A 455,308-nucleotide genomic window follows, 5' to 3' on the forward strand; every position below is an offset into this window, starting at 1 on the left:
GCCGCCATCAGGCCGATCATCACCATATCGTAAAGCGTAATTTTTTTGTTTTTCGTATTCACGAAAACCCCTCCTTCTGCGTTTTCTTTTTGTTTCGCGTTTATCATACCGCAGAAGTGGCCCGTTAAAAAGTATCAGTTTAGAAAATTGTTATAATGCCAGATGGATAAGATGCAGTTCTCTGCGCAAAATACCCCAAAAGCAAAAGGGGAGAAATGCGCATGGAACTGGATAAACAGCAGTATCAAAAGCTGCTCGAAAAGAAAAGCCCGAATTCGCCGCTTTGGCTGGATTGTCTGAAAGCCTTTTTGATCGGCGGCATTATTTGCACGATCGGGCAGGCGGTAAGCGGATTTTTTAAGCAGCGCGGACTTTCGGTGGAGGATACGGCGGCGGCAACCGCTATGACCATGGTGTTCCTCGGCGGCCTGCTGACCTGCCTGCACCTGTATGAAAAGATCGCCAAGCACGCGGGCGCGGGCACGATCGTGCCGATCACGGGCTTTGCCAACGCGATCGTTTCCTCGGCCATGGAATTTAAAAGCGAAGGCCTTGTGTTGGGCCTTGGCGCCAAGCTGTTCGCCATCGCGGGGCCGGTACTGGTTTACGGTATTTCGGCTTCGGCGGTGTACGGCGTTATTTTGTTCTTGATGGGAGGGAACCCGCTGTGAAACGCATAGGCAAACGCACGCTCGCGTTCGATAGCAAGCCCGCCCTGCTAGGCTACGCTTCCGCCGTGGGCGAAAAGGAAGGGCAGGGCCCGCTGCATGAATTTTTCGACATGGTGTCGGATGACGACCTGATGGGCGAAAAGAGGCGCAGGAGCTGGCCGAAAGCAAGCTGCAAAAGACCGCGATCGATTTGGCAGTACAAAAAAGCGGACTGCAAAAGAGCGATCTGGATCTGATTCTCGCGGGCGACCTGCTCAACCAGTGCATCAGCTCGGCCCTTGCTTCGTCTGAAAGCGGCGTGCCGTTTTTGGGCCTTTACGGCGCGTGCTCAACCATGGCCGAGGGCCTCGCGCTTGGCGCATGTCTTGTGGAGGGCGGCGCGGCCGACCGTCTGCTCGCGGCGGCTTCGTCCCATTTTTGCTCGGCGGAGCGGCAATACCGTTTTCCGCTGGCCTACGGCGGGCAGCGTACGCCGACCGCCCAGTGGACGGCCACAGCCGCGGGCGCGGCCGTGCTCGGCGGCGGGAAAGGCGATCTGCGCATCACGCACGCCCTATTCGGCCGGCAGGTTGATCTGGGCGTAAAGGACGCAAATAACATGGGCGCGGCCATGGCCCCTTCGGCTTACGACACGATTTCCACGCTGCTGACCGAGCTTGGCGCGGAGCCGCGCGACTTTGACCAGATCGTGACCGGCGATTTGGGCCACGTGGGCGCGGATATTCTCGTAACGCTGTTCCGGGAAAACGACGGCATCGATCTAACGCCCGTCTACTCGGACTGCGGCAGCCTGTTGTATGGCAGCGATCAGGACCCGCACGCGGGCGCTTCGGGCTGCGGTTGTTCAGCCTGCGTTCTGTGCGGCCCGCTGCTGCGTGATATGCAGGCGGGCAAGTATAAACGGCTGGTCTTTGCGGGTACGGGCGCGCTGATGAGCCCCGTTTCCGTGCAGCAGGGCCAAACCATCGCGGGCGTATGCCACGCGGTCGTGCTGGAAAGGGGATAGGCGCTATGGAATATTTGAACGCATTTTGGGTCGGCGGGCTGATCTGCGCGATCTGTCAAGTTTTTATTGATAAAACCAAGCTTACGCCCGCGCGCATTTTGGTATCGCTCGTTGTACTGGGCGTGCTGCTGCAAGCCCTTGGCCTGTATCAGCCGGTCGTGGATTACGCGGGCGCGGGCGCGACCGTGCCGCTTTTGGGCTTTGGCTATTCGCTGGCCAAGGGCGTTGCCAAGGCGGTCGCCGAACAGGGCGCGCTCGGCATTTTGACGGGCGGCGTGACCGGCGCCGCGGGCGGCATTGCCGCCGCGATCGTATTCGGCTGTCTGTTCGCCCTGCTCAGCCGCCCCAAGAGCAAAAGCTGAAAGGTGAAAAGAGCTTACGCCGCCGCGCGCCGTGCGCGGCGGCGCGGCCGGGAGACATACCGCTTGCCGATTGTGCCGATCATGAGCAGAAGCGCGGCCGACGCGAGCCCCAAGGCGATTTGCGCCACGCTCGCCGTGCCCATATCGGACGCGGCCGCCGTGAAAAACAGCAGCCCCGCCCCGCAGCCCTGCGCCAGTGTACATAACCGTTTCCGCATACCGAAAACCTCCGCTTCCTTTAGGATGCTTTCAGTATAGCAAATAGCTTGTCCCATAAACCGGACTTATACCGCTGAAAACAAAATTGCAAGGCGCCGGTGCGTGCACCGGCGCCTTGCGATATGAAGAAGGATGAGAATGGCAAAGGGTCAAACCACTACGGTCTGAACGGCCTCGAACCGGCCTGTTTTAGCCGAACGGTTTGCGGCTTCGGCGATCAGTACGGCTTGCAGGCCGTCGAATCCATCCACCGGCGGGGCGGCGCGGTTGCGGACCGCCTGCGCGAAGTCGGCCAGTTCGACGAAATACGCTTCCTTGTAGCGCTCCGGGAAATGCCACGGCACCTTGGCGCCCGTATATCCTTCGGGGCCAAATAGACGCACGTTGTTTTCGTACTCGTTATCATCCATCACACAGCCCTTGGAGCCGAGCGCCTCGATGCGCTGGTCATGCCCGAAGGTGCAGCGCCGGCTGGTCTCCAGCACGCCGAGCGCGCCGTTTGCAAACCGCAGAATGGCGTGCCCGCTGCCGAAATCACCGTTTTCCGCGATTTCCGGGTCGCATACCGAGGTGCCGGTCGCGAAAACCTCGGTCACCTCACAGCCCATCAAAAAGCGCGCCATGTCAAAATCGTGGATCATGAAGTCCACGAAAATGCCGCCGGATTCGCGGATGTATTTCATGCTCGGCGGCGCGGGGTCGCGCGAAATGATTTTTAGCACCTCGGGCTTGCCGATCCGGCCTTCCGCGATGGCGCGCCGCAGCGCGCCGTGGTGCCGGTCAAAGCGGTGCATGAAGCCCACCTGTAAAACGACGTTTGCGTCGCGCACCGCGCGCAGCGCCTGCACGATCCGGCCGACATCGTGGTCGATCGGTTTTTCGCAGAAAATATCCATACCCGCCTCGGCCGCGCGCATGATAAAATCCGAATGCGTTTCGGTGACCGAGCAGATCACCACCGCGTCGATCGTCGGGTCGCCGAACACGGCCTGCGGGTCCTTGCCGCACTGGGGAAGGCCCAGCCCGCGCAGCTCGCGTTCGGTCTGCTCGGTCAAAAACGGGTCGACGCCGATGACGACCTCGTACTCCTTCATGGTCAAAATATTTTGCAAGTGCATTCTGCCGATGCGCCCAAGGCCGAGAATGCCGACCCGAATCGGTTTGTTCATGGCGTTTCCTCCCTTTTGCTAACTACTTGCTTCTGAGCTTGTCGCCCGCGACCGCCAGAATAATGACCAGACCGATCACAATCTGCTGAATATACGAGGACACGTTCAAAAGGTTCAGGCCGTTGTTGAGCACGCTGATGATTAGCGCGCCGATGATGGTGCCGGACAGGCGGCCTTCGCCGCCGTCTAAACTGGTGCCGCCGATAACGGTCGCGGCGATCGCGTTGAGCTCGTACCCCTGACCGGCCACCGGCTGGGCCGAGTCCAGCCTTGCGGTGAGCAGCACGGAGGCAATACCAGCCGTTATGCCGCACACGATATAGACGAGCGCGGTGTACCGCCCGGTGTTGATGCCGGAAAGGCGGGTCGCCTCCACATTGCCGCCGATCGCATAGATATAACGGCCCGCGCGGGTGAAGCGCAGCAGGAACATGCCGATGCCAAAGGTGACCACCATGATAACGATCATCCATGGCACGCCGAGCAGCGTGCCGCTGCCGATACCGCTCAGGCCCGTCCCGAAGCCTGAAATGGAGCGGCCGTCCGTCAGATACAGGGCCAGTCCGCGCGCGATGCTCATCGATCCGAGCGTTGCGATAAAGGGCGGCAGGCCCACACGTGTGACCAGCAGGCCGTTGAACGCGCCGCACAGCGCGCCGACCGCCACACAGCCGAGGAGCGCGGCGGGCGCGGGCACGCCCGCCTTGAGGAGCATGCCGAGGATCACACCCGCAAACGCCACGATCGAGCCGACCGAAAGGTCGATCCCTCCGGTCAAGATGACAAAGGTCATGCCGCAGGCCAGCGTTGCGTTAATGGCGGCCTGCAAAACGGCGTTGATGAGATTATCCGGCGTCAAGAAAAATGGGGAGGCAAGGCTCATGACCGCGCATAGAACCGCCAGACCGAGCAGGATCATGACATTGTTTGGGATACTGCTCAGCCGGAACCCTGCTTTTCCCGCTGCTTTATTCATCTTTTCCGCCCCCTGTCGCATAGTACATGATTTTTTCCTGCGTCGCCTCGGCCCGGGTCATTTCGCATACGATCGCGCCGCCGCACATCACGAGGATGCGGTCGCTCATGCCGAGCACCTCGGGCAGCTCGCTTGAGATCATGACGACCGCCATGCCGCGTCCCGCCAGCTCGCACATGATCTTATAAATCTCCGCCTTTGCGCCCACGTCGATGCCGCGCGTCGGCTCGTCAAAAAACAGCACCTGTCCCTCGGTTGTCAGCCACTTGGCGATGACCACCTTTTGCTGGTTGCCGCCTGAAAGAAATTTCACCTTTTGCTGTAAATGCGGCGTTTTCACGCGCAGTTGGTCGACATACTGCGCGCCGAGCGCCCTTTCCGCCTTTCGGCTGATCAGCCCGTTGCGCAGGATCGTTGAAACGTTTGCCAGTGTGATGTTTTCACCGACGCTCATGCCCAGCACCAGACCGTGGTTTTTGCGGTCCTCGGGCAGCAGGCCGATGCCGTGGCGCACCGCGTCCTCCGGGCTGCGGATGGTCAGCTTTTGGCCGTTCAGCCACACCTCGCCCGCGCTCGCCGGGTCCGCGCCGATCACCGCGCGGGCCAGCTCGGTGCGGCCCGCGCCCATCAGCCCGGCAATGCCGAGTATTTCGCCGCGACGCGCGACAAACGAGCAGTCGCGTAGCTTGTCCCTTGTCGAAAGACCGCGCACCGCCAGCAGCGTTTCGCCGATCGCCACCGGAGTTTTGGGAAACAGTTCGGTCAACTCGCGGCCCACCATCATGCCGATCATTTCATCCACGGTTTTTTTCGCGACCTCCACGGTGGCGATATAGCGGCCGTCCCGCATGATTGTCGCCCGGTCGCCGATGCGTTTGATCTCCTCGAACCGGTGCGAGATATAGACGACGCCCACGCCCCGCGCCTTCAGATCGAGGACGATGCGGAACAGGCTTTCGATCTCCCGGTCGGTGAGGGACGAGGTCGGTTCGTCCAATATAATGACCTTGGAGTTTTGGCTGACCGCCTTGGCGATCTCGACCATTTGCTGCTGCGCCACGCTGAGCGACCGCAGCATATCCTTTGCGTGCAGCGCCACGCCGAGCTGCCGCAGGATCTCGTCCGTTTCCCGATACAGGCGTTTCCAATCAATCACGCCCGCTTTTTTAGGCTCACGGCCCAAAAAGATGTTTTCCGCCACCGTTAAATAGGGGATCAGGTTCAGTTCCTGATGCACGATGTTGATACCGGCGTTCATCGCGTCCCGCGTACCGGCAAACCGTACCTCTTGCCCGTCCACCCTTACGGTGCCCGCGTTCCGTTTGTATACGCCGGAAAGCACCTTCATGAGCGTGGACTTGCCCGCGCCGTTTTCGCCCAGCAGGATATGTACCTCGCCTCGCCGCAGCGAAAAGGATACGTCGTCCAGCGCCTTCACGCCCGGAAATTCCACTGTGATATGCTGCATGGATACGATTTCGTTCGGGTCCATCTTTTCACCCCTTCCACCAGCCATGCCGAAGGCCTATTGGATATCGTCCCCCGACAGCATGGTTACGTCGACCGGCACCTCGGCTTCGCATGAACCGGTCTCCAGATAGGTTTTCGCGGTTTCCAGCGCGATCGCGCCCATTTTATCCGGCGATTGCGCGATCGAGCCCAGCATCTTGCCGTCCTTGATGGCGCTCTTGGCGTCGTCCGTCGCGTCGAAGCCGATCACCGTAATCTGTGACGATTTGCCCATATCCTCGATCGCCTTGACCGCGCCCAGCGCCATCATGTCGTTTGCGGCAAACAGGCCGGTGATATCCGGGTTGGCCTGCAAGATGTTCTGGAATACGGTATAGCCCTTTTCCTGATCCCAATCAGCCGGCTGCGAGGCGACGATCTCAAGCCCGCCAAGCTCCTTTACTTTATCGGTAAAGCCGCCGACGCGGGAAACGCTGGATTCGTGTCCGCTGATGCCTTCTAGTACCGCGACCTTGCCCGCGCCGCCCAGCGCCTTCGACAGCTCTTCGGCTGCCGTTTCGCCGCCAAAGTAGTTGTCCGAACCGATGAAGCATTCAATGTGCGCGTCTGCCGCGGCAAGCGCCTCTTCGTCGATGCGGGTGTCCACAACGATGACGGGGATGTTCTTGTCATTCGCTTTTTTGATCGCGGGCACCAACTCTGTGGAGCCGTTCGGCGTTAGAATAAGGGCGGAAACGTTTTGCGTGATCAGGTTTTCGATGATCTGCATTTGTTTTTCCGCGTCGGTCTCTTTTTCGGGAGCCTGTGTGATTACCTGAACGCCAATCTCCTGCGCTTTTGCGTCGATCGCTTCCTCCATGGTCACATAAAACGGGTTGGAAAGCGACTTGAGCACCACGCCCACCTTGGGCGCAGCCGCGGCGGTGTCGCCCGTGCCGGCTCCGCCGCACCCGGCCAGCGCGGCGAGCAACATGGCTGCCGCCAGAATGCCTGCGAAAAATCCTTTCTTCTGCTTTAACATGTTCCTTTCCTCCTCCTAGTTTTTTTGATCGTGCGCATTGAAAATTAATCAAAATAATTCGATATATTTCGACTAATTTTGATATATACATTAAATCACACAGGGCACGCTTTGTCAATAATGGCAAAATAGCTAATAATTTTGAACATAAACTGTTCAAAAGCTTGTTATATAAGCGTGTTCGCAAGAATGACAAATTGAAATAAATAAAAAATTTCGATTTATGTTCAAACAATATGGACATTTTGGATATAATGGATTATAGTAATAGCAGGACACATGATAAAGGAGGGCTTAACGCCTTGACGATCCGAAATATTGCCGAGCAGGCCGGTGTGGCGATCTCCACCGTGTCGCTGGTGCTGAATAATAAGGCCGGTGTGCGTAAGCAAACGCGTGAACGCGTCGCGGCGCTGCTCGTTCAAAACGGTTATACCATCCGCAACCTGCCCGATCCCGCGGGCAAGGGCGATATCAAATTCATCCGCTACCAGTCCGCCCAGCATATGAAGGAGCGCAACGAGGATTTTTTCGCCGGTATCCTAAACGGCGCGGAACAAAAGGCGCGCCTTTCCGGCTATAGCCTGAGCGTGACCAACGCGGACGACGAACACTTTTTCCCGCTGCTGCGCCAGCTCGAGGAAACGCAGGGCGCGGCGGGCGTCATCCTGCTGGGCAGCGAACTGCGCGCGGGCGACGCCGAACCGCTGACAAAGCTTTCCCTGCCGCTCGTTTCGGTGGACAACCGGTTCCCCAACATGCCGATCAACGCGGTCAGCATCAACAATACCGACGGGGTGTTTCACGCGGTCGAATACCTGTACCGCTTGGGCCACCGCAAGATCGGCTGCCTGCAAGGCTCCTTTGACATCGGCGGCGTTCCGGCGCGCAACGAAGGCTTTTTGCGCGCCATGGAAGCGCTGGGGCTGCCGGTCGATCCCAGACACCTGATTCAGATCGATCTGCTGTTCGACAAGGCGACCGAGCAAATGCACCGCCACTTGCGCGAAATGGACGACCTGCCGACCGCCTTTTTCGCGGCCAACGACATTGTCGCCGCCGGGTGCGAGCGCGCCTTGCAGCAGGCGGGCTACCGCGTGCCCGAGGATATCTCCATCATCGGCTTTGACGACGGCACGATGAGCACCTTTGTCGATCCGCCGCTCACGACGATGCGCGTCGACCGCGCCCGCTTGGGCGAGCTGGCCGTCCAGCGTCTGCTCGATATGATCGCGCACGGCGGCAGCGAAGTGCTCAAGACCGAGCTGACCGTCACGCTGGTCGAGCGCGCGTCCACCGCGCAGGCCAAAGCTTAAAAACGCGCCCACAATCTCAGAACATACAAAAAAGCCAGCGCTTCGGCGCTGGCTTCCAGCGTGTCGACTTTGTCGACACGCTGTCTAGGGGGCATCCAATGCCCCCTAGATACTCGACCAGTTCCGGAGAAACCGGTCTCGATACCCCCGGATTACGCGCCCGGTGGCGCGGGTCGAGGTGTTTTTTCGAGGTACACGCCCCCGAAAAAACGGATTTTACGTCGCTTCGCTCCATTTTCCTTTCTATGCGCGCTGCGGCGCGAGGACCTTTTCGACAGACTGAAAGCCAGCGCCGAAGCGCTGGCTTTTTTGTATGGTGTTAAAAATACGGCGAACCCACAGGTTTAGTAGCCTTTTTCCACCGCGGCGGTGAGCACTTGCGAGGCGATGGTGCCCGCGACGGACGAGCCGCCGCCGCCCTGCTCGACCAGAACGATAAACGCGTAGGGCGTGCTTGCGTCGCGCAAGAAGCCGGTGAACCAGGCGTTTGGCGTTTTGTCCGCGCCGATTTCCGCCGTGCCCGACTTGGCGCACACGTCCATGCCGGGGAAACGGTCCTGCCCATAGGTCGCAAGCACGTTGTTGTGCATCATATCGGCGATCGTGTTCGCGGTGTCCGCTTCGATCAGCTTGCCGGACTTTTTGGGGAAATATACGCCGGTCGGCAGGCCGTAATCGGTCGAGGATTTCTCGATCAGGCGCGGCATGGCGGCCTTGCCGCCGTTTGCGATCGCCCCCATGTACAGCATCATATTGATCGGGCACATCGCGTCCCGGTCCTGACCGACGCCCGCCCAAGCAAGCTGATGGTCGGTGCCGTCGAACGAGAAGCTGCCTTTGCTGGTCTGAACGCCGTCCACCTTGATCGCGGTGGTCAGGCCGGCGGCGTCCGTATACTTATCCATGGTCTTACCGCCCAGCTCGACCGCGAGCTGGCCGAATACGCCGTTGCAGGAGTTGGCGAGCGCGGATTCGATATCGAGCTCGCCGTGGGCGAAGGGGCAGGTCACCGCGTCGCCGCCGATATCGACCGAGCCGGTGCACGTCCAGTGCCGCTGGAACAGGTCGGGGATGTTCTCAATCGCGGCGTTCAGCGTGACCACCTTAAAAATGGAGCCCGGGATTGAGTTGGCGGAAAGCAGGCGGTTGACGTACACGCCCTCCCACGCGGGATCGTCCGCCGCGATATCCGGAGGATCGGCGGGGTCGAACGTCGGCGTGGATACCATGCAGAGAATTTCGCCGGTCTTGTAATTGTATACGCCGACCGTGCCGCGGTTGCCGCCCAGCGCCTGATAGGCGATGTTGTTGAGGTACGCGTCGATCGTCAGATACAGGTAGTTGCCGCTGCCGAGCGGCGAATAAGCGCCGGTAAACAGGTTGTAGCCGGAAAGCTTATCGGCAAAGGCGGTCTGCGCGCCCGAACCGATGAACCCCGCTTGATCGCCCACCGCGTGCAGCGTGGCCTTGCGCACCGAAGAATCGGGATAATAGGTGCGGCCCGAACCGTCCGCCGCGGGCTGGGAAAGCACGTCGCCGTCGCGGTCTAGGATCACGCCGCCTTTGAGCCGCCCTTGATTGTCGTACAGGTGGCGGTTATACGGGTAGGATGCCCAGTCGCCGCCGTCCATCACAAAGCGGAAGCAGAACAAAGCAAGGCCAAGACCGAGCAGGGCGGTCAGGATCAGGCAAAAAACAGTTCTTTTTTCTATTTTACGCATGTTGTCATCCCTCCCCGCGCAGCTCGCGGCGCGAAACGAGCTTTACCGCGAACGAGGCGTTCTGCCGCGTGTCCGTCGCCTTCAAAAAGGCCAGCATGCCCCAAGCCGACAGCATCGACGAGCCGCCGTTCGACACAAAGGGCAGCGTCACGCCGGTCAGCGGCAGGATATCGACCGCGCCGAACACGTTCAGGCAGGTCTGGAAAACAAGCAGGCTGGTCGCGGCACAGGCCGCGATCGTGTAAAAGCTGGACCGCCCGGCGCGGCAGGCGCGCACGGCGAACACGGCCAGCGTCAGGATGCAAAGCACCGATAGCACGGCGATCACAAGGCCCCATTCCTCGCACAAAAGGGCGAAAACCAGATCGGTATCCGCGGCGGGCACGCCGGTCAGCCAGCCCTTGCCCGCGCCCACGCCGATCATGCCGCCCGAAGCGGCGGCCGTCATCGCGTGGGTCTGCTGAAAGCCCTTGTCGTACACATCCTCCCACACGTGGCCCCAAGAGGCAAAACGGGCCGCCACGTGTGTTTTCATCTTCAGCAGGATCAGGCCGCCAAGGCCGCAGCCCGTGCAGATCAGCGCCAGCGTGGCGAAATCGCCCGAGCGCAAATAAGCGATCACAAGGAAGGTGACAAAAAAGATGAGCGCCGTGCCGAAATCGTTCATCAGCGCAAGGCAGCCGCCGCACACGGCGGTCAGCACGATGAACATGGTCAGGTTTCGCTTTTGGAACAGGCGGTCCAGCGTGGCCGCGCCCGCGAAAATATAGCAGATCTTGGCCAGCTCGGAGGGCTGGAACGAAAAGCTGCCGATGACGATCCACGCCTTGGCGCCGTAGACCTCCTTGCCGATCAGCAAGGTGATGGCAAGCAGGCCGATCGCGCCCGCGGCCATTACCCAGCGCACCTTTTGGGTGCGCGTCAGGTCGCGCAGGAAAAAGCCTAGGATCAGAAAGATCACAAGGCCCATCAGGATAGCGGCGAGCTGCTTGGGCAGCTCCTTCGGCGCGCCCGAGCCCGTCACCGCGAGCGAAAGCGTACACAGGAAAAAGGCGATGGTCTCCATCTCGAAGCCGATCCGCCGGAACGAGCGCAGCACGATAAAATAGCCCCAGCACACCGCGGTAAAGGCCAGAAAGGTGAGGGGGATGGCGGTGGTCGCCTTATCGCCCGCGGCGATGATGAGCTGCAGCGCGGTCATCACCTGAAAAAGGGTGAGCAGCACCAGCGCGCCCCACATGCCCGCGGGCCGTCCCTCGGCGCGCCGCTCGGCGATCTGGGCGCGTTTTTCCTCCGCGCCGACCGGGATAAGCACGGCCGGAACGCCGCCGAAGGTGAGGGTATCGCCGTCGTTCACCACGGCGTACCCGTCCACGTCCAGATCGTTCACCTGCACGCCGCCCTTGGAATCCAGATCGTACACCGTCCATGATCCGTCGTTCTCGCGGATCAGCGCCGCGTGCTGGCGGGAAACGGAGGGGTATTCCATTTGCAGGTCGCACGCGGGCGCGCGGCCGATAATATTTTCCCAATGGGTGACCGGCAGGCGTACGCCGTTCGTCAGCCCCAGATAGGCCCAGACCTCGTCCGGATGCTTGACCTTCCAAAGCGAGCGGATCGCGCCCACCAGAATCATCAATGCGAGCAGCGGAAACACGAACCGCGCCGCGGTCGTATACCACGCGCCCACCAAGGGATTTTCGCTGAGAAATGCCGTGAGCGTATCCAAAAGACGCTGAAGCGCGTCGTTCATATCATTTTTTCCTCCCATCTGCGTGCCGGGATAGCCGCGCGGCGCGCCGCGCGGACCAGTGCAACCAATAAACATTATTATAGCACAGTTTGTCAAGCGGTAGGGTGAACGCAAAGCAAACTTTGGCAGGCGGCTTTCGTGTGAAAAACTTTAACAAACTACCGTTTTATCCCACTGTGGTTGACAGGCCGCGCCTTTGGATGCTATATTGAATATGTTTGCGGCAACAAATGAAAAAAGGGGGAAAATACAGAACATGAAAGTAATCGAAACCATCGTTACGACAGTGAATTCCTTTTTGTGGGATTACGCGCTGCTGTTTCTGCTGATCGCAACGGGCATCTACTTTACCATCCGGCTGAATTTTATCCAGATCCGAAAGTTTGGCGAGGGCATGCGCCGCTTGTTCGGCGGCTTTTCGCTGAAGGGCGACAAGGCCGGCAAGGAGGGCATGAGCTCCTTCCAGTCGCTCACGACCGCTATCGCGGCGCAGGTCGGCACGGGCAACATCGCGGGCGCGGCCACCGCGATCGCTTCCGGCGGCCCGGGCGCGATCTTCTGGATGTGGGTATCGGCGTTTTTCGGCATGAGTACGATCTATTCGGAGGCCGTGCTCGCGCAGAAGTTTAAAACGACCGACGCGGACGGGCAGGTAACCGGCGGCCCGATCTATTACATCAAAGCGGCCTTCAAGGGCAAATTCGGCAAATTTCTCGCGGGCTTTTTCTCGGTCGCCATCATTCTGGCGCTCGGATTTATGGGCAACATGGTGCAGTCCAACTCGATCGGCGGCGCGTTTGAAAACGCGTTCGGCGTGCCCGCCCTTGCGGTGGGCGTTGTGTGCGCGGTGATCGCAGCGTTTATCTTTCTCGGCGGCGTGGGCCGTATCGCGGCGTTTACCGAAAAGGTCGTGCCGCTGATGGCGGCGCTGTACATCATCGGCTGTGTGGTCATTCTGGTGATGAATTATTCCGCGGTCGGCTTCGCGTTCAAGCAGATCTTTGTCATGGCGTTCGATCCGCAGGCCATCGCGGGCGGCGTAATCGGTCTTTCCGTGCAGAAGGCGATGCGCTACGGCGTGGCGCGCGGCCTGTTCTCGAACGAGGCCGGCATGGGCTCGACCCCGCACGCGCACGCGCTGGCCAAGGTGGAAAAGCCGCAGGATCAGGGCGTGGTCGCCATGATGGGCGTGTTTATCGATACCTTTATTATTCTGACGCTCACCGCGCTGGTCATCATCTCCTCCGGTCTGTGGAGCAATGGTGAGACCGCCGCCGTGCTGGCGCAGTCGGCGTTCAACGCGACGTTTGGCTCGTTCGGCAATGCCTTCATCGCCATCTGCATGCTGTTCTTCGCGTTTTCCACCATTATCGGCTGGTATTTCTTTGGCGAGACCAACGTCAAGGCCCTGTTCGGCAAAAAGGCCGTCAAGGTTTACGCCGTGATCGTGGTGTTCTTCATCATCCTCGGTTCCGGGCTCAAGGTCGATCTGGTGTGGAGCCTGTCGGATATGTTCAACGGCCTGATGGTCATTCCCAACCTGATCGGTCTGCTCGCCCTATCCGGGCTGGTCGTCCGCATCACCAAGGGCAAGGATAACGAACTTTAAAATAGAAAGCGCGCGTTGCAGAATAAAATCTGCGACGCGCGCTTTTTCTGTTTTAAAGCCCTTTTGCCTTGAGATCCTTGACAATGCCCGTATAAAACTCGCGCACGTCAAAGCCCGGAATGTCCTCGCGCATCAAATCCACGATGTCGCCGTGGGAAATGCCGCGTTTTTGGGGCGCCGGAAGCTCGCCGAGAAAGTCGCCCCATGGGGCCGAGGAGCTGGCGACCAGCCCGTCGTTTGGCTCGCGGTCGTATTTGTTGACCAAGTGCCACGTCAGGTTCAGGGGAAAGCCCGCGCTGCGCGGGGCCTTCATCACGCTCATCACGCTTTGGTACAAAACGCCCGGCATATCGGGCGTTTGCTCGTTAAAGGCCTTGCAGTTTTCGCTGGTCAGGTCGCGCACGCCGCCCATAAAATCAGGCGAATCGTCGCCCAGCTTGCGAAACAGGCCGTTGTATTTGCGCTCCATCTGGCGTAGCACGCCTTTGGGCAAGTTATCCAGCAGATGCTGGGCGAAAATACAGCCGCGGTGCGGGGTGTTGATGGTCGTGAGCGAGGCGACCTTGTCGGCAAGGCCCAGCCGCGTGATCGCGTAGCGGCTGTCCAGCCCGCCCTTGGAATGGGCGATCAGGTTGACCTTTTCGCAGCCCGTGTTCTCCACAATCGCGCTGATATGGGCGGCTAATTCCTCCGCGCTGCGCGCGACCGGCGCGGCGGACTGCTGGCGGCCGTAAAAGATGGTCGCCCCGCAGCGGGACAGCGCGCGGGGAATGCGGCCCCAATAGTTGACCCACTGCCAATCGCGGAAGAAAATGCCGTGAATCAGCACCAGCGGGTAGCGCGTCCGGCAGTCCTCGTTTTCGGCGTGGGTATGCTCTAATTCTTGTCTGCCAAGGGCAAAATAGTATTCCGCCCGCACGCTTTTCAGCACATGGTAGAACAAAAACAGATGGAGGATGGGCACCCACCAGAAAAGCAGCAGCATCACGCGCCATACGATGCGCAGCCGCGCCGAGGTGAGCACGACCCGGAAAAAGCCGTTTACCAGCAGCAGGCCGATGACCGGGACAAAGACGATCAGGTTGACCAGCAGCGGCACCCAAGCGGGCGCGCTGTCCGTCGGCCGCACCAGCGCGCCGCTCGTATAAAGCGCGGTGTATAAAATGCTTTCGAGAAAAATGGCCCAAAAGGAGCACAGCAAAATCTCGTATCCGCCGATCATGGTCCGCAGCCGCCGCGACGGCGCGCGCGCCGCCCGCGGGCGAATGGAAAACCACAGGTAAAAAGCAAGCAACGCGAGCAGCAGCGCGGTCTGCCCCAAGGCGGGCAGGCGCAGCGCATAGGTGCACAGCAAAAAATAGTTGCCCAAAAGCAAAAGCCCCAAAACGCGCAGACTACGCTTCAGTATCTCCATATGTATCCCCCTCTTTATGGCTGTCGAAAAACTAGTTTTTCGACAGCCTTCGATCGAAACAAAGCCCCATTTCGATCGAGTATTCCGGCTTCTGCGCGCGCCTTACAGGCGCACTTGAAGTCGGTTTGTATAGCCCGTAGGCCTCTATCCACTGACCGCCGCCGTGCGGCGATTAAATGAGAGCAAAGCCGCGCACATGTCGCGGCTTTTTATGGATTTCGCCGTTTGCGTCAAAATCCTATTTTATGCACGCTGCGGCGTGAGGACTTTTCCGACAGCTCTTCTTTCCAGTTGTGCTTACATTAAATCAAGCAGCTTATAGCAGCGCGTTTTGGTGTAGCTCTGCTTGAAGCTGGCGCTGGCGAGCTTGCCGGCGGTTTCGTCCGCCGCGTCCTTCGCGGCGTTTTCCGCGCCCGCGTCGCGTTCCTTTACCCATGCGTTATAGGATTCCTCCTCGGAAGCATAGGCGTCCGCGCTGAGCACGGTCTCCAGATAGGTGTACATATCCGCAAGCAGCGTGTCCCATGCCTCAAACGAGGTGGCGGTCGCGTCGAGCTGGGCCTCAATCGTTTCGGCGGAGGTGATCTTGCCGTCCGATTCCTCCAGCTTATCCATCTGATCGACAAAGGTCTGCTTCTGCTGTTGCTGGGCCTGCTGGTTTTCCTCTTGGCGCTTGGCGGCGGCCTGCTCTTCCGTCAGGCGCTCCCGCAGCTTATCGACTTGGCTCTTCTGGTCCGAGGTGAGCGAATCGTCCGCCGACAGCGAATCGAGCACACCGGCGGCCGCGTCATATTTCTTGTCGTCGATATAGCTGGTGGCCTGCTGAAGATCGGAAGCAAACTTGCTGTCGCTCTGGCCGGATTTGGCCTTGGCGATCATATCCTCGACCGCGTCCGCGAGCGGCGAGGTCTTATCCGTGATGCGCTCCTGCAAGCGGGAGAGCAGCGCGAGCGCGGATTCGTATTCGCCAGCGTCCAGATAATCCTGCGCGTCCTGATAGTCGCCCAGCTGGTCGATGATCAGCTGCATCGCGGTCGGGTCCTTGGCTTCGGTCTGCGCGGCCTTGTACGCGTCCAACGCGTCCGAAAACTTGCCGCGATTCATATACTTTTCGGCGAGCGTCAGGTTTTCGTCAGGCTTGCGCGACAGGACGAACCACACGCCGCCGCCGATCACCGCGGCGATCAGCACGATCACCAGCACGACGATCGCGGCCTTTTTGCCCGCGCCCGGCTTCTTATAGGGCTGGTTATCCCGATCCGGCTGTTCAAAATAGGTAGTGCGCGGTCCGTTCGGCGCGGCGGACGCGTTTCGGCGGGCGGGCGGCGTTTCGCCCCGGGAAGGCTGCGCCTTAGGCGCGGCGGTTTCCTTTTCCGGCATGCCGGCGGAAGCGTGGGCCGAGCGCTGCTCCTCGGTAAAAGCGGCGTCAAACGCGGCGGTGTCGATCGGCGAATCATCCTCCGAAAGCGGGGTGAAAAAGGTGGTCTCGTCGTCTACGCCGGTCTGTTCGGTCGGCGCACCGCAAAATGGGCAGAATTTGCCCGAGATCGGCAGCTCCCTGCCGCAGTTTTTGCAAAGCATGAAACGGTCTCCTCCTCAAAGAGATACTTTATAAATGCTTCCTTAGTATAGCATGTGTGGCCGCAAATGTAAATAACGGCGTTTCATGCGCGGAAAAAGGTGGGAAATCGAGACGAAAATGCTCTGCAAACCGCTTGACAAGCTATCAGCCCCCCCCGTACAATAGAGATATCATATGAGTAAAAGGAGCACCCCACCTTGAACAGACGACTGATGAGCGCGCTGCTCGCCGCAATGCTGCTGTTTTCCACCGCGGCCGCCGCCTTAGAAACGGACGGCGCCACACTGGATACCGACCCGGCCGCAGGGCTGTCCGCCCCGCTGGCGGACACGCCGCAAACCACGGAACCGGACGCGGATAAGACCGATACGCCTGAAGAGCAACAGACCGCGCCGGAAGGCACGCCGAATGGCGAGACCCCGGCGGAAGAGAACGAAACAGGAGAAGAGGACGCGCCCCCTGCGGACGAGCCTCCGGCCGAGCCCGAACCCGAACCGCTGTTCCCGGATATCGCCGGGCACTGGGCCGAGGCGCAGCTCACCCGCGCGACCGAGCTTGGCCTGCTAAAGGGCTCGGACGGCAAAATGATGCCCGACCAGATCGTCAAACGCGTGGAAGCGCTCGTGATTATGAACCGCGCGCTGGGCACGTCGCTGACCGCGGATATCTCCGGGCTGACCAACGTGCCCGCGAACGCTTGGTACCGGAACGATCTGGCCAAGGCGCTCTACATAGGCCTGATCGACGGCAAGGACAGCCGCAGCTTTGAGATCGGCGCGACCCGCGCCGAAGCGTTCGTTATGCTGGCCCGCGCTTTTGTATACGAGCGCGCGGAGCCCGATCTTGACGTACTTTCCACCTTTACCGACGCCGCCGGCATGACGGCGGAGCAAAAAAACGCCGCGTCCGCGCTGATCGCGGCCGGCATCGTCAAGGGCGACACGGCGACCACGCTTGCGCCGAACGATAAGCTGACGCGCGCGCAGTTCGTGACCATGCTGCTGCGCATCGTTCCCAATTTCCCCGCGGAAAACGATGATCTATCGATGCTTTCCGGCGGTGCGCTTATCTCCGCGCCCGCCGCCGATCTGACCTCGCTCGACCCGGACGGCGACCGTGTGTTCGTCTGCCCGACCACCTCGGTCAATCTAAGCGGCGTCAATGCGGGCGGCCGCATCGTGCTGCGCGGCGCGGAGGGGATGCAGTTCACCGCGTCCGGCTCCTCCATGCCCATGATCGCCGCCGATGAAAAGGGCTATGCCTCGCTCGCCCTGTCCGAGGATTCCGAGACCGACGCCCTGCTGCTCGCGGGCGAGGGCGGCGCGGTCGATTTTTCCGGCAGCGCTAAGAACGTAGAGATCACGGCCACCGGCCGCACCATCCATCTGTATTCGATCGACGCGGACACGCTGATCGTGTCCGGCGCGGGCAACACGATCGTGATGGACGGCGACGTGGATTCCGTGCGCCTGACCCATACCGCGCTGAACACCAAGCTGACTTTGAACGGCAAGGTGGGCGACATGGTTGTCGCGGGCCGCGGCAGCAAGGTGGATGGCAAGGGCAAGGCGGAATCGGTCGATACACAGGCTGTGGACTGCGAGATAAAGCTGGAAGCCGCCTCCAAGACCGAGACCATCGACCAAGGCCTCGCGGGCGTGGCGGTCGAAATGGGCGTGCCGACCTCCGTCAAGCCGGGCGGCTCGCTCACCACGCAGGTGAAGTTCACCGGAGTGTCCGCGAACAAGGTCTGTTCGGCCCAGTGGTATCAGGATGGCAAGCCGATCGAGGGCTTTGGCAACGATTCGTTCAATCTATCCTCGGATACGGTCTCGCGCCACACCTCGTACTTCACCTTCACCAAGAACATGCAGAAAAGCGTGACCATGGGCTTTAAGCTGACCTATTACAATCCTTCCACCGGCGAAACCGAGCAGGTATCCGCTGAAAAGACCGTACCGATCGAAAACTATTCGGACGAATGGTATTACCAGCGCGACGTGGACCGCGTGCTCAAATTGGTATCCTCGACCTATAAGGGCAACTACACCGCGAAATACGCGATCGACGGCGATTACCAGCCTTATGAAAAGGAAGTGTTCGTCAACGCCAAGGGCTATTCGTCGAATTCCAATTACCTGATCTGGATCAACCGGGCGTACCAGCACGTCAACGTGTTCACCGGCTCCAAGGGCAACTGGAAGCTGCATAAGTCGTTCTTGGTCGGCACCGGCGCTTCGGCCACGGCCACGCCCACGGGCCTTACCACGGTGTCGTATAAATCGGCGGGTGGCTGGACCACCTCCACCTATACGGTAAAGCCGGTCGTCGGCTTCTATCCCGGCACGGGCTACGCCTTCCACTCCCGCCTGTACTATCCGGGCACCACCACCATCAGCGACGCCAGCATCGGCTACCCGATCTCGCACGGCTGTATCCGCATGTATGATCAAGACGTACAGTGGATCTACAACAACATCCCCGTCGGCACGACGGTGGCGATCTTCTAAGTCTTTGATAACCAATAACTCATATAAAGATCCCGCCGGGTGTCCGGCGGGATCTTTATGTCTAATGGCATAGCGTCAGCCGTTGTTTAACCAATGAACCTCGGCCTGTGTCAGCTCTAGATTGACCGCGTCGACGTTAGCCTTTACTTCGGCGGCATTCGCGGAACCGACCAGCGCAAAAATATCAAAGCCATAGTAATCGGAGCAATGAATCACATATGCCAGCGCAACCGCTGCCGTGCTGACGCCCTTCTGTACTGCGAGAGCTGCCGCTCGGTCAAGCCGTGCAAAGTTTTGCTCGCAGCAGTAGGCGCGCACACAGGGTTCAGGCAATGCGCCCTCTTCAAACAGCCGCTTATAATTCTCTCGGTTAAAACGGCCGGAAAATAGCCCCATACATAGGCTGGAATACGCCAGCAACGGCATATGCTGCGTGGCGAACCACTCACGCGCAGCCTGCATAGCGTCGCCTGTCATAGAAATACAGCCGCCGCCGTGGGGATCGTCCATTTGCTCGCCGAGCGAAAAGTGCTGGCTGGCAACCAGAAACGGACGCAGTCCGTGTGCTTTGGCGTATTCGTTAGCCTGCTGAATACGTTGTAGTGACCAGTTGGAGGCGCCATAAGTACAAATGCGGCCCGCTTCCCAATGACGGTGCAGCATTTCTACGATCGGGCCGACCGGCATGGTCTCATCATCGCGATGCAGCATATAAATATCGATGTAGTCTGTGCCGAGCAGCGCAAGTGAATCCATGATGTCGGCTGTCACGTCGTATGGCGTAACGCGCTTGCGGATCGCGTTGTGATGCCCGCCCTTGGAGATTAAAACGACCTGATCGCGGTTGCCGCGTGCGCGCAACCAACTACCGATCGCCTTTTCACAAGCGCCGTCCGCGTATTCGCGCCCGGAGTCGATGGCGTTGACGCCCAATTCGACTGCCGCATCCAAAACTTCGAACAACGGCTCTTCGCGCATCCAGTTTTCGTACTGTGCTGTTCCCGATATCATGCGGGAAACCGGAAGCTGAACGCCCTCTATGTTTGCATACTTCATATAAATTCTCCCTTGTCAATAGTACCGGTGCAGTACCGCTGCGGTTTTGTCATAACCGGTCTGGATCGCCTGCTCAATATCCATTTCCCAATATTCGGGGCGGAACAATTCGAGGGAATAGACACCGTCATATCCCTTTTCGCATAAGATCCGCAAAATCGCGTCGGTATCGATCGCCCCTTCGCCCGGCCAAAGCCGATCGCTGTCGGTGCAGGCTCCGCGCGGCAGATCTTCTACATCGTTGATATGTACCATGAATATTTTGTCCAGATCGGCACGGCGTAGATCGTCAAGCGACGAGCCCATGGCGTGAAAGTGGAACAAATCGAGGATAAGGCCGACATTGGGCCGATTAATTGCCTGTACAATATTGTAACCTTGCCCAAAGGTGTTGATGCAGCACTGCGGATGACCAATAAATTCAAAGGCCAGCTTTACGCCAAAAGGCTCGGCCGCGGCGGCTAGGTCGCAAATGACGTTTACGGTTTCGGTTTGGATTTCGCCGATTGTCAGGTGCCCAACGTCGAAAGAAGGGTCCATTGTGACCATATGACAGTGAAGCTTGTCCGCCAGCCCGCAGACGAACGCTAAATCGGCCTTGATCGCGGCATAGTCGGCGGCATTGCGGTAGTTGATACACTCGAGTCCGTTAAAGGCATAGGGTTTCAAGTGACTGCCGGAAAAAAACGCTGCCAGTTCGGCCGCGGTGTGCCGTGTTAAGTAATCCTTCAGCATGTCGATTCGGATCTCGATAAGATCATAGCCATGTTGTTCGCAAAACGCTAGATCCAGTTCTAAAGTAGAGTGTTTCATCATGGTCGCTTGGTTGTAACAAATTTTCATATTAGGTTCCTTCCATTATCTACGATTGGCCTTACGCATATCGAACACGACTGCGCCGACGATGATACAGCCTTTGATAATCTGTTGAATATATGGGGATACGCCAAGGATCAACAGGCCGTTGTTGATGACGCCGAGAATCAAAATACCGGTGACAATGCCGCTTATTTTGCCCACGCCACCGCTGTGACTGACGCCGCCCACAGTCGCGGCTGCGATGCCATCCAGTTCATAGCTCATGCCGAGCGAAGCAATGGCCGAGCCTGATCGCGCCGCGATCAAAATACCGGCCACAGCGGCGGTCAGCGCCGACCATACGTAAATGCCTACCAACGACCGTTCTACCGGTACGCCCGCGACACGCGCCGCGGTTTCGTTGCCGCCAATCGCATAAATATTGCGCCCAAAGCTGGTGCGGTTCAGCAACAGCCAGGCTAGCAACGCGAATACCAGAAGAACAATCGCCAGACAGGGGATCGCACCAATCTTTCCCTGCCCAAGAAGCTTAAAATCTTCACGTAAATAGGAAATGGGGTAGGCATTGGTATACAGCAGCGCGACACCGCGCGCGGCGGTCATGGTGCCTAGCGTTGCAATAAACGCAGGGATGTGGGTGTAGGCAACCAGCAAACCGTTGATCAGGCCGAACAGTACGCCGGCAAGCAGACCGGCTACAACGGGCAGGAACAGCGGTAGATGGGGTAAGTTTGGAAAAAATAGACTGCCGGCGGCCGCATCCTGTGCCAGACTGGCGGAAACGACGGCGGCAACCGCAATAACCGAGCCGAGCGATAGGTCAATGCCCTTTGATATGATGCAGAAGGACACGCCGAGCGCAAGCAGGCCGCGCGCCGATTCTGCAGACAGTAAATTCATAATATTGGTTACGGTAAGAAAATTCGGCGTTGCTAGACTGAGCCCCAACACGAACACCACCAGCACCAGCAGAATGGAATACTCGTCTAGAAGCTTGCCGATCCGCTGCTTTTTGTTCATGTAATTTCCTCCCTTAATTCAGACCGGCAGCATACTTCATGATCTTTTCCTGCGAAAAATCTTTCCGATCTACAATGCCGGACATCTTTCCCTCGTGCATGACCAGAATACGATCACTTACGGCCAAAACCTCCTGCATTTCGGATGACACCATGATGATAGCTTTGCCTTCGCCCGCCATTTTGGACAGCAATGAATGAATCTCTGCTTTTGCGCCCACATCGATGCCACGTGTTGGTTCATCTACCATGAGAATATCGGGGTTGGTAAGCAGCCAACGCGCGACGAGCGCCTTTTGCTGGTTGCCGCCGCTGAGGTTTTCGATTTTTGTGTCCAGCGAGGGCGTGCGTACATTGAGCTTTTCCACATATGCCTGAGAGTGCTCCCGCATGCTCCGGACATTAAGCAGGCCGTATTTTCTATAGTTTTTCGTGCTGGATATGGTAATATTGCGTTCGACCGAAAGCACAGGGATAATGCCTGTTCCGCGCCGGTCTTCAGTTACGAGTGCCAACTTGTGCTTGATCGCGTCCCGCGGTGTGTTAATCTCGGTCTGTTGTCCAAATAGAGTGATTGTACCGGCGGCTTTGCGTCGCACGCCGAAGATCGTCTCGATCACTTCGGTGCGTCCTGCGCCGACTAGACCGGCAAAACCAAGAATTTCGCCCCGGCGCAGCTCGAACGACACGCCGGAAAAGCATTTTTCACAAGCGAGGTTTTCTACTTTCATTACCACGTCGCCGATGGGATACTCCGCCTTAGGAAACATGTCGTCCATGGTCCGTCCCACCATTAATGCGATCAGCCGGTCGGTATCCAGTTCATTCGCGTGATGTGAGGCGATATATTGCCCATCGCGCAATACGGTGATTTCGTCGGATATGCGGAAAATCTCCTCCATCTTATGTGAAATATAAATGATGGCAACGCCTTGTTCTTTGAGCTGCGAGATAATGTCAAACAGTTGCTCAGTCTCGGCTACCGTTAGGGCCGAGGTCGGCTCGTCCATAATGACAACGCTGGCGTTGTAAGATACCGCCTTGGCAATTTCCACAAGCTGCATTTTTGCAATGGTCAGATCGCCCATTTTTGCTTTGGGGTCAATTTGGATGTGCAGCCGTTCGAACAGTGCCGTGGTTTCAGCGATCATCCGTTTGTCATCGGTCAGCAGACCGTATTTTTTCAGCTGGCGCCCGATCCAGAAGTTTTCCCACACGGCTCTATCCCGAATGGGGGACAACTCCTGATGGATCATGGAAATACCGGCTTGCAGTGCGCCAAGCGTGTTGGTAAACTGCACTTCTTTGCCGAGAAAGCGCACGGTTCCTTCATCCGGTCTATAAATACCAAACAGGCATTTCATCAGGGTGGATTTGCCCGCGCCGTTTTCCCCCATCAGAGAATGCACTGTTCCGGGACGGATCCGAAGCTGTACGTCGCGCAGTGCCTGTACGCCGGGGAAATGTTTGGAGATGCCCTGCATCTCTAGAATATACTCATCCATTCGTCATCAGCCTCCCGTCATCGTTTGCATGTGTTCCCGGCGGCTTCCCCGCATTGGCGGGGCAGCCGCCGGGGCGCCTTTCAGCCTCGAACCGTGTCGATAGTATCAATAGTGACCGGCTGGAAAGGAACGTCTTTAAAAACGCTCATTTTGCCGGTCGTCACCACGTCGAACGCTTGCGCGAAACATGCCGCGCCGACTTCGGCAGGGTTTTGATAGATCGAGCAAGCCATTTCGCCCGCTTTGATCGCTGCAGCAGCTACGTCGGTGCAATCAATGCCGACGACCGGGATCGCCTTGAGATCCTTGCCGACCAGTTTCATGGCTTCCAGCGCGCCGAGCGCCATTTCGTCATTGTTGGCGATCACACAGTCGAATTCTTTGCCGGTTCCCAGCAGGGTGTTCATCTTGTCCAACGCCATCGAGCGATCAAAGTTTGCAGTGTCTTCAAAAACCTGTTCCAATGTAAAGCCGCTCTTTTCCAGCGTTTCCAGTGCGCCGCGTGTGCGGTTTTCGGTGTTCTCTAGTCCTAGCGTACCCTTGAACATGACGTAGCGGATGGTTTTATCAGACTTGTCTTTAAAAAATTCGCTTAGGAATTCGCCTTGGAATTGGCCCGCTTTATATTCTTCCGCGCCGACATAGCAGGTCTTGTTTTCCACGAGCAGTTCTTCGGCGGGGCGCCGGTCGACAAAGATGACCGGAATATCGCCTACCATTTTAAGTACCTCGGCGCCGGTATTCGTGTCGACCAAATTGACAACGATCGCGTCAAACTGCTTGCTGGTAAAAGTGTTGATGTGTTCGTACTGCTTTTGCACATCGTTATTGGCATCAAAAGTTTCGATCTCAAAATCGCCGGCAGCGGCCGCCGCATCCAAAATGCCCTTTTCCAGAGTGGATAGGAATTGATCGCGGCTTGACATGGTAACGCCGATTTTATAGGTTTGTCCGCCGGCGGACGAGTCGGCATCGGCACTGTCGGCGGTTGAGGCGGAGTTGCCCCCGGCTTGGCCGCAGCCGCTCAGTAGCGCGGTGAGCGAAAGTGTGAGGGATAATAAAATGGCGATATGCTTTTTCATGAATGGTTCCTCCTTACGTTAAATGGGGCGCTGCCGACACGGATTGTGCAGCATTACGCCTGATCGTCCTGCGGATACCGTACATGCCATTGCTTGCGGAGCTCGTCCATGATTGCGATTGCCTGTAGTGAATTTTTGTGGGAGGACAGCGGGCATTCGGTCAGCCCTCGCTGTGCACATTGCTCGAACGCCTGTACCTCGTAATGCAGGCCGTCGGCTTCGCGGGGAAAACGAATCGTTCTTTTTTCGCCGCTTATGAGAGAAAGCGAAATGTCGGTGGGATACCACCACGGCGAGCCGATCTCCACCTCGCCCTTGTCAGTATAAATTTTGGCGGTAAGATCCGTATCGTTGACGATAGAGGAGGAGGCCGAAATGAGTTTGCCGCCAAAATTCAGCAGATAGCTATTATAGTAGTCTAGTCCGTTTGCGATATGAGCCGCCCCTTGTATCGTGGTAGGCGCGGCGCCACCACACAGGTCGAGCGCAAAGTGTACGCCGTATACTCCCATGTCCATCAGCGCGCCAAAGCCAGATTTTAGGTCGAACCGCCAGGTTGCTGTTTCGCCCGCCGCGATCGCATTATAGCCAAGCGAAATATTGGCTGCGCGCAGGTTCCCCAGCGTGCCGTCCGCAAACCAACCGCGCAGTGTATGCATTACGGGGAAAAAACGCGTCCACATGCCTTCCATCAGCAGCACATGGTTCTGTTTGGCGGCTTGCAGCATTGTTTGGACTTGCGTCTGATTAATGCCCATTGGCTTTTCACATAAAACATTTTTACCGGCAGCCACACATTGCAGCACATAATCAAGGTGCAGGTTGTTGGGCACCCCGATATAGATATTTTCGATCGTGGAATCGGCGAGCATCTCTTGCAATGAAGCATAGGCTTTACCTATACCGTGTTGTGCGGCAAAGCGCGCCGCCTTTTCCGCAGATCGGGAATAGAGCGCGGCAAGCTCGGTATCATTAAGCTGCCTTGTGTCGTTAACAAATTGTGTTACAATGGTTCCGGAACCGATAATGCCCCAACGCATATTGTTGTTCACTCCTTTCACGGAAAGCGAATCATTACCTTTAGATTATCTTCCTTGTTGTTTGCTGCGTAATCGAACGCTTGGACCGTGTCCTTAAATTCGAAATATTTCGTGCACATGGACTGTAGGTCGTACCGGTCCTTGATACGAGACAAGAATTTGATCGTGCGCGTCATAAAATGCTCGGTACCGCTGTAGCCTGCGATCGTCAGGTTTTTGCTGACGATATCAAAAGGGATAACGGGCAGCTGCTTCATATTAATGCCGATGAAGCGGATCTTGGAGCACTGCCCGGCGGCTTTGATAGCGGCCGCGGCGGCGGCTGAGTTACCAGCGGCTTCGATCGTGATCGTCGGGCCGTGCCCGCCTGTGTGATATAACACCTGCTCGAAAAAGTCGTCAGATAAGGGGTCAAGAGCGATATCCGCGCCGAATTGCAGCGCCTTTTGCCGGCGGGACGCTACGGGATCGGCAATGATCACTTTGCAGCTCGACGCTTTGGCGGTTATCGCAGCACATACACCGATCGTACCCGCGCCAAATATCAAAACATCGTCCGTTGCATCCACGCTGCCACCCCTGCCCCATACGCCGAAATAACCAATGGCGAACGCCTCTACCAGCGCGGCCTCTTCAAAGCTCCAATCGTCGGGGATCTTATGAATGTTGGCCTCGTTCATGATCATGTATTCGCCCATGGCGCCCGGGCTGTCCGGACGAAAGCCTGCATCGATCGTGTTCAGACAGGCGGAGGGCATCAGCCCGTTTTTGCAGTTAACACAGGCATTGCAGCCCATGGTGCAGTCGCCGGTCACCTTGTCACCCACCGAGAAGTTTTTGACTTCCTCGCCGATTTTGATGATCGTCGCGCCAAACTCATGGCCGGGGATGTAGGGGGCGATATCATATCGACCCTCTACCGACCGGCCTTCGTAGCAGGCGATGTCCGAACCGCAGATGCCGCAGGCCCTGATCTGCATTAGTACCTGATTGGATTTGAGCTCCGGCAGCGTGACCTCGTCCATGCGTAGATCCATCGCACCGTGCATGCGCACCGCTTTTATTTTCATATATTTCCTCCTGTGTTAAACTCCTGTCAGCTTGCGAATGTATCCACGCGCCATTTCGGCGAACTCATAGGCGTTCGGCGTTTTGATATACTGTTCGGCCTCTACCATCATCCATCCCTGATAGTGATTTTTCTCTAAAATATCAAAGACAGCAGGGTAATCGATGCAGCCGTCGCCGGGAACGGTGAACAACCCAACCTGCACTGCGCTGTTGAAATCCATGTTAAACTGCCGTACAATTTTGAGCACGAGCGGGCGGACATCCTTGAGATGCACGTAGCGGATACGATTGGCAAAGGTCTCAAAAAACTGAGGGATATTCACGCCGCATACTTTTAGATGGCCGGTATCGGCGAGAATAAAAACGAGATTGGAATCGGTCATATCGCACATTTTCAGCGTTTCTTCCAGCGTTTCAATCACTGTGCCGGTGTGTACGTGATACACCAGCTCCATGCCGAGCGTTTGGCAAAAAACGCCCGCCTCGTTCAGGCCATCCGTAAACAGCTTCCATTCCGTATCGTTCATTTTCCGCACGCCCTGCTTTGCGCGGTATTCGCGGGGATCCCAGCAGGACGAATTTGTGCCCTCGGCTGCGATGATATAGCGGCACCCCATCTCTTGAAAGAATCGTGCCTTTTCCTGAAATGCGTGGAAATATTCGTCCCTTAGCTCTGCACAAGCAAACATGGTGTCGCACCAGCCGGATGTAAGCACCAAATCCCGCTTACCCAGTTCGCGTCTTAAAATCTTTGGATCGCGCGGAAATTTTCTTCCGAGTTCAATCCCGGCATAGCCGGCCGCCGCCGCCTCATCAATGATTTGTTCAAAGGTATACTCATCTCCCAGAAAATCCATGTCATCATTGCACCAGTTGATGGGATGCGCACCGATCTTCACGTTATAAAAGCGTCTTTCCATACGAACCTCCTTGGCGTTTTATTGTTAATCAGCTGATTTTATAAGTTGATTATGGACATGAATATAAAAATGTCAATAGATTTTCAGATAGAAAAGGTATTTCTGCGTTATTGCTAACAAAACAAGAAAATATATGTGAAATAAGCATATAAAAAGACGGATATAGTGTGGATATATATACATATCAGACAATAATGTGGATATAAAAATGTGATAAATTATTATAAACTTAGTTACATTTTTCACATAAAACCATTTAAAATAAAGCTGGTCTATTTGTAGACTTCATGCTAAAATGATTTGTGTTATAATTTTATATAAAAACATTACATCATTTTGTTGCAATAAAACAACGGATGAAATCTAAACATCTATGAGGTGCCGACATCATGAGAGTTACCATTCGAGATATTGCACAGGCCTCCGGCTATACGGTAGCCACCATATCCCGCGCGCTCAATAACAATGCCTTGGTCAGTGAAAAAACGCGCAGGCATATTCGTGATATCGCTGATCAAATGGGTTATGTGCGCACACCGACCGCAGAAAGTACTGTAGCACCTGTCATAGGCATTGTCGTTCCGGATATTACGAACCCCTATTTTCCACCACTCATACAGGGGGCACAGGATACGTTGCGCGCCGCGGGCTACAGTCTGGTACTGTGCAACAGCGCAGGTAAGCTGCAAAATGAAGTAGAGGCGATGCAAACGCTGACCAATCTGGAAATCTGCGGTATGATCATGGATCCGCTGTCCGATGATTCCTATCGTAATATAAGGCAGATAAACGAATCTGTGCCCGTAGTGTTTATTTCTAACCGGCCCAAAGGGCCAAACCTGCACTATATTTCGATCGATAACTATGCTGCGGCAGCTATGGCGACCAATTATCTGGTTTCGCTGGGCCATCACCGTATTGCTTATATCGGTAGTGATGATGCAACGTATACATATCATGAACGGAGGCGGGGCTTTATTGAAGCAATGGAACGGCATTTTGGCTCGGATCAGGAAAGTCCGCTGCTTACGGTTTATCCAGATCGTCGAGGCGGTTTTGAGGCCACCAATCATATCCTGACATGCGGCAGTGAGCTGCCTACCGCTTTTTTTGCCAGTAACGATTGCATCGCGCTTGGAATACTGGAATATCTTTGGATGCACGGCTTTCGCGTTCCGGAAGATATTTCAGTGATCGGCATTGATAATATTGAATATTCCTCTATGCCGCGTATCAATCTGACCACGATTGAAGAGCCGCGCTATCATTTGGGAGAGCTGGCGGCGCAGGCGATCCTGCAAGTGCTTCATCGTTCGGCGGAGGACAAAACGCCGATCCAGAAGGTGATAGAGCCTCGGCTGATTATTCGAAATACCTGTGGAAAATTGTAAAAGTCTCACGTGCTTATTCTTGCTCCGCGCGTTTCCGCGCGGAGCTTTCCTAATTTATTTTAAAAAAGTGTTTGCAGTTTCTCGCTTGCGGGCTTGCGTACAATCATTGTGAACAAGCGGACAAACTGGTTCAAGTTTGCTTTTGTGACAAATTCCAAGCGAGTGGATTTGACTTTTTTGCAGGATTGCGGTACAATATATTCATTCTGAACGATTAGACTGAAAGGAGAAAGCCCGATGACACATGAACCCAGCTTTGTAGGGGAGGAACTGCTGGGCGAACTCTGCGAGAGTTTCCGCCTGAACACCCGTATTCCACCCGAGCTTTTCTCCCGCTACGGCATCAAGCGCGGCCTGCGTAATTCCGACGGCACCGGCGTGCTCGTGGGTATGAGCCGTCTCGGCAACGTGCACGGCTACATCATGAACGAGGGCGAGCGCGAGCCGATCGAAGGCCGCCTGACCTATCGCGGCTATAATGTATACGACCTGATCCGCGGGCTGGAGCTGGAAAACCGCTTTGGCTTTGAGGAAGTCGGCTATCTGCTGATGTGCGGCTCGCTGCCGACCCGCCGCCAGCTGGCTGATTTTCAGCACACGATCGGTCTGGAACGCGCACTGCCGGAAAACTTTACCGAGGATATGATCATGCGCGCGCCCAGCCGCGATATCATGAACAAGCTGGCCGCCGCCACGCTGGCCCTTTATTCGTATGATGCAAATCCGGACGAGACCACGGTGGAAAACATCATGCGGCAGGGCATCAGCCTGACGGCCAAGTTCCCGGTCATCATTTCGCACGCCTATCAGGCCAAGCGCCGCTATTTCGACGGCGACTCCATGTTCCTGCACGTGCCCGACCCGGATCGCTCCACCGCGGAAAACATCCTGCACCTGATCCGGCCGGACGGCCAATACACGGACGAGGAAGCAAAGCTGCTTGATCGCTGCCTGATCCTGCACGCCGAGCACGGCGGCGGTAATAACTCCACCTTTACGGTGCGCGTTACCTCGTCCTCGGGCACGGATACCTATTCGGCAATCTCGGCGGCGGTATCCTCGCTCAAGGGGCCGCGCCACGGCGGCGCGAACCTGCGCGTCGTCAGCCAGTTCGACGAGATCAAGCAGAACGTTTCCAACTGGAAGGACGAAGAGGAGGTCCGCGCCTACCTCGCCAAGATACTGGACGGCGAAGCCGGCGACGGCTCCGGCCTGATCTACGGCATGGGCCACGCGATCTATACCAAGAGCGATCCGCGCGCGGTCGCCCTGAAGGATGCGGCGCGTCCGCTGGCCGAACAAAAGGGCTTTACCGACGAAATGGACCTGCTTGAGCTGATTGAGCGCATCACACCCGGCGTGTTTGCTGAAAAGAAGGGCGATGTGAAGCCCATGTGCGCCAATGTGGATATGTACTCCGGCTTCGTATACAAAATGCTCGGCCTGCCGCGCTCGCTGTATACGCCGTTGTTCGCCACCGCCCGTATCGTCGGCTGGATGGCGCACCGTCTCGAAGAGGTATCGACCGGCGGCAAGATCATGCGCCCCGCGTTCAAGCCGCTTTCCAAGTCGGCGGAGTACCGCTACCTTGCGGAACGGGGATAAACGAATACATAAAAAGCGAGCTGCAAATTGCGGCTCGCTTTTTTTCTTTAAATATCCAAAATCAGGAGCTTCAAGTCCTTTTGGCTGACTAATTCCTCTAGGGCGCAGAGCTTTAGAAAATCACGCCGCAGATCGGCTAGGTACAGAAAGTCCAGCCGATAAGCGTCGGAAAATTTGATGAAGTGCGCCACGGCGTGCTCATAGCCCACAACGACGCAAATGTAACAGCAGGCCAGCCGTTCCCGTGCCCGTTGGAGCTGGTAGCTTCGATCACGGTGCGGGCAGCCGATCAGTTCTCCTGCCTTGAGTATGCCGAGCCATGCAAGCCGGCGCTGTTCTGTCATATGTGCGGCACTTAAAAAGCGTGAAAACTCGGTTTTTAACGCAAGCGGGGCGAGCGATTCGCCCGGTATGGCGCGGTACTCCCGCAGGGAGGCTTCCATACCTTGATACAAGAAGAATTTGCACATACAGTTCAGGTATTCGTCGAATTGGTGATAGCGGTCCTCTACTTCAATTAGAAAGTCGGTGGACAAACCGCCGATCATATCGGAATACATGTTGCGTGCGCGCTTTTTGAGGCTTTGATATGCTGAAAAGTGGTTTTCCGTGTAACGCCGGGCGGCCATGAGCAGATCGCCGTCGCTTTCTTGTGCGCCATCCAGAAGTTTGGGGAAAGTATAGGCGTAGCGTGTGAATGCGTCAACCATGGTAGCCATCCTCTTCCTCGCTGATAGAGTCATCATCCAAATGCTTTAAAGCGTATTCAATACATTGCGCACAGATTTTGTTGAACGAAACCCCTGTAGCCTGATGCAGCTGCTGTATTTCATCAAATACTTCGGGTTTAAAACGGATGGTCCTATTGATGGAAGACATTTTTTCTGTATCTTTCGCAATCGTGAACTTCTCCAAACGAATCACCAGCCTGTGGGTTTTTTGCAATTATAATATATAATTTTGCATCTGGTAATGTACAATAATGCAGTTCTTAATATATTACAAATTCCTATTCGCTTTTTTAATACGTTATTCCTTATGGATTGGATAGTGCGCGTTAAAAAGGACACATTGCCACGATATGAGCAATGTGTCCTTTTTTAGACTGTAGGCAAAGTCCCGAGAGGGAAACGCATAGGAAAAAACAAGGGAATCACCGAGCTAGTAGGGCGCGACGCCCCCGGCGCGCCGGCTCGAAGGGATGTAACACTTCCTGAGAAACTATGTTCCTTCGCTCGGCCGTACCAGCCTGTTTGATGCACTCACTTATCCCGGTGCTTCGCTCTCGGCGCGCCGAGGGCGTCGCGCCCTACATTTGCGATACCTTTTTTCCTTGCCTGACCTTATCTTAAATGACATTGGATTTTCCGCTCCTCTTAATCCCTGCGGCGAAAGCCGCATCGTTTTTATCCGATCCGTTCCTTGCGTTCCCGTCCGTCGCGCAGCAGGGCGGTGAGGGTGTCGCGGTCGCCCGCGCGGATGACGCGGCGGTATTCGTCCAGATGCCCGATGATCTCGTCGATCTCGGCGGCGAGCGCTTCCGCGTTGCACAGGAACAGCTCGCTCCACATATTCTCGTTGAGCTTGGCCACGCGCGTGAGATCGCGGTAAGAACCTGCCGAGTAGCCGTTGTGCTGGTCGGCTTCCGGGCTTTTGATGTAAGCGGAGGAGACCACATGCGCGAGTTGCGAGGTGAAGGCGATCATTCTGTCATGTTGCTCGGCGGTGCAGCGCACGGTCTGCCCGAAGCCAAGGGACATGAAATACGATTCGAGCGATTGAAGCACCTGCTCGTCGCTGCTTTTGGTGGGCACGAAGATCATGCTCGCTCCGTCGAACAGGGTCGAGATTGCGTAATCGAAACCGGAAAACTCGCGCCCCGCCATTGGGTGTCCGCCGACAAAGTGCACGCCGTTGTCCAGCGCGGCCTGCTCCAGCCGGTCCACCATGAACCGCTTGACGCCTACCATATCGACCACGACGCAGCCCTTTTTCAGCTTGGGCATGGCGTCAAGCAGCCAATCCACCGTGGCCTGCGGATACAGGCCGATGATGATCAGATCGGCTTCGCCAAAGAGCGCTTCGCCGGCGACCGCGTCGATATCGCCATCCGATTTGGCGCGCTCGGCGGTTTCGCGGGTGCGGTTCCAGCCAAGCACGCGGCAATTCGTGCGCGCTTTGATGGTTTTGGCCATCGAGCCGCCCATCAGGCCGAGGCCCGCGATCAGTACGGTGTTGAACGTCATCATTTTTCAGTCTCCTTTTTTAGGGGTCACGCTGCACACATGCCGCCAGATGGGCGGAATGCGGCAGATCAGGTAGACAACCAGCGCGCCTGCCAGATTTAAAATCAGATCATCCACATCGCACGAGCCCGCGCCCGAATAGATCTGCGCGATCTCAACCGCGGAGATCGCCAGCGCGAGCGACGCCGTATAGAAAAACACGCTGCGCTGCCAGCGGAACAGCGCGGGCAGAAAAAAGCCCATCGGCGCAAAGGCCACCACATTGCCCGCGAGGTTCAATACCGTAAGCCGCAGGGAAATGTTACCGTAGCCATAGGCCAGCAAATAATTGCGGATCGTGCGCAGCGGCTCCAAATTAACCGCTGAAAACGTGGGATCGGGCGCAAAACCGCGCCCAAACGCATTGTCGAAAAACAGCACGTTCAAAAGTACCCATAAGTAGTACCAGAATAGGATAAGCCAAAAATCGTGCCTGCGCTTTTGCCGCGCCGCGCGCGGCACGCCGCAGAAAAAGGCGAGCGCGAGCGGCAGGGCGAAAGCGACTGCAAAGGCGAGCTTCCACTCCGGGCCGACCACGTACCGGGGGGAAAGCTCCACGTAAAGATTCAGGCAGAACACCGCGGCGGCAATCACCGCCGCGAGCCTGCGGATCAGTGTTCTCAATCAGGCGCACCTCTCAAAGCTGCTCGGCGGCGTCCAGCCACAGCTTCGCGCTGGCGTCCGACGGCATGCGCCAATCGCCGCGCGGGGACAGGGCGACCGTGCCGACCTTAGGGCCGTCCGGCAGACAGGAGCGCTTGAATTGCTGGGTGAAAAAGCGGCGCAGAAAGGTAGTGAGCCACTTTTTGATCGTTTCGCGGTCGTATTCGCCGTCAAAGGCCTTCAGCGCCGCGCGGAAAATTTTAGCCGGCGGGTAGCCGAAGCGCAGCATATAATACAGGAAGAAATCGTGCAGTTCGTACGGGCCGACAAGGTCCTCGGTCTTTTGGCTGATCTCGCCGTCCTTGGGCGGCAGCAATTCGGGGGATACGGGGGTATCCAGCACGTCGCGCAGCACCTCGCCCAGCGTGCCCTCGGCGCGGTCGGCCTCGTAAGCGACCAGATAGCGCACCAGCGTTTTGGGGATGGAGGCGTTGACGCCGTACATGCTCATGTGGTCGCCATTATAGGTGGCCCAGCCAAGCGCGAGCTCGGACAGGTCGCCCGTGCCAACCACCATGCCGCCGTTCTTGTTGGCAAGGTTCATCAAGACCAGCGTGCGCATACGCGCCTGCGCGTTTTCAAAGGTTACGGTCAGGTCGTCCTTGGACTGGCCGATATCGGCAAAGTGCTGATCGACCGCCGCTTTGATATCGACGGTCTGTAGGGTCACGCCGTAAGCTTCCGCCAGCTTTTCCGCGTTGCCGCGGGTGCGCTGGGTCGTGCCGAAGCAGGGCATGGTGACCGCGAGAATGCCCGACCGGTCGAGTCCGAGCCGGTCGAACGCATGCGCCGCAACGATCAGGGCGAGCGTCGAATCCAGCCCGCCGGACAGGCCGACAACGGCGGTTTTGCTGCCGGTATGGTGCAGCCGCGTGGCAAGGCCGACCGCCTGTATGGTCAAGATTTCCTCACAGCGCTCGGCGCGCACGGCGTCATCCTGCGGCACGAACGGGGTGCGCGGGAACCAGCGGTTTCGCAGGTCGCAGGTGGTCCGCGGCAGAGCGAACCGCTGGCGGCGGCAGGCCTGCCCCTCGCTCCGGGGGCTAAAGCTGCCCATGCGGCGGCGTTCGTGCTGCAAGCGGTCCAAATCCAGATCGGCATATACCACGCCGCCCTCAAAGCGGCGGCTTTCCGCGAGCAGCGCGCCGTTTTCCGCGATCAGGTCGTGCCCGGCAAAGACGAGATCCTGCGTCGATTCGCCAAAGCCCGCGTCCGCGTATACATAGGCGCACAGCAGGCGCGCGGACTGGCTCTTTACCAGCTCGCGGCGGTAAGCGGCCTTGCCGATCAGCTCATCCGAAGCGGACAGGTTGACGATGACCGTTGCGCCCAGCTGCGCCAGCGTGGTGGAGGGCGGCTGGGGCACCCAAAGGTCCTCGCAGATCTCAACGCCGAGGGTAAACGCGGGCAAGCCTTCGCAGCAGAACAGCTGGTCGCCGGTCAGGGCGACGTTTTTCTGCACGCGGCCGCTGGGAAAGCGCAGCTCGATATCGCCCGCGGGTAAAAACGCGGCGTGGCCCGCCGTAAAGTGGCGGCCTTCGTAGAACTCGGCGTAATTGGGCAAATTGCGCTTGGGCACAAGGCCGAGCACCTCGTTGTGGTAGCAAACGGCGGCGACGTTGAAGAGCCTGCCCTCCGCCATGAACGGCAGGCCGACGGCCACCAGCATATCGAGCGCCGCCAACTGCTCCAAAACGGTTTGCAGCGCGTCCAGCGCGCCGTCCAGCAGGGTCTGGTGCCACAGCAGGTCGCCGCAGGTATAGCCGGTCAGGCACAGCTCGGGGAACACGCAGAGCTTCGCGCCTTTACCGGCGGCCTCGCGTGCCAGCTTTACAATTTCCAAGGCGTTATAGGGGCAGTCCGCCACGCGCAGCGCGGGCGTTGCCGCCGCCACCTTGATAAAACCATCTTCCATTCTGTGCCACTCCTCTTAAATTCCAGATAAAATTAGTATATCCCATTTTGGGGGGATTAGCAAGACCCGCGCTATGTGCGCGACCGCCTTTGGCGCACCCGTTTTTTCGGCAAAATCAGCCCGCCGGTCGGGCGCGTGATATGGTAAAATAGCGGTGAGGGAACGGGTGAACCACGGGTAAACTAACCGTTTCCCACACTAAACCGGCGGTCGGTTGAGAATCCGTCCCGGCGGGGATACAATAAAAACACGAATGACGAGGGCCAATGTCATTAAGTTAAGCTTTCCCGGTTGTCATTCTGAGGAACGTAGTGACGAAGAATCTCGCGCGAACGCGCGATTTTCGGTAAGGAACGCGCGTTCGCGCGAGATCCTTCGCTCCGCTCAGGATGACGGATACAGGGGGGAACGCCTGCATGGAATGGCATGGATAACCAAGGAGGAACGCTGCATGCAAAAACAAACGCTGGGCAACATGATCGCATCCTTGCGCAAGGAACGCGGGATGACGCAGGCCGAACTGGCCGCCATCATGAATATCACCGATAAGGCCGTTTCCAAATGGGAGCGCGATCTGTCCTGTCCGGATATCGCTTCGTTGCCTAAGCTCGCGGAAACGCTTCAGGTATCGGTGGATGAGCTGATGCAGGTTCGCGAGCGGGGCGGCAGCGGCGCGGACAAGCAAAGCGCGCGGGATGTCATCGGTCTGGTTTTCAAAGCGGTGACGCTCGCCATGGGCGTCGCGGTCGTGGTATTGTCACGGATGAAAGCGCTCGATACGGACGCCGGCTTTACGCTGCTGGGCATTGGCGTAGCTTGCGCGGGGATTTGTCTGTTGCAGAATAAGAGTGGCGCCGACAAATAAGACATAAGGATAAAAATAGGCCGCTGCGATCAGGCAGCGGCCTATTTTATGGATTACAATCAGATTGCGCGGACCGAGATCATGCCGTCGATCGCGCGGATCGCGGCGAGGGTCTCCTCGGTCGGCTGGACGGCTGCGTCCATGATGGTGTAGGCGTATTCGCCCTTGGAGCGGTTGCCCATGTTTTCGATGTTGACGCCCTTGGAGGACATGGCGGACGAAATGGCGGTGATCATGTTGGGCACGTTCTTGTGGATCATGCAAATGCGGTAGCCGCCCTCGTACGGGACCTTGAGGTTCGGGAAGTTGACCGAATTGCGGATGGTGCCCTTTTCCAGATACTCCGCGATTTCCTTTGCGGCCATGATCGCGCAGTTGTCCTCGCTCTCGGGCGTGGAAGCGCCGAGGTGGGGCAGCACGATCGCGTTTTCCTGCTCCAAAATGCAGTCGGAAGCGAAGTCGGACACGTAGCACGCGACCTTGCCGGACTGGAGCGCATCGGCCATGGCCTGCTCGTCGACCAGCTCGCCACGGGCAAGGTTAATCACGCGCACGCCGTCCTTGGCTTTCGCAAGGGTCTCCGCGCAGACGATATTCTTGGTATCCGGCAGCAGCGGCACGTGTACGGTGATATAATCGCAGTTCGCAAAGATCTGGTCCAGATCGGTGATGTGCTTGACCGCGCGGGACAGCTTTAACGCGCCGTCCACGGACAAGGAAGGGATCGTAGCCCCAAACGTCCATATCGAGGCCGATGGCGGCGTTCGCCACCTTGACGCCGATCGCGCCGAGGCCGATCACGCCAAGGCGCTTGCCCGCGATTTCGGGCCCGGCATAGGTCGCCTTGCCCTTCTCGGCGGCGGGACCGATATCCGGCGTGCCCTTCAGCGAGCGCACCCAGTTCGCGCCCTGCACGATTTTACGGGAGGCGAGCAGCATCGCGCAGATGACCAGCTCCTTGACGGCGTTGGCGTTCGCGCCCGGCGTATTGAATACGACGATGCCCTCTTCCGAGCAGCGGTCGATCGGGATGTTGTTGACGCCCGCGCCCGCGCGCGCAATGCACTTGAGGTTTTTCGGGAATTCAACGTCGTGCAGCTTGGCCGAACGGACCAGCACAGCGTCGTAATCGCTAAAATCCTCGGAGCAGGCGTACTTGGCGGCGTCGAGGTCGTCCAGACCGACCTTGGAAATCTTATTATACAGCTTTACATTATACATGTTGGCGTATGTCCTCCCTTACTTATTGGCGGCTTCAAATTTTTTCATGAAGTCGATCAGCGTCTGTACGCCCTCGAGCGGCATGGCGTTGTAGATCGAGGCGCGCATACCGCCTACCGAGCGGTGGCCCTTGAGGTTCGACATGCCCGCGGCGGCGGATTCCTTGGCGAACTTGGCGTCGAGCTCGTCGTTTCCGGTGCGGAAGGTGACGTTCATGCGGCTGCGGCTGTCCTTCGCGGCAACGGCCTGATAAAAATCGGTCGAATCGAGGTAATCGTACAGCAGGCTGCTCTTTTCTTCGGCGCGGCGGGCCATTTCGGTCAGGCCGCCGAGGGATTCCACCCACTCAAGCACCAGACCGAGCACATAGATGGCATAGGTCGGGGGCGTGTTGTACATGCTTTCCTTGTCGGCCATCAGCTTCCAGTCCAGCATGGCCGGGTACTTTTCCTTGGGGTAGGAGCCGAGCAGGTCGTCGCGCACGATCACGACGGTCAGGCCGGCGGGGCCCATGTTCTTCTGCGCGCCGGCGTAAATAACGCCATATTTGGAAACGTCGACCGGCTTGGACAGGATGTTGGACGACATATCCGCCACGAGCGGAACATTTTCGGGCGTTTCGGGGTCATAAGAGTATTCGGTGCCATAGATGGTATTGTTGGCGCAGATATAGAAATAGTCCGCGTCCGCGTTCAGGTCAAGCTCGTTCTGCGCGGGCACGTGGTCGAAATTGGTTTCCTTGGAAGAATACGCAACATGGATATCGCCGAACTTCACGGCTTCCTTGTACGCGTTGTTTGCAAAGTTACCGGTCACGGCGTAATCGGCCTTGCCGGTCTTCATCAGATTCATCGGGATGGCCGCGAACTGCGTGGTCGCGCCGCCTTGCAGGAACAGCACCGTGTAATTTTCCGGGATGTTCATGACACGGCGCAGCGCGGCCTCGGCGTCCTTGATGACGGCGTCATATACCTTGGAGCGGTGACTCATCTCCATGACAGACATGCCGGAGCCCTTGTAATTGAGCATTTCGGATGCCGCGCGTTCGAGCACGGGAACCGGCAGCATGGAGGGGCCTGCGGAAAAGTTGAAAATACGATTGTCAGCCATAGGTTAGTTACCTGCCTTTCAAAATTCAAAACATGGCGATCGAATACCGAGCGCAATAATTATTATAATATACACCCCCATGATTTACTACGTGAAATTAAACCAAAATTCCGTCTGAAAAAGACGAATGTGTGCACATTATGGACAGTTTGCAAGCCTATGCCACGACGTGGTATAATAATTGCGCGGCAAGTGTGAAGCGTGGAGGAAGTCGCTCGGCCTTGCACAATAATTACTAATTACTAACTACTAATTACTAATTCCCATAAAGGGGGTTTCGCAATGCAGACGCATAAGCGCGCCCTGCGCCGGCCGCGCGGGCAGATGAGCAAGATCAACCGGCTTTTGCCGTTTACCACCGCGCCGCTCTACCACGCCCTACAGCTGATGGCCACGGGCGACGCGGCGCGCTTTCACATGCCCGGGCACAAGGGCGAGCCTGTGTTCACCACCTATGCCGACCTGTTTGCGATAGACTTTACCGAGACCTACGGCACCGGCAACCTGTATTTGGGCGAAGGCCCCATACGGGACGCGGAGGTGGCCGCCGCGTGCTATTTTGAGGCAGGTGACTGCTTTTTCCTGACCGGCGGCTCGACGCAGGGCGTGCTGGCCATGCTGGCCACCGCCGCCGGGGCGGGCGGCAGCGTGCTGCTTGACCGGGGCTGTCATAAATCGGTTTGCGCGGCCTGCGCGCTGCTCGATCTAACGCCCTATTTTTTCTCTTCCGAGCTGATCGAGCCGTTTGCCGTGCCCGGCGCGCTCGATATCGCCGAGGCGGAACGGCAGTTGATCGCCCACCCGGAGATTCGCGCGGTGATGCTCACCTCACCAACCTATTACGGCGTTCGCCGCGATATCCCTGCTTTTGCCGACCTATGCGCGGCTTACGGCAAAAAACTGCTGGTCGACGCGGCGCACGGCGCGCATTTTCCGGCGGTCGGCCTGCCCACGCCGATCGCGGAGGGCGCCGATCTGGCGGTGCTGTCCATTCATAAAACGCTGCCCTGTCTGGGGCAGGGCGCGGTGCTGCTCATGGGCGACCGGATCGACCGGCGCGGCCTGCGCGAAAACACCGCGCTGTTCGGCACGTCGAGCCCGTCCTATCCGATTTTATCGTCGATCGATCTGGCGCGCGCTTATGTCGAGGGGCCGGGCCATATCGCCTACCTGCGCGCGGCCACGGCCTGCGAGGACCTGCGCCGCTTTGTCGATGCGCGCACGCGCTTTTCGGCCTTGGGCACGGGCGATTTCCCCGATCTGGATCCCTGCCGGCTGACCGTGAGCACCGCGGGCACCGATATGACCGGACAGGCGCTTTCGGACGCCCTTTGGAGCGAGTTTGGCGTCGCCTGCGAGATGGCGGACGAGCGAAACGCCGTGTTTATCCTGACCTGCTCGGATAGCGGCTCTTCGCTGCGGCGGCTGCGGCGCGCGCTGCGAAAGCTCAGCCGCCGGGCGCAAAAAGGGGAAGTGCCGCATCCGGCCGCCCCGTTTCCGCCCGCCGAGCGGGTCCTGTCGGTGCGGCAGGCGCATTTTTCCCACCACGGCCGCGTGCCGGTCGAGACTGCCGCGGGCATGGTATGCGCCCGCCCGGTAACGCCCTATCCGCCGGGAATCCCGCTGCTTTGGCCGGGTGAGAAAATCACCGACTCGCACATTGAATTGTTGCAAGAAAGATGGTACAATAAAATAGACGACATTTATGTAGTAATAACAGACTGAATGAAACCTGTTTGGGAGGCAACCGTTATGAAAATGGTACTTGCGATCATCAATTACGACGACGCGCAGGACGTGATAAACAATTTGATGAAGGCTGGGTTTTCCATCACCAAGCTGGCGACGACCGGCGGCTTTCTCAAGGCCGGCAACGTCACCATCCTGATTGGTCTGGACGAGGATAAGCTCGACGCGGCGTTCGACATCATCCGCGAGCATTCCTCTTCCCGCAAGCAGGTCATCCCGACCACGGCGGAGCTGGGCATGGGCTTTTTCCCGTCCACCCCGGTGCAGGTCGAGGTAGGCGGCGCGACCGTGTTCGTGCTGAACGTGGAGCGCTTTGAAAAGCTGTGATCTCGCTTGACGCGCTGCCCGGCAACGAAGCGCTGAAGGCGAGCCTGCGGCACGCGCTTTCCGGCCGTTTTCCGCAGACCGTGCTGCTCACCGGCGAAAATGGCGAAGCGCTTTTGTCGCTTGCCCGCGCGCTGGCCGCCGCCCTGTTTTGCGAGGGCGACGGACAGCGTCCCTGCGGCGCTTGCGTGCCCTGCCGCAAGGTGGCAAGCGACGTGCACCCCGACTTGACCGTTGTCGACGAGGGGGACGACGAGCTCAAGGTTGAGCTCGCCCGCCGCTTAAAGGCGGAAAACGCCATCGTACCGAATGATGGAGAGCGCCGCGTGACGGTCATCTGCCACGCGCACCGCTTGAATCCCGCCGCGCAGAACGCGCTGCTCAAGCTGCTGGAGGAGCCGCCCGCCTACGCTTTTTTTTCTGCTGCTCTCCGAGCAGCCGGACGCGCTTTTGGAAACCGTGCGCAGCCGCTGCGTGACCTTTTCGCTCGAGCCGGATGGCGGCGCGCTGCCCGAAGCGGAAGCGGCCGACCTGATCGGCCCGTATTTCGCGGCCCTTGCCGCGGGGCGCGAGGAGCGGCTGATGGCGGCGGCGCTCGCCATGGAAAAAACGCCGCGCCGGGCGCTGGTCGCCCTGCTCGGTCTGATGCAGACCGCGCTGCGCGACGCGATTTTACGCGCCCATGGGCTGCAAACCGTGCCGCTCGCGCCCGGCCTTGCCGCCGAAACGGATCAGCTTTCGCGTGCGATCGCTCCGGCAAGGCTGACGCGCTTTGCGGATTTCCTCTATGTATTGCAGGACCGCGTGTCCCGCAACGCGGCCGCGGCGGCCGTGACCCTGTCGCTCACGAGCGACGCTTTTCGCATTTGTTATCTTGAATGATCCCCGCTATCTAGGAGGAGCAAGTATTGACCAATATTATCGGAGTCCGTTTTAAACCAAACGGAAAAATGTATTATTTTGACCCGCAAGGCATTCCCGTCGCCGCGGGGGAGGACGTGATCGTGGAGACCGCGCGCGGGCTGGAATTTGCAAAGGCCGTGCAGGGCAACACCGAGGTGCCCGATCAGAATATCGTCCAGCCGCTCAAGCGTATGGTGCGCATCGCGACAGACGCCGACCGGCAAACGCTCCAGCGCAACCTGCGCCGCGCGGACGAGGCTTTTGTCATCTGCAAGCGCAAGATCGAGGAGCACGGGCTTGAAATGAACCTTGTCACGGTCGAGTGCACGTTTGACATGAGCAAAATGCTGTTTTATTTCACGGCCGATGGCCGCGTCGATTTCCGCGAGCTGGTCAAAGACCTCGCGGGCGTGTTCCGCACCCGGATCGAGCTGCGGCAGATCGGCGTGCGCGACGAAGCCAAGATGATCGGCGGCCTTGGCGCCTGCGGGCGCGAGCTGTGCTGTTCCTCCTATTTGGAGGAGTTCCACCCGGTCTCGATCAATATGGCGAAGGAACAGAACCTTTCGCTCAACCCGGCCAAGATTTCCGGCACGTGCGGCAGGCTGATGTGCTGCCTGAAATATGAGCACGAGGCCTATGCCGAGCTGCAAAAGGTGACCCCGAAAAACGGCAGCGTGGTCGATACGCCCGAGGGCCGCGGCCGCGTCGTTTCCACCCAAATGCTGCGCGGCACCTGCCGCGTGCAGCTCGACGACGGCCCCGAGCATTCGCCGGAGCAGTTCCAGTGCACGGAATGCTGCATGGTACGCGGCGGCTGTAAAAACCGTCCCTGCGCGGCGGCTCACGAAGGGGTAGAGACGAAAAAGCCCGCGGAGCCCCGTCCCGCGCCCGCGCCGGTCCGCGCCCCGGAACCGGAGGACGCTGCGCCGGAAGAGATTATGCTGGAAGGCGAACAGCCGCAGGCCGCCGATGGCGCGCCCCGCCGCAGAAGAAGACGCGGCGGCCGCCGCCGCAGCGGTAAAAAGCCCGGAGAGGGCGCAGGCTCCGCGCCGGCGGAGCAACCGGAATAAAGGGAAGCTGATGAGTTTTACCCCCACAAAACCAAAGAGGTGAAAGCTGTGAAAAGATTTTTGTCCGCCGTCCTTGCGGCAGCCATGCTGCTCGTATCGATCCCCGCCGCCTTTGCGGCAAGCGATATCGATAAGCACTGGTCCAGAACCTATATTACCGCGCTCAATAAGCAGGGCGTCATCAACCCTGCCTCTGATGGGACGTACAAGCCCGATCAGGCGATCATGCGCTGGGAATTCATGCGCTATATCAACCGGGCGTTCGGCTTTACGGAAAAAGCACAGATCAGCTTTACCGATGTGAAAAGTTCGGACACCTACTATTCCACCGTGCAGACCGCGGTGGAATACGGTTACATCAACGGTGTGGGCGATGATAAAATGGACCCGACCGGCACGCTGACGCGCGAGCAGGCCGCGACCATTTTGGGCCGTCTGCATAAGTACACGCCCACGGGCACGGCCGCCTCCATGTCGTTCACCGATAAGGACAAGATCAGCAAGTACGCGGTCAGCTATGTGGCCGAAGCGGTCGATAAGGGCTATATCAACGGCTATACGGACGGCTCGTTTATGCCGCAGCGCGCGGTAACGCGCGGCGAGATCGCCAAGATCCTTTATTTCTTCATGGGCTCCTCGCTGCACACGGCAAACGGCACGCTGACCGAGTCCGATTTTGAGGACGACACCAAAAATGCCTCGATCTCGGCCGCGGGCACCCTGTCGGACGCGACCGTGGAAGGCAACCTTTACATCACCGAAGGCGTGACGACCGGCACGGTCAACCTGCGCAACGTCAAGGTGGAAGGGGATATCATCGTTTCCGGCGGCGACGTCACGATGGACGGCGTATCCGCTGCCCGCATGGTCGTGAAAAATCTGCGCGGCATCACGCCGCAGATCACCTGCACGGGCAACACCAATATCGGCAAGACCGAGGTGCTTTCCTCCGGTACGCTGCGGGAGAGCGGGCTCGATGTGAGCGCGGGCGGCCTGTCCGACCTGACGCTCGACGGCGAAAACCTTTCGCTGACGCTGGACGCGCAGGTGTGGGACATCAATGTGGAAAAGCCGGCTTCTCTGCTCACGACCGGCAGCACCGAGATCAATACCTTGACCTGCAACGCCAAGGTCGCGGTCACCGGCGGCGGCTCGATCCAGAAGGCGGTTCTGAACGCGTCCGGCTGCGAACTGCTGATGAAGCCCGGCAGCTATGAGCTGATGAGCGGCGTGACCGCGACAATCGCGGGAGAATCGGTTTCTTCCTCGAACGGCGTTACGGTATCGCCGGGCACCTTCTCGTTCGATATCAACAACACCGATACGCTGGCGCATTCCTATGACTTTTCCTTTGGCGCGGACAAAAACGATTTGCAGCGCGTCGAGTGCGACGGCAAGACCCTCAGCCAAGGCACCGACTACAACCTGCTTACCGATAAGAACGGCATTCGCGTGTACAAGAAATACCTGACCACGCTCAAGGCCGGCACCTTTTCGATGGATCTGATCTTCCGCGACGGCAGCAAGGGCGCGATCCTGATCTCCACCGTGGACTCCGCGCTCACCGCGGTCAGCCCGTCCAAGATCACCTACGATAAGTATGATGGTTCGGCCAACCATACCGAGCTGTCCGTCACCGTTACGCTGCCCACGGGCACTACGCTGTCGAGTGTCAAAATCGGCAGCACCGTGCTGGAACGCGGCACCGATTATGTGTACGACGGCTCTAGCGGCCTTGTGACATTCAAGCACGAGCTGCTGGATAAAAAGAATACCGGTTCGTATACGATCAGCTTTGTGCCCAGCCGCGGTGCGACGCACTCCTGCACGTTGGAGGTAACCGACACCTCGCCGGTCAACACGGTTTCGCCCGCCGAGGCGGATTTTGACGCGAACACCCAGTCGGGCGGCTATGCCGATCTGACCGTATCGCTCGTACCGGCGGACGACGCTGAACTCAAGTACATCCGCTGCAACGGCAAAACGCTGGAAGAGGATTGGCAATACGTGGTGAACGGCTCCACGGTCAAGATCAACCGGTCGGCCGTTTCGGATTTCGCGGAGAACAACGCCAATTACGCCGATTTTACCTTTGTTATGACAAAGGGCAAAAACCCGACGCTGCGCGTCAACTTTGTCACCACCTTTGCGCTGACCGCGCAGGTCGTCGACGATCTGGGCCTGCCGATCGAAGGCGTGGTCGTTTCCTTTACGCCGACCGAGACCGAGAAGGGCACGCCCGCCCAGAACGCCACCACCGATAAGGACGGCAAGGCGACCGTTTATGTCAAGCGCGGTTCCTATACGCTGGCCGCCTCGGACAGCCGCTTTACCAACCCGATCAGCCAGACACTGAGTGTTTCTTCGGGCCGTACCGTCAAGCTGACCGGTGAAATACTGGAAACGGTCGAAATTACGGTAACGGATACCACCGGCGCCAAGCTTTCGGGCGCGGTCGTCACCATCGGCGGTAAAAGCGTTACCACCGGCGCGGACGGTTTGGCCGCGTTTACCGTAAAGCGGGCCAACTATACCGCGCAGGTCACATGCAGCGGTTACACCATGCAGACCCTGCCGCTGATCGTCAACGGCACGGTACGCGAGCGCGTAATTTTGAAGTAAACCATCAAATAAGAACCACCCTTGGAAAAAAGTTCTTTCCAAGGGTGGTTTTTTTCGCATAATGAGAAAGAAATACATGCAAACTGGTTGCATTTATAGCCTATCCGGTGCTATGTTGATTGAGCGGCGTATTGTGCTGGCCGACAATAGAGATGCATCGGAGGAATAAAATCATGTTAACGGAACAGATCGAAGCATACCTTGAGAAATTGGCGGCGGCGGAACGAAGCGCCGCGACGCTCTCCAAATACCGGCGCGACCTGCGCAGCTTTGCGGCGTTCATGGGAGAACGGCAGCTGGACAAAACGGCGGTCGTCGCCTATAAGGAAACACTGACCGCGAGATACGCGGCCTCCAGCGTCAATTCCATGCTGGCGGCGGTAAACGGCCTGCTGGCGTTTATGGAGCGGCACGACTGCCGCGTGCGGCCGCTCAAGACGCAGCGCAAAGCGTTTTTACCGCCCGACCGCGAGTTGACGCGAAAGGATTATCTGCGCCTGCTGTATGTTGCATCGGGCCGCCGGAACAGTAGGGTATACCTGCTGCTGCAAACGCTCGGAGCGACCGGCATCCGCATATCCGAACTGTGCTACATCACCGTGGAAGCGGCGCGCGCTGGGCGCGCCTCCGTTAGGCTCAAGGGCAAAACGCGCGTGGTATTCCTGCCCCGCAGCTTGTGCAGCGCGCTGCTGCGCTATGCGGAGAGCAAGCACTTAACGGGCGGCCCGGTGTTTATCACCCGGTACGGCCTGCCGATGGATCGCTCGAATATTTGGAACACGATGAAGCGCCTGTGCCGTTCGGCGGGCGTCGACCCGCATAAGGTGTTTCCGCACAACCTGCGTCACCTGTTTGCCCGCACCTATTACGATACGGATCGCGATTTGGCGCATTTGGCCGACTTGCTCGGCCATAGCTCGGTCGATACCACCCGTATCTACACCGCGACTAGCGGCGAGGAACAGGAAAAACGCGTCAACGCGCTCGGTCTGGTGATAGAAAGGCGGGAACTGGAAAACCGAGAAAGGGAAATAGAACATTAAAACAAACGGCGCGCCGAAGCGCGCCGTTCCAGCTTGTCAAAGAACCTCCACGCGCCGCAGCGCGCATATAATAGGATTTTGCCGAAAAAGCAAAATCCATAAAATCCGGGAGCATGTATCTCGGATTTTATACAAACCGACTTCAAGTGTGCCTAAAAGGCGCGCGCAGAAGCCGGAATACTCGATCGAAATGGGGCTTTGTTTCGATCGACAGACTGTCAAAATAGTTTTTTGACAGTCTGAAACGGCGCGCCGAAGCGCGCCGTTCAGGGCTGGTGTTGCGTTATTCGCTTAAAAGCATGCGGTCGTTCTCGATATTGAACTTTTCCAGCAGATCGCGTACGGAAAGATTTTTCTTTTCCTCGCCCGCGATGTCCACGACGACCCGGCCGGCGTCCATCATGATCAGGCGGTTGCCGTACTGGATGGCGTTTTTCATGTTATGCGTGACCATTAAGGTGGTGAGCTGGTCGCGCGCGACGATCTCGTCGGTTAGCTGCAAAACCTTGTCGGCGGTCTTAGGGTCGAGCGCGGCGGTATGTTCGTCCAGCAGCAGCAGGTCGGGCTTTTGCAGCGTCGCCATCAGCAGGGTCAGCGCTTGCCGCTGGCCGCCAGAGAGCAGACCGACCTTGCTGGTCAAGCGGTCCTCCAGACCGAGACCCAGCGTGGCTAGTTTTTCACGGTATATTTCGCGCTCGGCGTTTGAAATGCCGCTGCCCAGACCGCGGCGTTTGCCGCGCCGGTAGGCGAGCGCCAGATTTTCTTCGATGCCCATGGTGGCCGCCGTGCCCATCATGGGGTCCTGAAACACACGGCCCAAATGGCGCGCGCGCTTGTGCTCGGGCAGGCCGGTGAGATTAAACCCGTTTAGGCGGATCAGTCCTTGATCGACCGGGAACACGCCCGCGATCAGGTTCAGTATGGTGGACTTGCCCGCGCCGTTGCCGCCGATCACCGTGACAAAATCACCGGGCTGGAGCGTCAGGTTCAGGCCGTCGATCGCCTTCTTTTCATTGATTGTACCTGCGTTAAAGGTTTTATGAATATTTTGCAGCTCAAGCATCGGTCTTGTCCCCCTTCTTTGCGGCCTTGCTGAAATATTTGCCCTTCCAGTAAGGGATAGCAAGGAATATCGCGACGACCAGCGCGGACAACAACTTCAAATCATCCGCGTTTAGGCCCAGCCACAGAACGATTTGAATGACCAGATAGTATATGATGGCGCCGAAAACGACACTGAGCAGTTTGAGCGCAAAGTTGCGAAATATTCTGCCGAATATGACATCGCCGATGATAACGGCGGCTAGTCCGATCACGATCGCGCCCGTGCCCATTTTAACATCGGCAAAGCCCGAGTACTGCGCAAGCAAAGAACCTGCAAGCGCAACCAGACCGTTGGAGACCATCAGGCCAAATACCTTGTTGTGGTTAACGTTAATGCCCTGTGCGCGGCTCATGTTGGGATTGGCGCCTGTGGCGCGGATCGAACAGCCAAGCGCCGTGCCGAAGAACCAATAAAGCAGCGCGATGATCACAACGACGAACACGGTTACCACTAAAATAGACTGGGTGATGTAGCGGAGCGACACGATCAGCGGATATTTATCAACGCTGATTGCCTTGTTTGCAGCCCCTAGGATCCGCAAATTAATCGAGTAAAGCGAAAGCTGGGTCAATATGCCGGCAAGAAGCGCGGGAATACCCATAAACGTGTGCAAAAGACCGGTGATACAGCCGGCGATCAGGCCGGCCAAAAATGCACCGAGCATAGCCGCCCACACGGGAAAGCCCGCGAACATAAGCATAATGCAGGTTGCGCCGCCTGTGGTGATCGAGCCGTCCACGGTCAGGTCGGCCACATCGAGCACCTTGTACGTAATGAATACGCCGATAGCCATGATGCCCCAGATCAGGCCCTGAGCAACCGCGCCCGGCAGTGCATTGAGCAGGTTGAGAACATTCACTTTCATTCCCCCAAACGGTATTGTTAAATGCGTACAGATATTTTAATTATAACGAAAAAGAGTGGAAAAGGGAAGCCCTTTTCCACTCTTTTTTCATTCGTCGGTAATTGAAGGTACCGCGGGGATCAGGCTTCCTCCGTGGGCTCGTAGCCGTCCGGAATGGTGATGCCCAGCTCGTCGCAGATCGCCTTGTTATACTTTTTCGTAAAGGTAGGGCTGAATTTCACTTCCATGGTAGAGATATCAGCGCCATTTACGAGGATATCGTAGGCCATCTCACCGGTTACACGGCCCAGCTCGTCATAGCTGATCGACAGCGTAGCAACGCCGCAACCCTTGCAAATGCCTTCTTCGCCGGCGACGACCGGAACCTTGGCCGGAAGCGTGATGTTTTTGATGATCTCCGTATTGCCGGCAACCGTATTATCGGTCGGCACGTAGATCACATCGCTGGCGCTTACCATATTCGTTGCGACCGAAGCGAGATCGTTCGAATCAGAGAACGTGTAAACGGTGCACGTGTAGCCCATTTCCTCCAGAATCGGCTGGATGACGCTGATCTGGTAGGCGGAGTTGGCTTCGCTCGAACAGTACAGCAAGCCGACATTCTTAGCGTCCGGGAACAGCTCGTGCAGCATGGCGGCCTGCTCGTCCAACGGAGCTAGGTCGGCGGTACCGGAGATGTTGCGGCCGCTGGTGCCCGTCCAGTCCATATCAAGGGCAGTACCGTAATCCGTGATTGAGGTGCCGAGGATCGGGATCGTATCTGTTGCCGAGGCCGCCGCCGACAGAGCCGGAGACGCGTTGGCAAGGATCAGGTCCACGTTGGAGGATACAAACCCGTTGATGATGGTCGAGCAGGTCGGCACGTCGTTTGAAGCGTTTTTGTAATCGAACTTTACTTCATTGCCATCGGCCTGAGCCAGCTCGGTCAGCTTATCCTGAAAACCTTTGGTGGCGGCATCGAGCGCATCATGCTGCAAAAGCTGGCAAATACCTATGTTAAAGGATTTGCCGCCGGTCGTCTGCCCTTCGGCAGGGGGATTCGTGTCGTCAGCCCCCGGCTGATCGCCGCCGGAACCGCAGGCGGTGAGGCTGAGCGCCATGGCGCCGCACATCAGGGCAGCCAGAAATCTTTTCTTCATGTCAAAAACCCTTTCCTTGCAAAAATGCTTTGTGATCGAACCTTCCGGTTCTGACTTTTACATTTTAGCAGTTAAAAGGGAAAAGGTCAAGCGTACAGGAAATTTTTTTGGCGGCACCTTGCCCAAGAAACTGCCGGTGAATTGTAAATAAACTATCAATCTTGCCGGGAAACGATTGACCCTTTTGCTTCGCTGTCGTACAATGATAAAAGGTTATAAATAGAATAGAATACCTGTATTCAGGAAAGTGGTGGTTTCGTCAATGAACATTTCCTTTTTCCTCAAGCCCAAGGGCGAGGTCTCGTACTTATTTGAGGACTGCACCGTGCGGCAGGCCATGACGGATATGCTGGAAAGCGGTTTTACCGCAATCCCCGTGATTGATCACAAGGGGCTATACGTGGGCACGATCAACGAAGGGGATTTCCTTCGCGCGGTGCTGCACTTTACCCCGGAGGAGCTCGACCAGATCACCGTCGGGCAGATCGAACGGCGCGTATGCCACCGCACCGTCAGCATCGACGCGCGCATGGAGGATTTGGTCGATCTGGTGACCGAGCAGAACTTTGTGCCCGTCGCGGATGGGCGCGGTATGTTCAGCGGTATCGTCACCCGGCACGATGTGCTGCAATATCTGCGCGGGCAGAAAAAGTAAACATCCAAATACTTAGGGGGATAAAACAATGGGCAGATCAGGCGGCGGAGGCGGCCATTCCGGCGGCGGCTTCTCGGGCGGCGGCCGCTCCGGGGGCTTTTCCGGCGGGGGCCGTTCCGGCGGTTTTTCCGGCGGCGGACGGTCCGGCGGCGGCTTTGGCGGGGGCTTTTCCGGCGGCGGGCGCTCGGGCGGCGGCAGGCCCACGGGCGGCCGTTCCACCGGCGGATACGGCGGCTTTGGCGGCATCCGTACAGGACCGATCTTTGTCAACAACTCCCGCCGCTATGAAGGCGGCGGTGGCGGCGGAGGGAACCAGAACAATAATGGCGGCGGTGGCGGCTGTGGGCCCGGCTGCGGCACGGCAGTCGGTATTTTTATCGCGGTCGTTGTGCTGTTTATGGTCATTGGATTTTTTATGCGCGGCACGGCTGGCGGCGGCAGCGATATCGCCAAAAGTACAGTCGCCCGCGAACCGCTTCCCGCGGGCGCGGTGCAGGAGACCGGCTATTATACCGATGAAGCCGGGTGGATCAGAAACGGGCGCGAGCTGGAAAGCGGCATGAAGGCCTTTTATGAGAAGACCGGCATACAGCCTTATTTGTACATTCTGCCGGCGGATCCCGGCGCAACGGTCGCCAGTCTGACGGAGCGCTCTGAAAAACTATACGACGAGCTGTTCACCGATACGGCGCATTTCCTGCTCGTCTTCGCTGACGACGATAGGGGCTCGTACAACTGCGGCTACACCATCGGCGCGCAGGCCAAATCTGTTTTGGACGATGAAGCCATCGGCATTCTGGCCGACTACATGGACCGCTACTATTATTCGGATATTCCGCAGGGCGATGAAGATCGCATGTTCAGCCTTGTTTTTGAAAAAACGGGCGAGCGCATCATGACCGTGCAGAAATCCCCGCTGCCGGTTGTGGCCGTGTGTCTGGCGGTGGTGATCGTGGCGGCGCTGCTGTACCTTTGGGGCAAAAAAATGCGCGAAGCGCGCGAGCGCGAGCAAAAGCGGGCCGAGGAGATCCTGAAAACGCCGCTTGAAAAATTCGGCGATAAGGATATCGAGGATTTGGCTAAAAAATACGAGGATAAAAAGGACCCGTAAGGCATTCCAAGCGCCGTGTTATGTATGCGGCATTCATGATATAAACCGAATGGAGGAAACAAAAAATGGGCATTTTAGAGCGTTTCACCGACATTATCAAGGCAAATATCAACGACCTTTTGGATAAGGCGGAGGACCCCGCCAAGATGATCGATCAGTACCTGCGCGACCTGACGGAAAATCTGGCCGAGGTCAAGCGGGAAACCGCGGGCGTGATGGCGGAGGAAGCGCGCACCCGCCGCATGGTGGAGGATAACGAGGTAGAGGTAAAGAAGTACGACGACCTTGCCCGCAAGGCGCTCGCCGCCGGCAACGAGGGCGATGCACGCACCTTCCTCGGCAAAAAGCAGCAGTTGGAGGGCAAATCGGCCAGCCTGAAGGCGACCTATGACGCCGCGCATGAAAACGCGCAGAAAATGCGCCAGATGCACGATAAGCTGGTGGGCGATATCGAAAACCTGAACAGCCGCCGCGAGATGATTAAGGCCAAGGTCGCGGTCGCCAAGACGCAGGAAAAGGTAAACGGGTATGCCTCTTCGGCTGATAAGGCCGCGGGCGCGATGAACGCGTTTGACCGTATGGAGCGCAAGGCCGATCAAATGCTCGACCGGGCCAACGCGATGAGCGAGCTGAACCAGAAGCCGGTGGACGAAGCCGCCGCGCTAGAGGCCAAATACGCGGCCTCCGGCGCTTCCGCCTCGGTCGACGCGGAGCTGGAAAAGCTCAAAAAGGACATGGGACTGTAAATCATAGTTGTAAAAAGCCGCTTCCGAGTGTTTCGGAAGCGGCTTTTTCCTTTTATTCCTTGCAGCCGGCGCAGCATTCGCAGCTGTCGCAGGCGGAGGCGGCTTCGGCGGCCTTGCGGTCCTCGTAGGCGCGGAGCGAGCCCTCGGTCATATGGCTCAGCGCGGCGATTCGCTCGTTCACCATATCCCACATGCAAAGCGGCAGGTGGTCGCGGTGCCCGCGGTGGACGGTCACGCACTCGAAACAGTTGCCGTGGTGCGGACACGCTTCCTTACAGGGACAGTGGTCGCCCGCCTCGCGCACCTGCTTTAAAAATTCGCGTTTGATCTTGAGGGCTTCTTCTTTAAAGCCTTGGCGGTCAAGTTCGTTTTGCTGAATCGCCAGCTCGTTGCCGTCAATTTGCATGGGAAATTCCTTCTTTCCGTCGGTTTTTGTCTTTTTAGCATAGCAAATAGGGTCGCTCTCGTCAAGCGCGGCGCGCCAAGGTTCGGGGCCGATGCGTTCATTTGTGTAAAATGACGAAAAACTGGTCATAATTTCTAACGGTTTGACGGTGAAAACCGTCTTGCATAAATGTGAACGGTTTGTTACAATAAAAACAACAAGTGAACAAGAATCCGAAAAGTCAGTTGGATTGTTACCGCTTCGGCGGGCAAAACCAAATTTCGCGAAACGATGGGCCTATTATAGGTGAATCGTATCCGCAGAAATTTGGTTCTTTTTATTTTTGGGCATATTCCTACGGTGCGTAGGACATACTCGTCAGAAAAAGGGTGATGAAATGTTTGGTAAATTAAAGGAAAAATTGATGGGCGGCGCCGGTGGCGGCATGGTGATTGCTTCTCCGGTAAAGGGAAAGATCGTTCCGCTTTCCGACGTGGCCGACCCGACGTTCGCGCAGGGCATTCTGGGTCAGGGCGCGGCCGTTGTACCGGCTGAGGGCCGCATCACAGCGCCGGCGGACGGCACGATCGACGTGATGTTCGATACCGGCCACGCGGTCAGCATGACCACGGACGACGGGGCCGAGGTGCTCATCCACGTGGGCCTCGACACCGTGCAGCTCAAGGGCGAACACTACAAGGCCTGCTGCAAGGCGGGCGATAAGGTCAAAACGGGCGATACGCTGATCGAATTTGACCCCGAGGCGATCAAAGCGGCAGGCTACGATATCGTAACGCCGGTCATTATCTGCAATTCGGATGCGTACAGTGCTGTGAAGGCGGCCGACCCGGGTCCCGTGGAAGCGGGCGCGCCGCTGCTGACGCTGAAAAAGTAAAATAACCGCGAGAAAGGAAATGAAACAATATGAAAACATTTGAGTACACGATCACCGACGAGCTGGGCATCCACGCGCGTCCGGCGGGGCTGCTGGTCAAGGAAGCCGCGAAGTTTGAATCCAAGATCATGATCGCATCCCCCAAGAAAGAAGTCGACGCGAAGCGCATCATGGGCGTGATGAGCATGGGCGCCAAGCAGGGCGACCTGATCCGCGTCACGGTCGAAGGGCCGGATGAGGAAGCCGCCGCCGATGCGATGGAGCTGTTCCTCAGAAAGAACCTGTAAAAAAGGTTTCAATCCGTTTGCGGGGCATCCGGAAACGGTGGAACGTCGGCGCGGGCGCCTATCGGCTAAGGCCGCCCCTGCCGCATACACATTGACCGAGCCGCCGGAGGGCGGTAAAAAAGAGGAGGGGAAATCCTTATGATGAAAAAATTGCAGAAGCTCGGCAAATCGCTGATGCTGCCTGTCGCGTGTCTGCCCGTTGCAGGCATTTTGATGGGCATTGGCTACGCTCTATCGCCGGGTACCATGCAGGGCGGCGATATCACGGGCGCTCTGGCCATGATTGGTCTGTTCCTGGTGAAAGCTGGCGGTGCGCTGATTGACAACATGCCGATCCTGTTCGCGATCGGTGTCGCGGTCGGCATGTCGGACGACCACGAAGGCACGTCGGCTCTGGCCGGTCTGGTTTCCTGATTGATGATCCAGCAGCTGCTCAATCCGGCCTTTGTATCCATTATCAAGGGCGTGGAGGCGGACGCTGCGTTCTCCAAGGTCAACAACCAGTTTATCGGTATCGTTGCCGGTATCATCGGCGCGATGTGCTACAACAAGTTCAAATCCACCAAGCTGCCCGACGCGCTGTCGTTCTTCTCGGGCAAGCGCTGCGTCGCTATCGTCACGGCGGTCGTTTCGATCGTTGCGGCACTCGTTTTGTTCTTCGTCTGGCCGGTCGTTTACAACGCACTCGTTTGGGTCGGCGAAAGCATCATGGGTCTTGGCGCTGTCGGCGTTGGCATTTACACGTTCCTCAACCGTCTGCTCATTCCGGTCGGCCTGCACCACGCGCTCAACTCGGTCTTCTGGTTTGACGTTGCCGGTATCAACGATCTGGGCAACTTCTGGGCCGGCACCGGCGTAGCCGGACAGACCGGTATGTATATGACCGGCTTCTTCCCGTTCATGATGTTCGGCCTGCCCGCAGCCTGCTTGGCAATGTACCACACCGCCAAGCCGAACAAGAAAAAGATCGCTTACGGCCTGCTGTTCGCAGCCGCGATCTGCTCCTTCGTCTCCGGCGTTACCGAGCCGATCGAGTTCTCGTTCATGTTCCTCGCTCCCGGCCTGTATGTTGTGCATGCGCTGCTGGCCGGCATCTCCGGCGCGATCACCGTTATGTTCCCGGTTCGAGCGGGCTTCTCGTTCTCGGGCGGCGTTGTTGACTTGGTGCTCTCCTCGTTCACGCCTCTGGCGCAGAACACTTGGATGATCATCCCGATCGGCATCGTGGTCGCTATCGTCTACTACTTTGTGTTCCGCGTCGTTATCACCAAGTTCAACCTCAAGACCCCCGGCCGTGAGGATGACGATGATGAAGACGAGACCAAGGCTGTTCTGGCGAACAACGATTTCACCGCTGTTGCGGCGCAGATTCTCGAAGGCCTTGGCGGCAAGGACAATGTCGTAAGCCTCGACAACTGCATCACCCGCCTGCGCCTCGAAGTAAAGGATTACACCGCGGTCGATGAAAAGAAGATCAAGGCTGCCGGCGTAGCGGGCGTTATGCGTCCGTCCAAGACTTCGGTTCAGGTTATTGTAGGCACCAAGGTACAGTTCGTAGCCGACGAAATGGCCAAGATGCTTAAGTAAAAGTAGGAATGCTCCCTCACACGGGGGAGTGTGCGGAAGGCGGGCGGCGACGCTCGCCTTCCGCGTCATTATTTTTTAGAAATGGATGAGGTGTGGAATAATGAAGATCATTTGTGCAAAAGACTATAACGAACTCAGCCGCAAAGCGGCAAATGTCATCGCGGCGCAGGTCATTTTAAAGCCGAACTGCGTGCTCGGTCTGGCGACCGGCTCTTCGCCGATCGGCCTGTATGAAGAGCTGGTAAAAGGCTATCAGGCGGGCGATTTGGACTTTTCGGGCGTTACCACCTTTAATCTGGACGAGTACCGCGGCCTGACCGCCGACCACGACCAGAGCTATCACTACTTCATGCACAAGCACCTGTTCGATTCGATCAACGTACCGAAGGATCGCGTCCATGTGCCGGACGGCTCCGACCCGGACGCGGATAACGCCTGCGCTTCCTACGAAGCCGCGGTGCGCGCCGCCGGCGGCGTGGATTTACAGCTGCTGGGCATGGGTCTGAACGGCCACATCGGCTTTAACGAACCGGCCGACGAATTCCCGAAGGACACCCACTGTGTCGATCTGACGGAATCCACCATTGAAGCCAACAAGCGGTTCTTTGCCTCCGCGGACGATGTGCCGCGTCAGGCTTACACGATGGGCATCGGCACCATCATGGCGGCGCGTAAGGTCCTGATCATCGTTTCGGGCGAAAACAAGGCGGATATCGTGCGCGAAGCGTTCTTCGGCCCGGTCACGCCCCGCGTGCCCGCATCCATTCTCCAGCTGCACCCGGACGTCGTCGCGGTCGTGGACGAAGCGGCGCTGGCCAAATGCCGCGATCTGCTCTAAGAGGAATGAAGGAGTCATCCGCATGGAATTTAAAAATCTGAAAGTTTTTCAGCCGGACGGAACGTTCGTACACGGCGGCCTGAGTATTTCCGGCGATCGGATCGCGTCCGGCGAGCCTTCGGCCGAAGCCGCCGATATGGACGGCCTGACCGCGATCCCCGGCTTAGTGGACGTTCATTTCCACGGCTGTGTCGGCTATGACTTCTGCGACGGCACGTACGAGGCGATCTCCGCCATCGCGCGCTATCAGGCGCAGAACGGCGTGGCGGCGATCTGCCCGGCAACCATGACCTATCCGGAGGAAAAGCTGGCCGGCATTGCCGAAGCCGCCGCGACCTATCGGGTCGAGGCGCAGGACGCGGCGCTGGTCGGCATCAATATGGAGGGTCCGTTTATTTCGGAGGCAAAAAAAGGCGCGCAAAACGCGGCCTACCTGCACGAACCGGACGCGGAAATGTTCCGCCGCCTGCAAAAGAAGGCGAACGGTCTGTTCAAGCTGTGCGATCTTGCGCCGGAGATTCCGCACGCGATGGAAACGATCGAGGCGCTCGCGTCTGAGGTTCGCTTGTCCATCGCGCACACCGAAGCGGATTATGAAACGACCTCCGAAGCGTTTCGCCTTGGCGCGCGGCAGGTAACGCACTTGTGGAACGCCATGCCGCCCTTTTCACACCGCGCGCCCGGCGTAATCGGCGCGGCGGCGGACAACGACGCGGTCGCGGTTGAACTGATCGCGGACGGCGTGCATGTGCACCCGTCGGTCGTTCGGCAAACGTTCAAGATGTTCGCGGGCCGGGTCATTCTGATTTCAGACAGCATGATGGCCACCGGTCTGGAGGACGGCGAATATTCGCTTGGCGGGCAGGCGGTCACGGTGCGGGGCAACCTTGCCACCCTGCACGACGGTACCATCGCCGGTTCGGCCACCAATTTGCTAAACTGTGTACGCAGTGCGGTAAAGATGGGCATTCCGCTCGGCGAAGCCGTGCGTTCGGCGGCCCTCAACCCGGCCAGAGCCATCGGCGTAGAGCACGATTATGGCTCGCTGGAACCCGGGCGGCTTGCCAACGTCGTCTTTTTAGACGATGAATTGAACGTGCATTCGATCATGCTGCGCGGACAACTGCTATAGAACAATTTTGAGGGCGCCGCTCTGAACTGCCCCCCTGTCTACTTGACAGGGGCAGTTCACCTGCGGCGCCCTCTTGCCTTTCGTTTTCCTCTCTTGACCGGCGGCACGCGGTTGTGATACGATAAATTCATTAAGAAGGATGGGAGGGCGCCCTGTGATCCAATGCTTTGTCAAAAAGGAATACGAGCCGGTATTCGGGCTCCCGGGCATGCCGCGTTTGTTTAGTGTCAGCCGGACGGAAGCCGAGGCCAGCGTCCACCCGCGCGTCATGCACGCGCATAAGGATTTGGTCGAGGTCGTGCTGATCTGCGGCGGCGAAAGCGTTTACTCGGTCGGCGGCGTCGCGTACGAAGCGCGGCGGGGCGACCTATTCATTTATAACAGCGGCGTGGTGCACGACGAACGCTCCGGGCCGGATGCAAAGATCGCAAGCTACAGCCTAGCGTTCGGCGGCCTCGCGGTGCCCGGCCTGCGCGAAAACGCGCTGACAAGGGATGACGCTTCGCCCGTCTACCGCTTGACCGAGGCGCAAACCGTGCGGCTGGAACGGCTGTACGCTTTGCTGTTTGACGAACTCAAGGCCGGGAACGAGGACGGCAGCCATCACCTGCTCATGGCGCTTTTATCCGTTGTGCGGCAGTATCTCGGCGGCGAGAACGCGGGGCGCACGGCGGATGAAAACGCGCTGTCCCGCCGCATCAAGGATTATATCGACGCGCACTTCGCGGAGGATTTTTCTCTGCAAGCGCTGGCGGACAGCCTGCGCGTCAGCCCATATTACTTATCGCATGTGTTCAAGCAGGTCACCGGCTACTCGCCGCTGCAATATGTATTGCGCCGCCGCGTGGGCGAAGCGCAGACCCTGCTCATTACCACCGATCTGCCCGTCACGCGCATTGCCGCGGTCGTCGGGTATGACAACCCCAGCCACTTCAACGCTCAGTTTTCCAAGGCGGTCGGCATGTCGCCGCGCACCTTCCGCCGGGAGTATGTGGTGCATGAATCGCAAGATTAAGGAAGTTTATGAAATAGCGCCGCCGGAGACGGGTGTTCCAGCGGCGCTATTTTTCTATCAAAAAGCAAGAATGCTCTATTTTTTTCGCCTGTGCGGCAGTACAATAAAGACAAGTTAAGGGGCTGGGAGAGAGGCCCCGGAGAGAGAACGAGAGTTTAAAGGAGAATGCATGATGAAAACAGTAAAGATTGGTTCGGTCGGTCTGGGTCGCCTGGGTTATGAGCACGCCTGCAACCTTGCCACACAGGTGCCGGGCTGCGAGCTCGCCGCAATTTGCGATGCCGATGAAAAGCGCGTAAAGGAAGTGGCCGAGGAGCTGGGCGTTGCGAATACTTATACCGATTTTGAAGAGATGTGCAAGAACCCGGAGCTGGACGCCGTCGCGATCGTCACCCCCTCCTTCCTGCACACCCAGCAGATCGAGACCGCAATGAAGTACGGCAAGCATGTATTCTGCGAAAAGCCGCTCGGCACCGACGTAGCGCAGTGCAAGGATGCGGAGAAGGTTGTCGCCGCCCATCCCGACCTGATCTTCCAGCTCGGCTTCATGCGCCGCTTTGATAAGTCCTACGCGGACGCCAAGCGCCGTATCGATAACGGCGACATCGGCAAGGTCGTGCTGGTTCGTTCCTACACGCAGGACCCCCGCTCCACGATCGAATCCACGCTTAAGTTCGCGCCGCACTCCGGCGGCCAGTATCTGGATATGTGCGTGCATGATATCGATCTGATCCGTTGGTTCACCGGCTCGGACATCAAGAACGTATGGGCGATCGGCAGCGTGTTCGAATTCGACCTTTACAAGGAACTGAACGACGCGGACAACGCCTGCGCCACCGTACAGTGCGATAACGGCGCAATGGGCTTTATGTTCACCAACCGCACCCACGCCGCCGGCTCCAACGTGGAGACCGAGATCATCGGCACCAAGGGCACGCTGCGCATTGCGAACGTCGGCGCGCAGAATCTGCTGAACATCGTCGACGAGCACGGCTCGCGCGAGGAGTACTACCCGGACTTCATGAGCCGCTGGCACGAGGCTTTCGTTGCCGAAATGACCGCGTTTGTCGGCCATGTCAAGAACGGCACCAAGCCCGCCGACCTGACCGTATACGACGGCACCGCCGTATCCGAAGCCGCCTACCGCTGCAAGGAATCCTTCGAGACCGGCAAGATGCTGCCGATCCGCTAAAAACTGTCGATCACATGGGAAAGCGCCCGGAACTTCGGTTCCGGGCGCTTTTTCTTTTGGCGGCTCGCTTCGCTCGCCATAAAACGCGGCGGGCCGAGGCGTCCCGCCCTACATCCCAGCGGTTCGCACCGCCGCGAACAAGTGATTCCCACGTTCTCGGCGCGCCGAGAACGAAGCGTCAACCACTGTGGGCGCACCAAACAGGCCGGTTCGGCCGAGCGGAGCAACCCATCCACTGAATCCCTAGGCACCCGGTATGGCACGCAGCAACTCGCATGCAAAACAAAAAGGCGGCTTGCGCCGCCCCATACAAGAGTAAGGGAAAAGAATGGAGGTCAAGGGGGAAGGAAAAACCGGATGGTTGTTCCTTCCCCTTTGCCCCCGCGCCGGGCGGCGCGACGTTCCTTCGCGGCTGCTGCCGCGCATGATATTGCGAGCGTAGCGAGCCTCCAAAGAAACGTGCGTTCGCGCAATGTCAGCCGCTTCTGGTAAGGGGAAAACACGCACCTCTCGTAGGGCCGAGTGACCCCACTCGGCCGTCCGCGGCGTGAGGGAACGCAACCGTAGGCGGCTCGCTTCGCCCGCGATGAAATGCGCGGCGGATGCCGCATTTGTCACGGACAGTTAAAAATAAATTTTCCTTTGGAATGTATGCATTCCACGATTTACAGGTCGCTTGGTGTAGAATAGTAGTGCATTACATAGTGATACAATATAAGGAGGAAAAATCGATGGATTCCAAAGAAAAAGCGATTGAAAAGATCCTTGAAAAAATGAGAACTTTGCCTGAATGGATGCAGAAAGGAGTTTATTGGCTGATCGATAACATTGATCTGGCGGATGAAATGTGTAAGGGGGAAAAGCTATCGCAGGCGCAGATCGAGGAATACATCCAAACGGCGAAGGAACGGCGGGACTGTGTTCTATGGATCTTGACTCTGTATAAACAGCAAACAGACAAGGAAAAATAAAGCAAAACAGCCCGCTGCAAACGCAGCGGGCTGTTTTGCGGGCGAAGAGGGGGAAACTTTAGCCGATCATCTGGTTCACGTTCTTAGCCGCGTGCTGCATGGCGTGCTCGGCCTTGTGGGCCGTGTGCTGAACGCTGCGTCGGATCGAGGGGTTGAGCATCGCGCCTGCCGCTACCATCGAAACGACCGCGCCTGCCACCGCGCCGGTGGCAATGCCGGAAATAAAGGGAGAAACTCGCATATTCGTCTGCCGCCTTTCAAAAAATAGATTCACTTGGTGCTGCATATTCAGTTTGCCCGAATCGGCTGAGAATTTACGCGCCGCGGCGGAAGAACAAAAATTGCATAAACGGAGTGGAAAAATTAACAAAAAATGATCGCTTCACGGCATGGGGAAAGCCCGGCTGTGCAGCAGCCGGGCTCCCTTATGATGAAAATATGGATGGGATCGAATTTAATAATCGCCAAGGGAAAAACAGACGACGCTCAAATAATCGCTGACGCCCGGCACATCCAGACAAAGGCGCAAATACCGCTTATTTTCAAAAAACTGCCGCTGTAAGCTTTGCTGTAAATCAAATTGCTTGTTGATATCCTTTTTGCTGCCGTCCGGACACACAAGATAGACGGCGCCGGTGCAGCGGTCCACTGTTTGGAAAAAGCCCTTCAAATTGAAAATACTCAGATGAAACATAGCGCACCTCCGTTCCATAAAAAAGCGGCCACCCTAAGGTGACCGCGTCTGGCAGCGTATCGTCGATTGCCCTATCACCTTTGTTGATATCAGTATAGTGCAATCTTTTCTTTAAAAATATATTATTCCTGCCCAGTAATATCGTAATCCTGCCATTTGCGCCGATATTCCAGCGGCGTACAGCCAATGCTTTCGCGGAAGGTCTTGCCAAAATAGCTGCTGCTGCCAAGGCCGCAGGCGTGGCAGATCGCGGTGATCGATTCCCGGCTCCTTGCCAGCATGTGACACGCCTTTTGCAGGCGGTAGCTTTTCAGGTATTCCGCGGGCGTCATATGCAGGTACTGCTGAAAGGCGCGGAAACACTCGCGTTCGCTGACAAAGGCCGAGGCGGCGATTTGCGCAATGGGTAGTTTTTCTGAAAAATGCTCATGGATATAGATCATCATCACGCGCAGCTTTTCGTTGGTTTTATCATATTTCCCTTTTTCTTGGAGCAAAGGCTGCGCGAGCTCCAGCAACCGGCACCAGATTTCTGATAACGCCGCGCGCAGCTTGATCTCATAAGTGGGCTCCTCCGGTGCGATATCGAATGAATCTAGGATCATCTGGATCGTGCGCGCCTGTGCGGGGTCGTCCGCGGACAGGCGGATCAGTTCGACTTGCTGGGCGGTGATCAGCGGCGTGACAAATTTCTGCTCGATCCGGCAGCCCTGCTGACCGCCGATCAGCGAGGGATCAAAAATATGCAAGAGCTGAATGGTTTCATCCGGTCCGTCCTGCGGTCTGGTGGTATGGAGCACGTTGGAATTGAGAATGCCGCCCGAACCGGTGGGGAACACGGTCTTCCCTTTGGGCGTGAAGTATTCCACTGTGCCGCTTTTTACGTAGAACAGTTCGACCTCCTTGTGCCAATGCCAAGGCACGACTCGGCCAATGTACTTGTCCAGTTCGCAGTAGGAGGCGATATAGGGGAATTCCGCCGTGCGGCCCGGCAGATACTCTTCCTTATTTGCGTTTTTATATTGCAGGCTGTGTACGCTTTTCAAAGTGCGCCCTCCTAACCGTGTGTTAACTTATATTCAGTATAGTCTATTTCTCCTTGCGGGACAATAGGATTGCATATACAGTGTTTAGAAACCCGTCCTGCGGACTTGTCGGTGTATTTCACTATTTCTGGCACAAAAAACAAGATTGTTTTGTCGTTTCGGCTGTTTACAAAATCGCCCGCATAGGATATAATAACGATAACAATCCGCCTTTAAGGTGCAACCCGCGAGTTCGCCAAGGCAGAAAATCAGTGCGCGCCCGGTCTCTCTACAAAGGGATAGCTGGCGTTTTTGTGCGGCTTTCTGCTATTGGCAGAAAGCTTTTTTGCATTTTTAGGAAAGGGGGCGCAGCATGCCCGAACAAAAAGCTGTCATTATGGATGCCGACGGTGTGCGCCGGGCGCTCACACGCATTGCCTACGAGATCGTGGAGAAAAATCGCGGCACGGAAGGCGTGCTGCTCGCCGGCGTGCGCACGCGGGGCGTTTATCTGGCCCGCCGTATCGCCGACAAGCTGCGCGAGGTAGAGGGCGCCGCACCGCCCGTGATCGAGCTGGACGTGACCCCGTGGCGGGACGACAAGCCCCGCCGCGACCTGCCCCTGCCCGAGCCGGACCGCCGGGTCGAGAACGCGACCGTCATCATCGTGGACGATGTGCTCTATACGGGCCGCACGGTGCGCGCCGCGATCGAGGCCGTGTCCTATCTGGGCCGCGCGGGCCGCATCCAGCTCGCCGTATTGATCGATAGGGGACACCGCGAAATCCCCATCCGGCCCGACTATATCGGCAAAAACCTGCCCACGGCCAAGGAAGAACGCGTCCGCGTGCGCGTCACCGAGGTCGATGGGGAGGATATCGTCACCATTCTGTAAGCCTATCAACCGCTGGAAAAGGAGTGCAGCACATGTCTATTGAAACTTTGGTAGAGAAGATCAAAGAAAAAGGCAACCCCACCGTCGCCGGGCTGGACGCCCGTCTCGAGTACATCCCGCCGCATATCTCGAGCCGCAATATGATGCTGCACGGCGAGACCCTGCGCGCCGCCGCCGAAAGCGTCGTCGCTTTTAACTGCGGCCTGATCGACGCGCTGTGCGACATCGTTCCCGCCGTCAAGCCGCAGGCCGCTTATTATGAGCTGCTCGGCTCCTACGGCGCGATGGCGCTGAAGGAGACCATCGACTACGCGCACGCCAAGGGCATGTACGTGATCGGCGATATCAAGCGAAACGATATCGGCGCGACGGCCACGGCCTACGCCGAAGCTTATTTGGGCAAGACCCGCGTGGGCGATACCGAGATCGCGCCGTACGGCTGCGATTCGGCCACGGTAAACGGCTACCTCGGCACGGACGGCATCGAGCCGTTCCTCAAGGAGTGCCGCGAGCGGGAAAAGAGCCTGTTCATTCTGGTCAAGACCTCGAACCCTTCCTCCGGCGAGCTGCAAAACCGCGATATGGAGGGCAGGCCGCTTTACGCGCGCATGGCTGAAATGGTGGCCAAGTGGGGCGAAGGTTTGGTTGCCCCCTGCGGTTACAGCCAGATCGGCGCGGTGGTCGGCGCGACCTACCCGGAGGAGCAGAAGATCGTTCGCGAAACGCTGCCCAAGAGCTATTTCCTCGTGCCGGGCTACGGCGCGCAGGGCGCGACCGCGAAGGACATTGCAAACGCCTTTAACGACGACGGCCTAGGCGCGATCGTCAATTCGTCGCGCGGCATCATGTGCGCGTGGAAAAAGACCGGAAACGGCGGCGACGATTACAAGGAAGCCGCCCGCGCCGAAGCGATCCGCATGCGCGATGAGATCGTCGCGGCAATCAAGTAAATTCCCATTTGCCTCTTTTTGTGGGGATGGCAGGAATCAGATAAAAAATAGGAGTGATTAGCACTTGAAAAAAGCGTTTTTACTGCTTGCCGACGGCACTTTGCTGGAAGGCACGAGCGTCGGTTACGAAGGCCAAAGCATTGGCGAGGTCGTATTCAACACCGGCATGGCGGGCTATCAGGAGGTTCTGACCGATCCTTCCTATTACGGCCAGATCGTCACCATGACCTATCCGATGATCGGCAACTACGGCATCAATTTTGAAGACTATGAATCCCGCAAAAGCTGGGTCTCCGGTTTTATCATGCGCGAGATCGCGGAGTATCCGTCCAACTGGCGCTGCAAGATGACGCTGGACGAATACCTAAAGGAGCAGAAGGTCGTCGGCCTGCAGGGCATCGATACCCGGCGGCTGACCCGCCTGCTGCGTTCGAGCGGCGTGATGAACGGCATCATCTACACGGAGGGCTTTGAGCCCTCCGAGCAGACGATCGCCGAAATGAAAGCCTATGTGGTAAAGGACGCGGTAAAAGCCGTCACCTGCGAGGATTCGACCGTTTACCCGGCCGAGGGCGAAACCAAGTACCGCATCGCCCTGTATGACTACGGCGTAAAGTATAACATCGAGCGCGAGCTGCAAAAGCGCGGCTGCGAAGTGACCACCATCCCGGCGCTCACCCCGGCGGAAGAGCTGGTCAAACAGGGCTTTGACGCGGTCATGCTCTCGAACGGCCCCGGCGACCCGGCGGAGAACGTTGATGTTGTCGAAAACCTTCGCCATCTGCTCGAAACCGGCCTGCCTGTTTTCGGCATCTGTCTGGGCCACCAGCTGTTGGCGCTCGCCATCGGCGCGAAGACGGAAAAGCTCAAGTACGGCCACCGCGGCGTCAACCATCCGGTAAAGGATATCGACCGCGACCGCACCTATATCACCTCGCAGAACCACGGCTACGCGGTCGTGGGTGAATCGGTCGACCCGGCGGTCGCCCGCGTGCGCTACGTCAACCTGAACGACGGCACGGTGGAAGGCATCGAGCATGTCGGCCGTCCGGTCTTCACCGTACAGTACCACCCCGAGGTATGCCCCGGGCCGATGGACACGAGCTATCTGTTCGATCTGTTCATCGAAAACATCGATCAAGCGAAAGGGGGCTGCCGCTAATGCCGCTGCGCAAGGATATTCATAAGGTAATGGTGCTGGGCTCCGGCCCGATCGTCATCGGTCAGGCGGCCGAGTTCGACTACGCGGGCACGCAGGCCTGCCGCGCGCTGCGCGAGGAAGGGCTGGAGGTCGTGCTCGTCAACTCCAACCCCGCAACCATCATGACCGACAAAGCCATGGCGGACAAGGTCTATATCGAACCCATGACCGTGGAAGCCGTGCAGGAGATCATCAAGAAGGAACGGCCGGACAGCCTGCTGCCCAATCTGGGCGGACAGACCGGTCTGAACCTTGCGATGGAGCTGTGCGAAAGCGGCTTCCTCGATAAAATGAACGTCAAGCTTTTGGGCGCCAAGCCGGATACCATCGCCAAGGCCGAGGACCGCCAGCTGTTCAAGGATACGATGGAGAAGATCGGCGAGCCGTGCATCGCCTCCAAGGTTGTGCACACGGTCGAGGACGCGGTGGATTTCACGCGCGAGATCGGCCTGCCCGTTATCATCCGCCCGGCGTATACGCTCGGCGGCACGGGCGGCGGCATCGCTTATAGCTGGGAGCAGCTGCGCGAGATCGCCGCGTCCGGCATCATGTATTCGCGTGTGGACGAAATTCTGGTCGAAAAGTGCATCTCCGGCTGGAAGGAAATCGAGTACGAGGTCATGCGCGACGCCAAGGGCAACGCCATTACCATTTGTAATATGGAAAACGTCGACCCGGTCGGCGTGCACACCGGCGACTCGGTCGTCGTCGCGCCCAGCCAGACGCTGTGTGACAAGGAATACCAGATGTTGCGCACCTCCGCGCTCAACATCATTACGGAGTTGGGCATCGAGGGCGGCTGCAACGTGCAGTACGCGCTGAACCCGGAATCGTTCGAGTACGCTGTGATCGAGGTCAATCCCCGCGTATCCCGTTCGTCCGCGCTCGCGTCCAAGGCCACCGGGTACCCGATCGCCAAGGTGACCGCCAAGATCGCGATCGGCTACGGTCTGGACGAGATCATGAACGCCGTTACCGGCAAGACCAAGGCCTGCTTCGAGCCGACGATCGACTATTGCGTGGTCAAGTTCCCGCGCTGGCCGTTTGATAAATTCGTTTACGCGGACAATACGCTCGGCACGCAGATGAAGGCCACCGGCGAGGTCATGGCGATCGACAATTCGTTCGAGGGCGCGATGATGAAGGCCGTGCGCGGCTGCGAGATCAAGATGAACAGCATGATCATGCCCCATCTGCGCGCGAAGAGCGACGCGGAGATTGAAAAGGGCGTCGCCACCACGGACGACCAGCGCCTGTTCCACATCTGCGAGGCGTTCCGCCGCGGCATTCTGTCCATCGAGGACGTGCACCGCATCACCACGATCGACACATGGTTCCTGCACAAGTTCTGGAACATCGTCGAAATGGAAAAGGCGATCGCCGCTGCCGATACGATCGATTCCGCGCTTTATCTGCGCGCCAAGAAGATGGGCTTCCTCGATAAGACGATCGAAGAGCTTTCCGGTAAGGATATTTCGGCTGTCAAGCGCCTGCCCGTTTACAAAACGGTAGACACCTGCGCCGCCGAGTTCGAGGCCGAGACCCCCTACTATTACTCCACCTATGATGAGGAGACCGAGGTAAAGCCCGCCACGGGCAAGAAAAAGGTGCTGGTTCTCGGCTCCGGCCCGATCCGTATCGGTCAGGGCATCGAATTTGACTACTGCTCGGTGCACGCGGTGTGGGCGCTGAAGGCGCTTGGCTGCGAGACCGTCATCATCAATAATAACCCGGAAACCGTATCCACCGACTTTGACACGGCCGACCGCCTGTATTTCGAGCCCCTGACGCCGGAGGACGTTACCGGCGTGGTGAACGCGGAAAAGCCGGATTACGCGATCGTGCAGTTCGGCGGACAGACGGCCATCAACCTTGCGGCGCATATCGAATCGCTCGGCGTACCGATCCTCGGCACGCCCGCGTGGTCGATCGATGCGGCGGAGGACCGTGAGAAGTTCGACGTGATCCTCGAAAACTGCGGCATCCCGCGCCCGGCGGGTCATACCGTCATGACCGAGGAAGAAGCGGTAAAGGCCGCGGATGAGCTGGGCTATCCGGTACTCGTCCGTCCCTCCTACGTGCTCGGCGGACAGGGCATGGAAATCGCGTACAAGGAAGAGGACGTGCGCGAATTCATGCAGGTCATCACCCGCAACAAGGTGGAAAATCCGGTGCTGGTCGATAAGTACATGATGGGCCGCGAGATCGAGGTCGACGCCATCTGCGACGGCGATGAGATCCTCATCCCCGGCATCATGGAGCATATGGAGCGCGCGGGCGTTCACTCGGGCGACTCGATCTCCGTTTATCCGTCCATCACCATAGAGCCCAAGCATAAGGAGACCATTATCCGCTATACCGAGGCGCTGGCCAAGTCGCTCGCGGTACTCGGTCTGGTCAATATCCAGTTCGTTCTGTATAACGACGAGGTCTACGTGATCGAGGTCAACCCGCGTTCCTCTCGTACCGTGCCGTATATCTCGAAGGTGACGGGCGTGCCCATGGTAGACCTTGCGACGCGCTGCATGTTCGGCGAAAAGCTGAAGGACATGGGCTGCGGCACCGGCCTGCACCCGGAAAGCGACCACTACGCCGTTAAGGTGCCGGTGTTCTCCTTCCAGAAGCTGCGCGATCTCGATACCCAGCTTGGGCCGGAAATGAAATCCACCGGCGAGGTGCTGGGCGTATCCACCTCGTTCCGCGAGGCGTTGCTCAAGGGCCTGATCGGCGCGAGCTTCCAGATGAAGAAGAAGGGCGCCGTGCTGATCTCGGTGCGCGATTCGGACAAGCAGGAAGCCATCCGCATCGGCGAACGTTTTGAAGCCCTTGGCTTTGAGATCTACGCGACGAGCGGCACCGCCAACGTGCTCAACCGCCACATGGTCGCGACCAACGCGGTGCGCAACGTGGACGAGCCCGGCCCGAACATTATCGATTTGATCGAATCGGGCAAGATCGACTATGTCATCGCATCCTCCGTCAAGGGCCGCCACCCGGAGCTTGGCTCGGTGCATATCCGCCGCACGGCGGTAGAGCGCGCCATTCCGTGCCTGACCAGCATTGACACGGCCTCCGCGCTGCTGCGCTGTCTGGAAGGCGACGTGAAGATCGAAAATTGCGAAATGGTGGACATCAACACGATTTAAATCGGAGAAAACAGGAAGCAGCGTTGCCTGCTTCCTGTTTTTGCATTATCACATGGATCCCGAACCGATCATCGATGAAGTGATGATTCTGATCGAAAAAAACGGCGTGTCCGCTTGAATAAAAAGAACCTCCCTTGATGCGTCTCAAGGGAGGTTTTTTTTCGCTCCGCCCAAATGGGCGGCAGCAATATGGCTAGAAGCGTGATGAAAAGCGACATTAAAAAAGCAAAGCTTAAATTGGAAAAAGACAAGAAAAAATCTAGTTTTGGCTCAATAAAGGTGGTCACGCCTTTGGCCCATTGTGCGGTCAGGTAGGTTTGCGCGGCCCACAACCAAAGAATGTTTTGCAAAGCGCACACGGCGGCGGGGACCAAAAAACGAAAACGTTTGCGGCGTATCGCATAAACGGCCAGTGCGAGCACGGTTAGCGCCGCAAGCCCTGTATACAGAGGAAGCAGCCATGGATGCAAGCCGGGAAAGCGCTGGATCAACTGTCCGTGTACCGCCTGAAAAGCGGCTTCATGCTGGGCGGCAAAGGCCTTGCCCTGTACGGATACGCTGGCGCGGTCATAGGCAATCAACACGCCGCCCGCCATGGTCAAAAGAAAGCTCGCTGCGTGTATGCGCCAGATAAGCGCGGGTGTTTTGGAAGAAAGGCGGCGGTAGAGCAGCGCCAGCGGGATAAGGACAAAAAGCATGATGGAGCAGCAAGAAAGAAACAAGTACTCATACGCGGCGTTGATCGTTAAATGGGTGTAGCTGCCGGTCGGTATGGAATAAAACAGCTGTTCAAGCAGACCTGAACGGTAAAACAGGATTTGATACAAGAAGGTCGAAGCGACAGCCGCGATACATACCCCGCACAGCAGCTTTTCGCGGCGGCATGAAACAGCCGTATTGACCGTATGCAAGCGGGCGATTTGCTGCAACCGGCGGCTATGCCAAAGAATAACGCCGAAAAAAAGAAACGGCGTAAACAGCAAAAACGCCAAATGTATCGGGCCTCTGGTGGCAAGCGCGATCACTTCCAGCAGAAGGGCGGCAATGCCCGCCAGCAGCAAACGGTCGTCCGCGCTATTGATCTGATCTTGTACCAATGCCGCGAGTTGGCTGGCGGACGGCGCGGGCGCGCTGCCGGAATCCACCGGCTCCCCGGCGAGCAGCGCGTCGACCGACAGTCCCAGCGTTTCGGCAAGCGAGGGGAGCAGCGTCACTTCTGGAAAGCTGCCGCCGGTCTCCCATTTGCTCACGGCCTTGTCGGATACGAGCAGCCGCTCCGCAAGCTCCTTTTGCGTAAGACCAAGCGCCTTGCGGCGCGCGGCAATCAGTCGTCCGGTTTCTAGTGCGGTCATATGGCTCACCTCTCTTTTCGTGCTTTTATAATACCCTATCCGCCGCTTTTTGGCAACCGAACGCAAATGGAGCGCACTCCACTGTTGGTAGAGTGCGCCCAAAATGTTTCTTAATCAACCGCGATGCGTTTGAACATGCGGTAGTGGTTGCCGTTTTCGTTCCGGTATTCGCCGCGCTGCTCAAAATCATATTTGTGGTAAAAGCCCTTGGCGCGTTCGTTGTGCACGGCCACATGGGCGACTAGGTATTCCTTGCCCAGCGCGCGGTACACGCTGATCGCCTGTCCAAGGATCTGCTGGGACAGGCCGCAGCCGCGGTACTGATCCTCGATGCAGAAGCCGCCGACAAGGCCGACGTTCGGCTCATCCTCATACGAGGTGTTCATATAAACGAGCGCCGCGATCTCGCCGTCTGGCAGCACGCCGAAGGTGACCGAACGCGGGGAGATGCGCTGCAATTCCTCGATATGCGACAGGATCTCGTCTGGATGCACGCCCAGATCGGTGCCGTAGGCGTTTTTGTGGATCTCGCGCATGAAGTGCACAATCTTTTCCGCGTCCGCTTTGTCCAGCGGATCGGCGCGGCGGAACCAGAGCTGAAGGGTGGTCGGTTGGCCCTTGTTGTTTGTCCAGCCGATGGAGGCGAAGGTGGAAAGCTCCGCCGGTAAATGGGAGGCGTCGTTCTGGTAAACGACAGAGACCGAATCCGGCCCGTCAAATTCCAGCTTGGCCACACAGGTATTGTCGCCCCAGCCGATCTCGACCATTTGTTCGGGCGCCAGACCGTTTGCGATGGTAAGCGCGCCGCGAATAGCCGAGCCGTGCGTGACCACGGCGAAGGCTTGCCCTTCGTGCTCGCGTACCAGTTCGCGCACGCCGCCGAGCATGCGCGCGCCCGCGTTTATGACACTTTCGCCGTGCGGCGGCGCGGCGTCCCACGGGCGGGTCTGCCACTCATGGTATTGTTCGGGCCAGAATACAGGCAGCTCGGCCCAAGTCAGGTCCTCCCAATCGCCCATATCGATCTCGCGCAGAATGGGCCGTATCTCCACCTGCATGCCCTTGGCGGCGGCGATCGCCTTTGCGGTCGTGCGGGCGCGGAACAGGTCGGACGCGTAGATCGCGTCCAGCGGTACTTCTTTGAAGCGCTCGGCAAGGTAGGGGAGCTGCTGATAGGCGCGCGGGGTGAGCAGGCTGTCATATTGGCCGTGGCAGCGGCGGTATACGTTGCCTTCGGCCTCGGCATGGCGCACAAGGTAAACGGTGGTCTTCATGCGTTCACCTCTACCGTGCTGGTCAATTCGCGTACAGAGCGCACGCCGTGGGCTTCCATCCATTCCTGCATCTCTTCCAGCACATGCACGGGGGCGAGGGGATCGGCGAACAGGGCGGTGCCCACGGCGATTGCGTCCGCGCCCGCCATGAGCATTTCCACCGCGTCACGCCCGGTGCGGATGCCGCCCATGCCGATGATCGGTACGGAGACCGCGCGGCGCACTTGATAGACCATACGCACCGCGATCGGGAACACCGCCGGGCCGGATAGGCCGCCCATCACGTTGGAGAGGATGGGCTTTTTCGTTTCGATGTCGATGCGCATGCCCAGAAGGGTATTGATTAGCGAAAGCGCGTCCGCGCCCGCGTCCACGGCGGCGCGCGCGATTTCGGCAATATCGGTCACGTTGGGACTGAGTTTGACGATCAGCGGCCTCTTTGCATGTTTTTTCGCCGCGGAAACGACCTCGGTCACCATATCGGTGCGCGTGCCAAAGGCCAGACCGCCGCATTTCACGTTCGGGCAGGAGATGTTCAGCTCGATCAGATCAATATCCGCTTCGGAAATGCGTTCCACGATCCCAGCGTACTCCTCCACCGTATTGCCTGATACGTTGGCGATGATCTTGGTATCATTCTGGCGCAAAAAGGGGATTTGCTCTTCGATAAAGCGGTCTACGCCGGGGTTTTGCAGGCCGACGCAGTTTAAAATGCCCATGGGCGTTTCCGCGATGCGGGGCGCGGGGTTGCCAAGCCGCTCGTGCGGGGTCAGGCCCTTTACGCCGATGCCGCCAAGCGCGGACAGGTCAAAGAATTCGCCGTACTCATGGCCGAAGCCAAAAGTGCCGGAGGCGGTGGTCACCGGGTTTTTCAGGGTAACGCCGCACAGGTCTACCGTCATATCCACCATTACCACTGCACCTCCTCTGCGTCAAATACCGGGCCGTCCTTGCAAACGTGGCCGTACCGGGTCTCGCCGTTTTCCGCGTTCAGCGCGCAGGCGCATACCAGACATGCGCCGATACCGCAGCCCATGCGCTCTTCCATGGATACCTGACAGGGCAGACCCGCTTGCTGCGCGATCGCGGCGATCGCTTTCAGCATCGGCTTGGGGCCGCAGGCGGCAATGCCCGTAAAACCCGCAGCCTGTTGCTTTAAAACGTCGGATACAAAGCCGTGTACGCCGTAGGAGCCATCGTCCGTGCAGACGGTGGCGGGGCAGGCAAAGTCCTCTTCAAGAATAACGGCGCTTTGCGAGCGGAAGCCTAAGATAGCGCTCGGTTTCGCGCCCGCGTTCTGGGCGCACTTCGTCGCGTACAGCATGGGCGGTACGCCGATGCCGCCGCCGATGAATACCGGCTTTGCGCCCAGCTTGGCAAGGTCGAACCCACGGCCGCGCGGGCCAAGCAGGTCGAGTTTGTCCTCCGCCTTGCGCTCGGACAGCCATTTGGTGCCTTCGCCCTTGACCTGAAACACAATGCGCAGGCGCGGTGCGTCGACATCGCAAATAGAGATCGGGCGGCGGAGGAAGTTGCCCTCGCCGCATAAAATATGAACGAATTGCCCGCATTTCGCGCGCGAGGCGATCTCAGGCGCGTGAATGACAAGCTGATACAAGCCATCGGCCAGACGCGAACACTGGGCGACGGTACCGATTTCCGGATTGGTCATAAAAAAGATTCCCCTTTCGGTGTAGCGCCATGTCATTTCCGGTTTGCGTGCCAATAACGGGCGGGCAAAATCCGCCTTGTGGTTTCACGGAATGACAATACGGTATAGATATTTCTATTGTACAGGAAAATGGGCAAAAAGAAAAGACGCGCCGCAAAATCATTTGCAGCACGTCTTTTAAAAGCGGAAAAATTACTTGAGTTCGACCTTCGCGCCGGCAGCCTCGAGCTTCTCCTTGATCTCGTTGGCCTCTGCCTCAGCAGCGCCTTCCTTGATCGTCTGCGGAGCGGTGTCAACCTTCTCCTTCGCTTCCTTCAGGCCCAGACCGGTGATCTCGCGAACAACCTTGATAACGTTGATCTTCGAGGAACCAGCTTCAACCAGAACGACGTCGAAATCGGTCTTGGCTTCGGCAGCGGCAGCGCCGTCACCAGCACCTGCGCCGGCACCGGCAACAGCTACGGGCGTAGCGGAAACGCCAAATTCTTCTTCCAGAGCCTTAACCAGCTCGGAGAGCTCCATTACCTTGAGCTCTTTTACAGCTTCCATAATCTCAGCAACAGACATGGGATATACCTCCGTTTTGTTTTAAATTTATTTTTGTTTTCTGCTTATTCAGCAGCGGGTGCTTCCTCAGCGGAAGCTTCCAGCAGCTACGGGAGCGGCTGCGGGGGCAAGCAGGTCGGAAACCTTCATATCCATGTTGCCATCGGCCTTCTTGACGATCGCGTCGCACGCGATAGCAAGCTGCATGATGGGATAGTTGAAGGAGTACAGCACCTGCGCGATCAGGACTTCCTTGCTCGGCATGCTTGCGAGCTTCTGTACCTCGGCTGCGTCAACAACGGCGCCATCGAGGAAACCGGCCTTGATCGTGAAGTTTTCGTGCTTCTTGGCGAAGTCGCCCAGAATCTTGGCGGGGGCGATCACGTCGTCCGTCGTCGAGATAGCCAAAGCGGACGTACCGTTCAGGTGCTCATCGAGCGCATCGAAACCGAGCTCCTTGGCGGCGAAGCGAATCAGGGTGTTCTTGATTACAGCATAATCAACGCCAGCGGCGCGCAGCTCACGGCGGAGCTTGGTGTCGTCCTCAACATTGATGCCCTTGTAGTCGACCAGAACGCCAGCGGGGGAATTCTTGATCTTTTCGACCAGGTTCGCAACCATTGCTTTCTTTTCTTCCAGAACCTTTGCATTCGGCATCTATATTCACCTCCTAAAAAATAAAAATACCCTCCCGGTGCAAAGACACAGGGAGGGTACACAGATAACATGATGATGCAGTTCCGTGTTGACCTCGGCGGGCGGCGTAATCGCCTTTTAAGCCTTGCGGCTGCCAGCTGTCTCTGACCAAGCTCTTATATTATATAGAGTGGGGACGCGTTTGTCAAGCCAAAAACGAAAACTTTATGGAATAATTGCGAAACATAACAAAAAGCCTCTCTGATGGAAGAGAAGCTTTTTATAAATGCAAGAAAAAGTTCTGTGCAGGTGAAAAAAACGTGGTTTTAGATCACTTGCGGAGCTGCTCCGGAACCTCGGGTTGGTAAAACTGACCATCGCAAGGCATTTTACTCACGAAAATAGCGAACATGCTAATCGCGGTGGCGGCGGACATCAGAAGCTGCTTTAGCCATAATTTTTTATTTTTCATAATAATACCCTCCATAGTTTGAAAATTCCGCGCTCTTGGGCTATAATTAAGTATAAAAGATTGGGATATAAATAACAAGATAACTGGCATGAATTGAAGGGGAATAGGCACGAATTGCAAAGAGGGAAGTGAAAATATGGTTTTACATATTGCGCTGGTCGAGGACGAGCCGATTACCATGGAACAAACGCAGAAAACAATCAAAAGGACAGCGGAAGAATTGCAAATGCTTACAGTCTTTCGCACCTTTGCCGATGGGTCGGAAATAGAGGAGGACGATATCCTTTGGGCCGATCTATTCTTTCTGGATATTGAAACAAAAGAGGAAAACGGAATCGACACGGCGCGGCGCATTCGTAAGGTGACCGAGCGCACGCCGATCGTCTTTACCACAAACCATGAATCCTATTCTGTTGAGGGCTACACCGTTCAAGCGTACCGGTTTTTACTCAAGCCGATTGGGAAAGAGGATTGCATGCCTTGCTTGGAACACGCCGCCGGCTTGGCGGAGACCAAATCACAGGAAATCGTTATTCTTGCCCAGAAGGGAAAGAAAATATTAATTCACTACCGCGATGTGATATTTATTGAAGCGGCCGAGCATTACTGCCACATTTATACGAAGAACGGCATGATCAAATACCGCAAGAAATTTGCGGAGTTTGTAGACGAGGTGCCGCAAGATCAGTTTATACAGTGTCATCGTTCTTATCTGGTAAATCGCAACAGTATTTGTTCGTGCGGCGTTCAGGGACTTTGCATGAATAATGGTAAAAAGGTACCAGTAAGTCGTAGCTTTGCGGATAATGTAAAAGCGGCGCTGTTCGACATATGAGGTGCCGAAACAATGAAAGTATTAGAATATGTTTTGTCCATAGTATCCTCCGTAGGAGATAACGTATTGTCGCTTCTGCTGTATTTCATGGTACTTCGACCTGCTCGGCAAAACGTTTCAAGAAAGCTTATACTTATTTTAATTATTGTAAATGTGTTGCCAACGATGATATTAAGCTTTACTCCAGTTCCATTTTTAATCAAATCACTTGTGGCCTTTATCATAGATATTGTAAGCTGCTATATATTGTCGGGGCATCAATTTGGCATATCTTTTTGCTTGCCAGCTATTTATTTTGGCTTACTGTACATATGTGAAAGCACAGCAACGTTCGTCTTGACATTGTTTTATCCAAATGTTATTGTCGAAAGCGTTTTAGGTACGACGTTTTTTCAAATCTATGGCACGTTAGAATCTCGGGGACTATTATACTTAATATTGGGTAGCGTCATTTATTTAATTTATCGCAAACAAGGCCTTGTAGAAACACAATACTTACGCGGTCCTCAATGGGTAGGTTTTGGTGCCGGTGTGGCACTTTTGGGTGGATTTGTCACTGTATTTTCTTATTCACAGAATAAAAACCCACAATTAATGCACAATATTGCTCCCATATTACCGATTATATGTGCGGTGCAGTTAATAATTATGCTTGCCTTGTTTATCAATATGTCACGTGGTAGTGAGCGTGAATATAAACTGCAAAGTGAATTACTACGAGCAGACCAGCGTGAGGAACAGAGCAAAACCATACGCTCGCTTTATGAAAAATCACGTGCGATACGGCACGACTTTAAAAATCATATGCAAGTGTTGGGCACGCTGGCCGAAGAGGGCAGACTGGAGGAAATTAAAAAGTATTTGAAAGAAATGGCTGATTCCGAACCGTTATCCACAAGGCAGTGGATAGAAGTGCGCGACCCCACGGTTGCCGCATTGGTGAACGCAAAGTTTTCCCGTGCGCTGGAAAGCGGTATCCGCATCAGCGCCGAGATATGGTATCCCAATCCGATGCATGTGCCCACGGCCGATTTATGCACCGTCTTGTTTAACGTACTGGATAACGCGATTGAGGCTTGCGAAAAGAATAAAGACCCGGAAAACCGGCGCATCCGTCTGGTGCTCAAGCAAAAGGGATACTTTTTCGGTGTCCTCTGCGACAATCCCAGCGAGATCGCGCCAATACCGGCGAAGAAATATCGTTTTCGCAGTACGAAGAAAGGCCCGTTTCATGGCGTCGGCCTGCGGCAGTTGTCGCAAATGGCGCATAAGCATAACGGCGCGTTTGACGCCAAGTATGAGAAGGGCATCTTTTCTGTGCGCGTGGTAATGGCAAACAGCCCGTGCAGCGAAAGCTTTATCAGCACCGTGGAACTGCCCTATAAGAAGCCGGAAAAAGTGGAAACAACGTGTCAAACCGAATAAAACGATACAAAAAAGACCACGCTGCAAATGCATTTGCAGCGTGGTCTAAGCGTGTCAAAGAACTTCCGCGCCGTAGCGCGCAATAAAATTGAAAATTGAAGCAAAGCTTCAATTTGACCAAAAACCGGGAGCATGTATCTCGGTTTTTGAACAAACCGGCGGCGAAGTGTGCCCAAAGGGCGCGCGCCAGAGCCGGAATTCTCGATCGAAATGGGGCTTTGTTTCGATCGATAGACTGTCAAAAATTATTTTTTGACAGTCTAAAAGACCACGCTGCAAATGCATTTGCAGCGTGGCCTTTGTTATTCCTTTGGCGGAAAACGATCAATCCATCAGCTTGGCAGCGTTCACCTTTACGCCGGGGCCCATCGTGGAGGCGACCACGCAGGACTTGACGTACTGGCCCTTTGCCGCGGACGGCTTGGCCTTGATGATAGCACCCATCAGAGCGCTAAAGTTGTCCATCAGCTTTTCGGGGCCGAAAGAGGCCTTGCCGATCGGGCAGTGGATGATGTTGGTCTTGTCCAGACGGTACTCGATCTTACCAGCCTTGGATTCCTGAACAGCCTTGGCAACGTCCATGGAAACCGTACCGGCCTTCGGGTTCGGCATCAAGCCCTTAGGACCAAGAATCTTACCGAGGCGGCCAACGATACCCATCATGTCGGGCGTCGCGATGACCACGTCGTAATCGAAGAAGTTTTCCTTCTGGATACGCTCGAGCATATCCTCAGCGCCAACGTAATCCGCGCCGGCGGCGGCGGCTTCGTCAGCCTTGGGGCCCTTGGCGAACACGAGAACGCGAACGTTCTTGCCGGTGCCGTGGGGCAGCACGATAGCGCCGCGAACCTGCTGGTCGGCGTGACGGGAGTCAACGCCCAGCTTTACGTGAAGTTCGATGGTCTCATCGAACTTGGCCTTGGCGGTGGAAACAACGGTGGTGAGCGCCTCGTTCACGTCGTACAGCTTTGCGCGGTCGACGGTCTTGGCGCTGTCTACATATTTTTTACCTTTATGCACAATAAATCCTCCTTAGTGGTATAGCGGGGACAGGATGAAACCATACCCTCCCACTTTGACGCACCCGCGGCGGTATACAGCCTGCGGCGGTCAAACAAACATTCAAGCTTCGGGGGCGGAAAAAATTACTCTTCCACCGTTACGCCCATGGCGCGGGCAGTGCCGGCAACCATGCTCATCGCGGCTTCCAGAGAAGCGGCGTTCAGATCGGGCATCTTGGTTTCGGCGATCTTCTGCAGGTCGGCCTTCTTCAGAACGGCAACCTTGGTCTTGTTCGGAACGGCGGAGCCGCTCTCGATACCGCAGGCCTTCTTGATGAGGACTGCCGCGGGAGGCGTCTTGGTGATGAAGCTGAACGAACGGTCAGCATAGACCGTGATAACGACCGGGATCAGCAGGCCTGCGTCGTTCTTGGTGCGCTCGTTGAATTCCTTGGTAAAGGCCATGATGTTTACACCATGCTGGCCGAGGGCCGGACCTACCGGAGGCGCCGGAGAAGCCTTGCCTGCGGGAATCTGGAGCTTGATATAACCTACTACTTTTTGAGCCATTGTAAAGGGTTCCTCCTTAACGAAATGTGGTGGCTGGCGAGCCTATTGGCGGCTCTCCCACTTGCCTGATACGGGCGCGCCCGCGCCCGGAGTAATGCGGAATGCGTTCCGCAGGAAAATCAATCGGTAACAGTTTCGACCTGATCGAGCTCCAGCTCGACCGGGGTCTCGCGTCCGAACATGGATACGACCACGCGAACCTTGTTCTTGTCCGGTTCGAGCACGTCCACCACGCCGATAAAGCCGGCCAGCGGCCCATCGATGAGGCGCACGCTGTCTCCAAGCGCGTAGCTTACTTCGATCTCGCGCTTTTCAACGCCCATCGCGGCGATCTCGTCCTCTGTCAGCGGAATAGGCTTGCTGCCGCCCGCCTTATCCTGCCCGACAAAGCCGGTGCAGCCGCGCGTGTTGCGCACGAGGTACCAGGTTTCGTCCGTCAAGATCATTTTGACAAGCACATAGCCGGGGAAGAGCTTGCGCTCCACCTCGCGGGTCTTGCCGTCCTTCACCTCGGTCACGGTCTCCGTCGGGATGTTGACCGCGGGGATCAGGTCGTGCAGTTTGCGGTTTTCAACCGCTTTTTCGATCGAAGAGGCTACTTTGTTTTCATAGCCCGAGTATGTGTGTACCACATACCACTTTGCAGCGTCTGACATATAAGCCTCCTTCAGTTAGGCGGCGGAAGCAAAATGCAGCAGCGCAAACTGGACCACACCGCCGAAAATCAGGTCGAGGATCCAGATGAAAATACCCACGATCACAACCGCTGCGATAACGACCATTGTGTTGTTGACGGTTTGCTGCCGCGTCGGCCAGACGATCTTACGGCATTCGCTTTTCAGTTCGCGGAACCATTTGCCTATGCGTGCAAAGAGACCGGGCTTCTTCGCTTTGGTTTCTTCAGCCATGAAGCGTCTTCCTTTCTCTTACTTGGTCTCGCGATGCTGCGTATGCTTTTTGCAGAAACGGCAATACTTGTTCATCTCAAGACGGTCCGGATCGTTTTTCTTGTTCTTCATCGTGTCATAGTTTCTTTGCTTGCACTCTGTGCAGGCGAGCGTAACCTTTACGCGCATTAACGGCACCTCCTTCTTTGTTTCAGCCGCGCCGGGTTAGGGCGGCGGCCACCTGTGCTCCTTTTCAGCCTATATACCTTTTATATAAGCAGGGGGAGCAACTTGCCTCCCTTTACAGTGTTCCGGCAGCTTTTTCTGAGACACACAAAAAAAGCGCACAAAAAAAAAGAACCTGCATAGGTTCAATTATTATAGCATGGCGGTGGCGGCCGGTCAAGTTTTTCTATATAAAAAAGTGCTGAATTTTTGGAATAGTTGTGCTATACTTGTGTATACCACAACATATAGGAGGCACTTATGCGCATTTTAGGTATCGACTACGGGGACGCGCGCACCGGCCTTTCCGTGTCGGACGCGACCGGCTTGATCGCCGGTTCTCCCCGCGTAATCAGCGAATGGAACAGGGACAAGCTGATCGACAAGCTTGTCCAGTTCATCAGGGAAGAAAAAATAGAGGAGATCGTCCTCGGACATCCGAAAAATATGGACGGCACCGTGGGCGAACGCGCGCAAAAGTGCGAACAGCTTGCCGAGGAGCTACGCGAGAAGACCGGCGTGCCCGTCGTCCTTTGGGATGAACGGCGCACCACGGTGGAAGCTCATGCTATTTTACACGAAAGCGGCAAAAAAAGCAAGCAGCACAAGAAAACCGTGGACGCGGTGGCCGCTTCTCTGATCTTACAGGGGTATCTGGATTTTAAACGGCGGCAGGTCTAAAAGAATTCCGGGATGAATTGTAGTGCCATTTCGTTTAGCGCTATTTGCGCTGTCATTCTGAGGCCTTTAGGCCGAAGAATCCCGCGCGAACGCGCGATGCATACGTAATGCCCGCGCGTTCGCGCGAGATCCTTCGCTACGCTCAGGATGACACACGTTTAAAACCGCCTCAGCTAAATGACGCGTGGATGAATTGTGTCAATCTTGTTAGTTTTCAGAAAGGCTCTCGCAAGGATCATGGGGTATAGTCTGTATTGTACCAAGCAGGTACCATACAGACTTTTCATTTGGGAGGAACGGGATATGACCGTATTACAGACTGAGGCGCTGCGCAAGCAATATGGCAGCGGGGAAACACAAGTAAACGCGCTGGATGGATTGGACCTTTCGGTTGAAAGCGGCGAGTTTGTCGCGGTGGTTGGCACTTCGGGCAGCGGCAAAAGCACGCTTTTGCATATGCTCGGCGGGCTGGACCGGCCGACAAGCGGCAAGGTGTTCGTCGATCAAAAGGATATATTCTCTTTAAAGGATGATGAACTGACCATTTTCCGCCGCCGCAAGATCGGCTTTGTGTTTCAGGCCTACAACCTTGTGCCGGTGCTGAACGTTTACGAAAATATCGTGCTTCCCATCGAGCTGGACGGCGGCACGGTGGACAAGACCTATGTGGATGAAATCATCCGCACGCTGGGCCTTGAAAGCAAGCTTGCCAACCTGCCGAGCCAGCTTTCCGGCGGCCAGCAGCAGCGCGTCGCCATCGCCCGCGCGCTGGCGACCAAGCCCGCTATTTTACTGGCCGACGAGCCGACCGGCAATCTGGATTCCAAAACCAGTCAAGACGTGCTTTCCCTACTCAAGGTGACGGGCGAAAAGTTCAAACAGACCATTGTCATGATCACCCATAACGAGGAGCTTGCCCAGCTCGCCCAGCGCATCGTCCGCATCGAGGACGGCCAGATCGTGAGGCGATAATTATGCTGAAAGTAGCCAATAAAAAGTGCATTCAGAACCTGTCGCGCAAAAGCCTGAAAGCCAGTAAGGCGCGCAACTGGGTCGCCATTATCGCCATTGCGCTGACGACCATTCTGTTTACCGCGCTGTTTACCATCGGCATGACGATCGTTTCCTCGTACGAGCAGCAGAATTTCCGTCAGGTCGGCGGCGATATGCACGGCACGTTCAAGGATTTAACCGAAGAGCAAATGCTGGAGCTCGCGGACGACCCCCTGATCGTCAAGACCGCCACGCGCCTGATGCTCGGCATGCCGACCGACCCGCCGTTTAACAAGGCCCACATTGAAGTAAGCTACATGGACGAAAACTGCGCCAAGGGCGGCATGAATATGCCGACGACCGGCGCGCTCCCCCGCGAGGGCACCAAGGAGATCGCCTGCGATACTCGCATTTTGAAGCTGCTCGGCGTGGAACCCAAGCTTGGGGCGACCGTTGAAATGCCGTTTGATCTGAGCGAGACCGACAAGCGAAAGGATACGTTCACCCTTTCCGGTTGGTGGGAGTACGATTCGGCGGGCATGGCCAGCATGGCGATTCTGCCGCGCTCCTACGTGGAGGAACAGCTAAAAACCGCTCCGGCAGACTCGGGTTATGGGATCGGTAAATGGAGCCTGAACGTTTACTTCAAAAATACGAACCATATTAAGGAAGACCTGCTGGCCGTGCTCGAAAACCATGGCTATCAGAATGAGACCGCGGGCGAGGATAATTATATTAAGATCGGCGTCAACTGGGCGTATACCGGCGCGCAGTTCGCGGCGAATGCCGACCCCACCACCATGATCGCCATCATCGTCTTGCTGCTCATCTTTATTTTTACCGGGTATCTGATTATTTACAACATTTTTCAGATTTCCGTCACGAACGATATCCGGTTTTACGGCCTTTTGAAAACCATTGGCACCACCGGCAGGCAAATTCGCCGCATTATCCGGCGGCAGGCGCTCTATCTATCAATCACTGGCATTCCAATCGGCCTGTTGATCGGCTGGGTGTGCGGTACGGTGATCACGCCGATGATCATGAAGAATCTTTCCTATACGGTCACGCATGTGACCGCCAATCCAATTATTTTTATCGGCGCCACGCTGTTTTCGCTTATTACGGTGCTGATCTCGTGCCGCAAGCCCGGCCGTATCGCGGGGCGGGTTTCTCCGGTCGAGGCGGTTCGCTATACCGAGGGCGCGAACGCCAAACAAAAAAAGAAGATCAAGCAGGGCCAAAAGGGCGCGAAGATCCCGCATATGGCGTTTGCCAATCTGGGCCGTAACCGTTTGAAAACGGTGCTGGTCATCGTTTCGCTGTCGCTCGCGGTCGTTTTGATGCAGGTGACCTATACCTTCGCCAACGGCTTCGATATGGATAAATATCTCCGCAACTGGGTCGTTACCGACTTTATTCTTGGCAATGCGGACTATTTCCAGACAGGAGGCGGCTTTGCCTCCGAGGATCAAGCCCTGCCCGAGGACGCGATTGATACGGTGACCGCTAAGGGCGATGTGACGGAGGGCGGTCGTATCTACGGCCAAACCACGTCCGTACAGGAATTTGTTTCCGAGGAATGGTTCCGCCAAATGCAAGGCAGATGGAACAGTCCGGAAGTGGTGGATAGGCTGTTGGAAGACACGGAAAGAGGTCCGGAGAACACGGTGGCTGATAGGGCGCAGCTCTATGGTATGGAAAAGCTGCCGCTTGACCGGCTGGACATCGTCGCGGGCGATCTCGCCCCGCTGTACGATCCCAGCCAGAACGCGATCGCGGCTGTTTACGAAACAAATGATTATAATGAGGTGTACGATACCTCGCACTGGGCCAAGATAGGCGACGAGGTCACCTTGCGCTATGTGGACGAATATGAATATTACGACGTCCGAACCGGCGAGGTCATGCCCGCCGAGGAGATCGAGGCCGGTTTTGTAGGCAGCCGCGCGGTAAAATACCACGATGTGACCTATACGGTCGCCGCCTGCGTAACCATGCAACATGCGATGAGCTACCGCTATTCCGGTGCGGATGCGTTCGTTTTAAATAGCGATGTGTTTCAGCGCGATACGGGTACGTCGAACCTTATGACCTATCTGTTCAACACCACGCCCGAATCAAACGCGGAAATGGAAGCCTTTTTAAAGGATTACACGGAGAATATCGATCCGCTGCTCGATTATGAATCCAAGCAGAGCTATGTCGATGAATTCCATTCCTTCCGCAGCATGTTCCTAATGCTGGGCAGCATTTTAAGTCTGGTGATCGGTCTGGTCGGCGTGCTCAACTTCTTCAATGCGATTCTTACCGGTATCCTGACCCGCCGCCGCGAGTTCGCGGTCTTGCAGGCCGTCGGCATGACCGGGCAGCAGCTTCGCCGCATGCTGATTTATGAGGGCTTGTGCTACGCGGGCATGGCTGTCGCCGTGTCGCTGGTGCTGAGCCTTGTTTTAGGGCCGCTGCTGCAAACGGCGCTCGGCTCAACATTCTGGTTCTTCACGTACCGGTTCTCTATTTTGCCGGTGGCGTGCATCGCGCCTGTGTTCTTGCTCCTTGGCGCGCTGCTGCCCCTGATTACCCATCGCTTCGCGCTGCGTCAGTCGATCGTCGACCGCATCCGCGCCGAAGGGGAATAACCATTCCCAAAACCGGTCTGCCGCTTTTCGCGGCGGACCGGTTTTTTTGAATGAATGGAGGGCACGCTAGAGAAAAGTAACAGTTGACAAGCACGAACATTTGTTCTAAAATTAAAACACCTCATGAGTAGGGGGAGGAAAGGCTATGTGCGGCAGGTATCTTTTTTCCATGGAGCAGCCCACGCTGCGGCAGTTATGGGAGCAAGCGCGGCAGCGTTTTCCGAATGTCAAAATGGAAACCGGTGAGATATTCCCAACGCATACGGTACCCGTGCTGATCGGGGAGGAGAACACACTCAGCCCCCGGCCTATTAAATGGGGGTTCCCGCGTGTGGGTGGCGGCGGTACGGTCATCAACGCCCGGTCTGAAACAGCCGGGGAGAAAAAGATGTTTCGGAACAGCCTCATGTGCCGCCGGTGCGCCGTACCGGCCAGCGGCTTTTATGAGTGGGCCCATTATGGCGAGCGGCAAAAATACCGCTTTACCCTGCCCGAAGAGCCGGTGCTGTATTTGGCCGGGCTGTATCATACGTTCGGCGGCGAGCAGCGCTTCGTCATCCTCACCGAACCGGCAAACGCTTCGATGCAGGCGGTGCACGACCGCATGCCGGTCGTTTTGAAGCGGAACGAACTCAAGACATGGGTGTTCGACAGCACAAAGACCTTTGCGCTTTTGCGGCGCGAAGGCCCGCCCCTGATACGCGATGAGGCGGAGGATTTTGGTCAGGAGGAATAAAGATGGAACAGCAATTTTGTAAAAAGTGTGGCGCTTTGCTCGGCATGGACGAGCAGGAGGTATGCCACTGTTGCTATACCGAACCCGGCGCGGAAGAACAAACCGAAATGCCGGCGCACGAATCCTAGAAAAACAGGCCGCCTCCGGCGCACGCGTGCGCCGGAGGCGGCCTGTTTTTCTGGCTATTGGTCACCTACCGGGACCCAGACGTTGCCCTTGGCGTTGGATTCGAGGCAAGCGTCGACAAATTCGATGCCGCGCACGCCGTCGTCGATGGTGGGATAGCGGAACGCGCCCGGGTCGCCGCCGGTCTTTCTGGCGAGCAGGTGAACGCAAAAGCCGCGGTACAGGTTGCCGAAGGCTTCATAGAAGCCCTCGATATGGCCGGAGGGCAGGCGGCACAGCTCCTTCGCCGCCGGGTACAGATAATCGCGGTTCGCGGTGTAGGTCTGCGGCGGCTGGTTGATGCGGGTGACGCGCAGCTCCCACGGGCGCAGATGACTCCACTCGATCGAGCCCTTTTCCCCGAAAATGCGCACGTTCAGCTCGGTTTCGTGCCCCATGGCGACCTGCGAAGTCCATAGCAGGCCGGGCACGCCGCCGTCAAAGTCCACCATCATCTGCGCGTTGGATTCAAGCGGCATCTCGGGCGGGATGCGGTCGAACCGCGCGATGACGCGCTTCGGGTGCAGGCCGGTCATCTGCGCGATCAGGCACTCAACGTGCGTGCCGATATCCGCGCAGCAGCCCGACGCGCCCGAGCGCGCGGGGTCCTGCCGCCAAGTGGCCTGCTCGGAGTGCTCGGCCACCAGCGATACGGCCAGCCATTCCTGCGGGTATTCGCCCTGAATGCAGGTGATCTTGCCGATCTCGCCCGCGTCGATCATCTCGCGCGCCTGCCGGACCATGGCGTAGCCGGTGTAGGTATAGGTCACGCCGAACAGCAGGCCGCGTTCCTTGGCAAGCCGTTGCAGCTCGCGCCCCTCTTTCGCGTTTAGGGCAAGGGGCTTGTCGCACATGACGTGGATGCCGTGCTCTAAAAAGCACTTTGCAATGGGGAAATGCGTGTCGTTCGGGGTGGTGATGGAGACAAAATCGATGCCGTCCTCCCGCGCCGCCTCGGCCTTTGCCATTTCCGTATAGCTGCCGTACACGCGGGCCGGATCGCTAACGTTCCACTTTTCCGCGACCGCGCGGTTTTTCTCCGCGTTGCGGGTAAAGCAGCCCGCCGTCAGCACCGCCAGATCGTCCATCAGCGCCCCGTGGCGGTGCACATCCCCGATGAAGCCCCCGCCTCCGCCTACCATGCCCAGCTTTAATTTCATACTGTTGCACCTCGTTTCATTTCATCAACTTATTTGTGTATAAAGCGACAGCCCGATGCCCCATGTTTTTGAAGCACCGGACTGTCCATCAGAAGGAAGAAGAATAGAAGAACGCGATCTAGTGATGAAAAGAGATTTAAAAGGTTTTGCCGTATACCATCTGACTATACTCGTCCACATTGTCGGCGGTGACGAGTTCAAACGGCGAGATGATGCGCTTTTCCTTGATTTCATCTCCATTAAAGATTTTTTCAAGCGTAAGGATGGCGTTTTCCGCTTGCACAATGCCGTTATACAGCATCGAGCCGGTCATTTCACCGTCCTTGATGGCCTGCATACCGTCCTCGGTGGCGTCGACGCCGCATATGACGACGCCTTCCAAACGGTTTGCGGCCTTCATGGCCTGAATCGCGCCCAGCGCCATCTGATCGTTCGCGGATACCACGCCGTCGATTTGCGGATATGCCTGCAGCCAGTCCTGCATAATTTTCATGCCTTCCTCACGCTCAAAATTGCCGCTTAGTTCAGCCAGTACCTCCACGTCGTCCCGGTCAAAGTTCTCGAAAAAACCTTGATGACGCAGCGTGGAGTGATTCAGGCCGGGCGTACCGGCGAGATAAACGATTTTTGCGTTTTCAGGCAGCGCTTTATTGAAAAATTCCGCTTCCGCTTGACCGCATTGGTAGTTGTCCGAGCCGATATAAATAAAATCGCCGCCCGCCGCATCGCAAATCAGGCAGATAACAGGAATGCCCGCCTCGTTTGCGGCTTCGATACCGGGGACAATGGCTTCATAGTCCACTGCTTCGATCACGATCGCGTCTACTTCGGAGGCGATAAAGGTATCGACCTGCTGGATCTGCTTAAAGGTATCCAAATTGGCGTCGGCCGTTGTGACGGACCAGCCCTTTTCGCCCGCTTGCTGGACAAATTGATCCATCGTATACTTGCAAAAAACATCGGTATCCGCCATATTGGTAAAGCCGATGGTGTAGCCGCCGGTCTTTTCTTCGCCGCCTGCCGCGCCGTCGCTCTCGGCGGCGCTGTCGCCGCCGCAGCCGCTGACCATTGCCATCATGATGGCGCCTGCTAACAGTACTGCAATTCGCTTCCGCATGGTCTTTTTCATTTTTTCTCCTCCTCATGGATGAATCCGGTGCTTCTTTTTACTTCTTTTTACGCATGACCAGAGATTTGCTTTTGATATCCATAATAACCGCCAAAGCGATAATCAGGCCACGAACAATCTGCTGCCAGTAGGAAGAAACGGATTTGAGGTTCATAATGTTATCCAGCACGCCGACGATCAGGCAGCCGACGAGCGTGCCTTGCACGCTGCCAAGCCCGCCCGTAAAGCTGGTCCCGCCCACGATGGCCGCCGTGATAGCGTCCATCTCGTAATTTAAAGCGCCTGCGGGCTGGCCGGAATTGATGTACGACATCAATACGATGCCGGCTGTCGCGGTCAGGATGCCCATGATAAAATAGGTAAGGGTGACCGTTTTGCGCACACTGATGCCGGAGGCGATCGCCGCTTGTTCATTGCCGCCGCAGGCATAAATGTGGCGGCCGAAACGCAGCCGGTTCAGCAGCAGCCAACAGCATGCAAACGCAAGAATCATGATAACGACCGGCATGGGGAGCGTGCCGAAGAGCGAGCCTTGTCCAATGAACCGAAAAGCGTCGCCCATACCGGATACCGGCACGGCGTTGGTCAGAAGCAGCACCGCGCCGCGCGCGACCTGCATGGTGGCAAGCGTGATAATGAACGCTGGGATTTGGAAATACGAAATGACAAAGCCGTTGATAATGCCGCAAATACCGCCGATTAAGACGCCGGCGGCAATGCCGAAGAACAGGTTTCCGGTCTGGCTGACGACCATGCAGGCGATACAACCGCAAAGCGCCATCACAGAACCGACCGACAGATCGATTTTGCCGAGAATCAGCACCATGGTCTGGCCAAAGGCCACAAGCGCCACGATGGACATGCTTTTAATGACGTTCGTGAGGTTGCGCGGCGTTAAAAACGCGGGGCTGGCAACAGCGGAAATTACAACAAGCGCCAGTAAAATAAAAAACATACCGTATTTTAAGTATAGGGCTGCAAAAGAAAAACTGCTTTTTTCAGGTTTGTTTTTGCCCATAGTTGCTCACTCCCTGTATCCTTCATTCATGACCGCGTATTTCATGATTTTTTCCTGCGTCGCTTCGCTGCGGCTGAGCTCGCCCGTGATCTTGCCCTCGTGCATGATCAGCACGCGGTCGCTCATGCCCAGAATTTCGGGCAGTTCGGAGGAAATCATCAAAATAGCAAGGCCCTTGCCGGCGAGCTCACACATCATCCGATGGATCTCCGCCTTGGCGCCGACATCGATGCCGCGCGTCGGCTCGTCCAAAATAAGCAGTTGCAAATCGCGCATCAGCCACTTGGCGAGCACCACCTTTTGCTGATTGCCGCCCGATAGGCTGGAAACGACGTTTTCGGCGGAAGAGATTTTGATCAGCAGACGCTCGACCATTTGGCGCACCCTGCTCTTTTCCTTTTCCAAATTCAAAAAGCCGCCGGACTCTATCTGCTCTAAGGCGGCCAAGGAGACATTTTCCCGGATCGGGCGGCAAAGCACCAAGCCTATCTCCTTGCGGTCTTCGGGCACATAAGCGATACCCGCCGCGATCGCGTTTCGTGTATTGCGTATGACCAACGGTTTGCCGTTCATAAATATTTCACCCGTATCAAATTTGTCCAGTCCAAAGATGGCGCGTGAGACCTCTGTGCGGCCCGCGCCGACCAGACCGGATAAACCAAGGATCTCGCCTTTTCGCAGGGAAAAGCTGATATTTTCAAATACACCCTTGCTGGTAAGTCCTCGCACCTCGAAAACGGTTTCGCCGATCGGCACCTCGAATTTTGGGAATACATCTTTAATCTCGCGGCCCACCATCTGATTGATCAGCGATTCCATGGTAAAGCTTTCCCGCGGCGCGCTTTCGATCATCACACCGTCTCGCAGCACGGTGATATCGTCCGCCAGCGCAAAAATCTCGTCCATTTTATGTGTGATATAGATCACCGCGACATTTTTTGCTTTTAAATCTTCGATTTGGCGGAAAAGGATGGCTACCTCGTCGTCGGTCAATGCGGAAGTGGGTTCGTCCATGATAACGACCGAAGCGTTTCTAGAGATCGCTTTCGCGATCTCGATCAGTTGTTTGCCGGCTAGGCTGAGCTCGCCCATCGTCGTATGCGGGTCGTAAGCGATATCCATTTTAGTTAAGATGTTTTGCGTATCCTGATACATCTTTTTAAAATGAACAAATTTTCCGCCCGGTCCGATGCATGGCTCGCGGCCAAGAAAAATATTTTCGGCAATGGTCATGTATGGCTCCGGGTTTAGCTCTTGATGGATCATGGAGATGCCGAGTTCCAGACTCTTTTGCGGCGTCAGATCGGATATTTCCGCGCCTTTGTACCAAATTCGGCCTGCATCCGGCGCGTACAGACCTGAAATGATCTTCATGAGCGTCGACTTGCCGGCGCCATTTTCGCCCACCAAAGCATGAACGGTACCGGTGTGCAGTTCAATATTGACTCCTTCGAGGACAGGCACGCCGGAAAAGCTTTTTTTAATATTTTCTAATTTGAGTATGCAGCTGTGGTCTCCCATTTTACCACCTCCGGTTTCATACAACTTTTTGCGTCGCTTTGCTGGAAGGAGCGCGGGTTGTCGCAAAAACAAATACAAATTTTTAAAAACAAGTGGGCGCTTATTTAACCTAGCTTTGAGTTGTTCAAATTATATATCCAAACTACACATATGTCAACGAATATTTACGTATAATTTGTTTATTTTATCTTAATTACAATGATGCATATAGAGTTTTGTCTAAATTATATATATTTTTGTACCATACAACTTTGAAGAACGAAGAAAAAGGGAGACGAAAAACAGTTCTTGTTGAAAATGCGAAAAACTATTGCTGAATCCTTAAGATTGGTGTATGATACCCATATAAAATGTGCGAGGTGATGGATGTGTCCGCTGGTTTTAAGTACATACAACTTGCTGGGCAGCTGCGCGAAGAAATCTATTCCGGGGCATTAAAACCCGGCATGCGTCTTTATTCTGAGCCAAAGCTCGCACAAATGTATTCGCTTAGCCGCCAAACCGTGCGTCAAGCCATTACGATGCTGCAGGAGGAGGGCTTGGTGACGCGGTCCCGTGGCAGTGGAACCTATGTAACCGATCATTTTAGACCATCGCAGGCCCCCTCCAACAAGAATATCGGGATCATTATGACCTATGTGGATGATTATATTTTCCCCTCGATCTTAAATGGCATCAACAGCTACTTGTCCACACAAAACTATACAATTAATCTGCATATCACCGCCAATAAGCGGATTGATGAAGAACGCATTTTGCGGTCGGTACTGGAATCGCCGCCGGATGGCTTGATCATAGAGCCGACCAAAAGCGGGCTGGTCAACACCAACCAGCGCCTATACGACAAGCTAATCCGGCAAATCCCCAGCGTGATGGTAAATTGCTATTACCCCACGGTGAGCTGCCCTGCCGTTATGCCGGATAATATAGAGGGAATGAAGCTTGCGGTCGAGAATCTGATCGCTCATGGTCATACACGCATTGCCGGTGTATTCAAGCAGGACGATCTGCAGGGGCATCTTCGCTTTGCCGGATATGCCAACGCGCTGCAGGCGCACGAGCTTTCCGTGAACGATGATTGGCTCATGTGGTATGCCACGGAAGAGTTTGATTCTGTTTTTTCAGGGCCCGGGGAGCAAACGATTTTGCGCATTTTGCGGGAATGCACGGCGGTAGTGTGCTATAACGATCAATTAGCCCTGCTGTTTATCCGCTTTCTGCGCGCGCACGGTTTGTCGGTACCGAAAGACGTTTCCATTGTCAGTTTTGATGATTCTATGCTGTCCACTGTGGATGTACCTCTTACCTCTGTCGTGCATCCCAAGCAGTTGGTGGGGCAAAAAGCGGCGCAAAATCTTTTACAGCTCATTCGGGATCCGACTTTTAAGCCCGGCTATCAATTTCCGCCGATCCTTGTGGAACGCGAATCGGTGCGGGACCTGACTTGACCGGTCGGGCGTACAAAGCGCCAAACATAAAAAGATCCCGCATCAACTTGTGTTGATACGGGATCTTTTTGTTTTGCTTACGGTCAGTCGATGATCATTACGCTTTCGATGATGGGCTGGTTTTCCGGCAGAACGGTGCCGTTGTTGTCCTCCACGGGCGCGTCCTTGCAGATCTGGTCGACGATTTCCATGCCTTCGGTCACATGGCCGAAGCCGGCGTAGTCGCCGTCCAGAAAGTCGCTGTCCGACTGCACGATGAAAAACTGCGAGCTGGCGCTGTCCGGGTCGCCCGCACGCGCCATCGAGATCGTGCCGCGCACGTGCGAAATATCGTTTTGCACGCCGTTGTTTGCAAATTCGCCCTTGATGTTTTTATCCGAACCGCCCGTGCCGTCGCCCTTGGGGTCGCCGCCTTGGATCATGAAGCCGTCCATGATGCGGTGGAAGGTCAAGCCGTCGTAAAAGCCGGACTCGGCCAGATCGATAAAATTCTGCACCGTGATGGGCGCGGTGTCGCCATCCAGTTCGACCTTGATGGTGCCGTAGTCCTTTACCGCGATTTCCGCGTGGTGCGTACCAATGGGATCGGCAGACGGGTCTTCGGTTTCCGTTTTGTCTTCGGGCGCGGAACCGAATTCACAGCCGCCGAGCGCCAGAAGCGCCACAAGGCCAAGGGCGAGCAAATGTTTCTTTTTCATGGGGTAATTCTCCTCTGTTTTTTACACGTAAAAATTTCTGTAACTGAATATAGCATAAATATCCGGACAATACAACCCGCGCTTTTGCCCGAACCCGCGATTATCTATGCAACGCAAATGCGGAGCGGGCAGATCAAGCGCCATGCGCAACCGCAGCGGCGAAACTCTGCCGGAAACCATTGCGTAAGAGATAGGAAGCGGGACGAGGCAAAGCTTTCCTGCCCCTTACGAGTAACGCCCCGGTCGAAGAGACCGGAGCGTTGCTAGTAGATGCCGAATCGATCAAGTGAAAACGCCAAGGTGCTCCAGCAGGATTTTAATGCCCATCAGGATCAGCACGATACCGCCGAAAAGCTCGGCCCGCGCCTGATATTTCGCGCCGAACACATGACCGGCCTTAACGCCGATTGCGGAAAGGACAAATGTGGTAAGTCCGATGAACAGAACCGCCGGTACGATATCGACCTTTAAAAACGCGAACGTGACGCCGACGGCGAGCGCGTCTATGCTGGTGGCGACGGCGAGAGGCAGCATAACGCCCGGTGAAAACGAATCGTTCGCGCACGTTTCTTCGGGCGAGCGGGCTTCGCGTACCATATTGCCGCCGATCATCGCGAGCAGCACAAAGGCGATCCAGTGATCGACGCCCGCGATCAGCCCCTGAAAGCGCACGCCCACAAGAAAGCCGATCAGCGGCATCAGCGCCTGAAAGCCGCCGAAATACGCGCCCGCGCAAAACGCATGCCGCAGCGATAGCTTTTGCACCGAAAGTCCCTTACAGATCGACACGGCAAACGCATCCATCGACAGGCCGACGGCGATCACAAACAGTTCCCACAGTCCCATGTTAGCCCCCATGACAACGCCTCGCGGGCGTTATTTCAATGCGGTCTACTATATCACCTCGCGCGTGCAAAGTCAAGATGCGGGGCGGTCGTTTTCGTCGGAGCCGTCGTTCTTCGATTTTTTGCGGCGGCGCAGATGCACCGTCACGGCCAGCGCGATCGCGGCGATCAGAAGCAGCGGCCATATCGTGACCGCAAACAGCACCGTGCCGCGCAGGAAAGAGCCAAAGCCGCCAAGGCCGCTCGCGGCGGCGCGCTTCAACTGCGCGCCAAAGCCCGCGCCCTCGCTCACGGCGGTAAGCGACTGCACCTCACGCAGACGCAGCGTGATCGTGGAATAATCCACAAGGCTGTCATAGGCGCGCTTTTGGCCGGTCAGGCTGTCGATCTCGTATTCGGTTTCGGCCAAGGCGTTTTCAAGCGCGATGATGTCCTCCATCTTACCGGCTTGATCGAGCAGGGCAAGCAGGCGCTCGTGCTTGGTGTTCTGGGTGGCGAGGCGCGTTTCCAGATCGGCGTATTGCTCGGCGATGTCGTCGGCATATTGCTGCGAATCGACCACGTGGCACTGTTCACCGACAGAGGCGAGGAAGCTTTCAAATTTTTCCTGCGGCACGCGCACCACATAGTCGGCATAGCGCGAACCGGTCTCGCCGCCGGTGCCGCTGGATTCGTAGTAACCGCCGGCTTCGTTCGTCAATTTGTCGATCGCCGCGGCGGAAGCGGAAAAGTCCTCGGTTTCGAGCGAAAGCTCGGCGCGCAGGATCAGCTTGGCATTTTCGCGGCGCGCGGCAAAGGAGCCGGCGGAGCTGCTGTCCGTCTGCGCGCCCGCTTCGGGGGATTGTTCACTCCAGCCGTCGTCCATGGCCGTGCTGTCCATGGTCACGCCTTCGCCCGGACTCGAAGAGGCGGCGCCGCCGCAACCGGCCGCCGTCAGCAGCAAAGCGGCGGTCAGGCCGATCAATGCCAATCTCTTTTTCATCTCAAACACCCTTTCTATCCTAATGGATGTTTGTTAGACGAGGATCATTCTGGCGGCGTTCCCGACTTTTTCCGTTTTGTAAACAATTCTTTGCAGCCGACATACAGCAGAAAAACGCCGAATAAGCGCCGCAGCCATCGCACATCGATCATGGCGGCGCCGAACGCCGCGAAAATGGAGGCCGGCACGCCCGCGATCACGCCCCATTTGACCGCCTGCCACTCGACCAGCTTGTTTTTGATATGCGAAACAAGGGCGGCGGGCGCGCACGCGACAAAGTACAAAAGGTTCACCCCGCCCGCACGGTACTGGGATACCCCGGCAAATAGGGTCAGGTAAAGCAGCAGCAGCGATCCGCCGCCGATGCCGAAGCCCGACAGCACGCCGGTTGCCAGACCGATTAGGATAGCAAGAAAAATCGTCACAGCAGCAGCACCGCCCGTACGCCGCCGTACAGAATAAGCAGGCCGAACACCCGGCGCAGCCACACCATATCGACTTTTTGAAAAATCCTGCCTGCGATGACGCCGCCGATCGCGCCGCCGATCAGATAGGGTCAGGCGGTGGCAAAATCAAGGCCGCCGCGTATCCAATAAATCACGGCTGAAACGATCGAAAGCGGCAGGATGACCGCGACCGAGGTCGCAAACGCGCGCCGCTGCTCCAGCTTCGTCCACCCGGCCAGCAGCGGGACAAGGAACAGGCCGCCGCCCGCGCCGAAAAAGCCGTTGGCCGCGCCGGCAAGCGCGCCGGTAACAGCGTATTTTGCGGTATTTTTCATAAAAAACCCCTCCGGCGGTAGCATGCGCCGGAAGGGTTTTGATTATGCGGTTTTTACCAAATGTGCAAGAACTGCTGCATGCCGAGGCTGACGCACGCAATGCCAATCCAGCAGACCAGCCCCATAAAGATGGGCTTGCCGCCGGTACGGATCAGTTTTTTCAAATCGGTGTTCAGGCCGATCGCCGCCATGGCCATGACGATAAAGAATTTGGACAGCGTTTTAAAAGGAGCAAATACCGCCGCGCTGACGCCTGCCGTCACGCTAACGGTCGTAATGACCGAGGCAAGCACGAAAAACAGGATAAAGAACGGGAAAATCTTCTTCAGGTCGAAGCTGCCGCTCGTCGTCCCGTCTATCTTTTTCGCCTTTGCCGTGCGCCAAAAAGCGAGAAACAGCGTGATCGGAATGATGGCGAGCGTACGCGTCAGCTTGACGATGGTCGCGCCATCCAGCGCGTTCGCGCCGGGATGCAAGCCGTCCCACGCGGCCGCCGCCGCCGTGACGGAGGACGTATCATTCACCGCGGTGCCCGCGAACAGCGCAAAGCCGTGGTTCGTCAGGCCAAGCGCACCGCCCAGCGTCGGGAAGATCAGCGCCGCGATCACGTTAAACAGGAAAATGACCGAAATAGCCTGCGCGATCTCTTCGTCATCCGCGCCGATAACGGGCGCGGTGGCCGCGATAGCCGAGCCGCCGCAGATCGACGAGCCCACGCCGACCAGCGTAGAGATATTACCGGGCATTTTTAACGCCTTGCATAGAATAAAGGATAGGATAAGCGAGGTCGAGATGGTCGATACAATAATGGGGAGCGACTGCGCGCCGACCTTGGCGATTTCCGATAGATTGAGGCCAAAGCCGAGCAGTACGACCGCGTATTGCAGGATCTTTTTCGAGGTGTATGTAACGCCCGGCCGCACCTGCTCGCTCTGCTGCCAAACAAGCGACAGCCCCATGCCGATCAGGATGGCGAACACCGGCCCGCCGATCACGGGCGCCAGCTTGCCCAAAAACCATGCAGGCAACGCGATGATGAGGCAAAGCAGCAGCCCCATGCCGTTTTTTTGGAGAAAGCCGACGCGCTCCGGCTGCAACACAAGCTCTTCTTCCTGCGCCGCTTCCCCCTGCTGAACTGTTTCCATTGGTGGGTACCCCCTTCAATACTTTTTGTTTCCATCCTCAGTATAGTACGATCAATCGATAATGTAAAATTATCAATCTTTATAAATGGATAAATTTATGTTATGATTAAACGAGGAGGATGGAGCTATGCTGGATTTTCGTGTCGATACATTTTTGGCGGTATGCCGCTGCCAGAGCTTTACCAAAGCGGCGGAGGAGCTGCACATCACGCAGCCCGCGGTCTCGCAGCATATCCATTGGCTGGAGAGCGCGTACGGCGCGCGTTTTTTTGCGTGGCAGGGCAAACGGATGGAGCTGACCGAGGCCGGCCGCCTATTCCTGCGCGCCGCGACCACCATGCGGGACGACGCGCTGCACCTGAAGATGGAGCTTGGATCGCTCGCGGACCGGGGGCGGCGGCTAACGTTCGGCGCGACGCTGACGGTGGGCGAATATGTGATGCCCCGCGCGCTGGCCCGCCTGTTTGAGCGGGAACCCGGCGCGGAAGTGCGTATGCAAGTCGCCAACACAGCGGAGCTGCTGCAAAAGCTGGACAATGGCGAGATCGACTTTGCCATTGTCGAAGGCTTTTTTGAAAAAAACGAGTACGATCATCTGCCCTACCGCACCGAGCGCTTTGTACCGGTCGCGTCGCCGGGGTTTGTCTTTCAAAAGCCGGTGCGCGAGCTGGGCGATCTGCTCGGCGAGCGCCTGCTCACGCGCGAGCTGGGCTCGGGCACGCGTGAAACGCTGGAGCGCCGCCTGCGTGAAAGCAACTTGACCGTGGCGGATTTTCGCCGTGTGGCGGAGATCGGCAGTTTAAACGCGATCAAAACATTGGTTCGCGCGGGCTGCGGCGTTTCCTTCCTGTATGAGCCGACCGTACACGGTGAACTACAAACGGGCGAGATATGCGAAATACCGCTTGCGGATTTTTCGGTCACACACGATTTTACCTTTCTGTGGCGCAAAAACAGCGCGTTCGCGGACGAGCACCGCGCGGCGTACGCGCTGCTTCAGGAATAAAAAAGCAGCGGCCGGTAAAAACCGGCCGCCGCAGAGTTTGTAAAAATGCTTTTTGCTGTATTCTATCGAAACAAGGCCTCATCTCAATCGAGTGCGCCGGGGCGGGCGCGCGGCTTTTTTATCAGGCGGTCGGCTCGCCGGTCTCCGCGCGGTAGACGGCAATAGCGATGGCTAGATCCAGCACGCAGGAGCCCACGCTTTCGTACATGGTGATCTCAGCATGGTCAGAGCGGCCGGGGAGTTTGCCTGCCAGCAGATCCCCCACGCTGCCGCGCACCTTGTCGCGGGTGATCAGGCCCTTTTCAAAGGGGATCAGGATATCGCCCGCGGCGGCCCACAGGCCGTCCACATGCTCGGTGACGACGAAGCTCGCCTTTTGGACCGCTTCCTCCGCAATCTCCTGCATGAAGGGCGTAAAGGAGCCGATGGCGTTGAGATGCGTTCCGGGTTTAAGCGCGTCCGCGTCAAAGACCGGCTTGCGGGAAGGGGTCACGGTGCTGACGATGTCGGAGCCGGCCACGCACTCGTTGCCGCTGCCGCATGGGATGATTTGGTAGGGGCGGTTCTGCACCGCGGCGATTCGCGAAGCGAAGGCGTCCATCCGGTCCGCGGCCATGTCGAATACGCGGAGCTCCTCCAGCTCCCGAACTTCTTGAATGGCCAGCACTTGGGTAAACGCCTGCGTCCCTGTGCCGACGATCCCCAAATGGCGGGCATCCTTTCTGGCCAGCAGATCGGTGGCCACGCCAGCGCCAGCGCCCGTCTTCAGAGCGGTGAGGTGGTTTGCGCCGATGAGCGCCAGCTGCTCGCCGTTGATTGCGGAGAACAGGCTGATGGTGGACTGGTCGGTGGGCATCCCGCGCTTGGGATTGTCCGGAAAGACAGCGGAGAACTTGAAGCCGAAGAAGGGCTGCTCCGTGCAGACGGCCGTCAGCCACTGGCCGGAGCTCTCCCCCCGGCCAAGGGGCATGGCGATGCGGCCGCCGGGGTACATCTCGCCCTTGCCGCAGGCAAGGTGGGCATCCCGCACGGTGGCGAGCGCCGTCTTCATATCAATGGCAGCCGCCGCTTTTTCTTCCGGGATGACAATCATATGCTTCATGGTATTTCGGTCCTTTCTGACGCTTGCTCGCGCCAGCCGGAGAGCGCGTCGGCCGACGGAGAAAACGTTTGACGGGTGATTAAGGTTCATTGGCCCGGTCGGCAGCAATGCGATCCTTGTTGAGGTCCATCCAGATGTCGCAGTTGTTGCTCCCCAGCTTCTGGGGGTTAAAATAGGGATCCTCAACGCCGGCCTTGCGCTGGTTCATATAGTCGACGTAAACCTTCTTGACGGTGGGTAGAAGAACGCGGCGCCAAGCATGCCGCCGAAGGCTGCACGGGGGCCAAAGGAACTGCTGAAAATCAGGGCGATGGTGGAGGGAATGTTACTGGCGTTGCCGATCAGGACGATAATGGTGACGATTTAGATAGCCGATGGTACAAAAGAGCGCGAAGACCACGGCCATTACTTTGCCAAGCCCCTTGGGCATGCCGTGCCCCATGGGTCTCCGTTTTGGGACTACCGGTAAAGGATCATCTCCTCTCTGTCCTGAAAGATCTCGATCTCCTTTGCTCCGGCGAGCTTTGCGAAGTCCGTTTCCGATACGTTGAGCACAGGGATAACCTGATTGTAAAAGTGTCGGCAGATCATGGGGCCGGTCAGGATCACGGGATCGGTATAGACGTTGATGATCGCGCCGGGAGCGGTGCCGATGCGAAGCATCTCCATCAGCACCAGTCCCGCGCCGCTGCTGCCCCGCCCGAAGGGAAACGCAAACGCCTTGCCGGTGATATTCTCCCGGTAATTGGGATGGCGGTAATCGGAGATCGTACCGCTTTGGATATCGACACCGCCGACAAAGCTGAAGGATTCCCCGGAGGAGACCAGCGGCAGCCGGGCGGACGCGGCAATGACGTTCCTGCATTTCAAAGTGATTTGTTCCATAGCTGCCCTCCCCGAACGACGTTTCCCGAAACCGCTGTTTCGACGCAATCCCTCAGGTTGCCGAACACCGGGTGGATTCCAACTTTATTGAAGCAATAGGTTCCGAACTTGCCGGAGTTCGTCATGATGGATTTTGTACCCCAGACCGCGGTGGGATATTCCATTGTGCAGCCGTCCACAAACACCTGCACGCCAAGCGCTTTGATGCGGTCCAGCAGGCCGCTGGCCTCGGTCGTACCATAGTTCGAGCGGCTGGTGAATACCCACATCGCCGTCTTGGGATGGATGTGCCGTCCGGCCAGCAGCCGTTCCAGATCCTGAAATTCCGCGCAGGAGAAGTGGGGGCAGCCCAGAGACACCAGATCGATAGGGCCCTGCTGGTCGGCGTTGCACAGCGCGGCCTCGGCCTCCTGAAGCTCCTTGAGCCCGATGGTGACCACCTGCCGGGGCGCTTTGCCGTTGAAAGCCTGTTCCATAGTCTGCGCCTCGGGCGTAATGCCGATCAGATGAACTAGCGCGATGCCGCCGGAGGACGCCGCCGTGGCGCAGAACTGCTTTAGGTTGTCCAGCGTCAGATTGCGCCTCGGTATGCCCTGCAGGGCCCATACGCGGCTTCCCACAATCTTTCCGTAGGCGAAGGCCACATAACTAAACATGCTGGGATCGTCGAACATCTCCTCGGTAATCTCGTCGCTCAGGACCACCAGTCCCTCCGCGTACCGGTTCTCTGTTTTGTGGAGCCCAAAATTCGGAGCCCGTCCGGCAATGCCGCACAAAAGCTCCAGCGGGCCGGCATAGCGGTTGGTGCGGGCGCCGACGATGGAGTTCATAAAACAGATGACGTTGGATTCTGCGCACGCCACCTGCGCGCCGAACGCCGGGGAAAAACCCGTTTGATAGGGGGCACAGGTCCAGGTGGGGATGGCGCCCATGCGGAGGTGGGACGCCTCGATGCGGCGGGTCGCCGCCATGCAGGCCGCGTCCTGTTTTTGGAGATCCCAGCGCTGCATGTCCAGCGCGCAGGCATTTGTGGTCGTGGGAACGGCGAATTTTGCGCCGAGACCAGCCAGATGTTCTGCGAAGGCAACCTGCGCCTCGCCGAAATATACCGTGCTGTCGTCGTGACAAGCGGTGATCTCCACAAAATCCTCTGCGCCGTAATAGTCTCCCAGATCGCAGAGGACCCGCATTGCCATCCGGACGGCTTCCCCATGCTTGCCGTCCAGCAATTCCCGCTCATATTCGGTTAGCTTCATGTCGTGCCCCTTCCTGTGTCAAATGGCTGCTTTTGCTTCTATATGACGCATTATAAAGGAGGAAAATGCAAAAAAACACTCATGTTCTGCACAAGATATCGGGAATGAAATTGTGCAAATCAAGACAGGTATTTTAAAAGGGAGACCACTTGCGAAAGTGGTATGCGGATGTATGGTGCCACTTTGGCTGCGGCGTTCAAAAAATAACATGCAATGTTTGGCCAGCCGTATTATAATAGTTACGGTAGAACAAACGGGGGAGGGGAAAAGAAAATGGGCCTCAAGTATCAGGAGCTTGAGAACGCTCTGGAGGATATGATTTTCTCCGGGGAAGGCGTTTCGCCCAACGGGCGTTTTTTGAGCGAACGGCGGCTTTCGGAGCTGTTTCAGGTCAGCCGCGCCACCGTCCGCAAGGCTATCGACGTTCTCTGCAAGCAGGGGGAGCTCGTTCAGATTCACGGGAGCGGCACCTTTGTCAAGGACATCCGCAAGACACAGCCGCTGGATTCCATCACCCGGTGTTCGCAAAACTACGCGGAGATGGGATTTTGCCCTCACAACCGGGAGCTGGAGCGCTCCACGATCCCGGCCAGCAAACATATCGCAAAGTGTTTGCAGGTTGCCGCGGGCTCCCCGGTGCTCTGCGTCAGAAAGCTGTTTATGGCGGACCGGATGATTTTTAACGAGTCGATCTCCTACATCTCGGCGGTCAACTTCCCGGGGATCGCGCAAATGGATTTTTCCGCGACGCCTATGTTGGAGATTTTCCGGGCGAACTACTGCGCCCATGCGAAAAGAACGGATCACGCCATGGAGGCGGTCCTTCCGCCACGCGAGGTCTCCGCGCATCTGCAGATTCCGCCGGAGACGCCGGTTCTGCTCTTCGAGTCCGTGTCCAGTGGAATCATGGACGGGCGCTTCATCCCGTTTGAATATTTTAAGACCTATTACCGGACGGATTTTATCCGCTTTGGCTACTCGCAGGAGCATGAGGCCATCGACTTTTCCGCGGAAGCGCCCTAGGCGCGAAGGTTCATTGACAAGCTAAGGGCCCGTTGCAGAATAAAGCGATTCTGCAACGGGCCCCGTCTTAGTGACGCAATGTGAAATTACTTGGTCGCCCAGTTGCCGGTGGCGAGGGCGGAGAGGTACGCGTTGATGAACCCGTCGATATCGCCGTCCATGACTGCGGAGATATTGCCGTTTTCAAAACCGGTGCGCGTGTCCTTGGCAAGGGTATAGGGCATGAACACATAGGAACGGATCTGGCTGCCCCATTCGATCTTTTTCTGATCGCCCTTGATGTCGGAGATTTTATCGAGGTGCTCGCGCTCCTTGATCTCGACCAGCTTGGAACGAAGCATACGCAGACAGTTGTCCTTGTTCTGGAATTGGCTGCGTTCGGTCTGGCAGGATACGACGATGCCGGTGGCGTGATGGATCAGCCGCACGGCGGAAGAGGTTTTGTTGATGTGCTGGCCGCCCGCGCCGGAGGAGCGGAACACCTGCATTTCATAATCCTCGGGCTTAAGCTCGAAATCAGCCGAATCGTCCTCGATATCGGGCACGACCTCGATCGCGGAGAACGAGGTGTGGCGGCGGCCCGAGGAATCGAACGGCGAAATGCGCACCAGACGGTGCACGCCGTTTTCTCCCTTGAGGTAGCCGTAGGCGTTTTCGCCTTCGATCAGGATATCGGCGGATTTCAGGCCGGCCTCGTCGCCGTCCTGATAGTCCATGATCTTGTAGGTGAAGCCGTGGCGCTCGGCCCAGCGGGTGTACATGCGGTAAAGCATTTCGCACCAGTCCTGCGCTTCGGTGCCGCCCGCGCCCGCATGGAAGGAAACGAGGGCGTTGTTGTGATCGTATTCGCCGGTCAGCAGGGTGGAAAGCTTTTGCTCGGCCATGCCCTTTTCCAGCTCGTCATAGCCGCTTTGCAGTTCTTCGAGCATGGATTCGTCGTTTTCTTCGATCGCCATCTCGCAGATGGTGAGCAGATCGTCGCGAAGCGTTCGCAGGTGGTCGTACGCTTCGATCTTGCCCTTCAAAGCGCCCAGACGGGAAACGACCTTCTGGCTCTTTTCCGGGTCGTCCCAAAAGCCGGGCTGAGAGCTTTTCAGTTCAAGCTCTTCGACCTCGCGCGCGGCCTGTTCCAGACCGAGGTTGCCGCGCAGCTCTTCCAACTGGGGGGCAAGGTTTACCAGCTTTACTTTGTATTCCTCAAATTGCAGCATGCGGATGCTCCTTACATTTAGAACTTTCGATTCCTTTTATTATATCCGAAACACAGCGTATTGTCAAAGGAAAGGAAAAAATTGAATTCATCGGCACGATATAGTATAATCATTGCATATTGACGCGGCGATTATACGACAGGGGGTGAGACGATGGGGAAAACAGCGGAACGCCGCTTAGGGGCGTATGCGCTGCTGCACTTTTTTGTCGACTTTGCGTGTATCCTGCTGCTTTGCGGCCCTGTGCGGCAGGAACTGCAAACGCACGCGGAGTGGGCGCTTTGCATGCTGCTCTATAACGGCTGTGCGTTCGCGCTGCAAATGCCCTTCGGCGTGTTGGCGGACCATGTGCGAAACGACCGGCTCACCGCCGCTCTGGGCATGCTGCTGGTCGCGATCGCATGGCTTATGCCGGTCATACCGGGGGTGGAACGGTGCGCGATAGCGGGGATCGGCAACGCGCTGTTTCATGTCGGCGGCGGGCGGTATGCGCTTGCGTACGGTTCGGGCCGCGCCGCCGCGCCGGGTATTTTTGTTTCAACCGGCGCTGTCGGCGTGTGGCTGGGCGTGTGGGCCGCGCGCGGCGGGCTTTGGCCGTATGACTGGACGCGGCTCGCCGTCGGCTTGACAATGCTTGGGGCTGCGTTTCTGGTATACTGGAAAGCCGATGCGGCGGAACCGTCCGTTGCCGTGCCGTCCGCGCCCGCGCGCTGGCCGCGCACCGGCGCGGCGGGGCTTTGCCTGCTATTGACCGTGCTGCTTCGTTCCTTTTTGGGCGGGCTGACCGCTTTCCCTTGGAAGACCGGCGCGCTGAGCTTTGCTTGCGTGCTGTGTGTGGCGGCCGGCAAGGCGGCTGGCGGTCTGCTGGGCGACCGGTGCGGCTTTGCGCGCACCTCGGCTCTGGCGCTGTGCGCGGCGGCGGCGCTGTTTTTGCCCGCGTTTTCTGTTCCGGCGGCCGGGCTGTTCGCGGTCCTGCTCTTTCAAACGTCCATGCCGCTCACGCTTTCGGCGCTCACTCGGTTGGTTGGTCTGCAAAACCGGGGCTTTGCGTTCGGCATGGCGACGTTCGCTATCTTCCTCGGCACGCTGCCCGATCTGCTGGGCGTGGCGGATGCGTTTTGCACGCCGGCCGCGCTGGCCGCTGGCACGCTGCTTTCGCTCGCCCTGCTGCTGCCGGGTTTGGGCTTGGGGTTTGCGCGCCGCCGCGAGGAAACCGCATGACGGGAATCCTGCTGCGTTCGCTCGCCGTTACGCTGCTCATTGAAACGCTCGCGGCGCTGCTGCTTGGCCTGCGCCGCCGGCACGCGTTGACCGTGGTTTGGCTGATGAATCTGGTCACCAATCCGCCGGTGGTTTTTGCGGTCACGCTGTGCCGCAAGCTGTGGCCGGTCTACGCGCCGCCGGTCACGGCGCTATGCGAAGTGCTGGCCGTGGCTGCGGAATATGTTTTGCTGCGGCGCTGTGTGCCACTTTCGCGCCGCCGCGCGGCGGTGGCAGCGGTGGTTTTGAATTTAGCGTCTTATTTGGCCGGGTGCTTGCTGTCAGTCTAATCATCAGGGGGGAATATGAAAAATGCAACAAACCCAATGTCATTAAGATAAGGGAAGCGCACAGGAAAAAACAAGGGAATCACCGAGCTAGTAGGGCGCGACGCTCCCGGCGCGCCGTCTCGAAGGGACGTAACACTTGCTGAGAAACCATGTCCCTTCGCTCGGCTGTACCAGCCTGTTTGATGCTCTCACTTATCCAGGTGCTTCGCTCTCGGCGCGCCGAGGGCGTCGCGCCCTACATGTTCTGTGCTTGCGATACCTTTTTGTCTTGTCTGACCTTAACTTAATGACATTGGCAACAAACCCGCCGCTTTTGTGCTGGCGTTCTACCTACGCACCGATCAAACGCTTTCCTTTGTTGCGGTACTATGGTTATATAGGCACAGGCAAAGGCGGCTATTTGCAAAGTAATCGATGATAAAATAGGGGGATTTGGAAATGAGACATCTGGGGAAAAGACTGCTGTTCGCGGCGCTGCTGCTGGTTATGGCCATCGTGCCCGCGCTGGCGGACGCGGCGGTAGACGAATTTTGGGAATATGCTTATCAAGTGGATTACGACTGCTATGTCGCTTCGCCGGACGGCATCGGCTTAAATTTCCGCTATGGCGCGGGTTCGGAGTACGGCAAGGTGTTCGACAGCCCGATCCCGATGGACACCAAACTGCATATTTCGCAGGAGACCGTTTCGAGTAAGGGCTCCAAATGGGGCTATACGACGTATAACGGCGAGTACGGCTGGGTATATCTGGCTGAAACGACCACCACAAAGCCCGCGTCCGCCGCGGATGACTTTTGGTCGCGCGCGTACGAGGTGGACTATACCGCCTATGTCAACTCGCCGGACGGTATCGGCGTGAACTTTCGCTCCGGGCCGGACTCGTCCTACGGTAAGGTGCTGGACGACCCGATCCCAATGAAGACCGCCCTGCATATCGAGCAGGAAACGACCTCGGTCAAAAACTCGAAATGGGGCTATACGGCGTATAACGGCCAGCATGGCTGGGTGTACTTAGCCGAATTAACGATCGAGAAGCCCGCCGGCGCGCCCGCGCAGACCCCGGCGGCGGAACCGGCTTCCACCGAACCTGCTGAACCCGCCGATCCCGCGCCCATGGCGGAGCCAGATGACGTCGAGCCGGTCCATCCCATACCCGTCGCGGACGAGCAGCCTGCCCACCAGCCCGACACGCCGCTCACTCTGGCAATCATCGCCATCGTGATCCTTGTGATCGCCGTCACGGCGCTGTTGCTTCTATTGCTGAGAAAAAATAAAACAAAGTCTTGACAAACCGGTATCTTTTGCATATAGTAGGACAGGTAATCAAAATGATTTCCACGATATAAAAGGGAGTAGCTCACGCGGCGGCGCCGCGTGGGGCGGTGTCGTCAATCTCGGCCGGAACTTTTTCGGCCCGTACCGTTCCGTAAGTAGCGAGACTTTTATTGCAGCCTGAAACTGCAATGAAAGTCTCGTTTTTTTTGTTCTGGAAATACTTTTAAAGGGGTCGTATCATTATGCTGTCTTTTGTTTTACTGATCGTAGGCTTCACGCTGCTCGTCTGGGGGGCGGACAAGTTCGTCGCGGGCGCGTCCGCGCTCGCGCGCCGGCTGGGGGTGCCCGCGCTGATCGTCGGCCTGACTGTCGTCGCCTTCGGCACGTCCGCGCCCGAACTGGCCGTCAGCGTGACCGCCGCCTTAAAGGGCGCGAACGAGATCGCGGTCGGCAACGTGCTGGGTTCCAACATCTTTAACCTTTTGGTGGTGGCCGGTCTGTCTGCGGTGCTGTGCCCGCTGGTGGTCGACCGTGACATCCTGCGGCGCGACTGGCCGCTCTCCATCGCGGCGGCGGGGCTGCTTACCGTGATGCTGCTGTTCGGCGGCGGCATCACGCGCTGGGAAGGTCTGCTGCTGCTCGTGCTGTTCGTGTGGCTGATGATCGTGCAGGTGCGCCCGGCGCTCCGCAACCGCGCGGTATCGGCGCCAAACGGGGCGGAAGAGCTGGCCGAGGCCATGCCGCCCGTGATGATCGGCGTCAACATCGTGCTGGGCCTGATCTGCATCGTTATGGGCGGCCAGCTTTCGGTAAACGGCGCGACCGGCATCGCCCGCATGTTCGGCCTTTCCGAAACGCTGATCGGCCTGACCATTGTTGCCATCGGCACCAGCCTGCCCGAGCTCGTCACCTCGCTCGTCGCCGCGAAGAAGGGCGAGAACGATATCGCGATGGGCAACGTCATCGGCTCCAACCTGTTCAATATTTTGCTCATTCTAGGCGCGTCCGCGTTGATCAGCCCGATTACCGTACTGCCCACCGCCGTGATCGACAGCGCGATCTTGACGATTTTGTCCATCGCGTTCCTGCTGCCCGCAATGAAGGGCAAAATGTCGCGCCCGGTAGGCGCCGTGATGGCGCTTTGCTATGTCGGCTTCACCGCGTACCTGATCATGCGCTCCGCCATGTAACGCCGTTTACAAAAAATTTGTTTGTTCCGCTCGCGTTCTGTGATATAATAAGATGATTATATATGGAGTTATGCTCTTTTGAAAGGCTGATATTTGAACAATGGCTAATATTTTCACAAAGCTATTTGGCACCCATTCGAGCCACGAGCTGAAAAAGATCTATCCGATCGCGGACAAGGTGGACGCGCTGGAGGATCAATACCGTACCCTGACGGACGAACAGCTTCGCGGCAAGACCGCGGAATTTAAGACCCGCTTCCAGAACGGCGAAACGCTGGACGATCTGCTGCCCGAGGCGTTTGCCACCGTGCGCGAGGCCGCGGACCGCGTGCTCGGTCTGCGCCATTACCGCGTGCAGGTCATCGGCGGCATTGTGCTGCATCAGGGCCGAATCGCCGAGATGAAAACCGGCGAAGGCAAGACCCTCGTCGCGACCCTGCCCGCCTACTTGAACGCGCTGACCGGCAAGGGCGTGCACATCGTCACCGTGAACGATTACCTTGCCAAGCGCGACTCGGAATGGATGGGCAAGGTGTACCGCTATCTAGGGCTGACCGTCGGCCTTGTCATTCACGACATCCAGCCGAACGAGCGCAAAGCGATGTATGCCGCCGATATCACCTACGGCACCAACAACGAGTTTGGTTTTGATTACCTGCGCGATAATATGGCGATCTACATGCAGTCCATGGTGCAGCGCGGCCACGCCTTCGCCATTGTGGACGAGGTCGACTCTATTTTGATCGACGAAGCGAGAACGCCGCTGATCATTTCCGGTCAGGGCGAGCAATCCTCCGCCCTGTACCAAATGGCCGACCGCTTTGCCGCGGGCCTGAAGTGCCTGCGCGTCAAGGAAGTGGACGCCAAGGAAGAGCAGGAGGATATCGAAGCCGATTATATCGTAGATGAAAAAGCCCGCACCGCCACGCTTACCCCCAAGGGCCAGAGCCGCGCCGAGGCTTACTTCAAGGTTGAAAACCTGTCCGATCCTGAAAATACCACGTTGCAGCACCATATTAACCAAGCGGTCAAGGCGCGCGGCGTCATGCAGCGCGATGTCGATTATGTCGTACGCGACGGTCAGGTCATCATCGTCGATGAATTCACCGGCCGTTTAATGTTCGGCCGCCGCTATAACGAGGGCCTGCATCAGGCGATCGAAGCCAAGGAAGGCGTAAAGGTAGAGCACGAAAGCAAAACGCTCGCCACCATCACCTTCCAGAATTACTTCCGCCTTTATGGCAAGCTGTCCGGCATGACCGGTACCGCGCTGACCGAGGAAGAGGAATTCCGCCACATCTATAAGCTGGACGTTATTGAAATTCCGACCAATAAGCAAATCGCCCGTCTGGACAACCCGGACGCGGTGTATAAGAACGAGCGCGGCAAGATTAATGCGACCATCGCGCGTATCGAGGAATGCCATGCGAAGGGCCAGCCGATCCTAGTCGGTACCGTGTCCATCGAAAAATCCGAAGAGTTTTCGGCTATTTTAAAGAAAAAGGGCATCAAGCACACGGTGCTGAACGCGAAGTACCACGAAAAGGAAGCGGATATCGTCGCGCAGGCCGGTAAATCCGGCGCGGTCACCATAGCGACCAACATGGCGGGCCGTGGTACCGATATCATGCTTGGCGGCAACGCCGAGACCATGGCGCTGGACGAGCTGCGCAAGGGCGATTACACGCCGGAGTTGCTGGCGGAAGCCAACGGCCATGCGGAAACGGATGATCCGGCCATTCTGGATATCCGTAATCGTTTTAAAGAATTATACGAAAAGTATAAACAGGAAACCGACGCTGACGCGGAAAAGGTGCGGGCGGCGGGCGGCCTGTATATTCTGGGCACCGAGCGGCACGAATCCCGCCGTATCGATAACCAGCTGCGCGGCCGCGCGGGCCGTCAGGGCGACCCGGGCGAATCCTCCTTCTATATCTCGCTGGAAGACGATCTGATGCGTCTGTTCGGTTCGGAAAAGATACAGAACATGATGGATACGCTCGGCATCGAGGAAGACGAGCCGATCGACCAAAAAATCTTGTCCGGCGCGATCGAGAACGCGCAGAAGAAGATTGAAAGCCGCAACTTCGCTACCCGTAAGCACGTGCTGGAGTATGACGATGTGCTCAATACCCAGCGCCAGACCATTTACAGCCAGCGACTCAAGGTGCTGTCCGGCGAGGATATGAAGTCCAACATTCTTTCGATGGTGGATGATACGATCGCCCGCGCGGTGCACGCCGCGATTGGCGAAAACCATCTGCTTTCCGTAGAGATGGTGGAGCAGGCGCGCCGTCCGTTTATCGGCCTGTTCCTGCGCCCGGACGACTGCGTCTTTACGCCCGAGGAATGCGACGATCTGACCGCCGACCAGCTTAAAAACGAGCTGTGCGAAAAAGCGCACGCTGTTTATGAAGCCAAGGAGAGCCAGCTGACGCCCGCGATCATGCGCGAACTTGAGCGCGTGGTGCTGCTCAAGAACGTCGATACCAAGTGGATGGACCATATCGATGCCATGACCGAGCTGCGAAACGGCATCGGCCTGCGCGCGTACGGCCAGCACGATCCCGTGGTTGAGTACAAGCGCGAAGGCTTTGATATGTTCGACGCAATGATCGATTCGATCCGCGAGGACACCGTCCGTATGATCTTCCTTGCGCAGGTGCGCACGCAGGAGGAGCCCAAGCGCGAGCAGGTCGCCAAGGAGACCTCGGCCGCGGGCGCGGCGGACGGCACGGCCAAGAAGGAGCCTGTCCGCGTCGGCAAGAAGGTCGGCATGAACGATCCCTGCCCGTGTGGCAGCGGCAAAAAGTACAAAAAGTGCTGCTATTTAAAGCAGGATAAGCCGCAGTAAAAAAGTGAAGCAAGCGGGCGATCCTTACCGGATCGCCCGCTTGCTTTTTTCGGTGGTGCGCTGGCGCGCACAATTTTATGCGCGGCAGTAGCCGCGCGGCGTGGTGAGGGCACCACGCCCTACAACATATGGGTCTGCGCCGTTTAAACCGGCTCACAACACCCCCAACGCACCCGACATGTTGGGCGGTGACCCCAGCCCGCCGCAAGCGAAGCGCCAGCATACGTGGGCGCGCCAAATCAGGCCGGTCCGGCCGAGCGGAGGCACCTATCCACTGAATCCCTAGGAAACCGGTACGGCACTAAGGTGCCCCACACGCAATTCAACAGGACGGCAAGCGCCGCCCCCCAGTCAGGAGTAAGGGAAAGAGTGGAAGTCAGGAGGGAGAGGAAACCGCAGGTGTCCGCTCCCTCTTGCCCCCGCGCCGGGCGGCGCGACCGTCTCCCGCGGCTACCGCCGCGTATTTTATTGCGAACGTGAGCGAGGCTCCAAGAGGAAGCCGCCGCACAGCTTTTATTGGAATGATACGGATATACATCCATAATCTTAATTAACCTTATGCAAATTCAATTCCCTTGTTTTGTCTTTCCAGTATCCGTACAATAGTAATACAAAAGGGGGTGGGTGTCATATCGGAATATCCATTGGTCAATCGCAAGCAATTTACATCAACGTTACGAAATGACCTGATTTGCGCGTTTGAGCAGCTGCATTATGAAACCCGAATCCCAAAATCCAAGTTACATGATGAGGCAGTTGAGGATTTGCTGAAAAAATATAAAGGCAAAAAGGGCATTGATATGAACATGAAAAAGATCTACAAACACTTAGCCAAACAATACCATACCACGCCGCGAGAGATCGAGGAGGAAATACAAAAATCGATTTTGATGGCGTTTACTTCGCCGTCCGACGAAGAAACGGCCGCTTACCAGCAAAGCGTGCCGCGAAAAGGGGATATACCGACCCCGGAAGAGCTCATTCGCTTTATGACAGAGCAAATAAAGGCGGAACAGGAATAAAGCGCGGCTCCGCTACAAAGCGAAAAGGAGAAGAAAACCATGCGGTTTTCTTCTCCTTTTGATGTTATATCGGTACGAATAAGGAAAACGTGCTGCCGGAGCCGGGCTTGCTTGCCAGCTTGATGTAGCCGCCCTGCGCGGCGGCGATCTCGCGGGCAAGGTACAGGCCTAGGCCCACGCCCTGCTCATCCCGCACGGAGGGCGAGCGGTAAAACCGCTCGAATACCTGCGCCTGCTCCACTTCGGGGATGCCGGGCCCGTCGTCGGTTACGTCGATCCGGCAAAACAATTCGTACGGCGTGGCGGAAAGTGATACCCGGCCGCCCGCGGGCGTATATTTTACCGCGTTATCCAGCAGGTTAAACAGCGCTTCCTGCGTCCATTTGGGGTCGAAACGCGCGGTTTGCTCAAGCGGAAGGTACGAAAGCGCAATCCCCTTGTTCTCCGCCGCCGCCTGAATCTGAATCGCCGCCGCTTGCATCATAGGCGCGAGTGCTGCGCGGCGCGGCTGCACCGCGATCACGCCGGTTTCCAAGCGCCCGGATTTGACCAGCGCGTCGATCAGAAAACGCAGCTTTTCCGCCTGCGCACCGAGCGCGGCCACCAGATCGGGGCAGCCTTCCGGCAGCGGCTGTTCGCCGAGCAGGCCCGCGTAAAGTAAAATGTTGGCGATCGGCGTTTTGGTCTGGTGGGAAATGTCCGCGATCATGGTTTGTATGCGGGCTTTTTCCTCCGAAAGGTTCGCTTCCGAGGAGGAGCACGCGCTCAAATAGCGGTATAGCTTGCTTTCCACCGCCGAAAAGCGGCTTTCGTCGAAGTTTGCTTCGGTGAACCGCCCGGCGATCGCGTCGTTCAGCATGCGATCGAGCCGGTTCATGGTGCGGCGAAGCAGCAGCCGGTCGCCCACGATGATTACCGCCGCCGCAAGCACGGTAAGCAGCGCAAAATAGTTCATGCCTCCACCGCCCAAGTGTAGCCGACTCCGTATATGGTCTTGATCGGCGCGTCGTCGCCCAGCTTGGAGCGCAGGCGGCGCACGGTAACGGAAAGCGCGTTTTCATCCACATAGGCCGCGCCGTCCGTCCATATGCGGTCGATCAGCGTGTCGCGCGGCAAGGTGCGCCCACGGTTTTCGACCAGCAGCTTTAATAGCTTTTGCTCGGTCTGCGATAGAGCGATCGGTTTGCCGCCGTGCGCAAAGGTCAGGCGGTCAAAGTCAAACTCGTATTCGCCCACGCGGCACACCGGCGCGCCGCTTTTGGCGCGGCGCAGCTGGGCCGCTACCCGCACGCGTAGCACGGCCAGCGAAAAGGGCTTTGTGATATAATCGTCCGCGCCGAGCGTGAACCCAGTCACGATATCGGTCTCCAAGTCGTTCGCGGTCAGCAGCAGCACGGGGGTAACGCTTACCTGCCGCAGCTCGGTCAGCAGGTCTAGGCCCGAGCCGTCCGGCAGGCCCACGTCAAAAATACAAAGGTCAAACGCTTGCTCCGCGAGCAGGCGGCGCGCATCGGCGCAGCTCGCCGCAAGGGTGGGCGCGGTCTCGGCGTCGGTCAGGGCAATGACAAGCCCGCGGCCAAGCGAAGGGTCGTCCTCTACGATCAAGATTCGGTTCATGGCAATCACCTCTCTGCGCTATTGTATCACATGACTTAGCGCTTGACAAACTGCAACTACAAGTGTAGTATAATCATATAGACTACACTTGTAGTGAGGTAAACGGCATGAAACAGAAAATATCGGAAGCCGAATGGCAGGTCATGGACGCGCTGTGGACGCTGGGCGGGGCAACGGCGGCGGAGCTGACCGCCGCGCTCGCCGACACAGGCTGGAACCGCAACACGGTGCACACCTTTTTAACGCGGCTGGCCGCCAAGGGCTTCGTATGCGAGCAAGGCGGCAGCCCCAAGAAGTATGCCGCCGCCGTTCCGCGCGAGGATTCGGTGCGCGAACAGACGGAAAGCTTTGTATCCCGCGTGTTCCACGGCTCCGCCAGCCGGTTGGTGCGTACCTTTTTGCAGCAAAACGATCTTTCCGAGGATGAAATAGATGAGCTTCGGCGTCTGCTGGACGACGCCGAGGCGCGCGGCAAATAAGGGGGCGGAGAGAATGGCTATGCGGTTTTCCGCTATTCTGATCTGGTCGCTGACCGCGACCGTCACGGCGGGCCTGTTGTTTGCAGTAAAATGGCTATTTCGCGAGCACTTAACAGCGAAGTGGCATTATCTGGTGTGGATGATTCTGCTTGCGCGGCTGGTGATCCCGCCCACCGGCGGCTTTTTGCCGAAAAATGATTTCAGCCTTGGGGCCGCGGTCGATGTACCATCCATTGCCGGAGCCGTGACCCGGCAAGCCGCCGCGCTTTCTTCCGGTGAAACGCCGCCCACGCCGGTCGTCCGGCAGAGCGAGGGGCGGTTTATACGCCTTCATTTGCCCCAGCCGGGGCTGCCCGACTGGGCGGATACCCTGAACCGGGGGCTGTTCTGGCTTTGGGCGGCGGGCGCGGCGGGATTGCTGGCGTATTATTTTACGGCCAGCCTGCTTCTTGGTGTCCGTACACGGCGTTTCCCCAAGGCAAATGAAGCTTTGCAGGCGCGCGCGGAACAAATGTACCGTCTGGCCGCACAGATGGAGCCGGAAGAGGAGGCGTACCGGGTACGGGTGCGCCTATCGCCCGCCGGAGCAACGCCGTATGTTTGCGGCGTGTTTTGGCCCACGCTGGTCGTGCCAGCGCCGATGGCGGAGACTGTGGCCGACGAGGTGCTGCTGCATGAAATGGTGCATATGGTGCGGCATGATATTGTTAAAAACTATCTTTATATGGTGTTTCGGTGCCTGCACTGGTTCAATCCACTGCTTTGGCGTACCTTTAACCGCATTTCGGACGACTGCGAGACCGCCTGCGACGAGTGCGTGCTGGACCGGCTGGAACCGGAGGAGCACATCGGCTACGGGCGCCGCCTGCTTGAGATGGTGCAGCCCGGCTTTCGGTACCGGATGGGCACCTCGTGCATTGCCAGCGGAGAGCGGAACATCCGCCGCCGCATCGTGCGCGTCACAAGGCACAAGGAGGTGTCCCGCCGTGCGCGCGGCATGAGTTTTCTGTTGTTCTGCTTGCTCGCGTGGATGTGCCTGACCCCGCCGCTTGCGCGGGCCGCAAGCTGGCGCGATCCCGGCGTGCCGGGCGCGGATACGGCCAAATGGCTGCAAAAGGCCGAGCGCTACCGTGTGAGCGATATCAATGAAGCGTTTTATCTATACGGCAAGGGATACGCGCTGGATAACGGGTATTACCGCTATATCGTCGCGGATGACGAAACGAGAGAAGCGCTTGCACGAACCTTTTCGGAGAATGAAAAACAGGGAAAGCTGCCATGGGCGTTTGACGATCAAATAGTAGATTGGCTGTATGATGCCAACTATGGACAGGTGCAAGCCGATCCGGTTCAAAGCCTTGATTATCCGAATTGGAGCATCAACCCCGCTTTTGCGCTATACAATGTCACGGAAACCAGCGAAGGCGGCGCCGCGACGATTCTATACCCTATGTGCAAGCTAAGGGAAGATGAGCTAAACCAGTATCGATATGACCGTGTGCGCGCATATCGGCAAGGCGGGCAATACATCGTGCAAAGCGTGGAAGCTGGTAAGGTCGCCGCCCGAAAGCCATGGTGGGAATATCCGCTGGAGGACAGAATCTTTACATATCGCGCGGAGGACGCCTATTTCGACTATGAGGCACGCATAGCGTCCAGCCAAAGCTATATGTTTTATAGTTATAAAAAAGCAACAGGGGAATGGCTGGAGCAGGCTGATCCCATGATGGCTATGATGGGCTGGGGCGGAGAGACCAATTTGCCGATATACGATGATACCGGAATATCAGGGCAGCTTTTTATTCGCCCCAAGGCCGGTGTTTCCATGGCCGGCGTATTGGGAATCGTGGGTGCTCCCGCGCCGATGGAGCAGGATATGGTACCGGAAACCAACCCGGAGAGAAGCAGCGCTACCGGAAGCGAGTTTGGTAAATTCATCGGCTGGGCACAGGCTGCGGCCCTATCCGACCTAACACCGGATACGAGCGGCTGGTACGCGACCAGCCTGTTGGATAACAATGTGTTTCGTAATGCAAATGTGCCGGATAAGATATATCTGCGCACACAACTGAACGGCGGTGAGATCATGGACGTGATTTTACGGGCACAAGCCGCGGATATGGAGGAAACAGACGATGGAACAAACGGATAAACGCGATATCCGCCCTCTGTTCTGGGCGCTGATCCGCATCGGTTTTTCAGTGAACATCGGCTTCACGGGCGTACTCATGATCGATATCCTGCCCGCGTTCTATGGATATTGGCAGGTATCGTGCGTACTGGACAGCTTCCCGGACTATGACCGTCCGCGCGCGTTAAAGCCCGTGCTGTTTCTCGCGGCGCTGCTCAGCCTGATCGGCTGGTTTCCGGGGATTGCAGCCGCGATTCCGGCCGCGGTAGATACCATGCTTTCGCTTGCCGCCATGGCTTGTAACACGCTGATCTATTATCATGTGCTCGGCCTGTTGATCTTCCTGTCCGAGCGGGCGGGGCGGCACGATCTTGCGGAAAACGGCCGCCGGTTCCGCTATGTGTATCTCATTCCCTACGCGGTGCTCACGCTGGTGGGCATTTATCAGGGCGGCGTACAGAATTTCTGGTATATGCTGCTGTTGATCGCGGAAATGGGCCTGCCCATCTATGCCGCGAACTGCGATAAGGCGCTGTTTGCCAATCAGTCGCAGGTTTCATAAAGCTGAGAGACGCCGCCCATGCGGGCGGCGTCTCTCAGCTTAGATATGCAATCGGCTTATGGGTTATCGTTTTCGGATGAAACGTCCGTTTTGCGGATGTGCCGGGCTGTTTCGTCGTCCAGAATTTTGCGCAGCTGAAGCAGAAGGGGCGCGCCGGAAAAATACTGTTTTCCGTAGTCCAGATTGAAGTCATAATCAAAATCAGGCGGGTTTGCCCCTTGGTTGTGCTGTAGGATCGTTTCCGCTTTATCCAGCGCCTTGACCAGCTTTGCTTCCGCTGTGGCGTTGTCGTTGTATTCGCGCCACAGGGCGAAGAGTTCTTGCTCCTGCTCCTTTGGCAGCAGCGAAAGCACTTGCCGCATATCTCTTTCCTCAGCCGCATGCTTTTCCGCTTCGTCCGGCTTGGATACCGCCGAAATATCGCCCGTGTATAGCTCGCCCAGATCATGAATCAAACACATCATCAGCGCCTTGCCGGTATCCACTTCAAAAGAGGGAGCCAGCAGGCCCGTCAGCAGGGCCAGCCGCCAAGAGTGTTCCGCCGTGCTTTCTCTCCGTCCCGTGGAGGTCCACGCTTCCCGTAAAACGGATTTTAGGCCTTCCGCCCGCTTGATAAAGGTCACCTGTTGTTCCAATGCGTCCATTTTGCTTGAACCTCCCAGTCCAAACGCTTCGGTTTTGTCGTTTTCGCGTTTCTGCATCCATTTTATTATGCGCCTATGAAAATGTCAAATAGATTTGATGCGGCAACGCGGGGGAAAACGGGGCTGCGTTACAGGTCTTTCGCCAGCCGGTGCGCTTGCCGCGCGATCAGCAGGGCGGCGCAGGCTGCGCCGATCAAGATCCAGCCCTCGTTTCCGGTCAAGGCTTCAAAAAGCGTGCCGTACATGGCTTGCCCGACTGGCTGCGCGCACATGGAAAGCGCCATGAGGCAGGCGAGCACCTTGCCGGTCAGTGCTTGCGGCGTAACGCCCTGCGCAAAGGCAAGCACCTGCACCTGAAAAAGGGTGGCACACGCCATCAAAACGGCGCTAACAAGCGTGACGACCGCATAGCTCACGTGCTCGGGCAGACCGAACAGCAGCGCAAGGCCGATCGGCACCAGCCCCACCGCGCAAAGGTGCAGCAAAAGGCCGGTGTGCCGTATGTTGAGCCGCCGCGCAAGCACGCCCGCGAGCACGCCGCCGATCAGACCGCCCGCCGCCATGGCGGCTTGCTGGAAGCCGTACCACAGATCGTTCAGGCCGAGCGTCGTTTTGACGATCACAGGCAGGCCGATGATCAGCAGAGCGGAAAGAAATACGTTGAACGCGCAGATCAGTACGATATAGCGGCCTAAGACCGGCTTTTCGCGCCGGATAAAGCGCAGGCTTTGCTTAAGATCGTCCCGCACGACGGCGAGCGCGCTTGCGCCCCCCGGCTGGGGCGTATGCGGAATGCGGATGAACAGCTCCATCACCGCGGAAGCGAAAAAGCAAATGGCGGCAACGATCAAAACCGGCGTTAGCCCAAAGGCGCTGTACAGCACGCTGCCGATGATCGGCCCGAGCAGACCGGAAAGCGCGCTGACCTGATTGATAACCGCGTTGCCCGCAAGCAGATGATCCCCGGCGCACAGAAGGGGCAGGCTGGCCTGCACCGCGGGCTGGTATGCGCCCGAAATACCGTAAAGCAGCATCAGCGTGCACACCAAAAGCGGTATTAGCGGGGCAAAGCCCATGAAAACCGTGAATCCGGTCACGAGCGCGCAGGTGAAAAAGTCCAAAACGACCATGATGCGCTGTTTGTTCACCCGGTCGGCCACCACGCCGCCCATGGGGGTAAGCACGATCATCGGCAAAAAGGACAGCGCCGAGCACAGACCGAACAGCTTGGGCGAACCGGAAATATCCAGCAGATAAAGCGGCAGCGCAAAGCGAAGGATCGCATTGCCGAAAAGAGAAATGATTTGTCCGATCACCACAAGAGTAAAATCGCGGGAAAAGAGCTTTTGTTTCATTTACAGAACCTCCATGTTGGTTACCGCGCGGGCAAGGGAAAAATAGCAGACCGCCGCCACGGCGGTTGCTAGCACGCTGAGCAAAAGCATAGCGGCCGGAGACGCGGCCAGCGCAAAAATGTTGGAACCAACGCTGGAAAGGATAACGGCGGCAACAACAGCGGCCACTAAAGAGCGCTTTGCAAAGCCGATGCAGGTGCTAATCAGTCCGATGGCGGCGGAGAGAATACTCATGCATAGCGTCATAAAAACGGCGGTTTGCAGGATCGCGCCGGTAGGCGCGCCCAGCCAACCAAACAGCAAAGCGACGGGCACAAACAACGCTAGGGAGACCACGCAGGCGATCAGACAGCACAGCACGGTCAAGCCGGCGGTCAGCGTGCACTTAGCGCGCAGTACACGACGGCGCGGCACCGGGTAGGAAAGCAGCAGCACGGCCCGCCCGCCGGTATAGTCAGCAATGACGAAGCGCGCGCCCAGCACGGCGGAAAAAACCGAAAAGCAGGCCATGGCAATAATGGATATCATATGGATCAGACCGGGCCATGCACCGAACATCGCCAAATCGGCATCCGGCATGATTTCGCCCTGCGATGCCGACAGGCTCGGCATTGCGCCCATAAGCAGGTAAAAACCTAAAATGGCGGCGGTCAGAATGGCGGCGCCCATAAGATAGGGCCGCAGGCGCGTGCGGCGCAGTTCTAATTCAATTAATTTTGGCATGACGAACCTCCGTTCATAAGTCCGATCAGATGATCTTCCAGATCGTGCGGGTGGGCGGCGCGCAGCGCGTCCATTTGGGCGGCCGCCGCCAGCTTGCCCTGCGAAAGCACGATCACGCGGTCGGCGGTCTGTTCCACCTCGCCTAAAATATGGCTGGAAAGCATAACGGACATGCCGTCCGCGGCAAAGGAACGGAACAGCGTGCGCATATCGCGCACGGCAATGGGGTCAAGCCCGTTTAATGGCTCATCCAGCAGCAATACAGCGGGACGGTGTACTGTCGCGCGCGCCAGCGCCAGCCGCTGCCGCATACCGAGAGAAAACTGGCCGACCGGTTGCTCGCCCACGTCGCTCAGACCGACGCGGGCCAGCGCATCGTCCACAACCCCGGCCATGCCCATATAGGCTAAATGCAGCGCGAGGTTTTTCCCGCGCGCAAAGGTGGTCATAGAACACCGGCGTTTCGATCAGCAGTCCCAGATGACGCAGCACATCATCCCGTTGCCGCACGCTGTCAAAGCCGCACACGCTGGCCCGGCCCGCGGTGGGGCGAAGCAGTCCGGCGATCAGCTTGAGCAGCGTTGTTTTGCCCGCGCCGTTTGGGCCGAGCACGCCGCAAACCTCACCCGCCGATAGGGAAATCGTCAAATCGGAAAGCGCCTCCTTGCCGCCAAAGGCGCGGGTCAGCCCGGCGGTTTGTATGGTTTCTTGTGGTATCATGATATAACAGCCTCCTTTTAGATACATTCGGTTGGTATGTATAATGTTAAAAATAAGCTGCCCATAGGGGCAGTTTATTTTTTTCGGGATTGTGTGACCATCTCGCAATAGCGCTCCAAACGGGCGATCTCTTTTTCGCTAATCCAATCAGCCAACCCAAAGTGCGACAGTAAGACTTGAAATAATCGGCATTTTGAAGCGACCTGCGCGGCTTCCATCTCAAAAACCAGCGGATTGAGCCAAAAGTTTGTAATCAGCAGAAGCAGCTCCGCCAGCTCGGCGGGTTGATCGGTCTGGATTGACCCGTCCGCCATGCCCTCGCGGATGATCGGCTCGATATATTGGCGGGAGGCTTGCTGCACCTGCATGATCTGCGCGCCCAGAAACCGGGCATTGGCTTGCATATTGGGCGCGATAATAAAAAGCTGCTCCTGCGCGGGATCGCCAAAGCTTTCGCTGACCACTGCGCACAGCTTTTCACGGCCGTTTAGCTGATTATCCCGCATAATAGCATGCAATCTCGAGTCTTTGGATGCGAACATCGAGTTTAGGACGGCTTCAAATATTTCTTCCTTGCTTTTGAAATGGTGGTACACGGCGCCCTTGGTCAGTCCGCCGAGATGATCGACGATGTCCTGCACGGTCGTGTGGTCGTAACCCTTCTCAAGAAACAGGCGCAGTGAAACGTCGATGATCTTTTGGGTTGTTTGCTCGGGATATTTGTTGCGCGCCATGTGCTCACCTCGATACATACCAATAGTATGTTTGAAGTATAACAGCTGTGAATCTCTCTGTCAAGGCTTTTTAATGTCCAGCGCGCGGCACACGCTGCGTTTGGTGATGCGGTATACGCCGTAGAACCCGGCGGAAATCACGGCGATCAGCGCAAGGCAGCTGATCAGGCCCGCTGCCTCACGGGAAGTGATGCCGAGCGGGTCGCCGTTAAAATACATGATCATCATGTAAAACGCATAGATCAGCGCGGTGCCGACGATAGCGGGTACCAGAAAAACCCGGTTGATCTGCCCGCGCACAGACTGGTACAGGTAGGCGTTCGACGCACCCAAATGGCGCAGATCGTCGTATACGCGGGCGTTGACGACCGCAATGGTCATGCAGCGGGTAAACGCGATGACGATGACCGCCGCGAAGCATACGATCGCGATAAAAATGAACAGCATCAGGAACACCGCCGTGGTTTTGACAAAATCGGCCTTGTCGAGCGCGCGGAATTCAGGCATGTACTTCCAATACATACGGAAGCTCGAGGAATCGCGCTTCGCGTACTCGATGCGATCCAGACCGTTTTCCTTCAGGTTTTCCGAGCCGAAGATATACGCTTCTCCCTTTTGTTCGGACAGCATTTGCCGCACCGGATCAAACGCGTCGTATTGCTCCACCGCGGGGCCTGAGCGGTCGACGATCGTATTGAACAGCGCCTTGGCAAAATCATAGCTGTTTTCCGCGTCAGCCACGTTGAAGAACACCTGCTTTTCAAGCCACTCCGCGGTCAAGCCCTTGGTGATCGCGGCGTAGTCGCCGTCGTCCATCACATAGCGGCCGAACAGCATATCGTAAGCGAATTTGTCCTCGGTCGGTGCGACCTGCATCGTTTCACCGGTCACCATATTGGTCAGCTTGGTCGCGTTGCCGCCGAATATGCCGTTGCCGCCGGTCTCCGCCATGAAAATGCCGGTGATCGTGCCGGGCAGTACATCCACGCGCTTTCCGGTCAGTGCGTTGTAGGCGCTTTCGGAAAGGAACAGATCGCTTCCCGTCAGTTCGCGGTATTCATGGTGGTAGCTGATGCCTACCGCGTTTTTGGTTTCAATGGTTTCCTGACCATCCACGCCCAGCACGGCGGCGGGCTGCATTTCCCAGCCGGTCAGCTGCACGCCATATTCGTTTGCCAGCGCTTGCACTTCGTCCTGTTCGGGAATGTCCTGATCGGCGCGGAAGTGATAGGAAAAATCGATGGGGCGCTGGTCAAAGCCCAGCATTGCGCCCGTACCCAGCATGGGCGTGTAGAACGAGCCGAAGTACGCGCCCGCGATCAAAAGCGTCATAACAAGCATGTTGCGCACGGTTTGCCGGCCCTGAAATTTCATCATGCTGGTGGTGATCAGGTGCTTGTAGCGGTTTTTGCCATGCCGCCAGCCGTTTACCACGGTGTGCAGCAAGATCATATACAGGCCGAGGAAGGCGGGCAGGTAGAAGATCACGTCCAGCCCGTCGGGCGGATACCAGTGCAGGCCCAGAATGAACCAGCCCGGCACGCTGTAGCCCAGATAGCCGCCGAGCAGCATGAGCAGAATGCCGACCGGGCCGTACCAGCGGGGCACGTCGCGGATGGGTTCGGATTTGTGCGATTCCTGCACGATATCGATAATATTGGTGCGGCGGATAAAGCGCGCGCCCATGAAAAACAGCATTACGATCACGAAAGCCGAAAAAGCCAGCGCGATGAAATAAGCCTGCGGATCAAAGGTGAGCGGCATTTCGTCCGTATCGACCACGAACGCGCGGAAGACCTGCCAAAGGGCGAACGCGAGCGGCGTGCCCAGTACGGCGCCCGCGGCGCACGAGCCGAAGGAGATGAACGCCAGTTCCTTGCCCAGTTCCCGCCGCAGCTGGGCGCGCGACGCGCCCAGCGCGAGCAGCACGCCGGTCTCCCGCGATTTTTGCCGGAAGAACAGGCCGGAAGCATAGGTGGTAAACACGCCGCAGCCGAGCACGGCTAGCACGAAGATCATCATTACCTGCTTGCGGCTGTCGCCGCCCTCCGGCAGCACGGCAAGAATGGTCGGCGAGCGCATCATGCTCACATAGGCGGTGATGAGCAGAACGGAAAAGAAGCAGCAGCCGATCAGCAACGCATACTGCTTACGGTTTGCGCGGCGCAAGGCCGCGTATACTTCGGAAAAGGAACGCATGGCTTACACCTCCGCCGACATTTCGCGTATGGAATCCAAAAGCTGGTCCTGAAATTCGCCGCGGGTTTCACTGCCGCGCGACAGCGTGCGCCATACCACGCCGTCCCGCAAAATGACGACGCGGTCGCAGTGCGAGGCGGCGAACGAATCGTGTGTGACCATAAATATGGTCGCGCCCAGATTTTCGCGCGCCTGTGTGAAGCTGCCGATGACCGCGCGGGCGGATTTGGAATCCAGATTGCCGGTCGGCTCGTCGGCCAAGATCAGCAGCGGGTGGTTGATCAGCGCGCGGGCGACCGCGGTGCGCTGCTTCTCGCCGCCCGATATTTCCGCCGGGTACTTATTCCCGATCGGCGAAATGCCGAATACCTCGCACAGGCGGTCTGCGTCGGCCTCCATATCGCCGCCGGATTGTCCGGCGATCACGCGCGGCAGCAAGATATTGTCGCGCACCGAAAGGCCGTCCAGCAGCAGGAAGTCCTGAAAGACAAAGCCGAGCTTTTGATTGCGCACTTCGGCCAGCGCGTCCTCCGGAAGGCGCGCGATCTCCTCGCCGCCAAGGGTGATGGAGCCGCTGTCCGCCGGGATGTAGCAGGAAATGCAGTTTAGAAGCGTCGTTTTGCCCGAGCCGGAGGGGCCCATAACGGCGACAAACTCGCCTTCCTCCACCGTGAGGGACACGCCCTTCAACACTTCGTAGGTCGTTTTGCCTACCTGATAGGATTTGTGCAGGTTTTGTACGTTAAGCATAAAGTAATCTTCCTTTCCTGAAACTATCGGATGAACTGAATCAGCGCGATCAGCGCCAAATGAGCGGGGTAGAACGCGTAAAAGAACCACTTAGGGATCTTTAGGTCAAAGTGCGTCGGAATGTAGATGAACAGAACGGCGAAGATGGTGAAGAACGTCCAATCGATCGCGACGCTGCCGCAAACGAAATTCAGCGGGTCCTCGATATGCACGTGGCCGAGCGCGGTCAGGTAGCTGAGCGAGTAGAGCGCGGCGCCGATCCCCGGATGGTTGCGGCAAAGGTAGAAGATCAGCATCAACTGAATGCCCATGCCCGAGTAATCAAAGTTCCACCACGAAACAACGAACAGCGCCGCGAAAAACAGCCACCATTTGCGCTCCTTCAGGCCGTACATGGCAAGTAGGCTTAAAAATAACGTGCAGAAGATGTTCCAGTTGGTAAACTGGGCCAGAAAATCGTGCGGGTGAAACGCCAGCACGTAAAACGGCTGCGAAATGACCGCGAACAGGCCCAAACGGAACAAGTACTTTTTAATATCCCTTGTGTACAGCAGGCCTACCGTCATGCAGTAGCAGAAGATCGGGAAGGCCAGCCGCCCCACCCAGCGGAACCAGCCGACTTCGGGAAAGAACGCGCCGCCTACATGGTCGATCAGCATGGATAGGATGGCGACCAGCTTTAAAAAGTTCGTGTCCATATTGGTTTTCAGCCGCGGCTGCCCCTCGGGGAAGGTGGGCGGCGTGAGCAGCACATCGCGGATACGCCGCAGCGTTAAAGTTTTCGTCATGGTGTTAGCCTCCTCTTTATCTCTGGTTTCAGCATAGCGCACGGCGAAGGGCGGCGCAAACAAGCCTGTCATTTTCAGGCCGCGAAATGGAAAGTTTGGCGCGGGAAGCGTACGAGATGTAAAAATCAGCGCCCCTGCCGTCAAGTTTGGTTTGGCGGCAGGGGCGCAATATGGTAAAATGAAAAGGGAAAAATAAAGGGGAGGGATACACATGCTTCGCATTGGTATTTGCGACGATCAGGCGGAGTCGCGGCAGGCGCTGAAAAGCCTTGTCGAGCGTATTTTGGAAAAGCGGGCGGTTGAAAACACGATGTTTGAGTTTTCCTCCGGCGAGGGCCTGCTCGGCTGGATGGAAAAGCACGCGGGCGAACTCGATCTGGTCTTTCTCGATATAGAAATGGGCGGCCTGAACGGTATGGAAACGGCGAAAGCGCTGCGCGCGGCGGACGACAGCCTGCTTCTGGCGTTTGTCACGGGCTTTACCGATTATGTGTTCGACGGGTACTCGGTCGGCGCGCTCGGCTATTTGATCAAGCCGCCGCAGACAGAGCAGGTAAGCGAACTGCTTGACCGGGCGCTGGGCGCGCTTTTCAACGAAGCGGACAAGGTTTTTCTCTGCCGCAACGCGGAGGGGCTTTACCGCATCCCGAAAAAATCCATCCGTTACTTCTATTCGGACCGCCGCTTGGTCACCTGCGTCACGGACAACCGCAACTATACGTTTTATGCGCGGCTGGACGATGTGGCGGAATCCGTCGGCCCGTCCTTTGTTCGTTTGCACCAGCGCTATTTGGTGCGCGCCGCCGCGGTAGACCGGGTAGAGGGCAGCAACGTGATCTTGGGGGACGAGGTGCTGCCCATCAGCCGCGCGTATCAAAGCGCCGCGCTTGCCTCCATCGCGCGGGCGATGCTGGAATAGGGGGCGGCGATGCAAATGAATGAAAATGTGCATTCCTTACTCTTTTTTGCGATCATGCTGTCCGACGGTATTTTGATGACCTGTACCGTGCGGCGGGTGCTGCCGGTGGGGCGGGGGCCTATACGGCGGTTCGCGCCGCTCGCGCTGTTCACCATTGTGCCCACCATGCCCAGCTGGCTGGGCGATGAAAATCCGCTGCTGATGCTTCCGTTCTTTATGCTGGTGTTTTTTCTATGCTATGGCGGGCCGTGGTTTGCACGGGGCACGGTGGGCATCGTGTTTTATGAGCTGCTGATATCGCTCAACATGTTTTTTGATACCACATCCCGCTGGTACGAATTTCTTTGGTTTGAACGGCTTCCAAGCATGCTTTTAAAGCTCGTCCTGTGGCTGGTCATTTTTCTGTGCGTGCGCCGTCTGCTGCCGGGCGGCCAGCCGGTCACGCTGTCGCCACGGCTTTGGGTGCTGATCGGCGTGCTTTCGCTGTCGTCCTTATTCTCCATGCTGTCTTTTTCAATCTGGGGCATTTTGGACTTTACGACAAATTCGTTTGATTTCGTCTTGGGCCGTGTGGCCAATACCTTTTTACCGTTCGTCTTTTTATCCTCCTTGGCGCTGCTGTTTGCGATTGCGCTGCTTTCCCGCCACGAAGCGCTGGAAATAGAGCACAAGCTGGCCGATATGCGCGAGGTGTACTATCAAAGCCTCAAGCGCGAACAGCAGCAGGTGCGCACGCTGCGGCATGATATGCGCAATCACCTGACCGCGCTGTCCGGCCTGCTTGCGCGGAACGATGCCCAAAAGGCGCGGGAATATGTGCAAAGCCTGTCCCAGTCGCCCGCGCTCGTCGGTGTAAAGCGCTTTTGCGAAAATGAAACGGTAAACGCGGTGCTGGCGTCCAAGGCGGGCGCCATTGAACACGAGGGGCTGACCGCCGATATCGGCGTGTCGCTGCCGGAAAACCTGCCTGTTTCCGATCCCGATCTGTGCGCGCTGTTCGGCAACGCGCTGGATAACGCGATCGAAGCCGCGAAGACCGCCCATGATAAACGGATTACCGTGCGCGCCCGCACGGATAAAGGCCTGCTGATGCTGCGCGTGGCCAACGCCTACGCGGGCGAGCGGGAGCAACTGAATAAAGGGCTGTTTGGCACCACCAAAGCGGATAAAGCGTCCCACGGCTTTGGCCTTGCGGGTATGCGCGAGATCGCCGTGCGCCACGGCGGCACGCTGGAAGCGAACGCGGATAAAAACCGGTTCGAGCTGGTCGTGTGCATTCCTTTGGATGACGCGGAATAGTGCGGTTTGGTTTTGATAAAAGAATAAGCGGGGCGCGAAAGCCCCGCTTATTCTTTTACCAAATACGCAGATATTAAATTGTCAAGACACACCGCCTTGGCGAGCGTCGGCGGTATAGGCCGCGCTTCAAACGAGATATACCGCTGATCCATTGCCCACCAAGTGAGCATTTCAACGATCAGGCTGGTGGAAAGCGCAAGGTGCTGCAAGGGACGGATCTCGCCTTTTTCAATAAAAAGGGCGAGATAGCGCGTCATTGTATCAAAAAAACGTTCGCGGTATGCGCGATAGCTTTGGGCAAGCTTGGGGAAATCAAACTGGTTCTTCTCAATGAATAGACAGCCCACCGCATAGCGGGAAAGCAGGTCGAACGTATCGCTGATCAGTTCCGGAAAGGTATAGTTCGCTGCGCCGTGCGCCAGATGCGCCGCAAAGGACGCGGCGCTCTCATCAAAAGCGGCCATGATCTCGCTGTCGAGCCCGTCAAACAGCTCGCCGCGGATCGGCCGGTCGAATTCCCGCTCCATAAACGCGGGGTCAATGGTACACTTTAAAACAAAGTTTAGAATTTCCCGCTTGCCGATAAAATCGTGATAAATGGTGCCGACGGAAACGTCCACCGCCTTTGCAATATGGCTGATCTGTGTTTTGGAATACCCCTGCCGCAGAAACAGCAGGGCGGCGGCGTCATGTATGGCCTTCATACGCTGATTTACCATAGACCCTCCTTGAAGAAAATGTGAATAATTCATTCATTCTTATCATTGTACATCACCCCATTGGGAGGTGTCAACAAAAAAGCAGGCGCCGTTTGGCGCCTGCTTTTCGTGGTTACTTTGCAAATTCGATCGCGCGGGTCTCGCGCACCATGTTTACCTTGATCTGGCCGGGGTAGTCGAGCTCGTCCTCTATTTTGTGGGCAAGCTCGCGGGCCAAAAGCAGCATCGCGTCGTCCGAAATCTTATCCGGGTTGACGATGATGCGGATCTCGCGTCCGGCCTGAATGGCGTAAGAACTGGTAACGCCGGGCGTTTCGTTGGCGATGCCCTCCAGCTTTTCAAGACGCTTGATATAGTTTTCGAGATTTTCGCGGCGCGCGCCGGGGCGTGCGGCCGAAATAGCGTCCGCCGCCTGAACGAGGCAGGCGATCACGGTCTTGGCTTCCACGTCGCCGTGGTGCGCTTCGATCGCGTGGATGATGCCGGGCGCTTCCTTGTACTTCTTGGCGAGGTCTACACCGATCTGGACATGGCTGCCCTCGACCTCGTGGTCGATCGCCTTGCCGATATCATGCAGCAGGCCGGCGCGGCGGGCGGGGATCGGATCGAGCCCAAGTTCGCTCGCCATCATGCCGGCGATATGCGCGACCTCGATCGAGTGCATCAGCACGTTCTGACCATAGCTGGTACGGTAACGCAGACGGCCGAGAATCTTGATGAGTTCGGGGTGGATGCCATGTATGCCGGTTTCAAACGTGGCGCGTTCGCCTTCGGATTTGATGATTTGATCGACCTCGCGGCGGGCCTTTTCAACCATTTCCTCAATGCGGGCGGGATGGATACGTCCATCCACAATCAGCTTTTCGAGCGCCAGACGCGCGACCTCGCGCCGTACCGGGTCGAAGGAGGAAAGGGTGATCGCTTCGGGGGTGTCGTCTATGATAAGGTCAACACCAGTCAGCGTTTCGAGGGTGCGGATGTTGCGCCCCTCTCGGCCAATGATGCGGCCCTTCATTTCGTCGTTGGGCAGCGGCACAACGGACACGGTCGCTTCTGCGACATGATCCGCGGCGCAGCGCTGGATCGCGGTGGAGATGATCTCGCGGGCGGTCTGCTCGCTTTCATCCTTAACGCGCTGGTTAATTTCGCGCAGCTTAACGGCTGCGTCGTGCTGGGCTTCGGCTTCAATGGATTGAACAAGCATTTCGCGGGCCTCGTCCCGCGTCATGCTGGCGATACGCTCCAAGGCGGCCAGTTGTTCGTCCTTTAAGCGGACGCACTCTTCTTTTTCCTGTACCGTAGCGGCAAGCTGCTGGGAAAGCTCCTCGCTTTTACGATCCAGCGTGTCGGACTTTTTGTCAAGCGCTTCTTCGCGCTGAATGAGGCGGCGTTCAAGCTGCTGGGTCTCGTTGCGGCGTTCCTTCAGCTCGCGGTCGGCTTCGGAGCGCTGCTTGTGGATCTCGTCCTTGGCCTCTAAAATGGCCTCTCTCTTCTTCGTCTCACCGGCTTTAATCGCTTCATTGATGATGCGGGTCGCTTCCTTTTCAGCGCTGCCTATTTCTTTTTCCGCAACGCTCTTTCGATACAGGAATCCAATGACCACGCCGACAATGAGGCATACAATCCCGGCGATGATGGGCGGAATTAAAGTGTTCATTGCTTCGGTTAAGTCCTCCTATTTATTTTTTTAGGTGCAATTTTGCTGGGGAAATGATTCGGTATAATGCCTTGAAACAGCCGCGCCGGTTGGCGCGGCAATATTACAGTAGGTATTATCTATAATAATTGTAAAGCCTTTTGGTCAAACTGTCAAGAAAAACCCGGTGCACACGGGGCAAATTTTGGCGCTTTTTGAGAAGAACTTTTCTGCGCCCTTGTGACGGGCCGCCCGATTTGATATAATAATGGGACTGCGAACGGAGGAAATACCATGGATCAAACGATGCGCCGCGTCCAAAAGGGCGCGCTGACCTATTATGTCTGCACGCGCCTGCCGGTTCGCCACGCGTTTACGACAAAGTTCGGCGGCGTCTCCGCCGGGCCGTGCGAAAGCCTGAACCTTGGCTTCGGCCGGGGGGACACGGAGGAAAACGTGCGTAAAAACTACGCGCTGCTCGCGGACGCGCTCGGCGTGCCCGCCGCGCGCTTTACGCTCACCAAGCAGATACACGAGGACGAGGTATCGGTCGTTTCCGAACAGGAAAGCGGCATGGGCCTGCAAAAGCCGATGGCGTGGCAGTCGGACGCGATCATCACGGCGCTTGGCGACACGCCCCTTGTGGGCTTTGGCGCGGACTGCGTCGTAACGCTTCTGTATGATCCCGCGGCGCGGGTCTGCGGCGTGTGCCACGCGGGCTGGCGCGGCACGGCAAAGGGCATTCTCGGCAAAACCGTGGCGCAAATGGCGGAAAAGCTCGGCGCGCATCCCGAAACGATGGTGGCCGTCATGGGCCCGTCCATCCATCAGGAGTGCTTCGAGACCGATTCGGACGTGCCGGACGAGATGGAACGCCTGCTTGGCGCGATGGTGCGTCCCTTTGTCATGGAAAAGGGCGAGAAATTCCACGTCGACTTACAGGGCGTCAACGCCGCGCTTTTGGCGCGGGCGGGGCTCCGGCCGGAAAACATCGTGGACAGCGGGCTTTGCACCATGTGCGAGCACCAAACCTTTTGGTCGCACCGCCATACAAACGGCGTGCGCGGCGTGCAGGCGGGCGTGATCTGCCTGTAAGGACCGGGGAAGGATACGGGATAAATGATAAGACAGAAAAAAAACGCGTTGGCGCTGCTGCTGGCCGCGCTCTGCCTGCTTGGCGGCTGCGGCGGCGGGGAAGAGGACGACACGCCGAAGGCCAAGGAGGATCATGTCAAGGTAAGCGACGCTTATTTTGGCCTAGCCTACTATGACACCGGCAAGCTCGACCCGGTGACGGACAACACGCGCATCAACCGCCTTGTGTGCGAGGCGATGTACGAGGGACTTTTTGAGGTGGGCGATAATTTCACCGCCGTGCCAGTTTTATGTTCGGAATACACGGGCGACGGCACAAGCTTTGTTTTCACCCTGCGGGAGGACGCGACGTTTTGGTCGGGCGAGCGGGTGACGGCGAAGGATGTGGTGGACAGCCTGATGGCGGCGCAGGAAAACGAAAATTCACCCTACCGGGAGCGGATGCGGCAGGTCGTTTCGGTGGAAGCGCAGGGCGATAACAAGGTGTCGATCGAACTGGGCGCGCCGAACGTGAATTTCCCGCGCCTGCTCGATATCCCGGTGCGCCGCATAAGCGACGCGAATGAAAGCTTTGCCGAGGGCACCGGCCCGTTTTGCCCGGTCAAGGAAAACGGCAAATGGACGCTGACCGCGAATGAAAACTGGCACGACGGTTTCCTCGGCACGATCCGGCGCATCACGCTCGTCACCATGGTCCGGGCGGACGCCGCGGTATCGAGCTTCCAAACCGGCGATGTGTCGCTGATGCGCGAGCCGCGCATCTCGTCGAACTCCACCGCGATCAACGGCTCGGTCGACACGGTGCAAACGCCGAGCGCCAACCTGCATTATATTGGCGTGAATTTTGCCAATGAAACGCTGAAAAACAGCGCGGTACGCCGCGCGCTCAGCACGGCGATCGGCCGGAAGGGCCTGTGCGACACGCAGTTGCAGACCTTTGCCGATCCGGCGGTGCTGCCGGTCAATCCCCAGCCTCTGGGGGACGACACTTTGAAGCTGGACATGTCCGGCTCGTCCGACAGCGCGGCCGCGCTGCTGGCGGAAGCAAAGCTGGAATCCGCGCCGAGCTTTACGCTGCTGGTCAATTCGGATAACTCCTTTAAGGTCGCGGCCGCGGAACAGATCGCCGCTTCGTGGAAGGCGGCCGGCATCAGCGTCACGGTCGATAAGCGGCCCTATGACGAATATGTGGCGGCGCTGCAAGCGGGCTCGTTCGATCTGTATTACGGCACCGCGCGTTTGATGCCGGATTTCGATCTGCGGCCGCTCATTTCATCCGGCGGAGCGCTCAATTTCGGCGGATACAGCAGCGATACCATGATGCAGGCGCTTACCAACTTCCGCTCGGGTCAGGATCTGACCGGGCTGTACCAGCTTTTCGTACAGGAGATGCCGATCATACCGATCGCGTTTGAGCGCGATCAGGTGGTCATTCGCAAGGGATTGATTAAAAACTTTACGCCCGAGCCGTATAACGCCTTTGCAAACCTTGAGACTTGGGAAGAAGCGGAGTAGTTTTGATTGTAAAGAAAGGAAAACACATGGGAGAAAAGGTCGTTCTGGGCCTGTCCGGGGGGTGGATTCGGCGGTTGCCGCCGCGCGCCTCCGGGATCAGGGCTATGAAGTGCACGGTATGTTTTTGGAGCTTGGCCTCGGCGGCGAGGAGGAAGCGAGAAAAGCCGCCGGAGAGCTGGGCGTCCCGTTTCATGTCGCCCACCGGGGGCAAGCGTTTGAACAAACGGTATGCGCCTATTTCGCCGGGGCGTATCAAAACGCGCGCACGCCCAACCCGTGTATCGTGTGCAACCCCCTTGTCAAGTTCCGCGCGCTGGCCGAGCTGGCGGACGAGCTGGGCGCGCCCTATCTCGCCACCGGCCACTATGCCCGCACCGGGCGGGACGGCGAGGGCCGCGCGCTTCTTCTGCGCGCGCGCGCAAAGAAGGATCAGACCTATATGCTCTACCGCCTGCCGCGCGAGACCGTGGCGCGCTGCCTGTTCCCGCTGGGCGAGGAACCGGATAAGGACGCGGTGCGCACCGAAGCGCGCAGCCGCTCGCTCGGCGTTTCGGAAAAGCCGGACAGCATGGATATTTGCTTTATTCCCGACGGGGACGTGCCCGGCTGGCTGGCGCGGCGCGGCGCGGCCTTGCCGCCCGGCGATTTCGTCGATGAAAACGGCAAGGTGCTAGGCCGCCACAAGGGTCTGCACTGCTACACCGTGGGGCAGCGCAAGGGACTGGGCGTCGCGGCGGAGGGGCGGCTGTTCGTGCAGGCGCTCGATCCCGTGAAGAATCAGGTGGTGCTGTCGCTGCACGATGTGTACCGTAAAACCGTGCGGTTGACGGGTACGCACTATATCGCGCCCGAATACGCGGCAAACGGCCCGTTTTCCTGCGAGGTGCGCGTGCGCTTTTCCGCAAAAAGCGACCGCGCGACCGTATATCCGGCGGGCGATACCGCCGTGATCGCGTTTGATGAGGCCGTGCGTGCCCCCGCGGCCGGGCAGTCCGCCGTGTTTTATGACGGCGATATCGTCATTGGCGGAGGGTTTATTGAAGATGCGGCGGAATGATCAGGCTTTCGGCCACTTGATGGCGTTGTTTTCCGTGCTCGTCTGGGGCACGACGTTTGTGTTCACCAAGGTGCTGCTCCGCACGTTTTCGCCGGTTGAGATCATGGTCACGCGGTTCGCGCTCGGCTTCGCGGCGCTGCTTCTCGTGGGGCGCGGTTGGCTGCGCGTTACCGAACGGCGGCACGAGTGGTATTTCGCGCTCGCGGGGCTTACCGGCGTTACCCTGTATTTCCTGATGGAGAATATCGCGCTGACGTATGCCTCGGCCTCGCTGATCGGCGTGGTCGTGTCGGTCGCGCCGCTGTTCACCGCGGTCGCGGTGCGGCTGTTTAACGGCGGCGAACCGATGGGGCGGTTCTTTTTTCTGGGCTTTGCCTGCGCGCTGGCGGGGGTGGCGCTCGTGTCGTTTTCCGGCGTGCGCGAACTGCATTTTAGTCCGCTCGGCGCGCTGCTCGGCGTGCTGGCGGCGGTCGTTTGGGGCGTTTACTCAGCGGTTATACGCAAAATCGGCGCGTTTGGCTACCAGACGGTGCCCGCGACCGCGCGCGTATTCTTTTATGGGCTGCTGTTTCTCGTGCCCGTCGCGGTGTGGGATGGTTTCCCGGCCGGTTTCGCGGCGTGGCTCAGGCCGGAGCATCTGGGCGGGCTGCTGTTTCTCGGTCTGTGCGCTTCGGCAATGTGCTTTGTCACGTGGAACCGCGCGGTACATATTCTGGGCGCGCTGAAAACGAGCGTGTATGTTTATATCGTGCCGGTGGTGACGATCGTGTTTTCCGCCATTATCCTGCACGAATCCATGACGCCGATGATGGCGGCCGGCACGGTTTTGGCGCTTGCCGGTTTGTTCCTTTCGGAAAAACGGGAAAAACAGACGCAGAACGAAACGAATTAAAACTGCGGAACAACCATTCGGCTGTTCCGCAGTTTTTTATTCCAGCTCTTTGAAGCCTTCGCCGTGCACGGCGTTGGTGTCGGTGGCGATGAGAAAGGCGTTCGGGTCCTCCTCATAGACGATTGCTTTCAAGCGGTGATATTCCTGCACGCGCACGACGCAAAGCAGCGCCTCGCCGCCCTGCCCGCTGTACGCGCCACGGCTCTGTAAAAAGGTTGCGGTGCGGTACAATTCGCCGATGATGCGCGCGGCGATATTCGCGGTCTTTTCTGAAAGGATGAGCACCTGCTTGCCCCGGTCAAGGCCGTAAACGATGCCGTTTATCACCTTGCTTTGACAGAACAGCGCGATCAGGCCGAACAATCCGGCCTCAAGATCTCGGAATACCAGCATGGACAGGCCGAGCACGATACAGTCCACGGCCATCAGCGCCGCGCCGAGCTGCACATGGGGATAGCGCCGCTCGATCAGGAAAGAAATAATATCCGTACCCGCCGTTGTGGAGCCGCGCAAAAAGATCAGCCCCAGCCCTGCGCCCACGAACAGCCCGCCGAAGATCGAGCCAAGCATGCGGTCCCCCGTGTATTGCGGAAAAAACGGCGTGACGATCAGATCGAGCACCGCGCTGCTGATCAGCAGCGTTTTGAGCGATTTCAGCGTAAACGCCCGGCCCAGCCGCGTAAACGCGGCCACCAGAATCGGCAGATTGAGCGCCACGGTGGTCAGGCCGACCGGCAGCCCCCACAGGTGTCGCAGCAGCAGGGCAAGGCCGGATACCCCGCCCGGCGCGATCTGCGCGGGTTCGATAAAGCAATAAATGCCTGCCGCTAGCGCGAACGACCCCGCAAGGTCGTATACGGTATCGAGCAGCGTTTGATGGGCTGCCTGCCGCAAATGCATGGCGCGCGCCCCTTTCCAACGAAAATAAAAAGGGCGGCGCGGCTGACAAAGCCGCGCCGCCCTTGTGGTTAGGGTTTCGCATATTGCGTTTTTTATACGGAAAGCGCATTTTTTGCATCCTGCGGCGTGCAGAAAAAACACAGATGGTCCTTGATCTCGCCGTTATACAGCTTTTCCGCGCGGTGCAGCATGCCCTCGTACTGGAAGCCGCACTTTTCCAGCACGCGGCGCGAGCGGGCGTTGTCCGGGTAACAGGTGGCGGAGATCAGCTCGAGCCCCATTTCAAAAAAACCGGCGCGCAGAACGGCGCCCACAGCCTCGGTCATGTAGCCGCAGCCCCAATAGTCCTCGCCCATTGCGTAGCCGAGCATGCGCGCGGCTTCGTTTTCGCGCTTGGGGTCGTGAATGATGCCGCACGAGCCCATCAGGCGGCCGTCCGCCCGGCGCACGATCGCCCACACGCTGGGCTGGTTCAAAAAAACAACGCGCAGGATATCCGCGGATTCGATCAAGCTTTCATGCGGCTTCCAGCCCGCGTTCGGCCCCACGTTCGGACCCTTGGAGTATTCGTACAGCGCCTCGGCGTCATCCTCCCGGAAGGGGCGAAGCAGCAGCCGCTTCGTATAAAGATCCATATGCGCTCCTTTCAGTGGGCCGCAAGCCGTTCCACGGCTTGCTCGGCCGTGTCGGTGAAAAAGATGTCGCGCCCCCGGTTGCTCTCTCGGATGAAATCACGCAAAGGCTTGCTGGTATAGCCGGAAAAGTCGCCGAAAACCGCGAATTTTACTTGATAGTTGATAAAGCGCTGCAAAATCTCGCCCGCCAGACAGGTGCTGAGCGTGAAAAAATCTTCGCTCAGCGCCTGCTTGTTGACGGCGATGCGGTCGCAGTCCGCTGCGTACCGGATCGAAGCGATTAGGTCAAGCGCGCTCGATACGTCGCGGATGAGAGGGGCGTCGCTCTGGATGACCGCGATCAGGCGGCCGTTTTGTTTGATGATTTGCTGTGTCATAGAAATCCTTTCTGAATGAAAAAAGACGCAGGGGGAGCGTGATCACCCCACCCTGCATCATTTATTTTTGTGTTATTTGATTGTCATGACCTGATCGCGCGCGGGACCTACGCCCAGCATCGAGATCGGGCAATCGACGATACGTTCAAGCTCGCGGATATAACTCTGTACAGACTGCGGCAGCTCGCTGAACGAACGGCAGGCGGTGATATCCTCGTCAAAGCCGTCGAATTCCTCATAGATCGGCTTGCAGTGCTCAAGATCGGCAAAGTTCGCGGGGAACTCGGTCAGGCGCTGGCCCTTATAATCGTAAGCGACGCAAACCTTGAGCTTCGGCAGGCCGCGCAGCGGATCGATCTTGTTGATGACCAGTTCGGTCAGGCCGTTGACGCGCACGGCGTAGCGGGCGATGACGGCGTCGAACCAGCCCGTTCTGCGGGGACGGCCGGTCACGGTGCCGAATTCGCCGCCGGCTTTCCGAATGTAATCGCCGGTCTCGTCGAACAGCTCGGTCGGGAAGGGACCCTTGCCGACGCGGGTGGTATAGCTTTTACAGATGCCCATAATATCGCTGATGGCCGTCGGCCCGACGCCGGAGCCAATGCAGCAGCCGCCCGCGACCGGGTGGGACGAGGTGACATAGGGGTAGGTGCCCATGTCCAGATCGAGCAGCGTGCCCTGCGCGCCCTCGAACAGCACCTGCTTGCCCGCCTTGACGGCTTCATAGGTCAGGACCGAGGTATCGCGCACATGCGCGCGCAGCCGGTCGGCATATTCCTTATATTCGCTGAGTACCGCCTCGATATCGAGCGGCTCGCCGCCATAAACGCCGGTGATGACCTTGTTCTTGCGTGCGCAGGCTTCGCGCATCGCTTCTTCAAAGCGTTCGCCGGTGAAATCGTGCATACGTACGCCGATGCGTTCAGCCTTGTCCATGTAGGTGGGGCCGATGCCCTTCTTGGTGGTGCCGATATCGTCCCCGCCGCGCGCCTTTTCGGAAAGCGCGTCCAGTTCGAGGTGCCACGGCAGGATGCAGTGGCAGCGCGCGTCGATATAGAGCCGATCGGTCGATACGCCCTTTTCGGCAAGGCCGTCGATCTCCTTGAGGATGGCGCGCGGATCGACCACCACGCCGGGGCCGATCACGTTTACGCAGTTCGGATACAGAATACCCGAGGGGATGAGCTGTAATTTATAGGTTTCGCCCTCCACCACGACGGTGTGGCCGGCGTTGTTGCCGCCTTGGCTGCGCACGACCAGATCGGCCTGCGCGGCAAAAATATCGATAAACTTGCCTTTGCCTTCATCGCCCCACTGGGCGCCTAATATCACTTTTCCGGGCATTGTATCCCATTCCTTTCCTATGCAGTGCGCGCTTTGCCGCGCCATACGGTTAAAGTATAACATACCGGGCCGCTTTGTTCAATGCCGTTTTGTGATGCTTTTGCAAACAAAACGAAAGAAAACAGAGAAGCGGTCCGGCGGGTGAAAAAATACGCGCTAGTTAAACGCTTCGTCCTCGCTCGCGGCGAACATGTGCTCGACACGGTCGCGCAGCAGGGGATAGGCGGCAAGCGCGGGGTCTTCCGCAAGCAGGGCCTCGGCTTCCTCGCGCGCGTGCTGCATCAGCGTTAGATCGCCCGCGAGGTCGGCCACGTGCAGCGCGGGCAGGCCGTGCTGGCGGCGGCCGAAAAAGTCGCCCGGCCCGCGCAGCGCAAGGTCGGATCGGGCAATTTCAAACCCGTCGGCGGTTTGGCACAGAATCTTCAGGCGCTCGCGCGCGGGTTGCCCCTTGTCCGCGCCGAAAAAGACGCAGTAGCTTTGCCGCGTGCCGCGTCCGACGCGGCCGCGCAGCTGGTGCAGCTGGGAAAGGCCGAAGCGGTCCGCGTCCTCCACCACCATCAGGTTGGCGTTCGGCACGTCCACGCCGACCTCGATCACCGTGGTGGCGACCAGAATATCGTATGCCCCGGCGGCAAAATCACGCATGGTTTGATCTTTGTCCGCGTTTTTCATACGGCCGTGCAGCACGGCGACGCGGCGGTGGGGCAGGGCCTTTTGCAGGTCGCGCGCGTGCTGCTCCGCGCTTTTCAGGTTGGTCTCGCCTTCCTCTACAAGGGGGCACACCACATAGGCTTGCCCGCCTTCGGCGATCTGCTTATCGATGAATTTGGTGATGCGGGCGCGCATGTGCTCGCCCACGGCGTAGGTCTCAATAGGCGTACGGCCGGGCGGCAGCTCGTCCAGCACGGAAACGTCCAGATCGCCGTACATGATCAGGGCGAGCGTGCGCGGGATGGGCGTGGCCGACATGACCAGCGTGTGCGGCGTTTGCCCCTTGGCCGCGAGGGCCGCGCGCTGCGCCACGCCGAACCGGTGCTGTTCGTCCGCGATGACCGCGCCGAGCCTGTGGAAGGTGACGCTCTGCTGGATGAGGGCGTGCGTGCCGATCACGACCTGCGCCTGACCGCTTTCGATACGGGAAAGCGCCTGCCGCTTTTGCGCCGCGCCCATGGAACCGGTCAGCAGGGTAACCGTGATATTCAGTGGGGCAAGCATTTTAACGAGCGTTTCCGCGTGCTGGGCGGCCAAGATCTCGGTCGGCGCCATAAAAGCGGCTTGATATCCGTTTGCGGCGGCCAGCGCGCACAGCGCGGCGGCCACCAGCGTTTTGCCGGAGCCGACATCGCCCTGCAAGAGACGGTTCATCGGGCGGCCGGAGGCGCAGTCCGCGGCGATCTCGTCGATCGCGCGGCGCTGCGCGCCGGTCGGCGCAAAGGGCAGGGCGGAGAGGAACGCGCGCAGTCCGTCCGCGCCAAAGGGGATGCCGTTGTCCGCGCGGCGGCGTTCTTTTAGCTGCTGCAAGCCGCAGCAGAGCAAAAACAGCTCTTCAAAGATCATGCGGCGGCGCGCGTCCTCCACATCCTGCTGCGTTTTAGGGCGGTGGATAGCGGCGAGCGCGTCGGCTGAGTCGATCAGCCGGTACTTGGCGCGAAGCAGCTGGGGCAGTGGATCGGGCCAATCGCCCGCGACGGCGGCGAGCGCCGCCTCGGTCACATGCAGCATATCGCGCTGGGATATGCCGGAGGAAAGCGGATAAATGGGCACGATACGGCCCGGCGACTCGCCCGAGGCAGGCACAGGATCGGCCGCGGGCGATACCATGGTACGCGCGCGGCCAGTACCCGTCACCCGGCCGCAAAAGAGGTACTCCTGACCCTCCCGCAGCGTGGCGGCGGCATATTTATTGTTAAAATAGGTAATGTTAAGCGTACCCGTTTCATCGAACACGGTCAGCTTGGTTAGGTCGAGCCCACGGCGAATGCGGCGAAACGCGGGCGCGGTGCCCACGACGGCGCGCACACAGTACTTGTCCTCCGCCGTGACGCCGGAAATCGGGGTGATTTTGGTGCGGTCCTCATAATCTCGCGGATAGGTCAGCAGCGCGTCGCGCAGCGTGCGGATATGCAGTTTTTGAAACAGACCGGCCTTTTTTGGGCCCAACGCCCTTGGCCGCTGTGATAAAATCGGAAAGTGCGGGCAATTTTGCACACCACCCTTCGGGGAATTAGTAGTTAGGAATTAGGAATTAGTAATTAAGGCTGCGCGCTATGCGTGTGCAAAACCGTAGCGGCCAATTACAAATTACTAACTACTAATTCCTAATTATTCTTAGTATTCCCGGTAAACCGCCTTGACGACGCCAAGGATTTGGCAGCCGTTGCCGTCGATCGGCGAATAGGCGGGGTTTTCGGGCAGCAGCCATACGCCGTCCGGCGTGATGGAAAGCGTTTTACAGGTCGCTTCATCCTCCAACAGGGCGATGACGATGTCGCCGTTTCGCGCGACCGCGTCCTGACGGACGATGACAAGGTCGCCGTCCAGAATACCCGCGCCGATCATGGATTCGCCGCGGATGCGCAGCGCGTAATATTGGCCGCCCGCCGCGGCGGGCTCGAACGGTACAAAGCCGATGTTTTCCTCCACGGCTAAAATAGGCGCGCCGGCGGTGACGCGGCCCAGAATGGGCACGCGCGGCACCATGGAAGGCCCGCCCGTGGGAGATAGCGCGCGGGATTTGCGGTCGTCGGATTCAAGGTAGCCCGCTTCGCGCAGCTTTTTTAAATGGGCGTGCACGGTGGAGGGCGAGTGCAGATCCATTTCGGAGCAGATTTCGCGCACCGAGGGCGGGTAGCCGTGCTCCAGCGAAAATTCGCTGATAAAATCAAGGATCCTTTGCTGTTTGGCGGATATTTTCTTCATCATATCGTGCTCTCCCCAGTCATGGTTAAAAGGAAACATACGTTCGGTTATTCTTTATTATACCGCGCGTTTTACAAAAAAGCAAACAAATGTTTGCGATATGCGTTTAAATCGCGGGAAACCTGCCGGATCTTTACGCTGCGGCGGGTTTCGAGCGAACTCTTCCTTGTATTTCCGGGCGTTTTGATATAAAATAGGAAATAGTATAAGCATAGAGGTAGGATCCATCGCACGTAGGAGGGTTTGTTTATGACCATTAAGACCGATCTCGGATATATCGAAATCACAAACGAGGTGCTGGCCGGCATCGCCGGCTTCGCGGCGTCCAGCTGCTTCGGCGTCAAGGGCATGACCATGCGCTCGGTGACCGATGGGCTGGCCCATCTGCTCCGGCTGGAAAACCAGTCGCGCGGGGTGCGTGTCGCGGAAGCGCCGGACGGCGGCGTGGGTATCGATCTGCATATCGCGGTCGAACACGGCGTCAATATCGCTACGGTGTGCCGCTCTATCATCGGCGAGGTGCGCTATCATGTGGAACGCCTGACCGGCGTGGACGTAAAAAACGTCGATATCTATGTCGAAAGCATCAAAGCCGATTAAAGGGAGAGAAGCCGATCATGTCAGATAAAAAAATCACGGGCGAGCTATTTTGCAGCATGGTGACCGAAGGCGCGCTCGCAATCGCCGAAAAGAAGGAGCAGGTCAACGAGCTGAACGTGTTCCCCGTGCCGGACGGCGATACGGGCACCAACATGTCGCTGACCATGGCCTCCGCGATGGAGGCGGTGGCAAAGCTGTCCGCGCCCACGCTCGGCAAGGCGGCGGAAACGACCGCCTCCGCGCTGCTGCGTGGCGCGCGCGGCAATTCGGGCGTTATTCTTTCGCTTTTATTCCGCGGCGTGGCAAAGCGCCTGCACGACCTGAACGAGGCGGACGGCTGCGATTTTGCCCTTGCCCTGCGCGAGGGTGTGGAGGCCGCCTATAAAGCCGTGATGAAACCGGCGGAGGGCACCATCCTCACCGTGTCCCGCGTCGCGGCGCAGTTTGCGGTAGAGCAGTGTCAGGCCGAAGCCGACCTGCCTGCGGAAAAGGTGTTTGAGGCCGTACTCGAACGCGGCAAGACCGCGCTCGAAGAGACCGTGCACCAAAACCCCGTTCTCGAAAAGGCCGGCGTGGTGGACGCGGGCGGCTTTGGCCTGCTCACCATTTGGGAAGGCATGTTCGACGCGCTGCGCGGCATCCATAAGGAACGCCAGACCGCCGCGCCGACCAAGGCCGCCGCGGATTTCGGCGCGATTTCGGAACAGGATATCACGTTCACCTATTGCACCGAGTTTATCGCGGAGCGCCGCGACAAGGCGCGCAACGTTGGCCGCATGCGCTCCATCCTGAGCGAGCTGGGCGACAGTCTGGTCGTCGTGGAGGACGAGGAGATCGTCAAGGTGCACGTCCACACCGACCAGCCGAACAAGGCGCTGGAGGAAGGCCTGAAATTCGGCCCGCTCCTCACCGTGAAGATCGAAAACATGCGCGAGCAGCACACCGCCAAGGTGATTGAGGGCACGGCGGACGCGCCCAAGGAGCGCGTCATCGTGCCGCCTGAAAAGAAATACGGCTTTGTGGCCATCGCCGCGGGCGACGGGCTGAAGGCTGTATTCAGCGATCTTGGCGTGGACGTCGTCGTGCAGGGCGGACAAACCATGAACCCCTCGACGGACGATATCATCCACGCGGTGGACGCGGTGCCGGCTGAGATCGTGTTCGTGCTGCCGAACAATAAAAACATCATCATGGCGGCCGAACAGGCCGTGCATCTGGCGGAGGGCAAAAAGATCGTCGTCGTGCCGACCAAGACCATCCCGCAGGGGATTTCGGCCATGCTCGCCGTCGATACCGAGGGCGAGGAGGGCGCGATCGTCGCCGCCATGCAGGAGGCCGCGCACCATGTGCACAGCGGTCAGGTCACCTATGCCGCGCGCGATTCCGAGTTTGACGGTAAACGCATCAAGCAGGGCGAATACCTTTCTCTGTGCGAGGGCAAGCTGTGCGCTTCCGGCAAGGAAAGCTCGGTGGTGAAAAAGCTCGTGCGCGAGCTTGTCGAGGAAAACAGCGCGTTTGCCACCGTTATTTATGGCGAAGGCGTGAGCGAAGAGGCGGCGATGGAGGTGGAAGCCCTGCTCCGCAAGGAGAACAAGGGGCTGGAGATCTCGGTCATCAACGGCGGACAGCCGGTGTACTACTATATCCTTTCCGTGGAATAAAAGACAAAGGGCAACGAAAACAACATGTCGATATTTGATATCTTTGCAAAAATAGAGCGCGACCGGGAAACGCAGCGGACGCAGCCGATCGAGTGGCTGGTCGTCGGTCTGGGCAATCCCGGCGCCAAGTACGAGGGCACGCGGCACAACGCGGGCTTCCGCGCGCTCGACGGTTACAGCAAAAAGTCCGGCCAGAAGATCGACCGGATGAAGTTTAAGGCCCTCGTGGGCGAGGGCGCGCTCGGCGGCAAACGGGTGCTGTTCGTCAAGCCGCAGACCTTTATGAACCTTTCCGGCGAGGCCGTGCGGGATGCCGCCGCGTTTTATCAGGTGCCGCCCGAGCGCGTGATCGTCCTTTCGGATGATGTTTCGCTCGATGTAGGCACGCTGCGCATCCGGCCCAAGGGCTCCGCGGGCGGGCAAAACGGGCTGAAAAACATCATTTACCACCTGAAAAGCGAGGAGTTTCCCCGCGTCAAGATCGGCGTGGGGCACAAGCCGCACCCGGAGTACGATCTGGCGGATTGGGTGCTGTCCCGCTTTGGCGCGGAGGAGCAAAAGGCCATCGATAAGGCCTGCGCGGACGCGGTGGAAGCCGCGGCCTGCATCATTGCAGAAGGCTGTCCCGCCGCCGCGCAAAAATTCAACGGCAAACGAATGTAGTAACAACCAAAAAGCGCCTCGGACGAAAGCTAAAAAGCTTTTGCCCGAGGCGCTTTTTAAAAAGAAGAGAGAAAGAGAAGAAGAGCCGGATTATACGCCCGCGGTTTCGCGGATGTAATCGCGCGCTATTTTTGCAAAGTCAAGCGCGGTGGGCGTGGCCAAATATTGCTCGGCTTCGACCAGCATCCAGCCTGCAAAGCCGTGGCGGTCAAGAATATCGAACACGGTCTTAAAATCGACCGCGCCCTCGTCCCCGGGCACGGTGAAAATACCAAGCTTGACCGCGTTGTTAAAATCGATGCCGAACGCGCGCACGACCTGCAATACGAGCGGGCGTATGTTTTTCAGGTGCACATACTGGATGCGATCGGCAAAATGATCGTAGAACGTGGGGATGTCCACGCCGCAGAAGCACAGGTGTCCGGTATCCGCCAGCAGGTTGACATAGGCGGGATCGGTCATATCGCACAGCTTTTGCGTTTCCTCATACGTTTCCACGCAGGTCCCGGTGTGCACGTGATAGACGAGGCGCAGCCCGTTGTCCTTGCAAAAGCGGCCCGCCTGATTCAGTCCGTCCGTAAAAAGCTTCCATTCCTCTTCGTTTAGCTTTTGCACGCCCTTGGTCGCGCGGTATTCGCGCGGGTCCCAGCAGGAGGAATTGGTGCCTTCCGCCGCAATCACATATTGCGCGCCCATATCGAGGAAAAACTTCGCCTTTTCCTTGAGCGCTTCAAAGTATTCGTCGCGCAGCTCGCGGCAGGCGAACATCGTATCGCACCAGCCGGAGGTGAGCTGTAGGCCGCGCTTGTCAAATTCGGGCCGCAGCGTCTTGGCGTCGCGGGGAAATTTGCGGCTGTTTTCAATACCGGCGTAGCCCGCGGCGGCCGCTTGATCGATAATATCGTAGAAAGAGTAGCCGTCGCCCAGCAGCGGATCGGTCATATCGTCGTTGCACCAGTTGATCGGATGCACGCCGATCTGTACGTTTTTCATTATTTGTCTCGTCCTTTCACTTGCTCAAATACCGGCGCACATACTCGGTTACCTTTTTAATGTAGATCTTTTCGTCCTGTTCGCCCTCGTACTCGATGGACAGCGTGCCGTCGAATCCGGCGGCAGTCAGGATATCGAGGATCGCGGGCAGGTCGTACAGGGTGTCGTGGCCGTCCTCCGCCACCTCGTTGATTTTCAGGTGGGCGTGCGCGGCGACGAGCTGCACGGTGGCGCGAATACCGTCCAAACCGTCCACGTAGTTACCGGTATCGAGCAGCAGGCTCAGGTTGTCGCGGTTTGTCTGTCCAAACAGCCGCAGCACATCCTTGGAAGCGGAAAGGAAGCCGCCGTGGTTATGGTTTTCAATGACGATGGACAAATCGAGCGCCTTAGCATAGTCGCAGAGCTCCTGTACACACGCGACCATTTCCGCCCAAGCGGTTTCTGGTTTCAGTACGGCGGGCCCCTTTTTATGGATCTCGGGATCGGGACCGCCCATCCAGCCCGCGAACAGGCGAAAATGCGGGCTGCCGAGCGCCTTGCCGATGGGCATCCACGCCTTGGCGCGCTCCACCTGCGCGCGGTTCTGCTCGGGCGTCGGGTAGCCGAAGCTGCAATCAAAGGCGATATTGCACACGCGCAGCCGCTTTTTGTCAAAATAGGCTTTCAGGCTTTCGATATACGCGGGATCGGTCGATGCAAAATGCTTATCCTCTACCTCAATGAAAGAAATGCCCAGCTCCTCGGCGCAGTAATCGGCAAAATCAAACAGCGTGCACTGGTTCTGCATAAAAAGGTGGTCGAGAGACTGGGAGCTGCAACTGATTTTCATATTTATACTCCTATCACGCATCGAACCGGATGATCGAGCCGCCTGCCTTGGCGGATTCGTAGCAGGCTTCGATCAGTTCAACTACCTTGTATCCGTCGTCCACGCTGTTTTGGGGCGAAGCGCCGCCGAAAATGCATTCGTTAAACATATGGTCGTGCATTTGCGCGTAGCCCCATTTCACATTGTGCTCCAACGTGGCATACTGCTTGCCCTCCACCACCGCGCCGAGGCCGGAGGAATATCGGTAACTGTCCAGCTCCTCGGTGATCACGCTTTTGTGATCGCCGACGACCTGCACCCGCTCGAAGGGCGAGATCCACGAGGCGTGCCCGCAGGTGGAAATGACGCCGAACGCGCCGCTTTTGAATTTCAGCTGCACGGCAAAGTTGTCCTCGATGGGGTAGAACGACGCTTCGCCGAGCGCGCGCAGCTCGGTGATATCGCCCAGCAGATAGCGGGCCATATCCAGAAAGTGCACGGTGGTGTCATACATGAAGCCGCCGGTCATGGCGATGTCGGTCAGCCACGCGGGATTTTGCATATCGCCGTCGTTTTGGATGATGTTGACGTTCGCAGGTTTGAAGTCCGGCTGGCTGACCGTGCGCTTCGCTTCCAGATAAACGGGCGCGAAACGCCTGTTGTAGCCGACGAACACGTGCAGGCCGGTTTGGGCCTGCAAGGCGCGGATATGCTCCGCGTCCTTGAGCTCGGTCGCCAGCGGCTTTTCGACAAAAACATGCTTGCCGGCTTGCAGCGCCGCGACGCAAAGCGGACCGTGCGAGGTATTGGGCACGGTGATAAACACCATGTCCGCTTCGGAGGCAAGCAGCGCTTCGACCGAATCAAAGGCGGCGCAGCCAAAGGCGGCGGCGGCCTCTTTCGCGCGGGCAACGTTCATGTCGGTCATGCCATAGAGTTCTAGGCGTGGGTTGGATTGGATCAGGCCCGCGTGGAGCCGGCCCATGTTGCCTACGCCGATAATGCCAATTTTCATAATGTTACTACCTTCCTGAAATAAAATATCGTAATCGTGAAGCGTTCCGTGCTTTTACGGCAGCAGCTTATAATCCGGCATGGAATCAAACAGCTGAAAGCCTTTAAAGGCTTCCGCGTATCGGAAACCGGCCTGCATGCCGCGGAATTTTCCCTGCACCTCAAGCATTTCCTCCCAAGAGGTTTCCGCCGTGAGCTGTGAGCGGTGGCACAGCAAAGCTTGCCTTTTGGTTTCAAATTGGTCTGTGATATCTACGAAAGCGGTGGGCATCGGCCCGACGCCGGCATAGGTATCCATCAGAAAAACGGTGGGCTGCCGTTGGAGCGCCGGCGTTTGCACACGCACGTTTTCCAGCGGAAGATAGACGATGCTATCCTGTACGATTGCTCCGACCGTGTGGTGATCGACGTTTCCGTCGCAAGGATCATGCGTTAAAATCACATCGGGCTGCGCGCGGCGCATGGCGTCGATCATGAGGCGGCGGGTGTCTCGGTCGTTGAACAGCTCCCCGTCGTCCAAACGCAAAAACTGTACCGCTGCGGGATACAGGCTTGCCGCCGCAAGCTGCTCTTTTTCACGGCGGGCGATCAATTCCTGATCGTCCACTTTACAGTGCGTCCCTGTCCGGCCGTTTGTGGCGACGAGGATGGACACGGTATGGCCTTGCTCCGCATATTTTTTCAAGGTGCCGCCGCACCACAGGTCGGCGTCGTCCGGATGGGCCACAACTGCAAGCACATTCATGGGATTTCCCTCCTAATGCAGTGTTGTTTATTGCAAATAGTCCTTTACATTTTCCTTTGTAATGGGTTCAAATGGAATGTAGGTATCCTCTACGGACTCGCCTTTAGCCAGCTTGCTTGCCATTTCGGCGCAGGCCTTGGCCTGTGCGTTTGCGTTCTGGTAGGCGCTCATCACCATTTCGCCCGCGTCGATCGCCTGCAGCGCGTCGTCCACTGCGTCAACGCCGAGCACCATGACGCCGTCCAGCCGCCGCGCGCCCTTGAGCGCTTCGACGGCGCCCAAAGCCATCTGATCGTTTGCGCATACAATGGCGTCGAACTGATCGAAACTTTGAATCCAGTCCTCTGCGATCTGCATGCCCTTGGCGCGGTCGTAGTTGCCGTCCTGCTCGGATAGGATCGTCACATCGGGCCGCTTTTCTCCCAGTAGATTCTTAAAACCGTTCATGCGCAGCGTGGTGTGGTTCATACCGAGTGTGCCGGACATATACAGGATGTTGGCGTTTTCCGGCAAGTTTTCGATGCAGTATTCGGCTTGCAGCCGGCCGGCCTCCTCGTCGTTGGAGCCGCAGTATAGGTAGTCGCCATCCGCTATTTTTGCGCGGAAAGCAATAAATGGGATAGCCGCGTCATTCGCGGCCTTCACCGCGGGCACGAGCGCTTCGTAGTCCAGCGGCAGGGCGATCACGACGTTGACCTTTTGCGCGACAAAGTTCTCAATATCCGCAATCTGCTTTTCAATCTGATTCTGCGCGTCGGATGCTAGCACCTCCATGCCGTCGTACTCCTTGGCGTATTCAAGGAAAAACTCTTTTGTCAAACGGCAGTTGACATCGGAATCGGCCAAGTTTGCATAGCCGACGGTATAGCCGCCGGTGTTTTCTTTTGGGGTATCGTCCGGCGTGTCTGCTGCGGGCGGCGTGGATGAGCAGGCGCCTAGAGAGAGGATGAGCGATAGCGTGGCGGCGATAACGGTGAGTCGTTTCATGGTTGTTTCCTCCATTTTTTTATTTTTCGCGCTTGCCGGCGCGGTTTTTCAAAACGATTTGCTCGTTGATTTTTTGCTTTTCACGTCAATGATAACCGCGATCAGGATGACCAGCCCCTTGACGATCTGTTGATAGTACGCGGAAACGTTCTGCAAATTGAGCATATTGTTGATGATGCCGACGATCAGGCCGCCCGCGATGGTGCCGATAATGCTGCCGGAGCCGCCGCTGAGGCTGATGCCGCCGACCACGCAGGCCGTAATGCCGTCGAATTCATAGCCTACGCCGATGGCCGGCTGGCCGGAGTTGACGCGGGCCATCAGAATGATGCCTGCAAGGCCTACAAAGCAGCCGTTGGTGAGATAGGATAGCATTTTTACCTTTTTCACATTGATGCCGGAGGCGATCGCGGCGCTTTCGTTGCCGCCAATCGCATAAATGTAGCGCCCAAGCGGCCGTCTGCTCATAATAAACCACGTAATGAAAAGGACGATGGCCAAAATGATGACGGGGATGGGGATCAAACCGATATAGCCCTGCCCCAATACGGTCAGCCGGTCGAGATTTGAAATAGGAACGCCATTTGTGAATACCAGGGCAAGCCCGCGCGCGCTGGTTTGCACCGCCAAGGTAACGATAAACGCGGGAATACCATAGCGCGTCAGTACAAAACCGCTGAACAAGCCGCATAGGCCGCCGATCAGGATCGAGGCGAAAATGGCCAGAAGGACGCTGTTCGTCGTTACAAAGACCGAAGTGCCGATGCAGCCCGCCAGCGCAACGACCGAGCCGGGAGAAAGGTCGATGTCGCCGCCGGTAATGACGAGCTGTTCGCCGCAGGCGATCAGCATGATGACGACGATCTGCCGCATGATGTTGGTGATATTGGCTGGGGTAAGGAATTTGCTGTTCAAAAGTGATGAAACCACGATCATCAATAGCAAAATCAGATAAATACCGAATTTACGGAATATTTCTGTAAGCTTTGTTTTGGTTATCGTTGATGCTGCGCTCATTTTTTTATCCCTCCACCTTCGTTGATATCAGTCCCCAAGCGCCATTGTCATGATTTTTTCCTGACTTGCCTCTTCGCGCTGCAATTCCCCCTTCAGCCTTCCTTCGTGCATGACCAAGATCCGGTCGCTCATCCCAAGCACCTCCGGAAGCTCGGAGGATATCATGATGATCGCCATGCCTTTCTTTGCCAACTGGCACATAATCTTGTGAATCTCGGATTTTGCGCCGACGTCGACGCCGCGCGTGGGTTCGTCTAGGATCAACACGTTGATATCGGAGATCAGCCATTTTCCAAGTACGATCTTTTGCTGGTTGCCGCCGCTGAGGGAGTCCGCGCGATTGTTTGCGTCGTTCGTTTTGATGCGCAGCATATCGATGATTTCTTGCGAGCGTTTTGTTTCCTCGCGTTCGCTGAGCGCGATACCGCGGACAAACTCTTGTAAAAAAGCAAGCGTGATATTCTTCTTGATGGACATTCCAAGCACTAGGCCGGACAGCTTTCGGTCCTCGGGGACCATGGCGATGCCGTGCTGGAGCGCGTCCTGCGGCACATGCACGGAAATTGCGCGGCCGTCTAGAAAAAGCTTTCCTTCGCTTGCTTGGTCTAGCCCGAATATACAGCGCATGATCTCCGTGCGCCCTGAGCCGATCAGCCCGGCCACGCCAAGGATCTCGCCGTGCCGTACGGAAAAGCTGATATCCTGAAACACGCCTTTTCTGGAAAGACGCTCTACCCGAAGCGCCTCGCCCTTGATCTCCGCAAATTCCTTGGGGAAAATATCGGTGAGCTCTCGGCCGATCATCATCGATACCACTTGGTTTTTATCAAGTGCCGACGCGGGGCTGCTGCCAATCCATTGTCCATCGCGCAATACTGTGACTTCATCCGCAATGCGGAACAATTCGTCAAGCTTATGCGTGATGTATATAACAGCCGCGCCGTTTTGTTTGAGCTGTTCGATGCATGCAAAAAGGGTATCGACCTCGTTCTCGGTAATGGCCGAGGTGGGCTCGTCCATGACAATGATCTTGGCATTGCAGGAAAGCGCTTTGCAGATCTCCACCAACTGCATGATCGATACGCTGATGTCGCCCATTCGCGTGGTGGGAGGGTATTTGATATTCATGCGCTGCATGTATTCCGCCGCTTTTTCGTACATGGTTTTATAATCGATGCCGCGGCCGTAGGACAAAAGAGGTTCGCGCCCCAAAAATATGTTTTCGGCTATGGAGAGATTGAGGACGGAGCTCAATTCCTGATGAATCATGGCCACGCCATGCGCCGCGGCCTTTTTGGGCGTAAGCGGGCCGGCGTTGACCCCGTCGATCCAAATTTCCCCCTCGTCCGGTTGCATCAGGCCGTCAAGGATCTTCATCAGCGTGGATTTTCCGGCCCCGTTTTCGCCCATCAAAGCATGCACGGTGCCGGGGCGTACCGCAAGATCGACCGATTGCAGCGCCTGTACGCCCGGAAAACCTTTTGTGATATTCTTCATCTCAAGCAAATAACGATCCGACAAAACATTTCCTCCTATCTAAAAAATAATGTTTTTAATTCTATATTTTTTATTTATAACCCGGATTATACGCCTGCATTTCATGTGTGTCAAGAATAAAATCCATATATATTATAAAATATTGCACAATTAATTTTATTAATTGTGCAATATAACATATAAGGCTCGGCGGGATTGTAATAACTGAATAAATTAAAAAAATTATATATTTGTTGTTTAAAACGATTTGTGTTTTTATTTAACAAGTGATATAATGCATTATATTGAGAGTATTTGATAGAACAGGAATTTCTTATTCCTGCCAAGGATGTGATGCTATGCCTAAACGAGTAACACTAAAAGACATTGCGGAAAAAATGGCGGTCTCGCAAAATACCGTCTCCGTGGCCTTGCGCGGAGAGGCCGGCGTAAGCGACCAGCTGCGCGATCAAATTCTCGCCGTCGCACGGGAATTGGGGTATGCGCCGAAGCATGTTTCGGCGCGGCCTTCGGTGCTGATCTGCTCCACCGTAGAAAATTTTAGCGATACCTACTTTTTTTCCGACATGCACCGTTTGCTGCGTGAAAAGATAAAGGTGCGGGGTGGAAAAGCGGTATCGCTGAATCTGGATTCCTCTTATTCGCGGATGGATATCAATCAAATCATACGGCAGAACAATACTTGCGCGGTTGTATTATTGGGCGATTCCAGCGAACAGATCGTATCGTATTTTGCGGAAACGGGGCTTCCGGTTTTATGTTGTAGTTTCTTTTGCCCAACGATTTTAACGGATGTGGTGATCGAGGATAATTTCTCCGGCATTTATCAGCTCGTCAAGCATTTGTATGAGCATAACTACCGGCAGCTGGGTTTTATCGGCAATCCGGATATGTATTTTGCCTTCTTTGAACGGCTAATGTGTTTTCGCAGCATATGCGAGCACTTTTCTCTGGTGTTTGATCCTTCTGTTTGCATCTGCGATTATCCGTTGGATGGACCGATGAGCATCCGCTATATGAAAAAACGGCTTGCGGAGCTTCCGTACATGCCGGAAGCCTTCCTCTGCGCGGACGACCGGACCGCGGTGCTGACCATAAAGGCACTGACGGAATTGCATTATGCTGTGCCGCGCGATATCGCGGTCACTGGCTTTGATAATAGCGAGCTGTCCCGGCTAAGCACACCGACGGTGACGACCATCGATACCGAGATCGAGCTGCAGGCTGAGGCTGCTGTCGCGCGATTGTGGGAAAAAATAAGAAGCCGCGAAACCGAAGATGGGAAATGCGAACGGTTGGTGTTGCCGGTCACCTTTATTTCGGGTGATTCGGTCGATCTTTCGCACAAGATCACGACGGACAGATAAAAAGGCAGCGAGAGCCGCGCTTTGTGTAGCGCGGCTCTCGCTGCCTTTTCATTCCAGTATGTACTTTGCGGACATATCCCTTTGACAGCGATTGTCTTTTACCTTATACTGAACGTGTTCAAAAAATGTTTCGCGGAGGCCACGATGGCGCGCGTAATTTATTGATACGTTGGCAGATAATTTGACAAACCACGCAGAGAGGAAAGAATAATGAAAGTATTGATCGCTTATGCAACGAAATCCGGCGCAAGCCGTGATTGCGCGGAAGCGCTGGCAAGCCGGTTTGAAAACGCCGTGCTCGCGGACCTTTCTAAATCCAGTCCTTCGCTCGAGGGGTTCGACGCGGTCGTCCTCGGTTCCGGTATCCGGATCGGAAGAGCCTACCGCCCGGCGCGGCGCTTTTGGAAAGAAAATCAGACGCGCCTGTTGGAAAAGCCGCTTGCGTTCTATTTCTGCAATGCGGAACCGGAGTCGTTTGAAAAAGCGGTACAGCGGAATATCTCGCAGGAATTGATGGCGCACGCGGTCTGCGTCCGCTCATTTGGCGGTATCCAGCCGTTTTCCAAGTCACAAACCAAAGAATGGATGAACCACGCGGCGATGGAAGAGCTCGCAGCGGCGTTGGGCCAATAAAAAAGAGTCACTACCCATGCGTGGCGTGGGTAGTGGCTCTTTTTTCTCTTCATAGGTCGAATTGCAGCTGGTCCACACGATAGGAGCGCATTTCGCGTTCCGTGATCCGGTCGTCCGGACCGGGCGCACCGAATAGCAGGGGGGAGCTTGGATCGTGTGCCGCCGCGTTGCAAAGGGCGGCGCCGGGGCCGTCGTTTGCATAACAGTACCGGCAGCCGCCGGGGCAGGTGTGGTACGCGCCGATATCGATGCTTTCCACACATCCGCATGCAAGCCGTTGGTTTTTATCCTTTGTAATCGCAAGCGGGCAGTGCAGCAGACGGGTCAACAGCCGGTCGTCGATACAGCGGGCGTGCTGGACGCCGTAGGGCGCTAGCTCCAGTTCTTCGGCGCAGGTATCCATCTCAAGCCCGTAACGGTGCGCGATCTGAACAAGCTCCTTGGCAAGCGCCCGCTGTTCGGCGGGCGGAAAGGCCCGTAAGCGCAGCCCGGCCATGTTTTTCGCCGTGTTCCGGTATTGGTCAAGGAAACTAATGGTGCATTTTCGCGTGTAGGGATGCAGCCGCGCGGCAAACTCTGCAAAGCGGCGCAGGTGATAGGCGGGGGTATAGGCTTCGCTCAAGAAAATGGGGTCATACCGCCAGACGACCCGGTCGGGCCCGATCGTTTGGGCAAGCCGCTGAAAAGCGGGAATCAGGCAAGCATCCTTGTCGGGGATTTGCGGCTCAACATCCGGCCCGTAGGCGGTCAGCGTAAACTGAAAATAGTACATGTAATCGTGCAGCAAGGGCAGCGCATCGAGCATGGGCAGCGGATTTTTCGTCCAGAACACAATGGCGTCCACCACGTCGGGACGCAGGCTGACCCGGCTGATCTGGTGCGGATTCACCGGGTTCCGCGTCAAAACGTAACCAGCCTCAAGCCGGTTGAAAAACCATTTTGCATAATACGCCGGTATGTCGGTGCGGCGGCTCGCGCTGATGATCATGAAGTCCTCTTTCTGTATGGAAAAGCGTGAAGGAGAGAACGAAGGCCGTGTTGGCGCTGGAACGCTCTCCAGAAAATAAAAAAGAAACACCCGGAGGCGTTTCTTTTTTTATGGTGGAGTTGAGGGGGCTCGAACCCATGACCTCTCGCGTGTGAGGCGAACGCTCTGACCAGCTGAGCTACAACTCCGTGCAACAACATTACTATAACAGAATTGCACGGAATTTGCAAGTGCTTTTTTCCAAAAGGCCTTACTGCCGGTCGAGCCGGGAGAGCAATGTGACGATCAGCGCGATCACGATCAGCACGGTGAAAATACCCGCCATGCCCTGCCAAAGCAGGGTGAGGGCCATACCCATATCCGCATTCATTTGGATTTACGCTCCCTTCCTTACATGAAGAACCCGAGGATGACGCCGCCGGCGACGACCGAGGCGATCTGCCCCGCGACGTTCGCGCCCACCGCGTGCATCAGCAGGTGGTTCTGGTGGTCGGCCTCCACGCCGAGTTTTTCGATCACGCGCGCTGACATGGGAAAGGCCGAAATGCCTGCCGCGCCGACCATGGGATTGACCTTGTTCTTGCAAAACAGATTGAGCAGCTTAGCGAACAGCACGCCGCCCACGGAATCGAGTACAAAGGCAAACAGGCCGAGGCAAAGGATGAGCAGCGTTTCTTTGGTGACAAACTGCTCGGCCCGCATCGAGAACGAAATGGTAATGCCGAGCAGCAGCGTGACGAGATTGGCCAGCTCGTGCTGCGCGGTTTCGGATAAGTTATTGAGCACGCCGCATTCGCGGATAAGGTTGCCGAACATCAAAAAGCCGACGAGCGAGACCGACGCGGGCGCGACGATACCGGCGACAAACGATACGACGATGGGAAAGAGGATGCGCGTGCGGCGGCTGACCTGACCGGGCGAATAGGGCATGCGCATGGCCCGCTCCTTTTTCGTCGTGACTAGCTTGATGGCAAAGGGCTGAATAATCGGCACCAGCGCCATGTAAGAATAGGCCGCGACGGCGATTGCGCCCACATAGCGCGATTTCAGCACCTGCGATACCAGAATGGAGGTCGGCCCGTCCGCCGCGCCGATAATGCCGATCGAGGCGGCATCCCGGATATCGAACTGAAGTGCGGTGGCGAGGATGATGGTCAGAAAAATACCGAGCTGCGCCGCCGCGCCGAACAGAAACATTTTGGGGTTCGACAGAAGCGGTCCAAAATCGATCATCGCACCGATGCCGATGAACAGCAGCAGCGGAAACGCCTCGGAAATTTCAATGCCGTTTTCAAACAGCCACTGAATGATGCCGTGCGTCTGCCCGACGCCCTGCGTGACCTGATCGAGCACGCCGGAGGCCGGCAGGTTGACCAAGATCGCGCCGAAGCCCATGGGCAGCAGCAGCGCGGGTTCGTATTGCTTGCCAATGGCAAGGTAGATCAGGATACCGCCCACTACGTACATTACCGCTTGCTGCCATGTGATCGCAAGCAGGCCTTCCCATAAAAACGACATGCGGTTAACCCCCTTAAAGTGTATGTTTCCATTCTTGCCCTGTTCGCGCGGAGTAATCCATAGATTGTAAAAAAACGGCCGTTTCGATAAAAAAAGACCTGCGTTTCCCTAAACGGAAAACGCAGGTCTGGTCGTTTGATGCAAAGCCAGAACGCGATCAAGCCGCGTCCATGCTTGTTGACTTCGCCGCGCGGCGGACCGCGCCGACTACTCCCCTTTGTTTATGGCCGTATCGTACCATGTTTGGCAGCGGTTTGTCAAGTAAAATGTTTTATTTTGGTGTACGTTTTTCCAGCAGCTCGCGGTAATCCTGCACATGCTGCGGTCGGTAATAATAATAGCCTTGCGCCGCGCGGATGCCGGCGCTCCGCGCCAAATCGATCTGCTCCTTTGTTTCCACACCTTCGATGATGGTCGGAATGCCGAGCTGGTCCGCCATAAAGACAAATGAGGTGAGTAGCTGGCCGACGCGGCGTGTTGTCCGGGAACGCTTGGCGATCGAGCGAAGATCGATCTTGAGCGCGCTGATATCGATGCCGCTGAGCACATTGAAGGTGGAAAAGGCGCTGCCGAAATCGTCCAGCAGGATATCGAACCCGCGTTCGCGCAGCGTGCCCACGGTGCGCAGCATGGCCTCGATATCGGGCGTGGAGCCGCTTTCGGTGATTTCAAGGCGAAACAGGGAGAGCGGGATGCGATAGCGGCGGATCAGATCGGATAGCGTATCGAGCAGCTCGGGCCGCTGAATGTCGACGCGTGACAGGTTGACGGATATGGGGAGAACCTCGTAGCCGTCATCGATCTCGCGGCGCAGCTCGCGGCAGGTCTCCTCCCAAACAAAGCAGTCGAGCTTAAAGATGAAGCTGGATTTTTCAAACACGGGCACGAATTCGGAAGGCGGGATAATGCCGCGCTCCGGATGCCGCCAGCGGGCTAACGCTTCGCCGCCCATCACCCGGCCGGTTTCCATATCGCATTTTGGCTGAATGACGATGAAAAACTGCCCTTCCCGCAAGGCCGCGCCCATTTCGCCCACGATAAACTGTTCGCGCAGCACGCCGGCGCGAATCGCATCGCTGTAATACACGCTGCTGTCCAGATAATTTCCTTTGGTGGTCTGCATGGCCATATTGGCGCGGTCAATCATCAGGTCGACGGAAAGGGTGGGATCGGTCACCTCGTACAGGCCGAACCCCACGCGCACTTCATAGTCGGGAAAGTACGGGCCGATCGTGTGGCGGATATATTCGATGATCCCGGTGATGTTTTCCTCGGTGTTTTCGCAGCAGCACGCAAAAATATCCGCGCGGATGCGGCCGAACACGGCCTTGCCTTTGATGTGCCCATGGGTCAGCTCTCGGCTGGTATGCGCCATGCGGCGCAGCAAAGCGTCGCCCTGTTCTATGCCGAACAGATCGTTGACAACCTTAAAACGCTCGATATTGGTCCGGATGATGACATACTGACGCTCGGTATCCTTGGTAATCAGTTCGTGCGCGTGAACGGAAAAACCGTGCTGGTTGTAAATGCCGGTCTGCGGATCGTACTCGCTCAAATATTGCAAGCGGTTGTACATTAAAAGCTCCTGCTCGGCGTCAAGCAGGATGGCGGTGCATAAAAATGTTTGTGCGCTCCTGCGGGTAATGTGCAGCAGCAGGCGGAATAAGTGGTAGCCGCTGTCGCGCAACCGAAGCCGCGCGTAAAAGTCGGCCGAATCCTTTTCGGCCAGCGAACGGATTTGCCGCCGCAGATCGGCCAGATCGTCCGGATGGGTTACATCGTCCTCGCAAAGAACGGTGAGCAGATCGCGGCCGGCGTAATTGCCGTAAAGCAGATCGCCCGGCTCGGAGGAATAGGTGCGCACTCCGGTTTCCGCATCATATTCAGCAAACAGAAGCGCCGCTTGCATACAGTTTTCGCGTAAATAGCTATACTGCTCCATGATACTTTGATCCTGTCCCACAGTGCTCAACACCCTTCGTCATTTATCTACAGAAAAGCTCTTATATTAAGTGTATGAGCGTGGCTGCAATAATGCAAGAGTTTTTTTATGGCTTTGCCAAAATAATTGTTAAAATTCAACAGTTTACTGTAAGGCGCGCCGCGCGCCGCCGAACGGACGGCCTGCGGGCGTATATATGCTGCCGCGAAGCGCCGGTACGCAAGCGGTAAACCGCGTTATAAAATCATGCTACGGCGGTAGAAAAACGTCGTCAAGTCATATTTTGTTTACACTTTCTCTCGTTGACAGGGTACTTGATTTGCGGTATGCTTTTATTAATAAGGATCATCATGCTCTTACCAGAAAACGGAGGCAATTCCATGCGAAAATCGACTGCTTTTGCGTTTGCGCTTTGCGGCACGCTGCTTTTGGTGCTGCTGTTCGTTGGCGCGCGTATGCTGTATATCGGACACCACTCCCAGTCCTTTGAGAAAATCGCGGGCAAGGGGGAACAATTTCAGCTCACGCTGATGGAAAACGACACGCTGATCGCCGAATTGACGGACAGCGCACAGATTGCCGCCGTGACCGATCTGCTGAAAGGCTATACTTACACCGAATACCCGCACTTTTTCCACCCGCGCGATAACGAGCTTTCCGCCAACCGGCTGACCGTTCTGTTTGAAAACGGGCATTCGATCAGCGTCAACGCCGACGGTTATATTTTTGTTAACGACAAGCTGCGTGATGTGGAGGGCGGCAGAGGCAAGGAATTTTATCATCTGCTTTATATCACGTTCTACCCCAATGCGGAGTAAAACGCAAAACGGAGGCTGTTTATGAAAAAACTATTTACGCTTCTGCTCGCGCTGCTGTTTGCGGTCGCGCCGCTCACGGGCTGCGGGGCGGACAGCGTGCCGCCTGCCGCGGACGGCGGAAGCGGCGTTAACACCGGGCTGGATGAAACGGCGGACGAGCCCGCCGCGCAGCCGCCGGCGGACGAAACGCCCGCCCTGCCTTGGGACGAGGCGGATTACCCCGCCGTTACCGGGACCGAGACCATTGTGCGCGGCGAAACCGCGATCGACGAGGAGGGCTGGTACTCCGGTAAGGAGGAGGTCACCCTTTACCTGCTGACCTATGGCCAGCTGCCGCAGAACTTTATCACCAAAAAGGACGCCAAGGAGCTTGGCTGGCCGGGCGGTTCGCTCGAGCCGTACGCGCCGGGCATGTCGATCGGCGGAGACCGCTTCGGCAATTATGAAGGCGCGCTGCCCGAAGCGGACGGCCGGCACTACACGGAATGCGATATCGACACGCAGGGCGCGGAAAAACGCGGCGCCAAGCGCATGATATTTTCAAACGATGGGCTGATCTTCTATACGGAGGATCATTATAAAACGTTTACGCTGTTAATGGGGGAGGTATGAGCCATGCGGGAACTGCTGCTCGACGCGGAACAGATCCACACGCGCCAGCATTTACATGATGCCTTTGCCGGTTTGCTTGGTCTAGGGGAAAGCTATGGCCGCAATCTGGACGCGCTGTACGACGAGTTGACCGTTTGTCCGCGCACCCGGCTGACTCTGCGCCATGCGGAGTCGTTCATCGCAAATCTGGGCAATTACGGCGAACTGGTGCTTCGCGTTTTGGCCGACGCGGCAGTGGAAAACCCGGATTTTGTGTTGGAAATCGCCTAAAAAGCCTATAAAGACCGTTCCGCTGGATTGTGTTTCCGCGAAACGGTCTTTTTGTTGTATTCTAATTTGATTCAGCGCTATATATCGGTTTCAAAATTGTCGGTCAGCTTGCAATGTAGGGTCGCTCCAGCTTTCATTCCTAAGCTGAAATAGATTTCCTGAATAACAACTATGTAAGCGTTTATATGAGAAATAATTTCGTCTGTCTCATCCTTGCCGTATTTTTCGGTCAGAAGTTCTTCAAGTGTTGAAAACGCACTGGCTTCTCTTTCTTGGAAGCTGTCATTGTCAATAATCGTCTTGTTACTGCCCTCGCGGATATAAGCTCCTATTGTTTGCAGATTAAGCCGTCGCTTTATAGCGGATAAATAGCTTTCTGAGTAACCGCGCTGCCTATTTGCTTCTTCTCGGTGCTTTTCCCATTCGTTCATTGTAATTTCCCTTTCGCTAGATCAATGAGTTAAAAATGAATTGTACGTTTATCCCTAATAATTCATAAAAAATTTACACCTCCTTGAATTTGCTTTAAAACAAATAATATTTGTATTTATACGAATATTATACGGCTTATGACGAATGGTGTCAATGCATTGTTTAGGTATTGCCGAATGATGTTCGTATTTTGTTTGAAATTCTTCGTTAATAAACGTATAATTAAGAAAATGAGGTGATAAATTGTCTGCTGCAAAGAAGATAAAAATACTTTTAATTGAACGTGAAATGACACTTACGGATTTGTCTAGGCTGCTAAATAAAAGTCTTTCAACAATGAGTGGGAAAATGGCCCGTGATAATTTTTCCGAAAAAGACTTAAAGCAAATCGCTGATATACTGAATTATAACTATGAGGCGGTATTCACGGATAGGGAAACCGGAAAACAGATATAAACAGTTTGGATTTTAAAAGGACAAGACAGGCGGTATTGTGCCTGTCTTGTCCTTTTTTGTTATATCTGATTTCTCTTTGCGCTGGGAGAAAATGCGGCATGCTTTTTGTTTTAATTCGCGGCGGGGGATAGCGTGCCGACCGATTCGCCTTCGGCGAGCGTGGTCTCCACCAGAATGCGGTCGGGCTGCGGCTCGGAGCCTTGGATGAAGCTGACCAGCAGCCGGACGCAGACCTCGGCCTGCGCTTCACAGCGTACGTCGACCGAGGTGATCGAGGGCATGGCCATTTTGCCGATCATGCTGTTGTCGAAACCGACGAGGGCGACGTCGCCGGGCACGGATAGTCCCTGCTCGTGCAGCGCCTTGGCGGCTACCATGGCAAGATTGTCGTTGGCGCAGATAAAAGCTTCGGGCAAGCGCTTTTTGGAAAGCAGCGCGCGCTGTAAATTGTCGAAGCTGTATACGTTCTCCAGATCCAGATCGAGGATGAGGCTTTCGGGATCGCTATCCAGTCCAAACGCCTGTATGGCGCCCGTGTAGCCCTGATAGCGTTCCATGTAGCCGGTGGAATACTGCGGCGGGCCGATAAAGCCGATCCGGCGGTAGCCGCGCTCGAACAGATAACGGACCGCTTGGTGTGCGCCTTCCAGATTGTCCTCGATCACCGTACACACGGACAGGTCGTGGTAGCGCGTGCCGGTGGCCACCACGGGGATGCCGCAGGCCGCCACGTTGGCGACGATGCGTTCCTCCATATCGCCCAGAATGATAACGCCGGCAATAGAATTGGATTCAAATTTACGGCGCAGCTCATCGGGATCGACGTCGCAGTTAGCGCCCTTGAAAACCATCATATTATAATTGTAATCATGGGCAATGTTGAGGATATACTGGTGAAAGCTCATGTAAAAGTAAGAGTCACGCAGCCGTTCCCCGGTCGAGATCAGGCCGATATTATGAAGCTCCGTCCTGCTCTTCTGGTCGTAGTAGCCGAGTTCCTCCGCGATGCGCAAAATGGTTTCGCGCGTTTCCTGCTTAACGCTGGGCATATCGCGCAGGGCGAGGGACACGGTGTTTACCGACACACCGGCTCGCTGGGCGATATCCTTTAACGTGACTTTCATCTGTTTTCCTCCAAACCGCATAAGGGGGCGGCGGGTGCGGCTAAAACCGGTTCGCGCCTTCATATGCCGGATACAGCATGGCTATATCCTATCCTAATATTATTAGTGTATGTTATTTCTTGCGCGTATGCAATGATAAAATTCAAAAATCAGCATATTCACATGAAACTCCCGCCCTATTTTCGCGATTCTCGTGTAAAATCATAAGAACGCCGCCCGGAAATGATTTTTCCGGGCGGCGCAGCGTGTCAAAGAACTCCCTCGCGCCGCAGCGCGCATAAAATAGAATTTTGCCGTTTGCGGCAAAATTCATAAAAACCGGGAGCATGTATCTCGGTTTTTATACAAACCGGCTTCAAGTGTGCCTGTAAGGCGCGCGCAGAAGCCGGAATTTTCGATCGAAATGGGGCTTTGTTTCGATCGACAGACTGTCAAAACTTGTTTTTTGACAGTCTGTGCGCCGCCCGGAAATGATTTTTCCGGGCGGCGCTTTGTTTGATAAAACAGCTTTGCGTAAAAAGGATCAGGATTCGCGCTTGACGCCGGACTGGGCCATCTTATCGTTGACATCCGCGTAGAACGAGTCCACGTTCGAGGAATCGACGACCAGCACGTCTACCGCTTGATTTTTTTCCACGCTCTTGCCTTCTAGGATTTCTACGGCGTTCTTGACGCCCTGATAGCCCTCTTCGATCGGCTGCTGGGCCAGAGAAGCGGTCAGCTCGCCCGCCTGAATAGAGTCGAGCGCGCCGAAGGAACCGTCAAAGCCCATGACGATGGTCTGGCTTTCCAGCCGCGCGCCCTTGACCGCTTCGGTCGCGCCGAGCGCCATCTCGTCGTTCGTGCAGTAGAAGGCCTTGATATCAGGGGTGGACTGAATGATATTTTCCGCAACGTTCATGCCCTTGCCGCGGTCGGAATCGGCGGGCTGCACGGATACGACCTCCAGCCCGGCGGCCTCCATGGCCTCCTGCGCGCCGCTGACGCGGTCGTCATGCACGGTTTGGCCGACCGTGCCGCGGATGATGGCGACCTTGTCGCCCTTTTGCAGTTTGGATGCGATGTACTCGCCCGCGGTCTTGCCCGCGGCCACGTTGCCCGTGCCGACAAAGCATTCGTACAGGGAATCGTCCTCCGTATTCAGCTTGGTATCGATCAGAACGAGCGGGATCCCCTTGCTCTTGACGGTCTCCGCGGCGGATACCAGCGCGGTCGGCTCGTTCGCCGCCAGCACGATCGCGGCGGCCTTGTTATTGCACGCGTCCTCCACCATGTTGATCTGGGCGGCGGAATCGGTCTCCGCGTTCGGCCCCACCACGTTGATGTTGTAGCCCAATTCTTTGCCCGCGATCTTCGCGCCCGCTTCGACCATGTGCCAGTAATCGCTATTGAGCGCCATGACGATCACGCTGATGTCCTTGCCGCCGCCGGAAGCTTCAGGGGCGGCGGGGTCCGCCGTGTCGGTCGGCGCGGGGGTGTCGCTGCCGCCGCCGCAGCCCGCGAGAACGCCTGCGAGCAGCACGCCGCTCATTGCCAATGCCAGATGCTTCTTCATGGTTTTCATTTTTCTTTCCTCCTTGATTGGCGGCGCGCCGCTTGCATGTCCGGCGCGCCAATGGTTTATCATGACCCCTAGCGGGGTTATGCGCTTGCCGCTACGGCGTCGTCCTCTTTCTTCATGCGCTTGACGCGGGCAAAGCCGCCCGAGCGGATGACGTCGATAAACACCGCCACGATGATGATTGCGCCGAGGAAGATCGTCTGCATATCCGAGGATACATTGAGCAGGTTCAGGCCGTTGCGAAGGACGGAAATGAGCAGTACGCCGGAAAAGGTGCCCAGCACGTTGCCCTTGCCGCCGAAGAACGAGGTGCCGCCGATGATGACGGCCGCGATCGCGTCGTTTTCCAGCAGCAGGCCGGAAAGGGGATAGGCCGAATTGGTGCGGCCGGTCAGGATGATGCCGCCCAGCGCGGCCATGACGCCCGATATCACATAAACACTGGTGCGCACAAAGTCCACATTGATGCCGGACAGGGCGGCCGTGGTGATATTGCCGCCCACCGCGTAGATATGGCGGCCGAGCGTGGAGTAATTGAGGAAAACGCTGAATAGGATGTATGCGATCAGCATCAGCAGAAAGCTGACCGGCACCTTGCCCAAAAAGGAATCCGGGTCGCTGCTGAGGAAGGAAGCGCCCGCCCATTTGATGGCGGCGGGCATGCCCGCGATCGGGGTGGCGCCCGTGATGACCAGCGCCACGCCCTTATAAATGTTCTGCGTGCCGAGCGTGGAGATGAAGGGGTGGGGCAGCTTGCACTTGGTGAGCAGCAAACCGTTGACCAGACCGAGCAATCCGCCGGACAGGATGCCGATCAGCAGGCAAAGGATCGGGTTCCAGCCCATCCCCACCGCGCATTTGGCCATGATGATGGTCGAAAGCGTCATGGTGAAGCCGATCGACAGGTCGATGCCCGCCGTCAGGATACAAACCATCATGCCGAGGGCCAAAAAGCCGTTCATGGCGGTTTGCCGGGCCACGTTCATCAGGTTGCCCACGGTCAAAAAGTTTTCGTTTTGAATGGTCAGAAAAATGCCAAGCAGGATCAGCGCGATGATGGGGCCTGCCTTGCCGAGCAGCTCCTTTGCCCCCGCGGCCGCCTTGTTGTCCTTGTTCATCCGATATTACCTCCCGTTGCCAGCGTCAATATTTCCTCTTGTCCCACGGCGCCGTCGTTTGCGACGACGCCCGTCTGTTTGCCTTCGTACATGACCATGACCCGGTCGCTCATGCCCAAGATCTCCTCCATTTCAGAGGAGACCATGATGATCGACGCGCCCTGCTCGAGCAGCCGGTTCATGATCGTATAGATCTCCACCTTGGCGCCCACGTCCACGCCCTTGGTCGGTTCGTCGAAGATGAATACCTTGGCGCCGGAAAGCAGCCATTTCATAATGACAATCTTTTGCTGGTTGCCGCCGGAAAAATTCACCGAAGCCTTGTCGGGCTGCATGGGCCGCAGGTTCAGTTCGTTGCCGTATTGGGTGACCATCTCGCGGCGCTTTTTGTTGCTGACCAGCCCGAATTGATTGCGAAATTGCTTCATTGTGACCAGCGTGCCGTTTTCGATCACATTATGAATGAGGACAAGCCCTTCCTCCTTGCGGTTTTCCGTGATCAGTACAATGCCCTTTTTGATGGAATCGCGCGGATTTTTCACGGTGATCTGTTGACCGTTCAAATACAGACGTCCGTCCGCCAACGGGTCCGCGCCGAAGATGGCGCGCATGGTTTCGGTGCGTCCCGCGCCGACCAAGCCGAATACGCCGAGTAATTCGCCTTTTTTAACGTTAAACGAAATATTATCAAATTTTTCGGCGCACAGATTCTCGCAACGGAAGACCTCTTCGCCGATGGGTACGCTGCGCTTTGGAAATTTTTCCTCAAGCGACCGGCCGACCATCAGTTTGATGATCTGATCCTCGGTCACGTCCGCGACCGGGATGGATGTTCCGGAGTTCTGGCCGTTTTTCAGCACCGTCACCATGTGGCCGACTTTTTTAGCTTCGTCCAGCTTGTGAGTGATGAAGAGGATGGCCACGCCCTGCCGGTTCAAATCGAGCATTAGGTCGAGCAGAAAATCGATCTCCTTGCGGCTGAGCGAGGAGGTCGGCTCATCCATGATGAGCAGCTTGGCGTTGCGGTCGACCGCGCGGGCGATCTCGACGAGCTGCCGCTGCCCCATGCCCAGCTTCTCCATGGGCATATCCACGTCGATATCGGTCAGGCCGACGCGGGCGAGCGCTTTCTTGGCGGATCGGCGCTGTTCCTTCCAGTTGATCAGTCCGGCCTTTTGCTTTTCGCAGCCTAAGTACATGTTTTCCACAACGCTCAGGCAGGGGATGTTGCTCAGTTCTTGATAAATGACCGCAATGCCCAGATTGTAAGCGTCCTCCAAGGAACGCAGCTTGACGGGCTGGCCCATCCAGCGCATTTCGCCGCCTTCCGGCTTATTGATGCCGATGATCGTTTTGATCATGGTGGACTTGCCGGCGCCGTTTTCGCCCAGCAGCAGGTGAATCTCCCCTTGGCGGATGGTCAGGTTTACGTGGCTCAGTGCGACGACGCCGGGAAACATCTTTGTGATATCGCGCATTTCGAGCAGCGGAACGGAAGGGACGGCTGCCGCGGCAGCGCCGGTATGCTGTTTGGTCTCTGTCATCTTCACTCCTCCTTTTGAGCGGTCGGGGAACGTTGTTTGGGGAAATCGTGAAATTAATATTCGTTGGTAATAGTATATTTCATATCAAACTGGCTGTCAATAATATAAATAATAATATGATAAACAAGAAAACAACCAACAAAATATGCAATTTGACGGAAGGAGGAAAAGAAATACATTTATAAAGTCAAATAAAAACTGTGGATAAATGTCGATATACGTCGAAATACATGAAATAAAATGCTATATATAATAAGAATGTCGAAAACGCGGTTGAAGTGATGTGATGTTTGACATAAGCGTGACGAGGGGTATCGAAACCGCCTTATCAGTTTTGCACAAAAATAATAATCTGTATTTGTTATATGAAAAATATGAAATTATATTGACAAATTAATATTATGTGATAGGATGGACTCAAGAAAAGAATCGTAACTGAAAACCAAACCGAAGCAATTTGAACGTTATCATGTATATTATCGGAGGTGCGTAAAATGAAAAAAACACTGAAAATCGGCGTGATCGGTCTGGGGCGGCTGGGCTACCACCATACCATGAACGTGACCCGCACGATGGGCGCCCGGTTGGTCGCAGTGTCCGATCCGGTGCAGGCCGCGCTGGACCGCGCGGCAAATGATTTCGATGTAAAGGGGTATCTGGATTATCGCGAAATGATCAGCGATCCCGAGGTGGAGGCGGTTGTCGTCGCCACGCCCACGCAGACCCACTACGAGGTGCTGATGGATATCATCGCAACCGGCAAGCCGATCTTTGTGGAAAAGCCCATCACCTTTACGGTGGAAGAGGCGGAAAAGATCATGCAGGCCGTCAAGGAGGCGGGCGTGTACTTACAGGTCGGCTTCATGCGCCGGTTTGATCCCGGCCATGTGGCGGCGAAGAAGATGATCGAATCCGGCGCGTGCGGCAAGCCGATCTACATCCACGATTGTCAGCGCGATCCCAACGGTCCCCCTCCGGCCTATGTGCCGCAGTCGGGCGGCCTGTTCGTCGATATGGGCATCCATGATCTGGACGTGGCGCGCTGGCTGATGGGCTGCGAGATCACGGAAATCTACGCGCAGGGCGCGGTGCTCAAGCACGAGTTCCTGAAAGAGCTGAACGACGTGGACGACGGCCAGATGCTGCTGAAGTTTGAAAACGGCGGCCTCGGCATGATCGAGATCAGCCGCAACGCCAACGATGTTTACGATACCCGCACCGAAGTGATCGGTCTGGACAAGAGCGTCTTTGTCGGGCAGGATCAGCTTACCCCGTACACCGTTGTGGGCGGGCAGCAGGTCACGGTCGATATGGCAAACTGGTGTCTGGGCCGCTTCAAGGATGCGTATGAGCTGGAAATGCAGGCCTTCGTCGACCATGTGCGCGCGAACGAGCCTTCGCCGGTCACCGCGTACGACGGCATGATGGGCATCAAGCTGGCGCTGACCGCCACGGCGTCCTACCGCGCGGGCACGGCGATGCAGCTTAGCTGATAAAATTTGCTTGTATCATTTCTTCTTCATCCTTATAACGCCGAAGGGCGCTGACGGAAACCCGTCAGCGCCCTTCGGTCAGCGTGTCAAAGAACCTCTCGCGCCGCAGCACGTTTAAAATAGGTTTCGGACAGTCTAAACAGCAAGAGCGGGCCGATTGGCCCGCTCCGCTGTGCTAGAGGGATTAAGGAAAAAAGAAAAAAGAAAATGAAAAGAGGGTGTCAGCAGTATTTCGCAACGTGTGCGCGGGTGACCTCGGCCGCCTTCTTGACGTTCTCTTCCTGAGAGAGCTCGTAGTAGGCGGGGCGGAACACTTCCATGGTGCATACGTCGCCGGTGAAGCCGATCTTCTTGAGCGTATCGGCGTAGCGCTTGTGATCCAAGCAATCGCCCGGCTCGCCCGGCCACAGACGCTTCTCGTCGTTGTTGTAGGCCGCGCCGCAGGGCATATCCTCCATGCCGTTCAGATGCCAAACGAAGATGTACTTGCCGTCGGCCTGCTCGAGGGACTCCCACTGGGAAGCCATCGCATGGAAGTGGTACTGGTCGAGCGTGATGCCGACGAACGGGGAATCGACAGCCTTCACGATATCGTAAGCGTATTCAAAGCGGTTGATGGACATGGTGGGCGCGCCGCAGAATTCGAGCGACAGGCGTATGCCGTGCGGCTCCACCTTTTTGACCATTTCTTTCAGAACGGCCACGGCGTCGTCCTTGATCTCGCCCACGGTCGCGTGGACCGGCAAGTCCATGGAGGGCACGACGACGATCATTTTGCAGCCGAGGATGTTGCAGCGGCGGATAATCTCGTCCAGCTCCGCCATGACGGCGTCCTTCTCGGCCTGCGTCTGTTTCATGTTGAAGAAAATAAGCGCGTTGTAGGAAAGCATTTTCAGCTTGTGGGTCTTGAACCACTCGCCCAGCTCTTCGATGGTGTACTTGCCGGCCTCGAGGTCGCGGTTGAGGCATTCGGACTGTACGTCGATATAATCAAAGCCATACTTTTCGCACAGATCGAGGTCCTTTAGTACCGAGTGATCCTTGCAAAAACGGTTGCAGCCTTCGTTAAATCCGATTTTCATATGTATGTTCCTCCCTTACTTCTGATAGAAAGCGGGCGTGCCGCCGGTAACGACCTTTTCGATCTGGCCTGAAGTCTGCGCCTTGACCAGCGCGTCCGCGGTGATGGAAGCCACGTAGCCGTCCCAAGCGGAGGAGCCGCCGGTCTCGCCCTTCAAAGCGTGGTCGACCCAGTCCTGAATCTCCACATCGTAGGAATCGATGAAGCGCAGGATCCAGTTGTCCTCGATCTTGGTGGAAACGTTGTGATCGTAACGGACGGTCGGGAAGGACGGGCAGGGCAGGTTCATTACGCCGTTTTCGCAAACGACTTCGCAGTTGATGTCGTAGCCGAAGCCGCAGTTGACGTTCACTTCGAGAACGGTGACAACGCCGCCCTTGGTCTTGAGGATCATGACCTGCGGGTCCTTGAGGCCTTCGTGCGCCTTGCTCGTGACCTTGGGCATGATGCACTGTACTTCGTCCCACTCGTCGTTAACGAGCCACGGCAGTACGTCGATCTCGTGGATCGCGGTGTCGGTCACGGCCATGGCGGTGGTGTAATCCTCCGCAACGCCGTCCGCGCGGTGGGTGCACTTGATGACCAGCGGCGCGCCGAACTTGCCTTCCTCGATCAGTGCCTTGAGCTGGTTATAGCCGCGGTCGTAGCGGCGCATGAAGCCGACCTGTACCAGATGCTTGCCGGAGGCGACCTCCGCGTCGACGATCTCCTTGCAGTCCGCGGCGGTGTTGGCCAGCGGCTTCTCGCTGAATACCGGCTTGCCGGCCTTGACGGCGGCGACGACCGGATCCTTGTGGAACGCGCCCGGGGTGGTGACGACAACGGCGTTTACGTCGGGATCGTTAATGGCTGCGTTGAAATCCGTGTAGACCTTGACGCCGGCGCCCGCGATCTCGGCGCCCTTCTGCGCGCCTGCCTCAAAAACGTCGCAGACCGCAACGACCTCCGCTCCCTTGATACGGTTCTGGATGCGCTCGATGTGTTCGCGGCCGATCATGCCGCAGCCGATAACAGCGATTTTCAGATTGTTCATAGTATTTTCTCCTTTTCCAAAATAATAAGTAAGCGAATGTGTACGGAGCGTCCTGCTTGGGGCCGGGGCGCTTTTCTTAAAGCCGTGCCCTCGGTGAGGCGCGCGGTTTTAGACGAATCAGGCCGCAATACCGAGCGGAGAGAACAGGATGTAAATGCCGATCGCGATGATAACGCCGACAATGGAGACCACGTGGCGGTATTTCCACGGCGTCAGGTCTACCGCGCCCACGTCGTGTATCTCGTAGGCTTCACCCGGGCGGAACTTGTTCAGCGCCCACATGATGATCAGCTCGACCGGGAACAGCACCGCCATGGCGTATAGGTAGTGGATGGGGTTCTCGGAACCGGGGTAGCAGGGCTTCACCAGCAGGAACAGGCCGTAAAGAACCACGTGGAACACGGTGATGACCTTGGGCGTGTACTTGGGCAGCCGCTTGAACAGGAATACGCCGAGAATGGTGCAGAGCACCGGCAGCGAAACAAATTGGCTCATGGAGTTCAGGAAGGTGGTGATGCCGCCTGCGTACATAACGAACGGTGCGATGATGATCGAAATGCAGCCCGCGATGGTGCCGTAAATCTTGCCGACCTTGACGCACTTGATATCCGAAGCCGCCGGATTGATCGAGGAACGGTACAGATCGAGCGTGAACATGGTCGAAGCTGAGTTAAGCACCGAGTTAAAGGAGGACAGGATCGCGCCAAACATAACGGCGGCGAAAAAGCCCATGACCGGCTTGGGGACGATCGCGGAAATCAGCGCCGGGTAGGCGAAGTCGATCGCCTGCGAACCGGCGGCGGCCAGTTTGTCCTGAATGGTGGGCAGATAGAAAGCGATAATGCCGGGGATGACCAGATAAAGCGGGCCGAGGCACTTGAGGAAGCCGCAGAAGATCGCGCCCTTTTGGCCTTCCTTCAGGCTTTTCGCGGCGAGCGAACGCTGTACAAAGGACTGGTTGGTGCACCACCAGTAAAGGTTGTTGAAAAACATACCGGTGATCAGCAGCGGCCAAGGAACCTCGGGTTCGGGCGCGTTCCATGCGTTGATGGCGTTGAGCTTGGCCGGATCGGCTTCGACAATGTAGCGGATGCCGTCCATGATGCCGTGGCCGCCGGTCGCCGCAGCGAGCGCCGCGAAGCCGAGGAACGGGATCATCAGGCCGCCAATGATCAGGCCGACGCCGTTGATCGTATCGGATACCGCCACCGCCTTCAAGCCGCCGAAGATCGCGTAGCAGCCGCCGACGATACCGACGATCACGCACAGCACCGCGACTGCCTGAAACTTGGTGACGCCGAACATGCCGGAGATGTCGAAGATCTGCTCAAATACGACCGCGCCGGAATAAAGAATGACCGGCAGGTTGAGGATCGAATACATGATGACGATGACGAGCGAGAACATCGTCTTGGTTCCCTTGCCGTACCGTTCCTCCATCAGGGAGGGGATGGTCATGGCGCCCATTTTTAAGAAGCGCGGCAGGAAGAAGTAAGCCAGAACGAGCAGCGTGAAGAGCGAACCGACTTCCCATGCAATGGGGCCCATGTTGGTTTTCCAGCTTTGGCCGTTCAGGCCGACGAGCTGTTCGGCGGATAGGTTGGTCAGTAACAGCGACCCGGCAATCACGATGCCGGGCAGGCCGCGGCCTGCTAAGAAGTAACCTTCGGTTGTTTCCAGATTGTCGCCCCGCGTTTTAAGGCTGGAGACGATGGCGACCATTGCGGTAAACAACACAAAGGAGATGCCGGTCCATGCCAGCGTATGAAAAAAGTTCATTTGTTTCCCCCATATAAAGCTGTAGAGCGTGTTTTCTGTTTTGCGATTATCCAAAATGTGTTGCGTGCACGTGAACATATCTTGTTGTACTAACAATATCACGATAAAACAGTGGATGCAAGACGGGAAAATCACCAAAAAACACAGGCTGTTTTTGGCGAAAACGCAAAGAAAACGATTTTATGTACAAAAAGACGTGCATTTGTACTTGCGTTTTCGTGTTTTGCGTCCTATACTGGTAGGGAAATGAACGCGATTGCACGCAAAAAACAAGTAAGGGGGCAACCACAATGGCGGTAACACAGGCGCAGATCGCCCAAATGGCCGGCGTATCTCGCGGCACGGTCGATCGCACGCTCAATAACCGCGGCAGAGTCGATCCGGAGGTAGCGGAGCGCATCCGCAGGATCGCGAATGAACTGGGCTACCGCCCGAACCGGGCGGGCAGCCTGTTGCAGCGGGCCAACCGGCCGGTTCGCCTCGGCGTAGTGATACAATCGGTCGAAACGCCGTTTATGGCGCTTATGCTGGAGGAAATAAACAAGGCGCTGCCGCACATGCGGGAGCTGGGAGCCGAGGTGATCGTCCGCGCAAATGAATTCGTGGATATCGACCGGCAGCTGATATCGCTCGACGAGTTGGAAAAGGAAGGCGTGGACGGCATCGCGCTGACCCCGGTGGAGGATATGCGCATTTGCGACCGGATCGACGAGCTGGCAAAAAAAATGCCCGTCGTGACGTTCAATACCGATTTGCCCGATTCCCGCCGCCTATGCTATGTCGGACAAGAGAACTATTTAAGTGGGCGCGCGTGCGCGGGACTGATGAATATGTTGCTGGGCGGCAAGGGAAAAGTGCTCATGATCGCCGGACATCCCGCCAGCCAATCGCACCGCCGCCGTATCGACGGCTTTCGGTCCGAAGCGATATCGACGTACCCGGGGCTGTCGCTGCTTCCGCTGGAGCGCAGCAACGACAGCAGGCAAAAAGCTTATGAGATCGTCAAAGAAGTATGGGCGCGCCACCCCGATCTGCGCGGCATTTTCATCGCGGCGAACGGTCAGGTCGGCGTGTGCGACGCGATGCGCGAGCTGGGGCTAAAGGGAAAAGTCCATATGATCTGCTATGACCTGCTGCCGGATACGGCGGAAGGCTTGCGCGAGGGACTGATTGATTTGCTGATCGATCAGGACGCGCACGCGCAGGGCGTTCGCCCGTTGGAAATTCTGTTGGAGAACATTTTGACCGGCGCCCGTCCGCCGGAAGAGTATATGCTCACGCGGATCGATATCCGGAATCAATATAATATATAATCATCGGGCGCGTTGTCGCGAAAGCGGCGGCGCGCCTGTTGCGTGCTTTGCCGTGAATATGAACACGTGCTGCTTTTCAATATTGAAATAGCCTGAATGCTTTTTGCACGGCGTATTTCATCCATTTTCCGTCCTGTTTTTGACGCGTGTCAAAAAATGGGGCGGTTTTTTGGTGAAATTGCGTGCACGAGAACACAGGGTGCAGGTAATTTCGTACAATCAAGCGGGTCGAAAATCGGTAAAAACCATGAAAAAGGGTCGGAGGCACAAATAGTTCTTGCCTTTTCGAGGCGGGGGAGCTATAATTTGACCATCGAAAGCGTTCACGTGAACGCGGATAAAAGAACACATATATTTGTCAAATCAAGGCTAATTATGCGTCTTTTTGAGCGTTTTACTGGACGACGCCGGAACGGAGAAGCAAAAAGCACGCTCCGCTGGTGCAAACCGATGACAATAGAAGAAGAGGAGAGAAAAACATGAAGAAATTACTGGCATCTGTACTAACGGGAACCATGGCGCTCAGCCTGCTGGCGGGCTGCGGCGGCGGTGGCGGCGGCTCGACCGAGGGCGGCGCAAGCACCGAGGGCGGTTCGAGCGACGGCTCCAAGAACATCACCATGGTACTTTCCCAGCGCGACGAGTGGCTGTCCACGCTGGACACCGCCGCAAAGGATTCGGCTTCTGCGGCCGGTTACAAGATGACCTCGCAGGATTCCCTGAGCGATACCAACAAGCAGATTCAGTTTGTTACCTCGGCTGCAGCCGCTGGTGAAAAGGCGATCATCGTAAACCTTGTGGACCCCAACATCGCGGGCGACATCATTGAAGCCGCGGGCGATATGAAGGTTGTATTTGTGAACCGTCCGCCGCAGGATATGAGCCTGCTGAACGAAAACGCCGTTTACGTCGGTTCGGACGAGCTGACTTCCGGTAAATTCCAAGGCGAATGGCTGGTCGAGCACTTTAAGGCGGAAGGCAAGACCGATATCAAGTACATTCTGCTCAACGGTATCATGGGTCAGGTTTCGACCACCAACCGCACCGCTTCCGTGCTGCAGGCCCTGAAGGACGGCGGCATCAACGCCACCGAAGCTTCCGCGCCGCTTGCCTGCGACTTTGACCGCGCCGAGGCGATGACGCAGATCACCCCCCTGCTGACCGGCGGCAAGCAGTTCGACTGCATCATCTCCAACAACGACGCGATGGCGCTCGGCGCGATCGAGGCGCTGGAAAACGCTGATATCGACCCCGCTTCCATCCCGATCGTCGGCATCGACGCTACGGCTGACGGCCGTCAGGCAGTCAAGGACGGCAAAATGTCCATGACCGTGTTCCAGAACGCCAAGGGTCAGGGCGAAGGCGCGATGAAGGCCGCGCTGAACATGCTGGAAGGCAAGCCGATCAACGACGGCACCGAGTATGAAGTTGCTTCCGACAACCCGTACGTTATCTGGGTTCCGTTCGAGCCTGTTACCTCGGACAACGTTGCAGAATACGACAACCGCTGATTTGTAATTAAAGTGAGACATGGCGGCGGCACGGCCGGAAAACGCGCCGCGCCGCCGCTTCTTACTTACTAAAAAAGCGCTGCTTACGATAAAAAGGGGTGAACTACGTGAGCGAAGAATACATTCTGGAAATGCAGGATATTGTTAAGGATTTTCCCGGTGTGCGCGCGCTGAAGGGCGTTCAGCTCAAGGTGCGGCCGGGCACCGTCCACACGTTGATGGGCGAGAACGGCGCGGGCAAAAGTACGCTGATGAAGTGTCTGATCGGTATCCATAAGCCCACCTCGGGCAAGATCATCTATCAGGGCAAGGAGATCACGTTCCCCAATACGCTGACCGCCATGAACGCCGGTATCTCGATGATCCACCAAGAGCTCTCGCCCGTGCCCGAGCGCACCGTGTGCGACAACGTGTGGCTGGGCCGCTACCCGCGCAAGGGCCTGATCGTCGACCGCCGCAAAATGCGCAAGGATTGTTTGGCGCTGTTCGCGAAGCTGGGGCTCGATCTGGACCCGGATGAAAAAATGGGCAACCTGACCGTCGCCAAGATGCAGATGGTTGAGATCGCCAAGGCGGTCTCCTATGATTCCAAGATCGTAATTATGGACGAACCGACCTCCGCGCTGACCGAGACCGAAGTGGAGCATCTGTTCCGCATCATCGACGATCTGAAGTCGAAAAACGTCGCGATCATTTATATCTCGCATAAGATGGACGAAATTTTCCGTATTTCGGACGATATTACCATTTATCGCGACGGCGAGTACATTGCGACCGACCGCGCCGCGAATCTGGATATCGACAAGCTGATCACGCTGATGGTGGGCCGCGAGATGGATTCGATGTTCCCGAAGGTCGATTGCCCGATCGGCGAGACCATCCTCAAGGTCGAAAACCTGTCCTCGGGTCGCGCGGTCAAGAACGTTTCGTTCGAGCTGCACCGGGGCGAGATTTTGGGCTTTGCCGGTCTGGTCGGCGCGGGCCGTACCGAAACGGTGGAAACCATTTTCGGCATGCGGCATAAAACCGGCGGCAAGGTGTATAAGGATGGACAGGAGCTGCACATCAAATCCCCGGAGCAGGCGATCAAAAGCAAGATCGCGCTTCTGACCGAGGACCGGCGCGGCAACGGCATCGTGGGCCTTTTGAGCGTCCGCGAGAACACCGTTCTGGCCAATTTGAAGCATTACGGCCGTCCGCTCAACCACAAGAAGATTTCGGCGGACGCGGAAGAGTACGCAAAGAAGCTGAACGTAAAGACGCCCACGCTGGACACGCCGATCATGAACCTTTCGGGCGGCAACCAGCAGAAGGTGCTTGTCGGCCGCTGGCTGCTGACCGATCCGGATATCCTGATCGTCGACGAGCCGACGCGCGGTATCGACGTTGGCGCGAAGGCTGAGATTCATTCGCTCATCACCAAGCTGGCGGGCGAGGGCAAGGCCATTATTATGATCTCGTCGGAGCTGCCCGAGGTGCTCGGCATGGCCGACCGCGTGCTTGTCATGCACGAGGGCGAGATGACCGGCATTCTCGATCGGAAGGACGCCACGCAGGAACTGATCATGAAATACGCCACCGGCGACGTCAACGACTTCGCCGCGTCCAATTAAGGGGGTACGGAAATGGAGAACACAAAAAAGAGCTTTAACTGGAAGCGATTCCTGTCGCAAAACTCGATCTGGGGCGTACTGATCCTGATGATCATCGCGCTCAGCATCGTTCGCCCGGTATTTTTGTCGCCGGCCAACCTCAAGGGTTTGCTGGAAGGCGAATCGGTCAAGGGCATCATGGCCTTCGGTATCATGTGGGCCATTCTGGCAAAGGGCATCGATCTGGGCCCCGGCTCGGTCGTCGCGCTCGTATCGGTCATCACGGCTTCGCTCGTGCAGCCGTCTGATCTGGCCACCCGTATTCTCGGCGTGGGCGGCATGCATGTGCCCACGTGGGCTGCCGTTATCATCGGTATCGCCATCGGCGCTTTGATCGGCGCGATCGTCGGCGCGGTCATCGCCTTCACGCACATACCGCCTTTTATCGCAACGCTCGGTTCGCAGCTCATATGCCGTGCGCTGAGCAAAATGTATTCCACCTCGCCTGTTTCCAACCTGCCGGATGATTTCCGCTGGCTGGCAAAGGGCAAGCTGTTCGGATTTATCCCGATGATCGTCGTTATCTTTATCGTTATGTTTATTATTTCGGCGTTCCTGCTCACGCAGACCCGCTTCGGCAAGAACATTTACGCCATTGGCGGCAATGATCAGGCGGCGCGCGTGGCCGGTATCAATGTGGAAAAGAACCTGATCCTCGTTTACTTATGGTGCTCGGTCTGCGCGGCTATCGGCGGCATCCTGCTCGCGGCCCGCACCGGCTCGTCCGACCCGTCCACCTCGGGCCTGAACTACGAGCTCGACGCGATCGCGGCGGCCACCGTCGGCGGCACCAGCCATACAGGCGGCGTGTGCCGTGTTACCGGCGTACTTTGCGGCATCCTGATCCTTGGCGTTATCAACAACGGCCTTGTTTTGCTGGGCGTTGACGATAACATGACCAACGTGATCAAGGGCCTGATCATCGTCGGCGCTGTTGCGATCGACATGCGCAAGAACACCCGCAAGGCTTAAAACTTCGGTTAAACCTACTTTCACCCCGGCGTCCGCTGCCCCATGGCGGACGCCGGGGCTTTTTATGGTTTATGGCCCGTGTGGCTCGCGGTGTTGGCCGGGCGGATCACCCGGCCCTACGGCTCGGCGGATTACGACCTGCTTGTGGGCGGCGTGACCTCGCGCCGCCGTCCCGGTGCGCGGGAGACGTTTATTGGGGGTTATCGTCGTGCTCTTGCAGTATTTTACAGAAGCAGAGAAGCGCCAGTAGGAAAAAATCCTTTTTATCCATTGCGTGCTGTATGCTTGCTTCGAGCTCTCCCGGAGCAAATTCGCTATTCCTGCACATTTCTTCCGCAAATGCAAAGTGGTTGATGATCCATGCCATCCCCTGTTGGGCATCTGGCGGTAAGCGTTCTAAGGATTGCAAAATATAGTTGATCTGCGCTTCTCGGTTATCCATGGTTACTACCTCTATCTTGATTGGATTTGTCAAATCAGCCGCAAATGAATTTGCGTTTCCGCTCCTCGCCGCGTGGAGGCTTTGACTTGAAGAGCTTGCATCAGGTGCCAGATGTATAGATTTTAAAGCGAATGAAATTCGCTTTAATCTTGATTGGATAAGTTTAACTGCGTATATTGCTCAAGGCATTTAATAATTAAGGCATTAACGCTTTCGCCTTGATTTTTTGCATATTGCCGTAATTCCTCGCGTTTGCCTTTCGGTACCCTAAATGCAATGCGTTCATAATTCTCACGGTCATAGTTCATTTTATACTCGTTTTCGTCAAAAGCCATGCTACCACCCGCCTTTACGTGATGTATAAATTATACCACGCCTACAACTGGGGTGCAATCAGACTTTTAATAATGTTTCTTGTATCATACCACATCAGGTACCTGATGTCAAGCGGAAATATTACTTTTGTGGGGGCGACCACGCCAGATCGCTGGAGCCGCATGAAAACCCTACATTCCCACTTGTGCCTCCATCGGCCGCGTTGTATAATGATACGGAAAGGTAAGGAGAGACAAAACCATGCATTATTTGGATAACGCGGCGACCACGCGGGTGCTGCCGGAGGCCGCCGAGGCAGCCGTTCACGCCATGTGTGAGGAATTCGGCAATCCATCCTCGCGGCACAAAATGGGGATAGAAGCCGAGCGCCTGTTGGAAAACAGCCGCAAAACCGTGGCGGGCGCGCTGGGCGCTTTGCCGGAGGAGACCTTTTTCACCTCCTGCGGCACGGAAAGCACCAATATGGCCCTGCGCGGCGCGGCATATTTGAACCGCCATAAAAAAGGGCATATCATCGTGACCGCGATCGAGCACGCGGCGACGTTAAACACCGCGAAACAGCTTGAGGCCGAAGGCTTCCGCGTCACCTATTTAGCGCCGGATGAAACCGGACATATCCTGTCCGCCGCGCTGGAAAACGCGCTGACGGAGGATACGATTCTGCTATCCTGTCAGCTCGTCAACAACGAAATCGGCACGGTGCAGCCGGTGGACGAGTTGGGCGCGCTGCTGAAACGGCGCTGCCCTAAAGCGCTGTTCCATATTGACGCGGTGCAGGGCCTGTTCCGCGTGCCGCTGACCCCGAAAAAATGGAACTGCGATTTTATGAGCGTAAGCGGACACAAGATCGGCGCGCCCAAGGGGATTGGCGCGCTGTATGTCAAAAAAGGCGTGCGCCTGCCGCCGCTGATGTACGGCGGGGGACAGGAAAAGGGCCTGCGCCCGGGTACCGAACCGCTGCCGGGTATCGCGGCGTTTGCCAAGGCCTGCGCGCTGCGCGCCGCGCGGCTGGATGAGGACCTTGGCCCACGTGGCGGATTTGGCCGCCTATTTAAAGGAACAGGCGGCTGAAAAGCTGCCCTACGCTGTTTTCAACAGCGTTTCCGATGTGCCGCATGTACAGAATTTTTCCATACCCGGCTGTAAGAGCGAGGTCATGCTGCGCGTGCTCGAAAGCGACGGGGTGTTCGTATCCTCCGGCTCCGCCTGCTCCAAAGGCAAGCAGAGCGGCGTTTTAAGCGCCATTGGCCTGCCACGGGAACGCACGGACAGCGCGCTGCGCGTTTCGTTCGCGCCATTCAACACCAAAGCGGATGTGGACGCGCTGATAGGCGCGATCGAAAAGGGGAAAAAGCTGCTGGGACGCTGACGCGAAAGGAGCGCGACCGGTATGGAACGGATCGAATATTCAAAACGGCATTACGCAGTCTCGTTCGCAATGTGCGCGGTTTGCGCCGTTGCGCTGGGTTACCTGACGTTTGGCAGACGGTATGGCGAGATGTTTATGCCGCTGGCAGGTGGGACTGGCGTGGCGATCGGCGCGGCAATCGGCCTGCTGATCAACCGCTATATTGGTGCGCCTAAACCGGTTGAGGGTGGCGGCTGGAAACGGTTCAGCGATGCGATTATCACGATGGGCGGCACCGGCATGTTTGCGCTTAATATTTATTTGCTTTATAAAATGCCCTTACAGCCGCTGACGTGGGCTTTAACCGGGCTTTTTCTGTGGTGTGTCGCGCTGTTTGCCGCGCCGCGTCTGCGCTACGCTACCAATCCGATGCTTTACGGCGGTATTGCGACTGTCATGCTGGTTTCGGCCGCGGCATATCTTCTGGTGCTGCACCCATTGACCGCCGCGCAGGCAAAGGCGGTTGCGATTGAACAGGGCTATACCGGAACGCTGTATACGGGTTATGATCATGAGCAAACGCCCGCCGGTTGTTACGTGGTTTATGGTAAACGGGGCGGCAAGTGGTACTACCTGTACATTGATGCGCTGGACGGCGAACTGCTCTTGGCGAGTCCGGAACGATAAAGAAGGGCGAGAATATGACAAAAAAGAGGGTTTTCCATATCGGCATATCGGTAGCGATGTACCTCATCACTGGCGGCATGTGGCTTTGGCTTCGATTTTTCGCATACCGTGGAGCGCTGCCGGCGTCGTTTCTTGATACATTGTTGATATTGGTGCCTATTTTGACTGTGATGACGCTGATCCGTTCCGCGGACGGGGGACTTTCTAATATTTGGGCGAACACCCGCGTGGGCGCGGTTTTTGTATGGCTGTGCTGCGTAGCAATAGCGTTTTTGTTAGTTGAGCAACTTGGTAAAACGCGGTTCTATTTAGATGGGTGGCTTTATGCCGTGCTGCTCATCGTGGCCGGACTTGTTACGGTGGTGCCAGCACTGCATCGCTTTAACGATAGCCAGCCTCTGTTTTTTGCGCTGCTATTCGCTGCACTGCTTGTTGCCATGCTGCTGTTCCTTGCCGTTATGCGCCCCATGACGGTGCGCGGGGCTAAACAGCTGGTCGAACAGGCGGGCTACCAAAACGCGATATACCGTACCACATGGGAAGGGCCGCATGCGCATCTGATCACCTCGCACGGTATACTGGAACCGGAAAGCTTGGATGAAAATAGCTGGGGCTATTATTGGCTCAGCGCACAAAAGGGCGGGGAAGAATACGCTGTTGCCGTTTCCGTGGCCGAAGGGCGCATTTGCGCCGCTGAAAAACAGGATGGCAACGCGATTCAATACTGGTAAAGACCATGACTGACTATATATAAAGGAGTACCTATGAAGGAAGTATTATTGCTCAAATGCGGCGAGATCGTTTTAAAGGGTCTGAACCGCAAGACTTTTGAGGACCGCTTGCTGCAAAACCTCCGGCGGCGGATGAAGCAGGTCGCGGAATGCGAGATTTCGATGCGGCAATCGGTCATCTACGTCGAGGTGCCGGAAGCTGCGGACAAGGACGCCGTAATGGACTGCGCGCGGCGCGTGTTCGGGATCGCGACCATTTCGCGCGCGGCTGTTTGTGAGAAATCGCTCGACGCGGTGGTGGATTGCGCCGCGTCGTATTTGGGCGACCGCTTTGCCGCGGCAAAGACCTTTAAGGTGGAGACCAAGCGCGGCGACAAGAAATTCCCCATGACCTCTACCGAGATCAGCCAGCGCGTCGGCGGCGATCTGGCCGACCGCTTTCCGGCGGTGCGGCCCGATATGCACGGCCCCGATCTGACCGTGCATGTGGAGATTCGCGAAAACTATGCCTTTGTCCACCCCGGACCGGAGCCGGGCGCGGGCGGCATGCCCACCGGCTCGAACGGCCGCGCGGGGCTGCTGCTTTCGGGCGGCATCGATTCGCCGGTCGCGGGCTGGATGATGGCCAAGCGCGGGTTGGAGCTGGTCGGTATCCACTTTTTCAGCTATCCCTATACCTCCGAGCGCGCCAAGGAAAAGGTGCTGGAGCTGGCGCGCAAGCTCACCGCGTGGTGCGGGCGGCTGTCCGTTATGGTCGTGCCGTTCACAAAGATTCAGGAACAGATCCGCGAAAAGTGCCATGAGGAGCTGTTCACCCTCGTCATGCGCCGTTTTATGATGCGCATCGCCGAGCGGGTGGCGGAGGAATACGGCTGCGGCGCGCTCATCACGGGCGAAAGCCTTGGGCAGGTCGCTTCACAGACCATGCCGGCCATGGCGGTCACGGGCGCGGTGTGCGAGCTGCCGGTGTTCCGCCCCTGTATTGGTATGGATAAGGAGGAGATCGTGCAGATCGCGCGGCGAATCGATACCTTTGAGACCTCGATCCTGCCGTATGAGGACTGCTGCACCGTCTTTACGCCCAAGCACCCGAACACCAAGCCCAAGCTGCCCAAAATTTTAGAGGCCGAAAGCCATCTGGATGTGGACGCACTGGTGGAGGAAGCGGTAGCGGGCGTGGAGATCGTACACCTTTAAATAAATTAATTAGTAATTAGGAATTAGAAATTAGGAATTGAATGTGTCGCGCGGCGCGCGATTGATTTTATTGCGCGCTTTGCGCGCTGCCGACAACTCCTAACTCCTACTTCCTAACTCCTAATTTCCCCCGGCTTACGAACATGAATAAAACTTACTAATTACTAACTACTAATTCCTAATTAATAAACGGAGGTTTTTAAAATGAACGCAGAACTGATCGCCGTCGGCACCGAGATCCTGCTCGGCGACATCGTCAACACCGACGCGCAGCTCATCTCGCAGGGGCTGTCCGAGCTTGGAATCAACGTATTTTATCAGACCGTCGTCGGCGATAACCCGGAGCGCTTGCAGCGCGTCATTGAGGAAGCGCGCTCGCGCGCCGATATCATCATCACTACGGGCGGCCTTGGGCCGACGCTGGATGATTTGACCAAGGAAACGCTCGCGCGGGTATTTGGCAAGGAAATGGAATTGCACCAGCCCTCGCTCGACCGCATCGTCGGCTTTTTCAACAAGATCGGAAAGCCGATGACTAAGAATAACGAAAAGCAGGCGTGGCTGCCCGCGGGCTGCACGGTGTTTACCAATTTGTGGGGCACCGCGCCCGGCTGCGCGTTTGAGGCGGATGGCAAGCATGTGCTGATGCTGCCCGGGCCCCCGCGCGAATGCAACCCCATGTGGAAAGAATGCGCCATGCCGTACCTGTATCCGCTCGCGGGCGGCTGCATCGTTTCGCGCAACATCCGCGTGTTCGGCCTTGGCGAAAGCAATATGGAGACCATTCTGCACGATATGATGGCGTCCATGCAGAACCCGACCATCGCGCCCTATGCCAAAACGAGCGAATGCTTTGCCCGCGTGACCGCCAAGGCGGAGACCGTGGAGCAAGCGGAGGCGCTTTTAGAGCCGGTCGTGCGCGAGGTTTGCGAGATCCTCGGCGACGATGTGTACGGCGTGGATGTGGATTCGCTGGAACAGTGTGTGGGCGACGGCCTGCGCGCGCGCGGCATGACGCTCGCGGTGGCCGAAAGCTGCACCGGCGGCCTGCTGTCCAAGCGCATTACCGATGTGCCCGGCTGCTCGGACTATTACAAGGGCGGCGTGTGCTCGTACTCGAACGATGTGAAGATGCGCGTGCTGAACGTTTCGGCGGAAACGCTGGAAGCGAAGGGCGCGGTATCGCCCGAGGTGGCCGAGCAGATGGCGCGCGGCGTGGCCGAAGCCCTTGGGGCGGACGTCGGCGTGGGCATCACCGGCATCGCCGGGCCGGACGGCGGCACGGAGGAAAAGCCGGTCGGTCTGGTATACGTATCGGTTTATACAAGCGGCCGGTTTTTTACCCGGAAACTGCAGGGCGCAAATGGGCGCGACCGCGTGCGCAATCAGGCGGCTTCCACCGCATTGGATATGATACGTAGGAACCTGTTTACTGCGTAAAATGGGGTAAGTTGTGCGGTTTTCACACATTTCCCAACATTCCCTGTGGAAAGCAACCAAAATTCGAGCAAAAAAAGTCCGGTAATTGTGTAAAATTACTGGACTTTTTTCTTGCTATGCTGTATACTATATCTAACTAAAGTGGAAGACAGCTGTCCAAAAACGTGCGAAATGTACAAAAAGGTGCAAAATACTTACAGATTCGTGGGCTTTTGGCAGTCAAAAGGGAGAGGATAGTTATGAAGAGGAAATCCGCAGCGCCGGCAAACAAGAAGAGAGATGAACTGTTTTTCTCAGGACGTGACTGCCGTGCGTATGATTATATGGGCGCGCATCCGGATAAACGGGATGGCGAGCCCGGATACTTATTCCGTGTTTACGCGCCCGAGGCCGAAAAGGTTTCCGTCATGGGCGAATTCAACAACTGGGACCGTACGGTCGATCTTATGGAGCGGGACGAGCAGGGCATATGGGAGCTATTTATCCCGCATGTTCAGCAGTACCACGCATATAAATATAGTGTGTGGACAACATCCGGCGATATCTTTGATAAATCCGACCCGTACGGCTTCCACGCGGAGACCCGTCCGGGCAACGCCTCCAAGACCTTCGATCTGGAAGGCTACGAGTGGGGCGACGCCACGTGGATGGATTGGCGCAAGTCGCATCTTCCGTATTCCAACCCCGTCAACATCTATGAGTGCCATCTCGGTTCGTGGAAACAGCACGAGGACGGCAACTTTTACTCCTACCGCAGACTGGCGGACGAGCTGATCCCTTACGTGAAGGAGATGGGCTACACTCATATCGAATTTATGCCGCTGACCGAGTACCCGTTCGACGGCTCGTGGGGCTATCAGGTAATCGGCTATTTCGCCGCCACCTCGCGCTACGGCACGCCGCACGATCTGATGTATCTGGTCGATAAGGCGCATCAAGCGGGGCTTGGCATCATCATGGACTGGGTGCCCGCGCACTTCCCGAAGGACGGCTGCGGTCTGGTGGAGTTCGACGGCTCGTATCTGTACGAATACGCCGACCCGCTCAAGATGGAGCATAAGGAATGGGGCACCCGCGTTTTCGACTACGGCAAGGTGTCGACGCGCAACCTGCTGTTCTCCTCGGCCATGTTCTGGATTGAGCAGTTCCATATGGACGGCCTGCGGGTGGACGCGGTCGCGTCGATGCTCTACCTCGATTACAACCGACAGGGCGAGTGGAGGCCCAACATCCACGGCGGCCGCGAAAATCTGGAAGCCATCGATTTTCTCCGCATCCTGAACGAGTTTATCCTGACCGACCATCCGGACGTCATGATGATCGCCGAGGAATCCACCGCGTGGCCCATGGTCACCAAGCCGGGGTACGACGGCGGCTTGGGCTTCAACTTTAAGTGGAACATGGGCTGGATGAACGATATGCTGTGCTACTGCTCGGCCGACCCGTTCTTCCGTAAAGACATGCATGATAAGATCACCTTCTCGTTCATGTATGCCTTTTCCGAAAACTATATCCTGCCGCTTTCGCACGACGAGGTTGTGCACGGCAAAAAGTCCCTGATCGACAAAATGCCCGAGCCGTACGAAAACAAATTCGGCGGACTGCGCGCGCTGTACGGCTATATGGCCGGACACCCCGGCAAAAAGATGCTCTTCATGGGCGGCGAGTTCGGCCAGTTCTCCGAATGGGCCTATCAGCGCGGGCTGGATTGGATGCTGCTGGATTATCCGGCGCACAAGCAGCTGCAAACCTATGTGAAGGCGCTTAACCATTTCTATCTTAAGACCCCGCAACTTTGGGAACAGGATACCGATTGGCGCGGTTTTGAATGGATCGCGCACGAGGATAACCGCAACAACGTCATCGCGTTCCGCAGGGTCGCGAAGGATGGATCGGATATCATCGTTGTCGTCAACTTCTCGCCGGTCGAGCAGCCGGAGTACCGCGTCGGCGTACCGTTTGCCGGTACGTATGAAGAGCTGTTCTCCTCCGATCAAAAGGAGTTCGGCGGCGGCGATATGCTGAACGGCAAGGTCCGTTCGGAAAAGAAGCCCATGCATGGACAGGAACAGTCGATCAATATCCGCATCCCGCGCTTCGGCGTATTGTTCTTTGCGGGCAAGCCGCGTGTGCGCCGTCGAACCAAGGACGAGATCGAGCAAGCCAAGAAAGCGGCGGCAAAGACGCCCTCCAAGGCTTCGGCAAAGGCGCCGGGCAAGGCGGTATCCAAGACCGCGACCAAGGCCGTGGCCAAAACGGGCACCAAGGCCGTGGCCAAGACCGGCACCAAGGCGGTAGCCAAAACACCCACAAAGGCCGTGGCCAAAACACCTTCCAAAGCGGTCGCTAAGACCGCTACCAAGGCAGTTGCCAAAACGCCTACTAAGGCCGTGACCAAGACGGCCCCCAAAACACCGAAAGACCCGGCGGAGCAATCGCCGGAGAAATAACGCGCAATGGCAGTGAGCGCCGCTTTTTCCGCCTTCGGGCGGAGGGGCGCGCAAAATGATCTGATTTGCACAAAAAAAGGAGAGTAATCAATGTATCGGAAAAAAGAATGCGTGGCCATGCTCCTCGCGGGCGGTCAGGGCAGCCGTCTGTATGTGCTGACGAAAAACGTCGCTAAGCCCGCGGTCCCCTTCGGCGGTAAGTACCGCATCATCGATTTCCCGCTGTCCAACTGCGTCAACTCCGGCATCGACACGGTGGGCGTGCTCACCCAGTACGAGCCGCACGCCTTAAACGCCTATGTGGGCGCGGGCCAGACGTGGGACCTCGACCGCCTGCGCGGCGGCGTGTACATCCTGCCGCCGTACCAGAAGGGCAAGGCTTCTGAATGGTACAAGGGCACCGCGAACGCCATTTACCAGAACATACAGTTTATCGACGAGTACTGCCCGGAATATGTGCTCATCCTTTCGGGTGACCATATCTACAAGATGAACTACAACAAAATGCTCCAGCAGCACAAAAAGACCGGAGCGGACGCGACCATCGCCGTTCTCGACGTGCCGCTGGCGGAGGCCAGCCGTTTCGGCATCATGAACTGCAACCCGGACGGCACGATCTACGAGTTTGAGGAAAAGCCCAAGAACCCGAAATCCACGCTCGCTTCGATGGGTATTTACATCTTCTCATGGAAAAAGCTGCGCAAGTACCTGATCGACGACGAAGCCAATAAGAAATCCTCGAACGACTTCGGCAAGGATATCATCCCCGCCATGCTGGGCGACGGCGAAAAGCTGGTCTCCTACCGATTCGAGGGCTACTGGAAGGACGTTGGCACGATCGAGAGCCTGTGGGAAGCCAATATGGACCTGCTCTCGCCCAATTCCGGCCTGAACCTGTCGGATGATTCGTGGAAGATCTATGGCCGCAACAACGGCGCGCCTCCGCACTTTACCGCGAAGGACGCGGTGGTCAAGCACACGCTGGTATCCGAGGGCTGCGAGATCTCGGGCGAGGTATCCGAGTCCGTCCTCTTCTCCGACGTGCGGATCGCCAAGGGTGCAAAGGTCGAATACTCGATCCTGATGCCGGGCGCGATCGTGGAGGAAGGCGCCACTGTCCGCTACGCGATCGTGGCGGAAAACGCGGTGATCGCGCGGGACGCGATCGTCGGCGGCAGCCCGACCGAGGGCGACGTGGACAAGTGGGGCGTGGCAGTCGTGGCCGAGGGCGTGCGCATCGGACGCGGCGCGAAGCTGGGCGCCAAGGAAATGGCGGATAGCGATCTGCCGGACAAGATTTAAGGGGGCGGTAAACTATGAACAACGTATTGGGCGTCATCATTGCGTTTGACAATGACAACGATCTGCGCGAGATCACCGATCACCGCACGGTCGCGGCCGTGCCGTGGGGCGGCAGATACCGCGTAATCGACTTTATGCTATCGAACATGGTAAACTCCGGTATCTACCGTGTGGGCATTCTGATGAAGGATAAGTACCAATCCCTGATCGACCATATCGGCAACGCCAAGGATTGGGACCTGTCCCGTAAGAATTCCGGCGTTACGCTGCTGCCGCCGTATTCCTATTCTAAAAAGGCTTCGCCCCTTGTGACGGGCGAATACCGCGGCAAGATTGACGCGCTGGCCGGCGCGGTCGATTTTCTGCAAAAGAACCGTTCGGACTATGTCGTCATCGCGGACGGCGATATCGTCGCCAACGTTCCGCTGGACGATGTGATCGACCGCCACGTGAAATCGGGCGCCGACCTGACCATGGTCTGCACCAAGAAGACCAAGGATTCGCCGTATACCACCTATGTGGAGCTCAACCGCCGCAAGGAAGCGGTTGATATCCGCGTGGGCGACTCGAACGAGGGTAAGTGCAAGCATGTCGCGCTGGGCATCTATGTGATGAGCCGTCAGTACCTCATCCACCTGCTGTCGGACTGCGTCACGCATAACTGCATCCATTTCGAGCGCGAGCTCCTCACCCGCGCCCTGATCGACGGCACGGTCGCCGGGTACATTTTCTCTGAATTTGCGGTAAAGATCGAGGATACGAACGATTATTTCCAGTCCAACATGGACATGCTCGACAAGGATGTACGCGACGAGGTGTTCCTCCGCACCCGGCCCATTCTCACCCGCATCAAGGACGAGGCGCCCGCTTATTACGGCGACAAGGCCGTGGTTGAGGATTGCCTGATCGCGGATGGCTGCCACATCGAAGGCCAGATCAGAAACTGCGTGCTTTTCCGCGATGTTTTGATCGAGGAAGGCGCCGATGTGCGCGACTGTATCATCATGGAGGGCGGTCGTATTTTGAACGGCGCGTCCTTGCGCCACGTCATCACCGACCGCGGCGTGACCGTCCGCGACGGACGCACCATGATGGGCCACGAAAACTATCCGATCACCATCGCCAAGAGCTCCACGGTATAACAACTGTCCCTTGAAAGCATCACAATAATGCCAAAAACATGGCAAAATGTGTGTGATGTTCGTTCAAAATCCCCATATTGTTTGGGGATAGGATTTAGTATAATAGATGAATAGAAGCATGGGGCGCGGAAGCGGAGGATACCTACGCTTCCGCGCGGCCTTGAGGGAGGTTCGGCTCTATGAAAATCATGTATGTAACGAGCGAATGTGCGCCGTTCGTCAAGACCGGCGGTCTGGGCGATGTAGCGGGCTCGCTGCCCAAGGCGCTGGCCGCTAAGGGACATGACGTGCGCGTGTTCTGCCCGTTGTATTCCGCGATTGACGGCGGCATGCGCGAAAAGTTTTATTTTATCAAAAACGCCTATGTCCGCCTCGGCTGGCGCAATCAGTATTGCGGCGTGTTTGAATACAAGCAGGACGGCGTGACGTTTTACTTTATCGATAATGAGTATTACTTCTCGCGCGGTCAGATCTATGGCGAATATGACGATGCCGAGCGCTACGCCTACTATTCCAAGGCCGTGCTTGAGATCCTGCCCGATCTCGATTGGAAGCCGGATGTGATCAACGCCAACGATTGGCAGACCGCGCTTGTACCGGTGTATTATAACCTGATGTTCTCGTCCCGGCCGTTCTACTCGGGCATTAAAACGGTGTTTACCATCCATAATATCCAGTATCAGGGCCGCTATGGCCGCGAGATTTTGGAATATGTGCTGGGCATCGACGACGCGCATTTCCGTTCCGGCTTTATGTCGATGGACGGCGACGTCAACCTGATGAAGGCCGCGATTGTCGCGTCGAGCGCGGTGACCACCGTGTCGCCCAGCTACGCGCAGGAGATTCAGACCGAGTACTACGGCTACCGGCTCGATTCCGTGCTGCGCATGAACAGCTATAAGCTGCACGGCATTTTAAACGGCATCGATATGAACGCGTTCAACCCCATGACCGATCCCAAGCTGTTTAAAAACTACGGCCCGCGCAATCCGCAGGACAAAATGGTCAACAAGCTGGAGCTTTTGAAGCTCTGTGGGCTGGAAGGCAATGAGAACACCCCGGTCATCGGCATCGTCACGCGCTTTGTCGATCAGAAGGGCCTCGATCTCGTCGAAGCCGTGCTGCACGATCTGCTGTCGGACGACCTCCGCCTGATCGTTTTGGGCACGGGCGACTGGCGCTATGAGCAGATGTTTATCGAAGCCAAGCGCCGCTATCCGGCAAAAATATCGGCGTCCATCATGTTCTCCGGCGATCTGGCCAACCGCATTTACGCGGGCGCGGATATGTTCCTGATGCCGTCCAAGTTCGAGCCCTGCGGCCTTGCCCAGATGATCGCGCTGCGTTACGGCACCATTCCGATCGTGCGCGAGACCGGCGGCCTGAAGGACACGGTGCAGGCCTTTGTCGACTATACCGGCACGGGCAACGGCTTTACCTTCAACAGCTACAATGCGCATGATATGCTGCACGTCATCCGTGAAGCCTGCGGTGTGTTCCGCTACAACAAGGCGGCGTGGAACAAGCTGCAGCTTCAGGGCATGAAATCGGATTTCAGCTGGGGCAGCTCAGCGGATAAATACATAGAGGTCTATCAGTCCACCATGGGATAAGGGACCCGAGCAAGCGCCCTTTTGGGCGCTTGCATCGCCCGCAAAAGGGGCGAGAGATGAAATAGTGAGGAGAAATAGAAACCATGCCAAAGAAACTTTACACGAAGAATGCACTCAAGGAGGCGATCGCCGCCAAGCTGCGCCGTCATTTCGGCCGCGAGGTGGCGGACGCGTCCAAAGAGCAGGTGTACGAGGCCTGCGCGCTTGTTGTCCGCGATGCGCTGACCGAGCACATGATCGAAACGCAGCGCAAGGTAGAACGCGACGGTGAGCGTCAGGTGCACTATTTGTGCATGGAATTTTTGGTCGGCCGCAGCCTGCGCAACAATGCCTATAATCTCGGCATGCTGCCCACTCTGACCGAAGCGCTCGCGGACATGGGCTATGATATGGCCGATGTTTTTGAGGAAGAGGCCGATCCCGGCCTTGGCAACGGCGGCCTCGGCCGTCTGGCCGCCTGCTATATGGATGGCATGGCGACCACCGGCGTGCGCGGCACCGGCTATTCGATCCGTTATGAACACGGTATTTTTAAGCAGAAAATCGAAAACGGCGAACAGATCGAGCTGCCGGATTCTTGGCTCGCTTCGGGCGATGTGTGGCACATCCCCGCGATGGACGATACGCGCGAAGTCCGCATCGGCGGTACGGTCAATTCGTATTTCGACGAATCGGGCAAGCTTGTGGTAGAGTACCATGATTACACGCCCGTGCTCGCCGTGCCGTACGATATGCCGATCTCGGGCTATGATACGGATAACATCGCCCGCCTGCGCCTTTGGGAAGCAAAAAGCCCGATCGCGCTCGATATGAAGCTTTTCTCCTCCGGCGAATACCTTAAGGCGCTGGAAAAACATGCCATGGCCGAAACCATTTCCATGGTGCTCTATCCCGAGGATAACCACCGCGAAGGTCAGTCGCTGCGCCTGAAGCAGCAGTATTTTCTGGTTTCTGCTACCATTCAGGATATCTGCGCCAAGCACAAGGCCAAGTATAAGACGCTCGCGAACTTTGCGCACAAGCATGTGCTGCACATCAACGATACCCACCCGACCCTTGTCATCCCGGAACTGATGCGCATCCTGATGGATGAAAACGATATGACGTGGGAGCAGGCGTGGAACATCGTTTCGCAGTCCGTCGCTTACACCAACCACACCGTTATGCCCGAGGCGCTGGAGTGCTGGCCGATCTCGCTCATGACCGAGCTGATGCCCCGCATCATGCAGATCGTCTATGAGATCAACGAGCGTTTCTGCAAGGAGCTTTGGGACTTCTTCCCGAACGATTTCCAGAAAATCTCTAAGCTTGCCATCGTGTCGGACGGCATCGTGCGCATGGCGAATCTTGCCATCGCGGGTTCGTTCTCGGTCAACGGCGTTTCCGCGCTGCACTCCGAGATCCTCAAGGAGCGCGTCTTTAACGACTTTTACACCATTTACCCGGCCAAGTTCCGCAATGTCACCAATGGTATCGCGCACCGCCGCTGGCTGTGCGAGGCCAACCCGGAACTGACCGAGCTGATCACCGATAAGATCGGTCAGGGCTTTATCACCCATCCGTCCGAATTGCAGGTGCTGGCGAACTTCGGCGATGATAAGGATCTGCTGAATCAGCTGGGCGAGATCAAGCGCCGCAACAAGGAACGCCTTGCCGCCTATATCAAGGAGCACAACGGCATCGAGGTCAATATGAACTCGATCTTCGACGTACAGGCCAAGCGCCTGCACGAGTACAAGCGGCAGATGCTCAACCTGCTTCACATCATCGCGCTGTACCACCGCTTGAAGGATGATCCGCGCCAAAGCTTCGTGCCGCGTACGTTTATCTTCGGTTCCAAGGCGGCGCCCGGCTACGCGGTCGCGAAAAAGACCGTTCGTCTGATCAATTCCATTGCGAATATGATCAATAACGATCCCGTAATCGGCGACAAGCTCAAGGTCGTTTTCCTTGAGGATTACAAGGTCTCGCTGGCCGAAGTGCTTATGCCGGCGGCCGAGGTCTCTGAGCAGATTTCGATCGCGGGCAAGGAAGCTTCCGGCACGGGCAACATGAAGTTCATGATGAACGGCGCGCTCACCATCGGCACGATGGACGGCGCGAACGTCGAAATCTGCGAAGCCGTGGGCGAAGAAAATATCTTCATCTTCGGCATGGAAACGCCGGAAGCGGAGGCGCTCGCGGCATCCGGTTCCTACAACCCGATGCTAATCTATCAGAACGATCCCACGCTCAAGCGCGTGATGGATCATATGATCTCCGGCTTTGGCGACGGCGTGGATTACACCGACCTTGCCAACCTGCTGCTGCACGGCGCGGGCGGTCAGGCGGATCGCTATATGAGCTTCAAGGATTTCGGGGCGTATGCCGCCGCGCAGGATCGCGTTTCGCAGATGTACCTCCGCCCGGAAAACTGGAACTATATGTCGCTCATGAATATCGCGAACTCCGGCCGTTTTGCGGCGGACCGTTCGGTTGCGGAATACGCGCAGAACATCTGGCGCGTCAAGACCAACTTCGCATTTTAAAAGAGAAGTACCGGCCAATTTGGCCGGTACTTTTTTGCGTAGAGGGGTCGCTGCGCGCACGATTTGGATGCGCGGCGGTAACCGCGAAGGGCTAGGAGGTTCGCTTCGCTCATAATTTAAATGCGCGGCGGTAGCCGCGGACGGCCGGGTGAGGTCACCCGGCCCTACGACGCAAGCATCAAAGTAGGGCGGGGTGACCCCACCCCGCCGTTCGCCGTTGCAATAAACCGCGACCCGTGCCATGCAAATTTTGCCTGAAAACGAACCAAATTTGCCAGAGGGCTTGACAAACCGAGTTATTTGTGCGGTTCCGCTTCTTGATAATGCGGGCAAGCTGGGGCATCCTCATGGCGCAGCTTGATGCGCGGATAGACACAATGCCCGCTGGGGGTTATGGTGTATCGATCTTTGGTTAGTCTGATATAATGCTGATAAAAATACTTGCAAGTTTTGCAAATTGCTTCTTTCATATGCGTCACCTCGCTTTCTAGTATAGTGCTGAACTGGAAGAAAGCATAGTGTCGTTATATCGACCCTGTATACCAAAAGCTTTTTGTGCACTATGCCCACGTGACAGAAAAAGCGCTTTGTGATAGACTATTCATTAGTCCCAACCCGGACTAATGGAGGGCTTATGAAAACACCTATTGAAAAGAATTTCTGGCGGTTTGTACTGCCAAGTATGTTTACCATGCTGCTCAGCGGCCTATATACAATCGTGGACGGCTTTTTTGTCGGCCACGCGGTGGGCGATGTGGGCTTGGCCGCGATTGGGCTGGTTTGGCCGGTCGCGGCGGTGCTGATGGCGCTGGGCGTTGGTTTGGGCGCGGGCGGCTCGGTAATGGTCGCCGCGGCGCGGGGCGCGGGCGAGGAGGAGCAGGCCGCGCGGGCGCGGGGCAACGCCATGGTGCTGCTCGCGCTGGCGGGCGTTGCCAGCGCGGTCGTCTTAGTACCCGCCTGCGGCGCGCTGGCAAAATTGCTCGGCGCGGAGGGCGAAGTATATGAGGCGGCGGTGGCCTATCTGCGCATCATCGCCATGGGCGGCGGGATGCAGGTGCTGGGCGCGGGGTTAACGCCGCTGATTCGCGGCGAGGGCCGCACGGTAGCGGCCATGTGCATCATGGGCGGCGGTCTGGTCACCAATATCCTGCTGGACTGGACGTTTACCATGGCGCTGCCGTGGGGGCTTGGGGGCGCGGCCATGGCCACGGTGCTGGCGCAGGCGGTCACGGCCGCCGCCGCGCTGTGCTTCCTGCTGCCGCGTCTGAAACCGCGGGATTTTAAACCGGAACCACGGCTGATACGGCGCACGGCGGCCACCGCCGTAGCGCCCTTCGGTTTGTCGCTGATGCCCAACCTGATCACCGTGATGAGCAACTTCCAGTGCCTGCATTACGGCGGCGATACGGCGGTCGCGGCGTATTCGGTGGCCAATTACTTTGTCGCTTCGGCGATCCTGCTGATCTCCGGCGTGGGCGAGGGGTTACAGCCCCTTGTCAGCTACGCCCACGGCGCGGCCGATACGCGGGGCAAGCGCGCGCTTCTGCGCCGGGGGATCGGGGCCGTGCTCGCGTGCGGCCTGCTGTTCGCGCTGGTCACGCTGCCCGCCCGCACGCTGCTGCCGCAGTTATTTGCCGCTTCGGACGAGGTAGCCGGTCTGCTGCGCACCGCCATGCCGGTGTTCGGCGCGGCGTTCCCGCTGCTCGCGGTGGGTAAGCTGTTTATTTCGTATTTCTACGCGTCCGGGCACACGCTTTGGTCGTCTCTGCTCGTTTACGGCGATCCGCTGGTGTTTACGCCGGTGGCGCTGCTGATTTTGCCGCGCTGGGGCGGGCTCACGGGCGTATGGGCGGCGCTGCCCATGGCGCAGGCGCTGGTGCTCATGCTCTTGGCGGTGCTGCTGGCCCGGGATAAAATAAGCAAAAAGGGGGCAGGTTATGATGCAGTCGCTCGATCAGAGTATTGACCGGTATTATGAAAGCTGGTTCGGTATCAACGCCGCCTATGATAAGTGGGCCGCGCAAAACGGCATCGCCACAAACGCGCTGTATGTCCTGCTTGCCCTGAACGATCAGCAGGAGCCGCTGCCCCAGCGCGCGATCTGCCTGCGGATGCAGCTTTCCAAGCAGACCGTGTCCGGCGTGATCGAGGGGTTTGTCAAAAAAGGCTATGTCACAAGCACGCCCGCGCCGGACGACAGGCGACAGAAAAACGTCGTGCTGACAGCGGCGGGGCGGCGCTATGCCGAAACGGTTTGCGGGGCGCTGCGTGAATTTGAACGGCGCGCGATGGGCGATCTGACCGCCAAGCAGCGTCAGGCGCTGGTGGCGGGCAGCGAATGCCTGTGCGCCGCGCTGCGCCGTGCGCTGGAATTGTAGTTTTTTCACACAGAAGGGTTTCAAAATCGATCGAAACTGCGGTTTCGATCGATTTTTGTTTACCGGACGGCCGCGCTGTGCTATAATGATATACAGAGTAATCTGGCCTGCTATGGTTTTACGGGCCATGTTAAATATGAGTTTTACTGGGGGAAACGTATTGAAAACCATTCCCGACTGCATGTATCATTCCCGCGATTTAGCCTGCAAAACGCCGTACGGAGCGGCGCCCGCCGGCAAACCCGTTGTTTTTTCCGCTTATCCGGAACGCGCGCGCGGCACGGCCCATGCGACCCTGTGGATCGAGGAGGACGGCGGCGTGGCGCGCAGCCTGCCCATGCGTTGGCACGGCATTTTTGGCGAGCGCGACCGGTACAGCGTTCAGTTTACGCCCGAGCATCCCGGACTTTATTGGTATTACTTTACCATTGAAATGTCGGACGGTCCGCATTACTGCATGCGCGGCTACGGCGGCCGGTGCGAGCTGCTCGATAATATCGGAGATAAATACCAGCTTACGGTGTACGACCCGGATTACAAGGTGCCCGCTTGGTTCGGCGAGGGCATTTCGTACAATATTTTTCCGGACCGCTTCTGCCGCGACCGCGTGCCGGTCCAGCCCGAGGGCGAGGGCATCGCCCCGCGCGTGCTGCACGAAAACTGGGACGACATCCCCGCTTATAAGCCCGATGAGAACGGAGAGATCCTCAATAACGATTTCTTCGGCGGAACGCTGCGCGGCGTGATCGACAAGCTGGATTATTTGGAAAGCCTAAACGTGCGCACCATCTATTTCAACCCGATCTTTCAGGCCTATTCCAACCACCGCTATGATACCGGCGATTACAAGCGGATCGATCCCCTGCTGGGCAGCGAGGAGATCTTTGTCGAGCTGTGCCGCAAAGCCAAGGCGCGCGGCATGCGCGTCGTGCTGGACGGCGTTTTCAACCATACCGGGTTTGACAGCCGCTACTTCAACGGCCGCGGCCGGTATGAAGGCCTTGGCGCGCACCAATCCAAGGATTCGCCGTATTACGGCTGGTATGACTTCCAATCGTGGCCCGACAAGTATTCCTCTTGGTGGGGCATTTACACGCTCCCGCAGGTGCGCGAAATGGATGAGGATTATCTAAACTATATCATTGAGGACGAGGACAGCGTCATCCGCCGGTACCTGCGCCTTGGCGCGTCCGGCTGGCGGCTGGATGTGGCCGACGAACTGCCGGATTCGTTCATACGCCGCCTGAACGCGGCCGCGCGCCGTGAAAAGGACGATGCGCTCGTCATCGGCGAAGTGTGGGAGGACGCCTCCAACAAGATCGCCTATTCCGAACGCCGCCGCTATTTGCACGGCGGCGAGCTGGACAGCGTGATGAACTACCCGCTGCGGGACGCGATCCTCGCGTTTCTGAACGGCGGCACGGCGGAGCACTTTGCCGAAACCATGGAGTGCGTGCGCGAAAACTACCCGCGCGCCGTGTTTTATAACCTGATGAACATCATCGGCACGCACGATACCGCGCGGGCGCTGACCGTGCTCGGCGCGCCCGAGGAGCTTTGGAACGCCGGCCGCGAGGAACGCGCGCAGTACGAGCTGCCGCCCGAGCGATTGGCCGCGGCCAAGGCGCGGCTTAAGCTGGCCGCCGTGCTGCAATTCACCATGCCGGGCTCGCCCACGATCTACTATGGGGACGAAGCCGGCCGGCAGGGCTTTGAGGACCCCTTCAATCGCCGCACCTATCCGTGGGGCGCGGAGGACCGCGAGCTTTTAAGCTTTTACCGCAACCTGTGCAATATCCGCGCCCACAGCGATACGTTGGCGCGGGGCGATCTGAAATTCCTGAAATCGTACGGCAGCCTGCTTCAGTTCGAGCGCAAGGGGCCGCAGTCGCGCATGCTGATTATGGTCAACCGCGGCTATCAGGATGTGCGCACCTATATCGACGCGGTGTACGCGATCGATCTGCTTTCCGGCGAGGAATTCGACCATGCGGACAGCAAGGGCGTGCGCATCACGGTACCGGCGGAGACCGCGTATATCCTGCGCTGCTTCGGCAACCCGTAAAAGGAGAAATTAAAGATGGATTTTACAGAAAAACAGCTTTCCGCCCAGTATTTCTTTGAAGGACGCATCATGAAGGCGCGCTTGGACGAAGTGCTGCTGCCCAACGGTAAAAAGGCCCGCCGCGAGGTGTGCGAGCATGTCGGCGGCGTCGGCGTGCTGCCGATCGACGGGGACGGCAATATTATTTTGGTGCGGCAGTTCCGCTATCCGTACGAAACGACCCTGCTGGAGATTCCGGCGGGCAAGCTGGACCACGGGGCGGAGGACCAAGCGGCCTGCGGCGCGCGCGAGCTGCGCGAGGAGACCGGCTGCACGGCGGGGCGCATTGTGCCGCTCGGCGCGCAGTACCCGTCGCCCGGGTTTCTGACCGAGGTCGTCTATCTGTTTGCCGCGCTCGACCTGACCGAGGGCGAGATGCAGCCGGACGACGATGAGTTCGTCGAGACCGTGCGCCTGCCGATCGGCGAGGTGGAGCGTATGATCCTCGCGGACGAGATACGGGACGCGAAAACCATCGTGGCAATGTACCGCGCAAGGCTCGCGGGGCTGTTTTGACCGAAACATTTGGCGTGCGGCGAAAAGCGGAGGTTTTACAACATGGAAAAGAAAACGATTCTGGTGGTCGAGGATGAAAAGGCGATCGCCGATATCCTAGTGTTCAATCTGGAACGCGAGGGCTATGCAACGCTCGCCGCATACGATGGAAACGACGGCCTGCGCCTCGCGCAGGAGGGCGCGCCCGATCTGATTCTGCTGGACGTGATGCTGCCCGGTATCGACGGGTTCGAGGTGTGCAAACGGGTGCGGGCCGATTCGGATACGCCGATCATCATGCTCACCGCCCGCGAGGAAGAAACCGACAAGGTCATGGGGCTGGAGCTCGGCGCGGATGATTATATCACCAAGCCGTTTTCCATGCGCGAACTGATGGCCCGCGTCAAGGCCAACATGCGCCGCACCCTTTCGGGGGAGGAACGCGAAAAGCAGCCCGCGCAGCAGGGCGGCGGCCTGCGTATCTCGCAGGAAAACGGCATGGTATATAAAAACAGCCGCGCGCTTGAGCTTTCCGCGCGTGAATTCGATATCCTCTGCTTTCTGGCGCAGGCGCCCGGCAAGGTGTTTTCCCGCGAGGAATTGATGGAAAAGGTTTGGGGCTATGAGTACTACGGCGATCTGCGCGCCGTCGACGTGGCGATCCGTCGCCTGCGTGAAAAGGTGGAGGATCAGCCGGCCAGCCCGCGCTACGTGATGACCAAGCGCGGTATGGGTTATTATTTTGCGGACGAGGGGTAACAGATGTTTCGATCGTTGCATATGAAGCTGGTGCTGATTCTAGTGCTGCTCATCGTTTCGGTGATGGCGGTCGTCGGCACGTTTCTGATCAACAGCGTTTCCACCTATTTTTTAGAGGATTTCAGCACGCAGGTAGACCGTGTGTTCAATGAAGAGGACACCATGCGCTCGCTGCAGGAAAGCGCCGCGCAAAAGGGCTGGGAAGGGCTGGACGAGGTCCTTTCCGTGCTCGCCCCCCGGCTCGGCGTCAACAACACCTCGCGCAACTATTACGTACTGGACAGCGCGGGGCAGTTTAAAAGCGGCTCCAACGCCATTCTCGGCGCGGAAATGACGCGCACGAGCAATATCGTGGCCGCCATGGCCGGCGAGGTGGGCGACCGCAGCGCGGTCTCGGGCAACGTGATGGACGTCGCCATCCCGATCGACGCGGGCGGCGAGCGCTACATCGTGTACATCGCGGATGATAAGCGGGATGTTTCCGAGCTGTCGGGCCGCTTTTTCTCGACCGTCATGCAGGCGATGATGTTCGGTCTGGTGGTCGCCATTCTGCTTTCGTTCCTGCTCTCCAAAACCATCACCACCCCGATCGAGCGCATCACCGAGGGCGCCAAGAGCATCGCGGAGGGCAACTTCGATCAAACGCTGGGCGTACAGTCCGCCGATGAGATCGGCGAGCTGACCAGCTCGTTCAACTACATGGCAAAGACCCTGAAAAGCACGGTGGGCGAGGTGCAGGGCGAGCGCGACAAGCTTTCCACCCTGTTTTTGCACATGACGGACGGCGTCGCAGCCTTCACCACTTCGGGCAAGCTGATCCATATGAACCCCGCGACCGAGAACATGCTCGGCATCCGCTTTGAGGAAAACCTGACCTTTGACGAGATATTTGCCGATCTGAACATGCCCGACTCGGACGAGACCGCCATGCGTTCGTTCATGACGAGCGAGATCACGCGCTTCGGCCGCGTGCTTTCGGTCACGCTCGCGCCCTACGGCGCGCTGGACGGCGAGGGCGGCGTGATCGCCGTCATCCACGATATCACCGAGCAGCGCAAGCTGGACGAGGCGCGCCGCGAATTCGTGGCCAACGTTTCACACGAGCTGCGCACGCCGCTTACCAATATCCGTTCCTATACCGAGACCCTGACCGACGCCGCGGGCGAGCTGCCGATCGAGACCGAAAAGCAGTTCCTCGGCGTTATTTCCAGCGAGACCGACCGCATGACCCGCATCGTCACCGATCTGCTCACGCTGTCCAAGCTCGATTACGGGCGCATGGATCTGCGTATGACGCGGTTTTCGCTGCGCGATATGCTGCGCGGCGTGTCCAAGGCCATGCGCCTGAACGCGGAGGAGAACGGCCATACCCTGATCGACGAGCTGCCGGACGATCTGCCCCGCGTGGTGGCCGATCGCGAGCGGATCGAGCAGGTGGTGATCAATATCCTGTCGAACGCGGTCAAATATACGCCAAAGGGCGGCCATATCCATCTGTCCGCCTGTACGCTGTCGGGGGACCGCGTGCGTATCACGGTGGAGGACGACGGCATCGGCATTCCCAAGGAGGATGTGCCGCGCCTGTTTGAACGCTTCTACCGCGTCGATAAGGCGCGCTCCCGCGCGGCGGGCGGCACCGGCCTTGGGCTCGCGATCGCCAAGGAGATCATCGAGCAGCATGAAGGCAAGATCGCGCTCGCAAGCGAGTACGGCAAGGGCACGATCGTGACTATCACCCTGCCGACGAACCTGAAGCCGACCGAGGAGGGAGCCGTATGACCGGGGCCAGCCACTCGGCGGGGAACACAGCGAAAAATATCCTGCTGGTGGCGCTGGTGGTGCTGCTCGGCGTTTTGTGCGCGGCGTGCTGGCTCACCGCGCTGAACGTATCGCAGATGTCCGCGAACAACCCGCTGCGCCGCGTATACGATCAGCTTTCCGGCGGCGCCGTCGGGTATGAGCTGCGCTCTTCCGGCATCGCGGCGGCGGAGCCGGTGCAGATGGCGATCACCGTGGACGGCAAGCTGACGGGCGTGCAGTATAATCTGGCCGATCTGGAAGCCGGATTAGAGGCCGCCAGCCCGCTTTGGGCCGAGGTGCTGGGTTCCGCCGTGCAGTTAAACGAAACGGACGATCAAACGCTTGCCGCGGCCCTTGCCGGGGGCGACGCCGCGCTGCTGCGCTACCACGGCGCGATCCGCGTGCCTGTCTTGGCCGGCTGGCTGGGCGGATCGTCGAATCTGAACATCGCGGCGGAAACGCTTGTGTATACGGAAAGCGAGGGCCTGCTGTTTATCCGCACCGGAGAAGGGGAACTGTACTCCGCGCCCGCGAAAGTGAGCGCGGACACGATACAGCGCGCCAAGGAGAGCTTCCGCGGCACGGTCTGCGAATTTTCCGGCAGCGCGTACGCGGTCTATCCGGAAACGCTATTGTTCGATCAGGGCGTCATGACCCTGCCGCGCCTCAAGGCGACCGCGCTCGACCTGTTTGACGCACAGGGCGGCGGCAGCCTGCAAACGCTGCTGAACGCGTTCCAGTATACGCCCTATGTGCGCTCCTATGCCGAGCAGGATGGCAAGAGCAAGGTCTTTGCGGACGATGTGTCGACCATGCGCGTTTACGCGGATGGCCTGACGCAGTATACCGCCTCCGGCGAAAGCGGCGCGATCTCCGCGTACGACCGGGGCGAGGCCGAAGGTCTTGCCTCGTTGGACGCGCAGCTCGACTGCGCGCGCACCGTGCTCGACACCGCGCTGCGCGCGGTGGAAGCGGAAACGCGCGCGTCGCTCTGCGGCGTGCAGCAGGAGGATGGTGTGACCACGCTCAGCTTTGTGCAGACCTATAACGGCGTGCCGATTCTGGGCGAGACCGATTTTGCCACCTTTGTGTTCCGCGAAGGGGCGCTTCTTTCGGCTTCGCTCCATCTGCAGCGGTTCGAGGCGGAGGACGTGCGGCAGGGCGTCATGCCCGCCAGACAGGCCGCCGCCGCGTCGGACGGCTCGGCGCGCGAACTGATCGTCGCCTATCGCGAGCAGGACGGGGTCTATGTGCCCGGCCGTTATTATTTGAAGTGATCAGAAGGGAGGCAGCGCCGCTTTGCAATGGGATAAGGTAAAAAACGTACTGATCGTCATTTTGCTGGCGGTGAATCTGTTCCTTCTGGGCAATCTGGGGTTTCAGTACTATCAGCGCGTATCGCGCGCCGAGGAGCTGAACAGCCATGTGCGCACGCTGCTTGCGGAAAGCGGCGTTACGCTCGACGAGAGCTTTCGGCTGCCCGATGACAAGGTTCTGCCGCCCCTGACGCTGGACCGCAGCCGCGCGGATGAGGAACGGGTCGCCCGCGCGATGCTGGGCGCGGATATGCAGCGCACCGAGCGGGAGGACGGCACCGTGCTTTTTGAAAGCGACCTTGGCGAGGTCGCATGGAACGGCGACGGCACCGTGCAGGGCCATGCCAGAGATACGCGCGGCGCGCCGGAGGGCATGCGGCAGGCGGAACAGCGCCTGCGCGCCTACATCCGCGATTGGGGCCTGCTCGATAAGGGCGATTCGATCGCCTTTGCGGAGGGCGCCGCCACGCTGACCGGTCCGGTCGCGGGCCTGCCGGTGCACAACCGGTCGCTGCAACTGACCTACGAGGGGGAAACGGTCTCCCTGTCCGGTTTTTGGAGCTTTGGCACGCCGTACACGACCGCGCGGGAGACCGTGGTGAACTGCGCGGCGGCGGATGCGCTGCTCGCTTTTGCCGCGTCCACGCCGGATATCGGGCAGATACAGGAAATGACGGTGGGCTACCGCTTGCAGCAGGACAGCGGCCGCCGTTTGCAGCTCACGCCAACTTGGAAAATCCGAACCAGCGAGCACGAATATTTGGTGGATTGTGCCAAAAAAACCGAGATTTAATGGGAAACGGGAAAAAGAACTTTCCTTTCCCGGAATTTGTGGTAGAATATATTGTGAGATTTTGTGCGGGGCGCACCAAGTGCGCCTTCCGGCCATAAAATGTGATGTAGAGAAAAGAAACGCGACTTTTTTTGTGGGGCGCGGGACAGAAGAGTGAGGAGTAGGTAGGCTTTGACCAAGTATGTAATCAACGGCGGCAAGATCCTGAATGGCGAGGTGACCATTTCGGGTGCGAAGAACGCGGCGGTTGCCATTGTACCGGCGGCGCTGCTGGCGGACGGCCCGGTTCGGATCGAGAACGTGCCCAAGATCATTGATGTAACATTGCAGCTTGAGATCATGCGCGAGCTCGGCGCGCATATCCGTTTGGTCAATGCGACCACGGTCGAGATCGAAAACAACCTCCGGCCGAGTCTGGAGCCCCACGAGCTGGAGCGCAAGCTGCGCGCCTCTTATTATCTGCTGGGCGTGCTGCTCGGCAAATACGGCTATGCCGAGGTGGCCATGCCGGGCGGCTGCAACTTCGGCGGCGTGCGCCCGATCGATCAGCATATCAAGGGCTTTGAAGCATTAGGCGCCAAGGTAACCCTGCCCAAGGGCGGCTTTATCCGCGCGGAAGCGCCGGAAGACGGCCTGCACGGCGCGCACATCTATTTTGATGTTGTCACCGTTGGCGCGACCATGAACGTGATGCTGGCGGCGGTGCTGGCCAAGGGGCAGACCATTCTGGAAAACTGCGCCAAGGAGCCGCACATCGTCGATCTGGCGAACTTCCTGAACGCCATGGGCGCGGACGTGAAGGGCGCGGGCACGGATGTGATCAAAATCCGCGGCGTGGAGCGTCTGCGCGGCGGCTCGTATTCCATCATCCCCGATCAGATCGAGGCCGGCACCTTCATGGCGGCGGTCGCGGCCTGCGGCGGGCAGGTGCTGGTGAAAAACGTCATCCCCAAGCATCTGGAATGCATTACCGCCAAGCTGAAGGAAATGGGCGTGGAGATCACCGAGTTTGACGACGCGGTGCTCGTGCGCCGCATGGGACGGCTGACCAAGACCAACCTGAAAACGCTGCCCTATCCCGGTTTCCCGACCGACATGCAGCCCCAGATGACCACGGCCCTTTGCTTGGCGGAGGGCACCAGCATCGTCACCGAGGGCGTGTGGGACAGCCGCTACCGCTATACGGGCGAACTCACCCGCATGGGCGCCAATATCCATGTGGATGGCAAGATCGCCATCGTGGAGGGCGTGAGCGAACTCAAGGGCGCGCCGGTGCGCGCGCACGACCTGCGCGCGGGCGCGGCCATGGTCATTGCGGGCCTTGCGGCCGGCGGCGTGACCGAGGTCGAGCAGGTGCAGAACATCGAGCGCGGCTATGAAACGCTTGTGGAAAAGTTTGTGGCGCTGGGCGCGGATATGTACCGTTCCGAGATCCCGGATAACACAAACGGCATGCAAGAGGCAAACTAAGCGTATATTGGGGCGGGGGACGGCAGTTCCCGCCCCTTTTCTCTTGACTGAGCACAAAGGAGTATGAAAAAATCTATGACGCAGCGCTTTTACTACAGCATTGCGAGCGGCTCATCGGGCAACTGCGGCCTGTATATGTGCGGCTCCACCGCGATTTTGATCGATCTGGGCGTATCGCTCCGCAAAATAACGACCGCGCTGCACGAGGTCGGCCTGTCGCTCGACCGAATCGCGGGCGTGGTCATCACGCACGATCATACCGATCATATCAAGGGCCTGCCGATGTTCCTGAAAAAAGTCAGGCGCCGGTCTACGCCTCGGCGGAAACCGCGCTTGCCCTGCATCTCAAGCAGACCGCGCCGGAGGGGCGCCTTACCACGTTCGAGCCGGGTGAGCGCTTCGGCATCGGCGAGATCGGGGTCACGCCGTTCGACACGCCGCACGACGCGGCGGGCAGCGTGGGCTACATATTGAGCAACGGCGACACGCGCTTTGGCTTTGCGACCGATTTGGGCTTTGTACCGGGCGAGATTGCCGACCAGCTGCGCGGGTGCGACGCGGTCGTTTTAGAGAGCAACCACGATCCGCACATGCTCGCGGCCGGGCCTTATCCCTACATGCTCAAGCAGCGCGTGGGCGGTCCGCGTGGCCATTTATCCAACCCGGACTGCGCGGTCTGCGCGGCGGAGCTGGTCAAAAGCGGCACGCGCACGCTGATTCTTGCGCACCTGAGCGAGCATAACAACATGCCCGCGCTCGCGTTGCAGCAAACGCAGCTGGCGCTCAAGGGCCTTGCGCCCTGCGCGGTGTACATCGCCCCGCGCGAACGCATGGATGCGCCCATTGTCTTAGAGGGAGGCGTGCAATGCTCTCTGTACGACTGATCTGCGTGGGCAAGCTGGGCGAGCGCTTTTGGGCGGACGCCTGCGCCGAATACCGAAAACGTCTGGGCGCTTACTGCAAGCTGGAAGTGGCCGAGCTGTCCGAGCAGCGCCTACCGCAGTCGCCCTCTGAAGGCGAGCTCGCCGCGGCGTTGGAACGCGAAGCCGCGGCGATCGAAGCGCAGCTTTTGCCGGGGGCCAAGGTAATCGCGCTGTGCGTGGAAGGCAAGACGCTTTCCAGCGAGGCGTTCAGCGCCTACCTGTCGCAGCTCACCGTTTCGGGCGTGAGCCGCCTGTGCGTACTGATCGGCGGCTCGTGCGGCCTTGCCCCGCGTATCAAGCAACGGGCCGATTTGCGGCTGTCCATGTCGCCGATGACGTTTCCGCACCATCTGGCGCGCGTCATGGCGCTCGAACAGCTTTACCGCGCGCTGAATATCGCCGCGGGCGGCAAGTATCATAAGTAAGCGGTTCACGCAAACGATCACAAAAGTGCCGATAAAATACAAAAAGCTCCTCGGATGAGGAGCTTTTTGTATGATAGAAATGAAGAAGTGGTCATTGTAATTGAGACGCGGCGCAAGTGGCTTGGCCGCAGTCTTTGCAGCCGCTCACGGGGAGCGATTACATTTTTGCTCTTCCATGTCACAAGAGCATGATTACTGTAACATCAAAACCATCGTCTGTAAATACCTTTGACGTGAAATGCAATTAACGCGACGTGAAAAGGTTTGGAAATAGAAAAATAAAGAAATATAACATATAATTTCAAAGAAAAAACGACAAAAGCCTCGTTTTATTTGGGAATAGGCAGGGGGAAAAGCGAACTTTTCCAGACTTGAAAAATTTGTCGCTTTAACGTATAATCAATATGACTCAGAGTTTGGAATTTCAACAATTTTTCCGTGAATTTGCGTCTGCGCGACTTGCAATGCAACGGGTGGGGAGGGAAGCGCAAAATGGTTTTGCAAGTTGTTGTTTTGGAAGATAACGAATGGGAACTGAAAATGTGCAAGGAAACGATCGAGCAAGCGGCACAGAATAAAAATATCAATGTTCATGTGACCGGTTGCGTTTCCGGGGCCGACGTTACCGATGAAAGAATCATCGATACCGATATCTTTTTTCTTGACATAGAAACCCCGGACCGCAGCGGGATCGAGACCGCCAAACAGATCCGCACCATATCGGAGGATGTGCCGATCGTGTTTGTGACCAACCACGGTCAGTATCAAATGGCGGGGTATTCGGTGCACGCCTATCATTACTTGCTCAAGCCGCTGAAAGAGGGGGACTGCGTAAAGTGCTTGGAGCACGCGGAGCGTTACGCGCGCTTGCGCGAGGACGCAAAGCTCGTCATTGCGCAGCGGGGCAAGCAGATCATTCTTTCCTACGCCGATATCCTGTTCGTCGAAGCCATGGACCACGAGTGCCGGATCGTACACAATCGGGGCGAGGTCACCTGCCGTATGACCATGTATGAACTGCTGCAAAAGCTGCCGCAGGAGAGCTTTATGCAGTGCCACCGTTCGTATTTGGTCAATGTCGATTATGTATCCAAGGTGCTGGGCGCGGAAATGATCCTGAAAAAGGATATTAAGGTGCCGGTAAGCCGCCTGTACCGCGATAAGATTCAGCGCGCCACCATTGAACGCATGGAAAGCGTTATAGAAAACCTATGATAACGGCAATGAACATTTTAATGATCCTTTCCTCCATGCTGGATGCGTCGCTCAAGCTATCCTTTTATAATACCGTACTTTTGCCGGAGGGAAGTAAATGGGTCCACAAAAAGTGGATCTGTTTTGTTGTGTGCAGCGCTGCGCTCTCGTCTGTCATGAGCGTCTTGCAGGTGTTTTACCTGATCAAATTCGCCATTGTTTTCGTGGGGGAGATCGTATTTTGCTATCTTGTCTCGGAACATAAGCGGTGTGTTTCACTTTGCCTGCCCGCGCTGGCCAACGCGCTGATGTATATTTGCGAAAGCACGGTGCCGCTCACGCTGTCGGCGCTTTTCAAAATCCCGGTCACGGTGGTGGCGGATACACCGTTTTTTATGGTATACGGGATTCTGGAATCGCGCGGCCTGATGTATTTAGTGCTCGGCGGCACGCTGTTTTTTCTGCATCGCAAGCGGAGCGTGCCGGATACGCGGCATCTCCGCGCGCCGCAGCTGATCTGTCTGAGCGCGGGCGCGGCGTTGCTGGGCGGCAGCGCCACGGCGCTTTCCTATGTGCTGAACAATACGGGTGATGTCGGTTATTTTCTGAAAGTGCTGCCGATCGTGCTTTTCGTGCTGCTGGTGCTGATCACCATACTGTTTATCAGCCTGTCGCGCGAGACCGAGCGGAAATACCGTTTGGAATCCGAAGCCATGCAGCAGGAGAATTTGCAGAGACAGCGTCAGGCGCTTACCGCCATGTACGAAAATATCCTTGGAATGCGGCACGATCTGAAAAACCATTTGCGAACGCTGGCCGGTCTGCTGGAACAGGGCGAGAGCGGTCAGGCGCTCGAATACGTGAAACAGATATCGGATACCGCAGAGGGCGCGGGCGTTTGGGTCAATACCGGCAACGCCGCGATTGATTCGCTGCTGCACGCAAAGCTGTCCAGCGCGCGCGAGGCCGGTATCGGGGTACGGGTCAATCTCAGCCTGCCGGACACAAACGAGGTAAAAACGAGCGACCTTTGCACCGTTCTGTTCAATGTGCTCGATAACGCGATCGAGGCATGTGAGAGGAACGCGGATCCAAAAAATCGTTGGCTGCGTCTGATTGTGGCGCAGCAGAAGTACCGGCTGGTCGTTTTCTGCGAGAACCCGAGTGAAAATGAACCCCTAGAGGGAAAAAACGGCTTCAAAAGCGCCAAGAGCGGCTTGCTGCACGGCATTGGCTTGACGCAGGTCAGGCGCGTGGCCGATAAGTACAACGGCATGTGCGGCGCGGAATACCATAAGGATACCGGCACTTTCCGCATCACGGTCCTGCTGCCGAACGAATGCGGCGAAACCATAAACATAAGTGTGATAGAGCCTGAAAAGGAGTAGACAACGACATGCTGAAACGATGGAGCGCCTTTCTGGTCCGCTGCGGCGTGATCAAGGAAGAGGATGCGGCGGTACAGGAGTACGGCCTGTTCTGCCTGCTCAATACGCTTGCGTACAATGTCGTGCAGCTGGCGCTGGCGCTTTGGTTCCATGTGCTTTGGCAGACGCTCTGGTTCGATCTGCTGTTCATGCCGCTGCGCAACTGGGCGGGCGGCTATCATGCGAAAACGCCGCTGCGCTGCTTTGTTCTGAGCAACGCGGTGTGGGCGCTGGCCATGCTGGGCGGACATTACCTGCCCGCCAGACTGTGTTTGGCGGTGGGGCTGCTGTCGGCGGCCGCGATCTGGCGCATGGCGCCGGTCCCGCATGAAAACAATCCGCTCAGCCCCGCGCGGTTCAAGCTGGCAAAGCGGGTGGCGCGCGGGATCGTGCTGGTAGTGGCGGCCCTTATGTGCGCGCTGCTTTGGCTGCGTGTTGCGGTATTCGGCAGGCTCGCCGGGATCGTGCTGTTTTGCACGGCGGTTTCGCTGTGCGTTTGCAAAATGAAGGCGGGGACCCATGGGGAGAGATGAACTTTTAAAGACCAAGTACCCCATTTTGCTGGTGCACGGCATGGGCTACTGGGACGAGTCGCCCCGCCCGTATTGGGGCAGGCTGCCGGCGTTTTTGCGTGCGCACGGCGTCGCCGTTTATTTCGGCGGACAGGATGCGTGGGGCGCGGTGCCCGGTAACGCGCGGCGGGTTGCGCTGTCGCTGCGCGACGCATTGCGGGAGACCGGACAGCCCCGCGCGCACCTGATCGCCCATTCCAAAGGCGGACTGGAGGCGCGCTATTTGATTTCCACGCTGGGGCTGGGCGGCTGCGTCGCGTCGCTCACCATGCTGTCCACGCCCAACCGGGGCGCGCCGCTGGCCGAGCTTCTTTTGCGTCTGCACCCCGGGGTGGAACTGTGGAGCGTGGCGGCCGAGGCGCACGCCCGCCGCCATGGCGACCGCGACCCTGCGGTGCTGCGCGCGGGCCGCGAAATCACGCGCGAGGCGCTTGTTCGCTTTAATCGGGAAAATCCGGATGACGCGCGCGTGTATTATCAAAGCTGGGGCGCGGAGCTGGCGGATAGCCGCACCGACCCGCTTATGGCGGCCAGCCATGCCGTTTTGCGTCCGCTGGTGGGCGAGACCGACGGCTTGGTCGCGCCGGAATCGGCCAAATGGGGCGTGTACCGGGGCACGCTGCACGGCGTTTCCCATCAGGAGCTGGTGGATTCCATGGGGCGCGATACGCCCCGGTTCCGGCCGCTATCCTTTTATGCGGAGCTGGTGCGCGGCTTGCGGGGGCTGGAAGGATAATCAGCCAGTTTCAGGCGAATTTTCAAAAAGGGTTTACATTGTGCTTGCAATTTTGTAAAATAGAACTATACGATCAAAGGCATACGGCATAGCCGCGCCCGCGGTCCTAGAGTTTGAGGAGGTCGCTCCCATGATTATTACTATTACGCTGAACACCGCGCTTGACCGTACGCTGCGTATTGACAAGCCGCTTGTGGTGGGTAAGCTCAACCGTGCGCTGTCCAGCTATCTAGAGCCGGGCGGCAAGGGCATCAACGTTTCCCGCGCGGTCAAGGCCCTTGGCGGCGAAAGCATCGCGCTTGGCTTTTGCGCGGGCGCAAACGGCCGCATTATGAAGGATTCGCTTACTTCGGCCGATATCCACCATGATTTTGTGGATATCGCGGGCCAAACCCGTGTCAACACCCAGATCATTGACGCGCAGGGCGGCCATACCGAGGTGAACGAGCCCGGCACCAAGATCGAAGACGCAGATTTTCTCCGCTTGATCGACCGCATGGAGAACTATCTGGACGAAGGCAATATTTTCGTGCTCGCCGGTTCGTGCCCGCCGGATTTTCCGCTGAAAAATTACTTAAAGATCTGCAAGACCATCAAGCGAGCGGGCTGCAAGCTCATTATCGACGCCGAGGGAGAGCTGCTCAAGGCCGCGCTCGACTGTGAGCCGGATTTTGTCAAGCCCAATATCTTTGAGCTGGCCGACGCCGTGGGCGATAAGCCCTCCGCCGATCCGGAGGAGGTCGTCGTATCCGCGCGCAAGATGCTCGAGCTTGGCGCGCGCGCCGTGTGCGTATCCATGGCGCAGGAAGGCGCGCTATTGGTCTCTAAGGACGAGAGCGAAGCGCTGTATGTCAACTGCAACCCCAAGATTTATGACGAGGGTTCGGTCGGTACGGGTGACGCCATGGTTGGCGCGATCGCCAATTCGCTCAGCAAGGGCCTGCGGTTCGACGAGATGGCGCGCTTTGCCGTAGCCACCGCCCGCGCGTCCAGCCGCCTCGCCGGTACCGAGATGGCCACGCTGAAAAAGGTGTACGAGGTATACGAGACCACAGAGGTCTATGTAGTTTAAAATGAGTAAAGACCGCCGGAGCGTTTGCTCCGGCGGTCTTTACTATGGAACGGGTACCTGCAATGGATCGTCAGGCTCCGTTGGCGCGTCGATTCCGCTATCGGAAGCGACCGGTGAGCCGTCGCCGTTTGTGACAAAGTGGAAGCTGTAGCCGTACTGTTCGCTCGCGGCAAAATCCAGCAGCTGCTGTTCGGTAAAATAGCCCGCCGTATAGCGCAGGTCGCGTTGCGTGCCCTCGCCCTCATAGGTCCAGCAGGTGGCATATCCAACCTGATAGCCCAGCTTGGTCAGCCGGTTCAGTTCCGCCGTGACCGCGTCGCTGTCAGCAGCCAGCGGAGCGCCGTCGGCAAAGAAGTTTATCCCGAGAAAATAGAGGGTGTTCTGTCCTGCATGCTCAGATATAGTCTCCTGCACGCCGTTCATAAGCAGTACTGTTCCGTTTTCCGGCGGAGCGTATAGGCTGCTGTTTGATGGGGTGGAAGTATAGCTTTCAATCACCCTATTACCATTCTGTGTAGCGGAGCCGCCATTCGTTTGGCCAGAATGGGTGTATAAACCGAATGCCCCGGCCAATACCAGACACAGGCACGCAGCCGCAAAACCCCATTTGAACCAAACGTTTTTATGTATGCTGCGGTTTTGCGTTTGCTCGCAACGCGCAAGCAAAACATCATCCACATTCCCGATTGCGAGAAAAAGCCGTTCACTCTGGCTCATAAAATGATTCCTTCCTTCTTTAAAAAGATTTTGAGCTTGGCGCGAGTGCGGAACAGCCGGGTCTTCGCGGCGGTTTCCTTGATGGAAAATTGCCCGGCGATCTCTTTTAGTGATTTGCCGTACCAATACCGGCATAAAAAGATGCTGCACTCCTGTTCCGGTAATCCACGCAGGAACCGGTTGATGCTTTGGCTAAGTGCCGCGTCCAATACGGGCTCTTCCGTGCTGCTGGAGGAGGCAACGCACTCCTCCAGCTCCTCCAGCACAAGCGGAAGTTCGCCGCCGCCTCGCTTTTTTGCATTTCTTTTTTTGTATTGATCAAATGACAGGTTGCGGGTGATTTTTGCGAGAAAAGCGGATAGGATGGCCGGACGTTCCGGTGGGATCGCATGCCATGCTTTAAGCCATGTGTCGTTCACGCACTCGTCTGCGTCTTCACGACAATTTAATATGCGGTAGGCGATAGAATAGCAATACCCGCCGTACTGCTTGGAGCAAGCCGAAATAGCTGATTCCTGTCGGTCCCAGTATAAAGCGATGATTTCGTCGTCTGTCAAATTTATTCCTCCTTGCGCGAGAGCAAAGGCCTTCACCCATATAGACGAGAATCGCGGCGTCGAGGTTACGGCTTTTCATAAAAAAACTGCCTGCGGGTTAGGCAGGCAGCAATGCGGCGCTTATGTTTGCTCATCCTCTTCAATGCGGCGGAGCAGTTTTTGGTCGGTCTTATCGCGGGGGATGAAATGGGCGAATAGGTCGGGGCGGTCCTGCTTGGTGCGGCGAAGCGACATTTCGCGTCGCCATGCTTCTATATTGGCGTGGTGTCCGGAAAGCAGAACGTCGGGCACCGGCCTGTCCCGCCAGTTCTCCGGGCGGGTGTAGTGCGGGTGTTCCAGCAGCCCTGCCCAGTGGCTTTCGGCGGTAAATGCCTCTTCGTCAGGCAGCACGCCCGGCACCATGCGGCATACCGCGTCCGCCACGGCCATGGCGGGGATCTCGCCGCCGGTCAGCACAAAATCGCCAATGGAGATCTCCTCGTCCACGCAGGCGTCAATAAAACGCTGGTCCACGCCTTCATAATGGCCGCAGACCAAGATCACATGCTCGCGCGCAAGCAATTCGCGCGCTTTGGCTTGGTCAAACGGACGGCCCTGCGCGGAAAGAAACACCGTATGCACCTGCCCGCCCGCGCAAAGCGCTTCGTGACACAGGAAGAGCGGCTCGGCCAGCATCACCTGTCCGCGGCCGCCGCCGTAGGGGGCGTCGTCCGCTTTATGGTGCTTGTCGAGCGCGTAATCGCGTATGTTCGTGGCGGATACCGAAACAAGCCCCTTTTCCTGCGCGCGGCCGATGATGCTTTCGCGCATCACGGCTTCGATCATTTCGGGGAACAGGGTCATGATATCGATCTTCATAGCAGACCCTCGATGGATTCGATATAAATAACGCCTTTTTCCATATCGATGGATTGCAAAAAGGGCTTTGCGGCGGGGATATAAACCATTTGTCCGTCCTCGCCCGTAATCTCGTACAGATCGTGCGCGGGACCCGTCGTGATAACGTCGCGCAGACGGCCCACGGTCTTGCCGGTGCGGGTATCCGCAACGGTAAAGCCCAGAATATCTTGAATGAAGACCAGATCCTCGGGCAGTTCAGCGTCCTCGCGGTCCAGCAGCAGCACGCGGTTTTTGAGCGCCTCCGCCGCTTCGAGCGTATCGACGCCGGACAGGTGCAGCAGCACGATATTTTTGTGCACCTGCGCGCGCTCGACCGTCACCTTGGTCTTATCCTCGAAATAGAGCGTGTCGAACTCGCACAGCGTTTCGGGGCTGTCGCACCAGGACTGCACGCGCAGATCGCCCCTTACGCCGTGCGTGCCCACGATCTTGCCCGCCTCTAAAAATTGTTTCTGCATAGGTTGTTTCCTCCGAAAATGATAGAAAAAAGACCTGTCAAATAAATGAACAGGTCTTTTAAGGGCGCTTTTAGTCGACAATGTCGACAGTGACGCGCTTGTTTTCACGATTGCCTGCCGCTTTCATGAGTGTGCGGATTTCCTTGGCGATGCGGCCGTGGCGACCGATAACGCGGCCCATGTCCCCGGGCGCTACGCGCAGGGAATAGGTCACATTGTCGCCGTCGATCTCTTCGGTAATGGCAATCGCATCCGGCTCGGAAACCAGATTCTTCACAATGTAGCTGAGTAGCTCTTTCATTTCGACAACCTCACTCATTCTTACAGCACGCCGGCTTTCTTCAGGATGCCGCGAACGGTATCGGTCGGCTGAGCGCCCTTGCCGATCCATTCCTGAGCGCGTTCAGCGTTCACCTGGATTTCAGCCGGGTGGTTCAGCGGATTGTAGGTGCCGAGCTCCTCGATGAAGCGGCCATCGCGCGGGTAGCGGGAGTCCGCTACGACGATGCGGTAGAACGGAGCCTTCTTAGCGCCGAGGCGGCGCAGTCTAATCTTTACCATCTTTGTTTCACCTCCCATAGAACAATTCTCTATTGTAAAATAATTTTACAAGCAACGGATGGTATTTGTCATTCTGAGGGTGTAGCCCGAAGAATCCCGCGCGAACGCGCGATCGGGGCCGTAAGGTTTCGCGCGTTCGCGCGAGATCCCTCGCTGCGCTCAGGATGACAGGATACGTTAGAACGGTAGCTTCATGCCGCCGAAGCCCCCAAAGCCGCGGCGCTTTTTCTTGCCCTTGCCGCGCGCCATGCCGGTAAGCTGGCGGGTCATCTTTTGCATGGCTTCAAACTGCTTGAGAAGCTTGTTGACTTCCTCCACGGTTTGGCCGCAGCCCTTCGCAATGCGTTTTTTGCGCGAAAAGTTGATAACCGAGGGATTATCCCTCTCCTTGGGGGTCATGGATTGGATGATAGCCTCGGTGCGGGCCATCTGCTTTTCGTCGATCTGTGCGCCGGCGAGGGCTTTTGCGTCCACGCCCGGCAGCATGCCGAGCATTTCCTCCATCGAGCCCATATTTTTCATCTGTTGCAGCTGGCTTAAAAAGTCGGTCAGCGTCAGGCGGCCGGTGGCCATTTTGCGGGCGGTCTCTGCCGCCTGCTTCTGGTCGAAGGTCTGCTGCGCTTTTTCGATCAGCGTGAGCACGTCGCCCATGCCGAGGATACGGGACGCCATGCGGTCCGGGTGGAACGGCTCGATATCCGAAAGCTTCTCGCCCGTGCCGATAAATTTGATCGGCTTGCCGGTGACGGCTTTTACCGAAAGCGCGGCGCCGCCGCGCGCGTCGCCGTCCATTTTGCTCATCAGCACACCGTCCACGCCAAGCGCTTCGTTGAACGTTTGAGATACGGTGACCGCGTCCTGACCGGTCATCGCGTCGACGACGAGGATGATCTCGGTCGGCTTGACAGTGGCTTTGATGTTCTTCAGCTCGTCCATCAGCTTTTCATCGATGTGCAGGCGGCCCGCGGTATCGAGAAAAACAAGGTCGTAGCCGTTTTTCTTGGCAAAATCGATGCCGTGCTTGGCGATTTCGACCGGGTCGCCTTGCCCTTCGTCAAACACGGTGATATCGAGCTGACGGCCCACGACCTTGAGCTGTTCGATCGCGGCGGGGCGGTATACGTCGCACGCGACGAGAAGCGGGCGGCGCTGCTGCTGCTTGCGCAGCAGGCCCGCAAGTTTGGCGCAGTTGGTGGTCTTGCCAGCGCCCTGTAAGCCGGCCATCATCACGATGGTGGGCGGGTTGGGCGATATGGTGAGGCGGGTGTTTTGCCCGCCGAGCAACGCGGTCAGCTCTTCATTGACGATCTTGATGACCTGCTGCGCAGGGGAAAGGCTTTCCAGTATCTCGGCGTCGGTCGCCTTTTCGGTGACCGCTTTGATGAAATCCTTCGCGACCTTAAAGTTGACGTCGGCCTCGAGCAGGGCGAGACGAATCTCGCGCATGGCCTCTTTCACGTCCGCCTCGGTCAGGCGGCCCTTGCTTTTCAGGTGCTTAAAAGCGGAGGATATTTTTTCGGTCAGGCCTTCAAAAGCCATAGAAGCCTCCTTTAAGTCGAAAGCTCGTCGATCAGCTGCGTCAGACGGGCGGCGATCTCGCCGAGCGCTTCGCTGTGCAGCTGGTTTTGGTTAAGTTCCGTCAGTGCCGCGGCCTCGTGCCGCAGCGCGGCGGCGCGCCGCTCGGTATCGCCGTAGCGGGCGACCAGACCAAGCCGCCGTTCGGTTTCGGCAAGCGTGTGCTCGGCGCGTTTTACCGCGTCCCGCACGCCTTGGCGGGTGATGCCCGCATGCTCGGCGATCTCGGTCAGGGATAAATCTTCGTTATAATAGAGGTCGAACAGCTCGCGCTGCTTGCCGGTGAGCATGTCGCCGTAAAAATCGTACAGCAGGCTCATTTCCAGCGGTTTGCCCTTCATGGCCCGGCCTCCTTATGTGTGTAAAGCGAATTGCCTTTACATCGAACGTGATTATCATACCGTATAATTTGCCCCTTGTCAAGGGAAAATTACTGTACAGGCGTGAAACTTTGTAGTTTTAGTGAACACACCGAAAAGATTGCGCGCTTATTCATTTAATGATATAATATTTCACATGGAAAAATTTCTCCGGAAGCGAGGCAAATTATGCAACAGGTGACGAGAAAAAAATTGGGCGCCGGGGTAAGCCTTACCTGCGTGACCACGCCCAAGTTCAAACGGTCTGTCATCCGGGCGGCGCTGCTGCTGCCCCTCGGCGGGCCGGACGCGGCGCTCCGCGCGGTGCTGCCGCACGTGCTGCGGCGCGGCACGAAGCGGCTGACCGACCTGCGCCAGCTTGGGCAGGCGCTGGACGAGCTGTACGGCGCGCGCATCGAAGCGACCGTGCGCAAGGAAGGCGAAACGCTGGTCGTCGGCTTTTTGTCCGATGTGATCGACGAGGCGTACGCGAAGGGCGCGGACGGGCTGACTGGCAAGGCCATCGACCTGCTGACCGAGCTGCTGTATGATCCTTATATTAAGGATGGCGCGTTTGACGCGGACTATACCGCGGGCGAGCGGGACAACTTGAAGGACCGCATCGCGGCGCAGAAGAACGACCCGCGTTCGTACGCGCCGAAGCGGTTGACCGAGCTAATGTGCGCGGACGAAGCTTACGGGCAGTCCGCCCTCGGCACGGCCGAGCAGGCCGACCGCATCACGGAGACCAAGCTGTACGCGGCCTATCAGCGCGCGCTGAGCGAGGCCCGGATCGAACTGTTCTACTGCGGCACCATGCAGCCGGACGTGGTCGAAGCGCTTTTTGCAAAAGCGCTGCCGCACCGGCGCGAGCAGAGCTTTTACGTGCCCGAGACTAAGGTGATCGCCGCGCCGCAGGGCGAAGCCCGCGAAGTTGTGGAGGAACAGCCGGTCACACAGGGCAAGCTTTCCCTAGGCTTCCGCACGGGCGGCGCGAGCCTGCTGGGCGGCGATCCGGTCGTGTACTGGATGTTCCAAACGCTTTACGGCGGTTCGACCAGCTCCAAGCTGTTTTTGAACGTGCGCGAAAAGCTTTCGCTCTGCTACTATGCGAGCGCGCAGTTTGCCAGCCTGAAGGGCGTGATGCTGGTCAACTCCGGCATTGAAAACGATAAGTTTGAGGTAGCGCGAGACGAGATCCTGCGCCAGCTGACGCTTTGCCGCGAAGGCGACATCACGGACGCGGAGATCGATTCCGCCCGCAAGACCCTTGCGGGCGCGTGGCGCGCCATGCTGGACGAACCCATACAGCTGGAACGCTATTGGCTGCAGCAGGCCGTGGCGGGCACCATGCTTGCGCCCGAGGAACGCATCGGCCGTCTGGACACCGTCACGCGCGACGAGATCGTCGCGGCGGCGCAGGCCACGCAGCTCGATACCGTGTACTTTATGAAGGGGGTGGCAGGATGAGCAAGCAGTACGCATTGCTGCACGAAAAGATCGAATGCCGCACGCTGGAAAACGGCCTGCGCATCGCCTATATTCCAAAGGAAGGGTTTTCAAAGACCTTTGCCGTGCTCGCGACCGATTTCGGTTCGGTGGACGCGTCCTTTACGCTGGACGGCACGCGCTATGACACGCCCGCCGGCGTGGCCCACTTTTTAGAGCATAAAATGTTTGAGGACAAGGACGGCAACGCCCTGCAAAAGTTCTCTGTCACGGGCGCGAGCCCGAACGCATTCACCAGCCAGACCATGACCGCCTACCATTTCTCCTGCACCGAGCGGTTTGAGCAAAACCTTGATATCCTGCTCTCCTTCGTGTTCACCCCTTATTTTACCGAGGAGAACGTCGAAAAGGAACGCGGCATCATCGGGCAGGAGATCGGCATGATGGAGGACACGCCCGGCTGGCAGGCCTATGTCGGCCTGTTCGAGGGGCTGTTCCACGAGCATCCGGTCCGCGTTTCCATCGCGGGCAGCGTGGAAAGCATTTCGCATATCACGCCGGAACTTCTGTTTACCTGTCATAAAGCGTTTTACAGCCCGTCCAATATGGCGCTGGTCGTTTGCGGCGCGGCGGATTTTGAACAGGTTTGCCGCGCGGCGGAGCGTCTGTCGCCCCGCGTGCCCACCCGCATCGGTGAGCGGCATTACGGCGAACGGCGCGATACCGTCGCAAAAAGCCTAGTCACCCGCAAAATGCAGGTTTCCCAGCCGCAGTTTTTGCTTGGCTTTAAGGATGAACCACTCGCGCCCGGCGAAAGCAAGCTGCGCCGCGCGCTGCTTGGCGAACTGGCCGTGCGCGTGCTGTGCGGCGATACCGCGCCGCTTTACAGCGACCTGTACGCAAAGCGCCTGATCAACCGCTACTTTGAGACCGAGTATTCGCTGATTCCCGAGGGCGCGGTCGCGCTCATGGGCGGCGAAAGCCGCGACCCGGGAGCGGCCCGCGCGGCGATCGAAGCGGAGGTGCGCCGCATTGCCCGCGAGGGCGTGGACAAACCGCTGTTCGAGCGGATGAAAAAAGCCGTTTACGGCCTGCACCTGCGCGTGCTGGACGATCCGGAGGAGCTGGCCCGCATGCAGGTCGGCGCGATGTTCGGCGGCGAGGATTATCTCGACTTTGCCGCGTTGTTCGATACCATTGAAGCGTCCGATATCCAGACGATGGTGGCCCGCTGGGCGCGGAACGACCATTCCTCCATGTCGGTCGTGGAACCGGCGGAAGCATAAGCCCAGACAAAAAGAAAAGGAAGACATTCATGGAACACGCTATCTCATTTCCCGGCTTGGGGATCGCTTTCGATCTCAACCGGGTGGCCTTTACGGTATTCGGTAAGCCGATCTATTGGTACGGTATCATCATCTGCATCGGCTTTTTGCTGGGCGCAATGTATTTGAACGCGCGCGCCAAGCAATTCGGCTATACGTCGGACAACCTGATCGATTGCCTGCTTATCTGCGTGCCCGCGGGCATCGTCTGCGCGCGCATCTACTTTGTGGCGTTTGAATGGGATTATTATAAAAACCATTTGAGCGAGATCATCAACATCCGGAACGGCGGCATCGCGGTTTACGGCTCGGTGATCGGTATTTTGATCGGCCTGTTTGCCTACAGCCGGTTTAAAAAGATATCCTTTACCGGCCTGTGCGACATGGCGGCGCTCGGTTTGCTGATCGGCCAATGCATTGGCCGCTGGGGCAATTTCGTCAACGCCGAAGCGCACGGCGGGCCGACAAACCTGCCGTGGGGCATGTCGATCGACGGCGCTGCGCCCGTGCACCCGACCTTTTTCTATGAATCGTTCTGGAACCTGCTCGGCTTTATCGTGCTGCATTTCTACTCGAAAAAGCGTAAGTTCCCGGGGGAAATCGCGCTGCTTTATGTGATGTGGTACGGTCTGGGCCGCGCGTGGATCGAAGGCCTTAGAACGGATAGCCTGTACCTTGGCGACCTGCGCGTGTCGCAGGTGCTGGCGATTGTCAGCAGTTTGATTGCTATATTCGTGCTGGTGCGGCAGTATAGCCGCATTAAGGTAGCAAAAGCGTTTTATCAGCCGCCCGTGCCCGCGGCAGGCCCCGCGCCTGCCGCCCCGGCGGCCGCAAAGGCGGAGCCCACGCCCGAAAATGAGGCCGCGCCCCTGCCCAAGCAAGCCCCCTCGCCCGCGGGCGAGCCCGACCCAAAACCGACGCCGAAGGAGGACAACGACAAATGAGTGCAGTAAAAATGGACGGCAAGGCGCTTTCCGCAAAGGTGCGCGGCCAGATCTTGGCGGAGACCGAGGCGCTGAAGCAAAAGGGCGTAACGCCCGGGCTGGCGGTCATCATCGTCGGCAACGACCCCGCGAGCGAGATTTATGTGCGCAATAAGGAAAAGGCCTGCGCGGAATGCGGCTTTTACAGCGAAAAATACGCGCTGCCCGAGGAGACCACACAGGACGAACTGCTGGGCCTGATCGCCCAGTTAAATGAAAGCCCGCAGATTTCGGGCATTCTGTGCCAAATGCCGGTGCCGAAGCACATTTCGGAGCAGGCGGTGATCGACGCGATCGACCCGCGCAAGGACGTCGACGCGTTCCACCCGGTCAACGTGGGCAAAATCATGGTGGGCAATTTTGATTTTGTGCCCTGCACCCCGGCCGGTGTGATGGAGCTGCTCGCTGAGTACGGCGTCGATCCCAAGGGCAAGGAATGCGTGGTGGTTGGCCGGTCGAATATCGTCGGCAAGCCGATGAGCATGCTGCTGCTGCACAAGCACGGCACGGTGACCGTCTGCCACAGCCGCACCAAGGACTTGGCGGAGGTTTGCCGCCGCGCGGACATACTGGTCGCCGCCGTGGGCAAGGCCGCGTTCGTCACGCCGGATATGGTTAAGGAAGGCGCGACGGTGATCGATGTGGGCATGAACCGCAATGCCGAAGGCAAGGTCTGCGGCGACGTGGACCCCGCCGTGTTTGAAAAAGCGGCGTTCATGACGCCGGTTCCCGGCGGCGTCGGCCCCATGACCATCACGATGCTGATGAAAAACACACTGAGGGCCGCGAAGGTGCTGCACGGGCTGTCATAGCCCGTCCGGCTCCTGACAGCGGATCAGCGCGCCAAGCTGTATACCGTCCAAAAAGCACTGCCTTGCTTCGCCCCGTATGCGGGCGTTGTCCTTGTCGATCAGATCCAGCATCCTGTGGCGGTCCGCTTCGCAGGCGCACAGCGCCAGCCATTCGCTCGGATCTTTGACTTGATGAACGGATGAGTAATAGCGGCTGAAAAATGAGTACATAAAAATCACTCCTTGGCTCTAATTTAAAGTTATTGTAACATGACTCTAAATTAGAGTCAACATGCTGAGGCTAATTTTATGGATTATATGGAGATCATTCGTAAAACGCGAGAACAAAAAGGTATTTCCCAACGGCAGTTTAGTACAATGCTGGGTATGGGTACGACTACATATGGACATTACGAGATGCATAGACGCAAGCTGACTGTTGATATGTTGATTCAGATTTGCAAGCTGCTCGATCTATCCGCCGATGAAATCCTCGGCCTTAAGTAGGGGGGCGACCCCACCAATGTCATTCAGTTAGGAGTGAGAAAGTGCTAACTGGGTAGCAAACGCCCTTTGGGCTTCCCCGGCGAGGGGAAGCTGGGCCGCGCAAAGCGCGGGTCTGAAGGGGGGCGTAAGAACCATTGGCATTGATGTGCGCAGTAACCTTTAAATGCGCCATTCGTTAAGCCCCCCTTTCGTCACGCGCCTGCAGCGCGCGCCACCTTCCCCTCGTCGGGGGAAGGCCAAAGGGCTGCGCTATGCCGTATAGGAGTCAGCTATTCTTATCTTTATGACATTGGTGACCCCACCCCGCCGCCTTACAGCAAAGCCGCCATGGGTAACCGCTTCGTCCTGACACGGGCGGGGCGGTTTTTTCTTTGCGCGCCGAGCCGCCGTTACCATTTTGAGACCGCCCATACGGGGGAGAACCGCTGAGAAAGGATTGACCTTTTGCGTGGTTGCACTTATAATGGAAGTACCAACTTCAGGGGAGGACAATGTGTTATGGATATGAAGAAAATGGCGGGCGACAAAGCCGCCGAATATGTAAAGGACGGCATGGTGCTTGGTCTGGGTACCGGCTCTACCGCGTTCCACCTCGTCAACGCGGTGGGCGAATTGGTTAAAAACGGCATGAAGCTAAAGGCGATCCCGACCTCCAAGGCCACCGAAGCGCAGGCCTGCGAACTCGGTATCCCGCTGCTGACCATCGACGAGGTCGAGCATATCGATCTGGCGATCGACGGCGTGGACGAGATCGACCCGCAGTTCAGCGCCATCAAGGGCGGCGGCGGCGCTTTGTACCGCGAAAAGGTCGTGGCGACGCTGGCGGACGAGGTGATCTGGATCATGGACGAATCCAAACTCGTTGATCAGATCGGCGCGTTCCATCTGCCGGTTGAAATCGCACAGTACGGCTCCAAGCAGGCCATGAAGAAGATGGAGGAGTTCGGCTTCCATCCGGTGCTGCGCGTCAAGGAAGGACGCACCTTTGTTACCGATAACGGCAACTTTATCGCCGATCTGCATCTTGGCGCGGGCTTCGATATCGAAGATGTCCGCCAAAAGCTTGGCACCATCGTGGGCGTGCTGGAGCACGGCCTGTTCCTGAATATGTGCAAGCGCATGGTCGTTGGCACGAAGGACGGCGTAAAGGTGATCGAGAACCCCGCAAAGTAAAACAGGTAAAGCAAGATCAGCCGCAGCCGATCGGTTGCGGCTGATACACTATCCGGGAGGTGTATGCGTGGAAGACGGACGGATACCAGAGGAAGACCTTTGGACAACGGGAGAAATAGGACGGGCGACGGAGGACAGCCTTTGGACGGAGGCGCACGAGGACAGCCCGGCGCCGGCGGAGGAACGCCGCAGGACGGCGCAAAGCCGGCAGCGGTCGCGGTCGCATAGCAGCAGGCGGCCGCCGAAAAAGATAAAGCTCAATTATCGCATGGCGCTTTGCATCGCAGTGCTGGTGTGTTTTGTGCTGGCGGTTTTATTTTTCGCGCTGTTCATGGGGCAGCGGGGAAAAGCCAAGGGCTTGCAGGAAGAACTGACCAAGCTGGGCGATGAAAAAACCGCGCTGACGCAGCAGGTGGGTACGCTGACGCAGGAGAATCAGACCATGCTGAGCGGCGTGATGAAGTCTGTGCCCGATCCGACGACCGCGAACACGCAAAGCCTGCCGGACCTGATCCCGCAGTTGACGGAGGGTGTTTATATCGTTTCCAACACGGGTTCGGGCTACCAGTACCTCAAGGTGCCGGAGGGTTATCTGACGGACAAGCTCAATGCGTTCCGCGACAACGCGGACGGCTACAAGCAGGCCGCGTCCGGCGCGGCGGCTGATTGGACCTACTGGGTGCTGTACAGCGACAAGGTGATCGGCATGAACGCGAGCGATCACGGCTTTGTCAGCACCGACCGTTCCGCGACCGGGCCGGAGTACGACCTGCCCGCGGGTTTCAGCGCTTTTGTCGCTTCTGTGTTCAATAAAAGTGCTTGACAGCGCAAACAAACCGTGTTATCCTATTAAAAGCCGCATTGTGCGATGGCTTTGGTTAAGTGCGTCCCAAACGGGCCGCCGCCGCGCCAAGCGTGACTCTATAATGAAAGAGAGGGAAAACCCATGTACGCAATTCTGAAGACCGGTGGCAAGCAGTATAAGGTAACCGAGGGCGACGTGATCTACGTTGAGAAGCTCTGTGCCGAGGACGGCTCCACCATTACTTTTGACGAAGTTCTGGCCGTAGGGGAAGGCGACAGCCTGACCGTCGGCGCGCCTTTCGTTGCCGGCGCAACCGTTTCCGGCACGGTCGAAAAGACCGGCAAGGCGAAGAAGATCAACATCTTCAAGATGAAGCCGAAGAAGGGCTACCGTCGCCGTCAGGGCCACAGACAGCCTTACACCAAGGTAACCATCGGCGCGATCAAGGCCTAAGGCCGTGACACGCGTTACCTTTCAAATTTCGCCCGATCAGTCGATCCGATCGGTGGACATCCTCGGTCACGCGGACTACGCGGAAGCCGGAGAGGACATCGTTTGCGCGGCGATCTCAAGCGCGGTGATGCTTACGCACGCCCTGCTATTTGACGTTCAGCACATCCCCGTCGATACTCTGATTGAGGACGAGGGCGCGCATATCCGCATCACCCTGCCGGAAGGCGAGGATGGCAAACGCGGACAGGACGGTTTGCAGGCGCTTCGTATGCATTTTACCGAGCTGACCCAGAATTATTCAGAGTTTTTAAGCGTAATGGAGGTGCAAGAATAATGCTGAAGATCAGTTTACAGTTTTTCGCTCATAAAAAGGGCGTTGGCTCGACCAAGAACGGCCGTGATTCCGAGGCCAAGCGCCTTGGCGTCAAGCGCGCGGATGGCCAAACCGTTCCGGCGGGCAATATCCTCGTTCGCCAGCGTGGCACGAAGATCCATCCGGGTACCAACGTTGGCCGTGGTTCCGACGATACCCTGTTTGCCAAGGTAGACGGCGTTGTTCGTTTTGAACGACTGGGCAAGGACCGCAAGAAGGTTTCCGTTTACCCGCAGTAACAATTAAAATACGTGCGTTTCGCGCGTATGAAAAAGATCATGAAATCCCAGACTAATGGTCTGGGATTTTGTTTTAGCCCCCCGAAGGAGGGAAAATATGTTTATTGATGTAGCAAAGATCAAGATCGTTTCCGGTAAGGGCGGGGATGGCAAAGTAAGCTTTCACCGTGAAAAGTATGTCGCATCCGGCGGACCGGACGGCGGCGACGGCGGCCGCGGCGGCAGCGTGATTTTTCAGGTGGACGATAACCTTTCCACGCTGCTGGATTTCCGCTATAAGAAGAAATACGTGGCGGCGACGGGCGAAAACGGCGGCGGCAAGCGCTGCAAGGGCAAGGACGGCGAAAGCCTTGTGATCCGTGTGCCGCGCGGCACGCTGCTGCGCGATCAGAAAACCGGGCAGGTAATCTGCGATCTGTCGGATGACGAGCCGTACGTCGCCGCGAAGGGCGGCAACGGCGGCTGGGGCAACACCCACTTTTCCACGCCGACGCGGCAGGCGCCGCGTTTCGCCAAGCCCGGTCAGCCGGGTGTGGAGCTGGATGTGATCTTAGAGCTCAAGCTTTTGGCGGATGTGGGCCTGATCGGCTTCCCGAATGTCGGCAAATCGACGCTGCTTTCCATGGTTTCCGCGGCAAGACCCAAGATCGCGAACTATCATTTCACCACGCTTGTGCCCAATCTGGGCGTGGTATCGGTTGGCGAGGAGCAGTCCTTTGTCATGGCCGATATCCCCGGCATCATCGAAGGCGCGGCGGAAGGCGCGGGCCTTGGCCACGATTTTCTCCGTCATATCGATCGGTGCCGCCTGCTGCTGCACGTGGTTGACGTAGCGGGCAGCGAAGGCCGCGACCCGCTGGACGATATCGAAAAGATCAATCAGGAACTTGCGGGTTACAGCGAGTTTCTCGCCGCGCGGCCGCAGATATTAGTCGCGAACAAGGTCGATTTGTTAGGGGAGGACCGCGCGCCGGTCGACCGGCTGCGCGCCTATGCCGAGGAACATGGGCTGAAGTTTGCCGAAATGTCGGCCGCGACGAGTCAGGGCGTGACCGAACTGATGCGCCTGACGTGGGACGAGCTTCGCGAGCTGCCGCCTGTATTCCGCTACGAGCCTGAATTCGTGCCGGAGGAGGAAACGGTATCCGAGCGCGACTGGACCGTCGAGCAGGTGGAGGATTACTATGTGGTATCCGGCGCGTGGGTCGACAAGATCATGGCCTCCGTCAACACGGATGATTACGAATCCCGCCAGTATATGGACCGCATGCTCAAAAACGCGGGCGTATATGAAAAGCTCGAAGCAATGGGCGTTAAGGAAGGCGATTTCGTCGTCATTGGCGATATGGAATTTGAGTACGTCTATTAAAAAGCGCAACCGCCCTTACCGGATACTCTCGGTAAGGGCGGTTGTTTTGCTGTTTTTGGAACAAACATGCTTTGGCAAGCTGCTACTGTGTGGTATCTTAATAAAACGGTTTTTACACGCGGATTGGTTAAAATAGATAAAACAAAGGACCTCTTTTTAACAAAATGCTTCATGACAGTACCTATGAGACATGCTATGATGAAGAGGTAATATAGCATTTTGTATAAGGGGATGTGTTTTGATGGCAAGGATCAAAAAAATAGTGGCTATGTTGCTTTGCTGTACGGTGCTGACCGCATTCCTTCCGGCGTTCGCGGCAGGAAAATCCGAGCCTGAGCCGCCGCCGTGGTGTGCCGCGTATGATTATACGGTTTTCCCAAATTCCGCGGCGTATGATGCCGATATCTGGGATCAGATCATCAGCCTGCGGAAGGATGCGGCTTCCGGCAGCAAGGATCATACCGAGGCGCTGCATGAAAAATTTACTGAGCTGTCCAAGACATTTGAGGATGACCCCGGCGTACAATTTGAACTGGGACTGATCAATTTTAAATATTTTTTGAACCGTGCAGATTCTATCGTTGCAAATTGCGGTTTTACGCAATTTGAAAATGCGTACCGTCGAAGCAGCGGCATGGACCCCTCGCCGTATGCCGCTGCGCTGTGGTATGCGCGTATGGGTACGATCTATTATAAACAGGAGACCGTCTGCTATAACCATTTGGAAGACGTGATGTCTTATCCGGAGTTTACAATGGACGGTTTCTTCGACACACCGCTCTACGATTTATATCCGCGCCGGGAACAAATTTGCCGGTCGCTTACCTATGTCGCGATCGATGGTCACTGGATCCTGCCGTATTCCTATGAAAAAACCGACATTGTCGAAATAGAAGGACGTGTTTTGATCCCGCTCGGTTACTTTACGGAGCACATGGGCTGCGGTTCGGAATGGGACGGGAAAGATACAACGGTCACCGTGCACCACGTACAGGACGAGATCAAACTCACGCTTGGCAGTACGACTGCTTATAAAAATGGGCAGTCCGTAAAACTGGATGTCGCTCCGTTCAGGCGTGATGGAAAAGCTTTTGTTCCGTTGCGCTCGGTCGCAGGTTTGTTGGGGCAGGTCGTTGAATACAGCGCGCCGAAGCAGTTGATTAACATTTTGGAGGATAAGTCGGTCGTCGGAAATTCCAATTTAGACGCATGGGCGCGCGCGATGGGTAGCATGATTAATTACATATCTTGGTTCGTCACACCGGATGAGTTCGGCGGTCTGCGACGCGGTACATTTGGCTCGACAACGGCGGTGGGCTCGTTTTCTGATACCGCGCCCGTGCGCGCAAGAGAAACGCTTTCCGGCAGTTGGGGCGTGTATAACCGCGAGGACCTGCTCTATCAAATCGCCGCATTAACGGAAAGCGGACACAATGACGCGTTCCTGAACGATGTTGCATATATCAATGGACTATCGCAAGCACAATATGACGCGTATCTGTCGAGCGGCGGCATGGATGCCTATATGATCCCCTATACCAAGGAGCTGGGGAAGAAATGGGGAAGCCGGGGGATCATGTGCTGGGATCTGTTCCGTGTCGGTAATCTGGTGCAGTGGGGATATATTTCAGGCTATCTCACGTATGCGGAGGCCTGCGCGATGGCGGAACCGGCTGCACGGAAGATATGCGCCGAGTTTAAAAACTGGGACGAAGCCTATGATAACTATCTGGACGGATATAATTGGTGGGCCCGCGTTGATTTATCCAAAGGAAAAGAGCGCGTGAGGCAAAAGGACTATGACCATATGAAAGCAAATCATAATAAGCCGGGAGATTTTCTGGACGATCAAATGTTCGAGCAAGGGGTAATTCCCGTGCCGGGGCTGAGCTATGAACAGATTTTAAAGGATGCAAAGATCGAAAGGTAACGTGAGGATATCTGTTTTTGTTCTGGCACAATGAAGCGGCATCCGCAGGGAAGAAGGGAGGCGTAGCGGCATGGGCTTTTTTCATAACGAGCTGGAATATCTGCAAAAGGAAAACCGTTTACGCCGAGAGTCTCTCAGCGAGGACAGCAACCGGTGGATTGATAAACTGATGCGCAGGCTGTTGACCGCGCGCGTCGGCCAGTTTGAGCGCGCCCGTGTTGAAAAAGAGCTGATCGGCAAGGCGCTCAAAGCGGAAAGCCAAGGCCGTGCCTGCTCCGGCAGGCGAGCGGATGAGGAAGCGTTTTTGGAATCGATTCTGACAGGACAGGGTGCGCGGGTCGGGGAAATGCTTCTGGATTCGCTATTTGACACGGCTAAAATGTTTTTTGTTTACTCGATTATTCCGTTTATCCTTGAACTGCTGGATTCTTTGGGCGCTCCGGAGCGGTTTTCCATGCAATTTTGGACGCGCGGCGCGCTGGAATATATGCTGTGGATGATCGGCTTGGCTCTGATCACAACGCTTATGATGCTCATTGCCGATCTGTTTGCGCTGCATCCGCGCATACGGAACGCGGTAGTGGTTGTTTTGGTGCTGGCAGTCATCCTGCTCCCTATCGTATTTTTTACGGATAAGCTCCCAAGGATATATAATCAGGTATGTGTGGGTACGGTGCTGCTGTCGGCCGTCTGGCTGATCGGCTCTCGTTTGCTGTGGAACGCTCATATCCATGCCGAGTCCGAGCGGCTTGAATGGCGGGACTGAATCCGCTGCAAAAAGGGCGCGCCTTCGGGCGCGCCCTTTTTTGCGGCAGATTCAAGAAGCGGCGGCAGAATTGCCGCTGCCCTGTTTAGCGTTGGCCAGCAGGAAGAAAATCTTTAGGAACAGGAAGATGATCGTATAGGCTAGGCCGAACGCGGCGGCCCATTCGTATTTCTTGGGCAGTTCGCGCTCGACCGCGCGCTGGATTGTATCGAAGTCGACCAGCAGGAAGGCGCACGCCACGATGATGTAGATTACGCCCGCGATCAGGCTGAAGATCGGATCGTTCTGCGCATAATGCACGATGCCGCGCAGCGGGGGGATGAGCGAAAGCACGAAGCCGATCAGGCCGCTGCACGCCACGGTGATAAACAGCGCGGTGACAACGGTACGGAATTTATGCCCCACCTTTACCTTGCCGGTTGCGTACAGGAAAGCCATGACGGCGACCAATACGATCGTGATGCCAAGCGCCAGAAAAATAAGCCCGCTGTATTCGCCGCCCATGGTCGCGCCCAGCCAAGTAATGGTGTAGGCGGTAGACAGGCAGTAGATCAGGCCCAGAATGGGAACGAGCGGGCGAATCGCAAATGCGAGCAGCGGCGAAAACACCGAGACGACCAGCGCGATGATCGCCACCAACGTTTCAATCAAGTAGATATGGTAGCCGCTCGCTTGGATCGCTTGCTCATCCGGCAAAAGCGCGTGCAGAATGAAGTACCCCGCCACGCCGGCCGCCGCCGCCAGCATGAAAAACAGGGTCTTTGCGGCAATTCCGCCATAGGTCGCCGGCCGCTCGGGGGACTGTTCCTCCACCCGATCAAGCTTCCGGATCATCGGATTCATCATCAGAGAGCCGCGCCGAGAAGGGGCTGCTTTTTCCATTGTATCCATTTTTACTCCTCCTTTATGGTTTCATTGTAGCGCTGTCTGTCGCAGCCTGTCAATCAAAAGGAAAAAAGAAAAGAAAAATTAAAATTCCGTGTGATATTTTGAACATTTGAAGTGTATTACTGATGAAAGGCCTTTCAAAATACCCCATAGACGAGGTGCACAATGCAGGACGAAGCCTTTGAAACGATCGTGCGGCAGTACCGGGACAATCTGTTTGCCATTGCGTTTCAATATACCAAAAACGCGGCTGACGCCGACGATATGGTGCAGATCGCACTGATTAAGTGCTACAAATCAGATAAATGCTTTGAAAGCGAGCAGCATATCCGAAACTGGCTCATTCGTGTAACGGTAAATGAGTGCAAACGCTATTTGGTATCCCCATGGCGGCGCTATACCGCGCCGATCGAGGACTATGCCGCAACGCTCGGGTTTGAAAGCCCGGAGCAATCGGCCCTGTTCTTCGCCGTGATGGCGCTGCCGCAAAAATACCGCGTGCCCATCCACCTATACTATTACGAGGATTATTCGGTGCGTGAGATCGCAGAAGTGCTCGGCCTGCGCGAAAGCGCGGTGCAGACCCGGCTGATGCGGGCCAGACAAAAACTAAAACAAACGCTGGAGGGTCAATATCATGAAGGAACTTTATAAAGCCACCTTTTCGCATTTGCATGCCTCCGGCAGAAGCATACGGGAGGAAAAAAACATGCGTATCAAACATTGGCGCAAGGGACTGGTGATCGGCGTCGCGGCGGCGGCGCTCATGGCTACGGCGGCGGGCGCGGTCAACGCGGCGACCGACGGCGCGCTGGTTGATTATATCACCTTTTCGATTAAGGGCGACATCAAGGAAAAAACCGTCAATCCGGACGGCTCGACAAGCTTTAAGGCAAAGGCGAGCGACGGCACGGATATCACCGTCACCTACCCCGGAGAAGAAGGCGGCAAGCTCGCCACCCTTACCCCGAAAGAAGGCGGCGACGCCGCGCCCCGTCTGGGTATTGAAGTAGGCGAATAACAAAAAAGGGCGCGTTGCAAAATAAAAGAATGTTCCAAATTCTTGTCATTCTGAGGAGCAAAGCGACGTAGAATCTCGCGCGAACGCGCGGCTTCCACGTTCATTCCGCGCGTTCGCGCGAGATTCTTCACTTCGTTCAGAATGACATACGGAAATTCTTTTGTTTTGCAACGCGCCCTTTTTTATGTTTTCTGCGGTAAAATAAAGTTGTCACAAAAGCCAGTCCTCGTTTGTGTTAAGGGTGAAAGGAGGAGGGAGCATGTATGATTGGACCGGAGAAGCGGACGCGGAACGCTTTGTCCGTACTTATGCCGATAGTATTCTGCGCCTGTGTTTGGCGCGCGGGTTGTCCCGGCAGGATGCGCAGGATATTTGTCAGGAACTGTTCCTGAAGCTGCTCACCGCCCGCCGCACCTTCCACGACGCGGAGCATGAAAAGGCGTGGGTGCTGCGCGCCGCGGGCAACGCTTGCAAAAACCTGCTGCGGGCTTCGCACCACAGCCGCCGCGCGCCGCTGGAGGAAGCGCAGACCGTTGCCGCGCCTGCAAGCGGGCCGCGCGCCGAAGTGCGGGACGAGGTGGAAAAGCTGCCCCCGCGCTACCGCGACACGGTGCGCCTGTATTACTTGGCGGGCTATTCGGCGGACGAGGTCGCCTGCATTCTGCACATTTCACCCGCCGCCGTGCGCAAACGGCTCGACCGTGCGCGCGACATGTTGAAAACCGGACTGGAAGGAGCTTTTGTATGAATGGATATGATCAGAGCGCCGGGTTTACCGAGGCGGAAAAGCTGGCGCTTACCGCGCGGCTGACGCGGGCGGCCGGAACGGCGCGCCGCCCTGTGCTTAAGCATGCGACACGCCGCGCCGCCGTGCTGTGCGCTGCGGCAATGCTGATGGTCGCCGCGGCGGGCGCGGCGGCCGTGGGGTACATTTGGCAGGGCCGTTCGCTGACCATTGAGGGCCAGCGCGTCAACGCCGACGCGCTGATGACGCTGCATGGCGATGGTTCGGCAACGGTGATCGTCACCGGCGCGAACGGCGAACACACCAGCATCGAGGTGCCCCCGGCGACCGTGCCCGGCTGGCTGGACGGCACGGCGGGAGACTTTACCGCCTCGTACGATTCGGAGGAGCCTTATCTGCTGGAGCCGCAGAATGGACGGCTGGTGCTCCGCATCCAGAACCGCGTGCCGCTCGATGTGACCGATTTGCTGGGCGAAGGCTATACCTTCACCTATGCGGACGGCGACGGTACGCAAAAGACCGCGACCGTGAAGGGCACGGTGGAAAACTACGCCGTGGAGTAAAAAAAGCCGGGCTGCTGCAAAAATGCAGCAGCCCGGCCAGCTTGTCAAAGAACCCCTTCGCGCCGCAGCGCGCATAAAATAGGATTTTGCCGCTTGCGGCAAAATCCATAAAAAGCCGCGACATGTGCGTGGTTTTTTATACAAACCGGCTTCAAGTGTGCCTGTAAGGCGCGCGCAGAAGTCGGAATTCTCGATCGAAATGGGGCTTTGTTTCGATCGACAGACTGTCAAAAATAGTTTTTTGACAGTCTAACCGGGCTGCTGCAAAAATGCAGCAGCCCGGCGTCTTTTTTATGTCCGTATAGCGGATTGCCCCTCATAAGGTGGAAAACCGTTTCATAGGCAGAACGCGCAAACCCACATAAATAGGGATTTTCTAAAAATCCGTGGACTAGCCAGCACGATCTGTAACAGTATGGTGATGTGAGCAAATACGCCTTGACGCAATAAGGCCAAGTCGCATCAATTTCGCAGCTTGATATAATCACAAATCGTACTGGCTGCGGCTTCCACACCGCACGAGCTGTCGATACAGAGGTGATAGCCGTGAGGATCGCCCCATTCGCCGCCCGAAATACTGTTATAGTAGGAAGCGCGTGCCGCGTCGGAACGTGCGATGCTTTTCCACCCCGCTTCTTCCGTGTCGCCGTACATTTCCATCACCTTTTTCACGCGGTATTCTTTGGGGGCGTGGATGAAGATACGAACCACATCGGGGTAATCACTTAAGACGTAGTCTGCGGCGCGGCCCACAAGCACGCACGAGCCGCTATCGGCAATCTTGCGGATGATCTGTTCCTGCGCGATGATCGCTTTTTGAACCACATTCGTACTTAGGTACAGGGAGCGCAGCAGTTCCGGCGCATTTTCATTGATATTCGATACAAAGCTTCGGTCTAAGCCGATTTGCTGTGCGGCCAGCGCGGTCATCTCCTTATAGTAACAGGCTACACCCATTCGGTCCGCCACCAGTTGGGCGATTCTCTTGCCGCAGGAACCATGCTCGCGGGCGATCGTGACAATGACCCCTTTCTGCGATGGACGGATCACCGTACTTTCCGGGACAGGCTCTCGGCCTTCGCGGGATTCCATTGTTTTGAAATAGCGCACCGTCAAGCACACGGCAACGATCATACCAACGATATCTGAGGCGGGCGCGGCAAATAGGATAGCATATATGCCGCTGCCGGGTTGGTTTCCCTCGAAAAAAGCGGGGATCAGAATCACAAGCGGCACAAAGCAGACGATATCGCGGGTCAGGGACGCGATGACCGCCATGACAGGTTTGCCCACAGCCTGAAAGAAGATGGAGGACATTTTGATCACACAGGTAAAGATGACGAGCGACAGGAAAATGCGGAACGTGCGCGTTGCGTAATCCAGATAAAGCGCATCATTTCCGGAGCCGAAAATATGGATTACAACCTGCGGGCAGATTTCAAAAATCAAAGTAGACACGGCGCCAACCGCGAGCGTTGCAATGAGAATCGTGCGGTACGTTTCCTTGACGCGATCATACTTTTTCGCGCCGTAATTGTAGCCTAAAATCGGCTGCCCGCCAAGGACAATGCCGACAACGATGTTGATGACAATGGTAAACACCTTGGTTTCAATGCTGATGACCGAGATCGGGATATCCTGCCCGTAAATGGACAGAGCGCCGTATTTGGCAAGCATGATATTACAGGCCAAGGAAATGACGACGATGGACATTTGCGTAATAAAAGAAGATGCGCCTAGTTTCAAGGCGTTGGTAAAAATTTTGAAATGCGGCACAAAGCTCTGCTTCGACAAGCGAAAGCTCTTGGTTCTAAAAAGTACAGTACGCTCACGAGAAACGACACCGTCTGGCCGATCACCGTTGCCCATGCCGCACCGGCGATCCCCCAGTCCAGACCGAAGATAAAGACCGGGTCAAGAATGATATTCAAAATCGCGCCTAGCGACATGGACGCCATGGAAACCGCCGGACTTCCATCCGCGCGAATGACGGCGTTCATCATATTCATCAGCATAAAAGCCGGAAAAAAGCAAAGCACGATGGTGAAGTATTCCATTGCCATTCCGATCGTCTGGTCCGACGCGCCGAACAACCGGAGCAGAGGTTCTTTCCATACCGCGCAGAGGGCCAGCATGATCATACTGAGGATCAGCGTGACCGTTATGCCGGTTCCAATACAACGGTGCGCATTTTGTGTATCTCTTTTCCCTTGACAAATGCTGAGATAGGCGGCGCAGCCATCCCCAATACACCACGCAAAGGCTTGCGCGATAATCAGGATAGGAAATACAATACCCGTGGCCGCGTTGCCAAGATACCCCAACGCGCTGTTTCCGACAAAAATCTGGTCAACGATGTTATAAAGCGCGCTGATGAGCAGTGAGAGGATACAGGGAATCGAAAATTTAACCAGAAGTTTCGATATTTTTTCCTCACCCAGCATTCGATTTTGTTTTGTTTGTTCCATGATTCTCCTCCTAATACAGAATGTATGATTTGGAGTCTTTATCAGAGAAAAGCTGCCTAAAAACTGCGGAGGACAAAAAAATAGCGCGTAGAATTCGTTCGGAATTCTACGCGCTTAGCTGTCCAACTTGATCATAATATCATATTTTTAGTTGAAAAGTCAAGAAAACCTTTTTCGCCTAAGGCGAAAAAACACATAAACAGCATACGCTCAATCGATCAATGTCATTTAGTTAAGGAATTTTTATAAGTTTGTCATCCTGAGCGAAGCGAAGGATCTCGCGCGAACGCGCGGAATTTACCAAAATCGCGCGTTCGCGCGAGATTCGCTCTCATTCGATCGCCGCTCGGCGGCGAAATGAGGATAGAGGACTACGGTCTCGTCACTCTGTTCCTCAGAATGACAATCGGATAAAGCTTATCTTAATGACATTGCTCAATCGATACGGATTTTTATAACGTACTGAGCCCGGGGAACACCCGCGCCAGCAGAAAGAACAAGATCGGTAGGAACATGGCGGGCAGCAGGTTGCCGACCTTGACCTTTTTATCAAACATTAAGTTGAATCCGATGGCGAAGATCAAGACCGAGCCGATGCACGACATTTGCCCGATCAGCTCGTCCGACAGCCAAGGGCGGATAAACCGCGCCAGCACCGTCATGCCGCCCTGATAGACGCCGAGCGTCAGCACGGACAGATACACGCCCTTGCCGAGCGAGGCCGCGAACACAATGGCGGCCACGCCGTCCAAAACGGCCTTGGCGGCCAAAATGGAGGGGTTGCCGTTCAGCCCATCCTCCAGCGCGCCGACGATCGCCATCGCGCCCACGCAGAACAAAAGCGAGGACGCGACAAAGCCTTCGACAAATTTTCCGTCCTGTCCGCCGCCCGCGAACCGGGCCTGACACCATACGCCAAAGTCGTTCAGCCGCCGCTCGATATCGAGCGCCTCGCCGATCAGCGCGCCCAGCATCATACAAAGAACCAGCAGCATGGTGTGCTGCGTGGCAAGCTTACCGTTCTGTATCGTCACCAAGCCGGAGACCGCGCCGCCGATGCCGATAAAAAAGGTGCACAGACCGAGCGACTGCGAGATCGTGCGCTCAAACCGTTTTGGCAGGCCGTTTTTGAGCAGCAGGCCGACCGTCGTGCCCGCCAGCACGGTGCCCACGTTGATGATTGTTCCAAGTCCGATCATAAGTAAAACCCCTCTAATGTGCGCTAACCTAAGTATTATAGCACATGAGAAGGGTTTTGCAAATCATTTGGTATGCTGAAAATATTCAACCGCGGCGACCACGCCGGTCAGCACGCCGCAAACCGGGAAGATGAGCCAGCCCGGGTCCCACAGATCGCCGAGAACGCCCATGCATAGGTAGATCATGGCGGCGATCGGGAACGTAACGCCCGCGAACAGCGCGGTCAGGCGGTATTTGACGCGGCCTCCGTGAGTCGTGTTGTCATTGATCGCGTTGATGAGCTGCACAGTGTCCTGCACATCGTCGCTGTCGCCCAGACCAAAGAACCTTTTGTAGTAGTTATCCCGCTGGCATGCCAGAATGATAAGCGCGACGCCCACCCCGATGCAGACGAACATGATGAACTGTCCAAGAAGAAAAATATTTGAAATGCCGTCAAAAAAGTTGCGCGCAATGGGGGAAAGGATAAACAGTGCGACCGCGACCGCGATCAGTAAATGCTTGCGGTCCAGATAGGCGCGGTACTCTTCGCGCAGCGCGGGGTCTATTTCAGGCTGCCGTGATGCGCCGGGTCCCGCCGGGGCGGGCGCTTCGTTTTCTATGCCGAGCTCCGCGCGCAGCTCCTCCGCCGAACCGATGGAGGCGACGACCAGCCCCACCGCTTCGTGTTCACCCTTGCCCTCGGCGCGCAGGGCGTTGTATTTCTCCTCTAAATTGGCCAGCATATCGATTTTTAGCTTTAAAATATCCGCTGTTTGCGGCAGCGGGGCGAACAAGGCCTCCACATAATTACGAATCGTTTCCATTCGTATCCTCCTTTATAAATGCGTCTACGACGCGCTTCAAAACCTGCCATTCGGCGCATTTTGCCGTGTAGGCCCTGCGTCCCTCGTCCGTGATGGTGTAATAGGTGCGCGGACGGCCTTGCGTTTCCGTGCCCTGATACGAAGCGACAAAGCCCTGTTTTTCCAGCCGCCCGAACGCGGAGTACAGCGTGGTTTCCTTGATCGGGTACTCGCCGCCCGACCGCCTGTCAATCTCGCGCGAAATGGCGTAGCCGTAGCTGTCGCCCTGCATCAGCAGGCAGAGGATGAGCGTATCGTTATAGCCGCGCATCACGTCGCTGCCCAGCATAGTTTCGCCTCCTCTACTTCATCTGATGGGGTAATTATAACAGGACTACTACGACAGGTCAAGTAGTTTTGCAAAAAAATCCCCGCCGGTACAGAAATACCGGCGGGGATTTGGGCGGGCCTATGCATTGTCCAGATCGATGATCAGCTTTTTACAGTAGGAACAGTAGAACGCGCGGGCTTCGGACCGCTGCGTGGGCACATGGGTGCCGACCGACAGCCCGCCCGCGGCCCAAAGGCCAAACAGAAGCTCCTTGTCCTTTGGGAGCCACTTGAGCGCCTTTCGATCGCCGAGCAGTTTACCATCCAGCAGTTCCTTGCCGCAGTAGGGGCAGTTTGCCATGGTCAGCACCTCCAATATTGATTTATGGGACATAGCGGAGCGTTCCCCGGAAATGCGAGCCGCCGGCGCGGGCGGCGGGATCGGGCAGGGTCAGTGCGAAAAGATCGTCCGCGAACGCGTCCCGCCGCAAGGCGGGCTGCAAAGCCTCCGGGAGCCGCTTTTCCGAAACGGGCTTTACGATGACCGGCAGCGCTTTTGGCGCGCGGCGGAGCAGCGCGCGGCCCCTAGGGCCGAGGGCGAGCACGCGCAGATAAGCGGGGGCGACGGGCGCGTTTGCCGGTATGGAAAGCGCGGCCCGCAGGTATGCGCGGCGCACGCGGGCGGCGGGAAAACGCCGCGTCTGCGCGAGAGCGACAGCTTCTTCATAGTCCCGCGCGCGGTAGACCGCCTTTTGCAGGCGTTGGTCGAAGCCGTCCGCCGAGCCGGTGAGCAGCAGACCGTGATAAAGCCGGTCCCGCAGCAGGGCGAGCAGCGCGCCTTTGGGCGCCGCCGCGGGGGCAAGTCCCCTTGCCGCGCTGTCCGCCAGCAGGCGATAAGCGTCTAGCGGCATATAGGGCGCGCACGCGGCGAGCTTGCCCGCGTAGGCAAGGCCGCGCAGGTAGGAAGCGGAGGCGAAGCCCTCCGCCGGGGCCGCGGCCCCGTGGCCCGCGCCGCGGCGGGCAATGGCGAGCGGCCGCATCGGCGTGTCCGCGAGCGCGCGGCAGTATTCCACCGCGAGCGTATTGTTTGGCGCGGAGAGCAATACCGCGGCGGCGGGATCGATCCGCTCCAACGCCTTTTGCCGCGCCGCGGCATAGGAAAGGCCGCGCGGCAGCGTGGGGGCGGGTTGCGCGTCCACCGTATCGAGCAGGCGGGCGGCGTGGCAAAGCAGGTCCGTATCCGCGGTCTCGCTGCCGAACGATAGGGTGTCGCACCCGAGCGCGGCCAGCGTGGCCACGGCGCCGCGCGCAAATCCTTCGGCGGAGCAAAGCGCGGCCGCGAGCGGCAGTTCGACGACCAGATCGGCCCCGCCCCGCACGGCCATTTCGGCGCGGGTGTATTTATCCAGCAGGGCGAACGAACCGCGCTGCACGAAATTGCCGCTCATCACGGCGATGATCGCCGTTTCCGCGCCGCAAATACGCCTTGTTTCGGCCAAATGATGCGCGTGGCCAAGGTGAAAGGGATTATATTCGGCAATCACGCCGCAGATACGCATGGGCCGCTCCTCAAAAAACAAAATTTTGGGTTGTGCAATCGGTTCAAATCGTGTAAAATAGGTTATACGAACATTATATCTGCTTTTGCGGCTTTGTGCAAGCCGCTAAAATACGGGCATGAGGGAGTTTTGAAAATGAAAGTACTGGTCATCAACGCCGGCAGCTCTTCGCTGAAATATCAGCTTATGGAGACGACGACCAACGATGTCATGGCCAAGGGCCTTTGCGAGCGCATCGGCATCGACGGCGTGCTGGTTCATACGGGCAATAAATCGGATGAGAAATTCACCATCCACACGCCGATGGCCACGCATTCGGAAGCGATTAAGGCGGTTATCGACATCCTGCTCGATCCCGAAAAGGGCGTTATCTCTTCGATGGACGAGATCGACGCGGTGGGCCACCGTGTGGTACATGGCGGCGAATTCTTCTCGGACAGCGTGATCATCACCGATAAGGTGCTCAAGGCGATCGAGGACTGCGTACCGCTCGCACCCCTCCACAATCCGCCCAACCTGATCGGCATTCAGGCCTGCCGCGAGGTCATGGGCCCGGATGTGCCGATGGTCGCGGTATTCGACACCGCGTTCCACCAGACCATGCCGCAGGCGCACTACATGTACGCGATCCCGTACGAGTATTACAACAAGTATAAGATCCGCCGCTATGGCTTCCACGGCACCAGCCACAAGTATGTTTCCCAGCAGGCGGCCGAAATGCTCGGCCAGCCGATCGAAAACCTCAAGCTCATCACCTGCCACCTTGGCAACGGCTCCTCCATCTGCGCGATCAACGGCGGCAAGAGCTATGATACCTCGATGGGCTTCACCCCGCTGGACGGCCTGCCGATGGGCACCCGCGCGGGCAACATCGACCCCGCCATCATCGAATTTTTGGCCGAGCACGAAGAACTCTCCGCGGCGGAAGTCATCAATATCCTGAACAAGAAGTCCGGCATGCTGGGCATTTCGGGCGTATCGTCCGATTTCCGCGATCTGGACGCCGCGATTAACGACGGCAACGCCCGCGCGGCGCTGGCCAAGGATATGTTCAACCTGTCGGTCAAGAAGATCATCGGCTCCTACGTCGCTGAAATGGGCGGCGTGGACGCGATCATCTTTACCGCCGGCGTCGGCGAAAACGACCGTTCCGTCCGCTGGGACGTGTGCGAGCACATGGAGTACCTCGGCATCAAGATCGACCCGGAAAAGAACAAGTTCCGCGGCCGCCAGATGGATATCTCGATCGACTGGGCGCGCGTGCGCGTGCTGGTCATCCCCACCAACGAGGAACTGATGATCGCCAAGGATACCGAGCGCCTTGTAAACGAGGCCGAATAAGCAAAACCGAAAAATGGGGGCGGGGCGCTTGGCTCCGCCCCGCTTTTTGCGCGAAGGGAGAAACGTATGGAAGAAACGGCGCTGCGGCGCGAGCGGAAGATCTGCTCGGCGCTGGGGCTGATGCTGCTGGCCGTTCTGCTCTGCTCGGTCGTTTGGTCGTTTTTGATGAGCGGCCTATATTATATGACGAACGGCGCGATCCCTTACGTGCTGTATCTGGCGCTCACGTTGGTCGGGCATTATGCTTTGTCGCTGCCGCTGGCGTTCCGCATGGTGCGGAGGGTGCCGCGCGTCGAACCCGCGCGGCGGCCGGTCGAGCCGCTCGCGCTCGTCCGGTGGATCGTGATCGGCCTGTCGCTCACATGGGTCGGGGCGCTCGTCGGCGTGGTGGTAAACCAGCTGATCTATCTGGCCACCGGGCGCGTCTCGTCGAATGATCTGGACCAGATCATCGATATGATGCCGGTCGGCTTGGTGGTGTTGTGCGTCAGCGTCATTGCGCCGGTGTGCGAGGAGATCGTTTTCCGCTACCTGCTGGCCGGGCGCTTGGCGCGGTATGGGCAGGCCTCGGCCGCGTTTATCTCGGCCCTGTTGTTCGCCGCGTTCCACGGCAATTTTTCGCAGTTTTTTCTGGCGTTTGCCGCCGGGCTGCTGCTTGCCTATGCATATTTCCGCACCGGCCGGCTGCTCGTGCCCATCCTCATCCACATGGCGGTGAACTTTTCAAACAGCGGCGTGGCGCTGCTGCTGCCGCCGAGCGACACGGCGTATGCCCTTTACGGCTTTGTCTCGCTTGTGATCACGGTGGCGGGGATCGCGCTGCTGATTTGCGGGCGGCGGGATATCCGGTGGGACAGCGGCTGGCGCAAGCCGACGCTTCGCGCCGTGTTCCTGAATCCGGGCATGGTGCTGATTTTCGCGGCGTGCTTTGCCGAATTTGCCATGACCGCATTTCTTTATTAGGAGGAGACCTATTCATGCTACTCGACCTGCACATGCACACCGGCTATTCGGAGGATGCCGAGCCGCATACCGTGGAACAGAAGGTGCGCGCCTGTATCGATCGGGGCTTGGAGATCATCGCGATCACCGATCATCTTGATTTTTGGCACCATTTGCCGCCGCAGGCCACCGATATAGAGGGCTGCATCCGCGATATGCGCGCGGCCAAAGCGGTGTTCGCGGAGGATATCGAGCTGCTGGTCGGCGTGGAGATCGGCCAGCCCTATGCCGATCCGCGCGCGGACGCGTTTTTAAAGACGCACGCGTTCGATACCGTGATCGGCTCGGTGCACGGCATGCCGAATGATGTGGATATCTATTTCCACGATTTTGAGCGCCTCGACTGCGACCGGTTTTTAAAGGATTATTTTGCGGAGCTGATGAAGCTGACGGAATACGGCGGGTTCGATGTGCTGGCGCATATCGATTATCCGCTGCGCGTGATGCGGCATGGGGATTATGTGCCCTCGTTCGATCAATATATGGATCGCGTGGAGCAGGTGCTGCGCGCGTGCATCGCGCGCGGCTACGCGCTGGAGCTGAACGCGGCGGGGCTGGCGGGCTGGCAGAAGAAAGTAGGCCCGCCGGAAAATATACTATATGAATATAAACGCCTTGGCGGCGAGCGCATATCGGTCGGCAGCGACAGCCATTCGCTGGAAACCGTGGGCCGCGGCATTGAGGAATGTCTGGCGCTGGCAAAGCGCGCGGGCTTCCGGTCGGTTACCGTATTCCGGGATCGCAGGGCGGAACAGGTGGAGATATAAGTGATTTTGGGGAGAAAACAACAGGTGGAACGGCGGGAAACAACGATTTTAGCGCATGCGAAGATCAATTTAACACTCGACGTCACCGGACGGCGGGAGGACGGCTATCATCTGGTAAAAATGGTGATGCAGTCCGTCGCGCTGCATGACGAGGTGCGCGTCGCCACTGTTTCGGGAGAGCGGAAGGGACGCGGCATCGTTTTAACGTGCAGCTTGCCTTATCTGCCGGTGGATGAGCGCAATTTGGCGTACCGCGCGGCGGAGCGCTTTTATGTGGAGACCGGCCTGCTGCTCGAAACGGTGGAAATTCATATCGAAAAGCGCATTCCGGTCGCGGCCGGGCTCGCGGGCGGCTCTACCGACGCTGCGGCTGTGCTGCGCGCGCTGAACGATCTGACCGGCGCCGGTCTTTCGCTGGACGAGCTGTGCCGCATCGGCCTAACGCTGGGCGCGGATATACCCTATTGCCTGCGCGGCGGCACCATGCTGGCCGAGGGGATCGGCGAAACGCTTACGCCCCTTGCGCCCATGCCGCCCTGCTGGGTGGTGCTGTGCAAGCCGCCCTTCGCGGTATCGACCAAGGAAGTGTACGAGGAAATGGACGCGGTGGAGCCTGAAACGCGTCCCGACACGGACGGCATGATCAAGGCGTTGGAAGCGGGCGATCTAGCGGGCGTTTGTAGTAGGCTGTGCAACGTGATGGAGCTTGTCACCGGGCAAAAGCGGCGGCAGATTGGCGAAATCCGCGCGTTTCTCACGGAAAACGGGGCCGCCGGTACCGCGATGAGCGGCTCCGGCCCCACGGTTTTCGGCCTGTTTACCGATGAAGGCCGCGCCCGCACGGCGGCCAAAATGCTGCGCCACCGCTTTGCGGATACGTTTTTTACAAAAACAGAATAAGTAAAAGCCCTTCGGGACATACTGAAGCATTCAGATTGTTCCGGAGGGCTTTTGACATGAAAAAAATGGACAGACACAGCCTGTGCGCCGTGATGATGGCGCTGACGATGCTTTTTACCGGCGCGTTTTCTCCCTTGCAGCCGAAAGGCGCGTGGTGGTGCACGGCTTTTTCCGTGCTGCCGGAACAGGCGGCGGAAACGCAGCGTGTAGATGACGGAGAAGTGGTCTTCAAATGGAAACTCGGCGAGTGGCTGGGACAACTGCTGAAGGCTTGAGTCAGCGGTCTTTCCTGTTGAAACAGGCGCTTTGCTGTGCTATAATGGCAAAGAAGCAAGAAATGCCATTACGACGGAGGATAACATATGAAAGTGATTAACGAAAAAGGCAAGCTGTTCGGCGTGATCAATATCGTCGACCTGCTCGTGCTGCTGGCGGCGATCGCGGTCGTGCTCGGCGTGGGGTACAAGCTCTTTGGCCCGCAGATCGAAGCGGCAACGCAAAAGCAGGTAGAAATGACCGCTGTGATCCGTGTGCGCGGCGCCACGCCTTTTTTGGTGGCCGAGGTAGAGCGGAACAGTCAGGTCGGCAAGCAGCTTGTCAGCGGCAACGACTATGTGAATGCCACCATCGAGGATATGTACATTGACGACTATGTGCAGCAGGTGACCACGGCGGACGGCCGCATCGTCGACGCGCTGGACGGCACCAAGCGCGATCTGGTCTTTACCATTAAGACCACGGTGGCGCAGGGCACGGCCTCGCCCAAGATCGGCACGCAGGAAGTCCGCGCGGGCCGTACCTTTATCCTGAAAACGAACGATTTTGAGACCACCGGCAATATCGATTCGGTCGATATCGCCAAGGAATAAGCGTATGAAGGGTATCCTGCAAAATAGTATCGTCGGGCGGGCGTTGGTCCGCCTGCGCGCTTGGTACCATATGGGTGCGATCGCGGGCTTTTTCGGCAAGGTACGGGATGCTTATGTGGATTCCCGCTTTCGCCGCCTGTGGGAGCATTTTTGCGCCGCCGCGCTGCCAAGCGCGGCGGGAAGCTGCTATGTGCGCTTTTTGGCCGCGCTGCGCCGCCTTATCGAGCGGGTGGGCGATTGGACGCGGCAAAGCGTGGTGTACCGCGCCTGTATCGCGGTCTGGAAGCCGGTCTCAAACTTTCTTGGCGGCGGGGTAATCGGCCGCCTGTGCCGCTTTTTCGGCATCCGCGGCATGCTGCTGACCGCGCTCGCGCTGTATCTGCCGCTGGATTATTTCATCCGCGCGGCGGCGAGCAAGGGCTATCTGCCCGCGTTTACCGCTTCCATCTGGGATGAATGCCTGATGCTCGCGGCGGTCGCTTACATCCTGTGGCACACCGCTATGCGGCGCGCGCCGGTGCAAGGCAGGGCCACGCCGCTGGACGGTTATCTGTTTTTGTTTATTGGCGTTGCGTTTTTCCTAATGTGCGCGGTCTCGCCCATTCCGAAGATCGCGCTGGACGGCTGGCGCGCGGTGGTGCAGTACCTGTTTTGGTTCCTGCTTGTCATCCGCCTGCTGGAGGACGACCGGGATTTCGGTATTTTCTATGGCGCGCTGCTCACCATGGCGATCGTTGTGGCGCTGCACGGCGTTTATCAGTTCATCGTCGCCACGCCCATACCGGCCGCCTGGGTATCCCAGACCGAGCAGGGCGTGCGCACGCGCGTGTTTTCCATCACGGGCAGCCCCAATATCATGGGCAGCCTGTTGGTGCTGTTCGCGCCCATGGCGGCGGGCCTTGCGTATTACTGCAAGAAAATGTGGGTCAAGGTGCTGGCGCTGGGCGCGGCGGGTATCATGTGCATGTCCATCCTGTTCACCTTTTCCAAGGGCGCATGGGGCGGTTTGGCGGTCGCGGTCGTCGTATTCGCGATCTTTTTGGATCGCCGCCTGATCGCCTTGATGGGCGCGGCGGGCGCGGGCGCGTTGATCGCGATTCCCTCGATCGCGAACCGCATCACCTACCTGTTTACCGCGGACTATGTGGAGGCCAGCCAGCGCGCGGGCCGCATGATCCGCTGGGAGACCGGCATTAACCTGCTGCATGAAGCAAACCGCTGGCTGGGCTTTGGTCTGGGCCGTTTTGGCGGCGCGGTGGCCATGCAGAACAAGGTCATAGAAGAGACCGAGACCTTTGAATACTTCTATATGGATAACTACTATCTGAAAACGATGGTGGAAATGGGGTATTTGGGGCTGATCTTCTTTATCATCCTGTTGATCGGTCTGATCATATGGTGCCTGCGTTCGATCGGCCGGACGAAGTTTACCGCGACCGACCGCACGCGCGTGCTCGCGGTATCCATGTTCGCGGGGATGATGGGCGTATTGACGCACTGCTATTTTGAAAATATCTTTGAAGTACCGTACATGATGGCCTACTTCTGGAGCATGGCCGCCGCGGTGCTGTATCTCGGCTATTTTAGAAAAAGGCGCAGTTCCTAGCGACGGCAATCGCACCAAGAACCTGTTTTTTAACGATGAAGCATTTGACGATACAGGACCGCCGCCCTTGCAAGTTCGTCCCCTCTGGCGGTAAAAAACGACTGAAAAGCTTGGCAGAAATAGTTCTGGCCGATCTCGCCGTTTGCTAGTACAAACCGTTCGCGCCTGCATCCATTGCGGCAGAGCGCAAAATAAGGGCAATCCCGACAGGCCGAAGGTACACGGAGAGAGCGTTCGATAAATTTGGCCGCCACAGGCGATTGCAGCATTTCCGCGAAGGATTGCTGACCAATGACGCCGAGTCGCCACTCGTCCAGCACATAGAAGTCGCAAGGATATACTCCGCCGTCGCCTTCTATGACAAATTGCACGGCGCACCGGCCTGTCATACTGCAAGCTTCCGGGCAATGGCCAAGCAGTATGGAGATCCAGTTGTCAAAATATCGAATGCTGATATAGTTTCCGCTTTTTAGTTCCGCATACCACAAATCAAATAGGCGGATCAGGAACTTTCCATATTGCTCGGTGGAAAGAAAGTAGTCGCTTTCTCCTCGGGTTGCTCCTAAGGGTTCCAAACAGGGTATGAACTGCAGCCAGCGAAATCCGTTTTTACGATAAAAGGAATAGATCTGCTGGATAAAACGGGCGTTTCTTCCGGTGACGACACAGAGCACATTATACGCAACGTTATGCTTATTGAAAAGCCGCACGGTGCGCATGACCTGATGAAAGGTTGCCTTTTCATGGGTGTCGATGCGGTTAAAATTATGTAACGCAGCGGGACCATCCAGCGATAGGCCAATCAAAAAATTGTTTTCGTGAAAGAAGACGGCCCATTCTTCTGTCAATGCGTAGCCATTCGTCTGCACATTGTTTTGAATGCGTAGGTTCTTGTGATTGTGCTTTTGCTGTAACGCGATTACATCGCGATAAAAGGAAAGTCCTGCAAGCGTCGGTTCGCCCCCCTGAAAGGAAAAGCTGCAAAAATGATCGGCGTATGCCAAGGCGGAAACAATAATGGTTTCCATGGCATCCAAAGAAAGCGGCCCTGCGAAGGCCTTGTCTCGTTTGGCGGCAACATCCCGGTAAAAGCAATAGCGGCAAGCCATATTGCAAGCCGAAGACGCGGGCTTGATCAATACATGAATCGGTGGCATTTTTAACTCCTTAAACTCTATACGGAACGGAAGTAGACCTGAACGATGTCGTTCAGGTCTACTCAGACTGTCAAAAAACTATTTTTGACAGTCTGTCGATCGAAACAAAGCCCCATTTCGATCGAGAATTCCGGCTTCTGCGCGCGCCTTACAGGTACACTTGAAACCGGTTTGTATAAAAACCGAGATACATGCTCCCGGTTTTTATGGATTTTGCCGCAAAAGGCAAAATCCTATTTTATGCGCGCTGCGGCGCGAAAGGTTCTTTGACAAGATGAGTAGACCTGAACGATGTCATTCAGGTCTACTTTTTTCTTTTTTACATGATAAATCCGAAGACTGCGTATAAAAGGAACGCTGCGCCAAATAGAATCAGGTTATACTGTAGCGACGTCTTGTTCATTTGATACATATCTACGCCAACCAAAGCCGAGGTGACGAAGGTTTCGTCAGAAATAGGAGAGGTTTGCGTCCCGAAGAACGCAGCGCCCCAAGCGGCCGCGATCACGAGCGGCATGCTTGCGCCGTTTGCCAAGGCCCACGGAATCGCGATTGGCATCATGCAGGAAACCGTCCCGAGCGACGTGCCCGTGGCATATCCGATGATGCCGCCGATCAAAAACACCAGCGCGGGCAGAATGGCGGGGGTAATAAGGCTGGCAAAGGTATTGGCAAGATACAGCCCCGTACCGATCGATTGCACCACCGCACCGAACGTCACCGCCATGACTAAGATAATCTCAATTTCCATAGAGGAACTCATACCCTTGAGAAACGCCTTCCATGCTTCGTCCATGGTCATATTTTTAGAAAACACATTCATGCAGATGGTGATGATGCTGGTCACAACGGTACTGAAAAGAATGCCGCCCAGCGCGTCGCCCGCTATAATATTACCGCCGCCGCTATACGCCATATAAGCGAAGGTAAGCGCCAGCAACGCAATGGTAGGAACGAACACAAAGGAAGCGCCGGCTTTTCGTGCGACCACATGCAAATCTTCGTCTTCGCCTTGATATCCGTCTGCATGGAGCAAACCGGTCTCTTTTGCCCGTAGCTCCGCTTTTTTCATGGCGAAAAAGTCCTTGTCAAAAGCGATCATCAGCAAAATCGCCACAACGGCAATGATGCAGTAAAAATTGAGCGGAATGACCGCAAAAAGCATGGCGTTGCTGTCAGCAATCCCGTTAGCAGCCAGCAGCCCCAGCAGCACGCCGCCCCATTGCCCAATGGGAATTAGCCCATTGACGGGAGAGGCTGTGGCACGGATGATATAGGCTTGTTTTACTCTGGATACCCTAAAGTTATCATTCAGCTTTCTGGTGGTCAATGTGGTCAGCACAATGCTCATCATACAGTTCATGTAAAGGATCACGCCGATCACCCAAGTCAAAAACATAGAACCTTTACGAGATTTTACAATTTGCCGTTTCAGCGTAATGTATTCGATAAAGCCGTTGGAACCGCCGGACTGCTCGATCAGTTCAGAAATGCCAAATGACAGAGCCATTACCATTAGTATAATGGCGGCATAGCGTCCCGCGAACGAAGAGATGACCCCTGTCATCGTATTGGTGACGGTTGCGATCGGATGAAACCCCGACATGATAAAAAAGCCTGCGACAGAACCCGCCAATAGTGCAAACACCGCATTTTTTAAGATCAATGCCAACGCGATAGCCAAAACTGGAGGTACTAGCGATAATATGCCGTAGTCTAAGACTTCCACAGAAATCTCCTCCCATCAATTTTCAAATTGCCGTTTGAATTACCGGAACCGCTGGCGCATGGCTTCTCTATCTTTTAGCCGTCTCTCTTGTTCACAAAGCTATTGCGCTCCACATCCGGAAACACATCCCCAAAGCGAACGAATTGTTTATCCGCGGAAGGGCCTGTATTGCCGATCTCCCAGGGCTGCCAGCGGCCGCGCTGCAATGCGTCAACGACCAGACGATTGCGCTTTTGCGCCTGTATGCAGACCGCATGAATGTTTTCCAGATCCCACTTTTCAGCGGCTAAAGCCTTTAACTCTTCCAAAACATCGGCATAAGCGGGGTCTTCAATCATATTTTGGCGTTCCAACGGGTCCTTGTCCAGATCATACAAAGCATCCCCGTATTCCTTGAAATGATTCCATACATACTTATAAGGACCCTTTTTGACCATTAGGCGCGTGCAAAGCGTTCGGTTCTCATTCTGCTCGCAGTATACGGTATCGGTCCAAGAGGCATCCTCTCCATGGAGCAAGGGGAGCAGGCTGTGACCGTCCAAATGATCGTAAAACTGCTCTAACGTATCTCCGCCGGACAATTCGACCATGGTGGGCAGCAGATCGACCAGAGAGGTATTCTCATAACGGCGCTGCGGCGTCAAACGCGAGGGATTGTGGATCAGCAGCGGAACATGAATGGCGTTTTCAAAAAAGCAGTTCTTGTACCACATGCCTCTTTCACCCAACATATCGCCGTGGTCTGCAGTTAAAATGATGATCGTGTTTTCATCTTGTCCGGTTTCTTTCAGGATTTTGCGGAGTTCGCCAATCTTTTCGTCAATATCGCTGATCATGGCGTAATACGCGCGGCGGGCGCGTTTGATCTGTGCATCCGTCAATTCATAAATATCCTGCCGCATACGTTTATGTACGGCCTGACGGCGGATGTCCTGCTCTTCATAAGGGATCATGGGGACCTTGGGCAGATCAATCTCATCATCGCTGTACATATCCCAGAACCGCTGCTTTGCAATATAGGGGTCGTGTGGCTGTGTAAAAGAAACGGTTAACAGAAACGGCTGTTCGGCATGGTCATAGCGCGCAAATTCATACAGTTTACGTTTGGCCTGAAAAAATACTTCTTCGTCATAATCCATTTGCAGGCAATAATCGGCAACGCCGGAGTCAATGACATTCCGGATATCCGTATAGCCGATTTCTTTTTCCGTTTCATAGCGGTATAGCTTGCCGCCGACATCCCAGTTGCAGGTCCATGAAAAGTCGGCGGGATAGGATTCTGTCGTCACTCTGTCCTCGAAACCATGGAGCTGGTCTGGCCCGATGAAGTGCATTTTTCCGCTCAAACAGGTATAGTAGCCATTGGAGCGCAGGTGGTGCGCGAATGTGGGAATACTGGCATGGAATTCGGAGCCATTGTCCCAGTTATCGATCTTAGAGGGAAGCTGCCCGGACATCATGCTAGCGCGGGAAGGGGAACAAATGGGGTATGTGCAGTAGTTGTTGTCAAAAACAACGCCCTCATCCGCAAGCTGTTGAATATTGGGGCTTTTCACCACCGTATTGCCGTAGCAACTTAGCGCGCTGGCGGACAGCTGATCGCACATGAGAAACAGGAAATTGGGTTTCTTGGTCGTGCTCATTTTAAATTCCTCCTTATATGATGAAAACGCAAATGCTTGCCGGGATCACAGAAATACCAGTTGTCGCTGTGAAATAAAAATTCCACTATAGGGCGCTGCCGTTGGGCTTTATGCAGATATGCTTGGTACGGTCGTGCATTCTTTTTAACATTCTTAGGTCCAGCACTAAAAAATAGACCGCGGAGACCGCTAAAATGAGAGGTACCATGATCTTTTTCCAACCGCTTAGTACATTGGAGAAGGTAAGGGCCGCGACTAAAAAGCTAATGATGGTGCGAAGATAAGCCAAATGCGTTCTTTCATAAGCGAGTAAGGTACGATCCAAAGCCAACCAGTCTCGTTGGATCATTTTCCGGTTATCATAGTCATAATTGATGTATTTCATCTTTACCGTTCCCTTAATAAATTCTTCATGAAGGTATGCCTTTGGCGCTGCTGGGCAGACATTGCGCTTTGTACAAATATAGTAATTTTATATCTGGTGTTTGTTGTATTAATCATAGCCTTTCTACGCGAAATATGGAAATACATATATTAAATAAATAATATAGCGATTTTGTTATAAGCGCTGCGTCTTTAAGCTTAAAAGTTATAATTGGAAAAATTTCTAAATCTGAAGCGGATATTTTTTAAATTTGTGCCGTTGCCTGTTGCCAAGGTTGAAAAACATGCTATAATTTAAATAAATCCCGATCTAACCGCAATAAAAATGAGTATGCGGCACACAAACGATGGATAGCCGTTCCGACTATTGGGGGAAGGAATATTGCTATGACCCTTAGACACCTTCGGATCTTTGTCGCGATTTGTGAAACAGGAAGCGCTACCGCTGCGGGAGAAATGCTGTATTTGGCGCAACCATCCATCAGTCTCGCCCTTTCAGAATTGGAATCGCACTACGGCGTTAAGCTCTTTGATCGCATCGGCCGACGATTACAGATCACGCAGGCGGGCCAGTTTTTCCTTCCTAGAGCGATCCAGATCGTCAATCTTTTTGATACCATAACGCAAGAAATGAGTAGCTTGGACTTTAAGGGGACTTTGCGTGTTGGCGCCAGCGTGACCATTGGAACCTACCTTCTGCCTGCCGCCTTAGTCGCTTTCCGCGAACAATTTCCTGATATGGAGGTTATAGTAAGCATCGCGCACTCCGGGAAAATAGAGCAGGATGTTTTGGAGAACAACATCGATCTTGGACTGGTGGAGACCAATATTCAAAACGAGAGCCTGTGCCAACAGCCGATTGCAAGGGATCATATCCTGTGGATCTGTGCGCCTGACCATCCGTTCGCTAATAGTAAAAATGTATCTTTTGAAAAAGTCGTCACACAGCCGATCCTGCTATGGGAGGCTAAAAGCCGCAGACGTTCTCTGCTTGAATCGATCTTCCGGGAAAAGGGCTATATCCTAAATCCAACTTGGCAAAGTATCAGCGCACAGGCGATTTTAAGCGCCGTCATATCCGGAATGGGTATTTCGTTCCTGTCCCGCACGTTAGTTTCGGGGGCGTTGGACCGCGGGGAAATCTCATCGTTTCGTGTTGATAACATGGACTTCTATCGGAATTTTTCAGTAATTCGCAATAAAAACAAGACTGTTTCCCATTCCATGAACGTGTTGATCGACCTTTGCCGTGCACAAGCCGAAAGCAAATGCCTCGCTGTGAGTTTTGATTTTTAAATAAGGAAAACCGCTTAAAAATAAAAGGGCCCGTTGCAACCAGAGTTGCAACGGGCCCTTTTATAAATGAAAACCAGATGTTAAGGCTGATTTTCACTTTGCGATGAATCAGTAGGAGCCTTCATGTTGGTAAGTGCATACTCAATACATTGTCCAATAAAGGCGTTTCGGCTTAAATCCCAGTCTTTTGCGGCTTGCTCTACTGTTTTTAATATTTCGACATCAAGGCTGATAGATATTTGCTCTTTGCGATATTGCTTAGGAATAAAGTTCGACAATTTAAACATCTCCTCTTGTAAAAGAGTAAGGGATATTATATGCTATTTATATGATTATTTATTAATCAAAAATATAATCATAGATAGGGCGGATTGAGATGTCAAACCAACAAAATGAAAACCAAATTTATTTATTTCCCACCTTAACACAAGACATTGATGACGAGTATATTTATCGTCCGTTAGTTGCAGTAGAGCAATATGCGGCTAAGCATTTTGACCAACATCAAAGACTAATGGAACAAGAACAAGCAAGCTTTTGGAAGATGATGGAGGGTCAAGGTAGGGCTTGGATCCAACTTGAGGACGCCCTATTAGAGTATACAGACTTTCTAAACAGCATACGGCGATATTTTTTGTATCATGGCACCCAAATTGCGCTACATGAATTTATGGGTACGCGTAGACGCTGTTGTGAATATTTTGAAGTGATCAATACTGGTATGGCCGGTTTTTTTCGGTCTGACTATATGATAGAGCAACGAGAAGCAGCGTGGAACGGCATAAAAACCATTGCAAAACAAATTAATAAAGAAGATATTGAACGGAAAAATCGCCTGCAACGAGCGAAAAAGAACTTAATGAGCTGCTATTTGTGTGTTATAGCTGGTTATGAGCAAACAATCATAGATATGCTGGGCTTTATTGATACATTTAAACTGGACGAAATATATTTAAAGCAACTTCATAAGACTTTTTGTATTCCGTATGAATCAGACGCATTAAATTGGATTGCAATGCAGTAATGTTAAAGCTTTTTTATTGGAATATAGTGTTTTAAAGTTTTATAGGCAATGCCTGTTTTCAAGAAACTTTACATTGTAAAATGACTTTACACACATTTTACAAACCGCGGCTTTTTGATTTTACATTGTTTTTGTATGATGAATTTGTAATGAAAAACAAGTACACGATCAAAAAGGAGAAATATTGCCCATGAAAAAATCCATTTCCCTACTGCTGGCCGGTTTGATGCTGACCGGCGCGCTCGCGGGCTGCGGCAGCGATGCAAGCACAGAGACCCAGCAGCCGGGCGCGGGTGCCGCCGGCAATGAGGACGGCGGTGTATCCGGCGCGATCACTGTGATTTCCCGCGAGGACGGCTCCGGCACGCGAGGCGCGTTTATCGAGCTGACCGGCGTGGAGGAAAAGAACGAAGCCGGCGAAAAAGGAAGACAACACCACCGCCGACGCGGAAATCGCGAGCAAGACCGACGCGGTGCTCACCAGCGTTGCGTCCAATGAAAAGGCCATCGGCTATGTTTCGCTCGGCTCGCTGAACGACACGGTCAAGGCCGTTCAAGTAGACGGCGTGGAAGCCACCACGGATAATGTAAAGTCCGGTTCCTATAAGCTGGCCCGTCCGTTCAATGTCGCCGTGAAGGGCGAGGCGACCGGCGTTGCCAAGGATTTTATGAATTTCATCATGTCCAAGGAAGGCCAAGCGGTCATCGCGGAGAACAAGTACATCGCGGTGGACGACGCGGCGGAAGCTTTTACGACGGACGGCTCCTCCGGCCAGATCACGGTTGGCGGCTCCTCCTCGGTCGCTCCGGTGATGGAAAAGCTGATCGAAGCCTATCAGGCGCTGAACACGAGCGCGAAGATCGAGCTGCAGTCCTCTGATTCGACCTCCGGCATGACCGGCACGATCGACGGCACCTTTGCCATCGGTATGGCGTCGCGCGAATTGAAGGATGAGGAAAAGACCGAGCTGACCGGCACCGCCATCGCGCTGGACGGCATCGCGGTCGTCGTTAACCCGATGAACGCGGTGAGCGAGCTGTCGATGGACCAGATCAAGAGCATCTATGTCGGCGACGTCACCGAGTGGGGCGACGTTCAGTAACGCAAAAACGGTATATCGCAGGGAGAGGGCGAAAACGGATTTCGCCCTTTCCTCTGTATACGGGGTGAAAATATGAAAGAGTTCCGCGAAAAAGCAATGCACGGCGTGTTTTTTGCCTGCGCGTTCGCATCTATCTTCGCTGTCGCGCTGATCTGTGTGTTTCTGTTTGCAAACGGCCTGCCCGCGATGCAGGAGATCGGCGTGTTCGATTTTCTGTCGGGCGCCAAGTGGAAGCCGGGCAACGATATTTACGGCATATTGCCCATGATTCTCGGCAGTATCTACATCACCGCCGGGGCGATCATCGTGGGCGTGCCGATCGGCCTGCTCACCGCCATTTTCATGGCGTTCTATTGCCCAAAACGCCTGTACGGCGTGCTCAAGCCCTGTACCGAGCTGCTGGCCGGTATCCCTTCCATTGTGTACGGCTTCTTCGGTATGGTCGTGCTGGTGCCGCTGATCAGTAAGGTGGCGGCGCTGCCGGTCTTTGGCCGGGATGTTTCGGGCTCCTCCATACTGGCCGCGTCCATTCTGCTGGGCATCATGATCTTGCCCACCATCATCGGCGTGTCGGAATCCGCGCTGCGCGCCGTGCCCCAAAGCTATTACGAGGGCGCGGTCGCCATGGGCGCGACGCATGAGCGCGCGGTATTCTCCGTCATGCTGCCGGCGGCCCGCTCGGGCGTGCTGGCGGGTGTGGTGCTCGGCATCGGCCGCGCGATCGGCGAGACGATGGCCGTTATCATGGTCGCGGGCAATCAGCCGCGCGTCACGGGCGATCTTTTCAAGGGTATCCGCACAATGACCGCCAATATCGTCATTGAAATGGGCTATGCCTCCGGCCTGCACCGCGAGGCGCTGATCGCGACCGGCGTTGTGCTGTTCGTGTTCATCCTGCTCATCAACCTGACCTTCTCGGTGCTAAAAAGGAGGAAGGATGCATGACAAGCGAGATCGCAATGAAGAAGAAAGCGGCCCATACGGCCACGGTAAAACAAAAAAAGCTGTACGGCCGCGGCAAAGCAAGGGTACAGAAAGGGCTGGTATACGGCGCGGCCGCCATCACCTTTACCGTTTTGCTGTTCCTGATCGGCTACATCTTAATCAACGGCATACCGAATCTGGAAGCCCTCGCTGTTTTCGCTCACGTATACCTCGGATAATGTATCCATGGTGCCCGCGATGATCACGACCGTGCAGATGACGCTGCTTTCGCTGCTCATCGCCGTGCCGCTCGGCCTGTTTACCGCCATTTATTTGAATGAATACGCGTCGCGCGGCAACCGGCTGGTGCATATTATCCGCATTACCACGGAAACGCTGTCCGGCATTCCGTCCATTGTGTACGGCCTGTTCGGCATGCTGTTCTTCGTCACCTACCTGCGTTGGAACTATTCGCTGCTCGCGGGCGCGATGACGCTGGCAATCATGATCCTGCCGCTGATCATGCGCACCGCGGAGGAAGCGCTCATGAGCGTGCCGGATACCTTCCGCGAGGGCTCGTTCGGCCTTGGCGCGGGGCGGCTGCGCACGGTGTTCCGCATCGTGCTGCCCAGCGCCATGCCCGGCATCCTGTCCGGCGTCATACTCGGCATTGGCCGTATTGTCGGCGAAACGGCGGCGCTGATCTTCACCGCGGGCACTATGGCGCAAATTCCGGGCCTGATGCAGTCGGGCCGCACGCTCGCCATCCATATGTACGTGCTCTCGGGCGAGGGCCTGCATATGAACGAGGCATACGCGACCGCGGTCGTGCTGCTGCTCGTCGTGCTATTGATGAACGCGCTTTCCGCGCTCGTCGCCCGCAAGCTTACCAAAAAGTAACGGAGGCAACTATGAATCAGGAGAAGATACAGATCAGGGATATGAACCTCTTTTACGGGGCGTTTCAGGCTCTGCGCGATATCGACCTTGCCATCAAGGAAAAGGAGATCACGGCCTTTATCGGCCCTTCGGGCTGCGGCAAATCAACGCTGCTGCGCTCGCTTAACCGTATGAACGATCTGGTGGAGGGCTGCCGCATCACGGGCGACATTTTGCTGGACGGCGAGGATATTTATAAAAGCGGCGATGTGAACCTGCTGCGCAAACGCGTTGGCATGGTGTTCCAAAAGCCCAATCCGTTTCCCATGTCGATCTACGACAACATCGCCTACGGGCCGCGCACGCACGGCGTGAAAAGCCGCGTGCGGCTGGATGAGATCGTCGAGACCTCGCTCCGGCGCGCCGCGATCTGGGATGAGACCAAGGACAACTTGAAAAAGTCCGCTCTATCCATGTCGGGTGGCCAGCAGCAGCGCATTTGCATTGCCCGCGCGCTCGCCGCCGAGCCCGAGGTGCTGCTCATGGATGAGCCGACCTCGGCACTCGATCCGATCTCGACCTCGAAGATCGAAGACCTTGTGCTGGAGCTGAAAAAAGATTATACTATCGTTATGGTGACGCACAATATGCAGCAGGCCACCCGCGTTTCGGATACGACGGCGTTTTTCCTGCTCGGCGAGATCGTCGAAACAGGCGATACGGAAACGCTGTTTTCGGTGCCGAGGGACAAACGCACCGAGGATTACATCACGGGGAGGTTCGGCTGAATGAGAAACCGATTCGATATACAGCTCGCGGAGCTGAACAACGAACTGATCGTCATGGGCGCGAAGTGTGAAAACGCGATCGCCAGCGCGGTGCGCGCGCTCGTGACCGGCCAGCCCGCGCTCGCGGCGGACGCGGTCGCGGCCGAGCGCGAGATCGACCAGATGGAGCGCACGATTGAAAGCCTATGCCTAAAGTTGCTGCTGCAGCAGCAGCCGGTCGCCTCCGACCTGCGGCTGATCTCGGCGGCGCTCAAGATGATAACGGATATCGAGCGCATCGGCGATCAGGCGGCGGATATCGCGGAGATCGTGCCCTATTTGACGAATACCAAGCGGCAAAGCGTTCATATCGAGCCCATGGCCCGCGCGACGATACAGATGGTGACCGACAGTCTGGACGCGTTTGTTCGCCGCGATCTGGCGCTCGCGCGCCGCGTGATCGAGCAGGACGATGTGGTGGACGATTTGTTCGATAAATGCAAGACCGACCTGATCCGCGAGATCAGCGAGGACCCCGCGGACGGCGAGCGGGTTCTCGATGTGCTGATGGTGGCCAAATATTTGGAACGGATCGGCGACCACGCGACCAACATCGCCGAGTGGGTAGAATTCTCCATCACCGGGGAACATAAGTAAGACCGGGAAACGTGCCGCTGCGGCAAACGGATAAGGAGTGGAATTCGCATTGATTTACTGCGTCGAGGATGACGAGGGCATCCGCGAGCTTGTTGTATACACCCTGCAAAATTCGGGACTGCCCGCCCGTGGTTTTGCCGACGGCGACGCGCTTTCATCGGCGCTGCGCGAGGGAAAGCCGGACCTGATCCTGCTCGATATCATGCTGCCGGGCGAGGACGGCGTATCCATCCTGCGCGCGCTGCGCCGCCGGCCGGATACGGAAAAGCTGCCCGTAATCCTGCTCACGGCCAAGGGCAGCGAGTATGACAAGGTGATCGGGTTGGACAGCGGGGCGGATGATTATATCGCCAAGCCCTTTGGCATGATGGAGCTGCTCGCGCGCGTGCGCGCGGTGCTGCGCCGCATCCAGCCCGAGGGCGAAGCCGTGGCGGACGCGCTCCGCGCCGGGCCTGTCTCGGTAGACCCGCGCGCGCATGAAACCTTTGTAAACGGGCAAAAGGTTCGCCTGACGCTCAAGGAATACGAGCTGCTCTGTCTGTTGATGCGCAGCCGGGGCGCGGTGCTCACGCGCGACGTGCTGCTCGAAACCATTTGGGGCTATTGCACGGAAAGCGAGACCCGCACGGTCGATGTGCATATCCGCACGCTGCGGCAGAAGCTGGGCGACGCGGGCGAGATGATTGAGACCGTGCGCGGCGTGGGTTACCGCCTGCGGGGTGAGGCATGAGAAAACGCGTATTCGGCAGTATTTTCATTACCGCGTTCCTCGCGGTCGCGCTCACCGTGTCCATGATGCTGATCGCGTTTTATACCGGCTTGTCCGAGGACGTGCGCGCTCGCCTGCGGGATGAGTGCGCCGCGATCGAGCAGCTTGCCGGACAGGAAGGCGGCGCCGAGCAGACGTTTATCGGCATTGGGCAAAGCTACGCCGACCGGCTTACCGTGATCTCGGCCACGGGCGAGGTGCTGTACGATAACCGTACGGACGCGAGCCAGATGGAAAACCATCTTTCCCGTCCGGAAATACAACAGGCGCTGAAAACCGGCGAGGGCGAAGGCGACCGCCTTTCCGAAACGCTGTCTACGCGCACGTATTACGCGGCGCGCCTGCTGCCGGATGGCAGCGTGCTCCGCCTTTCCGCAACGGCGGAAAGCTCCTTTGGCGCGCTGTCCGCAGTGTCGCCGCTGATCGTTTTGGTTTTTTTGCTCACGCTGCTGGCGGCGGCGCTGCTCGCCAGCTGGCTGACCGGCGTATTTTTAGCGCCGATCGAAACGCTTGATCTGAGCGATCCGACCAAAAACAAGGCGTATGACGAGCTTTCGCCGCTTTTGCAGCGGCTCGCGCGTCAGAACCGGCGTATCGAAACGCAGATGAACGAATTAAAGCGGCGGCAAGCCGAATTTGACGATATCACCGCGCGTATGGATGAAGGGTTGATCCTATTCTCCGCGGAAGGCGAAGTGGTGTTCCAAAACCGCGCGGCGCGCGCGCTGTTCCCGGCAGAAGCGGCGCACGGCGGTTATCCCGCGCTTTGCCGCGACCCTGCTTACCTGCACGCGGTGGCCGAAGCGCTGGGCGGCGGCAGCGATCATGGCCGGATGGAGCGAAACGGCCGCATTTACGAATTGGCTTCTAATTCCACCCCGGATGAGGGCGACGGCCACGCGGCGGTGCTGTTTTTGGTCGATGTGACCGAGCGCGAGCAGGCCGAGCAGCAACGGCGCGAATTTTCGGCCAATGTTTCGCACGAATTAAAAACGCCGTTGACCAGCATCATGGGCTACGCGGAGTTGGTGGAGACCGGCATGGCCAGACCCGGGGATGTGAGCCGTTTCGCGGGCAAGATACACACCGAAGCCGCGCGTTTGCTTGGGCTGATCGAGGATATCCTGCGTCTGTCCCGTCTGGATGAGGGCGGCATGCAAAGCCAGTTTGAACCGGTCGAGCTGCGCGGCCTTTGCGAAAGCGTGCGGGGCCGTCTCATGGAAAAGGCGGAAAAAAACGGCGTATCCATCACCGTTGCGGGTGAAGCGGTCACGGTGTCCGGCGTACGGCAGACGCTGGAACAGATGGCGTTTAACCTGTGCGACAATGCGATTGCCTACAATAAGCCGGGCGGCAGCGTCACCATGACGACGGGCGATGAAAACGGCGCGCCGTATCTCTGTGTCAGCGATACGGGGATCGGCATCGCGCCCGCCGATCAGGCGCGCGTGTTTGAGCGGTTTTACCGCGTGGACAAAAGCCGCTCCAAGCAGACCGGCGGCACGGGGCTGGGCCTGTCGATCGTTAAGCACGGCGCGGGCCTGCACGGCGCGGCGGTAACGCTGAAAAGCGAGGAAGGGAAGGGTACGGAAATCCGAATCGTGTTCCCTATCCAGCGAAACTAAAAAAACAGACAGGGGAGAGGCGCGCGAGCAGCGTGCCTCTCTTTTTTCGCTCTGCACAGTTTGGCGGAGAAAAGAGAAGAAAAAACTGTCGTTTTAAATGGTTGCGGAAACAACTAGTTGATGGTAAAATAAATATATAGTTGCACGCGCAACTTCGTGGATTATAAGAGGAGAATAACACGATGTCTGTTCCGCTGTTTTATAAATACGCGTCCATCCTGCACCGGTGTGGCAACCGGTTTTACGATCAGGCGCTCGCATCCTTCGGCATCGGCTGCGGCCAGCAGTTTTTTCTATCACGCATCGCCGAGCACGAGGGGATCACCATGTACGATCTGGCGGCGCTCGGCCGTTTCGATAAGGGCACGGTGACCCGCGCCGTGCAAAAGCTGGAGGAACTGGGCTACCTGCGCAGCGAGGTCGACGCGCGCGACCGGCGCATCCGCCATCTGTACACAACGAGCGCCGCCGGGCCGGCGCTGCTCGCCATTATGGAGAGCAGGCGCGAGTGGGTCGGCCGGATCTCGGAGGGGCTGTCGCCGGAAGAGATCAAGCAGGCGGAAAGCCTGTTCGCGCGCCTTGTACAAAACGCTTGCCAATGCAATATTGAAGAAGGAGAGAGAGAGAATTCATGAAAACCACCGCATCCCAAACGCTGCAAACCGGCAACCCTCTGGGCTACAAGCCGATCGGCGGACTACTGCTTTCCTTTGCGCTTCCATCCACCATCTCGTGTCTGGTCAACTCGGTCTATAATATTGTGGATCAGATCTTCATCGGGCAGGGCGTGGGCTATCTCGGCAACGCCGCTACAACGGTATCCTTTCCAATCGCGACCATTTTAATGGCCTTTGCGACCATGATCGGCTCAGGCGGCAGCGCTTACGCGGCCATCAAGCTCGGGCAGGGCGAGGAGGAAGAGGCGCAGCGCACACTTTCCGGCGTGCTTGGTCTGTCGGTCCTGATCGGCATTGCCTGCGCCGTGCTGGGTCTGGTATTTTTGGAACCGATCCTTCGTATGTTCGGCGCAACGGACGCCGTCATGCCTTACGCAAAGGATTATACCTCGATCATGCTGCTGGGCGCGCCGTTCAGCGTAATCGGCGTAGGCCTATCCAATATGGCGCGAACGGACGGCAGCCCGCGCCTTTCCATGTACGGCATTTTGATCGGCGCGGTGCTCAATTCGATCCTTGACCCGCTGTACATTTTTGTGCTGCACTGGGGCGTCAAGGGCGCGGCGGTCGCGACCATCACCTCGCAGATTCTGTCTGCCCTGATTATGCTGACCTATTTTTCCCACGCGGGCAAGCGGCCCGATCATATGCGTTTTACGCGCCGCTATCTCCGGCGGCCGACGGGCCGTGTGCTCGGTAAGATACTGACGCTGGGCGTGTCCTCCGGTATTACCTCGGGCGTGGCCTGCATTATGCAGGTGGTCATGAACAATTCGCTCGTGCATTACGGCGATCAAAGCGCGGTAGGCGGCGAGGTCGCCCTCAGCGCGATGGGCATTGTCATGAAGTTTACGATGATCCTTGGCTCCGTGGCGATCGGCATCGGCGTGGGTTCGCAGCCGATCTTGGGCTTTAATCTGGGCGCGGGCCACTTCCACCGCATCCGCAAGACCTATTTGACCGCCGCGCTCTCGGCCACAATCTCCATCTCGCTGTGCTGGGTGCTCTGCCAGCTGTTTCCGTATGGAATCGTCGGTATATTTGGCGGCGGCAATCCGCAGTTTACCGAATTTGCGGTTAAGTGTCTGCGCGTTTATCTGTTCGGCATTTTCTGCGCGGGCTTCCAGATCGTATCGACCAACTACTTTCAGGCGACCGGACAGCCGCTCAAGGCTTCGATCCTGTCCATGCTGCGACAGCTGTTGCTGCTGATTCCGCTGATCGTGATCCTGCCCATGTTCTTCGGGCTGGATGGTATCCTATTCGCGGGTCCCACCGCCGATATTCTGTCGGCTGTGATCGTCGCGCTGTTTATCATACCGGAAATGAAGAAGCTGCAAGCCAAGGTGCGCGAGGAGGATTCCGCCGCCGACGCGCTGAAAGTGCAAACCGTATAAAAACATCCCCACATGTCGACCATGTGGGGATGTTTCAGGCTGTCAAAAAACAATTTTTGACAGCCTGTCGATCGAAACAAAGCCCCATTTCGATCGAGAATTCCGGCTCTGTCGCGCGCCCTTTGGGCACACTTCGCCGCCGGTTTGTTCAAAAACCGAGATGCATGCTCCCGGTTTTTTGGTCAAATTGAAGCTTTGCTTCAATTTTCAATTTTATTACGCGCTGCGGCGCGAAGGGTTCTCTGACACGCTGAAACATCCCCACATGTCGAACATGTGGGGATGTTTTTTATACGGTTTAGGAAAGTCTGGACTTAAAGTCCTCATAATCAAAGGTCTTTACAATTTCGTCCGTGCCGTCGGCGCGGCGAAGGGCGATGCTGGGCAGGGGCACGCCGTTAAAGGTATTGGTCTTTACCATGGTGTACAGCGCCATGTCCTCGAACACGACCTGATCGCCCGGGCGCAGCATGTTGTCGAAGGAATATTCGCCCACCACGTCGCCCGCGAGGCAGGAACGGCCGGTGAGCAGGTAGTTAAACGCCTTTTCGTGCGGCTTGGCCGCGTGCCAAACGGGCGGCCGGTAGGGCATTTCGATCACATCCGGCATGTGGCAGGCGGCCGAGGTATCCAGAATCGCGATGTGCGCGTGGTTTTCAACGATCTCCAACACAGTGGAGACCAGATAGCCCGCGTTCAGCACAACGGCTTCGCCGGGTTCCAGATACACCTCAACGTCGTATTTCTTGCGCAGATACTTGACGCATTCGACCAGCACCTCAATATCGTAATCATCCCGCGTGATGTGGTGGCCGCCGCCGAGATTGAGCCACTTCATATCCTTGGCAAATTTGCCGAAGCGGGAATCGAACGCGGCGACCGTGCGGACAAGGTCGTCTGAATTTTGTTCGCACAGGGTGTGGAAATGCAGGCCGTCCAGCCCGTCGAGCAGCTCGGGTTTAAAGTGGTCGGCTGTGACGCCAAGGCGCGAAAACGGGCCGCAGGGATCGTACAGCGCGTGCTCCGAAGGCTGGGTCGAGCATTCCGGGTTGACGCGCAGGCCGCAGCTTTTGCCTGCGGCGCGCGCGCGGTTGCCGTAGATCTTCCATTGGTTCATGGAGTTAAAAATGAAATGGTCGGCATAGGGCAGCAGATCGTCGAACTCGCCGGGGGCGAAGGCGGGGGAATACACATGCGTTTCCCCGCCGAAGTGCGTATGCCCCAGCCGGGCTTCGTATAGGCCGCTGGCGGTGGTGCCGCTCAGGTATTCGGCGATCAGCGGGTATAACGTATACATGGAAAACGCCTTTTGCGCCAGCAGTATTTTTGCGCCGGAGCGCTCGGCCACGTCCCGCAGTACGGCCAGATTCTGGACGATCTTGTTTTCATCGATCAGAAAACAGGGGGTGGGAAGCTCGGTAAACTTCATAATAACACCTATATTAATGATAATTAGTAATTAGAAATTAGGAATTTTTTGAGTTAGGAGTTAGAAAGCAAGCGTTGACCTTTGGAAATAGCGCATCAATTACTAATTACTAACTACTAATTACTAATTCCTGCATTCTTTTGGTTTATTCGACCAGCGTGGGAGCATGGCTCTCCTGCCACGGCAGGCCCCATTTGTTCAGCGCGTCCATGAACGGATCGGGATCGAACTCTTCGATGTTGTGCACGCCGGGCTTGTTCCAAGCGCCGGTCAGGATCATCGACGCGCCGATCATTGCGGGCACGCCGGTGGTGTAGGAAATGGCCTGCGAGCCGACCTCGCGGTAGCACTCCTGATGGTCGCAGATATTATAGAGATAGTAGGTCTTGGCCTTGCCGTCCTTCTTGCCCTCGAAAATGCAGCCGATGTTGGTTTTGCCCACCGTGCGCGGGCCGAGCGAGGCGGGATCGGGCAGCACGGCCTTGAGGAATTGCAGGGGCACGATCTGCTTGCCCTCAAACTCGATCGGCACGATCGAGGTCATGCCCACGTTTTCCAGACACTTGAGGTGCGTCAGATAGCTCTGGCCAAAGGTCATAAAGAAGCGGATGCGCTGGATGCCGGGGATGTTGAGCGCCAGAGATTCGATCTCCTCGTGGTGCAGCAGGTACATGTCCTTCCGGCCCACGCCGTCAAAGTCATACTCGCGCTTGATCTCCATGGGCTCGGTCTCGACCCAGTGGCCGTTTTCCCAATAAGAGCCCTTGGCCGATACCTCGCGGATATTGATCTCGGGGTTGAAGTTGGTGGCGAACGGATAGCCGTGGTCGCCGCCGTTGCAGTCCAGAATGTCGATCCGGTTGATCTCGTCGAATTCATGCTTCAGCGCGTAGGCGGAAAAAACGCCGGTCACGCCGGGATCGAAGCCGGAGCCGAGCAGTGCCGTAATACCTGCCTGCTCAAACTTTTCGCGGTACGCCCACTGCCAAGAATATTCAAACTTGGCGGTATCCTCGGGCTCGTAGTTGGCGGTGTCCATGTAGTGCGTTTTGGTCTTGAGGCAGGCGTCCATGATCGTCAGATCCTGATAGGGCAGGGCCAGATTCATGACGATATCGGGACGGAATTCCTCGATCAGGGCGACCAACTCGTCGACACTGTCCGCGTCCACCTTGGCGGTGCGGATCTTGGTGGTGGTTGTGCCGTCCAGCTTATCGCGCAGCGCGTCGCACTTGGATTTGGTGCGCGAAGCGATCATGATCTCCTCAAAAACAGCGCTGTTCTGGCAGCACTTGTGGATAGCGACCGAGGCGACGCCGCCGCAGCCGATGATCAATGCTTTTCCCATTTAGGTTTCCTCCACTTTTTCCAGCAGTTTTTGTACATAATTCGGTAAATAAAACGCGCCCTTATGCAGGTTCGTGTTATAATAGCGGGTTTCCAGCCCCAGACTGTTCCACCAGCCGGCCTTTAGGTCGCGCACCGGATGGATGCCGCGCGAAGAGAAGCCGAACAGCCAGTGGCCCGACGGATAGGTCGGGATATGCGCCTGATAGACGCGGGACAACTCGAACGAGTGCACGATGTTCTTGTGCGCACGCTGGCAGGCCTGCGCGTCGCCCTTGTAAAAGGGGCTTTCGTGCTGGTTGACGAGCACGCCGTCCGCTTTCAGCGCCTTGTAGCAGTTGCCGTAAAACTCCATCGTAAACAATCCCTCGCCGGGGCCGAAGGGATCGGTGGAATCGATGATAATCAGATCGTACGCATCCTCCACATGGCGGATGTATTTTAACCCGTCCTGATACAGCAGATGCACGCGCGGGTCGGTAAGCTTGCAAGCGACCGAGGGCAGGTATTCCTGACACACCGCGACGACGCGCTCGTCGATCTCGACCAGATCGATCCGGTCGATGTGATCGTAACGGGTAAGCTCGCGCACGCAGCCGCCGTCCCCGCCGCCGATGACGAGCACGCGTCGCACGCGCTCGCCAAGCACGGCGAGCGGTACGTGCACCATCATTTCGTGATAGATGAATTCGTCGCGCTCGGTCAACATCATATAGCCGTCCAGCGTTAGGAAACGGCCGAATTCCTCGCACTCGAACACGTCGATGCGCTGAAAGTCGCTTTGCTCGGTATAAAGCTGGCGATCCACCGCGATCTGCAAGCCGACGGTCGGCGTGTGCATTTCGGTAAAGGTCAGATGCATGGTGAATTTCCTCCTTTGATGACTTGCAGCTCGTTCACATCGGGGTCCTCGGTGCCGGTCAGCAAGCAGTGCTTTTCCTTGGCGTAGCGGATATAATCGAGGATCGCGCCGGTGATGCGCTCGCCGGGGGCGAGAATCGGGATGCCGGGCGGATAGCACATGACGAATTCCGCGCAGATATGGCCTACCGTTTCGCCGAGCGGCAGCGACTGCTTTTCCGCGTAGAACGCCTCCTGCGGGGCGGCGGCCACCTCGGGGTTGATGTATTCCTGCCGCATCAGCGTGGCCTTGGTGCGTTTGTAGCGGCGGCGGATATCGCTGAGCGCTGCGACCAGACGCTCAAGGTCGCGCTCGCGGTCGCCCACCGAAACATAGGCGAGCAGATTGCCAAGGTCGCCGAACTCGGTCTGGATATCATAAAAATCGCGCAGGATATCGTATACTTCAATGCCGGCCAGACCAAGGTCAAGCGTGTTCACCGCCAGCTTGGTCACGTCGAAATCAAAGACCGTGTCGCCGTTGCATAGCTCGCGGCCATAGGCGTAATAGTCGCCTATTTGGTTGATTTCGTTCCGGGCGTACTCGGTCAGGTTCGTCACCTTGCGGAAAATATGATCGCCGTGCAGGGCGAGCGTGCGCCGGGAAATATCCAGACTGACCATCAGCAGGTAGGAGCCGCTGGTCGTCTGCGTCAGGTTGATGAATTGGCGCACATGGTCGGGGTTCATGTTCTGCCCGCAGAGCAGGAAGCTGGACTGCGTCAAGCTGCCGCCCGATTTGTGCATGGAAACGGCGGCAAGGTCGGCCCCGGCGGCCATGGCGGATACCGGCATGTTTTCTCCAAAATAAAAGTGGGTGCCGTGCGCTTCGTCCGCCAGCACCTTCATGCCCGCGGCGTGCGCCAGTTTGGCGATCTGCCGGATATCCGAGCAAACGCCGTAATACGTTGGGTTGTTGACCAAAACGGCCTTGGCGTTCGGGTGCTTTTCGATCGCGGCCTTCACGTCCGCGACCGACATGCCAAGCGAAATGCCAAGACGGTCGTTCATCTGCGGATTAATATAGACCGGCACGGCGCCGGTCAGCACGAGCGCGTTGATGACCGAGCGGTGCACATTGCGCGGCAGGATGATCTCATCCCCCCGGCTGACGGCGGCCAGCACCATCGACTGCACCGAGGAGGTCGTGCCGCCCACCATCAAAAAGGCGTGCCGCGCGCCGAAGGCCTCGGCCGCGAGCTCCTCCGCCTCGCGGATCACGCTCGACGGGTGGCAGAGGTTGTCCAGCGGTTTCATGGAGTTCACGTCCACGGTCATGCACTGCTCGCCCAGAAAGCGGGTCAGGTCGGGGTTGCCGCGTCCGCGCTTGTGCCCGGGTACATCAAACGGCACGATGCGCATAGACTTAAATTGTTCGAGCGCCTCCAAAATGGGCGCGCGGGACTGATCCAATACAGAGAACCACCTTTCTTTTTAATGAGTAATTAGGAATGAGTAATTAGGAATTATCGAGTCGGCCGCATGCGACGCTTTGCGCGGTGGGCGCTCGTTTAATTTGGGCGTATCCCCATTAATTACTAACTACTAATTTCTAATTCCTAATTATTTTAATAGATGTTCTTCCCGCTGAAGATTTCGATCATTTCACGGCGCAGGTCGGAATTGATCTTTAGGCGGGTCTTGGGCGGCAATTCATAAATATCGGTGTTGAACAAATAGTTTTGCAGGTCGACCTCTTTCAGCAGCATCTTGGTGTGGAACAGGTTGGCCTGATATACGTTGACATCGATCGCGTCATACCGTTCAAGCGTGGAAGGATCGATAAAATCTTGGATCGAGGTGATGTGGTGATCCATAAACAGCTTTTTGCCCTCGATATCGCGGGTAAAGCCGCGCACGCGGTAGTCCATCGTGATAATATCGGAATCGAACGAACCGATCAGGTAGTCGAGGGTGGAAAGCGGGGTGATCTCGCCGCAGGTCGCCACGTCGATATCGACGCGGAAGGTCGCAAGGCAAGTGTCCGGGTGGTATTCCGGATAGGTGTGCACGGTCACGTGGCTTTTGTCCAAATGGGCCACGATCGTGTCCGGTTCAAGCGCCGCGGCGCTTGACGGAACCATGTGCTCCTCCGCGATCAAAAAAGTGACCGAAGCGCCCTGCGGGTCGTAATCCTGCTTGGATATGTGCAGCACGTGCGCGCCGATCATCTCGGTCACGCGGGACATGATGCCCGTCAGGCGTTCGGAGTTATACTGTTCATCGATATAAGCGATGTAATCGCGCTGCTCGCGTTCGGTTTTCGCGTAGCAAACGTCGTAAATATTAAAGGACAGCGCCTTGGTCAGGTTGTTGAACCCGTAAAGTTTCAGCTTGTTCTGCATCGCCCGGCTCCTTTTCTGTTTCAAAAAATAAAAAATCCCCAAGTGCGGATGTGCGCATAGCAAACATCTGCTCTTGAGGTCCAAGCAATTTCTACACTGCCGCTTTCCGGCCGGGGCCGGGCAAAACGGGTTTCGGTGGCAGAGGAAGAGTCTATATAGCAAGAATCTACTTTTACTACTCTTATTGATGGTTTCACAAGCGTGATGTGCGTCGCGCACACGGCCTTTTAGACAGCCAACTTATAAAATTCAATAAGGCAACAAAGTTGCCATGTTCGGCATTTGACCCGGCTGTCCGTATGGCCTTGGCTCCCCTTGTGAATCCGGCGGGTGCAGGGGGCGGTCAAAGAATTCTGCTGGCAAAGGCTTTGCCTCTATCCAATCCGATCGAAACATATGTTTCAATGTAGCATTTATTATACAGCACAGGTTACAAAATTGCAAGGATTTCTCGCAGAAATTACACGGAAACAAAAAGTTTACAAGCAAGGGGTTTCAAAAACCTGTACTTTGGGTGTACAATGGGTAGCATATAGAAACAATGGGGAGCGTAGGTACTGGTGAGAGTAGTGGGGTTTTACAGCAAGGGGCGCGGCGGCAAGCGGAAACGGAACCTGCGCCCGCTGCTGCTTCTTTTGATCGTGATAGGCGCTTTTGCGGCGGGCATGCTGGTGCATCGCATTTTTGACAGGCCGATTCAGGAGGATGCAAATATCTCCTATATCGGCGACCTGCCAGTGCACGAGGATTTTTTGGCAGAGGGCAGCAAGACGCGGCCCGGCCAGAAACGGGAGATCAAATATCTGGTTATTCATGAGACCGATAACTTTTCCGCAGGCGCAAACGCTTCGGCGCACAACGCTTTTTTACATAATATTTCAAACGATGAAGAGCTGCGCTCGTGGCATTACACGGTGGACGACAAAGAGGTATACCACCACCTGCCGGATGATGAAAACGCCTTTCACGCGGGCGACGGCATGGAAAAGAACAGCGGCAACATGAACGGCATCGGCATTGAAATGTGCGTCAACGAGGATGGCGATTACGAAAAAACGCTGAAAAACACCGAAAAGCTTTGCGCGCGCCTGCTGCTGGAATACGATTTAAAGCCCAAAGCGCTGCGCAAACACGAGGACTTTTCCGGCAAGGTGTGCCCGGCCAAGCTGATCGGGGCAAACCGCTGGGACGAGTTCTGCGACGCGGTGGAGGACCAGTGGAAGCAGATGAAAAAGGAAGAGGCGGAAAAGCAAAAGTAACGCTGCGCATGAGAAAAGCAAGCTTTTAAGGGGCGATTTTTGATAAAATCGCCCCTTTTCTTTTGCGTTTTTTCGTGTTATACTGGTTCTGCATTTTATCTGATAAAGGAGTAAACTGACATGATCGTCGTACTGAAACAGAACCCTGAAAAAACGCGTGTTGACCGGTTGATCCGGCACTTTGAAGATATTGGTCTGAAAATCAACTATTCCGAGGGCGCGAACACCACCATTCTTGGCCTGATGGGCGATACGTCCAGCATCGATGAAAACGATGTGCTGGCCTATGAAGTAGTCGAGCGGGTACAGCGCGTGACCGAGCCGTTCAAGGCCGTCAACCGCAAGTTCCACCCGGACGATACCGTGCTTGAGGTAGCGGGCCGCAAGATCGGCGCGGGCTATTTCAACGTGATGGCGGGCCCGTGCTCGGTCGAGAGCGAGGAGCAGATTCTGGAGGTGGCCGAAAGCGTCAAGCGCGCGGGCGCGTCGTTTCTGCGTGGCGGCGCGTTCAAGCCGCGCACCTCGCCCTATTCCTTCCAAGGCTTGGAGGACGCGGGCCTGAAACTGCTGCTGGAAGCCAAACGCCAGACCGGCCTGCCCATCGTGACCGAGATCATGAGCGAAAAGCATCTCGATTTATTCGCGGACGTCGATATCATCCAGCTTGGCGCGCGCAACATGCAGAATTTTATGCTGCTCAAGGAGCTGGGCCGTTCGGATAAGCCGATCCTGCTCAAGCGCGGCCTTTCCGCCACCATGGAGGAGTTCCTGATGGCCGCCGAATACATCTTCGCCGAAGGCAACCGCAACGTTATCCTGTGCGAGCGCGGCATCCGCACGTTTGAAAACATGATCCGCAACAATTTGGATATCACGGCGGTGCCGCTTGTCAAAAAGCTCAGCCACCTGCCGATCATCATCGACCCGAGCCATGCGGCTGGACGGCGCGACATGGTGCAGCCGCTTTCCCGCGCGGCAATCGCCGCGGGCGCGGACGGCCTGATCATCGAAGCGCACAACAACCCGCGCTGCGCGCTGTGCGACGGCGCGCAGTCGCTCGACCTGCCGCAGTTCGACGAGGTCATGGCCGATATCAAGCGCCGCGCCGAATTTGAAGGCAGAACGTTTATTACCGAATAAGAACAAAAAAAAACGCCCGCCGCAACCTTCGTTGCGGCGGGCGTTGGGCTGCCCAAAAAAGAATTTTGACAGTCTGAAAGGCTGGCGGCTATCTGGATACACGCAAAAAGGTTAACTGCCGCCGCAGCAGCGTGACCAGCAGCGGCGCGAAGATCAGCTGCAAAAGGATGCCGGGCAGACCGGTGACGACGCTCGTCAGCACGGAGGCGGGCGCGGCGCACTGCATGCCGAACAGCGTGCCGCCGACAAACAGCGCCAGCGCGTAAACAATGCGCCCGGCGGCCTGCGCGCCGATCAGCGCGGGATAAAGGGGCAGCTTCCATGGCGAGCGCGCCCGATACCGCGCCGTAGGCCGTCAACTCACAGAGCATGAAGGGCAGCAGCGCCATCGGCGGCATGCCCGAAAGCAGGGCCGAGAGCAGCGGCGTGGCAAGGCCCGCCGCCGCGCCCCAAGCGGGGCCGAGCAGCAGGCCGCAAATCAGCACGTGCAGATGCATGGGCGAAAAGACCGAACCGGCGGCCCGGCCGCCGATCAGATGAAAGATCTGCGGCAGCAGCACGCCGACCGCGATGAGCAGGGAAGCCGCGCATAGGCGGCGTGTAAAGTCCTTTTGTTTTACCATGTGGGTCGTTCCTCTGTGTTGTCAAAGATTTCGGCATGCTCGTCCGCTCCGGGCGGCTCGAATTTCGCGTCCATACGGCCGAGCAACGCGCCTTCGATCAGGTAAACGCGCCGTGTTTCGTGTCGCAGGCCCTCGTTTCGGCGGGAAAGCCGCGCGAGCCTTGCCGGTTCCGCCGCTTGCACGACCAAAAGCCGCGCGGCAAGGCCGCGCGACGAAAAGTAGGCGCGCGCCGCGTCCCGTTCGGCGCGCAGCCAAAAGCCATAGTCCAAAACAGCGTCCACGCCCTTTCCCGCAAGCTGCGCGGCGAGAGAAAACAGGTAGGAAAGGCAGCGCAGGGCGGTTTCATCGTGCCGGGGACCAAGGCAGCCGTCAAACAGGGTGAGCATCAGCTCGTCGCACGAGAGGACGACCGCGCCCTGATCGGCAAAACGCCGCGCGAGCGCCGTTTTGCCGGCGGCGACGCGGCCGCATAAGATCGTGATCAAATTTTCACCAACTCGTACTGCCGCGTGCCGAGGCCGAGCGCCTCGCCGTGGTCGAGCGCGACGACCCAGTTCGTATCCGGGTGGGCGTAGTGGAAATGATCGTGCGCGTGCCCGCCGTGAGAAGCATGCTCGTGCACATAGGAATCCGGGTTGGCGGGCATGGCGTTTACCGCGTCCGCGCAGGCCTGATCGAGGGCGATCGGGTCGTACGAGGCGAACATGCCGACGTTCGGCACGATCGGCACGTCGTTTTCGGCGTGACAGTCGCAGTTGGGCGAAACGTCGAGCACCAGCGAGATATGGAAGCAAGGTCTGCCGTCCACGACCGCCTTGGTGTATTCCGCGATCTTGCAGTTGAGGATATCGTTGGATTCGTCGTTCGCGGCGTCGACCGCGTCGCGCGGGCATACGCCGATGCAGCGACCGCAGCCGACGCATTTGGCATGGTCGATTGTGGCCTTTTTCTCCGTGATCGTAATGGCGGAATGCGCGCAGATTTTCTGGCACATGCCGCAGCCGATGCAGTGGCCGTGCAGAACATGCGGCTTGCCCGCCGAATGCATTTCCATCTTGCCGGCGCGCGAGCCGCAGCCCATGCCGATGTTTTTCAGGGTGCCGCCAAAGCCGGTCGCCTCGTGGCCCTTAAAATGGGTCAGGGTGATGAAGATATCAGCGTCCATCATGGCGCGGCCGATTTTGGCTTCCTTCACATATTTGCCGCCTTCGACGGGTACCAGCGCTTCGTCCGTGCCCTTCAGGCCGTCCGCGATGATGCAGTGGCAGCCGGTGGAGAAGGGGGAAAACCCGTTGAGATAGGCGGAATCCAAATGATCGAGCGCGTTTTTGCGCCCGCCGACGTACAGGGTGTTGCAGTCGGTCAAAAAGGGCTTGCCGCCGCGCTCGCGGATAAAGTCCACCACGGTTTTGGCCCAGTTGGGGCGCAGGAACGCGAGGTTGCCCGGCTCGCCGAAGTGGATCTTGATGGCGGCGAATTTCTTGTCAAAGTCGATTTTGCCCATGCCTGCCGTCTTTAGCAGGCGGGTCAGCTTTTGTTGCAGGTTTTCGTTCATCGACGCGTGAAAATCCGCAAAATAAACCTTGGATGCTGGCATAGTGCACTTCCTTTCCGTATGCTTGCTGTTAATTTCAGTATAGCACGCGAAAAGGCGGCGGGCAATGGGCAATCAGCCCGCCTGCGTCAGGTCGGTCAGCGCGCCGAAGGTATAGCCAGCCTGCTCCCATTTGGTCAGCAGTTCGTCAAGAATGCGGGCGTTGGTGGACGAGGTCGAGTGCAGCAGCACGATCGCGCCGTTGTGAATGCGCGGCAAAAGTTTGGAATAGGCCTGCTCATCCGTGGGCTGGTTGTCGGTATACCAATCCACATAGGCAAGGCTCCAGAACACGGTCGTGTAGCCGAGGGCCTGCGCCTGCTTCAAATTTTCTTCGGAAAACTTGCCCTGCGGGGGACGGTAAAACTTTTGCATCGGCTTGCCGGTCAGCGCTTCAAACTTTTCGGACAGACCGTTTAATTCGGCTTCAAAGGAGGCCTGATCCGCTATTTTGGACATATCCGGGTGGTGCATCGTGTGATTGCCCACGATATGGCCCTCATCCACCATGCGCTGCACCAGTTCGGGCGCGGTGTCGATAAAATTACCCACGAGGAAGAAGCACGCGGGCGCGGAATGCTTTTTCAGCGCATCCAAAATGGCCGGCGTGTTGCCGTTTTCAAACCCCGCGTCAAAGGTGATGTAAATGGTCGGTTTGGCGGTATCCGCGACGTAAAACGCGTTCCACTGCCGCAGCGTGTCGGCGGAAACGTTGCCCACCGGCGGCTGTCCTTCGGTCTGGAAGGAAAGGCCCCAGTCGGATACCGAAGCGGGCACAGCCGCCTCCGCTTCGGCGGAGGTCTGCGCGGCGTCATCCGCCGGCAAGCGCCAGAACAGCACGGCCAGCACCACACAGACCGCCGCCGCCGCAGCAATGCGATATAACGTATCGCGCGTGATCGTAATAAACATAGTGAAACGCCCCCTTGGTCAAACAGTATGACAGGGGGACGTGGATTATGCGCTTTTTTATGCGCGCGGGCGGCGCGGAAAAAGGGTGGCGTAGCCGCGGCGGATCCCCCCAATAATGCGCGTGACATTCCTGTGGGCGCATGATAAACTATAAGTACCAAATAAAAGGACGGAGGTAGGTCTTTATGGTACGAAAGCTGAAACGGGCGCTCGCGCTGCTGACGGCGGCCCTGCTGCTCGGCACGATGGCCCCCTTGGCGCTTGCGGCGGGAAACGGGCAAACGCCGCTGTATGAATACCTTGGCTATGGATCTGAGCAGGCCTTTTTGGACGAATGGAACTGGTCGGAAAACGAGGAGGCAACCTACGACTGGTGGGAGGATACCTACCAAAACTTTGTGCTGCAATGCACGGAGGACCCGCAGCTGATGGTGGATTGGTACGGCTATACGCTGCCCACCGCGGCGGAAGTGAACGGCTTGACGGTGGAGGAGCTGCCGAAGGCCGCGGCGTGGGAAATGACCGAGCAAAAATACGAAGAGACCTACGGCTGGAATTATGGCTGGGAAGAGCCCGAACCGCCCACGCTTTCCGTGCAGCTGATGGGGGAGACGGTCGCCTTTCCGGACGCGCAGCCCGAAACCGTGAACGGGCGCACGATGGTGCCGCTGCGCGCCATGGTGGACGCCCTGCATGGCGAGACCGGCTATGACGGCGGGGCGTCGTCCGTCACCGCCAAGGTGGGGGAAACGACCGTGCGCTTCGCGCTCGGCGGCGATAAGCTGTACTGGACGGGCCCGGCGGACAAAGCGCCGGAAGGCCTTGTAAAGGACGGCGCCGAAAGCTACCTGCCCATGGATGTACAACCCTATGAAAAGTCCGGCCGCACCTATGTGCCGGTGCGCTTTTTCGCGGAGGCGTTCGGCCTGACCGTCCAGTGGGACGAGTGGCAGCAGACGGCGGTGGTTTACGATAAAGCCGCGCTGATTGATTCCATCGACAGCCGGTTTACCGTGCTCAACCAATGGCTCGCGGCGCAGCCGGCGCGGGATACCGATCAGGCGATGCGCATGGCGGCCACGATCGCGGTCACCTATACGGCCTTCAACTCGATCGATGGGGACGAGAGCTTTCCGCTGAACGGCACGCTTTCCGTGCTGACAGAGGGCCAAAGCTACCAGATGGATCTAAAGCTCGATCTATACGCCATGGTACGCATGCTGATCGACAAGGCAGCGCCGTATGTAGACGAGGAGCTTTCCAAAGCGATCGACCTATTAAAGGGCGATCTGCAAAACGCTACCTTTGAAATGATCTATAACGCGGATGAAAACACCCTGTATTTCCGCTGCCCGCTGCTGCTCAAGGCGATCGGACTGGCCGAACCCGACATGACGCCCAAGGAAGGGACGGACGCTTGGGTGCGGATAGAGGACGCGATCGACCAAAGCCTGCTCGACGCGGCGGGGCTGTATAACCGCATCGCGGAAAACGGCGGCAAGCTGACGATCGGCGCGCTGATCGTCGAGCCAAACGAAGCCAGCTTTAAAAAGTGGTTCGTGGCCTCGTTCTGGCAGAGCGCGAACGATGCGGCGGATGGCTTGGAGCTGTTTTTGGGCGACGGCAAATTTACCAGAAACGGCGACGCCTATACCGCCCGCTTTGACGAGACCCCGCAGGAGGGCGCCGAAGGTCTGGCGGGCATGCTGGTAGACCTTGATATCGCCTATGTGAAGGGTTCGGTCGTGCTGAATACCCGAACCGGCGTGGCGAGCGGCACGCTTGCGGTGCGGCAGGATACGTATTGGAGAGATCAGCTGCTGACCTATGAATTTGAGGGCGACGCGCAAAACGCGGCCTTTAAAATGAGCATACACACGAACAACACCGGCAAGCTTGAAATGGAAATGCAGATCACGGAAAAGCCCGCCTCCGGTTCTCCGGCCGCCCGGCCGCCGGAAAACGACAAGGTGATTGATCTGAACGATTGGCTCGGTTTGCCGGAATCGGAGCCGGAAAGCCAAAACAACGTGATCGCCGTCATGGTACCATAGTTTGTAAAAAAGGCTGTAGCAGGATGATTCCAGAGGGAATCGCCTGCTGCAGCCTTTTTTATGTACCGCGCCGGTTTTGATGAACCGCATGAGCGTGGGCGGCCGCAACCGGTGCCGCGCTGATTAACATATTCGATTCATTCCTTCGCTTGCCGCTTGCCGCGCGCATGGGTCAGCAGGATCACCAGCCGCGCATGCGCTGCTTCAACACTTTTTTGCGGCTTTGCGCCGGTCAAATAGCCCAGCGCTTGGTTCCATTCGCTGAGCGCCGTGGTATCCGGAGGGGCTGCCAGCAGTATTTCGATGAGCCTCTTTTGCTGGCCGCTGTCCATATCATGCAGATCGGATACGCGGGCAGCGCCGCACTGTTCGGCTAGCTTGTCCAGCAATGATCTTTTATGGATCGCCAAATCGTTCACCTCCCGCCGTTTCTGTACAAAATCAATATTTTGTATAGAAGCGTCCCTTGACGGCGACAGAAGAAAACACAGAACATGTAAAAAAGCCGTCACATCCTGTCGTGATAAGGAGCGAAAGGGCGCAACAAATGCAGGCCGCAAAAGGAAAGCGCGCGCGACCTGTGTTTGCTGTGCCTAAAATTCCCATATGACTTGCGGTTTTAGACGAAACATGCTATAATTCTATGAAAATATGTATTTCAAAAGCATGAGCGCCGGCAGCAAGCAAGGCAAAATATTGATTTTGTCTAACTGACCAGCCCCAAACGATCCAGCTGGCGAACGTGTTCCGCGCCGGTGGTGAGAAGGTAGAGCCGCGTGGTTTCGATGCTGGAATGGCCCAGCGTATCCGCTAGACGCGTGATGTCTTTGCAAGCCTTATAAAAGGTCGTGGCGAACAGGTGCCGCAGATTGTGCGGAAAGACCTTGCTTGGCGCTATTCCCGCCAGTGAGCACAGGCCCTTCATTTCCGCCCAAATTTGCCGCCGGGATACGCGGCTTCCGCTTCTGGTGAGGAAAACTTCGCCCGAAGCGATCTTTTCTTTTTGGGCGTATTTCAGCAGCTTGCGGCACAACTTGGCGGATAGCAGGATTGTGCGCATTTTGCCTTTCAATGAAATTTCCGCCCGGCCGCGCCGGGCCGCTTCCACGGTGATATACCGTACCTCGCTTACCCTGATCCCTGTGGCCGCCATCGTTTCCATCAGCAGGGCCAGCCGGTCGCGGCCTTGGTTGCGGGCGGTTTCGACCAGCCGGTCGTACTCCTGCCGGCTAAGCTCTCTTGCGGGATCGCGAAACATCCGCCGTTGGAGCCGCAGGAATTTGACGCGGCATTCCGTCCAGCCTGTGAAGCGCAAAAACGCGTTCAGCGCGGCCAGCATGGAATTCACCGTGACTGGGGCGTATCCCTCGGTCAGAAGATTTTCCTTCCATCCGGCGGCGGCTTCCTTTGTCACCGGCTCGCCGTTCAGCCACAGGGAAAAAGAACGCAGGTCGCGCAGATATTTTTCCCGTGTGCCGGGGCTGCGTTCCTCGGCTTGCAGGTATCCGCCGAAGGCGGCGGCCTGCTGTAGGGTTACATAACGGTCGTTCATAAAAAAATGCCTCCCTAATACGATAATATCCTTATTTTATCGTGTAGAGAGGCATATATACGATTTTTTGTCCGCTTTAGGAGCCGTAATCCTCCAGCAGCTTTGCCAATGCTTCGGCGTCCGACAGGATCACGCCCCTGTTCAGCGCGTCGCGGTCGGCCTGAGGAAGCGAGCGCGTGTCGATCTCGGTGCGCATGAGCAGCGCGCCGTCGCGGTAAACGGTAAGCCGTCCGTCCTCGCTTACCGCCGTGTAGCTTACCGGCACCGCCTGTTCGCTAAGCGCCGGAACGGCGGTGAACCAAGCGCGGGCGGCGAAAAAGGTAAAAATAAGCGCGGCGGCGCAGGCGGCCAGCGCGATCCGGCGGCGGCGTTTCAGCTGCTGCATCGCCAGCATGTAAAAGCCCTGCATCATCTTTTTTTCACTTCCTTTTTTCAGTGTTTCATTTCATTTGATCGGAGGATGTCCAAATAATTTGGATTTATTCACCAGATTGATGAAAAAAAGTTTGGAATTCTGAGGGCATTGTGGTATAATAGCCGCATGGCGGCTGTGATACGCGTATTTAAAATCTTATACCGTCAGCGGCGTTTCGGCGGATGCTAGGCTTACAAAAAGCAGCCGCTGTGGTATAATATCACCGTATGCTGGGAACAAAGCGGATACTTACCGCGTCCCAATCGAAAAAGGCCCCATGGTACCGACCACCGGGCGGGGAGGAAACCGAATTGGCAACTGGCAAAAGAAAATCGCATCGCTTTGGGCACGGCTTAGCGCGCGTGCTGCTTACGCTGCTGCTTATTGGCGTGCTGTGCGGCTGCTTCTGCGGCATGGCGTTCGCCTATTATGTGCATGCTTATATCAATCCCTCGATCGAGGAGACCGTAAGCGAGATGAGCATGGGGATGGGGCTTGACCTCAACTCGTTCATCTATTCGGTCGACCCCGAAACCGGAGAGGAAAAGCTGTACGAAACGCTCAAAGGCACGGAAAACCGCATTTGGGTCGATGGCGACCAGATCCCGCAGAACCTGAAAAACGCGGTCGTCGCGATCGAGGACCAGCGCTTTTATCAGCACAAGGGCGTGGACTGGAAGCGCACGCTGGGCGCGGTTCAGACATGGCTGTTCGGCGGCGGCCAATACGGCGGCTCGACGATTACCCAGCAGCTGATTAAGAACATGACGCAAGAGGACGATTACTCGGTCAAGCGCAAGGTGAACGAAATTTTCCGCGCGCTCGCTTTTGAAAAAGAGATCGACGACAAAGAGCGCATCCTCGAAATGTACCTGAATACGATCTATCTGGGGCGCAACACCTATGGCGTTAAAACCGCGGCGGCGACCTACTTCGGCAAGGAAATATCCGATCTCGATCTCGCCGAGTGCGCAATCTTGGCCGGTATCACCAACAATCCTTCGCTGTACGATCCCTACACCTACCCGAGCAACATCAAAAAACGGCAGGAGACCATTCTGGAGCAGATGCTCAAGCAGGGGATGATCACGCAGGCGGAGCACGACGCGGCGGTGGCCGAGGAGCTCAATTACCGTTCGGTCGAACTGTATAACCAAGATCTGTCCGAGCCGTACACCTATTTCACCGACGCCGTCATCAAGGACGTGATTAAGGACCTGATGGATCAGAAGGGCGTATCACAACTGGTTGCGTCCAACATGGTAAACTCCGGCGGCCTGAAAATTTACGCGACGATCGATACCCGCGTCCAGCAGATCATGGACGAGGAGTATAATAACGCGGAAAACTTCCCGAACTATGAGCGCGACGGCATGCTGCCGGAAAGCGCGATGGTCATCACGGATAAGCAGGGCAACATTCGCGGCATCGTTGGCGGTCGAGGCGAAAAGAAGGGCAAGCTGTCCTTCTCCCGCGCGACGGATGCCAAGCGTCAGCCCGGTTCGTCGATCAAGCCGCTGTCCACCTATGGCCCCGCGATGGACAAGGGCATTATCGTGCCCACCTCCAGCGTTTATGACAAGCCGCTCAAGGAAGTGGACGGCAAGATGTGGCCGCGCAACGACTCCGGCCGCTATACCGGCGGGGCGATGGTCGTCAAGACCGCGCTGGCCCACTCGGTCAACACCGTGGCGGTGCAGATCATGAATATGCTCACGCCGCAGGCTTCTTTTGACTTCCTGACCCAGCGGCTGGGCTTCCAAGGATCTCTTGTTGCAAACCGTCAGAACGCGGACGGCTCGGTATCCTCCGATATCGATCTTGCGCCGCTGGCGCTCGGCGGCCTGACCGACGGCGTGACCGTACGTCAGATGGCGGGCGGCTTCTCCGCCTTCATCAACGACGGCGTGTTCGGCGGTACGCGCACCTATACCAAGGTGCTCGATTCCGAGGGCAATGTGGTGCTGGAAAACAATCCGCGCACCGATCTCGGCTTTGAAAACGTGCGGACCGCCTACTACATGCTCGAATGCATGCAGGGCACCACCTCGTTCGGCACCGCGACCAACGCGACCATCCCCGGCGTACAGACCGCCGGTAAGACCGGTACGACGAGCGCGAACTACGATATCTGGTTCTGCGGCCTGACGCCAAAGTATTCCGGGGCTGTTTGGGTCGGCTATGACAAAAACTATACGCTGAACGGCCTATACGGCCGAAACGCGGCCGCGATATGGACCACGATCATGCGGCGCGTGCATGAGGGCGATTCGGGCCTTGTGTTCGATTCGCACCCGCAGGATTTCGTCAACGCAAGCTACTGCATGGACAGCGGTCTCGCTCCCTCAGGCGCGTGCCGTTCGGCGGGCCGCGTTGCGACCGGTCGTTTCTACAAGGATCAGGTGCCCACGGAGATCTGTAAGCATCAGGGCTATCAGAAATATAACCTGAGCGGCGGCATCGACGTGCCGGACGAGACCAAGGAACCCGATGATAAGGATAAGCCGGAAGAAAAGCCGGAGGAAAAACCGGTCGATCCCTCGACGGTCGACCCGGAAACCGGCTTGCCTTCCACCACTGATCCGGAAGGCGGCGTGACCAATCCGGGCGGTACGACCGATCCCGGCGGCACAACCGATCCGGGTGGAACGACCGATCCCGGCGGTACGACTGACCCGGGTGGGACGACCGACCCCGGCGGTACGACCGATCCGGGCGGCACGACCGATCCCGGCGGTACGCCGGAACCCGAGCCGGAGCCTTCGCCGGACGACCCGGAGGCATAACGTCCGGCAAAACAGCACAAACTAGCAAAACAGCAAAACTTTTTTCAGCGCCGCACAAGGCCGCACACATTGGGGAGGCAGCGGTGCCCTGTACCCGCAATCCGCTATAGCGGGGATGATGCGGGGAAGGAGGGACGTCGTTTCGATGCGGCGTCCGCCCACAGAGCGATGAGAGACCGGTACTGCGCAACGGAGGACTGCGAACCATGTCAGGCGGGGAACCGAGCAGCATTAAGCAGAAACCATCGTGTGCCGCAGATCTGCCGATCTTGAGCTCGACGTGCGGAAAGGCAATCGGGAAGGCGATCTCGAATTTCCCGCGTGCGGTCTTGTGGGGCGCTGAAAAAAGATCAAATGCGCTTTTGCATAAAGTTCATAGACTGAGGCGGGCATACGCCCGCCTCTTTATGGTATTATTGATGGAAAGGGGCGGTGTGCATGTATCAGGCGCTGTATCGGAAATGGCGGCCCATGACGTTCGCGGATGTAATCGGGCAGCAGCATATCACGGATACGCTGCGCGCGCAGCTCGTTTCCGGCAGGCTCAGCCACGCCTACCTGTTTACAGGCACGCGCGGTACGGGCAAGACCACCTGCGCCAAGATCCTAGCGCGCGCGGTCAACTGTGAAAACCTGCAAAACGGAGACCCTTGCGGCGAATGCCCGGCCTGCCGCGGAATTTTGGACGGCTCGGTGCTCGATGTGACCGAGATTGACGCGGCTTCCAACAACGGCGTGGACAATATCCGCGATTTGCGGGATGAAACCCGCTATACGCCCGCGCAGGTAAAAAAACGTGTGTTCATCATCGACGAGGTGCATATGCTGTCGACCGGCGCGTTCAACGCGCTGCTAAAAACGCTCGAGGAGCCGCCCGGGCACGTACTGTTCATCCTCGCGACGACCGAGATACACAAGGTGCCGGCCACCATCCTGTCCCGCTGCCAGCGGTTTGATTTCCGCCGCATCGGGGCGGAGGACATCGCCCGCCGGCTGCTCGACATCGCGGCAAAGGAACAAATCGAGCTGACCGAGGGCGCGGCCCGGCTGATCGCCCGCCTTGCGGACGGCGCCATGCGCGACGCGCTCTCCATGCTCGACCGCGCGGCGGCTTCCGGCGCGGTGAACGAGGACACGGTGACGAGCGCCCTCGGCATCCTTGGACAGGACGACGCGGTGAGTCTGGCCGAATACTTTAAAAAAGGCGATTTAGCGGGCGCGATCGCGCTGCTTGGCGAATATTACAACGCGGGGCGCGACCTTGCCGCTGTGTACGACCAAATGCTCACGCTGATTCGCGACGCGCTGCTGATCAAAACCGCGCAGCAGGACGACGCGGCACTCGCGGCGCTGATCTCTCCCGCCTATTCGGTGAGCACGCTCAAAAAGCTGTGCGACGGATTGGCGGCTTCCACGCTGCTCGCGTGGAGCCGGGGCATCGGCGCGTCGCTTGACCGGATGCGCAGCGCCTCCAACCGCCGGATCGAGGCCGAGCTATGCGCCGTGCGTTTATGCACGATGGGCGCGGAGCAGTATGACTCGCTTGGCGGACGTCTGGAAGCGATTGAGGAAAAACTGAAAAACGGCGTGCCGGTCGCGGTCCCGGCGGCTGCTCCGGCGGCGCAAGCGGCGCCGGAGGACGGCCCGCCCCCGCCGGGCGATGAGGACGCGCCTCTCCTCGCGGAAGAGGACGGCGGCGCGGCGCAAAGCGCGAAGCCCGCGGCAAAGCCGGTAGATAGCTGGCCCGCATGGCCGCGTCTGCTGGAAGCGCTCACCGGCAAGATCAATACGGGCGCGCACACGAACTTAAAGCTTTCCGCGCGGGGCGTGATGGAGGACGGCGCGCTCGTTCTGCTGTGCGAGGACGGGATTACCGCCATGTTGGCAAAGGCTGAACCGACCATGAAGGCCATCCGCGAGCAGGCGGCCGTTTTGGCGGGCGCGCCGATTAAGGTAAAGGTGCGGGAAGCGGACGCCGCTCCGCCGCCGCAGACCGGCGGCGCGGATGAGCTGATGGATCGCGCAAAAGCATTCCATATAGAAATACATGAACTGTAAGATACGAATTTAAAGGAGGACATCGTTTCATATGGCAAAGGGAAAATTTGGCGGCTTCGGTGGAGGCGGCATGAACATGCAGGCGATGATGAAGCAGGCGCAGAAGATGCAGGCCGATATGGTCAAGGCGCAGGAAGAGATCGCCCAGATGGAGACTGAGGCGACCGCCGGCGGCGGCGCGGTGACCGTGACCGTTTCCGGCACGAGCGAACTGAAAAAAATCGAGATTAAGCCCGAGGTGGTCGATCCCGACGATATTGAAATGCTGCAGGATCTGATTCTCGCGGCGGTGAACGAGGCGTTCCGCACGGCCCAGCAGAAGAGCCAGAGCCAGATGTCCGCGATCACCGGCGGTATGGGCGGCTTAGGCGGCATGGGCGGCGGCCTGTTCTGATGGACTACTTTGCGCCGCCCGTGGAGCGGCTGATCGAAGAATTTGCCAAGCTGCCGGGCATCGGACAAAAGACCGCCCAGCGGCTGGCTTTTCATGTTCTGACGCTGCCCATCGAAGCGGCCGACCGCTTTGCGGACGCTATCCGCGACGCGAAGGCGAAGACCTGCCTGTGCAAGCGGTGCCAGAACCTGTCGGACAGCGAGACCTGCCCCATCTGCGCCAACGCTTCGCGCGACCAGAAAACGGTTTGCGTGGTGGCCGATCCGCGCGATGTGATCGCGTTTGAGCGCACCAAGGAATACGGGGGGCTGTACCATGTGCTGCATGGCACGCTGTCGCCCCTGAACCACGTCGGGCCGGATGATATCCGCATCCGCGAGCTGGTGCAGCGTGTCGCCGACGAGGATGTGCAGGAGGTCATTCTGGCCACCAATCCGGATACTGAAGGCGAGGCGACCGCGATGTACATCTCGCGCCTTTTAAGCCCGTTTGAGATCAAAATCACGCGGCTGGCCTATGGCGTGCCGGTCGGCGGCCATTTGGAATATGTGGACGAGGTCACGCTGACCCGCGCCCTAGAGGGCCGCCGCGAGCTGTAACGCCCCGCCCGCCACCTGCTTTAATTCATCCACCGGGAGGAAACCAACCTGTGTCAAACCTAGTCAAAGAAATTGAAAACCGGCGCACATTTGCGATCATTTCGCACCCTGACGCCGGCAAAACCACAATCACGGAAAAATTCCTGCTGTACGGCGGCGCCATTCAGGAAGCCGGTATGGTAAAGGGCAAGAAAAACAGCCGCCACGCCGTGTCCGACTGGATGGAGATCGAAAAGCAGCGCGGTATTTCAGTCACCAGCTCGGTTTTGCAGTTCCAGTATAACGGCAAGTGCATCAACATTCTGGACACGCCGGGCCATCAGGACTTTTCTGAGGATACCTACCGCACGCTGATGGCGGCGGATTCCGCCGTTATGGTCATCGATGCGTCCAAGGGCGTGGAAATGCAGACGCGCAAGCTGTTCAAGGTGTGCGCGATGCGCGGCGTGCCCATTTTTACCTTCATCAACAAGATGGACCGTGAAGCGCGCGACCCATACGAGCTGCTGGAGGAGATCGAGAACGAGCTCGGCATCGGCACCTATGCGGTCAACTGGCCCATCGGCTCCGGCCCGCGTTTCCGCGGCGTGTATGACCGCATGGACGATCAGGTGATCCAATTTGACGGCGCGGATTTTCGGCATGAGATCAAGGCGACCCGCCTGTCGATCGACGACCCGATTCTGGAAGGCACGATGCCAAAGGAACAGTATGATACCCTGTGCGACGATATTGAGCTGCTCTCCGGCGCGGGGGATGCGTTCGATCTGGAAGCGGTGCACGCGGGCAAGCTGTCGCCGGTATTCTTCGGTTCGGCGCTGACCAATTTCGGCGTGGAGCCGTTTTTGGAAAAATTCCTTGAAATGTCCACGCCGCCGTCCCCCCGTAAGGCTGATATCGGCGTGATCGACCCGTTTGACGAGCATTTTTCCGCGTTTGTCTTTAAAATTCAGGCCAATATGAACAAGGCCCACCGCGACCGCGTGGCCTTTATGCGCATCTGCTCAGGCAAGTTCGAGCGCGGGCAGGATGTGCTGCATGTACAGTCGGGTAAAAAAATGTCCCTTGCCGCGCCGCAGCAGCTGATGGCGCAGGACCGCTCGGTCGTCGACGAGGCGTACGCGGGCGATATCATCGGTATTTTTGATCCCGGCGTGTTTTCCATCGGCGACACGGTGTGCGATCCCAAGCGCAAATGCGTCTATTCCGGCATTCCGACCTTTGCGCCCGAGCTGTTCGCGCGCGTCCGGCAAAAGGACACGCTTAAGCGGAAGCAGTTCGTCAAGGGCGTGGAACAGATCGCGCAGGAAGGCGCGATACAGATCTTCCGCGAGCCGAACTCCGGCATGGAGGAGGTCATCGTCGGCGTGGTGGGCGTTTTGCAGTTTGAAGTGCTCGAATACCGCCTGAAAAACGAGTATAACGTCGAAATCATCCGTGAGATGCTTCCCTATGAGCACCTCCGCTGGGTCGAAAACGACGAGGAGGACTTTGATATCAAGTCGCTCGTACTCACGAGCGATACCAAGCCGGTGCAGGACTTCCGGGGCAATTATCTGCTCCTGTTCACCTCGCCTTGGAACGTCACCTATGCGACCGACCACAACGAGGGCCTGCGCTTGGCCGAATTTTCGGAAAACACCTGAGCGTTCTGCCGATCAGAAGAGGTGCCTAGGAAAGAAAGGTACCTTCAAAATAAACTTGACATAATAGCAAGGTACCTGTATAATGAAAATACAAGGTACCTTGCTATTATTTTTTTAGGAGGCGTGATCCATGTCTGATCTGAACGAACAATTACTGGAACAGCTTTTACAACTCAGCGCACAGCTGCACCGGTTCCAGATACTGCGCTACCGGGATCGCGGGCCGCTGGGCAATCCGCACCGTGGGCAGGGGCGGGTGCTGTCTATTTTAAAGCTGCAACCCAAAATCAGCCAGAAGGAATTGAGCTATCTGCTTGATATGCGCAACCAGTCGCTGGGCGAGCTGCTGGGCAAGCTGGAGCAAAAGGGCTACCTGACCCGCAAGCCGTCGGAGACCGACCGGCGCACGGCTATGATCGAGCTGACGCCGGAGGGCGAAGCCGCGGCAAACAGCGTGGGGGACGACCAAGGCGATACCGATAAGCTTTTTGCTTCCCTGTCCGACGAAGAGAAGGCCGAGCTGGAGGAATATCTGGCCCGCCTGATCGCCTCGCTGGAGGAAACCTTGGCGCAAGCCGGCGCGGACGACCGGCGGCCGGGCTTCGACGGCCCGCCGCACCGTGGCCCGCACCACGGCGGCCCGGACCCGCGTTTAGCGTTCGGCGGTCCGCATGAGCCGCATGGTCCCCGCGGCCCGCTTGACCGGAGGGGCGGATGGGGCGCGCCGCATGAAAGGCCGCCCTTTCCCCGCGGCTGGGCCGATGCGTCCGATGAGAGGCAACCTCCCGAGGACGACGGCCGCGAGCAGCCGTAAAGGGGGCTTGCTATGCGTGTTTCGCCGGAACGGCTGAAGGCATTCAGCGACGGCGTGATGGCCATTGCCATCACGCCGATGGCGTTCGGATACCGCTGCCCGAACAGTTTGACCGGGCGGGTGTTTTAAGCTTGCTCGCGGCGGCGCGCGGCGGATAACTGAAGAAAACGCGGCCCGCATGGAATGGGTTCCATACGGGCCGCGTTTTATTTGTGTTTATGTGAGGGGATCGTCCTCACGGGCCTTTACCGCGCGAAGATACAGCCAAAACAGCGCGAGCATGATGATATAGCCCACATACTGCGCCGCGATGCTCAGCATGTACTGCTCCATCATCTGAAAGGTCGCCGCGACGACCGAGCAAAGCAGCGGCGCGTAGAAGCACCAGCGAATCCGGCGCGCGGGAAAGGCGTAGCCCTGCGGGATGATGCGCTCATCCAGCGCCCAAAACAAATTGAATTCGCTGAGCAGGTTGAAGATGCCCCCGGTCATGATCAGCAGCAGCGCGAAGATGGAAAGCGTGTCGACCGCGATCTGACGCTGCATCAGCAGCGAGCAGACGATCGAAAGGGCAAGCAGCACGACTGTGATGATCTGATACGCAAAGGCGCGGCCAAAGCGCACGGATTCGTCCGCAAGGCGCTTGAGATGAAGCACCATGATGGCGTAAGCCGCGAGGGAAAGCAGGCTGCCGGCGACGTTTACGGCAAAAGAATCGGTCAGCCCGGTCAGCCCTGCCAGCGCCGAGATCAACAGGGCGATCCAGATGGCGCGCAGGCTCGTATAGATTTTCATAGGGTTTATTTGCCTCCTTTAATCTTCCTATAGTATAACATGGAAATAAGAAAAATTAAATTATTTTTGGGAAACCTCTTGACAAGTGTGTGCGAATGTATTATTGTATTATCATCATAGTACAGAAGTACAGAGAGGAGCACGGCTATGCAATGGCAACTGAGGGGCGACCGGCCGATCTATCAGCAGCTGATGGAACAGCTGACCGAGCAGATCGTAAGCGGAGTACTTGGGGCGGGCGACAAAGTGCCGCCGGTGCGCGAGCTTGCGGCGGAAGCGGGCGTGAACCCGAACACAATGCAGCGCGCGCTGGCAGATTTAGAGCGGGAAGGCCTGCTGTATACCAACCGAACAAGCGGACGATACGTTACGGAGGATAAGAAAATGATCGATTCGGTACGCGAACGGATAGCGGCCGACCGCATCGCGGAGTTTCTATCCGGCATGAATCAACTGGGGTTTACCAAGGAACAAATCATAGCGCTGCTGGATAAGAGCAGCATCAAGGAGGGGGAGAAGCATGGAGAAAACAAATGATCTTGTCGTTTGCCAAGGGCTGACCAAGGTATTTGGCACAGTGCGCGCACTCGACAACCTGAATTTGAATTTGGAGCGCGGCCGCTTTATCGGCCTGCTCGGCCCGAACGGCTCGGGCAAGACCACGGCGATCAAGCTGCTCAACGGTCTGCTGCAGCCGACGAGCGGAACGGTCACGATCGACGGACACGCGCCCGGCGTATACACCCACAGCGTGGTGAGCTACCTGCCCGACCGGCCCTATCTGAACGACTGGATGAAGGTTTGCGATCTGCTGGACTTTATCGGCAACTTCTATAAGGATTTTGACAAGGTAAAGGCCAACGATATGCTCAAGGCTTTGCAGATCAGCCCGTTCGACCGACTGAAAACGATGAGCAAGGGCACCAAGGAAAAGGTACAGCTCATATTGGTCATGAGCCGCAAGGCGCAGCTTTATCTGCTCGACGAGCCGATCGGCGGCGTTGACCCGGCCGCGCGAGATTATATTCTCAACACAATTCTTTCCAATTACAGCGAGGACGCGACCGTGCTGCTGTCCACGCATTTGATCGCCGATATCGAGCGCGTGCTCGACGAGGTGATCTTCCTGAAAAACGGTGTGCTGACGCTGCATGAGAGCGTGGATACCATTCGCGAGGAGCACGGAAAATCCGTCGATATGCTGTTCAGGGAGGTGTTCGCATGCTAAGGAAACTGATAGGGTACGAGTGGAAGGCGTGCGCGCGCGCCTGCCTGCCGGTGTACGGCGCGCTGCTGGTAGTGGCGCTGATCAACCGCGTATTTTCCGCTTTAGACATGGGCCGCTTTTTGGGCGGCATGCCCGAGGTGCTGGCCGCCATGGCCTACTTCGGCGTTATGGTGGCGGTGTTCGTCGTCACGACAGTCATCCTCATCCAGCGCTTTTACAAAAGCCTGCTCGGCGACGAGGGTTATCTGATGTTCACCCTGCCGGTCACCGTGACCCAGCACATCTGGGCCAAGTCCATCATCGCGCTTGTGATGAGCTTTTTAAGCTGCATCGCTTCTGTGCTCAGCGTGGTGATCCTGTCGGCAAACAGCAGGCTGCCGCGCGATATCGCGCAGTTTATCTCCGAGATTTTCCATATGTTCGCCCGATCGGAGTACGGCGCGGCAAACAGTGTGTTCTATATGATCGAAGCCATTCTGCTGGTCGTACTGTTCAGCTTGGCCGGCCTGCTGTTTATCTATCTGTGCATCGCGCTCGGCCATCTGGCGAAAAAACACCGCGTGGCCATGGCCATCGTCTGGTACTTTGTGCTCACCACGGTGATGCAGTTCCTGTTCAGCATGATCTTCTTCACCACGGGCGGCCAGAACGTCTTTGAAGCAATGTTCCGCTGGGTCAATCATATCCCGGAGGCGGTCGCTATCCATGTGGGCCTACTGGTACTGTGCCTTGGCGCGGCGATTCCCGGAGCGATCTTTTTCCTCGGTACGCGCTATGTGCTGAAAAATAAATTAAATCTTGAATAAATAATACGGATTTCTTAAGAAATATACCACGTCCGGCGAAAGATTTTCACGGTATGATAAGACCATGGAAGGGAGGGGAACCGCATGACAGCCGTTATCACACAAACGCTGAAAAGACACACCGCTCGCGCGGCGCGGCGCTACAACGCCTACGAGCTTGCCATGCTGTTCTTCGCCTTTGCGATGATCGGCTGGGTGTGGGAGGTTTTCCTGCACATCATGTTTGACGGCGAGCTTGTCAACCGAGGGACGATGCTAGGCCCGTGGCTGCCGATCTACGGTGTGGGCGGCGCTATCGTGACGGCGCTTTTGCGGCGGCTGGCCGACCGCCCCGTCGCGGTGTTCCTCGCCTCGTCCGCCCTGTGCGCCGCCATCGAGTTTATCGCAAGCGTTTATCTGGAAGCGGTGTACGGACTGCGCTGGTGGGATTACAGCGCCTACACCTTCAACATCGACGGCCGCGTCTGTCTGGAAACGACGGTGGGCTTCGGCATCGGCTGCTGCATCGCGCTTTATATCGCGGCGCCCGCCATCGCGAACCGGCTGGGCAGCTTGCCGCAAACGGCAAGGCGCGTTCTGTGCGCCGCTCTGATCCTGCTGTTTGCCGCGGATTTTGTGTATTCCACCATTTCCCCGAACACGGGCAAGGGCATCACGGACGACGGCCCGGGTCAGGCCTTTGTGCAGGTGGACCCTACCGAAGTGTCGCAGCTAAACCTAATGGCGCTTACGGTCGTATACCCGCACCAATAAATTTCGTTTGAGCCGAAAGGCTTGCGCGCCCCCTTTTTCTCTGGTATGATAACTGTGAGAGAAAGGGGGCGCGCTTTTATGAAATGCAATAACTGCGGCGTTAATTTCGACGATGAGGATCGCGTATGTCCTATGTGCGGCACACCGGCCGGCGCGGGTAAAAAGCGGTATATGCCGCATTACACCGAGTATGGACATACGGATCACACGGACGGCTCCTGCACCCACCGCACCTTTACGCAAAAATATACAAGCAAGCAGCCCGCGCGTTCCGCGTCGTCCGGCGCGGGGCAGAGAAAAAACTCTTCCAAAAACGTGCTGGTCATCGTGGTGGTGATCGTGCTGGGCATGCTGCTTTCCGTGATACCGGAAGTTTTACAGGAAATGCGGCAGGCCGTCGAGCAAGTCGGCTGGAGCGCGCAAGGAGGCACCCCGGAACCCGAGCCGGAATCGGACTATTATGATTACGAAGCCAACCGCGTTGTACCGGCGGAGGTGCTAGGCGAATATCAGGCGGTGGACACGGGATTGGGCGATTTTATCCTGATGCTTGATGATGAGGATAATTATATTTTTGCTTTTGAGGGCGATGGCTGGCGCTATGACGAGTCCGGCTGGGCATGGTGCGTCTATAACCCGCCCGAGCAAGAACTGTATCAGGATATCTACACGCCGGATCGGTATGATAGCTATACGCTGTGTTTGGATTTTGAGGAAGCCGGCGATGTAGGCGGCACGCAGCCTGAAACCATCGCGGCGCATATCGAGCAAGGCGAAATGTGGATGCTTGTCTACGTGTCGCAAACAGACGGATCGATCGTGCTGGACGACGCCTACGGCGACGCCGGTGTGTTTTTCGGCGGCAACCAATTCCTGCCGCTGCAATCGATACAAAAAGGATAAAGTAAAAGCTGCTCAAAGGATTTTGAGCAGCTTTTCAGACTGTCAAAAAACTATTTTGACAGTCTGTCGATCGAAACAAAGCCCCATTTCGATCGAGTATTCCGGCTTCTGCGCGCGCCTTTTAGGCACACTTGAAGTCGGTTTGTATAAAATCCGAGATACATGCTCCCGGATTTTATGGATTTTGCTCTTGCGGCAAAATCCTATTTTATGCGCGCTACGGCGCGAGGGGTTATTTGACACGCTGAAAAGCTGCTCAAAGGATTTTGAGCAGCTTTTTTTATGCAGTTAGTCGCGCAGCAGGGGCAGGCTGCCGGTAAGCTTGTTCACCTTTTTCTTGGCCCCGCAAATGGCGACGCCAAGGTAGGTTAGATCGTTTTCGCTCGCCGCTTTCATTTTATCGATAAATATGTCGTAGGTATTGCAGCCCTGCGCCACATCGGAGAAATCCACCGTGGTCAAATCGGCGAAATCGGGCTCGTAAAGCCGCTGGCGGATCGACTTGATCTGTTCCGCGTTGCTTTTTAGAATGGGCACGGGAAGCGCGACGATGCCGAGGTGCTCGCTGCCCGTGCCGTCGGTCACGTCGGCCCCGACGGCTTCGGGTATTTTCTTGCCCAAGGTGATGCCCAAGATCGCCGCGGTGTTCGCGATCAGGCCGAGCGGCAGATTCTCATCGATCACCATCACGCATTTTTCATTCTGGTAGTCCATTTGTTTTCCCTTCCTTTGCAGTTGTTCGGCGCTCCGAGAGAAGCAGGCCCGTCAGTGTCAAAACAATGCCCACGCAGGCGAGCGGGGTGACCCTTTCGTGCAGAACGAGCACGGAGGCGACGGCGGTGATCACGGGCACCATGTAAATATACAGGCTGGTCTTGATCGCGCCCAGCACCTGTACCGCGAAGTTCCAAGTGACAAAGCACAGAGCGGACGCGCCCAGACCCAAAAACAGGATCTGGAATAGGTTTTTGGGATCGGCAAAGCGCGCAAAGCCCCACTGAAAGTCAAAAAAGAACAGGGTGGGCAGCATGAAGAGCATGCCGTATAAGAACACCCGCCGGGTCGTGAGCAGGATGGGCTGGCCAAAGGAGCTGATCCGCTTGGTCAGCACCGCGTAGCAGGCCCAGACAAAAGCCGCAAGCACCGCCAGCAGATCGCCGATGGGGTTGAGTTCCAGCCGCGCGCCGTTGAAGCTGATCAGGCAGATGCCGGTCATGGCGACGGCAAAGCCGATGAAGAACTGCCCCCGCAGCTTTTCGCCGTCCTTGATGACGAAATGGCTGAGCATGGCGGTGAAAAACGGCGAGATCGAGATCATCACGCCCACATTGGAAGCGAACGTATAGGTCAGCGCGATGTTTTCGAGCAAGTAATACAGGCAGATGCCGCACAGACCGGCGGCGGCAAAGGTGAGCTCCTGCCGGCGGCCTGTGCCGGTCAGGCGGCGCGGACAGATGAGCAGCAGTGCGAAAAAGCCGATCAAAAAGCGGAAAAACAAAATTTCCACCGGCTGGAACACGGTCAGTAAAAGCTTGGTGGAGATAAAGGTCGTGCCCCAGATCAAGATCGTGACGAGGGCGGCAAGATGGCCCAACGTGCCTTGGCGTTCCATATTATTTGCCCCCCGTCTGTTCTTTGAAGATATCCCGGTAAGCGGCGGGCGTCAGCCCGATAAAGCGGCTGAAATAGCTTGTAAAATGGCTTTGGTCGGAAAAGCCGGTTTGCATCGCGGCTTCAAGCGGCGAAAGCCCCTTTTCCAGCAGCTTTTTCGCTTCGCCCACGCGCACGGTTTCCAAATAGCGGTAGGGCGTCACGCCCTTGGATTTGGTAAAGGCGCGCAGCAGCGTCGACCGGCTCAGCCCGGCGCAATCGCAGATCTGGTCGAGCGATATGCGCTCGGCGTAGTGCGCGGACAGAAAGGCGCAGGCCCGCTCGATCTCCTCGCGGCATTCGGGGATGCAGCTCGCGAACGGCCCACCGTATTTCTGTATCAGCAGGGAGAGCAGAAAAAGCAGCTCTTCTTCCTTGGAAAATTCGCGCGAGCCGTTCATGATCATTTCGTGCAGCGGGTGCAGGCAACACGCGATCTCCTCGTCGATCACAATGGTTTCGGAAAAACCGGGCAGCTCGCGCTTGCCCGTCACCTCTTCCGCCAATTCCAGCATCACATCGGTTGGAATATTGAGCGCCCGGTAATCCAGCAGACTGTCGCCGATCGGGGAGCAGGCGTGGTTGTCGCCGGGATTGAAAAGGACAAGATGGCCCCGCTCCAGATTGTACTCCTTATTTTTACAGCACAGGTGGCGCTGGCCGCCCTCGATCAGGCCCACCACGAAATATTCGTGAAAATGGTTGGGGAAGCATTGCACAATGCCTTCCAGCCGGTAGGCTTCGATCCGCAGCTCCTCATCGTACACCACGGTGCGCGTTTCTTTTTTCATGGGTGTTTCCTCCTTGCCGTTTCCTATTGTACCACCCTGAAGGGTAAAAAGGCTTGTACAATATCTTCATTTTATGGCAAAGAAAAAATTAGTAATGGTACACCGCGCGGTAACGGCGCAGGCATAGGCAGGAAACGAACAGCGTCGTCAACTCGGCCACCGGCACGGCCAGCCATACCCCGGTCGCCTGAAAAAACAGGGGCAGCGTTAAAATCCCCAACGGCAGCAGGCAAAAGGTGCGGAGAAAGGAGATGCCGGCGGATACCTTGCCGTTTGACAGCGCGGTAAAAAACGCCGAAGCAAAAATATTGATCCCGCAAAAGAGAAAGCTGAAGGGAAAAATGAAAAAACCATGGCGCGCGATCTGGTAGACTGCGGTGCCGGGCGGCGCGAAAATACCGACCAAGGGCGCGCCAAAAACAAAAGAAAGCAAAAAAATAAGCAGCGACGCCGCGCTGACGACCGTAAGGCAGACCCGAAACAGCCGCCTTAAACGGGTATGATCGCCCATACCGTATTGGTAGCTGACGACCGGGGCCACACCCATGGAAAAGCCGATAAAAAACGTGGTCAGTAAAAACTGCGTATAGATCAGGATGGTGATCGCGGCAACGCCCGCTTCGCCCAGCAGCCGCATCATGGCGGCGTTGAAGAGGAAGGTGGTAACAGCCGCCGCAAGCTGGCTGACAAGCTCGGACGAACCGTTCAGGCAGCTTTGCGCCAGCATGCGAAAATCCCATTTGGGGCGGCAAAACCGAAGCGGCCCCCTGCTGCCAAGGAAGAATAAGAGCCCGGCCGCGGCGGCCACCAGATACCCCGCGCCGGTGCCGAGCGCCGCGCCGGTGATGCCCAGACCCAGCGGCGCCATGAAACAATAGTCGAGCGCGATATTGATTACGCCCGCTGCGGTGGACAACGCCATGCCGAGGCCGGGGCGGCCGGCCGCCACGATCAGGCTTTGAAAAAGCACCTGCAGCATGCTGGCCGGAGTGAAGAGCAGCAGGGGGATGAGGTACGCCCGGCAATAGGGAACCAGCCGTTCGCTCGCGCCGAGCGCGTAAATGATGCGGTCGGCGAATACCGTGCCCAACAGGGCGACGAGCACGCCGAGTGCCGCGCCGGTCAGCACGACCAGCGTAAAATTCTGCCGCGCCTTTGTGTGCGCGCCCGCGCCCATTTGCCGGGCGATGACCGCGCTGCTGCCGGTGGACAGCATAGCGCCCAACCCAACGATCAGATTGATCATGGGGCATACGATATTGAGCGCGGACAGCGCGTCCGTCCCGGCGAACCGCGCGACGAATATCGTGTCGGTGATCGTATAAAGGCCCATGAACAGCATGGTCACGATGGTGGGCGCGGCAAAGCGCAGCAGGGAAAACAGATCAAAATCACGCGCAAGGGCGTTTTCCGGTTTACACATCGCCGTCGCCCTCCATTTGCTCTTTGCGCAGAATAAAGCGCTGCGTCGGATAGCCGAACTCGGTCAAAAGCTCGGCCTCGGCAAAGCCGAGGCTCTTGATGACCGCGCGGTGGCCGGGATCGGCTTTATCGCCCTCGCGGAAGGTCGTAATGCTGACGGGCGTTTGCTCGGTCAGCTCGTCCAGTACCCGCCGCACGAACGCTTGGGCTATGCCGCGATCTCGGTACTGGGGGTGGATGCCGAAAAAGTCGATGCTGCCCGCTTCCGGACAAAAGGCCAAAATGCCGATCGCGACCTCGCCGTCCTTCATGATCAGCGCCCGCTTTTCTTGAATCTGCCGGTGCAGCGTCCGCAAATATTCCGCTTCGTTCAAATGCGGAAAGCCGTCCACAACCATGCGCACCAGCGCCATCCAAGCGGGAATGTCGCGCTCCGCGGCGGGCACGATATCGCGTCGCCAATCGATCTCGCCCTTGACCGGCGTGGGCGAGGCGTGCAGTTCGTATCGAAGCTGCAACGGATAAAACTCTCCCTCGTCCCGAAACTGGCCCGGCGCCTTTTTATACATGGCCCGAAAGGTGTTCGTGAAGGCCTGTTGGCTTTCATAGCCCGCGAGCAGCGCGATCTCGATAATCGGGCGATCCGAGAATACCAGAAGCTTGGCGGCCTCGGTCAGTCTGCGGCGCTGTGCATAGTCGTGGATCGTCATGCCGACCGTGGAGACGAATATGCGGTGCAGGTGGTATTTGGAATAGTGTACGGCCGCCGCGACGCCTTCCAGATCCAGCTTTTCGGTTAGGTGCGTTTCGATGAACTGGATGGCGGCGGCAACATTTTCAATATGGTGAAGCATGGGTTTCCCTCCTTTCTTTCGATTATAGCAAAGCGGAAATCGGCGGTTTTCATGTTTCTTGCTCTTCTGTATCTGGATATGGTGCCCGAAAATCAATGCTGCCCCCCATTTGCCAAAGCAAATGAAGGGCAGCAGGCAGGGAGGTAACGGTCATTTTTTTTGCAGGTTGCGCAGCGTTTCCGCCACGTTTTCCTGATGCAGCTCGGCCGCGTTAAAATGCAGATAGTGAAAATTTAGGTTGAATAGCGAGCCCAGCCCTAACGCGGCGATCACCGTGCCGATACCGACCTGACCGCCAAGCAGCCAGCCGGAAAGGATTACGATCACCTCGACCGAGGCGCGGCACAGACCGACCGAGCGTCCCGTCTTGCGGGCGAGCGCCACCATCAGCGCGTCGCGCGGACCGGAGCCGAGCGCGGACTGCATATACAGATAGGTGCCGAAAGCGAGCAGTTCCAGCCCGCCAAGCAGCATGAGAATACCGGACCACAGGCTGTGCATCGCAGGGATCCAGCCGAGGGCGAGCAGGCTGTCGATAAAAATCGCGCATAAAACAATGTTGATAACGGTGCCAAAGCCGAAGCTTTCCCCGCACAGCACCGCGATGCCGATCGCGGCCGCGCCGACGATCACCGAAGCCGTGCCGTAGGTGATGTGGATCGATTCTGCGAGGCCTTGCTGCAAGACGCTCCACGGCTCCAAGCCGACGTTCGCCTGCAGCATCATCACGATGCCGACCGCGCTGACCAGCAGGCCCAGCGTGAGCACGCCAAGGCGGCGGATGTAGTGGTGCTGTTCCATGCGGTCACCCCTCCGATGCGAACGCGCGCACGGCGGCGGCAACGGCGCCGATATCCTCCGCGGTAACGCCGTAGTGCGTGACCATACGGTATTCGCCGTCCATCAGGCCGGTCACCTTGATGTTTTGGGAAAGCATGAAAGCGGGGTAGCGCGCGGCTTTCTCCGCATTCCAATCGGCGGAGAAAAAGACCATATCGGTCTGGATGCGTTCGTGGAACACCGAAACGCCGGGGATGGCGGCAAGCAGCTCGCCGAGGTAATGGGCGTTTTCGTGGTCCTCGTGCAGGCGGTGGGCCATTTCGCTGAGCGCCAGCTTACCGGCCGCCGCGAGAAAGCCCGCCTGCCGCATCCCGCCGCCAAGCAGCTTGCGCACCTTTTTGGCGCGCAAGATCGTTTCGCGCGGCCCGGCGAGGATGGAGCCGACCGGGGCGCACAGCCCCTTGGACAGGCAACACATCACGGTATCGCAGTACCGCGTCAGCTCGCGCGCGTCGGTTATGCCAAGGTAGGCCGCCGCGTTGTACAGGCGCGCGCCGTCTAGGTGAACGGGCACGCCCTTTTCGTTTGCGGTTTCATATACGGCGCGCATGTTGTCCAGCGGCACAACCGTGCCGGTGGAGTGCGCGTTTTCCAGCACGACCAGCCCGGCGCGGGCGATTTGCAGGTCGCTGTCGTCCGTCAGGCACGCGCGGAGCGAAGCGGGGTCCATAACGCCGTTCGCGCTTTCAGGAAAGCGCGGGGAAACCCCGGCAAGCTGGGCGTAAGAGCCGGCTTCGTGCGCGGCGATATGCGAAGTGGGGGCGAGCACCACGCAGTCGCCCCGCCGGGTCTGCGCCATCAGGGCGCAGGCGTTGCCCTGCGTGCCCGAGGTGACGAACAGCGCGGCTTCCTTGCCGAACAGTCCGGCGGCGTATTCCTCCAGCTCCTTTACGGTGGGGTCGTCGTCGAACACATCGTCTCCAACGGCCGCGTGAACCATCGCGTCCCGCATCGACTGCGTCGGCAGCGTCACCGTGTCGCTTCTTAAATCAATCTCCCTCATGAAGAACACCCTCTCAAAAAACGATCCCGCGTTCGGCGCAACGCGCCGCAGCGACCGGCGCCGCGGCGCCGGTATTGAAATGCTTTATAAAACCGGGGCTCTGCCTCGGTTTTATCCCACGGCCTTTGCCTTTGGACACGTGTCCAAAGCCGCCTTTGCCGTGCAAAGGCGAGGGGGATATCGAAAAAAGTTTCAAGGGAACTTTTTTCGTATCTAAGGGGGACGGAGTCCACCTTAGACGAGGATCCCCCTTAGAGGTACAGTTCTCCCCACCGTCCGCAAGGGGCGAAACCGATGCGGCGGTATAGCTCCGCTACTTCGTCATATCCCGCGATCAGCCGGGGGGTCTTGCCCTTTTGCAGGATGCGCTGCGTCAAAAAGCGGCTGATATAGGAGCCCAGCCCCTGATGGCGGTATTCGGGCACAACGGCGATCGCCGCGAGCACGCCGCATTCGTCGTCCTCCGATACGATGCAGCCCGTGCCGACGGCTTTGCCGTCCCGCTCCAGCTGGTACAGCTCCAGCAGGCCGCGGCCCTGCTTCTGAGCGATGTCGCCCGCCCAAGAATCATACTCGAAATGCGTGCGGTAATATTCATGGCTGCGCCCCAAAACGTCGAACACCTTGGCTTTGTCGCCGGGTACGATATCGGGAAATTCCGCATGCGAAAGCGGGCCGCGGTATACCATGTAGTAGGAGCTTTCCGTCGTTCCGCCGAGCAGTCTCTGCAAATCCTGACATTGCGTCCAGTTGGTGTCCACTTCGGTGATTTGCTCCCGGCGGACAAGGTCGGCGATCACCTCGCTGTCGGCCCGTTCGTCGGAGGAAATGACCAGAACGCTGCCCGCTTGGTACAGCGCGGCGGCGGGCTCGCGCCCTTTGATGCAGACGTAGAACCGGGCGCGCGGGTCGCCAAGGCCGTAGGCGCGCAGCGCGGTTAGCGCTTTGGAGCCGAACACATGCTCATGCCCACACGCGGCCGTAAAGGCAGGGATCTCGGATACGGTGAGCGGCAGCAGCATGGCGTCACTCCTCCTTTTTCACTTGGGATAAGTATCGGTACACGCTGGCCTGCGAGCAGTGCAGCGCGTCCGCCACGTCCTTGACGGCGCCCTTGAGCAGGAAAATGCCGCTGGCTTCGAGCGCGGCAATGATCTGCACGCGTTCATCCGCCGTGGCGCGCTCCGCCGTGACGCCGAGCGCGTCAAGCTCGCGCCCGACCGCGTCCGCCGCGACCGCGTCGATCGTGTTGTGAAAAATCTCGGTCGGCGGGGTGATGTGGCGCGGTTTTTCGGTAGCGGTCTGCCGCAGCTGCAGGTTTTCGTCAATAAAAGCGTCCGGGTGACACAGCCGCAGGATGTCGTCGCTCACGGACTGGTAGCGGCTGTCGTCAAAATTAATGCACAGCATGCCGATCAGCCGCGCGCCCTGTTTGATGAACAGCGTGGAGGAGCGGAGCATTTTGCCGTTTGCCGATACGCCGCGGTAGTGCAGCAGATAATCGGAGGATTCGTAGGTTTTATCCATCAGGATCTGCAGCGCGACATTGGTGAGCGGCGCGCCGACCTGCCGGCCGCTGACATGGCTGTTGGCGATCGCAATGATCGAACGGTTTCGGTCGGTCAAATCGTGTAGAGCGATCTCGTAGTCCGGGCCGAGCGCCTCGCCGAGAAATTCGGTCAGCTTAACATAATGTTGCAGCAATGGGGTTGCCATAGGATCCACCTCGTTTCTGTTATCATAAGAAAAATTTATAAAGAAACAACGCTATGCAAAAAACAGGCGCATATATAGCACCCGTTTTTCTCTTACTTTCATTATAGCGTACCGCAATTGGCTTTGTCAAAAGAGAATAAAATAAATTATTACAATAATAAGGGATAAATTCTCATCAAAATGACAATGGTTATGGATAGTTTCCATAAAAGAAAAGCGCGATTCTGATAAATAATACAAAATGCACAAAATGGCATTGACAAAAGTTTATTTTGGTGATAAATTAGTTGCACAGAGAAAGGGAGGCGGGAACGAATGAAAAATGTAATTGCTACGGATCGAGCGCCGGCGGCGATCGGCCCGTACTCGCAGGCAGTTTCCACGGCAGGCCTGCTGATCACCTCGGGCCAGCTGCCGATCGACCCCAAAACCGGAGCTTTTCCGGAGGGTATCGCGGAGCAGACCCGTCAGTCGCTCATGAACGTAAAGGCCATATTGGCTGAAGCGGGCGTCGGCATGGACCGTGTGATAAAAACCACGGTTTTTCTTAGCGACATGAACAATTTTGCCGCTATGAACGAGGTGTACGCCACCTTCTTCGGCGAGGGCGGTTTCCCGGCCCGCTCGGCGGTCGAGGTCGCGCGTCTGCCTAAGGACGCGCTGGTAGAGATCGAAGCGATCGTGGCTCTGTAAGGCGGGGCGGTGGCCCCAGCCGGTTTTCCTTAGTCAAAGGTACTGTCCGCCAGTCGCATCAGCCGGAAGTCAAAAACCGGCGACCGATGACCGGGGTATCTCCAAATTAATGAAGGCGCAAAAGCGCCAAATATGGAGGTAACATAGTATGAAAGAGTATCCGTTGAGCGTTCCCGCCCCGCACCATTTTACATTTGCGGTCCGCGACCTTCCCGACGTCACGGTCGAGCAGCGCGAGCGCGCACTGAAAGCCACCCATTATAATGAGTTTGCCTTCCCCTCCGGGATGCTGACTATCGATATGCTGTCCGATTCCGGCACCACCGCCATGACCAACCAGCAGTGGGCGTCGCTGTTTTTAGGCGACGAGGCCTATGGCCGCAACACCGGCTACTATGTACTGCTGGACACCTTCCGCGACATCTTCGAGCGCGGCGGCGAGAAGAACTGGAAGAAGATTATCGATTTGGTCCGCACCGATTGCCGCGATGTGGAAAAGATGATGGATGAGGTTTATCTCTGCGAGTACGAAGGCGGCCTGTTCAACGGCGGCGCCGCGCAGATGGAACGCCCCAACGCTTTCATCATTCAGCAGGGCCGCGCGGCGGAGTCCGTTCTGATGGAGATCGTCAAGAAGATCCTCGCCCAGCGCTATCCGGGCAAGGTGTTCACCATCCCGTCCAACGGACACTTTGACACCACCGAAGGCAATATCAAGCAGATGGGCTCTATCCCGCGCAACCTGTACAACAAGGAACTGCTGTACGAAGTACCCGAAGGCGGCAAGTACGAGAAGAACCCCTTCAAGGGCAACATGGATATCGAAAAGCTCGAACAGCTGATCCAGACCTGCGGCCCGGAGAACGTGCCTCTGATCTTTACCTGCATCACCAACAACCCCATCTGCGGTCAGGCCGTTTCCATGGCCAACATCCGCGAGATCAACCGCGTTGCCCATAAGTACGACATCCCGCTGGTATTCGACGTTGCCCGTTGGGCGGAAAACTGCTACTTCATCAAGATGAATGAAGAAGGCTACGCCGATAAATCCATCGCCGAGATCGCGACCGAGATGTTCTCCTACTGCGACGCGTTCAGCATGTCTGCCAAGAAGGACGGCCACGCCAACATGGGCGGTATGCTGGCCTTCCGCGACAAGGGCCTGTTCTGGAAGAAATTCTCCGACTTCAACGAGGACGGCTCGATCAAGACCGACGTTGGCGTTCTGCTCAAGGTCAAGCAGATCTCCTGCTACGGCAACGATTCCTACGGCGGCATGTCCGGCCGCGATATCATGGCGCTGGCTGTCGGCCTGTACGAGAGCTGCGACTATAACTACATGAGCGAGCGCGTGGAGCAGTGCAACTATTTGGCCGAGGGCTTCTACAATGCCGGCGTCAAGGGCGTTGTCATTCCCGCGGGCGGCCACGCCGTATACATCAATATGGATGAGTTCTTCGACGGCAAGCGCGGCCACGACACATTCTGCGGGCAGGGCTTCAGCATCGAGCTGATCCGCCGCTACGGTATCCGCACCGCAGAATTGGGCGACTACTCCATGGAGTATGACCTCAAGACGCCGGAGCAGCAGGCCGAGCTGGCCAACGTGGTTCGCTTCGCGATCGACCGCAGCCGTTTGACCAAGGAGCATTTGGACTATGTAATCGCCGCGGTCAAGGCGCTTTACGAGGACCGCGAGAGCATTCCGAACATCCGTATCGTATGGGGCCACAATCTGCCGATGCGTCACTTCCACGCATTTTTGGAGCCCTACCCGAACGAGGAAAAGTAATCAACCGGCAGACGGAACAATCTGTGCGTAACCTGCGCCGCGTGGAAAGTGCGCAGGAAGAATGATTGGAAAACGTCCGCGGAAAAGTAAAGAGTTCCGCGGACGTTTTTTTCGGGTTTGAAAGAGAAAAAAGGGGTGTGACTACATATGAGTAACGAGACCACTACCAGCCGCGACGGCTTTAAAAGCAAGTGGGGCTTTATTCTGGCCTGTATCGGCTCCGCAGTAGGCATGGGCAATATCTGGCGTTTCCCGATCATGGTGCAGAAATTCGGCGGTTTGACATTCTTGATCCCGTATTTTATTTTCGTCGTACTGATCGCGTCCTCCGGCGTTATGGAGGAATTCGCCCTTGGCCGCCGCGCGGCGGCGGGCCCGGTAGGCGCGTTTGGCATGTGCACCGAGGAGCGCACGGGCAAGAAGGGTTCGGGCGAGCTGATCGGCGCGATCCCGATCATCGGTGCGCTGATGCTGGCCATCGGCTACACGGTCGTTTTAGGCTGGATCTTCAAGTATACGTTTTTGTCCATTTCAGGCGGCTTGTTCGGTCTGGGCACCGATATGGGCGCGATCGGCGGCGCGTTCGGCGCGACCGCGCCGGAAGCGGAGCACTTGGGCGAGGCCATCGGCATGATGGCGTCGAACGGCTTCTTCGGAATTGGCAACGGCGTTTGGCAGCTCGTTGGTCTGGTTGCTTCGCTGGCCATTATGGCGCTTGGCGTTGCGGGCGGCATTGAGAAGGCCAACAAGATTATGATGCCTGTTTTGTTCTTCCTGTTCCTCGCGCTCGGCATTTACATCGCCACGCTGCCCGGCTCGTCCGAGGGCTATAAGTACATCTTTACGTTAAGCCCGGGCGGTTTGCTCAATCCGCAGGTTTGGGTGTTCGCGTTCGGTCAGGCGTTCTTCTCGCTATCCGTCGCGGGCAATGGTTCGGTCATCTATGGCTCTTACCTGAGTAAGAAAGAGGATATCCCGAACTCCGCGCGTAACGTCGCGATATTCGATACGCTGGCGGCGCTGCTTGCGGCCTTCGTTATCATCCCGGCCATGGCGTCTGTTCTGGGTTCGGGGATCAGCGAAGTATCCGGCGGCCCCGGCCTGATGTTCGTCTATCTGGTCAACGTCTTTAACGCGATGCCCGGCGGCCGTATCATCGGCATGATCTTCTTTATCTGCGTGCTGTTCGCGGGCGTGTCGTCCATCGTCAACCTGTATGAGGCGCCGGTCGCCTTCCTGCAGGAAAAGCTGAAGTTCAACCGTCTGGCGGCGGTCGGAGGGATCGGTATCATCGGCGCGATCGTTTCCCTCAGCATCCAGCCTTGGACCTCGCAGTGGATGGACGTCGTTTCGATCTATATCTGCCCGCTGGGCGCAATGCTGGCCGGCATCATGTTCTTCTGGGTGCTCAAGAAAGAATCGGCGCTGGGTTCTGTCAACGAGGGCGCGAAGAAGCCTATCGGCAGTTGGTTCTATCCGCTTGGTAAGTACATCTATGTGCCGCTTGCACTGCTCGCGCTGATTTTGGGCGCAAAATACGGCGGCATCGGCTGATCTAAAAAACTATCCCATCCCCCCTTTCCCACGCATCGCCCGCAGCCTATCGGAGACTGCGGGCGATTCCCTTTGGCGTGGGCGGAAAATCGCAAAAAAGGAGAGTACTATGAACGCTAACCTGCGTGACAAAATCAACGGCGCGGTGACCGTGATCGAGATCGGACTGGGCGTCATCATCCTGCTGGCCTGCGTGATCTCGGGCGTCGGCATTCTCTTTTCCACGGACTTTGGGCTGCTGCTGGAAAACCCGGACTATTTACAGGCCCGCTTGTCGGATGCCTGCCTGATCATCATCGGTATCGAGCTGGTCAAAATGATCACCAGCTATACGATCGATTCCGTGGTGGACGTTATGCTGCTTGCTGTGGCGCGGCAGATGATCGTCGAGCATACCGCGCCGCTGGAAAACCTGCTGGCTGTTTTGGCGGTCGGCATTTTGTTCGTCATCCGCAAGTATTTGTACATTTCCCAGATCGACAAGCGCCAAACCAAGCGCGAAGTCGAAGCGGCAATCCGCGCACAGGTCTTCGAGCCGGACAAGCCGTATGAAAAGGAAGAAACGCAATAATAAAAATACACTGCCTTGGGGCAGTGTATTTCAGCGTGTCGACTTTGTCGACACGCTGTCTAGGGGGCATCCAATGCCCCCTAGATACTCGACCAGTTCCGGAGAAACCGGTCTCGATACCCCCGGGTTACGCGCCCGATGGCGCGGGTCGAGGTGTTTTTTCGAGGTACACGCCCCCGAAAAAACGAATTTTACGTCGCTTCGCTCCATTTTCCATTCTATGCGTGCTGCGGCGAGAGACCTTGTCTATAGTCTGAAAAACACTGCCGCAAGGCAGTGTTTTTTATTATTGCACGGCGACCAGCGACGCCGCGAGAAGAATCAGGAAGCTGCCGCCCGTGCACAGTGCGATACCGTTGAAATCGAGCGTGAGATCAATACCGGCTTTCAGCCGTGCGGACCGGCTGATCAACTTGCGGTATACAAGATCCGCCAGCACGAAACTGGCCGCCCAAATGAGCGTTTTGGTCACATAGCCCGATACGCTGATGGAAAGGGGAGAATCCAGAACAAGACTCAGCAGCGGCGCGGCGAATATGCCGGTCAGCAAGCAGAGCGCGCTGAGCGTGACCACGACTGCGGTCGACCAAAAGTCGTACCGAAAATCAATATCGCGTTTCGGGCCAAACAGTACGCGCCCGAATTTGACAAAGGAAAGGATGGTGCCGAAATTGATGATCAGAAAGCAGATGCTGGCAAGCGTCGTATCGGTCTGCGCGAGAAAGTATTTGGAGATGCTGCCGTTGAAAAAGGGCGCGCCCGTTATGCCGAGTATGCCCGCGATAATGGCCACCCCGGCGAGCGGGGCGCTGCGCATCACGCCGCGTATCTCGTAGATATTGCGCGTGCGGTACCGCGCGATCAGCATGCCCGTGGCGAGGAACAGAAGCGATTTAAACAGCGCGTGGTTCATGATGTGCAGCATTGCGCCCGCCTGCACGGTTTCGTTCGGGTAGCACAGCCCGGCAATGATCATACCGATCTGCGAGACAGTGTGATAGGCCAGAATCAGCTTGCAGTCGCTTTGGCAAACCGCCATGCAAATGCCCGCGACCGAGGTAATAACGCCCGCCCAGAAGAAGAACGGCGCGCAGTCGACGACGGGCGAAAACAGGCCCTGCATGCGGAGAAACAGATAAACGCCGCTTTTGATGTAAATGCCGGACAAAATAGCGGAGACCGCGGTCGGCGCGCCCGGCGTACCGTGCGCGAGCGGCAGCCAAAAGTGCATGGGAAACAGCGCGCACTTTAGCGCGGTGCCCGTCATCAGCAGAGCGAACGGCAGCACAAGCGTTTTTGGGTCGCAAACCGTCAGCGCGGCGGCGATGCCGTCAAAATCCAAAACGCCGGTCTGGCGGTACAGCATGCCGATGCCGAGTAAGAAAAACAGCATGCCGGTGATATTGGTCAACAGGTAGACAAGGCCGTCGTTGATCGACCGGCTCTCGCGCTTGAACATGATCAAAATGGCGCAGACGATCGCCGATACCTCCACCGCGACATAGATGTTGAACAGATCGCGCGAAAGGAAGATCAGCATGATCAGGCCTTCCAGAACGGTAAACAGAAACGAATACAGCTTGCTGGTGCGTTCGCGCACGCTGGTGAACAGGAACATGCACAGGAATAAAAACGCTACCAGCACAAGAAATACGGCGGCGATCAGGTCGCAATAGAGCGTGATGCCGAGAAAACCGCCGCCTTGATGCGTGGAGACCGTTTGTCCGAGAAAACGCACGCGGTAGAACAGGTGCAGCGTGACAAGCAGCACCGCGCCGTATACCAAGGTGGACAGATAAGTCGTTATCTTGTGGGGGATGAGGTACAGCAGCAGCGAGGTGAAAATAGGCAGTACGATCAAAAGATATAATTCCATCAGCGCCTCCGTTCCTCCCTGCGGATTTTATGTACCGTGCGCCAGTTGGTCGAACCGTAGCGGTGGTAAAGCGCCGAAAACATCATCAGCGCGGCCGCCGTAACCGCGATGCCGATCACGATGGCGGTGATCATCAGCGCCTGCGGCACGGGGTCGGCCGTCATGGCCTGCGCGGCGCTTTCGCCGATGGGCGGGCGCGAACCGGGCTGAAAACGCACGCCGAGGAAAAACGTGATAACGCCAACATCCATCACGCCGAGCGAAAGCAGCGTTTTGACGATGTTGCGGCGCGCGACAAGGCCGTAAAGCCCTATGAGGAACAGGAGCAGACCTGTGATCTCGACCGGGTTAAAATTCATGCTTCGTCCTCCGTTTCGCCTGCCATAAAGTGCAGATAGATCATAGATAGCCCGGAAAATACCTTGGCGCCAATCAAAACATTGATGATCAGCAGATATAAGCGGTGCTGCCGGTAGCTCCAGCCGCCGCTTGACGCAAGAAACACCATGCCGGTAATCAGGATGAGGGCGTACATCAGCTTTTCCAGCCGCGCGCCGGTTTGCAGGCGAAGCAGCTGCCGTCCCTCCGCAAAATGCGCGCTGATCACGATCGCGGCCAGAATAGCGCCGCCCTGAAAGCCGCCGCCCGGGCCGTCCATACCGGTGACGACCGTATAAACGCCCGCCAGCGCGATCAGCAGATACACAGGGCCGAGCGAACCGATCATGATGCGCGACGCGCCGTCATGCCTTGGCGCGCCGGAGGACGCGATGTTCGGATGCACCCGCTCACTGCCCGATAGGCTGCCAAATTGCGATACGCCGATGACCGATACGAGCAGCAGCAGCGCTTCTAGCAGCGTATCAAACAAACGGTAATCGAGATAAATGGCGGCGACGAGATTTTCCGCGCCGGTTTCAGTTAGGCCGCGCGAAAACACCGCGTCGAACAGGGGAGAGGGGCCGGGCGCGCCCATCAGAAAATATCCCGCGAACAGGCCGCCGCCCACCAGCAGGATGAATAGGAGGCCGATCTTTCTCTGCGTCATGCGCGGCCCTCCCTGTAATCCGTCGCGCTTTGCGCAAGGCTGTCTTGCAGGGAGACCGAAAAGCCTTCGGCTTCCAGCGACGCGAAGATCTCTTTTACATATTGGCTGCTTTCCTCGCGGTGCAGTACAATCGCGTTGCCGTCCTGCTCCACCACAAGATCGCAGCCGGGGCGGGAAAGGAGCGCGGCGGCATCTTCCTGTGCGCGCAGCATATGCGGCTCCAGTTCGCGCGTCTTCAAGGCGCGACTGATCGCCCCGGAAATGCGCGCGTCGCCGTCCGGCTCACCCGGTCCGGTCAGGTAGACGGTAAAAATACGGTACTTTTTCAGCGTTACCAAAAAGATCACGGTGGAAAGCGTCGCGCCCACCACGATCTCGGCAAGCGCCACATCGGGCGCGCCCAGCAGCAAATAGCCCAGCGCGGCAAAGGCGGAAAGCGCCCCCGCGAACACCACGGCGGAAAGCAGGCGGTCGGTGATCACGGTAAGCACGGCGGCGGCGACCATCAGCCCAAGCACCACATACAGCGGCAGGCTATTCGACATGCTCTTGCACCTCCTCGCGGTGGCCCGAAAGGTAAGCGGAGCGGCCAAGCTTATGGGTAATCAGCGGGGCGGTCAACAATACCGCGCCCATCAGCAGCGCTATTTTAAGAGAAAACGGCGTTAAGCCCTGACGGAGCAGCACGCCAAGCAGCAGGACGAGCAGGCCCGCCGTATCGACCAGCGCGCCCGCGAGCAGGCGGCGGTAAAAACCTCTTGCGCGGATCAGCCCGATCATGCCGCAGGCGATGATGACTAGGCCGAGGGCAAGGACCAGATTGCCAAGCAGCAGCATCAAAGATCCCCCTTCCGGCGCAGATAGACGGCGTAGAACTGCACATCCATAAACCCGAGCAGTGCGAAGGCGAGCGCCACGTCAAGGTACATGCTTTCGCCCGTATGGGCCGCCCACAGCACGATCGCGGCTACGATCAGAGCGGATTCTAGGCCGAGAAACAGCACGCGGGAAAACGCTTCCCGCGCGCGAACGAGCAAAACAAAGCACACGAGCATGCAGGCCAAAATGAAGCCAAGGGCAAAAAGAATCATGACCGCCCCCCCTTTTTCGGCAGCCGCTTTTCAAAATGGGCGGCCACGTCCTGCCGGGCTTCCGGTTGCGCGGGTGGGTCGGCGCACAGTACGGCGTATTCCGTTTCGTTTTCCTCCAAGGTCACGGTGCCCGGCGTGAGCGTGATGCTGTTTGCAACGAGCACGCGGCCTTGCTCGTTCGCTGCGGGACGCAGGTGCAAAATAGCGGCCTGAAAGAGGTGGGGACGCAGCACGGCGCGCATTTGCCGCGCGGTCGCCGCCGCCATATCGGCAAGAAGCAGCGCGCCGTAGCGCAGCAGCGACAGCCCATGCAGCGGCAGTACAGCCGCTTTGCCAATGGGACGAACGGCAGCGGCAAAAAGCAGCCCAGCGACAGCGCCGGTCGCCACGCCGCCAAGGCACAGCCGCTCGAGCAGGATGGAAAAGACGATCGCGCCGGCGCCGGCGCATAAGAGATGTGTCATGCGTATGCGCATCGGATTTCTCTCCTTCTATAAAGTTTGGTAACAAAATTATAGCATAGCAAGGGGGAAAAAGGATAGATAAACCGCAAGAAAATTCAAGAGAAATGGCACGCCGCGGCATAAATGCCTGCGGCGTGCCATGGAACAAGCAAACGATTAAGCTTTATGCGGCCGTCAAATACCGGTAGGTATAGGAAACCGCCGCGTCGAGCACGATGCGGGTATAATCAGGCCGGTCGCTTTCCAGACCAAGATCGTGATCCATGCCCGGCACGCAGAGATATGCCATGCCGGAATGCTCGATCACCCACTGGTAGGTCACCGGATTAATTACGCTGTCCTGATCTCCGTAGATCATCAGGCCGTGGCCGCCGTTTTGAATAAAGGCGGTCAGTTCGTCGCCGGTCTTGGAGGAATTCACCTGATCAAAAAAGGCTTTGGACATGGTGAGTTCGCGCCCTACAAAACCGGAAGCGGTCTCGTTAAAGACTTCGCCATTCGCCTGCGCGGCCGCGTTCAGCGTTTCCCAATCAAGCGCGGCCCCGGCGGCGGTAAGCAGCGAGGTCGCGCCGTTATCCGCGGCGGGGTTGAGCAGCACCATCGTGGAGATGTTGCTGTTTTGGGAAACAAATTTAGGGCCGACCTTGCCGCCCATGCTCCAGCCGATCATGGCGGCGCGGTTTGCGTCGAAATCATAGGTTTCCATACAATAGTCGTAAGCATCCTGCACGTCGGAAACGCAGTTATCCAGCGTATAGTTGCGGAAATCATCCCCCGATTCACCGGAGCCCGGCTGATCGATACGGATGGTGCCGATGCCAAGCGAAAGCAGTTGATCCGCCATGCTTTCGTAAGGATAGGTCTCGTCCGTGCCATTGGCAAAAAAGCCGAATTCTTCGTCTTTGGAACCAAGAAAACCGTGAACAAGCACGGCTACAGGGCAGGTTTTTCCTTCAGCGTGCGCCGGTACGGTCACACCGATTGGAATTTCGACAGAAGCGTCGCGGCTGGAAGGAATGGCGGCGTACGTATCGACCGCGTCGATGACTACGGGCGCCGGGGTTGCCGGGTCGCCCCCGTCGGCGGAGGGGGAAGGGCCGCCGCATGCGGCCATGGAGAGACAGAGGGCGAGTGTCAACAGCAGGGCAGTCAGTTTTTTCTTTTGCATCGCTATCTCCTTTTCATATGGCGAATGGGTGATAGCGCTTTCCGCGGGAAGCGACTGGGCGAATCGTTTTGTGTCAACACAAAAATTCAACCCATATTATAGGCCTTGAAATAAATATAGCACCATAAAAAGGCGTTGTCAATTCGACAACGCCTTTTTGGCGAATATTACAGAATGCATGGATGCTGGTTGGGTAGAATGCTTACGCTTCGGGCGGGATGTCGCCCACGCCGTTCAAGATATGGTGCGGGCGATAGGCATAGTTTTCAACTTCCGCGCGCGTGGTGCAGCCCGAAAGCACCAGAACGGTATCAAGGCCGGTCTCCATACCCGCGACAATGTCGGTATCCATACGGTCGCCCACCATGGCGGCCTCGTGCGAATGCACGCCCAGCAGGCGAAGGCCTGTACGCATCATCAACGGGTTTGGCTTGCCGACGAAGTAGGCGGGCTTGCCTGTCGCCAGCTCGATCGGTGATACGAGCGCGCGGCAGGCGGGGATGATCCCGTCCTCCGAGGGGCCGGTCAGGTCTGAGTTGGTCGCGATCAGGCGAGCGCCGCCGTTTACCAAGCTGACCGCCTTGAGAATCGTCTGGTAGTTATAGTTCGAGGTCTCGCCGCAGATGACGTAATCGGGATCGACATCGTTCATGACGATGCCGGCTTCATACAGCGCGCCGACCAGCCCGGGCGCGCCGATGATATAAGCCGATGCGCCCGGCTTTTGGCTGGCCACGAATTTCGCCGTAGCAAGCGCCGAGGTGTAAAAATGCTCCTCGCCGATCTCCAATCCCATGCGGGCAAGCTTTTGCTGCAATTCGCGCGGAGAGCGCTCGGAAGAGTTGGTCAGAAACAGAAAACTTTTGTTTTCCCGCTGCAGCCAATCGACAAAATCGGTCACGCCGTCCAGCAGCCGGTTGCCGTGATAGATGACGCCGTCCATGTCGCACATAAAGCCCTTTTTTGCGCGCAGCTCTTCTAACAATCCATTCATATATAATAATTCTCCTCTGTATGATATCATGAGTAGTATTCCGCTCACTGCTTCCATTATCGGAAAAAATTGCGCCGCCGTCAAGAGAAGAAAGGCAAGAAAACGTAAAATTTCCGTGAAGCGGTAGACGCTATGGCGTGAAACGGGTATTCGTGGTATAATAGCCGTAAAGCGCCTATTATACTTTGATTAAATTAATTATACCATCAGCGGCGCTTAGGTGCGTTTTAACTCTTCGGAATTGCTTGCCGCTGTGGTACAATAGCCGTAAAGCGGCTATTATATCCGGATTAAATTAGTAAGGCCGCCAACGGCGCTTAGGAATAGAAAAAGCCCGTTCAAATACCTGCCGCCGTGGTATACTAAGAACATTAAAAAAGAACGGAGCACAAATAATATGGCCATTAACAAGGCAATGCGCACCGCTTTGCGGGCGCTGTCCTATCCGGCTTCAATCGACCTGAGCAAAACCTATAAGGTCGAGCGGGTGCTTCGCGGATTGAGCGCGCCGCTTTCGCCGCTGTACCAGCTATGGGACAAAAAGATCGAGCGGGACGGGCACGAGGTGCGCGTGCGCATCTACACGCCCAAGGTGCAGACAGATAACCGGTTGCTGCTCTTTTTCCACGGCGGCGGCTGGGTGCTGGAAAATGTAGATACCTACAACACCGTGTGCCGTAATTTGGCCAAGCGGACGGGCTGCCGCGTCGCTTCGGTCGAATACAGCCTTGGCGCCCGAGCATGCCTTCCCCGAAGGGCTGGAGGATTGCTACGCGGCCGCGCGGGCGGTCTATCAAAATCCGGATCTATTCGGTGTGGATTGCCGCGAGATCACGCTTATCGGCGATTCGGCGGGCGGGAATCTGGCGGCGGCGGTCTCGCTGATGGCGCGCGATAGGGGAGAATTTGAAATTGCCCGGCAAATTCTGATTTACCCCGCTACCTATAACGATCATTCACCGGATTCCCGCTTTGAATCCGTACGGGAAAACGGGTACGATTACCTGCTCACGGCAAAACGCGTGCGGGACTATATGGCGCTTTACGCGGGGGACGAGCCGGAATGCATGAACGATCCCTATTTTGCGCCGCTGCTGGCAAAGGATCTATCGCGTCAGCCGCGCACGCTGGTTGTTACCGCTGAATTTGACCCGCTGCGCGACGAAGGCGAAGCGTATGCCTATGCGCTTCGGCGCGCAGGAAACGAGGTCATGCTTTACCGCATGCCCGATACGTTGCACGGTTATTTTTCCTTGCCGCCCCGCTACTCCGCGGTACGGCACACCTACGATATGATCGATCATTTCCTGAATGGAGAGGCTGCTTCATGCCGAGAGACAAAGCAAAAAGAAAGCAAAAACGTGTACCGAATGCAAAAACGAATAAAAAAACCTTAAGCTGGAGTCGGCTGGACAATGCGGCCAAGATATTCCCGCCTACCTCGCACGGGGCGGATTCGGGCGTGTTTCGTCTGTCCTGCGAGCTGCGCGAACCGGTCGACCCCGGCCTGCTGCAGCAGGCGCTGGATGATACGCTGACCCGTTTTCCCCACATGCTGATGGTTATGCGCCGGGGCGTTTTTTGGTACTATTTAGAGCAGACCGCCCAGCGGCCGCTAGTCATGCCCGAGCATGCGCCGCCTTGCGCGCCGCTCTACGAGGGGAGCGGCTCGCTCCTTTTAGAGGTGAGCTATTGGCGAAGCAAGATAAACCTTGATATGTTCCACGTGCTGGCCGACGGCGCGGGCGCGATCGCTTTTTTTGAAGCGCTCATAACGGCCTATTTGGCGCTGTGCCATCCGGAAGCGGGCACACAGGTACAGCTGCAAGCGCCGGTTTCCCAGAAATGGGCCGACAGTTTCCAGAAATATTACAAAATGCGCAGCGGCGAGCAATCGAGCGGAGCGGGTCGGGCCTACCGGCTGCGCGGTCCCAAGCGCCCGGACGGCGGTTTAACGATTCTGGAGGGCGTGGCGGATGTCCGTCAGGTGCTCGACGCGGCGCACCGCTATGGGGCGACGCTAACCGTATTTTTGACCGCCGTGCTGTTTGAAGCGATCCACGAGGAGATGTATGTGCGGCATCGCAAAAGGCCGGTCGTTTTGACGGTGCCGGTCGATCTGCGCGGCTTTTTTCCGAGCGACACCACGCGCAATTTCTTCAGTACCATCCGTGTGGGCTACCATTTTGGAGAGCGCAGCGGAGAATTAGAGGATATCCTCACGGAGACGGCGGCGGCCTTTAAAAGCGAGCTGACGCCGGAAAAGCTGGCGGCGCGGCTGAACAAGCTGGCTTCGCTCGAACACAACCCGCTGCTGCGGCCCATTCCGTTGGCGCTTAAAAACCCTGTGCTGCGGTTTTCGGGCTATATCGCCGATATGGGCGAGACGGCCGCGCTGTCCAACGTCGGCAAATTCAAGCTGCCGGAGGAACTCCATCCATACGTGCGCGGCTTCGGCGTGTTTATGTCGACGGGAGCGCTTGAGCTATGCACTTGCACGTTTGACAGCAGCCTGCATTTTGGTTTTACATCGGTCAAAGAGGCCACGGATGTACAGCGCCGCTTTTTTACGCGCCTGACTGAAATGGGGATCGAGGTCGAAATACGCAGCAACGAGTACAATGAGGAGGAACCGTAATGCAGCACTGTCCCTACTGCAAAGTGAATGTGGCGGGCCACAAGACCTGCTGCCCGCTGTGCGGCGGACAGCTTGCCGGCGAGCCCGAGCCGGATACCGAGATTTTTCCCGATTTGCCGCGTCGCCGCCTTTCCGGCAACTTTGTGTTGCGCGTGCTGGCGCTGATCGCCATTGTCGTGAGCGCCATTTCAGTATTGGTCAATATGGCGGTTTCAACGCGGGTCTGGTGGAGCGCGTTTGTCGCGGTCGGCGCTGCCTGCGTATGGGTCGCCGCGGCCATCGGGGTGCAGTACCGGCGCGATATTATGCAAAACATCATGTGGCAAATGTTTTTGATCCCGGGCCTGTCCATCCTTTGGGACCTATGGACAGGGTGGCGCGGCTGGTCGATCGATTTTGTACTGCCCTGCGTGTGTATGGCGGCGCTTTTGACCATGCTGGTGCTCGCGACTGCGCTGCGGCTGCCGGTGCGCACCTTTGCGGGCGGCTTCAGCGCCGCCTGTGCGCTGGGGCTGGTGCCGTTTATTCTGGTCGCATGCGGCAAGGTGAATATCCGCCTGCCCTCCTTCCTCTGTGCCGGTCTCAGCATTGTGCTGCTCGCCGCCCTGTTTCTATTCCAGTGGCAGACAATCAAAGCGGAATTGGCAAGACGGTTTCATCTATAAAAAACTCCCCTGTAGCCCCACTCGTTTGAGTCGGACTGCGGGGGAATATTTGCTTGCGGTAAATAATTATATATTATAATTTACTTTGGTGGTTTAACAATGAATAATTTCGATAGGAAATATTCTGGATAAGGGCTGGAAAAAATGTAGGATGCGTGTTATACTATTTTTAATCAAAAATTCTAAAAAGAAATATGTAAAATACTATATGTAAATAAATATATTTATTTATTTACATATAGTAATAATAAAAGGATGACAGTTTACCGATGAAATCTTCGATAAAAAAAATACGGATGCGTGAAAACGATGAAGCGCTACCTCTTAAAAAAATTTGTGTTGGTATTTTGATTGGATATCTCCTATTGACGGTTTGCTTTTATTTTTTGTCTGGGGAGCAACTGCATTATCGCAATTCGCGTGGAAATATTGAAATGCAAACAGCCAATGCGGCAACTATTGAGCTTACAACAGGTTCAACCGTAGAGCAACGCTTTCATACAAATATTCAAATTATTGATAACATTTCTGTACAGTGGGGGTCGTTCAACCGCGTAAACCAAGGCACAGTAATCGTCCAGCTATTGGATGCGGAAACGCAAAAGCTGCTTTTGGATGAAGTGCTTCAGGCAAACGAGCTAACCGAGGGAAAAGTGACAGACTTCACCCTTCCGGCACTGGAAGGTTATTTCGGAAAGACAATGCTTTTGCGTATTTTCTCGCCGAATTCCACACCGGGTAATGCTGTAACGCCATTAATGAAATCGGATGGAGCGCTTGAACAAGGACAGCTACTCATCAACGGAGAGCCCGTATCTGGGGTGCTAAGCTTTTCCATCTCCGGACGCGATTATATATGGTCTGGGTTACATTACTGGGAGTTTGTATTCGGCGGCTGGCTGTTCCTGCTTCTGTTTGATTTTATTATATTGTACAAGCAAAAGAAAGGACGCAAAAGCCTGCTGGTAAATGCACTGATTGCTGTACGGCGCTACCGGTTTCTAATTCGCCAACTTGTCTCTCGTGATTTTAAGACAAAATATAAACGGTCTGTGCTGGGGATTTTATGGAGTTTTCTTAATCCGTTGCTGACAATGTCTGTGCAGTATATGGTGTTTTCTAATATTTTTAGAATGAATATAGAAAACTATCCAGCCTATTTACTTTGTGGCGGCGTGATGTTCAACTTTTTTTCTGAAGCGTGTGGTATGACACTTGGTTCTATTACAGGAAACTCCACTTTAATTACAAAAGTCTATATGCCTAAGTACATCTATCCGCTTACTCGTACACTATCTTCGGCAGTCAATTTATTAATTTCTATGATTCCGCTTTTTCTTGTAGTGCTCTTTTCAGGCATTATGCCAACGAAAGCGTATCTGCTGCTGCCATTTGAATTGATTTGTCTTATTGTATTTTGTTTAGGGCTAGGTATGCTACTGTCTGCATCTATGGTGTTTTTCCGAGATACGCAGTTCCTGTGGGGGGTACTGAGTATGATCTGGATGTATATGACGCCGATCTTTTATCCAGAGAGCATTTTGCCGCCGGGTATGGATATTGTACTCAAGATAAATCCACTATACTATTTCATAAAATTCACACGTATTTGCGTGATCGACGGAATTTCCCCTGAGCCGATGCTCTATGTACAGAGTGCGTTATTTGCCGTGGGAATGCTGGTAGTCGGTGCTTGTGTGTTTAAGAAGACACAGGATAAATTCATTCTGTATTTATAAGGAGCACGATTGTGAGCAAAAAAATGATTGAAATACAGGATGTTTCCATGCGGTTTCGTTTGATGAATGACCGTATCCTGTCTATGAAAGAGTTTATTACCACTGCGGTACGAGGGAAACTTGTATATCGACAGTTTGAAGCCCTGCAGCACGTTACCTTCACGATTCGTCGCGGGGAAACGGTTGGTATTATTGGGCGGAACGGATCGGGGAAATCCACTTTGTTAAAAATCATATCTGGTATATTAAAGCCGACAGCGGGTACGGTTGCTGTGAATGGAAACGTCGTGCCCATGCTTGAGCTAGGATCCGGATTCGATTTTGACTTAACTGGACAGGAAAATGTTTTTTTAAATGGCGCGATTCTTGGCTACACAGAAGCATTTTTGAAGGAAAAGTATAACGAAATCGTTGAATTTTCCGAACTTGGGGAGTTCATCACAGTTCCTATCCGAAACTATTCTTCCGGTATGCTAATGCGATTGGCCTTTTCAATTGCCGCCATGGTTGAGCCGGAGATTTTAATTGCGGATGAAATTTTGGCAGTCGGCGACGATGCGTTTCAGAAAAAAAGTTTAAATCGAATGAAGCAGATGATGTCCGGTGGTACAACCGTGCTTTTGGTGTCACATTCGATAGAACAAGTACGAGAGATGTGCGGACGCGTAGTTTGGCTTGATCATGGTCAAGTAAAGCTGATTGGTCCGGCAGACAAGGTATGTGATGCATACCAGCAATAGGGGAGGAGTAAAATTGTGCAAATTTTAGCGCACCGTGGATACTGGAATAAAGAGATTCCTGCCAATTCGGAGCAGGCGCTATATGCAGCTTTGGCGCACGGCTACGGTTTTGAATCGGATCTGCGAGATTATCAGAAACGGTTGGTGATTTCACATAATATGGCGGATCGTGACAGCCCTCGGGCTGACCGCATTTTTTCTGCACTGGAATTGCAGAAGAATCGGTTTTGCTTCGCCATTAATATAAAAGCAGATGGTTTAATAGATGCTCTTCAGGATTTACTTTTACGGTACCATATCACCAACTACTTCACTTTCGATATGTCGCTGCCGCAAATGATCGAATACCGAGAAGCGGGGCTGACGTACTTTTCTCGACAAAGCGAATATGAAGAGCGGCCGCATCTTTATGAAGACGCGGCCGGTGTATGGATCGATGCATTTGTAGAAGAGGGATGGATCACACCAAAACTGGTGGAACAGCACCTTTCGGCGCGAAAGAGAGTGTGTCTAGTTTCACCAGACCTGCATCGGCGCCCATATTTGGCTTTTTGGTCGAAACTGCGTGATTGTTTTCCGAATACAGACATGCTGATGCTATGTACGGATCATCCGGATGAAGCACGACGGTATTTTTGTACCGAAGGAGGGATAAGCCATGAATAAGATCAAGGCCATTATTTTTGACATGGACGGTGTGCTTATAGATGCTAAGGAGTGGCATTATGAGGCACTCAATAAGGCGCTCGGCCTGTTTGGATTTGCAATCAGCCGGTATGATCATTTAGTCACCTATGACGGACTGCCAACCGCGCGTAAACTTGAGATGCTGTCTGCCGAACGAGGTCTGCCCAGACAACTACATCCCTTTATTAATCGGCTGAAGCAGCAATATACGATCGACTATATCCAAGCCGCCTGCAAGCCGATGTTTCAGCACGAATATGCGTTGTCCCGTCTGCAAGCCGAGGGTTATCGTTTGGCTGTGGCGTCGAATTCTATCCGCTATACCATCGAACAGATGATGGAGAAAAGCCATCTTATGCCCTATTTGGATTTCTTTCTGAGCAATCAGGATGTTAAAAAGGCAAAGCCCGATCCGGAAATTTATACGACCGCGATCGACCGCTTTGGCTTGCGTCCGGAGGATTGTCTTGTCGTAGAGGACAATCATAACGGGATCGCTGCAGCGCAAGCGGCGGGGGCCCATGTGCTGGAAGTGGCTACGGTGTATGATGTTACCTATGATAACATTGCAAGGCGGGTGAAGCAAATCGAATCAACTGCGGCTAACATAGAAAGAGGTGTTTCGGCGTGAATATCGTTATTCCCATTGCGGGAGAAGCCATGACCTTTGATAACAGTGCATATATTAAAAGTTTGTATGAAATTAATAAAAAAATTGCTTTTCAGTATGTTTTAGAGAGTTTAAATACTATTGATAATGCTCATTTTGTTTTAATCATCCGGGAAGAGGATGTAAAAAACTTTCATTTTGACGATATGCTTCGTCTTATGATCCCTTCGGCCACGATTCTGATATCACGTGGCGCAACAAAGGGCTCGGCGTGTACTTGCTTGCTGGCGATTGATGAAATCGATAACGAAGAGCCGCTGATTATTTCTGGTTATGATCAGATCATCACGCGACCGTGGACAGAGATCATCAACTCCTATACCGACCGGGATTTGGACGGTGGCGTGGTATGCTTTGACGCATTGCACCCCAAGTGGTCGTTTGTCAGAATCGACGAGGATGGACTGGTTTGCGAAGCTGCTGAAAAACATCCTATCAGCCGCAATGCTACGACCGGTCAATACTATTTCAAACACGGCAGCGATTTTGTGGCGGCGGCGTTCTCTATGCTGGAGAAGGATGCCAGCGTAAACGGCCAGTACTATGTGTGCCCCTGCTATAACGAAATGATCCTGCACCAACAGCGAATCGGCGCTTTTTTTATCGAAAAGGATGAGTATTTTTCCCTAAAGGATCAGAAAAGTATGGATGAGTATGGCGTTTTCTTAAAAGGGAGGCAGACTGCATGAAAACCGCCAAGCTAAATGATATGACCAAGGGGTGGTTTGTCGGCAATTTTGAACCAACCCTATACCGGACAAATGATTGTGAGGTTGCCGTTAAGGCCTACCGTGCGGGAGATAGCGAGGGCGCGCATTATCACAAGATCGCGACTGAAATCACCGTGGTAGTGCAGGGCACGGTTCGCATGAACGGCATAGAATACCACGCGGGCGACATCATCGTGATGGAGCCGGGAGAAACAACAGACTTTTTGGCGGTAACCGATGCGGTTAATACAGTTGTAAAGCTGCCGGGTGCAAATCATGATAAATACGTGGAGGAGACTAAAAATGCTTAACATCGTAGTGCCGATGGCTGGGCGTGGCAGCCGGTTTGCGAATGCCGGCTACAAGCTACCTAAACCGTTAATCGACATCAATGGACATCCCATGATCGAGGTTGTGACACAGAACATTCGACCTAAATGTGAACATCGGTTTATTTACATCTGCTTGCAGGAACATATCGAAACCTATGACCTTCCCCACGTGCTTTCACGTATTGCTCCGGGCAGCGTGATTGTGCCTGTGTGCGAAGTAACGGAAGGAGCTGCCTGTACCGTCCTGCTGGCGGAGCGGTATATTAATAACAGCGACGCGCTGATGATCGCAAACTCTGATCAATATGTGGATATTGATATTAACGACTATTTGTCGGCTATGCAGGAAAACGACGGTTTGATCATGACCATGACCGCCTCCGATCCCAAGTGGTCTTTTATCAAGTACGATGAACAGGGCTATGTAACCATGATCCGCGAAAAAGAAGTCATTTCCGACGAGGCGACGGTAGGTATTTATAACTATAAGCATGGCGCGGATTTCGTGAAATATGCGAAACAGATGATCCAAAAGAACGTTCGCGTTAATAATGAATTCTATGTCGCACCTGTATACAACGAAATGGTTGAGTCAGGAAAAAAACTAGTTTCTTTCAACATAGGCAGTGAAAATAATGGAATGTATGGGTTGGGGACACCTATAGATTTAACATTTTTTTTAGACTCACACTCATAATAAGTGATGAATTGATAGGTGTAAGTAATGACCATAAATGAAATTGATACGAAAGACATATCTATTGTTATTCAAGGCGCTGTAGATAGAGAAAATACTGCGCGCAGCATAGCGAGTATTCGCAAAAACCTTCCTCAAGCGGAAATTATTCTATCAACTTGGGAGGGTACAGATGTATCTTGTCTCAATAGCGATATCGTTGTATTTAGTAAAGACCCTTATGGATTTCAAGATAAATTTTGCAGTACATTTACGAATAATACATTACGACAACTAATTTCAACCCAAAATGGAATACATAAGGCTACTCGCCGATATATACTTAAAATTCGCTCGGATTTAATTATTAAATCTTGTAATTTTCTTAAATATTTTAATCGATTCACAGAGAGGGATGATCGATATAAACTGTTCCATCACCGTTTGATTTTTTCTTCCTTTTTCTCGAAAAAGTTTTGTTCGTCAGATATTGCTGATCAGCCACTTCCGTTTCATGTAAGCGATTGGCTCGCTTTTGGTTTTTCTGAGGATATCCGCCTGCTCTATTCTGTTGAACTGCCAAAAGAGCCGGAAACAGCTTGGTATTTAAACATTAATAAGTATAGGGGAGTGAAAGCAGATTTACTTCGAGGGTCTCATCGATATGCGCCAGAACAGTATATATTTTATAACGCTTGTAAAAGAGTGTTTCCGGAAATCGTTTTTGATAACTACTTGGATTATAATCGGTCTAATATTCAATGGTCAGAAAACTTAATTATACAGAATTGTATCTTACTTGATCCTTGGCAATTTCGCTTTGTTTGTGGGAAAAAGAAGGCAGGTAGTGATCGATATAATAAATGGACTAAATACCCTTTTACTATGCCCAAAAGTCTCAGACGTGGTATGTATTCGCATAAAGTGTTTATAAATGATTATGAAAAGTATTGTATGAACAAAACGAATGCAAAGAAAGGAGAGTTAGATGATTTATTACTTAAGCGATAAAAAGTGGAAGATTCATCAGTCCATAGCCATGCCTTTGATAAGCGTAATAATTCCTGTTTATAATACGGCAAGATTTCTAGGCGAATGTCTTGATAGCGTGCTTAAACAAAACTACAGAAATTTAGAAATTCTTTGTATTGACGATGGATCGACTGATTCGTCGCCTTCTATTATAGAATTCTATGGATCCAGAGATTGTAGAGTCCATTGTTATCATCAATCTAATCAAGGACAATCGGTGGCACGCAACTTTGGATTAATGCATGCGAAAGGGGAATATGTTTGTTTTTTGGATAGTGATGATCGATTGGTATTTAACACATTTCTCCAATGCATAGAAGTATTTAGCCGTCACAAAGTGGATGTAGTGCTATTTAATATGGAAATGTTTTTCCCTAATGGGAAACACTTTAAATGTTTCGATGGTCCCCTATATCATACGGAATCTCCCATTATTTATAGCAGGCAACAAGAAATAAGCGTAAATTTTACTAATGCTGCGGCAGGTCTTTATACTAAGAAGCTCTTGATCGAGAAGAATATCAGATTTCCTGAAGGAATGATTTATGAAGATTGGGTTTTTATGGTAAGTCTTATGTCGCATCGTATTCATTTTTTTTGGCTAAACTCTCCTTTATACTGGTACCGTAGAGATTTTGCCAATAGTACAACCTCTATAGTTACGGAAAAGTGTTTGGATTTGTTCCGCGCCTATCGATTGGCTGATGACATATTACGAAAAGCACCATGTGGTCTGAATCAACTGTTTATAAATGACGGTAAGATATTAAATGAGAGCATTGGATTTCTCATGACACGCATTAAAGATTGCCAAGATGCTGAATTGGTTTATCAGTTTATATGTGAAATATTTAAGATTTTTATTGGCTTTCCCACTGCATATTTTCGTTTACTATGTAATTACTTGAGCGGTGATCGAGAAAAGATAGCTAATATTTTGTACGGTATATGCTTTAAGAATTACAATAAAGATGAAACGCTAAAAATCTGGGATAAACTAAAGGTTATAATTACAAAAGAGCAAAAAATAGTAGCATGTAAAGACTGGTTACACAACCTGAAAAACAAGTTGAGAAAATACTGTAAAACAGTTTTAAGGTCAATGCTTCCAGCATACCGGGTGTCTAGTTCGATTAGAGAGGAATTGGAGCAAATGCAGTATGATGTTTGTACTTCCAAACAACAAATTGATAGATTGGTACAGACGATATCTGAAAATGCAAAGACACGAGGTATGGAGAATGAATCAAGAAAAGCAATCTAATGTGGAATTACTACGTATTATTGCAATGCTATTTGTAATTGCATACCATATAATATCTCAAAGTAACGCTTTAGATGTTGTAAATTCCGACAATTTCGTTTTTTGTGTTGTGTTTCACGCGGGTGGCAGAATGGCATGCAATATTTTCGTTATGATTGGAGCGTTTTTTCTTGTAGATTTACCATTCCGTGTGGAACGAATTACACAGCTTTACATAAAAACTTTGTTTGCATGTTTGCTGGTAAATGGATTTATATTACTGACTTTCCCACATATCACGAATACGAGTTTATATTTCCTCCAATTTTTTCCTATAGCTGGGAAGCCATATTGGTTTATTCAAAACTATATTTTTCTTCTGGTGCTTTCCCCATTTTTAAATCAAATTCTGCATAATAATAAAAATAACGCGTATATAAAAGGCTTACTATTTGGGGCTTTGGTAATTGTAGCATTGGGGTCCATTCCACTATTAAGCACATATATACCATTCTCAAATGATCTTGTGTGGTTTGTTTTTCTTTATTGCCTGATGGGATATTTAAAACAACATCCCATTCGGATACTTGCATCGAAGTATACCTGCTTGCTGATTGCGCTGATGATGTATAGTGTCATGTGCGTTTCGGTATTAATATTTGATCATCTTAAGACCATGTGGCTGCATGCTTGGGAAATTCGTTTTTTCTTTGTCTCAACTTATCAATCGTTCTTTTCATTTATCTGTGCGCTATGCCTGTTTTACTTTTTTGTGAATATTCGGATACCGACCTCTAAAATTATTAATGTAATAGCAAGACACTCGTTTGGTATTTTTATATTGCACCAAGTTCCTATCTTATACTGGGATGGTTGGGTTTGGAAGTATTTTTTTAAAATCGATGTACAATTCAACACTCCGCAATTCATTCCCTATTGTTTTTTTGTAATGTTCGCTGTAGTCATAATGGGGATGCTAATAGATAAAATCCTAAATTTATTTGTTATAAAAATAGTAGGGATAAGGCCTGTAAAATGCTTTTGTGCATTTGTTAATCGGAATGTTGAGGGTATGAACAATGGAACGTGTGAGTAAAGGTCATTCTCTCGCTTTGATGGATTCATTAGTCACAATAGTTGTGCAAGGAACGATTGACTCAAAAAAAACCAATTTATGTATACATAAGCTGAGGATTCTGTTGCCGAAAGCAGAGGTTGTTCTGTCAATCTGGAAAGGGAATAGGCTTTATTCATTTAACTATGACAAACTCCTGATGACAGATGATCCGGGATGCAGTACTTCCGACGATATTGCTAATACCTACAATAATATTAACCGCCAAATCGTCAGCACGCAGGCGGGGCTTGAAAAGGCGACGCGTCCGTATTGTTTAAAGATCCGAACCGATATACTCCTTGAAAATGTGGACTTTTTAAAGGAGTTTGGCCGCTATGATGAAATGGCTCCACCATTGCATGTTAAAAACCGTATTTTGATCTGCAACTACTATACACGGAACCCACGCGTTTATCCGTTGCCTTTTCATCCATCGGATTGGGTGCTATTCGGCCGAACAGAGGATCTCAAACGATATTTTTCCGCGCCTTGTGAATCGACTGAAGAAATCCGGTGGTTTACCACACACCCTAGGGAGCAGACTGGATTTTACACGAATCTGCTTTCTCGTTACGTTCCGGAGCAATATCTGTGTTTGAACTTCCTACGTCAATTTGAGCCAGTACATTGCGATTGCTTTTATGATGCTACAGAGGAAAACATTAGACAGACAGAACGTATGTTGGCTGGGGATTTTGTTGTACTCGATTATCAAAAGCAATTTGGTATTCGGTTTACCAAGTACCGGCCAAACCGTTATTTAGAAAAATCGAGTCTCGTATCCCACCGATATTGGAAACAGCTCTTTCAGGAGTACTGCCTGCATAAAACCGAGCTCCGGCCCTTTCGACTGTTTCTATGCTTCTTGGCCAGAATCGGTTTTGCGTTACGTCGTGTACTGCTTCACCTGCTCCATTGCCTACATATTAAGGAAAAAGTAAAACGACTATTGAGCCGCAAATGACAGATAGACTTGAAATGTAAACAGTAAGGACGCTTTGCCCGTTAAGCGGAAAAGCGTCCTTGCTTTATTTATATCAATATTCGATTTGCTTGTAATGCCGCAGGAAGCTCGGATCCGTTCTGAAACACGATTGCCTCCATCCCGCACTCCTTCGCCGCCTTCACGTTTTCCGGCATGTCGTCGATAAAGAAGCATTCCTCGGGAACTAAATCAAACTTTTCGCAGAGCCGTGCGTAGATTTGGGGGTCGGGTTTGGCTAGATGCTCGTTGGACGAGATAAACATGCCATCCATCAGCTCAAACACGGGATATTGCGGGGCGATCAGCCAGAAGCGAGGGCTGAAATTACTGAGCACATAGGTATGATAGCCGCGCGCGCGGAGCGCGGGGACAAGGGCGGCGGTCTCCTCGATCAGGGACAGGCATTCGGGCCAGCGGCCAAAGGCAAGAGCAATATCGCTGGCAAGTTCGGGATGCGCCGCGGTGAAGCGGACAAGTGCTTCTTCGTCCGTAAGCGCGCCCGAATCCAGCATCGGCCATTCGGGACCGGCAAAAATGATTGAATAAAGTGCTTCCGCGCGCTCCGGTTCAAACAGCGTATGCAGCCATTTGAGGGGCTCGAAACGCAGCAAAACCTGCCCTACATCAAATACGATATTGCGGATCATGCGTGCTCTCCTTTCTGGGGGGCAATTTTTTTACAATTTTTCTGAATTGACCACACGAGACAGTGTCATAAGCAGGATCTTTACATCAAACAGCAACGACCAATTTTCGATGTAATAAATATCATGCTCAATGCGCGCTTGGATCGAAGTGTCGCCGCGGTAGCCGTTCACCTGTGCCCAGCCGGTAATACCGGGGCGTACCTGATGCTTGACCATATAAAGCGGCACGCTTTCTTTAAACTGATTGACGAAATAGGGCAGCTCGGGCCGTGGACCGATGAGGCTCATATCGCCTTTTAGCACGTTGAAAAACTGCGGTAACTCGTCAATGGAAAATTTGCGCAGAAAAGCGCCGAACTTGGTCTTGCGGGGATCAACATCACGGCTCCAGCCGGTCGTCTGCTTCGCGTTGACACGCATGGAACGAAACTTATACATTTGAAACGGTTCTTTGCCGCGGCCCACGCGTTCCTGCTTAAAAATAATCGGCCCGGGCGAGGTCAGCTTGACGCCGATTGCAGAGATCAGCATAAGCGGCGACGTTAAAACGATGAGGACCAGTGAACCAACGATATCGACCGTACGCTTCAAAAACGCATTGCCGATATTATCAAGCGGAATGTGGCGCAGGTTGACGAGCGAAACGCCGCCGATCTCGTCGATCACCGGATGCGCGGGCATAAATTTCGTGTAAAATGGGATTAGAGACACCTTGACGCCGTCTTTTTCGCACGAAGCGATGATTTTTGCCAAATAAGGATAGTCGTCGGCCTCGAGCGCAACAACGACTTCGTCCGGCTTCAGGCGGGTCAGAGTGGAAGGGAGGGCTTCGTATCCCCCGCGGTAAGGGAGACCGGAAAGCTTGTCGTGCCGGGCAATATAACCGTTTACTTCAAAGCCTAGATCGCGGTTCTGCGCGAGTGCGTCCAGATACCCCTGCGCCAGTTCGCCCGAACCGACCAGCAATACATGCTTTAAGTTATACCCCTTTTTTCGGTAAAACCGCAGCATGCGGCGCATGAGCCAGCGCTTAGCGGTGACCGAAATCGTGCTGATGACAAAGAACACGATCAGCACCCAACGGGAAGGATGCATTTTATTTAAAATAAAGAAGGCGGCCATCAGCACGCCCGCGCCAAGAAAGTTCGCGCGCAGCAGCAGACTGAACTCTGAAATAAAGTTTTTGGAGCGGAATGATTCATAAAGGCCGAACAAGCCATATAACAGCAAAAATAGTGGCAGAGCTATCAAAATGGCGCAAACATAAAAGGATAGCCCCAGATGTCCCGGCTCGCCATGGAAAAAATAGAAACGGATAAAGTAAGCGAGCATCATGGACAAAATGAGCATTAAGCCGTCAGTAACGCCGTTTAAGCGGTTAAGCAGCGTTTGATTTTCTTTAACCAAGGCGAATCCTCCCCCTGAAAGGCTTTTTGTATTCGATACCCAGTATAACATAATCTGTCGAAAACAGCCATAGCAAATTGGGGAAACCCTGCCTTGACACAGGAGAAACGATGCGATAAGATACTTACATATGAAATTAAAGCGATAAAGTGCAAAAAAAGGAGGTCGTTCGGTTTCTGTGAAAAAAAAAGTATTGTATACGGCTTCCACTTTTGGACATTTAGCCACCTTCCACCAGCCCTATATGCGCTGGTTTGCTGAGCAGGGCTATGAGGTTCACGCTGCGGCGGGGGGCGAAAAAAAAACGCTGGCTGGCGTCAGTCGATTGATCGAGCTGCCGTTTGAAAAAAAGATGACCGCACCCGCTAATTTTCGCGCTGCCGGTATGTTGGCGCGATTGATGCGAGAAGAGGGGTATGCACTGGTCAGCACACACACCGCTCTTGCCGCGTTTTTTACCCGCTTGGCATTGCGCCGCGCGGGCAAGAGCGATACCGTAATGATGAATACCTCGCACGGCTATCTGTTCGACGCGGAGACAGCTGGCGCGAAGCGCTGGCTGCTTTTGGGCGCTGAGCGGCTGTGCGCGCCTGTGACCGACTATGTGCTGACCATGAACCGGCAGGATGAAAGGATCGCAAGGCAATACCATTTAGGCAAAGCGATCGTGCAAACACCCGGCATGGGCGTGGATTTTTCCCGATTCGCGCCAGCGAACGCAGAACAGCGTAGCGCGGCTCGCAAGGCGTTCGGTTTTTCCGCGGAACAAGTGATATTGGTATATCCCGCTGAGTTTTCCGGGCGAAAAAATCAACGGATGCTGATCGAGGCGCTGCCTTCCTTGCCGGAGAACGTCGGTTTGCTGCTGCCGGGCCGGGGGGAACTGCTGGAAGCCTGCGTTTCGCTTGCCGCAGAACTGGGCGTGAGCGGGCGGGTTGTATGTCCGGGGTTTATGTCCGATGTGGAAATGTGCTATCACGCTGCCGATCTCGCTGTTTCCGCAAGCAGAATAGAAGGGCTGCCCTTTAATCTTATGGAAGCGATGCACTGTGCCCTGCCGGTTGTGGCAAGTCGGATCAAGGGGCACGAGGACTTGGTCATAGACGGTGAAAACGGTCGGCTCTTTCCTTATAATAATAAGGAAGCATTTGTGCAGGCGGTTTGTTCTTTGCTCAGTGTGCAGCAACGCGCGGCGATGGGACAAGCCGCAAGGCGTTCGGTAGAATGTTATGGTTTGCCTACGGTTTACCCCAAGTTGATCGAAATATACGGCAGCGCGCTTGCGGGGCATTCTTCACAGTAGGCTTTGCACGATTGGATAAAATATGGTACAATAACCGCAGTGCGACTAAAGGCACTGCATGGAAACAATGGTACTGCCAGCGGCGTTTGACACAGGAGAAAATCTTAAGCGTTGCGGCAGTGCTATCATGAAGGACGTATCAATTCTTTCTGGAGGTAATCAAGATATGGCAACGAAGCCGATACAGGCTAAAAAGAAAAAATGGGGTGGTGCTCTGCGTACTGATGGCGGCGTTGCTGTTTTTCGTCACCGCCTTCACGCAGAATGGCAGCTACTTGACGGAAAAGGTGGTGGGCTTCGTCAGTCTGGCGGTCACCCTATGTATGGTAGCCTTTGCGGATAAAAAGCGCATCAAGCGGCTGTTCACACCGGTCGGCTTCGCGGTATTTGCCTATGTGCTGCTTTGCGGTATTTCTACCTTATATGCACGCTCCGGTAAATTCGCAATCGCGGAGTTTTCCTGCGTACTGGCGGCATTTGGGTTCTATATCGGCATCACCCTGTATGCGAAGGAATCCGCTGTTTCTTTCCGGCGTGTCGCGGCAATTTTGGCAGCGGCTTGCGCTCCGGTCGGTATCCTGTCGATCGACGCGGCGTCTTCCAACCTTTTGATGCGGCCGTTTCGTGCACTGATGACCGTGATGAACGCCGGCTATGGCGACACAGGCGCGTCCTTCTATGCGCGTCTGCATACCATCTTCGGCAACCCGAACATTTACGGCGGCCTGATGGCGATGGCCTGCCTGCTGTCGCTCTATCTCGCCTTGACGGCGGATACAAACCGGCAGCGTGTGCTTTGCGGCATTTTGTTGACGGTCAATACGGTTTCTTATTTGCTGGCGTTTTCAATGGGTTCGCTCGGTGTGTTTGCACTGGCCTGCGTGTTGATGCTTGTGCTCTGCCCCAAGGAGAGCCGCATGTCTTTGTTTCTGCTGCTGGTGCAAACCGCGGTAGTGGCGCTGGCTGCCGGCATGGTGGCGGCGCGCGGCTTTAGCGACACCGTGTCCGGATCGTTGCTGCCGCTGATCGTTTTGATCGCGGGCTGCGTTGTTTTCTGTCTGCTGGAGGTATTTGTTCGCGCCCGCGTAACGGAGGCGTTTCAGGGCAAGGGCAAGCTGATGCTGATCTTGGCGGCTGTGCTGGTCGTGGCCGCAGCGGCTTATCTGGTTGCGGGCCTTAATGTGACCGGCGCCTACACCTTCCGTGAAACCTCTGATTTCACCCGTACCGCTGACCTCGGGGCGGGTGAATACACGCTTGCCGTCGAGGCTTCTGCGCCTGTAAACGTACGCGTGGCCTATAAGAACATGAACAATTTGATTCAGAATACCGATACGGAACTTGCGACCGGGACCTCCGACGCGCCGGTGGCGTTCACCGTACCGGAGAACAGCGAATTGGTATTTGTCACCTTTTCGGGCGGCACGCCGGGAGTTACGATTGAAACCGCAGCATACAGCGGCGCGGCGAGCGGCGACCTGGAAGCTGGGCTACAAGCTGCTGCCCGCCTTCATCGCCGACCGTATTCAGGACCTTTCAGCGAATGGTAACGTTGTGCAGCGCGGTGTTTACCGACAGGATGCGCTTCGCCTGTTCGCGACCTCGCCGATTATTGGCCGTGGTCTGGGCGGCTTTGAAAATGGCGTCGTTTCCGTGCAGGACTACTATTATGAGACTAAGCACGCGCATAACCACTATGTTGAGGTGCTTTGTAATCTAGGTGTTTTGGGCCTGCTCGCTTATCTGGCGGTTCTCGGTACGGCGATTTGGAGTTTTGTGAAAAGCCGTAAAGCAAAGCCGTTGATCGTGATGCTGCTTGCGGCGTGTGTGCTACAGATGTTTGGTCAGGCGACGACGGACGTCATCTGGTCGGTCGGCGGTTGTTTGCCGATGTTCTTCTCCGTGCTGGCGCTTGTTACGCTGTACTGCGGCGACAGCCTGCGTTTAAAGGTACCGGAAAAGGATAAGGGAACGGCGGTCCGCGCGCCGCTGATCGCGGGCGCGAGTATCTTTATTATATTGCTTGGCCTGAATCTGTTTGCGCAGATCTCGATGTACGGTGAAAATCTGACGCTGGACACACTCAAGAATTGCGCGGCGATCGACTTCTTTGAAGCGAACGACTATAAGCTTTCCTATCTGCTCTCGGGCGGTAATGAAGAAGGCGTGGCGGATAAATATGCCGCTGATCTGCAAAAGGCAGAGTCAAACTCTATTGCAGTTCCGCTTGCCCAATACTATGCGCGCACAGGCCAATATGACGCGGCGCTGGATACGTTGGATAAAGGCGCGGCTTATGTCAGAGCCGATGCGACGGTTTGGCAAAACGTATTTACAATTTATGAAGCCATGATCGATCCGGTAGGGCAGATGGGGGCGATTTCGCTACTGCAGGATAAAGCTCAATATATTGACCGTATGAAAGCCACCTATGATAAGCTACGTGCATTAAATGAAGAGCAACTCGATAATTTGATGCTCACAGCAAAGAACAATACTTTTTTAGGAAAGCTTCTTGCAGTTTCCGCGATCGAACCATATGAAATGAAGTCTGCGCTGAGTATTTTTTCCAATATGGTCATTGACACAGCGTATACGGCCGATTGCGATGTGGACGGCACGCCCGACAGTGCGCAGACAGTGGAGGGAGCGGTCGCGTGGAATAGCGACGGTTCGTTTACTGCGCAGGCTGACAGTGTGGTGCGGCTGACGTATACGATCAAAAGCGACGGCGATTACCGTCTGACGGTGCAGTCTGGTGATCTGTCTGGCGTAACGGAAGTGTATGTTGGCGAAACGCTGGTCGCGCTGGATTCAGCCGGTAACAGTATTGCACTTAATAATGAGATTGAGAGCGATACGGAAAATACAATTACGATGCGTGTTAAGCAGGGGACGACCGTAGATCGGATCCTGTATACACGAAACAGCGAGAACGCATAATTTTTTGTGAAATGTGACCTGCGGGTAATAATGACCCGTCGGTCACTGCAATATTACACCTGTGTTACGTCGCGATTCAATCGCTTGACGGGGCGAAAACGGTATGGTACGATAGACAACGTAAAAGGGAGACATCCCAAAATTTTAAGGAGGTAACTTACCTATGAAGAATCTCAAAAAGATTCTGGCACTGGTACTGGCGTTCGCTTGCGCGTTCACCATGTTCGCTGGTGCTGCGTTTACGGATTCGGCCGACATTAATGTTGATTCCGAAGCTGTAGACACTCTGGTTGCGCTGGGCGTAATCAACGGTTATACCGATGGTTCTTTCCAGCCCAACGGCACGATCACCCGTGCAGAAGCAGCAAAAATGCTGTATGTTCTGCGCACCGGCACCGACAATGCGGATGCCTACAAGAGCGTTAAGAGCAAGTTTACGGACTTGAACACCACGAAGAGCTCCTGGGCCGCAGGCTATATCAAGTACTGCGAATCCCTCGGCATCATCGCTGGTAAGGGCGCCAACAAGTTTGACCCGGATAACACTGTTACCGGTCAGGAACTGGCTAAGATGCTGCTTGTAACCCTTGGTTACAATGCGGATAAGGCTAAGCTGGTTGGCAGCGGCTGGGGCCAGCGCGCTACCGCTCTGGCGGACGAGAATGGCCTGCTGGACAGCGTAACCGCTCCTCTGACGCTGGCTCTGCCCCGTCAGTATGCTGCGCTGATGATGTACAATGCGGTTGACGCTCCCACGGTTGTGTGGCGCGACGACGAGTACACCAACGCCAACATTCTGGGCGAAGACAACCAGACCATCGGCGAGAAGTACATGAGCCTGAAGAAGTCCACCTCTACCCTGACCGAGGTCTCCAAGACCAACGGCAAGGATACCTATGAGCTGACTCTGGACTCCAACAAGGACGTTGTTGACTGGAACGAGACCACCGATGCAGAAGGCAAGGCTATCTTTAGCTTTACCGATGTTGCTAAGGACTACTCTTCGATGAAGTACAAGACAGTTACCGTTCTGTACAAGGACAAGAAGACGGTTTACGGCGTGTTCGCTACCAAGGACAACACCGAGAACACCGGCATTCTGAAGAACCTGAAGATGGACGGCGGCAAGGCTAAGTTGGACGGCACCAAGTACGATCTGGCCAGCACCACCACCGTTTATCTGAACGGCGAGCAGTTGTACAAGGATCGCAATGGCAACTTCAGCACGACCTATTCTACCTCGAACGATACCGCTGTTACCATTAAGGAATTCATCAACAAGTATGGCGACGATGCTAGCGATAAGTACACCAATGCTGCTTACTTCCAGCCGACTGCTGTTTCCCTGATGGCGACCGACGGCACCTCCAACTACTCCATCCTGTCCGTCAAGACCTATGCGGTTGGTCAAGTCACTTCTGTTGGCTCTGACTACATCAACGTATCTGTCAAGAAGGGCGACAACAGCATTTCTGGCTCTACCAAGCTCGAAGAGGATGACTGGGATTGGTATGACGGCATTGCTAAGAACGACTATGTTGTTCTGACGGCTGCTGGCAATTACGCTTCCGGCAATGGTCTGGTCGAGAAGGCTACCGTTGTTACCGGCAAGGTTGACGGCACCAAGAGCGATGACTCTGTATCTCTGGACGGCGAATGGTACACCATGGCTGGCAAGGGCAATGCAATGGTCAAGCGCCCGAACACCGGCTCCAAGGTAGATATGGTTGTTGTAGACGGCTATGTTTACTACACCGATACCACCGCGGGTAGCGTGGACGACATTGCTCTGCTGGTTGAAGCAGCTCCGTCCGGCGGCGTTAACTCCAAGTGGGAAGCTCGCATGATCTTCGCGGACGGCACCGATAAGGTTGTCGAGATCGAGAAGAAGTGGGACGACAAGGATGATGGCGCGAACATTATCGAGTTCCACGAAGGCAATTATACCAACCCCAATATTTCTGGTTCGGCGACCAATGCTGAGCCGATGCTGGTCAGCTATGAGGTTTCCAAGGATGTTTACACTCTGACCCGTCTGGGTTATCCCAACACCGATACGAATGATAACACGATCGAAACCAACGGATATGATGAGTATATCACCGTAGACGGCGGCAAGACCGATGGCAGCATCAAGGACGGCACGTTCTCCAAATCTATTTCCCGCCTGTACTACGAGTCCACCGGCGTGGTATTCGTCAAGTACAAGGCTGGCATCAACGGCGATGATGGTGACTACAAGGTCGTTACTGGCAAGACCGCTTCGAACTATGACCGCAATATCCGTAAGGCAGCAGCGGTTGCAGACCAGAGCGGCAACAGCTACTACGCACAGTGCGCCTTCCTTGACCTTGGTAAGGAAAGCACCGGCGGCGGCAGCGACAATTACGCTGTTGTTCTGGAAGACGTTGTGAAGAAGACCGGCACGGCTGACGGCACTGTATACAAGATCACCGCCTGGAATGGTACGGAAGAAATCACCATTACCACCGATGACAGCGCAGCTTACAATCTGGATAAGGGTGAGGTTATCTCCTACACCGGCACCGGCGATACGCTGGCTGATATCGATACCTTTAGCTCCGACCGTCAGGGCGACTACTTTGTTGCCAGCTACGATTCGGGCTCCGGCGATATCTCGATGTACTCGCTGAATAGCGATGCGACTGTACAGACGGCTGCGGGCGGTTCTGAGTCGAATCGCGATGCTTGGACGATCGTTGATAAGAGCAATACGACGATCCTGTATGTTGACTCTGACAAGGGCGAAGGTCTGACTGGCTACGACATGAGCGACATCAATCTGGCATATGCCTTCGACAAGGACTTCTGGTCCCAGAACAAGGTGCCGGCTTCGATGAAGTACATCAATGGTGTCCTGAAGGATCAGAACGATTCCTCCAACATCATGAGTGAAGACTTTGCACCGAACGTACATGCCTTCGTTGATAACGATGGCGACGATCAGATCACTGTTCTGGTTGTCGATGTTGTGAACAACAACATCACCAAGTGGTAATTTAGGCACTTAACCTCAATTATCGCAAGACAAATAAAAAGGGCCCCCGAGCATATGCTCGGGAGCCCTTTTTTACTATTTCAGACTAACGGTTTACTTAACTTACTTGCGGGAGCCGTAAACACCAGACTCATAGATGTTGTTGTCGCCAACATCTACGATCAGAACCTTGATGTTGGAGGTATCGGTCTCATCGAACGCAAATACAGCATTCTCAATATAGCCCTTGGAGTCCTCTTCAGCCTCAGTAAAGGAGGTCTGAACAACACCGTTCTCGCCCTCCATATCGATGAACAGAACGATAGGATCGTTATCTTCGTCGATATCGTAGGTAGAAACGTTCTTGCCATCAGTGGAGAGGTTTACAGAACCAGTCAGATCCTTATCCAGATCGCCGCCAGTGATAGCAGCTGCCGTAAGATCAGACGCAGTCCATTTATTCTCAATGTTAGCAAATCCGTCAGTATCAAGATTATATTCGATAACAGTGCCTTCATTCAGAATTTCAGACTCATCTTCCGTGATCTTAATCTTAACATCGCCGGTGCCGTTCCAAGCATCATACTCGTAGTAGGAATCGTCATCGTCATCGTTAAATTCCGGACCAGAGAACAGGTAAGCGTACAGCGTGTCAGCGCCACCTGGAATACTGCTCTTCTTGCCGAGGTCAATATAAGCAACCTTGGTGTAGTTAGAGCCGTTGCTCTTGTCCGCTAGCACATCAACCTGATAGATATCAGTGGAATCGCTCCAGCTCTTCAGCGCCTTACCAGTGATGACTCGGTAGCTATCACCCTTATCATAACGAACCATTACTGTAGCGTTGTCGTCAATCAACTTAACATCGCCCTTGGTGAAGCGGTTGTTCTTAACCTTTACATACGGATCTGCAGTAGTGCCTGCACCAGTAGCGGAGCTAAATACATCGTAGCCAGCCGTCTTAGTAGAAGACATAGTAGTCAGCTTATACTTGCCAGAGCTCTTGGAATAGGCTACTAGGAAGGGAGAGTCAGTTGCCTTCATCTCAGTATCCTTCTTGCCATCCAGCCCCTCATCAGACTTCAGTTTTACTGTTTCACGAGTACCATCAGTAAAGAGCAGATCAGCTTCCCAACCAGAACCAACGCCCGAAGTCTTAGCAATCTCGATTGCGAGAGCCACGTCGTCAACAGAAGCATTCAGGTCGTCAACCGCTACACAGTAGCCGTCCTTCACAACGATAGCAACCGTGCTACCAGCCTTCATGTCCTTGTAGTCATCACTATTCTTAATGGCCATCTCGTACCAGTTGCCGTCGATCTTAACCTGATAATCATCAGCGGTATTGGTATTCTTAGAAGAAGTAACCTTGCCAGTTACAACGTTCAGCTTGGTAACGTTGTACAGATCGTCAGCGTTAACTGCAGGCTGGGTGATTGCAACGTAGTCATCCTTGGCAACATCCTTGTACCAAGTAGCGTCGTCATCAGTCAGCTTCGTCTTAACATCGCCGATCTTATCAGACTTGAAGCTTACGTTGATATAGTCAGAACCAACATAGGTAACCTGTGCAATAACCAGAGACTGAACATCCAGCAGATTGACCTTGCCGGAATCGGTGTTGGAGATCGCAGAAGCGTTGTAAGCCTTGATAAGGCCCTTCGCATCAATGTCAACATAGTCAAGCAGCTTTGCGGCCGTATCGTAGCCCTTCAGGTACTGATCATCAACCTTGACAACAGCCTTGTCAGCTACGCTGTACTTGGTGCCGTCAACCTTCAGCTTAGAACCATCCTTCTCCATGCTGCCAACCGTGCCGCTACCGATCTTGCCAGAGTCTACAACGTAAACGCCGTAAACATTGTTGGAAGCCTTGTACAGCACGCGAACCTTCTGGTTCTTCAGTGAGGAGTAGTCGGTCGTAACCTTGGTGAAGTTGTAAACAACGCCCTTCAGCGTGTTGTTTACATAGGAGTCATAAGTGGTCTCCTCGGTATCAACATCATCCGGATCGTTAGACAGCGTCAGATTGTAGGTGGAACCATCCTTCTCAACGTCGGTCAGGACAGAAGTGGTCTTCTTCAGGCCCATGTACTTTTCACCAACGGTGGGGTAGTAGGTGCCAATGATGTTCATGTTGGAGTACTCGCCGTCGGTGATCTTAACAGTGTGAGCATTCACAGTGTTGTAGATCATCTGGGCAGCGTCCTGACGGGGCAGAGCCAGCGTCAGAGCAGCGTTTACATCTTCCAACAGGCCATTCTCATCAGCCAGCGCTACAGCCTTCTGGCCCCAGCCGTGACCTACAAGGCCCGTCTTGGTCGCGTCGTAACCGAGGGTTACGAGCAGCATCTTAGCGGCTTCCTGACCGGTTACGGTCTCGTCCGGCGCAAACTTGGTCGCGGACTTGCCGGCAATGATGCCGAGAGCCTGACAGTACTTGATGTAGCCAGCACCCCAGGTGCCGTTTACATCGTTAAACGTGGTGTTGGCGTTCTTGTGTGCGTCAGCGTTGTCGCTGCCGGTACGCAGAACGTACATCATCTTCGCGAACTCAGCGCGGGTAATGGTTGCGGTGGGCTGGAAAGAGCCATCTTTGTAGCCATTGATGACGCCCAGCGCTACCAGAGTGTCTACGGCTTCTTTGTTGGTCGAGCTAATGTCGGCCGAATCCGTAAACGCAGCACCAGCAAACATGGTGAACGCGCATGCGAACGCCAGTACCAGTGCCAGAATCTTTTTGAAATGGCCTACATATGAATTTTATCCTGTTGTACATCGCGGAATAAAAGAAAAACTCCGAAATTTGAAACAAATCATGGAGTTTTTCTTTTGCTATATAAACTTGTAGATTTGTCGAACTACTTCGATACTGGAGGCAACAGCTTTTTACAAATTGCTTCATATTGGTCTTGCGCCGAAAGACAGGTATCGATCAGGTAACCCTTTTCGCGTCCTGCCTGATATTCTTGCAAACCGCGATAATAGAAAGCTTGATGCTGTGTATCAATAATAAACGGCATAATATTATATTTAAGACATTCTTTAAACATGATGAGACGACCGACGCGCCCATTACCATCTTGGAATGGATGAATCGCTTCAAATTTCGCATGAAAGTCAACAATATCCTCTATTGTAATCGTCACTTTTGCAAGATATTTTGATAACAAATGCTCCATAGCAGAATCCACATCGTCAGGCGCAGTTGTTTCGTGTCCGCCAACCTCGTTTGGTAAGAGTTTATAGTCGCCTACTTTAAACCAACTCTTACGAGCATCTGATGTGCCGCGCTTCAACTGCTTATGAAACTGCTTAATGAGGTTTGAAGATAGTAGTTCTTCAGCATTCTTCAGCATAAAGTCAAATAACTGGAAATGATTTTGGGTCTCAATAATATCATCAATATTAACCGCTTGATCTTGTTCAGAGAAAAGTGTATTTGTTTCAAAAATAGATCGCGTTTGGTCTTCCGATAATTGACTGCCTTCTATTCGGTTGGTATTGTACGCCATGAGTATTTGAGTTTTATGGTATAACCCACCGCGATAGTTCATGCTCATTTCCTCTCGGAGCGTTTTAAGTATTAGATTATCCATTGAAAACTCCTTTATTTACGGTCTGCTATATGATTTGAAATACTGAATAATTTCATTATACCAATTTTGCTCCAAACTAACAAGCGAGTCTATAAAACACCAACACTAAATTTTCAAATAAATTAGAAAAATCAAGGTTTTATCTTTAACATATCGGTTCAACTAAATAAATTATTCCCTTGCAGGCCATTTCAAAAAGATTCTGGCACTGGTACTGGCGTTCGCTTGCGCGTTCACCATGTTTGCTGGTGCTGCGTTCACGGATGAAGCAGATATCAACGCTGCTAACAAAGAAGCCGTGGACACTCTGGTAGCGCTGGGCGTCATCAATGGCTACAAAGATGGCTCTTTCCAGCCGAACGCTACCATCACCCGCGCCGAAATGGCAAAGATGATCTACGTTCTGCGTACCGGCAGCGACAACGCTGACGCACACAAGAACGCAAACACCACGTTCACGGATGTAAACGGCACCTGGGGTGCTGGCTACATCAAGTACTGTCAGGCTCTCGGCATCATTGCCGGCAAGTCCGCGACCAAGTTTGCGCCGGACGAGACCGTAACCGGTCAGGAAGCCGCTAAGATGCTGCTCGTGACCCTCGGTTACGACGCGACCAAGGTTGGCCTCGTAGGTCATGGCTGGGGCCAGAAGGCCGTAGCGCTGGCTGACGAGAACAGTCTGCTGGAGGACGTAAACGCCGCTCTGACGCTGGCTCTGCCCCGTGGCGATGCTGCGCAGATGATGTACAATGCTGTGAATGCTCACACTGTCAAGATGACTGATGGCGAGTACTCCAACATGAACATCGTAGGCACCTACTACCCGACTGTTGGCGAAAAGTACATGGGCCTGAAGAAGACCACTTCTGTGCTGAGCGACGTCGAGAAGGACGGCTCTACCTACAACCTGACGCTGGTTGACGATGATGATGTTATCGACTGGGAAGATACCACGTACAGCATGTACAATGCCAGCAACGTTAAGAAGGATTACATCACCAACTTCACCAAAGTTACAAACGACTACACCGCGCTGAAGAACCAGAAGGTTCGCGTTCTGTACAAGGCTTCCAACAACGTTTATGGCGTTTATGCTGTTGAAGATGGCAAGGTCAGCAACGGAACTTTGGGCAGCATGGAGAAGGATGGTAGTAAGCTGAAGGTTAACGGCACCAAGTACTCTGTTGCCGCCAAGGCTGATGTCAAGGTTGACGACGCTTACGTAGTTCAGGGCGACACCGAACTGCTGGAGTTTGTTGACAAGGCTGAAGGCCTGAAGAAGGCTTACAACGCTTCCGCGATTTCCAACACTTCCTCCGGTAAGATTAACCTGCTGGATGTACAGTCTGTTGTTATTGCACAGGTTACCTATGTTGGCTCTGATTACATCAACGTAAGCTTCAAGTCTACCAAGATCGGCGACGTTAAGACCAAGCTGACCGATGACGATGCTACTTGGTACAAGGACATCGCCAAGGACGACTACGTTGCGATCACTAGCAACAAGGTCAATGCTGACGACAACTACGGCGTTACCAAGCTGGACGTTGTGACCGGCAAGGTTACTTCTTCCAAGAACTCTAATACCGCTCAGGACTATCAGGTTAAGATCGACGGCACTTGGTACGAAATGGCCATCGATAATAAGGCTGATTTTAAGGACATGAACGCTGGCAGCACCGTTTCTATTGTTGTCAAGGACGGCTACTGTGTAGCAGTTGACGACCTGAACGCTTCTGTCGATGACGTAGCTCTGGCTATCGAGATCGGCAAGACCTCTGGCGTTGGTTCTGGCTGGCAGGCTGACCTGCTGTTCACTGATGGCACCCGTGAGACTGTTTCGCTGAAGTCGGGCGATGAAATCAAGAAGGGTAGCACTCAACTGAGCACTTCCGATCTGGCTACTCTTGACGCTAAGGACGACAGCGATCCGTTCCTGGTATCCTACTCCAAGAGCTCTGGCAAGTACAAGCTGACCATCATGGATTCCACCAATAAGGCTGGCTATGATACGTTTGCTTCTGAAGTAACTGCTGATGGCTCCAACACTATCAAAAACAACCGCTTCACCAAGGGCGACGTTAAGCTGATCGACGACAACGCTACCGTACTGGTTCGCTACGACGATGGCGATAGCTACCGTGTCATCACTGGCAAGACGATGAAGGGCTGGAGCGATTCCACCAAGATTTATCAGGCTGATATTCTGGCTGACAAGAGCAACGGTTCTAACTACACCAAGCTGGCGTATGTCAACCTCGGCAAGAAGAGCAGCATCCCGGGCGGCGCTGACACGCTGTACGCTTATCTGTTCTCTGGTCCGGAATACAACGACGATGACGACGACTCCTACTACGAGTATGACGCTTGGAACGGCTCCGACGTCAAGATCAAGATTACCGAGGACGAAGAGAAGTCTGTTCTGGACGAAGGCACCGTTATTGAGTACAACCTCGATTCTGACGGCTTTGCTAACATTGAGAACAAGTGGACGCCGTCTGAACTGACCCACGCTGCTGTTACCGGTGGCGATCTGGATAAGGATTTGACTGGCTCTGTCAACCTCTCCACTGATGGCAAGAACGTTAACACCTATGATATCGACGAAGATAACGATCCGATCGTTCTGTTCATCGATATGGATGGTGAAAGCGGCGTTGTACAGTCCAGCTTCACTGAGGCTGAAGAAGACGCTAAGGGCTACATTGCGAATGCTGTCTTCGCGTTCGATGAGACTGACACGAGCAACATCAAGGTTCTGATTGTTGATGTGGGCGACAACAACATCTACGAATCTAAGGTTTACGGTACCCGCTAAGGTGCTGCAATAAACCTAGACCCAAAAGCAAAAAAGGCCCCCGAGCGTATGCTCGGGGGCCTTTTTTGCATATTATCTTACAATATAGAATGTGTTTTACTTATTGTAAGTAACTTCCGGATACATCTTGTTGTTCTCAAGATCGTAGAGGATAGCAGCTACGTCACCGTCGCTGTTCAGTACGATCCGAGCGTTGGTGTAGTATGCGGTGCCTGCCGTGTTCTCTTCAGCAGAGGACGGAACAGACTCAATACCGCCTTCCATGCCCTTGGTATCCTTATCGTTGACCGCGATGAAGACGCAATCTTCATCCAGCGTATACTGCTGGGTTGCGCTATTCGCATAGTAGAAGCTGATTTCGCCTTCCTTAGCGCCATCGAAGCCGGTTACTGCAACCGCGTAGCCCGGGTTGTAGCTAATCTGCTCGATGAAGTCGCCGTTAACCGTGTAGGAAATCAATGTACCAGCAATAGCAGAGCCATTAACAGAGCTGGTGTCTTCATACAGGGTCTTTGCTCCGTCAGCAGTCCAAACATCAAACGCAACCTTCTTCTCACCGTTCTTGTCAGCCTGTGCTGCATCGGAAACAAGGTAAGCATACAGCGTATCCTTGCCGGAGTAAGGTACGTTATTGGACTGAGAAGCGGTCAAGGACGCTACCTTAACATAGGCAATGCCGTTGCTTTCCTTTGTCAGGACCGCGCCGGAGAACACGAGCGGATTAACCGTATCGGACCAGTTCTTAACCTGCTTGCCGGTCAGCACCTTGGTTTCCTTACCAGTCTGAACAAAGATGGTTGCATCATCCATAATAGACATGCCGCCGATCTTCTGCTTGTAATAAACGCCGTTGGACGAGCCGCTCATAACAGAAGGAGTCACATAGCTCTTAAAGCCAGCCTTGTTGGAAGAGCTAACGATCTTAACGTCATAAGTGCCGTCAGAGAGCTTGCTGTAAGTGACAAGCGAGCTGGCACGCGGAACGCTAGCGTCGTCATACATAACTTCGTCGCTGGAGGGGCTAGCCTTAACGATCTTGTTGCCGTCAACCTTGGAGATCTTAACAACTGCGTTGGTGTTGTCTTGGAAGTACATACGTGCATCCAGCGTGCCGGTATGCTCGCCGGTAACCATATCTACATCGCTACCATCAGCCTTATTGTCGATAGCGGAGATATAAGCAACACTGGTCGATTCAGCAGCGGTTTCGTCTGCACTGACAACAAAATTGCCCACAACATACAGATCATAGGTGTTGCCCGTGGTAACAGAAACGCCCATATCCAGCGCAATCTTATACCAAGAGTCGTTGACCTTTACTTCGTTGGTACGGGTTGCCTGAGCCTTAGCGGTAATCTTGTCAAGCTTAACCAGCGTATCCTTCGTGCTTGCGGTGTTGTCACCGTCGATGAAGGCTACATATTCATCCTTGGCAATGCCTTCGTAAATATCGTCATCATCGAACTTGAGTTGGCCGACCGTATTGTTTACGTTGACAGCGGTCTTGGTTACAGAAGTAACCTTGCCTACCTTGGAAGGAACATAGGAAACGTAATCGGCCTTGCCGTCGCCATCATTGTCAATCAACTTAACCTGAGCAGCAACACCGTTAGTCGCCTTGGCAGCCTTCGTGGTCTTACCCATCGTTACCAGATCATTCAAAGAAACTGCCGTTGTGTCCTTATTGAACGCATAGGCACTCTGGGTGGTCAGGGTACGATTCAGCTTGTAAGATACGTCATTGAGCTTAACCTTATCGGTAGCCGTGCCATCCGTATCCAGACCGCCGACGTAGCCGGTAGCCAGAACCTTGGTGTCCTCGCCAGCATACAGGCCGTAGACCTTGGACTTATCATTGTCCTTAATCATGATCTTAACATCCTGACCCATCAGATCAGAGTAGTCCTTCTCAACACGGGTGAAGGTCTGACCGGCAACGGTTACCTTATAAGTATCGCGGCCATCTTCCTTTTCAACAGCAGTGACAATGTTGGAATTGGTCTTGCTCTCAACCGTGTCAAGCTTCATCCACTTCTTACCCATGGTCTCGTTCTTGGTAACGGTGACCCACTGGGACGGATTGTTCATCAGTTCGAGACCCTGCGTTTCAACCTTTACATAAGTGGAAGAATCAGCATCCCACTTAACGGTATCGGCATTCAGCGCGTTGTACAGAACCTGTGCAGCGTCGTCACGGGTAGCGGCAGCGGTCACAGCGCCGTTAACGCCGTCCAGCAGGCCGTTCTCGTTTGCCAGAGCCAGCGTTTTGTTCTCCCAGCCATGACCTACCAGACCGGCCTTAGTAGCATCGTAACCCAACAGGGTCAGAGCCATCTTCGCGGTCTCGGAAACAGTTACGTTTTCCTTGGGCGCAAACTTGGTTGCGGACTTGCCGGCGATGATGCCCTGCGTCTGGCAGTACTTGATATAGCCAGCAGCGTAGGCGATCGAAGAGTCGCCCAAATCAGTGAACGTGCTGCTGATGGTCTTGTAGCCATCGGCATTATCGTTACCCTGATTGCGGATTGTGTAAATCATCTTGGCCATTTCAGCGCGCAGCACATTTGCCTGCGGCTTAAACGTGCCGTCCGGATAGCCCTTGATTACACCAAGAGCGTTGAGCATGTCTACAGCTTCGGTATTTTTGATATCTGCCGAATCGCTGAAGGACGCAGCACCAGCAAACATGGTGAACGCGCAAGCGAACGCCAGTACCAGTGCCAGAATCTTTTTCAGATGGCATGCAACAGTATCGAAACTATAAGATTAAAAGATATTTACATAAATATGAGATTATTTTGCAACTTTTTTCTGGAATACCTCCTCTATAATCGCAAAACGCTGTCTGCAAACTGCCGCAAAACAAATAGGAACGGACGACTCTTTTAATTTTAGGATTTTTCTGGTATAATAACACTGTAAATGTTTTAGAATCCAGTTTGGGGGAAGCGCCATGGCGAATGAAAAATTGGTTATCACAGGGATGGGAGCGGTGACGCCGATCGGTGTAGGCGTTCAGGCATATTGGGAAAGCTTGATCGGCGGTGTTTGCGGTGTTGGACCGATCACGCGATTTGACGCTTCGGCGCTGCCGGTACAGATCGCGGCGGAGCTGAAGGATTTTGACCCAGCGGCCTATATGCCGAAATCGCTGGCGCGTACGATGGACCCTTTTATGCAATACGCGTTTATTGCGGCAGGCGAGGCGCTGAAGGATAGCGGACTTATCGTCGAAACGGAGTCCGAGCGTATCGGTATCGTGATGGGCACTGCGATGAACGGTATCACTACCGTGGCACAAACACAGCAGTCCTTTGACAGCGGAGATACCCACCGCGTCGGGCCGCGTTTCGTGCCGATGGTGATCGGCAACGTGGCGGCGGCGCAAATTGCGATCGCACACGGGATCCACGGCCCGAGTTTTACGCTCAATACCGCCTGCTCAGCGGGAGGGGATGCGCTGATGACAGCAGCCATGCTGCTGCGGTCCGGCGAAGCCGACGCGGTGCTCGCGGTCGGCGGCGAATCTATTTTATGCCCGATCGTGGTGTCCGGGCTGTCACAAGCCAAGGCATTGTCCCGCCGCAATGAGGATCCCCAGCATGCCTGCCGCCCCTTTGATTTGGAGCGCGATGGCTTTGTGATCGGAGAAGGCGGCGGCGCGGTGTTGCTGGAGACCGAAGAACATGCCCGCAAACGAGGGGGAAAGGTCAAAGCGGTCTTAGCCGGCTATGCCAACACGAACGACGGCTATCATGTTACCGCACCCGAGCCAACAGGCGCCGGCGCGTCGGCGTGTATGCGCCGGGCGCTCACGCGGGCCGGGATGCAACCGGCGGACATCGATTATATTAATGCGCACGGTACCTCGACGCCGTTGGGTGACCGCGCGGAAACACAGGCGATCAAAAGCGTGTTTGGCGATAGGGTCACCGCGCCGCCGGTCAGCGCGACCAAGTCCGCGACCGGCCATCTGATGGGAGCGGGCGGACTCACCGAGGTCATTGCCTGCGTGCAGGCAATTCAAAATGGAGTGCTGCCGCCGACTTTGCATCTCGATACGCCCGACCCGGCCTGTGACCTCGATTATATTCCAAATCAAGCGCGCGAGGCGCGGATCCGTACGGCGATGTCCAATTCGCTTGGCTTCGGGGGACAAAATTCAAGCATTATTGTCTCAAAATATGAAAGGTGATGTATCCCATTTTGCAATATACCTATGATGTGACGATGTTTCGTGAGACTTTTGAGTCAGAATTCACGTATTTAAACGGCTTTATGCGTAATGTGTCACGTTTTGCAAACGCTCCGGCGCTAAACGATCCGCCATCCGGCCGCCGCTGGACGTACCGCGCGCTGAATGAGGACGCGAACCGACTGGCCCACGCACTGCATGAGGACGGCGTTTCTAAAAACGATGTGGTCATGTTCACATTGCTGAACTCGCCGGAGTTTGTGTTCTGCTATCTGGCGGCGCACAAGGTCGGGGCGATCGCCTGTCCGGTCAACTACCGGCAGGGCGCGGGCGAGCTGGCGCTGGTGATTGACGATTCCAGACCGAAGGTTTTGGTATACGATACCGCGTTCGGCGAGCTGACCCGGCAGGCGCTGGAACTGGCCGAACACAAGCCGCAGCGGGTGGTCATGGTGGACGAGCGAAGAGAGCTGACAGCGCCCACGGGCGAGATCAGCTATCAGGATTATGTGGCGGACAAGCCCGCAGACGATTTGCCCATTGACTTTGCGCCTCATATTTATGACGAGACCACTAGACTTTACACCTCGGGCACGACCAACCGGCCCAAGGGCGTGCCGATCAACAATGTAAACGAAGTACTCTCCGCCCATGACGTTATGATGCATTTCCCTATGAGCTCGACCGACCGTTCAATGAATATGACCCCTTGGTTTCACCGCGGCGGTCTGCACTCGGGCGGCCCTTGTCCGACGCTGTACGCGGGCGGCGAGGTAATCATTCTGCGCGATTTTCATCCGCGCACCTGTTTGGAATACGCGGAAAAATACAAGGTCACCTTCTTGATCGGCGTGCCGACAATCATCGCCATGCTGGCCCGGGCGCAGGAGCACACGCCTGCGGATTTACACGCGCTGCGCGGAATCGTCACCATGGGCGCGCCCTTTGAAAAGGCGGCGTGCGAACAGTATATGAAGCTGCTCACGCCCAATATTTTTAACGGCTATGGCACGACGGAGAGTTTCTGGAATACGTTCTTACGGCCCTATGACCTGCCCGCAATGGCGGGCACGGCAGGCCGTTCATGCATCGACGATGAGGTGCGCGTGGTCGAACCCTGTGAAAACGGACATGCGGAACCTGATCAGACCGTCGCGCGGGATAATAAGGCAATCGGCGAGATTATCATCAAATCACCCGCGAAATCCGCCTATAGCTACTATAATAACCCAGAGATGAACGCGCAAAAGTTCTATAAAGGCTGGCTGTATACCGGGGACGTCGGCACGTGGGACGAAAACGAATTCATCACAGTTGCGGGCCGCAAGGACGATATGATCGTTTCCGCGGGAGAAAATATTTATCCAACGCAGATCGAAGCGGTACTGAACGAGCATCCTAAGGTAGGGGAGAGCGCGGTGATCGGCCTGCCCGACCGGCTGCGCGGCGAACAGGTTGCGGCCTATATTGTACCGTCCGACCCGAGTCTGACGGTGGAGGAGCTGAAGGAATACTGCGTGCATCACCCGATGCTATCCTCCTATAAGTGGCCGCGCGTGTACCGGCTGGTGGACGAGCTGCCACACACCGCAACCGGCAAGCTGATGCATTATAAAGTGCGCGAGCTGGCGCAGAAAAACGAAATATAGATGCAAAAAGAACGCATCCGGCGCTTAAGCGCTGAATGCGTTCTTTTTTATGTGTATCTATTTCACGCTGAAGGAGAACAGCTGCCGGGCCCGCCGTTAGGCTTTCCGGCGGGCCGAATCAGTATCCGCGGGTTGCTCCGACCCGCGTTCCGTAGAAATGGGAGGTTTCCACTAAACGGCAGCTGTTGATGATCAGGTGGTGAAATCGAACGAACCTTACTTAGCAGCCTTGACAGCCTTAACAGCGTCGATCATCATGGGAACAACCTTGAACAGGTCGCCGCAGATGCCGTAGTCGGCTACGTCGAAGATCGGAGCGCCGTCGTTCTTGTTCACAGCAACGATGCACTCAGAATCCTGCATGCCGGCCTTGTGCTGGATCGCACCGGAAATGCCCAGCGCCACATACAGCTTCGGATGTACGGTCTTGCCCGTCTGACCAACCTGATGGTCGGCCGACAGCCAGCCCGAGTCGATCGCCGCACGGCTGCCGCCCACTACGCCGCCGAACTGGTCCGCCAGCTCGTGCGCCAGAGCGATGCCCTTATCGATATCCTTGGAGATACCGCGGCCTACGGATACGACTACCTCGGCGCCGGTCAGGTCGACCAGTTCCTTGGCTTCCTTGACAACTTCCAGTACCTTGGTCTGGATGTCCGCGTCGGATACCGCTACGTTCAGCTTCTCTACCTGTACGGCGGCAGCCTTTGCTTCATCGTACTCGCCGCGCTTCCAGCACGCCCGGGCGTACCGTTGCCATCTGCGGGCGGAAACGCGGGCAGATGATCGTCGCCATCAGGTGGCCGCCGAATGCCGGACGGGTCATCTTCAGGTTGCGGTCCGCGCGGTCAAGCGCGTCGATCTGCTCTACCGGAAGCGTGGAGGCTTCCTTCAGGAATGCCGCGTACTTCTCTACGTCCACATCGAGGTGGGTGCAGTCTGCCGTCAGGCCGGTGTGCAGGCGGGCTGCGCAGCGCGGGCCGAGGTCGCGGCCGATGTTGGTCGCCGCGATCAGCATGATCTCCGGCTTCTTGTCCATTACAACGTCGCAAATGACCTTCGCAAAGCCGCCGGTCGTGTATACGCCTAGCTTCTCATCGGTGCAGACATAGACCTTGTCGGCGCCGTACGCGCCCAGTTCCTTCTCCATGCCGGCTACTTCCTCTTCGGAGCCGATCAGCAGACCGCAGAGCTCTACGCCCATATCGTCCGCCAGCTTACGGCCCTCGGAGATCAGCTCAAGCACCGTCGGCTGCAATTTGCCCTGACGCTGCTCACAGAATACCCATACGCCGTGGAAATCGGCGATGTTGGTGTTATTGAAATCAGCCATTTTCGTTTCTCCTTTCAATTAAAGAATGTGCTTCTTCAGAAGCTCGCCGACCAATTCGTCGCAGGTGGACTTGTCGGCGCCTTCAAGCATACGGCCCTGACCCTTCTGGGGAGGCGTAAAGGACTTGAAGATGTTGGTGGGAGAACCCTTCAGGCCGATGGTCGCGAGGTCGATCAGCGGATCGTCCTTGAGCGCGTTAAAGTCGTAAACGTCGATCGGCTTGTCGTAGCAGCTCATGATGCCCTTGATGGACATGTAGCGGGGCACGTTCAGCTCCTTGATGCAGGTCAGCAGGCAGGGGGCGGAGGTCTGGATGGTCATGTAGCCGTCTTCCAGCATGCGCTTAACGGTAACGGTAGAGCCCTCCATCTTGATGTCCGCCGCGTAAGAGATCTGCGGGATGCCGAGCTTTTCAGCGATCTGCGAACCGACCTGAGCGGTATCGCCGTCGATCGCCTGACGGCCGCAGAATACGACGTCGTCGTCCTCAAGGCCGAGCTTCTTGATCGCGGCAGCCAGAATCTGGCTGGTCGCGAAGGTGTCGGAACCGCCGAACTCGCGGGCGGAAACCAGAATGCCTTCATCCGCGCCCATAGCAAGCAGCTCACGCAGCATGCCCTGTGCCGGAGGGGGGCCCATGGTGATGACGACGACCTTGCAGCCGGTCTCATCCTTGAGCTTCCAGAGCAGCCTCGATGGCGTTCTTGTCATCGGGGTTGATAATGGTAGCCATAGAAGCACGGTTCAGGGTGCCGTCCGGGTTGACGGCGACCTTACCGGAGGTATCCGGAACCTGCTTTACACAAACAATCGCTTTCATGTTTCGCTTTCCTCCTATTCTTACTTGCCGAGAATGTTGCCGGAGATAACGACGCGCTGGATCTCGCTCGTGCCTTCGTAGATCTCGGTGATCTTGGCGTCGCGCATCATGCGCTCAACCGGGTAATCCTTGGTATAGCCGTAGCCGCCGTGCATCTGAACAGCCTGCGTGGTGATCTTCATGCAGGTCTCGGACGCAAACAGCTTGGCCGTAGCGGCTTCGAGCGTGAAGCGCGCGCCGGAGGTCTTGACAGCCGCGGCCTTGTAGGTCAGCAGGCGGGCAGCCTCGATGGCAACGTGCATATCGGCGAAGACGAACTGGGTGTTCTGGAACTTAGCGATCGGACGGCCGAACTGCTCACGGGTCTTGGTGAAGGCCATAGCCTCTTCCATAGCGCCCTCCGCAATGCCGAGCGACTGCGCGGCGATGCCGATACGGCCGCCGTCGAGCGTCTGCATAGCGATAGCAAAGCCCTTGCCCTCGCGGCCGAGCAGGTTCTCCTTGGGCACGATGCAGTCGGTGAAGACGATCTCAGCCGTGGGCGAACCGTGCAGGCCGAGCTTTTCCTCGTGCTTGCCGACGGAGAAGCCCGGGAAGGAGCTTTCTACGATGAAAGCGGAGATGCCCTTGGTGCCCTTGGACTTGTCGGTCATGGCAAATACAACAAACACTTCGGCAACATAGCCGTTGGTGATGAAGATCTTGGAACCGTTCAGAACATAGTGGTCACCGTCAAGCTCGGCAACGCAGGTGCCCTTGGCAGCGTCGGAGCCGGCGTCCGGCTCGGTCAGCGCGAAAGCGCCCACCTTGTGGCCTTCGGTCAGCATGCGCAGGTACTTCTGCTTCTGCTCCTCGGTGCCATGCTGCATGATCGGGCCGCAGCACAGGCCGTTGTGGGTGGCCAGGATATCGCCCGTGGAAGCGCACTGCTTGGAAAGCTCCTCAATGGCAATGGCAGAGCAGGTATCGTCCGCGCCGGCGCCGCCGTACTGCTCGGGAACGATCATGCCCATTACGCCGAGATCAAACAGCTTCTCGATATTTTCGCGGGGATACTCGCAGGTTTTATCGGTTTCTGCAGCGATGGGCTTAACTTCGTTTTCGGTGAAGTCGTGCATCATCTGCCGGACCAACTCCTGCTCACGGGTCAGTTGGAAATCCATGTTCAAGTCTCCTTTTGGTAAGTAGTATATTTGCCGATGCCGGCCGTGGCCGACTTTCCGCCGTTTTAAAATTCCTGCCGCTCGGCAGAAAGCCGGACGGCGGGCGTACATCAAAATACTTCCCAGATGCGCGGACAAGGTCGGAAAAGCGCAAAAGGGTGCCATCAAATTGAAAAAATGGCACTTTCATGGGAAGCGATTGGTGTGAATGTGGTTTCGTTCGCGTAATATTTTGAATACATTCGTGTTAACTCTTGCTTTATTCGTACTTCAATATACCACACCCATACGCATTCGTCAATTATCAAAATCACTGTATTTCCCCAATAAATTTCGTAAAAATCGTGTTTTTTTTGTCGATATGCCAACGTAAAGTACTTGATCTGATATTATAACTAAATATGGGAAAGGAAATTTAGAAGATTTGCTTATGTTGCTGTGCCACGCGCCATCCAGTTTGCCTGTCTTGATCCGCAATGGACGGGAGCGGCTTACGCATACGGAAGCCACAGTTTGCGAGCAAAAACAATCCCGGCCTCTCCGCCGCAGGAGAAGCCGGGTCAAAGTGTGCGTGACATATTTGCTTGCTATTTGCAGGGAGCCTGAAGCTGCTTTGCCAGTCCGCCGCTCATATAGCTGGACATATCGATGGCCAACCTTTTGCATATCGGCGCGGTATTGAAAAAGGCCGCGTAATTTTTCGCGTGCATACTGGCTGCGATCGTATCCAGCAAATCGCATTCGTGATTGATCATGGCGGTCCATTCCGTCGCCTGCCAATAGGAATTTAACCGGCATAAAAGCGTGGCGATTTTTTGTCCATTTTCTTTCCACTGCTGTTTCAGCATATTTGTCTGGCTACCGCCCTGCATGACGCAGTCCACGTAGGAAACGAACAGCCGGTTGTTGTTTGCCATTGCCGACACCAGCGCTTTTCCTTCGCCTGATGGATAAAAGCTGGAGATGATCGTGTCATACGTTCTGCCCATGCTCATCAGCTTTTCCTTAGCGCCTGCTTTAAGCGGCGTATTGAAAGCCGCATTATTCAAATAAATCAGTTGCCAAAACAAATTTTCCGTTGCAAAGTTGCCGATTGCCATATAGATTCTCATATCATCTTGATTGATCATGCATATCCCTCCATGTCATTTTATGTGACAAAAATGGATAAGTTCTGTATATTATATAGCCCGGTCAGCAGGACTTAAGGAAGGATGGGTTAGCATTGGTTGTCCCTGCAAAATAAAAAAACAAGCGATTTCCGAAGAAATCGCTTGTTTTCACAGCCAAAAATGGTACGCCAGAAGGGATTCGAACCCCCGACCTTTTGGTTCGTAGCCAAACACTCTATCCAGCTGAGCTACTGGCGCGTTTGCAGTTTTGACTGCCTGAATATAATACCATATTTATGGGGACGTGTCAAATGTTTTTGTATTTTTTCTAAAAAAGATTTTTCCACTGATATTTTGAGGCGCGCGAATGGGGCAAAGCCGGCAAAGTTGCACGGCAATATTTTTTTCATTATAACGCGTTCTTGAGCGCAAGGTCAACAGCTGTATGACCGGTTTACACATAAGGTTGTGAAAAGTGCGAAAATATGATAATATGAGAAGCATATTCCGGCTTTTTGTTGGGGGATTTCAAAATTATGACAGATAAGAAACAGGGAAAAACGGGCGGCGCAATAAAGCCGCTTTGGCTTGCCGCCTCGTTTTTTCTGATGGCAGTGTGGTGCGAAGCCGCGTTTCGGTTGACGCTGGGCGCGTGGGGCAGCGCGGGCACGCTGCTTGCGGTGTTGTTCGCACCGGCGCTGGCGCTGGCGATAAGCGGCGCGGCGGCGCTGCTGCCCGCGCGCGGGGCGCGCATGCTTACCGTGGCCGCGGCTGCGGGGCTTTGGTTCTTTTACATATCGCAGGCGGTGTACTTTCGGGTATTTCAGACCTGCTACCCGCTCTATTCGCTGCTGAACGGCGGGCAGGTGCTTGGTTTCTGGCGGCAGATTCTGCACGCTTTCGCCGAGCGCTGGTGGCAAACCTTGCTGATCAGCCTGCCGCTGATCGTGCTGCTGTGCTTGCTGCAAAACCGCGCGTTCAGCGCGCGATCGCCGCGTATGGGGGTGGCGCTGCTGTTCGGCGCGTTTTTGTGGCACAGCCTTGCGCTATCCGCCGTGCCCGCCTTTGGCACAGGCGCGGCCACGCCGTACGACGCTTACTATAACGGCGGCAGCATGCGGGCGGGCGCGGAAAAGCTGGGGCTTTGGAACGCGTTCCGGCTGGACGCGGAGCGCACGCTGTTCGGCTTTCCGCGCGGCACAAGCCTGCTGGACGCCATACCGGAGGAGGAGACAGAGCAACCGCGGCCGGAGGAACAGCCCCGGACGGCGTACGGGGACAATGTGCTGCCGATCGATTTTGCGGCGCTGAACGAGACCGAGACCGACCCCGGGGTGCGGGAGCTGAACGGCTTTTTTGCATCGCGCGAGCCGACGCGGCAAAATGAGATGACCGGCGTCTACGAAGGGTATAACCTTATCTTTTTAACGGCGGAGGGCTTTTCTCCCTACGCGGTAGACCAAAACCTGACGCCGACCCTGTATAAAATGGTGCATCAGGGCGTCACGTTCACCAATTTCTATAACCCCATCTGGGGCGTGTCCACGATCGATGGGGAATATGTCAACTGTCTGGGGCTGGTGCCCAAGGCGGGCGTTTGGAGCCTGTATCAGTCGCGTGAGAATGCGCTGCCGTTTGCGCTGGGCAATCAATTCAGAGCCCTTGGCTACCAGACGAACGCCTACCATAATCACACCTTTGATTACTATCGCCGCGAGGTGTCGCACCCCAATTTGGGCTATACCTACAAGGGCTTAGGCAGCGGCGTGCGCGTGACCGAGGAATGGCCGGAATCCGACCTTGAGATGATGCAAACCACCCTGCCGGAATACTTGCGGAACGCGCCGTTTCATATCTACTATATGACGGTGAGCGGTCACATGGAATACAATTTCTATGGGAACGTGCAGGCGGCAAAGCATCGGGATAAGGTGCAAGGCCTGCCCTATTCGGACGCGTGCAAGGCGTATGTGGCCTGCCATATCGAGCTTGACCGGGCGATGGAATACCTGCTGGAGCAGCTCGAAGCGGCGGGAATCGCGGACAAGACCGTGATCGCCATGGCGCCCGACCACTACCCCTACGGCCTGACAAACGAGCAGATCAGCGAATTTTTGGGTCACGCAGTCGATCCAACGTTCGAGCTTTACAAAAGCACGTTCATTTTGTACCAGCCGGGCATGGAGCCGCGCACAGTCGATAAGCTCTGTTGGAGCGCGGATATTTTGCCGACGCTGAGCAACCTATTCGGCCTGCCGTACGATTCGCGGCTGCTGACCGGACGAGATATTTTTTCCGATGCGCCGCCCTTCCTCCTGTTTGAGGACCGCAGCTTTATGACCGACCGCGTGCGCTTCAACGCGTCGACCGGCGAAGCACAGTGGGCTGAGGGGCAAACGCCGGACGAGGCTTATCTGGAACGGATGAAGCAAGCGGTCTCTGCTGAATTCACGGCGGCCGCGCGTATCATCGAGACCGATTATTACCGGCATGTCCTGCCCAACGGCGCACAAAGCGCATCACAAATGAAATAGCCCAAACGGCGCGGCCCATATCGGGCCGCGCCGTTATTTCGATTGTGGAGATTGTGTGACGGTGTGTGAAGATTTGGTGACCAGCCCCAAAAATAGAAAAAACATGGCCGCATGAAAGAGTGAACGGCAAAACACGCATACAGGGAGGAAGTCACCATGAGTGCCTATCAGGACGTTTTTAAACGCTACGAGAAAAAATATGTCGTCACCCAACGCCAGTACGACCGGCTGGCGCAAGCGCTCGCCCCGCGCATGGCGCGCGATCGGTTCGCGGAATCGACCATCGGCAACATTTATTACGACACGCCGGATTTCCAGCTGATCCGCCGCTCGCTTGACCGGCCCGCGTATAAGGAAAAGCTGCGCCTGCGCACCTACCAAACGCCGGACGCCGGTACAGAAGCTTTTGTGGAGATCAAAAAGAAATACGACCACGTGGTTTACAAGCGGCGGATCGCCATGCGGTATGACGAGGCGCTGGATTATCTGGCCGGCGCGCCCGCGCCGGAGGACAGCCAGATATCCCGCGAGATCGACTGGTTCCGCACGTTTTACGCAGGTCTGAGACCGGCCATGTGTATTTGCTACGACCGGCTGGCGCTGTTTGACCGGTATCAGCCTGAGCTGCGCGTCACCTTTGATTCATGCATCCGATGGCGCACGGACGCGCTCGATCTGGCCGCCGGGCCGGATGGCGAGCAGCTGCTTGCGCCGGACACCTGCCTGATGGAGATCAAAATACCCGAAGCCACGCCGCTGTGGCTGGCGCGCGCGCTTTCCGAAGCAGGCATTTTTTCTTGCAGCTTTTCCAAATACGGCAGCGCCTATCAGACCATGCTGCTCGACCGGTCCGAAGAGAAACGGGGTGTTTTCTGTGCTTGACGCTTTGTTTGGTTCTATTCTCACGGCGGGCATCACGCCGCAGAGCTTTTTTATTTGTATGGCGGTGTCGCTGTTTCTCGGCGCGCTGGTCGCCGCCGTGTATATGTTCAAAAATACCTATACACAGTCCATGGCCATCACGCTGGCGCTGCTGCCGGTCTTGGTACAGTCCATTATTTTGCTGGTGAACGGTAATCTGGGCGCGGGCGTGGCGGTGGCGGGCGCGTTCAGTCTGGTGCGTTTCCGCTCGGCGGCGGGTACGGCGCGCGATATCACCTGTATTTTTCTGGCCATGACGCTGGGGCTTGCCACCGGCATGGGATATATCGGCATCGCGGCGGCAACGGGCCTTGCGGTTTGCTTGCTGCTGACTGTCTACTCGGCGCTGTCGTTTGGCAAAAAGCCCGAGGAGCAAAAGGAGCTGAAAATCACCATCCCGGAAAATCTGGATTACACCGGCCTGTTCGACGATCTGTTTGATACCTACACCCGCGCGGCCGAGCTGGTATCCGTGCGCACGACCGGTATGGGCAGCCTTTACAACCTGCATTATCATATCACGCTGCGCTCGGCGGAGATCGAAAAAGAGATGCTCGACGCGATCCGCTGCCGCAACGGCAATCTGGACATCATTTGCGGCAAGGTGCCGCAGGTACGGGAGACCCTGTAATAATGGGTCATACGGAAAGGAGAGACAGCATGAAACGGTTATTATCCGCGCTGCTGGCGGCGTGCTTGGCGGCGTGCTTGCTGCCGGCGGTCGCCTGCGCGGCCACGGACAGCTATACCGAAAAAAACGCGACGCTGATCGCGTTTACGAACAAGGGGGCCACGGGCACGGGCCTATACAGCGGCTACGAGATCGACGGCGCCGCCGTGTCCATTACAGAGGCGGGCACCTATGTGTTTTCCGGCGCGTGCGCGGACGGCAGTATTACCGTCAAGAAAGCGGTAAAGGACGTTACGCTGGTGCTCGGCGGGCTTGACCTGACCTCTGAAAGCACCGCGGCGATCACGCTGAATAAGGACAGCGCGGCGACGGTGCTCGCCGCGGCGGGAACGGATAACACACTGGCCGATTCGGCCGCGACAAACGAGGAAAAGGCCGCGATCAAGGTGAAAAGCGGCGCGAGCCTCATGCTTTCCGGCACGGGTACGCTGCACGTGGCGGGCAATTTCAAAAACGGCGTTAAGGGCGCGGCGGAGTCCGCGATCACGGTAGACGAGCTGACGCTTGATATCGAAGCGTCGGACGACGGACTTTCGTGTGACGACGCGCTGACCATACGCGGCGGCAATCTCACGATCACGGCGGGCGGCGACGCGATCAAGGCTTCGCCCGATACGACCGACGAGACCGCGCCCGATACGGTCTCCAAAGGCGACATCACGATCACCGGCGGCACGCTGCGGCTGACCGCGACCGGCGACGGCGTGCAGGCGGACGGCAGCCTGACGATCACCGGCGGCGCGTTTGATGTGACCACGAACGGTGGGCACCAAACGACGCTCTCGGATACGGACGGCTCGTGTAAGGGCTTTAAGGCGGCGGGCGCGCTCTCGCTCACCGGCGGCGTCTTTACGGTGGATACGGCGGACGACGCTTTTCACTCGAACGACGTGCTCTATGTTACGGGCGGGAGCTATACCATCACAACCGGCGACGATGCGTTCCACGCGGATAACACGCTGGCGATCGGAACCGAGGGTTCGTCGTCCACGGCGACGCCTCATATCGATATTGCGGCTTGCTACGAAGGGCTGGAAGGCGCTAAGATCTATTTATACAGCGGTAATATCGACTTGACCGCGGCGGATGACGGCGTGAACGCCGCGAACGGCGACTATGGCCGCGTCCAGAACGCGTTTGCGCTCTACATCCTCGGCGGCGAGCTTACGATCGACGCGGGCGGCGACGGGCTGGATTCCAACGGCGATATCGTGATGACAGGCGGCACGGTGGAGGTGTTCGGCGCGGCGAGCGGCGGCGACGGCGCGCTCGATTACGACGGCGCGTTTACCCAGACGGGCGGTACGCTGCTCGCCGTCGGCATGAGCCAGATGGCGCAGGCGCCGACCGCTTCGGCGGGCACGCAGGATTATGTGGCCTTTGGCCAGCTCAGCCAAATGGGCGGCGGTATGGGCGGACACGGCGGCATGGGAGGCGGCCAAAGGCCGGAAAACAGTACGCCGGGAGGCGGCACCCCGCCGTCCGGCGAGAATGGAGCGCGCCCCAGCCCACCTACGGAGGGCGCGCCAATGGACGACGAGACCGGTACACGCCCGGAAAAAGGCCGGATGGGCACGCGGCCGGAGAGCGGTTTGGGCGACGCAGGTGAGGCGGCCGCCAGCGCCCTTGGTATCGCAAAGGGAAGCGCGCTGGTGATCAAAAACAGCGCGGGAGAGACGCTATACAACACCGAAGCGAGAAAAACAGCGGAAAGCGTGGTGTTCAGTTCACCGGCGGTAGCGGGCGGCGAGACCTATACGCTGGTGGTCGACGGCGCGGAGGCCGCTTCCGCGGAAGCGACGGAGGCGACCGGAACGGGCGATGCGGACACCTCGTTTTCCCTCAGCGAAGCCGGGTTTGACGAGACTGGAAACGACGACGCTGCGGCCGCTCAGCCGGTGCGTGACTGGCTGGGCGCTGCCGTGCGGTATGCGGCGTCCTCCGGGCTCATGAACAGCGCGATCTGGCAGTGGCTTGCGGCGCTCTTCTAATTTCTTCATCGATCGAACCCGGTTTTTACACAGTCTCGACACAGCCGCTTTGTATAATGAACCCATCAGAAGAAGAGGGGAGGCGGCTGCTACATGCAGATCAGCCAGCAAGCGGTGCGCGCAAAGCAGGATCAGCCGTTTTTAGAGCGGTTCATCCAGTCGCAGGAGCCGTTCATCCTGCGCGCGGCTTCCAAATACGCGGGCCGCGCGGTCACGCGCAGCGACGATGAGTTTTCCGTCGCCATGCTGGCCTTTTACGAGGCGGTTCGCGGATACGACGCGGAAAGCGGCTCGTTCGGCTCGTTTGCGTATTTGGTGGTCGGGCGGCGGCTGACCGATTATTACCGCGCCGCGCGCCGGTTCGATCCCGAGGTGTCGCTCGCCCCGCAGACCTTTGACGGCGATGTGGACGCGGCCTGCGCGGACGCGGCCGTACAGTTTGCCGTGGCGGAAAAGCTGGCCGAGCCCGGCCCGGCCAGCGCGGCGGACGAGATCGAAGCGGCGGATGCGCTGTTTGGCGAATACGGCTTTTCCTTTTATGATCTCGCCGATTGCTCACCCCGCGCGGATAAAACAAGGAAGGGCTGCGCACGCGCCATCGCCGCGCTGCTGCGCACGGCCGTATTGTTTGCCGAACTGCAAAACACGCATAGCCTGCCGATCAAGGCGCTCGCGGCCGCGAGCGGCGTTCCTAAAAAACTGATCGAGCGGCACCGGCGCTATATCATCGCCGCCGCGTTGCTGCTGGACGGCGACTATCCCATGCTTTCGGAATATTTACAGACCATACGAAGGGAGGCCGGCTTATGCGGGCGGTGATCGTAGAGACGCGCGGCGGGCGCGCGGCCGCGCTTGGATTGGACGGCGTGGTCTACCTGATCGACGCGAAAGGCCGGTCGGTGGGGCAGCACGTCAGCATAGGCGCGCGCCGCGGCCGAAAATGGAAGAAACCGCTGACTTGGGCGGCCTGCGTAGCCGTGCTGTGCGCAATGGCGACGACCGGCGTATACGCCGCCTACGAGCCGTACGCCTATGTCGGTATCGACGCGGATTCTTCGATCGAATACACACTCAACCGTTTCGATCAGGTGCTGGACGTACGCGCGGGTGACGATGCCTCCGACGCGTTGGCGGACGAGCTTGCGCGCGAGGTAAAACGGTTCACCCATATTGATACCGCGCTCGATCATACGGTCGAAACGCTGTATGAGGACGGTTATCTGCGCGGCACGGACGACGACCTGATGCGGATATCGGTCTCCGCCAAAGGGAAAGACAAAGCGGGCGTGTTGAAGGAGCACATAGGCGAGCGCATGAGCGGCGAGCGGCGCGACGGCAAGCGCCGTCCACCGGCAGAGATCGTTCCGGTCAGCCATGAGGAGCGCCGCCGCGCGCCTAAACCGGCGGAATAAAACAGACGAAAGCACGGCGGCGCACTGGTTTACAGTGCGGCTGCCGTGCTTTCTATGAGTTAGGATGAAAAATGAGGCGTATTGTATGCGCTCAAGCCGCGTTTTCCGCGCAAGCGCCGCATGACGGGCGGCGGGCGCATCCCTGTTGCGTCCGGTCGTCAAGAGGGGTATAATGAAACAAAACCGACCGGCGGCCCGCTATGCGCCGATCAAGTATTCGAGCACTCGCCGCGCGTCGGTAAGATTCGAGAAATTCAGTTCGATCTCCGGCGTGTCCTTGCAGCAGCAGAAGTTTTGGAACAAGGCAAGCGTATCGGGTTGACGCTGGAGATCGAGCGAGCGCCCGCCGTCTAAAACCATGTAGACCGGGGAAGTACAGTGCGTAATGATGTCGGTGAGACGATCAAGCCGTCTGGTTTTATAAATTTTCATTTCCGGCGCCTCCTTGCTTGGTTTGTCATCGTACCTTTATCATACGCCGCCGGGGCGCGGAATGACAGACAGGAGCCGACAGGGAATGGCATGTTTCGGACAAAATACGCTGGTTTGGAAACGGAGCGGCATGCGGCTTTTTTACATGCCGGCGGCCGTGAGACGGCGCGAGGCATGCGTCTGGGTGGTAGCATCCGGCGGAAAAATGGCAAAATAACGACTGGTCAGGGGGCTGCCTATGGAACCGATCAAACGTCTGGATATTGACGAGCATAAGCGCGAGCTGTTGGAACAGCGGCAGCCGAGCGTGCCCTATCATGTGCACGAGGACCGGCTCGACCTTTTTTTCAACCACGAGATCCCGTGGCATTGGCACACGCTGTTTGAATTTTCCTATATTTTAGAAGGCGAGATAGAGTACCACTGGTCCGAAGGCATGCATACCGTTCGCGCCGGTCAGGCGCTTTTTATCAACAGCAACACCATGCATCGAATCCAGCCGGCCGGCGGGCAGGACTGCTGCCGGCTGCGCACCATTCTGTTTGACCAGCATTTTCTGTCCGGCGCGTATAACAGCACGCTGGAGCAAAAGTACTTTCTGCCTATTTTGCAGTGCGCGGACATACAGGTCTATCCGATCTTGTCCGATCAGGAAGCGGGCGCCTTGATGGTGGCGGCGCTGCTCAGGGCGATGGCGAGCGACGGCGCCAAGCAGCCGGGGTTTGAATTTCAGGTGCAGCGGCATTTGGCGGACCTATGGATGATGCTGTTTGAGCAAACGCGTGGGCTGCGCGAGCAAAGCCTTCCCAAAAACGACGTTAACGTCGAGCGGCTCAAGGAAATGATCACATATATCAGAACGCATTTCGCGGAGGAGCTCTCGCTGGCCGATATCGCCGCGGCGGCCAAGATCGGAGAGCGGGAATGCCTGCGCTGCTTCCGCAAAACCCTGTCGATCAGCCCGGTGGCCTATCTGAACCAATACCGCGTCCATATGGCCGCGCAGGCGTTGGTACAGACAAGCAAAACCGTGCTGGCCGTGAGCGAGGAATGCGGTTTCAGCTCGAACAGCTATTTTACCAAGGTGTTTCGGAAGATCATGCACTGTACGCCAAAGGAATTCCAGCAGCGGGGCGGCACGGGCTGAATACAAAAAGGGGCAGGGACGTTCAAAACTGAATGTCCCTGCCTCTTTTATTTTTCCACATATTCGATCAGATCGTCGACCCGGCATTCCAGTACGTAGCAAATGCGGGCCAAAATGTCCAGATCAAGCTTCTCCACATGGTTTTCACACCAGCGGTCGATCACCTCAAAGCGGGTATGGGCATTGCGGGCCAGCGCATTGCGGGACAGCCCGCTCGCTTCGAGCATTTCACTTAACTTTAGATGAATATGGCCGTAATCATTGATTTGGAATACGGTTTTTTGCTCATTCATGGAAAGACACCACCCCTCTCTGTGTTTATCGTATAGGTAGTTGGTCACCTTTTCTATACGCCTGATAAAACGGAATTGACAAGATGAATAAAAACAGTTACTATATATATACAGTGGAGGGTCGATAAATGGCGAAAAAGTGCTTTATTTGCGGTGAAATGACGATTAAAAAGGTGGAAAATAAAGAGGTTGAGAAAATATTGGCGCATTTGATTGTAGCGGAAAATGTGAAAGAATTTTACATGATTTCCACCGGCGCATTTGCCGCCGCGGTCGCGGATGCGATCAAGCAAATGCAAAGTATTGTTTCCGGCGTGCGTTTGCATGAAAACGCCAAAGCGTCGGAGCGCGCCGACGTGGTGCTGTGCCCCTATACGGAGGAGGAAGCCGCGCGCGACCAAACCATAGCCGCGCTGTTAAAGGCTCCCGCACCGCCGCGTCTGATCTGCCTTGGTCAATAACATACGGAAAAAATGGGCTCATGGCCCGTTTTTTTTATGCGCGCCCTTTGCCAGAACCGGTCCCCAAGGTGTATAATAAACACATGTTTCATTCAAGTGGCGCGCACCGGGGCGCGCATACGGCGCATGGCCGCCGGCCCGGATCGGAAAAGAAAACGTTGCGTTTGCCTTGCCGCTATGCGGCCCTGCTGAACATCCCGCTGGCGCTGGCGCTGTCCGTCGTTATTTGGCTGCTGGTGCTGCAAGCGGCGCCTGTAATCCCGCTTACGTTTTTTACAACGCCGCTGCTCGGTCTGCTCAACTGGCTGCCGGTCATATTGGTGCTTGGCGCGTGCGCGTTTTTGTTCGGTAATGTGTTTTCGGCCGCCGCGGTCACGCTGTTTGTTTTCGGCCTTGTGAATTTTGCCAACAGCATGAAGATCGACGCGCGGGACGATCCGCTTGTTTTGCAGGACCTTACCATGGTGCGCGAGGCGGTGCAGGCGGCGGGCGGTTATGATCTAACGGTGGACTGGAAGGCCGTCGGCCTATGCCTGTTTGCTCTGGCGGCGCTCATCGTGTGCGCTGCGCTGTTTCGCACGCGTCCCGTGCGCTTGCCGCGCGCGGGCAGGGTCGTCGGTCGTCTGGCGGGCTGCTTTGCGCTTCTCGGCACGCTGGTGGCGCTGACGCCCACCGTTTATACCTCCGCGGATATCTTCGCGGGCTTTCCGGTCACCAACCGATTTAATATGACCACGGTGTACGAGCAGGCGGGGTTCAACTATAGTTTTCTGCATACGGCGACCGCTTATTCGGTGCAAAAGCCAAAGGGCTTCGATAAAGCCGCGACCGAGCAAGCGATCGCGCAGACAAAAACGGCGGCGGCCGATCCCGAGCGGGTGCACGTGATCTTCGTCATGAGTGAAGCGTTTTGCGATATCACCAATCACGACGCGTTCGATTGGTCGCCGGAAAACGATCCCTTGCGGAATTTCAATGCCTTAAAGCAGTCTGAACACGCGATCAGCGGCAGGCTGATCGTGCCGAACTACGGCGGCGGCACGGCCAACACCGAATTCGACGTGCTCACCGGCATGCAGACCGCGCTGCTCAGCGAGACCGGCATTTCTTCCTTCCGCGCGCTGCACAAAAATGTCGGTTCTATCTTCCGTACTGCGGCGGACAGCGGCTGGCAAACGCAGTTTATCCACCCCGGCAAGGCGTGGTTCTACAACCGGCAAAACATTTACCGCTATCTGGGCGCGCAGGAGATCGTGTTTGAGGAGGCGTTCGCGGACGCCGCCCAGCGCGGCGGCTATGTATCGGACGCCGCGCTTACCGATTATATGATCGCGGACTTTGAAAAGCATAAGCAGGATGAAGCGCCGCTTTTCAGCTATGTAACGACCATTCAGAACCACATGGCCTATACGGAAAGCAAATACGGCAAGGCGGTCGATTTGCCGCAGCTTGAGCTCAAGCGCGAGATATCGGAGGAGGCAAAGACCATGCTGACCGTCTATACCTCCGGCGTGCGGGACGCGGACGCCATGCTGGGCCGTTTGACCGATTATTATGAGCAGCAGGAAGAGCCCGTGCTGCTGCTGTTCTACGGCGACCATCTGCCCAGTCTGGGCGAGGACTATATGTGCTATCGCGCGCTCGGCATGGATATGGACGCCGGCCCGGACGAGCAAAGCTCGCTGGACGCCTATGCCCCTCCATACCTGCTGTGGGCAAACAGCGCGGGCGCGCAGGCGCTTGATTTTGCAACGCTGGCCGACCGCATCGGCCTGCGGCCGAACGGAGACCTGAGCGCCAGCTTTTTGGGCGAAGCGGTGCTGCGCGCGGTCGGCTTGGGCACGGACGAACCGTTTTTCAGCTTTGTGGACGAGGTGCGGCGCGCGCTGCCCGTCGTGCAGCGCGGCGCGGCGATCGACGCCGCGGGCGTTTACCACGAACAGACCCCGGCGGAACAGGCCGCGCTGGTGCGGGAATATCAGGATCGGATATATTACCGGATGAAGTATGAGACCGTAGAGGAGCCATAAAACAAACCGGCTCACCGCGCCTAGCAAGGCATGCGGTGAGCCGGTTTGTTTTATTTTTGTGGCGGCGGTGTATCTTTGATCGCAAACAGAAAGCGGAGCGCTCGAAACCGTTTACACAGCGCATAGAGCAACGTGCTTAAAACGATGCTGCCCGATAAAATGAGCGCATATTGCAGGCCGCCCGGTCGGTCGGTCTGCAAGCAGTAAAAGCCAATGCAGACGATAATGGATTGGTGAAACAGATAAAAAGGAAAAGACGATGCGGACAAGCGCTGGGTCCATTTGTTTTGAAAATTCAGGTGGCGGCGCCCCATGCCAAGGATGGCCAAAATGCAGATCCATGAAGTGAAGAGCATGATGGCCCGGCTGCCTATGCCGCTCTTGAGGGAAACACGGTTCACCACGGTATAGGCGGTAAGCAAAGCCCCGGCCGACAGGAGAGCCAACCGGTACCGGCCGGTAAAAGCCTGTACCGGCTCTTCCGCCAATACGAAATAGCCCAATAAAAACAGAACCAGATATTCCCCAAGGCTTTTGCCGCCGATATCGAGCAGGTAGGAAAACGGCAATATCATGCAGCACAAGGGGAGGACCAGAGCCGCTGGTGTGTCATGCCAGCCGATCCGCCGTTTATGCGCGAGCCGAATGAGCGGCAGCGCGATCAGCGATATCAGAAATAAGTAGGAGATAAACCAAAGCTGCCCGGTGGTAAAGCCGCCGGTGTAGCCGGTTAGATCGGTTGGTTTGGTAAAGAACAGCAGGTATTGGCCGAAGTAGCCGCCCGTGTAGGCGTTATGAAAAACCTCTGCAAAGTAGGTTTGCATGGGCACCAGAAGCAACGTGCCGGAGATCAGGGGCACGAAGAGCTTGGCAAACCGTTCCCGGATGTACGCCCCGGTGCTGCGCTTTTGCAGGGCGTACCGGGTGCTGATGCCGGCCACCACAAACAGCAGCGGCATGAACCACGGCGTACAGGCCAGCACAAAAACGGTCGCGGCCCGCATTTCCGCGCCCTTCACATAAAAGGGCTGGACACCGTCGAATATCCGGGCGGTGTGGTATGGAAAAAGCAGCAGCACGGTAAGCCAGCGCACATTGTCGATAAAGTGTTTTCTCAAAGATTACCCTCCTGTATAAATGAATAATTCATTCATATAATACGCGTTCGCGGCGCCAATGTCAATACCGGCGTAGAAAAGAACCGGCACAGCCATCAGGCTGTGCCGGTCGTGCATACGTTTTGCGGCAAGATCAGTTTTTAAGCAAGGCGCGGTAGGCGTCCTCGTCCTTTGGCGCGCCGACAACGGAAAGGGAAGCGCGGGAGAAGTCGAACACCTCGCGGGCCAGCTCCAGCACGCCCTCGGTGGTCACCTCATCATACCGTGCGAGCACCTGCTCGATCTTGGCGACCTCGCCGCGCATGGTCTCGCTTCTGCCGATGGTCATCATGCGCGTGCCGGTGTTTTCAAGTCCCATCAGCAGCGTGGTCTTGACTTGCTCGCGGCAGCGGGCCAGCTCGTCCTGCGCGGGGCCGGACTGGCAGAACTCGCGTATTTCGCGGCAAATCAGCTCAAGCGCCTGCTGCTCGGTCTCCGCGCCCAACCCGACGTAGACGGACTGAATGCCGGTATCCAGATGCGCGGTGCCGAAGGTATAGATCGAGTAGCACAGGCCGTTTTGCTCGCGCACGGTCTGGAACAGGCGGGAGGACATGCCGCCGCCGAGAATGGAGGAAAGCAGGTTCATCTCAAACCGGCGCTCATCCAGAAGGGACACGCCGGGGAAGGTTAGGCACAGGTGGTTCTGCTCGATATCCTTTTCGCGCAGCACAATGCTGGGGTGATAAAGGGCGGGGGTCACCTCGTTGCGGCCTTCGCCGGGCATGGCGGAAAAAAGCTCGGCAATGTAATCGATATCCTCGTCCGAAAAGCTGCCGGAAATCGCGATGACCGTGTCCGCCGGCCGGTAATACTCGTGCAGGTAGGCGTGCATGGCGGCCGAATCGATGTGCGAGAGCGTTTCCGCCGTGCCGAGGATGGGGCGGCCGAGCGAGGAACCGGCATAGCAGGTCTCGAACAGCTTTTCAATGGCGACGTCCTCGGGCGAGTCCTCGTACATATCGATCTCTTCTAAAACAACGCCGCGTTCCAGCTCGAGATCGCTCTGCGCAAACAGCGAGTTCATGAACATATCGGCCAGCAGCGAAGCGGCGGTTTTGAGGCGGCTGTCCAGCACCTTCATATAGTAGCAGGTGCACTCCTTATCGGTAAAGGCGTTTGCCTGACCGCCCAGCGCGTCCATCGCGATGGCGATGTGGCGGGCCGAGCGCTTTTTTGTGCCCTTGAAGATCATATGCTCGATAAAATGCGAAACGCCGCCGAGCGGCGCGGGCTCATACCGGCTGCCGTTTTTGACCCAAATGCCGATGGAAGCGGTCCGTACGGTATTGATCCGCTCCATGATCAGGCGCACGCCGTTTGGTAAAACTTTTTTTCGTACATTTCAAACCTCTAAAAAGATCGATCGGAGCCTGAGCCCCGATCGGATCATGATAAATTCTTACGCTGCAGCGTGCTTAATAGTAGACCTTGTTGCCGTTATCGTCCAGCCGGTAGCGGTCGCCGTCGATATCGATATAGTCTCCGGTCTCGGGGTCGTAGGTAGCGCCCTCCTCCGCGAGGGAGGCCGGATCGACCTCGTCGCTGTTGCCGCCGCCGTTCGTCGAAGCCGGGGCGGTCGGCTCGGTATCAAAATCAACGCCGCCCATGGGGCCGGTATTGGTATCGTCGCCCGCGCCGGTCTGCGGCGTGTGGGCGGACGAGGTGTCGCCGGGGAATACATCGTCATAGATAAACTTTTGGATATGATCGGCCGCCACGTCGAGGTCGAACAGGATATACTCGCCCGATGAACCGGCGTATTCCCATTCGCCGTCCAGCGGAAGCCGGGTATGGGACAGCGCGGGCATACCGTTTTTGACCGCGCCGACGATCAGCGGCGCGATCTTGCTCACCGAGAGCGAGGTGGTGACGTTCGGCATCAGCTTTTGCATCAAGCCCAGCAGCTTGCTGGCGTTCAGGTTCTGCACCTCGTCGAACAGGGCCGAGAGAACGACGCTTTGCCGCTCCACGCGGCCCCAGTCGTCGCCCGTGCCGCCCTTGCGGATGCGGCTGTAACAAAGCGCTTGCACGCCGTCCAGCTTCTGCTCGCCTGCGGCGGCGACGGGCTCAAAGGTCTTGCCCTGCTCGATACCGTAGTCGCGGATGACGCGGTTAAGTTCCGTGAGCTCGTTGTCCTTCACGTTGACGGTCACGCCTTCCAGCGCGTCGATGATGGTGACGAGCTGTTCAAAATCGACCGCGATATAATCGCTGATATCGGTGCCGAAATTTTCGTTCAGCGTGCGGATGGCAAGCGAGGGGCCGCCCTCAAAATAGGCGGCGTTGAGCTTTTGGCTGCCGTGGCCGTCGATGGGGACGAGGCTGTCCCGCATCAGGCTGATCAGCTTGATCTTGCCGCGCGTGTTGTCCACCGTGACAATCATGACGCAGTCCGAATGGGACTGTGTGTCCCCTTCGCGGGTATCCAGTCCAAACAGGGCGATATTCGTGATGTTCTCATCCGCCTGCACGCCCGCGGCCAGATCCTGCCCGAAGAGGGAGGAATCGTAATTGTAGCCGAAGAAGGTGCGGTAGGCATAAAGCCCGATGCAGATTAGGATCGCGAGAATGACGACGACGGAGAGCACGCGCACAAGCGTGCGCTGCAAGCGTTTGACAGACATGTTTTATCAGTCCCGGAAGCCTTGCGCGAGAATCTGCTCGGTCAGTTGCAGCACGCGCAGGGTATTCGTATAGTTGACCTTGCCGACCGGCATGCCGGCGGTCACGGTGATGATATCGCTAGCCTTGCAGCCGCAGGCCTTGACGGCCGCATGGGCGGAAAGCTCGAACAGCTGGGTGCCGGAAGAAGGCCGCTGAGGAACCAGAATCGGGATGACGCCCCAGCTCATCGTCAGGCGGTGGAACGTTTTCTCGCTCGGCGTTGCGCCGACGATCGGCGCGCCCGGACGGTAGGTGGAAACGGCGCGCGCGGTCGAGCCGGACTCCGTAAAGGCGACGATGCACTTCGCGCCCAGATCGTGCGAGGTGGAGCAGGTCGCGTGCGCGATGGCGTTGGTCTTGTCATCGCCCGAAACGTCCATGTTCTGGAATTCAAGGCGGGTGGTGCGGCGGCGGTCGTAATGAATGGTGCGCTCCGCGTTCTCCGCGATCATGCTCATCGTGCGAACGGTCTCGACCGGATATTTGCCGACCGAGGTCTCGCCCGAAAGCATGATGGCCGAGGTGCCGTCGTAAACGGCGTTGGCAACGTCGGATACCTCCGCGCGGGTCGGGCGCGGGTTTTTAGCCATGCTTTCAAGCATCTGCGTGGCCGTGACGACGCGCTTGCCGCGCGAAATGCAGGTCTTGATCAGGCACTTCTGGATTTCGGGCAGTTCCTCAAAGGGAACCTCCACGCCCAGATCGCCGCGGGCGACCATGACGCCGTTGGCTTCGTCCAAAATCTCCTGTACGTTGCGCACGCCTTCCATGTTTTCGATCTTGGCGATAATCTCAACGTCCTCTTTTCCACAGGCCTTGAGGATGCCCTTGATATCGCGCACATCCTGCGCGGTGCGGCAGAAGGAGGCGGCGATAAAGTCAATATCCTGCGACAGGCCGAATTCGATATCGGACTTGTCCTTTTCGGAGAGGTAGGGCATGTTCAGCTTGATGCCCGGCACGTTGACCGACTTGCGGTTGGAAAGCGGGCCGTTGTTCAGCGCGCGGCACACGATATCGGTGCCGTTCTTTACCTCGGTCACGTCGAACGCGACAAGGCCGTCGTCGATCAGCAGACGGGTGCCGACCTTGACGTCCATCGGCAGGCCGGTATAGGTGATGGAAACGATGGACTCGTCCCCTTCGACGTCGCGGGTGGTAAGGGTGAACGCCTGTCCCTCTTGAATGTCGATACGGTCGTTTTGAAAAGTCTTGATGCGGATCTCCGGGCCCTTGGTATCCAGCATGATGCCGACCGGCACGCCGAGCGCGCGGCGGGTCTCCTTGATCGCATCCATACGTGCCTTGTGTTCCTCATGGTTGCCGTGGCTGAAATTCAGGCGCGCCACATTCATACCGGCCTTCATCAGTTCGGCCAGCACGGGGCCCTCTGTCGCCGGGCCAAGCGTGCAGATGATCTTAGTTTTACGCATCGTTTCCGTTTCCCTCTCTCTTAAACGATTTTCATCACTCTGATAACTTTTTAACGCATCTATTTTAACAGTTTTCGCGGCCTAATGCAATCTTCCGCGCGGCGTCGGGTTCAATTTCATGCTTTTCTACAAAAAACGGCGGACAGGTATCAAACATCTTGTGTTTTCTGATACGGTTTAGTATAATAAATGAAGCAAGAACCGCCGGATATTTACGGCTTGTTCACATTTTGCGGAGAAACAGGGGAAATTATTTATGGCAAAGCCTATTTTGGTAATTATGGCCGCCGGGATGGGATCCCGTTACGGCGGTCTCAAGCAGATCGATCCGGTCGGCCCGGATGGGCAGATCATTCTGGATTATACGCTTTACGACGCGTTCCGCGCCGGGTTCCGGCGCGCGGTGTTCATCATTCGCCCCGAATTGAAAAAGGCGTTCGAGAACGCCATCGGACGGCGCGCGCGAAAGCTGATGCAGATCGATTACGCCTACCAAACGCTGGACCGCCTGCCCGCGGGCCTTACGGCGCCCGAGGGGCGTGAAAAGCCGCTCGGCACGGCGCACGCCGTATGGTGCGCGAAGGACCTGTTTGCGGGCGCGCCGGTCGCGGTCGTCAACGCGGATGATTTTTACGGGGCGGACGCATTCCAAAAGGTATATGCCTATCTGGAAAGCGCGCGGGACGACGGCGTGGGCCGCTACTGCATGGTGGGCTACCGCGTGGAAAACACGCTGACCGAAAACGGTACGGTATCGCGCGGCGTGTGCACGACCGATGCAAACAGCATGCTAACCGATATCGTGGAGCGCACCGCCATCAAGCGGGACGCGGACGGCGTGATCCGCTGCGCGCCGGACGGCGACTTGCCCGAGACCGCGCTGCCCGAAGGCACGCTGATCTCGCTGAACCTGTGGGGCTTCACCCCTTCGTTCGCGGAGGAGCTGGACGCGGGCCTTCGCCGCTTTTTCGCCGAACGGCTGCCCGCAAACCCGATGAAGGGCGAATATTACCTGCCCTTCGCGGTGGACGAGCTGCTGCGCGCGGGCAAAGCGACCGCCAAGGTGCTTTCCACCGTGGCGCGCTGGTACGGCGTGACGTATCGGGAGGACAAGCCCATTGTAGAGGAGGCCATCCGCCGCATGACCGCCGAAGGGCTGTACCCCGAAAAGGCTGAAAATTAAGGAGCAACGAAAATGGATTTTTCCACGGAGTTTATCGCCCTGCGCGACCGCCTGCGAGCGGGACAGGATGCTAAGTTTGAAAGCACCGAAAACATGTCGCTTTTGGGCCGTATGGCCGCGCTGTACAGCACGTTCAGCCTGAAGGAAGAGCGCAAAATCCTCGGCATCATGCCGACCGGCGGCACCAGCCACGCGCACGAGTACCGCGCGCTGTTCGCCGCGCCCACCCTTGACGAAACGGGCCTGAACGATTGGTGGGAATACGCCAAACAACTGGAAAACGATTTGGTGGAGGCCGATCTGTCGCATGAGTTTTCCATCATTTCGCTCATTTTAGTCGCGGAGCAGCTCGACCGGACGGTGCAGAAAAAGCTGAAACGACTGGGGCAGGAGCGGCATTACGATAAACCGCAAAACGGCTGGAGCACCATCCGCTTCGCCGTGGTCGAGCTTCCGGCGCGTAAGATCCATACCAACCGCATGGGCGAACCGCTCAAGAACATCCTGAAGCCCTTGCTGTAAAAAACGCAAAAAAAGCTTGAAAAAGCATCATATCTGTGATATAGTACCATATACGCACGGATATGCGCGCTCCTTTTGCGGGCGCGGTACGGATATTTTGGAGGAATGGAAAACATGACTACCGCACAAATCGCTTTATCTATCGTTATGATCGTAGCGAGCCTGTTTCTGATCATCGTCGTGCTGCTCCAGAGCGGCGCATCGCAGGGCATCGGCGCTGTTTCGGGCGGCGCGGAAACCTTTTTCGGCGCCGGTAAGGCCAGCGCCGCGGATAAGATTCTTGCCCGTTTGACCACTGCCATGGGCGTGGTATTCGTTGTCGTCGCCCTCGTGCTCAATCTGCTGCACTGATGCAGACGGCGCAGAGACTGCTGCTGGTCGCCTTTATCCTGTTGGCCGCGTTTACCGCGTTGCAGCAGGTGCAATACGGCATGATCTGCGGCAGAAGCGAAGAGGATGACCAGCAGGAGGACCCTAAGGCCAAGGCCTGCCAGAAGCGCGCGCTGATCTCCGCGATCGGCGCGGCCGCCAGTTTGGCCGCTTGCATCCTCATCGGCGTACTGACGAAAAGATGAAAAACAACAGAACCCCGTTACAGTGTAACGGGGTTCTGTTGTTTTTTGCACTTGTTTTAGAATTAGCGAGCACACGCATATACAAAATGTATTATTTCGCTATTTCATTACATTTTGAAGAACCGGCAGCACACCCTCCCACTCCTGTTGGTGCAAGCAGCAAAACAACTCGCGCGGAATAGAGACTGCGCCGCCGCCGGGGGCGCGGGCGGGAAGCGGCGGCGCGCTTTCCTCGTGCGCGAGGGCAAACGCCGAAAGCGGGGCAAACACAAGGGCGGACACCTCGGGCCCGGGGGCGAAGGGGGGCAGACCGTCCATGCGGCATAGAAAGGCGTAGGCCAATTCATCGTCAAAACCGCCGCCCTCGCCGCGGTCGTACTGCTGGCGGTAAGCGCCGGCGGGGACCAGTGCGTCCGGCGCAAGGCGCAGACCGGCTTCCTCCCGCGCTTCGCGCAGGATCGCTGTTTCCGGCGTTTCGCCGGGATCGATATGGCCGGTGGCGGTCAAATCATAATGGCCGGGGTAGAGCGGCCGGTCGTCCGCGCGCCGTTGCAGCCACAGGCCGGGCTCGCCCTCGTATACGCCGCACACCCACAGGTGGCATACATGGTGGAAAAGGCCCTGCGCGTGCACCTCGGCGCGGGGTCTTTCGCCGCAGGCAAGGCCCGTTCCGTCGTACACGGTCAGCAGTTCGGCGCCGTCGGGAACGGCGAGCAAGGCCTCTTTTTGCGGCCGGGTCAGCTTTTTCAGCTGCGCTTCGCGCCGCATGGCTTCGCCCTGCGTTGCGAACAGTTCGCTGTAGGCGAGCCGCACCGGCCCACGGCCGCGCGTGTATTTGGCGCCTTGGCCGCTGTTGTGCGCCGCGAGGCGGTGTGTCAAATCATTGGTCCAACCGCAGTACAGGGTATCGTCCGCACAGCGGAGCATATAGGCGTATGCGCGCATACAGCACTTCCTTTCCGATCTTTGGGCAGGCGAAAGCCGCCGCAAAGCCATTCTTTGCGGCGGCTTTATTTTCGTTATTCCGCGTCTGATTCGGCGGCGGCTTCCTCTGCCTTCTTTTTCTTATCATAGATACGCTTGGTGATCAGATAGCCGATGCCGGCGCAGACCAGCGCGACCATGGTCGAACTGGGCATCTTGGTAGAGCCGGTCAGCTTATTCATAATCACGCCGTACAGACCGGTCAGAATATAGCCGGCCGCGATACCGAGCGCGACGCCGTGAAAGCACATGCGCGGCAAGCCGAAAACACGATCCTCATGCGGCGTTTCGATCTCTTCCTCGGCCTCCTCCGGCGTGAGAACGAGATCGGCTTCGGCGTTTTCCGCCTCATCCGCTTCGAGAACGGTCTCGTCCTGCGTGGGCTCGGCGGAAGTTTCGTCTAGATCCGTCATGGATTCTTTGTTTTCGCTCATGGGGCACATCCTCTCGTTTGTTTGGTTACTGGACGGCGCTTTGCGTCGGAATAATGATCGCCGCGATGATATATACGACGATACCGGAGAAACCGAGTGCGCAGAGCAACACCCAAGCGAGGCGGACGAGCGTGGGGTCGATCTCGAAATAATCCGCGATACCGCCGCACACGCCGCACAGCATGCGGCTGGTCTCACTGCGATACAGTCTCTTGTTTTTCATAGCAAAGGCTCCTTTTCTCTTATCATACGGGTTTTGGTTCAATTCGTCAAGAATAAACTTTGTTTTACGCGCCGGTTCGGCTTAAACCGTGCCGGCGGTCGTCAGTTCAATGGTGCCCGCGCCGACGCTCAGTTCAAGCTCGCGCGTGCCGTTTTTGGAGGCGCGGTGCGTGCCGAAGGGGCCGCCGCCGGCGAGTTCGGTTCCGTCAAGCGTCACGCTGCCCGCGGAAGCGGCGATCTCGTAGCCGTAATCCCCGGCGCTGCCCGCGAGCAGGACGGTGGCGCTGCCCGCGCCGCAGTCCAGTTCGAGTTTGTCGACGTCGAGCGCTTCTTTTACGGATAGGATCCCCATGCCGACCGCTATTTCAGCCTTGCGGGCGGCGAGCGGCGTTTCGATCTCAAGCGTGGCTGCGCCGATGGAAAATTCGATCTTATCGTAGGCCGCCTCCGGCAGCGTGATGACGACCTTGCCGTCGCCCGTGCGGCCGCGCACGGATAGCTCCCAGATGTCGCCGTTCATCAAGCTGTCCTGCACAACGCCGCCCGTTACCGCAAATTCATCGCCCTGTTGGATGCGGAACGCGCCCGCGCCAAAGGCAAATTCGAGCTCGCGGATGTCGGGATCGGGCAGGTAGGACAAATCATCCTTCATCTCGTCCGGCAGGTTGTCGAAATCGTCCAGCCCGTGGCGGTCGTCGAACCAGCCGGAGTGGTAGCTGCCGTCCGCCGCGTAGCCGCTTTCATAGTGCAGGCCGCGGCGAAACAGGTTGTGATCCGAGAATCGGTCCACCGCGTCCAGCGCGTCGCTGATGGAATCGGTGATCGGGTGGAGAGAGCCGTCATAATAGCTGCCGTAGAGCCTGCCGCCGGCGGCCGCGCCGCCGATCGCAAGGCCGCTGCCGATGAGCAGCAATACCAGACAGGCGATCATGAGCTTTTTCATTTTCTCATCGCTCCTCTCAGTTTATCGAACGGCCAGCGCAGGATCGCGACAAAGCCGCGGAAAATGGGCGGGATGAACAGGGTGCACAGCTTGATCATCAGCATCGTGACCAGTATGCCGATCGCGAGCACGGCAAGTCCGGCGCCGAGCGTCAGCACGGCGCTGGCCGGCGTCCACCATAAAAAGAATGAAACGCCGATAAAAGCTGCGCCGCAGACCAGCAAGACAAAAGGGATGACCGCGAAAATGATAAAAACCACAAGGACGATGCAGGCCAGTACCGCCAGCACGGAAACCAGAACGCCGCCGACAGCCGCCGCGAGCGGGATGCCGACCGGGATGGCGAGCAGCACCAGCAGGGCGAGCAGCCAAGGGTTGATGCCGCGCCAGCGGCGCTTGGGGCTGTTCGCGGCTTCGCCGGCGGCGGTGTACGAAGCGCCGCCCGCCTCCGCGCGATGCGGCGGCACGGTCAGTTCGCGGTAATCGTTTAGGATCTGCGCGGCCACATTTTCCGGCGCGCCCAAGCCCGCTATGGCTTCCCCTTCGTTTTCCGGCCCGGCGTCGTCAAAGTACTCCTCGTAGTAACGCAGGGCATTTGCGCGCTCTTCATCCGGCAGGCCGGAAAGAGCCCGCCGCAGCGCGGCCATATATTCGTTTCTGTTCATGATGCTTGCCCTCCGAAAAAGATGTGATCGATGCTGTTCCGGTAATTTTGCCAATCGATCCGGTGCTGGCGCAGTCTGGCGCGGCCGTGCTCGGTGATCCGATAGTAACGGCGGTTGCGCCCGGCGTACGCTTCGTCATAGGTAGTAAGGTAGCCGTCCTTCAGCAGACGGCGCAGCACGGGGTACAGGGTCGATTCCGAAATTTCGATCACCTGCTGTATCTCCTGCGTGATGCGGTAACCATAGGTGCTTTCCCGTTCTACCACGGAGAGCACGATTCCGTCCAGCAGGGAGGAGGCGATGGGGTATGACATAAATGCCACCTCGTTTCTGTGTTTATGTACAATATTATATGACGTATAATATAGTCTGTCAACAGGTATTTCAAAAATAAGTGGATAAAGCTAGAAAATTTCGTCAAATCGCTCTGCGTTTCACCGCGCTTTTTCATTGTATTTACGCCGCAAATAGCGTATAATGCTATCTGTATAGAAATATTTATCGCTGGGCGATCACCTTTCATAAAAGGAGAATCAATTCGTGAAATTAGCAGTTGTTTTCGGCGGTGTGTCGAGCGAGCACAGCATCTCGTGTCTTTCGGCGGCCTCTGTTTTGCGCAATCTGGATCAAAATAAATATGAAATTTTGGCGGTCGGCATCACGGAAGAGGGCCGCTGGTACCTATATCCCGACTATAATGTGGATAAAATCGAAAAGGGCCTCTGGCAGGAGGAGCCCGGTCTTGTTCCGGCCATCCTGTCCCCGGACCGGGCGGCGCACGGTCTTATTTTGCTGACGGACGGCGGGGTTCAAACCGTTCGGGTGGACTGCGTGTTCCCCGTGCTGCACGGCATCGGCGGCGAGGACGGCACGATACAGGGCCTGTTGGAGCTGGCCGCCATCCCCTATGTGGGCTGCGGCGTCGCGGCCTCGGCCAATTCGATGGATAAATCCATCACCAAGGTGCTGGTCGAAGCGGCACAGGTGCGGCAGGCGCGGTATTATCTGGCCCTTAAGCATGAATTCGCGGCGGACGCCGCAGGCGTTGCGCGCGCGGCGGCGGAGCGGATCGGGTCCTTCCCGGTGTTTGTCAAGCCCTGCTCGTCCGGCTCGTCGGTCGGCGTGGCCAAGGCGGCCGATATGCGGGAGCTGACCGAGGGATTGGAGGCCGCCTTTGGATATGATTCCAAGGTGCTGGTCGAAGAATTCATCAGCGGCCACGAGATCGAATGCGCGGTGCTCGGCAATCTGTCGCCGGTCGCCTCTACGGTGGGCGAGATCGCGCCCGCGCAGGAATTCTACACCTTTGACGCGAAATACGCCGATGAAGCCTCCAAACTGTTCATACCCGCGCGCATCACGGAGGAGCAGCTCGAAGAAACGCGGCAAAACGCGATCAAGGTCTATACGGCGCTCGGCTGCCGGGGGCTGTCGCGCGTCGATTTCTTCTGCACGTATGACGGCGGCGAGATCGTTTTCAACGAACTGAACGCCATTCCCGGCTTCACCTCGATCTCCATGTACCCCAAGCTGTTCGCCCACAGCAGCGTCGGCTATACCGAGCTGCTCGACCGTCTGGTCACGCTCGCGCTGGAGGAGCACCATGGATAACCGCGCCATCGGCGTGTTTGATTCCGGGCTGGGCGGCCTGACCGCGGTGCGCCGCCTGCACGAGATCATGCCGGAGGAAAGCATCATCTATTTCGGCGATACCGGCCGCGTGCCCTACGGTACGCGCGGCCGCAACACCATTATCAAATACACCCGGCAGGATATCCGCTTTTTGCTGGAATACGATTTGAAAGCCATCGTGGTGGCGTGCAACACGGCGTCCGCCGCGGCGCTGGACACGGTGCAGGGCGAATTTGACGTGCCGATTTTCGGCACGGTGGAACCCTCGTGCGAGAAAGCGCGGGCGGTGACGAAAAACGGCAGGATCGGCGTGATCGGCACGGCGGCGACCGTGCGCAGCGGCGTGTTTGAGCGAAGCCTGAAAAAGGCGGACGCCGCTTTAGACGTGCAAACGGTCGCCTGCCCGCTTTTCGTGCCGCTGGTGGAAAACGGGCGCGTGAAGCGCGGCGATGTCGTGATCGAGACGGTCGTGCGGGAATATTTGCAGCCGGTGCGGGAACGGGGCGTGGATACGCTGATTCTCGGCTGCACGCACTATCCGCTGCTGCACGAGGTGATCGCGGATTTTATGGGCCCCTCCGTCACTCTGGTCGATTCCGGCGCGGAAGCGGCGAACGCCCTGCGGCGCGCGGTCGCGCCCGCGTCCGGCGGCGCGGGGGAGACCCGCTATTTTGTTTCCGACGATCCCGCGGGCTTTGCCCAGCTCGCCAGCCTGTTTTTGCAGGAGGATGTGACGGGCTCCGCCGGGCTGGTCGATATTTCGGGATACTGACAACTTCTAAATCAGGAGTTAGGAATTAGGAATTTAAGGAAGTTTATATATGAAAAAGGATGTTTGGCTGTCGATCCTGTCCACCCAGCAGTTTGAAAACTGCGATGAGGAGCAGATCGATCTGGTCACCGCCGCGAAGCTTTACAGGCGCGGCGGAAAATACTATATTATTTATGAGGAGAGCGAACTGACCGGCCTGAACGGCACGCTGACCACCGTCAAGCTCGAAGGCAAGTCGGTCTCGCTCATCCGCACGGGCACCTATCCCTCCCGCATGCTGTTTGCGGAAAACCAGCGCCACGTCGGACTGTATCAAACCCCGATCGGCACCAGCATGACGATCGCGACCCACACCTCGCACGTACGCAACACCGTGGGGGAAAACGGCGGCGAGCTGATTCTCGACTACACGGTCGAGGTGGACAACAGCGTGATGGGCGAGCATCACTTTGAGATGACGGTCACATCGGAGCCGCTGGCGTAACGCCGGGCGGCGGTAAATAAAGAAAATTTGGAGAGTGAAACCATGAACGCATATGAATCCGCACGGGCCGAGGCAAGGCGCGTGGTCGAAGCCGCCTGCCGCAAGGCCGCCGAAGCCGGAACGCTTCCGGCGGGCGACCTGCCGCCCGTTACGGTCGAAACGCCGAAGGACGCCTCGAACGGCGACTGGGCCTGCACCTTTGCCATGCAGTGCGCAAAGCCGCTGCACATGGCCCCCCGCAAGATCGCGGAGGCGATACGCGACAATTTAGAGCTCGCGGACAGCTGCTTTGAAAAGGTCGAGATCGCGGGGCCGGGCTTTTTAAACTTTACCTTGGCGCAGAGCTGGTATGGCGACGCCGTGCGCGCGGTGAGCGAGCAGGGCGAGGATTATGGCCGCACGGCGGCCGCGCGGCCGGAAAAGGTGATGGTCGAATTCGTTTCGGCCAATCCCACCGGGCCGATGCACATGGGCAACGCCCGCGGCGGCGTGCTGGGCGACTGTCTGGCCGAGGTGCTCGACTGGGCGGGCAACGACGTGACGCGTGAATTCTATATCAACGACGCGGGCAATCAGGTGGACAAGTTCGCCCACTCAGTGGAAGGCCGCTATATACAAGAGGTGCGCGGGGAAGACGCGGTCGCGTTCGATCCTTCTTGGTATCAGGGCGACGATATCAAGGCGCTGGCCCACGATCTGGTTGAAAAATACGGCGACAGCCTGCTGGACAAGTCCCCCGAGGAGCGCTTTCAGATCATCGAGGGCTATGGCCTGCCGACCAACATCGCCCGCATGGAGCGAGACCTGAAGCGTTATAAGATCGATTACGACGTTTGGTTCCGCGAAAGCGAGCTGCATGGCTCCGGCTATGTCAAGGAGACCATTGACCTTTTGACAGAAAAGGGCGCGACTTACCGGACCGAGGACGGCGCGCTTTGGCTGCGTTCGACCGATTTTGGCTGCGATAAGGACGATGTGCTGTGCCGCGCGAACGGTTTCTACACCTACTTCGCGGCGGATATCGCCTACCACCGCAATAAGTTTGAAAAACGCGGCTTTGACCGCGTCATCAACATCTGGGGCGCGGATCACCACGGCCACGTCAAACGGCTGCAATGCGCGCTCGACGCGATCGGACTGGACGGGTCGAACCGCTTGGAGATTGTCCTGATGCAGCTGGTCCGCATGATGCAGGGCGGCGAGGTCGTCCGCATGTCCAAGCGCACCGGCAAGAGCCTGACGCTGACCGACCTGCTGGACGAGATCCCGGTGGACGCGGCGCGCTTTTTCTTCAATTCGCGCGCGGCCGAGACCCAGATGGAGTTCGACCTCGATCTGGCGGTGCGTCAGGATTCGGATAATCCGCTTTACTACGTGCAGTACGCGCACGCGCGCATCTGCTCGGTGCTGAAAAACGCCGCCGAAAGCGGCTTTGCGCTGCCCGACCCGCAGGCGGCCGACCTGTCCGTGCTGACAGGCGCGGACGAACGCGCGCTGATCAAGGTCATCGCGCTGCTGCCGGAGGAGATCGCGCAGGCAGCGGCTGCGCGCGATCCTTCCAGACTGAACAAATACGCGGTATCGCTCGCGCAGCAGTTCCATCATTTCTACAACGCCTGCCGCATCAAGGACGACGACAAGCGCGTGCGCGACGCGCGCCTGACGCTTTGCATGGCGGCCCGGCAGACCATCAAAAACGTTTTGCAGATCATTGGCGTAGAGGCCCCCGAGACAATGTAAGGGCGGGAAGGAAACAATTTCGTGAAAGCACTTGCCAAGAAACTGGCCGCGCTGGCGCTCTCCGCCGCGCTGCTGACCGCGCCGGCCGGCGCGGTGACCGCCGACGGACAGAGCGAAACGTGGTTTGACGGCGTTTGGGCGCTGATCAACAGCTTTGGTCTGAAAGCGGAGGACAACCCGTATATTTTACAAAACTATATCAACAAATACCTGACCGAGCACCCGGAAGAATTATACGATGTTTTAAACGACATCCTCTCGCTGATGGACACGCACTCCATGTATCTGTCCGCGGAGGAATATTCGCAGGGCTTTTCCTCGGTCGAAGGCTTTGTCGGCATCGGCGTCGGCATGGAGCAGACGGCGAACGGCGTGCGCATCGCCGAGGTCATGCGCTATTCGGCGGCGGAGGAAGCCGGCTTGCAGATCGGCGATATCATCGTCGAGGTGGACGGCGTGTCTGTTTTGGATACGCCCCTTGCCGACGTGGCGGAAAAGCTGCGCGGGCAGGAAGGCACGACGGTTTCAATCACCGTGCAGCGGCAGGGGCGCGGCGTGACCGTCACCTGCACCCGCCGCAAGATCAATGAGACCTATGTATCGAATAAAACGCTCGCGGAGGGCATCGAATATATTAAGGTGACCGCGATGGGGTCGGAAAACGACTGGAAGGCCTTTGAGGAGATCTGGAACGGCCTGCCCGACAAGGGCGCAAAGGCGGTCGTGCTGGATCTGCGGGGCAACGGCGGCGGCGTGATCGACGTCGCGATCCAAATGGCGAACGCCATGGTGCCGAATGCCGATGTGTATCTCGCCGGCGTACACTGGCGCGAGGACATGGGCGGCTTGACCCGGCATTATTCGACGGGCAGCCAAATCCGCATGGATAAGATCGTCGTGCTGGTAGACGGCGGCACCGCCTCGGCGGCCGAGCTGCTGGCGGGCAGCCTGAAGGAAACGTCGTCCGCCACGCTGGTCGGCACCAAAACCTACGGCAAGGGACAGGGCCAGTTCCATCTGGAACTGGTGAACGGAGATAAGCTCGTAATCACCACGCTCGATCTGGAACTGCCGAAAAGCGGCACTTATGAGGGCAAGGGCATCCAGCCCGACGTCACGGTCGAAAACGAGCAGGTCACGGTAAACGCGGCGGCGCTCAAGCCGCTCGATACCAAAACGCCGCTTTATTTCGGCGACAGCTCGGAAGGCGTGTACGCCATGACCGAACGGCTGCATTTGCTCGGCCTGCTCGGCGGCGCGCAGCAAGCGTTCGACGGCGACGTGCTCGACGCGGTGGCCGCTTTCCGGCAGACCTATGAGATGGCGCCCGCGCAGTATGCATCCCCCGAGATGCTGGATGCGCTGGATGGGGCGATGCGCTCGCTGGACGGTCAGACCTATGTGCTCGATTCACAGCTTCAGCTTGCGCTGGAAATGTGCCGCCTTGCGATCAAGTAAGCGCGGCGGCAAAATGATGAACGGTCCGCGCCGCGCGCGGAGAAAGGAAAACATGGATACCATTCCTTTGTGCCACAGTCTGCAAACCATATTGACCGGGGAGGATGAGCTGCCGCTTTACGCGGCGCGGCCCGCCGGTTTTGCGGCGGCGCTCGCGCCTGACGGGGCGAACTGTACCCGCTGGGCGGAACAGTTGAGCCCGCTGCCCGTGGGGCTGCCGCTGGTTTGCCCGCCCGCGCCCGACCCGGACGCGATCGAGCGGCCGGTGACCCTGCGCTATATCGAGGATTGCAAGCGGGCGTTTCGTCCGCTGCTGCATGATGACGCGGCGTTTTACTACGTTTGCGGCGCGGAGACCTTTGCCACGCTGCGCGCGGCCGTGCTGGCGCTGACTGATCTGACCGGCCGCACCGTGATTGCGGAACTGGAGGCGACGGGCGACGAGGGCCGCCTTGCGGACGGCACGGAGGTGCGCGCCGCGGTGGGTGTATTGCAGCGCATTGGCGTTACAACGGTCATTCTGCGGGCGGATCGGCCCGAAGCGCTTTCCGAAGCGCTGACGGAGACCGCGCCTTATGCGCGGCTGTCTCTGGGGGCGTGCGTGCGCGCCCAGTGGCTGCGGGATGGGCTGCGGCTGCCGAGCGTGGAGCTGCTCCTTCCCGTGCCGGGCGAAAGCGGAGAAGCGCTGCTTGCGCTGATCGGCGAGCCGCCCGCCGTGCCGCGCGACCATGATGATTTTATTATCGCGCCGGACGGCACGAACGCGCATTTTATCGATCCGACGATTGATATCTCGGACGAGATCGAATGCGGACACCGCTTGGGCGAAGCCCTGATTGAAGCAGAGGACGACGCGGGCGCTTTAAAGCTGGTGCTCGAAAGCGAGGAGGACGTCGTCGCGCTGGAGGAGCACCGCTATATGATATCGCGCCCGGTTTGCCTGTGCGCGGAATCGGCCGAGCTGCTGGAGCAGGGGCTGCGCGTCTACCCGGGGCTTGCCCTGTACGACGGCACATGGGAGCAGCCGGAAGAAGTTCTTCATTATTTGGAACATAAGTACGGGCTCATCCGTCTATAAATTTTGGCTATTGCGCGCCAAGACGGCGCAGGGAGGGAAACTGTTGGACTGGAAAGAGGTAACGATCTATACGACGACCGCGGGCATCGAACCGGTAGCGGATATGCTCCTGCAAAACGGGGTGGAAGGCTATGTGCTGGAAGATGCGGCGGATTTTCAGGATTTTCTCGCGGATACAGAGATATACTGGGACTATGTCGACGAGGATCTCATGCGCGAAAAATCCACGCAGGAGACTTGCCTCAAGATTTATCTGCCGCAGGATGAAGCCGGGGCGAAGCAGCTCGCGGCCATCCGCGCGGCGCTGGAAAACCTGAAAGCGCGGGACGAGGGCAGCGCTTGGGGGCGGCTGTGTTTCGATACCGCCGTCACCCGTCAGCAGGATTGGGAATGGGGCTGGAAGCAGTATTTCAAGCCCTTTCCGGTCGGCAAAAGTTTTTTGATCAAACCCTCGTGGGAAACGGTGGAGGATGCGGCGGGCCGCCGCATTCTGGAGATCGATCCCGCTTCTTCGTTCGGCACGGGCACGCATGATACCACGCAGCTTTGCATCGCGGCGCTGGAAGACACCGTGCGCCCGGGCGACGCCGTACTCGATATGGGCACGGGTTCGGGCATACTGGCAATCGCGGCGGCCATGCTGGGCGGCGAAGTGCGGGCCGTGGCCGATATCGACGCGAACTGTTTGAAGACCGCACAGGAAAACGCGGAGAAAAACCATGTTTCCATCGGGCAGGGCTTTTGCGGCGACGCGGCGCGCGACGCCGCGATGGCGGAAAAGCTCGGCACGGGCTATCAGGTGATCGTGGCCAACATCGTGGCCGATGTCATCATCGGCATGGCGCGGCTCTTTTGGGATAAGCTTTCGTCCGGCGGCACGCTCATTTGCTCGGGCATTTTAAACGAGCGCGCGGACGAGGTTTGCCAAAAATTGACGGAGACCGGCTTTGCGATCGTCCACGCCGCGCAAAGCGACGATTGGAGCGCGTTTACCGCCCGGAAAAACGCTGTTTGAACGAGTGCTTGCAAAATGGCCGAAGATTTGTTAGAATAGGAAAGGATTTGTGCGAAACACATGCCGAGATTTTTTGTGACGGACAAACCGAAGAACGGCGTGATCACCCTGACTGGGGAGGATGCGCACCATGCCTGCCGCGTGCTGCGGCTGCGCGAGGGCGAGGCCATCACGTTGTGCGACGGCGCCGGCACCGATTACGAGTGCGAGATCGCGCTGGCGAAGGAGAGCGGGGTTCAGTGCCTTGTTTTATCCGAACGGCCGTCGTCCGGCGAGCCGGAACAGCATATTACGCTGTATATGGCGCTGCCCAAGGGCGATAAGATGGAGCTGATCGTACAGAAATCGGTCGAGCTCGGCGTTCGGGAGATCGTTCCGTTTCTGTCGGCGCACTGTGTGTCGCGGCCGGATAAGACCGAAAAAAGGTGGCCCGGTGGCGCAAAATCGCGCTGGAAGCGGCGAAGCAATGCGGAAGAGGCTGCATTCCGCAGGTGCATGAAGTGCATTCGGTCGAAAAAGCGATCGAAAGGGCCGCTTTAGCCGAGACAAGGCTGTTCTTTTATGAAAACGAAAAACACACCGGCCTGCGCGACGTTCTGTCGAACGGCGTAGGGCGGAGCGTATCGCTGGTGATCGGCCCGGAGGGCGGCTTTGCCCCCAGCGAAAAGGATGCCGCGGAACGGGCGGGGCTTGTGAGCGTATCGCTCGGCACGCGCATCCTGCGGTGTGAGACCGCGCCGATCGCGGCGCTGGCCGCGGTGCTGTATGCCGGCGGCAATATGTAAGAAGAAAAGGGAGTTGAGAGCGTTGGCCAAAAGCAATACGAGCAAAAAGCCAATCAGCCATGGGAAGAATATACAACAAACAAGGTGCTCACTGTGTTTACCGTGTGCCTGATGGGCGTGCTGCTGCTCATGATCTTGCAGCGGCTGCTGGATTACGCGAACACATGGGCCGTGGGCATGGCGGTGCAGAAGGGACTGCTGGTGCTCGGCGCGATCGGCGTCCTTTGGGGCCTCTACCTGCTTGTGCGGGAGCGCACGGGCAAGCGCAGCGCGGCGCGCCGCATCATATGCGGGCGCAACGTGCTGATCGTCAGCGTGGTGATGGTGCTCGCGATGAGCGTGATCGGGTATTACGGCGTGCAGCCGATCAAGGCGCTGTACGTCATTTTGCCGGTATTGGCGGTCTACTATCTGGTGTTTCATTCCTATGCGCCGGAATTTTTCTGTATCGCGCTTTACAGCGGTGCGGCGGTCGGCCTGATCTGGGTCGTGCGCCGGGCGCAGGTATCTGATTCGCATCCGAACCTTGCGTTTATCGCGGCGGGCGTGATGGCGGCAATCGCCGTGATCGGCCTAATCATCCTCGCCGCCGTGCACGGCAAAAAGGGCCGCTTTACGCTGGGCGGCCGTAAGGTCGATCTGAGCTTCAGCCGCAATGCCTACGGCATGCTGGTGCTGACGCCGGTGCTGATGACCGTGCTGGCCGTGCTGGCCGCCGTGGTGCCGAGCATCAGCTTGATCTGCATGGGCGTTGCTGCGGGGTACCTGTTTATCACCGCGGTCTACTACACGGTAAAGCTGATGTGATCGCAAGAATCGATCGGAGCGGGCGGCGGAGGTCGTCCGCTTTGTTTACGGCAAATCACGATACAAGCGGGGAGGGGGCGGCATGAAGCGGTTCGGCAAGGCGCTGATTGTTCTGGGCGCGGTCGCCTGTGTGGCGCTGTACTTACTATACCCGCGCTTTGCGGCGGCGCGGGTGCAAAACCCCTATGAGGCCGCCGCGATGCTGGAAACGGCGCTGCGCGCCGGTGATACCGGTGAAACCGTGTTCCGCACCGAAGAGATCGATCTGGACGACGTGTATACCGCGCTGGAAGCGATCTATCCGTATTCGTTTGCCCTGCGCGCGACCACGCGGCCGGGCGGCACAACCGCGCTCGTGGTCGAGGTCTCGCGACCGGTGCGGCAGGATGAGGCCCGGCAATATGCCAAAACGCTGGCCCAAAGCGTCGTCACCGAGGATATGGACGAAACCGCCAAGCTGCGAGCGCTGCACGATGCGCTGATTCGCCAGTGCCGCTACGATACCGATACGGCGGAGAGCGAGCGCCGTGTCGGCTCTTCCGCGCCGTTTGCGGCCGATGGCGCGCTTTTGGATCATAAGGCCGTGTGCGCGGGCTACGGGCGCGCATACGCCATGCTGTGTGAAGCGGTAGGCATTCGCGCGGTCTATGTCACCTCGGAGGAGATGGATCACGGCTGGAATGCTGTGCGGCTGAACGGAACCACCTATTATATCGACTGTACCTTCGACGACCCCGTGCCCGACCGGGGGGAATATGTCTTTTCGGAGTATTTTATGCGCACCGGTGACGAGCTTGCCAAAACGCATGTTTGGGATCGCTCGTTTTATGAACGATTACTCGACAACCTCGGATAAAATATTTTAAAAATTTTCTTGACAATCCCGCATGTGTGGCTTATAATAAGATACGTCGCCGACGAACGGTCGACAGGAGAGAAAATGGCGGTATAGCTTAGTTGGCTAGAGCGTCCGGTTCATACCCGGAAGGTCATTGGTTCAAGTCCAATTACCGCTACCACTTTTCTTTGGCCCGTTGGTCAAGCGGTCAAGACACCGCCCTTTCACGGCGGTAACGCGGGTTCGATTCCCGCACGGGTCACCATTTGGGAGTTTAGCTCAGCTGGGAGAGCATCTGCCTTACAAGCAGAGGGTCAGCGGTTCGAGCCCGTTAACTCCCACCAAAGAAAAAGTTCCGATAATCAGGTTATTTGCTTGGTTATCGGAACTTTTTTTATTATTTCGTTACTACTTTCCGCATTCCTGCTTCGCACTCTTCGCCTGCCTTTTGCACGCTTTTAATGCCTTTTTCTAGTTTCGGTGTTGCACCTACTGTTGCACCTATGGCGGCAATCTTCTCCGCCGCGCTTGATAGCGTGTCCTCGCGCATATGGGTGTAAATTTTTGATGTAAGGACAATGGACGAATGCCCCATCAAGTATTTTGCCACGTTGAGCGGCACACCGGCGGATTCCAAGTCGGTACAATAGGTATGGCGAAAGCAGTACATATCCAGATCGGACGCAATTACGCTTTTTACAATAACCGGAACCCCGTATCGCGTCTTGGTTTTTCCGTCTGCATTCTTTTCGGTTTCAGCACCTAACGCCAGATCCATTTCCCGTTTGAAAATCGACCACGCGCGCCGCATAGATGTGTAGCTAAAATACTCACCGCGCGTATTGGTTAACACAAAGGCATCCAGATTGTCGGGGAACTTGAAGGAATCCCATAACATTGGAGGAATGGGAATGTTGCGCTTTCCTGCCGAGGACTTTGGTTCTCCGATTGTTCCACTTTTTTTAACAGCATGGCGAATCATCAACCGCCGATTCACTTGATCGATATCACACCATCGCAAAGCGGCTGCTTCTTGAGGCCGTAGACCGCAGCAGAGCATTAGTTTTATGGCTAGGCCAAACCTATTCGTCTCAGCAACGGAAAGCGCAGCAGCGCGCTCCTCCGTCGTAATGGTGCGGTGCGTGCCGTCCGTTGCTTTGGGGGCGCTAATATCCTCGGACGGGTCGCGCCGAATAACACCGTCCTTAACGGCCTGATGGAATATGGCCCGAATCGTCACAAGCAGCTTATCACAATGGGTTTTTGATTTCCCGGCCTGATTGTTCATTATCTCTTGCAAATTTGTGGGGCGAACGTTTTTCATTTTTAAAGGGCCGATGATGGGGATGATGTGGTTGTCGATGCGCGCGGTATATGCGTGGTAAACGCTGTCAGAAACCGTGGTCGACTTATACGTTTTTGCCCAGCGTATGGCATAGTCTGCGACCCGAATATCGTCGCCAATCAGTAACGATCCGTCTTCACGTTCCTGCTGTGCCTTTGCGGCCTTTTTGTCTGCATCGCGCTGGCTGACGGAGGAACGAACATAGTACCGCTTGCCCTCAAATGTGTATGTAGCGGTGTAAAGCTTTTTCTTTTTGTCTTTAGGCATAAAAATAACCCCTTTCTTCCCATAAAAAAGTATGGTAAAATGGGGGTAGATGTTTGGACGGCTAATCTTTACATCTACCCTTGTCCCGCTTACCGGTTGCAGCCGGTGGGCGGGATTTTTTTATTGAACGGAAATATCGACGGGAGTTTGCGGAACTATAGTCGATATTGCATGCTTATATATCATCTCCTGTGCTCCGCCAGCTAGAACCATGATAACGTTGCTGTCGAATCCGGTTACGGTACATTTAATCTGGAACCCGTTTGTTAGAAAGATGGTTACTGGTGTGTGATCTTTCCGCACGGCGTTTAATAATTTGTCCTGTAGGTTAACAGGTGTCTTACTATCCATTTTTAAATCTCCTAAAGCCACATCCGGCTTGAAACTGGTGGCACAAAGGCGGATTTTGTGCCACGATCTGACGAATAATCAGCGTTTGTGTTCATATGCCATTTTAATTTGGGAAGTATTGCTTGCGTAGGAAAACTTATTCCATTGATAGCATTCTGACGTAGTGGTAGTATATATATAGAAAGTGGGTATCTTGTTAATGACTAACATAACGTGTTAATGGTGGACGACCTGTGGTACGAAAAAACGTACTTTGGTAATAGTTAAACAATATACCGCAAAGGGGATGGTTGTTATGCTTTATATGCGGAATAAGTGCAAAAAACGTGATAAACTGTTTTTTGAACCTAGCGTCCGATAAAAATAGGCATTGAAAATCGCATAAGATGGTGGTATTATAAATACACCAAACGAATCGAACGTTCGTTCGATAAAATAAAGGATTGTGTAGGCTCACCGCTGGCGGCGAGGGGAAGGAGAATATTTATGACAGGCATAAACAAAAAGAATGAAAGACGGGCGATCGGGCCTGTACATAGAGCATATAACGAGGGATATCGGCAAGCCATAATTAGTGCGGTACAAGCGAATGATGATTCTCGATTTCTGGAATCGGTGTGTATGCATATACGATGTTTAGAGCGTGTGCTAAAAACTAAATAATGTCCTACTTTTTGTTAAGGTCGCTAATCAATCTTTTGATGGCGGCCTTTTCATTTTCCTCAAGATTCCAATATGCTTGCAGCATTTCACGTACGGATTCGTCTCCAGAAAACTCAATCTCAGTTAGAAGCTGGTGAAACTCTTCGTCCTTGGATAGCGGCGCTGTCATCTCGCCCTCTCCGGTGCGAAGCCAATTCTCGTCTATTTGATATTCAGAGCAAATCAATTTACACATATAATCTTTCAGTTCTGCACGTCCGCGCTCAAGATTGTTTATGACATCTCGGCTAACGCCGATTTTTTTTCCAAACTGGGCCTGAGATAAATTAACATGCAATCTTATCTCTTTAATTCGTTCATATTCAGACATTCTTATATCACCTCCTGATATTTGTTATTATACATACTTTATATGAGTCTGTCAACCCAAAAGCGGAATATATTTTCGAGTGATGGGGTTGACAAACTCATGCAATGAGCCTATAATGGGTTTAACAACTCAAGGAGGTGAGACCGGTGACTCAAGTTAGACAGCCCAACACATGCGAGTCGGACAAGGCAAACGATATAACAGAAATGGCAAAGATGGCAAAGCAATTTGACAGGTTGTCCGAAGAAGAACGTCTTTATATTAAAGGAGCCTTGGACATGGCAACACTTGCATCCAAAAGAATTGCCAAAAGCAAGAAAGGAGCGTAGACCATGCGAAAAACATCATTAGACCCACGAACGCTGGAAACCCGGTTGAGGGAGCGCGCGAAAGGGAGTGATTTTTGTACCTATGCAGATATTCAAGCGGTCGTTGACTGGTCGTACCACCAAGCGCGTAGCCACATAAACCCCGCGCTCGACCCGATTCCGCATTCAAAGCCTCACCGTTTTTTAATTCAGCATGTGGCACAGGTAATAGCGGAAGGGCGCGCATCATGAACCCCTACCACGCCACCGCCGCAACCCTCACCGTCGCCATAGTCATGCTGGCCGGTCAATCCGACATGGGCGCGCCTATCTGGCAAACCGCCCTTGGCCTAACCGCTTGCGGTATCATAGGCGCGGCGGCATGGGTACGGTACTATCGCGCTAAGGAGGACAAGCGACACCACGAGCAAACGGAGAGGAGGCACAGCGCGTGAAGCACACGACCTGCCACGAGCGCCGCACGATCATTACAAAGATGCAGCGCGACCTAGTGGCAAAAGCAATGCTGGCCGCAAAGGACGGCGACAAGTACCGGCAGGCAGGGGCACGGAGAATAAGCAAAGCGCATCTGACACCGGACGAGTTCTTTGCCACGTGTCGGCCCGGCTATCAGATCAGGGTGCGCCCAGACGGCACACCAGAGTATTACATACCGATGGGAGAGAGCGAGGTGGTGCTCGACGAGACAAAAATTGCCGCCCACAGTGGTAGCAACACTGTAAGCGGCGAGGAAGAGTATTTATAACCTAATAATAAGCGCATGGAGGCGAATTGTCAAGTGAATATGTATTTGGAACCGGCGACAGAACCCGCCGTGCGAGTAGATCAGGACAAAATAAACCGCTATTACGACATGGTAGAAGGACAAACCGCGATCGAGATGTTTCTTGCGGACTACAAAAAGCTGTTTCCGCAGGAGATCGATGCGTTTTTGTTTGATCTGTCGCTGGCGGTGCAGGACGAAACGGAGGAACAGGATGAATCTTTTTGAAAAAATGGCGGCTGTCATGCAGGATGTACAGTACCTTGCGAAGGACAACCGCGTTGAATTTAAATCGACGAATTACAAAGCGATATCAGAGGAAAAGGTAACTAGCGCGATGCGTAAGGCATTGCTGCAGCACGGTCTTGTGGTATTCCCGGTTGAGCAGGAGCGGACGCGAGTAGGCACGATCACGTCAGTTGATGTGAAATACCGGCTCCAAAACGTAGACGACCCGGAGGACTACGTTATTGTGGCATCTGCTGGCGACGGCGCAGACACTCAAGACAAGGGCGCGGGTAAGGCTATGACCTATGCCTACAAGTACATGTTTTTGCGGACGTTCGCGGTACCGACCGGCGAAGACCCGGACAAGATATCCTCCGCTGAACTGGACGCAAAGACGGCGGTCGAGCCTCTGGTGGGCGAGGTCGAGATCGAAACACTAAAAAAAGTGGTGAGAGCGCTGGGGGCAAAAAGCGCAAACGAATTTAAGCGCATTACGGGCGTAGCCCTGAAAGACCTACCCGGTATGACAAAAAGCCAATGGGGCGTGCTGATGGCGCAGTTAAATCAGCAGATGGACGACGCACAGCACAAGGCGGCCATGGCGGACGGTGATAGCGCGTGACGCATCTATTTGACAAAGCCAAAATGCAGCGCGATGAGGACGGCAAAAACTGGCTATGTCTGCGAGTGAAAAACGCGCCGATGGCACGCAACGAGACTGGGCATTTAAAGCCCGACAAAATCTACTCCGCTGAAATCAAGCTACACCGCGAGAGGCGCAGCGGACGTGCAAATGCGTATGCATGGGAACTAATGGGTAAACTGGCCGCCGTTACAGGCATTGCACGGGAGGAAATCTACCGGGAATACATACCGGATGTCGGGGACAATTTTCGCGCGGAATACTGCCCGGATGAAAAACTAAGGGATTTGGTATGCAGCCTATGGCGGCAGCGCGGCCTTGGCTGGGTAACGGAGAATGCGGGTGGCGGCTGGTTGCTTTGTTATTACGGCAGTAGCACCTACGATTCGGATCAGATGGCACGACTGATAAATCTGATCGTGCAGGACTGCCAAGAACAAGGAATTGAAACAGCGACACCAGAGCAGCAAAGCCGCTGGCTCGGAGATTGGAAACCACAGGAGCGCGCATCATGAAGAGTAAACGGACAAAGGCGCTTGAAATAAGCGCGGCGGTCAAGCGGCATGCTTACGAGCGGGACAAGGGCTGTTGTGTGCTTTGCGGGTCGCCAAATGGATTGCCCAACGCCCACTACATAGGCCGCGCACAAGGCGGCTTAGGCATCGAGAAGAACGTGGTTACGCTTTGCCCGGAGTGTCACCGAGAGTATGACCAGACGGCGCGGCGCGAGGAGATGCGCCAAGAGCTGCGGGACTATCTGCGAGGTTTTTATCCTGACTGGGACGAAAACGAACTAATTTATCGAAAATGGGAGATGTAAATCATGACACGAGAGCAGAAAATCGATATTTGCACTATGCGAATAGATGGAAGAACCTTGCCATATATCGCAGAAAAATACGGAGTATCAAAGCAATACATTCACCAGTTATTAAATTCTATAGCGAGTGAACGGGGCAATGTTATAAAAACGCAGGTTGCATATCCAAGGATACGCGTTGAAATGGAGAATCAAAATATCAACGTTTCCAAATTAGCGAAACTATCAGGCGTTTCCTATTATACGGTTCTCGGCGCTATAACCAAAACACGCGAATGTAGAATGAACACATATGCAAAAATCGCAAACGGCCTAGGAATATCCTTATCCGAAATGTTGGAGGAATGACAATGCTCAATAAGGCAATTTTAATGGGCCGCTTGACCCGTGACCCGGAGCTTCGGCACACGCAGAGCAACACGGCGGTAACGTCGTTCCGGCTTGCGATAGACCGAGACCGCAAGGGGCCGAACGGCGAGCGGCAGGCGGATTTCATCGACTGTGTGGCATGGGGCCGTCAAGCGGAGTTCGTGACGCAGTGGTTTGCGAAGGGTACTATGGCGATCGTGGTCGGCCGCATACAGTCTCGCCAATGGCAGGATCAGAACGGCAACAACCGCACCGCTATTGAGGTGAACTGCGATGAAGTTTCCTTCGGCGAGACCAAGAAGCAGCACGAAGGGAAATCGCCGAAGCAGACAGCACCAAACATTGCAGCAAACGAATTTGAAGAGCTTGAGGACGACGGAGAAGATGTACCGTTTTAAGGGGTGAACCGCATGAAGCGAATTAGAGATACCAGCCGAGAGAGCTACTGCAAAATAGATCACCAAACGCGTATACGGCAAATCATCCAAGTGCTTTCAGACGGAGTGCCGCGAAGCGCGTTGGAATGTTCTCAAGCTCTCGGAAAAAACGATCGAAGCTATACGCACCCGCGTATTACAAAATTGGTTAACGACGGTATGGTCAACGAATTGCCCGACCGTGTGTGGTGCAAGGATACCCAGCGTGTAGTACATGCCTATCAAATCAGCGATGCGGGTCGCCGATGGCTGTATAATCTCAAAGGAGGGCAAGATGGCGATTCCGTGGATACAGGTTTATAGCAACCTGACGACACACCCTAAAACATACGCGCTGGCCGATGCGCTACACCTGTCAGGCGGCACGGTAAGCGCCAATATCACAGCGGCGGGAATGCTGCTTGGCATTTGGTCTTGGGCGGCGCAGAACGCGGCGGACGGCAACATATCGGGCTGTTCGTCGCGGGCGCTGGCAGATGCCGCTGGGTGGCGTAAAAAGCCGGAAACGCTGATGCAAGTACTTATATCGTGCGGTTGGGTGGATCGTGATATGGACAAGCGCACGCTGCACGATTGGGAAGAATACGCCGCGCTTTACATGGAGCAGGTAGACAACCAGCGGCGCAAAACAAAGGAAAGGGTGCAGCGTTACAGGGACAAAAAAAGGCAGCAAGACGAACCGAATGTAACGCCAGAAAACCATGATTGTAACGCGGCGTGTAACGTTACAGACACGCCCGGTAACGCATCTACCGTACCTAACCTAACCATACCTAATACTCTTTCTTCACCTACGGTTCAGAAAGAGAAGCGCACAACGCGCCCAAAATTCAAAAAACCCACTGTGGAAGAAATTGCGAATTACTGTCTAGAGCGGAAAAACACGGTGGATGCGCAACGTTTTTTTGACTACTACGAGGCCAATGGCTGGAAGGTCGGCAAGAACGACATGAAGGACTGGCAAGCGACCGTGAGAAATTGGGAGCGGCGCGAAACCGAAAACTCGGCGGGGAAGAAGCCCGGCGCGCCGCCGAACACTACAGGGCAGGCCGCAGAGTGGGAAGCGGAGTGGATTAAGCGGGTAAAGGCGCATAGGGCAAAAAAGGAAGAGGTGGAGCATGACTGACACTTTATGCTGGCGCTGCGCCAATGCCTGCGGCCAATGCCCGTGGAGCGAGTACAAACGGCAAAGACCGGTACTGGGGTGGACGGCGATACGGAAAGACGTTGATGCGTCAATGAAAAACAGTCAAAAGCAATACGAACGCAAGCTGGAAAGCTATTTTGTGCTGAAATGTCCGCTGTATGTCAGCGATGGGCGCGAGCACAAGCAGTACCGCGAAATATACCGCAACGGGTGGAAGCCCGAAGAAACAGAAAAGGCGTTAAAAATGCGAGCGGAGGGAAAGACGTACCCCGTAATCGCAAAGGCGCTTGGGCGCACGGTAATGGCGGTAGAATCTAAACTTAAGGCGGAAAGGAAACGGCATGGTTAAATTTACGATACCACTGAATCCGGTCACAAAGAAAAATAGCAATGTCAGGACGCGAGAAGGTGGAATTATTGCAAGCAAGGCGTATCGGGTCTACGAAAAGGACGTGTTGCGCATCATCCCGCCGGCGGCACGACTACATATTTCGGGCCGGGTGAACGTCAGGGCGACGTATTACACCAAGATTGATTACTACAAGTCGAAGAGCCGGATAGACCTAAACAATCTGCACAACGCGCTTATGGACGTGCTGGTAGCGGCGGGTGTGCTCGAAGATGATAACTGCAAAATAGTGTTTTCGACGGACGGGTCACGGGTCAAGTGCGATAAAAAGTACCCGCGAACGGAGGTCGAAATATGGGAGTGTTAGGAATGAGCAGAAAAAAATTAATCGACGATGTGAGCATTTCAGAGATGCGGAAAATGCGCGAGCAAGGAATGAGCAACAAAGAGATTGCAGCGTCGCTTGAAGTGAGCGACGCAACAATTTACCGGTATATTGGCAGACAGGGGTGCCGGATGGAAAGCGGCGCGTGGTCGAAGCCGGTAGAAAGGCAAGCGAAGCCGGTCGCGGAAGTCCCGGAGAAACCGGTAGTGCCAAGATTGCAAATGCGGGTCACGTCGGAAAAGCTGCAATACACGGCGGACAGCGGAACAGTAATCAAAATGGCCGCGCAGTATTCGGAGGAGACCGTTGTTGTTGGCATCGGTGCGGAAAAACTTACGGTGCGGGTAGCGGATTTGCGCGAACTTGTTCAAGCATTAACAGCAACAACCTATCACGTGGAGGATGTGATGAAGCGTGAAATTGCGTGATAGGGAGCGGCACTGTCTGTGGAGGGTTGACGATGCGAACACAAATTAAAATATCGGGCATCCGCGCTGACGAAGAGCCCCTACCGCCGGTCTATCAACAAACCATCTGGGGGGGCGAGATCGCAATTTGCCCGTTTTGTACGGTAGCGCTGCAAGGGCGTAGGGTCTGCCCAAAGTGCGGACAACGGATTTGGAGGAAAACTGATGGACGATAAAATCACAGCCGCCATGATGGGCGACGCGAATATGGGAAACAAAAAAATCCTAGATGTTACGTGTGGATCTCGCACGATGTGGTTTGACAAAAACCACCCTGCGGCGCTGTATTGCGATAAGCGTAGGATTACATACAAACGCTACTGGAAAAGTGGTGACGGGAAGTCTGAACGGGATTGCACGGTGGATCCAGACGTGCTGTGCGACTTTACGGCGCTGCCCTTCCCGGACAACTCTTTCCCATTGGTGGTGTTCGACCCGCCCCACTTGACGGGGGCCAAGGAAACGGCGTGGCTGGTGAAGAAATACGGCAAGCTGGACGAGAGTTGGCCCCAGATGCTTCATGACGGTTTTGCGGAATGTATGCGCGTTTTGAAGCCTGACGGCACCCTCATTTTCAAGTGGTCGGAATACGACATTCCGGCACGGAAGGTATGGGACGCTATCGGACAAAAGCCATTGTTCGGACACCACAGCGGGAAACAATCCCGGACGTTTTGGGGATGCTTCATGAAATTGGACATGCAAGAAGGTGGAAAATAGACATGCCTGACACGAAAACTGATCTGATAGACAGGGCGGAAACGATAGACGCTATTAAACGGTTGGGAGACGGATATGAACCACAAGGGTACCGCACAGCGCTGCGAGATGCGGTTGAAGCAATCGAACAGGTGGATGCCCTCCACGCCCAAAACGAGGACAACCCGCCGCTGACGTTGGAGGAGCTGCGGGGGATGTCGAACACGGATTTGGTATGGGTTGTTTTTCCAGAGCTCCCGCCAGAAGATAACTGCTGGTATCGGGCGAAAAAGCTATATGATTTATATTCTCACGCCCACTACGGTAAAACGTGGCTTGCCTACCGCCGCAAGCCAGAAGGAGGCGGGGAGTGATGATGTGCCCGTATACACACCAACAGTGCCCGCATCCTTTCCCGATATGCAAAGCGGCGGGCGGTATAGAATACTTGGCTATCGCGTGTAAGCATGATTTGAGCCGATATGATGAGACAAAGGGCTGGGCCGCCCCGCCCGCGCCGGAGGAGGGAGACGAAAATGTATGAAAACCTGATTAAACGGTTGCGAGAATATCCAGATAGAGAAGAAAACGCAAACGGATATGTAGAAATAGACTGGCAAGACTTTTTGGACGCGGCTGACACCATCGAATCATTAACCGGCCAGCTTGCCGCCCTCCAAGCCTACCGCGCCCTTGGCCCCGTTGAGGAGCTGTCCGCGCTGGTCAAGGCGCATATTGACCAGCCACCCGCAAAAGAGGGCGACCCCAAGCCGGATTGCTTTGAGGACTATGGGGGAAGCCTCTGGTGCCTAGGGTATCAGTGGTCAGAAAATGACGATGAACCGTGTGACCGTTGTAAGCAGTGCTGGTATTGCGAGAGCGGAGATTATGCCGATGACCGCGCCGAGGCAGAGGCGGCGCAGCGAGAGGAGGGGCAGTGATGCTCTGGAAAGAGTTTCGACAACAAGAAAGCTGTGAAGGTTGCCCACTTTTGGAAAACGAAATATGCCACGGTGGATGGGTCTGTTACGGAGGAGCCCCTATTGAGCCGCCTTGTTGCAGTTTTGATGATAATACCGACTTGGACGACTATGTTATTGGGAATTTGGAACAGCAACGAGCATGGGAAGAGAGCGAGGATAGGCTTGTCCGTGAAAAGACTAAAAAGAAAGAACGTGCAAAGAAAGCCGCTGACACGCGCCGGGAAATTCGTTGGTATTGCCGCGAAGAATTGTACACCTTAAACCGCGCTCAAAAAGCGCTGCAAGCACAAGAGGCGGCAGAACGGTTTGCCAGCTCATTTGCCGAGGCAGTGAATTTCACCAATGAAATGTTCCGATATAAAGAACGGGTACAGATAAAACCTGAAATTTCTGATAAGGTCAAGCAACTTGAAGCGGAGGTTGCCGGTGCAAAGGAACGATACGATGCTAAGCGGAAAGAGTTTTATGCACAACGCAAGGCGGCGCAGCGTGAGGAGGGGAAGGACAAGCCAAGCTGCCACACGTGCGGCCACGACTGCGCCGGGTTGGAGGATGGGCCGTGCCGGGATTACACACCTTCCGCCGCCCAAGATACAACTACACTTTAACGTCCGGCCAGAGCCGGGGGAGGAATTAAAATGGAACTTTTTTGTTGCGCAGTCACCGCGCTTGGGATGGTAACAGTCGTCCCGTTTGCGCTGGGGTTCTTCTATGGCATCGGTCTGTGGTGTGCTAAGAGGGTAGTGCGGCCAGACCCTGCCACTCAAATCAATATCTACGGTGAGAACTTTGAGGAGGCCGACCATGAGGCTGATTGACGCGGACGCAAAGACCAACGAGATATATGTATCACAATTTGTAATCGACCAGATGCAAAAAATCCCCACCATCGACCCCATCCACACGGCGGGCGGGTGCTATTGCAGGGAGTGCTGTTTCAAGGACGCTTTCGATAGAGGGAATTTGTTTCGAGGGAAACGGATAGACAACGGCGAGTGTCAATAAATCTATTTGTCCGGCGTGTTTAGGCCAACTTAAAAAGGCGTGGGAACATCCCGGCAAGGTGGAGGAGTAAAACATGAAAAAGATACGTTGGAAATTAGGCATTGGATTTATAGGGCCAACCCGAAGCGGAATCATTGAATTTGATGATGATGCGACAGACGAAGAAATCATTGAATCGGTAATCGATGCAGAAAATTATTATATAAACATCGATTGGGAAGCGGAGGAGCAGGACGATGGATAGAGAAATTCTGTTTCGGGGGAAACGGATGGACAATGGAGAGTGGGTCGAGGGTTATCTATGGAGTCAGCACACTATAGGTCACATATCACCATGCGGGAACACCGATGAGATTATAGTTTTCCCCTCGACAGTCGGCCAGTACACCGGACTGACCGACAAGAACGGCGTGAAGATTTTCGAGGGGGATATCATTAAAGCAGACTGGATGGGAAAGAAAACATCGCCCGTCACATTCGAGACAGGAATGTATAAGGCCCACGGGATGAGCCTTATCACATGGTTGCACAAAGAGTACGATGGTGAGGTCATCGGCAACATCCACGACAACCCGGAGGCGAGGACGATGGATGAGTGGATCAGCGTCAAAGAGCGGTTGCCGAAGCAACCTGAACGTGTTCTGACGTGTGACACATACGGAAATATACATATTTTTGAGTATCGCGAGGGGAGTAGATACCTGTTCAACATTGGACCGGACGATGATAGATTTTTTGAACCTACCCACTGGATGCCCCTACCGGAGCCGCCGAAGGAGGAGAATGCATGAAAAACTGTGATATTATCTATGCGCTGGCCCAAAAGGTCATCGATACCATCTATGGCGAGTGGCACCACGAAGGGCATATTGAACTGGAGCATTCGGATGATTTTGCCTTTTCGCTGGATGGTCGAATGTATCAGGTCATCTTAAAGGACTGCGGAGAGGAGACCCGCCATGAATGATCAGGACAAGCCCGTGAAATTCCGCGACCCCAAGACGGGGAAAGTGATTAATATCAAAACTGGCGTGGAAATGTTTTGCCGCGGCAAACGCTGTGATACTTGCCCGATACACTCAATACATCACGATGATTATTGCTCGGTGTGGGCTGCTGACCACCCCGTCGAAGCCGCCGGACTGATGGGATATGAGGTGGTGGAGGAGCCTAAAAAGGACGTGCTGTGCAGATATTGCGGGGAAAAGATGCGACCTTACCCACATCAAGGAAACTTCTGGTTCGAATGCAAGTGCGGAAGTCGTTCCCCCGTTATTTGGCACGGAACAGAAGAAACCGCATACGAGGCGGCTATGAAAACGCCACAAAAGGAGGGGCCCATGGAACAGAACGCGAAGCCACGCATCTGCGAGGTACTGGGAGGAAAAGATAACCCGATAGAACCGGGGGAACACTTTATGTTTCGCGGGATGGAAGGCTATTTTTTCATAACGGGGACAGGAGACCTCGTTAGCGTGGATGGCGATGCGCATATCTTTTATACGCGTGCGGCTGCCCTTATTAACTGTCCTGACCGCATAATCCGCAAGCCACGATTCGCGGAGAAGGAAGTGGCGGATGCAAAAGCTCTTGTACGGATTTTAGGAGCGACTCAAGTCAAGAGGACAGAATACGGAGGGAATCTGCACGCCGTTATCGGGGACAATGCGGAGGTTGTCGTCAATCAGGACCTCTTCCCCTCGCTCATTCCCGGCCAGTCCGTCAGAATCAAGGACATTGTGGGGGGCGGGGATGATTAAATTTTTATCAGCATGGGCGTATGTTTTCACTTTTGTTAGCATCTCGTTTGGATTTTTAGCTGTTTCTGCAACTATTGCTAGGCTAAGTATCAAGGCTGTTGATAAGCTTATATATGCATGGGTACACCTTTCAGCAGCCGGTAAAAACGTACTTGATTACCTACATAACCGCAACGAATATAACCGATGGAAGCGCGAACAAAACAGAGAGAATTAACGGGAGGCAATATGACCGCAAAAGAATGGTTAAGCAGAGGGTGGGAAATTGACGGATCGATAAAGGAGTTGCAGGAAGCAAAGGGGGCGGCATTTACTCGCGCAACAAGCATTACGGCTTGCGGCGCAAGCGGAGTTTGCGTACAGGAATCGCGGGGAAATAGCAGTGAACGAAAGATGTTGGCCTATGCAGAATACGATGACGCTATAGACGAGCTAACGGCAAATCTATTCTGTGTACAAGGTGAAATTGTGCGGGCTATATCAAAGTTGAACAACCCTGTGCATCAACGTATTCTCACAGCTCGGTATGTAAACTTCAAAGAGTGGAAGTGGATTATGAGAGATATCCACTATGAGCGAGCGCAGATGTTCAGGGAACACAGTCAAGCGCTTCGCGAAATTGAAGAAATCGTGAGACCCAATGATACTTAGATAGGTGGTATTATGATATTGAGCAAAGCCCCGAAGGGGTGAACTCAAGGGACAAGCTCCTCCCATTTTTCCTCTCCCCCCGCCCTGCAATCGCGGGGCGGGACACGCCGGTGTAGTTCAATGGTAGAACATCAGCCCTCCAAACTGATTACGCGGGTTCGATTCCCGCTACTGGCTCCACCACTGGACTGTGTGCCATCCGTAACCAGTCGGACGCATGGCCGCGATAAGGCTGCATACCGCCACGCTAAACAAGGCATATCGGCGGTATATGATCGGCGGCAGGTGCGGGAGCCGCGCTGGTCTACATATCCGGTCGTGCGGGCTGGAACTTATCTGACAAAGCAGCTTCGGTGACGGGGCTGCTTTTGTTGTTGAAACATCTTTTGCTATGTAGTACTATAAAGAAAACAAAATCGTGAGGCGTGCTAAAAGTGCAAAGAAGATATTTAAAGAATTTGAGGAAACGGTTTAGAACTTTTAACGAGGAATCGGTGCGCGCTTGGGCAGAAAACAATTACGGGGACTGGCTAAAAAACATTCAACAACAAGATACGGAGCCAGATAGCCCGTGCGAACGCTTTTATCGGTATTACACGCAGGGTATTGGAGAGGTAGTAAATCAACATTTGCGTTCGGGGGCTGAAATAGATTCTTTTTTTCAAGATGGGCCTGTGACTACTGATATGATGCAAGCAGCGATTGCGGAAATGCATATGCTTCCGTGCCCGGATGATATCGTAACATACAGATACGTTGACCCGAAAGTGTGGGGTCTCATGAAACGTGATGCATCTTTGATATATGACCTCGCATTTTTAAGCACTACATTAACTCGCGATACAGTAGCTCAAAGACGATATGCATGCAATAAGCATAGCTACCTTATGGAGATATTTGTGCCTAAAGGAACCCCGTGTGCTTACGTCGAGTTAATAGCCGACATGCAGGAGAACGAGTTACTGTTTCCACCCAAAACAAAATTACGGATTTTATCCAAGCCGCTTTTGTCTAAGCGGATTTCGTGCATTATTGAGAATTAAGAGAATAGGAAACCACCTTACATGTAGTAGGGTGGTTTTATTATGGCATAAAGAGAGGGCAGGAGGCTGTGAATGCAGTAACACAAGAACAAATCAGACAATGGATAGCAGACGGAAACGAACTAGCCTTTTATACCTGCTATACATGGAAGAAGAAGCGCCGTGAAGTTCTGGCGTTGGATAAGAACGAATGCCAGAAGTGTAAGGCGCGCGGCAAGTACAGCAAGGCGACCATGGTACACCACAACAAACACTTACGGGATAGGCCGGACCTTGCCCTTGCCATATGGGACATAAAGCCCGATGGGTCAAAGGAACGTCAGCTTATATCCCTGTGTGACGATTGCCACGAAGAGGAACACCCGGAGCGGTTGAAGCAGTACAAGAAGAAGAAACCGATAACGGATGAACGGTGGTAGGATACCCCCGGTCAAATAAAAACGGAAATTAATGCGCGCCGTATCCACTCGGCATGGTGCAAGACAAAAGAGATTTTCACGCGCGCGAGAGAAAAGAGGTGGTATGGGTGGCGCGAAAAACGAATAGAGAGAAGCTGCGAGATGCAATCCGCGAAGAGTTGGCAAAGCAGCTTGAGCGTAATGGAACGAAAGAGAAGTATTATCTTGACTTGGTGGATGATTACATGGATATGTGGGACACCAAGAACGGATTAACGGACGATATTAAGAAGCGCGGTGAAAAAGTCACATTCACCACCGCCAGCGGGTCAAATATCAAAACAAATGATTCGGTGGGAGACCGGCTAAAGGTAAACGCGCAAATGCTTAAGTTGCTTGATAGCATGGGCATTAAGCCGGTGCAGGTAGAAGGTTTCGACAATGACGAAATGTAAATACATAGACGACTATATTGCTGCCATCGGATCGGGTACTATTCCTGCATCGAAGGAAATTAAACAGGCCGTCGTTTACATTGAAAGCAAGCTAGACGATTCGGACGTATTTGTGGACACCGAGAAGACCGAAAAAGCGAAGGAGCTGATCGAGCGGTATTTTAATATGAAGCTGTTCGATTGGGAACTGTTTGTGCTGGCTCTGGTCCATTGTTATTACCGATCTACGGATACTGTTGTTTTCGGGGAGTTTCTTATAATGATGGGGCGCGGAAACGGTAAAAACGGGTTCATTTCCGGGGTGGCGTGGTATCTATCCACTAAATACCATGGAGTGGACGGGTATAACGTCGATATCATAGCCAATTCAGAAGATCAGGCGAAAACGTCATTCGATGATATCTACGAAATGCTTGAGCGGACGTGGGAAAAATCTAAGCGCTTCTTCTATAAGTCCAAGGAGATAATTAGAAATTCAAACACGGGAAGTTATATCAAATTCAACACGTCGAACGCCAAGACCAAGGATGGTAAGCGTTCGGCGTGTTTGATTTTTGACGAAATCCACGAATACGAAAACAGCGACACCATCAAGGTATTTCGTTCCGGATTCGGCAAGCGGAAACATAGCCGGACATTTTACATTACGACAAACGGATATGTGCGGGACGGCGTTTTAGACGACCGTTTACAGATTGCCCATGATGTTTTAAATGGAGAGATCAAGCAATCACGTCTTTGCCCGCTGATCTACAAAATGGATGACGACGCAGAAGTAGACGACAAAACGCTTTGGGTTAAAGCAAATCCGTCCTTGCCGTACCTTCCAACTCTGCAACTTGAAATGGAGCAGAACTACATTGACAAAGAGTACGACACATCGGTATCTTTGGACTTTTACACCAAACGCATGAATTTACCTCGTTCGGACAAAGAAATTGCTGTCACCGACTGGGAAAACATCGCTGCGACGAATCTGGAATTGCCAGACATGGAGGGGTGGACATGCACATGCGGAATTGACTATGCAAAGATCAACGACTGGGCGTCTGTCAACCTGCACTTCCGGCGGGGGAATGAACGGCTCGATATCAATCACTCGTGGCTTTGCATCCGCTCTGCGGATTTGCAGAGGATTAAAGCACCATGGCGCGAATGGGTTGGCATGGGACTTGTAACGATTGTGGACGACGTAGAAATATCACCCGATTTGTTAGCGGATTACATCCGCGAACAGATGCAGAAATATTACATCGTTAAAATTGCGATGGACAACAACCGATTCGACCTGATGAAGCGCGCCATGCGTAAGGTAGGGTTTGCCCCGGAGTACAAGAATCTATGGTTGGTGCGTCCAAGCGATATTTACAAGGTGCAGCCGGTAATCGGAAGTTGTTTTAATAATCGTTATTTTGCGTGGGGCGACTGTCCGCCGTTGCGGTGGGCAACCAACAACACCAAACTTGTGCGGCGAGGCCGGGTCGATGGAACAGATACGGGCAATTTTTATTACGCAAAGATTGAAGCCAAAAGCAGAAAGACAGACCCCTTCATGGCGCTAGTAGCATCAATGGTTATCGAGGATGCCTTGGGTGACGGAATGGGTTATGGCGAGCTGACAAACCTTGGCGTGATTACAGGGTGAAGGGGGTGATAGATTGGGACTTAATTTTAAACGCTGGCTGTTGGAGAAGCTTGGCGGAGATCAAGCGCGTGTGACGGCGGAGGATATAGCAGCAAATAAAATGCTTGGCTTGTCCGCTGAAATCTACGTCCGGGAGCTGGCGTTTTGGCAGTGCGTCAATTTGATAGCAAACGCGGTAAGTAAATGCGAGTTTAAAACCTTTCAAGGCGGGAAAGAGACGAAAGGAGAAGAGTATTACCGGTGGAATGTAGAGCCTAATAAAAACCAGAATAGCAGCGTGTTTATGCAAAAGATGATATCCAAACTGTTTGCAAATAACGAAGTACTGGTAATAGAAGCAAACGGACAGCTGTTGATAGCGGATAGTTATTCTCGCAAGGAATACGCCTTGCTGGAAGATGTTTTCGAGCAGATAACGGTTGGAACATTCCGATTTGACCGTACTTTTGTTCAATCCGACGTTTTGTTTATTTCGCTTCACAGTCACGATATGCGACCGCTGGTTAATGGGCTGTATGAGACATACAAAGCCCTGATTGACTATGGCGTGCGGTCATACAACAAGTCGCGCGGGATGAAGGGCGTTATTAGTTTAGATGCCATAATTCCGGGAGATCAGTCAACAAAGGACGCGCTTGACACCCTAAAGAATAACGGATACAAAGACTTTGCAAGCGCAGAAAACGCCGTTATGACTTTAGGCCGAGGAATGACTTACACCGATCTGGGTAGCAAAACATATTCCAATGAAGGGACGCGAGATATACGCGCCATGATTGACGATGTATCAGATTTCACGGCGCGGGCATTCGGCGTTCCACCTGCGTTACTATCGGGCGACGTGCAAGGCGTGTCGGATGCGTTAGACCAATTCTTAACGTTTTGCATAGATCCTTTATGCGACATGATTGGGGAAGAAATAAACCGGAAGCTATACGGAAAAGAAATGCTGCACGGCGACTATTTGCGGATTGATACTAAGTGCGTCAAACACGTGGATTTGCTTAGCGTGTCGACGGCTATTGACAAACTGATTGCGTCCGGTGCATTCAGCATTAACGATATCCGCGACGTAGTAGGCGAACCGCCCATCGACGAACCGTGGGCAAACCAACATTTTATGACCAAGAATTATTCGACCGTGCAAGACCTGCTAGAAGCATTAAATCAAAATCTAAACCCGGAAACGGGTTAAAACATGGAGGTGAAAAAGTGAAAAAGTACTACGCCCTTGAGCAAGAGGGAAACAGCGCATGCGTCACGGTCTACGGGGACATCACATCATGGCCGTGGATGGAAAGCGATGTATCGGCCTATATGCTGTCTAAGCAAATTGACGGCATCGAAGCAGACCAAATCGATGTGTACATCAATTCGTATGGCGGTGAAGTGTCAGAGGGGCTTGCTATTTACAACGCCCTAAAGAGACATAAGGCAAAGGTAACCACGCACTGCGATGGTTTTGCGTGTTCGGCGGCATCTGTTGTATTTATGGCGGGCGATGAACGCATTATGGGTGATGCGTCGCTGCTAATGATTCACAATGCGTGGAGCGGCGCAACCGGTAACGCTGCGGAGCTTCGCAAGGCAGCGGACGATCTGGACACAATCAGTGCGGCGGCGGCAAATGCCTACCGCGCGGCAGTCAATATTGACGATGCAAAATTAGATCAGATGCTTGCGGAAGAGACATGGATTGCGCCGCAGGACGCGGTAGACATGGGGTTCGCAACTGGAATTGAAAAGTACGAGCAACCGAGTGTTCCAGCGGCAAGCGCCAGAACTGCGGTGCTGGCAAAGATGCAAGCGAAGCCAATTATCGCGGCAAACGTAAATGTTGATACTGACGCGATCGTTGAAAAAGTATTTGCAAAGCTGACGCGAGAAGCAGAACCTAAACAGGAGACTAAATCGAATACATTTTTGAATGCGCTTATGCGCGGGAAGGAAGCAAAATGAAGAATCTTGACAAAGTGAAGCAGGAGCAGGAAAAGTTCCGCCAGAAGTTGGCGGAAACCGTAAAGGAGGGTGACGAGGAAGCGGTTGCGCAAGCGTTTGGCGAGTTCGCGCAGGGCGTACAGGAATCGATTCTTGCCGAAGCGCAAGAGATGATGCAGTGCACGGATACTACCGTGCTTGCCTCTCGCGGCGTACGTCAGCTTACGGGAGAGGAGACCAAGTACTACCAGAAAGCCATTGAGGCCATGCGATCTAGTAATCCCAAACAGGCCCTTACGGACATGGATGTTGTCATGCCGAAAACGGTCATTGACGCGGTATTTGACGATCTGACTGATAAGCACCCGCTGCTGGATGCAATCGGATTCCAGAACACGTCCGGTATGATCGAAATGCTTGTTAACACCGGCACCAAGCAGCTTGCAACGTGGTCGCCGCTGACCGCCGAAATCGTGAAGGAACTGACCGGCGGCTTTAAAAAGGTGAACATGGGACTGAATAAGCTTTCGGCGTTTATCCCGGTGGCAAAGGCGATGCTCGACCTCGGCCCGGCATGGCTTGACCGCTATGTGCGAACGATTTTGCAGGAAGCGCTTTATCTCGGACTTGAGGAAGCGATTGTTAACGGCACCGGCAAGGATCAACCGATCGGAATGAATCGGCAGGTCGGAGATGGCGTGACTGTTACCGGCGGCGTATACCCCGAAAAGGCGACCGTTCCACTGAATAGCCTCGACCCGGTTACTTACGGAACTTTGCTTTCCGGAATGACCATCACGCCGAACGGACATTACCGTACTGTTGAAAGCGTAGTGATGATCGTCAACCCCAACGACTACCTGACAAAGATTATGCCCGCAACCACGGTGCGCACGGCGGACGGTACTTACACCCGCGACGTGTTCCCGTTCCCGACCACGGTTATTCAGTCGGTGCAGGTGCCGGAGAACCGAGCCATTATCGGCCTTGCGGATCGATACTTTATGGGCGTTGGTACTGGCAAGTCTGGCAAGATCGAATATTCGGACGAATACCACTTCCTCGAAGATGAGCGTGTTTATTTGGTCAAACTGTACGGACACGGCGAACCGCTGGATAACAACGCATTTGTTTACGCCGATATCTCTGGATTGAAGCCGGTCGTGCAGGAAGTCGTTGTGAACGAAGTAAAGGGCACCGTTAAAACCAAGGAACAGGCGTAATTAAGGGGGCGGGTCATGGCGTTACCTGATGGGCTGCTGGAAGCCGCCCGGAACTACTTAGATATCACGTGGGATGATCCGGACGGCGATAAAAAGCTGTCCGGAATCATTGAACGTGGTACGAAATACCTAAATAAAGTTGCGGGCGCGGAACTTGACTACACGGTCGAGGACGCGCCCCGCGCACTTTTATTAGATTATGTCCGTTATGTACGGGCCGAAGCGCTGGACGAGTTTCAGACGAATTACCTGCACGAACTTCTTACCCTGCAAATCGGGGAGGTGAAGCGCATTGATTCAAAACAAGAAGCAAACATTTAACGATGGGATTGTAAAAGTCTACGCAGTGGACGACCAAGATCGGTTAACGCTTAAAGAAACGCTGCGTTTTCACCGGAGGACAGTCGGAATCAAACGATACTATACGGCAATGCAAGTAAGCCAAAAGGTAGACGCGGTGTTGCGCTGCCCGTTTAGGGATTCCGTGGCCGCGCTGGATATGGCGTTAATCGGCGATGTACAGTACAGGATCGATTTTGTGCAGTATCCGGAAGATGCGGCTCCGCCGGTCATGGATTTAACGTTACAAAAGATCGGCGCGTTTTATGATATGGAGGTGCCGAATGAGAGTACCACTTGATGAACTGGGGGATGCGGTAAACGAAGCGCTATCCGAGTATGCAGACGAGGTAGACGATGCATTAAAACGCGCGGTTGATAAGACGATGAAGGAGGCAGACGCGGAAATCCGTTCTAACATCACGTTTAGAAACCGAACAGGGGACTATGTAAAGGCCTTTGCCACTACGCCCGCTTCGATGCGGAAGGGGAAAGCGTATAATCGGACTTGGTATGTCAAAGCCCCGCACTATCGCCTTACGCACTTGTTAGAGAACGGGCATCTGAACAGGGACGGAAGCCGCGCCCGCGCCTTTCCACATATTCGGTATGGAGCAAAGCTCGCAGAGAAAAACCTCGCGCCGAACTTTAAAAAGGAGTTATCCAAATGACAGAGAAGAAAATCCGCGAGCTGCTGGAATCTACAGGAATCACAACCGGCAGGGGACATTTTACTACCCCTAAGAAACTGCCGTATATGGTCTATATGGTTTCTGATAGCCCGCCGGTAGCCAGTGACTATGAAACCGTGGGCCGAATGCCGCACTACCGCGTGGAGTTTTACGCAACGCGAAAAGATGAAAAGGCTGAAAGAAAAATCGAGCAAGCGCTTGAGGGCGCGGGGGTCGTGCTAGAAAAATATGAGGTCGAAATCCCGGAACAAAGGATGATAGAAACGATCTATGAATTTGACACTTTAGAGGTGAAATAAATGTCTGATAAAAAGAAATTTGTGCTGGGTTCCGGCGAACTATTTGCGCTGGAATACACCGGCGCAATCCCAAGCGACGAGATTATTGAGACCGAGGAAAACCGACTGGGCCTGATCTCTGGCGGCGCTACCATCGAGTACAAGCCGAACTTTTACACGGTTGAGGACGATATTGGGCTGTGCAAGGAACCCATCCTAACGTCCGAGGCGTTGACGCTGAAAACCGGCGTTATGACACCGGACATGTCCTTTGTTGACAAGGCCGCACCGACCGTGAAAACAACGACCGCCGCGAATACCAAGACAACGAAGATCGGAGGGCTGAAAAACGCGGACGGGAAGAAGTATCTAGTGCGTTTTAAACATGTGCCTGCCGCGAACCCTGATTACAATTTGAGATTTACCATGATCGGCGTAAACCAGAGTGGGTTCTCGCTGGGCATGGTAAAGGACAAGGAAGTAATCGTAGATATGGAGTTTGCCGCAACCCCGATGGACAATACCGGAGCGCTTGGCCGGTTCGATGAACCTGCGGCTTTGGAAGGAGGGGCCTAATGTACGACCTAACAGCGGTGCGCCGCCGTTACTTTAAGGTCAAGCTTTCCAACGGTCGCGTAATCGACCTTGAGCCGCCAAAACTGAAAACGCTGAATCGGCTGGTGCACGTGGCTAAAGGCGGGCAGGAACCGGAAGAGCTTGATGAAACATTTGAACTATTTTCGAGGCTTTTGAGCAAGAATAAACAGCACTACCGTATCTGCGCCGCACAGGTGGAGGAATGGTTTGACTGGGATGAAATGATCGGAATCCTTACGGAATTTTTCGGTTGGCTGAATCAGGAGAAACGCGACCCAAACTGACAATCCCGTATTGTCCGGGAGAAAATGACGATGCGGGAGAAATGGAACCGATCAATACACTAGACTGTAAGTTTGTAGCGGATTATGCAGGACTCACACTTTCCGATGTTGAGAACTTATCAGTCCTTGAATTTTGGCTGCTGCTGCATGATGCGGTGACGTACCGACTAAGCGAAACCAAGGAGGGACGCGAGTATCTTGAAAAAAGCACTAGGTTAAGGCAGACACAACCTAACTTGGATAAATTAAGAAAAATACATTGAAAAGCCTCCCCCTTTTAGATATAATAATTCCAATAGAGGGGAGAGCGATATTTATGGAAGAAGAAAAAACACCGAATAAGAAGAAACTGGTCGATCGGATATTTAAGCCTGTAATGATTATATGCGCGATCATTATTGTTTGTAGCATTATTGCACTAAAGCTTTCGACTTGGAACGATGCGCGCAGGATAGAAAATATCATGCAGAATGGCACGACAGAACAAAAAATACAAGTTATCTTCACGGAACACTTTGAAAAGGACTATGACCTAGTTAATAGCTCGTTTGATGAAGAGTTCAAGGTAGCGGAGCTGACCCTTAGAGAGAAGTACGAAAGCACAATAGATTATTCAGTTAAAAATGCCGCAGTTGCATTTATAGGATTAGCAAAATACCTGTTCCAAATTGAAGGAATTGAAAGTATTTCAGTTGACTTTAATTACACATTCCTAGACGAATACGGGAATGAGAGCGAAAAACCCGGTATTTTATCGGGAACAACAAAAGAAGAAATGAGCGATGTGAACTACGATAACTTCCCCAATATGGTGTGGGATGATTACACAAAGCTTGAGAAAGTTGCACGGTTTATCGTGTCCCCGGCACTAAAAAAAGCATCGGAATAGCACAAATAAAACCACCTTGTTTTACAGGGTGGTTTTATTATGCTTGATTGTGGAGTAGGTGATAGAAATAGCTACTAAAATACAAGGAATCACTGTTGAGATTGGCGGCGAAACAAAAGAATTTAACAAAGCGGTGCAGGATGCCGGGAAACAGACGCGCACCTTGCAAAACGAGCTGCGCGAGGTGGAAAAGGCATTAAAGCTTGACCCCACCAACATAGACCTTTTGCGGCAGCGGCAAACCCTGCTAGGTCAGTCGGTTGATACCACCAGATCAAAACTGCAAGCGCTACAACAGGCGCAAGAAAAGATGTCGAAAGCTAACGCCGCTAATGCTGACTGGGAAGCCGCATATGCGCCGCTGGGTAAAGCGATTGACGAAACACAAACCGCGCTGAAAAAACTCATGCGCCAACAAAACGATGTGGAGGATGCTTTTTCAAACGGCGAGATCAGCGCGAGCGAGTACAAAAACTTTTACAAAGAATTGTACAAACTCGAACTAAAATCAAAGGATTTGATAGCGCAAAAGAAAAAGCTGGACGCGCGGTTTTCTGATGGGCATATAAGCGATGCGGATTATCGCAAATTTCAACGCGAGCTATCAAAAAGCGAGAAAGAGTTAGAAGGACTTGAAAAGGAATTTAAAAGTGCCGACGCATCTGCGGGAAGATTTGGCGCTGTCATGGGAGAGGTTGGGGATAAGGCAAAAAAACTAAGCGAAAAGTTTAAAGGGGTATCAACTGCCGCTGCTGGATTAATTGGTTCGGCTGTTGCGGCAGTAGAGGGGACCCGCGATCTACGCCTTAATCTTAGTGTTCTGGAGGAGAACGCGCGACAGGCTGGTGTAAGCCTTGACACGACGAGTGCGGCAATGGAAACACTGAGCGGAATATCTGATGAAACAGATTCAAACGTTGAAACATTGTCTAACCTGCTTGCTGCTGGCGTAAAAGATAACCAAATGCAAAAGGCGATTGAAAATGTCGCCGGAGCCTATATCAAATTCAAAGACACGCTAAAAATGGAATCTCTGGCTGATAGCTTGCAAGAATCATTAGCCACTGGCACAGCTACGGGCCAGTTTGCAGAATGGCTTGACCGCGTTGGGGTTGGCGTTGATGCTTTTAACGCGCGGCTACAAGAATCGTTTACATACAGCGATCGGCTTGACCTTGCGTTAGCAACGATGGCATCGGCGGGAATGGAAGATGTTTATCAGTCGTACCTTAAAAATAATCAAGAATCCACGGCATACAACGTGAATATGTTTCAGTTTCAAGTTACGATTTCGCGGTTAGCGGACGCGGTGCTGCCTCTAGTCAACGATGCGTTAGGGCAACTGCTGGAAATCATAAGCGGGCTTGTATCTTGGTTTTCTGGTTTGGACGAGAAAACAAAGCGTTTCATAGCGACAGCGATAACGGTTGTGGCTGTAATATCGCCGCTATTAAGCCTTCTGGGCGCGCTGGGAGGAATAATGAATAAAAACACGCTTATTATTTTAGGTGTTGTAGCGGCGCTTGCTCTTTTGGCTGGTGCCATTGCGGTCATTATGGGTAAGGGGGATCAAATGACAGAAGCTGCACGGGGAATAGGAAATGCAGTTAGTGGGATTGCGTCGGGGAATAATATACCGCAATACGCCAGCGGCACCAAAAGTCACCCCGGCGGCCTTGCCCTTGTGGGAGAGAAAGGCGCGGAACTGTTGGAACTGCCGCGCGGCTCGCGGGTCTATTCCAACCGAGAGACCCGGCAAATGCTTGGAGAGGGCGCGGCGGGTGCGTCGACCGAAATCTATCATATCAATATAACGGTGGATCATCTGAACGATATCCAGCAAATTATTAAAATGACCAAGGATGCGCGCCGTATGGAACGCATGGGGAAGGTGAATGCCTGATGGCGTTGATGTACCGTGAAAAAACGGTTTGGCGATTAAAAGCGATAGAAACCGGCGTGTCAAATGTAAGATACAATCACGCCATGCGGTGGCGCTGTGATGCGTACAAGATCAGCGCGGGTTCGTTGCAAGTATCATATAAGCCGAACGGACAGTACTTTGTGGTGCCGGTTACGCCTAGTTCGGAAGCGTATGCGAATATAGTAATTGGTCGTCAGGAAATAAGGCAGTCGTCTTCGGGTGCGACAATCTATGATATACACGAAATGTACAGTTTCCAAGGAACTGTAGATGCATCGGAAGGGTACTACACATCGCTAATTTGTATGCCTAGCGATATGATTGCAGAATGCCTTGAACTGTCGCAGTACTTTTTAGTTATTGACAACGTAAGCAAAAGAACAGACGTGTATTTTGTAGTGGAGTATCAAATTGATACCCCGTTACAGGTAACGGATATCACGGTAGACACGACGACCACTGACGGAGTAATCACGGTAGCATGGAAAACGCAATCGCAAACAGCGTTTGCAATGCAAATATTGGACAGCGCAGGAGCCATTGTTTACGACGTTGAGCAAGAAGAAGCCGAGGATATGCAACACGTTTTAGCTGCGCGCCTACTAGGTACAGGGAATTATAAAATACGTGTTAAAACGGCAACGTTTGTTACGACACAGCGCGACGTAGCGTTTGCGCACTTTTCGGACATGGACGGGTACTATCCCGGAACGATATCGGAATGGGCCGAGCGTGATATCTACCTTGCGCGAAAACATGCCGAGATCGTATCATTCGAGCCTGACGGCGTGGCACAACGTCGGGAACAGGATATTAGAGCCTATTGGACGAGCAACAACCAGCACGGCTATTCACTGCTTGTTAAGCAAAACGGCAATGTGCTGCGGACGTATGCGGGACGCACCGATACCGCTATCACAATACCGGCGAACACGCTGGCGCGAGGGTTGACGGAGCTTGAATTGACATTAAGTTATGTACCGGACTGGGGAACGGAGGCGGATACGGTGTATACCACAAAAACAATTACATTTGATGCTTACGGCACGCCGCCGGCGCCGGTACTGACTATCGCGGGAACGGTTAACACCGCATTTCCTACAGTCACATGGACGGCGGAAGATCAATACAATTTTCGGCTGCAAGTTCTATCTGGCGGTACGGAAATACAAGATACTGGCGAGGTTCCGAGTGAGCAACGACAATATCAACTGATAGACCCGCTACCCAACGGTACATATCTGTTACGACTGACGGTGCGCAACGAATACGGCCTATATTCGCCTACGGCAGAAAAAACGATAACAGTGTCATATGTGCTTCCACAAAAGCCGGTGATTTATTGCGCGGGAGATACGCGGGCGGGCGCTATCAACGTTCGCGTATTTAATGCGGCGCAGGGGAATTTCGATCATTGCGATTTATTCCGCCGAGCTGCTGGCGGTGACTGGGTGCGTGTGCTGGCCGGTCAACCCAAGTCATTTACTTGGGACGATTACGCTGTTGCATCCGGGGAAAAGTACGAATACCGCGCACGGGCGATCAGTAACACATCGGGATATCAAGACGGCGATGCGGGCAGCGCTTCGGTGGACGTGACCGGGACAGAACTATTTGAACCGGATGCGCCAGCGGAGCGTATTATTTTGCGGTTAGAACCGGAGCGCACCGAGACCCCTAGACGGGGAGTGTATTTAATGGAATATGCGGGAGCAAACGCGCCGTCCGTTGAGTATGGAGAAGATCGCTATTCTACCGTGTCTGCGTCTTTTTACGCAACACGAAAAGATGCCGAGCAGTTAAAAAAATTGTATTTCGATGCGGCAACATTGATTTATAGGGACAATCGCGGGAGATTGTTTTATGGTTGCTTGAGCGGAGAACCGCAAATTAAAGATGATGCCTACGGGTGGTGTAAGGTTTCTTTCCTGTTCACCGAAACAAGGCATGCGGAGGGCGTATGACGGACTTTGAGTTTTTGTCACAAAGGGGGCGGACAGTATCGTACCGGTATGAATTGCTTGACAAGTCGGACATGTACCGGCGCGACCTGACAACGGTCATTAACTGCACAATCACTTATGATGCAGAAAGCGACCTAAAGGTATCGGCCAACATCGAAATGGGAGACGATCAGGATGTTGACTACGCAAACGATCGTATTCGCGTAGTGTGTGTTGTTCAGTGCGGCGGGGAACGCCGGGAGTATCCGTTGTGGACGTTTCTTCTTTCTTCTCCGGCCCGAGAATCTGACGGGACGGTGGCCGAGAGAAATATTGAAGCGTACAGCAAATTGCAGGTTTATGCCGACGACAAGGTGGAGAGCCGCCACATCGTCACACGCGGAACAAACGTGGTAAACGAGGTAATCCGTTTGCTTGGAGTAAAGACATACCGCCTACCTGCGAGCGGACTGACATTGGCGACAGACAGCGAATGGGAGATCGGTACGCCAAAACTAGAGATTATCAACGGATTGTTGGAAACGATCAATTATACCAGTTTGCGCGTTGCTGCGGACGGATATTTTGAAGCAGAACCGTATGTGCTTCCGGCAGACCGAACTGTTGATTTTGCGTACATTGACGACGGTGTGAACCTGTTAGGCCGCAGCGTTGTTGACGATTTCGATCTGTTTTCCGTGCCCAACGTGTTCGTACGGTACGTGGACAACCCTGATGCAGACCCGTTGCGGTCTGTGTACGTTAACGACAACCCGCATTCTCCGTCGTCCACGATTGCACGGGGACGGCGAATCACGAGCTGTGAGCAAGTTAAGGACGTAGCCGACCAAGCGACGCTTGACGACTTGACGCGACGAGCGGCTTCTACGGCATCACAGATTTATTCATCCGTCACGTTCACGACCGGAGCCATGCCGGTGCACGGATTTGCAAACATCATTCGCCTGCGGCACGGATTGCTGGATGGAAAATACGAAGAGATTTCGTGGGAGCTTCCGTGTCTGGCCGGTGAGCTGATGACCCACACGGCGCGGAAGGTGGTGCAAGTGTAATGGACATCAAAACGGCGGTTGTGACTGGCGTGGAAGAAACAAAGGTAAAGGTCAGGTTTTCTGCCGACGAACAAGCGTCGTCCTTGTCCTATTCGGTGCTTGCGAGCTGCACGCCGCGTATTGGCGACATGGCGCTGATGCTACGGACAAGTACAAGCTATATTTGCATAGGGACAGTGAAGAAATAGGAGGACTGCTATGCTGGTTGAAACACACAACATATTACTTGATGTGACCGACCCGCGCGTGCTGGATACCGCGCTGACGCTGGTACGAAACGATGTTAAAGCCAACGTGCTGCATATACAACTTGCGGGCGTAGATGATTGGTCTAACGTTACGGGCATCATCAAGTATTTACGATCCGACGGGTCGTGCATTATAGATGATGTGGCGATCACAAGCGGGTATGTCGATCATGTTGTTCCGGTCGCCGCGCTGAATGTGGCGGGCGAGGTGCGGTGCGAGGTTGCGCTAATGCGCGATGGCGCGCGAGCCACAACAAACCAAATCATTTTCACCGTGCGCGCGGATATTGACAGCGACGGCGTGAAAGCTGATGATCGGTTCCCGGTGTTGGAAAAAGCACTGGAACAAATTAAAGAAATCGACAGCGTAGCGATACTGAATGCGGAAAAAGAACGCGGAACTGCCGAGCAACAACGCCAAGCCAACGAGGTGGAGCGTCAAAGGCAAGAAGAGCAGCGGGAGGCAGACCACGCCGAGATGCTGGTCTGGGAGCCATACGACCCGGAGACGCAATACCAGACAAACAACAAGGTATCGCTTAACGGATCAAGCTACGCGTGCAAGGTGCCATGCCGGGGCATTATGCCGCCGGATGATAGGTGCTGGGTGCTGATCGCGGCGAGGGGAGATAAGGGCGAGCGGGGTAAGGATGGAAAGGTAGGCAAAACCGGAGAACAAGGGCCGCAAGGTTTGCGCGGCGATAGCGGCATCACAACGCCCGTAGACGGCTTTTACACGCTGTACGTCAACGATGATGGAGACTTAATAGCGCGCTATCCTGCCAGCGCAGATGCGCCGCCGTTGTCGATTCGTGACGGCCTACTAATACTTACGGTCTAGGAGGACTTATGGCAGAAACAAAAGAAATTATTCTTGGAAGCGTGGCTGGCCCAATAGGCAAAAAGGGGAAGAGCCAATACGAGGCAGCCGTCGAGGGCGGTTACAGCGGCACTGAACAGCAATACGATCAAGCCGCCGCTGACATGCCGGAGCACATGGAGGACGCGGCAAAGCATTTCTCCACGGAGGATAGGGCGAAGCTGGCAAACGCGGTGGGTAAGCCGCTGGCGGCCACGGCCACGATCACGCCTACTTGGACGGGAAGCTATCCATATTCACAGACGATTTCCATTCCGGGTGTCACGGCGACGTGTACGGTGGACGTGCGGCTTGCGCCAGAGGCATCGGTACAGGCGGCACAGCAGTATCAGGTGCTAGGGCTGCAAGACGGCGGGCAGGCGGCGGGGAGTATTACGCTGCGGGCTTATGGAGCTCTGAATACGGTGGATATCCCGATCAGTGTGACGATTGGAGGGGATGGCTGATGAGTATCAATATTCCGGGGTCGGGAATCTGGGTGCCGGGGACGGATATGCTGGTTAATGGCGGGCTTTTGGTCAATCAGAGGCAGCAAACGTCGTACAGGGTGCCGCACAACACTTACACCGTAGATCGCTGGAAATCCAACTTGGACGCGCAGATCGATGTAGTAAGCGACGGTATTAAGGTGCATTCGTTGGGAAACGTATATGCAGGGATATGGCAGCACTCAGAAAATATGTATGTGCAATCGGGCGATACCTACACATTTAGCGTTGACTTCCCAGAAACGCCGGTACCGGGATGGTATATAGACTTACATATGGTACCGGTCACGGAGGGAAATCCGGGTGTTACGGCAAGTACTGTAGGCAAGAATCTACAGAAGGGCATCAACGCCGTCACGGCAACTGTGCCAAATGGCATTAATGGACTGTACTATTTTCGGGGATTTATCTGTAACGCCCTTGCGGAGGATACCGTCGCCCACATCCACCGCGCCAAGTTGGAACCCGGCCCCATCTCTACGCTGATGTATGACGCGCCGCCGGATATGGCAGTGGAGGAGGCGAGGTGTAAGAGGTATTTTGAAAGACTTGGTAATGCGCAGAGCGGAAAGCTGACGAATTGGACATACATTCCGCAAGGATCGGCACAAGCAATATTTTCTATTGCGTATTCCGCGAAACGAGTCGTTCCAACCGTTGCACTTAGCGCGCCAGATCAATACCGGGTGCTTTTACGTGAATCGGCGACGGGCAACATTTTTAGGGCACCAACAGTTATCGCCTTGGCCACAAACGAGGTTTCCAAAACAACTGCAACGGTCACTGCCGCAATCGGCACAACCGACCGACCAGCGCATGGCATGTTACAGCGAACAGATGTCGCAACATCTGCATGGATCAATATTGACGCAGAAATCCACTAAGGAGGAACCAAAATGCCAGAACAAGAACCCATCAAAGTCTACGTCAAAGTAGACGATCAAAACCGCATTACTGCCGTAGGCAGCAGCATCTTTATTACTGATCCCACCGGCTGGGTGCAGATCGATGAGGGCTACGGCGACCACTACGCCCACGCGCAGTCACAGTACTTTGATAGCCTGACCACCGGTGATGGCGTGTATAGGTACAAGCTGGAAGCCGATAAAGCCGTGGAGCGCAGTGCTGAGGAGATCGCAGCAGATGCGGCGGCGAAGCCTACACCCGCGCCCACCGCGCAGGAAGATGCGGACGCGCTGTTGGTAGACCATGAATACAGATTAACTTTGCTTGAATTGGGGGTATAAGAATGTTGTACAGAACTTTAAAGCGCATGATCGAACGCGGCCAGACCGTCGGGATGGCCGAAAAGTTGGATATCTTCTTTGCGGCGGACAAGATCAGCGAAGCGGAATACACGGAGCTGACCGGAATGATGGTGCAGGAGGTAAACCACAATGCATAAGGTGGAAAATGTAAAAATCTGGGGGGGGGGGGATAAAAACCCCTAATTACCCGTTAGGCGGTGGCTACTATGACTAACATACATGGTAGCGGTATGCCGACAAGCAATCCGAATTTGCTGGATAACCCGTGGTCTCAGATAAACCAGAGGGGGAAAACAGAGTACATTGGCAAGGTATACGGTGTCGACCGTTGGTTTGCACAAAACAATATGGAAAAGGTTGTCGTGCAAGACAGTTACGTTACGCTGGTTCCCGGAACTGATTATTCATCTTTTGCCCAACATATTGAAAGGTTTTCTGAATTGGCTAATAAGACGGTTACGCTATCTGCCATCGTGAGAGGTGTTGCGGGCCAATGTGTCGGCCTATATATTAATCCTTGGGATTATGGCGACGGTGTTTACTTAACCGGGGCGAATTGGCAGTTAATTAGTGTAACAATGAATTTGGCGAACTTGGCCAGATGCGAAATCGCAATATATGCAGACCGAAGCGGAAACAAAAACAGACTTGATGTGCGAGCCGTCAAGCTGGAACTCGGCCCTGCCTCTACCCTAGCCTATGACGCGCCGCCGAACTATCAACAGGAACTCGCGAAGTGTCAACGGTACTTTTATAGTACGCTGAATAACGACGGCGAACGCGGGGCGCTGTCCCGCGAAGCGTTTAATGTCAGTACGGCAAACATTTCCTACGGCTCAGGCGCTGAATTTCCGGTTGAAATGCGCACTGTACCAACAATTACGCTGTACTCAGGCGTTTCACGTACCGCTGGCAAGGTGGCGTATGGAACTGATGGCGCGGATTGCGTGGGACTTGCCGAAGCGCAGTTTGTGGGCAAAACTGGATTTCGCCAAATTCGTATATTAGACGACCCACACATGCCGGGTAATCAAGCATCGTTCCATTATACAGCCGACGCAGAAATCTACTAGGCCCACGCGGGCCGGGAAGGAAAATAATATGGACAACCGTATCCAGCAGATAAAAGAAAGGCTCCGAGCAACAACGCCCGGAGCATGGAAGGTATGGTTTTCGGATACCGAAAGATTCAGCCCTACAATGCCGGATGAAGATCCCTGCATTACGACTGAATCAGGAGACTATATCGCACAGACAACGTATGACGGTCTGTCAAGCACGTGTAGGCCAACGATGTACGCGGATGCGGAGTTTATTGCGCATGCGAAGGAGGATATTGAATATCTATTGGGCCTGTTAAAAATCTAGGGAAGCGAGGCACATACAGTGACGCAAAATACAGCAATATCCATCGGCCTGCTGATCGGGCTGATTGGCTGTTTTGTCGGTCTGACCGGGTGGCTATCCGCACGGGACAAACGCACCGGCGACGACCGCGAATGGCGCGGTGAGGTAAACGCAAAACTGGACGTGATCGTCGGCATTAAAACCGACGTAGAACGTCTGGAAAAGACAGTGAATTGCCATGGCGAACGACTGGCAAAGGTGGAAGCCAGCGCCACACAGGCACATAAACGGATTGATAGGCAGGAGGGTAAAGAATGAATATTAAAGTAAGAATTAAGAACCCCGTATTCTGGGTGCAGATTTTGGGTGGCGTATTGCTGACGGCGCTAGGCTATAACGCTATGCAGCCGCAGGACTTGACCACGTGGGCAGGACTTTGGGAGCTGCTAAAGGGCGTTGCGTTAAATCCGTATTTACTTGGCCTGTGCGTCTGGAATGCGTGGTCGGCGCTAAACGACCCCACAACCAGCGGCGTTACGGACAGCGACCGAGCCAAGGGCTACGACAAGCCCCTAGAGAGGTGATATTGTGAAAACCGTACTTATTATTTCCGGTCACGGCGGCACGCCATACGACCCCGGCGCGGGCGGCTGCGGCGAGGTTGAAGCCGTGCAGACGCGCGTAGTGGCGCAGATGATCTATGATGCAATGCGTAAGGTGGGCGGGTTGTGTCCTGTTCTATACGACACAAAAAAAGATGCATATAAGGTGCTGCGCGGGGGCGGCAGCTTGCCTCTGGTGGGCGTAGACTATGTGATTGAATGCCATCTGAACGCCTGCGTCAACGACGAGCGCGGCGACGGGCACACGACGGGAACCGAAGTGCTGGTACATACCAGCGAAAAGGGCGTGGCCGTGGAAGAAGCAATCGCGCGTCGAATCGCGGCGTTTGGTCTGAAAAATCGCGGTGTGAAGCGCCGGGGTGATCTTCTGGTGATGAACACCGTCAAGCGGCACGGCATCAGTCACGCGCTGATTGAATTTTGTTTTATCGACGACCGGGACGACATGAACGTTTTCTTGCCAAACCGTGAGAAGATCGCGCGGGCGGTTGTGGCTGGTGTATGTGAAGGATTTGGAATTGAATATGAGGAGGACACCGAAATGAGCACACAAGAAATGAAGAAGATGATCCGCGAGGAGATCGAAGCCTACATGGGCGAGCGGGAAGCAAAGCCCGTAAGCAAGTATGCGGAGGGCGCATGGGATAGGGCAACGAGAGCCGGGATCACGGACGGCACTATGCCGCGCGGGTTCTCCACGCGCGAGCAGGATATCGTACTGCTTGATCGATGCGGACTGATCGGGAAGTGAATATGACAAAAGCCCTCGCCAACCGCAATGGTCAGCGAGGGCTTTTTATTTAAGACATAGAAAAACCACCCTTAAACTTTGAGAGGTAGCAGGGTGGGACTTCTATTAAACTATACCATATTTTAACTTTAAGATATGGCCTCGGAATGTTTATGTGTTGTATTATAGCGCAACTGGTTTGCTTTGTCAAGGCCGGTCGGAAAACTTGTTGCTATTTTTTCGATCCTCTTGATGCTACGTGGCGATCATCCCACGATATCAGCGTCCAGCCTTTCCAGTGCATCGTTTTGTTTTTCTTCCGCGTTCCGGCCATAGAAGCTTTAACCATAATGATCCCGCTTGCGGCTTGCTTCGGCGTGCCGTCTATAATATCGGCATGCTCGCGGAAAAACCGGATTAGGTTAACGCACTCATATGTTTTTCCCTCCGGGGAGCGGATTACCCAACCTTTAGCGGTTGGCCATTTGTCGGGCGGCGTGTTGGCTACCAGTTTCGCTTGTTCTTTCTGTATTCGGGCTGCATGCCCGTATTCTATGGCTTGCCGTCTGCGTAATTCTGTAGCGCACGTCCGGCTGCATGTCTGCTTTTGGTCTGCTGGCGGGCAAGGAAATTCTTTGCCGCAGATCACGCAGACATTATAGTGCTGCCTAGCCAGTCCGGCACAACGGTACGAACAGTATTTGGCCCCGGCACGGCTAACGGGCTTTCCACAGTACAAGCAGCGGCTCATAACCACGCCCCCTTTTTATTTGACCAATTCACCGCAAACGTATTCTTCCATTGTTATACGCGTGCCTTCGGCCTGCATGTCCACATCGTAAAACGGCCACTGGTCGGACGGCGAAATCGAAACGCTACGAAATACGCGCGCAGGGGAGCAAACGCCATTCCGGCAATCGTGTTCCCACCAGAACAGGCGGTGCAATTCCATACTGCCCGCTGGTCGAAAACTAGATTCGTCGCCATTAAACATGTGCAGAATGGCGCGTTTTAGTATGGGCACATCATCATCTGAAAAACCTGTCTTTTCGGCAAGTTGCGGATGAATGCCGCCGTGAAACACGTAAACACCGCGATCTACAATGGACTTATTGCCGAATGTATCAGATGCACGCTTGTCGCCCGTTTCTTCCGCGTTAACGCTACGAGTTACTGCATAATCACGGAAAAACACAGGCGTAAGCGATTTTGCAAATGATATGGTCACTGGCCCACGCACGGGAACCGAAGCGTCGCCGGTACCCTTGAAGGCGAATACTTGGCCAAATGCGCGAACATCAAACCAATGTTGACAGCAGATATCTCGTATAGTATCTCTGCTCATTTTTTTATCAAAGCCCGGCGTGGTTTTTAGACGCATATCAAGGCTTTTGCATCCGTCATCGCTGCGTTCATTCGACTGTACGAAGATGCGCTGGCCGTCGTCTTGTAGCCGGTTGCGAATTTTGCGCTTGATGCAGACGGATGTTATTTCCCCCAAACCTTCGTAATCGGTGCGGGGGCGGTTGCCGTTCGTGGGGTCGCCGTTCGGGTTTGCGCCGTCTACAATGATAACACCCATGAAGTCAATTCGGTTCATTCCTGATCGTCCTCGTCTTCCATTACGCGGGTTACGGTGACCAACCCCAGCACATCGGCCATCATCAAACGGTCGTATTCCGCGCGACCGCCACGTGTTTCCCAATTTTCAATAGTGCGGAGCGGAATGGCGAAGCGTTCAGCAAATTTTGCTTGTGTCATTCCTACGGCTGCACGCATGTCTTTGATCGACATATGCGCGACATCCCAAATGTTTGTTAGGTCAGCAACAAACTGGTTGGCATCTTCGGGTGCCCACTCAGGGCACCCGACTTCACCAATAAACTGCTCCGCGCTTTCGCATTCCATTGCGTCGCGGATTAAATCGTAGTACTTTTTGTACGTCATTTTATACATTCCTTTCAGTCGTTGACTAAATCAAGGTTTGCGACATCGTAGCCGATGTCGTTTAGTACATCCTCTTCCGTGACCATTAGGCGAACGTCTAACAGCTCGCAAGCCTCTTCGATGGTCATGCTGTGATTTGTCATAATGGTTCCCAGAACCTCGCCGGTTAGCGTGTTAATTAGTTTCATGATAATACATCCTTTCAAAATTCCATTGCGAGAATCATTTCTGCGATCTTGACCTGATAGGTCAATTCGCCGCGCAGGTTAGCCTTGCGGGATTTCAGGTCTACGAAGCCATCCCCGCGTCGGCTGCCGCCGTTGATATACACGCGGTCAAAATTGCCCTTTGTCCAACGGGTCAGGGTGCGGGTGTAGCCGTCTGCGATCACGGTCATATTGTTTGTGAACTTCGTGGCGATGACGGTAATCTGTTGGGCAATGAACTTGGCCCGTTCCCACGCTCTCCGCAAGCATTCGCCAAAAGGAAGGTGGCAAAAATTGCGTTTGACACGCCAAGCGGCTTTCATGATTTCAGACATGTTATACTTTTTCATTTTGTTTGCCTCCGTTCCTTTACTGTGATTACATTATACCACTTGTTTGGTGGTACGTCAATAGGTGGTGCGTTATTTTGCGGCTAAAAGATGTACAAGTTTTAGATTGTTGTTTTGTGCATAATATCTCCCATTGACACAATCGAACGAATGTTCTATAATTAGCCCATGAGAGGTGATCCCATGGAGCAAAAGATGTATATTGATGTCCTAGCCCTATGGGCCAAAGACGGCAAGATAATCCCCAAGGCGATCAAGGTAGACGGCGAGCGCCACAAGATCGACCGCGTGATAAGCACTCGCCCGGCCTCGTCCCTAAAAACCGAGCAGGAAGGTATTCGCTATACCATTCAGATCGGACAGCGGCAGGACTTCTTATTTCGTGAAGGGGATAGGTGGTATCTTTCGGTGCGGCAGTCATAATATCGGTCGCTTTTTCCAGACTTCCTAAATATTACTCCTTGTTTATCACGCTTCACTGTTCCATAATTTAGATACGAACTATATTGAAAATTATGGGGGTGCGTTATGACAAAGAGATTTAGCAGCGCCGAGCTGGTGAAATGTGCGTATGCGTGCTATAAGGATGGAATAGTATGCGGACACGGATTTATGGGCACGGATTTTATGGAAAATACCGATCCGGAGATTAAGGACAAGTACATAAAGCTACCAATGCGGGACAGTTGGAAATTCCGCAATGCCATATCCGAAATCGTATACGACAACTTAAAGTTGTTACGTGCGTACTATAACGATCCGGGCGACAAGGATATAGAACAGCAGATAGAATCGTTGTTTAACATTCGTAAATTTGTAAAGAAGAAGCAACAGGAAAACATTGCCGATTGTACGATTAACCATGACGTGATATGATTTACAATATAGGTTAATTACAATAGGGGGTAAAGCATATGCAAAAACTGAAATTGTCCAACACGGAAGAATATTTGATGAATATATTCTGGGCGGAGAATGCTCCGCTTACAAGCGCCGATCTAGTGCGGTTATCAGAAGAAAAGGAGTGGAGCAGCGCCTATATCCATAGAATGCTTGCATCGCTGAAAACAAAAAAGTTTATAGCAACGTGCGGTGTGACACAGGAAGACAATCATTACTCACGGCTATTTAAGCCGTGTTTTAGCAAGGACGAGTATATAGTAAAAATTCTCAAGGAAAAGAACGTAGGCACAGCGTCTTTCGGTAAAATTGCAATGGGACTTGTGAAAAAAGCGACGGGTAAAAAGGCGGAGGAACAAAATAAAAAACTGGTAGCCGACCTTCAGGATATGATAGATCAGTTCAGGGGAAAGATTGAAGAAATCGAGGGCGGCAGTAATTCGGAATGAAAATAACCCTGTTTTCTTTTTTCTCAGCGATTTTTTGGAGTGGCATTTTAATTATTGCGATTTACTTTTTGCGAAAAACACAGTATAAGCGTTATTTTGGCATGTTTACGATCGTCCTGCTGTATTTGTTCTGCGCTGTCAGAATGTTCTTTCCGTTGGAATTTTCGCATGTGTATATCATCAACGACCAGACGGTATATCCGCAAATTTACAAGGCATTGACGAGCGATGGGGGATTCGGAACTGGCATATCCTTGCTTCGCGTTGTGGGTGCGGTGGAAATCAGCGTATTTGCCTTTTTATTAATACGTTATATCGCAAATTACCACAAGGCATTAAAAACCATTAAACGATATGCCGCATTAGTTCGCAGCGAGCGCACGCAAGACATATTGGGTGAGATAAAGCGTCTTACGAAGAAGAACCTTGACGTTTCTGTTCTTACTGTCAGCAATATTGATACGCCGTTTGGGTTTGGTATTTTCCGAAAAATGATATTGCTGCCTCGCAAAGACTATACGGATGAAGAATTGCGCTATATCCTGCTGCATGAATACACGCATCTTATTAATCGGGATATTCTGGTTAAGCTTCTGGTTTCGCTTTTCTGCATGTTTTTCTGGTGGTTTCCGGTATCCCATCTTCTTAAGCGGGACTTGGAACAAACTTTGGAGATTAAGTGCGATCTATCGGTTTCAAATCACTTGAACATGAGCGAGCGAGCCAGTTATCTACAAACGATCGTAAACACACTAAACAATAATAAATCGCAAAATACATTGCCATATGCCGCAACTGCTTTACTTGCTGGCCGCAAAAACACGAATATAGAGGTCAGAGAGCGCTTTAAAATGGTCACAAACTACGGTACGGGAAGGATTCGCCATGTAATAAACGTACTTATTGTATGCGTATTTGGCTTGCTGCTAATCTTGTCCTATTCCGTTATTTCACAACCTAGCTTTGAAGCGCCGGAAAGCACCGAGCCGGATGCAGTAGATTTCGACCCGTCGAACGCTTATATCCAACGCGAGGCGGACGGCTATTGGCTATATATTGACGACATTCCGCAGGTGCCCATAAAAGAGGATGAAGCGGAATTTTACCGCAATTTGGGGTTTACGATTATAGAAAGCGGGGATGAAAAGTGACCGCCACAGAACAGCGCTTGTTGCACCAACTGTTGCACCAATTCCCGAAAACCCGCATGGTGTCTAGCTTCGTGTCCTGCCTTACAAGCAGAGGGTCAGCGGTTCGAGCCCGTTAACTCCCACCATCAAAAAAAGACGCCTTGGGGCGTCTTTTTTGTTTTTGCAAGTGCAGAACAGACTGGGCTCATCATGAACCAACCGGTAGCGGGTCAGCGGTTCGAGCCCGTTAACTCCCACCATCAAAAAAGACGCCTTGGGGCGTCTTTTTTGTTTTGCAGGTGCAAAACAGACTGGGCTCATCATGAACCAACCGGCAGCGGGTCAGCGGTTCGAGCCCGTTAACTCCCACCATAAAAAAAGATGCCTTAGGGCGTCTTTTTTGTTTTTGCAAGTGCAGAACAGACTGGGCTCATCATGAACCAACCGGCAGCGGGTCAGTGGTTCGAGCCCGTTAACTCCCACCATCAAAAAAGACGCTTTGGGGCGTCTTTTTTTGTTTTTTATGGATACGGTGGGCCGGCGGGAGGAAACATTTACCGATTGCATAGATAGGCTATATATGGTACAATTTCCTCTAGAGGTGATATGTGTGAAATCCACGGGAATGGTTAGAAGAAGTGATGAGCTTGGGCGGATTGTGATACCGATGGAGCTGCGCCGTACATTGGATATAAAAATCAAGGACGCGCTGGAGATCTTTGTTGACGGGGAACTAATCGTTTTGCAGAAATACGAACCGGCCTGTATTTTTTGTGACAATGCAAGGGATGTTATCCGGTTTAAAGGGAAAAACGTGTGCCCGGACTGCTTGAAAGAGATGACCAATGTTAATGCATAAACCAAATCCCCGGAGCGCCTGTAGGCGCTCCGGGGATTTGTCAAAGAGGGAAAAAAGGGTGAATCGGGCCGTTCGCGATCAGTTTTGGCAACGCACTGAGTGGGATGCGTCAGCCTTGCGCGGTTTCGGCCTGTGCACGGTGCTTTAGGATGCGGCGGCCCAACAGGGTCGTCATGAAAATGCCCAAAAGAGACAGGCAGACCAGCAGGGCGAAAATGATCATATACGCCGTGGTGGGGTCGAAATGATCGATGATGGTGCCGAATACGGTATAGCCCCAAAGCTGCGGAGAATAACCGATAAAGGAGGCGACCGACATGGCGGCCGCGCCCATTTCAGCGGGAACGTTGGACTCGCCGATGGGCGCGAAGTACACGCCGCGTACCAAATAGCAGAACACGGAAATGATCATCAACACGATCATCGCCGGAATGACGAGGGTGGAGGTCTTGGGAATCAGGAGGGAAACGGCCAGCATGGCCGCCAGAATGATATAGCAGAAGCGCATCCAGTGCGCGCTGGTTTTAAACTTTTGATCCGCGAAAATGCCGGATACCGGGCCGGATATGAAGCGGACCACCGAGGTGTTGACCAAGCCGAAGATGCCGACCATGGCTGCGGGCAACAGATAAACGGACTGCAAATAAGGAACGAAGTAGGTGCTGACCGCGGTGAAGGTCGCGTAAACGCAGGAGGCGGCGATGCCGGTCATCCATATCTCCGGCATTTTCAGCGCCTTGATCAGACCGGAGAAGGCGATCTTGGTTTTGCCCGCGCCCGTCTTTACTTGGATCAAATTTTCTTCCGGCACGATGAACCAAACGAGAAGCGCGGATACCAGCGTGACCGCCGCGTTGAACACCATGGCGGCCTTGATGCCGAAGAACGTGCTGCCCAGAACCGTATAAAGGATGATGCAAACGCCGTTTTGCAGGAAATCCGCTAAGCCGCGGCCAAATTCCAGAAAGCCGAAGGCGGTCGCCTGTTTATCCTCTTTCGCGACTGCGCGCACGCTTTTGAGAACGGTTGCCCAGTAAAGCGGTTCGGTGAACAGACCGATGATGATGAAGCAAGGCAGCAGCAGCGCAAAATTGGTGGTGGGCGTGAGCGCGATAAACAGGCCCACCGCGCCGACGATCAGCGTATCGACGGTCAGTACCTTGCGCGCCGAGAAACGATCCTGAATCCAGCCCAGCGGCACGTTGCCGAAGGTGGACATAGCGCCGATGATTCCCATCAAAACGCCGAACTGCGCGTGCGAAACGCCGAGCGCATCGACGTAAGGATTGTATAGCACCTCGCGGATCGCGTTGAAGGAATAGATGATCTGGCTGTTTGCAACAATGATGATAAAGCGAATGAGTGTTTTCCGATCAAAGCCTAACCGGCTTAAAATGTTCATAAAAGGCATCCCCCTATATTGCCGCCTTACAGCGCGCCGCGGTAGTCTTCCACCAGTTTGCGCAGGCGCTCTCCCGTTTCTCGGGCGCGGGCTAGATACCCCGTATCCGTGGGATCGTTGCTGGAAACCTCTAAAACGATCGGATACTCATAAGGCGACTGCGCGACCAGCTTGGCAAAGCCGTCCCAGTCATACTTGCCCTCGAACGGCAGGCGGTGCTGGTCGCAGTGGGTCATTTTGATATCGTCCTCCCAGCAGTCCGGCGACTGAAGGCCGATGTTATCCGAGGTGTGGATGAAGAACATGCGGTCCACATAGCGCTTGGGCAATTCCAAGCAGTCGGTCTTGCTCGTGACCAGAGCGTGGCCGGTATCGCAGCAGTAGCCGAGGAAATCGCTGTCATACCGGTCAAAGAGCAGATCGAATTGATAGATCTGGTGCTCGTTCGGCGTGCCGAGCAGGTTTTCCACGCACAGCCGCACGCCGCGCGTTTTGCAGTAAAATTCCAGCTCGTCAAAGGATTTGCAGACCTGCGCGTAGTAGCGGTCGCGGAAGGACGGGTCTTCTTCAAACGCGCGGTAGGGCAGCTGCATGTGCAAAACGATCTCGGACGTGTCCAGCAAATACGCCATGTCCACGCGGTTTTTGATCAGCTCAACGCCAGCAATGCGGTTAAACTCGTTTTCCGAGGTGTAGTCGCGGCGGTTTTCGCGCTCCCAACGGTATTTGTACTTGCCGAGCACATTGGTGCGGTGGTGGCCTTCGGTGGCGTGGATGCCCTTCATTTTCAGGTTGTATTTTTTCATCCAGCCGCGGATTTGCAGCATCTCCATTACGGAGTAAGTGTACTCGCCATCCCAGTTGTGGCACCAGTGCACGTGGGAAAAGCCCGCGTCCGCGATCGCCTTGAGGCAATCCTCGATCTCGTAGATGTTTTGGCTCTCTCCGAGCCAATCGGTGTTGAATGCTAACATTGCAGCGACATCCTTTCTTGATTACAGTGAAGTTTTTTAACAGGGGCTTTGCTTGGATGTATTTAGCATACAGGCCGACGCGGCAATGCAAAATGGAAAAACTATAGAACAAAGGGGGAATAAAATAAGGGGCTGTAAAAAAACTGTTGCAAAACAGAAGAATACCCAAATGTCATTCTGAACGAAGTGAAGAATCTCGCGCGAACGCGCGGAATTTACGCTGGGAACGCGCGTTCGCGCGAGATTCTTCGTCGCTTCGCTTCTCAGAATGACAAAATTGGTAGCATTCTTCGCTTTGCAACAGTTTTCTATTCATTTGTAAGAACTTATTTTACAGCCCCTTATTTTATTGGGAAAAGTGGAAGGCGGCGGCTTGCGCCAGCGCTTCCGGGGTGTCGGCGGCGCGCTCGGCCGCTGACACATCCTCGAATAAATACGTCATTTTTGTGCGGATGTCGGCGGTGACCGGGAGGAAAATGGTATAATCCAGCATGTACATCGATCCGGTCAAAAACGCATTGTTATGAAATACCGCGTTCTCCGCGGCCGAAACAGAGGCCGGCAGGTGGTAGGTGGTCACACAATGGTTGACGGAGTTTTGACTATCCGCAAACGCAATGGTGAGGATTTCTTCGATGTCCTTTTGGTGGCGGCTGCCGGAATCGATGACATATACCATGGGGTGGGAAATGGTGATGGGCCGCCCGCCTTGCCGTACGGCGGGGAACAGAATGGGCACGTACTGCTCGATCACATCGTCCGCCAGCGCGCCGCATTCGATCATCACGTCGTACAGTGAATAGCTGGCGCCGAAATACACCGCTGCATCGCCGCTGGCGAACGCCTGATTGACGGCGACCCATTCCCATTCGGTCAGATCGGGCGGCAGCAGACCCTCCTGCGTCAGCGATTGATAAAAGCGGAGCATTTCCGCATAACGTTGTTCGTCAAAGGTGATGGAGCCGTCCGGCTTGCCCTCCAGCGCGCCATAGGCGCTGGCAAGCATATAGAAAAATTGGCCGTTCGGCGGGCGGTGCAGCAGGCCGTACCGAAAGCCGCCCTGCGCTTTCGCGGCGCGGGCGATATCGATCAGCGCCTCCATGGTAAACTCGCCGCGCGCGGTGCGTTCGGGCAGGGCCGAGGCTTCCGTCGCCGTGTAGCCCGCGGCGCGCAGCGCGTCCTTGTGGATAAAAACCATCTGCACATCCAGATCGATCGGCATGCCCCAATATTGCCCTTCGTATTCCACGCTGGACCAAACGGTGGGGAAGTACTCTTGCTGAAACAGCTCGCCGCGCAGCAGTTCGTCCATAGGGGCGATCACGCCGCCGTCCGCCAGCGCGCCGATGTATTCGTGACCGGTCGCAAACAGGTCGAGCCGTCCCTCCTCGTGCCGTTTTTCGCAAAGGGCCTGATACTCATCCCAGTCCGCGTCGCGGTATTTTTCTACTTGCAAGGCATAGGGACGGTCAGGGTGCCGCGCGTTAAAGGTCTGAACGGCTTGGTACAAATTCGTGTAGCGCGTATCCTCATAGCCCCAGTTTAAAATATTCAGCTCGGTGATCTGGGCCTGCCGCCCGGAACAGCCGCACAGCAACGTAAGGCAGGCCGCCAGCGCCAGCGCCGCCGCGTTTTTTGCTTTCATCGGATGATCCACCCCCATTAATTGCTTTTATTGTACAGGATGAGCGCGGATTTTGCAAACTGCTTGAGCGCTTGGGCTGCGCATGCTATAATAGCGGTAAACAATGCGTATGGGCGGAAGGGATATGAAGCTATGCGGACACGGTCGATTCGCGGCTATCTGATGCAGTCCCATCTGCGTATCTCGGCTATTTTGATCGCCGCTATTTTCGTGCTTTCCATTTCGGCCATGTTCCTTACCGTGCATTTACAAAGCGCGGGCCACGCGGCCGAAAATGCAGAGGTGCTGCGCCGGTCCGTCGAACGCTTTTGGGAAGCGTATGAACAGCAGGGCAAAACGCTAAACCGCAGCCAAAGCATCCGCATCTATTTGGCCTATGCCGCGCAGGGCGGCATGGAGGATGCGGAAACCGCGCCGCCCGAGCTGCCCGGCGGCGTGGCGCTCTATGATCTTGGTCGGCAGATCTACCCCACGACCCGCTATCCGGCCGCGCTGCCCGAAACCGCGCAGACGCGGCAAACCTTCGTGCATACCCTTTCAGAAACACAGATCGGTTACTTTACGCCGTTTTATAATTTTACAGGAAGCGAGGTGCTGGGCTACCTCTGCTTTCCTGTTCCGCTCGAAAGCCTGAGCCGTTCCGTGCGGCAGGCCATGCCCGAAACGGTGGGCTATCAGGTGTGCGACAGCGAGGGCCGGGTGCTGCTTGACGTGCAGCGGGGCTACCGCTATGTGCGTGAAGCGGCGCATGATACGCAGGGGACGGCCATGCCGTGCACCGCGTCGGTCGATATGGAAAGCGGCTACCAGTCGGTTCTGTTGTTGCTGCTGTGCCTGATCCCGATCAGCGTTTTTGTTTTCGCCGTCAGCGCGGTATTTTCCCGGCGCATCGCGGGGCGGCTGATCCAGCCGATCAACTCGCTCATCGCATCGATCAAGCGCAATGAGATGGGCGATCTGGGATATGTCAGCATTTATGAATCCGAATTAGAGGAAATCGACCTATTGTCCCGTTCGTACCAGTCGCTCATGGCGCGCATCGGCGAATTGATGGATAAAAACCAAAAGGAAAATTTGCTGCGCATCGAATCCGAACTCGATGTGCTGCAAGAAAAGATTAATCCGCACTTTTTGTTTAACACGCTGGAACTGATCAGCAGCCAAGCCATTTTGGAGGACGCCGATCAAACCGCCGTGCTGACGCAAAAGCTGGGCACGTTATTTCGCTATAACCTGCGCGCGCCCGATGTCATACCGCTAAAGCGCGAGCTGCAATATGCCAAAGACTATCTGTACCTACAAAACGTGCGCTTTAACCACTTGATCCGCTGCGCATACCGGGTGGACGACCGGTTGCTCCGGCAGCCGGTGCCTAAGCTGACGCTGCAGCCGCTGCTGGAAAACTGCTTTCAGCATGGCTTCGCGGACAGTTCAAACCAACCGCATCAAATTGACCTGACCATTTGCGCGCAGGCGGAGCTGCTGCGTATATGGATCGACGACGACGGCGCGGGCATGCCCCCTGAACAGCTTGCGCAGCTGGAAGCCGCGCTGCGGCAGGACGCGGAGAATTTCGCGCATTTCATTCAGCGGCGAGAGCATATCGGCTTGCGCAATGTACACGCGAGGCTTTGCTTGCAATACCATATCGGCAAAGCGATTTGGCTGTCGCGCAGCCCGCTTGGCGGCGTGCGGGTGGAGATATGCATCCCGCGCATGGAGGAGGAAAAAAGGAGGGGATGGCCCGTGCTGCGTGTGATCGTGGTGGACGACAATGATTTGATACGCAAAAGCATTATCAAGCGCGTGGATTGGGAAGGGCTGGGCCTTGTCTGCGTCGGCGAAGCCGCGGACGGGCACCGGGCTTATGAACTGATCGAGGAGCTGGAAGCCCTCTATTGTCATTACCGATGTAAAAATGCCGATCGCGGATGGATTTTATACCATCGGGCGCTGTCACAACAACTTTCCGGAAGTGCAGTTTATCATCATCAGCGGCTACGATGATTTTGTCTACGTCAAGCAGGCGATTCAGCTCAACGTGGTCAATTACATATTAAAGCCCATTGATTCGGACGAGCTGACCGAAACCCTGAAAAAAGCGCGCGATCAAGTATACCAATACCGGCGCGACCGGCAGGAACGGCAGCAAACACAGGTATACCGCAGGCATTATCAGGAGCAGCGGGTCGCAAACCTGTTCCAAAGGTTTTTTACCTATAAAATTGATTATATGGACCTGCAAGAGCAGCTTGATCAGGCTGGCTATCCGCTGCGCAATCCCTGCTGCGCCTGTGTGTGCATCAATTTTTGCGCGCCCGGCGGAGACAGCGCGCACACCCTTGCCACCGCCGCGACCGCGCAGCTTGAACAGGCGCTGGAAGCGCTATATCTTTTTAGCACCTGCAAGCTGCTGCATGTGTATAAAAATATCTATGCCGCGGTGTGTACCTACCGGGAGCGCGCCCCGCTTTCAGCGGCCGTGCGGGAAAAGACGTATCAGGCCATCGCGCAGGGGTTTCGGCTGGACGGGGAAACCAAGCTATGGCTTTCGTGGAGCGATACGTTGGAATGCGCGCAGCTGACGCAGGCGTATCAGCAGTGCTTGCAGCGGATGTTCAACCGCTTTACACAAACGGAGCAAACGGTGTTCGTCGGCCCGGCGCAGGGCGGGGCGAGCGTTGCGGGAGCCCTGACGCCGTTGCTTGACCGGCTGGAAATCGCGCTCGATCTGCATTTGAAGGGCGAGGGAAAAGCTGCGGTCCGCCAAATCGTCGCGCAAACCGCGCAGTCCCCGCGGCTGATCTTAGAGTATTTGCCGCGCGTTTTTCTCATGCTGGATGGAAAGGTGGACAACCGCTTATCGATTCGGGAATTTGATCCCTCGCTGCAAAAATACCATCTGCTTCGGTTTTATGATCTCCCCCAGATGGAAGAAACGCTATGCCGGCTTGTGGACAGCATTGTTTACCCGGCGGAAACGATCGATATCGGCGCTCAGGTGATCGCCTATATCGACAGATCCTTCACGCAGCAGCTGACGCTGCGCGAGCTGGGCGATCTGTTCCATGTCAACCATATTTATCTGGGGCAGCTCGTCAAGAAAAAGACGGGGATGCTGTTTAACGCTTACCTAAGCAGGCTGCGGTTGGAGCGAGCCAAGGAACTGATCGAGGCCGATCCCTCCATTGTGCTCAAGGACCTCTCCTACTCGCTCGGCTTTGCGGATTCGCACTATTTCACCAAGGTGTTCAAGCAAAACGTCGGTCTGACGCCAACCGAATACCGCGACCAAATGCTGCAAAACCATAGCCGTAAAGGGTGTGAATAAAGTTTCCGCAATGGAGAACAGAAATGTTCTCATACACAAAAGCGCTCCTGCTTGCAGGGGCGCTTTTCTTTTGCGGGATTCCATGTTATGGGATACCTTTGTGTGAAATGTGAACAAATATATTCTGAATTTTTTTCCTAACAGGAAAAACAATAGGAGGTATTCAATAAATAAACTTGTAATGATTAGTGCAATTAACTAAAAAAATAAGAACAGTTTAAAATAAACTTGTGGTAAATATAAAAATATGCTATATTGTGAGTAAGTAAAATATCCTGATAGGAAATATAATATCCTTGCAGGAAAAACGGCTGGACAGAAAAGATGATTTTGTTTGGCCGCGCACGTTTACACCATCCAACACCGATCACATAAGGAGGGACTAATCATGGCGCAAAAGTCTTACATGGAACGCGTGGAGCGGCTCAAGAGCCGCGTCTTAAACACACGGCCGGAAATGGATCTGGAAAACGCGGTGCTGCTCACACGCGGTTTTCAGGAATCCGAAGGAGAACCGCTGGTCGTGCAGAAAGCCTATGCATTCCGCAAGCAATGCATGGAAAAAACGGTTAAGATATGGGACGATGAACTGATCGTGGGCAACTCCGGCAGCAAGCAGCGCGGCGGACTGCTGTGCGCGGACACTTGCTGGTCCGTGCTGGACGATGAACTGGACACCATCAGCACGCGGGAATACGATCCGTTTTACCTGACCGACAAGGACCGCAAAGACTTTTTAGAGATCGTCCGCCCTTATTGGAAGGGGCGATCCACCTATGAAAAATGGCTGGTGCAAATTCCGGAGGAAACCAAAATACTGCGCGATTGCGGCGTGCTGTATATCAACCGCAAGGCGGTGCGCGGCTGGGGCGAAACGACCGCGGGCTACGCAACGATCATCAATGAAGGCATCGAAGGGCTGCTGAAAAAGATCGAGGAGGTCCGCTCCACGCTGGACATCACAAAGCCCGGACACTATGAAAAAATGACCTACCTGCGTGCTCTTTCCATCAGCGCGGAAGGCATCGTCCTGTTGGCAAAGCGCTACGCGGCGGAAGCGCGCCATCTGGCCGAAGCGGAGCAGGACGCGAAACGCAAGACGGAGCTTTTAGACATAGCCGCCGTTTGCGAGCGCGTGCCCGAAAAACCGGCCGGCACCTTCCGCGAGGCGATGCAGTCCTTTTACTTTTACCAAACCTGTATCATCATGGAGCAAAACGCAGCCAGTTACAACCCGGGCCGCATGGATCAATACCTATATCCCTTCTACAAGGCGGATCTGGAGGCCGGGCGCATCACAGAGGACGAGGCGCAAGAGCTGCTGGACTGCCTTTGGGTCAAGTTCAGCGAACCCTGCCTGTTTCAAGATGCGGTGACCGCCAAATTCTCCGCCGGTTATCCGATGTTCCAAAACCTCTGCGTGGGCGGCGTCGACCGGCGCGGCATGGACGCGGTGAACGATCTGTCCTACATGATCTTGCAGGCTACCATGGATGTGCAGCTTTATCAGCCGTCCCTGTCGGTGCGGTACAATATGGCGCGCAATCCGAACAAGTTCCTGAAAAAGGTGGTGGAGGTGCTCAAGCTGGGCACCGGTTTCCCGGCGTTCCACTGCGACGAGGTCGGCATCTCCATGATGCTGAACAAGGGCATCCCGCTGCCGGAAGCGTACGAATGGAACCCTTGCGGCTGTGTCGAGACCAACCTGTCGGGCAAGCAGCGGTGCTACACTTCCTACGCGGACTACAATATGGGTTCCGCGGTGGAGTTCGCGCTGCTCAACGGCCGCAGCCGCAAGTACGACCGGCAGGCATCCGTTCCAACCGGCGACGCGCTGCAATTTAAAAGCTATGAGCAGTTCCTCAAGGCGGTCAAAGCGCAGCTAGCCTATGAGATCAAAGCGGTCGTGGCTGGCAACCACGTTTGCGACGATATCTGCCTTGAGCGCGTGTGTCCCGCCCTTTCGCTCTCGTTTGCGGAGTGCATTGAAAACGCAAAGGATTATGCGTGGGGCGGCGCGAAGTATAACCTCGGTAACGGCATCGACGCAATCGGTGTTGCCGATCTGGTCAACAGCGTTTACGCAGTCAAAAAGCTGGTTTTTGACGACAAGAGCGTTTCCATGCAGCGTTTGTTGGACTCGCTGGCAGCCGATTTCGTCGGCTACGAGGATGTGCAGCAGCTCTGTCTCGCCGCGCCCAAGTACGGCAACGACGATGAAGAGGTCAATGCGCTCACGGCCGATCTGTTCACGTTTGTGGCGGACTATATCGAAGAATTTGAAAGCCGGTTCGGCCGCATGACTTCCGGCATCCTGCCGGTCTCGGGCAATACCCCCTTTGGGCTGGAGGTGGGCGCGCTGCCCTCTGGCCGCAACGCCTTCAAGCCGCTGGCCGACGGCGTCAGCCCCACCGGCGGCACCGATATGGAGGGCATGGGCGCGATCCTAAAGACCGTGTCCTATATCCCGCACGCGCGCTTCTCGCAGGGCACACTGCTCAACCTGAAACTCGACCCGTCGTTCAACAAGGGCGCGGGCTCGACCGAGGCGCTGATGAGCTTCCTCAAGACCATGTGTACGCTCGGCGTGTTCCACGTGCAATTCAATGTGATCGATAAAGAGACGCTGCTCAAGGCGCAGGAGCATCCGGAGGATTATAAGGGCCTGCTGATCCGTGTGGCGGGCTACACCGCGTATTTCACCGAACTCGGTAAAGAGGTGCAGGATGATATCATCTCCCGTACATCCCACACCTCGGTATGCTGCTAGGGCGTTAACTGGAAACGGATGCCACGGCGCGGGCGTTTCATGGTTCGCGTTGCGGTCTTGTAAAAAAGGAGGGCAACCACATGAAAAAGGAAGGGAAAAAGCGCGGGCTACTCGGCACGGTCGAGCCTATTGTATTCTTCCCTGCATTCATTGTCATGGTAGGCGTCACGATCATCGGTATCTTTAACTACGAAGCGCTGCTGTCCGGCCTGCTCACAGTTTACCAGTGGGCGACGACAAACTTCGGTTGGACCTATGCGGTGATTACGGTGATCAATCTGGTCATCTGTCTGATTTTGTTCGTTCATCCGGTCGGCAAAATCCGTCTGGGCGGTAAGGATGCGAAACCGGAACTGAGCGGCTTTGCATGGTTCGCCATCACGCTGACCAGCACCATCGGTATCTCGCTGATCATGTGGGGCAGCGTGGAACCCATCGTACACTTTACCAATCCCCCGGCCTTTGCCGGCGTGGCTCCGTACTCCGAGGGCGCCGCGACCTTTGCGCTCAGCACGGGCTATATCCACTGGTCATTCAACCAATACGCGCTTTACACCTTCGCGGCGGTAGCGGTGGCGATCGCGCACTTTAACCATAAGCAGCCGCTTAGCGTCGGCGCGGGCATGTACTTTGCAACCGGCGGCAATAAACTGGCGGGCAAAATCGCGGACGCTTTGTGCTTGGTCGTGATTGTCGGCGGTATCGCCACCTCACTCGGCATCGGCATCACGCAGCTTTCCACCGGTCTGAATTACTCCTTTGGTCTGGAACGGACCGATCTGCTGAATTTGGTGGTAGCGGCGGCGCTTGTCATCACATACAGCGCGGCGAGCGTTTCCGGTATCAAACGCGGCATTTCCTTTGTCAGCAATGTGAATGTTTGGATTTTCTTTGGCCTGCTGCTGTTCGTTCTGTTTGTTGGGCCCACGCTGTTTATCAACAAACTGGGCCTGCAATCGCTCGGCGACTTTTTGGACAGCGGCATCAGGCGCACGCTGATGCTGGGCCCCATTACGGAGGACCCGTGGCATGATAACTGGACGCTCAACTTCTTTATCGCCAACGCGGCGTACGCGCCGCTGATGGGCGTGTTCCTCGCCAAGCTGGGCAAGGGCCGCACGGTGCGTCAGTTCGTCGGCGTCAACCTCGGCATATGCTCCATTTTCAATATTGTTTGGTTCAACATCTTTGGCGGCGCTTCCATCTATTCTCAGATACATGGGCTGGATCTCGCGGGCATCATGGAAGCGGAGGGCTTGCAGAGCGCCGCGTTCGCGTTCTTCGCTTCGCTGCCGCTGGGCAAGATCATCGTGCCGATTTTCACGATCGCGATTTTCCTCTCATTCGTTACCATGGCGGAATCCATGTGCACGTCCATGTCCGCGCTCAGCATGCGCGGCGGTCTGGCGGCGAATGAGGATGAGCCCAACAATGCCTTGAAGCTGGTTTGGGGCGTGTTTGTGGGCGTGCTGGCCTATTTCCTGCTCGGGCTGATGGGCGTGGACGTGATCAAGTATACTTACATGGTATTTGGGTTCCCAATCTTTATTGTCATGGGCATCACGATCTATTCGCTTTGCAAGTATATGTTCTTCCCGAATTTTCAGCTGCTCGCGACACTCAAGGGAATGTTCCGGAAGAAGGAGCCTTGAACGGCAGTGTCCAAACGGCGTAAGGTGCAGAAAGGTGTAAGACATGGATAGGACCGCACCGATCCTCAGGATCGAAAAAATTTCTTTGCAGGACGGCGCCGGGCTGCGAACGGTAGTGTTTTTCAAGGGCTGTCCGCTGCGCTGCGCATGGTGCTCCACGCCGGAGTCGCAGGATGCGCGGCCGGAGCGCTACTATCAACAGGGCAAATGCACGCTGTGCGAACGCTGCGTGCAGGCTTGCCCCGCACAGGCGCTGTCCATACCGGCGGGCGGCGGGGCGATCGTCTGGGACACGGAAAAATGTACGCGCTGCTTCCGGTGCGTCGCTGCCTGTCCGGCGAAAGCGACCCAGATTTACGGCGTCAACATGACGGTAAAGGACGTAATGCGGCACATCCACCGGGATGAGGTGTTCTACTTCCACTCGGGCGGCGGCGTCACGCTGAGCGGCGGCGACGTGCTTTGTTACCCCGAATTTGCCAGAGACCTGCTGGCTGAATGCAAGGCGGCGGCCATTCATACCGCGGCGGAACTGACGATGTATGGAGATTACAAAAGGATCGCCATGCTGTTCCCACTGTTGGATAGCGCCCTGATTGACTTAAAGCTGATGGATGCGGAGCAGCACCGGCGGTGGACGGAAAAGGACAACGAGGGGATTCTGGCCAATATTCGCAGGGCGAGCGGGGATTTCGGCACGGTACCCATGCATATGCGGGTGCCGCTGATCGAGGGCGTCAATGACGACGAGGAAAACTTGACGCAGACCGCGGCGTTCTGCGCCGAACTGCCGAGCTGCGAAACGCTGGAATTTCTGCCGTACCATCGGCTGGGGCAGGAGACCTACCGGTACCTTGGCCGCACCTATACCTTGCACGACCTGCCGGCCATGACGCCGCAGGCGGCGCAGGAAAGAATCGCCTGCCTGACCGGACGGACATGGCCGTTTCAAATCAAGATTTCCGGCGAGCCGGCGGGGAAAGCGGCCGCGCCACCCATTCCCGCCGCGCCCGGCTAATGGCAAAAGCAAGGCCGCCACGTTTGTGGCGGCCTTGCTCGATGGTGAAATTTATGTTGTTTTGGGTGCGTTCGGGTCCTCATATATTTCCACCCAACTGCTGATACATGCTTCCGGCGATGTGTTGACGACCGTGTGCGGCGTTTGCGCGCGGATCATGATGCAGTCGCCTTCGACCAGATCGTACTTGGTGCCGTCCCCCAGCTCGACCGACATCGTGCCCTTGGATATGATGCCAAACTCATCGTAGCTATGGATCGAGTTATAATGCTCGTTTGCGCCGCCGCTTAGCGTCATGATATTGATTTTAAAATGCGGACTGCCCTCGTACACGGCTTCAAAACGCATCATGTCCGAAAAGTTGTAGATTAGGCAGCGTTCGTTGCCGCGCAAAACATAGGAGGAATGATCGTTGGCGGTGCTGAGCAGTTCGTCGCTGGTCTTGGTCGCCATCAGCTCATTCGCCGTGATCCCGAGCGCATAGCATATTTTCTGAATATTGTTGATGGACGGGTTGCCCACTCCGTTTTCAATTTTACTCAGAAATCCCGCAGAAAGTCCGGTTAGCTCGGACAGGGCCTGCAGCGTCATTTTTTTCTTTTGGCGACACATCCGCAAATGCATCCCTCTGCTTTTTTGCTCCGCGTTCATCTGTTTCACACCTGCTTATCTCAATCTTCAGCAACGCTTAGGCCGTGAAAAGTCCGGCGCCGCACGCTCATGTATCACATTATACCGTATTTACGGCTTTCTGACAATCAGAAAGTACGGAGGCCGCATCTTTCATTCCCGGCCTTGGCCGGCGGAGCGATAGGGGATGGATAAGGCTTGTAACCCTCAATAAATGTGCTATACTTTTGAATAAGATGCGGATGCATTATTTTAATGGGAGGCGGAAATCCATGCAGTATGTAAAGCTAAACAACGGCGAAAAAATCCCGCAGCTGGGCCTTGGCGTATTTCAAACGCCGGACGGCGCGCAAACGGCAAACGCGGTCAAGTGGGCGCTGGAGGCTGGCTACCGGCATATTGACACCGCGCGCTTTTACGGCAACGAACAGAGCGTTGGCGACGGCTTGCGGGAAAGCGGCGTTGCGCGTCAGGATATTTTTCTGACGACTAAGCTGTGGAACGATGATGTACGCAAGCGCCGTGCGAAGGAGGCCTTCGCGGAAAGCCTTGCCGCTTTGCAGACCGACTATGTCGATCTGTACCTGATCCACTGGCCCGTGGACGGCTTCGAGCAGGCGTGGGCCGATATGGAGGAGCTTTACGCGGCCGGAAAGATTAAATCCATCGGCGTGAGCAACTTCAATCAAAGCCATTTGGAGCGGCTTGCGGCGGTCGCCAAGGTGCGGCCCGCTATCAATCAAATCGAAAGTCATCCGTATTTCAACAATCAGGCGCTGATCAACGCATGCTTCCGCCAAGGGATCGCGGTCGAGGTTTGGAGCCCGCTCGGCGGCAACGGCAGCAACCTGCTCAAAGACGAGGTGCTGGGCGAACTGGCGCGGAAATACGGCCGTTCCACGGCGCAGATCGTTCTGCGGTGGGACATTCAGCGAAATGTTGTGGTCATCCCGAAATCCGCGCATCGGGAGCGCATCGTTTCCAACATGGCGCTTTTCGACTTTGAACTGAGCGAAGAGGATATGCGGGCGATCGACGCGCTGGATAAAAATCAGCGCGTGGGCCCGGACCCGGACCATGTTGATTTTTAAGCGTTGCATACAAAAAGATCGCGCTGTGAAAAGCAGCGCGATCTTTTTGTTTTGTCAGCCGGTAAAGGCGCCGATCAGGCCGCCGAGGCCGTCCGTCTCAAAAATGCGGCGGTAATGATCGAGCTCTCCGCCGATGATCTCATCGATCGCCTTCATGCCGAGCATTTCGACCGGGGCCTTGTCGTCCGTCAGCAGGCGGCCGCCGGAGGCGTAAGGCGTAAGCTGCGCGGAAACGGTTCGCATCATTTGCCGCAGCTCGCCGTCCGGCAGGCGCGAAAGAGCGGCCGTCAGATTGGCGGCGCAGTCCACGTCCATCGAAGCGAACAGCTCGCAGTTGGTGTTGTTCTCCACTTCGGCGGTGTATACGTGGGGAAAAACCGAAGCGATCGTGTCGGACAGGTACTCGTTGATGGAGTTTGCCTGTTCGGAATACATATTCATATTGACCACGATAACGCCGCTAGGTTTTAAATGGTCCTTCAACTGCTCAAAAAACTCGACAGAGGACATTTGAAACGGAATGGTGATATCCTGATAAGCGTCGATCATGATCACATCGTACCGCTGATCGGTCTGCGCCAGAAAGGCGCGGCCATCGTAGGTGGTGACGGGGATGTCGGCGGATAGATCGAAGTATTCGTGCGCCAGATCGGTGATCTGCTGGTCAATCTCCACGCCCTCGGTTTGTATCTGGGGAAAGTAGCGCGCGCACTGGGTGGCGTATGTGCCGGTTCCCATGCCGAGAATGAGCAGATCGAGCGGCGCGTCCGCCGCCGCGCCCGTCATCAGCGGGGCGGCAAGCGCGTAATCGTAATACATGCCGGTCAAGCCGCCCTCTTTCATTTTGACCGACTGTACGCCCGCCATCACGTTGGTGGACAGAATAACGGCGCGGTCGGTCTCGCGCACTTGCAGGTAGTTGTAGATGGATTCGCTTTCGCTCAGCACGCCGTCCTGCCAGAAAGCCAGACGGACGCGCGGCGCGGCAGCGCAGCTAAAGGCGAAAACCAGCGCCGTTAAAAGGCACAGCCCTTTTTTCACCCCGGCGGATAGAAAATAGACAACGCACAGCGCCAGCAGGATGCCCGCGAAGATCAAAAAGGTGATCGCGGTACCGACGGCGGGGATGGTGATGAAGGTGGGGGTAAAGGTGCCGATGATGCTGCCGATGGTGTTCAAGGCGTTCAGCGTGCCGACGGTGCGGCCGTTGTCCTCCAAGTTGTCCATCGTGTATTTGGCGAGCGAAGGCGTTACCGTGCCGAGCAGCAGCAGCGGAAAAACGAACAGACACAGGCAGGCCGCGAAGGCCGCGAAGATGAGGAACTGCTGCCGCACGAACACCGCCATCACGACCGAGATGCCCGCGATGACGAATGTGCCGACGAGCGGGATACACGCGATCCAGATGCCGGCGAAGAGGATGCGGCGGTACAGCCGGTCGGGATCGGGGTTTTTATCCGCGCTGCGGCCGCCCCAGACGTTGCCAAGCGCCATGGCGATCATGATCGTGCCGATAATGATGGTCCAAACAATCTGCGAGGAACTGAAATAGGGGGCGAGCAGCCGGCTCGCGCCCAGTTCGACTGCCATGACCGACATGCCCGAAAAAAACTCGGTCAAGTAAAGAAAGGTCTTGCTTTTTAAAATATTCCGCTTTTTCATACGGCGTTTTCCTCCTGCTTCCTGCCCGTATTATAGCACCGCCGGTGGTATAATTCATTTAATTTGGATATAATAGCCGCTTTGCGGCTATTATATCACAACCGGAATGAGGCGGCAACCGCGTTCATTCGTTGGAGAAACAGAAAAAAGATTAAAATGGTATGGGAGCAAAATGTAAGGCTAACATATTGCTTTTGGCCGAAAGGTCCGATATAATAGATATAAATGTTTAGCGGGGCATACCGTTGCGGGTAAGGAGAATTGAGAATGGATCACCATTGCGATACGGGGCATCAACAGGAGCTGGAACAAAAATATCAGGCCAGAACGCGGAATTTCCAGTGGATGATGGATGAATACGTGGGCAACGTGTATGTCAGCGACATGGAAAACTACGAACTGCTTTACCTGAATAAAAATGCCTGCGACACCCTGCGTACACGGCCGGAAGCTGTATTAGGAAGAAAATGCTATGAAGTGATTCAAGGCAGGACCTCGCCCTGCCCCTTCTGCACCAACGACCGCATCTGCGAGGAAGAGGTATACGAATGGGAGTTTTTCAACCCCGTTTTAGAGCGTACCTTTATGATTAAAAACCGCGTGATCGACTGGAACGGCCGCCGCGCACGCATTGAGCTGTCGCATGATATGTACAGCACGGAGTACAAGCTTGCCAAAAAGGACCGGGAGCGGGAAGCGCTGATCCGGACGATTCCGGGCGGCTTTGCCCGCGTGGATGCATCCGACCGGCGCACGATCCTTTGGTATGGCGCCGGTTTTTTGCAGCTGATCGGCTACACCAAAGAGCAATTTGAACAGGAACTGCACGCGCAGTGTACTTATATACATCCCGACGATCTGACGCGCATGCATGCCCTGATGCAGACAATCAAAGAGACCGGGGAAAGCGAGATCATGGAGATCCGCGTGATTACACATAGCGGCGAAACCAGAATATTAATGATCACGCTGTGCTACGTAGGCGGTGAAAACAGCTGGGATGGCATTTCGTCCTATTACAGCGTCAGCATCGATGTGACCCGGGAACGGCTCGAGCAGTCGCGGCAGCGAAAGGCGCTCGAGGAAGCTTATCAGGCCGCCCGCGTCGCCAATGACGCCAAAACGAATTTCTTATCCTCCATGTCCCACGATATCCGCACGCCGATGAACGCCATTATGGGCATGACGGCCATCGCGCAGCTGAATCTGTCCGTGCCCGACAAGGTGCGCGATTGCTTGGAAAAGATCAATGTTTCCAGCAAGCATCTGCTCAGCCTGATCAACGAGGTTTTGGATATGTCCAAAATCGAAAGCGGCAAGATCGATCTGATCCCCGAGGAGGTCGATCTGCCCGATCTGATCCAGAACGTGGTCGACATGTGCAGGCCGATGAGCATGGAGAAAAAACTGGAATTTCAGGTCAATGTCAGTCAGGTACGGCATGAAAAGGTCATCACCGATGGCGACCGTTTGCAGCAGGTATTCACCAACCTGCTCTCCAACGCGATCAAATATACGTCCGAAGGCGGCTCGATCCGGCTGATGATCCATGAACGTCCCTCGGCGATCCCGAATAAGGGCCAGTACGAGTTTGTTTTCAGCGATACCGGTATCGGCATGGCGGAGGACTATATCCCGCATATCTTTGAACCGTTTTCGCGCGCGGAGGATTCCCGCATCAGCAAGATCCAGGGCACGGGGCTCGGCATGGCCATCACGGAAAACATCGTGCGTATGATGAACGGTACAATCGATGTCAAGAGCGAGCCGGGCGTGGGCAGTGAGTTTACGGTCTCCGTACCGTTGGAGCTGAGCGAGCAGGAGGAAGCGTACGAGGGCGAATTGTCCGGCCTGCCGGTATTGGTGGTGGACGACGATCAAATCGTTTGCGAAAGCGCGGCGGCGCTGCTGCAGGAACTGGGCATGCGCGGTTATTGGGTGCTGTCCGGCGCGGAAGCCGTTGAGCGCGTGGTGGACGCGCATGCGAGCGCGGATGATTTCTTCGCCGTGATACTGGATTGGAAAATGCCGGAGATGGACGGACTGGAGACGCTAAAAGCCATTCGGCAGCACCTTGGGGAGGATGTGCCGATCATCATCATCTCCGCCTATGACTACTCGAATATTGAAGAGGAATTTCTGCGCGCCGGGGCGGACGCCTTTATCACCAAGCCGCTGTTTAAGTCCAAGATGCTGCATGTGCTCCAGCTGTTTTGCTCGGTGAACCGCACAGAAAGCGCGGGCGCCGAGCCCGCCGAAAAATATCCCGCCTTAAAGGACAAGCAGGTGCTGCTGGCCGAGGATAATGAGCTGAATCGCGAGATCGCGACCGAGCTGCTGGAAATGCAGGGCCTTCGGATCGACAGCGTGGAAAACGGGCAAAGCGCCGTGGAACGGTTCCGGGATTCCGCGCCCGGCGCGTACAGCGCGATACTGATGGACATCCAAATGCCGGTCTTGGGCGGCTATGACGCCACCGCCGCGATCCGTGCGATGGACCGGCCCGATGCGAAAACCATACCGATCCTCGCCCTCACAGCCAATGCCTTCATAACCGATGTGGGCATGGCGCGCAGCGTCGGCATGAACGATCACATCGCAAAGCCGATCGATATCGATCGTTTGATGGATGTGTTAGCCAAATGGATGCTGTAATATGACCGAGAACCCAAAGCGCCGCACCGCCGTGAAAAACGGCTGTGCGGCGCTTTGCTTATTCCCAGCGGAAAAAACGGAGGGCGGCCGCGATACAAACGACCGCGATGCAGGCCATGAGGAGGACCGGCAACAGCACGCTTTCCGCGGGCAGGCCAAGGGACGCGGCCTTGAGCAGCTTTATACCCTGCGTCAGCGGCAAAAGATCCGCCGCCCTTTGCAGCGCCGCGGGCATGACTTCGTAGGGAAGCGTGGCGCCGGAAAAAATCAGCATGGGGAAGTAAAGAATACTGGCGAGAACGCTCGCCGTTTTTTCATTGGGCGCTACGCCGCCCACCAGCATGCCGATACTGAACATGGAAAGCAGCACCAGCGCATAGCCGCAGAAGAACTGCGGTAGCGAACCGTGGATGCGCAGCCCGAAAAAGGCCGTGCCGGCCAGCCAAAGAAGCAGCAGCGAAGCGACGGCATACAGCGTATAGATCGCGACCTGCACCAGCAGGATCAGCGCGGGACTGACGGGCGTTACCTGAAAACGCTTGAGAATCTTACGGCTGCGATAATCCGATACCACCAGCGGCAGACCCATTACGCCGCCGGCGCAAATGGAGATCGCCGCGAGCGCGCCGAAGGAACTGTCTAAAAAGGTATGGTCCGCGCCCGGATACGCGGGTCTGCCGCCGTAAATCACCCCCAGAACGGTCAATACGATGAGCGGCATGCAGATGGCGAAAATAAACATGTCCATTCCCCGCAGGGAGAGCTTCCAGCTCGGTTTTAAACATCGTGCGAAACGTTTTCATCAGGCTGTTCCTCCTCTGTGTACCAAAGATAAGCGTCCTCAAAGCGTTCGTAGGGACTGGCGGCGATCGCCTCCGCGACGGTGCCGCAAAAAATGCTTTGCCCCTGCTTTAAGATGCAAATGCTGTCGCAAAGCGCTTGCACCTCGTCCATGAAATGTGAGGTGAGCAGAATGGTGAGCCCCTGCTCCTTGAGCGCGGCAAGGGCTTTCCACACCTCGCGCCGGGCGTGGGGATCAAGTCCGGTCGTCAGTTCGTCCAGAAAGACCACCTCGGGGTCGGGCAATAGGGCAAGCACGATAAACAGCCGCTGCCGCTGGCCGCCGGACAGCGCCTGAACGAAACTGCCGCTCTTTTCGGCGATGCCGAACCGCGCGAGCAGGGCGCGGTAATCCGCGGGCGCGCGGTAGAGCGAAGCCGTGACCTCACACAGCTCGCGCACGGTGATCCGTTCCTGATAGTTGCCCTCCTGAAACTGCACGCCCACACGCTGAAACAGCTGCTTCCTGTTTGTTCGCGGCTCTTGCCCTAAAATGCGCACGGTCCCGCCGTCCGGCCGTCTGGTCCCCAGCATGCACTCCATGGCCGTGGTCTTGCCCGCGCCGTTTGCGCCCAGCAGACCGAATATGGCGCCGCGCGGAACCGATAGGTCGAGCGCGCGCACGGCGTGCACGCCGCCGTAAGATTTGGACAGCTGCCGCGCGCAGATCGCATATTCCATAAAAAAACCTCCTTTTGTTTTGGTAACAAAAGAATACCACCGGCCAAAGGGCTGGTGGTAAAGTGGAGACTTAGGAATATTGACTTTTCATCTCGCGCAGCAGGTTCCGCATGGCACGGGCGTTTTGTTCCGCCGCTTGCAGGGAAAGGAGCAGCTTGTCGCAGACGGCGATAATGTCATCGTCCACCCTCGGCGTGTTGAGCGCCGCGTGGATATCGGTGTGCGGATCGCTCGACAATTCGTGCAGCAGTCGCAGGATTGCCTCCAGCGAGTAGTTGGCGCACCGCAGCGAGCGGATGATCTTTAACCGGCGGATATCCTCGCCCGTATAAACGCGGAAGCCGTTTTCCCGCCGTTTCACCGTCAACAGTCCGTTCATTTCCCAATTTCGCAAGGTGTCCACCGAAATGCCGAGCGCGCGTGAGACCGCTTGCCGGTTTTGGAGCGCGCCGCTTTCCGCGGGTTCGCCGGCTAGCAAAAGCCGCACGATGCGGATGGCCTCCTCCGCGTTTTGCCGCTCCTGCCGCACCTGCGCGATATAGTCGTCGGTCAGCCGGATGGCGGCGTCAAAATCGCCCGCCGCCGCGGTCTTGACTGTGCGGACGATCTTTTTGCGCAGCCCGTTTTGCAGCACCTCGACCCGAAAAGCAAGGCGGGCGAGCCGGAACTGCGCGATATGCTGCTCCGTAAATACGCGGTAGCCGTTTGCAAGCCGCCGTGCGCGCGGGACTAAGCCCAGCTCCTCATAAAGCCGCACGGTATTGGGATGGATACCGATCATTTTTGCCACCTGCGCGGTCCGATAGGTTTGCATAGCGCCGCCCTCCTTTTGTTCTATTATAGCATAACACAAAAAGGATTAGTAATTAGAGGACGGAGAAATCCGCACAAAACTAAAGAAAATCTAAGGGTATGTAGGAGATGGCACTATGACCGCACAAGCAACGAGAATTACCGCATTGTACGAGCGTTTGAGCCGTGACGATGAATCACAAGGGGAAAGCAACAGCATTATCAACCAAAAAGCGTTTTTAGAGAACTACGCCAAGCGAAACAATTTTACTAACATTCGCCATTTCACAGACGATGGCGTAAGCGGCACGACCTTTGACCGCAAAGGTTTCCAAGCCATGATTGCCGAAGTGGAGGCAGGAACGGTTGCGACCATCATCGTCAAGGACATGAGCCGATTTGGACGAGATTATCTGAAAGTTGGTCTTTACACCGACGTTTTGTTCAAGGACAAGGGTGTGCGCTTTATCGCCATCAATAACGATATCGACAGTGACAAGCAGGGCGATAACGATTTTACTCCCTTTTTGAATATCATGAACGAGTGGTACGCCAAAGCTTCCAGTCGGAAAATACAGGCGATTTTCAAATCCCGTATGCTGGAGGGCAAGCGTGTATCGCCCAGTGTTCCCTATCTAAAGAATGAATCAAAATCTATTGACAAATGTGTTTACAAGCAGTAAACTAATAATAGAGTTTACTGCTTGTAAACAAAAGGAGGTACAGTAATGATTGAATACAAATTAGGCGAAGTTGAGATGCGGTTTGCAGATATTATTTGGAAGAATGAGCCGCTACCATCGGGAGAACTTGTAAAACTTGCAGAAAAGGAACTTAGTTGGAACCGGTCAACTACATACACGATTTTGCGGCGGCTTTGTCAACGAGGTATGTTCCAAAATGAAAAAGGAAAGGTTACTTCTCTTGTTTCAAAGGCGGATTTTATTTCTGCACAAAGTGAAAAGTTTGTTGAGGAAACTTTCTCTGGATCGCTCCCGAAGTTTTTAGCTTCCTTTGCCAGACGAAAAAAACTGTCCGATAATGAGATAGAGGAAATACAAAAGTTTATTGATGAACGCAGGGAGGTGTAGCCATGTTAGATGGATTATTCTTATCTGTGCTGAACATGAGCATAACGGCAAGCCTTGTAATACTCGTTGTGCTTCTGGTAAGGCTTCTACTGAAAAAAGCTCCCAAAACTTTTTCTTATGCTCTATGGATAGTTGTTTTGTTTCGGCTTATTTGTCCGTTTTCATTTGAAAGTGCGATTGGCTTGCTGCCTATTAACAAAACCCCCATTCCACAGGATATTATGTATAGCACCGAGCCACAAATTGATACAGGGATAAATATAGTCGATAGCATCGTAAATCCGATACTGCCCGTTGCAAACAATATGGGTGAGAGCATTAATCCTTTGCAGGTGTGGGTACTTGTTGGAAGTACCATTTGGGTATTTGGTATGCTGATAATGCTAATTTATAGCATTATACAATTTGTGAGGTTAAAGCGAAAACTTGTTGGTGCAACACCGCTGCGAGGTAATATTTATCTTGCAGACCACATTAGCTCCCCCTTTGTCATGGGATTTATTAAACCTAACATATATTTGCCATCTTCAATGGCTAAAACTGAACAGGCATTTATCATTGCACACGAAAACTACCATATAAAGCGATTTGACCATATTGCAAGGATCCTCGGATTTATCGCTCTCACTATCCACTGGCTTAACCCCCTTGTATGGCTTGCCTTTGTTTTATCGGGTAAGGATATGGAAATGTCATGTGATGAGGCTGTGATGAGGGAAATGGATACTGATATTCGTGCGGAATACTCCAAGTCCTTACTGCGTTTTGCGACAGGCAGAAAAATTATTGCTGCCACACCTCTCGCCTTTGGCGAGGGCGATACAAAAGAAAGGGTAAAAAATGTCATGCAGTATAAAAGACCGATGCTGTGGGTGTCTATCATTGCAGTTATAGCGGTTGTCTGCGTTGTTGTAGGATTAATGAGCAATTCTAAATCAGAACCGGCATCAACACAAACGGGAAATCAGTCAATTGAACAATTATGGGAAAATCGCACAGAGTATGTAGGCAATAATGTAGCTGTAGGAAATATTATCTTAGGTCTTAGCTTCCCCGAAAAATTAAAATACAATGGAATTGAACTTCATACATCAGAGCCGCCTTATAGCATCACTGTGGACTTTGAGACTGACACCGACACGAGAAACTTTTACACAGGGGAACTCAATCAAACACCACTAAAACAAAATGCAATTATTATGTTCTCTTTAATTGAAAATGTAGAACAAATTATTTTTAATTTTGATGATGGTAAAAACCCATACGCCGAAACCTTTTACCGAGATTCAGCCCAAGCGATTATGGAAGATGAAAATTTGTTTGCAAGGACAGAAACTCTGGAAAGCTTTATTAGCTTTATAGAAGAAATATCAATTAAGTTGGATGCCAACACAGATGTGCAAAGCAATTCGCAAAGAGATATGAAATATAAAACAGAGTCAGAATTTCTTAACAGTCCAGACGGTGTGAAATTTCAGTCCACGGCTTACAAGGCAGCTAAAGCATATCTAAGCGGCAATACAGATGAGCTGTTGCAATATGCTACGGAAAGCCTAACAATTGACACAACGCATGATTTATTCAAAGACATTGACTACATGATTTTGAAATGGAGCCTTGATGATATAAAGGATAAGGACAAAATTCACGCTGCTTATGAGTTTAAGCTAAAGGGAGATGATTCCGTTTCTTATGTATCAATGGAACTGATAAGGCTTGATAGTGAATGGAAAGTTGATACTGTAGGAATAGAAAAATAGCCCGCTTTCCAAGTTAACAACAAAAAGAAAGAGGATTGTCATGTTTTTTGATGCTTTCAAAACCAATAAAACTAAAAAAGGAGTATAACACCACAATCCGCCTGTGATACCTTAGCTTCTTATTGCCCAAACACACAAAAGAATAGTTATGTCAATGCCCGATTGAAGTTATTTAAGTCGGGCATTTTTGCGTTCATGGTGCTGCATTGCCGTTCCCCACCGCCCCCATTCAGACAAAAAAATCTAAATGGAGGAACGGTTATGGAAATCACCATACAAATAAACGGACAAGCTCTGCCCATGGAGGTCAGCATTGAGGTCTATACCTTTCTCGACCAAGCAGCACATACTTACCCCCGAACAAATCGCTTGCCGTAAGGAAACCATGAGCGACAAAATCATGCGGCTAATTAAGCGTGATACTGATACAAAATAAAAACCGCACTGTGTCCTTGACAAATTGTCCGAAAGGCTGGCGTTATAAGGGAGTGTTTGCATAGTCAGAACCGGGCCGCGCCGCCGAGCGTTTGCCCGCGCCAATGGCGAAGCTTGCGGCCGCCGCGACGGCCGCCAACAGCATATTCACCGCCCATAGCGGCATATAGCCCAACCCCGCTTTGACGAGCACACCCCCGAGATAGGAGCTTACAAACGCGCCGATCTGATGTCCGATCAAGGTGAAACCGTATAGGATGGCCATTTGATCGGCCCCGAATTTGCGGGTGATAATACCGGAGGTGGGCGGCACGGTGGCGTCGCCGCTCATGCCAAGCAGCGCTGTGGCGACAAAGGCAAAGGGAACCGTCTTTGGCAAAATTAAAAAACCTAAAGAAATAAAGACTCTTGCGGCATAGACGCAGCCAAGAATATTTTTCATACGAAATTTCGTGCCGAGAAAACCAACGGCCACAGCGCCTATCATCGTGGCGACCCCGTAAACAGTCAGGGTAAGAGAAGCCGTTTTCCCGGGGATGCCATAGGACAGGTATTGTGAAAACAAGTGACTTTCTATGATCGACATATTGAAGCCGCAGGTGGAAAAACCGATGGCGATCAAGCGGTAGTCCCGATCTTGAAGCGCTTCCTTTAAAATAGAAGAGAGCGACCGATCGCGCAGGCTTTCGTCTTTCGGCTGTATCGCAGTCGCCTGATTCGTTCTGGCAAGCCAAAGGGCGACGGGGACCATCGTGAGGAAGGGGAGCGCGGTAACAGTCATGGCGGTATGGATACCAAATTTGGAAATAAGGGTTTCGAGGCCGGGGGACATCAGCGCATCCCCAATGCCGGCGCTTGCCTGCACGATACCGGAAACAACGGCCGCACGGCGTTCTCCAAGGATCGGCGTGATCGCGCCCATCACGATACCAAAGCATAGCCCCGTTGTTCCAAACGGTAAAACCAAGCCGAAGAAAATAAAAAGCGAGGGTAGGCCTCGGCATAAGGGCGTGACGGCAAGGCCGGTCACGGTGAATAAGATGCCGAGAAGGATCACAAAGGTGTTGGATTTTTTTAGCGCCAACATGCCGAGAAAGGGCTGCGCGAATCCATATACCAAGGCCCCCGCGCCAATGCACAGGCTGACGCCCGCGTAATCCACGCCCGTTACCGGGAGCAGTCCGTTCATCATGATCCCATAATTATCATGAACGCCCTGCATCACGCCGTGGACTAGGCAGGCTGCTGCCACAATGATGATCGCCTGAAAAATTCCCTTTGTTTTCTCGTTATCCCGCATCGTGTCGATCGTCCTTTCGGTATTTCGGATTGCATCCCGCCCTGCTTTCCTATATAATACACACAAGAAAAGGTTTTGTAAAATTGAAATATTCAAAATAACGATTCGATAAAACTGAATTATTGAGGAGAAAACATGGATCTGAAATACTTACATACCTTCCGCACGATCGTAAGCGAAGGCGGATTCTGCAAGGCCGCGGAAAAGTTAAACTACACGCAATCCACCATCACCTTTCAGATCGGACGGCTCGAGCAGGAATTATCCGCAAATCTTTTTGAAAAGATCGGGCGCAAAATGGTCCTGACAAAAGCGGGCGAGCATCTGGTGCCCTACGTTGATGAGATTCTGCAATCCGTTGACAAACTGCGCTTTTTTGAGGATGATATAGCGCAATGCCAAGGGGATATTAGGATCGGTATCGCCGAAACCATGCTGTGCTACCAATTCCCCGCGATCCTGAAAGAATTTCATAGGCGAGCGCCCAAGGCCCGCTTGTTTTTGCGCTCTATGAACTGCTATGATATCCGCAATGAGCTTTTTGCGGGCACGCTGGATATCGGCGTTTTTTACGAGGATGTCGGCGGCTTTGGCTCGGGCCTCACGACGCAGACCTTGGGCGGTTATCCGCTTATTCTGGTGGCTTCGCCCGAAGTGAAACGCGGTTTCCCGGATTTTGTTACGCCGGACCGGGTCGTGCCGGTCCCGTTTATCATCAACGAGCCAAACTGTATCTTCAGGCAGCTGTTTGAGCAATACCTGCGGGAAAAGTCCATCATCCTCGACCACACCATTGAATTGTGGAGCATTCCCACCATCAAAAACCTTGTCAAAAATGATGTCGGCGTTTCTTTCCTGCCCGCCTTCACGGTGCGGGAAGAGCTGGAAAGCGGCGCGCTGGTAGAAATTCCGATCGATCTGTCGGATGCGACCATCACGGCTGTTTGCGCGCACCATAAAAACAAGTGGATCAGTCCGCTGATGCGGCTGTTTCTGGATCTGTGCAGTGAAAAGCTGCCGATAAAAAAGGCCGCGGTCATCTGACCGCAGCCTTTTTTGTCATAAAAGTGCAATAAAAAAGAACGTCCCATGGGCGTTCTTTTTATAAGTCAACTTATTCCGGGATAACGTTGACAGCGCGCATCTTGCTGCTGTTCTTGGGATCAACCTCGGACTCGAACGAAACGCGCTGGCCTTCGTTCAGGGACTTGTAACCATCGGACTGGATGGCGGAGAAGTGAACGAACAGATCGTCGCTGCCGTCGTCGTTCTGGATGAAGCCAAAGCCCTTTTCAGCGTTAAACCATTTTACCGTACCTGTCATAATCTCAGATACCTCCTAAAAAAATTCGATCCTCGTGCCATTAAAAAAACTCACGCTCCGGAAATCATCAAATCGGTCAATGACTTACCGCGAGGTGAGTTGATTGATACATTTGGACGTGAGTACACTATAACATAGTCGATTGCCGCTTGTCAAACCTTATTTGAAAAGGTGCATAAAAAATATTTCGTGTCCAGTAAAAAACAGGAATATTGTCATTTCCGCTTCCATTTTCCGGCAAAGAACGCGCCGCTGCCGCGCTATACTGGAAAAACAAGGGAGGCATCACGAACATGGACAAGCAGAAAACCAAACGATCGGCGCCGCAGGCAGTGGGGCGGGCGGCGGCGCTCTTCGCGCAGGCTTTTTCAGAGGAACGGCTGCGCTTCTTGCTGCGCGGAATAGAACGGTTCGCGCTCTGCGCGGTACTCTCGCGCGGCACCGTGCTCGGCGGATATGCCCCTTTCGGACTGGCCATGGCCGCCGCGCTGATGGTGCGCGGGGCAGGGCTTTCCGCGATCGGCGGCGTGTTCTTCGGCGCGATGCTGCTGCAAGGCGGCACGCGCAGCGCGGTATACGCAGCGGCGGCGCTGCTCGTATTATGCGTGGTCAATGTGTGCGGCGGATTAAAATGCGTGCAAAAGCGCTGGTTCGCCTCCACGGTGGCGGCGCTGGCGGGCGCGGCGTGCACCTTTGTGTTCCTGCCTGTCGGGCAGGCGCTCAACACGGCGGCGATCTTTACTTTCGTGGCCGCGCAGGGGCTTACCTTCGCCGCGTGCTGGGCGTACGGTGTGGCGCTATCGCCGCCGCGCGAAGAAAGCGATTGGCGAAGGCCGGCCACATTGCTGGCGCTGACCGCGACCGTGCTGCTCTCGCTGGCTGATCTGGACTTTTTCAGCTTACTTGCGCCGGCGCGGGTGCTGGCGCTGCTTACGGTGCTGGCGGCCGGCTACCTCGGCGGCCCGGCGAGCGGCGCGGCGGCGGGCGTGGCCTTTGGCGCGGCAATGGATTTGTCGGTTGGGCAGGGGGCGCTGTTTACCTGCTGCTACGGACTGTGCGCGCTGGTTGCGGGCCTGTTCCGCGAAAACGGCCGCGCCCCGTATGCGCTGACCGCGCTGGGCGCGGGAATCTGCGCCGCGATGCTGGGCGCGGACAGCGTGCTGTTTGTGCCCATGCTGATTGAATTGATCTGCGCGGTGGCGTTTTTCGCCGCTCTGCCAAGCTTTGTCTGGAACGCGCTGCGGCAAACGCTGCTGCCTGATACGCTGCTGGGCGAGGCCGCGCAAAAGCGCGTGCGCCGTTCAGCGGGACAGTGCGCGAGCGAGGTGGCGCAGGCGTTTTACGAGCTTTATCTCGCCATGCTCACCGGCGTATCCGCCGGAAAAGCGGCGGGCGACCAGAATGTACATGCGGTATTTGACCGTGCGAGCGACCGGGTATGCAAAAATTGCGTGCTTTGTTCGCAGTGCTGGCAGCGCGATTATGTGACCACGCTTGCCGCTTTAAACGATGTGACCCAGCCCATGCTCAAACGGGGCCGGGCCGAGCTTTCGGATTTTCCCTATCATTTCGCCTCGCGCTGCGTGCGCCTGCCCGAATTGATGCGCGCGATCAACAGCGCGCTGTTTGCCCTGCGAGAACGGCAAAGCCTAAAGCAGCAGGAAGCGGAAAACCAGAACCTGCTGGCGCGGCAATACGCGGGCATCACGGATATCCTGCGCCAAGTGAGCGCCGAAGCGACGCAGGACTACACCGCCCAGCCCATGCGGGAGCGGCAGGTACGCCGCTATGCCGCCGCCTTCGGCTGGATCGACCGGGTGAGCGTGCTGCGCGACGCGAGCGGGCGCATGGTGGTTGAACTGTACGGCGAGGGCATCGGCGATGTGGAAAAGCAGTCCGGCGGCTTTTCGGCCGGCCTGTCCGCGCTGCTCGGCGTGGGCCTGACCGCGCCCAAAAGGGTGGAGGACGAGCTTGGCACGCGTCTTGTGATGCGTGAGCGCGCGCCCTTTCGCGCGGTCGTGGGCGCGGGGCGGCAGCAAAAGGAAGGCTCCGCGGTCTCGGGCGACAGCGGCTGTTATTTCCTGACCGACGACGGCGTGGCCTGCCTCTTGCTCGCGGACGGTATGGGTACGGGCGCGGCGGCCGCGCAGGACAGCCGCACCCTGCTTTCTTCGATGGAGCGCTTTCTCCGCGCAGGCATCACGCCGGTGGACGCGCTGAAAGCGGTATCTCCCGCGTTTCGTCTGCGCTCGGCGGGCATGCGCTTCATCACGCTCGACACCTTGACCGTCGACCTATTCACCGGCAAAGCGGAAAGCCTCAAGTGCGGCGCGGCGCCGTCCTACCTGCGGATCGGTGGGCGCTGGACCAAGCTGGATACGAAGACCCTGCCCATCGGTTTGGCGGAGGAGGATGGACACTCCGAGACCGTGCCGCTGCGTCTGGGCCATGGCGATCTGTTCGTGATGCTGTCCGACGGCGTATCGGACGGCGTGGATGACGGATGGGTGCTGGAGACCCTGCAAAAGCACGCGAGCGAAGGCGCAAAGGAGCTGGCCGCCCATTTGGTGACCGAGGCGCGCGGACGCGGCACGGACGACGACCGGACGGCGCTGGTGCTGCGTATTGAGAAAAACTGATTTTTACGCGGTCGATTTGGTTTAAAATAAGGCCTGCGCGGTGATACTTCCCATAAAAGGGAGGTATTCCGTTATGGTCAAAGGTGTGAGCCGGCGTGTGGTCGTGGTGGAGCCGGACAACCGTGCTCTGTTTGAGCAGGCGATTTTTTTAGTGCGCGATCACACGGTGTCGCAGGGCGAGGTGCTGCGCGAAGCCTGCCGGATCGCGGACCGGTATCTGGTCGCGGGCACGGTGCGGCGGCCTCGGCGGCGCTACCGGCTATGGCAGGTGCTGGCGGCTTTTGCGCTCGGCGCGGCGGTGAGCTGCCTGATCTGGGCGGCCGCAGTGTTCCTTTTGTAAATAATCTGTCAATTACGGCCCCTGCCACTTGTCTAGGCGGGGGCCGCTTGCTATACTGGAATTAGGAATTAGGAATTAGGAATTAGGAATTAGGAATTAGGAATTAGGAATTAGGAATTTACCTGATATAGGTTGGAAGAAGGTTCAAGATGGTATGACGGCAGATCAATTTTTTGCGCTGTTTCACCAATACGGCCTGATCTTAGTCTGCGCGGTGATGTTTTGTGAATATATGAATTTGCCCGGTTTTCCGGCGGGCATTATTATGCCGTGCGTTGGCGTGCTGATCGCGCAGAGCGAGCTGTCGCTGTTGCTGACGATCGCGCTGTCCATCGTTTTCGGCTTGTTGGGCAGTCTGGTGATCTACGCGTTGTGCTACTGGGGCGGCGAGCCGATCATGCGCAAGCTGTTTGGCAAGAGTAAAAAATTCAACTCTTTTGTCGCACGGTGCAACGATTTTATTGAAATGCACCGGGGCAGAGGGTTGGCCTACTGCCGCATCGTGCCCGTGCTGCGTACCATTGTATCCATCCCCGCGGGGCTGCTGCGCATGCCGGTCAAATGGTTTATCGGCTGGTCCGCGGCGGGCATCGCGGTATGGAACACGGTGCTGATTTCCTTTGGCTACTTTTTCAGCGAGAAAATTTTGATCATGTTTTAAATTAGTGGAATGCTAGCAAAACGGGCGGCCTGTGGTCGCCCGTTTTGGTTTAAGTTTGCGCCAGCGGAAGCGGCTGCTTTAGTTCCCTGTGAAGCCGCGCGGCCATCCACAGCGCGATGACGGCGGAAAGCACATCCGCCACCGGTTGTGCATAAAGGATGCCGTGCAGACCGAAGAGCCTTGGCAAAAGCAGCATGACGGGCACAAAGCAAAGTCCCTGCCTGCATGCGCCAAGAAAACAGCCCTCCTTCGCTTTGCCCAGCGCAAGGAAAAGTGAGGAATATACCGTATAAAAACCAAACAGCACAAAGGATAGACCATTTGCCCGCAGGGCCGTCCGGCCGATGCGGATCATTTCCATATCGTCTCTTGTAAACTGCGCCATGACCGGCGTGGCGCATAGAGCGGCCAGAAGGCCGAAGACCGCGCAAAATACCGTGGACCAGACGATAGTAGTCTTGATCGCTTCGTGTAAGCGGTCAAACCGTTTGGCGCCGTAGCTATAACCGGCGATCGGCTGCAAGCCTTTTAAAAAGCCGAATACCATCAAACTGCCCACGGACATGATCTTGGTGACAGGTCCCATCGCGGCAAGGGCGGAGCCGCCGTATTTCATCGCGCCGTTGTTGATCATAGAGATGGAAAGGCTCGTGAGCACCTGAAACGCCAGCGTGGGAATGCCGATCTTCAAAATTTCGGATAGGATTTCGCGGGAAAAGCAGCAATCCTTGATGCGGAAACGGAAGACGCTCTTTTTGCGTAGGATATAGCCGAGATAGACCAGCGTGGAAACGAACTGCGAAAGCGCCGTGGCCATGGCGGCGCCGGTGATGCCCAGATCCAGCCCGTAGATAAAAATAGGGTCCAATATCACATTCAGCACCGCCCCTGTCAGCAGGACGAACATCGTTGTTTTGGCCGCGCCTTCGCTCGATACGATATTATTCATGGTAACATTGAACACATTGAAGAGGGAGCCGGCGATATAAATGCGGGTATAGGCGACGGCATAAGGCATAACGCTGTCAATCGTACCCATGCGCCTTAAAAGGGGACCAAGAAAAACAAGCGCGCAAACGATCACGGCCGCGCCAACGGCAATGCTGCTGTATAGGGCGGTGCTGGCCACCTTGTTTGCGTTTTCCTTGTCTCCCTTGCCGAGCAGCCGGGATAGGTAGGAGGCCGCGCCGTTGCCGAACAGCAGCCCCAAGCCTACAACGACCTGTCCGAGCGGATAGGCCACGGTGATCGCGCCCATGGGATCGGTACCCAGACCGCCGACAAAGTACGCATCCGCCAAATTGTACAGCGCGTTTATCATCATTCCGATCATGGTGGGCAGGCCGAGCGCCAAAAGCGCTTTGGGCATCGGCGCGCTGCCCAGCAGTTCCATTTTTGTATTACGTTCCTTCATGCAGAACGCTCCTTTCACTTGACACGAGTTGCGGTTTATAGTACTATAAATTATAGCATTTGTGATCACGGTGCCTATACTACTATAATTTATAGCAAATGTCAAGGGCGGAAAAGGAGCTTGTTATGGCGACCATTGATTTAATCGTGCTGGGCATGTTAAAAAAAGAAGCGCTCAGCGCCTATGATATTCAGAAATTAGTGGAATATCGGAATATATCGCGGTGGGTGAAGATCAGTACCCCGTCCATTTATAAAAAAGTGCTTCAGTTGGAAGCGAAGGGGCTTGTCAAAAGCGAAACGGTGAAAGAAGGAAAAATGGCCGAGAAGGCCGTTTATTCTTTGACCGATGCGGGAGAAAGGGAATTTGAAAGCTTGATGCTTGAAATTTCGGCGAAGCCCATTCAAATTTTTTTGGATTTCAACGCGGTCATCGTCAATTTAGCCAGTCTGCCGCCGGATAAGCAAGCGGCGTGCCTAACGGATATCGAAAGCAATGTGAAAACGCTGAAATCCTATTTGGAGGAAAACCTGCATAGCAAAGAAAACGCGCCGGAAATCCCCGAAACCGGCATGGCGGTTTTGCGGCAGCAGCTGGCGCTGGCCGAGTCGATCGAAACATGGATCGCTTCCCTAAAAGAAAGCTTTGGCTGAAAAATGCAACAGCACACAAAAAAGCGGCGCAAACGTAAAGTCTGCGCCGCTTTTTTTGTTTTTTTATAATCGCATCAGATCGTCCGCCGGGATCGCGGGGCTGAAAAGGTAGCCTTGAAAGCGCCGGCAGCCAAGACTCAGCAGCAGGGTGTGAAGCGTCTCGTTTTCCACGTATTCCGCAACGACCTCAAAGCCGAGATCCCGGCCCAGATCGATCAGCGAGCGTACGATCTCCTGTGAGCGGGGGCTGTCCGGCAGGCTGCGGACGAGTGAGCCATCCAGCTTGACGAAGCGAAACGCGTTGTTTTGCAGATATTTGAGCGAGGTGTGGCCCATACTGAAATCATCGATCGCGGCGGCAACGCCGCTTTCGCGCAGCCGGTCAAGGTGGGCGGCGATGCGGTCGTACCGTTCCACCGCGTCTTCCTCTGTGATCTCCAAACAGATGCAGTGGCCCAGACCCGATTGCTGAATCAGTTTGATGACGGCCGCGATAAAAGCGGGGTCGTCGATCTGCCCGGCCGTGACATTGACGGAGAGCTGAAACGTACTGCCCAGCCGTAAACGGAGACGGGCGGCGGCTTTTGCCGCGCTTTCCAATATGCGGTGCGTCAGCCCGTCGAAAAGCCCGTCCTCCTGCGCGAGGGCGACGGCGATCGGCGGGGCCACGGCGTGGCCGTGGTATTGCCAGCGCAGCAGCGCCTCCGCGCCGACGATGCGGCCGTGCTCGTCTACCTGCGGCTGATAGTAAACCGGGATTTCGCCGCGTTCCACATCCTGCCGGAGCTGGCTGACAAGCTGGTTGGCCATCACGCCCGTGCGGTCGTTCCGGCCCAGATAACCGCCCGCGGCGGGCGTATCCCGCTCGTCCCAGAAGGTGTGGATAAAATCGTCAAGCAAGGAATCCTCACGCGCCTTGCGCATGTGCTCGGACAGACGGATAAAAGGCGCGTAGAGTAATACCCCGGCGATCAGGATCACCAGTTGAACGATAACGCCCCGGAAGGAACCCGTGGCAATATAGCCGCTGAACAGCGCGGGCGTGGTCCAAGTGACCGAGTGCATCACAATGGGCAGAAAGCCCAGCGCCGTTGCCCCATAGGCGATCACAAGGGATAGGATGGGCACGGCCAGAAAGGGGAGCAGCAGGACCGGATTCAAAATAACCGGCAAGCCGAACACGAGCAGCTCGTTCATATTAAAGATGGCAAAGGGAACGGCGGACCAGGCAAGCCGCCGGTCGTCCTTGTCGCGGGAAAACAGTAAAAGCGCCAGCAGCAGGCACAATGTAGCGCCGCAGCCGCCCATGAGCGCGAAATTATCGAGAAACGCCTTGCCGACGATCAGGTCCGGCGCGGAATCGGCGGGGATAAAGTAGACCTGCGCCACCTGCTCCATCACGTTGCCGCCGTGCATGCCGCAGAACCACAGCAGATCGAGCAGCGTGACAAACAGCACGCCGCTGCCCAATTCGCCCGGCAGGTATTCAAAGACCCGCGCCATCGCGGTGGCCAGCAGGGTGTTGAGATCGGGCTGGCCGGTCACAAGCTGCAGCACGAGCGCCGCCAGCGCGAATACCGTGATGCACAGCGCCAGCGGAACGATCATCGATACCGAGATGCGGAAATGCAGATCGGCCCCCGGGGCGTAGGAGCGGAAACGGTGCGGCAGGTAGGCGGTAAACGCATGGAACAGCCGCACGCCCAAGATCGCGCACAGCATGGCGCTGAACAGGCTGGTCGCGCTGCACGCGGAAAAGGGGAATTCGCCTGCGGGCGCGCCAAAAAACGCGATAAAGCAGCCGAGCGAGGCGATGACCGCCAGCAGGCGGAAGGAATCGTCGCGGGTCTGGTCCAGCGCGGAAGCATAGGCATAGCTGACGCCGCAGAGCAGATAGATCGAGATCAGCCCGAGGGTGGCGTCGTAGATCAGATCGAGCAGGCGCAGAAAGAAACCGCCCGCGGCCTGTTGCAGCGCCTCCTGCAAAGCGGGGACGGGCAGGCTGCGCAACATCAACGCGACCGAACCGGTGACCAGTATGGGCACAAGCATCAGCAGGCCCTTGCGCACGGATGAAAAAACGCGGCTGCGCTCCATCCGGTCGGTCAAGCGAAGCAATCTGTGGTACAAGCGGCATCCACCTCCCCGTAGGCGGTACGAATTTTTACACAAAATCATTATATACGGTTATCAATGTTTTTTCCAGCCTTTTGCCTTATAATATGCGGGTTAAATTGTTGCCGGCTGCGGGTTTGCATTAAGTGGGGATTTATGCTATAATCTATCCTGTTATTCTATCGCTGTGGGGGAGAGATATGCAAATCGGCTCTGTTTTACTCGGCGGACGTGTGGCGCTCGCCCCGATGGCCGGGGTCACCGACCGGGCGTTTCGCCAGATATGCCGGGAACACGGCGCCGCGCTCACCTATACCGAAATGGTATCGACCCGCGCGCTCGCCTATGGCGATAAAAAGACGCCGCGCTTGCTCAGCCTCGCGGAAAACGAGCGGCCCGCCGCCGCGCAGATCTTCGGGCACGACCCCGCGAGCATGGCCGAGGGGGCCAAAATCGCGTGCGCGCTTTCGGGCTGCGCCATCATCGATATCAATATGGGCTGTCCCGCGCCCAAGATCGTGAACAACGGCGACGGTTCCGCGCTGATGCGCGACCCCGCCCTTGCCGCACGGATTATCGAAGCGGTGAAAAACGCGGTGGACGTGCCGGTCACGATCAAGTTTCGCAAAGGGTGGGACGATAAAAGCGTTTGCTGCGTTGCGTTCGCCCGCATGGCCGAGCGCGCCGGGGCGGACGCGATCACGGTGCATGGCCGCACGCGGGCGCAGCAGTACAGCGGCCAAGCGGATTGGGACGCGATCCGCGCGGTCAAGGCCGCCGTGCATATTCCGGTAATCGCCAACGGCGATGTGTTTGAACCGGAGGATGTGCCGCGCATACTGGCCCATACGGGGGCGGATATGGTGATGATCGGCCGGGGCAGTCTGGGCGATCCTTGGATCTTTTCGCGCGCGAACGCGCTGCTTGAGACCGGCGTGTGCCCGCCGCTGCCGCCGTTTGCGGAGCGGATCGACACCGCGGTGCGCCAGATTGAGCTGGCCGCCGCGCAGAAGGGCGAGCGCGTGGCCCTGCTGGAGGCGCGAAAGCATGTGAATTGGTATTTGAAAAGGGAACGGGGCGTCAAGGCCTTCAAGCAGCGCGTGTGCGCGCTCGAGCGGATGGAGGAGCTTTATCCGTTGGCCGAAGCGCTGAAACATGCGGTAGAAGACGGGCCGCCCTGTATATAAGGAAAGGAGGCGCCCATGAGCGAGGATAAAAACATCCTAGCCCGCGCGCGGCGCGGCGAGCTGCCCGCGTTTGAAGAGCTGGTAACGCTCTATGAAAAAAGGGTGTTCGCGGTTGCGCTGCGTTCCTCTGGCTCGCCCGAGGACGCGGCCGATATCACGCAGGAAACTTTCCTGCGCGCTTGGCGCGGGATGGATTCCTTCCGGGGGGACAGCGGCTTTTCCACTTGGCTGTTCCGCATTGCGATGAATTTGTGCGTCGACTACGCGCGCCGCAAAAACGCGGCGCCGCTGACCCAACCCCTTGTGGGGGAGGACGATATGGAGCGGCCTATTCCCGACCCCGCGCCCACGCCCGAGCAAAGGCTGGACAACAGCGAGCTGGGGCGGGAGCTTTCCGAGGCCCTGAACGAAGTGTCCGAGGAACACCGGCAGATCGTTTTGCTGCGCGATGTTTCCGGCCTGAGCTATACCGAGATCGCCGAAACGCTGGAAATTTCGGAGGGCACGGTGAAATCGCGTCTGTCGCGGGCGCGGCTTGCTCTGCGCGATACGCTGCTGCGCCGGGGGAACATTCTGCCGCCCGCTCCGTCTAAACAACCGAAAGGAGGCGGGCAGGCATGAGAGATTGTGAGTATTTTGAGCAGCTCTGTTCCAACAGCGTCGACGGTACGCTGACCGAACAGGAGCGGCAGGAACTGAGCGAGCACGTGAAGGGCTGTCCCTCGTGTGCTGCGCTGCTGAATGATCTGGAACAAATGCGGGCGATGCTGCGGGCGGAACCCGAAATCCCGGATTCGCTGCACCATGATATTATGGAGCGACTGTCGGGCGAGGCGCGGCTGACTTTAGTGCAGCCGGAAAAGCCGGCGCGCCGCATGCCGGTATTCACCATGGTGGCGGCTGCCGCCGTCGTGGTGATGGTAGTGCTGGGAGGCGGCGTGGGCCAGCTGTTCGGCACCAAGAGCAACGGTGCTGGAAACGCCGATACCGTCACGGCGGCGGATGGCGGCGCGCGTCCGGTGGACGATAGCCGGATCGACGCTGCGCCGCGCGCGGCCGAAGCTGCGCCCGAGGACGCGAAGCCGCAGCCCGAGTCGGCTGCGCCGCGGACGAAGAGCGCGCCGCAGGCCCCGGCGGAAGCGGCTGACGGCACACAGCCGGAAGCAAACGCTGGCGCGGGAGAAGCGGCGGCGGGCGGCGAAATGCCCGCAGAGGCGGAGCAAAAGTCAGCTGCGGAAAACGATACGGCGCAGGAACCGGGCGCGGGCGCTGTCGCGCCGCGCGTGGCTTACTATAGCGGGGATCTGCCGGTGCAGGATGCGGAAGCTGAAACGGAGGAGACCGCCGCGCTGCCGGAAAGCATTCGGGGAACGGCGGTGGCGTACAGCTATCTGGCGGTCGGCGCGGGCGAGCTGCCCGAGCTGGACGGCGCGTTGCTTTTGAACGAGGGCGACTATTCATATTTTTCCCTCTCGAACAATATGACCGTGCTGGAAAAAACGCTGGACAGCGTTGAAAAAGCCGGTTATACGGTTTCCGCCTACGAAAATGTAGGTCTCGTCACCGATAGCAAGGCTGAAAGCTGGCTGCTGATCGTTAAAAAAAGCTAGAAGCTTTTTTTGAGTTAGGAGTTAGGAATTGCGGTATCGGCCGCTGGCCGATGGATCAAATCATCGCGCTTTGCACGATACCGCAAACGCCTACTTCCTAACTCTTGCTTTTTCTCAAAACTTTTATGAAAGTTTTGAGAAAAAGACCTTGACTTTGCAGGGAAAACGTAGTAACCTATAAAGGCACCTGCGAAAGCGGGAGAAAAAACGCGATGATGCCGGAGATTGCTGCTTTAAGCAGGTAACTTCGGCGGAGTAGGTCCGACAATCGGGCGGTTGAGATAACTGCTATCTGTCCAATGGGCGCGTGCGCCCGGCGGCGCAAACGCAATGTTCCTGCGTAAATTCGGGACTCGCAGCATTTTTGCTGCAAAGCCGATGGCACGAACCACTTACGTTTCTTTGTTGACCGGATCATTACACCAGAGGTGTGCCCGGTTATTTTCATGCCCGAACGTGATACACACGGCGGGGTTGCAGTTTCTCTCCGTAGCGAGTCACAACATTATTTAATGTATGGCACACATACGAGGAGGAAAACCACAATGGCAAACGCACAGAAGATTAGAATCCGCCTGAAGGCGTACGACCACGAGCTGATCGACCAGTCGGCCGAGAAGATCATCGAGACCGCTAAGCGCAACGGCGCTAAGGTTTCGGGCCCCATCCCGCTGCCGACCGAGAAGGAGATCATCACCATCCTTCGCGCGGTACACAAGTATAAGGATGCGCGCGAGCAGTTCGAGCGCCGTACCCACAAGCGTCTGATCGACATCGTCAACCCCAATCAGGCTACCATCGAAGCGCTCACCACGCTCGATCTGCCGGCTGGCGTTGAATTTGAAGTTAAGCTCTAAATAATTAGGAATTAGAAATGAGTAATTAGTAATTTTGAAATGGCGCGTAGCGCGACCGCAATTACTAACTACTAATTATCAATTACTAATAAAAACCACATTGTTTACAATCCGTCGGACTAACCCACCGCCGGTTTGAAGCCTTAGCCGCGTTTTCGTGCGGCGAGGTCATGTTGGCGGCCAAACGCCGTCAACCAATAACCTTTCAAGGAGGAAAAAACACTATGATGAACAAAGCGATCATCGGCAAGAAGGTCGGCATGACCCAGATCTTCAACGCCGACGGCAAGGTCATCCCCTGCACCGTCATCGAGGCGGGCCCCTGCGTCGTTACGCAGCTCAAGACCGAGGAGAAGGACGGTTACAACGCCGTACAGTTCGGTTTCGAGGACGTTCAGGAGCGCAAGCTCAACAAGCCCCAGAAGGGCCACCTGAAGAAGTCCGGCGACAGCCTCAAGAAGTACCTCAAGGAGTTCCGCTTTGAGGATTGCGCCACCTTCCAGCTGGGCGACGTTGTCAAGGCCGACATGTTCAAGGAAGGCGACTTCGTTGACGTGACCGGTATTTCCAAGGGTAAGGGCTACGCGGGCGTTATCAAGCGCTTCAACGCCGGCCGCTCCCCGATGAGCCACGGCGCCGGCCCGATGCACCGTCATCAGGGTTCCATGGGCGCGTGCTCCGATCCTTCCAAGATCATGAAGGGCAAAATGATGCCGGGCCACATGGGCGCCGAGCAGGTCACCGTTCAGAATCTGGACGTTGTCAAGGTCGACCCCGAGCTCAACCTGATCGCCGTTTGCGGCGCGGTTCCGGGCCCCAAGGGCGGCATCGTGTTCCTGAAGAACACCGTAAAGAACAACAAGCTTGTCAAGGGTGAGGCTGGCGTCAGCAAGAACCCGCAGAAGGCTTCCGCGAGAAAGTAAGGAAGGGAGGAATAACGAATGCCTACAGTAGCAGTTTTTGATATGACCGGTAAGAAAACCGGCGAGATGGAGCTTTCCGATGCCGTATTCGGTATTGAGCCCAATATGACCGTGGTACACGCGGCCGTCAAGAATCATCTGGCCAATCGCCGTCACGGCACGCAGTCCACGCTTACCCGTGCCGAGGTACGCGGCGGCGGCATCAAGCCGTGGCGCCAGAAGGGCACCGGCCGTGCCCGTCAGGGCTCCATCCGCGCGCCGCAGTGGACCCACGGCGGTATCGCGTTTGGCCCGAAGCCCCGTTCCTATAACTACACGCTCAACCGCAAGACCCGCCGTCTGGCTCTGCTCTCCGCACTGAGCGCCAAGGCAGCGGCCGGCGAGATCATCGTCATCGACGGTCTCGATATGAGCGAGATCAAGACCAAGAAATTCGTTTCGTTCCTCGGCAGCGTCGAGGCGACCGGCAAGAGCTTGGTCGTTACGCCCGAGGTGCGTGTCAATGTCGTGAAGAGCGCCGCCAACATCCCCGGTGTGCGCACGACCATCGCGTCCACGCTGAATGTTTATGACATTCTCAACGCCGATAAGTTCATTATCGACAAGGCCGCGGTCGAAAAGCTCCAGGAGGTGTACGCATAATGAAGTTTTCTTACGACGTGATCCGCCGACCGATCATCACCGAGCGTTCGATGGCGGGTATTCAGGATAACAAGTACACGTTTGAAGTAGCGCCGGGCGCCGGCAAGATCGAGATCAAGAAGGCTGTGGAAGAAATCTTCGGCGTTAAGGTGCTGAAGGTTAACACCATCAAGCTGCCGGGCAAGTGGAAGCGCATGGGCGTCCACGTCGGCAAGCGCCCCGACATCAAGAAGGCGGTCGTCACGCTG

General features: G+C 55.9%; 459 protein-coding genes, 6 tRNA genes, 1 other RNA gene, 12 pseudogenes and 1 other annotated feature (2 of these 479 only partly in view). Of the genes and pseudogenes, 281 read left to right on the forward strand and 197 right to left on the reverse strand.

Translation table 11 applies throughout. The features are described 5' to 3' along the window. Positions 1-62, reverse strand: the beginning of a protein-coding gene (locus RWV98_RS00885; protein ID WP_317863149.1) for an ECF transporter S component. Its footprint begins 529 nt before the window's first position; 62 of the gene's 591 nt are visible here — the first part of the coding sequence; it begins with the start codon at positions 60-62; the stop codon falls past the left edge of the window. A gap of 153 nt (positions 63-215) precedes the next feature. Between RWV98_RS00885 and spoVAC the strand changes: the two genes are divergently transcribed. From spoVAC to spoVAE, 3 genes and pseudogenes are all read left to right on the forward strand, one after another. Beyond that, positions 216-671: a stage V sporulation protein AC gene (gene spoVAC / locus RWV98_RS00890; protein WP_317863151.1), complete on the forward strand. Its 456-nt coding sequence runs from the start codon at positions 216-218 to the stop codon at positions 669-671. 65 nt (positions 672-736) lie between these two features. Next, positions 737-1,677, forward strand: a pseudogene (locus RWV98_RS00895) (stage V sporulation protein AD). Between the two features lie 5 nt (positions 1,678-1,682). Then, positions 1,683-2,039 (forward strand): stage V sporulation protein AE, encoded by a 357-nt coding sequence (gene spoVAE / locus RWV98_RS00900; RefSeq protein ID WP_280963484.1) that lies wholly within the window; start codon positions 1,683-1,685, stop codon positions 2,037-2,039. A gap of 14 nt (positions 2,040-2,053) precedes the next feature. On the opposite strand, the gene RWV98_RS00905 is transcribed toward spoVAE, so the two are convergent. The 5 genes from RWV98_RS00905 to RWV98_RS00925 all read right to left on the reverse strand — a co-directional run bounded on the left by RWV98_RS00905 (position 2,054) and on the right by RWV98_RS00925 (position 6,894). Further along, positions 2,054-2,257, reverse strand: coding sequence for a hypothetical protein (locus RWV98_RS00905; protein ID WP_317863153.1), 204 nt, complete (start codon positions 2,255-2,257; stop codon positions 2,054-2,056). A 150-nt stretch (positions 2,258-2,407) separates the two neighbouring features. After that, positions 2,408-3,427, reverse strand: a complete 1,020-nt coding sequence (gene iolG, locus RWV98_RS00910) for an inositol 2-dehydrogenase (protein WP_317863155.1) — start codon at positions 3,425-3,427, stop codon at positions 2,408-2,410. 22 nt (positions 3,428-3,449) lie between these two features. Further along, positions 3,450-4,403 carry an ABC transporter permease gene (locus RWV98_RS00915; protein ID WP_280963487.1) on the reverse strand — a complete coding sequence of 318 codons (954 nt, stop codon included), beginning with the start codon at positions 4,401-4,403 and terminating at the stop codon, positions 3,450-3,452. Beyond that, positions 4,396-5,895 (reverse strand): sugar ABC transporter ATP-binding protein, encoded by a 1,500-nt coding sequence (locus RWV98_RS00920; RefSeq protein ID WP_317863157.1) that lies wholly within the window; start codon positions 5,893-5,895, stop codon positions 4,396-4,398. The genes RWV98_RS00915 and RWV98_RS00920 overlap by 8 nt, the downstream gene beginning before the upstream one ends. Before the next feature lie 33 nt (positions 5,896-5,928). Then, a complete protein-coding gene (locus RWV98_RS00925) occupies positions 5,929-6,894 on the reverse strand; it encodes a sugar ABC transporter substrate-binding protein (RefSeq protein ID WP_317863159.1) in 966 nt (321 codons plus the stop codon). A gap of 302 nt (positions 6,895-7,196) precedes the next feature. On the opposite strand from RWV98_RS00925, the gene RWV98_RS00930 reads away from it, so the two are divergent. Then, a complete protein-coding gene (locus RWV98_RS00930; RefSeq protein ID WP_317863161.1) occupies positions 7,197-8,210 on the forward strand; it encodes a LacI family DNA-binding transcriptional regulator in 1,014 nt (337 codons plus the stop codon). A gap of 344 nt (positions 8,211-8,554) precedes the next feature. On the opposite strand, the gene RWV98_RS00935 is transcribed toward RWV98_RS00930, so the two are convergent. Next, a complete protein-coding gene (locus RWV98_RS00935) occupies positions 8,555-9,931 on the reverse strand; it encodes a penicillin-binding transpeptidase domain-containing protein (RefSeq protein WP_317863163.1) in 1,377 nt (458 codons plus the stop codon). Positions 9,932-9,935: 4 nt separating this feature from the next. Then, complete coding sequence (locus RWV98_RS00940; RefSeq protein ID WP_317863165.1) at positions 9,936-11,684, reverse strand: FtsW/RodA/SpoVE family cell cycle protein; 1,749 nt, start codon at positions 11,682-11,684, stop codon at positions 9,936-9,938. Between the two features lie 256 nt (positions 11,685-11,940). Here RWV98_RS00940 and RWV98_RS00945 point away from each other — a divergent pair, with 256 nt between their 5' ends. Beyond that, positions 11,941-13,293 carry an alanine/glycine:cation symporter family protein gene (locus RWV98_RS00945; protein WP_280963493.1) on the forward strand — a complete coding sequence of 451 codons (1,353 nt, stop codon included), beginning with the start codon at positions 11,941-11,943 and terminating at the stop codon, positions 13,291-13,293. 52 nt (positions 13,294-13,345) lie between these two features. Here RWV98_RS00945 and RWV98_RS00950 read toward each other — a convergent pair whose 3' ends face one another. Together RWV98_RS00950 and RWV98_RS00955 are read right to left on the reverse strand one after the other, a co-directional pair. After that, positions 13,346-14,707, reverse strand: coding sequence for an esterase/lipase family protein (locus RWV98_RS00950; protein WP_317863167.1), 1,362 nt, complete (start codon positions 14,705-14,707; stop codon positions 13,346-13,348). 297 nt (positions 14,708-15,004) lie between these two features. Next, the gene (locus tag RWV98_RS00955; RefSeq protein ID WP_317863169.1) at positions 15,005-16,288 is read right to left on the reverse strand and encodes a lysozyme inhibitor LprI family protein; all 1,284 of its coding nucleotides are present in this window, start codon (positions 16,286-16,288) and stop codon (positions 15,005-15,007) included. A 198-nt stretch (positions 16,289-16,486) separates the two neighbouring features. On the opposite strand from RWV98_RS00955, the gene RWV98_RS00960 reads away from it, so the two are divergent. After that, positions 16,487-18,799 (forward strand): L,D-transpeptidase family protein, encoded by a 2,313-nt coding sequence (locus tag RWV98_RS00960; protein WP_317863171.1) that lies wholly within the window; start codon positions 16,487-16,489, stop codon positions 18,797-18,799. 75 nt (positions 18,800-18,874) lie between these two features. Here the strand turns inward: RWV98_RS00960 and RWV98_RS00965 are convergent, their stop codons facing one another. The 8 genes from RWV98_RS00965 to iolE (RWV98_RS01000) form a co-directional block, all read right to left on the reverse strand. Further along, complete coding sequence (locus tag RWV98_RS00965) at positions 18,875-19,855, reverse strand: aldo/keto reductase (RefSeq protein ID WP_317863173.1); 981 nt, start codon at positions 19,853-19,855, stop codon at positions 18,875-18,877. 15 nt (positions 19,856-19,870) lie between these two features. Continuing rightward, positions 19,871-20,698, reverse strand: coding sequence for a sugar phosphate isomerase/epimerase family protein (locus tag RWV98_RS00970; protein ID WP_317863175.1), 828 nt, complete (start codon positions 20,696-20,698; stop codon positions 19,871-19,873). A gap of 15 nt (positions 20,699-20,713) precedes the next feature. Further along, a complete protein-coding gene (locus RWV98_RS00975; protein WP_317863177.1) occupies positions 20,714-21,694 on the reverse strand; it encodes an ABC transporter permease in 981 nt (326 codons plus the stop codon). Between the two features lie 13 nt (positions 21,695-21,707). Further along, positions 21,708-23,198 carry a sugar ABC transporter ATP-binding protein gene (locus RWV98_RS00980; RefSeq protein ID WP_317863178.1) on the reverse strand — a complete coding sequence of 497 codons (1,491 nt, stop codon included), beginning with the start codon at positions 23,196-23,198 and terminating at the stop codon, positions 21,708-21,710. Between the two features lie 80 nt (positions 23,199-23,278). Next, a complete protein-coding gene (locus RWV98_RS00985) occupies positions 23,279-24,280 on the reverse strand; it encodes a substrate-binding domain-containing protein (protein ID WP_317863180.1) in 1,002 nt (333 codons plus the stop codon). Between the two features lie 53 nt (positions 24,281-24,333). Continuing rightward, positions 24,334-25,320 carry a Gfo/Idh/MocA family protein gene (locus RWV98_RS00990; RefSeq protein WP_317863182.1) on the reverse strand — a complete coding sequence of 329 codons (987 nt, stop codon included), beginning with the start codon at positions 25,318-25,320 and terminating at the stop codon, positions 24,334-24,336. A gap of 17 nt (positions 25,321-25,337) precedes the next feature. After that, a complete protein-coding gene (locus RWV98_RS00995) occupies positions 25,338-26,390 on the reverse strand; it encodes a zinc-dependent alcohol dehydrogenase (RefSeq protein ID WP_317863184.1) in 1,053 nt (350 codons plus the stop codon). Positions 26,391-26,405: 15 nt separating this feature from the next. Further along, positions 26,406-27,311: a myo-inosose-2 dehydratase gene (gene iolE, locus RWV98_RS01000; protein ID WP_317863186.1), complete on the reverse strand. Its 906-nt coding sequence runs from the start codon at positions 27,309-27,311 to the stop codon at positions 26,406-26,408. A 389-nt stretch (positions 27,312-27,700) separates the two neighbouring features. Between iolE (RWV98_RS01000) and RWV98_RS01005 the strand changes: the two genes are divergently transcribed. Beyond that, positions 27,701-28,702 (forward strand): LacI family DNA-binding transcriptional regulator, encoded by a 1,002-nt coding sequence (locus RWV98_RS01005; RefSeq protein ID WP_317863188.1) that lies wholly within the window; start codon positions 27,701-27,703, stop codon positions 28,700-28,702. A gap of 237 nt (positions 28,703-28,939) precedes the next feature. Further along, positions 28,940-30,307: a citrate/2-methylcitrate synthase gene (locus RWV98_RS01010; RefSeq protein WP_280962750.1), complete on the forward strand. Its 1,368-nt coding sequence runs from the start codon at positions 28,940-28,942 to the stop codon at positions 30,305-30,307. 47 nt (positions 30,308-30,354) lie between these two features. On the opposite strand, the gene RWV98_RS01015 is transcribed toward RWV98_RS01010, so the two are convergent. From RWV98_RS01015 to RWV98_RS01035, 5 genes are all read right to left on the reverse strand, one after another. Beyond that, positions 30,355-31,017 (reverse strand): hypothetical protein, encoded by a 663-nt coding sequence (locus RWV98_RS01015; protein ID WP_317863191.1) that lies wholly within the window; start codon positions 31,015-31,017, stop codon positions 30,355-30,357. After that, complete coding sequence (locus RWV98_RS01020; protein WP_317863192.1) at positions 31,010-31,222, reverse strand: hypothetical protein; 213 nt, start codon at positions 31,220-31,222, stop codon at positions 31,010-31,012. Before RWV98_RS01020 ends, RWV98_RS01015 begins: the two co-directional genes overlap by 8 nt. Before the next feature lie 491 nt (positions 31,223-31,713). Beyond that, on the reverse strand, positions 31,714-32,556 hold the full coding sequence (locus RWV98_RS01025; RefSeq protein ID WP_317863194.1) for a prephenate dehydrogenase: 843 nt from the start codon (positions 32,554-32,556) through the stop codon (positions 31,714-31,716). A gap of 3 nt (positions 32,557-32,559) precedes the next feature. Further along, positions 32,560-33,216: a VanZ family protein gene (locus RWV98_RS01030; protein WP_317863196.1), complete on the reverse strand. Its 657-nt coding sequence runs from the start codon at positions 33,214-33,216 to the stop codon at positions 32,560-32,562. 13 nt (positions 33,217-33,229) lie between these two features. After that, entirely contained in the window at positions 33,230-35,170 is a 1,941-nt protein-coding gene (locus RWV98_RS01035) for an NAD(+) synthase (RefSeq protein WP_317863198.1), read from the reverse strand. 451 nt (positions 35,171-35,621) lie between these two features. Here RWV98_RS01035 and RWV98_RS01040 point away from each other — a divergent pair, with 451 nt between their 5' ends. Beyond that, positions 35,622-36,035, forward strand: coding sequence for a helix-turn-helix domain-containing protein (locus RWV98_RS01040; protein WP_317863200.1), 414 nt, complete (start codon positions 35,622-35,624; stop codon positions 36,033-36,035). A gap of 59 nt (positions 36,036-36,094) precedes the next feature. Here RWV98_RS01040 and RWV98_RS19335 read toward each other — a convergent pair. Together RWV98_RS19335 and serC are read right to left on the reverse strand one after the other, a co-directional pair. Then, a pseudogene (locus RWV98_RS19335) lies at positions 36,095-37,256 on the reverse strand (phosphoglycerate dehydrogenase). 18 nt (positions 37,257-37,274) lie between these two features. After that, complete coding sequence (serC, locus tag RWV98_RS01055) at positions 37,275-38,366, reverse strand: 3-phosphoserine/phosphohydroxythreonine transaminase (RefSeq protein ID WP_317863204.1); 1,092 nt, start codon at positions 38,364-38,366, stop codon at positions 37,275-37,277. A gap of 282 nt (positions 38,367-38,648) precedes the next feature. Between serC and RWV98_RS01060 the strand changes: the two genes are divergently transcribed. From RWV98_RS01060 to RWV98_RS01085, 7 genes and pseudogenes are all read left to right on the forward strand, one after another. After that, positions 38,649-40,091 carry an aminotransferase class I/II-fold pyridoxal phosphate-dependent enzyme gene (locus tag RWV98_RS01060; protein ID WP_317863206.1) on the forward strand — a complete coding sequence of 481 codons (1,443 nt, stop codon included), beginning with the start codon at positions 38,649-38,651 and terminating at the stop codon, positions 40,089-40,091. A 27-nt stretch (positions 40,092-40,118) separates the two neighbouring features. Then, positions 40,119-40,442 carry a cyclic-di-AMP receptor gene (locus tag RWV98_RS01065; protein WP_317863208.1) on the forward strand — a complete coding sequence of 108 codons (324 nt, stop codon included), beginning with the start codon at positions 40,119-40,121 and terminating at the stop codon, positions 40,440-40,442. Further along, positions 40,439-40,843, forward strand: a pseudogene (locus RWV98_RS19340) (ATP-binding protein); the annotation flags it as partial. The gene RWV98_RS01065 and the pseudogene RWV98_RS19340, both read left to right, overlap by 4 nt. 46 nt (positions 40,844-40,889) lie before the next feature. Then, positions 40,890-41,321, forward strand: a complete 432-nt coding sequence (locus RWV98_RS01070; protein ID WP_317863210.1) for a hypothetical protein — start codon at positions 40,890-40,892, stop codon at positions 41,319-41,321. Between the two features lie 26 nt (positions 41,322-41,347). Beyond that, complete coding sequence (locus RWV98_RS01075) at positions 41,348-42,415, forward strand: PSP1 domain-containing protein (RefSeq protein ID WP_442872089.1); 1,068 nt, start codon at positions 41,348-41,350, stop codon at positions 42,413-42,415. A 48-nt stretch (positions 42,416-42,463) separates the two neighbouring features. Beyond that, positions 42,464-45,037, forward strand: a complete 2,574-nt coding sequence (locus RWV98_RS01080) for an S-layer homology domain-containing protein (RefSeq protein WP_317863212.1) — start codon at positions 42,464-42,466, stop codon at positions 45,035-45,037. Between the two features lie 173 nt (positions 45,038-45,210). Next, positions 45,211-46,080, forward strand: a complete 870-nt coding sequence (locus RWV98_RS01085; protein WP_317863214.1) for a tyrosine-type recombinase/integrase — start codon at positions 45,211-45,213, stop codon at positions 46,078-46,080. Positions 46,081-46,363: 283 nt separating this feature from the next. Here RWV98_RS01085 and RWV98_RS01090 read toward each other — a convergent pair whose 3' ends face one another. From RWV98_RS01090 to RWV98_RS01100, 3 genes are all read right to left on the reverse strand, one after another. After that, positions 46,364-47,143, reverse strand: coding sequence for an ABC transporter ATP-binding protein (locus RWV98_RS01090; protein ID WP_280962736.1), 780 nt, complete (start codon positions 47,141-47,143; stop codon positions 46,364-46,366). After that, positions 47,136-48,050, reverse strand: a complete 915-nt coding sequence (locus tag RWV98_RS01095) for an ABC transporter permease (protein ID WP_280962735.1) — start codon at positions 48,048-48,050, stop codon at positions 47,136-47,138. The genes RWV98_RS01090 and RWV98_RS01095 overlap by 8 nt, the downstream gene beginning before the upstream one ends. A gap of 119 nt (positions 48,051-48,169) precedes the next feature. Then, entirely contained in the window at positions 48,170-49,189 is a 1,020-nt protein-coding gene (locus RWV98_RS01100; RefSeq protein WP_317863217.1) for an ABC transporter substrate-binding protein, read from the reverse strand. Between the two features lie 262 nt (positions 49,190-49,451). Between RWV98_RS01100 and RWV98_RS01105 the strand changes: the two genes are divergently transcribed. The 3 genes from RWV98_RS01105 to RWV98_RS01115 all read left to right on the forward strand — a co-directional run bounded on the left by RWV98_RS01105 (position 49,452) and on the right by RWV98_RS01115 (position 51,701). Further along, positions 49,452-49,844, forward strand: coding sequence for a CBS domain-containing protein (locus RWV98_RS01105; protein WP_280962733.1), 393 nt, complete (start codon positions 49,452-49,454; stop codon positions 49,842-49,844). Positions 49,845-49,872: 28 nt separating this feature from the next. Further along, a complete protein-coding gene (locus RWV98_RS01110) occupies positions 49,873-50,955 on the forward strand; it encodes a hypothetical protein (protein ID WP_317863219.1) in 1,083 nt (360 codons plus the stop codon). 65 nt (positions 50,956-51,020) lie between these two features. Then, positions 51,021-51,701: a PspA/IM30 family protein gene (locus tag RWV98_RS01115; RefSeq protein ID WP_317863221.1), complete on the forward strand. Its 681-nt coding sequence runs from the start codon at positions 51,021-51,023 to the stop codon at positions 51,699-51,701. Between the two features lie 52 nt (positions 51,702-51,753). Here the strand turns inward: RWV98_RS01115 and RWV98_RS01120 are convergent, their stop codons facing one another. Next, on the reverse strand, positions 51,754-52,107 hold the full coding sequence (locus tag RWV98_RS01120) for an LPS biosynthesis protein (protein WP_317863223.1): 354 nt from the start codon (positions 52,105-52,107) through the stop codon (positions 51,754-51,756). A 376-nt stretch (positions 52,108-52,483) separates the two neighbouring features. Between RWV98_RS01120 and RWV98_RS01125 the strand changes: the two genes are divergently transcribed. From RWV98_RS01125 to RWV98_RS01165, 9 genes and pseudogenes are all read left to right on the forward strand, one after another. Continuing rightward, on the forward strand, positions 52,484-52,981 hold the full coding sequence (locus RWV98_RS01125) for a PTS sugar transporter subunit IIA (RefSeq protein WP_317863225.1): 498 nt from the start codon (positions 52,484-52,486) through the stop codon (positions 52,979-52,981). Between the two features lie 29 nt (positions 52,982-53,010). After that, positions 53,011-53,268, forward strand: a complete 258-nt coding sequence (locus tag RWV98_RS01130) for an HPr family phosphocarrier protein (protein WP_280962729.1) — start codon at positions 53,011-53,013, stop codon at positions 53,266-53,268. Positions 53,269-53,406: 138 nt separating this feature from the next. Then, a pseudogene (gene nagE, locus RWV98_RS01135) lies at positions 53,407-54,855 on the forward strand (N-acetylglucosamine-specific PTS transporter subunit IIBC). Between the two features lie 100 nt (positions 54,856-54,955). Next, the gene (nagB, locus tag RWV98_RS01140; RefSeq protein WP_280962727.1) at positions 54,956-55,693 is read left to right on the forward strand and encodes a glucosamine-6-phosphate deaminase; all 738 of its coding nucleotides are present in this window, start codon (positions 54,956-54,958) and stop codon (positions 55,691-55,693) included. Positions 55,694-55,715: 22 nt separating this feature from the next. Further along, a complete protein-coding gene (nagA, locus tag RWV98_RS01145) occupies positions 55,716-56,825 on the forward strand; it encodes an N-acetylglucosamine-6-phosphate deacetylase (RefSeq protein WP_280962726.1) in 1,110 nt (369 codons plus the stop codon). A gap of 154 nt (positions 56,826-56,979) precedes the next feature. Then, positions 56,980-57,840, forward strand: coding sequence for a helix-turn-helix domain-containing protein (locus RWV98_RS01150; protein WP_280962725.1), 861 nt, complete (start codon positions 56,980-56,982; stop codon positions 57,838-57,840). Further along, the gene (locus RWV98_RS01155) at positions 57,824-57,958 is read left to right on the forward strand and encodes a hypothetical protein (RefSeq protein ID WP_280962724.1); all 135 of its coding nucleotides are present in this window, start codon (positions 57,824-57,826) and stop codon (positions 57,956-57,958) included. Before RWV98_RS01150 ends, RWV98_RS01155 begins: the two co-directional genes overlap by 17 nt. A gap of 54 nt (positions 57,959-58,012) precedes the next feature. After that, positions 58,013-59,032, forward strand: a complete 1,020-nt coding sequence (locus RWV98_RS01160; protein WP_317863229.1) for a Gfo/Idh/MocA family oxidoreductase — start codon at positions 58,013-58,015, stop codon at positions 59,030-59,032. Between the two features lie 731 nt (positions 59,033-59,763). Next, positions 59,764-60,003, forward strand: a complete 240-nt coding sequence (locus tag RWV98_RS01165) for a hypothetical protein (RefSeq protein WP_280962722.1) — start codon at positions 59,764-59,766, stop codon at positions 60,001-60,003. Between the two features lie 58 nt (positions 60,004-60,061). Here RWV98_RS01165 and RWV98_RS01170 read toward each other — a convergent pair whose 3' ends face one another. The 3 genes from RWV98_RS01170 to RWV98_RS01180 all read right to left on the reverse strand — a co-directional run bounded on the left by RWV98_RS01170 (position 60,062) and on the right by RWV98_RS01180 (position 61,743). Next, on the reverse strand, positions 60,062-60,244 hold the full coding sequence (locus RWV98_RS01170; RefSeq protein ID WP_280962721.1) for a hypothetical protein: 183 nt from the start codon (positions 60,242-60,244) through the stop codon (positions 60,062-60,064). Between the two features lie 213 nt (positions 60,245-60,457). Next, the gene (locus RWV98_RS01175) at positions 60,458-60,697 is read right to left on the reverse strand and encodes a ribonuclease HII (RefSeq protein ID WP_280962720.1); all 240 of its coding nucleotides are present in this window, start codon (positions 60,695-60,697) and stop codon (positions 60,458-60,460) included. Positions 60,698-60,819: 122 nt separating this feature from the next. Next, positions 60,820-61,743: an AraC family transcriptional regulator gene (locus RWV98_RS01180; protein ID WP_280962719.1), complete on the reverse strand. Its 924-nt coding sequence runs from the start codon at positions 61,741-61,743 to the stop codon at positions 60,820-60,822. 352 nt (positions 61,744-62,095) lie between these two features. Between RWV98_RS01180 and pyrR the strand changes: the two genes are divergently transcribed. The 4 genes from pyrR (at position 62,096) to carB (ending at position 67,914) form a co-directional block, all read left to right on the forward strand. Further along, complete coding sequence (pyrR, locus tag RWV98_RS01185) at positions 62,096-62,617, forward strand: bifunctional pyr operon transcriptional regulator/uracil phosphoribosyltransferase PyrR (protein ID WP_280962718.1); 522 nt, start codon at positions 62,096-62,098, stop codon at positions 62,615-62,617. 32 nt (positions 62,618-62,649) lie between these two features. After that, positions 62,650-63,567: an orotidine-5'-phosphate decarboxylase gene (gene pyrF, locus RWV98_RS01190; RefSeq protein WP_280962717.1), complete on the forward strand. Its 918-nt coding sequence runs from the start codon at positions 62,650-62,652 to the stop codon at positions 63,565-63,567. A 64-nt stretch (positions 63,568-63,631) separates the two neighbouring features. Then, on the forward strand, positions 63,632-64,729 hold the full coding sequence (locus tag RWV98_RS01195; protein ID WP_280962716.1) for a carbamoyl phosphate synthase small subunit: 1,098 nt from the start codon (positions 63,632-63,634) through the stop codon (positions 64,727-64,729). Further along, positions 64,729-67,914 (forward strand): carbamoyl-phosphate synthase large subunit, encoded by a 3,186-nt coding sequence (gene carB, locus RWV98_RS01200; RefSeq protein WP_280962715.1) that lies wholly within the window; start codon positions 64,729-64,731, stop codon positions 67,912-67,914. The genes RWV98_RS01195 and carB overlap by 1 nt, the downstream gene beginning before the upstream one ends. Before the next feature lie 68 nt (positions 67,915-67,982). Here the strand turns inward: carB and RWV98_RS01205 are convergent, their stop codons facing one another. The 7 genes from RWV98_RS01205 to RWV98_RS01235 all read right to left on the reverse strand — a co-directional run bounded on the left by RWV98_RS01205 (position 67,983) and on the right by RWV98_RS01235 (position 73,866). Further along, a complete protein-coding gene (locus RWV98_RS01205; RefSeq protein WP_317863232.1) occupies positions 67,983-69,266 on the reverse strand; it encodes a helix-turn-helix domain-containing protein in 1,284 nt (427 codons plus the stop codon). Between the two features lie 110 nt (positions 69,267-69,376). Continuing rightward, positions 69,377-70,540 carry a bifunctional histidine phosphatase family protein/GNAT family N-acetyltransferase gene (locus RWV98_RS01210; protein ID WP_280962713.1) on the reverse strand — a complete coding sequence of 388 codons (1,164 nt, stop codon included), beginning with the start codon at positions 70,538-70,540 and terminating at the stop codon, positions 69,377-69,379. Beyond that, positions 70,537-71,451, reverse strand: a complete 915-nt coding sequence (locus tag RWV98_RS01215; protein ID WP_317863234.1) for a dihydroorotate dehydrogenase — start codon at positions 71,449-71,451, stop codon at positions 70,537-70,539. The genes RWV98_RS01210 and RWV98_RS01215 overlap by 4 nt, the downstream gene beginning before the upstream one ends. Then, a complete protein-coding gene (locus tag RWV98_RS01220; RefSeq protein WP_317863236.1) occupies positions 71,451-72,212 on the reverse strand; it encodes a dihydroorotate dehydrogenase electron transfer subunit in 762 nt (253 codons plus the stop codon). The genes RWV98_RS01215 and RWV98_RS01220 overlap by 1 nt, the downstream gene beginning before the upstream one ends. Positions 72,213-72,404: 192 nt before the next feature. After that, positions 72,405-72,779: a 50S ribosomal protein L7/L12 gene (rplL, locus tag RWV98_RS01225; RefSeq protein ID WP_280962710.1), complete on the reverse strand. Its 375-nt coding sequence runs from the start codon at positions 72,777-72,779 to the stop codon at positions 72,405-72,407. 66 nt (positions 72,780-72,845) lie between these two features. Further along, the gene (gene rplJ / locus RWV98_RS01230; RefSeq protein ID WP_317863238.1) at positions 72,846-73,415 is read right to left on the reverse strand and encodes a 50S ribosomal protein L10; all 570 of its coding nucleotides are present in this window, start codon (positions 73,413-73,415) and stop codon (positions 72,846-72,848) included. A 14-nt stretch (positions 73,416-73,429) separates the two neighbouring features. Continuing rightward, positions 73,430-73,580, reverse strand: a sequence feature (ribosomal protein L10 leader region). A gap of 145 nt (positions 73,581-73,725) precedes the next feature. Further along, positions 73,726-73,866 (reverse strand): cyclic lactone autoinducer peptide, encoded by a 141-nt coding sequence (locus RWV98_RS01235; RefSeq protein ID WP_317863240.1) that lies wholly within the window; start codon positions 73,864-73,866, stop codon positions 73,726-73,728. 136 nt (positions 73,867-74,002) lie between these two features. Here RWV98_RS01235 and RWV98_RS01240 point away from each other — a divergent pair, with 136 nt between their 5' ends. Continuing rightward, positions 74,003-74,701, forward strand: coding sequence for a LytR/AlgR family response regulator transcription factor (locus RWV98_RS01240; RefSeq protein WP_317863242.1), 699 nt, complete (start codon positions 74,003-74,005; stop codon positions 74,699-74,701). A gap of 12 nt (positions 74,702-74,713) precedes the next feature. Next, on the forward strand, positions 74,714-76,126 hold the full coding sequence (locus RWV98_RS01245) for a sensor histidine kinase (RefSeq protein ID WP_317863244.1): 1,413 nt from the start codon (positions 74,714-74,716) through the stop codon (positions 76,124-76,126). Between the two features lie 324 nt (positions 76,127-76,450). On the opposite strand, the gene rplA is transcribed toward RWV98_RS01245, so the two are convergent. The 5 genes from rplA to rpmG form a co-directional block, all read right to left on the reverse strand. Further along, complete coding sequence (gene rplA, locus RWV98_RS01250) at positions 76,451-77,146, reverse strand: 50S ribosomal protein L1 (RefSeq protein ID WP_280962705.1); 696 nt, start codon at positions 77,144-77,146, stop codon at positions 76,451-76,453. 125 nt (positions 77,147-77,271) lie between these two features. Continuing rightward, positions 77,272-77,697 carry a 50S ribosomal protein L11 gene (rplK, locus tag RWV98_RS01255; RefSeq protein WP_280962704.1) on the reverse strand — a complete coding sequence of 142 codons (426 nt, stop codon included), beginning with the start codon at positions 77,695-77,697 and terminating at the stop codon, positions 77,272-77,274. A gap of 119 nt (positions 77,698-77,816) precedes the next feature. Further along, the gene (gene nusG, locus RWV98_RS01260; RefSeq protein ID WP_280962703.1) at positions 77,817-78,353 is read right to left on the reverse strand and encodes a transcription termination/antitermination protein NusG; all 537 of its coding nucleotides are present in this window, start codon (positions 78,351-78,353) and stop codon (positions 77,817-77,819) included. A 15-nt stretch (positions 78,354-78,368) separates the two neighbouring features. Continuing rightward, entirely contained in the window at positions 78,369-78,605 is a 237-nt protein-coding gene (gene secE, locus RWV98_RS01265; protein WP_280962702.1) for a preprotein translocase subunit SecE, read from the reverse strand. Between the two features lie 18 nt (positions 78,606-78,623). Continuing rightward, positions 78,624-78,773, reverse strand: a complete 150-nt coding sequence (rpmG, locus tag RWV98_RS01270; RefSeq protein ID WP_280962701.1) for a 50S ribosomal protein L33 — start codon at positions 78,771-78,773, stop codon at positions 78,624-78,626. 297 nt (positions 78,774-79,070) lie between these two features. On the opposite strand from rpmG, the gene ruvX reads away from it, so the two are divergent. The 5 genes from ruvX to RWV98_RS01295 all read left to right on the forward strand — a co-directional run bounded on the left by ruvX (position 79,071) and on the right by RWV98_RS01295 (position 83,986). After that, positions 79,071-79,490: a Holliday junction resolvase RuvX gene (ruvX, locus tag RWV98_RS01275; RefSeq protein ID WP_280962700.1), complete on the forward strand. Its 420-nt coding sequence runs from the start codon at positions 79,071-79,073 to the stop codon at positions 79,488-79,490. 303 nt (positions 79,491-79,793) lie between these two features. Then, positions 79,794-80,462: an ABC transporter ATP-binding protein gene (locus tag RWV98_RS01280; RefSeq protein ID WP_280962699.1), complete on the forward strand. Its 669-nt coding sequence runs from the start codon at positions 79,794-79,796 to the stop codon at positions 80,460-80,462. A 2-nt stretch (positions 80,463-80,464) separates the two neighbouring features. Then, on the forward strand, positions 80,465-83,122 hold the full coding sequence (locus RWV98_RS01285; protein WP_317863248.1) for an ABC transporter permease: 2,658 nt from the start codon (positions 80,465-80,467) through the stop codon (positions 83,120-83,122). A 145-nt stretch (positions 83,123-83,267) separates the two neighbouring features. Beyond that, entirely contained in the window at positions 83,268-83,858 is a 591-nt protein-coding gene (locus tag RWV98_RS01290; protein ID WP_317863249.1) for an SOS response-associated peptidase, read from the forward strand. Positions 83,859-83,860: 2 nt separating this feature from the next. Further along, a complete protein-coding gene (locus RWV98_RS01295; protein WP_317863250.1) occupies positions 83,861-83,986 on the forward strand; it encodes a hypothetical protein in 126 nt (41 codons plus the stop codon). Between the two features lie 54 nt (positions 83,987-84,040). On the opposite strand, the gene RWV98_RS01300 is transcribed toward RWV98_RS01295, so the two are convergent. From RWV98_RS01300 to RWV98_RS01315, 4 genes are all read right to left on the reverse strand, one after another. Beyond that, the gene (locus RWV98_RS01300) at positions 84,041-85,183 is read right to left on the reverse strand and encodes a Gfo/Idh/MocA family protein (RefSeq protein ID WP_317863252.1); all 1,143 of its coding nucleotides are present in this window, start codon (positions 85,181-85,183) and stop codon (positions 84,041-84,043) included. Between the two features lie 136 nt (positions 85,184-85,319). Further along, positions 85,320-86,312 carry a sugar ABC transporter substrate-binding protein gene (locus tag RWV98_RS01305; RefSeq protein WP_317863254.1) on the reverse strand — a complete coding sequence of 331 codons (993 nt, stop codon included), beginning with the start codon at positions 86,310-86,312 and terminating at the stop codon, positions 85,320-85,322. A 37-nt stretch (positions 86,313-86,349) separates the two neighbouring features. After that, on the reverse strand, positions 86,350-87,330 hold the full coding sequence (locus RWV98_RS01310; RefSeq protein WP_280961522.1) for an ABC transporter permease: 981 nt from the start codon (positions 87,328-87,330) through the stop codon (positions 86,350-86,352). Positions 87,331-87,336: 6 nt separating this feature from the next. Then, the gene (locus RWV98_RS01315) at positions 87,337-88,851 is read right to left on the reverse strand and encodes a sugar ABC transporter ATP-binding protein (RefSeq protein ID WP_317863256.1); all 1,515 of its coding nucleotides are present in this window, start codon (positions 88,849-88,851) and stop codon (positions 87,337-87,339) included. 368 nt (positions 88,852-89,219) lie between these two features. Between RWV98_RS01315 and RWV98_RS01320 the strand changes: the two genes are divergently transcribed. Beyond that, a complete protein-coding gene (locus tag RWV98_RS01320) occupies positions 89,220-90,299 on the forward strand; it encodes a GntR family transcriptional regulator (protein ID WP_317863257.1) in 1,080 nt (359 codons plus the stop codon). 83 nt (positions 90,300-90,382) lie between these two features. On the opposite strand, the gene RWV98_RS01325 is transcribed toward RWV98_RS01320, so the two are convergent. The 6 genes from RWV98_RS01325 to RWV98_RS01350 all read right to left on the reverse strand — a co-directional run bounded on the left by RWV98_RS01325 (position 90,383) and on the right by RWV98_RS01350 (position 94,663). Beyond that, positions 90,383-90,997 (reverse strand): peptidylprolyl isomerase, encoded by a 615-nt coding sequence (locus tag RWV98_RS01325; RefSeq protein WP_317863258.1) that lies wholly within the window; start codon positions 90,995-90,997, stop codon positions 90,383-90,385. 282 nt (positions 90,998-91,279) lie between these two features. Then, positions 91,280-91,843, reverse strand: a complete 564-nt coding sequence (locus RWV98_RS01330) for a manganese efflux pump MntP (protein ID WP_317863260.1) — start codon at positions 91,841-91,843, stop codon at positions 91,280-91,282. Positions 91,844-91,915: 72 nt separating this feature from the next. Then, entirely contained in the window at positions 91,916-92,824 is a 909-nt protein-coding gene (locus RWV98_RS01335; protein WP_317863262.1) for a DUF4349 domain-containing protein, read from the reverse strand. 44 nt (positions 92,825-92,868) lie between these two features. Beyond that, a complete protein-coding gene (locus tag RWV98_RS01340; RefSeq protein WP_317863264.1) occupies positions 92,869-93,249 on the reverse strand; it encodes a sulfite exporter TauE/SafE family protein in 381 nt (126 codons plus the stop codon). Positions 93,250-93,380: 131 nt separating this feature from the next. Beyond that, positions 93,381-93,605 (reverse strand): TSUP family transporter, encoded by a 225-nt coding sequence (locus RWV98_RS01345; RefSeq protein ID WP_317863266.1) that lies wholly within the window; start codon positions 93,603-93,605, stop codon positions 93,381-93,383. A 53-nt stretch (positions 93,606-93,658) separates the two neighbouring features. Further along, complete coding sequence (locus tag RWV98_RS01350) at positions 93,659-94,663, reverse strand: YeiH family protein (RefSeq protein ID WP_317865667.1); 1,005 nt, start codon at positions 94,661-94,663, stop codon at positions 93,659-93,661. A gap of 214 nt (positions 94,664-94,877) precedes the next feature. Between RWV98_RS01350 and RWV98_RS01355 the strand changes: the two genes are divergently transcribed. Beyond that, positions 94,878-95,756, forward strand: a complete 879-nt coding sequence (locus tag RWV98_RS01355) for a LysR family transcriptional regulator (RefSeq protein WP_317863267.1) — start codon at positions 94,878-94,880, stop codon at positions 95,754-95,756. 121 nt (positions 95,757-95,877) lie between these two features. Here the strand turns inward: RWV98_RS01355 and RWV98_RS01360 are convergent, their stop codons facing one another. The 5 genes from RWV98_RS01360 to RWV98_RS01375 form a co-directional block, all read right to left on the reverse strand. Then, positions 95,878-96,858, reverse strand: coding sequence for an ornithine cyclodeaminase family protein (locus RWV98_RS01360; RefSeq protein ID WP_317863269.1), 981 nt, complete (start codon positions 96,856-96,858; stop codon positions 95,878-95,880). A 79-nt stretch (positions 96,859-96,937) separates the two neighbouring features. Beyond that, positions 96,938-97,066, reverse strand: coding sequence for a hypothetical protein (locus tag RWV98_RS01365; RefSeq protein ID WP_317863271.1), 129 nt, complete (start codon positions 97,064-97,066; stop codon positions 96,938-96,940). After that, entirely contained in the window at positions 97,063-97,221 is a 159-nt protein-coding gene (locus RWV98_RS19345; protein ID WP_442872115.1) for an alanine:cation symporter family protein, read from the reverse strand. The genes RWV98_RS01365 and RWV98_RS19345 overlap by 4 nt, the downstream gene beginning before the upstream one ends. Positions 97,222-97,317: 96 nt before the next feature. Next, on the reverse strand, positions 97,318-97,743 hold the full coding sequence (locus RWV98_RS01370) for an aconitase X swivel domain-containing protein (protein WP_280961533.1): 426 nt from the start codon (positions 97,741-97,743) through the stop codon (positions 97,318-97,320). Then, positions 97,725-98,999, reverse strand: coding sequence for an aconitase X catalytic domain-containing protein (locus RWV98_RS01375; protein ID WP_317863273.1), 1,275 nt, complete (start codon positions 98,997-98,999; stop codon positions 97,725-97,727). Before RWV98_RS01375 ends, RWV98_RS01370 begins: the two co-directional genes overlap by 19 nt. Positions 99,000-99,272: 273 nt before the next feature. On the opposite strand from RWV98_RS01375, the gene RWV98_RS01380 reads away from it, so the two are divergent. After that, entirely contained in the window at positions 99,273-100,022 is a 750-nt protein-coding gene (locus RWV98_RS01380) for a GntR family transcriptional regulator (protein WP_317863275.1), read from the forward strand. A gap of 86 nt (positions 100,023-100,108) precedes the next feature. On the opposite strand, the gene prfB is transcribed toward RWV98_RS01380, so the two are convergent. Next, positions 100,109-101,233, reverse strand: a complete 1,125-nt coding sequence (gene prfB / locus RWV98_RS01385) for a peptide chain release factor 2 (RefSeq protein WP_280961536.1) — start codon at positions 101,231-101,233, stop codon at positions 100,109-100,111. 153 nt (positions 101,234-101,386) lie between these two features. Between prfB and RWV98_RS01390 the strand changes: the two genes are divergently transcribed. The 6 genes from RWV98_RS01390 to RWV98_RS01415 all read left to right on the forward strand — a co-directional run bounded on the left by RWV98_RS01390 (position 101,387) and on the right by RWV98_RS01415 (position 109,124). Continuing rightward, positions 101,387-102,454: a hypothetical protein gene (locus tag RWV98_RS01390; protein ID WP_317863277.1), complete on the forward strand. Its 1,068-nt coding sequence runs from the start codon at positions 101,387-101,389 to the stop codon at positions 102,452-102,454. Continuing rightward, positions 102,451-102,783 carry a hypothetical protein gene (locus RWV98_RS01395; protein ID WP_317863279.1) on the forward strand — a complete coding sequence of 111 codons (333 nt, stop codon included), beginning with the start codon at positions 102,451-102,453 and terminating at the stop codon, positions 102,781-102,783. The genes RWV98_RS01390 and RWV98_RS01395 overlap by 4 nt, the downstream gene beginning before the upstream one ends. A 438-nt stretch (positions 102,784-103,221) precedes the next feature. Continuing rightward, positions 103,222-104,070, forward strand: coding sequence for a hypothetical protein (locus RWV98_RS01400; protein WP_317863281.1), 849 nt, complete (start codon positions 103,222-103,224; stop codon positions 104,068-104,070). A 230-nt stretch (positions 104,071-104,300) separates the two neighbouring features. Beyond that, positions 104,301-105,248, forward strand: a complete 948-nt coding sequence (locus RWV98_RS01405) for a calcium/sodium antiporter (protein WP_317863283.1) — start codon at positions 104,301-104,303, stop codon at positions 105,246-105,248. A 100-nt stretch (positions 105,249-105,348) separates the two neighbouring features. Further along, positions 105,349-108,102 (forward strand): preprotein translocase subunit SecA, encoded by a 2,754-nt coding sequence (secA, locus tag RWV98_RS01410; RefSeq protein WP_317863285.1) that lies wholly within the window; start codon positions 105,349-105,351, stop codon positions 108,100-108,102. 644 nt (positions 108,103-108,746) lie between these two features. After that, complete coding sequence (locus RWV98_RS01415) at positions 108,747-109,124, forward strand: ribbon-helix-helix domain-containing protein (RefSeq protein WP_280961542.1); 378 nt, start codon at positions 108,747-108,749, stop codon at positions 109,122-109,124. Between the two features lie 64 nt (positions 109,125-109,188). Here the strand turns inward: RWV98_RS01415 and RWV98_RS01420 are convergent, their stop codons facing one another. Then, positions 109,189-110,079: a sensor histidine kinase gene (locus RWV98_RS01420; protein ID WP_317863288.1), complete on the reverse strand. Its 891-nt coding sequence runs from the start codon at positions 110,077-110,079 to the stop codon at positions 109,189-109,191. Continuing rightward, on the reverse strand, positions 110,076-110,741 hold the full coding sequence (locus tag RWV98_RS01425; protein ID WP_317863290.1) for a response regulator transcription factor: 666 nt from the start codon (positions 110,739-110,741) through the stop codon (positions 110,076-110,078). The genes RWV98_RS01420 and RWV98_RS01425 overlap by 4 nt, the downstream gene beginning before the upstream one ends. 107 nt (positions 110,742-110,848) lie before the next feature. On the opposite strand from RWV98_RS01425, the gene RWV98_RS01430 reads away from it, so the two are divergent. The 3 genes from RWV98_RS01430 to RWV98_RS01440 are packed head-to-tail and all read left to right on the forward strand — an operon-like array spanning position 110,849 to position 113,913. Continuing rightward, complete coding sequence (locus RWV98_RS01430) at positions 110,849-111,220, forward strand: BlaI/MecI/CopY family transcriptional regulator (protein ID WP_280961545.1); 372 nt, start codon at positions 110,849-110,851, stop codon at positions 111,218-111,220. A gap of 13 nt (positions 111,221-111,233) precedes the next feature. Further along, positions 111,234-113,372 carry a M56 family metallopeptidase gene (locus tag RWV98_RS01435; RefSeq protein ID WP_317863292.1) on the forward strand — a complete coding sequence of 713 codons (2,139 nt, stop codon included), beginning with the start codon at positions 111,234-111,236 and terminating at the stop codon, positions 113,370-113,372. Continuing rightward, positions 113,356-113,913 carry a hypothetical protein gene (locus RWV98_RS01440; protein ID WP_317863293.1) on the forward strand — a complete coding sequence of 186 codons (558 nt, stop codon included), beginning with the start codon at positions 113,356-113,358 and terminating at the stop codon, positions 113,911-113,913. Before RWV98_RS01435 ends, RWV98_RS01440 begins: the two co-directional genes overlap by 17 nt. A 56-nt stretch (positions 113,914-113,969) precedes the next feature. On the opposite strand, the gene RWV98_RS01445 is transcribed toward RWV98_RS01440, so the two are convergent. From RWV98_RS01445 to RWV98_RS01485, 9 genes and pseudogenes are all read right to left on the reverse strand, one after another. Next, positions 113,970-114,557 carry an HD domain-containing protein gene (locus tag RWV98_RS01445; RefSeq protein ID WP_317863294.1) on the reverse strand — a complete coding sequence of 196 codons (588 nt, stop codon included), beginning with the start codon at positions 114,555-114,557 and terminating at the stop codon, positions 113,970-113,972. A gap of 128 nt (positions 114,558-114,685) precedes the next feature. Next, a complete protein-coding gene (locus tag RWV98_RS01450) occupies positions 114,686-115,912 on the reverse strand; it encodes an MFS transporter (RefSeq protein WP_317863296.1) in 1,227 nt (408 codons plus the stop codon). Beyond that, entirely contained in the window at positions 115,913-116,635 is a 723-nt protein-coding gene (locus tag RWV98_RS01455) for an ABC transporter permease (RefSeq protein WP_317863298.1), read from the reverse strand. Further along, on the reverse strand, positions 116,623-117,084 hold the full coding sequence (locus RWV98_RS01460) for an ATP-binding cassette domain-containing protein (protein ID WP_317863299.1): 462 nt from the start codon (positions 117,082-117,084) through the stop codon (positions 116,623-116,625). The genes RWV98_RS01455 and RWV98_RS01460 overlap by 13 nt, the downstream gene beginning before the upstream one ends. A gap of 34 nt (positions 117,085-117,118) precedes the next feature. After that, a pseudogene (locus tag RWV98_RS01465) lies at positions 117,119-117,382 on the reverse strand (ATP-binding cassette domain-containing protein); the annotation flags it as partial. Positions 117,383-117,429: 47 nt separating this feature from the next. Beyond that, complete coding sequence (locus tag RWV98_RS01470; RefSeq protein WP_317863300.1) at positions 117,430-118,089, reverse strand: TetR/AcrR family transcriptional regulator; 660 nt, start codon at positions 118,087-118,089, stop codon at positions 117,430-117,432. Positions 118,090-118,149: 60 nt separating this feature from the next. Then, positions 118,150-120,288, reverse strand: a complete 2,139-nt coding sequence (locus RWV98_RS01475; RefSeq protein WP_317863301.1) for an ABC transporter permease — start codon at positions 120,286-120,288, stop codon at positions 118,150-118,152. Positions 120,289-120,291: 3 nt separating this feature from the next. Beyond that, a complete protein-coding gene (locus RWV98_RS01480; RefSeq protein ID WP_280961554.1) occupies positions 120,292-121,038 on the reverse strand; it encodes an ABC transporter ATP-binding protein in 747 nt (248 codons plus the stop codon). A 23-nt stretch (positions 121,039-121,061) separates the two neighbouring features. Then, on the reverse strand, positions 121,062-121,826 hold the full coding sequence (locus RWV98_RS01485) for a TraX family protein (protein ID WP_317863303.1): 765 nt from the start codon (positions 121,824-121,826) through the stop codon (positions 121,062-121,064). Between the two features lie 211 nt (positions 121,827-122,037). On the opposite strand from RWV98_RS01485, the gene RWV98_RS01490 reads away from it, so the two are divergent. Continuing rightward, on the forward strand, positions 122,038-122,745 hold the full coding sequence (locus RWV98_RS01490; RefSeq protein ID WP_317863305.1) for a LytR/AlgR family response regulator transcription factor: 708 nt from the start codon (positions 122,038-122,040) through the stop codon (positions 122,743-122,745). Between the two features lie 9 nt (positions 122,746-122,754). Continuing rightward, positions 122,755-124,044, forward strand: a complete 1,290-nt coding sequence (locus tag RWV98_RS01495) for a sensor histidine kinase (RefSeq protein WP_317863307.1) — start codon at positions 122,755-122,757, stop codon at positions 124,042-124,044. A 47-nt stretch (positions 124,045-124,091) separates the two neighbouring features. Here the strand turns inward: RWV98_RS01495 and RWV98_RS01500 are convergent, their stop codons facing one another. Together RWV98_RS01500 and rny are read right to left on the reverse strand one after the other, a co-directional pair. Continuing rightward, positions 124,092-124,763, reverse strand: a complete 672-nt coding sequence (locus RWV98_RS01500) for a TetR/AcrR family transcriptional regulator (protein ID WP_317863309.1) — start codon at positions 124,761-124,763, stop codon at positions 124,092-124,094. Positions 124,764-124,875: 112 nt separating this feature from the next. Beyond that, positions 124,876-126,420 (reverse strand): ribonuclease Y, encoded by a 1,545-nt coding sequence (gene rny, locus RWV98_RS01505; protein ID WP_317863311.1) that lies wholly within the window; start codon positions 126,418-126,420, stop codon positions 124,876-124,878. A gap of 273 nt (positions 126,421-126,693) precedes the next feature. On the opposite strand from rny, the gene pgeF reads away from it, so the two are divergent. The 4 genes from pgeF to RWV98_RS01525 all read left to right on the forward strand — a co-directional run bounded on the left by pgeF (position 126,694) and on the right by RWV98_RS01525 (position 130,958). After that, positions 126,694-127,494 carry a peptidoglycan editing factor PgeF gene (gene pgeF / locus RWV98_RS01510; RefSeq protein WP_317863312.1) on the forward strand — a complete coding sequence of 267 codons (801 nt, stop codon included), beginning with the start codon at positions 126,694-126,696 and terminating at the stop codon, positions 127,492-127,494. A 24-nt stretch (positions 127,495-127,518) separates the two neighbouring features. Further along, positions 127,519-129,009 carry an ABC transporter substrate-binding protein gene (locus tag RWV98_RS01515; RefSeq protein WP_280961561.1) on the forward strand — a complete coding sequence of 497 codons (1,491 nt, stop codon included), beginning with the start codon at positions 127,519-127,521 and terminating at the stop codon, positions 129,007-129,009. Between the two features lie 61 nt (positions 129,010-129,070). After that, positions 129,071-130,066: a tRNA 2-thiouridine(34) synthase MnmA gene (mnmA, locus tag RWV98_RS01520; protein WP_317863314.1), complete on the forward strand. Its 996-nt coding sequence runs from the start codon at positions 129,071-129,073 to the stop codon at positions 130,064-130,066. Further along, on the forward strand, positions 130,053-130,958 hold the full coding sequence (locus RWV98_RS01525; protein ID WP_317863316.1) for a DMT family transporter: 906 nt from the start codon (positions 130,053-130,055) through the stop codon (positions 130,956-130,958). The genes mnmA and RWV98_RS01525 overlap by 14 nt, the downstream gene beginning before the upstream one ends. Before the next feature lie 36 nt (positions 130,959-130,994). Here RWV98_RS01525 and RWV98_RS01530 read toward each other — a convergent pair whose 3' ends face one another. The 6 genes from RWV98_RS01530 to lexA all read right to left on the reverse strand — a co-directional run bounded on the left by RWV98_RS01530 (position 130,995) and on the right by lexA (position 137,136). Further along, positions 130,995-131,858: a YitT family protein gene (locus tag RWV98_RS01530; protein ID WP_280961564.1), complete on the reverse strand. Its 864-nt coding sequence runs from the start codon at positions 131,856-131,858 to the stop codon at positions 130,995-130,997. A gap of 92 nt (positions 131,859-131,950) precedes the next feature. Further along, positions 131,951-132,493: a GNAT family N-acetyltransferase gene (locus RWV98_RS01535; protein WP_317863318.1), complete on the reverse strand. Its 543-nt coding sequence runs from the start codon at positions 132,491-132,493 to the stop codon at positions 131,951-131,953. 11 nt (positions 132,494-132,504) lie between these two features. After that, a complete protein-coding gene (locus RWV98_RS01540; RefSeq protein WP_317863320.1) occupies positions 132,505-132,870 on the reverse strand; it encodes a DUF4180 domain-containing protein in 366 nt (121 codons plus the stop codon). A 72-nt stretch (positions 132,871-132,942) separates the two neighbouring features. Further along, the gene (locus RWV98_RS01545) at positions 132,943-134,214 is read right to left on the reverse strand and encodes an adenylosuccinate synthase (RefSeq protein ID WP_280961612.1); all 1,272 of its coding nucleotides are present in this window, start codon (positions 134,212-134,214) and stop codon (positions 132,943-132,945) included. Between the two features lie 156 nt (positions 134,215-134,370). Beyond that, positions 134,371-136,374, reverse strand: a complete 2,004-nt coding sequence (recG, locus tag RWV98_RS01550; protein WP_317863322.1) for an ATP-dependent DNA helicase RecG — start codon at positions 136,372-136,374, stop codon at positions 134,371-134,373. Positions 136,375-136,542: 168 nt separating this feature from the next. Next, positions 136,543-137,136, reverse strand: coding sequence for a transcriptional repressor LexA (gene lexA / locus RWV98_RS01555; protein ID WP_317863324.1), 594 nt, complete (start codon positions 137,134-137,136; stop codon positions 136,543-136,545). A gap of 246 nt (positions 137,137-137,382) precedes the next feature. Here lexA and RWV98_RS01560 point away from each other — a divergent pair, with 246 nt between their 5' ends. The 3 genes from RWV98_RS01560 to pth are packed head-to-tail and all read left to right on the forward strand — an operon-like array spanning position 137,383 to position 140,057. Further along, complete coding sequence (locus tag RWV98_RS01560; RefSeq protein ID WP_280961568.1) at positions 137,383-137,733, forward strand: Asp23/Gls24 family envelope stress response protein; 351 nt, start codon at positions 137,383-137,385, stop codon at positions 137,731-137,733. A 17-nt stretch (positions 137,734-137,750) separates the two neighbouring features. Further along, complete coding sequence (locus RWV98_RS01565; RefSeq protein WP_317863326.1) at positions 137,751-139,394, forward strand: DAK2 domain-containing protein; 1,644 nt, start codon at positions 137,751-137,753, stop codon at positions 139,392-139,394. A 24-nt stretch (positions 139,395-139,418) separates the two neighbouring features. Further along, positions 139,419-140,057 (forward strand): aminoacyl-tRNA hydrolase, encoded by a 639-nt coding sequence (pth, locus tag RWV98_RS01570; protein ID WP_280961570.1) that lies wholly within the window; start codon positions 139,419-139,421, stop codon positions 140,055-140,057. 90 nt (positions 140,058-140,147) lie between these two features. On the opposite strand, the gene iolE (RWV98_RS01575) is transcribed toward pth, so the two are convergent. Genes iolE (RWV98_RS01575) through RWV98_RS01605 form a run of 7 tightly spaced genes read right to left on the reverse strand, consistent with a single transcriptional unit; the run spans position 140,148 to position 147,145 of the window. Then, positions 140,148-141,050, reverse strand: a complete 903-nt coding sequence (iolE, locus tag RWV98_RS01575; RefSeq protein ID WP_317863329.1) for a myo-inosose-2 dehydratase — start codon at positions 141,048-141,050, stop codon at positions 140,148-140,150. 16 nt (positions 141,051-141,066) lie between these two features. Next, on the reverse strand, positions 141,067-141,882 hold the full coding sequence (locus RWV98_RS01580; protein ID WP_317863331.1) for a sugar phosphate isomerase/epimerase family protein: 816 nt from the start codon (positions 141,880-141,882) through the stop codon (positions 141,067-141,069). A gap of 13 nt (positions 141,883-141,895) precedes the next feature. Continuing rightward, positions 141,896-142,876: a Gfo/Idh/MocA family protein gene (locus tag RWV98_RS01585; RefSeq protein WP_280961573.1), complete on the reverse strand. Its 981-nt coding sequence runs from the start codon at positions 142,874-142,876 to the stop codon at positions 141,896-141,898. Positions 142,877-142,930: 54 nt separating this feature from the next. Further along, complete coding sequence (locus RWV98_RS01590) at positions 142,931-143,620, reverse strand: PIG-L deacetylase family protein (RefSeq protein ID WP_317863332.1); 690 nt, start codon at positions 143,618-143,620, stop codon at positions 142,931-142,933. 27 nt (positions 143,621-143,647) lie between these two features. Beyond that, positions 143,648-144,607, reverse strand: a complete 960-nt coding sequence (locus tag RWV98_RS01595; protein WP_280961575.1) for a sugar ABC transporter substrate-binding protein — start codon at positions 144,605-144,607, stop codon at positions 143,648-143,650. Between the two features lie 48 nt (positions 144,608-144,655). Further along, positions 144,656-145,624 carry an ABC transporter permease gene (locus RWV98_RS01600; protein WP_280961576.1) on the reverse strand — a complete coding sequence of 323 codons (969 nt, stop codon included), beginning with the start codon at positions 145,622-145,624 and terminating at the stop codon, positions 144,656-144,658. Positions 145,625-145,651: 27 nt separating this feature from the next. After that, the gene (locus tag RWV98_RS01605) at positions 145,652-147,145 is read right to left on the reverse strand and encodes a sugar ABC transporter ATP-binding protein (protein WP_317863334.1); all 1,494 of its coding nucleotides are present in this window, start codon (positions 147,143-147,145) and stop codon (positions 145,652-145,654) included. A 314-nt stretch (positions 147,146-147,459) separates the two neighbouring features. Between RWV98_RS01605 and RWV98_RS01610 the strand changes: the two genes are divergently transcribed. Continuing rightward, the gene (locus RWV98_RS01610; RefSeq protein ID WP_280961578.1) at positions 147,460-148,488 is read left to right on the forward strand and encodes a LacI family DNA-binding transcriptional regulator; all 1,029 of its coding nucleotides are present in this window, start codon (positions 147,460-147,462) and stop codon (positions 148,486-148,488) included. Positions 148,489-148,698: 210 nt separating this feature from the next. Further along, the gene (locus RWV98_RS01615; protein WP_317863337.1) at positions 148,699-149,121 is read left to right on the forward strand and encodes a flavodoxin domain-containing protein; all 423 of its coding nucleotides are present in this window, start codon (positions 148,699-148,701) and stop codon (positions 149,119-149,121) included. A gap of 49 nt (positions 149,122-149,170) precedes the next feature. Here the strand turns inward: RWV98_RS01615 and RWV98_RS01620 are convergent, their stop codons facing one another. From RWV98_RS01620 to RWV98_RS01640, 5 genes are all read right to left on the reverse strand, one after another. After that, positions 149,171-150,109, reverse strand: a complete 939-nt coding sequence (locus RWV98_RS01620; RefSeq protein WP_317863339.1) for a DUF1848 domain-containing protein — start codon at positions 150,107-150,109, stop codon at positions 149,171-149,173. 111 nt (positions 150,110-150,220) lie between these two features. Then, a tRNA-Val gene (locus RWV98_RS01625) sits at positions 150,221-150,297 on the reverse strand. Positions 150,298-150,359: 62 nt separating this feature from the next. Further along, positions 150,360-150,479 carry an OadG-related small transporter subunit gene (locus RWV98_RS01630; RefSeq protein WP_280961581.1) on the reverse strand — a complete coding sequence of 40 codons (120 nt, stop codon included), beginning with the start codon at positions 150,477-150,479 and terminating at the stop codon, positions 150,360-150,362. A gap of 20 nt (positions 150,480-150,499) precedes the next feature. After that, entirely contained in the window at positions 150,500-151,627 is a 1,128-nt protein-coding gene (locus RWV98_RS01635) for a sodium ion-translocating decarboxylase subunit beta (RefSeq protein WP_317863341.1), read from the reverse strand. A gap of 271 nt (positions 151,628-151,898) precedes the next feature. Continuing rightward, entirely contained in the window at positions 151,899-153,569 is a 1,671-nt protein-coding gene (locus tag RWV98_RS01640; RefSeq protein WP_317863343.1) for a GGDEF domain-containing phosphodiesterase, read from the reverse strand. A 380-nt stretch (positions 153,570-153,949) separates the two neighbouring features. Between RWV98_RS01640 and RWV98_RS01645 the strand changes: the two genes are divergently transcribed. The 3 genes from RWV98_RS01645 to RWV98_RS01655 are packed head-to-tail and all read left to right on the forward strand — an operon-like array spanning position 153,950 to position 155,269. Beyond that, the gene (locus tag RWV98_RS01645) at positions 153,950-154,387 is read left to right on the forward strand and encodes a hypothetical protein (RefSeq protein ID WP_317863344.1); all 438 of its coding nucleotides are present in this window, start codon (positions 153,950-153,952) and stop codon (positions 154,385-154,387) included. 21 nt (positions 154,388-154,408) lie between these two features. Beyond that, positions 154,409-154,999 (forward strand): ribonuclease domain-containing protein, encoded by a 591-nt coding sequence (locus RWV98_RS01650; RefSeq protein WP_280961585.1) that lies wholly within the window; start codon positions 154,409-154,411, stop codon positions 154,997-154,999. A gap of 3 nt (positions 155,000-155,002) precedes the next feature. Then, positions 155,003-155,269, forward strand: coding sequence for a barstar family protein (locus RWV98_RS01655; RefSeq protein WP_280961586.1), 267 nt, complete (start codon positions 155,003-155,005; stop codon positions 155,267-155,269). 77 nt (positions 155,270-155,346) lie between these two features. Here the strand turns inward: RWV98_RS01655 and RWV98_RS01660 are convergent, their stop codons facing one another. Beyond that, positions 155,347-155,700, reverse strand: a complete 354-nt coding sequence (locus RWV98_RS01660) for a hypothetical protein (protein WP_317863347.1) — start codon at positions 155,698-155,700, stop codon at positions 155,347-155,349. Positions 155,701-155,944: 244 nt separating this feature from the next. Between RWV98_RS01660 and RWV98_RS01665 the strand changes: the two genes are divergently transcribed. Next, positions 155,945-156,157, forward strand: a complete 213-nt coding sequence (locus RWV98_RS01665) for a helix-turn-helix domain-containing protein (protein ID WP_280961587.1) — start codon at positions 155,945-155,947, stop codon at positions 156,155-156,157. Between the two features lie 110 nt (positions 156,158-156,267). Here RWV98_RS01665 and RWV98_RS01670 read toward each other — a convergent pair whose 3' ends face one another. The 4 genes from RWV98_RS01670 to RWV98_RS01685 all read right to left on the reverse strand — a co-directional run bounded on the left by RWV98_RS01670 (position 156,268) and on the right by RWV98_RS01685 (position 161,504). After that, positions 156,268-157,281 carry a LacI family DNA-binding transcriptional regulator gene (locus RWV98_RS01670; protein ID WP_280961588.1) on the reverse strand — a complete coding sequence of 338 codons (1,014 nt, stop codon included), beginning with the start codon at positions 157,279-157,281 and terminating at the stop codon, positions 156,268-156,270. A gap of 523 nt (positions 157,282-157,804) precedes the next feature. Then, positions 157,805-158,845 carry a sugar ABC transporter substrate-binding protein gene (locus tag RWV98_RS01675; protein WP_280961589.1) on the reverse strand — a complete coding sequence of 347 codons (1,041 nt, stop codon included), beginning with the start codon at positions 158,843-158,845 and terminating at the stop codon, positions 157,805-157,807. A 77-nt stretch (positions 158,846-158,922) separates the two neighbouring features. Next, a complete protein-coding gene (locus RWV98_RS01680; protein ID WP_280961590.1) occupies positions 158,923-159,960 on the reverse strand; it encodes an ABC transporter permease in 1,038 nt (345 codons plus the stop codon). Then, the gene (locus tag RWV98_RS01685; protein ID WP_317863350.1) at positions 159,957-161,504 is read right to left on the reverse strand and encodes a sugar ABC transporter ATP-binding protein; all 1,548 of its coding nucleotides are present in this window, start codon (positions 161,502-161,504) and stop codon (positions 159,957-159,959) included. The genes RWV98_RS01680 and RWV98_RS01685 overlap by 4 nt, the downstream gene beginning before the upstream one ends. A gap of 494 nt (positions 161,505-161,998) precedes the next feature. On the opposite strand from RWV98_RS01685, the gene RWV98_RS01690 reads away from it, so the two are divergent. Further along, the gene (locus tag RWV98_RS01690) at positions 161,999-162,997 is read left to right on the forward strand and encodes a Gfo/Idh/MocA family oxidoreductase (RefSeq protein ID WP_280961592.1); all 999 of its coding nucleotides are present in this window, start codon (positions 161,999-162,001) and stop codon (positions 162,995-162,997) included. 221 nt (positions 162,998-163,218) lie between these two features. Here the strand turns inward: RWV98_RS01690 and RWV98_RS01695 are convergent, their stop codons facing one another. From RWV98_RS01695 to RWV98_RS01705, 3 genes are all read right to left on the reverse strand, one after another. Further along, the gene (locus RWV98_RS01695) at positions 163,219-164,079 is read right to left on the reverse strand and encodes a sugar phosphate isomerase/epimerase family protein (protein WP_317863351.1); all 861 of its coding nucleotides are present in this window, start codon (positions 164,077-164,079) and stop codon (positions 163,219-163,221) included. Positions 164,080-164,094: 15 nt separating this feature from the next. Beyond that, positions 164,095-165,111, reverse strand: a complete 1,017-nt coding sequence (locus RWV98_RS01700; protein ID WP_280961594.1) for a Gfo/Idh/MocA family protein — start codon at positions 165,109-165,111, stop codon at positions 164,095-164,097. Positions 165,112-165,228: 117 nt separating this feature from the next. Continuing rightward, positions 165,229-166,890 carry a solute:sodium symporter family transporter gene (locus tag RWV98_RS01705; RefSeq protein ID WP_317863353.1) on the reverse strand — a complete coding sequence of 554 codons (1,662 nt, stop codon included), beginning with the start codon at positions 166,888-166,890 and terminating at the stop codon, positions 165,229-165,231. Positions 166,891-167,180: 290 nt separating this feature from the next. On the opposite strand from RWV98_RS01705, the gene RWV98_RS01710 reads away from it, so the two are divergent. The 4 genes from RWV98_RS01710 (at position 167,181) to RWV98_RS01725 (ending at position 172,338) form a co-directional block, all read left to right on the forward strand. Further along, positions 167,181-168,203, forward strand: coding sequence for a LacI family DNA-binding transcriptional regulator (locus RWV98_RS01710; protein ID WP_280961596.1), 1,023 nt, complete (start codon positions 167,181-167,183; stop codon positions 168,201-168,203). A 479-nt stretch (positions 168,204-168,682) separates the two neighbouring features. Beyond that, positions 168,683-169,714, forward strand: a complete 1,032-nt coding sequence (locus tag RWV98_RS01715; protein WP_317863355.1) for a sugar ABC transporter substrate-binding protein — start codon at positions 168,683-168,685, stop codon at positions 169,712-169,714. Between the two features lie 131 nt (positions 169,715-169,845). Further along, the gene (locus RWV98_RS01720) at positions 169,846-171,327 is read left to right on the forward strand and encodes a sugar ABC transporter ATP-binding protein (RefSeq protein WP_317865669.1); all 1,482 of its coding nucleotides are present in this window, start codon (positions 169,846-169,848) and stop codon (positions 171,325-171,327) included. 12 nt (positions 171,328-171,339) lie between these two features. Then, entirely contained in the window at positions 171,340-172,338 is a 999-nt protein-coding gene (locus tag RWV98_RS01725; RefSeq protein ID WP_317863357.1) for an ABC transporter permease, read from the forward strand. Between the two features lie 190 nt (positions 172,339-172,528). On the opposite strand, the gene RWV98_RS01730 is transcribed toward RWV98_RS01725, so the two are convergent. Continuing rightward, complete coding sequence (locus RWV98_RS01730) at positions 172,529-172,780, reverse strand: hypothetical protein (RefSeq protein ID WP_317863359.1); 252 nt, start codon at positions 172,778-172,780, stop codon at positions 172,529-172,531. Between the two features lie 143 nt (positions 172,781-172,923). Continuing rightward, positions 172,924-173,115, reverse strand: coding sequence for an Arc family DNA-binding protein (locus RWV98_RS01735; RefSeq protein ID WP_317863361.1), 192 nt, complete (start codon positions 173,113-173,115; stop codon positions 172,924-172,926). Between the two features lie 241 nt (positions 173,116-173,356). Here RWV98_RS01735 and RWV98_RS01740 point away from each other — a divergent pair, with 241 nt between their 5' ends. The 11 genes from RWV98_RS01740 (at position 173,357) to RWV98_RS01790 (ending at position 187,554) form a co-directional block, all read left to right on the forward strand. After that, the gene (locus RWV98_RS01740; protein WP_317863362.1) at positions 173,357-174,187 is read left to right on the forward strand and encodes a cysteine desulfurase family protein; all 831 of its coding nucleotides are present in this window, start codon (positions 173,357-173,359) and stop codon (positions 174,185-174,187) included. Continuing rightward, positions 174,147-174,485: an aminotransferase class V-fold PLP-dependent enzyme gene (locus RWV98_RS01745; protein ID WP_317863364.1), complete on the forward strand. Its 339-nt coding sequence runs from the start codon at positions 174,147-174,149 to the stop codon at positions 174,483-174,485. Before RWV98_RS01740 ends, RWV98_RS01745 begins: the two co-directional genes overlap by 41 nt. Positions 174,486-174,506: 21 nt before the next feature. Then, positions 174,507-175,151, forward strand: a complete 645-nt coding sequence (locus RWV98_RS01750) for a PepSY domain-containing protein (RefSeq protein WP_317863366.1) — start codon at positions 174,507-174,509, stop codon at positions 175,149-175,151. Positions 175,152-175,165: 14 nt separating this feature from the next. Beyond that, entirely contained in the window at positions 175,166-175,882 is a 717-nt protein-coding gene (locus RWV98_RS01755; RefSeq protein WP_317863367.1) for a hypothetical protein, read from the forward strand. A gap of 33 nt (positions 175,883-175,915) precedes the next feature. Further along, positions 175,916-177,079: a tRNA uracil 4-sulfurtransferase ThiI gene (gene thiI, locus RWV98_RS01760; protein WP_280961604.1), complete on the forward strand. Its 1,164-nt coding sequence runs from the start codon at positions 175,916-175,918 to the stop codon at positions 177,077-177,079. Between the two features lie 204 nt (positions 177,080-177,283). After that, positions 177,284-178,519 (forward strand): competence/damage-inducible protein A, encoded by a 1,236-nt coding sequence (locus tag RWV98_RS01765; RefSeq protein WP_317863370.1) that lies wholly within the window; start codon positions 177,284-177,286, stop codon positions 178,517-178,519. Positions 178,520-178,758: 239 nt separating this feature from the next. Continuing rightward, complete coding sequence (gene glgB, locus RWV98_RS01770) at positions 178,759-180,969, forward strand: 1,4-alpha-glucan branching protein GlgB (protein WP_317863372.1); 2,211 nt, start codon at positions 178,759-178,761, stop codon at positions 180,967-180,969. A gap of 90 nt (positions 180,970-181,059) precedes the next feature. Continuing rightward, positions 181,060-182,271: a glucose-1-phosphate adenylyltransferase gene (locus tag RWV98_RS01775; RefSeq protein ID WP_280961607.1), complete on the forward strand. Its 1,212-nt coding sequence runs from the start codon at positions 181,060-181,062 to the stop codon at positions 182,269-182,271. A gap of 14 nt (positions 182,272-182,285) precedes the next feature. Beyond that, positions 182,286-183,413, forward strand: a complete 1,128-nt coding sequence (gene glgD, locus RWV98_RS01780; RefSeq protein WP_317863374.1) for a glucose-1-phosphate adenylyltransferase subunit GlgD — start codon at positions 182,286-182,288, stop codon at positions 183,411-183,413. Between the two features lie 179 nt (positions 183,414-183,592). After that, the gene (glgA, locus tag RWV98_RS01785; RefSeq protein ID WP_317863375.1) at positions 183,593-185,026 is read left to right on the forward strand and encodes a glycogen synthase GlgA; all 1,434 of its coding nucleotides are present in this window, start codon (positions 183,593-183,595) and stop codon (positions 185,024-185,026) included. 83 nt (positions 185,027-185,109) lie between these two features. Next, positions 185,110-187,554: a glycogen/starch/alpha-glucan phosphorylase gene (locus RWV98_RS01790; protein WP_317863377.1), complete on the forward strand. Its 2,445-nt coding sequence runs from the start codon at positions 185,110-185,112 to the stop codon at positions 187,552-187,554. A gap of 296 nt (positions 187,555-187,850) precedes the next feature. Here the strand turns inward: RWV98_RS01790 and RWV98_RS01795 are convergent, their stop codons facing one another. Continuing rightward, positions 187,851-188,024, reverse strand: coding sequence for a hypothetical protein (locus tag RWV98_RS01795; RefSeq protein WP_317863379.1), 174 nt, complete (start codon positions 188,022-188,024; stop codon positions 187,851-187,853). 164 nt (positions 188,025-188,188) lie between these two features. Between RWV98_RS01795 and RWV98_RS01800 the strand changes: the two genes are divergently transcribed. From RWV98_RS01800 to RWV98_RS01875, 16 genes and pseudogenes are all read left to right on the forward strand, one after another. Beyond that, complete coding sequence (locus RWV98_RS01800) at positions 188,189-189,520, forward strand: MATE family efflux transporter (RefSeq protein ID WP_317863381.1); 1,332 nt, start codon at positions 188,189-188,191, stop codon at positions 189,518-189,520. Beyond that, a complete protein-coding gene (locus RWV98_RS01805) occupies positions 189,492-189,932 on the forward strand; it encodes a MarR family winged helix-turn-helix transcriptional regulator (protein WP_317863383.1) in 441 nt (146 codons plus the stop codon). The genes RWV98_RS01800 and RWV98_RS01805 overlap by 29 nt, the downstream gene beginning before the upstream one ends. Positions 189,933-190,092: 160 nt before the next feature. Continuing rightward, a complete protein-coding gene (locus RWV98_RS01810; RefSeq protein ID WP_317863385.1) occupies positions 190,093-191,997 on the forward strand; it encodes a glycoside hydrolase family 13 protein in 1,905 nt (634 codons plus the stop codon). Positions 191,998-192,012: 15 nt separating this feature from the next. Beyond that, entirely contained in the window at positions 192,013-192,552 is a 540-nt protein-coding gene (locus RWV98_RS01815; protein ID WP_280963176.1) for an NUDIX domain-containing protein, read from the forward strand. A 42-nt stretch (positions 192,553-192,594) separates the two neighbouring features. Continuing rightward, positions 192,595-193,290: a response regulator transcription factor gene (locus RWV98_RS01820; RefSeq protein ID WP_280963177.1), complete on the forward strand. Its 696-nt coding sequence runs from the start codon at positions 192,595-192,597 to the stop codon at positions 193,288-193,290. Positions 193,291-193,293: 3 nt separating this feature from the next. Next, positions 193,294-195,069 carry a cell wall metabolism sensor histidine kinase WalK gene (locus RWV98_RS01825; RefSeq protein ID WP_280963178.1) on the forward strand — a complete coding sequence of 592 codons (1,776 nt, stop codon included), beginning with the start codon at positions 193,294-193,296 and terminating at the stop codon, positions 195,067-195,069. Beyond that, positions 195,066-196,367 carry a hypothetical protein gene (locus RWV98_RS01830; protein ID WP_317863388.1) on the forward strand — a complete coding sequence of 434 codons (1,302 nt, stop codon included), beginning with the start codon at positions 195,066-195,068 and terminating at the stop codon, positions 196,365-196,367. Before RWV98_RS01825 ends, RWV98_RS01830 begins: the two co-directional genes overlap by 4 nt. A gap of 22 nt (positions 196,368-196,389) precedes the next feature. Beyond that, positions 196,390-197,199, forward strand: a complete 810-nt coding sequence (locus RWV98_RS01835) for a hypothetical protein (RefSeq protein WP_280963180.1) — start codon at positions 196,390-196,392, stop codon at positions 197,197-197,199. Positions 197,200-197,370: 171 nt separating this feature from the next. Continuing rightward, positions 197,371-198,669, forward strand: coding sequence for a UDP-N-acetylglucosamine 1-carboxyvinyltransferase (locus RWV98_RS01840; RefSeq protein ID WP_280963181.1), 1,299 nt, complete (start codon positions 197,371-197,373; stop codon positions 198,667-198,669). 135 nt (positions 198,670-198,804) lie between these two features. After that, positions 198,805-199,553 (forward strand): annotated as a pseudogene (locus tag RWV98_RS01845) (MBL fold metallo-hydrolase). Continuing rightward, positions 199,535-200,017 carry a 23S rRNA (pseudouridine(1915)-N(3))-methyltransferase RlmH gene (locus RWV98_RS01850; RefSeq protein ID WP_317863392.1) on the forward strand — a complete coding sequence of 161 codons (483 nt, stop codon included), beginning with the start codon at positions 199,535-199,537 and terminating at the stop codon, positions 200,015-200,017. Before RWV98_RS01845 ends, RWV98_RS01850 begins: the two are co-directional and overlap by 19 nt. Positions 200,018-200,509: 492 nt before the next feature. Continuing rightward, positions 200,510-201,232 (forward strand): LytR/AlgR family response regulator transcription factor, encoded by a 723-nt coding sequence (locus tag RWV98_RS01855; protein ID WP_280963185.1) that lies wholly within the window; start codon positions 200,510-200,512, stop codon positions 201,230-201,232. Positions 201,233-201,240: 8 nt separating this feature from the next. Continuing rightward, complete coding sequence (locus tag RWV98_RS01860) at positions 201,241-202,599, forward strand: sensor histidine kinase (protein ID WP_317863395.1); 1,359 nt, start codon at positions 201,241-201,243, stop codon at positions 202,597-202,599. Between the two features lie 8 nt (positions 202,600-202,607). Then, the gene (locus tag RWV98_RS01865) at positions 202,608-203,171 is read left to right on the forward strand and encodes an accessory gene regulator B family protein (protein WP_317863397.1); all 564 of its coding nucleotides are present in this window, start codon (positions 202,608-202,610) and stop codon (positions 203,169-203,171) included. Continuing rightward, entirely contained in the window at positions 203,158-203,946 is a 789-nt protein-coding gene (locus RWV98_RS01870; RefSeq protein WP_317863398.1) for an esterase/lipase family protein, read from the forward strand. The genes RWV98_RS01865 and RWV98_RS01870 overlap by 14 nt, the downstream gene beginning before the upstream one ends. 130 nt (positions 203,947-204,076) lie before the next feature. Then, complete coding sequence (locus RWV98_RS01875) at positions 204,077-205,018, forward strand: 1-phosphofructokinase family hexose kinase (RefSeq protein WP_280963189.1); 942 nt, start codon at positions 204,077-204,079, stop codon at positions 205,016-205,018. A gap of 42 nt (positions 205,019-205,060) precedes the next feature. On the opposite strand, the gene RWV98_RS01880 is transcribed toward RWV98_RS01875, so the two are convergent. The 8 genes from RWV98_RS01880 to ylxM all read right to left on the reverse strand — a co-directional run bounded on the left by RWV98_RS01880 (position 205,061) and on the right by ylxM (position 210,127). After that, positions 205,061-205,516, reverse strand: a complete 456-nt coding sequence (locus tag RWV98_RS01880) for a hypothetical protein (RefSeq protein WP_317863400.1) — start codon at positions 205,514-205,516, stop codon at positions 205,061-205,063. A 215-nt stretch (positions 205,517-205,731) separates the two neighbouring features. Then, positions 205,732-206,292: an RNA polymerase sigma factor gene (locus RWV98_RS01885; RefSeq protein ID WP_317863401.1), complete on the reverse strand. Its 561-nt coding sequence runs from the start codon at positions 206,290-206,292 to the stop codon at positions 205,732-205,734. A 120-nt stretch (positions 206,293-206,412) separates the two neighbouring features. Beyond that, positions 206,413-207,150: a tRNA (guanosine(37)-N1)-methyltransferase TrmD gene (gene trmD / locus RWV98_RS01890; RefSeq protein WP_317863402.1), complete on the reverse strand. Its 738-nt coding sequence runs from the start codon at positions 207,148-207,150 to the stop codon at positions 206,413-206,415. Further along, positions 207,147-207,650 carry a ribosome maturation factor RimM gene (gene rimM / locus RWV98_RS01895; protein WP_317863404.1) on the reverse strand — a complete coding sequence of 168 codons (504 nt, stop codon included), beginning with the start codon at positions 207,648-207,650 and terminating at the stop codon, positions 207,147-207,149. The genes trmD and rimM overlap by 4 nt, the downstream gene beginning before the upstream one ends. A 70-nt stretch (positions 207,651-207,720) precedes the next feature. Then, the gene (locus RWV98_RS01900; protein ID WP_280963211.1) at positions 207,721-207,951 is read right to left on the reverse strand and encodes a KH domain-containing protein; all 231 of its coding nucleotides are present in this window, start codon (positions 207,949-207,951) and stop codon (positions 207,721-207,723) included. Between the two features lie 20 nt (positions 207,952-207,971). After that, positions 207,972-208,211: a 30S ribosomal protein S16 gene (rpsP, locus tag RWV98_RS01905; RefSeq protein WP_280963192.1), complete on the reverse strand. Its 240-nt coding sequence runs from the start codon at positions 208,209-208,211 to the stop codon at positions 207,972-207,974. Between the two features lie 177 nt (positions 208,212-208,388). After that, on the reverse strand, positions 208,389-209,750 hold the full coding sequence (gene ffh / locus RWV98_RS01910) for a signal recognition particle protein (RefSeq protein WP_280963193.1): 1,362 nt from the start codon (positions 209,748-209,750) through the stop codon (positions 208,389-208,391). 11 nt (positions 209,751-209,761) lie between these two features. Then, positions 209,762-210,127 (reverse strand): YlxM family DNA-binding protein, encoded by a 366-nt coding sequence (gene ylxM, locus RWV98_RS01915; protein ID WP_280963194.1) that lies wholly within the window; start codon positions 210,125-210,127, stop codon positions 209,762-209,764. A 207-nt stretch (positions 210,128-210,334) separates the two neighbouring features. Between ylxM and yfmF the strand changes: the two genes are divergently transcribed. From yfmF to folD, 4 genes are read left to right on the forward strand one after another with little or no spacing between them, the layout of a single operon-like run. Further along, positions 210,335-211,615 (forward strand): EF-P 5-aminopentanol modification-associated protein YfmF, encoded by a 1,281-nt coding sequence (gene yfmF, locus RWV98_RS01920; protein WP_280963195.1) that lies wholly within the window; start codon positions 210,335-210,337, stop codon positions 211,613-211,615. Then, positions 211,612-212,880, forward strand: coding sequence for an EF-P 5-aminopentanol modification-associated protein YfmH (yfmH, locus tag RWV98_RS01925; protein WP_317863408.1), 1,269 nt, complete (start codon positions 211,612-211,614; stop codon positions 212,878-212,880). Before yfmF ends, yfmH begins: the two co-directional genes overlap by 4 nt. A 29-nt stretch (positions 212,881-212,909) precedes the next feature. Next, positions 212,910-213,863, forward strand: a complete 954-nt coding sequence (gene lgt / locus RWV98_RS01930; protein ID WP_317863410.1) for a prolipoprotein diacylglyceryl transferase — start codon at positions 212,910-212,912, stop codon at positions 213,861-213,863. Continuing rightward, the gene (gene folD / locus RWV98_RS01935; protein ID WP_280963198.1) at positions 213,860-214,714 is read left to right on the forward strand and encodes a bifunctional methylenetetrahydrofolate dehydrogenase/methenyltetrahydrofolate cyclohydrolase FolD; all 855 of its coding nucleotides are present in this window, start codon (positions 213,860-213,862) and stop codon (positions 214,712-214,714) included. The genes lgt and folD overlap by 4 nt, the downstream gene beginning before the upstream one ends. Here the strand turns inward: folD and RWV98_RS01940 are convergent. Beyond that, on the reverse strand, positions 214,709-214,924 hold the full coding sequence (locus RWV98_RS01940) for a hypothetical protein (RefSeq protein WP_317863412.1): 216 nt from the start codon (positions 214,922-214,924) through the stop codon (positions 214,709-214,711). The two genes, folD and RWV98_RS01940, sit on opposite strands and share 6 nt — an antisense overlap. Positions 214,925-215,011: 87 nt before the next feature. On the opposite strand from RWV98_RS01940, the gene RWV98_RS01945 reads away from it, so the two are divergent. The 9 genes from RWV98_RS01945 to RWV98_RS01985 all read left to right on the forward strand — a co-directional run bounded on the left by RWV98_RS01945 (position 215,012) and on the right by RWV98_RS01985 (position 222,308). Further along, on the forward strand, positions 215,012-215,200 hold the full coding sequence (locus RWV98_RS01945) for a helix-turn-helix domain-containing protein (protein ID WP_280963212.1): 189 nt from the start codon (positions 215,012-215,014) through the stop codon (positions 215,198-215,200). Between the two features lie 498 nt (positions 215,201-215,698). Then, complete coding sequence (gene rpiA, locus RWV98_RS01950; protein ID WP_317863413.1) at positions 215,699-216,373, forward strand: ribose-5-phosphate isomerase RpiA; 675 nt, start codon at positions 215,699-215,701, stop codon at positions 216,371-216,373. A 67-nt stretch (positions 216,374-216,440) separates the two neighbouring features. After that, positions 216,441-217,196 (forward strand): hypothetical protein, encoded by a 756-nt coding sequence (locus RWV98_RS01955; RefSeq protein WP_317863415.1) that lies wholly within the window; start codon positions 216,441-216,443, stop codon positions 217,194-217,196. A gap of 123 nt (positions 217,197-217,319) precedes the next feature. Continuing rightward, entirely contained in the window at positions 217,320-217,631 is a 312-nt protein-coding gene (rplU, locus tag RWV98_RS01960; RefSeq protein WP_280963207.1) for a 50S ribosomal protein L21, read from the forward strand. Between the two features lie 4 nt (positions 217,632-217,635). Further along, positions 217,636-217,965: a ribosomal-processing cysteine protease Prp gene (locus tag RWV98_RS01965; protein WP_317863416.1), complete on the forward strand. Its 330-nt coding sequence runs from the start codon at positions 217,636-217,638 to the stop codon at positions 217,963-217,965. Continuing rightward, positions 217,965-218,243 carry a 50S ribosomal protein L27 gene (gene rpmA / locus RWV98_RS01970; RefSeq protein ID WP_317863418.1) on the forward strand — a complete coding sequence of 93 codons (279 nt, stop codon included), beginning with the start codon at positions 217,965-217,967 and terminating at the stop codon, positions 218,241-218,243. The genes RWV98_RS01965 and rpmA overlap by 1 nt, the downstream gene beginning before the upstream one ends. 97 nt (positions 218,244-218,340) lie before the next feature. Continuing rightward, positions 218,341-219,612 carry a GTPase ObgE gene (gene obgE / locus RWV98_RS01975; RefSeq protein WP_317863420.1) on the forward strand — a complete coding sequence of 424 codons (1,272 nt, stop codon included), beginning with the start codon at positions 218,341-218,343 and terminating at the stop codon, positions 219,610-219,612. 241 nt (positions 219,613-219,853) lie between these two features. Next, positions 219,854-221,542, forward strand: coding sequence for a stalk domain-containing protein (locus tag RWV98_RS01980; protein WP_317863422.1), 1,689 nt, complete (start codon positions 219,854-219,856; stop codon positions 221,540-221,542). Positions 221,543-221,612: 70 nt separating this feature from the next. Beyond that, the gene (locus RWV98_RS01985; RefSeq protein WP_317863423.1) at positions 221,613-222,308 is read left to right on the forward strand and encodes a hypothetical protein; all 696 of its coding nucleotides are present in this window, start codon (positions 221,613-221,615) and stop codon (positions 222,306-222,308) included. 51 nt (positions 222,309-222,359) lie between these two features. Here the strand turns inward: RWV98_RS01985 and RWV98_RS01990 are convergent, their stop codons facing one another. Further along, entirely contained in the window at positions 222,360-223,199 is an 840-nt protein-coding gene (locus tag RWV98_RS01990) for a Bax inhibitor-1/YccA family membrane protein (RefSeq protein WP_317863425.1), read from the reverse strand. A 162-nt stretch (positions 223,200-223,361) separates the two neighbouring features. On the opposite strand from RWV98_RS01990, the gene RWV98_RS01995 reads away from it, so the two are divergent. From RWV98_RS01995 to RWV98_RS02010, 4 genes are all read left to right on the forward strand, one after another. Further along, positions 223,362-223,850 (forward strand): sigma-70 family RNA polymerase sigma factor, encoded by a 489-nt coding sequence (locus RWV98_RS01995; RefSeq protein ID WP_317863426.1) that lies wholly within the window; start codon positions 223,362-223,364, stop codon positions 223,848-223,850. Between the two features lie 55 nt (positions 223,851-223,905). Beyond that, on the forward strand, positions 223,906-224,217 hold the full coding sequence (locus tag RWV98_RS02000; protein WP_317863428.1) for a hypothetical protein: 312 nt from the start codon (positions 223,906-223,908) through the stop codon (positions 224,215-224,217). Positions 224,218-224,476: 259 nt separating this feature from the next. Then, complete coding sequence (locus tag RWV98_RS02005) at positions 224,477-224,965, forward strand: RNA polymerase sigma factor (RefSeq protein ID WP_317863429.1); 489 nt, start codon at positions 224,477-224,479, stop codon at positions 224,963-224,965. Beyond that, a complete protein-coding gene (locus RWV98_RS02010) occupies positions 224,962-225,525 on the forward strand; it encodes a hypothetical protein (protein WP_317863430.1) in 564 nt (187 codons plus the stop codon). Before RWV98_RS02005 ends, RWV98_RS02010 begins: the two co-directional genes overlap by 4 nt. Positions 225,526-225,987: 462 nt before the next feature. Here the strand turns inward: RWV98_RS02010 and RWV98_RS02015 are convergent, their stop codons facing one another. The 7 genes from RWV98_RS02015 to RWV98_RS02045 form a co-directional block, all read right to left on the reverse strand. Further along, on the reverse strand, positions 225,988-227,301 hold the full coding sequence (locus tag RWV98_RS02015) for a cytidylate kinase family protein (protein WP_317863432.1): 1,314 nt from the start codon (positions 227,299-227,301) through the stop codon (positions 225,988-225,990). Continuing rightward, positions 227,268-227,993: an MATE family efflux transporter gene (locus tag RWV98_RS02020; protein WP_317863434.1), complete on the reverse strand. Its 726-nt coding sequence runs from the start codon at positions 227,991-227,993 to the stop codon at positions 227,268-227,270. Before RWV98_RS02020 ends, RWV98_RS02015 begins: the two co-directional genes overlap by 34 nt. Positions 227,994-228,445: 452 nt before the next feature. After that, a complete protein-coding gene (locus RWV98_RS02025; protein WP_280963275.1) occupies positions 228,446-229,192 on the reverse strand; it encodes a DUF554 domain-containing protein in 747 nt (248 codons plus the stop codon). Between the two features lie 63 nt (positions 229,193-229,255). Continuing rightward, entirely contained in the window at positions 229,256-229,999 is a 744-nt protein-coding gene (locus RWV98_RS02030) for a permease prefix domain 1-containing protein (RefSeq protein ID WP_317863436.1), read from the reverse strand. After that, positions 229,983-230,327, reverse strand: a complete 345-nt coding sequence (locus RWV98_RS02035; protein WP_280963277.1) for a PadR family transcriptional regulator — start codon at positions 230,325-230,327, stop codon at positions 229,983-229,985. The genes RWV98_RS02030 and RWV98_RS02035 overlap by 17 nt, the downstream gene beginning before the upstream one ends. 120 nt (positions 230,328-230,447) lie before the next feature. Then, positions 230,448-230,702, reverse strand: a complete 255-nt coding sequence (locus tag RWV98_RS02040) for a PF20097 family protein (protein WP_280963278.1) — start codon at positions 230,700-230,702, stop codon at positions 230,448-230,450. Then, a complete protein-coding gene (locus tag RWV98_RS02045; protein ID WP_317863439.1) occupies positions 230,692-231,867 on the reverse strand; it encodes a nucleotidyltransferase family protein in 1,176 nt (391 codons plus the stop codon). Before RWV98_RS02045 ends, RWV98_RS02040 begins: the two co-directional genes overlap by 11 nt. Positions 231,868-232,002: 135 nt before the next feature. Here RWV98_RS02045 and RWV98_RS02050 point away from each other — a divergent pair, with 135 nt between their 5' ends. From RWV98_RS02050 to RWV98_RS02080, 7 genes are all read left to right on the forward strand, one after another. After that, on the forward strand, positions 232,003-233,208 hold the full coding sequence (locus RWV98_RS02050; protein WP_280963280.1) for an acetate/propionate family kinase: 1,206 nt from the start codon (positions 232,003-232,005) through the stop codon (positions 233,206-233,208). A gap of 66 nt (positions 233,209-233,274) precedes the next feature. After that, positions 233,275-234,171 carry a CPBP family intramembrane glutamic endopeptidase gene (locus RWV98_RS02055; protein ID WP_317863442.1) on the forward strand — a complete coding sequence of 299 codons (897 nt, stop codon included), beginning with the start codon at positions 233,275-233,277 and terminating at the stop codon, positions 234,169-234,171. 14 nt (positions 234,172-234,185) lie between these two features. Further along, the gene (locus RWV98_RS02060) at positions 234,186-234,977 is read left to right on the forward strand and encodes a histidinol-phosphatase HisJ family protein (RefSeq protein ID WP_280963282.1); all 792 of its coding nucleotides are present in this window, start codon (positions 234,186-234,188) and stop codon (positions 234,975-234,977) included. 6 nt (positions 234,978-234,983) lie between these two features. Next, positions 234,984-235,877 (forward strand): 4-(cytidine 5'-diphospho)-2-C-methyl-D-erythritol kinase, encoded by an 894-nt coding sequence (gene ispE / locus RWV98_RS02065; RefSeq protein ID WP_305147515.1) that lies wholly within the window; start codon positions 234,984-234,986, stop codon positions 235,875-235,877. Between the two features lie 56 nt (positions 235,878-235,933). Continuing rightward, a complete protein-coding gene (locus tag RWV98_RS02070) occupies positions 235,934-236,152 on the forward strand; it encodes a hypothetical protein (RefSeq protein WP_280963284.1) in 219 nt (72 codons plus the stop codon). 87 nt (positions 236,153-236,239) lie between these two features. Beyond that, positions 236,240-236,746, forward strand: coding sequence for a DUF4330 domain-containing protein (locus RWV98_RS02075; protein WP_280963285.1), 507 nt, complete (start codon positions 236,240-236,242; stop codon positions 236,744-236,746). Between the two features lie 4 nt (positions 236,747-236,750). Further along, positions 236,751-238,352: an O-antigen ligase family protein gene (locus tag RWV98_RS02080; RefSeq protein ID WP_280963286.1), complete on the forward strand. Its 1,602-nt coding sequence runs from the start codon at positions 236,751-236,753 to the stop codon at positions 238,350-238,352. Positions 238,353-238,381: 29 nt separating this feature from the next. Here the strand turns inward: RWV98_RS02080 and RWV98_RS02085 are convergent, their stop codons facing one another. The 4 genes from RWV98_RS02085 to RWV98_RS02100 all read right to left on the reverse strand — a co-directional run bounded on the left by RWV98_RS02085 (position 238,382) and on the right by RWV98_RS02100 (position 243,266). Next, positions 238,382-239,509 carry an anaerobic sulfatase maturase gene (locus RWV98_RS02085; RefSeq protein ID WP_317863448.1) on the reverse strand — a complete coding sequence of 376 codons (1,128 nt, stop codon included), beginning with the start codon at positions 239,507-239,509 and terminating at the stop codon, positions 238,382-238,384. Positions 239,510-239,828: 319 nt separating this feature from the next. Next, the gene (locus RWV98_RS02090; protein WP_317863450.1) at positions 239,829-241,238 is read right to left on the reverse strand and encodes a Na+/H+ antiporter NhaC family protein; all 1,410 of its coding nucleotides are present in this window, start codon (positions 241,236-241,238) and stop codon (positions 239,829-239,831) included. Between the two features lie 74 nt (positions 241,239-241,312). Further along, on the reverse strand, positions 241,313-242,881 hold the full coding sequence (betC, locus tag RWV98_RS02095) for a choline-sulfatase (RefSeq protein ID WP_280963289.1): 1,569 nt from the start codon (positions 242,879-242,881) through the stop codon (positions 241,313-241,315). Positions 242,882-242,966: 85 nt separating this feature from the next. After that, the gene (locus RWV98_RS02100) at positions 242,967-243,266 is read right to left on the reverse strand and encodes a DUF202 domain-containing protein (protein WP_280963290.1); all 300 of its coding nucleotides are present in this window, start codon (positions 243,264-243,266) and stop codon (positions 242,967-242,969) included. Between the two features lie 386 nt (positions 243,267-243,652). Between RWV98_RS02100 and RWV98_RS02105 the strand changes: the two genes are divergently transcribed. After that, positions 243,653-244,561 carry a LysR family transcriptional regulator gene (locus RWV98_RS02105; protein WP_317863452.1) on the forward strand — a complete coding sequence of 303 codons (909 nt, stop codon included), beginning with the start codon at positions 243,653-243,655 and terminating at the stop codon, positions 244,559-244,561. A gap of 80 nt (positions 244,562-244,641) precedes the next feature. Here RWV98_RS02105 and RWV98_RS02110 read toward each other — a convergent pair whose 3' ends face one another. Next, on the reverse strand, positions 244,642-244,839 hold the full coding sequence (locus tag RWV98_RS02110; RefSeq protein WP_317863454.1) for a hypothetical protein: 198 nt from the start codon (positions 244,837-244,839) through the stop codon (positions 244,642-244,644). A gap of 98 nt (positions 244,840-244,937) precedes the next feature. Here RWV98_RS02110 and RWV98_RS02115 point away from each other — a divergent pair, with 98 nt between their 5' ends. The 11 genes and pseudogenes from RWV98_RS02115 to RWV98_RS02160 all read left to right on the forward strand — a co-directional run bounded on the left by RWV98_RS02115 (position 244,938) and on the right by RWV98_RS02160 (position 254,383). Next, positions 244,938-245,585: a hypothetical protein gene (locus tag RWV98_RS02115; RefSeq protein ID WP_317863456.1), complete on the forward strand. Its 648-nt coding sequence runs from the start codon at positions 244,938-244,940 to the stop codon at positions 245,583-245,585. Between the two features lie 190 nt (positions 245,586-245,775). After that, positions 245,776-246,084: a hypothetical protein gene (locus tag RWV98_RS19350; protein ID WP_442872090.1), complete on the forward strand. Its 309-nt coding sequence runs from the start codon at positions 245,776-245,778 to the stop codon at positions 246,082-246,084. Continuing rightward, the gene (locus tag RWV98_RS02120; protein ID WP_442872091.1) at positions 246,059-246,688 is read left to right on the forward strand and encodes a substrate-binding domain-containing protein; all 630 of its coding nucleotides are present in this window, start codon (positions 246,059-246,061) and stop codon (positions 246,686-246,688) included. Before RWV98_RS19350 ends, RWV98_RS02120 begins: the two co-directional genes overlap by 26 nt. A 72-nt stretch (positions 246,689-246,760) precedes the next feature. Next, the gene (gene pstC / locus RWV98_RS02125) at positions 246,761-247,633 is read left to right on the forward strand and encodes a phosphate ABC transporter permease subunit PstC (RefSeq protein ID WP_317863458.1); all 873 of its coding nucleotides are present in this window, start codon (positions 246,761-246,763) and stop codon (positions 247,631-247,633) included. Then, positions 247,630-248,512 (forward strand): annotated as a pseudogene (gene pstA, locus RWV98_RS02130) (phosphate ABC transporter permease PstA). The gene pstC and the pseudogene pstA overlap by 4 nt, the downstream one beginning before the upstream one ends. Before the next feature lie 11 nt (positions 248,513-248,523). Further along, on the forward strand, positions 248,524-249,279 hold the full coding sequence (gene pstB / locus RWV98_RS02135) for a phosphate ABC transporter ATP-binding protein PstB (RefSeq protein ID WP_317863460.1): 756 nt from the start codon (positions 248,524-248,526) through the stop codon (positions 249,277-249,279). Then, positions 249,280-249,915 (forward strand): phosphate signaling complex protein PhoU, encoded by a 636-nt coding sequence (gene phoU, locus RWV98_RS02140; RefSeq protein WP_280963298.1) that lies wholly within the window; start codon positions 249,280-249,282, stop codon positions 249,913-249,915. A gap of 49 nt (positions 249,916-249,964) precedes the next feature. Further along, positions 249,965-250,645: a winged helix-turn-helix domain-containing protein gene (locus RWV98_RS02145; protein WP_280963308.1), complete on the forward strand. Its 681-nt coding sequence runs from the start codon at positions 249,965-249,967 to the stop codon at positions 250,643-250,645. Then, positions 250,642-252,309 (forward strand): sensor histidine kinase, encoded by a 1,668-nt coding sequence (locus tag RWV98_RS02150; protein ID WP_280963299.1) that lies wholly within the window; start codon positions 250,642-250,644, stop codon positions 252,307-252,309. The genes RWV98_RS02145 and RWV98_RS02150 overlap by 4 nt, the downstream gene beginning before the upstream one ends. 182 nt (positions 252,310-252,491) lie before the next feature. Beyond that, positions 252,492-252,944, forward strand: coding sequence for a MarR family winged helix-turn-helix transcriptional regulator (locus RWV98_RS02155; RefSeq protein WP_317863463.1), 453 nt, complete (start codon positions 252,492-252,494; stop codon positions 252,942-252,944). Continuing rightward, a complete protein-coding gene (locus RWV98_RS02160) occupies positions 252,941-254,383 on the forward strand; it encodes an MATE family efflux transporter (protein WP_317863465.1) in 1,443 nt (480 codons plus the stop codon). The genes RWV98_RS02155 and RWV98_RS02160 overlap by 4 nt, the downstream gene beginning before the upstream one ends. Before the next feature lie 298 nt (positions 254,384-254,681). Here RWV98_RS02160 and nspC read toward each other — a convergent pair whose 3' ends face one another. The 5 genes from nspC to speD all read right to left on the reverse strand — a co-directional run bounded on the left by nspC (position 254,682) and on the right by speD (position 260,404). Next, the gene (nspC, locus tag RWV98_RS02165) at positions 254,682-255,812 is read right to left on the reverse strand and encodes a carboxynorspermidine decarboxylase (RefSeq protein ID WP_280963302.1); all 1,131 of its coding nucleotides are present in this window, start codon (positions 255,810-255,812) and stop codon (positions 254,682-254,684) included. A 145-nt stretch (positions 255,813-255,957) separates the two neighbouring features. Beyond that, positions 255,958-257,160 carry a saccharopine dehydrogenase family protein gene (locus tag RWV98_RS02170; RefSeq protein WP_317863467.1) on the reverse strand — a complete coding sequence of 401 codons (1,203 nt, stop codon included), beginning with the start codon at positions 257,158-257,160 and terminating at the stop codon, positions 255,958-255,960. Next, on the reverse strand, positions 257,161-258,021 hold the full coding sequence (gene speE, locus RWV98_RS02175) for a polyamine aminopropyltransferase (protein WP_317863469.1): 861 nt from the start codon (positions 258,019-258,021) through the stop codon (positions 257,161-257,163). Continuing rightward, positions 258,012-259,472 (reverse strand): aminotransferase class I/II-fold pyridoxal phosphate-dependent enzyme, encoded by a 1,461-nt coding sequence (locus RWV98_RS02180; RefSeq protein WP_317863471.1) that lies wholly within the window; start codon positions 259,470-259,472, stop codon positions 258,012-258,014. Before RWV98_RS02180 ends, speE begins: the two co-directional genes overlap by 10 nt. A 155-nt stretch (positions 259,473-259,627) precedes the next feature. Beyond that, positions 259,628-260,404, reverse strand: a complete 777-nt coding sequence (speD, locus tag RWV98_RS02185; RefSeq protein ID WP_280963306.1) for an adenosylmethionine decarboxylase — start codon at positions 260,402-260,404, stop codon at positions 259,628-259,630. 560 nt (positions 260,405-260,964) lie between these two features. Here speD and RWV98_RS02190 point away from each other — a divergent pair. After that, positions 260,965-261,663, forward strand: coding sequence for a peptidoglycan recognition protein family protein (locus RWV98_RS02190; protein ID WP_280963307.1), 699 nt, complete (start codon positions 260,965-260,967; stop codon positions 261,661-261,663). 120 nt (positions 261,664-261,783) lie between these two features. Further along, a complete protein-coding gene (gene aroF / locus RWV98_RS02195) occupies positions 261,784-262,803 on the forward strand; it encodes a 3-deoxy-7-phosphoheptulonate synthase (protein ID WP_280961642.1) in 1,020 nt (339 codons plus the stop codon). 88 nt (positions 262,804-262,891) lie between these two features. Here the strand turns inward: aroF and RWV98_RS02200 are convergent, their stop codons facing one another. The 5 genes and pseudogenes from RWV98_RS02200 to RWV98_RS02220 form a co-directional block, all read right to left on the reverse strand. After that, a complete protein-coding gene (locus RWV98_RS02200) occupies positions 262,892-263,029 on the reverse strand; it encodes a hypothetical protein (RefSeq protein WP_317863475.1) in 138 nt (45 codons plus the stop codon). Between the two features lie 163 nt (positions 263,030-263,192). After that, positions 263,193-263,426, reverse strand: a pseudogene (locus tag RWV98_RS19355) (ECF transporter S component); the annotation flags it as partial. Further along, positions 263,420-263,911, reverse strand: coding sequence for an AAA family ATPase (locus tag RWV98_RS02210; RefSeq protein WP_317863479.1), 492 nt, complete (start codon positions 263,909-263,911; stop codon positions 263,420-263,422). The gene RWV98_RS02210 and the pseudogene RWV98_RS19355, both read right to left, overlap by 7 nt. Further along, entirely contained in the window at positions 263,908-265,023 is a 1,116-nt protein-coding gene (locus RWV98_RS02215; RefSeq protein WP_317863481.1) for a DUF362 domain-containing protein, read from the reverse strand. The genes RWV98_RS02210 and RWV98_RS02215 overlap by 4 nt, the downstream gene beginning before the upstream one ends. A 72-nt stretch (positions 265,024-265,095) precedes the next feature. Further along, positions 265,096-265,932, reverse strand: a complete 837-nt coding sequence (locus tag RWV98_RS02220) for a polysaccharide deacetylase family protein (protein WP_317863483.1) — start codon at positions 265,930-265,932, stop codon at positions 265,096-265,098. A 185-nt stretch (positions 265,933-266,117) separates the two neighbouring features. Between RWV98_RS02220 and RWV98_RS02225 the strand changes: the two genes are divergently transcribed. Next, complete coding sequence (locus tag RWV98_RS02225) at positions 266,118-267,986, forward strand: stalk domain-containing protein (RefSeq protein WP_317863485.1); 1,869 nt, start codon at positions 266,118-266,120, stop codon at positions 267,984-267,986. A gap of 137 nt (positions 267,987-268,123) precedes the next feature. Here RWV98_RS02225 and RWV98_RS02230 read toward each other — a convergent pair whose 3' ends face one another. The 3 genes from RWV98_RS02230 to RWV98_RS02240 form a co-directional block, all read right to left on the reverse strand. Next, positions 268,124-268,396, reverse strand: coding sequence for a hypothetical protein (locus RWV98_RS02230; protein ID WP_317863487.1), 273 nt, complete (start codon positions 268,394-268,396; stop codon positions 268,124-268,126). Between the two features lie 296 nt (positions 268,397-268,692). Next, on the reverse strand, positions 268,693-269,538 hold the full coding sequence (locus tag RWV98_RS02235) for a tyrosine-type recombinase/integrase (RefSeq protein WP_317863488.1): 846 nt from the start codon (positions 269,536-269,538) through the stop codon (positions 268,693-268,695). A 76-nt stretch (positions 269,539-269,614) separates the two neighbouring features. Continuing rightward, positions 269,615-269,950 (reverse strand): BofC C-terminal domain-containing protein, encoded by a 336-nt coding sequence (locus RWV98_RS02240; protein WP_280961650.1) that lies wholly within the window; start codon positions 269,948-269,950, stop codon positions 269,615-269,617. Between the two features lie 314 nt (positions 269,951-270,264). On the opposite strand from RWV98_RS02240, the gene RWV98_RS02245 reads away from it, so the two are divergent. From RWV98_RS02245 to RWV98_RS02275, 7 genes are all read left to right on the forward strand, one after another. Then, a complete protein-coding gene (locus tag RWV98_RS02245) occupies positions 270,265-272,739 on the forward strand; it encodes a transglycosylase domain-containing protein (protein WP_317863489.1) in 2,475 nt (824 codons plus the stop codon). Positions 272,740-272,799: 60 nt separating this feature from the next. Further along, positions 272,800-273,066, forward strand: an RNA gene (ffs, locus tag RWV98_RS02250) — signal recognition particle sRNA large type. A gap of 111 nt (positions 273,067-273,177) precedes the next feature. Continuing rightward, positions 273,178-274,797 (forward strand): DNA polymerase III subunit gamma/tau, encoded by a 1,620-nt coding sequence (gene dnaX / locus RWV98_RS02255; protein ID WP_317863490.1) that lies wholly within the window; start codon positions 273,178-273,180, stop codon positions 274,795-274,797. Positions 274,798-274,828: 31 nt separating this feature from the next. Continuing rightward, positions 274,829-275,191 (forward strand): YbaB/EbfC family nucleoid-associated protein, encoded by a 363-nt coding sequence (locus RWV98_RS02260; protein ID WP_280961653.1) that lies wholly within the window; start codon positions 274,829-274,831, stop codon positions 275,189-275,191. After that, a complete protein-coding gene (gene recR / locus RWV98_RS02265; protein WP_280961654.1) occupies positions 275,191-275,790 on the forward strand; it encodes a recombination mediator RecR in 600 nt (199 codons plus the stop codon). Before RWV98_RS02260 ends, recR begins: the two co-directional genes overlap by 1 nt. 50 nt (positions 275,791-275,840) lie before the next feature. Then, a complete protein-coding gene (locus tag RWV98_RS02270; protein WP_280961655.1) occupies positions 275,841-277,436 on the forward strand; it encodes a peptide chain release factor 3 in 1,596 nt (531 codons plus the stop codon). Positions 277,437-277,566: 130 nt separating this feature from the next. Next, the gene (locus RWV98_RS02275; protein ID WP_317863491.1) at positions 277,567-278,250 is read left to right on the forward strand and encodes a MarR family winged helix-turn-helix transcriptional regulator; all 684 of its coding nucleotides are present in this window, start codon (positions 277,567-277,569) and stop codon (positions 278,248-278,250) included. 216 nt (positions 278,251-278,466) lie between these two features. Here RWV98_RS02275 and RWV98_RS02280 read toward each other — a convergent pair whose 3' ends face one another. Continuing rightward, positions 278,467-279,045 carry a hypothetical protein gene (locus tag RWV98_RS02280; protein ID WP_280961658.1) on the reverse strand — a complete coding sequence of 193 codons (579 nt, stop codon included), beginning with the start codon at positions 279,043-279,045 and terminating at the stop codon, positions 278,467-278,469. A 147-nt stretch (positions 279,046-279,192) separates the two neighbouring features. Between RWV98_RS02280 and RWV98_RS02285 the strand changes: the two genes are divergently transcribed. The 5 genes from RWV98_RS02285 (at position 279,193) to RWV98_RS02305 (ending at position 282,735) form a co-directional block, all read left to right on the forward strand. Next, a complete protein-coding gene (locus RWV98_RS02285) occupies positions 279,193-279,582 on the forward strand; it encodes a GntR family transcriptional regulator (RefSeq protein WP_280961659.1) in 390 nt (129 codons plus the stop codon). After that, positions 279,566-280,273, forward strand: a complete 708-nt coding sequence (locus RWV98_RS02290) for an ABC transporter ATP-binding protein (protein ID WP_317863492.1) — start codon at positions 279,566-279,568, stop codon at positions 280,271-280,273. Before RWV98_RS02285 ends, RWV98_RS02290 begins: the two co-directional genes overlap by 17 nt. Continuing rightward, positions 280,267-281,079 carry a hypothetical protein gene (locus RWV98_RS02295; RefSeq protein ID WP_317863493.1) on the forward strand — a complete coding sequence of 271 codons (813 nt, stop codon included), beginning with the start codon at positions 280,267-280,269 and terminating at the stop codon, positions 281,077-281,079. The genes RWV98_RS02290 and RWV98_RS02295 overlap by 7 nt, the downstream gene beginning before the upstream one ends. Positions 281,080-281,163: 84 nt before the next feature. Further along, the gene (locus tag RWV98_RS02300; protein WP_317863495.1) at positions 281,164-281,832 is read left to right on the forward strand and encodes a putative ABC transporter permease; all 669 of its coding nucleotides are present in this window, start codon (positions 281,164-281,166) and stop codon (positions 281,830-281,832) included. Between the two features lie 78 nt (positions 281,833-281,910). Next, the gene (locus RWV98_RS02305) at positions 281,911-282,735 is read left to right on the forward strand and encodes a hypothetical protein (protein ID WP_317863497.1); all 825 of its coding nucleotides are present in this window, start codon (positions 281,911-281,913) and stop codon (positions 282,733-282,735) included. Positions 282,736-283,023: 288 nt separating this feature from the next. Here RWV98_RS02305 and RWV98_RS02310 read toward each other — a convergent pair whose 3' ends face one another. The 9 genes from RWV98_RS02310 to RWV98_RS02350 all read right to left on the reverse strand — a co-directional run bounded on the left by RWV98_RS02310 (position 283,024) and on the right by RWV98_RS02350 (position 291,011). Next, the gene (locus RWV98_RS02310) at positions 283,024-283,449 is read right to left on the reverse strand and encodes a DUF2000 domain-containing protein (protein ID WP_280961664.1); all 426 of its coding nucleotides are present in this window, start codon (positions 283,447-283,449) and stop codon (positions 283,024-283,026) included. Then, the gene (locus RWV98_RS02315; RefSeq protein WP_317863499.1) at positions 283,433-284,347 is read right to left on the reverse strand and encodes a DMT family transporter; all 915 of its coding nucleotides are present in this window, start codon (positions 284,345-284,347) and stop codon (positions 283,433-283,435) included. The genes RWV98_RS02310 and RWV98_RS02315 overlap by 17 nt, the downstream gene beginning before the upstream one ends. A 1-nt stretch (position 284,348) precedes the next feature. Continuing rightward, positions 284,349-285,176: a helix-turn-helix domain-containing protein gene (locus RWV98_RS02320; RefSeq protein ID WP_280961666.1), complete on the reverse strand. Its 828-nt coding sequence runs from the start codon at positions 285,174-285,176 to the stop codon at positions 284,349-284,351. Between the two features lie 88 nt (positions 285,177-285,264). After that, complete coding sequence (locus RWV98_RS02325; protein ID WP_317863501.1) at positions 285,265-286,599, reverse strand: MATE family efflux transporter; 1,335 nt, start codon at positions 286,597-286,599, stop codon at positions 285,265-285,267. Beyond that, positions 286,592-287,452 carry a GNAT family N-acetyltransferase gene (locus RWV98_RS02330; RefSeq protein ID WP_317863503.1) on the reverse strand — a complete coding sequence of 287 codons (861 nt, stop codon included), beginning with the start codon at positions 287,450-287,452 and terminating at the stop codon, positions 286,592-286,594. The genes RWV98_RS02325 and RWV98_RS02330 overlap by 8 nt, the downstream gene beginning before the upstream one ends. A gap of 150 nt (positions 287,453-287,602) precedes the next feature. After that, complete coding sequence (locus RWV98_RS02335; protein ID WP_317863504.1) at positions 287,603-288,253, reverse strand: YczE/YyaS/YitT family protein; 651 nt, start codon at positions 288,251-288,253, stop codon at positions 287,603-287,605. A 4-nt stretch (positions 288,254-288,257) separates the two neighbouring features. Next, a complete protein-coding gene (locus RWV98_RS02340; RefSeq protein ID WP_280961670.1) occupies positions 288,258-289,295 on the reverse strand; it encodes a threonine aldolase family protein in 1,038 nt (345 codons plus the stop codon). A 251-nt stretch (positions 289,296-289,546) separates the two neighbouring features. Continuing rightward, the gene (locus tag RWV98_RS02345; protein ID WP_280961671.1) at positions 289,547-290,317 is read right to left on the reverse strand and encodes a GNAT family N-acetyltransferase; all 771 of its coding nucleotides are present in this window, start codon (positions 290,315-290,317) and stop codon (positions 289,547-289,549) included. Positions 290,318-290,321: 4 nt separating this feature from the next. Next, positions 290,322-291,011, reverse strand: a complete 690-nt coding sequence (locus RWV98_RS02350; RefSeq protein ID WP_280961672.1) for a helix-turn-helix transcriptional regulator — start codon at positions 291,009-291,011, stop codon at positions 290,322-290,324. A gap of 315 nt (positions 291,012-291,326) precedes the next feature. Between RWV98_RS02350 and RWV98_RS02355 the strand changes: the two genes are divergently transcribed. The 4 genes from RWV98_RS02355 (at position 291,327) to RWV98_RS02370 (ending at position 295,621) form a co-directional block, all read left to right on the forward strand. After that, positions 291,327-291,704 (forward strand): RidA family protein, encoded by a 378-nt coding sequence (locus tag RWV98_RS02355; RefSeq protein WP_317863507.1) that lies wholly within the window; start codon positions 291,327-291,329, stop codon positions 291,702-291,704. 148 nt (positions 291,705-291,852) lie between these two features. Continuing rightward, a complete protein-coding gene (locus RWV98_RS02360; protein ID WP_317863508.1) occupies positions 291,853-293,496 on the forward strand; it encodes a tryptophanase in 1,644 nt (547 codons plus the stop codon). Between the two features lie 147 nt (positions 293,497-293,643). Next, complete coding sequence (locus tag RWV98_RS02365) at positions 293,644-295,050, forward strand: sodium-dependent transporter (protein WP_317863509.1); 1,407 nt, start codon at positions 293,644-293,646, stop codon at positions 295,048-295,050. A 109-nt stretch (positions 295,051-295,159) separates the two neighbouring features. Next, the gene (locus tag RWV98_RS02370; protein ID WP_280961676.1) at positions 295,160-295,621 is read left to right on the forward strand and encodes a phosphate-starvation-inducible PsiE family protein; all 462 of its coding nucleotides are present in this window, start codon (positions 295,160-295,162) and stop codon (positions 295,619-295,621) included. A 286-nt stretch (positions 295,622-295,907) separates the two neighbouring features. On the opposite strand, the gene RWV98_RS02375 is transcribed toward RWV98_RS02370, so the two are convergent. The 9 genes from RWV98_RS02375 to RWV98_RS02415 all read right to left on the reverse strand — a co-directional run bounded on the left by RWV98_RS02375 (position 295,908) and on the right by RWV98_RS02415 (position 302,262). Next, positions 295,908-297,497 carry a complex I subunit 5 family protein gene (locus tag RWV98_RS02375; RefSeq protein ID WP_280961677.1) on the reverse strand — a complete coding sequence of 530 codons (1,590 nt, stop codon included), beginning with the start codon at positions 297,495-297,497 and terminating at the stop codon, positions 295,908-295,910. Next, on the reverse strand, positions 297,497-297,856 hold the full coding sequence (locus RWV98_RS02380) for a cation:proton antiporter subunit C (RefSeq protein WP_317863512.1): 360 nt from the start codon (positions 297,854-297,856) through the stop codon (positions 297,497-297,499). The genes RWV98_RS02375 and RWV98_RS02380 overlap by 1 nt, the downstream gene beginning before the upstream one ends. Next, a complete protein-coding gene (locus RWV98_RS02385) occupies positions 297,853-298,545 on the reverse strand; it encodes an MnhB domain-containing protein (RefSeq protein WP_280961679.1) in 693 nt (230 codons plus the stop codon). Before RWV98_RS02385 ends, RWV98_RS02380 begins: the two co-directional genes overlap by 4 nt. Further along, a complete protein-coding gene (locus tag RWV98_RS02390) occupies positions 298,542-299,090 on the reverse strand; it encodes a Na(+)/H(+) antiporter subunit B (protein WP_317863514.1) in 549 nt (182 codons plus the stop codon). Before RWV98_RS02390 ends, RWV98_RS02385 begins: the two co-directional genes overlap by 4 nt. Further along, a complete protein-coding gene (locus RWV98_RS02395) occupies positions 299,080-299,382 on the reverse strand; it encodes a monovalent cation/H(+) antiporter subunit G (RefSeq protein WP_317863516.1) in 303 nt (100 codons plus the stop codon). The genes RWV98_RS02390 and RWV98_RS02395 overlap by 11 nt, the downstream gene beginning before the upstream one ends. Beyond that, on the reverse strand, positions 299,382-299,636 hold the full coding sequence (locus tag RWV98_RS02400) for a monovalent cation/H+ antiporter complex subunit F (RefSeq protein WP_280961682.1): 255 nt from the start codon (positions 299,634-299,636) through the stop codon (positions 299,382-299,384). The genes RWV98_RS02395 and RWV98_RS02400 overlap by 1 nt, the downstream gene beginning before the upstream one ends. Next, a complete protein-coding gene (locus RWV98_RS02405) occupies positions 299,633-300,112 on the reverse strand; it encodes a Na+/H+ antiporter subunit E (RefSeq protein ID WP_317863518.1) in 480 nt (159 codons plus the stop codon). The genes RWV98_RS02400 and RWV98_RS02405 overlap by 4 nt, the downstream gene beginning before the upstream one ends. Positions 300,113-300,263: 151 nt before the next feature. After that, positions 300,264-301,268 carry an alpha/beta hydrolase family protein gene (locus RWV98_RS02410; RefSeq protein ID WP_317863520.1) on the reverse strand — a complete coding sequence of 335 codons (1,005 nt, stop codon included), beginning with the start codon at positions 301,266-301,268 and terminating at the stop codon, positions 300,264-300,266. A gap of 202 nt (positions 301,269-301,470) precedes the next feature. Then, positions 301,471-302,262: an HAD-IIA family hydrolase gene (locus tag RWV98_RS02415; RefSeq protein ID WP_280961685.1), complete on the reverse strand. Its 792-nt coding sequence runs from the start codon at positions 302,260-302,262 to the stop codon at positions 301,471-301,473. 415 nt (positions 302,263-302,677) lie between these two features. On the opposite strand from RWV98_RS02415, the pseudogene RWV98_RS02420 reads away from it, so the two are divergent. From RWV98_RS02420 to RWV98_RS02490, 15 genes and pseudogenes are all read left to right on the forward strand, one after another. Continuing rightward, positions 302,678-302,935 (forward strand): annotated as a pseudogene (locus RWV98_RS02420) (alpha/beta hydrolase); the annotation flags it as partial. A 55-nt stretch (positions 302,936-302,990) separates the two neighbouring features. Continuing rightward, positions 302,991-303,659 carry an alpha/beta hydrolase gene (locus tag RWV98_RS02425; RefSeq protein WP_317863522.1) on the forward strand — a complete coding sequence of 223 codons (669 nt, stop codon included), beginning with the start codon at positions 302,991-302,993 and terminating at the stop codon, positions 303,657-303,659. Beyond that, positions 303,590-304,900, forward strand: coding sequence for a hypothetical protein (locus RWV98_RS02430; RefSeq protein ID WP_317863524.1), 1,311 nt, complete (start codon positions 303,590-303,592; stop codon positions 304,898-304,900). The genes RWV98_RS02425 and RWV98_RS02430 overlap by 70 nt, the downstream gene beginning before the upstream one ends. Beyond that, positions 304,900-305,565 carry a DUF6320 domain-containing protein gene (locus tag RWV98_RS02435; protein ID WP_280961688.1) on the forward strand — a complete coding sequence of 222 codons (666 nt, stop codon included), beginning with the start codon at positions 304,900-304,902 and terminating at the stop codon, positions 305,563-305,565. The genes RWV98_RS02430 and RWV98_RS02435 overlap by 1 nt, the downstream gene beginning before the upstream one ends. 269 nt (positions 305,566-305,834) lie before the next feature. Continuing rightward, the gene (locus RWV98_RS02440; RefSeq protein WP_317863526.1) at positions 305,835-307,304 is read left to right on the forward strand and encodes an ABC transporter permease; all 1,470 of its coding nucleotides are present in this window, start codon (positions 305,835-305,837) and stop codon (positions 307,302-307,304) included. Between the two features lie 11 nt (positions 307,305-307,315). Beyond that, on the forward strand, positions 307,316-308,044 hold the full coding sequence (locus RWV98_RS02445) for an ABC transporter ATP-binding protein (protein WP_442872092.1): 729 nt from the start codon (positions 307,316-307,318) through the stop codon (positions 308,042-308,044). A gap of 15 nt (positions 308,045-308,059) precedes the next feature. Continuing rightward, entirely contained in the window at positions 308,060-308,710 is a 651-nt protein-coding gene (locus RWV98_RS02450; protein WP_317863528.1) for a hypothetical protein, read from the forward strand. Next, positions 308,703-309,362, forward strand: coding sequence for an HAD family hydrolase (locus tag RWV98_RS02455; RefSeq protein ID WP_317863529.1), 660 nt, complete (start codon positions 308,703-308,705; stop codon positions 309,360-309,362). Before RWV98_RS02450 ends, RWV98_RS02455 begins: the two co-directional genes overlap by 8 nt. Beyond that, on the forward strand, positions 309,359-310,090 hold the full coding sequence (locus RWV98_RS02460) for a glycosyltransferase family 2 protein (RefSeq protein ID WP_317863530.1): 732 nt from the start codon (positions 309,359-309,361) through the stop codon (positions 310,088-310,090). Before RWV98_RS02455 ends, RWV98_RS02460 begins: the two co-directional genes overlap by 4 nt. Then, positions 310,087-310,422 carry a hypothetical protein gene (locus tag RWV98_RS02465; protein WP_317863532.1) on the forward strand — a complete coding sequence of 112 codons (336 nt, stop codon included), beginning with the start codon at positions 310,087-310,089 and terminating at the stop codon, positions 310,420-310,422. Before RWV98_RS02460 ends, RWV98_RS02465 begins: the two co-directional genes overlap by 4 nt. After that, positions 310,415-311,140, forward strand: a complete 726-nt coding sequence (locus RWV98_RS02470; protein ID WP_317863534.1) for a glycosyltransferase family 2 protein — start codon at positions 310,415-310,417, stop codon at positions 311,138-311,140. The genes RWV98_RS02465 and RWV98_RS02470 overlap by 8 nt, the downstream gene beginning before the upstream one ends. A 27-nt stretch (positions 311,141-311,167) precedes the next feature. Further along, positions 311,168-312,130, forward strand: a complete 963-nt coding sequence (locus RWV98_RS02475; protein ID WP_317863536.1) for a WavE lipopolysaccharide synthesis family protein — start codon at positions 311,168-311,170, stop codon at positions 312,128-312,130. Then, entirely contained in the window at positions 312,108-313,415 is a 1,308-nt protein-coding gene (locus tag RWV98_RS02480) for a glycosyltransferase family 2 protein (protein WP_317863538.1), read from the forward strand. Before RWV98_RS02475 ends, RWV98_RS02480 begins: the two co-directional genes overlap by 23 nt. After that, positions 313,393-314,490: an acyltransferase gene (locus RWV98_RS02485; RefSeq protein ID WP_317863540.1), complete on the forward strand. Its 1,098-nt coding sequence runs from the start codon at positions 313,393-313,395 to the stop codon at positions 314,488-314,490. The genes RWV98_RS02480 and RWV98_RS02485 overlap by 23 nt, the downstream gene beginning before the upstream one ends. Then, the gene (locus RWV98_RS02490) at positions 314,474-315,475 is read left to right on the forward strand and encodes a WavE lipopolysaccharide synthesis family protein (protein ID WP_317863541.1); all 1,002 of its coding nucleotides are present in this window, start codon (positions 314,474-314,476) and stop codon (positions 315,473-315,475) included. The genes RWV98_RS02485 and RWV98_RS02490 overlap by 17 nt, the downstream gene beginning before the upstream one ends. 68 nt (positions 315,476-315,543) lie before the next feature. On the opposite strand, the gene RWV98_RS02495 is transcribed toward RWV98_RS02490, so the two are convergent. Beyond that, positions 315,544-316,143, reverse strand: coding sequence for an HAD family hydrolase (locus RWV98_RS02495; protein ID WP_317863543.1), 600 nt, complete (start codon positions 316,141-316,143; stop codon positions 315,544-315,546). A gap of 30 nt (positions 316,144-316,173) precedes the next feature. Continuing rightward, a complete protein-coding gene (locus tag RWV98_RS02500) occupies positions 316,174-317,550 on the reverse strand; it encodes an undecaprenyl-phosphate glucose phosphotransferase (RefSeq protein ID WP_317863545.1) in 1,377 nt (458 codons plus the stop codon). 178 nt (positions 317,551-317,728) lie between these two features. On the opposite strand from RWV98_RS02500, the gene RWV98_RS02505 reads away from it, so the two are divergent. The 4 genes from RWV98_RS02505 to RWV98_RS02520 all read left to right on the forward strand — a co-directional run bounded on the left by RWV98_RS02505 (position 317,729) and on the right by RWV98_RS02520 (position 324,815). Continuing rightward, positions 317,729-318,853, forward strand: coding sequence for a glycosyltransferase (locus RWV98_RS02505; RefSeq protein WP_317863547.1), 1,125 nt, complete (start codon positions 317,729-317,731; stop codon positions 318,851-318,853). A 209-nt stretch (positions 318,854-319,062) separates the two neighbouring features. After that, positions 319,063-320,403 carry an O-antigen ligase family protein gene (locus tag RWV98_RS02510; protein WP_317863549.1) on the forward strand — a complete coding sequence of 447 codons (1,341 nt, stop codon included), beginning with the start codon at positions 319,063-319,065 and terminating at the stop codon, positions 320,401-320,403. Beyond that, on the forward strand, positions 320,294-321,796 hold the full coding sequence (locus RWV98_RS02515; protein WP_317863551.1) for an O-antigen ligase family protein: 1,503 nt from the start codon (positions 320,294-320,296) through the stop codon (positions 321,794-321,796). Before RWV98_RS02510 ends, RWV98_RS02515 begins: the two co-directional genes overlap by 110 nt. A gap of 163 nt (positions 321,797-321,959) precedes the next feature. Further along, entirely contained in the window at positions 321,960-324,815 is a 2,856-nt protein-coding gene (locus tag RWV98_RS02520; protein ID WP_317863553.1) for an S-layer homology domain-containing protein, read from the forward strand. 102 nt (positions 324,816-324,917) lie between these two features. Here the strand turns inward: RWV98_RS02520 and RWV98_RS02525 are convergent, their stop codons facing one another. Together RWV98_RS02525 and RWV98_RS02530 are read right to left on the reverse strand one after the other, a co-directional pair. After that, complete coding sequence (locus RWV98_RS02525) at positions 324,918-327,491, reverse strand: S-layer homology domain-containing protein (RefSeq protein WP_317863555.1); 2,574 nt, start codon at positions 327,489-327,491, stop codon at positions 324,918-324,920. Positions 327,492-327,655: 164 nt separating this feature from the next. Beyond that, the gene (locus RWV98_RS02530; protein WP_317863557.1) at positions 327,656-328,351 is read right to left on the reverse strand and encodes a Fic family protein; all 696 of its coding nucleotides are present in this window, start codon (positions 328,349-328,351) and stop codon (positions 327,656-327,658) included. A 280-nt stretch (positions 328,352-328,631) separates the two neighbouring features. On the opposite strand from RWV98_RS02530, the gene RWV98_RS02535 reads away from it, so the two are divergent. After that, positions 328,632-331,211, forward strand: coding sequence for an S-layer homology domain-containing protein (locus RWV98_RS02535; RefSeq protein ID WP_317863559.1), 2,580 nt, complete (start codon positions 328,632-328,634; stop codon positions 331,209-331,211). 96 nt (positions 331,212-331,307) lie between these two features. Here the strand turns inward: RWV98_RS02535 and RWV98_RS02540 are convergent, their stop codons facing one another. Then, on the reverse strand, positions 331,308-333,899 hold the full coding sequence (locus RWV98_RS02540) for an S-layer homology domain-containing protein (protein WP_317863561.1): 2,592 nt from the start codon (positions 333,897-333,899) through the stop codon (positions 331,308-331,310). Between the two features lie 265 nt (positions 333,900-334,164). On the opposite strand from RWV98_RS02540, the gene fabF reads away from it, so the two are divergent. Both fabF and RWV98_RS02550 read left to right on the forward strand, forming a co-directional pair. Beyond that, positions 334,165-335,406, forward strand: coding sequence for a beta-ketoacyl-ACP synthase II (gene fabF / locus RWV98_RS02545; protein WP_317863563.1), 1,242 nt, complete (start codon positions 334,165-334,167; stop codon positions 335,404-335,406). 11 nt (positions 335,407-335,417) lie between these two features. Next, a complete protein-coding gene (locus RWV98_RS02550) occupies positions 335,418-337,055 on the forward strand; it encodes a class I adenylate-forming enzyme family protein (protein ID WP_317863564.1) in 1,638 nt (545 codons plus the stop codon). A gap of 216 nt (positions 337,056-337,271) precedes the next feature. Here the strand turns inward: RWV98_RS02550 and acrA are convergent. From acrA to RWV98_RS02575, 5 genes and pseudogenes are all read right to left on the reverse strand, one after another. Beyond that, positions 337,272-338,388: pseudogene (gene acrA / locus RWV98_RS02555) on the reverse strand (acryloyl-CoA reductase electron transfer subunit beta). Positions 338,389-338,406: 18 nt separating this feature from the next. After that, positions 338,407-339,208, reverse strand: a pseudogene (gene acrB / locus RWV98_RS02560) (acryloyl-CoA reductase electron transfer subunit gamma). A 20-nt stretch (positions 339,209-339,228) separates the two neighbouring features. Then, entirely contained in the window at positions 339,229-340,371 is a 1,143-nt protein-coding gene (locus RWV98_RS02565) for an acyl-CoA dehydrogenase (RefSeq protein WP_317863566.1), read from the reverse strand. A 587-nt stretch (positions 340,372-340,958) separates the two neighbouring features. Continuing rightward, positions 340,959-341,501 carry a hypothetical protein gene (locus tag RWV98_RS02570; RefSeq protein WP_317863568.1) on the reverse strand — a complete coding sequence of 181 codons (543 nt, stop codon included), beginning with the start codon at positions 341,499-341,501 and terminating at the stop codon, positions 340,959-340,961. A gap of 163 nt (positions 341,502-341,664) precedes the next feature. After that, positions 341,665-341,741: transfer RNA gene (locus tag RWV98_RS02575), tRNA-Arg, on the reverse strand. 278 nt (positions 341,742-342,019) lie between these two features. On the opposite strand from RWV98_RS02575, the gene RWV98_RS02580 reads away from it, so the two are divergent. The 6 genes from RWV98_RS02580 (at position 342,020) to RWV98_RS02605 (ending at position 349,032) form a co-directional block, all read left to right on the forward strand. After that, positions 342,020-344,017 (forward strand): LTA synthase family protein, encoded by a 1,998-nt coding sequence (locus RWV98_RS02580; RefSeq protein ID WP_317863570.1) that lies wholly within the window; start codon positions 342,020-342,022, stop codon positions 344,015-344,017. Between the two features lie 156 nt (positions 344,018-344,173). Further along, positions 344,174-344,899, forward strand: a complete 726-nt coding sequence (locus tag RWV98_RS02585) for a polyphosphate polymerase domain-containing protein (RefSeq protein WP_317863572.1) — start codon at positions 344,174-344,176, stop codon at positions 344,897-344,899. Beyond that, on the forward strand, positions 344,892-345,569 hold the full coding sequence (locus RWV98_RS02590; protein WP_442872116.1) for a DUF4956 domain-containing protein: 678 nt from the start codon (positions 344,892-344,894) through the stop codon (positions 345,567-345,569). Before RWV98_RS02585 ends, RWV98_RS02590 begins: the two co-directional genes overlap by 8 nt. A gap of 29 nt (positions 345,570-345,598) precedes the next feature. Further along, entirely contained in the window at positions 345,599-347,620 is a 2,022-nt protein-coding gene (locus tag RWV98_RS02595) for a carbohydrate-binding domain-containing protein (protein WP_317863574.1), read from the forward strand. Between the two features lie 93 nt (positions 347,621-347,713). Beyond that, positions 347,714-348,439, forward strand: coding sequence for a sigma-70 family RNA polymerase sigma factor (locus RWV98_RS02600; protein ID WP_280963062.1), 726 nt, complete (start codon positions 347,714-347,716; stop codon positions 348,437-348,439). Then, complete coding sequence (locus tag RWV98_RS02605) at positions 348,427-349,032, forward strand: anti-sigma-I factor RsgI family protein (protein WP_280963063.1); 606 nt, start codon at positions 348,427-348,429, stop codon at positions 349,030-349,032. Before RWV98_RS02600 ends, RWV98_RS02605 begins: the two co-directional genes overlap by 13 nt. Positions 349,033-349,230: 198 nt before the next feature. On the opposite strand, the gene RWV98_RS02610 is transcribed toward RWV98_RS02605, so the two are convergent. Next, positions 349,231-349,464 (reverse strand): hypothetical protein, encoded by a 234-nt coding sequence (locus RWV98_RS02610; RefSeq protein ID WP_280963064.1) that lies wholly within the window; start codon positions 349,462-349,464, stop codon positions 349,231-349,233. Between the two features lie 238 nt (positions 349,465-349,702). On the opposite strand from RWV98_RS02610, the gene RWV98_RS02615 reads away from it, so the two are divergent. Beyond that, entirely contained in the window at positions 349,703-350,611 is a 909-nt protein-coding gene (locus tag RWV98_RS02615; RefSeq protein ID WP_317863576.1) for a helix-turn-helix transcriptional regulator, read from the forward strand. 47 nt (positions 350,612-350,658) lie between these two features. On the opposite strand, the gene RWV98_RS02620 is transcribed toward RWV98_RS02615, so the two are convergent. After that, complete coding sequence (locus RWV98_RS02620; protein ID WP_280963066.1) at positions 350,659-350,904, reverse strand: helix-turn-helix domain-containing protein; 246 nt, start codon at positions 350,902-350,904, stop codon at positions 350,659-350,661. Positions 350,905-351,032: 128 nt separating this feature from the next. On the opposite strand from RWV98_RS02620, the gene RWV98_RS02625 reads away from it, so the two are divergent. Together RWV98_RS02625 and RWV98_RS02630 are read left to right on the forward strand one after the other, a co-directional pair. After that, entirely contained in the window at positions 351,033-351,365 is a 333-nt protein-coding gene (locus RWV98_RS02625; RefSeq protein WP_317863578.1) for a hypothetical protein, read from the forward strand. 83 nt (positions 351,366-351,448) lie between these two features. After that, on the forward strand, positions 351,449-353,395 hold the full coding sequence (locus tag RWV98_RS02630; RefSeq protein WP_317863580.1) for an LTA synthase family protein: 1,947 nt from the start codon (positions 351,449-351,451) through the stop codon (positions 353,393-353,395). 50 nt (positions 353,396-353,445) lie between these two features. On the opposite strand, the gene RWV98_RS02635 is transcribed toward RWV98_RS02630, so the two are convergent. From RWV98_RS02635 to pyk, 4 genes are all read right to left on the reverse strand, one after another. Beyond that, on the reverse strand, positions 353,446-354,513 hold the full coding sequence (locus RWV98_RS02635) for an acyltransferase family protein (RefSeq protein ID WP_317863582.1): 1,068 nt from the start codon (positions 354,511-354,513) through the stop codon (positions 353,446-353,448). A gap of 133 nt (positions 354,514-354,646) precedes the next feature. Beyond that, complete coding sequence (locus tag RWV98_RS02640; protein WP_317863584.1) at positions 354,647-355,855, reverse strand: M16 family metallopeptidase; 1,209 nt, start codon at positions 355,853-355,855, stop codon at positions 354,647-354,649. Between the two features lie 115 nt (positions 355,856-355,970). Next, positions 355,971-357,179 carry an LCP family protein gene (locus tag RWV98_RS02645; protein WP_280963071.1) on the reverse strand — a complete coding sequence of 403 codons (1,209 nt, stop codon included), beginning with the start codon at positions 357,177-357,179 and terminating at the stop codon, positions 355,971-355,973. Between the two features lie 6 nt (positions 357,180-357,185). Continuing rightward, positions 357,186-358,652 carry a pyruvate kinase gene (gene pyk / locus RWV98_RS02650; RefSeq protein WP_280963072.1) on the reverse strand — a complete coding sequence of 489 codons (1,467 nt, stop codon included), beginning with the start codon at positions 358,650-358,652 and terminating at the stop codon, positions 357,186-357,188. 256 nt (positions 358,653-358,908) lie between these two features. On the opposite strand from pyk, the gene RWV98_RS02655 reads away from it, so the two are divergent. From RWV98_RS02655 to RWV98_RS02670, 4 genes are all read left to right on the forward strand, one after another. Next, complete coding sequence (locus tag RWV98_RS02655; protein ID WP_317863586.1) at positions 358,909-359,835, forward strand: sugar phosphate nucleotidyltransferase; 927 nt, start codon at positions 358,909-358,911, stop codon at positions 359,833-359,835. A gap of 12 nt (positions 359,836-359,847) precedes the next feature. Next, complete coding sequence (locus RWV98_RS02660) at positions 359,848-360,357, forward strand: hypothetical protein (RefSeq protein WP_280963074.1); 510 nt, start codon at positions 359,848-359,850, stop codon at positions 360,355-360,357. A gap of 114 nt (positions 360,358-360,471) precedes the next feature. Then, positions 360,472-360,708, forward strand: a complete 237-nt coding sequence (gene secG / locus RWV98_RS02665) for a preprotein translocase subunit SecG (protein WP_280963075.1) — start codon at positions 360,472-360,474, stop codon at positions 360,706-360,708. After that, positions 360,708-360,932 (forward strand): hypothetical protein, encoded by a 225-nt coding sequence (locus RWV98_RS02670; protein ID WP_280963076.1) that lies wholly within the window; start codon positions 360,708-360,710, stop codon positions 360,930-360,932. Before secG ends, RWV98_RS02670 begins: the two co-directional genes overlap by 1 nt. A gap of 99 nt (positions 360,933-361,031) precedes the next feature. Here the strand turns inward: RWV98_RS02670 and RWV98_RS02675 are convergent, their stop codons facing one another. The 6 genes from RWV98_RS02675 to RWV98_RS02700 all read right to left on the reverse strand — a co-directional run bounded on the left by RWV98_RS02675 (position 361,032) and on the right by RWV98_RS02700 (position 364,494). Next, the gene (locus tag RWV98_RS02675; RefSeq protein ID WP_317863589.1) at positions 361,032-361,877 is read right to left on the reverse strand and encodes a GIY-YIG nuclease family protein; all 846 of its coding nucleotides are present in this window, start codon (positions 361,875-361,877) and stop codon (positions 361,032-361,034) included. A gap of 74 nt (positions 361,878-361,951) precedes the next feature. Then, a complete protein-coding gene (locus RWV98_RS02680) occupies positions 361,952-362,350 on the reverse strand; it encodes a hypothetical protein (protein WP_280963077.1) in 399 nt (132 codons plus the stop codon). 25 nt (positions 362,351-362,375) lie between these two features. After that, positions 362,376-362,573, reverse strand: a complete 198-nt coding sequence (locus tag RWV98_RS02685) for a PspC domain-containing protein (RefSeq protein WP_280963078.1) — start codon at positions 362,571-362,573, stop codon at positions 362,376-362,378. An 81-nt stretch (positions 362,574-362,654) separates the two neighbouring features. Continuing rightward, positions 362,655-363,515 carry a hypothetical protein gene (locus tag RWV98_RS02690; RefSeq protein ID WP_317863591.1) on the reverse strand — a complete coding sequence of 287 codons (861 nt, stop codon included), beginning with the start codon at positions 363,513-363,515 and terminating at the stop codon, positions 362,655-362,657. Next, a complete protein-coding gene (locus RWV98_RS02695; protein ID WP_317863593.1) occupies positions 363,512-364,180 on the reverse strand; it encodes a DUF1700 domain-containing protein in 669 nt (222 codons plus the stop codon). Before RWV98_RS02695 ends, RWV98_RS02690 begins: the two co-directional genes overlap by 4 nt. Next, positions 364,177-364,494 carry a PadR family transcriptional regulator gene (locus tag RWV98_RS02700; RefSeq protein ID WP_280963081.1) on the reverse strand — a complete coding sequence of 106 codons (318 nt, stop codon included), beginning with the start codon at positions 364,492-364,494 and terminating at the stop codon, positions 364,177-364,179. Before RWV98_RS02700 ends, RWV98_RS02695 begins: the two co-directional genes overlap by 4 nt. 226 nt (positions 364,495-364,720) lie before the next feature. On the opposite strand from RWV98_RS02700, the gene RWV98_RS02705 reads away from it, so the two are divergent. From RWV98_RS02705 to RWV98_RS02770, 14 genes are all read left to right on the forward strand, one after another. Next, positions 364,721-365,791, forward strand: coding sequence for a D-alanine--D-alanine ligase family protein (locus RWV98_RS02705; protein ID WP_317863595.1), 1,071 nt, complete (start codon positions 364,721-364,723; stop codon positions 365,789-365,791). Next, a complete protein-coding gene (murI, locus tag RWV98_RS02710) occupies positions 365,784-366,584 on the forward strand; it encodes a glutamate racemase (RefSeq protein WP_317863596.1) in 801 nt (266 codons plus the stop codon). The genes RWV98_RS02705 and murI overlap by 8 nt, the downstream gene beginning before the upstream one ends. Positions 366,585-366,633: 49 nt before the next feature. Then, the gene (locus RWV98_RS02715; protein WP_280963084.1) at positions 366,634-367,068 is read left to right on the forward strand and encodes a DUF1934 domain-containing protein; all 435 of its coding nucleotides are present in this window, start codon (positions 366,634-366,636) and stop codon (positions 367,066-367,068) included. A gap of 42 nt (positions 367,069-367,110) precedes the next feature. Next, entirely contained in the window at positions 367,111-368,808 is a 1,698-nt protein-coding gene (gene argS / locus RWV98_RS02720) for an arginine--tRNA ligase (RefSeq protein ID WP_317863597.1), read from the forward strand. A 21-nt stretch (positions 368,809-368,829) separates the two neighbouring features. Then, the gene (locus RWV98_RS02725) at positions 368,830-370,266 is read left to right on the forward strand and encodes a S41 family peptidase (protein ID WP_317863599.1); all 1,437 of its coding nucleotides are present in this window, start codon (positions 368,830-368,832) and stop codon (positions 370,264-370,266) included. A gap of 52 nt (positions 370,267-370,318) precedes the next feature. Next, on the forward strand, positions 370,319-371,344 hold the full coding sequence (locus RWV98_RS02730) for a hypothetical protein (protein ID WP_317863600.1): 1,026 nt from the start codon (positions 370,319-370,321) through the stop codon (positions 371,342-371,344). 43 nt (positions 371,345-371,387) lie between these two features. Beyond that, positions 371,388-372,359 carry a 50S ribosomal protein L11 methyltransferase gene (gene prmA, locus RWV98_RS02735; protein WP_317863601.1) on the forward strand — a complete coding sequence of 324 codons (972 nt, stop codon included), beginning with the start codon at positions 371,388-371,390 and terminating at the stop codon, positions 372,357-372,359. Between the two features lie 60 nt (positions 372,360-372,419). Further along, positions 372,420-372,899, forward strand: coding sequence for an RsmE family RNA methyltransferase (locus RWV98_RS02740; RefSeq protein ID WP_317863603.1), 480 nt, complete (start codon positions 372,420-372,422; stop codon positions 372,897-372,899). Next, positions 372,785-373,144 carry an RsmE family RNA methyltransferase gene (locus RWV98_RS02745; RefSeq protein ID WP_317863604.1) on the forward strand — a complete coding sequence of 120 codons (360 nt, stop codon included), beginning with the start codon at positions 372,785-372,787 and terminating at the stop codon, positions 373,142-373,144. Before RWV98_RS02740 ends, RWV98_RS02745 begins: the two co-directional genes overlap by 115 nt. Positions 373,145-373,237: 93 nt before the next feature. After that, the gene (locus tag RWV98_RS02750; RefSeq protein ID WP_317863605.1) at positions 373,238-373,951 is read left to right on the forward strand and encodes a hypothetical protein; all 714 of its coding nucleotides are present in this window, start codon (positions 373,238-373,240) and stop codon (positions 373,949-373,951) included. A gap of 82 nt (positions 373,952-374,033) precedes the next feature. Beyond that, positions 374,034-374,807, forward strand: coding sequence for a transglutaminase domain-containing protein (locus RWV98_RS02755; RefSeq protein ID WP_317863607.1), 774 nt, complete (start codon positions 374,034-374,036; stop codon positions 374,805-374,807). An 86-nt stretch (positions 374,808-374,893) separates the two neighbouring features. Next, positions 374,894-374,970, forward strand: a tRNA-Met gene (locus RWV98_RS02760). Positions 374,971-374,979: 9 nt separating this feature from the next. After that, positions 374,980-375,054 (forward strand) — tRNA-Glu (locus tag RWV98_RS02765). 3 nt (positions 375,055-375,057) lie between these two features. Continuing rightward, positions 375,058-375,133 (forward strand) — tRNA-Val (locus tag RWV98_RS02770). 53 nt (positions 375,134-375,186) lie between these two features. Here RWV98_RS02770 and RWV98_RS02775 read toward each other — a convergent pair. From RWV98_RS02775 to RWV98_RS02785, 3 genes are all read right to left on the reverse strand, one after another. After that, the gene (locus RWV98_RS02775; protein WP_317863609.1) at positions 375,187-376,401 is read right to left on the reverse strand and encodes a tyrosine-type recombinase/integrase; all 1,215 of its coding nucleotides are present in this window, start codon (positions 376,399-376,401) and stop codon (positions 375,187-375,189) included. A 120-nt stretch (positions 376,402-376,521) separates the two neighbouring features. Beyond that, positions 376,522-376,752, reverse strand: a complete 231-nt coding sequence (hfq, locus tag RWV98_RS02780; protein ID WP_317863611.1) for an RNA chaperone Hfq — start codon at positions 376,750-376,752, stop codon at positions 376,522-376,524. 667 nt (positions 376,753-377,419) lie between these two features. Then, positions 377,420-377,785, reverse strand: coding sequence for a helix-turn-helix domain-containing protein (locus tag RWV98_RS02785; RefSeq protein ID WP_317863612.1), 366 nt, complete (start codon positions 377,783-377,785; stop codon positions 377,420-377,422). A 146-nt stretch (positions 377,786-377,931) separates the two neighbouring features. Between RWV98_RS02785 and RWV98_RS02790 the strand changes: the two genes are divergently transcribed. From RWV98_RS02790 to RWV98_RS03045, 52 genes are all read left to right on the forward strand, one after another. Then, positions 377,932-378,114 carry a hypothetical protein gene (locus RWV98_RS02790; protein WP_317863613.1) on the forward strand — a complete coding sequence of 61 codons (183 nt, stop codon included), beginning with the start codon at positions 377,932-377,934 and terminating at the stop codon, positions 378,112-378,114. Between the two features lie 227 nt (positions 378,115-378,341). Then, positions 378,342-378,548, forward strand: coding sequence for a hypothetical protein (locus RWV98_RS02795; protein ID WP_317863615.1), 207 nt, complete (start codon positions 378,342-378,344; stop codon positions 378,546-378,548). After that, on the forward strand, positions 378,545-378,859 hold the full coding sequence (locus RWV98_RS02800; protein WP_317863617.1) for a hypothetical protein: 315 nt from the start codon (positions 378,545-378,547) through the stop codon (positions 378,857-378,859). Before RWV98_RS02795 ends, RWV98_RS02800 begins: the two co-directional genes overlap by 4 nt. A gap of 33 nt (positions 378,860-378,892) precedes the next feature. After that, complete coding sequence (locus tag RWV98_RS02805) at positions 378,893-379,105, forward strand: hypothetical protein (protein WP_317863618.1); 213 nt, start codon at positions 378,893-378,895, stop codon at positions 379,103-379,105. Beyond that, positions 379,092-379,727 carry an ERF family protein gene (locus tag RWV98_RS02810; protein WP_317863620.1) on the forward strand — a complete coding sequence of 212 codons (636 nt, stop codon included), beginning with the start codon at positions 379,092-379,094 and terminating at the stop codon, positions 379,725-379,727. Before RWV98_RS02805 ends, RWV98_RS02810 begins: the two co-directional genes overlap by 14 nt. Continuing rightward, positions 379,724-380,263, forward strand: a complete 540-nt coding sequence (locus RWV98_RS02815; RefSeq protein WP_317863621.1) for a hypothetical protein — start codon at positions 379,724-379,726, stop codon at positions 380,261-380,263. The genes RWV98_RS02810 and RWV98_RS02815 overlap by 4 nt, the downstream gene beginning before the upstream one ends. Next, positions 380,260-380,568, forward strand: a complete 309-nt coding sequence (locus RWV98_RS02820) for an HNH endonuclease (protein WP_317863623.1) — start codon at positions 380,260-380,262, stop codon at positions 380,566-380,568. The genes RWV98_RS02815 and RWV98_RS02820 overlap by 4 nt, the downstream gene beginning before the upstream one ends. Positions 380,569-380,571: 3 nt before the next feature. Next, positions 380,572-380,916, forward strand: a complete 345-nt coding sequence (locus tag RWV98_RS02825) for a helix-turn-helix domain-containing protein (protein ID WP_317863625.1) — start codon at positions 380,572-380,574, stop codon at positions 380,914-380,916. A gap of 2 nt (positions 380,917-380,918) precedes the next feature. After that, positions 380,919-381,335 (forward strand): single-stranded DNA-binding protein, encoded by a 417-nt coding sequence (locus tag RWV98_RS02830; RefSeq protein WP_317863627.1) that lies wholly within the window; start codon positions 380,919-380,921, stop codon positions 381,333-381,335. 313 nt (positions 381,336-381,648) lie between these two features. Then, positions 381,649-382,500: a hypothetical protein gene (locus RWV98_RS02835; protein ID WP_317863629.1), complete on the forward strand. Its 852-nt coding sequence runs from the start codon at positions 381,649-381,651 to the stop codon at positions 382,498-382,500. Then, positions 382,493-382,870 carry a hypothetical protein gene (locus tag RWV98_RS02840; protein ID WP_317863630.1) on the forward strand — a complete coding sequence of 126 codons (378 nt, stop codon included), beginning with the start codon at positions 382,493-382,495 and terminating at the stop codon, positions 382,868-382,870. The genes RWV98_RS02835 and RWV98_RS02840 overlap by 8 nt, the downstream gene beginning before the upstream one ends. Continuing rightward, entirely contained in the window at positions 382,863-383,237 is a 375-nt protein-coding gene (locus RWV98_RS02845; protein WP_317863632.1) for a RusA family crossover junction endodeoxyribonuclease, read from the forward strand. The genes RWV98_RS02840 and RWV98_RS02845 overlap by 8 nt, the downstream gene beginning before the upstream one ends. Before the next feature lie 2 nt (positions 383,238-383,239). Next, a complete protein-coding gene (locus RWV98_RS02850) occupies positions 383,240-383,683 on the forward strand; it encodes a helix-turn-helix domain-containing protein (protein ID WP_317863634.1) in 444 nt (147 codons plus the stop codon). A 204-nt stretch (positions 383,684-383,887) separates the two neighbouring features. Next, on the forward strand, positions 383,888-384,442 hold the full coding sequence (locus tag RWV98_RS02855) for a methyltransferase domain-containing protein (protein WP_317863635.1): 555 nt from the start codon (positions 383,888-383,890) through the stop codon (positions 384,440-384,442). A 2-nt stretch (positions 384,443-384,444) separates the two neighbouring features. Next, complete coding sequence (locus tag RWV98_RS02860) at positions 384,445-384,795, forward strand: hypothetical protein (protein WP_317863637.1); 351 nt, start codon at positions 384,445-384,447, stop codon at positions 384,793-384,795. A gap of 162 nt (positions 384,796-384,957) precedes the next feature. Further along, positions 384,958-385,362 (forward strand): hypothetical protein, encoded by a 405-nt coding sequence (locus RWV98_RS02865; RefSeq protein ID WP_317863639.1) that lies wholly within the window; start codon positions 384,958-384,960, stop codon positions 385,360-385,362. Then, a complete protein-coding gene (locus RWV98_RS02870; RefSeq protein ID WP_317863641.1) occupies positions 385,362-386,012 on the forward strand; it encodes a hypothetical protein in 651 nt (216 codons plus the stop codon). Before RWV98_RS02865 ends, RWV98_RS02870 begins: the two co-directional genes overlap by 1 nt. Positions 386,013-386,208: 196 nt before the next feature. Then, the gene (locus RWV98_RS02875; protein WP_317863643.1) at positions 386,209-386,409 is read left to right on the forward strand and encodes a hypothetical protein; all 201 of its coding nucleotides are present in this window, start codon (positions 386,209-386,211) and stop codon (positions 386,407-386,409) included. 73 nt (positions 386,410-386,482) lie between these two features. Beyond that, positions 386,483-386,653: a hypothetical protein gene (locus RWV98_RS02880; protein WP_317863644.1), complete on the forward strand. Its 171-nt coding sequence runs from the start codon at positions 386,483-386,485 to the stop codon at positions 386,651-386,653. Next, a complete protein-coding gene (locus RWV98_RS02885; protein ID WP_317863645.1) occupies positions 386,646-387,200 on the forward strand; it encodes a YopX family protein in 555 nt (184 codons plus the stop codon). The genes RWV98_RS02880 and RWV98_RS02885 overlap by 8 nt, the downstream gene beginning before the upstream one ends. Beyond that, entirely contained in the window at positions 387,197-387,376 is a 180-nt protein-coding gene (locus RWV98_RS02890) for a hypothetical protein (protein ID WP_317863646.1), read from the forward strand. Before RWV98_RS02885 ends, RWV98_RS02890 begins: the two co-directional genes overlap by 4 nt. Then, complete coding sequence (locus RWV98_RS02895; RefSeq protein WP_317863647.1) at positions 387,369-388,169, forward strand: hypothetical protein; 801 nt, start codon at positions 387,369-387,371, stop codon at positions 388,167-388,169. The genes RWV98_RS02890 and RWV98_RS02895 overlap by 8 nt, the downstream gene beginning before the upstream one ends. Next, positions 388,162-388,386: a hypothetical protein gene (locus RWV98_RS02900; RefSeq protein WP_317863649.1), complete on the forward strand. Its 225-nt coding sequence runs from the start codon at positions 388,162-388,164 to the stop codon at positions 388,384-388,386. The genes RWV98_RS02895 and RWV98_RS02900 overlap by 8 nt, the downstream gene beginning before the upstream one ends. 11 nt (positions 388,387-388,397) lie before the next feature. Continuing rightward, on the forward strand, positions 388,398-388,820 hold the full coding sequence (locus RWV98_RS02905; RefSeq protein WP_317863651.1) for a hypothetical protein: 423 nt from the start codon (positions 388,398-388,400) through the stop codon (positions 388,818-388,820). 106 nt (positions 388,821-388,926) lie between these two features. Next, positions 388,927-389,000, forward strand: a tRNA-Gly gene (locus RWV98_RS02910). 254 nt (positions 389,001-389,254) lie between these two features. Next, positions 389,255-389,863 carry an ADP-ribosyltransferase gene (locus RWV98_RS02915; protein ID WP_317863653.1) on the forward strand — a complete coding sequence of 203 codons (609 nt, stop codon included), beginning with the start codon at positions 389,255-389,257 and terminating at the stop codon, positions 389,861-389,863. A gap of 68 nt (positions 389,864-389,931) precedes the next feature. Further along, positions 389,932-390,282, forward strand: coding sequence for an HNH endonuclease (locus RWV98_RS02920; RefSeq protein WP_317863655.1), 351 nt, complete (start codon positions 389,932-389,934; stop codon positions 390,280-390,282). Between the two features lie 107 nt (positions 390,283-390,389). Next, complete coding sequence (locus RWV98_RS02925) at positions 390,390-390,716, forward strand: P27 family phage terminase small subunit (RefSeq protein WP_317863657.1); 327 nt, start codon at positions 390,390-390,392, stop codon at positions 390,714-390,716. Continuing rightward, on the forward strand, positions 390,703-392,361 hold the full coding sequence (locus tag RWV98_RS02930) for a terminase large subunit domain-containing protein (protein WP_317863659.1): 1,659 nt from the start codon (positions 390,703-390,705) through the stop codon (positions 392,359-392,361). Before RWV98_RS02925 ends, RWV98_RS02930 begins: the two co-directional genes overlap by 14 nt. 13 nt (positions 392,362-392,374) lie before the next feature. After that, positions 392,375-393,556, forward strand: a complete 1,182-nt coding sequence (locus RWV98_RS02935) for a phage portal protein (protein WP_317863661.1) — start codon at positions 392,375-392,377, stop codon at positions 393,554-393,556. 17 nt (positions 393,557-393,573) lie between these two features. Next, entirely contained in the window at positions 393,574-394,320 is a 747-nt protein-coding gene (locus RWV98_RS02940; RefSeq protein ID WP_317863662.1) for a head maturation protease, ClpP-related, read from the forward strand. Then, positions 394,317-395,522: a phage major capsid protein gene (locus RWV98_RS02945; protein WP_317863664.1), complete on the forward strand. Its 1,206-nt coding sequence runs from the start codon at positions 394,317-394,319 to the stop codon at positions 395,520-395,522. The genes RWV98_RS02940 and RWV98_RS02945 overlap by 4 nt, the downstream gene beginning before the upstream one ends. 15 nt (positions 395,523-395,537) lie before the next feature. After that, positions 395,538-395,843 (forward strand): hypothetical protein, encoded by a 306-nt coding sequence (locus RWV98_RS02950; protein ID WP_317863665.1) that lies wholly within the window; start codon positions 395,538-395,540, stop codon positions 395,841-395,843. Beyond that, positions 395,815-396,162, forward strand: coding sequence for a hypothetical protein (locus tag RWV98_RS02955; protein WP_317863667.1), 348 nt, complete (start codon positions 395,815-395,817; stop codon positions 396,160-396,162). Before RWV98_RS02950 ends, RWV98_RS02955 begins: the two co-directional genes overlap by 29 nt. Then, the gene (locus tag RWV98_RS02960) at positions 396,146-396,532 is read left to right on the forward strand and encodes an HK97 gp10 family phage protein (protein ID WP_317863669.1); all 387 of its coding nucleotides are present in this window, start codon (positions 396,146-396,148) and stop codon (positions 396,530-396,532) included. Before RWV98_RS02955 ends, RWV98_RS02960 begins: the two co-directional genes overlap by 17 nt. After that, positions 396,529-396,852, forward strand: coding sequence for a hypothetical protein (locus RWV98_RS02965; RefSeq protein ID WP_317863670.1), 324 nt, complete (start codon positions 396,529-396,531; stop codon positions 396,850-396,852). Before RWV98_RS02960 ends, RWV98_RS02965 begins: the two co-directional genes overlap by 4 nt. Further along, entirely contained in the window at positions 396,853-397,407 is a 555-nt protein-coding gene (locus RWV98_RS02970) for a hypothetical protein (RefSeq protein ID WP_317863672.1), read from the forward strand. Continuing rightward, entirely contained in the window at positions 397,407-397,712 is a 306-nt protein-coding gene (locus tag RWV98_RS02975; RefSeq protein WP_317863673.1) for a hypothetical protein, read from the forward strand. The genes RWV98_RS02970 and RWV98_RS02975 overlap by 1 nt, the downstream gene beginning before the upstream one ends. A gap of 316 nt (positions 397,713-398,028) precedes the next feature. Beyond that, entirely contained in the window at positions 398,029-398,601 is a 573-nt protein-coding gene (locus tag RWV98_RS02980) for a hypothetical protein (protein ID WP_317863675.1), read from the forward strand. Between the two features lie 58 nt (positions 398,602-398,659). Continuing rightward, the gene (locus RWV98_RS02985; RefSeq protein ID WP_317863677.1) at positions 398,660-400,504 is read left to right on the forward strand and encodes a hypothetical protein; all 1,845 of its coding nucleotides are present in this window, start codon (positions 398,660-398,662) and stop codon (positions 400,502-400,504) included. Next, positions 400,504-402,489 carry a hypothetical protein gene (locus RWV98_RS02990; protein WP_317863678.1) on the forward strand — a complete coding sequence of 662 codons (1,986 nt, stop codon included), beginning with the start codon at positions 400,504-400,506 and terminating at the stop codon, positions 402,487-402,489. Before RWV98_RS02985 ends, RWV98_RS02990 begins: the two co-directional genes overlap by 1 nt. Further along, entirely contained in the window at positions 402,486-403,541 is a 1,056-nt protein-coding gene (locus RWV98_RS02995) for a hypothetical protein (RefSeq protein ID WP_317863680.1), read from the forward strand. The genes RWV98_RS02990 and RWV98_RS02995 overlap by 4 nt, the downstream gene beginning before the upstream one ends. Further along, positions 403,541-403,729 carry a hypothetical protein gene (locus tag RWV98_RS03000; RefSeq protein WP_317863682.1) on the forward strand — a complete coding sequence of 63 codons (189 nt, stop codon included), beginning with the start codon at positions 403,541-403,543 and terminating at the stop codon, positions 403,727-403,729. The genes RWV98_RS02995 and RWV98_RS03000 overlap by 1 nt, the downstream gene beginning before the upstream one ends. A 10-nt stretch (positions 403,730-403,739) precedes the next feature. Beyond that, a complete protein-coding gene (locus RWV98_RS03005; protein ID WP_317863684.1) occupies positions 403,740-404,630 on the forward strand; it encodes a BppU family phage baseplate upper protein in 891 nt (296 codons plus the stop codon). Between the two features lie 8 nt (positions 404,631-404,638). Continuing rightward, positions 404,639-405,115, forward strand: a complete 477-nt coding sequence (locus RWV98_RS03010; RefSeq protein ID WP_317863686.1) for a hypothetical protein — start codon at positions 404,639-404,641, stop codon at positions 405,113-405,115. Next, on the forward strand, positions 405,115-406,041 hold the full coding sequence (locus RWV98_RS03015; RefSeq protein WP_317862435.1) for a hypothetical protein: 927 nt from the start codon (positions 405,115-405,117) through the stop codon (positions 406,039-406,041). Before RWV98_RS03010 ends, RWV98_RS03015 begins: the two co-directional genes overlap by 1 nt. 12 nt (positions 406,042-406,053) lie before the next feature. Further along, positions 406,054-406,404 carry a hypothetical protein gene (locus tag RWV98_RS03020; RefSeq protein WP_317863688.1) on the forward strand — a complete coding sequence of 117 codons (351 nt, stop codon included), beginning with the start codon at positions 406,054-406,056 and terminating at the stop codon, positions 406,402-406,404. A 2-nt stretch (positions 406,405-406,406) separates the two neighbouring features. Further along, on the forward strand, positions 406,407-406,562 hold the full coding sequence (locus RWV98_RS03025; RefSeq protein ID WP_317863690.1) for a hypothetical protein: 156 nt from the start codon (positions 406,407-406,409) through the stop codon (positions 406,560-406,562). Positions 406,563-406,631: 69 nt separating this feature from the next. Then, positions 406,632-407,498, forward strand: coding sequence for a hypothetical protein (locus RWV98_RS03030; RefSeq protein ID WP_317862429.1), 867 nt, complete (start codon positions 406,632-406,634; stop codon positions 407,496-407,498). A 313-nt stretch (positions 407,499-407,811) separates the two neighbouring features. Then, positions 407,812-408,090 (forward strand): hypothetical protein, encoded by a 279-nt coding sequence (locus RWV98_RS03035; protein WP_317863691.1) that lies wholly within the window; start codon positions 407,812-407,814, stop codon positions 408,088-408,090. After that, positions 408,087-408,356, forward strand: coding sequence for a phage holin (locus RWV98_RS03040; protein WP_317863692.1), 270 nt, complete (start codon positions 408,087-408,089; stop codon positions 408,354-408,356). Before RWV98_RS03035 ends, RWV98_RS03040 begins: the two co-directional genes overlap by 4 nt. Before the next feature lie 4 nt (positions 408,357-408,360). After that, on the forward strand, positions 408,361-409,146 hold the full coding sequence (locus tag RWV98_RS03045; protein ID WP_317863694.1) for an N-acetylmuramoyl-L-alanine amidase: 786 nt from the start codon (positions 408,361-408,363) through the stop codon (positions 409,144-409,146). Between the two features lie 745 nt (positions 409,147-409,891). Here RWV98_RS03045 and cas7c read toward each other — a convergent pair. The 4 genes from cas7c to RWV98_RS03065 are packed head-to-tail and all read right to left on the reverse strand — an operon-like array spanning position 409,892 to position 411,628. Then, positions 409,892-410,725, reverse strand: coding sequence for a type I-C CRISPR-associated protein Cas7/Csd2 (gene cas7c, locus RWV98_RS03050; protein WP_317863696.1), 834 nt, complete (start codon positions 410,723-410,725; stop codon positions 409,892-409,894). After that, positions 410,722-411,072 (reverse strand): helix-turn-helix domain-containing protein, encoded by a 351-nt coding sequence (locus RWV98_RS03055; protein WP_317863698.1) that lies wholly within the window; start codon positions 411,070-411,072, stop codon positions 410,722-410,724. The genes cas7c and RWV98_RS03055 overlap by 4 nt, the downstream gene beginning before the upstream one ends. Before the next feature lie 14 nt (positions 411,073-411,086). Further along, complete coding sequence (locus RWV98_RS03060) at positions 411,087-411,260, reverse strand: hypothetical protein (protein WP_317863700.1); 174 nt, start codon at positions 411,258-411,260, stop codon at positions 411,087-411,089. Between the two features lie 14 nt (positions 411,261-411,274). After that, positions 411,275-411,628: a hypothetical protein gene (locus tag RWV98_RS03065; RefSeq protein ID WP_317863702.1), complete on the reverse strand. Its 354-nt coding sequence runs from the start codon at positions 411,626-411,628 to the stop codon at positions 411,275-411,277. A 183-nt stretch (positions 411,629-411,811) separates the two neighbouring features. Between RWV98_RS03065 and RWV98_RS03070 the strand changes: the two genes are divergently transcribed. The 5 genes from RWV98_RS03070 (at position 411,812) to RWV98_RS03090 (ending at position 414,966) form a co-directional block, all read left to right on the forward strand. Then, positions 411,812-412,051, forward strand: a complete 240-nt coding sequence (locus RWV98_RS03070) for a hypothetical protein (RefSeq protein WP_317863704.1) — start codon at positions 411,812-411,814, stop codon at positions 412,049-412,051. Between the two features lie 105 nt (positions 412,052-412,156). Then, positions 412,157-412,504, forward strand: coding sequence for a hypothetical protein (locus RWV98_RS03075; protein WP_317863706.1), 348 nt, complete (start codon positions 412,157-412,159; stop codon positions 412,502-412,504). A 38-nt stretch (positions 412,505-412,542) separates the two neighbouring features. Next, complete coding sequence (locus tag RWV98_RS03080) at positions 412,543-412,977, forward strand: BlaI/MecI/CopY family transcriptional regulator (RefSeq protein ID WP_317863708.1); 435 nt, start codon at positions 412,543-412,545, stop codon at positions 412,975-412,977. Beyond that, positions 412,974-414,128 carry a M56 family metallopeptidase gene (locus RWV98_RS03085; protein WP_317863710.1) on the forward strand — a complete coding sequence of 385 codons (1,155 nt, stop codon included), beginning with the start codon at positions 412,974-412,976 and terminating at the stop codon, positions 414,126-414,128. Before RWV98_RS03080 ends, RWV98_RS03085 begins: the two co-directional genes overlap by 4 nt. Before the next feature lie 589 nt (positions 414,129-414,717). After that, entirely contained in the window at positions 414,718-414,966 is a 249-nt protein-coding gene (locus RWV98_RS03090; RefSeq protein ID WP_280963100.1) for an AbrB/MazE/SpoVT family DNA-binding domain-containing protein, read from the forward strand. A gap of 109 nt (positions 414,967-415,075) precedes the next feature. On the opposite strand, the gene RWV98_RS03095 is transcribed toward RWV98_RS03090, so the two are convergent. The 3 genes from RWV98_RS03095 to RWV98_RS03105 all read right to left on the reverse strand — a co-directional run bounded on the left by RWV98_RS03095 (position 415,076) and on the right by RWV98_RS03105 (position 418,987). Next, positions 415,076-416,368, reverse strand: coding sequence for an MFS transporter (locus RWV98_RS03095; RefSeq protein WP_317863712.1), 1,293 nt, complete (start codon positions 416,366-416,368; stop codon positions 415,076-415,078). A 26-nt stretch (positions 416,369-416,394) separates the two neighbouring features. Then, entirely contained in the window at positions 416,395-417,342 is a 948-nt protein-coding gene (locus RWV98_RS03100; protein WP_317863714.1) for a sugar phosphate isomerase/epimerase family protein, read from the reverse strand. Between the two features lie 346 nt (positions 417,343-417,688). Beyond that, positions 417,689-418,987, reverse strand: coding sequence for an ABC transporter substrate-binding protein (locus RWV98_RS03105; protein ID WP_317863716.1), 1,299 nt, complete (start codon positions 418,985-418,987; stop codon positions 417,689-417,691). A 132-nt stretch (positions 418,988-419,119) separates the two neighbouring features. Here RWV98_RS03105 and RWV98_RS03110 point away from each other — a divergent pair, with 132 nt between their 5' ends. From RWV98_RS03110 to RWV98_RS03130, 5 genes are all read left to right on the forward strand, one after another. After that, positions 419,120-420,994: a histidine kinase gene (locus tag RWV98_RS03110; protein ID WP_317863718.1), complete on the forward strand. Its 1,875-nt coding sequence runs from the start codon at positions 419,120-419,122 to the stop codon at positions 420,992-420,994. Then, the gene (locus RWV98_RS03115; protein ID WP_317863720.1) at positions 420,906-422,318 is read left to right on the forward strand and encodes a response regulator transcription factor; all 1,413 of its coding nucleotides are present in this window, start codon (positions 420,906-420,908) and stop codon (positions 422,316-422,318) included. The genes RWV98_RS03110 and RWV98_RS03115 overlap by 89 nt, the downstream gene beginning before the upstream one ends. 388 nt (positions 422,319-422,706) lie before the next feature. Beyond that, entirely contained in the window at positions 422,707-425,088 is a 2,382-nt protein-coding gene (locus RWV98_RS03120; protein WP_317863722.1) for a glycyl radical protein, read from the forward strand. Positions 425,089-425,168: 80 nt separating this feature from the next. Next, positions 425,169-426,740: a BCCT family transporter gene (locus RWV98_RS03125; protein WP_317863724.1), complete on the forward strand. Its 1,572-nt coding sequence runs from the start codon at positions 425,169-425,171 to the stop codon at positions 426,738-426,740. A 43-nt stretch (positions 426,741-426,783) separates the two neighbouring features. Next, positions 426,784-427,758 (forward strand): glycyl-radical enzyme activating protein, encoded by a 975-nt coding sequence (locus RWV98_RS03130; protein WP_317863726.1) that lies wholly within the window; start codon positions 426,784-426,786, stop codon positions 427,756-427,758. A gap of 51 nt (positions 427,759-427,809) precedes the next feature. On the opposite strand, the gene RWV98_RS03135 is transcribed toward RWV98_RS03130, so the two are convergent. After that, positions 427,810-428,409, reverse strand: coding sequence for a cupin domain-containing protein (locus tag RWV98_RS03135; RefSeq protein ID WP_317865673.1), 600 nt, complete (start codon positions 428,407-428,409; stop codon positions 427,810-427,812). Positions 428,410-428,660: 251 nt separating this feature from the next. Between RWV98_RS03135 and RWV98_RS03140 the strand changes: the two genes are divergently transcribed. Continuing rightward, a complete protein-coding gene (locus RWV98_RS03140; RefSeq protein ID WP_317863728.1) occupies positions 428,661-429,479 on the forward strand; it encodes an aldo/keto reductase in 819 nt (272 codons plus the stop codon). A 54-nt stretch (positions 429,480-429,533) separates the two neighbouring features. Here the strand turns inward: RWV98_RS03140 and RWV98_RS03145 are convergent, their stop codons facing one another. After that, complete coding sequence (locus tag RWV98_RS03145) at positions 429,534-431,141, reverse strand: spermidine synthase (RefSeq protein WP_317863730.1); 1,608 nt, start codon at positions 431,139-431,141, stop codon at positions 429,534-429,536. Positions 431,142-431,408: 267 nt separating this feature from the next. On the opposite strand from RWV98_RS03145, the gene RWV98_RS03150 reads away from it, so the two are divergent. Further along, positions 431,409-433,796 carry a PAS domain-containing hybrid sensor histidine kinase/response regulator gene (locus tag RWV98_RS03150; RefSeq protein ID WP_317863732.1) on the forward strand — a complete coding sequence of 796 codons (2,388 nt, stop codon included), beginning with the start codon at positions 431,409-431,411 and terminating at the stop codon, positions 433,794-433,796. A gap of 58 nt (positions 433,797-433,854) precedes the next feature. On the opposite strand, the pseudogene RWV98_RS03155 reads toward RWV98_RS03150, so the two are convergent. The 3 genes and pseudogenes from RWV98_RS03155 to RWV98_RS03165 all read right to left on the reverse strand — a co-directional run bounded on the left by RWV98_RS03155 (position 433,855) and on the right by RWV98_RS03165 (position 436,131). Then, positions 433,855-434,599: pseudogene (locus RWV98_RS03155) on the reverse strand (ABC transporter permease). Continuing rightward, a complete protein-coding gene (locus tag RWV98_RS03160; protein ID WP_317863734.1) occupies positions 434,574-435,317 on the reverse strand; it encodes an ABC transporter ATP-binding protein in 744 nt (247 codons plus the stop codon). The pseudogene RWV98_RS03155 and the gene RWV98_RS03160 overlap by 26 nt, the downstream one beginning before the upstream one ends. A gap of 70 nt (positions 435,318-435,387) precedes the next feature. After that, positions 435,388-436,131: a MerR family transcriptional regulator gene (locus RWV98_RS03165; protein ID WP_317863736.1), complete on the reverse strand. Its 744-nt coding sequence runs from the start codon at positions 436,129-436,131 to the stop codon at positions 435,388-435,390. 115 nt (positions 436,132-436,246) lie between these two features. Between RWV98_RS03165 and RWV98_RS03170 the strand changes: the two genes are divergently transcribed. From RWV98_RS03170 to RWV98_RS03180, 3 genes are read left to right on the forward strand one after another with little or no spacing between them, the layout of a single operon-like run. Further along, entirely contained in the window at positions 436,247-436,792 is a 546-nt protein-coding gene (locus RWV98_RS03170) for a recombinase family protein (RefSeq protein ID WP_442872093.1), read from the forward strand. Between the two features lie 45 nt (positions 436,793-436,837). Continuing rightward, the gene (locus RWV98_RS03175) at positions 436,838-437,200 is read left to right on the forward strand and encodes a BlaI/MecI/CopY family transcriptional regulator (RefSeq protein ID WP_280962500.1); all 363 of its coding nucleotides are present in this window, start codon (positions 436,838-436,840) and stop codon (positions 437,198-437,200) included. A gap of 2 nt (positions 437,201-437,202) precedes the next feature. Beyond that, on the forward strand, positions 437,203-438,960 hold the full coding sequence (locus RWV98_RS03180) for a M56 family metallopeptidase (protein WP_317863738.1): 1,758 nt from the start codon (positions 437,203-437,205) through the stop codon (positions 438,958-438,960). A gap of 478 nt (positions 438,961-439,438) precedes the next feature. Here RWV98_RS03180 and RWV98_RS03185 read toward each other — a convergent pair whose 3' ends face one another. After that, on the reverse strand, positions 439,439-440,695 hold the full coding sequence (locus RWV98_RS03185) for an MFS transporter (RefSeq protein WP_317863740.1): 1,257 nt from the start codon (positions 440,693-440,695) through the stop codon (positions 439,439-439,441). 135 nt (positions 440,696-440,830) lie between these two features. Between RWV98_RS03185 and RWV98_RS03190 the strand changes: the two genes are divergently transcribed. Then, on the forward strand, positions 440,831-441,739 hold the full coding sequence (locus RWV98_RS03190) for a LysR family transcriptional regulator (protein WP_317863742.1): 909 nt from the start codon (positions 440,831-440,833) through the stop codon (positions 441,737-441,739). A gap of 70 nt (positions 441,740-441,809) precedes the next feature. Here RWV98_RS03190 and RWV98_RS03195 read toward each other — a convergent pair whose 3' ends face one another. Continuing rightward, complete coding sequence (locus tag RWV98_RS03195; protein WP_317865674.1) at positions 441,810-442,022, reverse strand: cold-shock protein; 213 nt, start codon at positions 442,020-442,022, stop codon at positions 441,810-441,812. Positions 442,023-442,312: 290 nt separating this feature from the next. Between RWV98_RS03195 and RWV98_RS03200 the strand changes: the two genes are divergently transcribed. From RWV98_RS03200 to RWV98_RS03210, 3 genes are all read left to right on the forward strand, one after another. After that, a complete protein-coding gene (locus RWV98_RS03200; protein ID WP_280962505.1) occupies positions 442,313-444,658 on the forward strand; it encodes a SpoIIE family protein phosphatase in 2,346 nt (781 codons plus the stop codon). Positions 444,659-444,731: 73 nt separating this feature from the next. After that, the gene (locus RWV98_RS03205) at positions 444,732-444,998 is read left to right on the forward strand and encodes a translation initiation factor 2 (protein WP_280962506.1); all 267 of its coding nucleotides are present in this window, start codon (positions 444,732-444,734) and stop codon (positions 444,996-444,998) included. 154 nt (positions 444,999-445,152) lie between these two features. Beyond that, complete coding sequence (locus RWV98_RS03210; protein ID WP_280962507.1) at positions 445,153-445,659, forward strand: DedA family protein; 507 nt, start codon at positions 445,153-445,155, stop codon at positions 445,657-445,659. A gap of 49 nt (positions 445,660-445,708) precedes the next feature. Here the strand turns inward: RWV98_RS03210 and RWV98_RS03215 are convergent, their stop codons facing one another. Further along, the gene (locus tag RWV98_RS03215) at positions 445,709-447,073 is read right to left on the reverse strand and encodes an MATE family efflux transporter (protein ID WP_317863745.1); all 1,365 of its coding nucleotides are present in this window, start codon (positions 447,071-447,073) and stop codon (positions 445,709-445,711) included. Positions 447,074-447,198: 125 nt separating this feature from the next. On the opposite strand from RWV98_RS03215, the gene RWV98_RS03220 reads away from it, so the two are divergent. Beyond that, entirely contained in the window at positions 447,199-447,726 is a 528-nt protein-coding gene (locus RWV98_RS03220) for a PadR family transcriptional regulator (protein WP_317863746.1), read from the forward strand. A 63-nt stretch (positions 447,727-447,789) separates the two neighbouring features. Here RWV98_RS03220 and RWV98_RS03225 read toward each other — a convergent pair whose 3' ends face one another. Continuing rightward, positions 447,790-449,856, reverse strand: coding sequence for a PTS sugar transporter subunit IIC/EAL domain-containing protein (locus RWV98_RS03225; protein ID WP_317863748.1), 2,067 nt, complete (start codon positions 449,854-449,856; stop codon positions 447,790-447,792). A gap of 185 nt (positions 449,857-450,041) precedes the next feature. Here RWV98_RS03225 and dusB point away from each other — a divergent pair, with 185 nt between their 5' ends. The 7 genes from dusB to rplW form a co-directional block, all read left to right on the forward strand. Beyond that, on the forward strand, positions 450,042-451,028 hold the full coding sequence (gene dusB, locus RWV98_RS03230; RefSeq protein WP_317863749.1) for a tRNA dihydrouridine synthase DusB: 987 nt from the start codon (positions 450,042-450,044) through the stop codon (positions 451,026-451,028). Positions 451,029-451,043: 15 nt separating this feature from the next. Continuing rightward, complete coding sequence (locus RWV98_RS03235) at positions 451,044-451,649, forward strand: RNA polymerase sigma factor (protein ID WP_317863751.1); 606 nt, start codon at positions 451,044-451,046, stop codon at positions 451,647-451,649. Next, entirely contained in the window at positions 451,646-452,638 is a 993-nt protein-coding gene (locus RWV98_RS03240) for an anti-sigma factor family protein (protein WP_317863752.1), read from the forward strand. The genes RWV98_RS03235 and RWV98_RS03240 overlap by 4 nt, the downstream gene beginning before the upstream one ends. Before the next feature lie 545 nt (positions 452,639-453,183). After that, on the forward strand, positions 453,184-453,495 hold the full coding sequence (gene rpsJ, locus RWV98_RS03245) for a 30S ribosomal protein S10 (protein ID WP_280962526.1): 312 nt from the start codon (positions 453,184-453,186) through the stop codon (positions 453,493-453,495). A 227-nt stretch (positions 453,496-453,722) separates the two neighbouring features. Beyond that, positions 453,723-454,418, forward strand: a complete 696-nt coding sequence (gene rplC, locus RWV98_RS03250) for a 50S ribosomal protein L3 (RefSeq protein WP_280962565.1) — start codon at positions 453,723-453,725, stop codon at positions 454,416-454,418. A gap of 18 nt (positions 454,419-454,436) precedes the next feature. Continuing rightward, complete coding sequence (gene rplD, locus RWV98_RS03255) at positions 454,437-455,060, forward strand: 50S ribosomal protein L4 (protein ID WP_317863753.1); 624 nt, start codon at positions 454,437-454,439, stop codon at positions 455,058-455,060. Next, positions 455,060-455,308, forward strand: partial view of a 50S ribosomal protein L23 gene (rplW, locus tag RWV98_RS03260; protein ID WP_305147457.1) — the 5' portion only. It continues 45 nt past the right edge of the window; 249 of the gene's 294 nt are visible here — the first part of the coding sequence; its start codon is at positions 455,060-455,062; its stop codon lies beyond the right edge, outside the window. The genes rplD and rplW overlap by 1 nt, the downstream gene beginning before the upstream one ends.

Source organism: Agathobaculum sp. NTUH-O15-33, assembly GCF_033193315.1.
GTDB lineage: Bacteria > Bacillota > Clostridia > Oscillospirales > Butyricicoccaceae > Agathobaculum > Agathobaculum faecihominis_A.

Bases quoted from the DNA above. Each gene is read 5' to 3' on its own strand.
- RWV98_RS01420 (WP_317863288.1), bottom strand. From the start codon at position 110,079: ATGAACTATTTTGCGCTGCTTACCGTGCTTGCGGCGGCGGTAATCATC.
- RWV98_RS02020 (WP_317863434.1), bottom strand. From the start codon at position 227,993: ATGGAACAAACAAAACAAAATCGAATGCTGGGTGAGGAAAAAATATCG.
- RWV98_RS02870 (WP_317863641.1), top strand. From the start codon at position 385,362: ATGCTCTGGAAAGAGTTTCGACAACAAGAAAGCTGTGAAGGTTGCCCA.
- RWV98_RS02055 (WP_317863442.1), top strand. From the start codon at position 233,275: ATGGAAGAAACGGCGCTGCGGCGCGAGCGGAAGATCTGCTCGGCGCTG.
- RWV98_RS01330 (WP_317863260.1), bottom strand. From the start codon at position 91,843: ATGGGACTGTGGGAACTGTTTGTGATCGCCGTCGGCCTGTCGATGGAT.
- RWV98_RS00970 (WP_317863175.1), bottom strand. From the start codon at position 20,698: ATGAAAATTTGTTACAACCAAGCGACCATGATGAAACACTCTACTTTA.
- RWV98_RS00985 (WP_317863180.1), bottom strand. From the start codon at position 24,280: ATGAAAAAGCATATCGCCATTTTATTATCCCTCACACTTTCGCTCACC.
- RWV98_RS02045 (WP_317863439.1), bottom strand. From the start codon at position 231,867: ATGCGTATCTGCGGCGTGATTGCCGAATATAATCCCTTTCACCTTGGC.
- pyrF (WP_280962717.1), top strand. From the start codon at position 62,650: ATGTCTATTGAAACTTTGGTAGAGAAGATCAAAGAAAAAGGCAACCCC.
- RWV98_RS02115 (WP_317863456.1), top strand. From the start codon at position 244,938: ATGTCAAACCAACAAAATGAAAACCAAATTTATTTATTTCCCACCTTA.
- RWV98_RS02280 (WP_280961658.1), bottom strand. From the start codon at position 279,045: ATGAAAATCTATACGAGCCTGCGCGCCATCTGGATCGCCCTGTTGATC.
- RWV98_RS01440 (WP_317863293.1), top strand. From the start codon at position 113,356: ATGGAACAAACGGATAAACGCGATATCCGCCCTCTGTTCTGGGCGCTG.
- RWV98_RS02285 (WP_280961659.1), top strand. From the start codon at position 279,193: ATGCAATGGCAACTGAGGGGCGACCGGCCGATCTATCAGCAGCTGATG.
- thiI (WP_280961604.1), top strand. From the start codon at position 175,916: ATGAAGGAAGTATTATTGCTCAAATGCGGCGAGATCGTTTTAAAGGGT.
- spoVAC (WP_317863151.1), top strand. From the start codon at position 216: ATGCGCATGGAACTGGATAAACAGCAGTATCAAAAGCTGCTCGAAAAG.
- RWV98_RS02865 (WP_317863639.1), top strand. From the start codon at position 384,958: ATGTATGAAAACCTGATTAAACGGTTGCGAGAATATCCAGATAGAGAA.
- RWV98_RS01290 (WP_317863249.1), top strand. From the start codon at position 83,268: ATGTGCGGCAGGTATCTTTTTTCCATGGAGCAGCCCACGCTGCGGCAG.
- RWV98_RS02235 (WP_317863488.1), bottom strand. From the start codon at position 269,538: ATGAACGACCGTTATGTAACCCTACAGCAGGCCGCCGCCTTCGGCGGA.
- RWV98_RS02845 (WP_317863632.1), top strand. From the start codon at position 382,863: ATGGTTAAATTTACGATACCACTGAATCCGGTCACAAAGAAAAATAGC.
- RWV98_RS01735 (WP_317863361.1), bottom strand. From the start codon at position 173,115: ATGGCTTTTGACGAAAACGAGTATAAAATGAACTATGACCGTGAGAAT.
- RWV98_RS03055 (WP_317863698.1), bottom strand. From the start codon at position 411,072: ATGACGTACAAAAAGTACTACGATTTAATCCGCGACGCAATGGAATGC.
- RWV98_RS02495 (WP_317863543.1), bottom strand. From the start codon at position 316,143: ATGATCCGCAATATCGTATTTGATGTAGGGCAGGTTTTGCTGCGTTTC.
- RWV98_RS02580 (WP_317863570.1), top strand. From the start codon at position 342,020: ATGACAGATAAGAAACAGGGAAAAACGGGCGGCGCAATAAAGCCGCTT.
- RWV98_RS02390 (WP_317863514.1), bottom strand. From the start codon at position 299,090: ATGTCGAATAGCCTGCCGCTGTATGTGGTGCTTGGGCTGATGGTCGCC.
- RWV98_RS01660 (WP_317863347.1), bottom strand. From the start codon at position 155,700: ATGAACGAATGGGAAAAGCACCGAGAAGAAGCAAATAGGCAGCGCGGT.
- RWV98_RS02025 (WP_280963275.1), bottom strand. From the start codon at position 229,192: ATGATCGGACTTGGAACAATCATCAACGTGGGCACCGTGCTGGCGGGC.
- RWV98_RS02605 (WP_280963063.1), top strand. From the start codon at position 348,427: ATGCGGGCGGTGATCGTAGAGACGCGCGGCGGGCGCGCGGCCGCGCTT.
- RWV98_RS02010 (WP_317863430.1), top strand. From the start codon at position 224,962: ATGAATGGATATGATCAGAGCGCCGGGTTTACCGAGGCGGAAAAGCTG.
- RWV98_RS01585 (WP_280961573.1), bottom strand. From the start codon at position 142,876: ATGAAAATTGGCATTATCGGCGTAGGCAACATGGGCCGGCTCCACGCG.
- secG (WP_280963075.1), top strand. From the start codon at position 360,472: ATGACTACCGCACAAATCGCTTTATCTATCGTTATGATCGTAGCGAGC.
- RWV98_RS03170 (WP_442872093.1), top strand. From the start codon at position 436,247: ATGACCGCACAAGCAACGAGAATTACCGCATTGTACGAGCGTTTGAGC.
- RWV98_RS03125 (WP_317863724.1), top strand. From the start codon at position 425,169: ATGAAAAAGGAAGGGAAAAAGCGCGGGCTACTCGGCACGGTCGAGCCT.
- ylxM (WP_280963194.1), bottom strand. From the start codon at position 210,127: ATGAAGGGCAAACCGCTGGAAATGAGCCTGCTGTACGATTTTTACGGC.
- RWV98_RS01710 (WP_280961596.1), top strand. From the start codon at position 167,181: ATGGCGGTAACACAGGCGCAGATCGCCCAAATGGCCGGCGTATCTCGC.
- RWV98_RS02315 (WP_317863499.1), bottom strand. From the start codon at position 284,347: ATGGAACGCCAAGGCACGTTGGGCCATCTTGCCGCCCTCGTCACGATC.
- RWV98_RS02430 (WP_317863524.1), top strand. From the start codon at position 303,590: ATGCCGAGAGACAAAGCAAAAAGAAAGCAAAAACGTGTACCGAATGCA.
- RWV98_RS02440 (WP_317863526.1), top strand. From the start codon at position 305,835: ATGAAATCTTCGATAAAAAAAATACGGATGCGTGAAAACGATGAAGCG.
- RWV98_RS01305 (WP_317863254.1), bottom strand. From the start codon at position 86,312: ATGAAAAAGACCATGCGGAAGCGAATTGCAGTACTGTTAGCAGGCGCC.
- RWV98_RS01615 (WP_317863337.1), top strand. From the start codon at position 148,699: ATGAAAGTATTGATCGCTTATGCAACGAAATCCGGCGCAAGCCGTGAT.
- RWV98_RS01040 (WP_317863200.1), top strand. From the start codon at position 35,622: ATGCAAAAACAAACGCTGGGCAACATGATCGCATCCTTGCGCAAGGAA.
- RWV98_RS03190 (WP_317863742.1), top strand. From the start codon at position 440,831: ATGGATCTGAAATACTTACATACCTTCCGCACGATCGTAAGCGAAGGC.
- pyk (WP_280963072.1), bottom strand. From the start codon at position 358,652: ATGCGTAAAACTAAGATCATCTGCACGCTTGGCCCGGCGACAGAGGGC.
- RWV98_RS01285 (WP_317863248.1), top strand. From the start codon at position 80,465: ATGCTGAAAGTAGCCAATAAAAAGTGCATTCAGAACCTGTCGCGCAAA.
- RWV98_RS02380 (WP_317863512.1), bottom strand. From the start codon at position 297,856: ATGAATTTTAACCCGGTCGAGATCACAGGTCTGCTCCTGTTCCTCATA.
- RWV98_RS01830 (WP_317863388.1), top strand. From the start codon at position 195,066: ATGACCGGGGCCAGCCACTCGGCGGGGAACACAGCGAAAAATATCCTG.
- RWV98_RS03205 (WP_280962506.1), top strand. From the start codon at position 444,732: ATGGTCAAAGGTGTGAGCCGGCGTGTGGTCGTGGTGGAGCCGGACAAC.
- RWV98_RS01100 (WP_317863217.1), bottom strand. From the start codon at position 49,189: ATGAAGAAAAGATTTCTGGCTGCCCTGATGTGCGGCGCCATGGCGCTC.
- RWV98_RS02035 (WP_280963277.1), bottom strand. From the start codon at position 230,327: ATGCTGGGCAGCGACGTGATGCGCGGCTATAACGATACGCTCATCCTC.
- RWV98_RS01685 (WP_317863350.1), bottom strand. From the start codon at position 161,504: ATGACAGAGACCAAACAGCATACCGGCGCTGCCGCGGCAGCCGTCCCT.
- RWV98_RS01475 (WP_317863301.1), bottom strand. From the start codon at position 120,288: ATGCGTTCCTTTTCCGAAGTATACGCGGCCTTGCGCCGCGCAAACCGT.
- RWV98_RS01380 (WP_317863275.1), top strand. From the start codon at position 99,273: ATGGGCCTCAAGTATCAGGAGCTTGAGAACGCTCTGGAGGATATGATT.
- RWV98_RS02930 (WP_317863659.1), top strand. From the start codon at position 390,703: ATGACGAAATGTAAATACATAGACGACTATATTGCTGCCATCGGATCG.
- RWV98_RS02530 (WP_317863557.1), bottom strand. From the start codon at position 328,351: ATGAACTATCGCGGTGGGTTATACCATAAAACTCAAATACTCATGGCG.
- RWV98_RS02335 (WP_317863504.1), bottom strand. From the start codon at position 288,253: ATGGAACAGCACCACTACATCCGCCGCCTTGGCGTGCTCACGCTGGGC.
- RWV98_RS00945 (WP_280963493.1), top strand. From the start codon at position 11,941: ATGAAAGTAATCGAAACCATCGTTACGACAGTGAATTCCTTTTTGTGG.
- RWV98_RS02300 (WP_317863495.1), top strand. From the start codon at position 281,164: ATGACAGCCGTTATCACACAAACGCTGAAAAGACACACCGCTCGCGCG.
- RWV98_RS01690 (WP_280961592.1), top strand. From the start codon at position 161,999: ATGAAAAAAACACTGAAAATCGGCGTGATCGGTCTGGGGCGGCTGGGC.
- RWV98_RS01295 (WP_317863250.1), top strand. From the start codon at position 83,861: ATGGAACAGCAATTTTGTAAAAAGTGTGGCGCTTTGCTCGGCATGGAC.
- RWV98_RS01325 (WP_317863258.1), bottom strand. From the start codon at position 90,997: ATGAAAAAGAAACATTTGCTCGCCCTTGGCCTTGTGGCGCTTCTGGCG.
- rplD (WP_317863753.1), top strand. From the start codon at position 454,437: ATGCCTACAGTAGCAGTTTTTGATATGACCGGTAAGAAAACCGGCGAG.
- RWV98_RS02395 (WP_317863516.1), bottom strand. From the start codon at position 299,382: ATGCTGCTGCTTGGCAATCTGGTCCTTGCCCTCGGCCTAGTCATCATC.
- RWV98_RS01515 (WP_280961561.1), top strand. From the start codon at position 127,519: ATGATAAGACAGAAAAAAAACGCGTTGGCGCTGCTGCTGGCCGCGCTC.
- RWV98_RS01425 (WP_317863290.1), bottom strand. From the start codon at position 110,741: ATGAACCGAATCTTGATCGTAGAGGACGACCCTTCGCTTGGCCGCGGG.
- RWV98_RS02340 (WP_280961670.1), bottom strand. From the start codon at position 289,295: ATGAGGGAGATTGATTTAAGAAGCGACACGGTGACGCTGCCGACGCAG.
- RWV98_RS01850 (WP_317863392.1), top strand. From the start codon at position 199,535: ATGCTCTCTGTACGACTGATCTGCGTGGGCAAGCTGGGCGAGCGCTTT.
- RWV98_RS02170 (WP_317863467.1), bottom strand. From the start codon at position 257,160: ATGGGAAAAGCATTGATCATCGGCTGCGGCGGCGTCGCCTCGGTCGCT.
- rplU (WP_280963207.1), top strand. From the start codon at position 217,320: ATGTACGCAATTCTGAAGACCGGTGGCAAGCAGTATAAGGTAACCGAG.
- RWV98_RS01945 (WP_280963212.1), top strand. From the start codon at position 215,012: ATGGAGATCATTCGTAAAACGCGAGAACAAAAAGGTATTTCCCAACGG.
- RWV98_RS01545 (WP_280961612.1), bottom strand. From the start codon at position 134,214: ATGCCCGGAAAAGTGATATTAGGCGCCCAGTGGGGCGATGAAGGCAAA.
- ffh (WP_280963193.1), bottom strand. From the start codon at position 209,750: ATGGCTTTTGAAGGCCTGACCGAAAAAATATCCTCCGCTTTTAAGCAC.
- RWV98_RS00995 (WP_317863184.1), bottom strand. From the start codon at position 26,390: ATGAAAATAAAAGCGGTGCGCATGCACGGTGCGATGGATCTACGCATG.
- cas7c (WP_317863696.1), bottom strand. From the start codon at position 410,725: ATGAACCGAATTGACTTCATGGGTGTTATCATTGTAGACGGCGCAAAC.
- RWV98_RS02100 (WP_280963290.1), bottom strand. From the start codon at position 243,266: ATGAAATACATCAATTATGACTATGATAACCGGAAAATGATCCAACGA.
- lgt (WP_317863410.1), top strand. From the start codon at position 212,910: ATGGAACACGCTATCTCATTTCCCGGCTTGGGGATCGCTTTCGATCTC.
- RWV98_RS01110 (WP_317863219.1), top strand. From the start codon at position 49,873: ATGGGCAGATCAGGCGGCGGAGGCGGCCATTCCGGCGGCGGCTTCTCG.
- RWV98_RS02785 (WP_317863612.1), bottom strand. From the start codon at position 377,785: ATGTCTGAATATGAACGAATTAAAGAGATAAGATTGCATGTTAATTTA.
- aroF (WP_280961642.1), top strand. From the start codon at position 261,784: ATGATCGTCGTACTGAAACAGAACCCTGAAAAAACGCGTGTTGACCGG.
- RWV98_RS01175 (WP_280962720.1), bottom strand. From the start codon at position 60,697: ATGTTTCATCTGAGTATTTTCAATTTGAAGGGCTTTTTCCAAACAGTG.
- RWV98_RS02475 (WP_317863536.1), top strand. From the start codon at position 311,168: ATGACCATAAATGAAATTGATACGAAAGACATATCTATTGTTATTCAA.
- rimM (WP_317863404.1), bottom strand. From the start codon at position 207,650: ATGCAGAAACAATTTTTAGAGGCGGGCAAGATCGTGGGCACGCACGGC.
- RWV98_RS01765 (WP_317863370.1), top strand. From the start codon at position 177,284: ATGAACGCAGAACTGATCGCCGTCGGCACCGAGATCCTGCTCGGCGAC.
- RWV98_RS03095 (WP_317863712.1), bottom strand. From the start codon at position 416,368: ATGAACATTTTAAGCCGGTTAGGCTTTGATCGGAAAACACTCATTCGC.
- RWV98_RS01460 (WP_317863299.1), bottom strand. From the start codon at position 117,084: ATGACCACCTTTGCGCGCGGGAAAAACCTCGCGCTGCATTTAGCCTAT.
- RWV98_RS01540 (WP_317863320.1), bottom strand. From the start codon at position 132,870: ATGACACAGCAAATCATCAAACAAAACGGCCGCCTGATCGCGGTCATC.
- RWV98_RS02220 (WP_317863483.1), bottom strand. From the start codon at position 265,932: ATGTTTATTACGATCACGCGCGATACGTTATATCGCATTGCTGCGGCG.
- serC (WP_317863204.1), bottom strand. From the start codon at position 38,366: ATGGCTGACAATCGTATTTTCAACTTTTCCGCAGGCCCCTCCATGCTG.
- rpsP (WP_280963192.1), bottom strand. From the start codon at position 208,211: ATGGTAAAGATTAGACTGCGCCGCCTCGGCGCTAAGAAGGCTCCGTTC.
- RWV98_RS02350 (WP_280961672.1), bottom strand. From the start codon at position 291,011: ATGGCAACCCCATTGCTGCAACATTATGTTAAGCTGACCGAATTTCTC.
- RWV98_RS01640 (WP_317863343.1), bottom strand. From the start codon at position 153,569: ATGGAGCAGTATAGCTATTTACGCGAAAACTGTATGCAAGCGGCGCTT.
- glgB (WP_317863372.1), top strand. From the start codon at position 178,759: ATGAAGAGGAAATCCGCAGCGCCGGCAAACAAGAAGAGAGATGAACTG.
- RWV98_RS01215 (WP_317863234.1), bottom strand. From the start codon at position 71,451: ATGGTGGATATGACGGTAGACCTGTGCGGCGTTACCCTGAAAAACCCG.
- RWV98_RS01060 (WP_317863206.1), top strand. From the start codon at position 38,649: ATGCAGACGCATAAGCGCGCCCTGCGCCGGCCGCGCGGGCAGATGAGC.
- RWV98_RS02945 (WP_317863664.1), top strand. From the start codon at position 394,317: ATGAAGAATCTTGACAAAGTGAAGCAGGAGCAGGAAAAGTTCCGCCAG.
- pgeF (WP_317863312.1), top strand. From the start codon at position 126,694: ATGGATCAAACGATGCGCCGCGTCCAAAAGGGCGCGCTGACCTATTAT.
- RWV98_RS01595 (WP_280961575.1), bottom strand. From the start codon at position 144,607: ATGAAACGACTCACCGTTATCGCCGCCACGCTATCGCTCATCCTCTCT.
- RWV98_RS02215 (WP_317863481.1), bottom strand. From the start codon at position 265,023: ATGCCAGCATCCAAGGTTTATTTTGCGGATTTTCACGCGTCGATGAAC.
- RWV98_RS02080 (WP_280963286.1), top strand. From the start codon at position 236,751: ATGAAGGGTATCCTGCAAAATAGTATCGTCGGGCGGGCGTTGGTCCGC.
- RWV98_RS02960 (WP_317863669.1), top strand. From the start codon at position 396,146: ATGAGAGTACCACTTGATGAACTGGGGGATGCGGTAAACGAAGCGCTA.
- RWV98_RS02050 (WP_280963280.1), top strand. From the start codon at position 232,003: ATGAAAGTACTGGTCATCAACGCCGGCAGCTCTTCGCTGAAATATCAG.
- RWV98_RS02435 (WP_280961688.1), top strand. From the start codon at position 304,900: ATGCAGCACTGTCCCTACTGCAAAGTGAATGTGGCGGGCCACAAGACC.
- RWV98_RS02160 (WP_317863465.1), top strand. From the start codon at position 252,941: ATGAAAACCACCGCATCCCAAACGCTGCAAACCGGCAACCCTCTGGGC.
- pth (WP_280961570.1), top strand. From the start codon at position 139,419: ATGTCGATATTTGATATCTTTGCAAAAATAGAGCGCGACCGGGAAACG.
- iolE (WP_317863186.1), bottom strand. From the start codon at position 27,311: ATGGAAAGACGCTTTTATAACGTGAAGATCGGTGCGCATCCCATCAAC.
- RWV98_RS02415 (WP_280961685.1), bottom strand. From the start codon at position 302,262: ATGAATGGATTGTTAGAAGAGCTGCGCGCAAAAAAGGGCTTTATGTGC.
- RWV98_RS03185 (WP_317863740.1), bottom strand. From the start codon at position 440,695: ATGCGGGATAACGAGAAAACAAAGGGAATTTTTCAGGCGATCATCATT.
- RWV98_RS01095 (WP_280962735.1), bottom strand. From the start codon at position 48,050: ATGAAAGTGAATGTTCTCAACCTGCTCAATGCACTGCCGGGCGCGGTT.
- RWV98_RS01815 (WP_280963176.1), top strand. From the start codon at position 192,013: ATGGATTTTACAGAAAAACAGCTTTCCGCCCAGTATTTCTTTGAAGGA.
- spoVAE (WP_280963484.1), top strand. From the start codon at position 1,683: ATGGAATATTTGAACGCATTTTGGGTCGGCGGGCTGATCTGCGCGATC.
- RWV98_RS01775 (WP_280961607.1), top strand. From the start codon at position 181,060: ATGTATCGGAAAAAAGAATGCGTGGCCATGCTCCTCGCGGGCGGTCAG.
- secE (WP_280962702.1), bottom strand. From the start codon at position 78,605: ATGGCTGAAGAAACCAAAGCGAAGAAGCCCGGTCTCTTTGCACGCATA.
- RWV98_RS01610 (WP_280961578.1), top strand. From the start codon at position 147,460: ATGCCTAAACGAGTAACACTAAAAGACATTGCGGAAAAAATGGCGGTC.
- RWV98_RS01355 (WP_317863267.1), top strand. From the start codon at position 94,878: ATGCTGGATTTTCGTGTCGATACATTTTTGGCGGTATGCCGCTGCCAG.
- RWV98_RS02400 (WP_280961682.1), bottom strand. From the start codon at position 299,636: ATGATTCTTTTTGCCCTTGGCTTCATTTTGGCCTGCATGCTCGTGTGC.
- RWV98_RS02485 (WP_317863540.1), top strand. From the start codon at position 313,393: ATGAATCAAGAAAAGCAATCTAATGTGGAATTACTACGTATTATTGCA.
- RWV98_RS01155 (WP_280962724.1), top strand. From the start codon at position 57,824: ATGAATCGCAAGATTAAGGAAGTTTATGAAATAGCGCCGCCGGAGACG.
- pstB (WP_317863460.1), top strand. From the start codon at position 248,524: ATGAATCAGGAGAAGATACAGATCAGGGATATGAACCTCTTTTACGGG.
- RWV98_RS00980 (WP_317863178.1), bottom strand. From the start codon at position 23,198: ATGGATGAGTATATTCTAGAGATGCAGGGCATCTCCAAACATTTCCCC.
- RWV98_RS02385 (WP_280961679.1), bottom strand. From the start codon at position 298,545: ATGACGCAGAGAAAGATCGGCCTCCTATTCATCCTGCTGGTGGGCGGC.
- RWV98_RS03215 (WP_317863745.1), bottom strand. From the start codon at position 447,073: ATGAAGGAACGTAATACAAAAATGGAACTGCTGGGCAGCGCGCCGATG.
- RWV98_RS02840 (WP_317863630.1), top strand. From the start codon at position 382,493: ATGACTGACACTTTATGCTGGCGCTGCGCCAATGCCTGCGGCCAATGC.
- RWV98_RS01025 (WP_317863194.1), bottom strand. From the start codon at position 32,556: ATGATGACGTTCAACACCGTACTGATCGCGGGCCTCGGCCTGATGGGC.
- RWV98_RS01335 (WP_317863262.1), bottom strand. From the start codon at position 92,824: ATGAAAAAGAGATTGGCATTGATCGGCCTGACCGCCGCTTTGCTGCTG.
- RWV98_RS03105 (WP_317863716.1), bottom strand. From the start codon at position 418,987: ATGAAAGCAAAAAACGCGGCGGCGCTGGCGCTGGCGGCCTGCCTTACG.
- RWV98_RS02565 (WP_317863566.1), bottom strand. From the start codon at position 340,371: ATGGATTTCCAACTGACCCGTGAGCAGGAGTTGGTCCGGCAGATGATG.
- RWV98_RS03145 (WP_317863730.1), bottom strand. From the start codon at position 431,141: ATGAAAAAGCGGAATATTTTAAAAAGCAAGACCTTTCTTTACTTGACC.
- RWV98_RS01015 (WP_317863191.1), bottom strand. From the start codon at position 31,017: ATGGTTGACGCATTCACACGCTACGCCTATACTTTCCCCAAACTTCTG.
- RWV98_RS01820 (WP_280963177.1), top strand. From the start codon at position 192,595: ATGGAAAAGAAAACGATTCTGGTGGTCGAGGATGAAAAGGCGATCGCC.
- RWV98_RS00925 (WP_317863159.1), bottom strand. From the start codon at position 6,894: ATGTTAAAGCAGAAGAAAGGATTTTTCGCAGGCATTCTGGCGGCAGCC.
- RWV98_RS01855 (WP_280963185.1), top strand. From the start codon at position 200,510: ATGGTTTTGCAAGTTGTTGTTTTGGAAGATAACGAATGGGAACTGAAA.
- rpmA (WP_317863418.1), top strand. From the start codon at position 217,965: ATGCTGAAGATCAGTTTACAGTTTTTCGCTCATAAAAAGGGCGTTGGC.
- RWV98_RS02075 (WP_280963285.1), top strand. From the start codon at position 236,240: ATGAAAGTGATTAACGAAAAAGGCAAGCTGTTCGGCGTGATCAATATC.
- RWV98_RS02585 (WP_317863572.1), top strand. From the start codon at position 344,174: ATGAGTGCCTATCAGGACGTTTTTAAACGCTACGAGAAAAAATATGTC.
- RWV98_RS01675 (WP_280961589.1), bottom strand. From the start codon at position 158,845: ATGAAAACCATGAAGAAGCATCTGGCATTGGCAATGAGCGGCGTGCTG.
- RWV98_RS02290 (WP_317863492.1), top strand. From the start codon at position 279,566: ATGGAGAAAACAAATGATCTTGTCGTTTGCCAAGGGCTGACCAAGGTA.
- RWV98_RS03070 (WP_317863704.1), top strand. From the start codon at position 411,812: ATGGAGCAAAAGATGTATATTGATGTCCTAGCCCTATGGGCCAAAGAC.
- RWV98_RS03025 (WP_317863690.1), top strand. From the start codon at position 406,407: ATGTTGTACAGAACTTTAAAGCGCATGATCGAACGCGGCCAGACCGTC.
- RWV98_RS02520 (WP_317863553.1), top strand. From the start codon at position 321,960: ATGAAGAATCTCAAAAAGATTCTGGCACTGGTACTGGCGTTCGCTTGC.
- RWV98_RS01620 (WP_317863339.1), bottom strand. From the start codon at position 150,109: ATGATCATCAGCGCGAGCCGCCGCACCGACATACCGGCGTATTATGCA.
- RWV98_RS02405 (WP_317863518.1), bottom strand. From the start codon at position 300,112: ATGCGCATACGCATGACACATCTCTTATGCGCCGGCGCCGGCGCGATC.
- RWV98_RS02005 (WP_317863429.1), top strand. From the start codon at position 224,477: ATGTATGATTGGACCGGAGAAGCGGACGCGGAACGCTTTGTCCGTACT.
- RWV98_RS01450 (WP_317863296.1), bottom strand. From the start codon at position 115,912: ATGAAACAAAAGCTCTTTTCCCGCGATTTTACTCTTGTGGTGATCGGA.
- RWV98_RS03060 (WP_317863700.1), bottom strand. From the start codon at position 411,260: ATGAAACTAATTAACACGCTAACCGGCGAGGTTCTGGGAACCATTATG.
- RWV98_RS02615 (WP_317863576.1), top strand. From the start codon at position 349,703: ATGGAACCGATCAAACGTCTGGATATTGACGAGCATAAGCGCGAGCTG.
- RWV98_RS02700 (WP_280963081.1), bottom strand. From the start codon at position 364,494: ATGTCATACCCCATCGCCTCCTCCCTGCTGGACGGAATCGTGCTCTCC.
- ruvX (WP_280962700.1), top strand. From the start codon at position 79,071: ATGCGCATTTTAGGTATCGACTACGGGGACGCGCGCACCGGCCTTTCC.
- RWV98_RS02240 (WP_280961650.1), bottom strand. From the start codon at position 269,950: ATGATGCAGGGCTTTTACATGCTGGCGATGCAGCAGCTGAAACGCCGC.
- iolG (WP_317863155.1), bottom strand. From the start codon at position 3,427: ATGAACAAACCGATTCGGGTCGGCATTCTCGGCCTTGGGCGCATCGGC.
- RWV98_RS01995 (WP_317863426.1), top strand. From the start codon at position 223,362: ATGCAGGACGAAGCCTTTGAAACGATCGTGCGGCAGTACCGGGACAAT.
- RWV98_RS01725 (WP_317863357.1), top strand. From the start codon at position 171,340: ATGGAGAACACAAAAAAGAGCTTTAACTGGAAGCGATTCCTGTCGCAA.
- RWV98_RS02685 (WP_280963078.1), bottom strand. From the start codon at position 362,573: ATGAAAAACAAGAGACTGTATCGCAGTGAGACCAGCCGCATGCTGTGC.
- RWV98_RS01790 (WP_317863377.1), top strand. From the start codon at position 185,110: ATGCCAAAGAAACTTTACACGAAGAATGCACTCAAGGAGGCGATCGCC.
- glgD (WP_317863374.1), top strand. From the start codon at position 182,286: ATGAACAACGTATTGGGCGTCATCATTGCGTTTGACAATGACAACGAT.
- RWV98_RS01400 (WP_317863281.1), top strand. From the start codon at position 103,222: ATGAGACATCTGGGGAAAAGACTGCTGTTCGCGGCGCTGCTGCTGGTT.
- RWV98_RS01580 (WP_317863331.1), bottom strand. From the start codon at position 141,882: ATGAAAATCAGTTGCAGCTCCCAGTCTCTCGACCACCTTTTTATGCAG.
- RWV98_RS02325 (WP_317863501.1), bottom strand. From the start codon at position 286,599: ATGTGTAAACCGGAAAACGCCCTTGCGCGTGATTTTGATCTGTTTTCC.
- RWV98_RS03115 (WP_317863720.1), top strand. From the start codon at position 420,906: ATGCCGATCGCGGATGGATTTTATACCATCGGGCGCTGTCACAACAAC.
- RWV98_RS01360 (WP_317863269.1), bottom strand. From the start codon at position 96,858: ATGAAGCATATGATTGTCATCCCGGAAGAAAAAGCGGCGGCTGCCATT.
- RWV98_RS02225 (WP_317863485.1), top strand. From the start codon at position 266,118: ATGGTACGAAAGCTGAAACGGGCGCTCGCGCTGCTGACGGCGGCCCTG.
- RWV98_RS00905 (WP_317863153.1), bottom strand. From the start codon at position 2,257: ATGCGGAAACGGTTATGTACACTGGCGCAGGGCTGCGGGGCGGGGCTG.
- RWV98_RS00940 (WP_317863165.1), bottom strand. From the start codon at position 11,684: ATGAACGACGCGCTTCAGCGTCTTTTGGATACGCTCACGGCATTTCTC.
- nusG (WP_280962703.1), bottom strand. From the start codon at position 78,353: ATGTCAGACGCTGCAAAGTGGTATGTGGTACACACATACTCGGGCTAT.
- RWV98_RS01240 (WP_317863242.1), top strand. From the start codon at position 74,003: ATGGTTTTACATATTGCGCTGGTCGAGGACGAGCCGATTACCATGGAA.
- RWV98_RS03010 (WP_317863686.1), top strand. From the start codon at position 404,639: ATGGCAGAAACAAAAGAAATTATTCTTGGAAGCGTGGCTGGCCCAATA.
- RWV98_RS03080 (WP_317863708.1), top strand. From the start codon at position 412,543: ATGCAAAAACTGAAATTGTCCAACACGGAAGAATATTTGATGAATATA.
- RWV98_RS01985 (WP_317863423.1), top strand. From the start codon at position 221,613: ATGGGCTTTTTTCATAACGAGCTGGAATATCTGCAAAAGGAAAACCGT.
- rpmG (WP_280962701.1), bottom strand. From the start codon at position 78,773: ATGCGCGTAAAGGTTACGCTCGCCTGCACAGAGTGCAAGCAAAGAAAC.
- RWV98_RS02105 (WP_317863452.1), top strand. From the start codon at position 243,653: ATGACCCTTAGACACCTTCGGATCTTTGTCGCGATTTGTGAAACAGGA.
- carB (WP_280962715.1), top strand. From the start codon at position 64,729: ATGCCGCTGCGCAAGGATATTCATAAGGTAATGGTGCTGGGCTCCGGC.
- RWV98_RS02345 (WP_280961671.1), bottom strand. From the start codon at position 290,317: ATGCTGCTGCCGCTCACCGTATCCGAGATCCCTGCCTTTACGGCCGCG.
- RWV98_RS01680 (WP_280961590.1), bottom strand. From the start codon at position 159,960: ATGAACAAGGACAACAAGGCGGCCGCGGGGGCAAAGGAGCTGCTCGGC.
- RWV98_RS03020 (WP_317863688.1), top strand. From the start codon at position 406,054: ATGCCAGAACAAGAACCCATCAAAGTCTACGTCAAAGTAGACGATCAA.
- RWV98_RS00950 (WP_317863167.1), bottom strand. From the start codon at position 14,707: ATGGAGATACTGAAGCGTAGTCTGCGCGTTTTGGGGCTTTTGCTTTTG.
- RWV98_RS02370 (WP_280961676.1), top strand. From the start codon at position 295,160: ATGAACGCTAACCTGCGTGACAAAATCAACGGCGCGGTGACCGTGATC.
- RWV98_RS03160 (WP_317863734.1), bottom strand. From the start codon at position 435,317: ATGGAATATGCGATCTGCGCGCGGCAGCTGTCCAAATCTTACGGCGGC.
- phoU (WP_280963298.1), top strand. From the start codon at position 249,280: ATGAGAAACCGATTCGATATACAGCTCGCGGAGCTGAACAACGAACTG.
- RWV98_RS02570 (WP_317863568.1), bottom strand. From the start codon at position 341,501: ATGATCAATCAAGATGATATGAGAATCTATATGGCAATCGGCAACTTT.
- RWV98_RS01085 (WP_317863214.1), top strand. From the start codon at position 45,211: ATGTTAACGGAACAGATCGAAGCATACCTTGAGAAATTGGCGGCGGCG.
- RWV98_RS01485 (WP_317863303.1), bottom strand. From the start codon at position 121,826: ATGACGAAAACTTTAACGCTGCGGCGTATCCGCGATGTGCTGCTCACG.
- RWV98_RS02365 (WP_317863509.1), top strand. From the start codon at position 293,644: ATGAGTAACGAGACCACTACCAGCCGCGACGGCTTTAAAAGCAAGTGG.
- RWV98_RS01455 (WP_317863298.1), bottom strand. From the start codon at position 116,635: ATGCCAAAATTAATTGAATTAGAACTGCGCCGCACGCGCCTGCGGCCC.
- rplK (WP_280962704.1), bottom strand. From the start codon at position 77,697: ATGGCTCAAAAAGTAGTAGGTTATATCAAGCTCCAGATTCCCGCAGGC.
- RWV98_RS01720 (WP_317865669.1), top strand. From the start codon at position 169,846: ATGCAGGATATTGTTAAGGATTTTCCCGGTGTGCGCGCGCTGAAGGGC.
- speE (WP_317863469.1), bottom strand. From the start codon at position 258,021: ATGCATCTGACCTTTACCGAAATGCACACGCCGACCGTCGGCTTGCAG.
- RWV98_RS03100 (WP_317863714.1), bottom strand. From the start codon at position 417,342: ATGTTAGCATTCAACACCGATTGGCTCGGAGAGAGCCAAAACATCTAC.
- RWV98_RS01740 (WP_317863362.1), top strand. From the start codon at position 173,357: ATGCATTATTTGGATAACGCGGCGACCACGCGGGTGCTGCCGGAGGCC.
- RWV98_RS02860 (WP_317863637.1), top strand. From the start codon at position 384,445: ATGCCTGACACGAAAACTGATCTGATAGACAGGGCGGAAACGATAGAC.
- RWV98_RS03240 (WP_317863752.1), top strand. From the start codon at position 451,646: ATGAGAGATTGTGAGTATTTTGAGCAGCTCTGTTCCAACAGCGTCGAC.
- RWV98_RS03180 (WP_317863738.1), top strand. From the start codon at position 437,203: ATGTTAGATGGATTATTCTTATCTGTGCTGAACATGAGCATAACGGCA.
- RWV98_RS01535 (WP_317863318.1), bottom strand. From the start codon at position 132,493: ATGGATCTTTATACGAAGCGGCTGCTGCTTCGCCCCTTCCGGGAGGAT.
- RWV98_RS00955 (WP_317863169.1), bottom strand. From the start codon at position 16,288: ATGCTTTGCAAAAACTGCGGCAGGGAGCTGCCGATCTCGGGCAAATTC.
- RWV98_RS03085 (WP_317863710.1), top strand. From the start codon at position 412,974: ATGAAAATAACCCTGTTTTCTTTTTTCTCAGCGATTTTTTGGAGTGGC.
- RWV98_RS00975 (WP_317863177.1), bottom strand. From the start codon at position 21,694: ATGAACAAAAAGCAGCGGATCGGCAAGCTTCTAGACGAGTATTCCATT.
- RWV98_RS02950 (WP_317863665.1), top strand. From the start codon at position 395,538: ATGGCGTTACCTGATGGGCTGCTGGAAGCCGCCCGGAACTACTTAGAT.
- RWV98_RS03235 (WP_317863751.1), top strand. From the start codon at position 451,044: ATGAGCGAGGATAAAAACATCCTAGCCCGCGCGCGGCGCGGCGAGCTG.
- RWV98_RS02410 (WP_317863520.1), bottom strand. From the start codon at position 301,268: ATGCAAAAGAAAAAACTGACTGCCCTGCTGTTGACACTCGCCCTCTGT.
- pyrR (WP_280962718.1), top strand. From the start codon at position 62,096: ATGCCCGAACAAAAAGCTGTCATTATGGATGCCGACGGTGTGCGCCGG.
- RWV98_RS01865 (WP_317863397.1), top strand. From the start codon at position 202,608: ATGCTGAAACGATGGAGCGCCTTTCTGGTCCGCTGCGGCGTGATCAAG.
- RWV98_RS01670 (WP_280961588.1), bottom strand. From the start codon at position 157,281: ATGAAAGTCACGTTAAAGGATATCGCCCAGCGAGCCGGTGTGTCGGTA.
- RWV98_RS01345 (WP_317863266.1), bottom strand. From the start codon at position 93,605: ATGAAAAATACCGCAAAATACGCTGTTACCGGCGCGCTTGCCGGCGCG.
- RWV98_RS02355 (WP_317863507.1), top strand. From the start codon at position 291,327: ATGAAAAATGTAATTGCTACGGATCGAGCGCCGGCGGCGATCGGCCCG.
- dusB (WP_317863749.1), top strand. From the start codon at position 450,042: ATGCAAATCGGCTCTGTTTTACTCGGCGGACGTGTGGCGCTCGCCCCG.
- RWV98_RS01010 (WP_280962750.1), top strand. From the start codon at position 28,940: ATGACACATGAACCCAGCTTTGTAGGGGAGGAACTGCTGGGCGAACTC.
- RWV98_RS01105 (WP_280962733.1), top strand. From the start codon at position 49,452: ATGAACATTTCCTTTTTCCTCAAGCCCAAGGGCGAGGTCTCGTACTTA.
- RWV98_RS01870 (WP_317863398.1), top strand. From the start codon at position 203,158: ATGGGGAGAGATGAACTTTTAAAGACCAAGTACCCCATTTTGCTGGTG.
- RWV98_RS02900 (WP_317863649.1), top strand. From the start codon at position 388,162: ATGATTAAATTTTTATCAGCATGGGCGTATGTTTTCACTTTTGTTAGC.
- RWV98_RS02455 (WP_317863529.1), top strand. From the start codon at position 308,703: ATGAATAAGATCAAGGCCATTATTTTTGACATGGACGGTGTGCTTATA.
- RWV98_RS01300 (WP_317863252.1), bottom strand. From the start codon at position 85,183: ATGAAATTAAAGCTGGGCATGGTAGGCGGAGGCGGGGGCTTCATCGGG.
- RWV98_RS02740 (WP_317863603.1), top strand. From the start codon at position 372,420: ATGCCGAGATTTTTTGTGACGGACAAACCGAAGAACGGCGTGATCACC.
- RWV98_RS02085 (WP_317863448.1), bottom strand. From the start codon at position 239,509: ATGCCACCGATTCATGTATTGATCAAGCCCGCGTCTTCGGCTTGCAAT.
- RWV98_RS03165 (WP_317863736.1), bottom strand. From the start codon at position 436,131: ATGCAAACCTATCGGACCGCGCAGGTGGCAAAAATGATCGGTATCCAT.
- RWV98_RS01125 (WP_317863225.1), top strand. From the start codon at position 52,484: ATGTTTGGTAAATTAAAGGAAAAATTGATGGGCGGCGCCGGTGGCGGC.
- RWV98_RS02040 (WP_280963278.1), bottom strand. From the start codon at position 230,702: ATGTCCCATAAATCAATATTGGAGGTGCTGACCATGGCAAACTGCCCC.
- RWV98_RS01805 (WP_317863383.1), top strand. From the start codon at position 189,492: ATGATGCAGTCGCTCGATCAGAGTATTGACCGGTATTATGAAAGCTGG.
- RWV98_RS01170 (WP_280962721.1), bottom strand. From the start codon at position 60,244: ATGCGAGTTTCTCCCTTTATTTCCGGCATTGCCACCGGCGCGGTGGCA.
- RWV98_RS01530 (WP_280961564.1), bottom strand. From the start codon at position 131,858: ATGCATTTGCGGCAGGCAGCCCATCAAACGCTGCTCGATACCGTATAC.
- RWV98_RS03135 (WP_317865673.1), bottom strand. From the start codon at position 428,409: ATGAACGCGGAGCAAAAAAGCAGAGGGATGCATTTGCGGATGTGTCGC.
- RWV98_RS01390 (WP_317863277.1), top strand. From the start codon at position 101,387: ATGGGGAAAACAGCGGAACGCCGCTTAGGGGCGTATGCGCTGCTGCAC.
- RWV98_RS03150 (WP_317863732.1), top strand. From the start codon at position 431,409: ATGGATCACCATTGCGATACGGGGCATCAACAGGAGCTGGAACAAAAA.
- RWV98_RS01980 (WP_317863422.1), top strand. From the start codon at position 219,854: ATGGCAAGGATCAAAAAAATAGTGGCTATGTTGCTTTGCTGTACGGTG.
- RWV98_RS03015 (WP_317862435.1), top strand. From the start codon at position 405,115: ATGAGTATCAATATTCCGGGGTCGGGAATCTGGGTGCCGGGGACGGAT.
- RWV98_RS02275 (WP_317863491.1), top strand. From the start codon at position 277,567: ATGTCTGATCTGAACGAACAATTACTGGAACAGCTTTTACAACTCAGC.
- RWV98_RS01210 (WP_280962713.1), bottom strand. From the start codon at position 70,540: ATGAAGACCACCGTTTACCTTGTGCGCCATGCCGAGGCCGAAGGCAAC.
- RWV98_RS01600 (WP_280961576.1), bottom strand. From the start codon at position 145,624: ATGAGCGCAGCATCAACGATAACCAAAACAAAGCTTACAGAAATATTC.
- RWV98_RS02630 (WP_317863580.1), top strand. From the start codon at position 351,449: ATGTTTCATTCAAGTGGCGCGCACCGGGGCGCGCATACGGCGCATGGC.
- RWV98_RS02830 (WP_317863627.1), top strand. From the start codon at position 380,919: ATGCTCAATAAGGCAATTTTAATGGGCCGCTTGACCCGTGACCCGGAG.
- betC (WP_280963289.1), bottom strand. From the start codon at position 242,881: ATGAGCACGACCAAGAAACCCAATTTCCTGTTTCTCATGTGCGATCAG.
- rplL (WP_280962710.1), bottom strand. From the start codon at position 72,779: ATGTCTGTTGCTGAGATTATGGAAGCTGTAAAAGAGCTCAAGGTAATG.
- RWV98_RS02820 (WP_317863623.1), top strand. From the start codon at position 380,260: ATGAAGAGTAAACGGACAAAGGCGCTTGAAATAAGCGCGGCGGTCAAG.
- RWV98_RS03130 (WP_317863726.1), top strand. From the start codon at position 426,784: ATGGATAGGACCGCACCGATCCTCAGGATCGAAAAAATTTCTTTGCAG.
- nspC (WP_280963302.1), bottom strand. From the start codon at position 255,812: ATGAAGTTTACCGAGCTTCCCACCCCCTGTTTTCTGATCGATGAAAAC.
- RWV98_RS02855 (WP_317863635.1), top strand. From the start codon at position 383,888: ATGGACGATAAAATCACAGCCGCCATGATGGGCGACGCGAATATGGGA.
- RWV98_RS01375 (WP_317863273.1), bottom strand. From the start codon at position 98,999: ATGAAGCTAACCGAATATGAGCGGGAATTGCTGGACGGCAAGCATGGG.
- rplC (WP_280962565.1), top strand. From the start codon at position 453,723: ATGAACAAAGCGATCATCGGCAAGAAGGTCGGCATGACCCAGATCTTC.
- RWV98_RS01350 (WP_317865667.1), bottom strand. From the start codon at position 94,663: ATGGGGCTGCTGCTTTGCCTCATCATCGCGTTGCCTGCATGGTTTTTG.
- RWV98_RS02775 (WP_317863609.1), bottom strand. From the start codon at position 376,401: ATGCCTAAAGACAAAAAGAAAAAGCTTTACACCGCTACATACACATTT.
- RWV98_RS01245 (WP_317863244.1), top strand. From the start codon at position 74,714: ATGAAAGTATTAGAATATGTTTTGTCCATAGTATCCTCCGTAGGAGAT.
- lexA (WP_317863324.1), bottom strand. From the start codon at position 137,136: ATGATGAAGAAAATATCCGCCAAACAGCAAAGGATCCTTGATTTTATC.
- recR (WP_280961654.1), top strand. From the start codon at position 275,191: ATGGACTACTTTGCGCCGCCCGTGGAGCGGCTGATCGAAGAATTTGCC.
- RWV98_RS03065 (WP_317863702.1), bottom strand. From the start codon at position 411,628: ATGAAAAAGTATAACATGTCTGAAATCATGAAAGCCGCTTGGCGTGTC.
- RWV98_RS01160 (WP_317863229.1), top strand. From the start codon at position 58,013: ATGAAAACAGTAAAGATTGGTTCGGTCGGTCTGGGTCGCCTGGGTTAT.
- RWV98_RS01795 (WP_317863379.1), bottom strand. From the start codon at position 188,024: ATGAAAGAAGCAATTTGCAAAACTTGCAAGTATTTTTATCAGCATTAT.
- RWV98_RS02980 (WP_317863675.1), top strand. From the start codon at position 398,029: ATGGAAGAAGAAAAAACACCGAATAAGAAGAAACTGGTCGATCGGATA.
- rny (WP_317863311.1), bottom strand. From the start codon at position 126,420: ATGAACACTTTAATTCCGCCCATCATCGCCGGGATTGTATGCCTCATT.
- RWV98_RS02755 (WP_317863607.1), top strand. From the start codon at position 374,034: ATGAAGCGGTTCGGCAAGGCGCTGATTGTTCTGGGCGCGGTCGCCTGT.
- RWV98_RS02795 (WP_317863615.1), top strand. From the start codon at position 378,342: ATGAACCCCTACCACGCCACCGCCGCAACCCTCACCGTCGCCATAGTC.
- RWV98_RS01750 (WP_317863366.1), top strand. From the start codon at position 174,507: ATGGAACGGATCGAATATTCAAAACGGCATTACGCAGTCTCGTTCGCA.
- RWV98_RS02070 (WP_280963284.1), top strand. From the start codon at position 235,934: ATGAAAAAAATGGACAGACACAGCCTGTGCGCCGTGATGATGGCGCTG.
- RWV98_RS02610 (WP_280963064.1), bottom strand. From the start codon at position 349,464: ATGAAAATTTATAAAACCAGACGGCTTGATCGTCTCACCGACATCATT.
- RWV98_RS02480 (WP_317863538.1), top strand. From the start codon at position 312,108: ATGATTTATTACTTAAGCGATAAAAAGTGGAAGATTCATCAGTCCATA.
- RWV98_RS02295 (WP_317863493.1), top strand. From the start codon at position 280,267: ATGCTAAGGAAACTGATAGGGTACGAGTGGAAGGCGTGCGCGCGCGCC.
- RWV98_RS01480 (WP_280961554.1), bottom strand. From the start codon at position 121,038: ATGCTTAACGTACAAAACCTGCACAAATCCTATCAGGTAGGCAAAACG.
- RWV98_RS01165 (WP_280962722.1), top strand. From the start codon at position 59,764: ATGGATTCCAAAGAAAAAGCGATTGAAAAGATCCTTGAAAAAATGAGA.
- RWV98_RS01310 (WP_280961522.1), bottom strand. From the start codon at position 87,330: ATGGGCAAAAACAAACCTGAAAAAAGCAGTTTTTCTTTTGCAGCCCTA.
- RWV98_RS02670 (WP_280963076.1), top strand. From the start codon at position 360,708: ATGCAGACGGCGCAGAGACTGCTGCTGGTCGCCTTTATCCTGTTGGCC.
- RWV98_RS01470 (WP_317863300.1), bottom strand. From the start codon at position 118,089: ATGGCGCGCAACAAATATCCCGAGCAAACAACCCAAAAGATCATCGAC.
- secA (WP_317863285.1), top strand. From the start codon at position 105,349: ATGGCTAATATTTTCACAAAGCTATTTGGCACCCATTCGAGCCACGAG.
- RWV98_RS02825 (WP_317863625.1), top strand. From the start codon at position 380,572: ATGACACGAGAGCAGAAAATCGATATTTGCACTATGCGAATAGATGGA.
- RWV98_RS02155 (WP_317863463.1), top strand. From the start codon at position 252,492: ATGTCTGTTCCGCTGTTTTATAAATACGCGTCCATCCTGCACCGGTGT.
- RWV98_RS01695 (WP_317863351.1), bottom strand. From the start codon at position 164,079: ATGAAAATCGGATTTAACGAAGGCTGCAACCGTTTTTGCAAGGATCAC.
- RWV98_RS02490 (WP_317863541.1), top strand. From the start codon at position 314,474: ATGGAACGTGTGAGTAAAGGTCATTCTCTCGCTTTGATGGATTCATTA.
- RWV98_RS01630 (WP_280961581.1), bottom strand. From the start codon at position 150,479: ATGAATGCGGATATGGGTATGGCCCTCACCCTGCTTTGGCAGGGCATG.
- RWV98_RS02540 (WP_317863561.1), bottom strand. From the start codon at position 333,899: ATGTTTGCTGGTGCTGCGTCCTTCAGCGATTCGGCAGATATCAAAAAT.
- RWV98_RS02640 (WP_317863584.1), bottom strand. From the start codon at position 355,855: ATGGAGCGGATCAATACCGTACGGACCGCTTCCATCGGCATTTGGGTC.
- RWV98_RS01565 (WP_317863326.1), top strand. From the start codon at position 137,751: ATGTCAGATAAAAAAATCACGGGCGAGCTATTTTGCAGCATGGTGACC.
- RWV98_RS01370 (WP_280961533.1), bottom strand. From the start codon at position 97,743: ATGGAACAAATCACTTTGAAATGCAGGAACGTCATTGCCGCGTCCGCC.
- RWV98_RS03140 (WP_317863728.1), top strand. From the start codon at position 428,661: ATGCAGTATGTAAAGCTAAACAACGGCGAAAAAATCCCGCAGCTGGGC.
- RWV98_RS01280 (WP_280962699.1), top strand. From the start codon at position 79,794: ATGACCGTATTACAGACTGAGGCGCTGCGCAAGCAATATGGCAGCGGG.
- RWV98_RS02645 (WP_280963071.1), bottom strand. From the start codon at position 357,179: ATGTCTGTCAAACGCTTGCAGCGCACGCTTGTGCGCGTGCTCTCCGTC.
- RWV98_RS02060 (WP_280963282.1), top strand. From the start codon at position 234,186: ATGCTACTCGACCTGCACATGCACACCGGCTATTCGGAGGATGCCGAG.
- RWV98_RS02675 (WP_317863589.1), bottom strand. From the start codon at position 361,877: ATGCGCGCATACGCCTATATGCTCCGCTGTGCGGACGATACCCTGTAC.
- RWV98_RS02535 (WP_317863559.1), top strand. From the start codon at position 328,632: ATGTTTGCTGGTGCTGCGTTCACGGATGAAGCAGATATCAACGCTGCT.
- RWV98_RS00990 (WP_317863182.1), bottom strand. From the start codon at position 25,320: ATGCGTTGGGGCATTATCGGTTCCGGAACCATTGTAACACAATTTGTT.
- pstC (WP_317863458.1), top strand. From the start codon at position 246,761: ATGAAAGAGTTCCGCGAAAAAGCAATGCACGGCGTGTTTTTTGCCTGC.
- RWV98_RS02990 (WP_317863678.1), top strand. From the start codon at position 400,504: ATGGCGTTGATGTACCGTGAAAAAACGGTTTGGCGATTAAAAGCGATA.
- RWV98_RS01315 (WP_317863256.1), bottom strand. From the start codon at position 88,851: ATGGGAGACCACAGCTGCATACTCAAATTAGAAAATATTAAAAAAAGC.
- RWV98_RS02470 (WP_317863534.1), top strand. From the start codon at position 310,415: ATGCTTAACATCGTAGTGCCGATGGCTGGGCGTGGCAGCCGGTTTGCG.
- RWV98_RS01800 (WP_317863381.1), top strand. From the start codon at position 188,189: ATGAAAACACCTATTGAAAAGAATTTCTGGCGGTTTGTACTGCCAAGT.
- RWV98_RS03120 (WP_317863722.1), top strand. From the start codon at position 422,707: ATGGCGCAAAAGTCTTACATGGAACGCGTGGAGCGGCTCAAGAGCCGC.
- RWV98_RS01645 (WP_317863344.1), top strand. From the start codon at position 153,950: ATGCGAAAATCGACTGCTTTTGCGTTTGCGCTTTGCGGCACGCTGCTT.
- RWV98_RS02620 (WP_280963066.1), bottom strand. From the start codon at position 350,904: ATGAATGAGCAAAAAACCGTATTCCAAATCAATGATTACGGCCATATT.
- RWV98_RS02655 (WP_317863586.1), top strand. From the start codon at position 358,909: ATGGCAAAGCCTATTTTGGTAATTATGGCCGCCGGGATGGGATCCCGT.
- RWV98_RS00965 (WP_317863173.1), bottom strand. From the start codon at position 19,855: ATGAAGTATGCAAACATAGAGGGCGTTCAGCTTCCGGTTTCCCGCATG.
- speD (WP_280963306.1), bottom strand. From the start codon at position 260,404: ATGCAGAACAAGCTGAAACTTTACGGGTTCAACAACCTGACCAAGGCG.
- RWV98_RS02695 (WP_317863593.1), bottom strand. From the start codon at position 364,180: ATGAACAGAAACGAATATATGGCCGCGCTGCGGCGGGCTCTTTCCGGC.
- RWV98_RS03200 (WP_280962505.1), top strand. From the start codon at position 442,313: ATGGACAAGCAGAAAACCAAACGATCGGCGCCGCAGGCAGTGGGGCGG.
- RWV98_RS01900 (WP_280963211.1), bottom strand. From the start codon at position 207,951: ATGAAAGAGCTACTCAGCTACATTGTGAAGAATCTGGTTTCCGAGCCG.
- RWV98_RS01990 (WP_317863425.1), bottom strand. From the start codon at position 223,199: ATGGATACAATGGAAAAAGCAGCCCCTTCTCGGCGCGGCTCTCTGATG.
- RWV98_RS01635 (WP_317863341.1), bottom strand. From the start codon at position 151,627: ATGTCGTTTTTATGGGAAGGCCTGCTTGCGATCACATGGCAGCAAGCG.
- RWV98_RS00915 (WP_280963487.1), bottom strand. From the start codon at position 4,403: ATGAATAAAGCAGCGGGAAAAGCAGGGTTCCGGCTGAGCAGTATCCCA.
- RWV98_RS02000 (WP_317863428.1), top strand. From the start codon at position 223,906: ATGCGTATCAAACATTGGCGCAAGGGACTGGTGATCGGCGTCGCGGCG.
- hfq (WP_317863611.1), bottom strand. From the start codon at position 376,752: ATGGATAGTAAGACACCTGTTAACCTACAGGACAAATTATTAAACGCC.
- RWV98_RS01755 (WP_317863367.1), top strand. From the start codon at position 175,166: ATGACAAAAAAGAGGGTTTTCCATATCGGCATATCGGTAGCGATGTAC.
- RWV98_RS01005 (WP_317863188.1), top strand. From the start codon at position 27,701: ATGAGAGTTACCATTCGAGATATTGCACAGGCCTCCGGCTATACGGTA.
- RWV98_RS01525 (WP_317863316.1), top strand. From the start codon at position 130,053: ATGCGGCGGAATGATCAGGCTTTCGGCCACTTGATGGCGTTGTTTTCC.
- rplJ (WP_317863238.1), bottom strand. From the start codon at position 73,415: ATGCCGAATGCAAAGGTTCTGGAAGAAAAGAAAGCAATGGTTGCGAAC.
- dnaX (WP_317863490.1), top strand. From the start codon at position 273,178: ATGTATCAGGCGCTGTATCGGAAATGGCGGCCCATGACGTTCGCGGAT.
- nagB (WP_280962727.1), top strand. From the start codon at position 54,956: ATGAAGATCATTTGTGCAAAAGACTATAACGAACTCAGCCGCAAAGCG.
- RWV98_RS01705 (WP_317863353.1), bottom strand. From the start codon at position 166,890: ATGAACTTTTTTCATACGCTGGCATGGACCGGCATCTCCTTTGTGTTG.
- prfB (WP_280961536.1), bottom strand. From the start codon at position 101,233: ATGCTGCAATTTGAGGAATACAAAGTAAAGCTGGTAAACCTTGCCCCC.
- yfmF (WP_280963195.1), top strand. From the start codon at position 210,335: ATGCAACAGGTGACGAGAAAAAAATTGGGCGCCGGGGTAAGCCTTACC.
- fabF (WP_317863563.1), top strand. From the start codon at position 334,165: ATGGCGAATGAAAAATTGGTTATCACAGGGATGGGAGCGGTGACGCCG.
- RWV98_RS02880 (WP_317863644.1), top strand. From the start codon at position 386,483: ATGAAAAAGATACGTTGGAAATTAGGCATTGGATTTATAGGGCCAACC.
- RWV98_RS02465 (WP_317863532.1), top strand. From the start codon at position 310,087: ATGAAAACCGCCAAGCTAAATGATATGACCAAGGGGTGGTTTGTCGGC.
- RWV98_RS02975 (WP_317863673.1), top strand. From the start codon at position 397,407: ATGTACGACCTAACAGCGGTGCGCCGCCGTTACTTTAAGGTCAAGCTT.
- RWV98_RS02600 (WP_280963062.1), top strand. From the start codon at position 347,714: ATGCAGATCAGCCAGCAAGCGGTGCGCGCAAAGCAGGATCAGCCGTTT.
- RWV98_RS02360 (WP_317863508.1), top strand. From the start codon at position 291,853: ATGAAAGAGTATCCGTTGAGCGTTCCCGCCCCGCACCATTTTACATTT.
- RWV98_RS01940 (WP_317863412.1), bottom strand. From the start codon at position 214,924: ATGTACTCATTTTTCAGCCGCTATTACTCATCCGTTCATCAAGTCAAA.
- RWV98_RS01730 (WP_317863359.1), bottom strand. From the start codon at position 172,780: ATGGATAACCGAGAAGCGCAGATCAACTATATTTTGCAATCCTTAGAA.
- RWV98_RS02875 (WP_317863643.1), top strand. From the start codon at position 386,209: ATGAGGCTGATTGACGCGGACGCAAAGACCAACGAGATATATGTATCA.
- RWV98_RS03040 (WP_317863692.1), top strand. From the start codon at position 408,087: ATGAATATTAAAGTAAGAATTAAGAACCCCGTATTCTGGGTGCAGATT.
- RWV98_RS01715 (WP_317863355.1), top strand. From the start codon at position 168,683: ATGAAGAAATTACTGGCATCTGTACTAACGGGAACCATGGCGCTCAGC.
- RWV98_RS01860 (WP_317863395.1), top strand. From the start codon at position 201,241: ATGAACATTTTAATGATCCTTTCCTCCATGCTGGATGCGTCGCTCAAG.
- RWV98_RS01235 (WP_317863240.1), bottom strand. From the start codon at position 73,866: ATGAAAAATAAAAAATTATGGCTAAAGCAGCTTCTGATGTCCGCCGCC.
- RWV98_RS01395 (WP_317863279.1), top strand. From the start codon at position 102,451: ATGACGGGAATCCTGCTGCGTTCGCTCGCCGTTACGCTGCTCATTGAA.
- RWV98_RS03075 (WP_317863706.1), top strand. From the start codon at position 412,157: ATGACAAAGAGATTTAGCAGCGCCGAGCTGGTGAAATGTGCGTATGCG.
- RWV98_RS01130 (WP_280962729.1), top strand. From the start codon at position 53,011: ATGAAAACATTTGAGTACACGATCACCGACGAGCTGGGCATCCACGCG.
- RWV98_RS02320 (WP_280961666.1), bottom strand. From the start codon at position 285,176: ATGAAAAAAGAAACGCGCACCGTGGTGTACGATGAGGAGCTGCGGATC.
- RWV98_RS01065 (WP_317863208.1), top strand. From the start codon at position 40,119: ATGAAAATGGTACTTGCGATCATCAATTACGACGACGCGCAGGACGTG.
- RWV98_RS02850 (WP_317863634.1), top strand. From the start codon at position 383,240: ATGAGCAGAAAAAAATTAATCGACGATGTGAGCATTTCAGAGATGCGG.
- RWV98_RS02895 (WP_317863647.1), top strand. From the start codon at position 387,369: ATGAATGATCAGGACAAGCCCGTGAAATTCCGCGACCCCAAGACGGGG.
- RWV98_RS01655 (WP_280961586.1), top strand. From the start codon at position 155,003: ATGCGGGAACTGCTGCTCGACGCGGAACAGATCCACACGCGCCAGCAT.
- folD (WP_280963198.1), top strand. From the start codon at position 213,860: ATGAGTGCAGTAAAAATGGACGGCAAGGCGCTTTCCGCAAAGGTGCGC.
- RWV98_RS01090 (WP_280962736.1), bottom strand. From the start codon at position 47,143: ATGCTTGAGCTGCAAAATATTCATAAAACCTTTAACGCAGGTACAATC.
- RWV98_RS01365 (WP_317863271.1), bottom strand. From the start codon at position 97,066: ATGAACCAGCGCAAGGCCGGCGTTGAGGATCCCTATTTTAACCCCCAG.
- RWV98_RS03210 (WP_280962507.1), top strand. From the start codon at position 445,153: ATGACGGCAGATCAATTTTTTGCGCTGTTTCACCAATACGGCCTGATC.
- RWV98_RS01490 (WP_317863305.1), top strand. From the start codon at position 122,038: ATGCTTCGCATTGGTATTTGCGACGATCAGGCGGAGTCGCGGCAGGCG.
- RWV98_RS02730 (WP_317863600.1), top strand. From the start codon at position 370,319: ATGGATACCATTCCTTTGTGCCACAGTCTGCAAACCATATTGACCGGG.
- RWV98_RS02715 (WP_280963084.1), top strand. From the start codon at position 366,634: ATGAAAAAGGATGTTTGGCTGTCGATCCTGTCCACCCAGCAGTTTGAA.
- RWV98_RS02995 (WP_317863680.1), top strand. From the start codon at position 402,486: ATGACGGACTTTGAGTTTTTGTCACAAAGGGGGCGGACAGTATCGTAC.
- RWV98_RS03175 (WP_280962500.1), top strand. From the start codon at position 436,838: ATGATTGAATACAAATTAGGCGAAGTTGAGATGCGGTTTGCAGATATT.
- murI (WP_317863596.1), top strand. From the start codon at position 365,784: ATGGATAACCGCGCCATCGGCGTGTTTGATTCCGGGCTGGGCGGCCTG.
- RWV98_RS02525 (WP_317863555.1), bottom strand. From the start codon at position 327,491: ATGTTTGCTGGTGCTGCGTTTACGGATTCGGCCGACATTAGCTCGACC.
- RWV98_RS02625 (WP_317863578.1), top strand. From the start codon at position 351,033: ATGGCGAAAAAGTGCTTTATTTGCGGTGAAATGACGATTAAAAAGGTG.
- RWV98_RS02200 (WP_317863475.1), bottom strand. From the start codon at position 263,029: ATGCAGTGCGCCGCGCCCGCCTCCGTGCTGACGAGCGTCGTCACCGGT.
- yfmH (WP_317863408.1), top strand. From the start codon at position 211,612: ATGAGCAAGCAGTACGCATTGCTGCACGAAAAGATCGAATGCCGCACG.
- RWV98_RS02150 (WP_280963299.1), top strand. From the start codon at position 250,642: ATGAGAAAACGCGTATTCGGCAGTATTTTCATTACCGCGTTCCTCGCG.
- RWV98_RS01560 (WP_280961568.1), top strand. From the start codon at position 137,383: ATGACCATTAAGACCGATCTCGGATATATCGAAATCACAAACGAGGTG.
- RWV98_RS02890 (WP_317863646.1), top strand. From the start codon at position 387,197: ATGAAAAACTGTGATATTATCTATGCGCTGGCCCAAAAGGTCATCGAT.
- RWV98_RS03110 (WP_317863718.1), top strand. From the start codon at position 419,120: ATGCGGACACGGTCGATTCGCGGCTATCTGATGCAGTCCCATCTGCGT.
- RWV98_RS01500 (WP_317863309.1), bottom strand. From the start codon at position 124,763: ATGGTAAATCAGCGTATGAAGGCCATACATGACGCCGCCGCCCTGCTG.
- RWV98_RS01435 (WP_317863292.1), top strand. From the start codon at position 111,234: ATGGCTATGCGGTTTTCCGCTATTCTGATCTGGTCGCTGACCGCGACC.
- RWV98_RS02905 (WP_317863651.1), top strand. From the start codon at position 388,398: ATGACCGCAAAAGAATGGTTAAGCAGAGGGTGGGAAATTGACGGATCG.
- trmD (WP_317863402.1), bottom strand. From the start codon at position 207,150: ATGAAGATCGATATCATGACCCTGTTCCCCGAAATGATCGAAGCCGTG.
- RWV98_RS02965 (WP_317863670.1), top strand. From the start codon at position 396,529: ATGACAGAGAAGAAAATCCGCGAGCTGCTGGAATCTACAGGAATCACA.
- RWV98_RS02970 (WP_317863672.1), top strand. From the start codon at position 396,853: ATGTCTGATAAAAAGAAATTTGTGCTGGGTTCCGGCGAACTATTTGCG.
- RWV98_RS02810 (WP_317863620.1), top strand. From the start codon at position 379,092: ATGAATCTTTTTGAAAAAATGGCGGCTGTCATGCAGGATGTACAGTAC.
- rpiA (WP_317863413.1), top strand. From the start codon at position 215,699: ATGGATATGAAGAAAATGGCGGGCGACAAAGCCGCCGAATATGTAAAG.
- RWV98_RS02885 (WP_317863645.1), top strand. From the start codon at position 386,646: ATGGATAGAGAAATTCTGTTTCGGGGGAAACGGATGGACAATGGAGAG.
- RWV98_RS02660 (WP_280963074.1), top strand. From the start codon at position 359,848: ATGGATTTTTCCACGGAGTTTATCGCCCTGCGCGACCGCCTGCGAGCG.
- RWV98_RS00920 (WP_317863157.1), bottom strand. From the start codon at position 5,895: ATGGACCCGAACGAAATCGTATCCATGCAGCATATCACAGTGGAATTT.
- iolE (WP_317863329.1), bottom strand. From the start codon at position 141,050: ATGAAAAACGTACAGATCGGCGTGCATCCGATCAACTGGTGCAACGAC.
- RWV98_RS03000 (WP_317863682.1), top strand. From the start codon at position 403,541: ATGGACATCAAAACGGCGGTTGTGACTGGCGTGGAAGAAACAAAGGTA.
- RWV98_RS02330 (WP_317863503.1), bottom strand. From the start codon at position 287,452: ATGCTTCACCATATTGAAAATGTTGCCGCCGCCATCCAGTTCATCGAA.
- RWV98_RS02680 (WP_280963077.1), bottom strand. From the start codon at position 362,350: ATGAGCGAAAACAAAGAATCCATGACGGATCTAGACGAAACTTCCGCC.
- RWV98_RS00935 (WP_317863163.1), bottom strand. From the start codon at position 9,931: ATGCGTAAAATAGAAAAAAGAACTGTTTTTTGCCTGATCCTGACCGCC.
- RWV98_RS02690 (WP_317863591.1), bottom strand. From the start codon at position 363,515: ATGAAAAAGCTCATGATCGCCTGTCTGGTATTGCTGCTCATCGGCAGC.
- RWV98_RS02260 (WP_280961653.1), top strand. From the start codon at position 274,829: ATGGCAAAGGGAAAATTTGGCGGCTTCGGTGGAGGCGGCATGAACATG.
- RWV98_RS02835 (WP_317863629.1), top strand. From the start codon at position 381,649: ATGGCGATTCCGTGGATACAGGTTTATAGCAACCTGACGACACACCCT.
- RWV98_RS03220 (WP_317863746.1), top strand. From the start codon at position 447,199: ATGGCGACCATTGATTTAATCGTGCTGGGCATGTTAAAAAAAGAAGCG.
- RWV98_RS02030 (WP_317863436.1), bottom strand. From the start codon at position 229,999: ATGGAAACGATTCGTAATTATGTGGAGGCCTTGTTCGCCCCGCTGCCG.
- RWV98_RS01650 (WP_280961585.1), top strand. From the start codon at position 154,409: ATGAAAAAACTATTTACGCTTCTGCTCGCGCTGCTGTTTGCGGTCGCG.
- argS (WP_317863597.1), top strand. From the start codon at position 367,111: ATGAACGCATATGAATCCGCACGGGCCGAGGCAAGGCGCGTGGTCGAA.
- RWV98_RS02375 (WP_280961677.1), bottom strand. From the start codon at position 297,497: ATGGAATTATATCTTTTGATCGTACTGCCTATTTTCACCTCGCTGCTG.
- RWV98_RS19350 (WP_442872090.1), top strand. From the start codon at position 245,776: ATGAAAAAATCCATTTCCCTACTGCTGGCCGGTTTGATGCTGACCGGC.
- RWV98_RS01120 (WP_317863223.1), bottom strand. From the start codon at position 52,107: ATGCAAATTGACGGCAACGAGCTGGCGATTCAGCAAAACGAACTTGAC.
- RWV98_RS01115 (WP_317863221.1), top strand. From the start codon at position 51,021: ATGGGCATTTTAGAGCGTTTCACCGACATTATCAAGGCAAATATCAAC.
- RWV98_RS01035 (WP_317863198.1), bottom strand. From the start codon at position 35,170: ATGGAAGATGGTTTTATCAAGGTGGCGGCGGCAACGCCCGCGCTGCGC.
- RWV98_RS01875 (WP_280963189.1), top strand. From the start codon at position 204,077: ATGATTATTACTATTACGCTGAACACCGCGCTTGACCGTACGCTGCGT.
- RWV98_RS02595 (WP_317863574.1), top strand. From the start codon at position 345,599: ATGAAACGGTTATTATCCGCGCTGCTGGCGGCGTGCTTGGCGGCGTGC.
- RWV98_RS01430 (WP_280961545.1), top strand. From the start codon at position 110,849: ATGAAACAGAAAATATCGGAAGCCGAATGGCAGGTCATGGACGCGCTG.
- RWV98_RS01445 (WP_317863294.1), bottom strand. From the start codon at position 114,557: ATGGACGCATTGGAACAACAGGTGACCTTTATCAAGCGGGCGGAAGGC.
- RWV98_RS03005 (WP_317863684.1), top strand. From the start codon at position 403,740: ATGCTGGTTGAAACACACAACATATTACTTGATGTGACCGACCCGCGC.
- RWV98_RS01220 (WP_317863236.1), bottom strand. From the start codon at position 72,212: ATGACCAATCCGGAAATCGGTACCGTCGCCCAGTGTTCGCGTCTGGCC.
- RWV98_RS01495 (WP_317863307.1), top strand. From the start codon at position 122,755: ATGCAAATGAATGAAAATGTGCATTCCTTACTCTTTTTTGCGATCATG.
- RWV98_RS01700 (WP_280961594.1), bottom strand. From the start codon at position 165,111: ATGAACAATCTGAAAATCGCTGTTATCGGCTGCGGCATGATCGGCCGC.
- glgA (WP_317863375.1), top strand. From the start codon at position 183,593: ATGAAAATCATGTATGTAACGAGCGAATGTGCGCCGTTCGTCAAGACC.
- RWV98_RS02310 (WP_280961664.1), bottom strand. From the start codon at position 283,449: ATGGACTACCAGAATGAAAAATGCGTGATGGTGATCGATGAGAATCTG.
- RWV98_RS01205 (WP_317863232.1), bottom strand. From the start codon at position 69,266: ATGACCGCACTAGAAACCGGACGACTGATTGCCGCGCGCCGCAAGGCG.
- RWV98_RS01590 (WP_317863332.1), bottom strand. From the start codon at position 143,620: ATGAATGTGCTTGCAGTTGTGGCCCATCCGGACGACGCCGACCTGTGG.
- RWV98_RS01405 (WP_317863283.1), top strand. From the start codon at position 104,301: ATGCTGTCTTTTGTTTTACTGATCGTAGGCTTCACGCTGCTCGTCTGG.
- nagA (WP_280962726.1), top strand. From the start codon at position 55,716: ATGGAATTTAAAAATCTGAAAGTTTTTCAGCCGGACGGAACGTTCGTA.
- rpsJ (WP_280962526.1), top strand. From the start codon at position 453,184: ATGGCAAACGCACAGAAGATTAGAATCCGCCTGAAGGCGTACGACCAC.
- RWV98_RS02305 (WP_317863497.1), top strand. From the start codon at position 281,911: ATGAAATGCAATAACTGCGGCGTTAATTTCGACGATGAGGATCGCGTA.
- RWV98_RS03030 (WP_317862429.1), top strand. From the start codon at position 406,632: ATGACTAACATACATGGTAGCGGTATGCCGACAAGCAATCCGAATTTG.
- RWV98_RS01825 (WP_280963178.1), top strand. From the start codon at position 193,294: ATGTTTCGATCGTTGCATATGAAGCTGGTGCTGATTCTAGTGCTGCTC.
- obgE (WP_317863420.1), top strand. From the start codon at position 218,341: ATGTTTATTGATGTAGCAAAGATCAAGATCGTTTCCGGTAAGGGCGGG.